This is a genomic window from Alteromonas sp. 38, assembly GCF_902506055.1.
Lineage (GTDB): Bacteria > Pseudomonadota > Gammaproteobacteria > Enterobacterales > Alteromonadaceae > Alteromonas > Alteromonas lipotrueae.
This window is the reverse complement of sequence record NZ_LR733300.1, coordinates 3,459,736-3,921,108: the sequence shown is the minus strand read 5'-3', so window position 1 is coordinate 3,921,108 and position 461,373 is coordinate 3,459,736. Positions and strand designations below refer to the sequence as shown.

Genomic DNA, 461,373 nt, shown 5'->3' with positions numbered 1-461,373 from the left:
GCGGCAGTAAGCTCTTGCTCGGTTTTACCAACCGAACTAATCTCAGGAATAGTATAAATGCCAGTGGGAATATCGGCCACGAGTGCGGTGTGTGTCGTTGCCCCTAACATTGCTTCAGCGGCAAATCGCCCCTGATTGTATGCGGCAGACGCCAAACTTGGGTATCCGATAACGTCTCCTACAGCGAAGATGTTGTCCACTTGGGTTTGGTATTTCTCATTCACACTGAGTTGCCCGCGATTATCTGCTTTGAGACCAATGGCCTCTAAACCCAACATGTCAGTGTTACCTGTACGGCCGTTGGCAAACAATAAGCAATCAGCTTTCATTCGTTTACCTGACTCTAGGTTCAATACTACACTGTCTTCTTTACCCTCCACCGACTTATAGGTTTCGTTATGCCTAATAAGCACGCCGTTATTCCACAGGTGGTAACTTAGCGCATCTGAAATTTCGGTATCAAGGAAAGACAGTAACCTATCGCGCATATTCACGAGGTCGACTTTTACGCCCATCCCTCGAAAGATACTGGCGTATTCAGACCCTATAACACCTGCACCGTAAATTATGATGGATTTAGGATCGTGATCGAGAGATAAAATAGTATCGGAATTGTAAATTCTAGGATGATCAAAATCGATATCTTTAGGCGTGTAAGGGCGTGAGCCGGTGGCGATAGCAATTTGTGCTGCTGTTAAAATATCTTTCGACCCATCATCACGGACAATTTGTAAGGTATTGGCATCTAGGAAGCTGGCTTCACCATGATACAAGTTGACACGGTTTCTATCATAAAAGGATGATCTAAGACGGGTCTGACTTTTTACGACACCACTGGCATGATGCATAATTTCTGCAAAAGTGAGGCTTCGGCTTAAATGGTTATCAGCAAAAAGGGGAGAGCTATTGTATTCAATTAAGCGGCTAACTGAGTGCCTTAACGCTTTAGATGGAATAGTACCCCAATGCGTACATCCGCCTCCCACCGCTTCGTACCTTTCTACTACGGCGACTTTCTTGCCAGCTTTAGCCAACTGCATGGCTACACCTTCGCCCCCAGGTCCTGTGCCAATAACAATGGCATCGTATTGGTAAGAAGGGGTTACTGGTTTGTCTTTTTGCTTTGTCGCCATAACTACATCCTATTTTTGAGTGGCCGCGCTTGTCGTAAAATAATTTCTACTAATATTCTACGTTACTGGGTTTGTAACACTAACTCTAGTGCTAATCGCCAAATAAACAAAACCCACATGTGCAAGGCGCATGTGGGTTCTTAAATACACTAGGGTGTAGCCAATAATTCTATGCGGCTTGCAGCGAAAGGCTTTGTAATTGAAGCCACTTTTCTTTCTGTAGGGCTAACGCATGCTTAAGCTCTTTGTACTTGTAGGTAAGCTCTAAGCCTTCTATGGTGCGCTTGAGTGATGTTTGTTTTACCTTCATCAAGCGTTTTTTCGCCGCATAGTAGTCAGACATACGTTGCATAAGTAACTCATACTCTTGCTCGATAGTGTGCATTAACTCTTCTGCATTTGGTAGTACAGATACTTGTTCGCTAGCGCGTTGCAGTTGCATGGCAGCTCTCGCTTTTTCAATACGCTCTTCAGGTACACGACGTAGGTTATGCGTTAGACCCACGTAAGACAGTCCGCGAATTAACCATTTTGTAGGATCGAATTGATACCAACGAATACCGTTGCGATAGTCATATTCAAAAATATGATGGTAATTGTGATAACCCTCGCCGAAGGTAAAAAACGCAAGCACGCCGTTGTCTCTGGCCGTGTTTGAATCAGTGTACGGCTGGTTTCCCCAGAAATGTGCTAAGGAATTGATAAAGAAGGTTACATGATGCACAAGTACCAAGCGCAATACGCCAGCCACTAAAATCATGCCTAGAATGTCGCCATTCAACCAACCCAAAAAGCCAGTAACGCCGAAGTTAGCAGCAAGAACGATAGGTAAATAGTAATTGTGTTGCCACATAACAACTTTATCTTTCTGCAAGTCTTTGCAGTTTCTATAGTCGTCATATCGTTTTTCCTGATACTCGCGGAGCATCCAACCAATGTGTGCAAACCATAAACCGCGTTTTGCAGAATAAGGGTCTTTTTCGTTGTCATCTACATGACGGTGGTGAATTCTGTGATCTGAACTCCAGTGCAAAATACTATTTTGCAGCGCCATTGCGCCACCTATGGCAAGTACTACGCGCACGACAATATTCGCATCATAGGTTTTATGTGACCACAGACGATGGTAACCAGCAGTAATTGACATACCAGTGAAATAAAATAAGAAAATCGCAGTGCCTATTTCCGCCCAATCAATTCCATGATTGATAACCCAAACAGGTACGCCAATAAAGGCGATGGCGCCGGTAATAATGAACACTAAGACATTCGTCAGGATAAGAGGTGGTTTTTTCATTTTCTACAACTCAGCTTACAACTGTGCGCTAATTTATCGTTTTATTGCTCATCAGGCAAGCAGAATGGACAGAAGTTCTGCTTACGTGTGTAAACTTTAATTATAGTAAGCTTCAAGAAATTGCCTACTACACTTTATGCTAAGGAAGTCTTATCGGTGTTTATAAACGAAATTATTGAATTACTTACATCGGTAGGCGCTTCAAGTTGGGGGAGTGGCCAATGTTATGCACTACCCATCACTGTTGCACCTTTATGCGGTTAAGGTTTTGCCGAATGGCATCTTCCATTACGAATAACCTATCTTGTCCCCATACCTGAATATCTTTATATCTGAAAACGGGCACACCCCAACTGCCTTTTTGGTAAATATCCGATTGGTTTGCAGTGACCTCTTCTTTCCAGTCAGTGTTGGCTAAGTGTCGCTTTGCCTCTTGCCAAGATAGCCCTGCGCCTTCCACTATTTTTTTCATTCCGCTGTCTTTATCTGCTCTAACACCGTGTGCATTTACCGACTTCGCAAACGAGAGTAAATAATCCAGATATTTATTATTCGCCCGAGCATAGGCTAGTAACGCATAGCATCGCTCTACACCTTCACCTAACGGATCGGCAAGAAACCCATATTCAATCCCCAGTTTCTGTGCCTCGCGTTTTGTGTCTAGAAAAATATAAATGGCTTTTTTAGGGGGAACATACAACCCACGCATCATCATCGGCAATACAGGTTTTACTTCAAGGGGAATACCGTAGTGAATGGTTAGTTTTACGGCCTGTAACAACGCAATATAAGAATAAGGGCTACGGGCAGACCAAAACAGGGTTAAAGGTTCGGCGCACTTTTTCGTATCTATCGAAAAATTGAGAGGCTGTAGTAGTGAAGTGTAGGTTTTATCAAATTCGATTTGAGTGTTGGGTTGTATGCCATAGCCTTCATCAATAAGTCGACGTTCTAAGTGATCAAGCCTATCTACACCCCAATACCATTCACCTTCGTAAAAAGTCGTGGCGGGCAGATAGTGACCTTTCGAGGAAAGCTGATGTAGGTGTGCTTCAAAGCGTTTTTCTAATGCCGCCTCATCAATGCTAGACGAGGCATCAATATGATTACCTTTCCAATAGGCAAGTAGCAATTCAGCAATGGCTGTCCATGAAGCGCCTTCATCTATTTTTTGCTGAACGGCACAGGACGCAGTAAAAACTGAGCGTGCTTGGTGGGTAATCTCAGTAGCAGAGCACGGAAAATGAAGATGGTAGACGTGGGCTAAATGCATCGCATCATTAATTGAATGCTTATTCCACATAGTTAATTCAGGAAACATCACTGGATCTGAATTGATAATGACGCGAGCTGTAATGGCTACGCGATACTTTTTTTCTAGTGTCGGTAATGCTTGAACAAGTAGGAATGAGTAGGGGTCATCTACTTTTATGAAAATTTCTAATTTAGGTACACCACGCCTAAAAAGGCGTGCACTAGAATAATAGCGGCGTTTAATACTTAGTAGCGTGTTACTCGAAATGAATCGTAGCACGTAGGGCTGAATACTTTTTTTCATTATTGGATCAGTTATTTTCGTTCATGTAGGCCGATAGTCCTATAACCCCATAGTCCAGCATTCCCACAGGAAATAATGAGATAAATTAATTCTGGCTAGGCACTCTAATAAAGTCCCAGTAATGCCTTACAGGAGAATAACGGCTACATGGTTAACAACTTGTTAAGAGTTGAATGTACAGTAACAACAGTTACTATAAAACGCTATGGAGATAATACTAAGTAAGTGCTAATACTGTTTATGCCTAGAGCCGAATTAATTTAAGCTTCTCCCCATAGGCACTCATGGGATAGACTAGTGAAGACTAACAAACTGGTACTATTGTGACTCGTCAGGAACAAAAGCTTAAAACCCGCCAAAATATCATTCATGCGGCATTCCTATTACTGGATGAAAATCGCAGTTTGTCTGCTATTAGTTTACGTGAAGTAGCGCGAGAGGCTGGCATTGCGCCAACGTCCTTCTATCGACACTTCAAAGATATGGATGAATTAGGGTTAACGCTGGTAGATGAAGCTGGGTTAGCCCTTCGCCAATTAATGCGCCAGGCTCGCCGTAGAATAGCTTCAGGTGGCGGCGTAATTCACACGTCAGTTGAAACCTTCATGGAGTTCATTTCAGCAAACAAAAATGTGTTTCGATTATTGTTGCGGGAACATACGGGTACGTCAGCGGCATACCGAATGGCGGTTTTTCGCGAAATTCAGCATTTTATTGAAGAGCTAACCGATTACATCATCGAGCAACAAGGCGTGGAGTACAATATTGCGCAGCTGCAAGCTGATGCGATGGTTAGGTTGGTATTTAGTGCAGGGGCAGAAGCGCTAGAGGCTGATACTAAGTTAAAGGTGGAAATTGGTGAAAGGGTTAAAGCCCAATTACGTTTCGTGCAATTGGGCGCAATGTCGAAGCTTTCATCAGAGACATCACCTGACCCAACTTAAGCGTTAGAATTTGAGCTTGCTGCGAAGCCCTCAAGCCATTTATATATGCCGTGAGCCGTCCTAAATAGCGTTGACACTTTTCAAAGCAGGTTTCAAAAGCATTGATAAAACCAATCAAATAAGGCCAAGCGTTACTTTCTGGTGAGTAACACACCCGCTTCAATATGATGGGTAAACGGAAACTGATCGAATAGCGCGGCATTTGCGACTTCATGAGTATCACAAAGCAGGCTTAAGTTTTCAGCTAAAGTTTCAGGATTACAAGAAATATAGATTATATTATCGTACCCTTGAATCATTTTTAATGAATCTACGCCTAACCCTGCACGGGGTGGGTCAACCAATACAGTGGTAAAATTGTATTCAGCTAAGTTGACACCTTCTAAGCGAGAGAAGGTTCTTTCCCCGTTCATTGCTTCGGTAAACTCTTCTGCCGACAATCTCACAATTTTCACGTTATCTAAGTGGTTTGCCGCAATATTGTATTGCGCTGCTTGTACCGAGGGCTTTGCTATTTCGGTTCCTATCACATTGTCAAAATGAACCGCCAATGGCATCGAGAAGTTCCCTGCACCACAATACATTTCTAGTAAATCACCGGTTAGGGGAGCAGAGCATTCAAGTGACCATTCAATCATGCTGCAATTTACTTCTGCATTAGGCTGGGTAAAGCTATTTTCAATATGTTTAAATTCAAACTCACGGCCATTAATAGGTAAGCGCTCTATAATAAAGTCGTTACCCACAATGCGCTTTTGCTTTCTAGCACGTCCAATAATACTTACCGCGGTAAATTGCGTAGATAAAAAGGTGCGAAGCAGTTCAGCTTGTGCTTCCCAAGCATCATCAAGTGGCTTGTGATACAGCAAGCTAATAACGAGTTCGCCGGATAGCCCAGTTAGATAATCAATTTGAAAAAGTTTTTTGCGCAGCAGCTCGTTTGGTTTTAGATAGTCTATTAATTGCAGCATTGCATTATTAATAGTTTCACTTGCTGGTGGAAACGTATCTACGCGATATTTCTCTTTAGAACTTTGATCGAACATGATGTGATAAAGATCGTCACCGTCGTGCCATACGCGAAATTCAGCTCGCATGCGGTAATTTTCAGGTTTAGACGGATGCACCGACAGGGTAGGGGCGTTAAACGGAGCTAGGAGAGTACCTAACCGATCCACTTTCTCATCGAGTTGAGCTTGATAGTCTTTTGCAGTGGTGGTTGTCATGTGGTTCTCCGAACATCATTTAAATAAGGCTGCGAATTGTAGTGCCTTATATTATATGTGCAACGGATAAAACTCACAGAACCAAAAATTTCGTATTAAAATTAAACAATACGTGATTGGTGCCGATAACTTGATTGAGGATAGTGAGGATCAAATTATGAACGTGAGTCAAATTAAGGCTTTCATGGGCGACCAGAAAGTGGATGAAAAGGCATCGGTTCACCCGAATGAAGCTATAAAGAAGCAGCTTCAACAGGAGGGTTTACAACAAGCAGCCGAGTTTACCAAACAGCATTCAGCAACGGTCACCGTGAATAGCACGCAAACCAGTATCGGCTTAAAGGTCTTCAGTGGTAGTTTAAGTCAAAATGTGGTTATTGATGGCAAGCGCCCGAATGAAAGCAAGCAGTCTGAAGACGGCGAAGAAAATAAAAGCTTATTCGATTTCGAGAAAGTCGCACGTAATGTACTTGGGTTCGTGACCGGTGTCATTCAAGGTGCTGCTGACGGTGGCGCTGATGACGATACCCTAAAAGGGTTATTTGGTCAGGCCCGTGAAGGCGTAAGTCGTGGCTTCGCTATGGCTGAAAAGGATCTCGAAGGCTTTATGAATGATGAGATTGAAGAAGGTGTTACTCGTAGCCGTGAAATGATAGATGGCGGCATCGACGATTTAGAACAGAATATCTTCAACCCTAATCCAGTGAGTGTGAGCGAGCTTAACGCGGTATCTGCATCTGATGCTAAATCAGGTAGTTTGCTTATTCGAACCAAAGATGGGGATGAAGTAAACCTTAGGTTTGAAAGTATCAGACAATTTAGTGCTGCTAGCCAGACGTCATTGTATATACCCGCAAATGACGACACCCAAGAGTCTAGTTCGAATACGGGTTCAGTTGTGGTGCAACAGTCCTCTCAATATGAATACTTTGAACGAAGTGGCATCAGCTTTTCGTTAAAGGGTGAAATCGATGAAGATGAAATGACAGCTATTGCAGACCTTGTGGGTGAAGCACAGGACTTAGCTGATACATTCTATAGCGGCGATATGGATAAGGCCTTCGAACAAGCGTTGAATTTAGGTTTCGATGATAAAGAGTTAGTTGGGTATGCATTGCAGTTAAACCGCACTACACAAACCGAAATGGTAAAGGCTTATGAGAACGTTAAGCATTATAGTGAAGAAGGTGAAGCTGAAAACCAATATGGCAATGTAGTTAGCCCAATCGCACAGTATCTAGAAAAGATGATGTCTACATTCGAAAATGCTGAGAATACTTTAAGCTCTGGAGATGACTATAATACCTTACTTGCGGGTATTATCAGTGAAATGAAAGATGTACAAATACCAGATTTAGTATCAGCTATAAATCGCTTCCATACGTTTAATCAAAACTTATTGAACGCAATGCCACAGCAAGCGGCTACGGAATAAAGAAAAAAACCTGGGCTTAAAACCCAGGTTTTTTATTTATGCTTGTTCTACTTTATCTTTAGCTGGCCTAACTTTTAATGTTCGCTCTTGGAACACTGAGTCGTTAGTCTTCGCTATTACTGGGTCAAGATCGCTAGTTAACACTTCAATAAAGCCATAACCTTTTCGCTTGCCAGTTTTTCTATCCTTCATGAGTCGGACAGATTGCACTTCGACAAAACTACCAAAATACTCTTTAACCGCAGATTCGTTTGCACGATACGGTAGATTACCGACATAGAGTGTTTCAGTGGTTGTGCTGCTAGTGGAGGGCGCAGCATTTTCAGAGGGTGAATTGTTAAGGAGTGAAGCTAGCCACGGAGTTAATATACCGCTTACTAATAAAGACGCTGAAACCGTTAACGGCACGTGCGCCTCTATACTAGCTGATGAAAACAACAGATATCCTGCGATTGCAAAGATAGCACTAATAACAGTGCATTGAATAAAGCCTACTTTCATATACCTACCTTTCTAGTGTTTATTATCATAATGAAGGCTGGTCATAGTTTACTCATTTGTAACAATTAGAACAATAAAATGTGAAAGAACTATCCTAAAGACCAATGGAATACACCCAAATGATGTAAAAATGAGCGTTTAAAGGTGAAAATGGTTTTAAATACAAATAACTGTCAAATAACGGTTGATCTTTTACGCCACCTATCTATAATGCGCTCCACGTTTTGAGGGGCTTCAGGCACTCGCAAGACATAGCGCTAAACCCTGATTTAAGGCTGGTTAAATAGTTTGAAAACAGGGTTGACATCGGAACTTAACGATGTAGTATGCGCGCCTCGCTTCAAGGAGTTGGTAACAACGACGAAAAAGCAGTTTTTAGAGGCTCTTCGGAGTAAATGACGATTCGAAAAGAAATTTACGAAAAACGTTGACACTAAAAACAAACGGCGTAAAATGCGCATCCGCTTCGAAGAGAAGCGCTCACGGAAAGCGAGAGCTTATAGTGAGGTCGGTAAAATACTTATCGGCACAGCAAGAGAAACGACACTGCAATATGTAATGTGCGTCCTCCTTGCGCAGAAGTCCCGACCGAAAGCGTCGCGATTCTGCACCACGTTCTTTAACAATTTATAACAAGACAATCTGTGTGGGCACTCATTAAGAGTGTCACACAACGACGATTCATATTCGATATATTTAATTGAAGAGTTTGATCATGGCTCAGATTGAACGCTGGCGGAAGTCCGGAAGGGTTGTTATAGACGATGACGTTGATAGGCAGGATGTGGAAGCGTTGTAAGGCGTTAAGCTAACCTGTACTAATTGCCCGAGAGGCTTAACCATACAACGCCCAAGAGGCTTTTTATGGCGCTACGCTTAGTCGTAGAAAATGGCTTAAACGTCGAGAAACTCGACTGACCATTTTCTTACTCGCTAAAGAAGTGCTATATGAAGAACTTCGGTGTTGTTTACAAGCTAATTAAAGCAACGAGAGTAGTAGTACTCAGTGCTCAAAGATTGATTACGTGAATATCAGAATTCCTAAATTGTTAATTATTAAAGTAATATGGACTAAATAAGTCGGTATTACGCAAACAAACGTTTGCAACCAGTTTTTCCTGGCAGCCATAGCGATACGGTACCACCTGATCCCATTCCGAACTCAGAAGTGAAACGTATTAGCGGCGATGGTAGTGTGGGGTTTCCCCATGTGAGAGTAGCACACTGCCAGGTCCCATTCGAAGAAAGGGCTATCCTAACGGATAGCCCTTTTTTTATGCCTTATTGAAAGTGAAACGTATTAGCGCGCGCCGCATGCCAGGTCCCATTCGAAGAAATTGCTTCACAACGATTGCTTCACAACGATTGCTTCACAACGATAACTAGCCTAACGGATAGCCCTTTTTTATGCCTGATTGAAAGTGAAACGCATTAGCGCATGCCGAGACTCGGCGACCAGTAACTGGCGTAGGGATAGTGTGGGGGTCCGGTGACCGGCCCAGCCAGTGTGCCCCAGCCAGTGTGCCCCAGCCCATAGTGGGTCCAAAAATGTGACAATGTGCTTGCCAATGGTTGTAAGAGCTAGCTCGGGCTGGCCCTACATACTGCCATAGTTCGTTGTGAAGCCACCCCATTCAAAGAAAGCCCTTGTCGAAAGATAAGGGCTTTCTTGTACCACGTATTCCTTATTTTCGGTTAACTAAGACTAACAGCGTATAGTTAAGGAAATGGTATTACGGTAGATTTGTACTAATGTAAAATAAATGTAAAATAAATGGTCCTGTAAATGTTTACTCTTCCCGCTATTATCGCAGTAGCTACTATATTGCTTGCCAGTTTTATTGTTAACAACGTATGGGTCATCTGTCTTTTAACTTTCCTGCTAACGGCTGCTACAAGCTGGTTTATGCGTGGTCAATCAGCTTCCAGCCCAGACAAGGTTAATGCGGAAGATCCACCAAAAGCAGAATCTGCTGTGGGTAATGCGATTAGCGAGGCATCTAGTCGAATCGCTATTGGAGGAGCATCTGTGTCACATTTTCTCGATAAGCTATCGGGAACATTCAAACAACAAGTCTCAAATATTAGTGAAATGGCCGATCGACTAGAACGCTTGGAAGAAGGAGGAGGCGCTTTAGACCAGCTCGCACTTTCCGCGACAGATGCCATAAAGGCTTCAGATGAAAAGACTCAAAATGGTAGCGCATTACTGTCAGACCTCTTAGCGCGTCAGAATGATTTGATTGCGCAAATAGCAGCATCATCTAATGCGCTTGGGCTACTCAAAGAGCGCGCTCAAGGTATAAGCTCTATCACTAATACCATTAACCAACTCGCCGACCAAACCAACATGCTAGCATTGAATGCTGCTATTGAAGCAGCTCGTGCAGGAGACCAAGGTAGGGGATTTGCGGTGGTTGCTGATGAAGTTCGCGAGCTAGCAAAAAAGACCACCGATGCAACACTGGGTATTGAAAACCTGCTTAAAGATGTAAGTCTCAGTAGTGAAGAGTCAGTTACTACCATGAGTAAAGTGTCTAAAACGGGTGAAACGATGAACGAATTGTTGGGTAAATCTGCTTCACTTATCACCGAAAGCAGTGTGCTTTCAAGTGAAGCACGCCATGCTATGGAGGAAATGCAAAAGACTGTTGCTGACTATACAGAACACAGTTCGGGTATTAGCGTAAACATAGTACAACTTCGTGATTCTACCTCAATGTTAGAGCAAGATTTATCCGAAGTGTCAGAAAAGTCATTAGCACTTAGTCATCAAACTGAAGATATTTTTAGGCATATCGAAGTATTCGATATAGATGACAGAAATGCATCAGTTAGGGATGTGGCCATAAACGCAGCTAACAAGGTTGCAAGACGGTTTGAGCAAGCGATAGCCGAAGGCCATATTAATGAAAGTGCATTATTTAACTTCACTTATGCGCCAGTGCCAAATAGCAACCCAGAGAAGTTCACCACATCGTTCGATAGCTTTACTGACAGGGCTTTACCTGACATTCAAGAACCTATCCTGCAACAACATTCATTTATTGTATATGCTGGCGCAGTAGATAAGAACGGTTACTTTCCTACCCACAACAAAAAGTTTAGCCATCCATTAACGGGGGATTTGAAAGTGGATATTATGAAAAGTCGAACTAAACGTATATTCAACGATTACACGGGAGCGAGGTGCGGTAGTAACACTTCTTCATTTTTGCTGCAGACCTATAAAAGAGACACTGGCGAAGTCATGCATGACTTGTCTGCTCCTATAATGGTCCATGGGAAACACTGGGGTGGGTTTAGGATAGGCTATCAAGCAGCCGAATAGGACATAGATATTCCCCTTCTTGTTCTACGTAACCGCTACATTACACGGAGAAAGGCAATGTGGAGGGAGACAGACAGATGTGACGACTAAAATGCAGCCGTCTTTTAATTGCACTACATAACCAATATAGGCAAAGGATGCGATCGTCACATTGCTGCGCATAGAAGCAGGCATTCTTGTTATGAAAGCAACGTTACTAATCGGTCAGTTTGAAAATAAAGACAATTGTTCGTTGGTCAATTCAGAAAAGGATAGGTTGATGAGAGGGAGTATGCTGTCCGCGATGGGCATAATTTGTTTTTCAATGTAATGATCGTAATCAAGCGGTGCCATCTGATGCTCTGTAGTTTGAGGGCCTTGTACCGTCATGATGTAGCGTATAGTTGTATTGTGCTGATAACGTAGTCGTTGTCCTGTTTTACTATTAATATCATCTGCAAGGCGCGCGGCTTTTACATGGGGAGGCAATGATTTGATATAGTCGTTTAAGGGCTTTCGGAGTCGCTTTGCGTAAACGAGCCTTCCGTCTTCTTTGCCTTGGCGAATATTATCAACCGTTTGTTTAATAAAATCAGATACAGGGGCTTTTTCGAAAACCCGTCGATACAGCTCATACTGAAAGTACTTGGCTAATTCGGTCCAGTCTGAACGAACGTTTTCTAGCCCTTTAAACACCAACTCTTTTTTGTCGCCAATTTGCTTTAGGCCTGCATACCGTTTCTTGCTGCCTAAGGCAGAGCCTCTAATAGTAGGCATAAAAAAGGTTTCAAAGTGGGTCTCAAATTCGATATCCAAATGACAGTCTATATCATAGTTTTCACGGAGCTTGCTTTGCCACTTATGATTGATGGTGTTTGCTAGCGACTGTCCTGTTTCATAGGGCGTACCTAACGATGTGTTGTTATTCACATGTACAAAGGTAGAGTCTGTATCGCCATAGATGACTGAGAACCCCGCTTCTTCTATCCATTTTGCGGTAGTTTGCATTATTTCATGCCCACGCAAGGTAATAGAGCTTGCTAACCGTGGGTCGTAAAAGGGGCATCCGCCGCTACCTAATACGCCATAAAATGAATTCATTAAAATTTTTATTGCTTGCGAGCGTGGTGCATCGTTTTGCTTTTTAGCCTCATCTCTTTGGCGCCATAGGTTGTCTATAATATCGGGCAAAAAATGATTGTCACGACTGAACATAGCCCCTTTGAACCCCTCAATGGCGCTGTCGGGGTCTTTAAGACCTTCGGCAAGTCCCATTGGATCAATCTTAAACGTGCGAATAATAGACGGGTATAGGCTCTTAAAATCAAGCACGAGTACGTCAGAATACAAGCCTGGCTGTGAATTCATGACATAGCCGCCAGGACTAGCCAAGCCACCGTGTTCAGGACGAACTCCACTGACATAACGTCGGCGATGTAGCTTTGGTAAATAGACGTTTAGAAACGCGGCTACTGACCCACCGGGTCTTCCCAAATCGAGCCCTGTTAATGTCCCTCTCAAAATAAGAAATTCAATAAATCGGGTTTTTGCAGCAATATCATTTACCAACACGCAATCTTTATGGTTATAGCTGGCAAGTGAATAAGGGTCCTCGTAATACAAGGCTTTTATTGCAGCAAGTTTGTCTTCACTTTGTATGAGTTTTTTATCACCCAGTAATTGCTGTGCTACATTGTCTAACGAGAAAGAATCAAATTGATAGGTCATGGTCTTTAGCGCTTCAATCCCATCTACAATACTACGACCGGGTATATCGACAATAGTTTGCCCATCCCAATCCCTAACCAAGGCTTCCCGTTTGTCTCTGCCTAGTGTAAATTTCAGTCCCTGCTTTTTAGAGCGTCTTGCAAGCACGGCCATATCAAATTGTTTGACGTTCCAGCCTAAGATAACGTCTGGGTCAATTTCACGTATACGCTTTACAAACGCAGTGATCAGCGCTGACTCAGTAGAAAACTGGCTAAGTGAAAATGTGTCTGGAACATCTAACGTCTTGGGGTGACTGGAAGCAGAAACCAACATCACTTCATTAACATCGTGGGAAGCTAGCGCTATACTGAATAGGTTTTCATTTTCATCGCACTCAATATCTATGCTAACTGAGTAAAGGCTTGGTGTGTAGGTGGCGGATCTAATTCTAGCTTCGGGTATGAATGTTGCTTTTTCGTCAGCAGCAACAAACTCGAGGGAACCGTAAATAAACCGTTCCATTAAATACCTGTCCGCCAGTCTTATATCAGCTTCATACAGAGTGATGTGTAAGCTTTTAGCAAGCTGTCTTAATTGATGCATGTGGGAGTCAGATGTGGTTTTAAGGGTGTCTACTTCCACTTGCTCAAGGGTAAAGAAACTATCAGAGGAAACTTCAACCTCAATACCTTCTCGTTTAGCCTTTTCCAGTATGCTCGCCGTGTTGTCGGTTGCAACAAAGCATGAGGGTTTCTGCGGTGCACTTTGAAGACACACAGGGCCTTGGTCGGTAGACACCCACACTTCAATACAAAGCCCGTTATGTTTACCGGTCCCATGCTTAACAATAGTGTGTTTACTGAGAATGTAACCTTTTCTAATCACGGCAAGTTAATTTTCGTTGGTGAAATACTGAAGGACCCATGATACAGGGTAGATTTTCTTTGCTCGAGAACAGAGCGGTAAATGGTTCACTAATGCTCGCTACCTCTCACTAACTCTCGGTATCGCTGTGCTATTACTTAACGCTATAGTTGATTATCAAACAGATACGTTTGTTTTTGCCTACCTATCGTTATAGAAGTAAGTATACCAGCGAAAAGGTGAAGATGTATGCATTACCCAGCAATTGAGCAACCGTCTCCAGGTCAATGGACAGAGATAGCGAAAGGCGTACTTTGGCTTCGTATGCCACTGCCTTTCGAACTTGACCACATTAATCTTTATCTTGTTGAAGATGATGATGGCTGGGTGGTTATTGATACTGGGCTTGGTACGAATACAACTAAAGCCTTGTGGAATGAGATTTTTGCTGCGTTGGATAAACCCATTTCAGCAGTATTAGTTACTCATTTGCATCCTGATCACGTTGGTTTAGCCGGTTGGATAGCCGACCAATTCAAAGTGCCACTTTACATGTCGCAGGTTGAGTATTTTACTGCGCGCGCGTTCACTGGGGGGAAAAGCGACACCTCTGCTTGGCGGGATGAGCAATACTATCACCGTGCAGGTTTGCAGGCTGATGAGGTGACATCGCTAATGTCTGGAAATAAAGGTTACAGTAATGTCGTATCGCCAATTCCAATCAGTTACCGACGGTTAAAGCAATGTGATGTGCTGACGCTAAATGGTAATTCGTGGGAAGTGATGATAGGGCGAGGGCATTCACCAGAGCACGTATGCTTATATTCTAAGGAGCTTGGAATACTGCTAGCGGGCGACCATATTTTACCGCAGATAACCCCTAATATAGGGGTATATTCAACGGAGCCCGAGGGCAATACGCTTCAAGATTATTTGGCTACGCTACTGCCTTTTACTGACTTACCTGAGAAAACCTTGGTGTTACCTGCACACAGACAACCCTTTATTGGGGTGAAAAACCGTGTGAATGAACTCATTGAGCATCACCATCGTCACTTAAATGCACTTTTGGAGGCTTGTAGTAAGCCTCAGACCGCTGTCGAATTGTTGCCTGTATTATTTAAACGGGAGCTTAGTGGTAGAAATATCGTGTTTGCCGTAGCCGAGTGCATATCCCATTTAAACTACCTCTTATCTCATGGAAAACTAACACGACATTTATCTGACGAGGGGGTTTACTTGTATGCGGCGTAACAATTGATGTTACTGAGGTGCTGTAGCTGAATCATCTTCTGAAGCGATAGGTAGCTCTATCGTCACGACCGTGCCTTTGCCCACTTTACTATTGATTGAAATTTTTCCTTTATGCTTTTCTACAATGGTATAGGCGGTAGATAATCCCAGCCCTTGGCCTTGACCTTCAGGACGAGTAGTAAAGAAAGGTTCGAAAACTCTTTTCATATTTTTTTGCTCAATACCTTCACCGCTGTCTAGCACCTTAATCGTAATATTTTCGTTATTTTTTAATAACGTTAACTTAACGTAGCCCTTGCCGGTAATGGCTTGGGCAGCATTTAGCAACACATTCATTAAGGCCTGTTTTATCATTCCAGGGTTTGCCATTATCTCTATCTTTTCATCAGGTGATTCAACCTTATAGTGATGAGAAGTATATTGGGTAGATACGAGTTTGATGGTTTGTGAAGTAATATCGTTCAAATCTACAATTTGACTGCCTTGTGTACTGTCGAGTGAGAATTGCTTTAGGTTATCGACAATATCTCTTACTCGATTTAAGCCTGCTTTTGATTCTTCGAGTAACTCTTCAATGTCTTCTTTTATCAAATCATAGTGCTGTGCTTCGAAAAGGTTTTTTATTTGTTCTTTCAATTCATCGTTAAAATCGGCAACGTGCCCCTCCACGCCATCGCAGATAGCCGTTAGGTTATTCGCATATTGTGAAAGGGTGTCTAAATTTGCGTTGATAAAGCCAATAGGGTTATTTATTTCGTGTGCAATACCAGCAGCTAACTGACCCGTTGATGCCATCTTCTCCGCTTGAATGAGTTGAGATTGGGCGGTATCAAGTTTACGGATAAGTTTGCGTTGGGCTTCGTGTTCGTCTTTTAATGCGGCAGATAGCTTTTGTTGGGTACGAAAGTAGCTGGCTTGCGCGGTAACGTCTTGTAAGAAAATACACGCGTATTTTTTGCCTGTGCTTTTGTCCTTTACCGGCAGTATCTCCATGTTTTGATACATTTGCGTTTCTTCGCCAGTTATCGGTCTACTGCTTTTAAAAGGAAATATATGGGGACGCTGCTCCCAGTAGCTGAAGCTAGGATGCTGTAGAACAAAAACCGATTTTAGCCTTCGCTTTAGAAATTTGCCTTGATCGCTAAAAATCTCGGTAACCGGTGTGTCTTTGTACGAAGCGCGATTCTCGTGAGGAAGGCGATCTCTAAAAAAGTCGTTTAAATAAACAACGAGAAAATTTTCATCAACGATGCCAATACCAACCGGAAGTTTTTCAACCAGTTGCTCAAACATTATTCTAGAAGTTCATCTAAGGTATCTTTCATTCTTGTCAGTGAATCGTCATCTAAGCAGAAAACAACACGCATAGAAAAGGATGAAACGGCTACCGTGAATTGTACTTCCATGACTAAACTATGTTGCCACTTAAGCTCATCGAAATTCTCTTTGTTAGGGGTAAACAACGTTGGCATATTCAAATTGGTGGTTAGTTCTAATTGACTTGATAAGCCTGCCAGACAAGCTCCGGCTAAAATATTGGAAAGCTCGAGTATAATTTCTTCTACATCTTCTTTACTAAGCGGTTCACTGTATTCCATCAATTTTGCCATCTCGCTCAGTCCAGAACGAGAAAGTACAGACATCACTTCACCTTGAATATCACCTAAAAAAGACTGGCGGGTGTGAAATGTATCGTCAGAGCCAAACAGCAAGGTGTATAGCTGAGTGGGGGTCACTGAGGTTATTTTAGGAATTGAAATATCAATTTTGGTTTCAATAAGTTGCGCGAGTGAATTTGCTGCTTGGCCCATTGAAATATTGAGCAATTCTTGCAGCGCATCGCGTTGTTCTTCGTCTAATGGTATTACAGCGCTCATAGATACCCCAACTCGAACATAGTCATTGCCAGTTCTTCTTTGTCTAATGGTTTTCTAATGAATCGTTGTGCCCCTAAGGAAAGCACGATGCGCTGTTTTTCCGGCTGAAAATCAGCGCTGATCACAATGACATTAGGGAAGCATTCTTCACGCTTGGATAAGTACTCCAGCACATCCACGCCATCAACCTCTGGCATGGTTAAATCGAGCAACACAAGATCGAAGGTGTTTTCAGCTAACAAATCTATGGCTTCTTGGCCATTAGTTGCTTCTGAAATGTCGTAGTCTAATTCCGGCGGTAACGACTTTTTTACGCTACGGCGTGATAATTTAGAGTCGTCAGCAACTAAAACAGATAGTGCCATCAACAGCCTCCTTTAACGTCTGTTAGTACAGTGTGTGCAATTTCTTAGCGCCTGCAAGAAGCTTAGTAGACATACTAAGATTCTAAAACCTAGGTAGGTGTATTTACGCAAGGAACATTAAGAGTATATGACAAGGAGGGCATTTATGAGCATTATACTTTACGTGTAAATGCTAATTGATAAGGATGCAACAAGAGAGGCGCACAGCCTAAAGTGGCTGCACGCATAATATAAAGATGTTTTAACTCAATTAAGCGTTTTGTTTTTTAGTCATGGTTTCAAGTGCTTGCGGAATAGCATCGACATACCGCTTCACATCAGCAATTTTTCCCATACTGACTCTCGACCAATTAGTATAGGTGCGATAAATACCACGAATGTGAATATCTTTTTCGGCCATCGCCGCTCTAAATAATTCAGCATCCCCTTTACCAAGATCGACAAATACAAAGTTAGTACTTGAAGGAAGTGCAGAGAGGCCATTGGCCTTGAGACCATCCATCACTAAGCCTTTTGCTTCTATAACCTTATCTTTAACAAACGTTAGGAAGGCGTCATCATTATATGAAGCAATGGCTGCAGCTAAACCTGCTTGGTTTAATGTGTAACCACCCATGCCATAGCGATTGATCCACTCAGTGTTTTCTTCAGAAGCAATCATGTAACCAACTCGCATACCGGCTAACCCGTAAATTTTAGAAAAGGTTCGCGCAACAATAATATTGTGCCCGGCTTTTACTAACGGAATCATTGAGTTTGCTGGCGGAGCGTCAGTGAGTTCATTATAAGCTTCATCAACCAGTACTAACGTCTTTTTAGACGCTTTGATACAGAACTCTCGAAGTTTTGCAGGGTCTAGAAGGCGTCCGGTTGGGTTGTTAGGGTTGGTGATATGCACCATACCAACGCTGTCATCAATGGCGGCATACATGGCATCCAAATCGATTGCCAAATCTTTCGTGTTAGGTACCCGAACAATCTCAGGAGCACCTTGTTTCTCCGGTGCTTTTGAAGTGGTATCCCAGAAAAGATCGGGGCCTAATATTTTTCCTTTTTTGCTGGCCGCAAGAGCCGCATAAGAAAGAATAGGACTGGAGCCTGCACTTAACGAAATATTCTTAGGCGTAATGCCATGGCGCTCTGCAATCATACCTAACAGCGTCATTGCAGCAGGGTATGCATAGTAGGCTCCACCTTCAGCTGACGCGGTAGCTATTGCTTTTAATGCTGCAGGGCTTGGGCCGAAGGGGTTTTCATTGGCGTTTAGTTTAGCGATACCTGGTTTAGGGCCATATAGCACTTTAGGTGCAACGTTTGTGGCAGCTTGAAGACTCGCTGATGTGACTATGCCAGAAGCACCAATGGCGGTTGCAGCAGCACTGCCGCCCAAAAATAGGCGTCTCGAAATATTATGTGACATTGTTAATTCCTTATCTCAAATATCGTAAGTGCCTATAGGGCCTTATAAAACATAGCGCTAGAAACAATTACTAAATAAATACCAAACATTCGTTTTAATTTTTTCTCGCTGAAGTTATGCGCCATTTTCGCTCCCATTGGTGCCGTAATAATAGCCCCTATGCTAATAGCAACTAATGCGGGGATATTGATATAGCCTATCGTACCTACAGGCAGGATGGCGGCTTCAGGATGTTTCATAAACAAAAATCCGATAGCGCCGGGCAGCCCTATTAGGAAACCAACACCTGCGGCAGTGGCTACCGCTTGCTGGATTGTGCGTTGACAGATAACCATTGTAATTACCATAGGCGTACCGCCTCCAATCCCTAGAAGTGCCGAAAAGCCACCTAGTACAAAAGCGAGTACTGATTTAGCAATACCTTCAGGCATAGATAAAGCAACACCAGGGCGAATTACAAATTCTGGGAATAAGAAGTAAATAGAATAGAGCAAAACACCTGCAGCAAAAACGACCGTGAGACCATCGCTACTGGTGCTACTGGCAATAAAAATACCGCCTACTACACCCAATATTATCCAGATGCTCCATGATTTCAAAATATCAAAGTCCACCGCCCCTTTTTTATGATGAGCCATCACGGAGCGTGTGCTTGAGACCACAATAGAGGCTAAAGACGTGCCTATGGCAACTTTCACTAGCTCTTGGGATGGGGGCGTAAAGAAAGGAAATACAGCTAATAGAGCGGGAACAACAACAAACCCACCGCCATTGCCGAAAAGACCAGCAGTAATACCTGCAATAGCGCCAGTAATACAAAGAGTAACCACGAACCAGAGAAGCTCTATTTCCATGAAACTACATCTCCAGCAAATACTTCTAATAACATGAATAGACCTTTAAATTTTACTTACAAAACGAAGGGTGAAAACATAAACACCGGCATTTGCCGGTGTTTATTAAGTGGTTGTTTTTAGAATCTTGCTGCTAGGCGGGTGTAGTAGTAACCACCCTGCCAGTCGACCACGGAATCAGACCGGTAGATCCGACCGCAACAGGTTTCTCCGATTGTACCCTCGTCCGGATAGTTATCGAACAAGTTGCGTACACCCACTGATAAGGTGAGATTTTCGTTAATCAGATACGAACCTTCGATATCAAACATGAACTCAGAACCAAAGGTTTGAATAGTCTCTGGGTCTAACGTACTATCGGCAGCATTTTCGTATTCACCGTAGTAACTTAATCGCGCTACCGCAGACCAGACATCGTAACTGTGGGTTACAGAGAATACGCCGCGCATTTCAGGCGTTCCGTTTTCTAAGTCAAATTGATCTTCATCATTTAGATACTCACTCGGATCTGAGTCGAACTCGGTTTTATTATAGTTGATGGAGCCGGTTAACATGGTAGAACCGTAGGTTGATTCAATTTTATAAGTCGCAACGGCATCAACGCCTTCAGTAACAGTATCAAAAGCATTTTGGAAGAAGAATACGCCACCAATCGATGCTGCCCCTGATACACCAGCACCATCTAATGCCAAGAAGTTTTGATAGGCATCGTATCCATCAGCGTCTGGGTCGGTTACTACTGTGGTTGACACGTCACGTGTAGATACTGAATACAATCTGTCTTCTAACTTGATATTGTAATAATCAAGCGTAAAGGTTAAATCACCGTAGCTTGCAGTTAAACCAAGCGTAAAGTTAGTCGATTTCTCAGGTAGTAGTTCTTCCGCGCCTAACGCTTGCGCCACATCGCCACCAGCAGGGAACAAGCCAGTTGCTACTGGAAAACCATCAGGTAAACGAGTAGATACGTTTGTAGTACCTTGCTGTCCTGGAGTCGGTGCTCTGAAGCCCGTACCGTATGAACTTCTTACAGCAACTACATCACTTACTTGATAAATACCAGCTACTTTATAAACCACTTCAGAACCAAAGTCTGAGTAGTCTTCATAGCGGATAGCTGCTTGTGCGAACAATTCATCAGTAATATCACCTGAAATGTCGGTATATACCGCGTAAGAGTCTCGGCTGTACGTACCAGAATAATCTGGAGAGTAGCCCGGGAAGCCGTTTGAGCCTACACCCACTACGGTATAAACCGCATCATCACTGTCGGCACAATCTAGCGTTGAACCGGTAGCTATGACGGCTAAACCAGCTGCACTAGCCGCATCTCCGTCACAGAAACCCCAGGGATCAGATGTTGCGTAAGGCCCTGCAAAGTAAGAATCTACTTCGCCTTCTGAAATCTTATAAGACTCGTCAAGATAGCTTGCCCCGAAGGCCAGTACATACTCGGCAAGGTCATAAGTGAAGTCAGCCTGAATTTGAGTTTCTTCGTTGGTTAAGTCACCGGGTTGAAATGATGTAGGTGACTCATTACCCATAGACGGGTTAATGGTGTTAGCAAGCGTGTATGAAATATCGTTGTATCCGTAACGACCACTGATGTCATAACCTAGGTCGCCAGACATTCCTTTAATACCGCCCACGAAAGAGTAGTCAGTAACTTCCCCTGAAAAACGTGGTGTAAAGCCACCAGGGAAAAATTCAGTAGGGTTCCAAATTGAACCGTCTTCTAAACGAATATCTTCAATTGTGCCATTGCCTGGATAGCGGTAGAAAAATGAACCGTCGCCTTCACTCTCTGAATAGTTACCAAAAGCATATAGTTCCATCTCTGAGGTTAACGAATACCCCGAATTAAAGAATATCCGCGTGCCACTGGAGTTGGGCTGCCCCCAAGGTTGAACTTCATCAGAACCGTGAACTGAATTCGCCATTGCAGTGGCATCTGCAATGTATTGCTCTGACTGGTCATCTACACAAAACCAAGATTCACAGTACTGTTCGCCACGGAAGGTGGCTTCGCTGTCTGAATATTCCGCTGAAATGCTTAAGAAACCATCATCACCGAGTGCGAAACCTTTGTTTCCGGTAATGGTAATTTGGTCGCCGTCACCTTCAAAATAGCTACCGTAATCAGCAGTGAACGACCCACCTTCGGTATTTTCTTTTAATTGGAAGTTGATAACACCCGCGATAGCATCTGAGCCATATTGGGCTGCCGCGCCATCGCGCAGAACTTCTACACTGCCAATTGCAGCGGTAGGTATAGTCGCGATATCAGGGCCTTGTGTACCAGAGCCCCCAATCGATACTAATGCCGCTCTGTGGCGGCGTTTAGAGTTAACTAACACCAGGGTTTTGTCGGTGGGCATGCCCCGTAAGGTTGCAGGGCGAATGAAAGTACCACCATCTGATATAGGTTGACGAGATACTGAATATGATGGAACCAATGTCATCAGTACGTTGTTCATGTCGGTGAAGGCTACTGCTTCAATATCTTCAGCACTTAATACATCAACAGGTACAGGTGAGCTAGTTACCGAGCGAGGTGCACCACGTGCGCCAACAACAGCAATTTTTTCAACATTTTGAGTATCTACTGCGGTTTCTTCAGCTTCAGCTTCTTGCGCTAACGCGAGTGGTGCTGCCAAAGATAGAGTGATTCCAGTGAACGCTAGTGCAATTGCATTATGTATCTTGTTTTTTCTCATGTGTGTTCCCTAAAACGAGCCGTTATGAGTTGTTATTCTTCACTTGGAGCAGGGACTAATGCCGCCCACGTTTGGCATAACAAGCACCACCTTGATGCATCCAGCATCTTATAAATTTTTTGTGTGGTTACCTGTGTTACTACTCAGGCTAAAAATTCTTTTAAAACCGCGAAAGAAAAAAGAATATTGAGGGGTATAAGAAAATTGTTGAGGCTCTATTTAACTTATTGATCTTAATGCTCTTAATTGTTTCAGTTTGCTGATAAAAAAATAAACCCAGCTTTCGGTTTAACTTTATTTTAACAAGTGTTAGTTCAGCTTTACTGGCCTGTGGCATGTAACTTGCTGATTTCAATCTCAATAAAGCGATGTGTGCTTTATGGCGATGTGTTACAAAACTGTCATATTCGGGAAACTAGACATTGAACTCTAAGCAACTTCAGTATTTTTTGACCACAGTACACAAAGGCAGTATTGCAGGTGCAGCACGTGAGCTTGATATCGCTCAACCTGCCATTAGTCAGCAATTGGCAAGCCTCGAAAGAGAGATGGGGGCGCAGTTGTTAAGCCGAACCTTCTCTGGGGTAACGTTAACCCCAGCAGGCGATTTGTTTCTCAGCCATGCCACTAAGCTCATGGATGATATCAATACCGCTAAATCTGAACTGCGAGAGCTAGTGGGGAAAACTGCGGGTACGGTGAAAGTGGGTATGCTTCCGTCTATTGGCAATGTACTTTCTATGCCGCTTATCGCAGAGGTAAAACAAAATCATCCAAAACTGAAACTTGAAATAAGTACCGGCCCTTCCTATTCGGTAAAGGGGTGGTTAGAGGGGCGACAAGTCGATATTGCATTGACCTACGAGCAAGACGTTGACCCAAGGTTTATGACGGTATCTCCGCTGATTCGTGAAAATTTACATTTAGTGATGGCCAATCAAGCAACATCCAGTGAGTACAGCCATCTTGCTGGCAGAGAAAGTATCCCGTTTTGGGCGTTGAGCCAATTCCCTCTGTTATCGCCTGGCAATAAAGACGCATTAGGCAAACTCATCGAACATTATGAAAATGCCACGGGGGTAAGTTTGCAGCATAATTTAGCCTATTCGGGGCAGTTGATGACAGGATTGCGACAAGTTATGCAAGGAGAAGGGGTAATGATATTACCTACTTCGGCCATTTTTCATCTTGAAGAATCGGGCTTGGTTTCTACGTTAAAAATCGTTGAGCCGGAAATGCAGCGTTTGGTGCTGGCTGCGACAAACAAAACTAGCCCATTGAACGAAGCTGTATTAAAAATGCTTAAAGTGATTAAGCGAGTTGTCGCCAGTGAGCAGGCGCTGCAACACTGGCGAGGTTCCTTAGCATTTACTGATCAGTCAGAAATGAAAGGGGTGTTGGCTTCTGGAAGTCTAATGTCGAGTTGAACTGGCAGGTGGTCAGAAAAGACGCTTGCCTTTTTAGATGTCAGCTTTTTGCATTGTGAAACAGTGATGTCATCACTTACCCACACACGATCTAACGAAAAGATAGGAAATTGACTAGGAAAGGTCGGGCCTACCTTTTGTTGATTCAAGAGCTTGTTTAACGATGTGAAAGCCCGTGAAAAGAATTGCCACTCATTGAAGTCCCCTGCTAATATCAATGGCATGGGGTTGGCTTGCATCCTTTGTTCAAGATAATCATGTAACAACGCAAATTGCGAGCGGCGCTCTAGTCGCTTAAGCCCTTTATGCGTGTTAACCACGGTCAGCGGCCCCTTGTCAGTTTGCAACACTACCACTTGTACATTTCTGGGCTGTCGCCCATGCTGGCTCACATCAAAGGTTTCTTGTTCAATAACGTTGCAGCGCGACAGTACAGCGTTGCCATACCATCCGCTTAGCTCATGCAGGGCAGGAGATGACACCAAGTTGTAGACATTTTTAGCACAAATATCATCAATATCTCGCTCAATCGCACGCTCGGACGGGCGTGTATCCATCTCTTGTAAAAGTACAATGTCGGCACCCGATTCAGCTAGAAATTGCCCAATTCGTTGATAATTTTGTAACTTGTCTCTGCCCAGCCCACTATGAATGTTGTAACTAATTATGCGGCACATTCTTTACTTTCCGATGCTTCATTATCTGATGCACGCTTTTGACGATTTTCCTGATAGTAGCGAGCAAACTTTTGAGAGCCCCATATCATTAAGCCCCAAAGCACGATACCGCCTACTAAATAGCTGATGGTTTCAACTGATGGGTTGCGGAAGATTTGAGTTATAGAGTCACCTACCAGTCCTTTCGCAATCATTGGAGGGAACATGCCAAAGAAGGTACCAATTAGAAACTGGAATAAACCAATTGATGAAATACCCGCAACTAAGTTCACTAAGCTAAAAGGCGCAATAGGCAGCATTCTAATGGCTGCAACGCCCACTATTCCACTTTTTTTCAGTTTCTCATCCAATGCTTCTACCTTAGGACCACCTACCTTTCGAAGGCCTGCATCACCAGAAAGTTTACCAATAGCAAATAAAATAGCGGAGCTTAACAGTGCGCCCATGATGCCATATATTGGGCCCCAAATAGGCCCGAATATAGCGGCAACCGCTAATGACAGCACAGTAACAGGGAAGAAGAGTATACCCCCTACTACGTAAACCAATAATACCGTAGGCAGTGCAAAGTAGGTTCCTCTACTTTTTTCAAGGAACGCATTAATACTCTCACCACTTAACCACGAAATGGATTGGCTCGCCCAGAACATCAGGCCACCGAGCACAGCAATAACGGCTAGCCCCAACATGATCATAATAGTTCTACGTCTTGGGTTACGCGCGGGTAGCGCCCCACCATCAAAAGAAGGCATAGAAATTAAAGGCTCCTCTGGATCTGATAAAGAACGAAATACGTTATTTACCGACTGACTGGTGAAAACTTCATCACGAACTTCGGTTAATACATATCCGTGTGCAATTTGCCCATGGATTAATGCTTCAACAGGATATTCTTCTGCAAACAGTGCAGGCATATCTGAAATGTCTCTGCCAGTATGCTCAGCAAGTAAATCGTTACGAACATTCAAAATTGCCGCTCGGTTTAAGTCACTGTTGCCGCTAAGTACAACGTCAATTTCTGTATCTAACGTCATAGAACGGTTACTTAGGTTAGATGAGCCTATCACTAAGTATTTGTCGTCAACGGTCATTACCTTAGAATGTATGCGCTTGTAGGCTTTTCTGCCTTGTAAGTCTTCGCACGACGAGTAAGTCAACTTTACTCTTTTAGGGGCGATGTCTTTTTCAAGAATAGATTTAAATTCAATACGACTTGCCCAAAAAGCCTCACATTCGAATTTACCTTTTGGCTCATAAGAGCTCACAATAATGACGTGTAAGTCAGGGCGTGCCTTCATACGTTTGTTCAGCGCTTCAGCAATTTCCTGACGAGTAGTAAATTGATTCTCAATGTAGATAAGCGACTCGGCTTGACCGATTAAATCAAGTAGCATGGTGCGTACTTCTTGCGCTGGCTCAACTTCGTCCATAAACGGAATTGTTCTGGCTAGCGCACAGTCAACTTCCTCAAAGATAGGCGGAAAATCTTCTGGCCACGTGTCGGGGATCGGACCATCTAGAGATGTATCGGCTTGCTCTCGAATCTCTACCGGTTCACTTTCGGCAACCCGCAACCATCTCCAACGAACCAGTTTAGAAAAGTCGGCCACTACCGGACCGGAAGATACCATTTGCACATCGTGTAGCGGGGGGTACTCACCGTCAGGCCCATCTCGTTCTTCTGATACAACGGGGTGGTCGCGGGTGTCCCAGCGGTTCGTTGAAATGTCCATGCCGCCAGAGAAAACCAGTTCATCATCAATCACGATAATCTTTTGGTGCTGACTGCCACCCATAGGGATGGTGTCATCAAGCTCGGTTTGCACGTTATCTGGGGTCTTTTCTTCCCACACTTCTTTTGCCCACATTTCTCGTTTTGAGAAAAATGCGAGAGAAGAATCCCAGCGAAGTAGGTATATGTTTAAATCGGGGTTGTTTTCTGCTTTCCATGCAAGTAAATCACTGACAACACTCGGGGCTTCACTGTTTGCTTCGTCATCACCTCTTAAAAGGCGTATACGGCTATCAATGTCCCACCCAATGATAAAAATACTGTGTTTGGCTTTTACAATAGCGCTGTGTAGCGCTTTGTAATAGTTACCACAGTCTATAAGTGGCGCAACAAAATTTGCTTTGCTGCTAACCCAACAGTTTTCACCTGGTTTGAATATATTATTGTTATCAACCATGTCGTCTCCCGAAATCGCTTCCGTGTAATAAAGTAAATATACAAGAGAAGTTGCAGGAAACGTTCCGGGTCAAAGTGGTTTTATGTTTGGACGCTAACTTATTAATAAATCTTGTTTTTAAGACGGTTTGAGTGAAGATTTTTCATTTAGTTGGAATCGGAGAATGTAACTTTTTCATAGGAGTAGGGTAATTGAGGCCTGAAGGGAAGTTGAAGGTAAAGCGCGATAATTCAGCGTAAAGCTTACAGCGAGGCCGTTTTAAGTGGTGACAGCATATAGACTAAACTAGTACCGTCCTGTCGTTTTATGCTGTCTTCATCGAACGGCTCACCTTGTTGCCACGAAAATACAATATCAGAGGAAGGCGCAATACCAATACTGGCAGTAAACATGGGCGCGCTGTCTAGTGTTTGAACATTTTTTGAAAATACTTGTTTTACCAATCTATCAGCAACCACATGAACCGAATCAATGGTGACGCCGCTTAGCATAATCGCAAACTTACTTTCGCTTATTTGCCCCGCTATATCATTTGAGCGGGTAAAATGAATAAGAGATTGACCCACTTGATAACTGGCGCTTTCACCGGCACTTGCGCCGTAGTTATCTACTACGTCTTGGTAGCCATCTATTTCAACTAACAAAATTACGTTTTCATGTTTGTCAGTTTGTTGAAGTTTCCTAATGGCTTGTTGAATAAAGTCGTCACGGGTTAGCACCACCGCGCCCGAGCTTCTAAGTGAACGAGTATAAAGTGATTGAGATGCTGGCTCTGTGCTACATCGCATCAGCGATAAAACGATTAATGCAGCGCTTATCACCATCAGCATAGAAGTGAGCTGGAACAGCAACGATAAGTCATCCATACCACCGGTAATAGAATTTACCACCGACACAGTGCCATGTAAGAAAAGCGAAAAAGAGGAGATAAGCAGCAAGCGGCGAAGTAAGGCGCGTTTATCCTCTTTTACTCTATTGTCGTTATATAGCACCCCCTCGCTTAAAAGCACAAGGGCGGCACAAAAAAACATGGCCACAGATTCGGCCAGCGCAGGCATTGTCCACAATGCACATATTCCACTTACCCCTATCCCTAGTACAGGAAGCGCATGGCGGTTAAGTTTGTAGTCTTTGTGCTTCTGAAGTGACTCCAACCCCAAAAATACCTGATGGAAACCCACAACAAATGTAATGAGTCCTAAAATGAAAAAAGAAGAGGGGAGTGAAAGTAGTGTATCGCTAAGACGAGAAATTAAGCTACAGCAAAGCAAACCACTGGCAACTGACCAGTAGCGAAATATTGTCTTTTTCTGATAAACCGTTTTTATCGTGAAGTAGCCGCAAAGTGCCGCACATATCGCGATAGAAACAATAATGCAGGTGGCTAGAAAAAAGTACAACACACAGCCCTTAAGATTAATTCGAGAGAGGATTATACCAAAGTATAAAAAGAGCAATAGGGTACTCATCCTAAGGCTGGTATCGTAAATTAGATAAAGTTATTAATTTTGATACTTTATTGTAGCTATTCTATCGTTGCAGTTTTGCCGATATTCAGTTTCATCCTTCTTTCGCCTCGCTAGCTTCATTAGGATCACGGGTACTGTCACAGGTATTAAACATATCCTTTGCTTCAGTATCTTGTGCTAATACTTGGGTGAGGTCATCCATCCGCTGTTTAATTGCTACACCATAAGATTGATCGTCGCCCCACAATTCGGCAAGTAAGTTCATTGATTCAACATCATGCTCTCTAAATAACCTTCCTGCGCGCTCAGCATCTACATCATCGTTCCCCAATAATTTTAACGATTCAACCGCAAGTACCAATGCAGAGTCGAAAGTTTCTCGGTTAAAGGTGCCGACTTTCATACGAATAAGTTCATAAGCATGGCGCCTGTCCCTGGCCCGTACCGCCAACTTCAAATTTGGATAGTGTTTACGAGCAATATCGATAATTTCGATTGTTTTGTGTGGATCATCAATGGCAATAACAAGCAGATCGGCAGAATTTGCCCCTGCCGCTTCTAATAATTCTTTTCTCGCTGCGTCGCCGTAGAAGACTTTATTGCCGAATCGTCTTAACAAGTCAATTTGACTAGGGCTGTGATCAAGTACACTTACTTCATAACCTTGGGCTTTCAATAGTCGCCCTATAACTTGTCCGAATCTGCCGTAGCCCGCAATAATCACATGCCGAGAAGCTTCTATTTCCTCTGGTTTATCAAATTCAGGTGCGGATGACTTTTGGAATTTTTGTGCGCGGTCGTAAATCATTAACAGCAACGGGGTAACGACCATGGAAAGCGCTACTACTAAGGTGACAATATTGGCTTCCTCAGAACTTAAAATACTTAACTCTCGCGATAGAGAAAGTAACACGAAAGCAAATTCCCCGCCTTGTGCTAAGGCTAAAGTGAACAATAGTCGTTGACGAGAATTAATCGAAAAGAGATGGGCTAAGCCATAAAGCACTAAACCTTTAATAGCCACAAGACCAACAACTAGCAGTAATATAAGTAAACTGTTCTCAGCTAATAATCCGAAATCAATGGATGCACCAACGGTAACGAAAAATAGCCCTAGTAGCAGCCCTTTGAAGGGCTCAATATCAGCTTCAAGTTCATGTCTGAATTCACTCTCTGCAAGCACCACGCCCGCCAAGAAGGTGCCTAATGCAGGAGAAAGGCCGACGGTCTGCATCAGTAGTGCTATTGCAATCACTAAGAATAGCGCGAAAACCGTGAATATTTCTCGCATATGGGTTTGGGAGATATACCTGAATATGGGGGTGGAAATGTATCTGCCCGCCAGAATAATGGTAACAATTACGGCAATAGAAATACCCACTTTGCCCATGGCAGACCAATCCGATACCAGTGAGTGGTTAGACCCATCAACAGCACTGGCGGGAAGGAATGAGAGTAGCGGCATAAGTGCCAATATAGGAATAACGGCGATATCTTGAAATAACAGTACCGAGAAACTATTTTGGCCGGCGTCTAATTTTAACCAGCCTTTTTCTTCCAGAGATTGGATAACAATAGCGGTTGAAGAGAGCGCTAGCATCAAGCCAATTGCTAATGCGCTTTGCCAAGCAAGCCCCAATCCATAATAGGTGATGGCAAAGATAGCCCCGGTCGAGAGCAACACTTGTAGTCCACCTAACCCCACGATTGAATGCCTTAACGTCCATAATCGGGAAGGTTGTAACTCCAGGCCAATAAGAAACAGCATCATCACTACCCCAAACTCAGCGAAGTGCATCACTTCGGTTTGGTCACCCACGAGCGATAAAACGAATGGACCAATTAAAATCCCGGCAATGAGATAGCCTAGCACTGAGCCCAAACCCAAGCGTTTAGCAATAGGTACAGCAATTAGCGCAGCACCAAGGTAGATAAGAGCAAGTGTTAGCATAAGGTCTACTGCCGTCTTTTCGTTTACAGGAATGATTTATGCTATCTCAAAAACATGTCGTTAGCTTGACATTCATTAACCTGTTTTGGAGGTAACTGTTTTTAGTAAGGGATGTAAATAAAAATGCGGCGCTGTAAAGCGCCGCATTTAGGGGTAACTCAATTAACTTTGGTATTTAGAATCGATATTCAACACCGATGCTTGCCTGCTTCAAATCTGTCTCAAAGTTAGTATCGTCGATATCATCTACGGCTTCTTCCGCATCTAGCTCGGCGTCATACACTGTGTATTCGGCGTTTACCAAAAAGTTTTTAGTGATGGCATAACTTAAACCTGCGCCAACGAAAAGACTTTCGTCGTCATAGTCGCTAGAAACACCGCCTAGGTTATATTCTGTTTCTGACCACAACTGTCCCGCCTTAGCGTACAGTGAAAAACGGTCTGTTATTGGAAGAATTCCTTTAATCGCCGCCGTGTACCCATCGGTATCCCCGCCAGCAATGTCGTTGCCATAGTCACCGAAGTCGATAAAACTACCTTCTACCGCAACCCACTCGTTGAACTTATAACCAACAAGTCCCTGCCATACATCTTTGTCGTCATCAAAATCGTCTTCACCTTCTACGCGAAGGTATCCGTAGTTACCGCCAACATAGAAACCACTTTCGTCGAGAGAGTAGTCGTTTGACTGAGCAAAACTACCGAATGATGTAAGTGCTGCAATACCTGCAAGTGCTGTAAGTGTGTTTTTCATAATGACATCCTCGTTTTAATTTCCAACGTTCCATTAGCTTCCAATAAGGAAGATCCACGTGAAGATGAAATGCTTCACGTTTGATAACACTGACTATTCAATCGGCGTGCCAGCGTAAAATTGTCTTAAACAAGGGAAATATTGGGAAAGAGTTTCACGGTCTTACTCAGTTTTATGTTCAGGTTGCGCAACTTTTAGCCGCCGGTTAAAAGTTGTACGGCATAACTTTCTTACGGTATGAAAAGAGTACATGACCCCTAAAGTGCGTAAACATACCTCAGAGCTCGATTGAGCCAACGTTTTTGAGTATCTGTTTTTGGACAAAATGCCTTAATCAGTATTTCCTATCGTAGTCATTCAATTTTTTAACTGTCTTTTAAGCGACCCTCTAACTATCTTACTTATGTGAATTAATTGTTAATCGCAAATTGCAATGGGTCGGCGAATTGCCGAACTCATGCATTTGCGGGTGTATACACATCTAAATGGGACAAAGACATGAAAATTACCAGGGTACGCAAAGCTACATTAGCGGGTTTGATTTCATTGGCGTTAGGAACGACACATACATTTGCTAACGATGAAATTAGCAAGCCAGCCGGCGCAAAAGGAACAGGCATGGTTCAGCCTTTTCAAGCAAGAACGAATAATTTTTGGTGGCCAGAACAATTAAACTTATCTCAACTTCGTGACCACGACAGTCGCTCAAATCCACTCGGTGACGATTTCGATTATGCAAAAGCATTCTCTTCACTCGATTTAGACCAAGTTAAAGCGGATGTGAATGAACTGCTGACTACTTCGCAAGATTGGTGGCCTGCTGATTATGGAAACTATGGTCCTTTCTTTATCCGACTTTCATGGCACAGTGCAGGTACATATCGTACGTTAGATGGTCGAGGCGGGGGCGATGGCGGTCAAATGCGTTTCGACCCGCTTAATAGCTGGCCTGATAATGCAAGCCTAGATAAAGCGCGCCGACTACTTTGGCCAATAAAGCAAAAGTACGGGAAAGCATTATCATGGGGTGATCTTATGATACTTGCCGGTACGGTAGGTATGGAAAACATGGGCTTTGATACCTATGGTTATGCGGGGGGGCGTACCGACGATTGGGAACCTGATATGGTTTATTGGGGGCCTGAAGTAGAAATGCTCGCTAGCGATCGGGAAGAAAAAGGCGGAGAGTTACAACGTCCATTAGGCGCGACTCACATGGGTTTAATTTACGTTAACCCAGAAGGCCCTAAAGGTGTACCTGATCCTTTGGGTTCAGCGAAGAACATTCGTACCGCGTTTAAGCGTATGGCCATGAATGATGAAGAAACAGTGGCGCTAATTGCTGGAGGGCATACTTTCGGTAAAATGCACGGCGCTCACAAGCCTGCGGACTGTTTAGAAGCAGAACCCGGTGGCGCAGGTGTGGAAGAACAAGGCCTTGGTTGGAAGAACAATTGTGGTAAAGGACATTCTGAAGATACAGTTACCAGTGGTTTAGAAGGTGCTTGGACACAACTTCCAACACGTTGGACTAGTTTATACCTACAAAACTTGCTTGGCTTTGAGTGGAAACAAACTCGCAGCCCTGCAGGCGCTATTCAATGGATACCGACTGATGAGTCGGCGCAAACTGCAGTGCCAGACGCTCATGTAGAAGGGAAGCGACATGCGCCGGTTATGACAACGGCCGATCTAGCGCTTAAGTACGACCCTGAATATCGCAAGATAGCAGAACGCTTCCTTGCTGATCCAAAAGAATATCAAACTGCCTTTGCCAAAGCCTGGTTCAAGCTCACCCATCGAGATATGGGCCCTAAAGCACGTTATCTTGGTAATGATATTCCTGAAGAAAATTTTGTATGGCAAGATCCGGTAACTCATGCTGATCACAAGCTCGTTAGTGATGGCGACGCGAAAAAGTTAAAAGCGACTATTTTAGAGTCGGGCCTTAGCGTACAACAGTTGGTTAAAACAGCCTGGGGCTCGGCGGCAAGTTTTCGAGCATCTGACTACCGAGGTGGTGCAAATGGCGCTCGTATTGCACTTGCACCACAAATGGATTGGTCAGTAAATGAACCTGAAACCGTTAAAGCCGTGATCGCTAAATTAAAAGAGATCCAAAAAGACTTTAATGGCAAAAAGTCATCAAGCCCTAAAATTTCGTTGGCTGACCTAATTGTATTAGCAGGTGGGGCGGCTATTGAAAAAGCGGCTGCCGATGCAGGCGTTGAGATTTCGGTGCCGTTCGTACCAGGGCGAGGTGATGCAACCCAAGCGCAAACTGATGTGAACTCGTTCTCTCTGTTAGAGCCTACGGCTGATGCATTCCGCAACTTTTATAATGCAGATGCAAGCTATCGTTCACCTGCAGAAATGTTGGTAGATAAAGCAGACCAACTAAACTTAACCGTGCCAGAAATGACAGTGTTAATTGGTGGTATGCGTTCATTAGGTGCGAACAATGGCAATAGCACCCATGGTGTTTTCACAAATAATGTGGGTACACTCAATAATGATTTCTTTACTACATTACTTGATATGAATGTGAAGTGGAGAAAAACAGACGACGCCGCTGTTTATGAGGGCATAAACCGTAAAACGGGTGAGGTACTCTACTCAGCTACACCTGTTGATTTAGTGTTTGGTTCAAATAGTGAATTGCGTGCGGTGTCTGAAGTTTACGCTTACGACAACGCGAAAACTAAATTTGTAGAGGATTTTGTAGATGCGTGGACAAAAGTGATGACCCTCGATCGCTTCGATTTACGTCATGACTTAAGCAGCCCATTAAATAAGTAATATTTAAGGCTAACTTACTGAATAAAAACGCGGGCATTGTTTAAGTGCCCGCGTTTTTTCTTGCTAAGAAATAAAAGGAAACACTAAAAGGCGTTAAAAAGATACCCAAGATTAACGCTGCACCTCTCGCCAACTTTCTATACACTGAATAGCTTAAATAAAAAACAATGCGCGCTTTAGCGGTGTCGTAAGTCACCTAATATTGATTGCATAGTTGTGGTTATGAAAAAATGACAGCCAAAAATGTGAAGACAGAGTAGTAAAGGTTGAGTAGTAACCTCAAAGTAATGACAAAATTCAGTGATTGAGAGCAACTGATGTACCCTAAAAACGCATAAACCATCAAGCATACCTAAGTATTTAACAAATAATCATGGCAACTATACAGCGACAGCTCGTTAACCTAGAAATACTGGCCGAGGATTTGGATTCACTTTCAAGTGAGCAATATGGAGGTGAGCAGCATATTAGGCTAATTGAAGAATATAAAGAAGCGCTTGAGCACTTATCAGTTAGTGCAAAACCAGAAACGGAAAGTGGCTTTAAAAAAAGGCTGGCTACGTCTACTTTGGCCCACGTTCTAGAAAGCAAGCAGATGATAGGCGTACATCTAAAACTCATTGGTTATGTGCTAACCTTTTGGGATGCAAATCAAAAGGCCAATCAAATTTTAGACAGTAACTTTGGTGAAAATGCCGATAAACGCTTAGAGTTACTTCAAGTAAAAGCCATAAGAGCCAAGTCTCAATTAAAAACGGTGGCTAATGCCATGGGGCAGGCCGATTATCAGAAGTTTATCGACCTGCTAAATTTACGCGATGCTCAATGGCAGTGGGATGTACTACTCTCTCGCTACTAGGGAGTGGTATTACGAATACCAATACCATTTTCGTTAACCACACGCACTTCACGTTGAGGGAAGGGGATTTCAATTTGGTGCTCTCGCAGGGTTTCGAATACGGTTAATAGAAGGTCACCGCCAACGCGATTTTTCCCGTCATCAACGCCATCCATCCAAAACTCAACAAACATATTAACGCCTGAGTCACCAAAACTGTCAATTTCGCAATCAGGCAGTTCTTCAAAGGGTATACCTTCCCCGCTAATGACCTGAGGGTGTTGAGCTACAGCCTCTTTTATAATCTCTACCATTGCTCGAATATCAGTTTTATAAGCGACTGAAAAGTCGATGCGGTAACGCTGTTTGGGATCTTTATGGGTCCAGTTTATTAATAATGAGCTAATAAACTTCTCGTTAGGCACGAGAATATCTTTACCATCGAAGGTTTCCAGTACTGCATAGCGCATTTTAAATTCGCGCACTATACCTTTTTGGCCGTCTTCAAGTTCTACGAAATCACCTACCGTTAGAGACCTATCAAGCAATATGATAATGCCTGATATAAAGTTAGAAGCGATAGATTGCAGCCCCAAACCTAACCCCACGCCCAGCGCACCACCGAATACCGCTAAGGCTGTTAGGTTTATTCCCATTACGTTTAGTAGTAGCAGGAATACAATGCAAAATAAGGCAACTTCAAAGAGCTTGGCGAACACTTCTTTGGTAGACACATCTAGCGTGGTGTGGCTGCGAATAATGTCTTTTCCAAGAGTATTAGATGCTCGACCTAACCAAAACAACAACCCGCCAAAGAGAAATACACGCGTTATTCCATAAGCTGAAATTTCGACATTTCCAATCGATAGTGACATCGATTCCAACGCACCGGTAACAATAGGTAATACGCCGATTAAATGTAAAAATAAAATAGGCAAACCTATCCATCGCATGAAACCTGCGAAAACGGGGTTGTCGATGAATCCTCTGATCAAGGAAGCAACAAATAGCATGACTGCCACTACAACAGCTATTTCAAGTACCCACGCGTCGAACTGAAACTGCTCTCCCAAAACAGTAGTCAGCTTCAGTATGCTGATGGTAATCACGGGAAACAGTGTTCCGCCAAGTTTGAATAGCATGTTGTGTAGTGTATGACTGCCGCTTTGTGGCGTTTCTCGTGTGAACTTAAAAGGCCTTCTAACCTGCCTTGCTAGAATGAAGGCAAGAGCGTATATCACCACAATAAGCATTACTTGAATAAGAAATGTCGAGGTATACACCGATGCTTGTATCAGGGTCCATTTTTCTTGAAGAAAGTCGAAAAACGTATTTAGGATCATTTGATTATAATTCGCAAAACCATGACGAGCAGAATACTCGAAATTATAGACTAAACAATAGCGCGCTTTTTAAACTGTATTTTGCATGCCGTAAAGCAAATCCGTACACCGAATGCGTATTTAAATAAAAGCAATCGAGTAGAAGAAGGTAACGGTATATTCATCTACTGCTTATTGGTAATGTTTATTGGTAATGCGCTTTCTTATTTGTGGTTGACAAAGTGGCGTGATGTTTATATATTTTTAGCTGAAGTTAACGGGTCTAATGCTGACGCGCTAATTTTCAGATACCCGTATTAGTAAAAACAGATTTACTCAAATACAAACTCATACAAGAAAAACAAAAATACTCTGAGTACCCTAGTAAGTAACAGGCTTCGAAAGAAGCCTGTTTTGTTTGTGATTTACGTAAAAACGGTTTTCACCAAGGCCGGTGCTTTATTTACTGAGATGAGAAATTGAATATAAGCCTCTAGTCTCATCTGTTTTCCGTTTAATCTCTTCTAACTCCTTTGCTTCACTTGCATCAAATAACGCATTTATAAGGCGATTAAAATGGCTATGCATTGCTTTACGTGCCGCTGCAGTATCTCTATTAGCGATTGCGTTGAAAATTTCTGTGTGCTCATTTATTCGTTGTTCTACACCTTGAGAGCAAACGTCGTTATAGGCCGCTACTATTTCGGGCGTTGATCGGCGAAGTTCCCATAGGTTTTCAACCGAAAGTTGCACCGCATGGTTATGTGTGGCTTGGGAAATAATATGGTGAAAGCGCTGGTCTGCCTCATCTGCAGTATCTGGGGCGGCCATATCTAATAAGGCCTTTTCAAGCGCAGAAACCTCGTCGTCGCTTATTGTGGATGCGGCAAGTGCAGCCGCTTCTCCTTCAATCAATGCTCTGGCTTGGGTCAGCTCAAAGGCACTAATAGGCTTTGCTGAGTGCTGGGCATTTTTTTGCGCGGTTACATAAACCCCAGACCCCGTTTTTACTTCCACTCGTTCGCGAACTTCCAGCGCGATTATCGCCTCGCGAATAGTAGGGCGGCTCACATTATAGGTCTCCGCAAGCTCTCGTTCAGCTGGCAGTCGACTCCCTGCTGGACATATACCTTGATCGATTAAGTCTTCGAGTTTTTCTACAATACTCCAGAAAAGCCGGCGAGATTTCATGATTTAACCTTATTTAAATATATTGGTAACGTCGCTGTTACACGGATTGTAGCCTGAAAGTGTGCCTATTCGCAAAGTGCAAGAAATATCCTGGTGCCAATCACGATTATATGCACGAATAAACCTCGAGTTATTTGCTCTTGGTAATAACAAATGCTTTCTATGGTAAAATAAATTGGTTGTATTTGGGCGCTCAATTGGTTAGATTGTGTTTTTCGTGTGACATTTCTTTTACACAAAGCGAAGATCGTAAATGGCTTATATGGCCATGGTTGGCGAGCAAATAGTGAAATCAGTATCGGTTCAGTGTAATTAGGCTAAATAGCGTTGATAATCCCATAAATGTGAGGATTAGGTAAGTGAAGTCTATCTGGTACCAACAAGATTTAGCTAGCCCTCGGATTGAACGGCTACTTCGTTGAGTAGACAGTGCATATTAAATTGGAGTCTGTGTAGCATGAGAGTTGGTTTTATTGGCGAATGTATGTCAGAGCTTAGAGAAGCTGAAAACGGCTTACTCTCTCAAGGATTCGCAGGTGACACTTATAATTCAGCTGTTTATATGAAACGTACGTTTCCCCAACATGACGTTTATTACATTAGTGCCGTTGGCAACGATGCGTTAAGTGATGAAATGGTCATGCATGCTGTAAATGAAGGGATAAATCCGCGATTTATAGGCAGGCATGCAGAGAAGCATCTAGGTCTCTACCGCATATATACAGATGATAGTGGTGAACGCTCATTCGTTTATTGGCGTTCGGATTCTGCAGCAAAAAGCATGATGCAAACCCTCGATAGCAACGATATTGCCGCAATGACCGCCTTCGACATGGTGTTGTTTAGTGGAATAAGCTTAGCGATAATAAACGAAGAAGATCTCTCAACGTATTTCTCTTTGTTAGCCCGGTTAAAATCGGCGGGTGTTAAGTTAGTCTTTGATATCAACCACCGCCCCTCGTTGTGGAAAAGTAAAGATGACGCTAAGCGTCTTTATGCAAAAGCTTATGAGTTAGCAGACATTATTCTTCCCGGTATTGAAGACTTCGATTTCTTGTATGGCATAGACACTATTGACGAGACACTGAAATTTTTAAGTGATTACACCTTCGATGAAGTGATTATAAAAAATGGAAGTGACGCTGTTACCGTTATTAATCAGCAGGGCGATATCTCTCAAGTTCCGCTTACGCCAGTTGAGAATGTCGTAGATACAACATCTGCAGGAGATGCCTTCAACGGCGTTTACCTTGGGGCAAGACTAGAAGATTCGTCGCAAAAAGAAGCAGTCGAGAAAGCATCCAAGAGTGCGGGGTTTGTTATCCAGCACAAAGGCGCCATTGTGGATGCCACCGCTTATAGCCTCTTTAGTCAAAATTTAACCTGATCCTTACGCAAAATTACACAGAGAAAATTATGAATTCTATATCTTCAATTATGGGAGAGCAGAAGCTTTTACCTATTATCCAAGTCAATAATGCAGACGACGGTGTAGATATCGCAAAAGCGATGTATGAAGCGAACTTGCGCACGGTAGAAGTCGTACTTCGTTCAGAAAAGTCAGCCGAAGCAATTACAGCGATAAAAGCTGCTCTACCTGAGATGATTGTAAGTGCGGGCACCATTATTGATGAAACATCATTGCAAATTGCTAAAGACGCAGGCGCTGATTTCATTGTGACGCCAGCTGTCACCGAGCGCTTACTCACTGCATTAACAGCCTGTGGTTTACCTGTGTTACCTGGCGTTTCCACTGTTGCTGATATTGTATTAGCAAGAGAGCATGGCTTTCGTGAAATGAAGTTGTTCCCTGCATCTCTATCTGGCGGCGCAGCGTTTTTAAAAGCGGTAGGCGGATTGTTTAAAGATACACGCTTTTGTCCAACCGGCGGTGTGTCAGAAAGTAACTATCAAGATTATTTATCCATGAGCAATATTTTTGCTGTGGGTGGAACTTGGGTAGCAAAGCCTGAGTGGGTTGAGGCGAAAAACTGGCAAGCCATCACACAAGCATGCCTAGACGTTAAATAGCAAAAGAAATCGTCTATTCTACAAATTACTGCCAGAGTGAGGGGATCACTTTTACTTCTGGTAGCTCATCGTGTTCCGTTCTAAATAATTATCTCTTAACTTACTGCCCAAACTGGCGAAAAGTGGATTTTAGATTAATAATCACTAGATGCTTGTGATAGTTAATTTCACACTTGTTTGCTTATAAGGTTTCCCTTTGGTTAGTCGGTTCACATTACTGTTTATAATCGAGAGTTTTATCTCCTTTGGAGCCACCGCCAAAACTTCAAATGATTTACAATTTTCTGGGTTTGCGCGATTGGTTGGCGGTTACTTATCTACCGATGAAGCTAAGTACGAGGGCTATAATAATTCGGTAAGCTTCTCTGAAAAATCCTTAGCAGCACTGCAAGCCGATTATATTATTAATGATTACTTTTCTCTGTCTGGACAATTATTATGGCATAGCGATGAGACGAGAAAATCGGGTGTGGAATGGCTGTATTTAACCTACCAACCTAACGCATCTTGGCAGTTTAACCTTGGGCAAATACGCACGCCTTTTTTGAAATATTCTGATGTGATAGACGTTGGTTTCGCTTATCCATGGTTAAATGCGCCGCAGCAACTTTACAGCAGCTACCTGTTTTCCCAGTACAAAGGCGTGAATGCGCGTTACCTAGGTTCATTTAATGAGGTCGCCTTTTCCTTAGAAGCTTACTGGGGGAACTACAGTGATGAAATACACTCCAGCGGAACGGCTTTTGATGTTACTGTCGATGGCATGTATGGTGGAGTAGTAGAAATAAGTTACCGAGGTTTTCAATTTCGAACTGCCACTATACACGCGAACGATACCGACACCGATTTAACCGAGTTGGATCCATTAATTCAAGGCTTACGCGCCGCAGGCTTTCCCGACACCGCAGATATCTTGGATATTGACGGTGGTGCCACCTCTTATCTGTTCGGTATCAGCTACGACTCGCTGAATTGGTTTGCTTCTGCTGAATGGATGTCGGTTAAATCAGACTTAGACATTCTAGGCGGTATCGACAGTTTTTATGTTACTTTTGGTTATTACTTCGATGAAGTGTTAGTACACGCCACCGTGGGCTCATCTCGCCAATCTTTAAACGATATTGAAAACCCGATCCCTGTTGGCATTGCACCGCAACTTGATGCGCTTCATTTCGCTGTGGAGGAAGTAAAAACGTACTTTCCAACGGATGACTTAGACTCATTAACGTTAGGGGCCCGGTGGGATTTTCGAAACGATTTAGCGTTAAAAGCTGAAGTGTCTTTTTTAAAAGGAAAAGAAGGAAAAACATCGTTTTTTGAATTAGATGTCATCGGTTCTGATTTTGACCGGCGAGCCACACTGTATCAGCTAGGCCTAGAGTGGGTGTTTTAATGTCGAAATTTGCCTTCGCTATATTCATCATCTCCTTTATTTTTTGTGCGGTTGCCCAAGAGCGCGAGCGAGTGGTAGTGGTTGCGCATTTAGCTGATCAACCTGTTTCCTTGAGTAAAGGGGAAATCCGCAATATCTTCATGGGGGGAGTATCGGAATCTAATCTTACTCCCGTAGAAATTGCGAGCGGCTCCCATATTCGGGTTGTCTTCAACACGTATGTTATAGGGCTACCTGAATCTAGAATTCAGTCTTACTGGGCACAGATGAAGTTCAGCGGTAGGAATAAGCCACCCACCAGTGTTGGTAATGTTGATGAGATGATAAGTTACTTAAATGAAAACGAAGCCAGCATAGGTTATTTACCTGAAGGCGTTGAGCTTCCAGATAGTCTTACTGTTATTTTTATAACAGATTAGTGTTAATCAGCCTCGTATCCAGTGGTTTTGTAGGCTGCATAAATATTTCCTAATACTTAAGTCTGGCTGGTAATTGTTAGCGCTTATGCTATTAATTATGTAACTAAAACAGCAGCTAGCTCATGTGCCACCGTCTGCTATTGATATTTACTGAGTTGTGACCTAGATGCTGAAATATATCACTGCTGCTTTGCTCACCTTAGCCCTTTTTACCCCTTTTGCGATTGCAGATACCGATCGCGATCTAACGTTCTCTGGGTTTGCTAGGGTAGTAGGTGGTCAGCTCTCCACAAGCGAAGCATCTTATGCAAATTACGATAGCTCGTGGAGCTTTTCTGAAGACTCACTTTTCGCACTGCAAGCCGATTATGCTATTAATAACCAGTTTTCAATTTCTGCGCAGGGAATACTCCACACTGGACCAGATAGAGATTCAGGATTAGATTGGCTTTATATTACTTATCAACCTTCATCATCGTGGCAGTTCAACGCTGGGCGACTTCGGATACCTGTACTTAAATATTCTGATGTTATCGATGTGGGGTTTTCTTACCCTTGGCTAAATGCACCCGAGCAAGTTTACAGCCGACGGCTTTTCTATTCGGGTTACGAAGGCGTGAACGTAAGACACAAAACACAATTTAAAAACGTTGGATTTGATATTGAGGGTTATTGGGGAAATTTCGATGGCGAACTTTTCTCCGGCCAAGAAGGGTTTGATGTTGATATCAATGATATTTACGGTGCGGTACTTTCTCTGACTTATGATGGCTTTAGCTTTCGTTCTTCTTTTATGAGAGTGACAGAAGTTGTAGATAATAGCGTGCTAATCGACCAATTAGTTGGGGGGCTTACTTCGGCTGGCTTTGATGAACTCGCAGCAAAATTTAGATTGGACGACGGCGTATCCGTTTACGTATTTGGCGCAGGCTATACATCGTTAGATTGGTTTATTAGCGCAGAATCTATGTCGGTAGATTCTGATCTCGATGTATTATCTGGTATCGACAGCTACTACCTTACTATAGGGCATTATTATAACTCGCTGCTATTCCACGCAACGATAGCAACATCACGACAAGACGAGAACAGTATTGAAAATACCATCCCATTAGGTGTCAGTCCGCTATTAGACCTATTATCAACATCGGTTGATTCTATTAACGCTTTATTTCCCACTGATGACTTAGATTCTTTAACCTTTGGTGTTCGTTGGGATCACAGTACCAATCTTGCATTCAAAGCAGAGATTTCGTTTTTGAAGGGTAAAGAGGGCAAAACATCGTTGTTTTATGTCCCTCCAGAGAATGCTGATTTTGATAGGCGGGCAAGTCTTTATCAGGTGGGATTAGAATGGGTATTTTAATGCGATATTTACCCTTATTCATGTGCCTATCTTGTTTAGCGCTTCCGCAGTTAGTGCACGCTCGTGAACGTGTTTGGGTGGTCGCTAATTTAGGAGAGCCATCGCTTCAGTTGAGTAAAAGCGAAATACGTAATGTGTTTATGGGAGGCGCTACGAATGGGCTTTCACCAGTAGAATTCGAGCCAGGCTCCTATATTCGAAAAGTCTTTAATACTCGGGTTATTGGATTACCTGAAGCACGTATTCAATCTTTCTGGGCGCAAATGCGATTCAGTGGGCGTAGTATTCCGCCTTCGAATGTTAGTAATATTGAAGAAATGGTCACTTTTCTCATAGAGCATAAATTAAGTGTTGGCTATTTACCCGAGGGAACCGTTATTCCCAAGGGACTAACCGTGGTGTATGTATCAATTTAATTTACTAGGTGTAACAAAGCTCGTTCTTCTTGCGAAAACAAAGCGTCAAGAGGGATTGGTTTACTGTATAAAAAACCTTGCAATATGTTGCAACCATTCTCGGTTAAAAAAGCGGATTGCTCATGGGTTTCGATACCCTCAGCACACACATTTAAATTAAGGTTTTTTGCCATTTCGATAATAGTGATAGTGATAAGCTCAGATCGTTTAGAAATGCCAATTTGACTGACAAATTGACGGTCTATTTTAAGTGTGTCGATGTTAAACTCTGTAATGTAACTTAATGATGAATAACCGGTTCCAAAGTCGTCTAAAGATATCTTACACCCTTCTTTTTTGAGTTCGGCTAAAAAGGCGTTTGCGATAGAGAAATTATTCATATAGGCCGATTCGGTGATTTCAAATTCCACGTTATTCTTGGGGATCCCACCAGATCGTAAACCCTCTAAGATAAATTCAGTCACATAAACGTTTTTTAGATCGTAAGCAGAAAGGTTGATTGAAACCCTAATATCTTCGCCATAGTGTTCTGTAATATGGGGTATTTCTAAACAAGCTTGGACTATCACCCAAAGCGTGATTTCAGAAATTCTGTCGCTTTGCTCAGCGATGGGTATAAACTCTGCTGGTGAAACATTTCCAAGCTCATTATCAAACCAGCGCAACAAGGCCTCAAAACCTACTACGTTACCTTGGCCGTTGACTTTAGCTTGATAAACCAAATGGAATTCATTGTTCTCGATAGCTTTAGGAAGGTGAGTAGCCACCTGAATTTTGCGCCTAGTTGCCTCCTGCATCGATTCGGTAAACCAAACGTAACGACCTTTACCCTCGTTTTTCGCTTTGTACATAGCCACATCAGCGTTTGTCACTAACGTGGACGCGGCGTAATCACTGTCGGTAGCGAGGGCAATACCTATGCTAACGCTAGGATCCACTCGCCAACCATCAATATGATGCAACTTGGTTATTTTACTGATGAGCCGCTTCGCTATTGCTTCTAATTGTGAATTCGTAGGGTTACCCACTAGAATAATAAGAAATTCATCGCCGCCGAGACGACCCACTATGTCGCCATCACGCATGGCATCAGAAATTTCAGAGGAAATGCCGCAAAGTAGTTTGTCACCAGCGTCGTGACCATAAGAGTCATTAACTTGCTTAAACCCATCCAAATCGAGAAACATAAGCGCGACTTGCGATTTTTCTCTTTTAGCTCGAGCCAATTCAATTGATAAGCTCTTCATTAAATATTGCCTGTTGGGTAACCCTGTTAACGTATCGAAGTTGGCAAGCTTCTCCATTTGAGATTGCTGCCTTTCAAGTAACAGTGTTTTACGCTTATTAATATCTATTTGATTCTTTATGTGTAGCATCATGCTATTAAAACCGCGTCCAAGTGAAGCAATTTCATATTTGCCTTCTTCCGACACTTTTACGTCGTAGTTTGCTTCTTTTTCCACTTTTTTCATTTTCGCAATTAATGATGTCAGTGGTGTGAGCAAACGTCTTTGTAAGCGCACCGTAGTAATGACTGTGATGAGAAGCAAAATGATGACGACCGGCGTGACGAGCCCAATAAATTTCCATCGGTTTTCGGCAAGCGGATGTTGAATGTCGTAGGATAGAACGAGCTTTCCTATGGGAAGATCCACTTCACCTATCGTTTTAATAACAAAGATGTTGTTATTGATGGTGTGAAAGCCATTATCTAAATGAAGGTAGTCAACTTCGTTAATGATTGGGACCGGTGCTGACTCATTATCGATAATTGGGTTACCCACATAATGATTGACCAATTCATCGTATTCATTGTAAATACGAGCAAACTCAACGTATTCGTATTTGTCTAACCTTAGCAGCACTTGGGTTTGGTCAAAGCTTCCTGCGCTGTAATTAATGACGGGTAATAAATCGACCGCCATATTTTCAGCCAGTGCATCAAACTGGTAGGCAACAAAATCTTGATACAAGGTTTCGTAAACACGAATAGACAAAGCCATTATCAATACACTGATAATCGCAACAGAAGCTATAGATGTAAGTGCAATGTCAGAACGAAGACTTTTCAATTAAGAAACCCAAGTTAATTAAAAATGCCTAATGTCGTTTGATGCCTAGGGCGTGTTGAACTCTGCAACAATGTGCAGAGGTCAACACGCCCGAGTTATTCTTTATTAGTAAACGACAATGTGAAGGCATATAACGATTAGTATAATACTGGTTAATTGGTTTCGCTGGCGAAACGATTGTTAACCGCAGTGTTGGCACTAATGCGATAGTTAATAATAGGTTGTTTTGCGCACAATTATGTCGTTTTCTCAAATTATTTCAATTAGACACAAGAGTAGTTTTCCATATAAGGTTTCTAGCAGATTTATCGGTAGCGTAGAGCAATGAGTGCTGCAATATGAAAGATAAAATCACCGATACGCTTTTTCTACCTTCGTTGCATATTAACTTAACGGTCGAGGTTAAAAATTAACCTAGCGAGTAAGGTTAAACAGTGGTAGTATGCGCCCGCATTTTGTAGGTACTATTTTAATTTGATAATTGTTTCTGCTTTTATGATTACTATTGCAAGTCCCTCTCGCGTTTCACATTACGAACTTTACCGTTTTACACCTGCTTCAGACTGATAACCCTTCAGCGCAGACCGGTTACGTTGCGTAACCTAATTTTTATTTCCAGGAGTTATCCATGTCTTTTTCTCAGTTGGGCCTAGCTGCCCCGCTACTACAAGCTATTGAAAAACAGGGCTATACAACGCCTTCGCCAATTCAGCAGCAAGCTATTCCCATTATTCTTGAAGGCAAAGACATACTGGCAGCAGCGCAAACAGGTACAGGTAAAACCGCGGGCTTTTCTTTGCCTTTGCTCCACCGTTTATTGGATGGCAGACCCGCGGCATCAAATTGTGTTCGCGCACTTATTTTAACGCCAACCCGTGAACTTGCGGCGCAGGTGGAAGAAAACGTAAAATCGTTTAGCGAATTTTTGCCACTTAAAACTGCAGTGGTTTTCGGTGGTGTGGGTATTAACCCGCAAATGAAAGCCTTACGATCAGGTGTTGATGTGCTTATCGCCACCCCAGGTCGCTTGCTTGATCTATACCAACAAAACGCAGTTAAGTTCAGCCAACTCGAAACCTTGGTGTTAGATGAAGCCGATAGAATGCTAGACATGGGCTTCATCCATGACATAAAGCGTATTCTTAAATTGTTGCCAGCTAAGCGTCAAACCTTATTGTTCTCTGCGACTTTCTCGTCTGAAATAACCACGTTAGCGCAAACGATTACTAACAATCCTGAGAAAGTGTCTACGGCACCTGCTAATACTACCGTTGAAACGGTTCAGCAGCATTTAGTGCCTATCGACAAGTCTAAAAAAACAGCGGCCTTAATTAGCCTAATTAAGCAAAATGATTGGAAGCAGGTGCTAGTGTTTAGCAGAACTAAACATGGCGCTAACCGTATTGCAGACAAACTGAGCAGAGCGCGTATTCCTAGTGCAGCAATACACGGCAATAAAAGCCAAGGTGCGCGTACTAAGGCGCTGTCTGAGTTTAAAAGTGGCGAAATTGATGTGCTAGTAGCGACTGATATCGCAGCCCGTGGTATCGATATTAACGAGCTTCCTATCGTTATTAATATCGACTTGCCAAACACGCCCGCTGACTACGTTCACCGTATTGGTAGAACGGGCAGAGCAGGAGCGAGCGGTCAAGCTTGGTCTTTTGTTAGTGTTGATGAACTAGACCAACTTAAAGATATTGAAACCCTTATTCAACAACTGCTTCCTCGTCAAGTTATTGAAGGCTTTGAGCCTCAAGCTAAAGTACCTGAAACCACATTGTCAGCGCCTAAGAAACCAAACAAGCCTAAGCGCCCACGTCAATCTCAAGGTGGTAACGGCAATAGCCAAGGCGACAGACCCGCGCGTCGCTCTGGTAGCCGAAACGGACCTCGTGGTCAGGGTAGACCGGGGGGTTCTGGCAAACCGGGAGGCTCAGGTCGCTCTAACGCTGGTAAACCTAGCTCGCGCAGAGCACCAACCAGTAAAGCATAGTGACTTTGTAGCAGCAGGTAACATTACCTGCTGCTAGTTAGCGGTACACAAACGGTTCAAATAAATCGTTTGTCTTTACTACGAAGTGCGAGTAACAACCCGCCAAACGCGAGCACGTTTATTAGCGTAATAGCGATAAGCACACCAGTAAAACTCTCTGGAAACAAGCTCACCATTTCAGTATTGTCATTGTATAAATTAAGTTGCTGCATTGCGCCTTGGGTGGCAAATTCTGTTGCATCACCTTTGTTTGTGGCTGCGGGTGGATTGAATACCCGCACCATAACGGAAGCGGGTATGTCCGCTTTTTCATTCGTCCACTTTTCCAGCTCTCTGGCTGCACCATCCTGAATATGCGCAAACCCTTCAGTTCCCCATCTACCTAACGTAAGGTAACTGAGCAGAACTTTTATATTATTGTCTAGCGGCGCAATAATTCCCGCCAGCATGATTTGCGGCATAAGGGCAATAGGTACAAAAGTCATGACCTTTTCAGTGGTGGTAAATACTGCGGATAGAAAGAGGCCAAATAAGGTGGCTGAAACCGACAATAACAGCATAAACAGCGCTGTTGCGCTAACACTCCAAAGTTGTACTTCACTAGCATCCCCATTCACGTTGCGATACGCAAGATGAGTTATAGCGATAAATATAGTCACTTGAATACAAGCGATAAATGACAGTACCGTTAGCTTAGACGCAATATAATTGAAGATATTTAGGTTATACATGCGCTCCCGTTCGTAGATGGGGAGCTCAGAGACTATTTCTTTAGCTGCATTACTTACCCCAAACCAAACCGCAGATACTGCCATCATAAACATCACGCTCACTTGAAGTTTACTAAATATAAAAACGAGTAGCCCACCAATAATGAGTGGTTGCGCGAGTAACAAAAGCAAATTTGCGTGGTCATTGAGCTTAATATTGAAATAACGAACTGAGAGCCAAAAAAACTGGCCCAAGAGAGCAGTGTTTGATTTCTTCGCGAGTACTTCTTGCTTTACTTCGAGGGCAGACGCAGGATTTTGGCGAACCCAATGTTGATACCACTGTTGGCCTTCTTCTGGGTTTTTCATCATGGAATACACTTCAATAATATTGTCTTTTTCGAAGTGGTTTAGAAGCTGCTTCTTATCACCATAATACGTTTGATAACCTCCTTTTGATAGAAAGATAACTTGATCAACATAGTCTAAATCGGAGGGTTTATGGGTGACCATGATAACGGTTTGCCCCTTGCTCACTAACCGTCTAATACAGGATAGGAAATCTTCAATGGTCTCTGGATCTAAAGGAGAGGTGGGCTCATCCAAAAATAATATTTTAGGGTCATTGAGCAGTTCTACCGCAATAGATACCCGTTTTCTCTGCCCCCCCGATAAATCACTGACCTTACTTTTTCTTATGGCATCGCTATCTAAGTTTAGACTTGCCAATACCATGCTTATTTTATCTTTGATTTCCCGTTTTGTTACATCGTCGGAAATGCGCAATTTGGCGGCGTAAAACAGGGTTCTTTGGACGCTTAATTCCCCGTGAACAATATCGTCTTGCGGCACATAGCCAATATATTTTTTGAGCGTGTTGTAATTACTATTATTTAGCTTTAACCCCTGTACAGTAATAGCCCCAGAGTTTACAGGGTTGGCACCGTTTAAGCCCTTCAATAAAGTTGATTTTCCACAGCCAGAGGGGCCCATCAAGGCAATAAATTGCTTACTCGGAATTTTTAAGCTCATGGTATTTAGGCCAACGAAGCCACGGGCATACACTTTTTCTATGTTATCTGCCACGATAGCGTATTCAAGTTCAACTCTACCGCTTTCAATAGCAAAGGTAGTGGTTCCAATGGTAATTTCATCAGTAGTGGAGATACTCACTGAGCCACTAATTTTTTCACCATTTACGAACGTACCGTTGGTGGTATCAAGGTCTTTTAATGTTATCTGGCCATCACTGAACGTGAGTAAAGCGTGCTTTCGTGATGCCTGAAGGGAGTCGATAACGTAATTGCAGTCGAAAGAGCGACCAATGAGTACTTGCCCACGGGTTAATAGTAATTGATGAAGTTCGTTATTTTCAGAGCCACTATGAGTGATGGGCCCAAGGTGAGGCTGGAACGTTGTTGGTGAAACCTGTGGTGCTGAAGAATTAGCGTGTGAGGTTGAAGAGGCTAAAGTTGAAAAGCATAGCTCGACATGGATGCTGCCATTCGCTAATAAAATCGTACTAGGAAGCTGAACTTCATAAGGTTGACCGCCTACTAGTGTTAAGTCGCCGATGATGCTGCCGTTGGAACTATTATTATCGGTAACACAAACGCGCCCATCGAGGTAGCGAATAACTAAATGCTGACGGGAGAGTAGTTCGGCATTAACGCTGGCGAAGCAAGTGTCGGAACGACCTATATCGTAGTCCCCATTTTGAGATAAGATAAATTCTGATTCTATGCCTCTAAAAGACACTATTTTAACGCTGACTGCTTGTGATCCTGCCATTTTATTCTCTTTTTAAAATATAGTGGCGCTCTCAGTAATACGATTAACTGACTTTAAATACGTAACTAAAGTCAGCAATACGAAGGAGCTGTCCGTGCTTAATAGGTGCTGGTAAAAAGGCTTTAAGTCGTTCTCCGTCCAGCATGGTACCGTGGGTTGAGTTTAAATCTTCAACCGTAAAGTAGTCGCTATGAGACTTAATTCTTAGGTGACGTCTGGAAATTCGCTCATCTCGAAGTTGCAAGTGCACAAGTTCTAGTGACCTACCAATAACAAACCCTTCACCTTTCGATGCAGTATAAGAACAAATATTGAGTTTTTGGTTACCCTCAAGGGATTGTAAGTAATAAGGCGAAGCCTGCTGATGCGGAGCACTTCCACTATTGTTGGTATTTCCCTTTTGCTGTTTAGATGGCCTGGGAACAAGATAGTCCGGCGTCGCATTTGGGGATGCTCCTGAGGTACCCATTGACGTATTTATTTGCGTATTTTCAGCTGAATAACCTTTGGGGCTTTCGCTTCTGCTATACGCCGGCTTTAATTTAAAAAGCGCTAGCAAAGCAATACAAAGACCTACGCTCCCTAGAATCAAAATTATAACGAGCTGGTTGTTATCGGCTTCGTTATTAGACGTATGGACTCTGTCATTTGTTTCCAAAGGTTCCTCTGCTTTTGGTGGGGGCGTTGTTGGCTGAGGAACAGGTTGTGACTCTTGCTCTGGCTCTGGCGAAGACTCGGATTCGGGAGTGGGTACTGGCTGTGGCTCTGGAACTTCTTGAGGCGGGCTCCATGCTCCCGTCACACCAACTGCATCCATCGCTTGATGTACCGCTACCCACTCTTTTGAGCCTTTACCGTGCAAAGCTTCGGCGGCTAAAGCATACGCAAAGCGAGCATCTTCAAAGTTAGCATTTTGTACAAGTAATTTTGAAGCCGCTTGCGCAACAATGTGTACTGCTGGGTATAATCCTATGCCGGTTACGGTACTCGTACTGGAATGGCGTGGGTGCTGGCCCCCGTTAGCCATTAAAAAGAATGCCATATTCATTATGGAGGAGTTTATATGAACACCGCCTTGGTCTTTCTTTATCGGCCAATTCAGAAAGTCATTCATATGGTCTGGGTAGGCACCCTCTCCAAAACTCAGCGAACTAGGATCGGCTAAGTCCCTTTCTGGCCCCGAAGGCATTCGTAATAACCAATACTCCCTGGGAATCTTAGTTGAATTTGTCTGCTTGTTAGCATGCTCTAACCAAATGCGAAAGGCGATACCGATTGAGTCGGCTATAGATTCATTCAGCGCGCCTGATTGAAAAGAGTATTCCAGATTACTGCCATTTGAAACAATGCCGTGTGCCAATTCATGCATGGTAATTTCAATGTATTTAAGCCCCTCTTTCGGTACATATAGTGACTGTTTTCTCGACATCCACATGGCATTGAATACATCGCCATAACACTGAATAGTAGGCATGCCCTTTAAAAAGTGAACGTTGATAAACATATTTAAGCGCAAGCCATTCCCATCAATACTATCCATACCGAGCACGGTATCCATAAATTCATAGGCATTACCTAGTAATGTAAATGCGGTTTCTACAGAATCATCATTACTAGGCGCGCTGCCTTCTGTTCGCGCATGGGTTTTCATTGCTCGCGCTTCAACTCTATCGGTTAGCGGTGGGATAAGCGGAAATTTAACTTTGAATTCTTCACAAGCTGCGGAAAAGTTGTTGATTTGGCGGTGCATGGCAGTGTGAAATAAAGGCTCCCGGTCCAATTCTCTACCTGTGGTAGCGTTGACAAATACACGTTGAGAAAGAGCGTAACCAAACGTGGTGGTAAACTCTCCTTCAAATTCATAAGCCAAAATATGCTGGCCCTGCGGCGAAGGCCAATATACTAGCCTCGATGCTACATCAGCCCCATTTGCAATGCTTAGTGTTGATAACGCTTGTTCAATATTGAGTGTGGGGGTCGCTGGTTCTGCGGATTTAATATTCCTATGTGTGCCTAATATATATATAGGTTGATGTCGCGCATTTAAAACCAAACGAGATGCTGAATTAACTACCGGAACATTTTTATATGTTTGGTTTACTGCAACTATTTTAAAGGAATGTAGTTGCTGCTCTGAAGTGGTGTGAAGTGCGCTCTCTTTACTTAAATTAAATCGCTGTGATAAGACAGTTTTTACCCACTCTTGTCTTTCTGCTTGCGTACTAAGCGGTGATTGCTCTTCCAGTGATTGAGGCGCGCGGTTAATGCCAATTTTCTCCGCGCCTACCGCAGGTTCTATCTGATATAAGTAGATAAATGCCAAACATATACTAATAGTTTTGGTTCCTATGTACCTTGGTTGACGTTCACTTTGTTTCATCTACAAGGCCTTCAGAAATATGTAGGCTAATTTCTTCAACAATTAAGGCATTAGTGCTGTCTAGGAATAGCATTACCTGTTCACCGGTTGCTTTTTCAACTTCAGCGCGCCATACAAGTAAGTAGTTGTCTCCTTTTTTGAAAATGATGAGCTGCGCTTGCTGAAGCATTCTTAATGACGATTTAACCTCGTCTTGCGCTAACGTAAATGCTTCGTCAGCTGACAGTGCCGGAGAGGTGTCTATATTAATATCGTTAAGCGTTTTGCTATCTATGCTAGCTATCTTGTTTTCACGAACAAGGGTAATTGTTTCGGCGCCATAAACAGGTAAACCTTTATAGAACTGTTGGAGTTTAATAACTTGGCTATCACCTATTTCACGCCCGCGGGTGGCTACTTTTAGTTCATCGTCTTCACCTAAGCCGCCTTCTTCTCGAAGGGTTTCCTCCGTTTTCTTGATAGCATCATCAATACTTGATACAGGAATATCTGGAGTGCTTCTTCGGGTTTGGATATTTCCTGAGTCAGCAGAAGATGTGTCGGTTCCTACGACTTCTTTTGAGGATTTTCCAGCGGACTCCAATGGTAAGTTATCCTGTTGCTTAGTCGGACTATTTGAGTCTGGGCGGGGTGTTGGAATAGGTTGTTTAGATTCTGTGGACGGGTTAGCGTCGGAACTGTTAGCTTTACTCGTCTTTTGATGTGGTAGTGACGCACTGTCGATGCTGTTAGGTCGACTCAGAAAGTAATATCCTAATGCAATTAGGATGATGAGAACCCCCAGCCCTAACAGTAATTTGTACTGACTATGTGAAGATTGCTCTGCCGTGCTTTTTAGCGTGCTGCTTTCTAAGTCACTGTGAATTTGTGTTGAATCAATATTCTCTTCTATTGAAACTTCAATGCGATTTGATTCACTCTCAGTGGATCCAGCTTTATGTAATTCTGTTACCGGCGATTTAATGCCATATTGTGCCTGGGGCGTTTGCCCTGAACCTGTAGTTTCTTCAGAGCACAGTTTTACTAAAATAGCGGTGGTATTGTCATGTTGACTTTTATTGGCTAATTGCTGCTGTATTAGGGTTTCTAAATCCTTGTCGCTCTCAATATTTTCAAGTGCTTCGCCTAATGCTTGTTGAGTGAATAACTCCCAAAAACCATCAGAGCAAACCAAAAACACGTTACCGCTTTTCTCGTAACTTTCAATAAGGGGGGAAGGGGGCTCACTACCGCCTAAACTAGAATAAATTTTGTTTTGGTCTGGATGCGATGCAATTTCATCATCTGAAATATCGCCTTTTAATGCATGAAGTTGAGCGAGAGATTGATCTACGGTTCGTTTAACGAAGCTTTCGTTTTTAAACTGAAACGTTCGACAGTCGCCCACATGCATCGACATGAAGATACTTTGTGCTAGGTTGACATAGAGCATGCAGACGAGAGATTGAGCTTGTGCGAATTCTGGAATTTGTGAATCTACAATTGCACTATGTGTGAAAAATGCCAATTCGGTAAGAAAATTTTCGGGCTCTTCAATACTTTCATTTTCATTCCACTTTAGTGTGCAGATGTCGACCACTTTTTTTGCTGCAAACGCCCCCCCTTTATGGCCGCCCATGCCGTCTGCAACCACACATAGAAACTCGCCGTATTGCGGTTTTGTTAATACCGCATGAGCATCTTGATTCTCGTCGCGATGGCCAATATGACTAGCAGAAAAAACGCGAAACTTGTTGTACATATTTCTCTTCCTTAAGAAAAGCCGCTATTGAAAAGTCACCGCCGAAATTGGCAACTCAGTAGATTCACTACAGGCTTTATCTTTTTAAAAGGAAGCAAGAGAAGGCTTGATAACTGGGTAAATCGCCTTTGTTTCGCTAAAGAGAAAAGGCGGAAAGACAAAAAAGAGGGAGCTGAAAGTATCATATTTGTACCTGTCCTTGGTGCCGTTGAAATCGCAATTCATTATTTTTGTAAGTGCGTAGAACAACGAAAAGGCCAAATACTTTTCACTAGCGTTTTGTAGTATTGATCGTTTTTCATACAAATGCTACCGATCAAAAAATAAACATATTGTGCTCGTTTAAAAGATTGATTCGTTATTTTCTTTGGTGTATATCTTTTATTGTTGTTTAAATTTTGATCAGCTGGTGTTTTTTAGTGACTCAAATGATGTTGACAACTGCGCCATTAATTAGAAAGAAAGTTGCACACTAAGGGTAGTATAAAGTGCAACACACAATGCAAATATACAGGTAAGTATTTACCACTGCAGAGGGAAGAATGAGCAGTCAGGTGCACAAGCTCGCGTTACCAGCTGGTACGCAACTTCAACAGTATCAAATAGAGTCAGTCCTTGGGGTTGGTGGGTTTGGTATTGTCTATCAAGCGCGCCACACGCATCTTGATTCCTTGGTGGCCATTAAAGAATTTATGCCGCAGCACTGTGCTACTCGTGATGGTCAGACCGTTTATCCATTAAGCCAGTCAGACGAACTAGAATTTGAAACCGGTATCCAAAAATTTCTCGATGAAGCAAAGCAGCTCGTCCAGTTTGATGACCACCCCAATATTATTCGCTGCAAAGACTTCTTCAAATACAATGGAACGGCGTATCTAGTAATGAATTTAGAGCGAGGAAAAGAACTCGCTCAGATCCTTAAAGCTCACACAGCACAGGAATGTCCACTCACTGAAGCGCAAATAATAAAACTAATGATACCTGTGCTAGAAGGCTTGCAGTATATACACGACCAAGGTGTATTACATAGAGATATTAAGCCCGCTAATATCTTTGTTCGCTCAAGTGACGAGCGCCCATTGTTGATTGACTTTGGAGCTGCAAAACAAAACTTTGGCCACACGCAGAAGTCTGAAAATCAAATGCAAACTTACGGTTATGCTCCGCTAGAGCAGGTAGGTTCAGAGGGCGAACTAGGCCCTTGGACAGATATTCACGCAGTTGGCGCGATGATGTGGCGAATTGTTCTTAATGCCAACCCTCCTCGGGTTGAAGACCGTACCGCCAGAGTATTGCAAGGACAAGCGGATCCTGCCCTAACCCGACTGGATGAAGTTAAAGGGCAGTTTTCTGAAAATTTTATTAATACAATTAAAAAAGCGCTATCAATTCGCACTAGTGAACGTTTTCAAACTGCAAATGAACTTATAGCTGCGTTACAAGGTGTACCCGTAACACCACAGGTTGGGCTAGACGAACAACAAACTACTCGGTTAGATTCATCGGCCTCAGCATCTCAGTTTCCACCAAGCTATCCATCGCATGTTGCTCATCCACAGGCTACCCATTCCAATCCTGGTTCACTCAAGTCACATAGCGCCTCGGGGCCAAATACGACAGGGGTTTCTGCGCCTCAACCTATATCTGTTAGCGGTAACACGGGGTACAGCGCGGGCTCTATTCCCAATAATGCTGGGGCGAACGCGAATCAACATCAACCGACAACTCCACAAACTAAAAACAACTTCAAAATGTGGGTAGGCGCGCTTTGTGCGGCGGTTGTCGTTCTGCTAGGCGGCTTTTATGGCTTGCAGTCGACCAAAAGTAGCACTGCTTCCAGTCAGATTTTAGTAAACGAAGAAATCGATATTATTTACTCTCTGGTCACTAAAGCGGAGATGGATAACGACAGCAATACTATTGAAAACCGCATGCTATGTGCAATGGAAGAAATCGATGATATGGACGATGCTGGGACGAGAAATATGGAGCTACTTCGTTCTGGCATTGAAAACCGAACGCTAAATATTGAAAAGAATTTAGCGAAAGCCAGAGAGCGAGCCTTCGATTTAGTATCTCGTCATCAATCAAGCTCAAAACATATCAATAATGTCTTCGATGAAGTCATAAAGTCGAGTAAACAAAAAGGGAAGTACGATAAAGCAGAATACCTAGCCTCATTAAAGTTACTTGTTCAAGAAGCTTCTAAATTAAATGAAAAGAGCGAAGTCGTTGAGTTATTAGAAAAACGAATAACCGTTACTCCTAAAGCTTGCAGTTAAAGCCAACCTAGAATTACGAACTTGAAAGACGTCTGTCAATTTAATAGGGATTTAAAAATGAATACGTTAAACAAAGTAGTGCCAGTGACCATTGCATGTTTACTCATGACAGGGTGTGCAAATACAGCAGAAAGCTTGATGGGGGCTTTAACACCAGAGAGTAATCAAAGTAACAGTAGCGAAGGCGGCATGGACTTCAGCTCGTTTGACGTAAGTTCGCCCGTTGAAGAGTTGGGTAAAAAGGATATTAGTACTTCACGAACGGTGGGCCAAATCATCGGTGCGATTGTGGGCGGCTATGCGTGTTATAAGAAATTTGGCGGAAATAAATTGCTTATGGCTGGTTGTGCTGGCATTGGCGGTATTGCCGGAGATCAGTTAGGGAAATATATAGGTGAAGCGATTGCAGTTAGACGTATGAATTATGCCAGTAACTATGAGTTTCTAGAGTCAGAAATTGAAGCGTCTGAAAATGCGATTCAAACCCGAGAAGAAGAGTTAGCAAAAACTAAGCAAAACATTTCAACGATGGAAGAAAGAATTGATTTACTTAAAAGCAAAGCATCACTCACTGAAGCAGAAATTGCTGAGGCGACAGCATTGCTTGCGGAAGGGGAAGCTTTACGGGCTGAGAATCAACTACTCGAAGACCGCTATACCGATACGCTTTCATATTTGAACAGTGCACTTGAAGACAGTGAAGAAGAAATTGCGTCACTAACCGAAGATAAAGCCAAGACACAAGAGGCCCATGAGGAGTTACTTGCCAAGCGAGATCAACTTTCCATGCAACTGGCTGCCATCCAAACTCAATCTTCACAATTGGATGAGCAAAATACTGCACTTAACAGCTTAATTGCAGGTTAAGGAGCCACGATATGAACAAGTTATATAAATTAGGTGTAGTGCTACTTAGCATAGTAGTAGTGGGTTGTGCGGTTTCGGCAGATCCCAGAGAACAAAGTACTAGTGATCGCATCTGGGCGAGTGTAAGTGGCTTAGATGAAAAAACTATTGCGAGTATGCAAGAGAAGCTCGATGGGCTAAATAGCCGAGTGAAGGGAATCGATGAAGAAGTTGATTACTATATGAGCCAGCTTTACTTGGTCAAAAAAGAGCTGTCTAGCTACGAACTTACCGAGCAACAACTCACCGATTTAAAGTTGGAAATTGAGGAAGTTGAAAAGCAAACCTTAGCATTGAATCAGAAGAATAAAGACAGTGCACTACTCATTAAGCAAAAGAATGCACAACTGCAGGAGAAAGAGGGGAGTAAGGATGAACTGGTTGAAGACCTAAAGCAGTTAGATTCGCAAGTTGGTAGTGTTGAAAGTCAAGTAGGCATTGTTTCTACCGGTATCAAAGACATTGTTGCCATGCGAACCCGATATTCATTGGAAGAGTGATATGGCGTTTGCAACTTACACGGTAGGTAGGTCGAGCCAAGCTGATATCTGTATTGCAGACCCGAGTATTTCTCGCATTCACATGGAAATAACTGTCACCAATGACGGGCGCTACTTTTGCGCAGATCGTAGGTCGACTCACGGCACTTTTTGTAAAAAGAATGGAGAGTGGAGCCCACTTAAGCAAGGCTACATAGACGGAGCCGATTCCCTCGTGTTGGGAACGAAAAAAATTAAGCTCAGTAGCATTATAAATTCGCCCGCAGTGGCTGGCTTTTTAAAGCAAAAAGAAGTGAATGAAGATGTTGAGCCTATGTCATTTAAGCCTATTCGCAACACTGCTACGGGTGAAATTGAATCGTCCTCGTAAATAGCTAACATGAAACATGGATTGGTAAACGTTATGAATTTATTGGAATCAGACGAGCAGAAATATCGGGTTATTGTGGCTTTAGTCGCCATATTTATCACCATATTTGTGGTTGGCGTATTTGCATTAATACTTCCTGTCAGCGAAGCCAAAACCGGTCAAATAAATGTGGGCGACGTATTGTTCGATCGCAGCAGTGGTATGTTTCCCGCTACCTTGCAAAACCTAATGTGGCTCATGTTCTTTATCGGGCTAGGCGAAATGTGGGTTAGGCACAATCGTTCAGCCAAAGAGTTAGAGCAGCTTAAGCTTTATATTTTGCCTGAAGAAGATGACGTTATGCTGAGGGCGAAAGATCTAGTACCTATTTATACCGGTATATGCGAGCGAAAAGTTGCTCAGCATTTCTTTGTACAAAGGCTCACCAAACGGGTGATCCTTCAATTCCAAGGCAGCAATTCAGCGGACCAAGCCAACTCTTTAATGAATTCCAGCCTTGAGTTAATGCAGCATGAAATAGAGCTCAAATTTAATATGTTGCGATACCTTGTATGGTTAATACCTACGCTTGGGTTTATCGGTACGGTGGTGGGAATTGCATTAGCGTTATCGTCGGCGGCAGACATGCCCGATGTATCAGACACAGACGCGATTCGTGAATGGTTAGGGTTGTTAACCACAGATTTAGGCTTAGCGTTTAACACCACGTTAGTGGCCTTGATTATGTCTGCCGTTTTGGTTTTCTTACTACATATTGTGCAGGCTAGGGAAGAAATGGCACTTAATAGTGCGGGTCAATATTGTATGGACAATTTAATTAATAGACTTTACGAAAACAAATAGAGGTGCACCATGGCGATTAAACGAGGCCCAGATGGCGTTCCAGTTGATATGCCGTCAGTCATAGCTCATGAAGGCAGAGCTCCTAAAGGTATAGCTCCAACCGAACCTGAAACTCGGGCAAGTGGTATGGGTAGCAATACCGCTAATGATGGGCCAACGGTTACCACACCTTCTCCCACCAATACTATGCCCTCAAGTACTAGGCCTTCAAGGCCTGCAACGTCTGGTTTAATATTTGATGAACCTTCAACAACTCCAGCCAACCGTCAGCATACGACAACACCTGCTGAGACCGTTGATATTCGCGAAAACTCTAGTATATCTAATCACGATGACATTGATGCACTACCCACTGTGGTAGGGGGAAACAGAAGACCTAGTGCGCCGCCAGTCAGTACGACTGAAACCGCCGTGCAGTCACCACATTCTATGCCTGATCCTATGCAAGACCCCATCTCTGGTTGGCTAGTGGTGGTAAAAGGGCCGGGTAAAGGGCACTTTTTAAAATTGGGCTTTGGCCAAAATAGTATTGGGCGAAGTGCATCTGAAAGAGTCAGTGTTGATTTTGGTGATGGGCAAGTATCAAGGGCTAATCATGCCACCATTTCTTACGATCCTCGAGGTAATCAGTTCTATATTCAGCCGGGCTCAGGTACCAATATGACCTATTTAGATAACCAGCCTGCGCCCGTACTGCAGCCCATGATATTACCTGCTTTTAGTCATATTTCTATTGGTGAAACCACACTGAGGTTTGTGCCTTTGTGTGGCGAAAACTTCACTTGGGAAAGTATGGAAGAGGATTAATCATGTATTCGGTTCAGGTGGCGTGGTCTCAAATAATAGGTGCTCGAAAAAGCCAACAAGACAGTGCCTCAGTAGTAACGTGGCCTAACGGTTTCCGGTTGTTGCTGTTAGCTGATGGGATGGGGGGGCATGTTGGGGGAGATATCGCCAGCAGCTTGGTTATCGATACATTCAAACAGCAATTTATTGAAAGCGATGAACAGGATATTAAGCAGCGTTTAATTAACGCGTTAGATGCGGCCAACCTTGCTATTTATCATCAGGTAAAAGAAAACCCTGAGTTATCAGGTATGGGAACCACGTTAATTGCGGCAGTTTTTGATGGCTTACATCTACAGTGGTTAAGTGTAGGAGACAGCCCAATGTGGTTACTGCGTAACAAAACGTTGGTGCGACTTAACGAAAACCATTCTATGTCGGAAGTGTTGGCCAGAAAAGTAGAGCTGGGCGAAATATCAAGCGAGGAAGCAAGGACATCACCGGTTCGTTCTCAATTACTCGAAGCCGTAATGGGCGAAAATATTGAACGGGTTGATGCGCCGGACCATTCCAGAGAACTCATGCCACATGATTTGCTTATTTTGGCTAGCGACGGGGTGGAAAGTTGTAGTGATGAAACAATTATTGGGGTATGCCAACAGTCTTCAAATGATAGTGCCGAACTAGTAATGGCACTGTTAAACACGGTTAAAGCACAAGAACGACCTAAGCAAGATAACGCGACGCTTGTTGTCATGCAGGTAAAAGAACCTGTGGTAAATGAGCCCGCTACAGTGCAGCCGGAAGCGGGTGAAACATTAGAAGAGCCATCTATCCATTAACTAACAGATAATTTGAGGAATACACTTGTGTATAGAGTAGGGATGTTTATTACACTTTGGGTACTATTTACTTTGCCATCCTATGCTTCTACTACGGTCGCTATAGAGGTGCTTGATAATGGAAAAATTGAGCAAACAGGCATTGCTACGCTGGTTGCAAACGAAACCATTATTATCAACCAAAAACTGCTAGCGCAGGGCAATCAGTTTGTCGTCACTGACCCTATCAGCAAGGCAAAGTTGATTGCTGACTTATCAGCAAAAGACGAAAACTTAGACTTAGCCATTCTGCATGTTAACGGGTTAACAGGTACCCCTGCGGTGGTGGCGAAAGAGAATACTGTCATTGGTAGCAAAATCTATTTGGTGAAGCTAAATGGCCTCTCTACGGCCGGCACTCTTCACTCCATACTTCCTATAGATAAAAGCCACCCTGAACAGCGGTGGCAGCATACGGCATTATTTACAGAAGGAGAGTTTGGTGCACCGCTAGTGAACAATTGCCAAGAGCTACTAGGCGTTAGTGTTAGCGATACCAAAGGGGTATTCGACAAGCGACTTAAACTGTCTTCCTCATTTTCAGCCGCAACCAGCTTAACTAACCTAAAAGCGTTTCTTACTAAGCAAAATATAGATTTCACAGAATCAGAAAATAGTTGTTTGTCTGAAGCTGACCAACTGGCTGCGTTAGAAGAAGAAAAGAAAAAGCAGCAAGCAACACTTGAGAAGCAAGAAGCCGAACGAAAGGCAGTGGAAGAAGAGCTTGAAAAGTTAAAGAAAGAAGCGGAAGCAAAGAAAAAAGCGCTAGAAGAAGCTAAAGCTGATACGACACGACAAGATGCGGAACGTCAAAAGGCCGAAGAAGCATTGGAAGAAGCTAGACAACAAACCATTGAGCAACAGAAAAAGCTCGAAGATGCTGAAAAAGCCATTAAAGAACAAGAAGAAAAAGTAAAAGAAACCGAAGCGAAGAGTAAACAAAAAGAGCAGGAATTCGAAGAAGAAAAGAAAAGTGAACAACAGAAACTTATTTACTATGCAATTCCAATCATTCTGGTACTGATTGTGGTGCTTATTGTATTAAGCCGCCGCAGAAAAAAACTGCTTGAAGTAGAACAGGAGGCCTCGGAAAACAAGCAGCAACTTTCGGCAGAGAAAGCCAAAGTGGCCTCTGCGCAAGAAGCGCTCAGCATGGCGTCAGCAACCTTCGACGATATTATTCTCGATGGCAAAGATGAAGCGGGTGGTGAGCATCGTATTAAAGTTATTGGGTCTACTTTAGCCAGAACCGAAGGCGGCATATTGATAGGTCGTTCGGCACAAAAAGCAAACTACGTTATTAATGTGCCGGGTGTTTCACGAGAGCATTTAAACGTTACCTTGATAGACAATAAGGTCATGATTGACGATTTAGGCAGTGTAAATGGGACCGCAATAAATGATAAAGACTTAGCGCCAAACACGAAGGCCGAACTAGAAAATGGCGATACCCTTCGAATAGGAACGGTGACTTTTTCTGTCCATTTTTTACCGTCTTAGGTGAAAGAACAGGTGAAACCAAATGAAAGTGCGCAGCAGGGAAGTAAACGTATTTAGTATGTCGGCATTAGACTTATTTGCGTCTGCCATGGGCGCTTTTATGTTTTTGGCCATCATCGCACTGCCGTTTTTTCCTAACACGGGAGATTCAGCTGAGCGAGTGGCTGACATTAAAAGCGAGCTTAAAAAAGCGGAAGCGCAAATTGCCGAAGAACAAAAACAGAAAGCGGAGATAGCAAAGCAAAGGGATGATGTTCAAAAGAAACTAGACGAAGAGCAAAGCACATCCAAGATATCGTTTCCTACCATGGATATGGTTATTGCGCTTGATACAACCGCTAGCATGGATAAACAAGTTAAGGGGCTGAGGGCTGAAATTGTTGATATTGCCAACTTGCTGATGAAGTTATCCCCTGATGCGGCACTTGGCGTCATTGATTTTAAAGACAGATGTGAGCCAAGAGGGGCAATAAAAAGTCACGATATCATTAAGCTAAATACGAGTTCAGTTAATCAGTTACAGCGCTTCGTGAATACCATGAGTGCTGGCAGTCATAACTGTAACCAAGATGGCGAAGAAGCGATAAATCTTGCAATGAACAAAGCATTAGCATTGAAGTGGCGCGCTTCTTCAAAATCTAAAACTATTATTTTTATTAGCGATAATGGTGCATACGCCAGCGTATCTTCCCAGGTGCTAGGGCAGGCGAGTCGGTTTAATCAAAGTGGTGAGAAAAGCCAAGTTTCAACGGTTTTCGTGCCAACTCAAAATGCCCTCGGACGTGCCTATTTAAAACAATTAGCAGAGACAGGGGGCGGTAAGTTTGTCACCGGTGGCGGCTCTTTTGTAGGGACCGTGCTGTTGGCGCTAGCAGAATGATTACCTTTAATGTGTTGGCAAACGATTTTTAGCGCTCCATTAATGTCGAGGCTTTATGAAATTACGTAACAGGGAAGTCAACGTATTTAGTATGTCTGCACTTGATCTGTTTGCCTCGGCAATGGGGGCATTCATGTTTTTAGCCATTATTGCACTGCCTTTTTTCCCCAACACAGGGTCTTCACCTGAGTCTATAAGCGAGATTAAAAAAGAACTCGATGCCGCAAAAGAAAAAACAGCACAGACCGAAAAAGCGTTAGAGTCTACTCAGAAAAGTTTAGATGAGGCGAACAAAGAGCTTGCCGAGGGTATTAATAAATACCCCATCGAACTGATTATCACCATTGATATTAGTGGTTCAATGGCGGTGCCTTTGCAGCGCTTGAAAGACGCGATTAAGCGGCTCACCATTGAAGTGCCCAAAGTTACCCGTGAATTTAAGATTGGTGTGGTGGCCTATGGTGGAGATGGAAAATTTATTACTGTACCAAGTGTTGTTATCACGAAAGCATCAAGAGAGGGTTTTATTCAGCGGATAGACGCCCTTGAGCTCTTGCCTGGAGAGACCGATGTGCCAGAAGCGGTATCGAATGCCATGGCGATGTTCACACCACCAAAGAATAAAGTACGAAAAGCTTACGTACTTATCGGTGATGTGGGGCCTTATGAAATGATTGGCCCTCAAAGCTTTGATATTTATGCCATATCGGAGGTTCAAGCAAACAGACTAATTAATGCAGGAAGAGGCGTTCAGGTGAGTAAAAACTATGAAACTGAAATCTTAAATAGCATAGGCAGTTTTATATCGAGCAATAAATTACGTAGTGTAATGGCTATGTACACAGGTAACGCAACCCGCCGTGGGGATGCGTCGTATAACGTTATCGCACTCACCAAACCGCATAGCATCCCGTTCTTCAAGGCTGTGGCAAATAAAGGTGGCGAAGACAATGGGCATTATTCAGAAGAGCCTTCAGAAATGCTATCAATGCTGCTTATTGCAGTATTAGCCGCGTCTTAATAAAGCGGCTAGCATGCAATAACTAATATGTAACAAGTAGTATTGAGAAATATGAATGAGCTAGCTGAAGAACTAGTTAGCTTCAAGCGTTAATGCTACGCCGCTCTTTTTAAGCTGTAAGTGTTGTCGACTATTCAGCAAAAACAAACGATTCGCGTCAACCGCAAGGTCATTTGCCAAGAAGTTCTTCACCGTTTTGGCGCGCGCATCAGCTAATTGGGCAAGTTCCCGCTTCGGTATGTCAATGGCACTTCTTACTTGGTTGTACATGGCGATATACAGCGCTTGTTCAACTTGTGCGGCATCAGGTGCTACTTGAACAGGTGTTGTTTCGCTATTTGCAGTATCTTTACCTTTATTGTCACCGGTATCGTTTTGCTGCAATTTAGCTATTACCACTACGCGTTCTTCTTCTACTGTTTTGCCGGTGCTGCTAACGAATAACTCAATTAATGCGTCAGCGAGAGGGCCGCTTATCGGCATGGTACTTGGCGACAAGCTTTCTGGGAGCGCCTCTTGGCCAGAAAGAGCCAACAGCTGTTGTTGCAGTTTCTGTTCTGCTAGTTCATAAGCGTCAGGTACTTCATCTACAGTGCCTTCAATATTCACGCGAAGCCCTGGGCGTTTTGATAGCGCATCTGCGAGGGTAGAGAGTTTACTTGATGCAACATCAGTTAACTGTGATGCGCCATGCGTGAAGTCAATCTCGTTAAGCTCATCGTCGTCGCTGCCGACTAAGTTCGCTAACAACGAAAATGGTGCAGTCACCGCTTTCGTGATCAAGTTCCCAATTGCTTTTAATATGATAGAGCCAAACCCAAAGGTTGGGCTATCTAAATCACCAGACACTTCAAGACCTAGATCGATAACACCGTTTGAGTCTTCTAATAAAGCTATGGCCAGCCCAAGCGGTAAGCTAAGCGCTTGGTCAGAGTCTGTTTTCCTACCTAAGGTAAGTTGGTCGATGACTACATGGTTATTGCCCGCTAATTGGTTATCCTCCAATAAATAATGTATATCGAGGGACAATAAACCTTTATCAATAAAGTGCCCCATATAAGTACCTGAATAAGGGTTTACAGACGTTAGTTCAGCACCCTCTCCGGTGAAGGTGAGGTCTAAAAAGATATCATCTATTAATGGGTTAATCGCGCCGTACAAAGCGACTGGCGCATAGCCATCTATTTTGCCCTTTACGTCAACATTGGCGGCGGTGTCGGCATTTGATGAAAGCTTGGTAATACTGCCGTTTAAGCGTTCAATACCGGATGCAAAACGGGGGCGTAAAGAGTTATCAGCAAAGTAGGCGCTGCCATCATTAAAGACTATTTCATCAATGCGGATAACAAGCGCAGACGCTTCTTCTCCAGCGGTGGGGTTTGCTTCCTGATTTGATTCAGATTGGGTATCAGAACCCACTACTGGTGTGGAAGTAGGAGGAGATGTTGAAGCGGTTTGGTCAATGAGAATATTGCTGAAATTAGTTTTTTTATCTTCTGCAATCAGAAGCTTAGCGTAGGGTTTGTCCAGCGTGATTTTTTCTAAAGAAAGGGTGCTGTCAGTAGAATTATACTTAATACCTTTGACTTGAAAGTCGGCCCATTGCAGCAAAGGCTCTTGCTTTAAGTCATCGATAACCGTAAGTGACGCTATGCTCGCCTGCCCATCAAATATTACTTTACTGTCACTGTTGGCTTCAAAACTACCTGAAAGATCTGCACTGCCATCTTCAAGAGCAAGATTTAAATACTGCCCCACATAAGGCTGAAGTTGGGAAAGGCCGAACTGGCGGATATCAATAGTACCCGACACGGCTTGAACATTTGCCAAAATAGCGCCTTTACTGCTTATTGATGAAGCGGGTGGGGCTATCGATGGCGTGGCTGATAGGCTTGAAGTGGAAGACTGCGCTAGGCTGCCACCGAGCTTCATATCAATAGTGTAATCGATTGGGGTTGTAAGGGTAGAATCTATTACGCCCGTGGTTAAATTTAGCGGAAATACTCGCCAGTTAACCCCGTCAGAAACCATACCTTCTTGTATGAGTACGTCGCCACCGTTTAGCGCGAACGTTTGCAGTACTACCCGCCACGCCGCTTTGTTACTTTGTGCGGAATTCACAGAAGCTGAGCTAGCGCTAAAACCTGATGAAGTTGGCGCTGTTGCGGTTGATGGTGACGTCGCAGGTGAGTTTTTTGTAGCTGCTGCCACTGTTGTTGACGGTGTGCTCGTAGCCGCTGGCGGGGCATTTTCATCACGCCCTTTTGGGGTAAACATTGATACTAAATCTACGCCCGACTTGTCGATTTGAGCACTTACCCAAGGTTGCTCTAAGCTAACATTGGTAACATCAACCTGCTGGGTTTTGGTATCTAGCTTTATGTCACTAACACGTAATTCAGTAAGCTTAATTCTAGGGCTTTCTTTGTCTGAGATAACGAATTGAGATAAAGATAGGTCGGCATTATTTGCCTGAAAGCGAAAGTCGTTATTGTCTGCTGATAGATGATAATTTAAGGAAAAGCTTAGGACGCCGTCTGTTATTTTTGCATTAATCACGTCATCAGATAACGGCCAAAGTGGAGCTAATGCAATTTGGCTAGCTTTAAAACTACCCGCTATATCTATGGGGGATAGCTGAAATTGCCCATTGAATTGAACGTGGCCGCCTTCGGTGGTCGCTAAGGTAAACGCATAATGATTAGCGGATTTGTCTTGGTTGTTATCCACAGTGCTATTCGCACTAGTATCATCTGCATGAGCCGGACTATTGACTGCATCTACATTCAAAGAGCTGGCGAAGGTATCAAGATTGGTCAATGTGAACGACAGTTCTGGGTAATCAAGTTGTGTGTCGGTGACATTATCGGCTACTGAAATATGACCATTGCTCAGGCGAAATTCTCCCAGGCGAATATGAGGTATTTCGCTTTGCTTTTGCGCTTCAGGCTCGGTTGTATCCTCATTAGCTTTAGCGAGCGTATCTATAATGTCAGAAAAATTAAATACGGTGGTATTTTGATTAGACCCTGGTGAGGTATCACCTTCCGATACCCTCGCAAGGTGTGCATAAGGCGCATTTAGGTAGAAGTGTTCTAGGGTAGGGGTAAAGCTGAATAGGGTTTGCCAAAAGCCCACATCAACTTCAAGCTGTGTAAACGCAATAAATGGTTCGTCGTTACTGGCTTCCTCGATAGAAAATCCAGACACCCTGGCGCGTAGCAAGAAAGGATTGATACGAATACTTTCGATACTGACATTTCGGCCTAACTGTTCACTCAATATTTTTGGTGCTTTGGATTCAAGAACCATAGGCGCAACAAGGCCCAGTATTAACGCGTAGAATAAGTATGCCAACAGAAAGTAGGTAGCAATACGCCGCCATTTAGGTTGCTGCTTAAATGAGGTGGTTAAGTTTTTTATGGGCATAATTATTCTAGACGTATTAAATAGAAGAGAAAAAGGCGGCGAATAAGTGATGGCATAGGTCAATCACTAATACAGCCGCCAAAAATAAATATTAAAGCATTGAGGCTAAATTACCTAAGCCAGACTGAAGTAAAGATTGTGTTTCTTCATTGCTGTTCAGGTAAGTGTTAATTTGTGTGATAAAGCTGCTTATCATATCTGCATCTAAATCAAGTGCATCGAATTGTTGCTTTAATTCGTTAATAGAGCCTAGAGAGCTGCTGTATTCAGAGGCTTTACTTAGTAGTCCAGACATGGTTGAGCCGCCATTTGTAGAATCTGCTGCAACTAAAGGTACGTTTTCTAATAAAGAATCTAAACCAGGGATCGCACTGGCAAGTTCTGAATAATCAGAAGTCGTCAGGTTGCCTTTAGCATAATCAAAAATAGAGGCTAAACCGCCTTCAGATTGTGTTTCACTTACGCCCAAATTTTCTGACACCATACTTACCAAACTAGACACATCCATCGAGCTAGGCTCAGCCGCTTCTGTGGTTTGTGAAGATGGAATAGTGGCATCACCCAACATACCGTTAAGTTTGTTAAGCGTGTCGTTGGCAGAAGCGTGTGCCGAGAATGATAATGTAGCAATAACGAATAAAGATAAAATTTTCATAAGATTTTCCTCTGAAGTAGAAATCTACCGGGCTGTAGCTAGTAAGTCAGTAAACTAAGAAGCAAGGTGAGCGTCGGCCAAGCTCGATAGCATAATAGGTGAAATTTAGGCGGTATTCTGAGGCGCTATCCTAGCGTAAATAAAGTGCTATTGCCTGCAATAAAGTGTAAAGCCGCTTTACATTAGCATGGAAAATACGAAGCCAGGTGTAAGTTATGTAGCCACTATTTATTCTAAAATAGGCGGGCACGTTATTAGGTAGAGAGTTTGTATTAGGTAGAGGGTTTGGGCGGAAAGTATTGTGTAGGTTGCTGCTATTTGAGGCTATTACTTCAAAAAGACATTCAAGCCTGCAGGTAAATGGCCACAACGTATGTTGTAGCCATCGTCAGTACTTAGCTTAGTCTAGCTTTTTCAGTGGCTCAATTTTAGGAATCAATAACCATACCGCAGCCATTGCGACAATGGCGAGCGAAGCACCAATAATAAACGCAGGGGCATAGTTACCATCGGCGGTAAGGTAAGGGACCAATGCGGTTAACCCAACCGCCCCTAACTTTGCAGCCATGCCTGAAAAACCAGCCAAGGTGCCTACGGCTTTTTTGCCTAGCAAATCGCTTGGTAGTGTCTGTACATTGCCAATAGCGGTTTGAAAACCAAACAAGATGACCGCCATGATAATAACCGCCATGGTAGGAGAACCCGGTTGCGACATGGCTAAAAGCGATGGAAGCATAATTAAACAACCAAGCGTTATGGTCAGCTTTCTAGTTTTATCTGTATTCCATCCGGCCTTAAGTCTATTTTGGGCAAGTAAACCGCCAAACCAAGCGCCAAACATAGCGCCCACATAAGGTACCCAGCCGTAAATACCAATAGATTTTACATCCATGGCATACACTTCATTTAGGTAAATGGGGATCCAAAATACAAACAGCCACCAAATAGGGTCAATAGCAGCAGACGCTAAAATAACGCCCCAGCTCTGTTTACGCTTAAGTAGTTCACCGGTAGAAGGGTTGTATTCTTCTACATCTGTTTCAACCATGTCTGCTGACATCGTAGTTTGACGTTGGCCAGTAAGGATATACTCACGCTCTTCGTCAGTAATCCAAGGGTGTGCCCCAGGTGGTGCTTTCACCAGAATTAACCAAGGAATTAACCACAGTAATCCTACTGCACCCACAACAACAAACAGCATTTGCCAACTGAAATAAACGGTTAAAAATGCAATTAAGGGTATGGCAATAATGCCACCAATGGCAGCGCCTGAATTGAAAAGACCCTGCGCAAGAGCACGTTCCTTGGTAGGAAACCATTCTGCATTTCCTTTCGCAGCACCTGGCCAGTTGCCTGCCTCAGCAATGCCTAATATGGCGCGAAAGAGGCTAAAGGTTAGTACGCCCTGTGCAAATGCATGGGCAATGGTGGCCAACGACCATACGCCGATAGACAGCACAAAGCCTAAGCGGGTACCTACCCAGTCAAAAATTTTACCGAAAATGGCTTGCCCAAACGCGTAAGCAAATACGAATACAATAGAAATATTAGCGTAAATTTGCTTGCGTTCTAACGCTGATTCATCCGGAAATAACTCTTCAACAATATCAGGCCACAACACGCTAAGTGCCTGACGGTCGATATAGTTAATCACAGTGGCAAGCGCAATTAATGCGATTACCCACCAACGTAAGCCATTTAATTTCACAGTTTTATTCCTCTAAAAAGTCTTCGCGAGGAGGACTAAAGGTGTCAATTAATATACCACCAGTAGGACAAACTGCGCCGTGATCTGCATGAGGAGGAATAAGGCAGCTATCACCTGGCTTCATCACTTTTACTTCGCCATTGATGCTGAAGTGGAATTCGCCTTCAATAACGTAAGTGACTTGAGAGTGTCTGTGCGCGTGCACGTACCCTTCTGCGCCCTTGTCAAAAAAGACTTTAACCATCATTAATTCTTCGTTGTATCCAAGCATTTGGCGTTTTAGCCCGCCGCCGATATCTTCTATTTCAGTTTCGTTGCCGGATAAAAAAAGTGCGCTTTGCTTTTGCATTTTACTTGCTCCTAATAATTAAATAGCTCTTAAATGGCGGTCTACCATTTAACAAATAGGGTTTGAATTCTTATGTGAATTTGAAACGAGTGTCTTTGTGAGGTGTGTTGTTACCAAACGAAGCAAATACGCAAGAAGAAAGGGATCTTAATTGTGTGATATAGGAAAAGAAGCAGATAGGGTGTTACCTCACTTTTTATTGTTAATGAAACAGTTCAGTTACTCACACAGTAAGAGTTCGGTTAACTTCACAGCACGTTAACGACAGTCGTGTGCTTTCGTTATTGCCTTGTAACCCCAAAAATCACAGTAGTTTTGCTATTTGCTTTATAAATTGAAATATAACGAGGGGCTTAACACTAACCAGCATGAGTTATTGGTTGGCATCAAGCACCCTAGTAGCTCAGACAGGATCTACTTTTTTAACTTTAGAAAGTAGTCAAAAATCTCTGGTACGTTTCCGTTACCCATGCCAGCTTCAAACGCAGCCTGTAAGTTAGAAGACGAACCTTCTGCAATTTTAGACTGTGTTCCCAAGTCTTCTACCATTTGTAAGAAATAGCCAAGATCTTTATTCGCATTTGCAATTGAGAAACCAAGATCACTTACATCATCAACGGCATAGTTCTTACAGAACTGCATGAATGGTGAGCTAGACGGACCTGTCGACATAATGTCGAAAAGTTGTTGACGATCTACGCCAGCTAAGTCAGCAACAGCAAATGCTTGAGACATTGCACATACCGTTGTCATACCCATGAAGTTATTAATTAACTTAGTTGTATGACCAGCACCTAATGCGCCAAGGTGGAAAACGTTCTCGCCTTGGTCTTCTAATACAGGCTTAACCTTGTTGAAGGTATCGATATCGCCCGCAGCCATAATATTAAGCAAACCATCTTTAGCGTGAGCGGGTGTACGACCAAGCGGTGCGTCAATCATACCAACGCCTTTCTCTGCTAGGTCAGCACCAATCTTGCGAGTAGATGCTGGAATAGAAGTACCGAAGTCTACTAATACAGAACCTTCTTTCATGCCTGCAAGGATGCCATCTTCTGCATACATTACTTTTTCGACAATGGCTGAAGTGGTTAAACAAAGCATAACGATATCAGATGCTTCAGCTAGCTCTTTAGCCGAAGAAACTGCCTTGGCACCTCTTGCAACACATGCTGCTACCGCATCTTTGTTAAGGTCCATTACATTAAGCTCGTAGCCTTTCTTCTGTAAGTTTTCGACCATATTGCCGCCCATAAGGCCTAGACCGATGAAACCGATGACAGGTTTTGACATGTATAACTCCTAAAATATCATGGCGCAGACTGTACTGAGAGTGATGTGAACTTCACTTCATAGCCGAGTGCGCTATCTTGCTTCTAATTAATTTAATAAGTAATTTGAGCTGAGATTAACGTCTCGCTAAATAATTGGGTTCTGTGTCGAACAGTGTGACTATTGATAGATGTACCCACTAAAATAAAGGGGCAATAAATGCTTCCTACCAAAAGACCACTTACCAATTAAATATTCACCATTAACCAATGCCAAACTTAATTCGTGTCTCTTATCGACTAGTATGATGACAGTTCATTTTTCTTCTTGAACCAATCAGCATATCAAAAACATTATTAGTATCATGCCATATTGTCAACCAATAATTAAAGAGAGGTGCTAATTTGGTTTGTTTTTTAACTTGATTTTGAACTTTCGGTTAAAAAAATTCTTTATCTTAAAAGTAACCTTTAAGTGATAATGTTGCTCTATAAGATTAATATATATGGTTTTTATTCTTAATAGGTGGTGTTTTTTAAATGTTTAATAACCGTGAATATCTTGATCTATTTGGTAATTTTAATTGGTAACTAGTAGTTTGCTGGAGGGTTGACGACTATCGTAGGCTTGGTTAGTCTTTGAACAGGTTGAGGGTTAAACCAGATTCAGATATTCATTCTAGCAGTTTTCGCCACAGATTCGAGTCATCCAGTTCACTGGTTTACTATCAACGAGCCTTTCGCGTGAATATCTACATAAATTGAAACATGAACTTCGGGAGATAAGACCATGTCGATGACAGGTAAAGTTGCAATTGTAGCGGGTGGTGGCAGAGATATTGGTGCTGCCTGTGCAGTAGAACTTGCTGCTCGTGGTGCTAATGTCGTTATTACGTATCAAGCAAGTGCCGACAGGGCGAAAGAAACTGTTGAAAAAATAGTAGCAGCCGGTGGTAACGCCATTGCTATTCATGCAGACCTCACTCAAAAAGCCGATGTTCATAATACGGTCGAAACCACTTTGTCTACCTACGGGGCAATAAATTGCTTAGTTCATGTCTCAGGTGGTTTGGTAGAGCGTAAAAAGATACTGGAAATGGATTTAGCGCATTGGCGCAACGTGTTAGATATTAACCTAACGTCTTTGTTTTTGATGGTGCAAGGTGTCATCCCTCACATGAAAGCCGGTAGTTCAATTGTCACCTTCTCGTCGCAAGCAGCACGAGATGGTGGTGGTGGCGGTGCTATTCCATACGCAACATCCAAAGGCGCTGTCTCGACCTTTACAAGAGGGTTAGCGAAAGAATTAGGGCCAGATATCCGCGTGAATTCAGTGTGCCCAGGTATGATTTCTACCGGGTTTCACGACACCTTCACCCCAGACACTGTCCGTTCGAATGTCGCGGGAGCAACCTGTATCAAACGAGAAGGCACATCTGAAGAAGTGGCTAAGCTGGTGGCATTTTTAACGAGTGATGATGCTTCCTACATGACCGGTAATAATGTAGATATCAACGGAGGCTTGCTTTTCTCATAGCAATAAACAAATGAACTTTTTCAATATAGATGATGTTGATAAATTATTACCGATAGTTAAATAAAAGCCTCCTTAGAGGCTTTTATTTTTGTGTGGTTTACAATTGAAAGACTAATATAATTCATTTAAATCAAGGTGACATTTATCTTTTTTGGTTTGGTAATATCAATAGGTATATTAATTGGTAATATAGAAAGTTAACAACTGGTTGACATTGTGTTGTGGGGTTGGTTACATTGATACCTAGTATCTTTCGGCTCGAGTTGAAACATTGTTGACTTTTTGCATGCCACTAATCAGTGCTCGTTATATGGTGTCGCTGCCTAAGCTTGATGCAAGTGTTAAATGTTTGAAGAGCCCCTTCTTTAATCATATAAAGGCGATTATCGTCTTTCAGATAACTTAGGTTGTTTGCATGAATGCTAGTGTGTTTTCTGTTCCTGTTTTAGTCACTTGTAGCCTACTCTTTGTTGCTGGCTGTAATTCAACTTCTCCACAAGCTGGTGCAAAAGAAGACAGCACCGATGTATCCAATCCTTTGTTACAAGTATCGCAATCAGATGGCATTTTAGTTGCCGATAAAAAGCAATTTCTCAAACAAACTAAGTCGTTAAAAGCGGGTGATACCATTGTACTTGCTGATGGCGTTTGGGAAGATTTTGAAATTTTACTTAAAGGTGTCGGTACACCAGAAAAGCCCATTACGTTAAAAGCGCAAACTAACGGCGGTGTTGTGTTATCAGGGCTATCTAACCTTCGACTAGCAGGTGAGTATCTTGTAGTAGAAGGCTTGGTATTTAAAGACGGATATAGCCCTACAGGTGAAGTGGTATCGTTTAAAGAGAACGACGACAACCTTGCTTATCATTCTCGAGTTACTCAGGTGGTTATTGATGGATTCAGTAATCCAGACAAATTTAACTCTGATAAGTGGGTTGTTATGTATGGTAGGAACAACCGCTTCGACCACAGTCATCTAGAAGGTAAAAGTAATGCGGGCGTAACGATGGCTGTGCGTTTAAATACGGAAGATAGCCAACAAAATCATCACCGTATAGATCACAACTACTTTGGCCCTCGTCCAATTTTGGGATCTAACGGTGGTGAAACCCTTCGCATTGGTACCAGTAAATACTCCTTAAGTGACTCATTTACCATTGTAGAGAATAACTATTTCGACAGATGTAATGGCGAAGTAGAAATCATTTCGAATAAATCTGGCAAGAATCAGTTTTTAAATAATGTGTTTTTTGAAAGCAGAGGTACGCTAACGCTTCGCCACGGCAATGGAAACCTAGTGGAAGGGAATGTGTTCTTTGGTAATGGCAAACACCATACCGGTGGTATCCGTATTATCAATGCCGACCAAACCGTTCGCAATAACTACATGGAAGGGTTAACGGGCATAAGATTTGGTGGCGGCTTTACCGTTATGAATGGTGTGCCGAATTCATCTATTAACCGCTACCACCAAGTTAAAAATGCCAAAATCGATAACAATACGTTGGTGAATTTGGACAATATCAACCTTGCAGCAGGTAGTGACGCAGAACGTACGGCAACGCCTATCAATAGCAGCTTCGCGAACAACGTAGTGGTAAATAATAGCGGCGAAAATCCATTTAAAATTTTTGATGATGTATCAGGAATTACATTTAAAAATAACCTAGCCAGCCAATTGCCTCAAGATGAACTAGCGCAAGGCTTCGATGTTAAAAATATCGAATTAGTGCGTGGCGAAAATGGGTTGTTGCAAAGTAAGCAAGCTCAGCAATTAGATATTGGCGCACCAGCATCTTTAAGCCCAACGCTAAAAGAAGACACAGGTGTAAACTGGTATGAGAAAGCTGGCTTACCCATAGATTTTGATTCGAGTAAAACAGTTAGCGTGAGCTCTGCGGATGAGCTTTACAGCGCAGTAGCCGAAGCAGAAAGCGGAAGCACAATACTGCTGAAAGCGGGGAGTTACTCGCTGAATAAGCAGCTACAGGTGAAAAGCGTAGTAACACTAAAAGCTGAGTCACCGCGCTCAGTTACCCTTTACCCCATGCGCTCTTTAATGATTGAGATTGAAGATGGGGGAAGCTTAAAACTTGATGGGTTGAATATATCAGGTAAAAAATCGCCAGACAGCGCTGGCAATGTGCTTATCCGCAACACTAAGTTACCTACCTTGTTTAATCACAAGCTTGCCATTCATAACACTCACATTACCGACTTGAATGTGAACCATTCCTCTCATGTATTCGATGCGGGTTACAGAAGCTTAGCCGACAGTATCGATATTACTGACAGTGTGTTCAAAAACATTACCGGTGACGTACTACGTTTAGACAAAGAGCAAGATGACTTAGGTATTTACAATGCCGAATACGTCATCATTAAAAACTCTACTTTTTCAAACATTGAAGGTGCCATTGCAAAAATTTATCGCGGCGGCACAGATGAAAGTACCTTTGGCCCGCACTTCACGCTAACTAACAGTGATATATCGAATGTTGGAAAGGGTAAACGCAATAAATCCAAGTCTTCTATTTTTCTATTGGGTGTGCAGCAGAGCCTAATTAGCGGCAATACGTTTGTAGATAGCAAGCTAGTGACTATCGATCACACGGTAGGTGAGCCGCAAACTCAAATTCTCAATAACACCTTTGATTCTACGCCACTTCCTGAAGTGACCGAAACCTTTACTAAAGGGGCATCAACGGCGACGGTAAAAGGGAACCAGTCGAAGTGACACCCTGCGGGCTAACGCTTTAGACAGTACGCTTTATAAAAATGACGACGAAGTAATATTAGGTAAGGTAGTAACATGAAGAATTTGAGATGGTGGGTAATTGCACTGGTTGCACTGGCAACGGTGATTAACTACATAGATAGACAATCGCTTAGCGTATTGTGGCCGTTTATGGGAAAAGAAATTTACCCTGATAAAACGGATGCCGAATTAAAAGAAGTGTACGGTATCATTAGTATTGTATTTCTTTTTTCCTATGCCTTCGGTCAAGCCATATTTGGTAAGGTTTTTGATTGGGTAGGAACGCGCATTGGGTTTGTTCTTTCTATTGGTATTTGGTCGATTGCCACCGTGCTGCATGCCTTTGCGCAAGGGATACTAACCTTCAGTGTGTTCCGCGCTATCTTGGGTGTTTCAGAGGCGGGTAACTGGCCTGGAGCTGCTAAGGCTAACGCTGAGTGGTTTCCCACTAAAGAGCGTGCTTTAGCTCAAGGTATATTCAACTCTGGTGCAGCCATTGGCGGCATTATTTCTATACCTCTCATTGCCTACCTTGCCTTATTTTTCAGTTGGAAAGCAATCTTCGTAATAGTGGGTTGTACTGGCCTGCTTTGGCTTATTCCTTGGATCATCGTGGTTAAATCGCCACCAGGTTCACACCCTTGGATCACTGACGAAGAAAGAGAGTACATTCTTACAGGCCAAAGAAACGAAGCTACCAACGCCGATGGCAGTGCTATTGCCGAATACACACCTACAACAGGGCAGTTGTTATCTCATAAACAAAGCTGGGGCGTAATTATTGCCACCGCTGCAATCGATCCCATCTGGTGGCTATTTATTGTTTGGATCCCCACCTATTTAGTTGAAGTTTATGCCATGGATGTGAAGGGCTTGGCTATTTATGGTTGGGTGCCTTATGTAGGTGCTATGTTAGGTGCTTGGTTTGGCGGGCTTCTTGCGCAAAATAGACTAGGAGCAGGTTGGTCGGTAAACAAAGCCCGTAAGTTAGTTATTACGCTTGGTTGCTTAATCATGTTGCCAGCACTGTTGATGTTGTCTAACCCAAACAGTGAAGTTGCTGCGGTACTGATTATGGCAACCATACTGTTTGGCTTTCAAACGGCAATTGGAAACGTACAAACATTACCAAGTGATTTATTCGGCGGAAAGTCGGTAGGTACACTGGCGGGTTTTGCGGGTATGGCGGCTAAGCTAGCGGCAGGGCTTTTGATATACGCAGTGCCTTCGTTAACGGCTGACGGAAGTTACACAGTGGTCTTTGTGATTGGTGCGGCACTCGCCATCGTTGCTACACTAAGTATTTGGGTTTTATGCCCGAAGATTGAACCGGTTGAAGCTAAGCGATAATAATCGCTTAGCTTTACTTTGCTTGTGTTAATTGGGTAGGTAACGTTTATGAAAGCAGTAAAAAAAGCGTTATTACGCAGTGTAGTTGTTATTGCATTAGCACTGACTAATACCCTAGTAGTAAACACTTCTCTGGCAGAAGATTTAGCTGCTACCCACACACTTCCTGATTCACATCAAATACTTGCTCAAGGGGAATTACTTGGTGATTTTAGTTCTCTCGACCCATCAAAGCCACCAAGCGAAAACTTTGACTTATTGAGTTGGACATTAAGCCTACCTACCGACTTAAATAAAGATTTAAAAGCCGATATCATTTATGAAAAAGCGCTAAGTGACAAATTTTCACTCAAACCGCTTTTTTACACTGCCGCTGACGGAGGAATGGTATTTGCCTGCCCTAACGCCGGTGCAAAAACATCAAAAAACACCAAGTACGCCCGAACTGAATTGCGGGAAATGCTCCGCAGAGGTAACTCCCGTTTTAAAACTAAAGGTGTCACTAAGAACAACTGGGTATTTAGCTCGGCACACGGTTCAGTCAAGCGAAAAGCGGGAGCTGTGGAAGGCAGTCTTGAAGCAACCCTTGCCGTAAATCGCGTTTCTACCACCGGAGACGAGAAAAAAGTAGGGCGAGTGATCATTGGGCAAATACATGCTACCGATGATGAGCCCATTAGGCTGTACTACCGTAAACTACCCGGCAACGAAAAGGGCTCAATCTACTTCGCCCATGAAATTAATGGTGGCGACGATGTATGGGTAAACCTGGTAGGAGGCCGTTCTCACACGCTAAAGAATCCAGTAGAAGGCATCGCACTTAACGAAAAATTTAGTTATAAAATCACGGTAAAAAACGATATTTTATTTGTCACTCTAGTCCGCGAAGGCAAACCAAACCTAACCAAAAGTGTTGATATGAGTATAAGTGGTTATAACAAGAATAACCAATATATGTATTTTAAAGCTGGTGTTTACAATCAAAACAACAGTGGGGCAGAGAACGATTATGTTCAAGCCACCTTTTATCATCTAGATAATCAACATTAACCCCCGTTTAATAAGCCCTCTTTCATATAGCCTTTAGCACCTATTCTCTCCGCTCGGGCAGCTGAATATTCAGTGCCTCGCGTTATATTTGGCCGCTCTCTCTGCATACATCCTGCAATTTTATACCCAATATTCACAGTAAAAATAAATTGGTAATAACAATGTGATCACCAATGGTCATAAGGGCGGAGGCGAACTAATCGTATCTATAGACAATATTGTGAATTAAATGTTATCTCAATGGCATGATAATGGTGGCAAAAGTTACTTTATTGTGTTTATATGTTCCAACAGGTTAACAATGTTGTCTTAATGTAATTTCAATTGGTAACCTATAACTCTTTAATTTGGTAATAATAGTTAATTATAAAAATATTGTGCGGTTCACTACTCAATAGCCAAAACCAATAACTCGGAGAATAGAGCCATTATGAAATTAAAAACATTCGCACTTTGTGCAGTTGCAGCAGCGATTACAGGCTGTAATGTTGACACAGATGTTAGTTCAGACAACAACCCTAATACGTTGGGGTCTATTACTCTTTCGGGTACAGCGATTAGCGGCCAAACACTAGATGCAGCCGTAAGCGATCCGGATGGCATTTCTAGTACAGTTACCTATTACTGGTACGCTGATGGCGTTGCTATTGAAGGTGCGAATTCTTCATCATTCACTCTTACTGACGATCAAATTGGTTCACCAATTACTGTTCAAGGGCTATATACCGATGACGGTGGTATTAATGAATCTCACATCAGTGACCCTACCGACGATGTAATGGCCATTGCGTCAGATGCGACAATTACCCTTAGTGGCGACGCACTTGTAGGCTCAACGTTAACAGCCACCGTGGCTGATGAAAACGGAATCGAAAATGCGGTTATTGTTTACGCATGGTTCGCGGACGATACGCAAATAGAAGATGAAGTTACTTCAGAGCTAATGCTTACCGATGCTCAATTCGGTACCGTTATTACCGCCAGTGCTACGTTTGAAGACGACCGAGGTTTTAGTGAGTCTGTCACTTCAGCGGCAACGGATGTAGTGGCGCGAGTTAACTCTGAAGGTGCAGTTGTTATTACAGGTACCCCGACGGTAGGCAATACCCTTACCGCTGAAATTGCTGACGAAGACGGTGCAACAGGTGATATTTCTTACCAGTGGTATGCTGATGATGTGGCTATTGATGGCGCAACCGACAGCACCTACGTGGTAGATGCCTCATTGGTGGGTACTGTGATCACCGTGCAAGTCACCTATGTAGATGACAACGGTTTTGAAGAAGACATTACGTCTGCACCCACTATTCCCGTTACCAGTGTTGCGGTTGACCAAGCGGGTAGCATTGAGATTATGGGCACTGCGCCTTATTTAGCCAGTGCCACATTAACTGCTGAAATCACGGATAACAATGGCGTTGACGAAGCAAACGTTGTGTACACCTGGTCCGCAGACGGTGTTGAAATTGCCGATTCAAACGCTAAAACCTTCACGCCATCGGCTTATGCCGGCGCGATTATCTCAGTCAGCGCTGCTTATACGGATAATGATTCGTTCACCGATACAGTAACAGATGCGCTGGACTCAGTGGTGTATACCCAAGTAGTCGGTGACGCTGCAACGCTTGAGTCTACGCTCGTAACCCTTGCTGATGGTGACGTGCTAGGGTTAAACACCAACACTTACACAGGTATGGCTGCCCTTGAATTAACCAGCGGTATTGAACTTCGTGCCGTTGAAGGTGAAACACCTACCTTTACTGGTGATTTCTGTATTCACGTAGCCAGCACAGCCGATGGTGCAGCAGTAACCGGTTTAACCTTCACTGATATAGATACACTTTCAGGTTCAACCTGTGATAGCGGTGAAGAGGCAATGATTTATTCTGAAGGCGATAACTTCGTTTTCTCACAAAACACCATGGGCAATGAGCAAGCTACATTGAACTACCCAGATGATTCATTTCATTGGATGGTATTGAAAGGCAGCGGCGCCTTGATTGAGCGTAACACTTTCTCTGGTCGCTCAGTGGCCGCAGAAGGCTCTATCATCAAGCTATCTTCTTCTGGTTCTGACCACGTTATTCAATATAACTTGTTTAGCGAAAGCCCAAATGACAACTTTGATAATTCAAGTCTTCTTCTACTTAACTTAGGTAGCACTACAGGTGACGACTCGGCCGACATGGCTAACTTCACTGTTCAGTACAACTTAATTGACAATGTGACTACTGGCCGCCGCTTAATGCGTGTTCAAACCTCAGGTGCAACAATCAAAGGCAATACTATTGTAGATGCTAGCGGTGGTATTTCACTAGAGGACGGCGGTTTTAATACGGTTAGCGATAACATCATTATTCGTACATCCGATATTGTAAGCTCTGACGATAGACCAAGCGGTGTGTTAGTAACACCATTAGGCCACACCGTTACCAACAACTACATTGCTGGTATTCGCTCTGGTAACAAAGAAGCTGGCGGTATCGTATTTACCGTAAACCCATTCTCTCAAGCTGATGGCGGTGTTCCGAATTCCGGTAACCAGGCGGTATTAGATGGTTCTGGCGACCTATCGCTTACAGTAACGAACAATACTGTACTTAATTCACTTCAGCCTATTGTCTTCAGTACTGAGATTGGTTCGAAAGCCGGTGTTAGTGATTGTGACGACTTAGCCGAAACCTCAACACTATACGGCCTTAGTAATCAATTTTTCGTTATCGACTTTGACGCTAACTTAATTGCAAATGGCTTGAACAATGACGCTTCGACTGAAGGGTTGTACTTAAATGCAAGCGGCGATTTTAGTGACCATTCCTTCGAGTACGACTGCGACCTAATTAACCACACAGAATCAACCCTGACTAACAACTTTGGTTTCAGCGACAGCTACATGTCGGGTGACCGTTCAGACGACTGGGTAGATATCAGAAATATCGATGGCAATGGCGAGTTTGATACCGATGGTGCCATTGACCAAGACCCTGCCGGAAATGGCAAAGAAGTTCCTGAATTTGTAGTTGCTGAAAGCACGCTTATCGAAACAGACGGAAGTGGTGCTCAGGCAGTTGCTGGTGCAAAAGGCCTTTACTACATCCAAGCAGCAGATGTGGGCGTAGGTTCCACTTGGACGGCAGATGATGAATAACACAACACACACAGCCCTACACACATTAAAAGACACAACGGAGATCTCGTAATGTCGTTGAAAACACTAAAAAACAAAACCTTGAATGGTGATCAAGTGGAGAATGCTGAATTCACGCTTCGCCCGGTGGCCAAGTGGGTTCGCACTGCAATAATTGCTAGTGTAGCCACTACCAGCGCGTTCTCACTTCACGCTCAAGAAGCCAATGTAACTGAAGAAGATCAGGCTGACGTCGAAGTTATCGACGTGGTAGGTACACGTAAGACTATCCAAGACCAAATTGCTATTAAGCGTGAGTCTACAACCGTTGTTGACGGTTTGTCTTCAGAGGACATCGGTGACTTGCCAGCCCTTTCAATTGGTGAAGCTCTGGAGTCTATTACAGGTGCAGCCTCTCACCGTGAAAACGGTGGGGCAACTGAAATTACCATTCGTGGCCTTGGTCCTTTCTTAAGCGCAACACATATCAATGGTCGTGAAGCTACCAATGGTAGTGGTGACCGTTCAGTAAACTTCTCTCAGTTCCCTTCGGAACTTGTGAAGAAAGTGGCGATTTATAAAACCCAAGATGCCTCTATGATTGAAGGTGGTGTGGCAGGTGTTATTTCCTTAGAAACGGTTCAGCCGCTAGATTACGGCAAACAACGCATTCAAGGTGAAGTTAAAACCAACTACAACCCAGATGAAAGCAACGTTGATAACTCGCTTCAAGGTGATTTGGGATTTCGCGGTACCTTCAGTTATGTCGATCAGTTTGAATTTGATAACGGACAAGCACTAGGTATTTCTTTTGGTTTGCAACGTCAAGATATCAGCCAGCCAGAAGCCGAATACAGAAGCTCAAGCCCTACAGGTTCTTCGCTATGGGCGTGCTTAAACGACCCTACAAATACCAATGAAGGCTTCTACCGTAGTAGTGCAGGAGACTGTGAAGACCAAGTTAACGGCAGCAGTAACCAAGGCTACGATACTGCTATCGACCCTGAAACAGGCGAAGCGGTTAGCGCTGGATCTCCTTATGCATGGACAGGAAGCAGCCGTAGTTATCGTCAAAACGAAACGTCTGATGAACGTGATGCTTTATTCTTAGCGCTTCAGTTCCAACCTTCTGAGTCTTGGGATATCAATTTTGACGCTCAAGTGTCAGATAGAACACAGCAAGAGTCTCGTCACGACTTAATCTTCTTACAAAAACGTGCAATTCCAGGGCTTACAGGCCCTACGCTAGTAACGAATGATGTAGGTGGTATTTTGCACTGGGAAGGGCAAGATCGTATTGAGTCTTCTGGTGAACAGTTCTCACGTGAAGAAAACTATCGCGGTTATGGTTTAAACATTGAGCACTACGCTACCGATGCGCTAACCGTTAAATTAGATTTAGCCTACTCAAAAACATCTCGTGAAGAGTTACAAATCTCTAACCGAGCTAGAACTGCCGATAGACAATTCTTTAGCTGGGACATGGGAGAGAACATCCCTCATTTCACAGTGACTGATTTCGACGTGACTGATATTTCTAACTATACAGATAGTTTACGTACTCGTATTGATAGAGAGAATACACGTGACAACGAAATTAAATCTGCTCGTTTAGACTTTGAGTATGCATTAGATAGCGAAGTTTTCACCAGCGTACAAGCAGGTTTAAGAACGTCAGAGCTTAGCTTTATCCAGTATGGTGGAAGCCAAGGTAATGGTTCGCGAAACGAGTTTACGCTAGACACAGCTAACGCCGATGCGCTTGAGTTATTGCAAAGCTGCCAAAAAGATTTCCCAGAAACTGATTTCTTAGATAGCGTTTCTGATGGCGATCTTATTACTAACGTTGATAGCGATGGCAACGTTATAGGTAGCGGTTCTTCGTGGGCAACTTACGATAACATTTGTTTCTCTCAAGCTGTGGTTGCGTCTCAAAACGGCGAGTTTGGCTACCCAGAAGTAGAATATGAAAATAGCGGTACTATCGATGTTACGGAGAAAACTAACTCTGCTTACGTGATGGCCAGCTACGATACAGAAATGTTCGACAAATTCATTCGTGGTAACTTTGGTGTGCGTATTGTTGATACCGAAGTCACCTCAGTGGGCTTTAGAAACTCTTTCGATGTTGTTACTGACGAGCTGGGTGTAATTAGCTTAGTGAGCGGTGACTCGCTTGAAAGAATTGAAGGCGGCGGTGATTACACTGAAGTACTTCCAAGCTTTAACTTGGTAGTTGATTACAGCGACGATATTTTAATTCGTGGTGGTATTTACCGTGGTATGTCTCGTGCCGATCCATCTGACTTAGGCTATAGCCGGACATTCCAGACCGATGATGATTTGGCGCCAACTTCACTTGCCGATTTACTAGTAGGTGTTAATGGTTCAGGTAACCCAGATACCCAACCTCTAATGTCGTGGAACTATGACGTTGCATTCGAGTGGTATCCTAACGAAGATTCAATCTTTGCGTTTGGCTTGTACTACAAGCAATTCCAAGGTGGATTCCAACAGCGTACCGTCCTTGAAAACTTCGTTATTGATGGCCAAGAGTTTGCGCTTCCAGTAACCAACTCTGTAACCACTGATGAGGAAAGCGATATCTTTGGTTTAGAGGCGTCTATTGCTTACCGCTGGGATAATGGCCTAGGTATTAAGATTGGCTACAACTACGCTGACACAGACTTCGAATTCGAAGACAGCTTGTACGGTGACACCTTCATCACAGATGTAGATGGCAACACCACGCAGTTAACAGCAGGTATTGTTGACCCAGCTTCGGTACCAGGTTTCTCTGAGCACGTATTCAGTACTCAGGTTTACTACCAAATTGGCGATTTAGATACTGCCATTATTTACAAATATCGTAGCGAATACTTCCAGCCTTACACCAGTAACGGTACTCGTTTACGTTACGTAGATGAAGTAGGAGTATGGGAAGCACGTATGTCCTACAAAGTTAACGAACATGTTCGTGTAAAACTTGAAGCGATTAACTTGTTCAGTGCACCTAAGTCACAGGATTACTATGTACAAGGTAACCTAGGTGAAGTGAACGATTACGGCCCTCGCTTGTTCGCCGGTATTAGCTTGAAGTACTAACTAATAGCAAATTAGGGGAGGGCTGGTTTTACAGTTTTACCCTAACCAATATAAAAAATGGCTGCCTCTGGGCAGCCATTTTTATTTTAGACGCTAAAAGTTTACTTATTCACTTTGAGCATAACCAGTGTGGCTATTTTTAATCTCATAGAAAGTAGCTTGTGCGAATTCATCCGGCTCGCTTGAGTTATTAAGGTGGTACACACCCACTTTAAAATAGTGATATTGGCCATCTTCATCGTACTTACTTTCACTCATATCATAGTGCGCAGCAATATCAGGTTTGCCTTCTCGGCTAATCGTTACCGTTAGCAAATTTACATTTACGTTAATGTGGTAACTGAACTTTTCGTCCAGTGCAATACCATCAGATGGGTTGCTTGCTGAATTGCTTCTTGAACCAATGAGTTCGACGTAGGTCTCAATATTGTCACCTTCGGCGTCCTCAACGCGACTCTCGTGGGCAAAGTACACTGAACCTAATTCATTACCCGGTAGCTTGCGATAATACAAGCGAATAGGTTCATCATCGTTTGCGTGAATCTGCCCTATAACCAGCCTACCGATTTGGTAATTTTCACCTGTGGTAGTTACATTGTTTACCGCCAAAGTCACTCGTAAATCACCATCTACACCGCCAGCCGCTTGCTGTCCTTCATCTGAAGCACTGCCGAACACCCAGTTATTTTTGTTCACACCTTGTGTGCTAATGGAACGATCGCCTCTTCGCAGCATTTCTCGCAGCTCAACACGCACATAGTTGGTGTTGGTCGATGTTTTAAAGCCATAGCTTGGTGAGCGCATGACAATGCCGTTATCATCCGACGCATAAAAGAATTCTGAGTTACTGTAGCCGCTAGCAAGCTCAGTTTCATAGATAGAGTCGGATGTCCCACTATCATCCTCATCGGTAGGCACACTTAAATACCAATCAACTAGCTCAATACCTACCTCGTTGGGCAACACGTCAGTGTAGATGCCAGTGGCGTCTTCACAGCTGTGCACTTGCACTTCAACAATACCATTGTTGGTATTATCACTATTGCCTAGGCCAACAATGTTGACATAGCGCGCTTGCGACGCGTCGACATTGACGAGTTCGAAGCCACTTTGGTTACCCTTCGATTCCGCTTGAGTGAGAACAGATGTCCAAGTGTTTTGGTCGTCAGAGGTTTCAACTGAAAAACTCGCTATGCGTTCGGCACCTTTGAACCATTTAATTGCGAGCGCCCCCACTGTTTTTGACGCACCTAAATCTAATGTAAGAGTTTTGTTCACCCCGTCATTTGACCATCTTGATATAGAAGCGGTGTTTCCGTCGATAGCATTAGCAGGTGAGAATGCGGTTGCTGAACTGCCATCATCGCTTGCACCTACTAAGGTATGCATTTCGTTAGTGCAAACTTCTACTACAGGGGTTTCAACAGCAGGAGGCGAGGGAGTTTCAACAGAAGATGTACCGCCGGAACTTCCTCCTCCACCGCAGCCTGTTAGCAGTAGTGGAACGAACAACGAGCTGGTTAGAAGAGGAAGGTAAGAACGATTGGTCAGTACTTGTTGAGAAAACACAGCGCACTCCTTAATGTAAACGCAATGTAATTAATTGGTTTCAAGTATATAGGCGTAGGTAGTTTTATCCAATAATTATGTCATACCAAAAAGCCGCGTTGTTCTTACACTTTGGTAAATCCGTAATGGTAGGGGCTTTAGTCGCTAAATATATTAAAGAAGAGTAGGAAGGATTAAAAAAACCGCTTAAGGTGAATTAAGCGGTTTAATATCAAGTGATAGATTCGAGCTGTCGGCTTAACCTACCAAATGGGTTATAGAGTATCTGTCTCGGGTCTCGCTTGATTTCTTTTTAATTTCTTCAAGCGCTTTTGCTTCTGAAGCTTCGAAAAGCGCGTTGATCAAACGATTAAAATGCCCGTGCATCGCCGCTCTAGCGCTTTGTGAGTCTCGTGATTTCAATGCTGTAAAGATACGCTTATGTTCTTCAAGACGGTCTTTGCTACTCGTACCACACACACTTTTATATGATGAGACAATCTGCGGTTGAGATTCTCTTAATTTCCAATAATGCTGAATAGATAACACCAACGCGTTATTACGTGTAGCCTTGGCTATAATAGAGTGAAATTCTCTATCGGCTTTTTCCGGCTCGTCGTCGTTTTCCATTGCAATAAGAGTATCGTTAAGACTACTAAGCTCTTCGTCGGTGATTGAAAGGGCCGCCAGTGCAGCAGCTTCGCCCTCTACCAACGCGCGTGCTTGAGTAAGCTCAAAAGCACTAATACGTTGCACTTCACTTTGTTGAGGCTGATTGTCTAGCACGTAAACACCAGAACTTACTTTAACTTCCACGCGGCCTCGCACTTCAAGTGCAATAATGGCTTCTCTAATGGTAGGTCTGCTGACATCAAAATTTTCAGCAAGTTCTCTTTCTGGTGGCAAGCGACTTCCAGGGGGATATCGGCCAGCGTCGATTTGCGCTTCTATTTTTTCAACGATATGCCAGAACATGCGACGATTTTTCATCAACTAAACCTTATAACTGCAATAATTAGGTACAAACAGATACAACTTAATCGGTTAAATTGTACTTATTGTTCAACACAATTCAATTGCTTTAAAAGGTTCAAGCATACCGGTGCCTAGCTACGTTTGTTCTGCTAATTTCGCTAACAAAACCTACCATTTAAAACAATCAATTCAGGATATTCTACGTCTTATTCTACAAATACAGAAGTATTTGTTAAAAGAGGCTTATCAAATCATATATTTAAGTGCGCCAACGGGGCTAAAATTAAACTATTTACATCCGCAAGCACTCAAAAACTAAGGGTTTCAAGGATTTTATCTACTCTTAGTTATAGCATATAGGCTCGATTGGTCAACAATTCGAGCCATTTTTTACGCCTTGGCTTATAAATTGGTTAACATTTTACGTTCGGTTTTTACTGTTTTTTCTATTCGGCGTTAACATAATTGTTTATTCATAATCATGTTACGAACCCGGTTTCCAAAGACAGTATGAATATCCACTCATGAATTTTTGCCTAGATATTAAAAGATTTTGAGTATTGCTGCAGCTCTAAGGAGCAACCACTTCTGAGCTCTCCTCCATAGGCGCTGGTACTAATTATGTGAGCAGGAACAAGGGGGAGTGGGTATTCACCTTAGTAGCCGCCTTCACCTTCTCCTCCTTTTGAATGAATAAAACAGCGCTATTGCAGGATGTGTTTGTTAACGATGAATGTTTAGCATAGACACGTCTATTTAGTAATTATGGTGTAGCCATGTCGGGATTTAAGAAAATATCCAGTGCCATCGTGGCCGTCTTCATCGTGTGCTTTATTGTCTTCTCCTGTTCGGTCTATTTCCAAATTCGCCAAAATATAAACGATGAAACATCAAGCGCGCTAAACCAAGTGCAAGAGATGCTCAAAGCGAATATGAATGCTGGCGATATTAAAGCAGTTGCAGAGCAAAGCCCGCATTTATCGGTAACCGGCTTTACTGGTCGGTTATCAATGCCTGCAAATAATCATTCTGATAATCGGCCTATCTATCTTCCCATCCATGAAAATCAATATTTGGTGGTAAGAGCACACGATACTGCCGAGTTAGTTCAAAACATGAACCTTTTTTGGCTAGTGGCCGCGTTGTTTTTTACAACGCTGAGCGTGTTGCTATTTACGCTTAAGGTTGCCGTAAGGCAGCGGTTGAAGCCTTTAAATCAACTGGGAGACGCGCTGCAACAACTTGTAGACGGTAAAGCGACTAACAATTTTGAAGACAGTGATATTAAAGAAGTAAAGCGGGTTATAGGGCAATTTCAGCGTTTACAATATTCACTGCAAAGCAAAGAAAGGCAGTTGGTTAAAATAGATAAGAAGTTAGCATTGTTGCAGGAACAAGAAAGGAGTTACCTGGCTAGAGAGTTACACGACAATGTAGGACAGCTACTTACCACTATTAAAGCCCACGCCTACATCTTAGTGAATTCAAATGAGCCCAGTATGCTCGAGTTGTCAGCCAATAAAGTGCAGGCCATGAGCCAGCAAATCAGTGACGCCATCCGACACTTAACCGCCCACCTTCATCCGTTAGTGTTAGACAGAGTATCGTTGCAGCAATCCCTTGAAAAACTGGTGTTCGAACAAGAACTAGCTCAGCCTAAAACCGAGTGGCAAGTTTCTATCAATTTGAACAAATTTGCCCAAGAGCATGAGCGAGATATTCATATTTATCGCTTCGTTCAGGAAGCAATTAATAATGTGGTAAAACACGCCGATGCGTCAAAAGTATGGGTGCATATATCTGGTGATAAGCAAGGGCTTACTATCAATATTAGAGATAATGGAAAAGGGTTTGACGGGGGCGTCATTGAAAATGTTGGTATGTCATCTATGCAAAGCAGAGCGAGGTGTATTGGCGCTACTTGCGCGGTAAAATCACCCAAAGAGGGTGGTGTAAGGGTTCAGTTGTCGCTTAGTTTGCTCGACACTGAAGACTTGCGCCAGGTTAACGTGGCATGAATATCTTGCTAGTAGATGACCATGCTGTAGTCAGAGAGGGCTATAAAGCTTTACTGAATGCCATGTTGCCTGAATACACAGTGCTGGAAGCCGCTGACGGCCAGCAAACTCACCATTTATTGAAAATGTTTACCATCGACACGTTAGTTCTGGATATTAATCTTGCGAAAGAGAGTGGATTACTATTAGCCTCCGACTTTTTGGCTAAGCAGCCTAGTTTGAAAATCATATTTTTTAGTATGTTTGAGGATTGCGCGATTTTGCAGCGTGCCATGCAAACTGGTGCTATGGGGTATATCAGTAAAAGTAGCCCGCCAGATACACTTATATCAGCCATAAAAGTGGTGGCCAAAGGGCAAAAATACATAGAACGTTCATTGGCGGTTAATTTGGCTAATCAATTGTTGAACGCCGATGTCGATATTGCTGAAAAATTGACGAAGCGTGAGTTTGAAATCTTCATCGCAACGGCGATGGGTAAAACTCGCTTTGATATTGCCAATGAATTAGCCCTGTCTGCGAAAACAGTGTCGAACGCGCTAACAGTGATAAAGCGAAAGTTAAATACCGTCCCTTCAGAATTTGCTGAGCTGGCAACAAAACATGGCTATGTTGGCAAGGCATAGACTTTTTCCCCTCCTAAAGTAGGAGCCAAATCGGCCTATCGCATTATGGTAGATTAGCTGCAAAAGTACGATTATCAAATGACACAGTAAACGATAACTAGCAGCGTGTTGACGCGCTAAGCATTCAAAAAAGGTGTCATTATGATTTACGCAAATCCAGGAAGTGAAGGTTCAGTACTCAGTTTCAAAGAAAGTTATGGTAATTTTATCGGTGGCGAGTGGGTTGCACCGATTAAAGGTGAATACTTTATCACTACGTCTCCTGTAGATGGCAGCGATATAGCACAGATTCCACGTTCTACGGCTGAAGATATTGAGCTGGCTATTGACGCTGCCCATGCTGCCAAAAAAGGGTGGGCAGATACGTCTGTGGCTGAGCGTTCAAATATTTTGTTAAAAATCGCCGACCGTATTGAAGCTAACCTTGAAATGTTAGCGGTAGCGGAAACATGGGATAACGGTAAGGCCGTGCGTGAAACACTTAACGCCGACGTCCCATTAGCCGCTGACCACTTCCGTTATTATGCTGGCTGTATACGTAGCCAAGAAGGCACTATCGGCGAAATTGATAAGAACACAGTGGCTTATCACTTCCACGAACCATACGGTGTAGTAGGGCAAATCATTCCATGGAACTTCCCACTACTTATGGCGGCATGGAAACTCGCACCGGCTATCGTGACCGGTAATGTAGTGGTGTTAAAACCTGCAGAACAAACGCCAGTGTCTATTTTAGTTTTCGCTGAACTTATTCAAGACTTGCTACCGCCAGGCGTGCTTAATATTGTAAATGGGTTTGGCGCAGAAGCGGGCCAAGCGCTTGCCACAAGTACCCGAATTGCCAAAATCGCATTTACAGGTTCCACGCCAGTGGGCGAGCATATTCTTCGCTGCGCGGCTGAAAATCTTATTCCATCTACGGTTGAACTAGGCGGTAAGTCGCCGAACCTTTTCTTCCCCGATATCATGGATCATGAACCTGAGTTCATTGATAAATGTGCCGAAGGTTTAGTACTTGGTTACTTTAACCAAGGTGAAGTGTGTACTTGCCCATCTCGTGCGGTTATTCACGAAGATATCTACGATGCCTTCATGGATAAAGTGATTGAAAAAATTCACAAGATTAAGCGTGGCAACCCGCTTGATACCGAGACAATGGTAGGTGCACAGGCTTCTAGCGAACAGTTTGATAAAATCCTTAAGTACATTGATATAGGTAAATCAGAGGGCGCTGAAGTTGTGACTGGTGGTGAAAAAGAGCAGTTACCAGGTTTAGATAAGGGTTATTACATTCAGCCCACTATTCTAAAAGGGCATAACCAAATGCGTGTGTTCCAAGAAGAAATTTTTGGCCCCGTCATAGCAGTACAAACCTTTAAAACTGAAGAAGAGGCCATTGAAATTGCGAACAATACCAGCTTTGGTTTAGGTGCTGGGCTTTGGAGCCGAGATGCGAACATTGCCTTTAGAGTAGGCCGAGCTATTGAAGCTGGGCGCGTGTGGACCAACTGTTATCACCTTTACCCAGCCCATGCCGCATTTGGTGGTTACAAAAAGTCGGGGATAGGCCGTGAAACTCACAAAATGATGATGGATCACTATCAGCAGACTAAAAACTTGCTGGTGAGCTACGACATCAATCCACTTGGTTTCTTTTAATTAAGTGGGAAGGCAGCACCTAGGTGCTGCCTATTTCTTTATGTTGAAAGCGTTGCTATTCTTTTTTGTTACGATAACCTCTATATCGTTAGCCTTTGCGCAATCAGACGCCACTGAGATCCCTGAAGACGTTCACCAATTATTTCCTACCGCTACCCGAATAGGCGATGCGCACGCTGACATTAACGTAATACCAGTTTATCAATTACAGCAATTGCTGGGGTACGTGTTTGAATCGAAAGATTTTGTCGACTTTATAGGTTTCTCTGGAAAGCCAGTCAATGTGATAATTGGACTGGATACTCAAGGTGATTTTGTCGATCTTGCCATTAAAAAACACAGTGAACCTATCTTTTTGCATGGACTAGGGGAACAATCGCTAAGGGATTTTATCGCGCAATACAAAAGCCACAATGTGAAAGAACGTTTCGTGGTGGGAGGGAAGAGCCATGTAGGTAACAACGCGACCTACTTTGATGGCGTGACTAAAGCCACGGTATCGGTATTGGTCATTAACGATACTATCGTGACGTCGGCGTTGGCGGTAGCGCGGGCTAAATTAGATGGCTTTGTGCTACCCAGCACACGAATTATTGATCCTGACTTTTTTGAAACTCTAACCTTTGAGCAACTTGTAAAAGCCGGCTATATCCAAAAACAAACCATTTACCGTAACGAAATAGATGGCCTTGAAACCGAAATTATCGACGCTGCAGATAGCGTTACCGACCCGCAAGCGCCCCTATTTTCTGAACACTTTTATGGCTTTCTTAGTTTACCTATTGTGGGGAAAAACCTACTACAGGAAGAGGAATATATCAGGCTTCAAGAGAGCTTAAAGCCTGGCGAAGTGGCCTTGTTGGTAATGAATACCCAAGGCTTTAGTTTTGTTAGTAATGAATTTATCCCCCAAACCGCGCCCGAGTTTTTTCGTCTATCGCAATCCGCATTTACTATCGATGCTAGAGATTTAGATTTTTATAGTTTTTATGATCCTAGCTTTAAACAACCAATGCCAGAATTTGAAGGCATTAAGGTACTTAGGATTAAATCACAAGGTGGGCTATCGCTTGACCAAGAAATGGATATCTCCATTAGTTTGCCTTACAGCCCACGATTTATGGAACAAGATGAGCATTTATTTACCCACACTTTTTTGTTACCTGATGCGCTGTTCATGGAAAACCCCGATGCACAACAAAATGCTGTTGTGCCGCTTTGGAAAAAATTGTGGCAAAGCAGATGGTTGGAACTCAGTATTACGATTGTTTACCTAGTTGTGCTTTCACTTTTTTTTGGTTTCCAACGAAAGCTAATGAAATATACGCGAATGGTGCATATAGTCAGAGGAGCATCATTGCTCTTTGTCTTGTTCTTTATCGGCATATACGCACAAGGGCAATTGTCGGTCGTCAATATTTATACATTGTTACTCGATTTAGCCGATGGCTTTTCTATTGAAGTATATCTGCTTGACCCTGTCATCTTTGTATTGTGGTGCTTTGTATTTGTGTCGTTATTTATTGTGGGGCGAGGGCTGTATTGCGGCTGGTTATGTCCCTTTGGGGCGCTTCAGGAGATCATGGCAATTGTTGCACAAAAATTGAAAATAAGGCAGATTCGAATAAAGCCAAAGCATCATAAATATGCGCAAAAACTTAAGTATGTGATGCTGATTGGCTTGGTTGCAACGTCGTTTTACTCACTGACATTGGCCGAGAAACTGGCCGAGATTGAGCCATTTAAAACCTCAATCACGCTCTATTTTGTGCGCTACTGGCCGTTCGTACTTTATGCACTTCTACTACTAGGATTTAGCTTAAAAATTCACAAAGTCTATTGTCGCTACCTTTGCCCGTTAGGCGCTGGTTTAGCCATTTTAGGTCGCTTTCCTATCGTGAAGCTTTTAGAACGTCGCAAAGAGTGTGGTAACCCATGCCAACTGTGTAAGCAGAAAAAGTGTGGCGTAGATGCCATCGAGCAAAACGGCAGCATTGATTACACAGAATGTGTACAGTGCTTTGAATGTGTCGTAACGCTAGATAATCCCAATTTATGCAAAATTGATAAATATAAGAAAAATAAGGTGCCAACACGTGTCAAAAACTTCCATCCTGTCCGCGCTGAGTAAACCTGCAAGTCAATCAGCGCATACCGCCTACTTAGCGGCAGATGCATGTCACGATGTGGCCAGTGAAATACTATCTAATGCGACGCTTGATGAAATCGAGTTGGTACTTTTCCACACATCACCATCATTTGATTTAGATGCCGTAGCGCAGAATATGACGTCGCTTTTTGCCAATGTACCAACGGTAGGCTGCACCAGTGCGGGGGAGTTTAATCAAAATGGGTACTGCACAGAACGTCTTATTGTGGTTGCTTTTTTAAAGTGTGAATTCTCCATTGCTACGGCATTGGTTTCAAACTTAGATGAAATCAATTTTAACGAGGCTCACGACATTGCAAGCGGCTTACGCAATACCCTGCAAGGAAGAGATAAACGATATGATACCAATCAGCATTTTGTTATTTCCGTATTAGATGGGCTTACCCGCCACGAGGAGCACTTTCTCGAAACGTTCGCCACAGCGTTTGGCAATATTCCTCACTTAGGAGGAAGTGCCGGCGATGATTTAAAGCTTCAAGCCACCTATGTTTTTTATAATGGAAAGTTTCATCAGAATGCAGCAGTGTTAATGTTGGTAGGAACCGGTAAGCCTTTCTCGGTTTTTTCAGTAGACCACATAGACTCACCTGTATCTAAACTGGTAGTGACCAATGCCGACCCAGAATCTCGTACGGTTTACGAAATTAATGGTGAACCTGCAGCCCAGTACTACGCCAGTTTACTTGGCCTAAACGCTTCTGATCTAACCCCTGACGTATTTTCAGTATTTCCGTTAGCGGTATTAGTGGGTGGAAAGTATTTTATTCGCTCTATTCAAAAAGTTGATTTAGCGACTAATGCGATCACTTTTTACTGTGCAGTAGATATTGGCATTATTCTTACTTTTGTTCAGCTTGGTGATTGTATTGATGCCATGGAACAAAAATTGGAAAGCTTGAGCCGTGAAGTAGGAGAAGCTGAATTTGTTTACGCGTGCGACTGTTTCTTAAGGCGTATTGAAATAGAGCAAAATAAAAATGAGGCTGAAATTCAGCGGCTCCAAGAAAAATACCGTGTCGCGGGGTTTAACGCTTATGGTGAGCATATCCATTCTGTACACCTAAACCAAACCTTTACGGGGGTGTACTTTGCCAAAGGTTAAATCGACTCGACAACCAGGTGCAATCGAACTCACTCAAGATATTGAGATGAGTAATCTTCGTAGAGAACTTGCGCGTCAGAAAGAAGAAAATGAAAAGCTGGAAAAAATTAATGCTGCGCTTATGTACCGTATTGAAGAAGGCGGCTTCGATCACCATAGTTACCGGGCTTTTGAACACGCGGTACAGCTATCTGAAAAGGTCAATGAAAAAACCGAAGCCCTGCAAATTGTACTGCAAAAGTTAGAAAAATCGAATGCCGAAATAGCAAGAGCCCATCAAGAGACCAATCAGTTAAAGCAGCGCTTGAATGATGCTATTGAAAGTATCAACCAAGCTATGGTGTTACTCGATAGCAAAGGGGCGGTGGTTTATTTCAATCGGCACTTTACCTCCGTGTGGGACAACCATTCAATTACGCCCAAAATTGGCGACCATTATTATGATATTACTCAACTCGCTAAGCATTTAGGGATAATCCGCCGTGTACTTCCTCCAGACTCTGAAGGTCGTGTCATCTATCAACTGTCTAATAGCCGCTGGTACCAACTCACTATCCGTCGCACCCAAGAAGGCGGCAAAGTTATCTTGTTCAACGATATTACCGAAGTGAAACTGAATGAGTCGAACCGGTATGAGCAGGTTATTAAAGAGAAAAATAAACTGCTGCAAAGCCTTATCGATAGTGTTGATGTCGGTATCTTGCTGATAAACCAAGAGGGCGGTGTTGCCTTCTGGAATAAGACGTTTTTAACTCAATCAAATGTGTCGAAGCAAACCTTATTCGATTGCAAAAATATTTATACCTTGCAAATGCATGTGGATTGGAGCGGTTTAAACCTTGAGAAAGGGGGCGATACCACCCAAATTATCAACGAAAACTTGGTAGTAGACAGACGTATTACCATTTTACCCGATGGTAACACCCTGTGCACCTTTACTAATGTCACTTCTCAGCATCATTATGCGGAAACCTTAAAACAAAATGAAAGTTGGATCCGTATGATCACCGATAATGTGCCCGCACTTATCGCCTATATCGGCACAGATAAAAACTTCTTATACACCAACAAGGGTTATCGAGATTGGTATGGGCTAGGAGAAGAACCCTTGTACGGCGTAGCGATGGAACAAAGCCACCTCAAACACGTCTATCCTCGACTTATCCATTATGTAGAACGGGTTAATCGAGGCGAGATTGTCAGTTTCCAAAGTGAGGAGACTAATGCTCACGGCGAAACGGGTTTCTTGCAAAAAGTCTATCTGCCTCATTTTAACAACAAGCAAGAAATAGAAGGGCATTTTGTATTAGCTACTGATGTGTCGGAACAAGTAAGAAGTAAACAACAACTGCAAGCAGCGAAAGATCAGCTTGAGTCAAATGTCGAAAAGCGTACCCGAGAACTCAATCACGCCAATATCGCGCTACAAGAAGCGATGAATTCTAAGAGTAAGTTTTTAGCGGCCATCAGTCATGATTTAATGCAGCCCTTAAGTGCGGCTATTTTGTTCAATGAGTCTTTACGAGATCAAGTACAAGCCTCGGCGGGCCCAATCGTTAGTGCCTTAGATAATTCACTGTCTGATTTGAACAGCCTAATACGCACACTCATTGAGACCTCGAAGTTAGATGCGGGTTTAGTGCAGCCTGATAAACAGCGTGAGAATGCACTCCCTTTGCTAACACAGTTAGCCGAGGAGTTCAGTCACATCAGCCAAGACTATCAGGTGAATTTTCGCTACAAATTTCAAGACGCTATTGTCCATACAGATGTAAGTTTACTATCTCGAATTTTGCGTAACTTACTGAGTAATGCAATGAAATACGGTGCAAAAGGAAAAGTACTTTTTACTGCAAGGACGATGAGCAACCATCTTCGCATCAGTATATACGACCAAGGCGTGGGAATAAGCCAAGCAGACCAAACTGTAATCTTCAAAGAATTTAGTCGATTGGAAAATGACTTTAACTATTCTTATAGTTTGGGGCTTGGTCTTTATATCGTAGATAAGATGAGTCGGCTACTAGAGCATGATATCAGTGTTTTATCTACGCAAGGGGTAGGATCTTGTTTTACTTTATCGGTGCCCCTTGCATCTGTTCAAGAAGTTGAGCACGAGGCTACGGTTGATGCCATGCCTCACGATAGCTTGCCTGATAATCTTTTAGATAAGCAAATTTGGCATATCGACAACGACACCAATATGCGAATAGCCATGCAAACACTATTCGAAAATTGGGGAATGGAGGTGGTTACATTTGCTGGTTTTGCGCAATGCATGGCGGTGATGCACAACTGCTTTGACGACTGTGATTTGCTTATCGTCGATTATCATTTAGATGACGGAGAGAACGGACTGGAAATTGCGAAGCATATTAAGCAAATACTGCCCGCTATGCCAATCTTGCTGTGTACCGCCAATCACTCAAAAGCGCTAGTAAATGAGTTAGAAGGGACGAATATACAGTTGTTGCACAAGCCGATTAATTCAATACGTTTAAAACAAGCACTTAAATCGGCGGTTTCTTAAGTGCAGCTCACTAAGGTCAATGGATGACAGGCATTAGTTAGTACGTGTTGAGTACGTGCTAGTTAAATACGTACTGATTAAAATCGATATTGGCAGCACTGGCGACCACTTTTACTCGATTGCTTGCCCCTAATTTTTTCAAAATAGATGAAACGTGTGATTTCACGGTTGTTTCTGAAATATTGAGCTCATAAGCAATAACTTTATTCGCTAGCCCTTGTGTTAAATATTTTAAAACAGCTAATTCCTTTCTGGTTAATGAACGAATTTGGTCAAGAGAGATAGCATCTTCTTTTTTCACGCGGTTTCTTACCGACGATGTGCGCAAAATTTCAGAAGGTAGGCATACGTTGCCCTCGAAGATAGATTCGACCGACGTGGCAATCTCTTCTATTTTACTGCTCTTTGATATGAACCCTACTGCACCATAAGAAATGGTTTGCAGAATGTTGTGCTTTTCCGTTTCCGCCGAGATGATAACAACAGGAAGATTAGGGTGTTGGTTCCTAATTTCAAGTAAACCATTGAGCCCACAGGTTTCAGGCATGTTCAAATCTAGCATCACAAGATCGAAAGCAGGATCGGCTTCGAGTAACTCAAGCGCTTCAGACAGTGAATTAGCTTCAAGGGTTTGAGAGTCGGGAAATTTTTTTCCTAATATCGTCACCATGGCGTGACGAAAAATAGGGTGATCGTCAATGATAAGAATTCTTTGCATACTATTACTACCTTCGGCTTAGTAAGTACCCAAATGCACTCACACAATACGTAATCTACCACTATGTTTGTTAAATTCATTTTAACAAAATAGTTACAACGTGGGCAAGCAAATACGACCGAAGTCTTATAACAAAAAAGCCTTAAAATTCATCATAAATTTCTTAAAAGTACTTTACGCTTTTGTTGATATTCTTCTTCTGTAATTAGCTCCTCTTTTCTAAGCTTTTCAAGGATTTTGAATCTTTGTATTAGCGTATCTTTATTCGATTTTGATCCTTTCTTAACGATATCATTCGACAGTGTCGTTTTGTGTAACTCTTCTACATTTACGGTTACCCAATCAGTTCTCCCCGACTTCATGGTTACACTTGATAAAGTGAACACTATTTTTTCATTAAAAGGGAATTTTGGTGCGACTCTCTCACCGTAATTAAAGTTGTATTCGACAAGACCTTGGTTAGTGGGATCATAGGCCATTTCGTAAGCGCTGTTAGCTAACCTATTGTATTCACCAATGATGAGATTAAGTAAGCCATCGTTGAAAAACGCTCTACCTGCAATAAAGTAAGTTTGTTTCTTTAGTCCCCCTAGGGCTATTTTTTCTTTCGCCAAGGAAAATAAAATATCTTGATGAGGCTTTGCTTTTTTTAGACCTATGCTTAAATGCTTCGCGAGGTTGTTTTGTTGTTTCTCTGTAAATAGTGACTCAGTTGTACTTTTATTTTTTATTATTTTTATACTGGATAAAAATGTAAATATGTCTTGTTAATTTATCTCGACTGGTTGAGACTTCTTTTGTTCGATTAATTCACTCTCTGTGATATTTCCTTTTTTTAAATATATCCCTTCAAAATTATTGTTTTGTATTTTGATAACTGAATTTTCATCCTCGCTCCATAAAATAGTATCTGATGAAAATGATGGTGTGGCGAAAAATATAGAGATAATAGCCACTTGAATTTTTAACGTTAATTTCATCATAATTTAGTACCAATTAAATCTGAGCATCATTTAAATACACTTGCCCTTAAAGCTGCTTGCTCTTAAAAAACTATCTAAATAGGGAGCAATATTGCTCCCTATTTAGGCTGAAAATTAAAAGAAAATGGTTCCGCCTAGCTGAATAAGCGTAAGATCCTTTGCAGCGTTATATATTGACTGAGCGCTTTCAGAGCCAGTGACATCCAAACTCAAATTTTCATACTTAGCGTAAATGAGAAAACGAGAGCCAAAGTACTGTTCCGCAGCTATGCCCCATTGAGTAAGCTCAGATCCAACTACGCCGTCCAAGTGCGCCATACCATATTGGTCGTTATAGCTTGCGTATTCTGCGTAAAAAGCGGAATCACCAAACCCGTTGTATTGTTTTCGAATACCCGCTTTAAAGTAGTAAGCATCTGTGTCATCACCAGAACCGACAATCGCATCATCAGTTTCTTCCATTTGATAAGTAGCCACACCGAAAATACCAGACTCAAGGTGCATTACGCCGGTTTGAAATTGCAAAGTTGAAGAGCCGTCGCCGCCCACATTAGTGCCGCCGTCTTTATTTACTGAATAGCCACCATGTAGGTTTGTTTTAAACCCGCCATGTTCGGCTGAGTACTTAACTGCGATGTCGTATATTTCATCGTTGGCATAGCCTACCGCCACACTGAAATTACCCATTTTAGGCAAGTCATAACGTACGCCGTTGCGGTAAATGCCATTACAGTCAAGGCCTATTCCCAGTCCTGGTGTGGCTAAGCACTGTGCAAACTGTCCCCATGCCACATTGGTTGAACCTTCATCTATACCTCGTATGAAGAATCCATTGGCGCGGAATAGTGGCGAAATGCCAGACCAAATAGTGCCAGACGGATCGGCAAGTACAGCAATATTATCTGTGGGTAAGCTTTGTAATCCGATAGTGACTTTCCCCCAATTTCCACCGATATGCAGGCTACTACCTAGAAGCCCAATATCGCCGCCATTGAAGGTATCTAAGTTATCTTGATTGGCAAATAACAATGGTGTTTGGTGGCCGCCACCACCATAGTTTGGTGTACCTGAAAGTGGTTCAATAATAACTTCAAAACCTACGTCTAAGCCATGTTCTTCAAGTTTGTAATCTCCCGCTAGGGTAATACGACTGCCAAGCGTGGTGCCATTATCTGAAAGCTGGGCAACATCACTGCCCATGCCATCATCGTAAAAAGTTAATCCTTCATTGATCCAACCTGAAATATTCCAAGAGTATTTTTCTTCTTCTGCGTAGCTGTTCAAACTTAACGTACTTAAAATAGCGATAGATAAATATGATTTAACAAGTAATTTATTTTTCATTTTACTGTCCCAGTGTGAGTGGTGTTTTTTAATAATGAGAATTTATTTTTCCCATATGCCCTAATGTAAATTTCGGGTGTCAGTAAAATTGATAATAGATTTATATAGCTTTTGAACCATTGGACGTAAGGCTTGTTAGCCTCGTTCTTTAGGACTAAGAAAAATTAGGCACAAAGCGCCTAATTTTTCTTTTTATTTTATATTTCTTCTTAATTAAAATTTAGCCTTCACATTTAAACTCACCATGCGAGGTTGAGCTGGACCTACAAATAAGGGGCTTTCTACATCGGGGTAAATGTCTTCTAATACTTCATTAGCTTCGCCATAAGTGCCGAAAGTTTCATAGTCTTTATCAAATACATTGTTCACCCGCAATTGGGCACTGAAGGTCTGATTGAACTGATGATTCAAATAAAGGTTAGCGATTATATAGCTATCTAAGGTGTCATTTTCATTGGCTTCATCACCACGAAAGTATTGGTTCGAGGCTGAAATGACTTCTGCGCCCACTGTGGTTTGTTGGCTAAACCCGTAGTCTAGGTAAAATTTGATATTGTGTTTAGGTTGTCCAGGAATGGTATCACCTGCCTCAACTTGTCTATTTGCTCCTAACGGATTGAAGGGGCTGAAAGACGTAAAGGAAGACTCAAACGTCGCGTCTAAATAATTATAATTAAATCGATAATTCAGCTTTTTCCAAAATGAGTTAATGCTGAACTCAACGCCCTGTCTACGGGTGGCATCAATGTTAATAAAGTAGCCTCTGGATGCCACCGAGCCTGCTTGCTGAAAAATGATGTCATCTTCACTTTCGCTACGATATACGTTTAGCATCATGTCGATGTTGTTAAAGGTCGCGGCATAGTTTGCTTCAATGGTTTGTGTGACTACTTGATCTAACGGTGGATCTGCAACAAAGCCATTGGGCAAGCGGCATGGGTCATCTTCATCTGCACAGCTTAACTCTGCAGGGCTTGGTGTTCTAGACGACTGGCTAAACGCAAGATTTAACTTCGAGGTTTCGCTCAGCGCAATATCTAGCCCTATGGCAGGGTTGAACTGCGTAAATCTATGGTCGCCGTCAAGGGAATCATCACCATCTTCGCTTAAATCTTCCATCGGTACATGGTCGCGATTGAACCGGCCACCTATGTTGAGCGAAACCTTGTCTGTAAGCTGGGTCGTATTAACAAAGAGTAAGGACCACGCAGTCGTGTTTACATCAAGTCTTACTCTCGCTTCAGCCGATTGAAGTCCCTGTAAAGGAATGACCGTGCGGGAATCACTTGCGGTGTCATTTTCTAATATCCCAAAGGTGGTATCGGCAGAGTAGTTGATATCACCTCTGTTGTAGGTAGCGCCTATGACTAACACAGATGGTTTGCTTAATAATTCATAGTTGCTGGCAAGCTGGGTAGAAACTCCGAAGGCTTCTGAACTTGATAACCCAGTATTGTATGTGCCGTCTATCTCGTCGGGAGATACATCTGAAATGTCAGATAGCGCAGTATCTTCATCGTTTCCAATGAAAGCAACGGCTTCTACATCATCGCCAACCGTGGCTAGCTCGTCATCATCATCGTCATCATCGTCATCATCGTCATCATCATCGTCATCATCTTCCAGTTCACACAAGGTGATGCGGCCATCTGTAAATTGACAGGCGCCAAAGTCGCTGTCATCTCCGTTTATGGTGGTGGTTTCATTGTCGCGATAAAAAGCATTGAACGAGAGTAGGTGATTGTCACTTAGCTGCAAATCGCCTGAAAGGCTAAAGTGATGTAGCTCATTATTGGTTTGATCCGGGTGGGTATAAACCGCTTCACGACCTTCAATTTCTAACAGCTCAATCGGTGAAGCCCCATTGCCCAATAGCTCACTATCGGCATACAAGTAGTTAAAATCTATTCGTCGTTTACTGTCTTGATAAGACACTGCACTGAATACTTGGTTTACCTCTGAAGGCGAGTAATCACGCCATCCATCTTCTTCATAATGATTGGCATTAATGTAATAGCCCCAGTTACCATTGTTCCCACCTGATTCTATCGACAGCGCAGACTGGCCATATTGCCCTACGGTGGCATCTACCTCGTTGGCATCGAAGGAAAAGCCTGTTTTCGTATTTAATGCCAGTGCGCCCCCAAGTGTATTTTGACCGAATAGCGGGTTCGAGCCGGAATAAAGTGACACTGTATCGATAGCATCAAGGGGCATTAGATCCCAATTTACGGTATCGCCAAACGCCTCGTTAATTCTGCCGCCATTTAGGTATACCGAAATGCCCTGAGGCAAGCCTAGCAATGGAGACGCGGTGAAACCTCGGTATTGTAAATCGGGTTGAAACGGGTTGTTTTGTGCATCATTCAAATTCACGCTGGCAAGTTGTGATTTCAAGAGTTCTGGCAAAGAGCGACTTACACTTGCTTCTATTTCCTCTTGAGACAACGATTGAACGGTACCAAAAATTGGCGCTGCATCACTCCCGGTTTGTAGTGCGGTTGCTCCATGGACTTCTATTACTTCTACATCGTTGTCTGCTAGTTGACTGTCTGTTTTAGTATTGGCGTATGCGTTACTGCAAAGCGCTAGAGAAACGCTTGAAGCGATGAATGCGTAAGTTAAAGGCGTTGTGTTTTTTATTAGCATGTTCCTAATTCTTCTATGAACGAGTATGCAATCAGTATCGTGTAGGTGGGTCCCGAAAAATATCCTCCTAAAGAGGGAGGAAAGCTCGTAAATTGGTACTACATGAAAATCCCGAGTAACGGATTTTTATTAAGCAGGGCTTTTACTTACACCAGTATTAAGGTCATTTTGAGTGAGCGTGTTTTTACACCAGAAATTACGGAGCGATGCCTGCCTATCTTGCGCCCCATAAATAAAGATATGCTCATGAAAACGCGCTACACCCAGCGCATAACATTCTCCACTAGTACGAGGCTGCCAAAACGAGGCACCCGTCATAATATCTATAAGTAGGTGATGGAATTGGGTATCTACCCTATATACCCAGTGATTGTCAGCAGACTGAAACCTTTCCGCAGGATTTTGAGCCGACTGTGCAGTCAGCGCGGCAAGCTTATGCAGTAATTTAGGTAATGCTGGTAAGTGATCTAATGATAGTAAAGCGGTAAAGTTGGCCGCGAGTTGCACGCTTTTATTGCCTTTTAACTCTACAGCACCCTCCGTTGTACGAACCCAATTATTGTTTATCGGCGAGTCTGCGTTCTTACTTTTGACATTCGCATCATGCTTACCTGTTCGGCAAACATGCACATTATTAAGGTAGTCGCCAAATGGTGATATTTTTAAAGGCGAGTGTGGTTCGCTATACCGAGAATTCGCTTGCTGTTGATAATCTCGAATAAGTTGCTGTACTGCTAGGGGTAATTTAGCGTCTGTAAATAAACGAGGTTTGGCTTCTACGTTGAACTCAGTTAATACCGACACCACTTTTTTATGAGTATCTGTAAGAGCTTGAGTACTGGTCTTGGTATTATGCACAAATCGAAGAGCAATCATGCCTGCATGGTTTACTTCATCATCGATAAAGAAGTGGCCTAAAGCGATAAACCTGCTTTTAATCTGGTGTTCGACATCAAGTAAGTCGTAAGTAAATTCCTGTGGCACCCACCAGGTAGACACATCGTTTTCGATAGGCTTCACTTGGTGATTATTCGTAAGGTAACGGCTCATTAGGCAAACAGGAACTGAGGTATTTCGTTTTAAAGTAAATGCGGGCGCTTCAGCGGCTTTATTAAAAGGCATAGCATCACATGACTTTGTATTACAGCCTCTGGCACTAATTTCTGCTATAGCCTGTCTACTTAATGAGATGATTTCATCGCCGTCAGTATCTGCACCACTGACTAAAAGGGTGATGTGTTCACCGTCATACCATCTCTTCTTATAATCAATGAGGTCGTCAAAACCAATTTTTAATACCGAATCAGAAAACCCTCCGGCATGTTTGTAAGCCATAGTACTGGTATCACTTCGGCGTATGGCCATGTTATTCAAATAATCGATATTGCGTTCAAGCAGCGTGAGTTCATTAACGAGAACGCCACTTCGCTCTGCTTCAAATTTACTCTTTTCGTAATGGGTATTCACTAGGCCGCTATACAGATATTGAATCGCACTGATAAAAAGCGCTTTATTATAAGATTGCACATAAAAATACGTACAGCCTGAGTAGGTCGTCGCGTTTATCGACAAGGGTAGCAGGGCATTTGCGACAAAAAGCTCATGGTCGGCAGGGTAGTACAGCGACCCACGAAAACACATGTGTTCAGCAAGGTGAGATACGCCAGAATGATCATGTGCTGGCGTATTAACAACAAATACACCCGTAAAAAGTGATTTTCTGCGTTCTAGGTTGCCTGTCTTGTTTGTATTCGTCGCAATATCTGTATCAGTGCCATTGCCAGAACTGTTATGAAAGCGAGTACTGCCAGCACTGCTTATGTGACTTGAACAGCTTGAGCCATCTTCAGGCCTTTGAGCATTGTGCGTTACATACCGGATGTTAATCATCACAAAGCGCTTAAGCGGTCACGTCTTGTATCATCTTTACAGGGATAGCATTTTTCACTGTGCGAAATTTTAAAGTAGAGCTTGCCGGTTGCCCGGCATTATCGGTAATAGTTTTCATCAAATGGTGATCGGGTGACTTATCGCAAACCGGATCGGTTTTGTGCATATCCCCGGTCAGCAAAAAGGCTTGGCAACGACAACCGCCAAAATCCTTGTCTTTTTCATCACAGGTCTTGCATGGCGAAGGCATCCAGTCATCGCCTCTAAAGTGATTAAAACTAAAATCATGTTCCCAGATATGCTGTACCGATGAGCCTTTCACGTTAGGAAAGGTGAGAGGAAGGATTTTGGCACTGTGACAAGGAAGCGCACTGCCATCTGGGGTTACCGTTAAAAAAGTAGTTCCCCATCCATTCATACACGCCTTTGGCCTATTCTCGTAGTAATCGGGTGTGACAAACATAAATTTAGGGCCGCCACATTGCTGGTCTCTATACCGGTTAATGGCCTGCTCAGCTTCTTCTAGCTGGCTTTGTGTAGGTAGTAAGTGCTCACGGTTTTCATACGCCCAACCATAATATTGAACCGTCGCGAGTTCTACAAAATCGGCCTTAAGTTCAGTGCTAAGAGCCATGACTTCTTCAATTTCATGAATGTTTTGGGCGGTAATACAGAAATTCAGCACCATAGGGTAGTTGTAGGCTTTAACTAACTTGGCAATATTCAGTTTTTGTTTGAACGAGTGGCGCTTATTGCCAATAAGGTCGTTAACTTCAGCATTGGCTGATTGAAAGCTAAGCTGAATATGATCAAGCCCCGCATCTTTTAATCTGGCAATGCGCTTTTCCGTCATGCCAATGCCGGAGGTGATCAAGTTGGTGTAAAAGCCAAGCTCGCGGGCATAGGCGACTAACTCTTCTAAATCTTTGCGCAACAAGGGTTCTCCACCGGAAAAACCTAACTGAACTGCACCCATTTCCCTGGCTTCCTTAAACACCCTCTTCCACTGAGACGTAGTGAGCTCGTTAAAGGTTTCTTCCATATTCACGGGGTTAGAACAATAGGGGCAGTGAAGTGGACATTGATAGGTTAGCTCAGCGAGTAGCCATAAAGGTGGAGTAGTGGCTTTGGTAGGTTGTGAAGCCTTGGTAGCGTGCGATGCGTGGTTAGTCATACACCACCCACTTTTTTTCTTCAGCGTGTTGCAAAAATACGGTTACGTCTTCTTCTAAATCCTCAGGTGCATCGGGGAAGGCCTTTCTAAGCGCTACTGCAATGTCTTCTGTAGAGCGCACACCATCAACAAGGGTTAAAATTTCAGACGCCGAAGGGTTTAGTTTAATCATACCTTCAGGAAATAGAAGCACATATCCATCTTGTACTTTTTCATATTGTAAGCGAAACAAAGGGTTCATAGACGGCGTGTTAGATTTGTTTGTCATTAGAATCTCCCCGTATGGCAAATCTGTTGATCTGCAATGCCATCAAAAGGCTTTCTACCATATTCATAAGCGAAACAAATAGCATCGGCAATGCTCCACAGAATATCTATTTTAAATTGAAGAATGTTCAAAGCACGCTCTTGTTGATTGCGGGTAACAAAGTGGTCGAGCGTTATTTGAAGGCCGTGTTCTACATCGCGCCTTGCTTGCCCTAAACGCATTTGAAAATAGGTAAACCCTTCTTGGTTTATCCACGTGTAGTGAGTGGGCCAGGTATCAAGACGGCTTTGGTGTATTTCAGGCGCAAACATTTCGGTAAGTGATGAACAAGCGGCTTCTTGCCACGATGCGCGGCGTGCAAAATTCACATAGGCATTTACCGCGAATTTTACGCCGGGCAATATGTGAGATTCATTAAGTAATTCATCGCGGTTAAGCCCTACCGCTTCCCCTAGACGAAGCCATGCTTCAATACCGCCTAAACTGGTATCACCTTCCCGGCCATCATGGTCGATAAGCCTCTGAATCCAGGTGCGTCTTACTTCTTGGTCTTCACAGTTTGCTAATATGGCGGCATCTTTAACTGGAATAGCCATTTGATAATACAGCCTGTTTGCCACCCAGCCTTGTATTTCTTCTTTACTGCAATGGCCTGCATTCATACGTTTATGGAAGGGATGATGGATATGGTAATACGCACCTTTTGCGCGTAATTGCTGTTCGAATTCTTCTTTTGTCCATGCAGGTTTCAACATGTTACACCTCTATTTGCATGCCATCGTAAGCCAGCTCAATGTTCTGCTCTTGTAATGCATGGAAAGCTGATGAATCTTCATTAAGCACGGGGTTAGTGTTGTTAATATGGATCAGCACCTTGCGCTTAACGTCAAAGCGATTGAGCAGTGCGATAGCACCATTTTCACCGTTCACTGGCATATGCCCCATTTGGGTACCTAACTTTTGACTAAAGCCATGATCAATCATTTCTTCGTTCACCCATAAGGTGCCATCGAAAAGCACGCACTCTGCGTCGGCCATAACCTGCTTCACGGTGTCGTTGGCTTGCATACACCCTGGCGCATAAAAAAGAACGTGCCCTGTTTGAGTATCGGTAATTTTAAGGCCAATATTATTGCCCGGAACAATGTTGTCGCGATAAGTAGAATAGGGGGGCGCGTTTGACTCTAGCACTACAGGTTGGAATATAAGCCCCTCTGCGCCTTCAGGCACAAAGGTATCGGTAAAGTCGGTGCTAATTGAGCGTTGCTGAAGGCCGCCGTGCCAGTGTTTCAGTACAGTAAACAAAGGAAAGCTGGTGGTTAAATCTTCGTTTACCACATCGGTACAGTACACAGGAAGCGGTAACCCTTCTCTTAGCGTAAGCAAGCCGGTGGTATGGTCTATTTGGCTGTCGGTAAGCACTATAGATGAAATACGTGTGCCTCGGGCAACGTGCTCTTCAGGCCAAAGCTGAGGATGGTTATTTATTTGTTCCCGTAAATCGGGAGAGGCATTAATTAATACCCATTTACTCCCGTCGACACTTACCGCAATGCTCGATTGGGTGCGGGGGGTTGTTTTAATGGTGTGCTGACGTGCGCCTTTACAATTTTCGCAATGACAATTCCATTGAGGGAACCCGCCGCCTGCGCCTGCGCCAAGAATCAATACCTGCATAACTACTCCTTGGGTATTTGAAAAAGGCTGCAATAGCAGCCTTTTGATTACTTATCACGATGGCTTAGGTCTAACGGTTGCTGATATATAGCGTTACTTCAAAACCTAGGCGCATTTCAGTGTATTGAGGTTTAGTCCACATCGTCATTTCCTCTGTCTTTTTGGGTGAGTTCAATATGAGTATATGTTGATTATCTGTTAACAGATATCCTTCTAAAGGAGGAGAATTACCATGAATCATGATGATGTTTGGGCAGTGGCTAGCCGTTGCAAATAGGCCAGCAGCAAAGGAATAGGGCGGCCGGTAGCCGAATTAGCAGTACCATATTTAAATGCGGTACCAGCCACGTCCATATGAGCCCAAGGAAAGCGCTTAGCGAAGCGAGACAAAAAGCAGCCTGCGGTAATCATACCTGGCGAGTTTTTCCCTGCGTTTGTCATATCGGCATGAGAAGAGGCTATAGCGTCTTGATATTCAGGCCATAATGGGAATGGCCAAATTGGATCTTGGGCGTGTTCACCAGCCTTAATCAGCGCTTGTTCTAGCGAGCGGGAATTACTCATTACGCCGCTGCACTTGTGGCCTAACGCCGTTATAGCAGCACCGGTTAGGGTTGCTATATCTATGACAGAGTGGGGGGCGAAACGCTCACTGTAACTTAACGCATCACACATTAGCATTCGCCCCTCTGCATCAGTGCTTATAACTTCAACGGTTTGTTTGGAATGAGTAGTGATGATATCGCCGGGCCGGTATGCATTACCGCCAATACTGTTTTCAGCGGTAGCCAATATTCCAATAATATTAATATTCAAGTCTAGTTCGGCTGCGGTTTTAATCACACCGAGTACGCAAGCTGCCCCCGCCATGTCGTAAATCATGTGGTGCATATCATTACCTCGTTTTAGGGTAATGCCACCGGAATCAAATGTAACTCCTTTACCTATTAAGACTATAGGCTTGGCGTTTTTCCCATTGTCGTTGCCACCATCGCCACCTTCATTTGTGAGAACATTACCTGAATAATGAATTACCGGCATAGAAGCAGGGAATGCTGATGCGCGATTAACCGCTAAATACGCATTCATGCCTAGTGCTTCCAATGTATCTTGGTCGATAATCTCGGTAGTAATTGTAGGATACGTATCCGCGAGTATTGTCGCTTGGTCGGCCAAATAAGCGGGGGTACATAAATTCGCTGGCATGTGAGATAAATCTCGCGCTAACCTCATACCTTTTGCCAGCGCTGTCTCATAATTAATGCAGGCTAGTAGTGCGTTTGAGGGAGCACCGGAAGCTAGCTCAGAACCGACATATGATGCCTCATCTAGAGCCACTTTAGATGCCACGTCTGTTGATGGTACTTGTATGCTTAAGCTAGGCATCTCGTTAGATGACAAGTGAGGGGAGGATTTATATCCTGTAAACTGGTAGCAACAAAAATGAAATGCCCGCAATAATTGGCTAACAAGTGTTATATCTAGCTTTCTCTGCCTACTTGCGCTTTGCATAGTGTGGGAAGTAGTATGGTTGATAGTACTGTAAGTCGTTTTACAAGGCAGTACCAAAGTGATCGTTGCCGCCTTTAACGAAAGGGCGTACTTAAACATATCAACAAATAGCTTACGTGTGCCGTGACAAGCCGAAGGATGATCAAAGCTGAGGTTGATATTCTCTTCTAAATTACCCACTCCCCATATAAGCCATTGTTTTGCCGCCGTCTCTATAGGCCGGTGAAGTAACACCTTTTGGCCTTGCGAGCCTACAAATTCTTCATCGTTGAATATCTGCTGAATGAATGCTTGAGTACTATGTGGCATTTTTTGAATTGTGGGGTGTATATCAGTGGGTGAGCAAAGCCATATTACGCAATCGGCGACTACTTCGTGTAAGTTGCTGTGAGGTGCTAATGTTACGTTTGTCATGGGCGCCCTTGTTGGTTTGCTTTTAGGCGCTGTTTTTTCCCATAGCTCTTATTTCCAATCCCTTTAATTCCAGTCTCCTTATTTCCAGCTCCCTTGTTTCCAGCGCTGTTAATTGAAAAGCTAGCAGCAGGTTTTGGCCTAAAGCTTCTTACGGCGAAGGTAAAGGTAATAAGAGTGAGCACAAGTACAATCATTAGCTCATTTGCTGCAAGCTTTTCATACAACCCAAAGCGCAGTAGCTCAACGCCACTGGTAAACGGATTAAAGGCGCACACTTGATACAGCCATTCGCTTGCTTCTTGCATTTTCCACAATGGATAAAGCGCACTTGAAAGGAAAAACATTGGAAAGATAACGAAGTTCATCACACCAGCAAAGTTCTCTAATTGCTTAATGGAATTCGCCAGCAATAAGCCCAGCGAGCCAAGAAAAATAGACAGTAATGCAATGATTGGAAGCGCGTAGACATAACCTATTAAGGGTAATTTCACGTCAACAAGTAACGCAAAGCAAAAGAATAAATAAACCTGTATTGCTGATACCAGCGTGTTAGCCACCAATTTACTACATAGCAAAAATGAACGGGGTACTGGGCTCATTAGTAGTACCTTCATGCTACCCATTTCTCGGTCGTAAGCCATAGACAGCGAACTTTGCATACTGTTAAACAATACAATCATGGCGGCTAACCCCGGCACAATGTATTCCTCATACAGAATGTAAGTCTCGTATGGCGGGATCATAGAAAGCCCTAGCGCCGAACGAAACCCCGCTGCAAATACGAACAGCCACAATAGCGGGCGAACTAAAGCACTCAACAATCGCGAGCGCTGTTGCCAAAATTTCAACATTTCTCGGGTTAATACACCCATAAAACAGCGCCAGTACATCATGCCTGAACCTTAGTCTGTGTAATTTGCTTGCACTTATAGAGGGTATGGGTATTAGTTTGCATGAGTAAGTGCCTCCCATAGCTGATGAATATCTAAGACCTGATGTTTATCAAGCAATGCCGAACAAATATCTCTTTCTACTAGTCGTCCATTTAGTAATATGGCGAGGGGATCAGTGGGCGATACCTCTTCAAATAGGTGAGTAGCCCACAGCACAGTCACTCCCTGTCTCAGCGCTAAGTCATGAACCACCGAATGAATTAACTGCCGAGAGGCAATATCTAACCCTACAGTGGGTTCATCAAGTAATAAGGCGCTAGGTTGGTGAATAAGGCATCTTGCTAACTCAACACGGCGTCTATGGCCACCATTTAAATGGCGTATCTTGGTATCTAGGCGGTCACTCAGGTCAAGTTCAGTTAATAAGTTATTAATGCGTGAAATTGACTTGTCTGGGGCGAGGCCGTGAAGCGAGGCAAAATAGGCTAAGTTTTGCTTTACGGTAAGGTCGATATCTAGCGTGCTTTGCTGAAACACCACGCCGAGATTTTTCATAATCGAAGCGCGGTTTTTTGTTATCGGCTTGCCATTAAATAAAATATTTCCTTGGCCAATTCGTTGTAACCCTGTGAGCAACCCAAATAGGCTACTTTTACCTGCACCATTAGGACCAAGTAAAATATTAAAGCCCGGTTTAAGGGTCAGTGAAATTTCATCAAGGGCTGTTACTTTGCCGTAAGCGTGAGTAATCCCTTGGATATCTATTTCCATTTAACGGCAATTCCCCATGGGTAACGACCGACCTTAATCGTTTTTTCAACATCGAGAGTTTCAGTATTAATAACCGACACGTCGCCGCTTACCCCGTTTGTTGTGAGTAGTAATGACTGGTCTTGGTTAAACGCTAATTGCCACACGCGCCTACCTACGACTATGTATTTCTCTACTTCAAACGTATTAGTGTTTACCACAGCAACACGATTTGCGGGGCCTAGGGCGACAAACGCGTAAGGGGAGTTTTTCATCAGCAATATACCAACGGGTTGTATTTTGTCGCGGTACACGCCTTTAACTGCAAAAGACAAGGTATGTACTTTTTGTTTAGTTTGAGTATCAAATAGAGTGACTGTGCCGCCAATTTCAGAACTTACCCAAAGGTACTTATCGTCAGCAGTAAAGTGTGCGTCTCGCGGGCGGGCGTCTACTAAGCTATTGGCAATGTTCTCGTGGGTGTTGGTGTCTATCCAGTGCACCATGTTTGTTGTTTCTGAAGTAACAACCATCATGCGGCCGTCATGGCTTACCGCTAACCCTTCAGGTTCAACCCCAACATCTATTTGTGCAATTACTTGGCTGGTGGGAATATCAATAACGGTGAGCAGGGCATCATCTTCATTGGCGGTGTAAATGGTAGTGCCATTGGGGTGAAGGGCTATGGTTTCAGGATCCTCACCTGACGGCAAGTCGCCAACAATAGTATGGGTGTCTAAATCGATAATTTGAATGCGATCAGAGTCTGATGCGCAAATGTAAGCATGGGCTTGGTCAGCGCTTAATATAAAGCCCCTTGGACGCTCACCAATGTCTAGCGTATCGGTGACTTCAAATGTATTCATATCAATAATTGAAAGCGTATTGTCTTTTTCATTCGTCACATATGCCTGTGGCATAGCACTTACACTCATACTAGTGGCCCATAAACCGAGTAACCAAATACTAGTAACTACAAATTGCGTTCTCATAGGGCGTCCTTACAAGTAGTGGTGGCATCACCTAGGGTGTCTAGTTCATCGCGTTGGTGTAAAAAGCCAGGCAGGGGGGCGTGGATCACTAGCGCTTCTTCGTGTGCTAACGCGATAGGCTGGCGAAGTTGGCGGGTGCCTATTCTAAAGGTGAGTTGCCTACCCTTGTACGCTGCAATACTGAGTTGGTCATCTACTAATGCGTTAAATAATTTTGTACCTGTAACAGGCTCAAGGGTATCAGAATCATTGTTTTCACTTCGCTGCAATGCGGTCGATATGGCGATAATGGCTGCATAAGCAGCAAAGTCTACGTCATTCATATTGCGCGAAAACTTTTCCTTAAAACGATTTTGCAGCTGCCTTGCGCCCCATTGCTCATGAGTAAAATGCCACCCTAATGGTTTCAAACCTGCCGACCCCATAATGGGCACAATAAGGTGGGTATTAAAGGGTAAGCTGTAGGCATACTGACCTTGGGTGTCGGCAGAAAAAATAGCGTCGTAAGGTTTCTTAGTTCGAGTAAAAAGGGGAATTTCAGAAAATGCAGAGCGTCGTAAGTCAAAACTTGCCTGCCATATTTTCTCTTCAACAATATTTAACTTAAACTTCTTCGCGGTACGTAAAAACGCGTTTAAGTAAGCCTGATCACTTTCATGGGTGCCGCGCAAGGTTAATACCGAGCTCAAACGCTTAGTTCTAAGCCATTGACCCAGCGCATCGGTTTTCATTTGGTAGCTAGGGTAGGTGTGTAGTACGTTAAGTTCGCAGTGCTGTTGGCGAAATGCATCCTTGCCACTGGCTACATTCACCACTAATGCGCTGGGGTTAATAGACACCACCGAACGAACGGCTTGTTCATATTGAGCGTCTGGGCTATCGATAAGCACCACAGAGGTATTGGCAATCTCATCGGTAGCCGCTGAGTCAAAAGCGCCTTGGTGGGCAAGCGATAGCGAATAGCCCAAAAATTTTCCCGTAATATTGGCATCTTCAATGCCAATTTCGGCACCCGCAATTCCTTCGTCATTAGGGCGGATTAAATACGAAGGCGTCCCTGCGGGGGTAGGGCGTTCCACCTTAATATAAACAATGTTCGTAGCGCTAGGTTGGGTTTCAGCTTGCCCTCCATATTTACTTTCAGACTGACTCCCAGATTGGGCATGAACATTGGCATGCAAGGCCGATACGCTTATCAATAGGATTGATACTCCTATCCGTACTTTTACTTTTTCCATGAACCAGCGAAGGGCTTTTCTCACACTTCTATTCACACTTCTTTTTTGAAAGTGTGCCTTTTGTCAGTCGCGATACAAAAAGGGTATATGGCATTATTCCCGAATAACATCCTCCTAAAGGAGGAATGCTATGGCGCTAAAGTAGCATTCGTGAATGCCTGTCTGCGCATTAGTATTGAAAGTACTTAGCGTCAAGAGAGTTTCTCGTAGTGACTTGTTTGCGGACCTTTTATTTTATTCCCTTCATACTTTTAAGCTTGAGTGTATTAAGTGCCAGTGTTTTTGCTCGGTCTTTTGATGACATTATCGAAAGTAAGAAGATTAATATCGCGGTTTATATTGATTATCCACCTTACTCGTACATGGAAGCGGGTTCAGCGAAAGGAATAGATGTTGATATAGCTAAAGAAATTGCTGCTAAATTCAATGTTGAACTAGTGTTAACTTGGATGACCCCGGGAGAAACGACGGAAGATGATTTTCGTAATTTTTTATGGAAAGGGCACATTATTCACAAAGTAAAAGCTGACTTAATGATGCGTGCTCCCTACGACCGTTCTTTTTCCCAAAAACGGGACGATATTGGCCTGCTAGCGAATGAGTTAGTTCACATGTTCGCACCGTATCAACAAGAAAGTTGGCAGATAATTCACAACACAGAACAATTGCCAGAGGTAGAGACCATGGCGGTGTTTCAATACCATAAGATTGGCGCTGAAATTGACAGTATTCCTCATTTTTACCTCACCTCGGCCTTTGGCGGAAGGTTACGAGATAACACAACGCAATATGTCAGTAATGAGCTCGCCATTGATGCCATGAAAAAAGGTGATGTTGATGCGGTAATGGGGCTTCGAACACAAATCAGTTATTTGTCTCAATTTGTTGATAACGCGAAATTTAAGCTTGCTAGTAATGCGTTCCCCTTGATAGGGAAGCAGAAGTGGGATTTAGGTATTGCGGTACATAACGACTACCGAACCCTCGCGTATGAAGTTGGTGATGTAATTACCGAGATGGTACAGACCGAAAAAATGGCGCAGATTTTCAGTCAGTATCATGCCACCTATGAAATGCCTGCTTACTATGCAATCGAGCTCTAGTTCCTCAAATTGCTCAAGTGCTTTGGGCATGCTTCCTATTAATTCCTCCTCCTAAAGGAGGGGACAATTCACTCAGCCGTTCCATAGGCACGCCCATCGGGCACCGCTATTCTAATTCTATCGAATAGTCTGCAAGTCAGATCCATTCATGGCCAATACGCAATTAGGAAACGTTATGAATAAACCACTACCATTAAAAAGAATTGCCTTAGCTTTATTGGTTTGTGCGGGGGCAATCTCCCCCGTTCAAGCTAACGTGACCGACAAAGATATACAAAACGACCAAGCCACTACAGACGATATCGTATCGTATGGCATGGGGTTGCGCGCCCAGCGATACAGCCCACTATCTGCAATTAACAAAGACACTATCGAAGAAATTCGCCCAGTTTGGGCATTTTCACTTGGCGGCGAAAAGCAGCGGGGCCAAGAGTCTCAGCCTATGGTGAAAGATGGCGTTATGTATGTCACGGGCTCTTACTCTCGAGTTTGGGCCATTAATGCTATGACTGGTGAAGAGTTATGGCAGTACGAAGCCCGTTTGCCCGATGGCATTATGCCTTGTTGTGATGTAATTAATCGTGGCGTTGCCCTTTACGACAACCTGGTTATATTCGGTACTTTGGATGCCAAATTAGTCGCACTTGATAAAGACACGGGCAAAACCGTGTGGAAGAAAAAGGTAGAAGATTACAAGGCCGGATATTCTATTACTGCCGCGCCTATTATTATTGATGGCATGGTGATCACAGGGAATTCGGGCGGCGAGTTTGGTGTTGTGGGCAAGGTATATGCCTTTGACGCCAAAACTGGCAAGCAAGTGTGGGTTAGACCTACCGTTGAAGGCCACATGGGGTATATGTGGAAAGACGGCAAAAAAACCGAGAATGGTATTTCTGGCGGCGAGGCGGGTAAAACTTGGCCTGCAGATTTATGGAAAACTGGCGGCGCTGCAACTTGGCTAGGCGGCACTTATGATGCTGATACAGGACTGTTATTTTTTGGTACAGGTAACCCATCACCGTGGAACTCACACCTTCGCCCCGGCGATAACTACTTCTCTTCATCTCGTTTAGCAATTGACCCTAAAACCGGCAAAATTGTATGGCACTTTCAAACCACGCCTCACGATGGATGGGACTTTGATGGTGTAAACGAGCTTATATCCTTTGACTATGAAGAGTCTGGCAAAACAGTGAAAGCCGCTGCAACAGCCGATAGAAATGGTTTCTTTTATGTATTGAACCGTGAGGATGGAGATTTCATCCGAGGCTTTCCATTTGTAGATAAATTAACGTGGGCCAAAGGCTTAGATGAAAATGGACGACCGCTATATATTGAAGATGTTCGCCCAGGTAACCCATCATTGTCGGACGACGGTAAGAAAGGTGCACAGGTTGTAGCTCGTCCTGCTTTCTTAGGTGGAAAAAACTGGATGCCAATGGCGTATTCACCTGATACAGGTTTGTTTTACGTACCTTCCAATGAATGGGAAATGGATATTTGGAACGAAACCACCTCGTATAAAAAGGGCGCAGCTTACCTAGGTGCTGGGTTTACCATCAAATCCGTCAATGAAGACTATATTGGTGTACTTCGCGCCATAGACCCTAAAACTGGTGAAGAAGTGTGGCGTTATAATAACTTTGCGCCGCTGTGGGGTGGGGTGATGACCACTGGCGGCGGGTTGGTCTGGACAGGGAATCCAGAAGGCTACTTAATGGCCTTTGACGATAAAACCGGAGAGATGGTTTATAAGTTCCAAACAGGCTCAGGCATTGTAGGTTCACCTGTAACTTGGGAGATGGAAGGCGAGCAATATGTGTCTGTGCTATCTGGCTGGGGCGGCGCAGTACCTTTATGGGGCGGTGAAGTAGCTAAGCGGGTTAAACACCTTAACCAAGGTGGCACGGTATGGACATTTAAGTTACCTAAACGCTACGAGCAAGTAGCTAAAAACTAACCACCTATAAGTACAATTGAAGCCGATACTGTTAAAGGTATCGGCTTTTTTATGTTTGATTTCCTCTTTATCCTCCCAAAGGAGGAGCCTTTCAAAACCAAAGTAGAGTTACCGCAATTATCACATTAAGTATAATTTTTTCATCAGCTTCCGAGGATGTATGAATGATGAAAGTTAAAGTATCCCTTTTAATTACAACGCTTTTTCTGGCCCTAACGGCCCACAAGTTAGCTGCACATGGCAACGTGACGCCACAAGGCGCTGACAGCTCTGAAATGCAAAAAATTACCGATGGTGATGAGTCTGAAGATGGCTGGGTGTTTGAAAACCCTTATCGTAATTTAGACCAAGAGACACACAAAAAAGTGTATGAATTTGGTGAGTCAGCCTATTCTAATAACTGCGCCGTATGTCATGGCTTGCATGCGCAGTCAGGTGGCATAAACCCCGATTTGCGTTTGCTCGATCCAGAAAGTATGGAAGACGATGAATGGTACGTTGAGCGACTTCGTTTTGGTTCATCAAAAGGCATGCCTGCATTAGGGGGTATACCCGAGGGACAATCAGAGCCTATTTTAGATCAAGAGACATTATGGGCTATTAAAACCTATGTAGAAGCACGCAGAATAGTAGCAATTGAAGAAGGCGAGATTGAAGTAGATTAAATACATTCCCGTTTTGTCGGCCGGGTCGAGAAATCGCCCGGCTTTTTTGTGCGGTTAAATTACAGCAATGGACCACATGAACTTCGGATAATAAGCTCACAATCTAAAGTGTATTGTTGTGGTTCATGGCGTTTAAGTACTTGCTCTTCAATAAGTTTTTTTGCGGCTCTAAAACCCAGTTCGCGAATGGGTTGCCTCACAATAGCCCTGATAACGCCATTCACCAGCAGCATGGCCAACTAATTCGTTCACAATACCTATCTTGGTATGCCCCAGAGAAACGAGGTGGTTCACTGCAGTGCGACTAGCTGATACTTCATCACAGTTAAGCGAAGTATCTACGTGGACATTTATAGGGGCAATTTGAACAACCGGCTTATTATGTTTACACACAGCTAGGTTATTCCTATTACAATTTGTCCGACTACCCATTGGCCTTAAATGACTACCTTCGTGGAGAGCGTATTTTCTATGCTTTAAATGATAAGAAAAGCTTGAGTATTGTAACGAGCTATATTGGGCTAGCATTGGGTGCTCAGGTGACTACGAAGGTGCAATAACGGCATATCAAGCGGCTTTAAAAAATGCGACTTCTTTAGGAAGTGAGGCCGAAACATCTCAGGTGTTATATAGCCTAGGTGGTTTGAAAGCAAAGCTGGGAGATCACCGAAGCGCATAAAAGTATTTCTACAGTTCACTAGAAGTAGACACCAAACTAGGTGTAAAACATTGTGGCCACGCATTTTGATATGTGAAATCAGCGTTTGAAAGCAAACCTTTAGTGATATACTTTTAATGTTGCAGAAATAGGTTTATTTCATGACGGACGTGATGATTATTGATGTACCTGAGGTATTAAACACACCTATATTATTATTTTAAAGTGTGTGTTGTTTGTATAAGGATCTTACATGGTTAGGCTTATGCCTATGCTTTTCGCACTGTTTTTTATCATGCAAAGTACAGCTTGCTATAGCACTGCTTTATTTGAAGATAAGGCGTTAGAGTACGATTTAGCTGGGCAGATAGAATTTGCAGTTGCTGATGGTGATACCCTAGTAGGAAACGAATTATGGGTAGATGACGAGAGTAAAATAAGCCGCGAACCCCATCAATATTTGCACTTTCGGGTGACCATTGAAAATGCACTTAATCAGCCCGTTCCCCTTTGGTTTTCTATCACTTTTCCTTCGATTGAGCATCTGTACGTGTCAGATGGCACCAACACATGGATAACCGGCGACGCGTTGCGATTTTCAAGCCGAGAAGTGCTGGTACCTAACTACCATTTCCCGTTCATTCTTCCCGCCCAAGATAAAATGCAAATCTATGGTTATATGGAAGGTAAAATACTGCGCTATAACTTTTTTGTTGCCACCCCCGAAAAGGTGAACAAAATGTATGTCGACACGCTGCAGCGTGATATGACATTTTTCGGGGCTATGTCGATACTAACCATTCTTAGTTTGGTTGTTTTTACTATTACTAGAAAGGTGGCATTTTTGAGTTTTGCCGCTTTTATCTTTGCCACATCATTTTGGTTTTTTAGGGTATTTGGTTACGCGTTTGAAATTTTATGGCCAAACACGCCCCAGTTAAATGATATCACTTATGCAGGGAGTATTTACGCCGTGGTATTAACGGCAGGATGGACCGTTTTTTCTAGTTTGAAGCGCCCGAATAGGACTGTGTATGGCTTGAGGTTTGCTAACGTTTGCGGGTTAATCTTGCCTATTCTCGGCTTGCTGGTATGGCACTACATAGGGTTAGATGAAGCGTTACGTTTACCCGTTATTTTACTGTTTCCCTTTGTTATTTTCGCAAGCTTTGTTATTTACAAAGAACACAAAAATGGTTCCGACAGGGCCAAGTGGCTGGCGGTGACAGTTTTTCCTGTAGTATTAAGTGCCTTTTCACTCGTGCTTATAGCCCTTTTCGGTATTGACCTTCAATTAGAACCCATCACCACGTTCATGGTTGGTGTATTGATCACGTGCATGTTCATGGTGATATTAGCGTCTCGGCTGTTCGTGAAGATTGTTCAAAAAGAGCGAGATACCGAGAAGGCCAACGCATTATTAAAAAGCGAGCAGGCGTCGAAACTTGAAGCATTAATTCAAGAGCGGACAAAAGCATTACGCGCATCAAATGAGATGCTAAAAAAGCTGGCTGCTAACGATGGGTTAACGAACTTACCAAACCGAAGAAGCATCGACTTATTCGTAGACGCCAGCTTTTCATCCGAGGCGGATAATCATCATATTGCTGTGGCACTGATAGACCTAGATCATTTTAAAAATATAAACGACACCTTTGGGCATGATGCAGGTGATACGGTATTGATTGAAATAGCGAATATACTGCGACCTTTGAATAGTGAGCAATGTATCGCTGGTAGATTTGGTGGTGAAGAGTTTGCCATCATTCAACAAAACGTAAGTGAACAGCGTTTTAGCGATACGCTAGCCGATATTCACACGCAAATTAATGCATTGAGCCTTCAGCAGCTTAGCGGTTTAAAAATTGGCGCTTGTATAGGTTGGACAATATGTAAAAACGCTACCGATATCGTTCACGCATTCAGACGTGCAGATAACGCCTTATACAAAGCAAAAGATGCGGGGCGCAATAGAGTTATTGCGGCTGTTCTACGTTGATTCGAGTAGTTGTCACCTAGGCAGAAGCCAAACAGAACGCCTGCCGGAAAGCCCGTTACAAAACCTAGTTCAATTTCAAAATAGCATGGTGTCGTTCATGGTCTAAATCATGATGTCGTTCTTCACCCTCGTCCTACCATAATATTATGCACCTAAAAAAAACCTTTCGAAAATATCCTCTATTACGGTCAAAAGTTTAAGATCTAATTTGGTTTATTGCTAGCATTGTTATCTTTTGCTCTTTGTTTTCCTTTCTAAATATGCACTTTCAATAACAAAATTCAGTCGTTTTTCATTTTAGCTTAATTGGTAGTGTTTACATTAAGTGTAAATGTAATCTGGATTTTATTTTGTTATCTAATTGAATTTAAATGGTTTATTTTTATTTGAAATATAAATGAAAACTATTTGTTAAAAAAGTTGTTGACGTTAAATTTTAAAAATGGTCATATGCCCCAATGTTGAGCGTATGACCGATTTGATTTGTCCCAACGGTTTTTGCTCATAGCGAACAGAGAATATGCGCAGACACGAGTCTGATGAAAATTCCAATCACTTTATAAAACCGAACATAGAAACTTGAGGGTTCACCATGTTAGAAAATAACCAGCTTCAACAAGCGACTTCTCGATCTAATTTTAAAATTGCAGGGTTAAGCGTACTGGCATCAGCGATTATGGCTGCCATGGCGCCGTCACTTGTAGTGGCTCAGGAATTAAGCGAAGCAAAACCTATGTATGTGCCGCCGAGTGAACCTAATGAGTTTCTAGATGGTCGTGTTCAAGTTAATTTTCTCGCTATGCAGAACTATCAGGCTATTCAAGCAAAAGACGGCGCGTTTCGCCCAGAGGATGAGACTCAGTCAGATGGTTTTGGCCGTTTGCGTGTTAACTTGATGTTCAAGTTTAAAATTACCGACAACATCACAGCCGATATCGATATTGCTGAAGAACCTAATGACTTTGGTAATAATGGCGACAGAGACTTCTCGTTCCACCAAGATTTCGCTGGCATCGAGTTTGATATGTTTGGCCTTACGGGTTATCAAAAAGAGAATTCAAGCCTTATTTTGCGTGTAGGTAACATTGGCGCATCTCCTTTTCAGTTCAAAGGATTCCAAGATGGCGCTGACAACCAAGGTAACGCGTTAATTGGAAATGGAATTAACGACTACGCCACAGCTGAAAACGGTATTCAGTTGAGCTACACCGAAACCTTTGACAGCGGCATTCTTCGTTCATACAACGTGGCGGGTCACATGACTACGTCTAGCTTCGGCGAAGCATTCCAAGAAGACCGAGGCTACAACTATCGGTTGCAAGGTACCCTTGAGTTTAAAGGGGGGTTCAAAGTCGGCTTAAACGTTTTTCAAGCTAATCAGGGCGACCAGCTTGTATTCGCTGATGGTGTAGCAAGCCTTGATGGCGTTACGACCACTAACTATCGTTTCGGCGATGGCGAAAACTATAACTTTTCAGCCTCTGCATCTAGTGAGCGTGACACCCATGTCGGTGCACTGCCAGGCTTGAACCAGTCAATTATGCAATTGAACTTAGCTTACCAACCGTCTGATCAAACGAGTGTTATTGTAATGTTGGGTAAAGCGTCTGACGACTACACCTTTGCCGATTCCGATGGTAACGCGGTGGCGGGTATTACTTACTTTGGTACCGGTGGCGTGTTAGACCCAACCGGTACAACCTTTGATTCAAACCAAGTGATTGAAGGCGATTCATCGGTGCAGTACTGGGCGCTAGAAGCCCAGCAATATATTCTTCCTGAGAAGCTTTACGTAGCTGCACGTTACGCAGAGTCAGAAAATACCTCTGACCTTATTGAACAAACTGATAACGATGTAACCCGCTTACAGGTATCAGCAGGTTACTGGATTAACGACAGAACCTTGTGGAAAGTAGAATACGTTAATCAAGATGAAGGCGTTAACTCAGGCGGTCAAATTGGCACTGGCTTCGACGGCATCACGTCTGAAATTTCAGTGAAGTTCTAATTTAATAAACGTTCAACAGCGTCAGCGGTTTTATCTAAAACGTTGACGCTTTCAAACCAACCAAAACATTAAGTAATGAAACGAGTATGACTTTTATCCCCATCGAAAATGAAGGGGAGGAGGAAGTCATACCCTTCAAAACCTAAAGGGGAACTACCCGATGTTGAAAAAATTATCTTTAGTGATTGCCAGTGCATTGGTGATAACCACGGCGGCGCAAGCTGAAACTATTACCATCGCAACGGTAAATAATGGCGACATGATTGCCATGAAAGAACTGAGTAGCGACTTTGAAAAGAAAAACCCAGGTATTGATTTAAAGTGGGTAACGCTGGAAGAAAACATTCTACGCCAACGTGTCACTACCGACGTAGCCACTGGCGGCGGCCAATACGATGTCATGACAATAGGTACTTATGAAGTACCTATCTGGGGTAACCAAGGTTGGCTGGAAGAGCTTGATGGCCTTGGTGCTGATTATGACGTAGAAGATTTACTGCCTGCTATTCGTAGTGGTCTGTCAGTAGATAACAAACTCTATGCAGCACCGTTTTACGGCGAAAGCTCAATGGTGATGTACCGCACTGACTTAATGGCCCAAGCCGGTCTTGAAATGCCAAAAGCACCTACATGGAAATTTATCCGTGAAGCAGCCGAAGCAATGACCGACAAAGACGCAGGTGTTTATGGCATTTGTCTTCGTGGTAAAGCGGGCTGGGGCGAAAATATTGCATTGCTAACGTCTATGTCTAACTCGTTTGGCGCCCGCTGGTTCGATGAAAACTGGAAGCCTCAGTTTGACTCCAAAGCATGGAAAGACACCTTAGAATACTATGTTGATGTAATGGAGAAATACGGCCCTCCAGGTTCATCAGCGAACGGCTTTAATGAAAACCTAGCGCTGTTCCAAACCGGTAAATGCGGTATATGGATTGATGCAACCGTTGCTGGTGGTTTTGTTACTAACGAGAAAGATTCTGAAGTTGCCGATAAAGTTGGCTTCGCACTAGCACCGGATAACGGCCTAGGTAAACGCGGAAATTGGTTGTGGGCATGGACATTAGCTATTCCTTCTAGCAGTAAGAAGAGCGATGCAGCGATGAAGTTCATCAGCTGGGCTACCTCAAAAGAATACTCTGCATTAGTGGCTGAAAAGAAAGGCTGGGCGAATGTACCTCCAGGTACGCGAGCGTCGCTTTACGAAAACCCTGAGTACATGAATTCGGCACCTTTTGCGCAAATTACCCTTGATTCTATCAACTCTGCAGATCCAAAAAATCCAACGGTGGAGCCAGTGCCCTATGTGGGTGTCCAGTTTGTTGCTATTCCTGAGTTTCAAGGCATAGGAACAGCAGTTGGTCAGCAGTTTAGTGCAGCACTAACGGGCCGCATGACGGTAGACCAAGCACTTCAAAGCTCTCAGCGACTAGTTGAAAGAGCCATGCGCAAAGCGCGTTACCCAAAATAATAAAACGTTAACTACGGGTAGGTGCAAGGTGCACTTACCCACTTTTCTCACTTGTAAGGGGCTTAGCAATGGCGACTACCCAATCTCGTACCCTAGCCAAAATGATGCTGTTTCCTTCGGTCACCTTGCTGTTAGCTTGGATGATTGTTCCGCTTTGCATGACGTTATATTTCTCGTTTTTAGATTATAACTTGCTCATGCCTGGCGATAATGAATACATAGGCTTTTTGAACTACGAGTTTTTTCTTACCGATCCTGCTTTTATAGAGTCATTTTTCAATACCTTATTGCTAGTCGGCGGTGTGCTGTTTATTACCATCTGCGGCGGTATTGGTTTAGCCATAATGCTCGACCAAGCCATATGGGGCAGAAACTATGTCCGCATAATGGTATTGGCACCGTTTTTTGTTATGCCAACGGTTTCCGCATTGGTGTGGAAAAACATGTTTATGAACCCGGTAAACGGGCTGTTTGCTCACCTTGCCGAGTTTTTTGGTGCAACCCCTATCGATTTCTTTGCACAAATTCCGTTGCTTTCAATCATCATTATTGTGTCGTGGCAGTGGCTGCCGTTTGCAGCGCTAATTTTACTTACCGCTATTCAATCGTTAGATAGAGAGCAATTGGAAGCGGCGGATTTAGATGGTGCCGGCCCGTTCAGTAAATTTATTTACATTGTGCTGCCGCATTTATCACGGGCAGTTACCGCAGTCATTCTTATTGAAACCATTTTCTTGCTGTCTATTTTTGCAGAAATTCTGGTTACTACGAGTGGTGGCCCAGGTTATTCCTCTACCAATATTACGTACTTAATTTACACCCAATCGCTACTTCAGTTTGATGTGGGCGGCGGTTCAGCAGGTGGAATTGTGGCAGTCATTATTGCCAATATTGTTGCCATCTTCTTAATGCGCCTTATCGGCAAGAATTTGGAGGGCTAGGTAATGAACAGCACGAATAAATCAAAAGTTATTTACACCATTTTAGCGTGGACCATCAGTGGGATGATTTTCTTTCCTATTCTTTGGACCATGATCACCAGCTTTAAAACGGAATCTGAAGCGATTTCAGCCACGCCAAGCTTATTTATGTTTGAGTGGACGCTAGAGAACTACAAAGATGTGTTAGCTCGCTCACCTTATTTCGATCACTTTATGAACTCTGTGATCATCTCATTAGGGTCAAGTTTGCTGGGACTGCTGATTGCTATTCCGGCTGCATGGTCGATGGCCTTTGTGCAAACTAAGCGAACTAAAAACCTATTGATGTGGATGTTATCAACCAAAATGCTTCCACCGGTTGGGGTGCTAATTCCTATCTATCTGTTGTTCCGTGATTTCGGTCTGCTAGATACACGCTTAGGTTTGGTAATTGTAATGACCCTCATTAACTTACCTATCATGGTGTGGATGCTTTACACCTATTTCAGAGAAATTCCTCATGAAATTCTTGAAGCGGCACGAATGGACGGCGCGGGCATTAAAGAAGAGATTTTTCACGTGTTACTACCAATCGCCTTACCCGGCATTGCGTCAACCTTGCTGCTCAACGTTATTTTGGCGTGGAATGAAGCATTTTGGACACTCATTCTTACCGCCGCGAATGCAGCCCCGCTAACTGCCTTTATTGCCAGTTACTCAAGCCCAGAAGGCTTATTTTACGCGAAATTATCAGCAGCCTCTGTGATGGCTGTGGTGCCAATCCTCATTCTTGGTTGGTTCAGTCAAAAACAATTAGTGCGCGGATTAAGTTTCGGCGCGGTTAAGTAGGAGTATTCCAATGGGAAGCATTACTTTAAAACAAGTGACAAAAAGCTTTGGCGACGTAAATGTTATTAAGCCGCTAGATTTACATATCCGCGACGGTGAGTTCATTGTATTTGTTGGGCCATCGGGCTGCGGTAAATCTACCTTACTTCGTATGATTGCAGGGCTTGAAGATACGACTAGCGGCAACATAGATATTGATGGTGAAGATGCCACGAATATGCCGCCAGCGAAACGTGGCTTGGCTATGGTATTTCAGTCTTACGCGTTGTACCCGCATATGTCTGTGCGCAGCAATATTGCGTTTCCGCTTAAGCGCGCAAAAGTTGCCCCTGCAGTGATTGACGAAAAAATTGAAAAAGCCGCAAAAATGCTGAACCTAACCGATTATCTTGATCGCAAGCCTGGTCAGCTATCGGGTGGGCAGCGTCAGCGTGTGGCGATTGGCCGTGCTATTGTGCGCCAACCTTCGGCATTTTTGTTCGATGAGCCCTTATCTAACCTCGATGCTTCGCTTCGGGTTAACATGCGTTTGGAAATTTCAGAGCTTCACAAAAGTTTAGATACCACCATGATTTACGTTACGCACGATCAGGTTGAAGCCATGACTATGGCTGACCGTATTGCGGTATTTAATGGCGGTATTATCGAGCAGGTAGGCACGCCGCTAGAGCTATATCAAAAGCCAGTTAACCGCTTTGTAGCTGGGTTTATTGGCTCGCCAAAAATGAATTTCATTGATGTGATGCCTAAAGCTGGCGACGACACACATGCCATTGGCGTGCGACCAGAACACTTAAAAATTACCCAAGAGCGAGGGTTGTGGTCAGGCAAGGTAGGCGTAGTAGAGCACCTTGGCTCTGAAACCTTTTTACATGTGCATGTAGAAGGCGCTGGTACGCTCACGGTTAAAGCTGACGGTGATTGTCCGGTGAGCTATGGCGATAGGATTAACTTAACTGCTGCAGAAAGTAAAATTATGCATTTTGACAAAGGTGGCGTAACTATTCCCTCACTTTCTTGGGGCGAAGAGCGTGTAGCATAATTCGTTTTTAGTTGATGTGCGGGTTATTGCATTCAAGAGTAGCCTGCACGTTTTTAAGGACGAAATATACAAGGATTATCAAATGGGTAGCAGTAAAATCTCCCTTGACAGTACAGGCATTCAGCTCGTTATTTTCGACTGTGATGGGGTGTTAGTAGATAGCGAAGTGCTATGCAAGCGGGTAATCATTGCCATGTTGGCCGACTTAGGTGTAGTGGTTTCAAGTGCTTACTTTGACGAGCATTTTTTAGGTAAAAGTTATGAATCTGCACAAAAGCAGATTTTAACCGACTTCACCATTTCACTTCCAGCTGAGTTCAGAGATAATTATTTAACGGCGTTGTTACAGGTGTTTGCTGAAGAGTTACAAACTACTCCCAAGCTTAACCGTGTGCTCGCGCACTTGAATGTCAGAAGCTGCATTGCGACTAGCAGTAGCCCAGAGCGGGTTGCGTTTGCGCTAGAAAAAACAGGGCTTCGTTCTTTTTTTAAAGGGCGTATTACCACAAGTACCGAAGTGTTACATGGGAAGCCAGCCCCCGATATATTCTTACTTGCCGCATCGAAGATGGGCGTCAAGCCTAAGCACTGTTTGGTTATTGAAGACTCAGAAGCGGGTATACAAGGAGCATTGGCCGCTGACATGCAGGTCGTTAAGTACACCGGAGCAAGCCACTTAAAAGGCTTACCGCCAACTAACGTAGATAAGAATGACAACACCATGTCGATTTCTCATTGGTGTGAGTTTTTCAATCTTTACCCCAGTTTAAAAACAACCGTTGAGGTATAAAGTGTTCTTCAATGGATGGAGTCAGAGGCAAGACGTAAACCTTAACGTAAATCCATAAACCTTGTTATCGAACAGCCGCTCAAAAATGCGAAATGTCGTTAAAACTAAACCGTTTGCTGATGGGCTGAAAGGTGTCTTAACAAAGCGTATATCTGCTTTGGTGGAAGTTTGGTTGGTTCAAACTCGGTTTGCGATAATCGAGCGAGTAACTCAGTAAAAATTGGCGTACTGCCAGCATAACCCATATTCCACTCTGTAAAGGTGGGTTTATCGATATATTCGTAGCTGGAGATAATGACATCAGAGTGTCGAGCATCGTCTGAAATATGGAAAAATAATTCATTAACCGCTTCGCGCTCACCTTCTAAAGCTTGCACAAAATAGCGGTTGTCATAGCAAAGCATTCCGCAAATCCCAAGCGATTGATTGTTTTTACGGGCAACAGTTAAGATATCTTTCATATCTGAGAGCGACATATCTCTGGTTGCCGAACTTAAATAGATTAAGCGCACGATATTTTTCATAGAATTATTAATACTCCTTTTGGTAAAAACAAACTATAAGTCTATTAAGAATAGATAGAGCAAAAGGATGAAATCTTCAACTGTATGGTGAATTCTAATCTGCCTAAAATGGCAATGATATACACTAACGCGCCATCTGAGTTGGCTGATTTTTTACCCGAAGGCCTTGTCACTCATTGTTATTCATCAGTCAAAAAACTAAAAAAAGCACTGCGTTCCAATACGCCAGACAAAATCTTCTTCCATATTAATGATGCACAAAGTGAGTCAGACAGCATAGAAATAGTAGACTATGTGCGAACGTCATTAGCATCGCATAGTAGCACCTTGGTTATCTGCGTGAGTGATGCCGTTTCTACCACACCGAGCCAAATAATGAATAGGGCCGATGTGGACGATGTTATCCGCTTAAATAAGGAGGACGCTGCGTTTGTACAGCGTAAAATTGCTCGCATTATTAAGCGTATTAGCATTGCTAATAAGCATCTAATAGAGAAAGATGCGCAAGTGAATATGCTCACCTCGGTGAATCGATTTTCCCATCAACGACAGAATATTCAGGCATTAATCGCATCCTATGCGGAAACGTTGCTGCATTTTTGTGGTGGGCACAGTGGTTTAGTGGTTACTCCCGCTAAAGTTACCTGTGTACCCACATCACAGCCCTCAATTAGCCAGAGCCAACTTGATGAAGTAGACCATGATACAAAGCAATACATCATCAACCTAGCCCTGCAATGTAAAGCCCCCGTGGTTAACTTATCACCAGAGCTTGCGCCTATGCGGTCATTAATTGACATGTTGCCAAACCCAGTAGTGAGCTATTTGGTATTTCCGCTAATTGTTTACAACAATAACTTGGCTTCCATTCTCTGTTTCATAAGCGAGGAAGCGCTAGATAGCGTATCTACCACGAAGCTAAACGTTATGCGTGATGCTTCTTTACAGCTTAAAATAATATTAGAAAGGCGATTTGCAGAATCGCGAATGGCCACGCATTATCAGCGTTTAAAAGAAACTTTGGCCGAGCTAAAAACGACCCAAGATCATTTAATTCATGTAGAAAAGATGGCGTCTGTTGGGCACATGGCAGCAGGGATTGCCCATGAAATAAACAACCCGTTAGCGTTTGTTATTAGCAACTTCGACCCCCTCGACCATTATGTGGAAACGTTAATCCACATGGTGGATTTGCATGAACAGCTCATTCAATCCATTAACGAGATTGAGCAGCCAGTAAACCAGAAGATCACCCAGTCAATACAAAGCTTTAAACAAACCAGTGATATTGATTTTGTGACCGAAGACATTAAAGCACTTGTTCATGATTCGAAAGAAGGCTTACTGAGGGTAAGGGATATCATTAGTGATTTGGGGAGCTATTCTCGAAAAGAGTCACTTGAGAATCAGTTGCTAAACATCAGTGAGGTAACCAGAGAAACCGTTCGAATGCTCAAATATGAATTGAAAGAAGACGTTGAGGTTCAACTAGTGATTGATAGTGATATTCAGATAACTTCTCATAAAGGCTTCATACAACAGATAATTGCAAATTTGATTAAAAATGCGATTCAGGCTCACGCTACATCAGATAAGCAAACTCAGCAGAAAATTATAAAGGTCGCAGTCGCGGAAAAACCAGAGTTTGTGCTAATAAATGTTTCGGATAACGCGGGGGGAATAGCAGAAAAAAGTCGAAAACATATTTTTGACCCTTTCTTCACGACTAAAGATGTTGGCAAAGGAACTGGAATGGGGTTGTCTGTCTGCTCTAATTTAGCGAAGAAAATGCAAGGGACGTTAGCACTTGCTCCTATGGAAGAATCGAGCGACCTAGATACCACGTTTACGCTTAAGTTACCCAAGCAGGTGGGAGATAAATAACTTAACGCCTTCCTAGGTTTAACATGCCTATTCGTTGATCAGCGAATAAGCTTTTATTTGGCTTTCTCGACTTTTTGCTTCAGTGTTGTACAGTGCAACTGCTTTATCGACGTATAAAATTATAAGGGCAGGTTATGACAACACTTATTGGCGGGAAAACAAAGGAAGAAGCACTGGGCAGTCTTTCAAATATGACTAGCGATGTAGCGCCTATTCAAAAAAGTGAATACTTAACTCGCATAGATAAAGCACAGCAATATATGCAGCAAAATAGTATTGGTGCGCTGTACCTTAATGCCGGCACTAACTTATCTTACTTTACGGGCATGCAATGGTATGCCAGCGAGCGTTTAGTGGGCGCTATTCTTCCTGCCTCTGGCGATATCATCTATGTAGCGCCTTACTTTGAAATTGACTCCCTTGAAGAGCGTAAAGTGATTAACGGCGACATTATTGGGTGGCAAGAGCATGAAAGCCCTTATGCACTGATTGCTCATTTACTGGGTGAAATTGATACTGCTGGTGGCAAGAAAATCGCGGTAGATGAATCGACCCAATTCTTCGTTGTGGATGGGTTTAATAAAGCACTCCCTGAAGGCGCCAGTATTATTAATGGCGCAGAGGTTACTGCCCACTGCCGAATGCACAAATCGGTCAACGAACTTGCGCTTATACAGCGTGCTATGGATATGACCCTTGCAGTGCATAAAGCTACAGCCAGTATGCTCTATGCAGGGATTACTACCACAGAAGTAGAAGCCTTTATCAATGATGCCCACAAAAAAGTGGGTGCCAGTGGCAATTACTTTTGTATTGTACTTTTTGGTACAGCAACGTCATTTCCACATGGGGTAAAAGACCCACAAATATTAGAAGAAAACGACTTGGTGCTTATTGATACCGGCTGCAAAGTTCATGGGTATCTATCTGATATTACGCGAACCTACTGCTTTGGTAAGCCAACGGTGAAGCAAAAGGCGATGTGGGAAAGTGAAAAACGCGCGCAGTACGCCGCATTTAATGCAGTAAAACCAGGCGTACCCTGTGGCGATGTTGATAAGGCCGCCCGAGACAGTTTAGCGTCCGATGGCTTAGGCCCAGATTATAATCTCCCTGGTTTGCCCCATAGAACAGGGCATGGTATTGGTATGGATATTCACGAGTGGCCATACTTGGTGAAGGATAATCCACACCTTATGGCACCAGGTATGTGCTTTAGCAATGAGCCCATGATAGTGGTTCCCAACGAGTTTGGTATTCGTTTGGAAGATCACTTTTATGTATCTGACACTGGCGCAGTGTGGTTCACTGAACCAAGCAAAGCTATCGATGAGCCTTTTTAAAAGCCATGTTTGCAGTGATTCGCTATGACAAGAATATTAGGTTCTGAATGTATTTGATATTGCAGGCTTATACGAGAATGATCTCCACTAGTACTCGTTTAGAGGCGTATTGCAGTTCGTTAGAGGAAAAAAGAAAAATCCAAGGCTAGGTAAATAAGGCCTGCTAGTATGAGGCGACTTGAGTGTTCAAATAAATTAGTGTATTTTTTGAACGATACTTTGGTGGCGTAAAAGCATGTATGGAAACTCCAAGCGTCTCTTTCATCAAAAGATCACTAGCTTTGCTATGTGGTTTTCCTTTCTTTATTTCTATGCTTTATATGTTTTCTTTTTCTGGATGGGCGGAAGAAAATACATTGCTTCCCACCGTGACAGTATCGGACGCTACCACGGCGAATTTCCAAGTAAGCCTTAATGAAAAAACAACGTTTAGAGTTATCCCTACGTCGGGTGTGACAGTGCTTATTAAAGCAACGCAATCAGCAGCAAATGTTCGCTTAGCGCTTTATGGCGATGAATATGAAACTAGCAAGCCCTTACTCACTCTTGATATTCCAGCCGCCTATAGACAACCTGAATACCTACTCTTCGATGCGAACGACTGTGTCATTTGTTACGTTGAAATAGATACTTCGGCATCATCGCCAACGCAAGGTCGCAGCGATATCTTATTTAGTGCAATTGGTACCGGATTGGATGCTCATAGGAATTTCTACAATGCCATTCAATTCGCTTCCTTAACGTGGTCTGCGGCAGAAAATCAGCTTGCAGAGATGGAGTATAAAGAAGCCTTACATGATGTGCGTTCGCACTATGAAAAAGCAGAGAATATTGCAACATCGTTAGAAGATCACTCTCTCATTGTTTTCAGTGCCTATATGCAATCCATAGTGAGCCACTACCTTGGAGAATACGACAATCAAGCTGATTTACTGAAACGTATTTTACAGCAGACATCTATTCCTCAATCCTACCTTATTAAAATTCATAATGACTTAGCGAGTCACTATATTTATGAAAAAGGTGAATTTGATACCGCGGTGGCGTACTTAAGCATTGTGTTCGGCCATCTAAATTCTGGGCACTATCCCTTGTTGTATGCAGAGGCGAAAGAGTTAGAAGCGTCAATAGAAATTGAAAAAGGAAGCTATTTGAATGCTGTAACGGCCTTTGAAGAAACCAGCAAAATTTTCTTGGAACAAGGTGATGTGTCAAATGCTATTAAAAGCATGACCTCTTTAGGATGGCTGTTTTATCACACGGGCGATTTTAACAACGCCATGCAGCAATACGTTCTCGCCAAGAAATTAGCAACCCAAGTTTCAGATAACTACGCAATCACGAACTTGCATATCAAACTCTCGGGTGTGTATCGACAACTAGGCAATATCGAGCAAGCCAATCATCATGTTACACAGGCGCTAAAGCTAAGCGGTAGGTTTAAGCATGCATACTTAGATGCGTGGGCTAATGTAGAAAAAGCGAAGCTTCTGCAGGCAACGGGGCAGTATATTTATTCGAAGGATACGTTTGATATAGCAAAGCGCAGATTTTTTAAATTGAATGCTTCAAAGGGGGCGAGTGAAATCGACTTTTTTGTTGGTTTACTCAACATGCAACTTGGAGAGCATCAACAGGCGAAAGAGCGGATAGAGAGTTACTTGTTTAACACTGATGGAATTGCCACGGATTACGAGCATGCTATTGCTGCTTCAAATCTAGCGCATGCCCTTACGTTACTTGGTAGCAAAGATGAGGCAATGAAATATCAGCAAAATGCGTTAAATGTTCTGATGCAAACGCAAGATATTCGGTCAATCGGCTTAGCACAAATACAAATGGCCACGCTGCATGCATCCATGGGTAACATTAAAAGTGCTGAGACCTATTTTAACAAAGGAATGAGCAAACTTATTCAAACGCGCTCCACGTTGTCACAGTTAGAAAGTACATATGCCTATGCCAATGAAGTAGCCCATCTCGACCCAGTACTTGCACTACAAATAGGCCGTGATATTAGCAAGCAGATCAACGACATTTTTTCAAAAATAAAGCGAACCGATTTACGTAGGGGGTATTTCTCTACCTACCAGAAGGTGGTCAGTTTGCTGGTTCGTGTTGATAACTCACTTTCGGCAGAGCAGAGCTTATTACTTGCTGAGGGGGCGCGATCACGAACCATAGGGTACGGGCTTTACCGCGACAACAATACTAATAACGACATTCAACGTGAACAAAAAAAGCTCAATCAAAAACAGCAGGTGAAATTGATTGAGCTTAGTACACAAATTGAAACACAGCAGCGAAAACAGACCATCAGAGAAATACGGGTATTGTCAGAAGCGTTATATCAGCTTGAGAGTGACAATTATGTTGTTCCGCAGTCTACCGCTAAATTTTCGGCCAAATCATTGGCCCAACTTCAGCAGTCTTTAACAGAGCATGACGTGGTGTTATTTATTGATACCGCAGAAGTGGAGTCTAGGTTGTGGTTTATTGATCAGCAGCAGATTGTAAGCTTTAAGAGTGAACATGAGCGTTTTTTTAGTGAACGTGTGGACGCTGTACTGAATGTGATATCGCAAAAACTGCCTTTGCGTAAAATGCGTAAAGAGGTGGCAGAGCTACGCAATACACTTTTTCCTAGCAATGCAGAGTATCTATTCAAAGGCAAAACGAACTTAATTGTAATACCGGATGGCGCGTTAACCCGTTTACCATTTTCATTACTGTCAACATCTTCCCCCGCGCAGAGCGGGTGGTCAGTAAGCTATCAACATTCTTTACAAAACATAGTAGATTCGAGAAGAGATAATTACGCTACGGCTGTGGATGAAGGCAGTATTCTTGTTGTGGCAGACCCTTTAATGAAGACTATGCCAAAAGACCAAAGCAGCCCGCTAGTCTATGGTTTTCAGTCTTCCTCATTGCCTTATACAGCAAAAGAGGCAAGTTACATAAACGAGTTCTCTGCTCAACCGATAACCCTTCTAAATAAAGGTAAAGCCAGTAAACAAGCGTTAGCAGAATTAGATTTATCTACCTTTAATATCTTACATATGGCGACACATGGGCTAGCAAATAATCAAGTGCCTGAATTGGGTGGACTCGTTTTATCAAACGCTTCAAGTGCCGACAATTTGCTGTTTGCCTCGGAAATCAGGCGGCTTAGGCTAAAGGCCCAACTTGTTGTGTTAAGTGGTTGCGAAACTACCCAAGGACACTTGATAGAGGGCGAAGGCATGCTTGGCTTAACCCGCGCCTTCATCGAAGCTGGAGCACATAGTGTTATAGGCAGTTTGTGGCAAGTACAAGATGATGCAACAGCGAAGCTGATGAAGGAGTTTTATCGTTATTTACTACAACACGAATTACCCATCTCTGAAGCATTAGAAAAAGCGAAAGTGGCGGTGAAAAATCACAAAAGAAAAAATGGAACTCGCCCGTGGCGATCGCCCTATTACTGGGCGGGATTTGTTCTGCATGGTAACGCGGCATGACTGAGTCTGAGAGCGATATTGCAGCCACTATCGTGAAAGGGATTTTAGCGGGAGATACTGCCGCAGAATTACAAATGATAGAGCGTTATAAAAGGGGGTTACGCTTTGTGCTTAGGCGAAAATGTCACGACCCTGATTTGGCTGAAGATATTAGCCAAGAAACGTGGCGCATCGTCATTGAACGTATTAGGAATAATGAACTACGAGATGCCACAAAGTTGTCAGCGTTTATTCTTCAGACGGCGAAAAATCAGCTACTGATGCATTTTAGAAAAAGTGACGTTAAGCGCCAACAAACGGGTATAGGGGAAGCGTTGGAGTCTGAGTATTCTGGCCCGTTAACACAATCGCCCGAGGATGTATTAGAACGACATAACTTGGGCTTGCTTGTTCAAACGGTTATTAAAGAGTTGAATACACCGAGAGATAGAGAATTACTCCATCGTTACTATATACATGAACAAGATAAAAGTCTGATTTGTAACGAACTAAATGTTAACGCTAAAAACTTCGACAATGTGCTTTATCGCTGCAAACAGCGGTTTAAAACGCTGTGGTTAGCGGTAATGGAAGATAACTGATATGAATTTCACTGAGAGGTTTGGCCTAGTTAGTGCACAAGACGTTAGTACGCAAGAGCATAGGCATTTCACAAACAATAGACCCAGAGTATTCATGGTTAGGAGTTTGCGTAGTGAAGCAAGATGAAAGAATAGAACGGTATGTGCTAGGTAGAATGACACCGAGTGAAGAAGCGGAGTTTGAAGCTTATTTTTTGTCTAACCAAGCGTGTTTAGATCAACTAGAGCTTACAGAGCGTTTGTACAAGGGAATGCAAGCAAACAGCGTAGATAAGGTAACGCCTATTCAAAGCAAACCTCGCGTGTGGAAGCAGCCAATTCCGCTTTGGGCAGCCGCCGCTTCATTGATTCTCGTTTTATTAATGCCAACGCCGTTCAATACCTCTCAGCGCTTAGCACCAAATTCCGATTTAAATGTTTATCGCTTGGAAATGGCGAATGTTCGAGCTTCAGAATTTGATGCGGTTAAGGTGACTCAATCGGTCAGCCAGCTCGTGTTTGCAATTTACGTTGATACTGAAATACCTGAATTTGATTATCCCAAATATGGGTTCACGTTAACCAATCAAAAAGGAGAGCAAGTGTTCACGACAAGCGCTTTACATTTAACTTCTACAAGCGAAATTTTCATAAACATGGGATTACAGCACTTTGAATCAGGAGTATACGATTTTGAAGTGTCGGGCTACAACAATACAACAAAAACACCACTGCACAGTGGGTTAATACAATTTAATTAGTCAATAACTAGGAGCGGACCCTAATGACTTTATTCAAAAAAATGATATCAACCGTAGGACTGACATTATTACTTTTAACCTTACTTGGTTGTTCACATGAAAATAAAGAGTGCAACGATGACGATGCAGAGTGCATGCTATCGAAAATTACTGCTAGTTATGACGTCGAATTTTTAGGTAATGATATAGATACTCGCGGGGCGGATGACGCCCTTCAATCACAACGAATAAACGGGTTTGGAGCGCTAATTTTAGATAAAAGTGGCAGTGCTTTAGCGCTTGAAAATACTTGTAGGTTCGAATCAAAAAGCCAAAACACGCCAAAACCTAATATAAGTGTTGGATTTACAGGCGCTAGTGGAATTGACAAAGATAATATTGACGACATCAGCTATAGCGGAAATTGCTATCAGGTTTATGAAACGGGAAATTTTACGGTTCTTTATATACCGACTTTAGATAACCCTAAACACGGAACAGAAGGTGCTCAACCCGTGACAGATCATCCCCATTCCATGCAAATATACGTTTATCGGGGTAATCAAAATGGGATGACGTATCGTGTTTTTCATAGAGATAAGCAATTTAGTAACAATGGAGCTCATGATCACGATGGTGATGGCTCTCATTCGCATGATAAAGATTTATTCGAAGTTTTAAAACACAATACTACCCACGGTGGTGGTATAGGTACATAGGTACCGCAACCGAGAACTAGCTAGCTGTATTCTTACTTTGTAGTTGCGCTGGGCTAGAGGTTAAGCCTGGCTCAGCTAAATCCTGTCTTTATCGTCTCGTCATTGGTATTGCTCCTACCCAAAAAAATAAAAATGCTATTTAGGTGAGAGAATTATAAAGGTTCGTGCACTGCTCATATATACCAATAAAAATGGATTATGAGGGCAACATGAACGTGATTAATTCCGACTGCTATGCCAATTTTGGCAAGTCGCTATTCGGTAAGTTATTGAACCGAGAAAAAACCACTAGTCGATTATCGACAATGTGTATTTTGGTAAGCTCCCTACTTGGTTGTACTACTTTTCCTTATGTTGAGGACCCTCGCCCCGTTAACACAAAAAATTGCACCTCGTGTGAGTCAAGCGAAGTAGAGCTTCAGCGGGCAATGGCTTACGTTGATTACACTTACGACGGCTACCGCAGAAAGCTTTTAGAAGATGCAAAGCAGAGCCAAGATTTAAGCCAAGGCCTGATTGCCCTTGGCACAGTAACATTGGGTTTAGCAGCTTTCGAGGCCAATATTGATACGTTCAAAGCGGCGGGGTTGCTCGGAGGGGGCGCCTATCATTTAGGAACGGCAAATGAAAATGTTGGCAGGCGTGCGCAGTATATTGCTGGTATGCGAGCAATGGTGTGCATAAAAGATATTGTTAGCCCTATGGTGGGAATTACTAGCAATTATCAGCATATTCAAAACAATGCCGAACGGCTTCGTAGCGCAATGGACGAGTACGCCATAGCGGCTGGAGACTTGACCAACGCCGTGAACCAACTCTTCCTTTATGATGATTCCACCAAGAGCTTAAAAGCGGCAGCGCAGGCCCAGTTAAAGGTGATAGACAGCGACAGAGAGCGGGCCGCACAGTTACTTCAAAGCACCAACACCTTGCTTGCAAAGTCTTCCACGATTGGGCCTAGAGTATTTGCGCAAGTGGATAGCATTCGTGTGGCCGTCGATGAAGCCTTAACGTCAACATTGGCGAGTACAGATAGTATCGGTTCGCAAATAGCTGCATTGAGTGATTACGCACAATATTTTACGCCCGGGTTAGACTTCGCTGAAATACTACAAACCACACTCGCTAGTGCGGACGGTTCCGATGTTAACAAAGTTCTCGATGGCATGTTAGCGCAGGCGAAGGGGGACTTCGATAAAAAAAACAAAGAGAACGCCGAGAATGCTAAGAACGTTAAAAATGCGATTATAAGCGTTTACGAAAAAGTCATTTCTAACATCAGTGTTGCCATGGGAGAGATGCAAGCGAAGCGTCAAATTATGTTGGCAAGAGCCAGCGAATTAAATGGTTTATTGGCGATGCCCCTCAACTTAAATGAAGCTACGTTTAAATCTTGTGGTGCCCTTACTGATAATATTACTACCCAGCTAAAACTCGATCATTCCTCTTTAGCATTTACACAGGGCGTAATTCAAACGGCAATCGTTGAAGTATCTGGTGGAACTAAGCCTTATTCCGCACAGTTAACTAGAACGCCTAACTCATCGGTAAACGTCTCGACGGTGGCAGGAGGATCTGGAGTTATCGTTACGCTTACAGGCGAGGCAAAAGCGGGTGAAGCTTTTACGATTAAAGTGAAAGATAGCAGCACTCAGCACGCCATTATTAACGTATCGATTAAAGAGCCAGTTAAAAAAACTGAAAGTGATGCTGCGAAAGAGAACGTTAAAGAGGCATCACAAGCAGCGTTGAAAAACTGCGAAAATAGCAAAACCAATACATGGAATGAAACCTTCGGTGTTATTGGCTACCCGGTAATGGGAACACATGCGAATGGTATTGTTTTGGAAAATCCAGCGTTATTAGGAAGCACTATATCAGGAGAAATAGCGCTTGCCGGTCAGTTTTCTCTCCCCCCTGAAGCGAAGAATATAGACGCGGTGAAAAGCGCATTGCTCGCGAAGCTCGCCACCGACCCTCTACTAAAAAGTCTACATTGTAAAAACATTACCAGTAACGAGAAGCTAACGCCTCATGCAAGCTTAGCAAATGCCTTGAGCTCAACACCTGATGTTTGCGAAGCCGATGATGATGTAGGAAGGCTAAAGTGTGCATTGCGCGCTCCTATGGAAGCTGGAGATTGTGGTGACGATTTTACGTTTGCCTACTCGAATTTTAGCAAGGGTGTACTTACCGTGACACTGTGTGCTCTAGATTCAATTTGCCCCGCACTTTATGTAGATAAAGTAGAGGATTTGGCCGCTCAAGCAAAAGTGACGATTAACAAGTCGCTTGAGCGCTATCCATGGGGGAAAACACTAAGATACATCGATTTAAAGTTCAGTAATTATGAGGAAATAAAAGCCAAGATTGAAAGTTTACAAGAGGGGAAAGTGCAATGAGCTATATCGATGTCATCAATACTCAAACAAAAGAAACGGATTCCGGTAGTGCTGTAGCGTTAGTGCGATGCACGGGTAATATAGGTGATACAGAGCATTACCTTGTAAGCTGTTTTCACCTATTTGGATTATTAGCTAACAACATCGAGCAGCCTTGTCAGCAGGCCACCATTAAACATGCGGGAAAGGTTATTGCGAGCTATACCGGTATTTGCGGAAATATCGCCCCGCTTGGTACTGATACATGGAGCTTCGATGTCGCGTTTGCAAAAGTAGAACCACAGAACCTCGAGCTTGCACGCAATGCTATTCCAGGGCCCGTGCCGACAAAAATTTTGTATTACATGGATGAATTACCAAAGACAGCCATCATGCACAGTCCGCGCGGCAAAGTCACTGCCCCTAAAAACACTGCAAGTGCCATCAGTCTATCCAATGTATGCGCTAAAAGAGGCAACCAACAAATTGTATCCTATGGGCCTGAGCTTAACCGTATTCAAGCGGTACATCGCCTTATTGCGAGTTACGATGGAGAGACGAAGCGTGGGGATAGTGGTTCACCAGTCCTTAGTAGTGATGGGAAAACGCTGCTGGGTATGCATATCGCTGGCGATGGGAATAAGGGGTACATGCTACCCGCCGTTGATTTTATTCAAAATGCCAACCGGTTTATTCCTAAATTTAAAAACGATACTTTATCTTTAGACTTGTGAGGTAAATTATGGATTATCTTGATACGGCCATAGTGCTTACATTGGTGATTATTACTGTGGCTGAGTTTTCAGCCTTAGTAACAGATAGGCTTATATTAATGACTGGCTCCCGAACGCGAGGCTTTGAGGAATGGTGTCAATGTGTAGTTGAAGAAGTGAGGTTGTCGTTAAGGGATGATGTTGAGCTTAATGTCACGCAAAGTGCGAGCGTACTTGAGCAGCTTAATATGTTAATGGCATCTGAACGCGACAAACCACAGCCTTATTTAAATCGGTCGGTACTGATGAACAATATTTTGTCTACGGCACTTAAAGTGTCAACGCCCAAAGTGGTTACTACATTAGAGCAGGTGTTGCCCGACAGAGTAGGGAAGTGCGACCATCGAGCCACCAGTCAATTTCGTTTGAGGACCGGTATCAAAGTGGCATGTGTAGCCACCGTAATTTCCCTAGCGCTAAACATTAATAGTGTGTCATTGATAAGTGAGCTAGAAAGTAACGATGCAAACAAGGTGGCGCGTCTTCAAACGCAGGTCGAAAGTTTAAACGATAAGTTACAGGCGGAGAGTGATCCGACTAACGCCGGTAGTATAATGATTGAATTGAGAAACAGATTGAATCAACTTTCTACCGAAGAAACGAAAACATTTTCAGTTGGCCCGCTAGCACAAGGCATCAATCGCATGTCTATCGACTGGATATTTGGTTGTGTATTAACGGGTTTACTGGCTGGGTTAGGTGCACCATTCTGGCGCCGGCAGCTGTCTAGGCTAATGGTACTTAAGGATACAAAAGAGGCGGTATCAGTCACTACGCCGGCGAATCAAAATCGGTACGACGAGAAGGAAGAGATCCAAACCGACCCCGCAGTGACGGTTTCTTCTGGGGTGACCGGGCAATTTGCCCCAACTAATATTAGTTGGGACCCACTAACGAAACAAATCGATTTAGATGTTATTGCACTAGGCAAACCAGAGAGCACATACACACCTGATGAATTAGCTCACACGTTACGAGAAAAGCTTGCGCCCTTATATAGTAAAAAGTTGGCGGCGGTAAATATTCGGCCAGACTCTTTGAATAAAATGGCAGGCTATTTCTTTACCAGTAATGGGGTATAGCAATTATTACAACATCGCTTTATCTGACAACTGCTAATTAAGTGAGATATGCCACGCTAACGTCAATTTGTGGTTGTTACGAATGCTTCTCGGCAGCGATAACGGTTATTTCAACTAACAGCGCTTCACGAGCCATATCTGCGGTAACGCAAGCGCGAGCAGGGGCTTGGCCTTCTGGCACCCAGTTGTCCCATACGGCGTTCATCTCGGCGAAGTATTCCATGCTTTTGATGTAAATAGTGGCTGATAAAATATGTTCTTTATCGCTACCCGCTTGTGCTAGCAAGGTATCCACTTTATCTAACATAGTTTGGGTTTGTTCGGTAATACCTTGGGTTGCATCGGCGCACACTTGGCCGCATAAATAGATGGTGCCGTTATGTTTTACTATACGGCTCATACGCTGTTTTGTTTCTATTCGCTCTATGGTCATTGTTTGAGTGTCCGTGCTTTTAATCTTAAAGTTTCAATGGTTTATTTTTCATTTTTACAAGCTTGCTGAATTTCATGCTCTAACTCTTCTGTATCAGCAAGTTGTCCAAACATGTCGCGAATTGGCGCGCCTTCAATCAAACCCATGATTGTACCCAATACAAAACCGCGGTGCACGTTATCCCCTCCTACATTGGCGTTGGCTGTGAGTGCTTTTTTTTCATCGTCTACGTAGCGGTAGGCAAAATACAGCACACTGGGCCATGCATCAGAAATGTAGCATGCAGGAGAGAATTGACGACCCACTATTTCGATATCACTTTTATTCTTGGCAACCAGCTTTGCCAAAGATATATGATTCCCCCGTAGGGCAATATCTTCAAGTATGTCTTGAGGCGATTCGTCCGTGCGGTAGAGCAATCGATACAGCAGTTCGACATAATCATCACAAACCGCACCAAGGTCTTCACTGGGGTGAGTTAAATACAAGTGATTTCTGCAGAGACGTTGAATGTCATTCAGTGCATCCCCCTTAAGGGCACAGCTAAGCGCTACAGGCCCAATGGTAACAAGGCCACCTATAGATGCCGTATCGTGAGTCACTGCGCCGCAATCATTGGCAGGCTTTCCGGCAGCTAGGTTAGCAAAAAAGCCTCTATGATACGATTCCGCGTAGGTGTCTGGGTGAGCTGGCTTATCTGCGCACAGCAGTTTAATGTACCCATCTAAAAAAGCAGCTTGTTGATAAATACCGGTTGAAGCCCGCAGTGCCACTCTAGCGCAATGAGCGTTTAAGGTGTTTTCTCCGGCTTTCATGCCTTGATGGTAATGCTGATTAGCGCCAGTCCAATATTGTCGTTTACCCTTTAAAATAACGTCGCCTACAATATTTTTCTTTTCCTGCTTAGACGCTTTGGACCGGCCCCCCTGGCTGGTGGAATGCAAAGACATAATAGAGGAGGGGTGAAATGATGGTGCGTCTTCAAATTGCTGAATGCCACCGGGGAAATCTTTTAAAATGTCCGCTGGGTTATAATACCAATGTACTGGCATTGCCAAAGCGTCAGCAATAAACGCGTTTTTAAGCGCCGCTATTGCCCGTGATTTATGTAATTCAGATGGCACTGAGTCTTCCCCTTAATAGCTAATATACCCATCGGTTTCAATATAAAATCGATGAGCAAAAAACATTGAATGATCTAAGGGTTTTGTACGTATTCTGCGTAAATATTGATCGCAGCGTAACGATTGCAAAAGCCATTTGCTAAAAAGTTGCAGCCTCATTACTATTCGTGGTTTTGGTTTTGGTTTTGGTTTTGGTTTGAGTTTGAAATTGAAGGGTAAGAATATGCATGCATCGCCATCGAGTACTGTGGGGAAACCCTTAAATTTTCTTTTATATGTAGAACAAAATTACTCCTTCGACATACTTCGCCCCATACAAAATGAAGCGATAAAGCAAGGTCATCAGGTTAAATGGTTGGTGGTGGGAAATGATGCGTCCAAACACTTTTTACACGAAAACGAGCAGGCATTAGCTTCCATTGAGCAAGCTATAAGCTTTAAACCTGATGCGGTGTTCGTCCCCGGCGATAGAGTGCCAAATTTCATTCCCGGCATTAAAGTACAGGTTTTTCATGGCCTTAATGAAAGTAAGCGAGGTAATGTTTATCCTGAACGTGGGCTGTTCGATTTATATTGCACAGAAGGGCCTGAACGCACGGGTACATTAACACGCAGTAATAAAGGCCACTACAATGTGGTTGAAACCGGGTGGGTAAAATTAGACTCATTATTTCAATATCAATCGACAGAACATTACGATAAACCGCAGGTGCTATTTGGTTCTACTTTCTCTGCATCCTTGTCCTGCGCCGAGTTCGTCTATGATGAGGTTAAACGGTTAAGTCAAAACGGGAACTGGCAGTGGTTAGTGACATTGCACCCGAAAATGGCCGCCTCTACGGTTGAAAAATACAAAGCGTTAGAAAGTGAAAACCTAATGTTTTTTGAAAATAATCATGTCATCGAAGCGTTGCACAGAGCGGATGTGATGATTTGTGACAACTCCTCTATTTTTCAAGAATTCTTACTTTTAAATAAACCTGTCGTGACGGTAAATAACCGCGACCCGCTCGATTGTTTTATTAACATTACAGAAAGCGATGCGCTAGAAGGTGCAATAAAACAAGCGTTGTCACCTTCGCCCGAACTTATCGATAGCATTCAAAAATACGGGCCATCAATTACCCCCTATCTAGATGGAAAGTCGTCACATCGGGTGGTGAAAGCGGTTGAAGTAATGGTGGGCAGTAATTGGGTTGATAAAAAACCTAGAAACCTATTAAGAAACTTCAAAATTAGAAAGAAACTCAACTACTGGAAGTTTTGATAATGGCACTGAGTTAAAGCGCTGCGCTTGTTGTGCTGAATAAGCGTCGTTAACTCAGCGCGCAGCATAACTATATAAAACTATCTTTATATATCAATACCTTGATTAGCTAGTTTTGTTCTGCATTGATAGTTGTAGGGCGAAGATATTGTGGCGTACTATAGTGCCTTCTCCTTTTCGACACTAAGACTTTTCTATGTACCAAGATTTTCAAGCTGAGCTTTCATGGGCCAGTTTACATATGCCGCGCACTCGTGAAGCTATTTCCTCTCTTCCAAGCTTAGACGGCATTAGGCTAGCCTGTAATATGCACTTAGATTTAAAGATGGCTCCATTGGTTGAAGGGTTATTATCTCGTGGGTGTGAGGTTTTTCTAACAACCTGTAACCCCACTACCGTTCAAGATGATGTGGTAAAGTATCTGGTAGATAAAGGGGCTGCGGCTCATGCATGGCGAGACATGAGTAACGCCGATTGGTCAGACTCTTTTGACAAAGCCTTGGCTTGGAAACCCACTCATTTGTGTGAAATGGGGGCCGATTTAACCACGCGCTTACATGAAAAAGTGCAAGCAAACGCGAAGGTCCCGAACATTGTGGCTGGTTTAGAGGCCACAGGTTCAGGTATTACGCGGTTAAACGGTATGCAGCCTGAATATCCTATTTTTAACTGGGATGATTTGCCCGTTAAAGAAGGCTTACACAATCGTCATATGGTGGGTTTAAGTGCTTGGCAAACGTTTTTCCAAACCACACATCTTACCCTGCATGAAAAAGTAGTAGTCGTCATAGGTTATGGTTTAGTGGGGCAGGGCGTGGCGGCATCTGCAAAGGCTTTTGGTGCACAAGTGCAAGTAGCAGAACTCGATCCTGCTCGCGCGCTGCAAGCTAAATATGATGGTTGGCCGGTAGTTGATTTGGGCTGCGCGGTAAAAGATGCCGATGTTATTGCCACTGCCACTGGCGGTTACGGTGTGGTAAGTGCAAAGCATTTGGATGCGATGAAAGAAGGCACCTTTATATTGAATGTTGGGCATGTGGCGCAAGAAATCGATGTGCCATATCTTAAAGCACATGCCAACCACTGCGAACCCATGCCTTACGTGAATGCTTATACCTTAAATGGTAAAACCCTATTCTTACTGGCTGATGGCTCTATGTTTAACCTTACTGCGGGCTATGGTGATAGCTTGAATGCTTTTGACGTTACCTTGGCTGTAATGGCTGCAGGTGTTGGGCATATTGTAGGGGAAGGTAGCACTCACCAAAGTGGGTTATATTTACTTCCTGAAAAGGCATGGAAGGCGGCGCTTTAGGGCGCTACCCTTATTATTATTGTTGATGATAGGTTTATCCAAAATGTAAGGCTTTCTACCCACCGGGGCAGCGTAAAATAAACCCTCCATCGTTACAAGATTGACAAAGTTCGTTATACTAAGAGCAAGTGAGCAGAGTGCTTTTGCGCTAACATACACTTAACATATGAGCGTAAAAGCTGAATTAGTGTTGCCTTCTGTTTGAGCATTTCTACGCTAAGACGCTTACAGAAGGCACATAACTAAAGGGAGTTGGGGAGATGGGCAAGTAGTATGGTTCAAGCATCTTCTATCCCTTTGTTTATTACTGCCAGTATCTGCTTGCTCTTAAGCTTTTTCTTTTTGCTTCTATATTATCGCTTGATTTCCCGCCATGAAGAGTCCGTGAAGTATTACCTGATTTTCGCGCTTTCAGCGTTAACCAGTGGCATTTTTTTTGGTGCCTTTGCGGTACTCGTTAACTCAAGCGATAACCTTACTTATCTCAGTATTTCTAACCGAATAACCGTTATCGCGGCTATGTTTACCATAGTGTTGAGTCTGCATTTTTACATTGCTTTTTTTCAATACAAAGTGCCAACCTTTCTAAAGTGGTGCTACGTAATTTGTGGTGTCTTTTCCTTGTTGACCATGGTGCCTAACCAGTACTTTCTTAGTAATGCTTTCTACTCAACATCTCAGTACTACACAGGCTTAGAATATGGGGCTTTATTCCAGTTGTGGGGGGCATGGATATTAGTACTCGCCGCCTATTGTATTTTTATACTCGTGAGAGTGTTTAATCGACAACGCATTAGGCAAGAAAATAGCAATACGAACACGGTTTTATTGTTGTTGGTGGCAAATGTCGTGTGGGTGATTACAGGCCTTTGTGATACGTTCACCGGTATTCAGGTGGTTGATTTACCTCCGTTGAGTTGGATAGGCTCATTTTCGGTTACTTCATGTATTGCGTGGGTGTTGGTTTTACATATAGATGATCTTTATGAAGAAAGGCGGTTGCTGAGTAACCGGCTTATGTATGACCATTTAACCCAAGCATTCTCACGTAGCTATTTGGAGATACGTTTAACTGAAGCTGTGAACCTAATGCGACGTGGAGAGTTGAGCTGGTTATCGGTATGCGTATTTGATGTAGATGACTTTAAAAACATCAACGATCAATACGGGCATGCTAATGGTGATGCATTGCTCTCCCAAATCACTACTATTATAAAAGAAAATATTCGCCAGTCTGATTGCATCGCGCGGTTGGGAGGGGATGAGTTCGTTATTTTGTTTGCCAGCAAACAAGGTGAGAATTATGCGCCTACTACGGTCGAGCGAATTCGTGAGCGCATTGCAAAAACAGATTTCGGGAAGGACGACTATTCATTTAGTGCATCTTGTTCATTTGGCATAGTCAGTGTTACCCCAGACCGGCTAACGATGACCGATTTGCCGAACCAAATGCTATCGAGCGCAGATGAAGCATTGTATAGCGCCAAGCATAAAGGAAAGAATGCTGTCGGCATTGCAACCTTGTGTGACTTATCATAACAGTTCTCTTCTTTACCGCTTTATTCTGTACGTAAGAAAGTGGTATAAAATAGATATACATTAAACATTTACGTCTTCACCTGAAGGCTAAATACGTTGCACTATATAAACATTAAGCACCAAACCTTCCTAAAAAACTAAATACAATAAGGCTTTTAACAATGATATTACGGCGAACATTAGCGGCTTTAGTTGTGTCTATTAGCGCGCTGGTTAGTCTCTCGTTTCCGGCATTTGCGTTAAAAGATACCGTTAATCCCAAGCTTTTCGACAAAATGGAATATCGTAATATTGGCCCTTTTCGTGGCGGTCGCTCTGTTGCCGTTTCAGGCGTTGATGGTAACCCCAACCTTTATTACATGGGGGCCGCAGGTGGTGGCGTGTGGAAAACAGATAACGCCGGTTTGTCTTGGAAACCGTTGTCTGACAAGCACTTTGAAGTAGGTAGTATTGGAGCAATTGCTGTAGCCCCCTCAGATCACAACGTTATTTATGTGGGCACCGGAGAAGGTCCTATTCGCGGTGTAACTACCAGCCATGGTAAAGGTGTATATAAGTCTACCGATGCGGGTGAAACATGGGAGCTAGTCGGTTTAAAAAACCGTGGTCAAATTCCTAAAATTCGCATTCACCCCACCAATCCAGATATCGCGTGGGCGGCTGTTCAAGGTAATATTTGGGCGCCAAATGAAGCGCGCGGTGTGTTTAAAACTACCGATGGTGGTAAAAACTGGAAGCACGTACTTAACGTTAATGCCGACACGGGTGCAGCAGATTTAGCACTAGACCCGTCGAACCCAAGAGTGTTGTACGCCAGCATGTGGCACCACGGAAGAACACCATGGTTCGTAAAATCAGGCGGCGACGGCGGCGGTATTTATAAGTCCACCGACGGTGGTGAGACTTGGGATAAACTAGAAAAAAACTTGCCTAAGCTTATGGGTAAGGTGGGAATAGATATTTCTGCCTCTAACCCGAAGCGCGTTTACGCGATTATTGAAGCTGACAAAGGTGGCTTGTACCGCAGCGATGATGCTGGCGCGTCTTGGCAGCTAATGAATGGCGATAATATTCTTAAAGCCAGAGCCTGGTATTACAATCATATTAAGGTTGACCCTAACGACGAAAACACCCTGTATGTGATGAATGTACAGCTGCATAAATCTATCGATGGCGGCAAAACCTTTGAGATTAAATCATTGCCACACGGTGATACCCACGATATGTGGATAAACCCTGAAAACAGCCTGAATATGATAAATGCCAACGACGGTGGCGCAACCGTAACGTTTGATGGTGGAAAGTCGTGGTCGAGTATTTATAACCAACCCACTGCGCAGTTTTATCGCGTAGTTACCGATAACCTTGAACCCTACCATGTCTATGGCGGCCAGCAAGATAACACCACAATGGCGACCCCTTCTTCTACCTATGATGGGGGCATTGGAATCGCGGAGCAATTCGCCGTAGGCGGTGGTGAAAGCGCACATATCGCCTTTGATGCCGACAATCCTACGCTGATTTACGCCACCACTATTAATGGCACATTAACTGAATTCAACAAAGACACAGGGCTTACTCGCCCTATCATGCCTTATCCTGAATACGTATTTGGGCGCAACGCGCGAGATCAGAAATACCGTACTAATTGGAATGCGCCGGTATTGGTGTCGCTGCACGACCCGAAAACAGTGTACTACGGTACGCAGATGATATTAAAAACCACCGACAGAGGTGTTAACTGGCAAGAGATAAGCCCAGATTTAACCCGTAACGAGGTAGAAAAGCAGGGCTTAAACGGCGGACCTATCACCAACGAGCAAGCCGGTGCTGAATATTACAATACGGTTTTCTATATTGCTGAATCGCCAGCAAATGCAGGTGAACTATGGGTAGGTGCAGATGATGGCAAGTTACATTTAACCAAAGATGAAGGCAAAAACTGGAAAGACATTACGCCTCATAAAAAAGAAGCACAGGTTAATGCTATTGAGCTAAGCGTTCACGCTGAGGGTAAAGCCTATGTAGCGGTAACTGGCTATAAACTGAATGACTATCAGCCCTATATTTATAAAACAGAAAACTACGGAAAACGCTGGACTCGCATAGATAAAGGCTTGCCTGAAGATGCGTTTGTTCGCGTGGTACGTGAAGATAAAAAGCACGAAGGTATGCTGTTCGCGGGTACTGAAAGCGGTATGTTTGTTAGTTTTGACGATGGTAAAAACTGGCAAGAAATGGCACTTAATTTGCCGCCTGTTGCAATAACTGATATGCAGGTAAAAGGTGATGACTTAGTTGTGGCAACTCAAGGTCGTGGCTTTTGGATTTTGGACAACATAAACCCGCTGCGTGAAGTCAGTGGTTCATTACACAATGAAGCTCTGTTTCAATTTAGCCCTGTCGACGGTGTGCGCTTGTTGTCTGGCGGCAATATGAGCGGCCAACCAGAAGCGAAAAACCCTCCTCGCGGAGCAAGGTTCCGTTACTACCTAAAAGATGAGCTTGAAGAGAGTGAAAGTCTTCGTATCGATATTTTTGATTCGAAAAATCAACTCGTGCGTACGTTATCGTCAACCGCAGATGCGTTTGAAAAGTGCGCCAAGGGTAACGAAGACGCACGTAGCCCGCTGAAGTTTAAACACCCTTCAACAAAAGAAGGTTATAACGAGTTTGTATGGGATTTACGACGCTCACCTTTGAACTGTATTGATAATGTGAAGTTATTTGGCGGTTGGAATGGCGCCAGAGTAATGCCTGGCGACTATAAAGCAACTATCACTGTAGGCGAGCAGTCTCAGACCCGACCGTTTAAAGTACTGCCAGACCCAAGGGAAGAAGCTGATGCCGCCCAATTACAAATTGTTGAGCAAAGCATTCAGGCCAGTGAAAACTTATTAAATGAGCTATTTGAACATTTGCAAAAAGCCCGTAACGTGCGTGAAACGCTAAATGGGGTAACTGAGTCGAATGTGGTACTAGCCAGCGAAGTGTCAGCTTCAATTGACCGTATTGTCAGTGCTATTGATGATTGGGAGGCATTGGTGATCCAACCTAAACACCAAACCTTTGAAGATGACATAAACTGGCCAAATATGCTCGACCGACAAGTTCGCTTTTTAATGGATAACTTCGATAGAACCGGCGCGCCAGCGCAAGCTGGGGCAGTGCAACGTTTAGACGATTTAGAGGCTAGGTGGCAGCAGTACAAACTGCAGCTAGAAATTCTATTTCGAGAAAATGTTAAGCCAGTCAATGAAGCGCTTGCTGAAAAGGGCGTTTTCGATTTAGACAGTTTGTAGGCAGTTTGTATGTGTTGAGTTTTACTTTGTACCATGATGGTGTTCGATAGTAATGTCGGCACACTTTAAATAAAAAACCGACGTTAAGTCGGTTTTTTATTTTTTTAAATTCGGCCTTCACATTTAAAAAAACCTTTAGCATGAGCACACACTAATGTTCATCGAACAACGATTTATTTCTAATGTATTTTCTCATGTAATGGTAGGTAATAGGTCTTAATAGCCAGCTACTTAAAGATTTAAAAAAACGCTTATGCGTAGGCGTGTTTTCATAGATTTGATCGTCATGCAGCCATAGCATTTTACCCACATGCCAAAAGTAAAAAGGGAAGGGAGGCATAAACGTTACTACGTCTAAGTCACAGCAAATGCGGTATGTTTTGTGGTGTAATAGATAGTTTTTGTACCATGAACGACTGCCCACTGCGGGTTGGCCAAAAGTCACTACTCGTTTAACGGCTTTAGCATTTTTTCTTTCAAAATAATCGGCCATCAGTACGGCTACTGCGCCTCCTGAAGAGTGGCCTATAAACGTAAAACGCTTACCTTGATTTTGCAGAGGTTCTAGTACTTTAACCAAAAGTTCTTGCAATGGCAGCGCCTCTTCAATCGTCTTCGTGCTTGAATACATGGGTTGATGAAGTAGTCGACTAAAGCCCCAGTGTACATAGAACTTTTTATCGACTTGTTGGATTTTAGTTGGCAGGAATACCAAATTTGCGAGCCAGTCTTTTAGTCCTAGTGAACCCCTAAATACCACAATGGCTTCTTTTTTGTTATCTACCCATAAGATCCTGACGCTCATCCGGCCATATTTATCGACTAAGTGACGTTCGTGAAAGGGTTTTAATACTTGGCGGTAGTGCGCTTCAGCGTCGGGGTAGGAGAGTTGGCAAAGAATGGCGTATCGCTCGTATTGATAGCGTTTCAGTTTTTTCATAGAAAACTATATCAACTCGCTTTGCTCTGTTTTGTGAATAGAATAGATTCACACACAATGACTCGAATTCTATAAAGCTATACTGTTTATGTTTCAGTTGGATTACGGCGAGAATTAAGGGGTGAGAGTACATTGTCATCAGAGGGCTAACCACCAGACGCAAAAAACCAACTAAAAAGTTGGTTTAAATATTTGGTACCAGTTGGCGGGCTTACTATCGCTCCGTTAGTGATTCAAAAATTACCATCAAATTGGATACCAAGTGGCGTCTTTTCTGCGTAACACAATCGCGTAAATACATAGTGCGATAAAGACTATGGCTGGAGCCGGCGAGGGTACCGCATAGAAAAGATGAAAATAGGCTGCTCCAATCATGATCGGGATCAGGCCTGTCGCTGCTAGGGCTGTTAACCTAGGAATAAACATAGCAATACCAGCTGCTAGTTCACAGGCGCCGATAAAATAACCAAACCAACCAGGCAATCCCATTTGAGAAAAACTGGCGTGAAGGTCTGGTACACCAGCAAGTTTGGCGCCGCCAGCGGCTATCATTGGCAAACCTAACAGAACCAATGGTACCCAGGAAAGTACGGTTTTTACTTTTGACATAATTAACTCCGATAAAATGATTAATAATTAATGGGTTTGGGCTGATTCAAGTCATTGCGTATACGCTCTTTGCTATGGTCCGCTTTGGATCAGAAAGCCCACAGATTGTCTGTGAACTCGGACTGTTGTGTATTGGCTTTGGAACCTCTATTTCATTGCTGCGAGCAACTTATCCTTCCATTCATTGGTTAATTCGACTTTCATCCGCTTCACCTTATTGCCTGTTATATAAACACCACTTTTATCTTTAAACTGTTCATTAAAAGCTGCATTCAATAACTTCTTAGCACCGTCGGCAGGAGGTTTAAAAAAGAGTTTTACAATTGGTTTCATGAACAAAGGCATTGATTCCTTATTGCCTGACATTTTGGTTTTCAATAAACCAGGATCAACGTTCAAAATCAGAGTGTTTGAATGTGATTTTGCGAAATCATTTATTAACAGAGTGAGCGCAAGTTTCGACTGGTAATACGCACCCATTAGTTTTACGAACTTGGTTGGAGCCAACAAGGTATCAACCTTGAGGATTGACTGATTGTGTAGACCACCTGTTGCAGTATTAACAATAAATCCACCCTCTAGCTTTTCGGCTAATAAGGTTGCCAATTTATAAGGTGCCAATACATTCACCTCATAGTGCATTTCATTGTTACTGTCTGAAAAATATGTATCGTCAAGCATCACACCTGCGTTATTAAACAAACCATCAATAGTCTGCCATTGGGTAGTAACTTGTTCAGCCACTGAAACGACATCTTGATGCTTACTTAAATCAGCATAAAAAAAATCGATATCTGTTGTATCTATTTCTTTTTCTAGTGCATCGGCTCTATTCTGATTTCTTACGACCAGTCCAAGTTTGTGACCTTGCTCAAGCAGTATCTTGGTTAATTCCAGTCCAATGCCAGTGTGGCCACCCGCAATTAAAATGTTCATCGTCTTTTAAGCTTCTGTTTGGCTAACTAGCCATAAATTGTTCAAGTTTGGGTTTTATGGTCAGGGTCATCACTAAGCTAAGTACAAGACCTACGGGAAGAGCGGTAATAAAACCATCAAAAACGGCTTGAAAAAATACATTTAAATCAGTAAATCCAATGGTATTGGCCGCTGTGCTTACCGCCATAATTGACTCCATAACAATAGCCATAAACACCCCGGCTAAGATGTTCTTTTTAAGGGGGGGAAGTGCAGAGAAAAGGCGTTCCACCAGCAAGTTCACGATAGACATTACCAAGTAGCCAGCAGGTACTAAAATGCATACCGCTAAGGCAAAAGAACTTAACCAGTTTTTTATAAAATGGGGTCCATAACCTAAGTTAACCAATGTCATGATGCAGGTTAATGTTCCCGCCATTACGCTAATAATCGAAAGGATTGCGGCCACCTTATAAATAACAGGTGTTTCGCCATTAAAGTTGGGTTTCACTTATTAGCTCCTTTAACATTGTTGCTGTATTAGATAAATCGACATATTGTTGACAAAATCAACTATATTTCAAATAAGTTGACATTGTCAACTAGTATTTACTATGATTGGCAATGTCAGCCACTTAGGTAGGAGTTCTTTTGTCAGAACTAAATCCCGTTGAAATGATTTTTAAACTTGTCATGGCATTGAAAAAAAGTGCAAAACCCAAGGTCGAAGATACCAAGAAAGTTGAGTGTTTAAGCCCCATGCATGTGCAAGTTTTGAAACTAATAGGGGCAAAGAACGAGATAACGGCCAATCAAATTTCTGTGGATTTGATGCGTGATAAAGCCCAGGTCACTCGGTTGTTAAACACGTTAACGGATGAAGGATTAGTAACTAAAAAGCCTAATCCCAATGACAAACGCAGCCAATTAATAATTTGCACTGACACAGGATGGGCCCTTTACCAGCGTGTTACAGAAATTGATCGCTATATTTTAGAACAGTTGAGTGAAGGCTTAACTCAAGAAGAGTTGTGGGAATTTCAGCGATTGGCCGAGAAAATGTTAGTTAACTTGGAATTTCTGTCAGAAAAATCGGGGTGAAATGCATTAGTCACTGTAGACAAAAAACCGACTTTCGTCGGTTTATTGTTATCTCTTTCATTGGTAATGAAAAGAGATGGTACCAGTGGGCGGACTTTGGCTGGGCCGACACTCGGACGCCACGCCTTCGTGGCGGCTTTATCAATCACCAGACACAAAAAAACCGACTTTCGTCGGTTTATTGTTATCTCTTTCATTGGTAAGAAAAGAGATGGTACCAGTGGGCGGACTTGAACCGCCACGCCATTGCTGGCAACGGATTTTGAATCCGTCATGTCTACCAATTCCATCACACTGGCTTAGATAGGCTTGCTATCGATGAGGCTGCATTATAGCGATGTAGCTCAGGTGTACAAGTTTTTTTTAGGGTTTTATTACCGTTATGTGTCTGACTGAATAAAAGTTAAACATTCTTGGCTCCGATAGGCGTTGAATACCAGTTGCAGACAAAAATGTTGATGCTGGTTACGCCACTCTCATTGAGCGAACAGTACGTACCTTTAACCACAACAATACGCCAAAGTGAGACAGTACCATTACCACTAGCATTGCCGAAACCGCTGCTATTTGCGGCAATTGTTGGGAGCCTACTAGCATCAACCCCCAGCCAATCAACAACCATTGAATAACGTAGTAGGTTGTAACGTTTCTGCCCCAAAAGCACAAAAGTGAAACAAAGCGATTAGCACTCTGACCTTGTGTTACACGTTGGCAAAGCCATAAAAAAACAAGCGCACCACCTGTTAGGCTAATTATCATTCCTGGGCCAGCTCGCATGTTACTGGCCATATGATAATCGGTATTGGTCATTGTTAGTAACGTGCCAGTGGCGGTTAGTGCTGCACCTATCCAAAGTGATGTTTTAAAAAACTGTTGAATGTTGTTTGAATATTTTAACCAACAGCCGAATACCATGCCTGCAAGTGGGTAGGCTAGCCAGGGAAGTAAGGGGAACATTGCTCCTTGATGTTTATTCCCAAAAAAGAGTTTTAATGCTTCATCGGGGTAACTCCAGCCTGTTGTGATGTCCCAAAAATAGGGCGAAAGAAAAGTTACTAAAAGGGCGCCGCCAATCCAGTATTTTGGGGCGGGGAATAAATGCTTTATAAGTAAGCAGCACGCTAACGCTAAGCCAGCAAATTGCAAAATATCTACAACGAAAAGTTCGGTAGTAGGTGTATAACTTCCCAATTGCTCTTGAGTGACTAACCCCATTTTTAGCGAAAGCCACATTGGAATAGAGCCCCGGGCAATATTTAGTGCATAGCCTAGTGCGAATAGCCCCAACGCGCGTTTTAAACCCGTTAATAACGATTGTTGGCCGCTGTAGGTAATAAACATCCCCATAATAAATACGAACCACGCGGCCACTTGCCAGCTGGCCAGAAGCCTAATAGTAGAGCCCACTAAACTTTCATGCGTACTTGTATCGCCATAGAAGTCTAGAACGTGAACCAGTACCATCAAAATAATGAGTATACCTCTGGCAAAATCGAACGTGAGTAGGCGTTCATTAACAGGCTGAGTATCCTGCATTGGCGAAGTGGCCGACATAGTCATTTATAAGCTCCTCGTTTTACACGTCGTTTTTAAGCGCGCAAGCATGTTTGTTGTAACTGTTGAATCAAATACCTGTCGCGACTGAGAACTTGCTTAGCGTGATTACCAAACCATTCTAGTGACGTATCAGCATTCGCTATACCAGCGCTATGATGCTGGTGGAGATACTCAATAAAATTTTGATATTCTACCGCTCCTTCAAAAATAGGCACCATGCCCTCTCTTGTCCCTGCGGCGGCATATACATTTTCAGGCGCAAAGACTGATAGATGGCGTGCATCGCTAATATTTTTAAAATGAAAGTGATTGATATGGGGTAATAGCGCTTCAAGCGCGCGGGTAATTTCGGCACCCGATTCCCACACATGAAGTACGTCAAAATTTAACTGAAGATTATCTCTATTAACATGTGCGAACATGGCTTGCGTAGAGGCTACGGAGTCGGCGTAGGTTTTTGGGTGAGTTTCTATGACTAAATTTAAATCATGAGGAGCTAACCAGTCACATACTTGCTGAAGCCTTTTAAACAAAGCGTCTCTTTGAGCTTCAGTATATTCAAGACTTCCTTCTCCCCCTGCAAATGTTCGAATTTTACTGGCGCCCCAATGTTTGGCTAGTCTGCAAAGATGTTGTACTTTGTGATAAAGCACGTTTTCAGAAACCAGTAACGGCAGGTAATCACTCAGCATGGTGGCTCTCAAGCCGTAAGACGCTAACCACTGTTTATCGTAACGGGGTTGGTCGGTGAGGTTATTTGCATGTGCACCCCACAGCTCGATGCCTTGGAAATGGTTGGCCTGTGCCCATTGGGCTATTTCTTCTATTGAAATGAGTTGATGACGAAAAGATATCGTACAAATTGATAGGTTCATAATGCCACTTCCTCAACACGTTTTTGTGTGCCGTGTAAATTTATCTGGTGCAAGCTAGACCACTGCGAAAAGACCTCAAAGAGATGTTTTTTAATGCTATATTCGCGCTCATCTTGCTGATCTAATAGTAAGAGTATTTCTTCTATCAAAGCTTTTTTGTGAGCCGGACTTGGTTGCTCAGAGGCCAATTTCATGGCACGAAAATGGATGTTTTTGTAATTGCTTACAAGGGCTTCAATCACATCGCACCAATACTCAAATTCTTCTTCTGGAAAGCCGATGTCTCGCCAGAAAAACGCAAACCCATGTTCATAGGCATACTTACGAATTGCTAATACGGGAAGCTGCTTAAGCGCCTCGCCAAGCTGAGTAATATCGGTTGCACTATTTTTTGTATCAATGTGTGCGTGAACAACGTCTCGTACTTTGTCCGTCATTGGGTTGTGGTTAGCGTTGAAGCAGGTGAGGAAGTAATCGGCGATAACGGAATTTTTACTCGGCGTTATTTTGCTGCTATCAAAAATATAGCCGCCTGCAACAGCTTTTGATTCAATAGCGGCGATGACTTGTGATTTATTTTGTGTGCCTTCCCAACGAAAGTCAGGGTCGTGCATGAACCATATTTCTGGCTCGCGTGTCTCTTCTAACATCACATAGTGAGGGAAGGGGTTTTGATTAAATTTGTTCTCACGTTCTGGCAGCAAATACATATCAAGCATTACCATGATATTTTCGCTCTCAGATTTCTGTGCCAATAACGTTTGTAAGGTATGAAGGTTCTCTTGTTTACTGAGCGTCTCGCAGTACCATGGCGTAACCGATACGCCATATATTTTTTTATACCAGGCTCTAAACTCATCGTGGTTGATGTCATCTGAGTGGTAGGCTAAATGGTGGTCATTGCTAATGAGTACTTCAGCGTCCCACACGCCAAAATAGAATGGTCTGTGATCTACGCGCGGATCAGCTTTAATGCTTTCGCACAAGCAGCTCACAAAGCAGTGCACTTTGATATCTTCAAACTCTTCTTGGACCTCAGTTACCTCATTTGTCGCATTGCTAGTTTCGTTAGTTCGGCCGTTTGACTGGCTTAACAGAAAGTCTGCTAACGAAGATACGGTAGCAACATCTTCATTACTCAGCGCAGCATCGGGTATATCAATACCAAGCGTCAATTCTATATGAACCAGTAGCTGCATTATCTGTACTGAATCTAAATACAAGTCTTCATTTAGCCGAGCTGCTGGTCTAAAGTCGCGCAGCTTTTGATTGTTGAGCTCTTTTTCAAGTACCAACTTAATGGCATCAATAATGTTTTGTTTATCCATGGGGTTACTCTGCCATCTGTGCTAGTTCGTTTTGGAGCTTTTGGGCACAGTATGCTTCTGCCAGTTTTTTCCGATTCACTTTGCCGTTTGCTAAGCGTTCAATGTGCTCCACTGCATGTAAAAATTGCGGAATTTGGTACGCGGCAAGTTTGTCGCCACACCAAGCCCGAAGCGTATCGGCATCGAGTTTGTCGGTGGTGAAATATAAACAGGCTCGCTGACCCGCCGTGGTGTCGTTTACTTTAAACAGTACGGCATCGGTCACGCTTGGGTGTTCAAGAACAATATCTTCTATCTCTTGTGGGTATACATTTAAACCCGAGACAATAATGGTGTCGTCTTGGCGCGCGATGAAATGCAGCGTCGGTGACACATTTTCTGCATGCTCAAAATAGCCCAAATCTTGGGTATGGATAACGTGTGCCTGATGGCTGGCATTTATTGCAGGTACGGTTATCACTATTTCTTCAGGGTAATTGACGTCATGCCCAGACGATATTTGAATATGAGGCAGAACATGACCAATGCTGGTGTTGGAGGAAGTGATAGGGCCCAAACTGACACATCCAGATTCAGAGCAACCGTATTGTTGGTATAAATGCGTTACTCGTTCACTTACCTTATCGAGTGTTGGTTTCGACATTAAGGTACCAGAAGTCATGGCGGCATAAAGCGTGCTGCTTTTCGGCCACAACATGCTAAGCATACTTAACATCGCAGGTGACGAGTAAAGCAGCGGTTTTTTTGCTGCCAGCAATAACTTCATTATAAATTTGGGGTTGATATTAGTAATAATTGTCGGGCTTTTGCCTCTACCAAGCGCCACTAGCACCCCACATATTAGTCCGTATGAGTGGGTGACTGGGCATGCTACGTAAGGGGTCATAGCGTCAGCATCAGGGAAGTGAGAAATGTAACTGGCTATTTCTACATCTATAGCTACCCAACTTCGTTTTATGCACTTAGGTTCCCCCGTTGTGCCAGAGCTCATTTGAATAAGCCCGGCACGCTGGTCTGCCTCACCTTCATACTCAACAGCAATTGGGGAGTGCATGTCGCCGTACAACAATACCCCACATTTAGCTCTGCTGGCGCTACGCTTGGCCTGTGCCAGCGGCGTATCTGGGTGAATTGGCATCACTGAAATATCATGGTTTTTAGCGTAAAGGCATAAGGCTAACCATGTAGCGGTATCGCTAAGGCATACGGCAATATTTGCGTGCTTTGCATGCAGTTCGGCAATCGCTGAAAATTGCTGGTAAAAACGTTCGAAATCGTGGGTGGAATAAAATGTGGTATCAACACTTAACATGAAAATCTCCTGCACATTAAAGTGGATGTAAAGGGTTAGGGATAGTGTGGTGAAATTCTTGCATCCCTTGGCCACTCAGCTTTTTTGCGAGTAGAGATTCAGTTTGAATAGTGGGCGCAAGTAATTTGATTTTTCTTATGCGAGTAGGGCATGGCTTAGCCGTTTTTTCGTAGGCTGATAACACATGACTAACCTGTCGCCAAAACTGGCTTTCTTCATAGTGATAATAGCGATGCATCAACTCGGCTAAATCGGTAAGGTTGTACACAAACAACGTATCTACGAAGAGTTCACGCAGTGCATCTACATCTGACATCCAATAAAATTGGTTGTCTGGTGCATGAATGTAATCGTGGTGTAATTTAGCGAAGTGTGGCGTTAGCTCTGGCTGAGCAAGATAGCTGTCGACATACTCTAAACTTTCATGAAAATCCCGCAATACCACCGACGTTGGCCAGCCATTGTCATGCCGTAAATTCATATTTTGTGCATGCGCTTCCACCGCTATGCCGTGTTTAACTAACAAGTGCCACACCGGCACAACCGTTACTTCAAGTAGTTGAGTTAGCCAAGCTTCGCAGCCGTATTTTTTTATCCATGGGTCGATAAAGGGCAAGCCGTCGTGTTCAACCAGAGATAATGCAACAAAGGGAAGGGCGTGCGTAATGCCTGCTTTTAGCGGTTGGCTGTTGCGAAAAATTACGCTAAGACTTGGGGATAATTTGTTCGCCCAATGCTCGGCCCCCACAGTAGTGTCGGGGTGTCGAACTACGATGCCTGCATATTCATTTTGGATAGCAAGGTTTTGCTTTTCTTGGTACCAGCTATCTTGTTTGATAATTGTATCTAACCAGTTCGAAATGACCGGTGCTGTTGTCACTGAATGAGGTTCAATGGTGCGCAAAGAAGATGTATTGACCATGTTCATAGGCAGCTTCACATGCGCTTTGTTTGGTGAGGTTACATTCAGTAACGTTCTCACCGAAATAGTGGCCTGATAACTATCGCCACATTCACCTAAATCAATAACATCCTTGTTATTAATAGGTTGTGTAAGCTCAGATGCTAATGCTTGTCGTTGCCAAGGGTGGATAGGTAGAAAACCATATTCTTGGCCATGTGTGCTTGAAGTATTTAACCGCTGCTGCAAAGTATTTAGGGTTTCATTGCCCAGTTCTTGCTGCCAAAAATGGATGGTTTCCATTGGTAAATTTAGTGCTAAAAAGGCGTGTTTAATGGCCAACCAGTGAAGCTTGAAATGGTTATTTGCTTCTGGGCTATAGTACGCATGATCACTAGTGCTAAAACCTGTGCGGGCTTTGAAACAAGGGTGGTAGGGATGGCCCTCTAAAATGGCTGACTCTAAGGCGGAGTAGTCTAGATGTCGTCGACTCTGCAATTGTGATAAATGCGCATCGTTCCATTCACAAAACCCGATAGTTTGATCTAACTCCTTTAGCAATTGGCGTTTTGTGCTATCACTTGCGGGTAAGTCGTTTACCAAGGTAGGTAAATCAATAGTGGCTGTCTTGAATGGCGCGATTTGTTTTATATAGGTAGCATCTAATCGAATTCGGCCGAAGCTTGAAATGTGGCCGCGGGCGATGTAACGGGTGGCGCCAACTGAAAACCAAAAGCTGCCATTGGTATAGTGGTAAGGAACAAGTTGCTCAAATAGTAATGCTTCAACGAGCTGCTTGATTACACGGGCTTTTGAACGTGAGGTTAGCCCCTTATTCACATGCACTAATGCAGGTCTTTTCTCAATATTAAGCTGATTCAAGGCAAACCTCGAATGTGGTAGCTAGATTGGGGGAGAGGGAAACTGGCGGCGTTAAGCAGTAAAGTGGGTTTTTAATTTGAGTATAAACGGCTTGTTCCATCTCAGCTTGTAACTCATCAACGTCATCTACCCGGGTCAGCAAGTTGCCTTTGCAAGGAATAGACTTACGCTCTGTAATGGAGCGTATCAACCCCTGCCCTAGTGAAGATACTTGGGTTAATAGCTTATCTAATTTTATGCGGGCCAGGTTTAGCAGGGTGTCTTCGCCAACTAACCCGTCTAAGCCGAAGCGATTAATGACCGAGAAGAGTTGGTTAATTATTAAGTAGTAGCCAAACCGGTCGAAAATCATATCGTTATCGTAAAATAGCTCTGGGCATTTAATGAGATCGGGCTCTAGCTGCAGTAGCGTGCTTTTATCCGAACTTGAAAGGTAGAATCCTTGATTGTCCCGATAAAAATACGTTTTCGGGTAGCCTTCAGTTAGGTCTAATAGGGAGTTTTGCTGGTGGGCTTCTAGTGCAATACCAAATTGATCGAACAACCTAATGGCTGGCTCTATTGCGCATTGCCAGTAACGGTCGAACCATGAAATGCTTGTTTGATGCAGTGAACGTCCCTCTTGAACAGACAGCGTATGAATAATAGTGGCAAGCTTTGAACGGTCGTTAGGGAGAATAGCGTCTTGCACCAGCGCCGCGATTGATTGTATTCCTCCAATGCCTAATTCTTTCTCGGTTTGCTTAAATGGGTTGTCGCGCAATATCATTTCAAAGCCACTTTCATCCATATCAGGTAAAGAAAGTGATAGGTAAGCGGGGTCGCCAATAACTTGAAACTGTGAATGCAGAGACGAAAAACGTGTTGTACTAAGTAGCTTCGCTAAGGTCACGCCAGCATCAAGCTCATGACCCATATTTATACGCATGGAGTTGGTGATTTTAACTGGAATAGAGACTTTCACCATGAAGTTGAGCTGTTCACAATACAGGGTTCGAACCGACGACGTTGGTGTGAACTTTGCGCCCAGCGGGCCTAATGGGTGTAGTTGCCCAGTGGAAATTAACTGTTGAATGTAATCTTGCTTTAGTAACCATTCTGCTTGAAGTGGGTGAACCGCCACTAACGCCTTGCCCGCTTCACTAAACTGCTTAATCAAAGCAACTTGTTCATCGCCAGCGTCTTGCTCTGCTATACGAAGCACGATGTGTTCTGCGCAAAGTTCAATCGCCGAACTTTGTTTTAGCCATTTTCTCTCTACGGCAAAAAAATGTAGTTTGAAGCTGCCTTTAAGTTCAGGGGCATAATGCGCGTGTTGCCAACGGTGCATACCTTGGCGAGATTTGGGAGTAGGGTGGAGCCAGTGACCAAACAACACCGATTGTTCTGAGTCAATAAAACGAGGGCTTTTTAGTGCGGGATCATCTTTTCTTTCTTGGACATAATCAGCCATTACCTGATGGCTTTCAATAGTGCGTAATGTGAGTTCCAATTCCTGCTCACAAACGTGGGGGGTGTTTGACCGAGCGTAGATTTCTTTAATCAATAGCATGATGGCTGAAATAGAGTCTAGTGGGTGCCATTCCATGCTGTTTGGACGTTGATGGTAAATTCCAGTGAGTTTGTGTCTTCCTACGATTGACCGAAACGCCACACCGAATATCAGCTTTATTTCACTGTGCTGAAGTTGTAATTCCAGCATGAATTTATCGCGGTTTTCTGTATTGAAGCCGCTTACTGACTTCCATTGTGCTATCGAGTGCCAAACCCCTTCATCTATTTCTTTTAAATAGCCGTTAACAAAAGCGTGGTAGGATGCATTATCTGCGATTTGCTTGGCGATTGTGGCCATGCTTTTCTCCCCTTACTCAGACATTAAAATTCCCCGTCATCGTAATGAGAATGATTATCATACTCAAGTTGGTTTACATTTGTTACTTATTCCAAAAGCGTAGTGGGGCGAAATCGATAGCTATATATGAGAGCAAAACTAAAGGTTAGCCATTCGGCAATGGGCAGTGCGATAAGAAATAATAGTGGTGAAGGTGACAGTGACAACAGTGTGCTGTGATAAAAAATAACGTAGAGGAACACCAGCATAGTTGCGGGAAATAAAATACTACGGCATAGCGCCAACAATGCCGACGGCGCGGGTTTATGAATGGCCGTTAGGTAGCACCCTAGAAGAATATTAATGCCATTTACAATGAACACCGGCCACATCAGGCCTATAACGTGACCAACAAGCTCGGTTACCTCGCTGTCCCGTTCATTTAAAAATAAGGTGGTAAGAGGTGCTTGTGCAAAAATCAGTGCACCCGCCAGCAGCAAGCCAGTGAGTAACACACTTGAAAGTGAAATTTTTAGAAATGCGTAAACTCGAGGGGTATTCTTTGCGCCGTAATTCTGGCTAACCAGTAAATGAAGAGCATCCGCCACCCCATAAGACACCATCACGCTAAGAAAAATAAAATAGTTCACTACGCTAAACGCAGCAACACCATTTGCCCCTAACTGTGCAATCAGCAGCCAGTTTAGGAGTAAGAAAAGGGCGCCAACTGATACTTCATTGACGAATTCTGAAACGCCGTTATAGGCAGTGGAAACAATAGCGCGCCAATTTTTCTGCTTAAAGGAAAAGCGTAGGGTACGTTTTTGGCTGAAAAAGTAGGTCATAAGCACCACGCACTGTATAAACTGCGCGATGGCAGTAGCATAGGCGGCGCCCGCTATTCCCATATCAAGGTGCAATATGAATACCCAATCAAGAACAACATTAGTAAGTGCCCCTATGACTAAGGCTTTTGTTCCCAGCACAGGATGACCATCGGTGCGCACAAAATAATAAAGCACCATGGTGCTTAGTTGCAGAATGAACACCCAACGAATAATGGCAAAATACTCGGTTACTAGCGGTTGAATATGTGCAGGTATGTTTAAAATTACGTATAACGTAGGCTCAAGAGCAAAACTTAGCAGTGCGAAACAAAAGTTAACTAGCACAGTGGTTATCAGAGTTTTACTCATAATGTCAGAGGCGGCGGTAGTGTTCCCTTCGCCTAAATACTTGCCTGCCGTTACCGCGCCGCCAATGGCGAGCATCAGTGATATAGCAATAAGAAAGGTTAAATACGGTAATAGCAAACTAACGGCGGCTAGCGCATCTGAGCCGACAATATTTCCCACAAAAATGCCGTCTACAAGGCTAGCGGTGGTAAGTGATAGTAAGCCTATCATTGAGGGAATAACGTAATAGAAAAATGTGGGAATGGTGGGGCCTGCCAGAACCCGATTTTGCTCGCGACTACTCATTGCTTGCTCGTCTGTAAATAATTAACCCTGTGCTAGAAACCTCATTGATGACCAGCGTGTAGGGGCAAAGGTTATGCGGCAGAAACGTGAGGTGCAATCAAGGTTACATTTGTGACATTTGGCGTGACATTAGGTTGACATTCAAAAGCCCCGCTTAACACCAGTGTTAAGCGGTCTGAACAAGGTTTACTGCTATGATCGTTACCAGCGCTGAATCGTCCAGTTAATAGCGATAATCGCAATGACTGATGATAGGAGTGGCATCAAGGTTTTGGCATAAAATGCAAAATGACGCAGCCACAGAAGCAAGGGTAGTAATACTGCCACAATAGCTAACTGACCCACTTCCACACCAATATTGAAAGCAGCCACACTAAGTACCAAGTTATTTGACTGCGCATTTAAATCGGCAAACACGCTGGCGAACCCCATTCCGTGTAATAAGCCAAAGGCAAACGTAATAATGCCTAAACGAACAATTAGCGGATAGATATTATTAAGAGCAGTCAGCAGCACTGAAATAGCGATACCAAGCTCGACTAAACGGCTATCCAACGCAATAAAATTCAGGGCGGTAGCGGTCAGGGTTATAGAGTGCGCTAGCGTGAACGCACTGACTAATATTACAGTGTGCTTTAGTATTCGAGAGGTTGAAGGCTCTTTTTGCCACTGTTTTTGCTCTCTTACCAGGTTAACGGTAAGCAAGGTAGCCACTAAAAACAGGATATGATCGATACCAATGAAGATATGCCATACACCTTCGTACACTAGCGAAATGAACAATGCGGTTAGTGACGTAGTGCTAGCATCGAATGTAACGCTGCGGTTATCTGTATCAAGTACGCTGGTAACAGATGTGTTTTCTGAAATGCTTTGTGAACTGCCTTGTGAACGACTTCCTGATTGACCAGCAAGGTTTACGTTCACAAGAAGCTTATGGGTAGGGCTATGTTCAAAAATGCCGTCGTAGTGAATGCCCAATGTGCCAGCTGATCCGCACACAATCTGAATAGGTGAAACTAGATAAGAGTCACCGGAAACACTTCTAATATTTGGCATGCTAAGGCTAATTTTACAGGGTGACTCGTTTACTCTAATACTTAGCACTTTCGTTATATAACTCTCTAATAAGGGCTGGTTTTGGTGAATCTCACCCCACGTCAAAGCGCCATTGCCATTAGTATCTAGTCCAGCTACCTGCCCAATATCATCCGGCTTTAATAACAATTCACCGCTATAGGTATTTTCTTTACCTGCGTTTAGCGTTAAATACCCGCTACTAAGTTCGTGGGCGTTTACTACGCTTACGTTGATAACTAAAAGGGACAATAAAAGACTAACTACAAGTGTTTTCATATATGTTCTTTAATTCAATGCAGATGATGTGGCAACAGCGCTTTCGGCCCGTGCAAGTAACCTAGCGTCACTTCGTGTTTGTGCCGCTTGCCAGTTCAGTCTGGCGAATTTCAGGGCTATAGCAGGTTTATAATCAATATCTAAAAAATAACTAGCCACTTGCGCTGCATGAGACACATCTTCCCGCCAAGTACGTAAGGCCATTCTATCAGCTAATTGCTTTTGAATTTCAGTGTCATGAAGACTTATTTGCCTTTCAGCTTTCGCCCAGCGAAGCAATAAGCCATCGTCTATGTCGTTGTTCGTGCTGTTGGGAATGCGATTAGTAGCCTGAATTGCTGTAAGCCTATTAATGACATCTTTGGGCTTTGAAAGTTTGAGCTTAGCATCAGACCATAGCAGCAATGCGCTTAATGGCAGTTTTTGTGCGTCTAATTTGTTCAGGTGTGAAAGCGTAGCTTCGGGTTTATCGAGGGTATAGGCCATTGCAGCCAAAGTTTCGTAGTACCAAAGGCGTTCGCTCGCACTCGCTTGCTCGGCGCGCGTGTTATTAGCATGGTTTTCCACGGCATGGTTTTTTTCAGCAAATGTCTCAATATTTAATAGTTTTTCGTAGCTAGCACTATTAGTATTAAGTGTGAATTCGGCATTCAAAATACATGTGATGGCCAATAAATAACTGGTTTTTCCAATTAATTGTTGGCAAAAGTTCTTGGCCGCAGCGGGGTTACCTTGTTGAATGTTAATATCAGCTAATAGCAATAAAGCCGGTGCATAAAGCGGTGTATTTATTTCGTTTAAAATAGCCTCAGCTTCGCTAAATTGATGTGTGCCTTGTAGCACTTTGGCCTCTAATACCATAAGTTGCGTTTGCGCGCTAGCAGAAAGGGGGGCTTTTTGCTGCTTTTGATAATGAATGAAGCGAATCACCTGTTGTCTTTCATTGCCTGTAGCATCGGGATAACGGCTTTGATTAAGCGCTGTTTGCGCTTGTGCTATGGTCATTTTTGCGTGAGGTTGTGCACTCCATGTGGCAATAACTTTATTGCTAGGAATGTCGCCTGATGTGCCGCTAAGAGACGCTGTATCATCAAATGCCAGCGCCGATGAGCATAATGTAGACAAAGCGCTAAGTGCGATAAGCCGAGTCATTAACTTCATAGTATAAACTCCTAGGGTAGATAAACGTAAAGTCAACAATCTTAAGAAAAAGCAGCGCCTTCCCTGGCGCTACGGCTATTTACTGCTGAGGCAGCAAATCATCAAAACTGCTTTGCTCAGCATCCAGCGTGAACGCTCTTCCATTGACGGGAAGGGGGGTATCAGTCGCTTCTTGGTTAAAAGCATCTCTGGTATAACTTGAAAACGAGACTTGTTGCGCTTCGATGGTGATAGTCACTTCGCCCATGTCAGCATCATTCACACCGTCAGATACACTGAAAACAAAGGAATCAGTTCCCGTAAATTGCGCATTAGGTGTATAGGTAAAATCGCCATCTGCGGTGACCGTTGTGGTTCCGTTTGCGCTGTCGTCGGCTAGCGAATAGGTTAACATGTCGCCGTCAGCATCGTTTGCGCTTAGCATCTCAGTAAATGCGATATCTGCTTGCGTGGTAAACATGGCATCTTCCGCTACCGGCCCCTCGTTTACTTCTGGCGTGTTATCACCGTCGTCACTGTCAAAGCACCCAGTAAGCGCACTGAGTGCACCTACTAAAGCGATACCTTTCAATAGAGCGTTGTTCATAATCTTCACTCCTTATTCAGAACCCGCAATAGGTGTTTTAAGGTAAGGGAATGAGGCATCAGTCATGCTTGCATCCACAGGAGCACCATCAGTAAAAGGAACATTACCTACGCTGGCGTCTTCTTCTGCGCACAAGCCAAGGTTAGTGTCTTCACCGTTCACCGGGATGGGGTAACATAATCGACCCATCACAACACGAAGGGCAATATCTACCACATCATCGCCAGGTCTCCTTCCGTTAGGGAAGCCGGCTAAATCGTCACCTGCCACACCAAAGGCAGACTGTTCAGCCGCGGGGGTTGCTGGAATACCCGTATTCAAGCGAAGCATTTCCGACGCGGTTACTGAGGCCTGTTGATTAACTCCGGGAAAACCAGTTAAAAAGGCGGCAACTAAATCATTTCTTGGGAAATTAGTTGGCGCTAACGTTTCTATTGATGTGCCTAACGTAGTGTTAACCGCATCTTTGAATAAGATATTCAGCAACTCTGGTAGGGCAGGGTGGGTGACATAATCAGCGAACTGACCATCATCACTTGGGTGTGCACTAGAGAACGTATCTTTATCGCCTATACCAATAACAAGCTCGTTAACTAATGGGCTACCTAAGCGAGATACTTGTGTCATCGCGCCGCCGTTAACTTCTGGCGATGCAAAGGTAGCATCAGGGTTTAGGATACGTGCTTGTGGAAGACTGGCTGTTGTCCAAGTGCCAACTACGCCATTACCGTCGCCCGTAACACACGCTGAAGGTACTTCAACAGAAATTGAGGTCACATTTTTATCGGCTAAGTCATCGTTATCATCGCTTTGGGTAATCCCGCCTGGAAAGCCACCGCCATCACCTGCGCCCGGGGCGCTGTCGCCTTCAACCGGTACGTAGTTAACCAAATCAAAGGTTTTACCTAGGTTTACCACAAAAGGGTCTTTGCGCTGGCCCACAAATACCCTTGCCATGTCATTACAGCCCGGTATCGAGAATGAATAGATAAAGCTTTCTGCATACCGAGCATATTCGGCTTCGCTCGTGAAGGTTTTATTCCCGATATAATCAAGAGGCTTGGTAAACGTATCGCCAGCACTTGGCGTTAGTGTAGTGCGCTCACCACTTTGCATATCGCCAGAAACCATAGTTAAGCTATACATTTCTGAGAAGTTAGCGGCGCTTTGGTCGTCTGCGCTAACAGGGCCAATGTTCTTTAATGGCACCTTCACCATTTTTTCTTCGCCTGCTGCGCCGATAGGTAACGCTATACCTTCGTTTTCGGCTGCAAGCATAGACTGAAACTCAAAAACAAAACTAACGTCTTCTACTGCATCGCCATCGCTGTCGATATGAATGGTGTATTGCGCGTTAGGATCCATGGCGAAATAATTAGGGCCGCCGTAGGCATCTTGCAGTGGAATGTAATTTGCGATGAAAGTAACGTAGCCCTCACGCCCTTCTTCGTAGCTGTTAAATGCATAAAAGTCGGTACTATCTAAAGCAGGGTGACGAGTAATATTAGGCGCTTCACGGTGGCTTGAAGCCACTGCGCCTGCGGCAATAAGTGCGCAAGAAACTGCAACTACTGAACGTTTAATCGAAATCATATTATGTCTCTTAGTGAGTGAGTTCATAAAGCCAAACGATTCGGATGCACAGTTGGATGCAACTATTTTACTTTTATTTAAAATACTTTTTTCATACACAAAAAAGCCGGCTTGAATGCCGGCTTTCAAAAGTACTTTTTTAGAAATGTCTTCTCTATTACACAGAAACTAGCGGCGCTATGTATAACACTTCAGTAGGTGCACCGGTTTTTGAGCCGCCTGGCGCTTCTAAGCTTACGGCTAGTGCCGCGATTCTACCGTTGAGTAATATGGCATTGGTTGCAAGATGCTCAAGTCCAGATTCGGGTAATAAGCCTAAGGAAATAGGGGCTTCGCCGTTTTCAGGCACCATCCATAACTCATAATCTTTATCGGTAATAGCAGCAAATGCGCTGGTCACTTTTACATCCATGGTAGATTCAGATATTTCTATTACCCACAGCGGCGTATTGTCTGCGTTATTTACAACAGCAACATGAGAAATCTCTTCATCGGCTACCGGTATCATCACTACAAGAAGTACCGCAAATATCATTGCAGCAGCGGTAGACAGAAAGGAGAGATAACGCCATCTAGCCTGCTTTGCTTGTTCAAATTCAACAACGTTCGACACTGGTTTTGTTGAATTGCCATGATTAAGACGGTGCTGAATTTGTTCCCACACACCGTGAGGTGGCTCTACAGGGGTTATGCCGTCTGAGAAGCCTACCAAGTATTCTTCCCATTTGGCGGTGGTTTCACCTACAATTTGGTACTGCATCAATAGTTTTTGATAGCGCAGACGTGCTTTGCCACGTAAGGTGCCCACCACATATTCGGCCGCGAGTGCGTTTAACCGTTCTTCTTTCAAATAATTCATAATGACAAACACCTTTGTAAGCTTTGAAGGCCACGTCTAATCCAGCTTTTTATAGTGCCCAGAGGCGACGACAAATGGTTCACAACTTCTTGATGGGAAAGCCCGTTTACATAAGCCAACTGGATTGCTTGGCGTTGGGATTGATCCAATTCATCCAAACATTCCGCTAATTTATCTTGCTCGGTATTCATCCGAACGGTGTTAGAAGACTCATCCAATTGAGGCGCTTCGTTATCTAGTGATACTTCATTTCTCAGATTGTGATAGCGTATTAAATCTAATGCACGGTAGCGAGCAATACTGACCATCCACGTCAACACAGTACCTTTACCTCGTTGGTAACTGCCAGCGTTATGCCATATTTTGATAAACGCATCTTGGGTAGCTTCGTCGGCTAGTTCCGGCCGCTTCAAAAGCTTTAACACCACAGCATATAGCTGAGGGCTAGTTAATTTATATAGCTCAGCAAAAGCGGCTTTATTGCCATTCGCTGTTTCACACAGTAGGGGAAACAAGGTTTCATGTTCCATAAAGTATCCTTCTTTACCGAGCCATAAATGGCATTTAGAAATTAAATGGCCTTAAGCTTCGGAACTCTGATCAGGGCATAGACACAAGAATTTTTCGATCGATTGTTTGTGTTTACATGTTATTAAACGTTTGCCGTCTTTAATTAGATGCAAAAAGTATAAATATTCTTTGTGCTCTTCACCCTACACGCTATTTCTAACCGGTAATGGCTTAGCGATTCACAACACTAAGTATTAAAACTAGCCCTGTTTCACTATCGGTTATTTATGCATTGTCTGGGTTGTGGCACACTAGCGCGGTATAGAACTGTATCGGAAGTATTTTGAACAAAAGTCACAACATAGCGTCACGTGCTGCACGCAATGCAAAAAAAGCGAATAAGCGTGAAAAACTCACCGAAAATGAAGCTGTCGAATTAACCCCTTCCTCGGAGCGCGCAGGATTTATTCGTCGTTTAGCTGCCATGATATACGATACGCTAGTGGCCGTTGCGGTAGGTATGTGTGCGGCGATGGTGGTAATAGTGACGCTTATTGTACTGCTTTCAAATGGTATATTGGATTTGCAAGGCTACGAGCAACCCGCTGAATTAATTCAGGCATCTACTGGGTACAAGTTACTGATTCAAATATGGGTTGGCTTGTGGGTGGTTGGTTTCTTTTTATGGTTTTGGAAGCGAGGTGGGCAAACCTTGGGTATGCGTGCATGGCGACTTCGTATCTTCAGCACCGTAGATGCGCCTATGACATGGCCGCGTTTGCTCATTCGTTTAGTGGCTTCATTAGGGGGCTTAGGCACGTTGTTGGTATTGTTTGATTTTAAGCATAAGCAGTCTTTGCAAGATAGATTGGCGCAAACTCAAGTGCTTAAATTGACTAAAGAAAGTAACGACCATAAAAGCTGGTAAGCAAAAGCGCTAATACAAATAAGAAAGGGAAGCTAGGCTTCCCTTTTTTGTATCCAGTGTTGAAACGGCGGAGCCTATTGCGTCTGATGATTCAACCAAACGCTTAATTCAAGCGATTAAAATTAGACGACTCAAAATCAGCTACTTTCTCAGCATGATGGCGGCGATGGCCGCAAACAATAAGCTGGGAAGCAAAGCGCCTAAAAACGGTGGAATTTGATATACCAAACTAAGTGGGCCAAACACTTCATTTAAAATAAAGAAGCCAAAGCCGGTCAGTACGCCCATGATCACCCGGGCACCCATAGTAACGCTGCGCAGAGGGCCAAAGATGAACGACAAGGCCATTAATAGCATTACCCCTACCGAAACAGGTTGTAAAACTTTGCGCCACAATGCCAATTCATAGCGTGATGGATCTTGGCCGTTATTAGCCAAATAGCCGACGTAATCTAGCAAACCAGAAATAGACAGGGCTTCAGGTTTTACGGCTACAATGCCTAACTTATCTGGCGTTAACGTCGAATTCCATTGCATGCTTTCTTTGTTATCTAACGTAACCGCAGTTTCACTAAAACGAGTAACGTCCACATCGCTTAAGCGCCACTCACTGCCATCGAAATTACCCGATTTAGCATAGGTGATACTTTCAAGTGAAAGATCGTCGTTAAAATCAAAAATATTAATATCTTTTAGGGAATCACGACTTAACACTTCGCCAATACTCACGAAGTGCTCGCCATCTTTGGCCCAAACCAATTGCTCTGAAGAGAATAAACTTCCGCCTGAAATGGCCTCTGTGCGAATTTCTTTGGCTTTAGATTCACTGAAGGGGGTTACCCATTCACCCACCGCCATGACCAATAGAATCATGATAGTGGCAGACTTCATGGTAGAGACAATGATGTTCCATCTACTCATGCCCGCAGCTTGCATAACAACAAGCTCACTGTTGCTGGCCAGTACACCCATACCGATTAACCCGCCCAGCAGGGTTGCCATGGGGAAAAACTGTTCTAAATCTCTTGGTAAGCTAAGCACAACATAAAGGAACGCCACCATCATGTCGTAGTCGCCTTCACCCACTTTACGCAGTTGCTCTACGAATTTAATAAGTGCGCTTAACCCAATGAGGACCGATAAGGTAACGGTTACCGTGCCTAACAGCGTGCGAGCAATATATAAATCGAGGATTTTAAACATCTACTTTTTCCCCAATATCCAGGCCCTAAATTGGGTGCCTGTTTTTCTGTCTCGCACAATCAAGGCAACACCAATTATCAGCATGATGGTATGCACCCACCACAATCCAAGTTGAGGGGGGATTTTGCCGTCTTCTAGTACCCGTCTGCTGGCTAATAACAATAAGAAGTAGCCAAGATAGAGCAGTATAGCCGGGAACATTTTTCCAAATCGGCCTTGGCGGGGGTCAACGGCGCTCAAGGGCACCGCAATAAGTATCAAGAAGGGCAACGAAAGAGGAATAGCGATACGCCATTGCAACTCTGCGCGGGCTTCTATTGATTCGTCACCCCATAATTCGGTAGTAGGTAAAACGCTAACCTTGCGTCTTGCTTCCTCTGCAGGCTTATCGGCTATTTGAATTTGGTATTCATCGAATTCTACCTTGCGGTAGCTTTTTTGCGACTGCTGACCTTCGTACTGCACCCCTTGTTTTAACACCAAGTTTCGGGTGCCATCAGGGTTACTGGCTACTTGCCCTGTTTGCGCGTAAACCACTTGAACCTGATTTTCACCATTTTCAGTTTTATTTTGCGATAAAAACACGCGGCGCAATTGGTCTTCCGTATCAATGTCGTGAACAAAAATAACTGCTTTGGCATTACCGGTTTGTTGGAATCGACCAGGAATAATGGCAGAAAGACCTGCCTCGTTTCGGGCTTTTTCCCTCAGTTGGTATTCGTTTTCAGCCGCCATAGGGGCAAAATAGAGGGTAATCGCCCCCGTTACTATCATAATGAGTACCGATAAGAACAACATCACGCGGGTGATGTACCACTCACTGATACCGCATGCACGCATGACAGTCATTTCGCTGTCTACATACAGTCGCCCATGGGCCAGCATAATGCCTAAATAAGCACTTATGGGCAGCACGAGTGATGCGAGAATAGGGGCGTATAGCCCAAGAAAGCCAAGTACTAGTCCTGCTGGTATATCGCCGTCTGAGGCATCACCGAGTACACGTACAAATCTAAGGGTGACAAATATCGCCATTAGAATGAAAAATATGGCTAACTGAGACTTAAGGGTTTCCTTAAGCAAATAGCGGAATATCAACATCTCAGTCCTACCGGAAACTTTGGAATTTTAGTGAAAGAAACCACAATTTTGAGTAAACTTACCGTTTTTACAAGTTTTGCCTGCAATCATAAAATTAATTGCATGGTGTGGCGAAGCAAAATTGACATAATTTACGTCAACATTGCGTCATTCGCAGCTAGCATGCAAGTATGGCTGCGTATTAAAACATAAAGCAGCGCGAAACGTTATGTGAATTTAGTCAGCATGCAAATCTTAAACGACGAAAAACGAGGTGATATCGTGGAGTTTAGTGTAAAAAGTGGCAGTCCGGAAAAACAACGCAGTGCCTGTATTGTTGTCGGGGTCTTCGAGCCGCGCCGCCTTACCGCGGTGGCTGAACAACTAGACGAAATCAGTGAAGGCTATATTAGCAACTTATTACGCCGCGGCGACCTAGAAGGTAAAGCCGGGCAAATGCTATTGCTGCACCATGTACCGAATGTACTGAGTGAGCGCGTATTACTAGTTGGTTGCGGAAAAGAGCGCGAACTTGATGAGCGCCAATACAAGCAAATTATTGCCAAAACCATTACTACCCTAAACGAAACGGGCTCGATGGAAGCGGTGTGTTTCTTAACGGAATTACACGTTAAAGGTCGCGACACTTATTGGAAAGTGCGTCAAGCCGTAGAAGCTACCGAAGATTCTTTGTATACCTTCTTGCAACTTAAAACCAAGAAAGGTGAGCCACGTCGTCCGTTGCGTAAAATCGTATTTAACGTACCTACACGTCGCGAACTCACCGTGGGTGAGCGTGCAGTAGAGCATGGGCTAGCCATTTCTCGCGGCGCCAAAGTTACCAAAGATGTGGCTAACATGCCGCCAAACATTTGTAACCCTGCCTATTTGTGGGAACAAGCCCAGTCTTTAGCCAGCCAGTACGACAGCGTTAGCGCTGAAGTAGTAGATGAAACACAAATGGCTGAACTGGGTATGCAAGCCTATTTAGCCGTGGGTCGTGGTTCTGCGAACGAAAGCATGATGAGTATTATGCACCATCGTGGTGGTCCAGCCGATCAAGCACCTATTGTGCTGGTGGGTAAAGGTCTTACGTTTGACTCAGGTGGTATTTCAATTAAGCCTGGCGAAGCCATGGATGAGATGAAATACGACATGGGCGGTGCAGCTGGTGTGCTAGGAACCATGCACACCATTGCAGCGCTAAACCTGCCTATAAACATTATTGGTGTGCTAGCTGGCTGTGAAAACATGCCAGATGGTACGGCTTATCGCCCAGGCGATATCTTAACCACCATGTCAGGGCAAACGGTTGAAGTATTAAATACGGATGCAGAAGGACGCTTGGTACTGTGTGATGCGTTAACCTACGTTGAGCGCTACGAGCCTGAGCTGGTGATTGACGTGGCTACCTTAACCGGTGCCGTCATTATTGCGCTTGGCCACCATGCTACCGGTGTAATGAGCACACATAACCCGCTTGCCCATGAACTGCTAAATGCGTCTGAGCAAAGTTCAGATCGCGCATGGCGTTTGCCAGTGTGGGATGATTACCAAGAACAGCTTGAAAGCCCGTTTGCTGATATGACTAACTTAGGTGGTCGTCCGGCAGGCAGTATAACGGCAGCGTGTTTCTTGTCTCGTTTCACCAAGAAATATAATTGGGCGCACTTAGATATTGCTGGTACTGCATGGCGCAGTGGCAAGAACAAAGGTGCAACAGGGCGACCTGTTCCTATGTTATCGCAGTTCTTAATGAACCGCGCTGGCACTAAGTTAGAGGACTAACGCACGATGCCTCAAGTCGTGTTTTATCAACTGAGCGCAGGCGACACCAGTGTGGCGTCTCGCGCGAGCGAACTTATTGCAGATGCTTTTGCCAACAAGCAAAAGATAAGCGTGTTATGCGATACGCAAAAGCAAGCCGAAGAAGTTGATGAATTTTTATGGCAACTGCCAGCCAATCGCTTTGTTCCCCACAACCTATATGGCGAAGGGCCACAAAGCGGCACACCGGTGGAAATTTGTTGGCAACCCGAGCAGGTTGCCCGCCGTCAAATGGTGGTTAATGTTGGTTCGGGCATGGTGCCTTCGCCAAATCAACATCGCCAAATTATCGATTTTGTTCCCGTAGACGACGAAGCCAAACAGGCTGCGCGGGTGCGATATAAGAACTACCAGCAAGCCGGATGTAATATGCAGTTTAAGAAAACTGCGTAGTGATCACATCAAAATCGGGCTTCACAACGAGAGTAAGTAATGGATAAAACCTTCGAACCACAGTCCATTGAGCAGCAATGCTATGAAAAATGGGAAAATTCGGGCCTTTTTAAAGCATCGGGCAGCGGCGATCCGTATTGTATTTTGCTTCCACCGCCAAATGTTACCGGTAGCCTTCACATGGGGCACGGTTTTCAACAAACTATAATGGATGCCTTAACCCGCTATCGCCGCATGAAGGGTGACAACACCCTATGGCAAGTGGGCACCGACCACGCGGGTATTGCTACCCAAATGGTAGTAGAACGCCAATTAAATGCAGAAGGCAAGACTCGTCATGACTTAGGTCGTGAAGACTTCATCAAAAAAGTCTGGGAATGGAAAGAGCACAGTGGCGGCACTATTACAGGGCAAATGCGCCGTTTAGGCACATCACCTGATTGGTCTCGTGAAGTGTTCACCATGGATGACAAGTTGTCTGATGCGGTAACCGAAACTTTCGTGAAGCTTCACGAAGAAGGCTTAATTTATCGCGGTAAGCGTTTGGTTAACTGGGATCCTGTACTGCACACCGCAGTGTCAGATTTAGAAGTACTAAACGAAGAAGAAGATGGCCACATGTGGCACATGCGCTACCCACTTGCTGATGGCAGTGGTGAGTTAGTGGTTGCTACTACTCGTCCAGAAACCATGTTAGGTGATACCGCTGTTGCGGTACACCCTGATGACGAACGATATCAAGCTTATATTGGTAAAGATATTAAGCTGCCTATTACTGGCCGTTTAATTCCAGTGATTGCCGATGATTATGTGGATCAAGAGTTCGGTACTGGCTGCGTTAAAATAACCCCAGCCCACGACTTTAACGATTACGACATGGGTAAGCGTCATAGCCTACCGATGATCAATATATTAACTGATGATGCGAAAATTAATGATGAGTCGCCAGAGGCTTATCGCGGCTTAGACCGTTTCGACGCACGTAAGCAAATTGTGGCCGACTTGGACGCCCAGGGCGCACTCGTTAAAATTGAACCACATAAGCTTAAAGTGCCTCGCGGCGACAGAACCGGCGCGGTTATTGAACCTTACCTTACCGACCAATGGTATGTTGCGGTTGAATCACTTGCCAAGCCTGCTATTGAAGCGGTTGAAAGCGGCGAGATTCGTTTTGTACCAGAAAACTGGAACAAAACCTATTACCAGTGGATGCACAACATTCAAGATTGGTGTATTTCACGTCAGTTGTGGTGGGGACACCGCATTCCTGCATGGTATGACGACAACGGCAACATTTACGTGGGTCGTACTGAAGCAGAAGTGCGTGCTAAAAACAGCTTGAGCGACGACATTGCGCTTCGCCAAGATGATGATGTACTCGATACCTGGTTCTCATCTGCACTATGGCCGTTCGCGACCATGGGCTGGCCTGAAAAAACGCCTGAACTAGAAACCTTCTTGCCTTCATCGGTATTGGTAACTGGCTTCGATATTATTTTCTTCTGGGTGGCTAGAATGATCATGATGACGAAGAAGTTCACCGGCCAAATTCCGTTTAAAGATATTTATATTACCGGTCTTATCCGCGATGAGAACGGCGATAAAATGTCAAAATCGAAAGGGAACGTACTTGACCCTATCGACCTTATTGACGGTATTGACCTAGAAACGCTAGTGAAGAAACGCACCTCAGGCATGATGCAGCCAAAACTAGCTGAAAAGATTGAGAAGCGTACGCGTAAGCAATTCCCTGATGGTATTCATGCCTATGGTACAGATGCACTTCGCTTTACCTTTGCTGCAATGGCGTCCACCAGCCGTGATATCAACTTTGATATGGCGCGGGTTGAAGGCTATCGTAACTTCTGTAACAAAATTTGGAATGCATCACGCTTCGTACTGATGAATGCCGAAGAGCATGACACAGGCCGTGATGGCGGCGAAATGGTATTAAGCATTGCTGATCGCTGGATTTGGGCTAAGTTCCAACAAACCCTCGTCGAGTTTGAAAAAGCATTAGAAGACTACCGTTTCGACATTGCTGCGCATATTGTGTATGAGTTTACTTGGAACCAGTTCTGCGATTGGTACTTAGAACTTACAAAGCCAGTACTTAGCAACGAAGCCAGCAGTGAAGCTGAAAAACGTGGTACACGCCATACGTTAATTAACGTATTGGAAAACTTGCTACGTTTGTTGCACCCGTTAATGCCATTTATTACCGATACTATTTGGCAGCGTGTTGTTCCATTAAGCGCGCTTCAGGTTGAAGAGAATGCAAGCATTATGGTGCAAGCATTCCCAGTACAAGATGCCGCTAAACAAGATGAGCAAGTACTTGCTGATATTGAGTGGGTGAAGAAGTTCATCGTGGGTATTCGTAATATTCGCGGCGAAATGGATATATCTCCAAACAAACCGCTTAATGCCTTACTTAAAAACGTAAGTGCTGAAGATAGCCGCCGTTTAGAGGCTGCTAAAGCCTTCCTAGACAAGTTGTCTAAGCTCGAGACTGTTACGATACTAAAAGACGGTGAAGAAGCACCAGCGAGCGCAACGGCGCTAGTGGGTGAAATGGAAATACTAATTCCAATGGCGGGTCTTATCGACAAAGATGCCGAGCTCGCGCGTATCACGAAAGCCATGGATAAAGTGGATAAAGACGTTTCACGTACACGCGGAAAGCTGGGTAACGAGAAGTTTGTAAGTAACGCCCCAGACGCCGTGATTGAGAAAGAGCGCGGTAAGCTGGAAGAAGGTGAGAAGCAACTCGAAAAGCTAAAAGCGCAATACGAGACTATTGCTGCTTTATAGGTGCGCTATTTAAGGAGCGGCTTAATAAGCCAGGGCTAGCAAGCCAATTGAAAAAGGGTTGTCGAAAGACAACCCTTTTTGTTTGGCCGTCAATCAGGAAACGGTGCAAAGTGTAAGAATCTCTGCGTTTTTAATGTTTCATGTGCAGCTTTAACATATCAACCAAAGCTTTGCGTTTAATTGGCTTCGTGAGATAGTCGTTCATGCCCACATCGATAGCGCTTTGTTTATCTTCTTTCATGGCATTGGCCGAGAGCCCAATGATGGGAAGGGTAGTAAAGCCCGCTTTTCTTAGGGCTTTTGTAGCCTCATAGCCATCCATTACGGGCATTTGGACATCCATCAATACTAAATCATAATGGGGGGCGTTTTCTATTTTACGCACCGCTTGATTGCCATCTTCCGCTATATCAAACGTAATCCCTAACATTTTAAGCATTTCACCGGTAACAATCTGATTTATATTGTTATCTTCAACCAACAAGATATGTCCTTCTAAACTAACATCTTCAATAACATCCGCACTGTTGGTTGTGGCTTGTCGTGTTTCATTACTGACTACCATAGACATGAAATGTTCAAATTGTGCAGGCGTAAAGGGGTGCATAATAAGCGGGCCTTTCCACAGGCTATTGTACTTATCTTGTAGCGCACTCCCTACGGTATCCATGATCAAGCCAACATGAGTTCCTTGCGCTGCTAACTCGTGTAACCAGCGGACATTTTCCTTAAACACACTAAAGCTAGGAATATCAACAATAAGGTGTTTAGGCAGAGCATCGAGCGATTGGGCGGCGCTAATGTCCATGATATTGGATTGGCTAATTTGTATTATCGACTGATAGATATCGGGTAGCAGAGGCGAAGAAGTTAAGTACATACTGGACGTGGGCAACTGAGGTGTAAGGTCAAAAATACCAGGCTGATTCTTAAATACACGAAGAGGCAACGATATAGTAAAGGTACTGCCTTTTCCTTCCACTGAAGTGGCTGATAATGAGCCACCCATCAAGTCGGTGAGTTGTTTTACAATAGTTAAACCCAGGCCGGTTCCCCCATACTTGCGATTGGTCGCGTCATCCGCCTGAGTAAAGGGGTTAAAAATACGAGCAAGTTGTCGCTCACTCATACCAATACCTGAATCTTCAATGATCATTGTTAGGGAGAGTAAGTTACCTTTATCGTTAATACTGCCATTAAACCGAATGCAGATTTCTCCTTGCTCGGTAAATTTCACCGCATTACTTCCAATATTCATTATGATTTGAGCAATACGTAGCGGGTCGCCAATAACTTGCGGCACAATGGAAGGTGACACAATGAAGCGAACGGCTAAGTTCTTTTCTTTGGCTTTAAGGGCAATAACAGCAATGAGGTTATCGAATAGCGAATGAAGGGAAAAGCTGACTTCTTCAATTTTAAGTTTGCCGGCTTCAATTTTTGAGAAATCTAAAATATCATTTATAACACTCATTAAAATTTGGCTTGAATAGGCGGCTTTATCAAGATAACCACTTACAATATCAGGCACTGGATGTTGCTGAGCAAGTTCTATTAAACCAATAATACCATTCATGGGCGTGCGAATTTCATGGCTCATATTGGCTAAGAAAATACTCTTTGAGGCGGTTGCTCGCTCTGCTTTTATCTTACTTTCAGTGAGTTCTGAGTTTAAAGATGCCAACCTGCCATTTAGTTCACGGGCTTCCGATAGTAAGCTTTCCGTTTGCTTGTTTTTGTCACTAAATACATGGGCAGCGCGAGCAAGATTCCCAATTTCGTCGTTACGGCTATTGCCTGGAATACTCGAAATATTCTGGCCTTCAGAAAGCCGATTGAAAACTTCGGTAATGGTGCGAATAGGGCCTAAGATACGGTAGGCCGTAAATATGGCAGCGGTGAGGGTAAGTAGAATGGAGACCAGAGAAAATATCTCACCATTACGTCGTGTTTCTTGCGCTACCAAATAGGTGTTATGAGCAATAGATTCGGTTTTCGACGTTACTTGGTTGGCAAGTTCGCCACTTAAATATAAAAATTCATTCGCTGAACCTGCCATAACGACATTAACCAAAAACAAATTCCCTTGGGTGATTTGTGTCAGCTTGAATAAGTCTGCTTCTGCCTTTTCTAGTAAATCATTAACTTGGCTATGAAGTGTCTGGTTGTCTATTGTGATAGCTTTGATTGCAGTAATAGCTTCATTGAATTGAGTAATTAACGCCATATCAGGCTTCATCAGATAGCGAAGGATTGCGTTTTCCGCCATAGCAATATGGAAGTTAAGTTTATCGATGGTACCTTGAGGAAGCGTGAAGTTCTCGTTTGCAGTATCAAATAAGCGCTTAACTGCCAGCAAATCTGACAATGACCCATCAATGATTAAATCGTCTTTTCTTGAACGAGCATCAATAACCTGTCGGAAATTTTCTTGGTAGGCACTAAGATGTTTATGCATTCGAGACAGCACATAGGTATCGTCAATTTCACCGCTTTGAGTAACAGGATCGGCGAGCTCTTCTAACCTTTTGTTGATAGAGAGCATCAACCTTTCGAATCGCGTTACCGCAGATTGACTCGCATTTTCTTTGTAGATAAGTACATTACGCTGTAGGTCGATAACGTCTCTTTCGAGCTCTTTCACTATGCCCACATCAACCACAGCACGACTTGAGGCCGCCATACCGCGGCTTAAAACAGATTGGTTCTCCCTAGCAATATACCCTTGTACTAAGAGCAGGGCGACTAAAGCAATTAATACGAGAATAAGTTGCGTTCGAATCGAGGTCAGCATAGCTACTATTGTGCCTTTGACTTAGCCAATTTGGCTAAGACGTAATAAATTCATACCATTTTTGGAGGCTATATTCGTAGGTAGGCATGACCGTATTCCATACCGCAATATTACTAAACCTATCTTCATAGCTTCCACCTGAGCGCTGTTCACCTTTTTGAACACTAACCTTTCCTGCAGGACCTTTTAGGCTTTCGCTTGCAGGTAAGCCTTTGTACCAATAATTCCACTCGGCTTGCGACAAATACTTTGCGGAGCGCTCTGGGTTAGAGATGTAATAGCCCTGGCGAGCAATAAATGCGCCTGGCCAGCCGGACAACCACCAATTCATATATTCATAAGCAACATCTTTGCTTCTGCTTTGTGCGGCGGAGGATAAACACATTACACCATGCCAGCCTCGGTAACCTTCTTTGGGAGCGGCAAATTTAACTGGAATATTTTGGCTGTTTAAGGCTGATACCGCAGGAGAGAACATGCTTTCTATAGAGACACGTTGGCTTTTCATAAATTGAACTGATTCAGGCACCGACGTCCAAAAGCCACTGAAGTGATTTAATTGGGATAACTCAATAAGAATACTGAATAAGTTATCTAGCTCTTGTGTGGTCATTGCCCCTATATTTTCAAACGATATATAGCCTTTTGCTTGTGCAGCTAAGGCTAAGTCGAAAAGTCCAATGGTGGGGTCATTCACGATCCCCACTTTGCCAGACAACCGGCTATCAAGCAGCCACCCCCAACTTTCCTCTTGGTTTTTAAGTTGCTCAGGAAATTGCGACGTATTGTAGCCAAAAGAATCTACGTTGTGCACATAGGGAAGGAAGCTAATGGTGTCTGTATGTTCAACACCCAAACTACCATCAGCTTGTACGTTAATAATTTTATGGGGAGCATCACCAGCGCCTAGTCGTGCTGCTTCTGTTACTTTACCTGTTTTGGTTAAATCGTTTATTTCATCCCAATAAGTAAGTTTTTTCTTTTCGATCGGCTGAATAGCTTTTGAACGCCACAAAACATTAATGCTGTTTGACCACTGTTCATATAAATCAAAGGCACTAGGGTCCATTGATGCTCTTTGAAGTACGGTGGCGCTTCCACCAGGCTGAAATTGAATATTAATGCCTAAATCAGCCATGGCGTGTTGACGGATTTCTTCTTGCAGCGTGACATGGGTACCCATGACTCTTAACGTTGGTGTTGGCTTTCCTATTGCAAAAGGCGCTACTCCGGCAGATACTCCCAGCGCAGCCGCTCCTTTGATAAAACTACGCCGAGGGCGAGAAGATAAACGTTGGCTGGGTGGCATTAGAACGGTTCCAGTTGTTCTTTATAATATTTTTATTCTGGCATCGATTTTAGATATTTACCAAGTTATTTGCCAAAGCCAGCGAAGCTTTAGACCAAAGAACGATAAAAATGAATTCATCATACTCGTTTAGGTTGTGCCACTAATTGAGTGAATTGGATTCCGTTTTATATTGTCTTACCAAGCTAACCCGATTTCTCCCTTCTCGTTTAGCGCGGTACAGCGCCTCATCAGCCTTGCTCATCATCTCTTTTGTTTCAGTGGGGTTTACCTCGCTGACATAATAAGCACCAATACTGATAGTTACCTCATAACCCTTTAGCGCAGGAAGCGTGCTTGAAATTGATTCAACCCGCTTTCTGAGTCTATCAAGAATATTCTTAGGATCATGGGAGCCTGGTAATATCATACAAAAAGCAAACTCTTCTCCGCCTACTCTTCCTACACCATCTTCTTGGCGGAAAAATTGTTTCATCGACTTCGCAACAGCCACTAATACATCATCACCAAACGCATGACCGAAGGTATCATTGAGTTTCTTAAAGTGGTCAACATCGGCAATGCCGATTAATAGAGAATGGCCGTGGCGATGAGCAAAGTGCGTAGATTTATCTAGTGCCTCTTCAAAGGCACGCCTATTCGGAATGTCGGTGAGAGGGTCAAAATAGGCGAGTTTTTCAAGTTTCACGTTAACGTTACGAAGCTCTCTGGTACGTTGAGTTACCAAGTCTTCTAAATTTTCTCGAATACTCTTTAGCTCAAAATTACGGTTATTCAGTTGCTCGGCGTGAAACTTAACGGCACTTACGTCTCGCTCGACCGAAGCGAAGTGGGTGACTTCTCCCAGCTGATTTTTGAGTGGAAAAATACTCATTTCAACCCAGTAGGGGGTGCCGGTTTTAGTATAATTAAGTAGTGTTTCCGTTATTGGCTTGTTCTCTGCTAGTGCACAGTGAATGCGAGAGGTAGCTTCTTTGTCTGTCAGTGTACCTTGAAAAATCCGTGGCGTTTCACCCATTAGCTCTTCTCTAGAATATCCCGTAAGCTTACAAATGGCATCGTTCACGTAAATGATTTTGGGTGATAAAGGTCCCTCGATTGATTTCGCCTCGGTAACAATAATCATATCTTGTGCGCTTTGCACAATATCGAGGAATGAAAACGCTGCAATTTTTTCGGTGATTTCGGTAAAGTAAACCACCACAAAACCTGCACCCTCGGATTTTTCCGGATAAGCACTGACATTTAACCAACAGATCTCTCCGCTGTTATCATTGACTAAGCCAATAATTTCATCAGTAATCGAGACATTTAGCGACGTCACTTTGTTTACCGGATATTCGTCGGGGTGAAGACGGCGATTTTGCCTGTCTACCAACTCCCACCCATCTTCTAGCAGATGCCGGCTTTGTAAACGTTCAAGTGACGTTTTAAATAGCTTCATAGCTGCAGGGTTCACGTAAACAATCTGCGAATCCCAAGAATGTATCACTACGCCAATATGCGCATGTTCCAAAAGGTTGATCAGGTTTACATTTTCAATTTTCATAGCACGTATACCATCTAGACTTAACATATCGATGTAGCTGCCAACCGGTAGCCACTTTCGTAAGTCATTATGCGGCCAAATCATATTGCATAATGCTTATTTTTTGTTCTACTACTTTAGTATAGTGATAAAAGGATAAAGCGCCGCCTTTCAATGAAAGTCTTTTTGGTAAACAGTAAATTGCTAGTGCCGAGCCAACCTGCGCGCCACTAGAGTAAAGGCGATGAATAGTAAACCGAAGATAGTCGTGCTGCCGCCGTGTTCCTCAACCACTATGACCGTATCTTCGTAGATATACTCATGGTTATCACTTTCTAAACTTAGATAAGCAAGGTCGGCATCATCATAGCCGTCAGAAAAAGCGACCAGTTGCTCGGAATAGGCATCATATAGTTCGATGAGCACATCATAATCTGCAGCGGGAAAGCCTGAAAGCAGGCGGCTTTCTACCACAAATGCATCTGAGGAATCTTCACCATACAGCACAAATTCAGAGGTGACATGAATGGCCTCATAGCGATCGTTTCTGCCTAAGTAAATAACCCCATATACAAGGGCACTGTCGTAAGCGGTATCTGCATCGAACTCAACGGTAAATTCAGAATAATATCCGTCATAATCGATATCAGTATCTAAAGATACCCAACTGTCATAAATCCAGTAATCGGGCAATAGTGTGGTTGATTGTGCTTCGGCATAGGATTTACTCGTGCCGCTAAAAAGGCTTTCACGTTTCGCTTTTTTCTCAGCCAACGAAGGTGATTCCAATACGCCAGTTTTTGTATCGTTAATGGCACTGGTAGAGGCATTCTTGGTGGTCGCGTTAATTGCAGCCTTAGTGGACGCTTCAGCTGGGGAGTAAACGGCGCCGTAGCGATATTCTGTTGATTCTACAGAAACAGGGTCATTGGATGACACTGGATCCGCGTATGAAGTAGTGATCAACGAGCAAGGCAATAGCGCTAATAGGCAGAACTTAGCAAAGGGTTGAATGGGTGATTTCATTGTTTACATCCTTTCTAATCAATAGTGACAGGTGCCATTGTTGATTAAATAAGATGAACAAAAACTGAAGCCACCCTTAATGTTCTGTTGAGTAAAGGGATGAGTCTGTCAGAATCAATCTTCTAGGTAGTCGTCTTCGTACTCATCTTCATCATCGCCGCGGGGCATGAAATACGTACCCCAGCCGTCGTATTGAACGTCTTGCTTGTCAGCAATTTTAAGTAAGGTATCGGAATCAGCATTGAGTTTTTCAAGGTCTAACGCTCGCTCAATGATAGCATCGAAACAAAAAATTGTGCCGCCATCATCAAGCATTAACTCTTCTGCGTCAGTGACTTCAAAACCCGCTTTGAACGTATCAACCGCCGCTTTTTCTAGCTTGTCGAAGTCGTTACTCGCAAAGTGATGCTCAATGGTGTATTCAGCATCGGCTTGGCTACCGTCTTCTAGTAGCGCTTCTATGGTTTCCTCATTGAAGGAATACCATTCTTCTCTTTCATCAAACTGACTCATAAAGCAAAACCTCAATCATTTTTCGCAAGTTTACCTGCTTTTTTCCATTTCAGCGACTTCAGCATCCAACTGGGCCATCTTGTTTTTCATCTGGTCGTTGAAATACTGCATCCATGCTTTAATTGGTTTTTCGTCGGTGAGGGCTTCAGGCGCACTAATATCGATAAGTACTACGCCATTGTCCCACCGATTCCACTTTACTTTGTTGTGTAGGTTACTCGCAGTAACCATGACGATGGGTTCATTGGTGGTTTTCGCAAGTCGGAATGCGCCTTGTTTAAAAGGCAATAAACCGCGTCCGTAGCTTCGTGTTCCTTCAGGGAAGAACCATACAGAGGTACGCTTTTTAGCTATACGGTTGGCTGCAATATCTAATGTGTTTCGGGCTTTGCCGGAATTTTTCCGGTCGATGAGGATATTACCTGATAGCCAATAAATTTGACCGAAAATCGGGATCCACTTAAGGCTTTTCTTGCCAATGGTGACAACGCCGGGTAAAGCGGCTTTACAAATCGTCATCACGTCGTAGCTATTTTGATGATTAGCAATAAACACGTAGGGTTCTTTTATGTCTACCGCCGGGTCTTTTCGAACAATCACCTTTAAACCCATTACGTAAGACATTAACGAATAAAGTTTACCCGCCGTATGCACATTATCTTTATGGAACGGGCGAAAAATACATACTGCAAATAGGGCTATATTAACTAGCAAGAAGGTGAGTAAAAGCGTAGGTACGCGTAGTAAAGCTATCAAAGTGGCTCCTGAATATAAATGACGCGCGAAGTATAAAGTAAGTTTCAGCGTACACTTGTCCGATGAGCTATTATAGATGCTTTAACGGTTCTGTTGCCATGGAATAGCTAGAAATACGTTCAAAATGGGCAAGTTAATATAAAATACTTAACTTTAGTATGAGGTAACTTGGTCGATAGCATCTTACAATAAGAGAAAGTGCAACCTCATCCTCACCAACCCGGTATCTATAATGCAGACATTTGTACCTGACGACCTCGAAGAAGATATTCTTTGTGACTTAATGGAAGAAATTAATGAGCTTTACGAATCGAGTGAGCAGACATTAATCGAATTAGAGCTTCGTCCAGAGGACAATGAACTGCAACGTGCGTTGTTCCGTTCAATCCATACGATTAAAGGCGACCTTGGGTTAGTGAATTTTTCACCCATGATCCCCTTGCTTCAACATGTGGAAGACTTACTCGACTATTTACGTAAAGGGCAAGTATCTTATACCAGTACCATGAGTGACTTGGTATTACTTACCATGGATAGGGTCAAGGCATTTGTAGAAGCTGTTATGGCTGAAGGAAAAGCCGAATATGACGATACCTTGCATCAACAGTTGGTCATGGCGATAAGTCGAATTACGCCGGATAATGGTGATGAACATGAGAAACGCCTCACCGAAGCGGTATTATTACTCAACCCCGCGCTAGACGTGATCACCGACGACAACAACCCTGAAAATATTCAAATAAAACCGCCTACTTTGGCAACGTCGGGTATACCTAAAGACATGAGTAGTGAAAAGAAACTGGATGTTCTTTTCTTTCGCGATCTCATGCAAACCATTGAGAAACGCTCGAATTTTTGGGTTGGTCGGGGGGATAGGGTAGCTAAGTTAGCGATATACATTAACAGCACAGCGGGTAAACCTATTGATGAGTCTCAGCTAGCCGTAGCCAGTTATGTGCATGATTTTGGTATGGCTTTCATGCCATTAAAGCTATTGCATAAAAGCGAAGCGTTAACTGATATAGAATTTAACTTAATGCGCTCCCATGTGTATAAAAGCTCTCGTTTGCTAGAGCACTTAGATCAATGGGATTTGGCCCGTAAAATAGTGATGCAGCATCATGAGCGTACCGATGGAACCGGTTATCCATTAGGGCTGAAAGAGGAAGGTATTTGTGATGGCGCTAAGTTACTAGCTATTGTTGATACTTATGATGCAATGACACATTCCCGAGCTCATAATGAAGATAAGCAACTATCCAAGAAAGAGGCGGTTATTGAAATTAACCGAAGCGCTAAAGGCCAATTTAGCATGAAGTGGGTTAGGTTGTTCAACCAAGCTATGACAAGTCTGTTGAAAAAGGGCGGCTAGCCTCCGATTAGCTACGAACATATTTTTTGTTTTCAACAAGCATAAAAAAGCCCGCAATTTAACAATAAATAAAGCGGGCTTTTGTGTATTTGTAGCGCTTAAAACCTACCTTGAATTACGTAATACCTAGCTCTTTTAATTTGCGAGTAAGGGTATTACGCCCCCAACCTAAACGCTTAGCGGCATCTTGCTTATGGCCGTGAGTATGCTGAAGGGCACGTTCTAACATAATCTTTTCAAACGTAAGCATAGCGTCATTCAGAATATTGTATCTGCCATCGCGAAGTTGCTTGTCAGTCCAGCGGGCGAGTAAATCTGGCCAATCTCCCGCTTCGGCGGCGGGCTTTTCTATGCTGCTGTCACCGTGGATTTCAGGCGGCAAGTCACTTGGCAGAACTTCTTGTCCACTGGCCATTACGGTTAGCCATCGACATACGTTTTCGAGTTGTCTCACGTTACCTGGCCAAGGAAGCTGAGCCATCAGCTTTTCGGCATCTTTACTTAAGCTTTTTGCTTCTACATCTAGCTCTTTAGCTGCTCGGCGTAAGAAGTGACGCGCTAATAAATGAATATCTTCACGGCGCTCAGATAGAGACGGTAGGTGCACACGAATAACGTTTAAACGGTGAAATAAATCCTCACGAAATTTTCCGTCAGCCACACGCTTTTCTAAGTTTTGGTGGGTTGCAGCAATAATACGCACATCTACTGCCACAGATTGGTGGCCGCCCACTCGGTAAAATTGTCCGTCGGCTAAAACACGAAGAAGTCGAGTTTGTACGTCTAACGGCATATCACCTATTTCATCAAGAAAAAGGGTACCGCCATCAGCTTGCTCAAAGCGGCCTTGGCGCGCATTTTGTGCACCGGTAAACGCCCCTTTTTCATGACCGAATAATTCCGACTCTACCAAATCAGCTGGAATAGCGGCCATGTTAAGTGCGATAAAAGGCTTGCTAGAGCGCGGGCTATGGCGATGCAAAGCGTGGGCAACAAGCTCTTTACCGGTACCTGACTGGCCGTTAATTAAGACACTAATTGATGAACGAGATAATCGGCCGATTGCACGGAAAACTTCCTGCATCGCGGGTGCTTCACCGATAATTTCTGTTTCTGGATCGTCCTGAGGGGCTTGCTGCGTTTTCGACTGCTCTCTTGCATGGGCTAACGCACGCTGTGTGAGTGTTACCGCTTCATCAATATCAAAAGGTTTGGGGAGATATTCAAACGCCCCTTTTTGATAGGCATTTACCGCACTGTCTAAATCTGAATGCGCCGTCATAATAATTACGGGCATCATAGGGTGGGTTGCATGCACTTCGTTTAGGAGTGTCATTCCGTCCATCTGCGGCATTTTAATATCAGATATAATCACTTCCGGCGCTTGACCGCTTTGTAACTGAAGGAGTAAATCTTGTGGGTTTTCAAAACACAAGCATCCGATGCTTGCTGTTTGTAAGGCCTTTTGAAGCACCCAACGAATAGAACTGTCGTCATCGACAATCCATACTGACTCATTCGTCATTGCCTGTCTCCTTGCGGTCTATCGGAATATAAATTACGAATTCGGTGTGCCCAGGGTGGCTATCTACATCTATTTTTCCGCCGTGATGGTTTATCAATGTTTGCGATATCGATAACCCTAAGCCGGAACCATTTTGCTTACTGCTCACCATGGGGTAAAAAAGCGTGTCCTTTATTTCTGAGGGAATGCCTGGGCCATTGTCTATGACCTTAATTTTAGCGATTAACGCATGGCGGTGTCCCTGAATTGTCATCTGTCTTTCAATGCGTGTTACTAAACGAATCTGAGGATTGGGCGTTTCACTTTCGGTTAGCGCCTGAATGCTGTTTCTGACAATATTCAATACGGCTTGCTGAATCATATCAGCGTCAATCATTAACGGCGGAATACTCGGGTCGTAATCACGAATGATGGTAATGGGGGTTTCTGAGTCAACCCGCATTAGGCTTCTAACTTGCTCTAACGCTTGGTGTACATTACTCCAATTGAATCTGGGAAGTGAATTTGGCCCCAGCAAGCGATCGACCAAATTACGTAGTCGATCAGATTGCTCAATGATCATTTGGGTAAATTCTTTGTGCCCTTCACTCAATTCTTTCTCAAGTAATTGCGCCGCCCCGCGAATGCCCCCTAATGGGTTTTTAATTTCATGAGCTAACCCACGAACAAGTTCACGAGCTGCATAATGTTGTGCGTTTTGTAAATTTTCACGGGATATTCTTTTTTGCTGGTCTATTTTTTTTACTTCAAATAGCAGCCTAGCCCCTTCTTCTAATTGCAAGTTCGTGACAGTTAAATCAACCATGACGTTGCGGTTATCTCTAAAACACAGGCGAATTTCATTTTCGGTAAAGTCTTCTCCGTGTCTTAGCGCTGCGCGTAAGCGAGTGGTATCGATATTTCCAGGCAGAAAAAAGTCGTCAAGACGATGGCCGCATAGTTGCTTTCTACCTGTTTCAAATAGCGCTTCCCCTGCGTGGTTGGCATAAACAATATTTAATCTATCGTCCACCATTACAAGCGCAGTATTCAGGCTGTTCAAAAATTGTTGCGTGTCTAACTCGGTTGATTGCATCCGAGCTTATCTCCTTTGCACTATATAGGTGCATTGTAACGTATCGGCAAAAATTGTAGGCACAGAATTGGTGTTACTTTTTTTCTGTTCCCCGCTATGGTGCGGGCTTTGCGCTACTTTCGAACGTTAGTTGCTATTTATTAACGCTGAAGCTTGATGCAGAAACAGCGTTTGTAGTGCGGAGGATGCAAGAGTCTTGCCCTTATTGTCTGTGAGCTCAACCTTATACTGATGTTCGCCCCGATTTATGCCATTTAAGGTAAATACGCCTGTTGTATTGCTCTGCAATAGGGCGTCATCAAAGATTAATTGATAGCGAGGCGCTTTCACTGAAGTCGGTTGGTTCGCACGTATGGTGACGTTTCCGGCATTGTTTCGAAGGGTGGCATTAGGGGCCGGAGAGGCTATAACCACTTTATAGGCTACTTTCTTCGATTTAGTTGTTTGAGCCAGAACGGGTTTAGGTGTTGATGGACTGGACACTACATTCTGTGTTTTAGCATCAAACTCAACGGTGTCGCTTTTCGGTGAGGGGCTATCGGTATAAAGGATAGTGCCGTCAGCCTGCTTAACCTTGTACACAGGAGAGCTTGTGGTGGTAGACACCTCAGGATCATTTGATGTGCTTTGCCCATGGCTTTTACCGGGAGTTAACACCATCACCATAAGCAACACAATGTAGGGATAAATATTCAATAGGGAGACCCACTCATAGTTTCTTACTTATATAGTAGAAAAGCTTTAGCATAAAAAAAAGCCCGCATAAGCGGGCTTTTGTATATTGAAGCACTTAAGCGTTAATTAAACGCTGTAGTACATATCGAACTCAACTGGGTGAGTTGTCATGGCAAGCGTAGTTACTTCTTCAGACTTAAGATCGATGTACGCATCAATCATGTCGTCAGTCATAACGCCACCAGCTTTAAGGAATTCACGGTCGTTATCCAATGCTTCTAGTGCCATTTCTAGCGAGCTAGCAACGGTTGGAATTTCTGCCGCTTCTTCTGGTGGTAAGTCGTACAAGTCTTTATCCATAGAATCGCCAGGGTGGATCTTGTTCTTAATACCGTCAAGGCCAGCCATAAGCATTGCTGAGAAAGCAAGGTATGGGTTAGCTGTTGGGTCAGGGAAGCGTACTTCGATACGACGTGCTTTATCGCTCGTTACGTATGGAATACGGATAGATGCAGAACGGTTACGCGCAGAGTATGCAAGCATTACCGGTGCTTCAAACCCTGGAACCAAACGCTTGTAAGAGTTTGTTGATGCGTTTGCAAAAGCGTTGATTGCACGAGCGTGTTTAATAATACCGCCAATGTAGAAAAGCGCTTCTTCAGAAAGACCAGCATACTTATCACCCGCAAAGATGTTTACACCATCTTTAGCGATTGATTGGTGACAGTGCATACCAGAACCGTTATCACCTACAAGTGGTTTAGGCATGAATGTAGCAGTTTGGCCATAAGCGTGAGCTACGTTATGTACTACATACTTATAAACTTGGATTTCATCTGCTTTCGTTACTAGTGTGTTGAATTCGCAAGCAATTTCGTTTTGACCAGCAGTAGCAACTTCATGGTGATGTGCTTCAATAACTAAGCCCATTTCTTCCATTACTAAACACATTGCAGCACGAATGTCGTGCGCTGAATCTACTGGAGGAACTGGGAAGTAACCGCCTTTAACACCAGGACGGTGACCCATGTTTCCGCCTTCAAAATCAGCGCCTGAGTTCCATTTTGCTTCAGCAGCATCAATTTTGTAGAAAGAGCCGGCCATGTCTGTGTGGAATTTAACATCGTCAAAAAGGAAGAATTCTGGCTCTGGGCCGAAGAATACAGTGTCGCCAATGCCGGTAGATTTTAGGTATTCTTCTGCACGGCGCGCAACTGAACGTGGATCACGCTCGTAACCTTCCATAGTAGAAGGCTCTAAGATGTCACAACGAATATTTACTTGAGTCTCTTCTGCGAATGGGTCGATTACCGCACTCGTAGGATCAGGCATAAGTACCATGTCTGATTCGTTAATGCCTTTCCAGCCAGCAATTGAAGAACCATCGAACATTTTACCTTCTTCAAATGTCTCTTCGTCTACCGTAGCGGCAGGAATCGATACGTGTTGTTCCTTGCCCTTAGTATCAGTAAAACGCAAATCAACAAATTTCGCTTCACTTTCTTTAATCAGCTCTAATGCCTTTTCTACTGACATCGTGTCCTCCAGGTTTAATGTAAAAATGCGGAATGATCAGCTTCATCCCAACAGTGGAAAAACTAAAAGCGATTTTCATGCCATCTATCGTGATTCCAATTTTGCTGGCTTAGCAGCAAGAGGATAACGGAATGACTAATGGTGTTGCACACAAATGGTGCTTAATCGCTATATTTTGGTGCAAATTAAATTTAGGTAGCCGTAAGCTAGCCTAGATTAACTTGTCTTCACTTACCACCGAAAACAGGGCTCGAAAGTAATAAATTCGTTAATCAAAGACTATAATAGTGAAAAACATGCCTCCCTTTAAAAAAAAGGTGCGCAAACGCCGTGGTTTTTCTGTACAATCCGCGCAAAATTTACTATCTGCATTTTTTGCAACAAATCTAATGCATGCTTAACATCATGTAATGATTTACACAGGCTCCCTAGATGAATACCACTGATATTAATAAATTACGTAACATTGCTATTATTGCTCACGTTGACCACGGTAAAACAACTTTGGTTGATAAACTGTTACAACAGTCAGGCACTCTTGAAACTCGCGGTGAGCAAGAAGAGCGCGTGATGGACTCGAATGACATCGAGAAAGAACGCGGCATCACAATCTTAGCGAAAAACACTGCTATTAACTGGAATGACTACCGTATCAACATCGTAGATACTCCAGGACACGCCGATTTCGGTGGTGAAGTAGAGCGTGTAATGTCAATGGCCGATTCAGTGTTGCTTCTAGTAGATGCGCAAGAAGGTCCAATGCCTCAAACGCGTTTCGTAACACAAAAAGCATTTGCTCAAGGCTTGAAGCCAATTGTTGTTATCAACAAAATTGACAAGCCTGGCGCACGTCCTGATTGGGTTATGGATCAAGTATTCGATTTGTTCGACAACCTTGGCGCAACTGACGATCAGTTAGATTTCCAAGTTGTATATGCATCAGCACTAAATGGTTGGGCTTCATTAGACGCCGACGAGCCAGCTGAAGACATGAACGCATTGTTCCAAACGATTGTTGACCAAGTATCGCCTCCAGATGCAGATGCCACTGGTGCATTCCAAATGCAAATTTCTCAACTTGATTACAACTCATATGTAGGTGTAATTGGTGTTGGCCGTATTAAACGCGGTACTGTTAAGCCAAACCAACAAGTTACTGTTGTTACCGCTGAAGGTGAGAAGCGTAACGGTAAAGTTGGCCTTGTATATGGTTACCTTGGTCTAGCACGTCATGAAGTTGAAGGTGCAAGCGCTGGCGATATTATCGCAATCACAGGTTTAGGTTCGCTTAAAATCTCTGACACTATTTGTGATGTTAACCAAGTAGAAGCGATGACGCCGTTATCTGTTGATGAACCAACAGTTACTATGACCTTCCAGGTAAACACTTCACCGTTTTCTGGTAAAGAAGGTAAGTATGTTACTTCACGTAACATTCTAGAGCGTTTGAACGACGAACTAGTACATAACGTTGCACTTCGTGTTGAAGAAACGCCAGATCCGGATAAATTCCGCGTATCAGGCCGTGGTGAACTTCACTTGGGTATCCTTATTGAAAACATGCGTCGTGAAGGCTACGAGCTAGCAGTATCACGTCCAGAAGTTATTCTTAAAGAAGAGAATGGCGAAACACAAGAACCGTTTGAAACACTAACGGTAGACTGTGAAGAAGCGCATCAGGGCTCTATCATGGAACAACTTGGTCTGCGTAAAGCTGAAATGACCAACATGTCTCCAGATGGTAAAGGCCGTGTACGTATCGACTTCGTTATTCCTAGCCGTGGTTTGATTGGTTTCCAAACAGAATTCATGACGATGACGTCTGGTTCAGGTTTGCTTTATCATACGTTTGATCACTATGGCCCATACAAAGGCGGTATCATTGGTAAGCGTAAGAACGGTGTTCTTATTGCTAACGCTAACGGTAAAGCCCTAACTAACGCCTTGTTTAACCTTCAAGAGCGTGGTCGTTTGTTTATCGGTCACGGTGTAGAAGTTTACGAAGGTATGGTTATCGGTATTCACAGCCGCGATAACGATTTAACTGTTAACGCCCTTAAAGGTAAGCAGTTAACTAACGTTCGTGCCTCTGGTACTGATGAAGCGCAAACTTTGGTTCCGCCTATCAAGATGTCGCTTGAGCAAGCGCTTGAGTTCATTGATGAAGACGAATTAGTTGAAGTTACGCCTGTATCTATTCGTATTCGTAAGAAGTTACTTACTGAAAACGAACGTAAGCGTTCTTCACGCGAGAAAAAGTAATCACCTCCGCTTTGATGACTTAATTAGTTTTCAAATGCATTAAGATGATTCAAAAACGCCAGCTTTCAAGCTGGCGTTTTTTTATGCTCACGTTTTTGCCAAAATGTCGACGAAAGATGAGTTGGCAACATCGACTTTGGCCTCTATCATCAAGTTAATGAAATTAAAAAGGCAAAGCCCGTGTTCTCTGTAGCAGTTATTGAAGACGATGTTATTACGCTCGATCTTATTACCGATGCATTAGAAACCCGTTTATCGGCGACGGTTTACCCGTTTAGCCGAAGTAAAATTGCCCGTGAATTCTTGCTTCAACAAACGCCAGACACGTTACAATTGATTATTAGCGACCAAGTCATGAAAGAATATGACGGATTAAGTTTGTTAAAGGCATGCCGGTCGGCGAACTTATCTGTTCCGTTTTTACTGATCACTGGTGATCCCAATAAAGAACTCGTCATGGAAGCGCGCAAGTTAGGTGTATCTGGTTTTTTAGCAAAACCCTTGCAAATGGACTCCCTGGCCGCAAAAGCCAAGTCCGTAGCGCTAGCAAATGCTAAAAGTCGCGTAAGCGAATAACTAGCTACTCCTTAGTAAAGCATTCAAGGGCGTTAGCAAACAAATAAAAAAGTCCTAAATGGTCTAAGCAGCGCTAGTTTATATGCTTACGAATTATTACACTGGTGCTCATAATGTAATGGCAACAGGATGTAAGTGTGACGTTTAATTTTGACCAAACCCCACCTCGTAAAGATACCTATTCGTTTAAGTGGCAAAAGTATAAAGGTAAGGACATTATTCCTGCTTGGGTTGCCGATACTGAATTTCGATGCGCTCAGCCAATTTTGGATGCAATTTCTGAACAAGTTGAGCATGGCAATTTGGGCTATGTATTACCTGGTCAACATCAAGGTGCGATTAGTGCAATCCAGCGTTGGTTGAAAGACAAGCACGACTGGGAGGTGAAAGCAGAGTGGATTGTGTGGACGCCAGGCGTTGTGCCTGCGTTTAACGTTGCCTGTAAAGCTTATTGTGAAGCTGGCGATAAGGTGCTTATTCAAACACCTAATTACCCGCCTTTGCTAGCAGCACCAAAATTAAATGAACTAGAGCGCATCGATATAGGCACAGTGATTGACACTAAGTCGGGAGAGAGCCGCTATACATTAGACTTTGAAGCGCTAGAAGCCCATGCTGCCGACCCTAAATGTAAGCTATTCATTCTTTGTAATCCGATGAACCCAGTTGGCTCGGTATTAACCAAAGCAGAGCTAGATCGGGTTGCTGATATTTGTAACGCCAATGACGTGTGTTTATGTTCTGATGAAATCCACTGTGACCTGATTTTAGAGCCTGGAATTAAGCATATTCCGGCTGGACGTGAAGCGAACCTAGCCAACAACAGCGTTACCTTAATGGCCGCTAGCAAAACCTTTAATATTGCTGGTTTGGGTACCTCGTTTGCGATTATTCCAGACCCTAAACTCCGGCAGCAATTTACCGGTGCTGCTGCGGGTATTGTACCTTGGGTCAATGTGTTGGGATTAGCGGCTACCGAGGCAGCCTTCACGCTGTGTGATGATTGGCATAGTGCTCAGCTTGAGTATTTGCGCGCTAACCGTGATGCCGTGTATGAAACGATAAACGGCATAGATGGGCTATCTATGTTGAAGCAAGAAGCCACGTTTTTAGCATGGGTAGACGCAAGCGGTTTAGGGGTTGAAAATGTACAAACGTGGGCAGAAGAAAAAGGCGTAGGCCCTTCTCCTGGTGCAGATTTTCACAAAGCCGATCACTTTCGAATAAATTTCGGCTGTAGCCAGTTGATGCTCAACGATGTGCTACAACGTCTAGCTATGTAGCCGACCAGTTAGCCACTCACTAAACATAGCATATAAAAACGCCCGTTTGCTTATCGCATAACGGGCTTTTTTGTGGCTGAATGCCGTGTAACTTATATGAATAAGCTGGTGAGTTTGTAAAGCCCCAATCCCACCACAACAGATACCACTAGAACGCCTGCAAAATTGCTCCATGGGGTGTTTTTGAATTCACCAAGTGCGTTGCTTTTATTCATCACCACTAATAAAAAGATAGCAATAATAGGCAGCAATAATCCGTTAGTAGCTTGAGCAAATAAGATAGCAGGCAAGGGTTTAAAACCGAGTGCAGCAACGGCAACGCCACACACAATTATTGCCAGCCACACCGTGCGAAACCCTTTGCTTTTCAAGTTATCAGACAGCCCAAGTGCTCCACAAACTGCATATGCAGCCGCAAGTGGCGCAGTTATCGCGCTGGTTAGCCCTGCCGCAAATAAGCCTAGTGCAAAGAACCATTGGGCTTTATCGCCCAACACAGGTTTTAATTGCTCACCCATGTTGCTCGCATCCATCGTAGCCGCTTGGTTAAAAAATGCCATCATGGCCGTGGCCATTACAACAAGGGTAATTAAGCCACCCATGCTAATGGCGGTTGCCGATTGCTTGCGGCACCCCTTAATGGCATTAGCTTTGTCTGCATTATTAGATGACTTCGCCACAAGACTTGCATGGAGGAATAAATTGTAAGGCACAATGGTGGTGCCTATTAACGCAAGAATGGTAGTAATGGAGTCTGCGCTAAGCTGAGGTTGAAGGAGCTGGCTAAACATTAAAGGTATATCGGGTTTAGCGACTATCAGGGTAACGAAAAATACGCCAGCCATGATAAATACGAGGTACACCAGAACGTTTTCTATCCATGAGTAGCTGCCTGTCCACAGTAGAGCAATGGCAAGTGCGCCAAGAATAAGTGCCCAGGTGCCCGTGCCAATTTCCCAAAAAGCATCCAGACCAATGGCGGCGCCGGTAAGGTTACCTGATTCATAGGCGGCGTTCCCAATACCAATTGCGCTGACAATTAAGGCGATGAATAGCATTTTTAGCCACGGCGTCGATACCATGTCTTTCATCGCTGATGCCAAGCCTTTGCCCGTTGCCACCCCCAAGCGAGCAGCCATATCTTGCAATACAATGGTGGCAAAAATTGAAAACAATAACGCCCACACCAAATGAAAACCGAAGTTAGCGCCTGCTAGACTCGCCGTTGTTACTGTACCTGGGCCAATGAAGGCGGCCGCGATAATATATCCTGATTTATCTTTTGCCATTGCAGTCACTCTTAGTTTAGTTTTGCTATCATGACAATAGGTTAGCCATTGCGCAACCACGCAGACTAACTCCATCGCTACTGGCTTACTATGTTGCAGTGTATTGAAAGCAATCGTTAATCGCGCTTTTAATACAACATAAAAAGGGGCGCGAAGGGTACAGGTAATAAATAGGTCATTTCAACCGCTTGTAGGAATTTTTAATGTCAGAAAAGGCGCGTCCCATCGATATTCTTTTGCCTGTGTTTGAAAAGGGCAAGTTAACGCATGTGCTACCTAGCGCTTATAAAGCCGACGGTATGATATTCGCAGTTGCAGCGTCACCAGAAATCCCTATGCCAGAGCAGTGGATGCCATGGATGATACAAAGCTCGTCAAGTGCGCTGGTAGACGAAGATGTAGATGCATTGGCGGATGTGCTGATGGATAACTTAAGGGCTCACCTGCAGTGTATGACGGACGAGAAACCCTTAATGCCAATGCGCTGTGAGTATTCAGAAGGGCAAGCTGATACTGCTCCTGAAATACCCGCTGAATTAGCTCAATGGCTTGAAGGATTGCTTTACGTGCACCAGCAACTGGAAGATGTCTGGCAACAGGCGTGGGGAAAGTTAAGTGCGAAAGATGCCTATCGTGAAGACAGTAGTAGCTCAGATACCCCAGAGAAACGACTGTCTCGTTGCTTAAAGTTATTTACTACCCTGGCGAATGTTAAACTGGCATTGCAGTATCGTAATCCCAGCCAAGCACAACAGCTAAAAGAAAACTTACCTTTATTGTGGAAGCAGCTCCCTGCGATGGTTCAAGATTATATTGCTCTGGCTGGTGAACTGAGCGCAGCATTACCCAATCAGTTTGAAACCTTTACGAAACTTCCTTAACGTGCTTTCTGGCGTTGCAGCTGTTTGCGCTGAGAAAGCGTGTTGCGCAATGACTTCATATAGGCGTCTAACTCTGCTTTAGCGTTGTCGTAAGCATTACTTAACTCACTAGAGCCCGGCTGGCGCATCAACGCTTTAAACGCTAAATCAGTTTGCGATAACAAATCTTTTAAATGTTGGTTACTATCATCCATGTAGTTTCCTTTAGGTTATTTAATGGTTAATCCATAACTGTATTACGAGGTAACACGGTCTATCGAATTTATAAAGGTTTTAGTATTGCTAAACAAACAATAGCCAATATAAGCAGTACCGGTGCTTCATTAATAATGCGGTAAAATTTGGCGCTGTGACGGTTTTCGTCACGGGAGAATTGCTTTACTAGCTTAAACAAATAGAAGTGATAGCTGTAAAGCGCAAGTAAAAGCATAAATTTAATATGCAGCCAACCCGACATTTTAAACCACGTACTTCCATAGCTTACAATAAGTGCGACGCCAAACGCTAAGGTTAAAAAAGCGAACGGGGTAACAAAAAACCACAGCCTTCTTTCCATTACTTTAAACTGGTCTTTCACTTCTTGCGACGTGGCTTCAGCGTGGTAAACAAACAGCCGAGGAAGATAAAAAATTCCTGCCATCCACGCCAACATGAAAAAAATGTGAAGTGCTTTAAACCATAAAATGTACATTGTTAATACTGTGCCTTTTGTAAAAAGCTTTGCAAAATATTCCAGGTAATAACGCCAATGATGTCGTTTAGTTCCTGATCGTAAATATAAACCGCACCAGAACGCATATTTTTAAGATGCTCATATACTTCATGGAGCGTGCTTTGGGCATTTAAGCCTTCCATCTCGTGATAACTAAGCGCATTAGCATCGTGCTCTAAGCTCACATTATATTGGACCAGACGATACTGCACATCTATTTCAAATTTTGATTGTTGAATTACGATTTTCGTTGGATTTTTCGATAAATAGTCTTCAAGTGCCTTATCTGGAGCATCATGAAAAAGCTTATAGTCTTTGCTTAATGCAGCTAGCACGCCAGTCTTTTCAAGGGCTTCACGAATAGAAGAGATGGCATAGGGTAAGTTTTGATAATCTAATTGGCGAATGAAAATCGACCGATTGCCGAAAAACTGTGTTGATGTCACATAAGCAGGCACGATAACCAACATGGCGGGCAAGATGATTTCAGGGCTGTAAGATAGCTCCATTACCGCAGATAAGGCGGCGAGAGGCGCGTGAAGTACAGCGGTAAGCATGCCTGCAATGCCCAATAAGGCAAAGCTATTAGTAAACTCAGGCACGTCGATAAAGTATGACAATGGCACTAGCAGTACCGCGCCTGCAAGCATACCGATAACCATCACAGGACCGATAATTCCGCCGGGAATACCCAGTCCAATAGCAAAAACAGCCAGTACTACTTTGCTCACTAAAATGGCACACAGTAAAAGCGTTTCTGGGTTACTGGCAAATAAGGTTTCAACATCAATAAAGTTCGCCCCTAACGCCTCGGGCAACAACATACCCACTGTGCCTGTTATTAGCGCCGCCAGCATGAGTCGCCACACCATGGGGACAGGTCTAAACCAGGTCATTACCCGCATAAGTTGGTTATTAAATAATGTAGCGAGCATACCGAGTAAAACGCCCAGCAAAATAAGGTATAAGTACATCCACTGACTAAATGCGGTAAAAGACAAAAATGAAAGCTCATTCACTTGCCCAAATACGATACGGGTTAACACCGAGCCACACGCAGCAGCAAGCATAACGGGCACAAATATATGTATTTTATATTCTCGTAATACCACTTCCATGACAAAAATAACCGCAGCAAACGGAGTATTAAATGAAGCGGATATACCCGCCGCAATACCACAACCGGCGAGAATACGAATGCTGTTATAGGGAAGTCTTAGCCATTGACCTAAGAAACTGCTGGCCGATGCACCTAAATGAACGCAGGGACCCTCGCGGCCTACCACGAAGCCACCCGCTAGTGCCAACATACCGCCGAAGAACTGATTAATGGTGGTGCGAAAGGGAATATGGCCGTAGTAATATTTTACGCGGTGTATGACAAAGGGAATACCCATTCGGTAGTGCTTAAAGCCCGTGATATAGGCAATAAGCAAAATACACAGCACGCTAAGCAAGGGCATGAGAAACCAAACGGGCCATTCATCATTGAACCATTCCCGCAGTGCGCCAAAACCTGATGCTTGAAGCCACTCCACGCAAAGTCGAAACATGATGATCAACGATGCTGCGCTTACGCCGCCCACAATACCCAAGAGGCAAAGTTGTATAGACGTCCTCGGGTGAGCCACTTCTTGTCGTAAAGCCTGCAAACGCATGTTGTGATACAGTAGAGAAATCGTAGGTATAAGCAGCTTACCACAAACACTTGAAATTCATAATGTTAAGAAATTTAATGTATCTGGCTCACATTCACTAAGAATCAAAAACTATTCATGACAACCGATAAATTGAAACAACTCCTAGGTAATTATAAGTGGTCATTGCTTGTGGCTGCTTTATCTCTGTTGATGATGGCGTTTGGCTACAAGCTAGCGCGGATAGCGGACGAGGGCGACAGTTTGAAGGTTGACGCTCAAGATAAAACCATTGCGTTACTGGTAAGTGAAAACAATCAATATGTGACTCAGGTTAATCAATTAGAAGTCGCATTGCATTTAACAGAATTAGAAAAAAAATCGATTTCGGAACAACTCAATAACCTTCAAAAAGAACAGACTGAGCTTCAAGAGCAACTCGCTTTTTATCAACGAATTATGGCACCTGAAACCACTCAGGATGGTTTTGTCATTGAAGGGGTCGAAGTTGTCTCATTGGCAGAACCTAATCAGTTTCAAATGCGTTTTGTCGTGCTGCAGCAGCGACAAAACAAAGCATTAGTTAAGGGCAAACTTGCTATCACTTTATCAGGTGAACGTGAAGGGAAGGAGTTAACGGTTTCTATTGGTGACCCTGGGTTTATTTCGCAAGAAATAGAGTACAGGTTTAAGTATTTTCAAGCCGTTAATACAAGCTTTACGCTACCCGATGGTTTTCAACCGACATCAATTACTCTTACTACTACCGTATTTCAGTATAATTCTCGGCGTGGAGATCTAGCTAAAAAGGTCACATGGGAAGACGCATTGAACAGTGACAGCATATTAGACGATACTCAATAGCGCCTTGTCGTTGTACTTGATGCGCTTGCGAACGTGCTTGCCCAAAAGTGTCTAGCCAAAAGTGATTTGCTGCTAGCAGCCTCACTGACATCGCTATCTCTCAAATAAAAAATAATACCCATAGCCTACCGCTACGGCAGGAGCAGCGGAATAGGCAGTTGCTAGAATGGCAGCTTTTGGTGACAGTGCTATGGCGGGAAACAGTGCATCGCCATCATTACTAATTGCATTACCAAGCTGAGCTGAAAATGGCACTGCCCCGTTTAAATAAAGACTGGTCACTAAAATTTGTGGGCCGCACCCAGGCAAAAAACCAACCACAATTGCTAAACCTACAACGCTCGCGCCCATAGAGGTTAGTGTGGCACCTATATCGAGTCCAAACCACAGTATAGATAATTCAAACAATAAAAAAGCAACGACAACCCAAGCTAATACAAATTGGGTGTCTAACGCTGCTTTACTCTGCCAGCGAGGGGGAGGCGTAATAGCATCTTCTCTGGTAAGCGACGCATAACCTGTACTTCCACCGTTTAACGACCATAGTGTAATTGCCGACAGACATAATACGGCACCAATAAGTTGCAACGTAGGTTCCGTTACACCCAGATATTCATGCACTGGCGATTGAAACGACAAGCCCAGTGCAATGGCAAGTGACGGTAACGCCACAACCAGCCAAAAGTACGTAGAAAGTTTATCAATTAAAGAGGAGGCAGTGGTAGATGGTTGCTCATTATGATCGGTACTATTAAGGGTATTGGCTGAGGACGGTGGCTGGTAATTGTGGAAATGGTTCACAGCAACGCCGGTTAGGGTACCCACCACCATTCCAACACCCATTACGGTTAAGCCATCAAACGGCGCTTGCGCCAGTAGCAAGAACGCGGCGTCACCCATGGTACTTGTTAGCACAGCAACCACAGCACCGAAGCTTGTGACACCTCGAGTATATTGAGTGACCACAATAATCGCGCCCCCACAGCCGGGAAGGGCACCAAGGAAGGACGCCAAGCCTACTTCATAAAACGGATGCTTGCGCATAAAATCGCCGATGGCCTCAGCGGATACCTTTAACGTGGCAATGTAATAAACAGACAGTGATGCATAAACAAATGCTGATACTTGGAAATAGGCATCGGACAGAACTGCGATGGTTGCTTCCCGAGTGAATGAGTAAACAAGAAGCACGACAACAAACGCCGGCAAGAAGAGGCGCTTGTTTAACATTAGTGTTTTTTGCCTAATTTTGTATTTACTGATTTTTTCAGTTGAAGTTAGGGAGGACACTCGCGACTCCAGGTGGCAGCAACAGGTGGTCGTACTTCAAGGTTCAGTACTCAAAGGTACAGTCCTATAAGGTACAGCCCCACACGGTACAGTGAAAATAACAGGTTTTATCAAAGGCACACGTAATGAGCTTTGTTAATACACTGTACTAATTCCTACGAACTTTCACGTGATCAGATCATGCTATAATCACATTAAATGATAATAGTAATTATTATCATTTAATGGCAACCTGTCAATACTCATCGTTAGTAGTAACAAATCATAGATACTGAACGATGTCTTGACGGATGCACTGTTGTTGAAAGGGATAAATAAGGATCCAAACCGTGCAGGGTGAAGTAGGCAAGAGTAGAGTAACGTTTATTTCATCAGATTAAGGGGACAGTAATGACAAATACCCGAACAGAAAGTGACAGCATGGGCGAGCTCGAAGTTCCTAGCGACGCGTTATATGGCGCACAGACACAACGCGCAATTAATAATTTTCCATTAAGCGGCGAACGAATGCCGCTTACTTTTATTCGCACCCTAGTGACAATTAAAAAAGCCGCTGCACTTGCGAACAAAAAACTCGAAACCCTTAATGCTGGAACTGCCGACGCTATACAGCAGGCCTGTGACACATTGCTTGATGAGCCCGAGTTACAGCAGCACTTCCCGGTAGATGTATTTCAAACAGGCTCAGGCACTAGCACCAATATGAATGCCAATGAGGTCATCGCTAACTTGGCGAATCAGCAACAAGGTAAACATGAAGGGGAAGCGGTCCACCCTAACGATCATGTCAACAACGGACAAAGCTCAAACGATGTTATTCCCACTACCATTCATGCAAGTGCCGCCATTGAGCTGACAGAATCGCTTATCCCGGCCATTACGAAGCTAATCGATATCATCGATACCAAAGCAAATTCAGTGTCTGATTATTGCAAAACCGGCCGCACACACTTAATGGATGCTATGCCAGTTAGGATGGATCAAAGTTTACGTGCTTGGTCTGCGCAGCTTAGTCAGCAACGTAAGACAATAAAGTCGCTTCAACCCTCCATTCAAACGTTAGCGCAGGGTGGAACGGCAGTAGGCACAGGAGTAAATGCACATCCTGACTTTGCTGAAACCTTTGCCAGTAAGCTATCTGACCTTACAGGTATAGCATTTACCCCTGCTGACAACTGCTTTGCATTAATTAGCTCGCAAGATACGGCGGTAACTTTATCAGGCGCGATAAAATCCCTCGCCGTTACCTTAATGAAAATTTCAAATGACTTACGCTGGATGAACTCAGGACCCCTTGCTGGTTTAGGTGAAGTATCGCTGCCGGCATTGCAACCAGGATCATCTATTATGCCCGGCAAAGTGAACCCCATAATACCCGAAGCGGTAGCGATGGCATCTGCACAGGTGATGGGAAACGATGCAGCCATAACGGTGGGCGGGCAGTCGGGCAATTTCGAGCTTAACGTTATGTTGCCTATGATTGCCGATAATTTGCTGTCGAGCATCAAGTTAATGTCGAATAGCTGTGTGCTTTTGGGCGAGCAGGCCATTAAAGGGTTTACGGTTAACCAAGAGAACCTTGAGAAAGCATTGGCGAAAAATCCTATTTTAGTGACTGCGCTTAACCCTATCATTGGTTATGCGAAAGCCGCAGAAATAGCGAAAAAAGCTTACAAAGATAAAATGCCCGTTATCGATGTTGCAGAAGCGATGACCGACTTGCCAAGGTCTGAGCTGGAATCGTTATTAGACCCTAAAAAACTGACTGAAACTCAGCGCTAAGGCATTTAGTAGGGCGGTTAACCGAGCTTTAATTTCCTGGTTGAAAGGCGCTATGAACAAAATAATGGTATGCAAAGCGTGGATCCCCACGCTTTTTTTACGGATTTTCAATGCAATTTTAGGTCGATACTAGATGCCTAGTGCAAAGGAATGTTAGATTGTGGTTGTTTTGTGAGCAGTTGTGCGCTTGTTAAGCGCTTGCCTATTGCCGATGAAGCGGAATTTGATAGAGTGCATACTCGCTTTAAGCCCTCATGGTTGGGCAGTTGAGCAATAAAAATTACTCAGGAATAATTAATGACAGATACATGCTTTCGCATGAAGGGCACTACACTAACCAGTATCGTGTTAGAAGTGATCGATTTTGATCCAGATACCTTTGAATCTCAGCTTGCTGAAAAGATAAATAGTGCACCCCAGTTTTTCACTCGATCATCGCTAATATTGCATTTAGTCAAATTACTGAGTGCTACCGAGTTCGAGTTGCTCGTTGCGCTTTGCCGACGCTTTAAGCTTCAACCTATGGCGGTACGCGGTGAAGTAGGGGCACTTAGAAGTGTCATCAACGATTTGGGCTTAGCAGATGTTAGCCAAAGTAAATTTACAGAAAGCTCGTTGAAAACAACAAAACCAGAAAGCACTGCGTTAAAAGAGCAGGCCGCGAATGAGCCAGCAGCATCCTCACCAGTGCCGACACCAGCAGCTGCCACTAAACCAGTAAAAGTCATTAGCCGCCCAGTACGCTCAGGGCAGCAAGTCTATGCTGAGGGTGGTGATTTGGTGATTACCGCTGCGGTGAGCGAAGGGGCAGAAGTATTAGCAGATGGAAATATTCATGTTTACGGCACACTTAGAGGCCGAGCTCTGGCGGGCGTAAAAGGTAACGTGCATGCCCGCGTTTTTTGTCAGTCGTTAGATGCAGAACTTATTTCAATTGCTGGGCAATTCATTATGCATGAAACCGTAAAAGCATCATGCTGGAAACAGCCCGCACAAATCTATTTAGAAGAGGACACGTTACACATTGAGCCTATCGCCTAAGTGTTAACGTATTCTACAAGGAATTAAAAATGGCAAAGATTATTGTAGTAACATCGGGTAAAGGTGGGGTTGGTAAAACGACTTCAAGTGCCGCTATCAGTACAGGTTTAGCCTTGGCGGGTCATAAAACCGTAGTCATCGATTTTGATGTGGGCTTACGTAACCTCGATTTGATCATGGGCTGTGAACGCCGCGTGGTTTACGACTTCGTGAACGTAATAAATAAAGAAGCCACGCTGAAACAAGCGCTAATTAAAGATAAGCGTACCGACAACTTGTTTATTCTGCCAGCATCACAAACACGTGATAAAGACGCGCTTACCATCGATGGGGTTCAAGCCGTACTTAATGAGTTGAAAGAAGATTTCGATTTTATTATCTGTGATTCACCAGCAGGTATAGAACAAGGCGCTCAAATGGCATTGTATTTTGCCGATGAAGCTATCGTTGTGACTAACCCAGAAGTCTCTTCGGTACGTGACTCAGATCGTATTTTAGGTATTTTGCAAAGTAAGTCTTTGCGCGCTGAACAAGGTAAGCCAGTAAAAGAACATTTATTGCTAACTCGCTATAACCCTTTGCGAGTAGAAAGTGCAGAAATGCTTAGCGTGGCTGATGTTGAAGAAATATTAGCGATACCATTATTGGGTGTTATTCCTGAATCGGAAGCCGTACTTAAGGCTTCTAACCAAGGTCAGCCAGTTATTCTAGACTTAGAGGCTAACGCAGGTCAGGCATATTCAGACGCTGTTCGCCGTTTATTAGGCGAAACCATTGAACATAGATTTCTAGAAGCAGAGAAGAAAGGGTTCTTTAAACGCCTGCTAGGAGGCAAGTAATGGGTATTTTCGATTACCTAAAGAAAAAGGAAAAGCCGCGCACTGCGGCCATGGCCAAAGAGCGGCTACAAATAATTGTTGCGCATGAAAGACGCAAACGTACCGAGCCAGATTATCTGCCAATGATGCAGCAAGAAATCATTCAGGTGATACGCAAATATGTGAGCATTGCAGATGACCAAGTATCGGTACAGTTGGAAAGCAGTGACGATTGCAGCGTGCTAGAGCTTAACGTGACCTTGCCTGAAAGCTAGAGTTAGGGCTAGGAATAGGTGGATTACACCGAATCAAAGCCTCCTATGGCCACAATTAGCCGTAAATAGTGCTACCCATGTCTTAGTCACAAGACATGGGTAAACTGCTATCTTTTATTCACTTTTCTCTAAAGTAATACCAAGTTGCTGCTTCGCTAAATGCACCACGGTAGAGTCGATTGGCGGTGGTTCTACAATTACGCCTTCACTCAGTGCCTCAACAATTGTTTTTAGTACGCTAATACGGGCAAACCATTTATGCTCGGCCTGTATCACATGCCAGGGTGCCATTTGAGTATCGGTTTTATCAAACATCTCTTCTATGGCGTTAATATAGCCCTCCCGTCGGCCACGATTTCGTATATCTTCTTCGGTTAGCTTCCAGCGTTTGTAAGGGTTATTTAAGCGCTCTTCAAAGCGTTCTAACTGCTCTGCTGCTGAAATATGCATAAAGAGTTTTACCATCGTCACGCCATCATCAATTAATAGCCGCTCAAACTCATTAATTTCTTGGTACGCTCTTTCCCATGCGGGCTTAGGTGTAAAACCTTCAATGCGCTCTACCATCACACGGCCGTAGTAAGAGCGATCAAAAATGGCAAGCCTACCCGGTGTAGGCAGTCGTGTTTGAAACCGATAAAGGTAGTGGCGACCTTGCTCTTCTGGCGTAGGTTTAGCGAACGGGTGAACGCGAAAACCGCGAGGATCGAGTTTTTCGGTCACTCTTCTAATTGCGCCGCCTTTTCCTGAAGCATCCCATCCTTCAAACACAATGATTGCGCGCCTGCCTTGGTGATAGTATGCCTGTTGAACATGTAGTAACTTTTTTTGCCAGCTTTTCAGTGCTTGTTTGTAATGTTCACGTCCATCAATAGCAGGAGCTTGTGCGCCTTCTGGCAGTCTAAGTCTACGGTTTTGAAGGGAAATAGAAGATACTGAATGCGCCATGTTAATCCCGTCGGTTTCTTTTTAGAGTATGCCTTACGGGCATGAGTGTCCATTTTGCCAATCATTTTCATGCTAAATGAAATGTCGCTAGCTATTGTTTCAGTTAGTTTCACCCCAATAGTTGATAGCGTTACTCAAGTATTAGATAATTGGGTTATCGATACGTGTACGTGAAGGCGTGCAAGTGCACATGGTTAATGAAGAGGTGAGTATGTCTGTAGAAATGGCGTTGCCAATTGAGTTCTCTGATGCAGCGGCGACAAAAGTAAAAGCGCTCATCACGGAAGAAGAAAACCCTGCGTTAAAACTGCGGGTTTATGTTACTGGAGGCGGTTGTTCTGGCTTTCAGTATGGTTTCACTTTTGATGAGAAGGTGAACGACGGCGATATGACAATTGATAAAGATGACGTTACCTTAGTGGTAGACCCTATGAGTTTACAATATTTAGTGGGCGGCATTGTTGACTATGTTGAAGGTTTAGAAGGCTCACGCTTTTTAGTGCAAAACCCAAATGCAACCACTACCTGTGGATGCGGCGCTAGCTTCAGCGTTTAAATGATTATCGGGCGTACACCGCATCTTGGTGTATGCTTGTCTCGCCTTTACGGTCTTGTGCTTTTCTCCTCGTTGATTTTATGGCTAAACTGAGTGTGTAAGTAAATTCACTCAGGTTGAAGCTATGAAACTGTATGGTTCGGTAACATCACCATTTGTACGTCGAATTCGCGTAGTACTTTCTAATACGCCCCATGAATTCCTCGATTTACAAATATTCTCTGGGGAAGACAGAGAGCTACTTGCATCGCGAAACCCCACTTTAAAAGTGCCTTGCCTAGAAGACGACGGGCAATTAATTTTCGATTCTAGAGTAATTTACAGCTATTTGGCGAGTAAACTCGACCATGACTCCTTATCTTGGGAGGAAGAAAATCTGCTTACTCTGATAGATGCTGCTAACGATTCATTCGTGCAATTGATGCTATTAAAGCGCTCTGATATCGATATCAATCAAGACAATCTCGTCATTCGTTTGCAAAAAGAGCGTATCGAATCGGTTTTTTCAACACTGTCTAAGCAGCTGGAAGCGGGTGGCTTTAGTGGCTGGACGTATCCTGAAATATGTCTGTACTCAATGGTAGATTGGGTGCTATTCAGAGAATTGCACAGCTTTAAAGACTATCCTTTGTTGCTGGAATTCCATGAAAAGCATCGTGACCGTATAGAGCTAACCGCTACCGACCCACGTCAGTAGCCTTTATTGAAATTAAATTGATAATAAAGCGGTTCGTTAGCCATGTAACGTATTGCATTCGTTATAAATACGCCCGCAACATCCTCAGGTGATGATACAGCCGCAGTATGTGCAGTAACCACCACCTTGGGGTGGGTCCAAAATGGGTGTTCCTTTGGTAGTGGTTCTTGTGTGAATACGTCAAGGACTGCTGCTTGTAGTGTGCCGTTATTCAGTGCGTTTAAAAGCGCGTCATTTATAACGGCACTTCCACGTCCTGCGTTGATAAACACGCTATGAGGCTTTAGTGCGCCAAAGAAAGCCTGGTTTAATACACCTGTAGTTGCGGGGGTATCTGGCATCAAGTTCACCACATGGTCGGCCTCTTGTGCAAACTTGAGTAGATCAGTTGCTGAATAGACGTCATCGAAACCGCCTACCGCTTGACCACTTCTCGATAAGCCTATTACCTTCATTTCAAAACTTTTTGCCACAGGAATAAGTGCTTTAGCTATTGAGCCAGCGCCTAAAATACCAAGGGTTTTGCCCGTAAGGGGCGCTCGGGGGCTTTCTTCCCAAATTGGGGGCTGATGATTCTGGTTATGCGCGAATGCGGGAATATTGCGTGCGTATTGCAAGAGATAGGCAAACACATATTCGCGCATTAGGTTTCCAAACACGCCTTTTACGCCAGTGAGTATATAATCGCTTTTGTCCAAGTTAATAAGCGGTGCATTGCCAGCCCACGTTGATTGGCACCACTTCAAGCCAGTGCACTGGTCGATAACCTTAGCCGCCAAATTAGGATCGGCAAGTAATACCTCAACCTCGTCTGGGTTAATTTGTTCAGAAGTGGTAACGGCTTGGCAGATATTCAAAGCATGAGGCTCAGGCCATGCATTTGCTATTTCTTCTGCTAATGCGCTGGCATCTTTGCTGAGTATAGAAACGTTGAGTGTAGGCGATTGAATTGACATAAATGAGCCTTAGTAAAATTTTATTGGTGGCCTTTACAATTAGCCGAATACATAGCGTAAATAGTTTACGCAGAATAGATACTGCTAGTTAGGATACCCTAAGATAATCATTCACATAAGGCAACGCTATCGGTCAAACTAAAGAAAATGTTGAACATAGCCGATAACAGCCTAGAATCCTTTTCTGCTAGCGCCTAAACTTACCAAGGCTCTAGTTTTTTTACAGGCGACTTAACATGTTTCAATTTACCCTGAATGTATCCCTTCATGCGCCCATCTCCTTTTTGTTTGCTGCGTTTCATGAACCTGAATATTTATCTGAATGGTTTGCTCCGGGTAATTGCACGGTATCGCAAATTATGAGTAGCTTTAAAGAGGGCGGAAGATACCGTATAAAAATGATTGAACCCAACGGCGTTGAAATAGCGCTAACGGGTGAATATGTGACTATCTTAGCAAACGAGAAGCTTGTGTTCTCTTGGGCGTGGGAAGATGGCGTAGAAGAAACCGTCATGAGCTCAGTGGATATTTCTTTTGAAGAAACTAGCGAAGGGGAAGTGGCGTTAATGCTAATTCATAGTGGTTTCAGCAACCAACAAGAATGCGATCAACATCAATATGCGTGGATGTCTTGCCTAGAAAAGCTTGCGGTATTAGCTGATAAACAAGTGGCGTTTAACTAAAGCTGCGATGCTAGCGAAATATTAATAGCGCAGTGTTGCTAAAGATATAAAAAAAGCAGTCATAAAATGACTGCTTTTTTATTAACTTACTGCAACATTTTTGCACCTGCAGTTAAATCAACCTTACTTACTAGGTTAACCTTATTTGTTAGGTTAAGGACGCCATGGCTGCTTTTCCGCTTTCTTCACGGTAGGTATTGTAATCGGTATAACCTTCTTCGCCGCCGCCATACCACGTTGAGGGGTCATCAAACGCTGCCAGTGGGTAGTTGTTTTTGAACCGTGTCGGTAAATCTGGGTTGGTGATCCAAGGGCGCCCTAATGCAATCATGTCGGCATCACCGTCGCTAATACGTTTCTCTGCCTCCTTCTGGGTATAACCACAGTTTCCCATTAACATACCGTCAAACAATGCGCGAAACTCTGCAAGCGTCATAGGCTCACCGCGTTCATGGAAACCAAACGCTAGGCCATCCATCACATGTAAATAGCCAAGGTTAAGCTTATTAAGTGCTTGGGCGACATAAGTAAACGTATCGCGAAAATCATCTGCACCCATGTCATTAAATACGCCATTAGGCGATAAACGCACACCAACTTGCTCTGAAGGCCAAATCTCTAGTACGGCGTCCATCACCTCACTAAGGAAGCGGTATCGATTATCTACGCTGCCGCCATATTCATCACTACGTTGATTGCTGCGACTGTCTAAAAACTGATTTAGCAGGTAACCGTTAGCGGCATGCACTTCTATACCATCAAAACCTGCAGCTTTCGCATTTACAGCCGCATGTTTAAAATCAGCAACTGTTCTACGAATGTCATCTTGTGTCATTGCTCTTGGCACTTCGTAAGGCTTTTTACCTTTTGGCGTGTGAATTTCATCGCCTTCAATGGCAATAGCAGACGCAGAAAAAGGCAAGTCGCCGTTATGGAAGTCACTATGAGACGCACGACCGGTATGCCATAACTGGAGGATAATTTTGCCGCCAGCTTCATGCACTCTTTCATTAATAGAGCACCATCCTTCCACCATTTCATCGGTGTAAATTCCGGGCGTGTCTACCCAGCCAATACCTTCTTCTGATATGGCCGTCGCTTCGGTGATAATAAGGCCTGCATCGGCGCGCTGTGCGTATTGATCACCCATGATTTTGTTAGGTATGCGGTCGCTACCTGCACGGCCACGTGTCATAGGTGCTAATACCATGCGGTTTTGTAGCGTATTGCCTGCCCATTCTAGAGGCTTAAACAGAGATAACTCTGACATTTGTTGTTCCTTTTAAAACGGTGTGTAAGTGATTACAGAAATGGACGCGACTTGGATTGATTCAAGGTGAAAGGATATGCCGTTCGGTACTAATAAATAGCAAAAAGAGTGTAAGAGGCGAGGGTAAATCCTGCGAAGTTGGCAATGCTGACGCTACTAGCACTATAAGAATTGAGATTTTAACCAATGAAAACGTGCTTTAGCTAAAAAGAAAAAGGGCCGTCATAATGACGACCCTGACGGTGAAAATGAAAGGGGAGTTTATGTTAACTAGTGCAGTATCAGACCTGCTAGGTTAACGTCAAACCGTACGCCCACTACCCATACATCATCTAACGATTGAAGCCGGTCACGTTCGCTAAACTGGTCTGGATTAATAATATAATGCACGTTAGGCTGAATCCGAATATTGTCGTTAATATGGACGCCGTAGCTTAACTCCATCATGGTTTGGCTGTTTGCAGGGCGGCCTGAACCGCCATTTGCTTCGCGCAATACGCGTTGGTCTTCAATGGCATCCTCACTATAAAATTGTTGAGTGACGACAAAGCCTATGGTGTCTTCGTCTCTTCCTACGAAGGTACCGCGTTTAACAAAGCCCGCTTTAATATACTCATCTTCTATAAGCTCACCTGATGTGCCTGTTAACACCGCACCAAAAATTGTAACGCTGCGTTTAGAATGTAGATCTGGACGTAAAATGGTTTGCTCGAATCGGGCGAAAATACCAGAGCGCCCATTTTGGGTCGCATAGTCGTTACCGGTGACAGCAGCAAAATCACCATTCTCATCTTTAGCTGGGTCTGTGTAGTCCGCACCATCATACCAACCGCCAATTTCATAGCGTCTTGGGTAGTCGTCATTTTCCCAGGTAGTTTGATAGCCCAATGTCACAGGTACGACTACGCCAGTTGATTCATCCGTTGACCAATCAAAACCATGATCACTTAAGTCTTGGTGAGGTGTGTTCTCTTCATACACACCAGTGTGAAAATAGATTTCAGGCGATAGCCAGAATTTTGCGTGACCTCCCCAACTTGAAACAGGCCACCATGTAAAGTTACTGGTTTTAAAAACAAATGTGGGGTTTCCGCAAGCGGAATTCGTTTGAAAATATTGACATAGCTCTGAACCAAGAAAGCTGATGTTTGCCACGGTTCTGCCGACTTCTATTTGTAGCTGGTCGTCAAAAAAGTTTTTCTCTACGGTAAACCTAGCTAAACGGGAATTTTGGCCGCCATAGATTTCCTGAACAGAGGTACTACTTCCAATATGCGTAGCCGCTAAGTTTTGTCCGTGACGATTAGTGAATGCCACATGGACTTTAGTATTTTCCCAACCTGCAAATTTTTCTAAGTCTATTTCTGCGCCTAAAAATAATTGACCAGCATAAGCACTCCCTTCACGCTTACCGCCATCAACGTTAGCAGCGGCTTCCCCCGTGTAACTTGCCTGCCACTCTATATATTCCGATGTATCTTGCGCAGAAAAGGTAGGGTAAGAAATACTGACTAACAGATAGCAGAAAGTAAGTGTAAGTGACTTTAAAGTCAGAGTTTTTTGCTTTAACCAACGAAAAGTATGCTTCATATCTTACCCTTAGTGTTAATTGAACGTGCTTATAATTTGCACTTGTTTTTGTGCTCATCACGATGCTTCCATTCGTTTCTTATGCCTAGGGATAAGTGAATTGAAGTCACATCGTGTTAACAGCTTGCGTATGGGAAATGCAATCTAATGCAGTCAAACTAATAAATCAACCTTGTTTATTTATTTTTATTTTACAAAGGTGTTAACAGATGGGGTGGCGCGATATAGGATTTTTTTAGAGGGAGATGGCCTCTTTTTAGACTTTTGTAGTGCCTTTTTTTAAGTTTAAGCTGGTTTAAGCCTTGTTTAATATAAAGAATTCATGAAATTTGGAGTGGAGTGAATAGTTGAAGCAATAGCGCTCATGTTAACGTGGTGTGGTATTTTTAGTCGCGCCACCAATTAAATAAGTCTTGTTGATTTATTGACATGGACATTTTTTGTTGGTTAAATTGCTCAACAAATTGTTTACAAGATGAGGTTGGGGTGATGCAAACTAAAGCGCCTATAGTTTCCAGAGATACGCTATTGCCGTTTATTCTATTGACGGTGTGTTTTGCTGCATGGGGCGTTGCCGCCAACATGACGGATCCGCTAGTGAAAGTCTTTAGTAAAATATTTACTATGTCGTCACTACAATCGGCCTTAGTTCAGTTCGCTTACTACGGTGCTTATTTCTGTTTAGCGATACCCGCAGCCTTTATTAATAAACGATACTCTTATAAAACGGGTGTGCTTGTAGGGCTAGGATGTGCTGCAGCCGGTGCCTTTCTATTTTACCCAGCAAGTCAGACAATGACTTATGGCTTTTTCCTGTTGGCCTTGTTTGTGATGGCCGGTGGATTGTCTATTCTGGAAACGTCCGCTAACCCTTATGTCATGGCGATGGGCAACGAGCAAAGCGCCACCAGAAGATTAAACCTAGCACAGGCATTCAACCCTGTAGGGACAAACTTTGGAGTATTCTTAGCCGCTACGCTCATACTACCTAATTTGAATCAGGCTTCAGCTGAAGAGCGAAGTGCTATGTCTATGACTGAGCTAAAATCTGTTATAGGTGCTGAATTGGATGCGGTGATGATCCCTTATGTTGCTATGGCGTGTGTACTTCTTGTGGTTTGGGTTGCTGTAGCTTTGATTAAAACCCCTGTGGATGAAGCCACTGAGTCTAAAGCTGATGATATCGACATTGCAGCATCATTGAAGCGCCTAGTGGCGAACAAGCATTATCGTTTTGGTGTTATGGCTCAGTTCTTCAACGTGGGCGCGCAAACTTGTGTATGGACTTTTACTATCCAATACGTCATGAAAGCGGTTGGGGGTAATGAGGTGCAAGGCGGCGATGTACTTCAATACAGCATGATAGTGTTTCTTATTTCACGTTTTGTGATGACGTGGGTAATGCAGTACCTCTACCCAGCACGACTGCTTATGGTGATGTCGCTGGTGGCAGTAGGTTTATGTATTGTTATGACACAAGCGCCAAATATAATCGGTGTGGTGGCACTTGTTTCAATATCTGCATGTTTATCGCTAATGTTTCCTACTATCTACGGCATCGCGTTAGAAGGGCTAGGGAAAGATACTAAACTTGGCGCAGCCGGCTTGGTAATGGCTATTTTAGGTGGCGCAATTATGCCACTCTTCCAAGCTGCAATTATCGACTCAGCAGGTATCGTCATTTCTTATATTGTTCCTGCAGTATGCTTTATGTTTGTGGCTGGCTATGGACTGTTTGACATTAAAGCAGTTAAAAGTCCTCAGAAAGTATCGATTGACGATTTGAAGACCAATAATTTGAAGGCAAACATGGCGAAGTAATACTTACTTTGCTGTAGTGATGCTCATCATGATTTTAAAAAATGTCAGCCTTTGCTGGCATTTTTTATAGAAAAAGTAATCGTTATGTGTGAAATGAAAACGGGTGGTTGACTAAAGGTTTCGTTAAACGTTGACTTAGCGTGAAGGGCAAAAAACACCCAATACCGCCTCTCGCGAAGCACCGGTAACAGCGGGGACGTTGCCTGGAATATTATTTCGATGTGCAAAAGCGAGCCACGCGAATGCGGCCCCTTCAACGTGTTGGGGGTGAATATTGATACTGTGGCTGTCACTCACTTGATAGCTTGGCAGTAAGTTGGCTATGCGATGCATCAGCACAGGGTTAAAGGCACCGCCCCCACAAACGATGACTTGTGCGCCTTTGGGCATTTTTTGCCTGTTAATTTCATCAGCAATACTCGTTGCTGTTAGTGCTAATAGCGTCGCTTGCACATCTTGAGGGGCGAGTGTGCTGGCTTGTGAACGTGCGAGCGCATCAAGGTAAGACGTTAACCATGCTAAATTGAAATACTCTCTGCCGGTACTTTTAGGCGCAGTTTGATGAAAATAGCTATCTGCTAGCAGTCCAGTTAATAAGTCATTGCTTACTACACCCGTATTCGCCCATTGGCCTTTGTCATCATAGGGCTGGTTTAAATGCTGTTTAATCCACCCATCCATTAGGGTATTGCCTGGGCCAGTATCATAGCCAAGAGGGGCAATAGCATCTCGTTTTGCTGCTAATACTGAAATGTTCGCAATACCGCCAATGTTAACCAACACTCTGGGGTTGGTGTCATGAGCGAAGATAGCATTATGGTAGGCTGGAACTAAGGGCGCACCTTGGCCGCCAAGAGCAATATCTTTACGCCTAAAATCAGCAATAACATCAATACCTGCTAACACGGCAAGAGTATTAGGGTCGCCAATCTGACATGTAAAACCTTTTTGCTCAATGTCGTAGGGAAGTTCAATTCCCTGCGGAAAGTGCCTTATGGTTTGCCCGTGTGAGCCAATTGCGGTGATATCGCTTGATGAAAGCTGAGTCTCTGATAGCAACACGCTTACGGCTTGTGCAAAGCTTTCTGCTACCAACCTATCGGCGGTTGCCATCGCATTGAGCTCGTTAGTAGAGGGGGTGCAAAGTGAATGAAGTAAAGAAAGTAGATTAGCAGGGTAGGAAATGGATACGGCATGTAAGGTTTGGCACTTATCTGCAGTGATATCGCAAAGGACGGCGTCAACGCCGTCCATGCTAGTCCCTGACATAAGGCCAATATACTTTGCCATAAGTCGGCTATTTCATTGCAAGCATAATGCGTTTGTTGTTATTAAGCTGCTGCTGACGTACATGAGCAATTTCCATGAATGCTTCACGCTCTTCAGCGGCAATAGGTAATGCTTTTGGCAGTGATACGGTACGAGGGTTACGGTGTACACCGTCTACCAAAAATTCGTAGTGAACATGCGGGCCAGATGCCAAGCCAGTGCTACCTAAGTAACCAATGGTTTGACCCTGTTTAACCGTGTCGCCTACTTTTACTGCTCGCTTTTTAAAGTGCAGATACTTAGTAGTATATTTTTCACCGTGTTGAACAAAAACATGGTGACCATTGTATTTATCGTACGCTGACTTAATTACTTTACCATCACCCGCGGCCATAACTGGCGTTCCAACCGCGGCAACGTAGTCGGTACCACGGTGTGCTTTCCAGCGTTTTTGGACAGGATGGAAACGTGCTTTCGAGAAGTTAGAGCTCACGTACCTAAAGTTAATTGGCGCACGTAAGAAGCTCTTACGCATGCTTCGGCCTTCAGGTGTGTAGTAAGTACCATCTTCATGCAAGATAGCGCTAAAGTCTTCACCTTGGTTAGTAAATTCTGCCGCAACTATGTCGCCATAGCCCACAAACTCACCATCGATGTATTGTTCTTCAAACACCACATTGAAGGTATCGCCTGAACGAATCTCCATCGCGAAATCAATATCCCAGCCAAAAATGCCCGCAAGGTTCATAATCTGATTACTGGTTAATCCTGCTGTTACCGCAGCATTCCAAAAGCTTGAATGAATCTCGCCTTGGGCAAAATTATAGCGAATATCAACGTCACGCTTTTCAAGATCGGCCGTTAAGCTATTATCTTCGCTGGTGGGGTCGGGGCGAATGAATAAGGTTTCGGTAGAAGAAAGCTTATATTTAAGCTCGCCAAATGTACCATCGTTGTTAATTTTAAACGAAAGCTCAGCACCAGGTAATAACGTGACCAGTGTTTTAGCAAGGTCACCGGCTTGAGTAACATTGTAAACATCACGAGAGGTAAAACCCGCACGCTTAAAGAGCTTTGCAAGGGTATCGCCGCTTCGTACTTTATAAGTTTGCCAGGTCGACTCTTCTTCAATCGAAAACACGTCGGTGGACGGCATAATGTTCAAATCAAGAGGGTACCGAATACCGGTATCAAGTACCAAAGCGTCTTGATGACGACTCGCCTCTACTGTGACTGACGGCAATAGAATAAGCCCACCTAAAAACATACTAGCAATAGCTAATCCTGTTCGGTGTTGCTTTGGTAATTGTTTAAATATGTTTAGCGCCTTTAGGGCGTCTAGTTTGATTCTCATAATACTACCTACTTGAGAATTTTATGTGCAATGTACTTGTCACATAAGTTGCTTAAAAATGCAACTTTTCTCATTGTTTTTTAGCGCAAAAGTTAATTATTGAACGCAATGGCAGTCGAACCCTGACTTACTAAGTTAGACTGAACAGGCCGAGAGCGATAACTCGCTTTTGCGCCCGCGGGGAAGAAGCTTCCACAAACACGCTGTAAACCCATCCATGGGAGCTCCGCCACCGCATCCATGCGGTGGAGGGTTTGTTACAGCTTCTTCCCCACAGACACAAGCGAGTTATCACTCATCACTGAGGCTACTTTCAGCCCTCAACCATTGCGTTCAATAACGAACGTGACGACAAGTCATCCGCTTTTTGACGCAGAAGCCTTTTAATGGTTCCAATGTCCGCGTAAAATGCCGCTCAAAATAGATTCTACAACATCAAGAGTGTGAAATAACCGATGAAAGACTGGCAAACAGCGCTAGCTGAAATTAAACGGGGAACGGATGAAATACTCCCCGAAGAGGATTTAATTGAGAAATTAAAATCCGGCAAAACCCTAACCATAAAAGCGGGTTTTGATCCTACTGCGCCTGATCTTCATCTTGGTCACACTGTTTTGATCAATAAACTGCGAACCTTTCAGCAGTTAGGCCATACCGTTGTTTTTCTTATTGGGGATTTTACTGGCCTGATTGGCGATCCTACAGGGAAAAATGTGACACGCAAGCCCTTAAGTAAAGAACAGGTATTAGAAAATGCGCAAACGTATCAAGAACAAGTGTTCAAAATTCTTGATCCTGAACTGACTCAAATTCGCTTTAACTCAGAGTGGATGGATCAGTTAGGCGCTGCAGGCATGATTAAACTAGCCGCCAGCCAAACCGTTGCACGTATGCTTGAGCGTGATGACTTTAAAAAGCGTTACAACAATGGTCAGCCTATTGCGATACACGAATTTTTGTACCCGTTAGTACAAGGGTGGGATTCAGTTGCGCTTAAATCTGATGTTGAGTTAGGTGGTACCGACCAACGCTTTAACTTGCTAATGGGCCGCGAGCTTCAAAAAGAGCAAGGTATTAAGCCACAGTCTATTGTGATGGTGCCGTTGCTTGAAGGCTTAGATGGCGTTCAAAAAATGTCTAAGTCATTAAACAACTATATCGGTATTACTGATGCACCAAACGAGATGTTTGGTAAAGTGATGTCGATTTCAGATGACTTGATGTGGCGTTATTACGACCTACTAAGCTTCCGCCCGCTTGAAGAAATTGCTGAACTTAAGCAACGCGTTGAAAACGGTGAAAACCCGCGTGATATTAAAATATTGCTAGCAAAAGAAATCATCGCTCGTTTCCACGACGATGCCGCAGCAGAAGGTGCACATCAAGACTTCATTCAGCGCTTCCAGAAAAATGCGATTCCTGATGAAATGCCAGAGTTTGAAATTGCACTTGGCGATGACGGCATTGCTATTGGTAACTTATTAAAAGAAACCAAGTTAGTGGGTTCAACGTCTGACGCTATGCGTATGATTAAGCAAGGCGCTGTGAAAATTAATGGCGATAAAGTAGAAGATACTCGTCTTGTACTTACCGAAGCTGGCGAAAATGTCTATCAAGTGGGTAAACGTAAATTCGCGAGAATTACGTTAGCTTAGTTTGACATTAGCTATTAGATGCTAAAAAAATACAAAAAAGCCCCGATTTATCGGGGCTTTTTAATGTCTGTATTTTTTGCTTGGGATGCTATCTGTATTACTTTCTGTTTCGTCAGTCGCTAATTAATTTGCGGCTTTTAAGCGTGAAAACAGTGCTACCCAATAATCATTAAATTGTGTACTTATTTCGGCTTTAAGAAAACCGTAATATCATTTCTGCGCCTTCACATTCGCAGGTTTCAGGGCACACAGGGCAATCGTAACCTTCATGTATAGACTCATAGCGCCATTTGTTCGGGTGCTTCTTAATAAGTTCGCCGCCGTTTTTAGTAAAGTATTTAAACGCACTATTACCCGGGCTTGAAAGCCAAATATGAGCAAGTCCTGCTTCAGCGCCTTGCGCTTTGGCCGCGCTCACCGACTTGGCTAATAAGGTACTTCCAATACCGGCCCCTTGCATAGCGGGCGATACCGTATTGCATTTGAAATAGCATACTTTGTCGGCTTCTATCGGCCATAGTTCTGGGCTGCACCATTTATCACACTGCCACTGTGAATGAGCGTAGGTAATACGAAAGCCCACAATGTCGTCCCCACAATAGCTCACTAAGCTAGCATTAATATTGTTGTGCCAGCTTTTGTCATACATGGCTTTTAACGTGTCAGGCATCAGGTAATTTTCACCCTGAACCTCATTGCCTAAGCGTATAACATCATCAAAATGTTCGGGTGCTAAAGGTAGGTACGTAACGCTATTTAGATTTGGAAGTGTCATGTTGCTCTTTCATACCATCAAGGTGAAAATCTAATGCTTCTACGGAAATAAGTATTTCTTTTACCGACATCCAAAGTGAATACAGAAGAGACACTAAGCTCAATGCAAATATCCAATTACCCACTTGTTGATAAGTAAGGTAAATCGCCAGCATAGATACGACACACAAAAAGAAGCTGCCAACTCCCGCAATTTGCATACGCTTAATAAGCTGAATACGAAGCCTCAAATTCTTGATTTGGGCCAGGGTATTGTCGTCACGCTCTTCTTTTGAAAAGTTACGAATAAGCGTAGCAAGGGTTAAAAAACGGTTTGTATAAGCCAGTAACAGCAATGAAATTGCTGGAAAAAGCATAGCGGGTGTTGCGAGGTCTATTTTCATGAATTGTCTGTCACCTTAGTGAATGCGTGTCAGTGTATCAAAAACGTAGGGTTATTGTCGTGTGATAGTGGAGAGTGCTGTAGGGGAGAGTTTGGCTGGCAGTTAAAAGCGAAACGCAGCTGCAAATAGCTATATTTGCAGAGGCTATAATTACGGAAAGTTACATTCTGTCGATTGGCATTTGAGAGGCATTCCAGCCTAGCATGTCACCTTCTAAATGCATGACTTCAGAAAAGTCTAAGTCTTTTAGAAACTTCATAGCAAGTTTAGCCTGAGTACCAGATTGACAATAAATAATAATAGGCTTGTCTTTATGGCCTTCTAGCTCGGTAAGATAATCGTTAATATTTTCATGAGGCATATTGATGGCGCCTGGAATGTGTCCATCAGCAAAGTCGCTTGGAGAACGCACGTCGATAAGCATCCAGTCATTGTTTTTAACCCGCTCAATAAGGTACGGGGAAGCCGCAACCGATACTTGAGAGGTTGCTTTCGCTGTGCATTGCATTGACACAAATAACGTGACTGCAACAACGACGAGAAACAAGACTAAAACGATTCGCATGAATAACCTTCAGAAATAAAACAAGGTTATTATACCTTGTGGAATTGCTAGTTGATACCCTTACACAGTGTTTTTAGTTCATTAATTAACCGCAGTGAGAACCTGCTGGTAATGTCTGGATTAACCGCAATCAAGGGGGCTGACAAAAAACGGCGGTGGGCAAGCCAAAATTGCTCAAGATCGGACGCTGGCTGATTGCTAGCGGCCACCAAAGTAAAAGGCTGCCTAGATAATACTTCTTGTACCGAAACTTGCGGGTAATCGACCGGGCTGTCGGCAAATAGGGTTTGCGCACCACATACGTTAAGTAGCTTGTTCGGCCAGGCATTGTCACCTATGGTCATTAGCGGCGATGTCCAAGAGTAATAAAACACCTCTTTATTCGATGGCGTGGCATACTTGGCTCTTAATGCTGCTAAATGGCGCAAAAACTCACTGGTGAGCGCGTTGGCCTTTTCTTCTGTGTTAGTCACTTTGGCTAAACGCATCAATTCAGTGGCAATGTCTTCAATTTCAGTGATTTTGGCTCGAAACACCTTATAACCTAAGCTTTCTAAACGGTGTAAATCTTGCGGTTTGTTGCCTCCTTCCCAGGCTAGGATTAAGGTAGGCTGCAGCGCCATTATCTGGGATAAATCGGCACCTTGATAGTCGGCTACTTTTGGCAATAGCTGTGCTTCATCAGGAAAGTTACTGTAGTCGCTAACGCCAATTAAGTGTGCTTCTAAACCAAGGCTATAAACCCACTCGGTTAAATGAGGTGCGAGAGTGATAATCCGCGGGGCTGATTTGCTGGCTTCTGTATCCTGAATATGTTCATGCTGAGTTTGCTCGTAAATTTGCTCTCCAGCTGAAGTGGAAAGAGGCACTAGTGTGAGTAATATAGCGATTATCAACGAACGCTTCACCATACTGCCCTTACTCAATTTGTTAAATGGCAAAATGCTTATTATAAATGCAGCGTGTTTGCGCAGCATGTGAAATACGCTTTTCACGTTAGAAGACCTCGCTTAGAGTTTGTGTTTGTGCCGCGACTAATAATAAACAGACGCTAGCGATGGCGGTGACCACGGCCATGGCGCCGACTATAGTGCGCTTACTGCGTATCATATCTGAATACTTCACTTGTTCGGCACCACCCAAGCGAGGATAGCGGTATTTTCGTCCATGATAAATTGCAGGGCCGCCCAATTGAATGTTTTGTATTCCCCCAAATAGCGCAAGTAACAAGGAGGTTTTGTCTCGAGCTTTACTTCGTGTTACTGCTCGAATGCCTTTTATGGGGTGAGTGAAAAGAAGCACAGCAACACAACCGAGTAACGCAGGGGGAACCACTAATAACGAAACAAGCTTTCGCACAGGTTTCGCAAAATGCACCATTTTAGGATTTCGATAGTGCCATTGCCACGAGGTGAGTAATAACAAACGGTAGGTTAACGCACCAATAGGCCCTGCCAGCATAAAGTAAAAAATAACGCCGCAATAAAGATATAAAAACTTAAGCCATAGCGATTCAATGGCCGCTTTCGCAATACCAACATCGGTTAATTGGGTGCATTCGCGGGCAACTATAGTGTCTACGGTTTCCCTGGTGAGTACTTTTTTATTTTTTCCTACCGTTTTTAAAATCTTACTGAATTGATGGCGCTGATAGGCAAAGTCGAGCAAGGCAACCATGATCACGGCTTCGAAAAAAACAGGGTATTGGGCCATGTATATGAGTATGGCAAGGCAAATGATTAAAGGGGCCAATAATACAATGGCCGCTAATGAGCCGGAGATATAATGCTGCGATCGAGAGTAGCGTAAAGAGGGAAGAACTTTAAACCCCATCTGCCTAACCAAATAACGCATGAGGGTAAGCGGGTGGCTGCTAAGCGGCCACCGCCAAAGGGCATCTAAAACAACGGCCAACCATAATACCAGCACCGACTGATATGCTGATTGGGTCAGCAATGCTTCCATTTACTGCTACGCCAACGCTTTAATCATAGCCATAACAAGTTGCGCTGAATGTTTTGCTGCAGTATCCAAATATTCTTTAAAACTGACAGTTGATGTCTTACCCGCGATATCAGACAGCGAACGTATGACTAGAAACGGAACGTCAAGCATATGACAGGTTTGCGCTATAGCGGCACCTTCCATCTCGACGGCTTTCATTTCGGGGAAATTTTCACGTAGCGCTTCAACTGCTTCGTCGGTACCGATAAACGAATCGCCAGTACAAATAAGGCCACTGGTAGATTGGATATTTTCTAACTCGCTCGTTGCTGTTTTTGCGGCTTCAATGAGCGTATTGTCACAACGGTAGTCTTCAGGCATGCCAGCACACTGGCCTAGCGTGTAGCCGAAATGGGTTAGATCCACGTCGTGATGGATAACGTGGGTGGCAATCACTAAGTCACCAATGTTTAAGCTTTTATCGAACCCGCCTGCTGAACCTGTGTTTACCACAGCGTCAGGCGCGTACTGTTCAATGAGTACCGTAGTGGCAAGAGCCGCTGCAACTTTTCCGATACCACACTTTACCAGCACAACCTCAACATCATTAAGGTGGCCCTCATAAAAGGTTAAGTGCTTCCATGTGGTTTCTTTAAGGTTTGAAAGTGAAGCTTTAAGTAACGCAACTTCTTCATCCATTGCGCCTAGAATGCCAATTTTTTTTATGCCAGTCTCTTTCATGTATATACCGATTTATTCAGATGTTGGGGGAAGCAAAACTTGCTACAGATATGGTAATGAATTGTATAAGGAAATGAGGAAAACTGACAGGAAAAAGCCTTTGTCACCTGCTATTACAGCAATAATGGAGCGCAACAAAGGCTAGGGGAAAATAGTAAGTTTTACGCAGCTGCCACGCGGCTCGATCTTACTGGACGAGTCGGGCGCTTAGTCGGTTCAGGGTTGTGCGTAGGAAGCTGTGACATTTTTTGCTGAATTCTTCTATAAGGAATAAGCTTGTTTTCAAGGCATTCACGAATGTCGTCGACGGTATAGCCCGACTTCACCTTAATTCGAGCATGAGGAACACCTGCCGCATCTAATGCACCTGACACAAACCAATCGCGCTGAGTTTTGTAGCCCTCTTTCCCTTGGTTATGCACAAGGTCGATAGCTAATATCGGGCTCATGTCCTGCTTATCCACCAAGATAAAATCAAGTTGTCGCGATGAGGCTCTAGAAATAGCTTGGCTGGCCGTTTTCTTGTTGGCCGATTGCCTTACTGACACTATGTCACTCAAGCGTACACGGCAAATGATACGAAACTCTCGCCCCATGGCTTGTTCAATAAGGTTTAAAAATGAGTGTTCTACAGGAGTGAAAAGCTGTGGCTTTCGGCGAAAAGGAAACGCTACGCCACCATCTGATAATTTTATGGCGCCTAATGCCACCACAATAAGTAACATCATTAAAATAATTGCCAGTTCCATCATATTCCTCGCATATCAACGTGTAATGCGCGTCATAAAAATGACGCTTTTTTTGACACCACTGTGGTTCTTTACGGAATTTGCAAAGGCAGTGCCACATTGAACAAGGAGAGGAGCTAGGCGGAAATAAACCTTAAGGCAGGTTATGGCTTACTAATGATAAGTACATCTACTTGCGTGCCCATATTATCCGGTGACACCACAATACGAACCGAATCATCTGTTGCTGCAAGCATAGTGCGTTGGTTAACCGCAGGTTTTCTGACAAAATGCGGATAGGCATTTTGATAGAAGGCGATAACCTCTTCAGGTGCATACTTAGTAAAATAGACCAAGCTAGCTGGCATGCCCTCGTCGAATTGCTGACACTGACGTGCATTGGTCATTAGCGAGACGTCAAAAAAGGACGTAGGGCAAGACTGGGTAACAGGTACATTTAATGAACTGTTTGCGGTCACAGTATCGGCTAACGCGTGGTTCGCCATTGCTAGCCCGCCAAGTAAAATTATATTGATGCTTTTACGTAAACCGCTTGTCATTATTCTTGTTAACCAGTATTCACTCTTTATATCGATAATAGTGGGCTAACTATATAAGAGCAATAGATAAATAGTTGCACAAGGTATGTTCATAGCATGATGGGTATAGGGTGAAAACTATTGTGAACTGAGTTATCAATGCCACTATGTATTCTCTGTCGAATACTGAAACACCTCATTAAACGGCTTATCAAAGACCAAAGCAATTTTGAACGCCACTTCAAGTGATGGAGAGTATTTTCCTTTCTCGATCGCCATAACGGTTTGGCGTGTAACACCCACTTTCGACGCAAGTTCCTGCTGTGTCATTTCGTCTGAAAGAAAGCGCAAAGTTCTTATGTTATTGGTAATGATGTAATTATCAGTCATTAACTTTCTTTCCGGTAATAGTAAAGCTCAGTACCAAACCGGGTGACTTCCGATAACCAAAAAATCAGTACTAACTTCAGCTCAATAGGTGCAAGAGCATAATTGGTGTAGCTATTTTGCGCGTCAAAATCGATGTTACTGTTGATCATTTGTTGTATCACGCAGCTCACAATACCTACTGACAGTACCCAATAACCCGCATTATTCGCGGTAAGTCGATGATAACGCTCTCGTTCATCTTCAGGTGTATTGGCATCTTCTTGCTGGCTCATGGCTAACGCAATATGTAACGCTACCTCTAAGATAATGAAGGCAATAGTAATTCGCATGATGAGGGCGGTGGTGGTATCTAGGCTAGTATTTGGTTGCAAAAACATAAGTGTATATACGCTATCTCCATAAATAGAGGCGATCACCGCAGATACTAACAAAGACACCCACAAACTCTTCTCTCTGAACGAAATCATTATCTTTCTCCATGCCCTAGTAATGGTGGTTAAATTTTACTTTGTGTACGCTAAATTTAACTCAATGTTAAATATACTATACATTAGTGCTTGTAGAAAGCTAGCGGTAGGTTGTTACAAAGTTTGTTGTAGGTGAAGGTGCCCTGAGCGGATTTCTTTACAGCTTTAGATATACTGGCCACAAAAAAGCTCGCCTAAGCGAGCTTTTAAATAGATTACATACAACGAGGTACGGTTAACGTGCTGTTTTACACGTGGATATTAAACGCTAATATTAAACGCCGATGTAATCCATGATACCGTCAGCGGCTTTTCTGCCTTCGTCGATAGCGGTAACCACAAGGTCACTACCACGTACCATATCACCGCCCGCAAAGATTTTAGGGTGCGATGTTTGGAAAGCAAACTTACCAGCAGCAGGAGCGCGTACGCGGCCTTTTTCATCTAGCATAATGCCGAACTCAGCAAACCAAGGGGCAGGGCTAGGTTGGAAACCAAACGCGATAATGATCGCATCAGCTTCAACCACATGCTCAGAGCCTTCAATTTCAACTGGGCGACGACGCCCGTTGATATCCGGTGGACCCATCTCGGTTTTTACGAATTTAACACCGCAAGCTTTGCCTTCGCTATCAACAGCAATATCTAAAGGTTGAATGTTGAACATAAATTCAACCCCTTCTTCTTTGGCGTTAACCACTTCACGGCGAGAGCCAGGCATGCTTTCTTCGTCACGTCGATATGCACACACTACCCGGTCGGCTTCTTGACGAATAGACGTACGTACACAGTCCATGGTGGTATCACCACCACCAAGTACTACTACGCGCTTACCTTTCATATCAACAAAGTCGGCTTCGTCTTTTTCAAGGCCCATCACGCGATTTGTATTTGAAATAAGGAAGGGCAGAGCATCGTGAACACCGTGTACATGTTCATTTTCAAAGCCGCCTTGCATCGATTTATACGTACCCATGCCTAAGAACACAGCGTCGTAATCATCTAACAGTTTTTGCATTTCAATGTCTTTACCAATTTCAGTGTTAAGTACAAACTCAACACCCATGTCGGTAAAGATTTCGCGGCGAAGCTTAATCACATCTTTTTCAAGCTTAAACGATGGAATACCGAAGGTTAGCAAGCCACCAATTTCTTCGTACTTGTCGAATACCACGGGCTTTACGCCGTTACGAACAAGAATATCAGCACAGGCTAATCCAGCTGGGCCCGCACCTACAATAGCGACTTTCTTGTCTGTCCACACTACGTCAGACATATCTGGGCGCCAGCCCATTTTAAACGCGGTATCGGTAATGTATTTTTCAATACTACCAATGGTTACCGCGCCGAAGTCGTCATTTAGGGTACATGCACCTTCGCAGAGTCTGTCCTGAGGACAAACGCGGCCACATACTTCTGGCAAACTATTGGTTTTGTGCGACAACTCAGCCGCCTCAATAATACGACCTTCATTGGCAAGGTCTAACCATTGAGGAATGTAGTTGTGTACTGGGCACTTCCATTCGCAATACGGGTTACCGCAGTCCAAGCAGCGATCTGCTTGGCCTTCGGTTTGTGACTGACTTAACGGCTGATAAATTTCAGCGAACTCGTGTTTACGCACCATGATCGGCTTTTTCGGCGGATCGATACGTTCAACATCGACAAACTGGTATACGTTCTTTGCCATAAACTTTTCTCCTCCTACTGAGCCTGAATGCGCAATTCTGCGCTTGAACGACTGATGTGACCTAATAGGTTTTTCACATCACTGGTCTTCGGCTTAATAAGCTTGAAGCGTTTCAGCGTTGCCGCGAAATCGGTCAGCAAGCCTAACGAATGGTCGCTGCCAGTTTCTTCGTAATGCTGATTAATAAGACCACGTAAGTGCTCTACTAAAATCGCTTTACCGTCAACAGGCATAATCTCAATAAGGTCTTGGTTTACACGGTTATCTAGGTCGTCGTTGTCGTCCATAAGGTACGCAAATCCACCTGTCATACCGGCACCGAAGTTCACGCCTACAGGGCCAAGTACTGCAACAATACCACCGGTCATGTATTCACAACCGTTGTCACCAATACCTTCAACTACCGCAATAGCACCTGAGTTACGTACACCAAAACGCTCACCTGCACGGCCTGCAGCAAATAATTTACCGCCAGTTGCACCGTATAAGCAGGTATTACCCATAATGGCACTTTCATGCGCATTGTAAGTCATGTTTCTTGGTGGATGAATAACAAGCTTACCGCCAGTCATTCCTTTACCTACGTAATCGTTTGCGTCACCTTCAAGGTGCATGTGCAAGCCGCCAGCATTCCACACACCAAAACTTTGACCAGCAGTACCGGTAAGATTCACTTTAATAGGCGTATCTTCAAAGTCGTGGTTACCATGGTGCTTAGCAATTTCACCCGATAACAAAGCACCTACCGAACGGTCGGTGTTGCGAACAGGGTATTTCAATTCAAGAGACTCGCCGTCAACAACCGCTTGTTGCGCGTCTTTAAGCATTTGTGCGTTTAGCACACCTTTATCAACGGGTTCATTGGTGGTTTGTGAACAGAATAAACGGGTATGTTCACCTGCTTTCGGTCTTACCAACAATGGCGTTAAATCAAGGCGGTTTTGCTTCGCAGTCACACCGTCAATCACTTTTAATAGCTCAGTACGGCCAACAAGGTCGTCAAACTTGGTCACGCCAAGGGCAGCCATAATTTCACGTACTTCTTGGGCAATAAACTTAAAGTAGTTCATAACCATGTCTGGCAAACCAATGAAGTGGTCGTCACGAAGCTTTTGATCTTGTGTTGCTACACCGGTTGCACAGTTGTTCAAGTGACAAATACGTAAGTACTTACACCCTAACGCCACCATAGGCCCAGTACCAAAACCGAAGCTTTCAGCACCTAAAATACCCGCTTTCACTACGTCTAAACCTGTTTTAAGGCCGCCGTCAGTTTGAACGCGTACTTTATGGCGAAGGCCGTTTTCAATGAGCGCTTGCTGTGTTTCAGACAAACCTAATTCGAACGGGCTTCCAGCATATTTAACCGACGTAAGTGGGCTTGCACCTGTACCGCCATCGTAACCTGACACCGTAATAAGATCTGCATAGGCTTTTGCTACACCGGTAGCAATAGTTCCTACACCAGGTTCAGACACTAACTTCACTGAAATAAGTGCAGTTGGGTTCACCTGTTTCAAATCGAAAATAAGCTGGGCTAAATCTTCAATTGAATATATATCGTGGTGCGGTGGAGGCGAAATAAGGGTTACACCAGGCACTGAGAAACGTAACTGTGCAATATACTTATTCACTTTGTCGCCAGGTAACTGACCACCTTCACCAGGCTTCGCGCCCTGTGCCACTTTAATTTGAATAACATTCGCATTTACTAAGTAATGCGGTGTTACCCCAAAGCGACCAGAAGCAACCTGCTTAATTTTCGAGTTCTTTTCAGTACCAAAGCGCGATGGATGTTCACCACCTTCACCGGAGTTAGACTGTCCGCCTAAACGGTTCATGGCAATCGCTAACGCTTCGTGTGCTTCAGGGCTTAATGCCCCAATTGACATAGCGGCTGTATCAAAACGCGGGAATAAGTTCTGTGCGTCTTCAACTTCGCTAATATCAACCGGCTCGCTTTGTGGGTCGAGCGCTAGCAGGTCACGAATGTGCGCAGGAGAGCGCTCGTTGACCAGTTTCGCATACTGCTGGTAATCGCTGTATTCGCCGCTCATTACTGCTTTTTGCAGTGTGCTGACTACATCTGGGTTATACGCATGGTATTCGCCGCCGTGTACATACTTAAGCAAACCACCGTGATCAACAGGCTTACGTTTTAACCAAGCCACGCGGTTTAGATTAACCGTATCTTGTTGGAAATCGTCGAAATCAGCACCTTGAAGGCGCGAGGTAACACCTCTGAAACACAGTTCCATTACCGCATCGTTAATACCGATAGCTTCGAATAATTTCGAACTACGGTAACTTGCCACGGTACTGATACCCATTTTCGACATTATTTTGTACAAACCTTTATTGATACCTTTACGGTAGTTCAACGTGGCTTGCATAGGTGAAATGTCGAGTTCGCCTTTCTCACAAAGCTGTTCAATGGTTTCGTAGGCTAAGAACGGATACACCGCTGTAGCACCTAAACCAATGAGTACGGCAAAGTGATGTGGGTCACGGGCACTGGCGGTTTCAATGACTACGTTCGCGTCGCATCGTAGTGATTTATCAACTAAACGGCGCTGTACTGCACCAACGGCCATAGCAGCTGGAATAGGTAAGCGGTTTTGTCTGATATTGCGATCGGATAAAATCACGAACGCCGCACGCTTTTGTTTAACTAAGTGCTCTACTTCGTTACAAATACGCTCGATGGCTTTTTTCAAACCTTCTTGCGGTTGGTACTGAAGTTCAACCACTTCTGAATAGTAATTATCAGGGTTAAATTCACGTAGCTGTTTTAAGTCGGTATACATCAGTATTGGCGAGTTAAACAATACGCGGTCTGCATAACCTGAGGTTTCGCTGAATACGTTTTGCTCGCGGCCAATACAGGTGGCTAGCGACATTACGTGGTTTTCACGTAATGGATCGATAGGCGGGTTAGTTACCTGTGCAAACTGCTGACGGAAGTAATCGTAAACGGTACGCTGGCGTGAAGACATAACCGCCATTGGCGTATCATCACCCATAGAGCCAACGGCTTCTTGACCGTCTTTCGCAAGTACTTTAATAACTTGCTGAATTTCTTCATAGCTATAGCTGAACTGCTTATGGAATACCGAAATGGTGTCGTCATCAAAAACGCGTTTTCCAATCAGTGAAGCATCTAGCTTTTCAATAGGCGTTAAATGACGAATATGTTTATCGAGCCACTCTTTATATGGGTGACGCGCTTTTAACTCTTCATCAATTTCAGTGGAACGCCAGATTTTACCTGTGTAGGTATCAACCGCTAGCATTTCACCTGGGCCTACGCGGCCTTTTTCAATAACGTCAGCTTCTTCGTAATCCCAAATACCCACTTCTGAGGCAAGGGTAATGAAGCCATTTTTGGTGATAACGTAACGGGCAGGGCGAAGACCATTTCGGTCTAGGTTACATGCCACGTGGCGGCCGTTCGTTAATACGATACCGGCAGGGCCATCCCACGGTTCCATATGCATCGAGTTGAACTCGTAAAATGCACGTAGGTCGTCATCCATGGTTTTGTTATTTTGATAAGCAGGTGGCACTAATAAACGCATGGCACGGAACAAATCCATCCCACCGGCTAAGAATAGCTCAAGCATGTTATCAAGTGACGATGAATCAGAACCTTCGGTATTAACAAAAGGAGCTGCTTCTTTCAAATCAGGAATAAGCGGCGTAGCAAATTTAGAGGCACGTGCCATTGCCCAATCTCGGTTGCCTTTAATGGTGTTAATTTCACCATTGTGCGCCAAGAAACGGAACGGTTGCGCGAGTGGCCAGCGTGGTAACGTATTGGTTGAAAAGCGCTGATGGAATACACAAATAGCACTTTGCAGACGTTCGTCGGCTAAATCTAAATAGAAGGCAGGTAAGTCTTTCGGCATTACCAAGCCTTTGTAAATGGTTACCAAGCCAGATAGGCAGGCAACATAAAAATCAGGATCGCTTTCAAGGCGCTTTTCAGCGCGGCGACGCACCATATAAAGGCGGCGTTCAAGATCGCGCTTGCGCCAACCTGCTGGTGCATTCACAAATACTTGTTCTATTTGTGGCACGCCGGTAAGAGCAAGTTCACCCAATACAGAGCGATCGACAGGCACTTCGCGCCAGCCAACAACACTAAGGGTTTCTTTTTCAAGTTCTTCATTCAACACCTCGCGCGCAGTTTGCGCAAGGGCCTGGTCCTGGCTTAGAAAGATCATGCCAACGCCGTATTTTTTGCTGAGTTTCCAGCCATTTTCTGCGGCGATAGTATGGAAGAACGCATCCGGTTTCTGCAGTAGTAAACCACAGCCGTCTCCGGTTTTCCCGTCAGCGGCAATACCGCCTCGATGCTGCATACGGTCTAAACCGTGAATAGCGGTTTCTACTAGCGTATGGCTAGCTTCTCCGTGGGTATGGGCGATTAAGCCAAATCCACAGTTATCCCGGGAATCGTTGGGGTTGTATAAACTCATCTCTTAACTCCTTCAACCTTTGACTGGGGCAAGGTGTGCGTTGCGTGTAGATGCGCCTAGGTATTGCGTATCACAACATTGTTCAGACGTCTTTTGTCGAGCTGGCACTATTACCGCTCTATGCGCCTTTTCTTGTCGTTATTTATTATTAGAGGATTCCAGTCGTGTTCCGCATTTTTATGCATTATTGCTTTGCGGGGCGTACAAAATACCTATATTGATATGTAAAATCAAACGCTAAAGCAGGGGGTATAACAAAGATTTAGCATATAGTTTAAAATATTCACTATTTTCATAGTGTTAAACTTATAAATTCATGTTTGTAATAAAAATGTTATAACCCGATATATCGTCTTATTGGTAGGCATTGAAATTATAGCAAGTATCTTCAAATTGCCAAAAATGAATAAAAATTCATGTTGAGGTGTTTAATATCTAGTCAAGGGCCTGTTTGCTGTATTTTTATGTAGTTGTAAAGCCTTTCTTACACAATATCAGAATTGCACTGCGTTGTACAAAAAATGCACCGCCATAAGTCGGTCCACTTAAACGCACAGCCACCCTTCAATACCTGCGAACTCAGTGAGCATTTCCGTAATGCATAAACCCTGATAGGATATGTCGAAAATAATCCTAAAAATAAGTCGTTCATGCATTCAGATTCTCCAAATGACTCTTGGGCTATTCGCTTTGCACAATTTGTGCAGCGCTTCGGTACGCTTAAGTTAAGTATTCTGTTCGTTGTATTATCGCTGGTATTTACGCTTGGCGGCTCTTACGTAATTCGCGTAAGCATGGGCAGTGCAGTACAACCCGATGACTTTATCAGCGCGGTTATACTCACCATGCTTTCGGCACCTTGGGTGCTGTACTTTTTTAGCGAGCTTATAAAGCAGTTAGAAAACTCACGTACCAATCTTAAAGAAGTGGTAAGTCAACTAGAGCGCTTGCGTGAAGAAGATGTTTTTCTTAACCGTGAGCTGCAAACGAATATCCGCCAATTAAACCACGAAATTGAGCAGCGTAAATTAGCGCAAGAAGAGCGTGAAGCCTTATTTAAAGACTTAGAACGTGAAATTCAGGATAAATCTGAACAAGAAGCGCAAGCCCGCCGTTTATCTACCTTACTTCGTTCGATTATCGATGCTTCGCCAGATCTTATTTACTACCGAAATGAAGAAGGGCGCTTTGCGGGCTGCAACCGTATAGCAGAACTCATGACGGGTAAAACAGAGCAGGAACTGCTTGGCTTAACCCCTACTGATGTTTATGAAGAAGACTTGGCGCGCCAAATCGTCGCCAGTGATCACGAAGTACTAGAAACTAACGCCAGTATTACTGAAGAGTTATGGCTACGCTTTGCCGATGGCCGCCGTCGCTACTTCGAAATGAAGCGAGTTCCATTCTTCGATAAAGAAGGCAACCGTTTAGGCTTGCTATCATTTGGTCGAGACATGACTGAACGTAAACAAGCGGAAAATGCAGCGGCGAAAGCCAGTACCGATAAAACGCGCTTTATTGCGACGATTAGCCATGAACTACGCACGCCGCTAAACGGTATTGTTGGCTTAAGTAGAATGCTGCGCGATACCGAATTAAGCGAAGAGCAATTTAGCTGGGTAAGTACTATTTATGCCAGTGCTATTACGTTAGGCAATATTTTTAACGATATTATCGATTTGGATAAGTTGGATAGAGACAAAGTTGAACTGAGCTTGAAGACTGTATCGCTTCGCGACTTCACCGAAGAGCTAAGCAGTATTATTCGGTTATTAGCGGGTGATAAACAGCTAGAGCTTAAGACCACGATTAAAGAGCCTCTTCCGAGATTAGTTGAAGTAGATGGTACGCGCTTGCGCCAAATTTTGTGGAATATCCTGTTTAACGCAGTGAAGTTCACCCAAAAAGGCCATGTAAGCTTATCCATTGAAGCCACTAAACCTGAAAATGACCTCGCGTTCGTCACCTTTGTGATTGAAGATACTGGGGTAGGCATACCTGAAGAAGAGATAGAAAAAATCTTCGCCATGTACTATCAAGTTGATCACCCTGATCATCAATCGGCGACAGGTACCGGTATTGGTTTGGCTATTTGTAAGCAAATGGTCGATTTAATGAAGGGCAATATCAAGGTTACCAGTGTAGTAGGTAAAGGCACGCGCTTTGAAATAGAGCTACCGGTAGAGATATCGAAAAAGCCTATGCAAGTGGCGCAGCTTCAGGTTACTGACTTGAACATTCTACTGGTTGAGGATATTGAACTTAACGTGATGGTTGCCAAAGCCCTGCTTGAAAAAATGGGGCAAAAGGTGGATGTGGCCATGACGGGGCAAGAAGCGATTGATAAAGCCCGCGCGAATCAATACGACTTAATACTGTTAGATATTCAGCTGCCAGATATGACGGGCTTCGACGTGGCCAGTACGCTGCATGAAGAAGACTTAGTAATGCAAACGCCTATTGTGGCACTTACTGCGAACGTGATTAAAAAGCGGGAAGAATATTTGCAAAATGGCATGGACGATATTATTGCCAAGCCCATTAAGAAATCTCGCGTGATTGAGGTGTTTAACGAATTATTCCATGCGCCGCCTGCACCATTAGAAGTTGAAGGTCAGGTAGAGCGCCCACCAGAGCCAAGCAAAATATTAAGTAACATTTTAGATATGGACTTGCTCCAGATGTTAGTGGATACAATAGGCGATGATATGGTGCGAGCAAGTGTGAAAGTGTTCCAGGAGAAAATGCCTGAATACATGGAAATTTTGCAGTTGAGCCTAAGCGCTGATGAGAAATCTGAAGTCTGCTCGCAAGCGCATAAAATTAAAGGTGCGGCAGGCTCTGTAGGGCTTGCTCGTGTTCAGCGTATTGCAAATCAAATTCAACAAGGCGACCATCCAACGTGGTGGCAAAACGTTCATGATTGGGTTGAAGAATTGCAGATGGCGGTACAGCACGACATGAAAGCCTTGCAGGATTGGCTTAATCAGCAGAGAGTAGACGATTAATTCGTTTATAAAATTACGGGGCTGATTAGGCCCCGTTTTTATTTGAAAGTTGATTTCGCGAGTTTACAAGGGGTAGACGTAATGACAATGAGTTCTGATAACGAGACGTTTAGCAACGCTCAGCTAAACGCTATAACAGCTAATGAAAACACGTCTGCATCAGACAAGCCTCAACTTCACCAACTTAATTTAGAAGCTATTTCTCCGCGTTACCGCGTGATTAATATCTCACTGGTTTTTGGCATAGCGTTTGTGCTTATCATGGTGGCTAGTGCGCTACGGTATCAGTCATTTTTCGCGCTACCAGAGCCCTTGGTCGCCGCCTTTCCTTATATTGTTGTGGGCATTTTTGTGCTGGGATGTTTATGGACGACCTATCATTTTTTTGCCGATCCGCTTATTAAATATGCCCTGCGTGAACAAGACTTAAGCTTGCAATCAGGCTTGGTATTTAGGTCGTTATCTTGCCAGCCCATACTTCGCGTTCAACATGTTGAATTAAAACGTGGACCGATTGCGCGCCTAGCGGGTTTAGCTTCTTTGCAGGTTTTTTCGGCTGGTGGTGCAACCCACACGTTTGAAATTCCAGGTATAGAGGTGGAGGTGGCCGAGCGGTTAAGGCAGTTCATACTTGATCATAAAGATGTGAGTGCAAAATAATGGCTTCCCCCGAAGTAGAATCGGCGAAGCCCTCCGAAAGCAGCGTACAAGGGAAAGCCGTTAAGGTTGATACCGGCGAAGGCTGGCGTAGGCTTTCCCCCATTGCCATTGCTTATTTTACCCTTCGCAGCATTAAAAACATGGCACAAGGCGCCATTTACGCCGTACCGGCCATTGCAGTAACGGCCAATATTACCGATAACATTCAATCGCCCAATACCCTTTTAGGCATTGCTGCGATCTTCATTATTTTCTTTTCAAGCGGTGTTGTTAGCTTCTTCATGTACCGCTTTAGAGTAAACAACCAGCATGTTGAAATTCACAGTGGGGTGTTTTCTCGAAGTTACACCAACTTGCCATTTTGGCGTATTCAGAATGTTAAAATTGAATTACCTTTCTACTATCGACCGTTCGGCTTTGCACTCGTAATACTTGATACCGCTGGAAGTGCAGGAGAAGAGGCTAAAATTGTCGCCGTTCCTTTGGCCTATGCTCATGCCTTAAGAAAGCAAGTACTAGCCGAGCATCAAGACTCTCGCCCCCTAGACGCTCGACATAGCGAGGAAGAACATCAAGAGACTGGGCATCAACAAACTGAGCGCCACGCAAGCTCTTATGTAAATGATAGCAATGCTGTTGCTAATACTGCGGTCAACAGTGACCAAAGCAAGCGCTATTTAGAAACCAACGAGGATGGCGAAACCATACTGAATAGGCGCTCTATAACCGATATCGTGATCCACGGAATTACCAACAACCGAGTATGGATTTTATTAGGTGCTGCAGCCCCCTTTTATGACAATGCGTTTGGCTACCTATCAGAGTGGCTGGCTGAAAAGGGCTTGCAGCTAAATCAGCTTGTTGGCGAGCAGACCATAGCGTGGTGGCAGTTTGGCTTGTACGCGTTTGTGATGCTAATGATGGCTATGGCCTTGGTCGCAGTGATTAGTATTGGCGGGGCTCTGTTTACCTTTTACGATTATACATTGTCGCGCCACAACGACAGATATATCCGCAGAAGTGGGTTATTGAATAAACAAGAAGTGAGTATGCGGGCATCCCGCATTCAAGTTATCTCTGCGAAGCAAGATTGGTTAGACAGAATTCTTAAGCGCGTGAACCTGTACTTCGAGCAAAACGCATCAATTGGGCACTCGACCAATGAGCTTATGTCGCCAAACCGACTTATTGTACCTTCTGTGACTGAAGACGAAGCGGATGAGTTAAGCCAAGAAGTCATGCCGCAGAGTAAAATTCGCCGCAGCGACTACCAGTCTATAAGCAAGCGTTACATTTTACACTGGGTGATAGCAGGGCTTTCTATTCCTTTTGTGGTGGGTGCTGGATTCGGTATCTATATAGAACATTTAGATATTACCGCAGGGGTCACTTTTGTTAGCGCAATACTGCTAAGTGTTATTGTGCTTAGATGGTGGCGTTGGGGTGTGGTTAGCGACGGTAAATACATTTATGTAAGGCGAGGGCACATAGGTGTGGATTACTTATGCTTCGAACCCTACAAAGTTCAGCAGGTAGTGGTAAAGCAAAGTGTGTTCATGAAAAGGCGAAAGCTTGCCACGGTGCAGTTTGTATTAGCATCTGGGGCTATTTCAGTGCCGTTTTTACCTGAAGGTTTTGCGAATGAGTTAGCTAATAACGTGCTATTTGAAGTTGAATCGAAACGAAAGTCTTGGATGTAGCGGCAACGTTGTTACAAGGTGAAGTACCGCTGCATCCAAGGTATTAGAACTGATACTGCTAATTATGCTTGCGTCTATTAAAAATAATCAGCTTTTACGATCGGCTTTCACTGTTAGCAAAGGTGATAAATTATTACCGGATAACCCTCGGGCTATTGTGCGTGAAGTGTTTTGGAACATGAACACCACACAAAGCAAAATAGCAGAGCAGACCCAGATCCCTCAGCAAACCGTGTCACGGCTTGTAAAAGGACTGATTGAGCAAGGGGTACTTCGCGTTAACGAAGAAAAAGAAGAAAGCAGCACTGCAACCAAGTCATCAAGAGGAAAAAGTGCCTCAGGCATAGCGCCCAACCCAGAGTTTGCCTATTCATTTGGTTTATCAGTATTACTCGATGCAATTTCGGTAGCCGTACTGGATTTTACTGGTGAGGTTGTTGATACTCTGATCCTTGAGCTTGATGATATGGGTATTGAATCGGTATTGCGAAAAGCGGTAGCGATGGCCAATGAATGGATAGAGACCCATGCTATTCCTACTGACCGTATTTTGGGGATGGGAGTGGGGATTTCTGGCTTTTTCAGTTCTACTGATGGAAAAATGAATACCCACCATGCCATTGAAGAATGGGCTGATATTAACATTGCGGAAACGGTTGCAGAAGCCTTTCAACTGCCAACCTGGGTAGTTAATGATGGCACTGGCACTGGCGCGGCAGCCGGCGAGGGTATTGCTGGGGTAGGGCGACAGTACAAAAACTTCGTGTACTTATTTGTTTCAAGTGCGTTTGGTGGGGGGCTGGTAAACAACGGCGACATGATTCGTGGTACGCATGGCAACGCCGGCGAACTCGGTGACATGCTTCCGGCCAAGCTTTATAGCCATCCTAACTTACAATTACTACAGCGCATCTTGTCAAAGCATGGCGTGGATGTGCCTTCTATTTATAAGTTAAATGAAACCTTCGATCCTAACTGGCCTGGGGTAGATGAATGGATTTATAAGGTTCAGGATTCGTTTGATTTAGTCGCCACCGCGAGTTCTGTGCTATTAGATGGCCAAGCCATTATTATCGGTGGGCATATTCCTACCCAGTTGGCCAAAAAGGTTATTCCTAGAATTGATGTTTATGCGCAGTTCAGACGAGGCGCAAAGCGGCCTTTACCTGAAATTGTGTGTGCGGAAGTTACTAGTAGCCCTGTTGCGGTTGGCGCGGCTACGCTACCTTTAAGAGAGTGGTTTCTATAGTCACCGCATCAGCAAGATGTAGCGCTAGCTGTCACTGGCAATTATCCTATCTTTTCCACTGCGCTTTGCTTGATAAAGCCGTTTATCAGCAATGTCAATTTGCGTTTCAAGGTTAGTGTTTTTTTCTGCGCAAATACCAATGCTGCACGTTATATTTAATTCGTGCTGCGTGAAGCGTGAGCTTCGTACAAGGTTAATAAATTGCGAAACGCTCCCAAGGTGCGCTTTCAACGTTCGGGTCGATATCACCGTAAACTCTTCACCGCCGTAGCGAACCACTACATCTTCAATAAAGTGTTCTTTTAACAGAGTAGCAAATTCCTGAAGCAACATGTCACCCGCTTTGTGACCTTGAATGTCGTTCACCGCTTTAAAATTATCGATATCAATCATGCATACAGTCACCCCTTGGGAGGACGTGTTTTGAGTTAATATTGCGCCACCTTGCTCGTTAAGGTAGCGGCGGTTATAAATTTGAGTAAGGGGATCGATATTGGCTGATTGCCTGATGGTCTGAATCATTTCCTGAGCTTCTAAATTCTGCATCACTCGGCAGAAGAACTCTTCATGATAGAAAGGTTTAGAAAGGAAGTCGTTAGCGCCACTTTTGATGAACTTAGAAGAAAGTACGCCATCATTGGTACCTGAAAGCCCAATAAAGATTAAGTCTTGCATGCGGCGCTCGTGTCTTATTGCTTTGATCAGTTCGTATCCATCCATATTGGGCATGCGGTGGTCCGAAATTACCATACGAATATCTTGATGCTCAGAAAGCACATTAAGGGCCTCTCGGCCGTCACTTGCTTCATATATTTGGAAGTGAAACTTCTTAAGCAGACCACAAATGTAGTTTCGACTGGTCACAGAATCTTCGACTACGAGTACTTTGGTGGCAAGGTTTTTTCTTAAACGGTCAATGAGCTTAATAACCTGATTGTAGGAATAACGAGATTCTTTGGTAATGTAATCAAGTACACCTAAATCGAGTAGCTGAGCCCGGGTAAACTCATCAAAGTTGCCAGTTAACACCAAGGTGGGTATTGAATACGATAAACTGAGCTCTACGCTCTCACCGTTGGGGGCATCAGGTAAATTTAAATCTACAATAGCCGCGAGAAAATCGTTCCCTTTTTCAAGTTCCTGAGTAGCCTCGGCAAAATCTTTGCAAAGAATTGGTGTTAAGTAAGGATTGTCTTCTAACAATTTACTTAAAATTTTACGCACGGTTAGGCTGTCTTCTACCACCAATACTTTATTCATGACGACGTGGGCTCTCAGAAAATAGGCGCCGAGAATAACGAAAAAGTAGGAACAATGCGCCCCTAAGAGCGCAATATTATACTGAAGTCTACCTTAGCGATAAGGGAAGAAAATCTGATATTTCTCAGTGGGTTAAATTTTATACTGCTGATTAGTTCTGTTCGGTGGGAACGCGAACCCAGCCTTCCATCAATATGCGAGCGCTTCTGCTCATGACGGCTTGTTCAATGTTCCATTTATCGTTTTCGAAGCTTGCTTTTGCGCCAACACGCAAGGTGCCTGAGGGGTGTCCAAAAACAACCGCTTCACGTTCACTGCCACCAGCAGCAACGTTCACTAATGTACCCGGAATAGCCGCAGCTGCAGCTATGGCCACAGCGGCTGTCCCCATCATAGCGTGATGCAGCTTACCCATAGACATAGCGCGAACCAGTACATCAATATCATTTCCCAAAATGTCTTTACCACTAGAGGCCTTATAGCCTGTAGGTGGCGCTACCATAGCCACTTTAGGAGTGTGCTGGCGAGAGGCCGCTTCGCCAATATCACTAATTAGCCCCATTTTCACAGCGCCATAAGCACGAATAGCTTCAAATTTGGCAAGGGCGGCATCATCGTTATTAATGTCATCTTGCAGTTCCGTACCCGTGTAGCCAATATCTTCAGCGTTGATGAAAATAGTCGGAATGCCTGCGTTAATCATGGTGGCACTGAAAGAGCCTACATCAGGTACTTCAAGCGTATCGACTAAACGACCGGTAGGAAATATAGCGCCTTCGCCATCGGCTGGGTCGACAAACGCAACCTCAACTTCTGCGGCAGGAAACGTCACCCCGTCTAATTCAAAGTCGCCGGTTTCTTGCACTTCACCATTAGTAATAGGCACCTTGGCAATAATGGCTTTATTGATGTTGGCTTGCCATATATTGACAACAGCAATGCCGTTATCTGGAATTTTATTGGCATCGACCAACCCATTATTTATCGCAAATGCGCCCACTGCGGCCGTTAAGTTACCGCAGTTGCCGCTCCAATCTACAAAAGGCTTGTCGATAGAAACTTGACCAAATAAGTAGTCAACATCGTAATCATTGCGCTCACTCTTACTAATAAGCACGGTTTTGCTAGTGCTCGACGTAGCGCCACCCATGCCATCGGTTTGTTTACCGTAAGGGTCTGGACTGCCAATCACACGCAATAAAAGCGCATCTCGCGCCGGCCCAGGCTGCTGCGCCGCTTCGGGTAAATCAGATACGTTAAAGAACACACCTTTACTGGTACCACCGCGCATATAGGTAGCTGGTACACGAATTTGAGGAGCATACTTCGTCATGTTTATTCCTTTTTTGAGTGGTGGCAATGGCTGATTACGATGATTGGTTGCGAGCCGTGATAACGATTAAGCCCCACTTAAAACACACCAATCCATCACCTAAATCCACCACCTAATTAAACGTTGTTGAAGGATGTTAGGGGAACGTAATTTGGGCTCAGGGCCCTCAATACGCATGGATGCAAGTTGGGAGCTTACAACAGCAAGGCAACCAGTCACTCAGCGAAAGCAGCGCTTAAAAATCACTTTCCACAGTTGTATTACAAGTTTTGGCTTAACGTCGTTACACACTAAGGTATTGAGCTACTTCGCTTCATAAACCTTCCGCAGCAAGGATGCTGCGGCAGAGCCCCCATGGATGGGTTCACGGCGTGTTTATGAAGTGAAGTGGCTCAGTGCCAAACGTCAATGCGCTAAGATGAAGGCGTTAGCCTTCAACCTCTTCAGCTTCTAAGAAGTCTTTGGCAAAGCGTTGAAGCACACCGCCTGCGCTGTAAATCGACACCTCTTCTGCGGTATCTAAGCGACAGGTTACGGGCACATCTAGGGTTTCACCGTTGGCTCGATTAACCACTAAGGTTAGCGTAGCACCCGGTGCAGGTTCACCTTTAACGTCGTAGGTTTCAGTGCCATCAAGTTCAAGGGTTTTGCGTGTTGTACCTGGCTTAAACTCAAGAGGTAGTACACCCATGCCAAGTAAGTTGGTACGGTGAATACGCTCGAAGCCCTCTGCGGCAATGACTTCTACCCCAGCTAAACGAACACCTTTGGCAGCCCAGTCGCGTGAAGAGCCCTGACCATAGTCGGCACCTGCTACAATAATCAGTGGCTGTCTGCGCTGCATGTAGGCTTCAATGGCTTCCCACATGCGCACCACTTTGCCTTCTGGCTCAATGCGAGCAAGCGAGCCCTGTTTCACTTCGCCGTTTTCAAGCACCATCTCGTTGAACACTTTCGGGTTCGCCAAAGTAGCGCGAAGCGCCGTTAAATGGTCGCCCCTATGGGTGGCATAAGAGTTAAAGTCTTCTTCCGGTAACCCCATTTTCGCCAAATACTCACCTGCTGCACTGGTAGCCATAATCGCATTCGATGGCGATAAATGATCGGTGGTAATGTTATCGCCCAATATAGCCAGCGGTCGCATACCCGTCATGGTGCGTTTCGCATCCATCGCACCTTCCCAATAAGGAGGGCGGCGAATATAGGTACTCATTTCACGCCAATCATACAGCGGGCTAATGTCGCTGCCAGTATTCACTTTCAAATCGAACATGGGCTCGTACACTTTACGAAAATGCTCTGGCTTCACGCTTTTCGCGACAATGGCATCAATCTCTTCATCGCTTGGCCAAATATCTTTGAGCGTGACAGGGTTACCGTCGTTATCAATACCTAATACGTCTTTTTCAATATCGAAACGAACCGTACCTGCAATGGCGTAGGCCACCACTAATGGCGGTGAGGCCAAAAAGGCTTGTTTCGCATACGGGTGAATACGGCCATCGAAATTACGGTTACCAGAAAGCACTGCCGTTGCGTATAAGTCACGGTCTATAATTTCTTGCTGAATTTTAGGGTCTAGCGCGCCGCTCATTCCGTTACAGGTGGTGCAGGCAAAAGCAACGACACCAAAGCCCAACTGTTCTAGTTCGCCCATTAAATCAGCTTCTTCTAAATACAGCTTTACCGCTTTAGAGCCAGGGGCTAATGAACTTTTCACCCAAGGTTTACGGGTTAATCCGCGCTGGTTTGCATTGCGGGCAATTAAGCCTGCTGCAATCACATTTCGCGGGTTAGATGTGTTGGTACAACTGGTAATGGCAGCGATAATTACCGCACCATCGGGCATTTTGCCTTCTTCTTGTTCCCATGCGCTAGCAACTCCGCGCTGAGCCAAATCGCTGGTGGCTAAACGTGCATGTGGATTAGACGGGCCAGCCATGTTGCGGCCAACAGAGGATAAATCAAAGGTGAGAACACGCTCGTATTCGGCACTCGCTAATGAATCTGCCCATAAACCTGTGTGTTTCGCGTATTGTTCAACTAAGGCAATTTGCTTTTCTTCACGGCCAGTTAAGCGCAAATAATCGATGGTTTGCTGGTCGATGTAGAACATCGCCGCGGTAGCGCCGTATTCGGGGGTCATGTTTGAAATAGTAGCGCGATCGCCAAGGGTAAGGTGCGTAGTACCTTCGCCATAAAATTCCAAATAAGAAGACACCACACGCTCTTTACGTAAAAACTCGGTAAGTGCCAATACAATATCGGTAGCAGTAATATTGGGCTGTGGCTTACCGGTAAGTTCAACACCAACAATATCAGGTAGGCGCATGTAAGAGGCGCGCCCCAGCATAACGCTTTCTGCTTCAAGGCCGCCTACACCAATAGCAATAACACCTAGTGCATCAACATGAGGGGTATGGCTGTCGGTGCCAACCAAGGTATCAGGAAAGGCAACACCGTCGCGAGACTGAATAACCGGCGACATACGCTCTAAGTTGATTTGGTGCATAATACCGTTACCCGGCGGTATCACATCCACGTTTTTAAACGCTAACTTAGTCCAGTCGATAAAATGGAATCGGTCGTCGTTACGTCTATCTTCAATAGCGCGGTTTTTTTCAAACGCGTCGGGTTCAAAACCCGCATGTTCAACGGCTAATGAGTGATCGACAATTAACTGGGTAGGCACAACGGGGTTTACTTTCGCCGGATCGCCGCCTTTCGCCGCAATAGCATCACGTAAACCAGCCAAGTCAACCAACGCGGTTTGCCCCAGAATGTCGTGGCATACCACGCGGGCTGGAAACCACGGAAAATCCAAGTCGTTCTTGCGATAAATAAACTGCTTAAGTGAATCGGTTAATGCGTCAGGGTTACAACGGCGCACTAAGTTTTCAGCAAACACTCGTGAGGTGTAAGGAAGTTTATCGTAGGCACCAGGTTCAATGGCTTCCACTGCCTCGCGGGTATCAAAAAAATCGATACCTGCGCCAGGCAAAGGTTTACGGTATTCGTAATTCATATTACTCATGATTTTAAGCCTTAGTCGTTAACTACGTGCAGACATAGGAGGCACGTCACGAATATCTTCACCAGTATATTCAGCTGACGGGCGAATAATACGGTTGTCAGCGCGTTGTTCCATCACATGTGCTGCCCAGCCCGTTAGGCGAGACATCACGAAGATAGGGGTAAACAACTTGGTGGGAATTCCCATAAAGTTATAGGCGGAAGCGTGGAAGAAATCAGCGTTACAGAATAGCTTTTTCTCGCGCCACATTACTTCTTCACAGCGCACAGATACGGGGTAAAGCACCTCGTCACCTACATCGGCAGCGAGCTTTTCAGACCAGCCTTTGATGATTTCGTTACGTGGGTCTGATTCAGAATAGATGGCATGGCCAAAGCCCATGATTTTGTCTTTACGGGCAAGCATGGCCATCATTTTTTCTTCAGCGTCGTCTGCCGAGGTAAAGCCTTCAATCATTTCCATAGCTGCTTCATTCGCACCGCCATGCAATGGACCGCGAAGTGAGCCAATAGCGCCGGTGACACATGAGTGCATATCTGACAAGGTTGAGGCACATACGCGAGCGGTAAAGGTAGAGGCATTGAATTCGTGCTCTGCATACAAAATAAGTGAAACGTGCATGACTTTTTCATGCAACTCGCGAGGTTTTTCGCCGTGTAGCATATGCAAGAAATGACCGCCGATTGAATCGTCATCGGTTTCTACATCAATACGAACGCCATCGTGAGTAAAGCGATACCAATAGCAAATAATGCTTGGGAAACAAGCTAGCATACGATCGGTTGCTTGCTGCTGTTCGCTGAAATCGTTTTCCATTTCAAGGTTGCCCAACATAGAGCAACCTGTACGAAGTACGTCCATAGGATGTGCGTCTTTTGGAATACGCTCTAATACATCTTTAAGAGCCTGAGGCAATCCGCGCCTACCACGAAGTAAGGTTTTGTATTCATCTAACTCGGACTGGGTAGGCAATTTACCTTTTAAAATAAGATAAGCCACTTCCTCAAACTGGCAACTGGCTGCTAAATCTTTTACATCGTAACCACGGTATGTCAGGCCAGAACCTGATACGCCTACAGTAGACAGTGCTGTTTTTCCTGCAACTTGGCCGCGTAATCCCGCGCCACTTAATTGTTTAGCCATCTTGTTGTCTCCGGTCTTGTGTATGTAAGGTACAAAAGTTTGTTTAGTTTTTAATTCAACAATCGATATTTAAAAGCGTTGTTTTTAACAAAGTATTACTCGATGCAAATTGGCGTTCGAGGCCGCGGATGGGGAGGCAGGGAATACGAGCGCTGCCCCTCCGAGGCATGGATGCCGAGGCGGAGCCCCCATGGATGGGTTTACGGCGTGGCAGCGCCGTATCCCTGCCTCCTCAGCCAAAGCGGCTTCGCAGGCAATGCTGCCTCGAGTCAATTCAGCCAAAGCGGCCTCGCATGCAATACTGCCTCGAGTCATCTCAGCCGTTAGCCTTTGCCTTTGGCGAACAGTTCGTCGAGCTTTTGCTCGTAGTCGTGATAGCCAAGGTAATCGTATAACTCCATGCGTGTTTGCATGGTGTCGACAACGGCTTTTTGATCGCCATTATCAAGTATTGATTGGTACACGTTTTCGGCCGCTTTGTTCATGGCGCGGAATGCACTTAGTGGGTAAAGCACCATCGCAGCGCCCCATTCGCCAAGTTGTTCTTTGTTCCAAAGTTCGGTTTGTCCGAATTCGGTAATGTTGGCAAGAATAGGGACGTCTAACGCTTCTGAAAATGCGCGGTAGTGTTCTTCAGTTTTTACTGCTTCTGCAAATATGCCATCGGCACCGGCCGCAACATAAGCCCTTGCGCGTTCAATGGCTTTTTCTAACCCTTCTTGAGCGAAAGAGTCGGTTCGCGCCATAATGAAAAAGTCAGGGTCGGTTCTAGCATCTACCGCAGCTTTAATGCGATCGACCATTTCTTCTGTGCTCACAATTTCTTTGTTAGGGCGATGGCCGCAGCGCTTTTGCGCAACTTGATCTTCCATATGCACAGCCGCAGCGCCTGCTTTTTCCATATCGCGAATGGTTTTTGCAATATTAAATGCGCCGCCCCAGCCCGTGTCTATGTCTACCAATAACGGTAAATCACAGGCTGACGTGATGCGTTGTACATCAACAATCACGTCGTTTAGTGATGTCATGCCCAAGTCGGGTAGCCCGTATGAAGCATTCGCAACGCCACCACCGGAGAGGTATATTGCTTTGTGGCCGATAGATTTTGCCATCATGGCGGTATAGGCATTAATGGTGCCTAATATTTGCAATGGCTTATTGTCGGCCAGTGCTTGTCTGAATTTCTTTCCTGCACTCATAAGTAACACTCTCTGGTTTCAAATTAGGTTGGTGTGGCGCTAAGTTTGTTTTCAATATTGTTCTTAGAATAAAGAATATGGCGTCGCATTAGCATTTCTGCCAACTCTTCATCGCGATTCGCAATCGCGTTAACAATGTGTCTGTGTTCGTCAAAGGCAGTAGTAACCCTTGGGCCAGCCATGCCTAGCTGAACGCGATACATGCGTACAAGGTGATAAAGCCCATCTATTAACACGCTAATGAGGTGGCTGTTTTTACTGCCAGTCACGATGCGGTAGTGGAAGTCCACGTCGCCGGCTTCTTGGTAATAGAGCTGGGCGTCTTTCACTTTATTAAAGTGTGAATCTAATAAGCCTTGTAATGAGGCGACTTCTTCATCGCTCATGTGTCTTGCGGCAAGGCGAGCGGCCATGCCTTCAAGTGCTTCTCTTACTTGATAAAGCTGAATAAGCCCTTCAGGGGTTAGCGATACTACCTTGGCACCAATATTCGCCTTTCGCTCAACAAGATGACAGGCGGCAAGACGATTAATACCTTCTCGGATAACCGCACGGCTGACTTCATATTTTGTCGACAACTCAGTCTCACTAAGTTTAGAGCCTGCAGGAATAACACCTTCTACAATGTCTTTTCGCAGCTGATAGAAGGTTCTATCTGCATTAGTTACAGGCTTTTCTAGGGTTATCTGTACCGACAAGCTATTCACCACAAAATGAATTACATGTCGACAATATAGGGGGTTTAGGTTGTTCGGTCAAACTTTCTTAGTGGTTATTGTCGACAAAGTGGTGTTATTTTTTATAAGTGGAAGGCTTATGAAAAATAAAAAAGATAACAATTTGCTGCTAGTGCAAGAGGTTAATCTAAAAGGCTAGCGACAAGAGATAAAGTACAAAGAGGCCGATTTAACGTAGAGGGGCGGCTACAACTTGCAGCGCTTTTTGCTGGAATGCTGTAAAGGTGAGGGAGAGTATTGTCTAAATGGTCTAGTGAATAGTTAAAGGCAATCGGTTTTATGCTTAATAAGTAACCTATGCTAACGTAATGATTATAAATAATAATATGTCAATTGGAATGGTGGGGGTGGAGCCGTTTTAAGCTTAACCAATTAGTCTAATTTTAAAGTCTCAATTTAATAAAAGTGCAATATTTCGCTATGCAAGTTAAAAAGAAGTCAGTATGATATTTCTCCAGTCTTCATGCCAATACTCCAACCGTGAGTAGATGGGGGCTGGTAGGGTAGAGAAAGTGACAGTATAACCAGTAGGATACCGCCACTTTCATTAGGATATCCATAAATCAGCTAAATGTTACTTGTCGTAACACCCTCTATTTTGTGAGTCTATTGGTTTTAAAGTTCCATAGAGAACTTGAAGCAGCCTAAAAACAATAAATTTTCGACACTAAACACTCTCGCAAAGGGGTTACACATGATCACCAATACTGACGTGTCTAAGACACTAGTTAGTAGACTTTCGCCTGTCGCTTTGGCAGTAGCGTTAACCGTACCTGCCATTTCTCATTCGGCATTTGCTCAAGAGGCTGAAGCAACTGAAGAACAAATGTACGAAGCGATTACCGTTACAGCAACCAAGCGCCCTCAAGTTATCTATGAAGTACCAATTGCAATTAGTGCATTTGACGGTGATATGCTGGCTGAACAAGGCATTACTGATTTAACGGATGTTGGTAAGTTTGTTCCAAACTTAAACGTAACGGGCTTCTCAGCGGGTCACACTTCTTCTGTAAACCCTTTTATTCGTGGTATTGGTCTTCAAGATCACCTTATCACTACTGATCCAGGCGTAAGCGTCTATGTAGATGGCGTGTATTTAGGCCGCCAAGTGGGTCAAAACTGGAGCTTGAATAACATCGAGCGTATTGAGGTGCTTCGTGGTCCTCAAGGTACGCTATACGGTCGTAACTCTATTGGTGGTGCAATTAACATCATTACCAAAGAGCCAGATCAAGGCGATGTGACTAAAGTGAATGCAGAGTTCGGTACTCGCGGTCGTGTTAAGACTGACTTGTTCGTGAACCATGCATTATCTGACACCCTAGCATTTAACATGAACCTTGCTTATAACACCCGTGATGGTTTGGGCGAGTTCATTAACGTACCTAATGCAGAATATGATGTTGGCGAAACAGAAGATATTTCTGGTCGTATCTCGGTAAAATATGAGCCGTCTGATGATTTCCGTATGGTACTAACCGCTGATGCCAACAATGGTGACGGTGGTTTACGCCCTTACACAGTGCTTATTGATGAAATGCCAGAAGGGCGTTTTTATGCAGGTACGAACAGCCTAGGTCTTGAGCTTAGAAATAGTGATGTAACCCCAGAAGGGTATGACATTTACGATAACGCTACAGGCACACCAGAAGTGACCAGCGTATCGAATGAAGCCCGTGGTGTGTCTCTAACTACCGAATGGGATATTAACGACGATTACACTGCTAAAGTCGTTGCTAGCCGCCGTACCTCTAAGTACAAAGCGGGTTTGGATGATGATGGCACTATCTATTCATTAGACCAATATCCAGAACGCGGTGAAGCAGACCAAACGTCAATTGAAGTTCAATTAAATGGTTATATCAACGAGTACACTGACTTTGTTGCTGGCCTTTATTACTTCAATGAAGAAGGTAGTAACCGCCAAGGTAGCGATTCAAGTTTTGATGGTGGCGGTAACACGCTTCAACTTGATCAAGAAACTACCAGTAAAGCGGTGTACTTAAACCTTCGTCATGACTTAACTGACGAGCTTAGTGTATCTGGTGGTATTCGTTACACTGAAGATGAAAAAGACGCATCTGCTAATGTTTTTGACGCCCTTGGCACCATTTTCGATTCAAACGAATGGGACGAAGTGACGTGGGAATTGGCGACTAACTATACCTTTGAAAATGGCATGACAGGTTATGCCACTATTCAAAATGGTTATCAGTCAGGTCAATATCCTGCTCGTCCATACTGCCTAATTGGCGAGTTCTTTGGCGCGGGTGGCTTCGATGATTTAGACGGCGCAGTAGCAGCAGTTAATGCAAGCAACTGCTTTGTTGCTTCTGATAACATTACCGCAGTGAACTACGAAGTGGGTGTTAAAGGTCGCGTTAATGAATACTTCGACGTAAGTGTTGCAGTATTTAACACTGAGTTTGAAGACCTACCGTACCAAGTTAGCCGTGTAAGTGAAGGCGGTTTTGATACAGCAAACTTAGTGGTTGAACAAACTTCTCGCGGTATCGAGCTAGATACTACCTTAAACGTAGGAAACTTCAGCATGTTGACCAGTATTGGTTATATGGACGTTGAAGTAGATGAGCAAGATGGATTTAATCCTGTTGCACCATTAACGCCTGATTTAACGTTTGCGGTTGGCCCGTCATATACTTTCGACCTTGAAGGTGGCGATAAAATTCGCGCTCGTATCGACTATTCATACCGCGCAGATATGTACGGTGAGCCTAGCTCAGAGCCTGCTCGTATGACGGAAATTGAAAGCCGTGAATTAGTTAACTTTGATGTGGCATATACGCCAGCTGATGAGGCTTACACGGTGGCACTATATGGCCGCAATATTTTTGATGAGCGTTATGACAATGCTCGCTTAAACACTGGCGATTATATTCTGCAAGTATTAAGCAATGACGCTAGCGAATTTGGCGTACGTTTCTCAACTGAGTTTTAATTAACGAATTGAGTAAGCTAAAAAGATAAACGCTACATGTGAAATAGGTGTAGCGGATATATAAAAAAGGCTGGTTTATAACCAGCCTTTTTGTTTGATAAATAAAAGTGCGTAAGCAGTGATGAAAGTATGTAATACGCGGAAAGATTTGGTTAGTCACAAAGGTAAGCAAAGTTACATGACATTTGTCATGAATAAGTTGTGGGTTCGGCCTGATAGGTTTGTATCGTTGAATATCTGGCATGAGCAAAAGCGTGGCATTTTAATTTTCTAGCTGAAATAAATCTCAGGCCTTAAGAGGAGTTACATCAATAGAATTATAAGGCTTAAAGAAAATTAACAACTGAAGATTTTAACTTTTCGTTATCTTGAGCTACTAGCCTTAAAGCTTTTAGTCCGTATGTTTTTGCCAGCGTCATTTCTTCACGTTGCTTATAACCTTTGGCTAAATTGAAATTAACCCATGCAGAGTCGGGGTATAATGCAGCGTTGTATTCTAATAGCTTCAGACCTTTCTCGGAAGATTTAACACCATTGGTCATATAGTCGGCAGCGTAGTCGATTGCCCCCATGCGCGGTTTAACTTCTTGGTAAAGATCGGTTGATAGCTTTTCATAGTGTTCAGAAATTGCTTCAGGCCCTCTCTCCATTACATCAAAAGGTAAAACCCAGTACCTATAAAGTTCGTTAGTTGCATTTACCAATTGAACTCAAGGTACGCAGCGGCCTGTCAGACAAAGTTAAGTCAGTTGCTGACATATCGAATTAAACCGAAAGTCATTCGCTTTATCTGAACAGTAGCACTTGCCTGTGCTACTTCAGCTTACCTGCTTTTTAAGTCGCTTTTTCAAAACTGAGTCGCCATCAGTTTTTGATAACATTATGCTGTCGGTAATACTAAGCAGCGCAACTACTGCCATCATCGCCATAGCAATTTTGAAGTTGATAAGCGACGGGTCGCTACTTGAATTACCCACCATCAGTGAAGCAACGGCCAGCATAAGCGCAGAAATGGTGATCCCCATGCCACGGTTCATTTGCATGAGTATTGCACCCAGTGTATTGGCATCGCGCATTTTATCTTTTGGCACATCAGCAAAGGCGATAGTGTTTAGTAAGGTTAAATGCATCGACCTATTCACACCGCTAACAAATAAGATAACCGCAATCACAACCGATGAACTTTGTTGAGTAACTAGCGATAGCGCCACAAAACCCAGTGAGATCATAATGCCATTTGCAATAAGCACTCGCTTAAAGCCAAAGGTGTTCATTATCCAGGTAGTCGCGGGTTTAATGGCAATATTACCTACAAATAGCCATAGCAATAATGTACCTGCTTCCACCGGCGAGTAACCCATTCCCAATTGCAGCATAAGCGGCACCAAAAATGGCGCACTGCCTAACGCTATACGTACCACCGAGCCGCCGTACATCGACAATCGAAAGGTTCGATACTGTATAGCTTCAAAAGAAAACAGAGGTTTTTTTGCACGGCGAATATGAAATACCGCAGCTATCAATAATAACAGCCCAAATACGGTTACCACGCTGCCCAATAGGGTAGAAGTATTGTGACCCGCAAATAATTCTATACCGGCCATAAAAGAGGCAAAGCCAATACCGGTTAGTAGAAAGCCTACTACATCAAACTTACCCACATTCGCGGTGAAGTTCTCAAGCAAATAGGCGGAAGCAATAAGCGCGAATATACCTAATGGCACGTTCATAAAGAATATCCATTGCCAGCTCAAGTGGGTGGCAATCCAACCCCCTAATACAGGGCCAAGAATAGGGGCACTTAACGCCGGCCACGTGATAATAGCAACGGTTTTAACTAGCTTTTCTTTGGGTAAGTCTCGCAGCACCACTAAACGGCCTACGGGCACCATTAAGGCGCCGCCAATGCCCTGCATAATCCGAGATAAGGTAAAGCTAGTTAGGTTAGTGCTAATTCCACATAATATTGATGCCACCACAAAAATGATAATGGCGGCCATGAAGACATTACGGGCACCGAATTTGTCGGCCACATAACCACTTAGCGGAATAAAAAAGGTAACGGCAACAAGGTAGGCAGATACGCCAATAGAAAGCTGAGTTGCTGGCACGCCAAAATCAGCGGCAATAACGGGAAGCGCGGTGGTGATCACCGTGGCATCCAGAATTTCCATAAACAAGGCCCCAGCAACAAGCAGGGCCGTTGCGGTATCGCGACTAAATGATCTCAAATGCGCGCACTACGCGGGCTACGCCCGTTATGTTCCTTGCAATATCTACAGCAGCATTAGCTTCTGCATTGGTTAATCGGCCCATTAAGAACACTTCAGAATCTTGCACTACCACGCTAACTTGTAAAGCTGGCACGCGTTCATCGGCCACTATCTTGGTGCGGACTTTTGATGCAAGCCAAATGTCGTTAGCTTGAGTTCCTGCGCCAATAGGCTCGCCAATGCGAATTTGATTGTGAATTTTCTTTAGGTAATCGACTTCCTGAGCCCGTCTAACCGCTTCATCAATTAACGCTTGCGTGGGGGCTTGTCCGGTAAGCAAAGCAATGCCGTTATACATATCGACTTGTAGATTGGTTTGCTCTTTTAGTGCTTCACTTTTTGACCATTGATAAGCCACAGAGCGACCTGCGTTTTGGTCATCAAGTTGAGTACCAACGGTACGTCTGTCGTTCGCCACTTTTGCAGCCATTGCACCCGCGGCGCCAACCGCCACCACGCAGCCCTGTAATTGCATCACAAAAAGCAGTGATACAAGAGTAATAGTTAACGTTTTAACTCGTTTCATAAATGGATAAACGTTATTCGTCTCCAAGGTCGGCTGGGAATAAGCTGTCATCAATGCATTCACATAAGTTGTGAATAACCAACAAGTGAACTTCCTGAATACGGGCAGTGCGGTTAGAAGGCACACGTACTTCAACATCGTGCTCGCTTAAGAAACCTGCCATTTCACCACCGTCTTTACCGGTTAAGGCTACAATGGTCATATCGCGAGACAAGGCAGCTTCCATGGCGGCAATTACATTTCGTGAGTTACCACTGGTTGATATAGCAAACAAAATATCGCCAGACTGACCTAACGCACGAACTTGTTTGGCAAAAATTTCATCGTAGCTATAGTCGTTAGCGATGGAAGTAATAGTAGAAGTATCAGTACTTAACGCAATCGCTGGAAGGCTAGGGCGATCGCGTTCATAGCGGTTAAGCATTTCAGAAGAAAAGTGCTGTGCATCACCCGCCGAACCACCGTTACCGCAGCTAAGAATCTTGTTGCCGCGAATTAGCGCCTCAACCATCATCATGGCTGCTTTTTCAATTGATTCAGGCAAAATTTCAGATGCAGCAATTTTGGTTTGAATACTTTCAGTAAAGTTCGCTTTAATTTGTTCAATCATACTTCTTTTCTCTGCATTTCAGGATATCAAGCAATTACTACTTTGAATGTACAATGCACATCAGTATGTAGGAGGTAGGGCAGGCTGTAGCAAACCCTCTGCCGCATGGATGCGGCAGCGGAGCGCCCATGGATGGGTTCACCGCGAGTTTGCGTAAGCCTGCCCTACCTCCTGCAATGCCTGACGTGCTGCGCTTTTTATCCAATATTTTTAAGCCACTGAAGGTCGCTTCCGTCAATGGCGATAACGTCTATGCGTAATGGGGTAGACGCGGGATTAAGGTTATTATCTAACAAATAGAACGCAAACGCAGCCTGAATTCGTTGAAGTTTCTTCATTGTGACAAATTCGGCGGCCTGACCATACTGTGACTTTTTGCGAAATTTCACTTCTACACAAACAATGGTGTCACCATCTTGCATAACAATATCAAGTTCACCACGTTTGGTTCGGTAGTTACGACAACGTAATGTAAGCCCTTGTTCCTCTAAATAGGTAACGGCCTTGTTTTCTGCTGCATTCCCTTGCAATACGGACAATGTAGTTTACTCCATTAGCATTTGCACGCGCTCGTTACGAATAACGGCTTGAGGTAAGTTTCGTTCTACTTCACTGTTTTTATTCAGCGTAAGTGTACCGGTTAACCCGTCGAATGTTATGTACGACAGGGTGTTTAGCATCCCTAATTGAGGAAGTAATTCGTAAGCATCTACACCGAAGGCGAACAGTCTATTTTGCAACGTACTGCGGTTGGGCCACGTTTGCTTAGTTTCTTGAGCAAGTTGTTGCCATTTATGGTTTGGCATCATCCACGGCATGTCGATAAAGCGTACGTTTTGCAAATCACGCCACTGGTTCTTGCCGCTGTTGTAGTCCATTGAACGAGAGGTCGCGTAAACAGGCACTTGTTTTCCATCGTACGGATTTAAGCTAGCTTCAATAATGGGGTTAAGAAGTTCGGTATCTTGTGGCGACGCGAACGCAACAATGGCATCAATGTCTCGTCTGCTGCGGGGCATGTTGTAAACTTCTTCGTTCGTCATGTATTCAATTTGGTTAATACGCTGATTACTTTGCGCTACATCTAAGGCTTGGGTAATGCCCTCTCTTAGTGACTCGCTATCATTGAACGTCACTGAGGTGATGTTAGCCTTGCGGGCTTGGGCTTCATGTTCGTGCAACGTGTTCCAGCGCGCTTTAAATGCATCGTTCATACGTTGGTACAAGTTACTCTGTGCTGCAATAACAATAGGGGCTCTAAAGCCTTTGCTATAAATAAACTCTGCAAGCTGATTGGCTTCATCTTCCGGCGCAAGGGCGAAATAATTGACCGCTGGTGCCATGGAGGAAGGTATCTCAGATTCATAGCTAACAGAATCAGAGTGTACTGACGTTGAGTTGTCTAAAATTGTCGGCATTTCATCTGGGCGGTTTAACGCCAACATGTTCACGCCGGGCGGTAACGCGGGTATTAATTGTTCAACGGTTTCTTTTAGTAGTGGGCCGACTATAAATTTAGCGTCGCCAATAGCGGCGACCATGGTTTGTGTATCAGCGTTGGTAGTATCAACAAACCGAATGGCAGGCATACTATTTGGGTTGCTGCTTTGTTGAAGCTGTTGATAATAACCCGCCATAATGCCGTCTTTCACCGCTTCACCAGTAGCCGCAAGCCTTCCGCTCAGCGGCAATAGAACAACAAGTTCGCGAATTTGAGGGGCGGTTAGCGCCTGTGCTAATGCAACATCTTTGGGTAAATGCTTTGCCAACATATGGCCTGCATAAACCTGTTGATATTGCGTAATTGACCGATTCAACTGCTGCGGGTTTCGCACATTTTCAATGGTTAATTGACGAAGGGCAAAGAAGGGCTGCAACTTAGGGTATTGGTTTTCACTTTGCTTGAGCCTATCGGCAGGTATTTGGTTTAATAGCGACCACACCTTAGCGACTTTCTGTTCGTCTTCTAGCTCGGTAGACAAAACGCTATTGGCCGCCTTAGCCCACAAACCTTGCTTGGCATAAAGGTCTGCTTGTAGCGCCGCAAGTTTGGCAACAAGGGCAGGGCTAGTATTTACATCTTCCAGCATTGCAGTAAGTTGCGCTGGCGATGAAGAAGGGTCGTTCTGATATGCCATCGCAACATGTATGGCGTAGCTATCTTGCAACGAGGTAGCTACACCGTCTTGTTTCATTTCAAATAAGATTTGCTGCGCTAAAATGGTATCGTCTTGAGCGATATAAAGGCCTACGGCATCTAGTAGTAACGTGTCTCGCTTCACTTTGTCTCGGGTTTGAAGCCATACTTTTTTAGCTTCTACCAGCTTGTGTTCTGGCGTGATATGCTTCTCTACTGGCGCTTCTACCGGCTCAGTATTGATAATCTTCGGTGCCGAGGTGGGTTCAGGTGTGCTCCCGCAGCCTGCTAAAAATAGCATGCTGGTGGCTGTCGCCATTGCAAAGGTAATGCGCTTTGTAAAATGTCCAATGTGACCCACAGTCTGTTTCCTTTCACTTCGTTTAACGGCAAGTAGCGGCAAGTTTATCCTAACCACGATGAAAATCTACGTTTGCCGGCGTAAACTAGCCCAATGGCGTGGTACACTTTCTTTATTATTCGTTATTTTTATTGTTTATATGACCAATTTCGCCACCTTGTATATCGTTCCTACACCTATCGGCAACCTTGATGATATTAGCGCCCGCGCTATCGAGGTACTAAAACAGGTTAACTGGATTGCTGCGGAAGATACACGACACAGCTCCCGGTTATTACAGCACTTCAGTATTTCTACACGTACCTTATCGCTGCATGATCATAATGAAGATAAACGTACCGCAATGCTGGTTCAGCGCTTAAAAGACGGCGAATCTGTAGCGTTAATCAGTGATGCGGGCACGCCATTAATTAGCGACCCTGGTTTTGTATTTGTTAGGCGCTGCCGGGAAGAATGTATTCCTGTTACCGCATTGCCAGGCCCATGTGCCGCTATTACCGCGCTAAGTGCTTCAGGGCTGCCAACAGACCGATTTATTTTTGAAGGCTTTTTACCGGTAAAAACACAAGCTAAAGACAACCAACTTGCTGCACTAAAAGAGCGTACTTGCACGAGCGTATTTTACGAAGCCCCACGCCGTATTTTAGCCACAATGAATGACATTGCCCGTGTGCTAGGAGACAGGCACATTGTGGTCGCCAAAGAGCTTAGCAAGACCTTTGAAACCTATGTGAGTGGTACGCCAGGTGATGTTATTGATTATTTAGAAGCCGATGCAGCCCATCAAAAAGGTGAGTTCGTGGTGATGGTGTCGCCAGCCCAAGTGAATTTATCTGAAATATCGACTGAAGCCATGTCGCTTTTAACCACGTTATGTGATCACATGCCGCTAAAAAAAGCTGCAGCTGTTGTGGCTGATCACTATGACTTGAAAAAGAATGCCTTGTACCAAGCAGGACTAGAAGCAAAAGGTGCGAAAGAAGTGAAAGAGACTGATTGATCTCAGACCTATGGATTAAGGGTACCTATCTAAACAATATAGTTAACACGGGATAGGCTTAGCGCACTTTGCACTCTTGCTTATCACGTTAAGTATAAGGTTGGAGGATAGTTATGAGTCAGCAAGTTTTGAAAATTGAGATGCCAGAGGGCAAATGGGTCGTCGATATTTTTGATAAATCCGGCGATTCTGGTGAATACGATTTAATTCACCCTAACACGCAGGTGAAGTTAGCCTTAGCCGATGAAATGCATGGATTTCGGTATAATCTTACAGGCCCTGAAGGTACGCCATTTGCTATTTATCTTGATGATACGGTTATCGCGGAAGGCACGGTAGATAAAAGCCAGAATCTTAACGGTACTGGCATTTTATAGAATAGGTTTTTATCCACTACGCTGTATTCAAACGTCATAAATAAAAATGCCCGCTGCGTTAACGCTAGCGGGCATTTATTTTTTAGTTAAAAGGCGCTATCTACTGCTTACGACAAGCGGCCTTTAAAGTCCTCGTAAGTGAATTGGCGAACAATTTCGAACTCCCCGTTTTTACGCAAAATACCAATGGCAGGGTGTTCAACGCCGTTGAAGAATGACGTTTTCACCATGGTGTAGTGCATCATGTCTTCAAACTGAACCCGATCGCCGGCTTTTAATGGCGCATCGAAGGAATAGGTATCAATCACATCGCCCGCTAAGCAGGAGTTTCCACCTAAGCGATAGTTGTAGGCTTTCTCGCCAGGTAACGACGCATTTAAAATCGTCGGCCGATAAGGCATTTCAAGTACATCAGGCATGTGCGCCGTGGCTGAAATATCTAAAATGGCAATATCGCCATCGTTGTTTACCACGTCCACGACCTCTGCAATGAGCGGCCCTGTTTGCCACGCGACTGCAGAGCCAGGCTCTAAGATAACGTCTAAATGCGGGTAACGCTGTTTAAAATCGCTAAGGGTTTTAATCAGGTGGTCAACATCATAACCTTGGCTAGTCATCAAGTGGCCGCCACCTAAGTTTAACCACTTTAACTGACCTAAATAATCGCCAAAGCGTTCCTCTATTGCTTTAAGCGTACGTTCGGTAGCGAATGAGTCACACTCACACAAGTTATGGCAATGGAAGCCGTCGATGCCCGATAAATCTACGCCTTCTAGTTCACTTACTCGAAGCCCCAATCGCGACCCCGGCGCTGCGGGGTCGTAAAGCGGGGTATCTGCTTCTTGATGCTCTGGATTAATACGCAACCCCAAAGACACGCCCGCAAGCGCATCTTTGCTCGCTTGCCATTGTGACAGACTATTGAACGACAAGTGATTCACCAGCGTCGCCAGCTCTTCTATATCCGCCTTTTTATACGCAGGAGAGTAGGCATGGACTTCTTTACCCATTTCAGCGGCTAATTTGGCTTCCCATACCGAACTTGCGGTTGCGCCATGTAAATATGGTTTAATGATGTCGAAGCTCGACCACATTGAAAACCCTTTCAAAGCCAGAATGATTCTAACACCTGACTCGTCTTGTACACGCTTCATCAACTCAAGGTTTCGGATGAGTTTTTCCTCTTCCAGCACATAGCAAGGAGAAGGGATATCTGTTCGTTGCGTTAAGTCTGCCAACCTTTATTTGCTCCAGTTACAGTGTTCTGTTACTTAGTGAATGGGCTGCTATCACACTCAAGTACATGCCAAGGAAGGCCGTGCTCGTTTAGCATATCCATGAATGGGTCTGGATCAAATTGTTCCATGTTCCAAACACCGTTTTCTTTCCAAGTGCCGTTTAGCATTAGCGCAGCCCCAATCATGGCTGGAACACCTGTAGTGTAAGACACCGCTTGTGCACCCACTTCATCGTTACACTTAGCATGTTCACAGTTGTTGTAGATGAAAATGGTTTTTTCTTTACCATCTTTCACGCCAGTAATGTAAGTACCGATACAGGTCATGCCGGTATAGCCTTCAGCTAGTGAACCTGGGTTAGGTAATACAGCCTTCAAGAACTCTAAAGGCACCACTTTTTGGCCTTGGAATTCAACTGGTTCAATGCTGGTCATGCCTACGCCTTCTAAAACACGAAGGTGTGTGAGGTATTCATCACCAAAGGTCATCCAAAAACGCGCACGTTTTAGGGTAGGGAAGTGCTTAACCAAAGATTCCAATTCTTCATGGAACATCAAGTATGACGCGCGCACACCAATATTTTGGTAATCTAAATCTTCACGCACGCTGAGTGGATCGGTTTCTTTCCACTCGCCATTTTCCCAGAAACGACCACGTTGAGTAATTTCACGAATATTGATTTCAGGGTTGAAGTTGGTTGCAAACGCTTGACCATGATCACCACCATTACAATCAACAATATCCAAATAGTGAATTTCGTCGAAATAGTGCTTAGCAGCGTAAGCGGTGTACACGTTGGTTACACCTGGATCGAAACCACTGCCTAACAACGCCATAATGCCAGCGTCTTTAAATTTCTGCTGGTAAGCCCACTGCCAAGAGTATTCGAATTTTGCTTCGTCTTTTGGTTCGTAGTTTGCGGTATCAAGGTAGTCGGTGTTAGTGGCTAAACACGCGTCCATAATAGGCAAATCTTGATACGGTAATGCAAGGTTAATTACTAAGTCAGGCTTAACATCATTAATAAGCGCTTCTACTTCTTTGGCGTTATCGGCATCAAGGGCGAATACGCCTTTAACGCGGTCTGCACCCACTTCTTGTTGCAATGCTTCACACTTAGACACAGTGCGGCTGGCAAGAAAAATTTCGTCAAAGTGCTGAGGTAAACGTGCACACTTTTTTACGGTTACTGAGGCAACGCCGCCAGCACCAATAATTAAAACGCGAGACATAATAATTAATCCCTAAATAAGCTAATGAATTTTGGGCTGAATGCTAGCAGACGATACCAAATTGGCAAGCAAAGACAGCATAGGTTCGACAAAAAATAGTCATCGTTAACACAAGGAAAACGAATAAGCGTAATTTATACGCGATAACGCCTATTCTGGCATTGTATTGATGGGAGGGGAAACCACAATTTTGTCGCCCACTCGATAATAAGGATAGAGTAAAAGTTTTTCCTCGTCATTGGGGCAAGCAGCACTGATGGCGATAGCATCCAAGCGGGTGTGCTTTTGCGTTTCAACCGTCGCGGCATAAACGAGAATACTGTAACTTTCAGAGTCTGTAGTAGTGTCGATGATTCGCCACTGCAAACACTCTATAAGTTGACTTTCATCGATACGATAATGGGTTTCTTCGCTAAACAAACAACCGACTTTGCCATTTTCATAGATAGCCGCGAAGGGATAGAAGACGGAACTGGTAGAAAGTACCAGTTCGCATAACTTGAGCGCCCTAGAAACCAATATATTTAAAGGGGGAGGTAAGCTACTTGTTCCTTTTATCACGGTGCATCTCCTAACGATTATTGCGTTTGAACGAAAGCTATGAGTAACGCGAAGCTAGATACAACCAGGCTGTGCTTGTAGAAAATATTCCCCACAACCTCGATATTAGGTTAAACGAATGTGTAGGTCTATAAGATCAAGGGATTTTATTTTTTCTGGCGCCCTGAATTCCACCAGTATGAACAATAATAAGTGTTTGTCCTTTTTTAAATGCCCCTTTTTCACATGCATTGGTCGAGAGATTCGTTGAAGCAAAATTTGCTAGCAAGTGCTTAAGTGCCCAAAACATTTTTCCAGAGTAAACCCCTTCAATTTCAAAAGGCATTGTTTGATTGAAGTTTTCACAGAATGCCTTCAAGTACGGGGGGATTTTCCCGTATCCGCCACAGTGAAAATCATGATTGATGCTGAATTGGCTTTTTGAGCAAGCACTAAGGGCTGATGTATGAGTGGGTGTAGAAGTATGAGCAAGATTAAAAGCAAGCCCCGGCTCAAGAAACTTTTCTACGAGTCCTTCTAGATATCCTTCTCCTTTTAATACGCCAATGCCAATAGCGTGTTGGTGGGGTGATAATGCAGAGGTTAACCCTGCCAAGGTCGTGCCACTGGCAACAGGAGCAATAATACGGTCGAAAGGGATATCTATTTCGTTTACGACTTCTTGCACGCCTTTTAGCGCCGCCATTTGGCTGCCACCTTCAGGAATAATCAACGCATCGGGAAACTGAGTTCGTAGGCTCGCTAAATAAGTAGGCTCATCCCTTTGCTGATAGGTTTTTTTATTTACGTAGTGAACTTGAGCGCCCCATTTCACTAAATCCTGAATCATTGGGCTGGGGTGTTTTGTGTAGTCGCCGCGAATAATAGCGTGAAAAGGCACATTTAGCTGATGACATAAATAACCCAAAGCATGCAGATGGTTGGAAAACCCACCGCCAAAACTGACTACTGAGGAAGGTAGCTGGGTGTTCAAATCCGAGCGGAAACCCGCCTGCGAATTTAAAGCCATTTCTTGGTGCGTCAAAAGAGCAAACGCGTACTTTAATTTACGCCATTTGTTGCCTGAAATGACGGGATGTATTTTATCGTCCCGCTTAACAAACATTGATACATGTTCAGCACCCTCCCAGTCTGGCGCAAAGGGCTCTAGTGGCGAGGGTAAACATAGGGCATCAGCAAAACTTTCAAAATTCAAAACAAGCTATTCAAATGATCAATGTGGCAATTCCAACAGTATAACTAGAAGATAGATAAAGAAGGTACATGTATATGTTTCAACGTCGTTATTCCACTTTAAAGCTCGTCATCGTATTGGGAATATCACTTGTGGTTTTGTCGAAAAATGTGCTGGCGCAAAGCGTGCCTGATTATGTCACCAAACAAGTGCCCGAGGCGCAAGTTGTGGGTAATGCAATGTTTACGTATATGTTTTGGGACGTGTACGACGCTACGCTCTATGCGCCGAAGGGACAGTGGCAGTCTGACGCTCCTTTTGCATTAAAGCTTGATTATCAAAGAAGTCTAGACGGTAAAAAGATAGCACAGCGTTCAGTAGATGAAATGCGTAAGCAAGGTATTAGCGACGAAGCAATGTTAAGTGAATGGCGAGACAAAATGGCGGCGCTTTTCCCCGATGTTGAAGACGGTGACGTGATTACTGGTGTGGCTACCTCAGACCAAGCCAGTGAGTTTTATATCAATGGTGAGCTAGCTGGGACTATTGAAGACACAAACTTTACACAGTCTTTTTTCGACATTTGGCTGTCAGAAAAAACCTCTGAACCCAAATTACGTAAGGCCTTGTTACAAAAATAATAAGTCCATGCTTTATTAATTATGGGCAGCGATTCTAAGCGCGTTAAAAAGCTTATCAAATAAGCCCAAGAATAAAGACTATAAACAAAAATATTAGTTAAAAATATCAGCTTAAAGCATCAACCTATATAAACAAAAAGCGCACAGCAAGCGCAGTGAACGGCATTCATTTGGCGAAATATTTATTAAAAAAAATAAGTCGCTAAGCAGACAGCCATATAAACCAAAATCGAGGTCATTATGAAATTTATACAGCGCACGGTATTAGTCGGGCTTTTATCTTGCCTTACTCTTATAGCCGGATGTTCTACATCGGTAGATGGCAATACTTACAAACAAGTTTCACCCACTTTTAATATTGAGGAATTTTTTGCTGGCAACGTTCGGGCTTGGGGCATAGTACAAAATCGTTCTGGCGAAGTGGTTCAGCGCTTTGTGGTAGATATTGAAGGTAAAAACGAGGGCGGTACATTAACGCTAGATGAAACATTCACCTACGGCGTAGGTGAAGGGCCAAAAACTCGTACGTGGAAAATTGTTAAACAGGCCGATGGCACCTACGTGGGCAACGCGGGCGATATTGATGGCCCTGCAACAGGCACTTCATACGGCAACGCATTTAACTTTCATTACAATATGGACTTACCGGTTGATGATACAACCTATGCAGTTACCTTCGATGATTGGTTTTGGGCATTTGACGATAGCGCCATGATGAACCGCTCATACATTAGAAAATTTGGCGTGGTAATGGCTGAGGTGACTATTTTTATGCAGAAACAAAGCTAGTGTCGATTTAACAGTTTATCAAAGCATTAACGGGGGAAGGTGAATACTACGCCCAACCCGTGCCCTTGCATAAGCGGGTCGTGCACGAACCAGAGTTTACCTTTGTGCAGTTTAATAATTGCCGAAACAAGCGATAACCCCAACCCGTTCCCTTCACAGGTTCTGCTTTTATCAGCTTGGAAGAAACGACGTTCTAAACTATCAAGTTCATGTTCATCAACTCCCTTCCCATTATCATTCACGCTGATAATCACATTGGAAGACGTGGCGGTAAGTTGTAACGTAACGGTTCCGCCATCAGGCGTGTATTTTATGGCGTTATCTAGCACATTCGCTACTGCTTGAAACAGTAGGTTTGGGTCGCCGTAGAACTGAATTTTAGACAGTTGGCTAATAAGTTTAATATCTCGGTCTTCGGCCAATGGCTGATATAAATCCTCTACATCGGTTACCATGTCGCTTAGCTCGGTTTCACAAAACCCTTCTTTTTTGTGTACCGTTTCTAGTTTGCTAATGCGCAAAAGACTATTGAACATATTTAACAGTTTGTCAGCTTCGTAGGTAGTTTCGTGCCGTAGCTTTTCATCACCAATATGCTCTAAATTATTGCGTAAGCGTGCCAGCGGAGTACGCAAGTCGTGGGCAATACTGTCGCTTACTGACTTTATATTGTTCACTGCACTTTCAATGGTATCGAGCATATGATTGAACACAACAGCCAGTCGACTTAAGTCATCCCAGCTGCTGTCTATTTCCAATCGTTCTTCCAAGTTACCGGTACGGATAATGTAATCGGCAGTTTGTGCCATGCGGTTAATGCGTTTTACCACATACAGCGCGACCGCAAAGCTTATGGCTCCTAAAATACATAGCAATGCAATAATTATCCAACCAAACGTTTTACCTAGCCATTGTGCGCTGTATAAATCATCGATATTACGACCAACAAACAAAGAATAGCCGCCCCAATTTACCTCTTCATAAAGGATGCTGTTGGTTGAATCAGAGAAGGAATAGCGCGTGCTATCATGCGAGGTAATATCTTTGCCGCCAGCCAAAGCGGGTAAATTAATAATTCTTGTAAGGGTAGTGCCCGCGTCAACACTTTCACTCATGGCAGTAGGCCAAAGGGGATAGTTACCCGCGACTATTTGATTTTCACCGTCGCGAAGCACCACAATTAATCGAGAAGCTGACAGCGGGTGAGTTGTATCGGCGTGTTTCGGGCCTATCGCTAGACTGGGGGTTGCTCTCAATTGGATATTGTCAATTACCGCATCAATGCCTGCTTGTTTATGTAATAGCGTAAATGTATAGGTTTCTGCATCAACCGCAGCGCTTGCCTCACGAATAAATACATCACTGCTGGCAAGACGCCAGAAGTAGACAATAAATAAAATAGCGACAAGCGCTAACGAGGTTAGTAATACCCCAACACGGAAACTAGAACTTCGGGTGAAGTTGCCTATTGCTAACACACAACAGGATCCGCAATTCTATATCCCGTGCCTCTCACGGTTTCAATCAGAGGGACGTTGAATGCTTTATCTACTTTTTGACGCAAACGGCTAATATGCACATCGATAACATTGGTTTGCGGATCGAAGTGATAATTCCACACTTGTTCCAACAGCATGCTGCGTGTAACGACTTTCCCTTGATGGCGCAATAAGCACTCTAATAACTGAAACTCTTTTGATTGTAAGTCTATTTCAGTATCACCTCGTTGCACCTTCCTGTTCACTAGGTCAAGCGTAAGATCACCCACTTTGATTAGTGTCTTATCGCCACTTTCACGTTCTCTTCCTGCCAGCCCTTCAACACGGGCAAGTAGCTCTTCAAACGCAAAGGGTTTGGTCAAGTAATCGTTAGCGCCTGAACGTAAACCTCGCACTTTATCTTCTACTTGGCTTTTCGCACTAAGCAGTAGTACAGGGGTAAGTACGTTGTCATTTCGTAAACGTTCCAAGATGGTAAAGCCGTCTAACAAAGGAAGCATTACATCTAATACAATAACGTCTACATCTTCGGACAAAGCTTCAGCTAAGCCCTTTTCGCCATCACGCGCCGCAATGCAGCTGTGCCCTTCACCAATAAATCCTTTTTCAATGTGAGCGGCAACTTTGGGATCATCTTCAACAAGTAGCACATTCATGATTTTGGTACTTCTAATTAATGGAGTTAAATATCAACGTTTATACATTCAATCTATCGTGTTGCGATCACTTTGGGTTGCTATCAGCACCCCTATTAAAACGGACGTTGGCGTTATATGGCGTAAAATGTTGAATGTCCCCACGCGCACATTTCATCTGTACTTCATGCCAGTATTCCGGGGTCATTAGGTCGCCATGTAGCGACTTTAAAATATCTTTAAGTTTCCGTTTTCCAACAATAAAATGCTCAAACTGCTCTGGGAAAACGTCACTAGGTCCAACCGACAACATGTCCATCGCATAAGGGTCATCTGATTTGGGTAGCGCCCTAAAATGACGTTCGTTCATTAAACATATTTCATCATAGTCGTAAAAGATAACTCTGCCATGTCGCGTGATACCGAAATTTTTATGCAGCATGTCGCCAGGGAAAATATTTGCCATGGCTATTTGTTTAATACATAGCCCTAACTCGTTTAATGCGCTACGTACTTTATCTTCATCTTCTTCTTGTTGAAGGTACAAATTAAGCGGAGTCATCTTACGTTCTATATACAAGTGCTTAATGACCAGCTCGTCTTCGGTAAATTCAAGGCTAGAAGCGCATGTTTCCTTTAACTCTTCAATGAGTAATGGGTCGATGCGAGACAAGGGAAAGCGAAAGTTAACGTACTCATGGGTGTCTGCCATTCGTCCCACTCGATCTGACATCTTCACCAACCGGTAGCAGTCTTTAACATGCTCTCGGGTGATCTTCTTACTTTCGGCAAATTCATCTTTTATAATTTTAAATACCACACCATATGAGGGCAGGTGGAACACCATCATCACCAATCCTCTTATACCAGGTGCGGCCTCGAAGTGATCATCGGAGGTAGCCATATGGTCGAGGAAATTACGATAGAAGACTGTTTTCCCGTGCTTGTAGTGACCCAGCGCCATATAGAGCTCAAAGTGTTTTTTGTTGGGTAATAGTTCTTGCAGAAACGCAGCGACTTCTGCTGGGTTTTGGGTATCAGCCATGAAGTAGCTTCTGGCAAAGCCGAAGATAACGCTTAAATCACTTCTGTGTGTAAGCAGAGCATCTACGAACAAGGTATGTTCATCACTGCGTTGCAAAGAGATTACAAAAGGGAGGGTTTCTTCAGGCATGCATATTCTGCCAATGAGATATGCCGATTTCCCCCTAAAAAACGTGGGCTTTAAAAGCTCAACCGTATGAACACTGGCCAATTGCCGTGTGGTTAATCGCTTTCTAAGTGCTTCTTCAAGGTTTTGCATGTCACGTTCGTAGTTTTCAAAAGGGATACCATAGCGATAGATTTTGAAAATAGACACGTACATCTCGCGCACCGTGGTGGTGGTATCGAAGCTGTGAATGACTTTATCTCGGTCTTGTCCGGGTAAAAAGCAGCGACTGGGCAATACAAACATCATGCTGTTGTCTATTTTTCGGTGTTTGAATAAACGCCCGATCACAGAGTTATAAAAGGTTTCGGCTAGCTCAAATTGTGGGTGGCCTTCAAGTTGTCGTGCGAAGGTTTTCTTTAAGTCTTGCCAAAACTCGTCATTTTTCTTGTGCACTTCAGTTAGGTGGTAAACATCGGCAATGGCATCTGAAAGGCTTTGTTCGTAAATGGTAATGCGCTCTTTCGATGCTAGCTGAATTTCTTTCCATTGGCCTTGTTCAAACCGTGATTGGGCACCTCTCGTAATACGAGTAAACCAACGATAGCTCTTATCAAAATGGGAAAGAACTTGATAAGCAACTTTTTTAGAAAGGGTTACATCCAGCATAATTTAACCTTTAACAATATGTGATATTCGATGCGGCGCTCTGTGCTTTGTTTTTAATTTTGGCTGCATATACCTTCTAAAGTAACAAATATTTACGATAAGCTACTGGAAAATTGGCCTAAAAGTGTTTTTTTATACTTTCGTTTAATATAATCTTAAGCCTACTTTCTTCATCCATGTTTTCGACAATATATTCAACGCTGCTAATTTTATGTGGCGATGTATGTACTAGTAGATTACTAAGAGTAGACCATGAGCTTTAACATTCTGATTTGTGATGATTCGGCGCTAGCAAGAAAAATGGCGCGCCGTAACTTGCCCGATGGATTAGCGAGTGAAATTTATGAAGCATCAAATGGTGTAGATGCGCTCGAGATAATGGGGCATCATCGCATCGATTTAGTGTTGCTAGATTTAACCATGCCGATACTCGATGGGGTAGGCGTACTTGAAGAAATAAAGCGCCGAAAAATAGAAGTGTTTGTTGTGGTCATTTCAGGTGATATCCAACCGGTGATGCAAAACCGTGTGATGGAGTTGGGCGCGCTCGCTTTTATTGAAAAGCCGCTTAAACGCCTACCTTTAGAAACCACATTAAAGCGTTATGGATTTATTCTGCCAGAAACCATGGTGTGCTAAACAAACACCCTAGCGGGTAGTGATATTGAGTGTTCATACACTAATAAATACAAAAAAAGGAGCTCATTTGAGCTCCTTTTTGCGTTTAGGTTTGTGCTAACTTTTGTAGCGCTAATGAATGCTTGTGCTATTCAAACCAATGGCGGGTTCTATTCGCGAACCATACCAGTGATAACATAACTGGTACTTCAACCAGCACTCCAACAACAGTTGCGAGGGCAGCACCGCTATGTAAGCCAAATAAGGAAATGGCAACAGCAACGGCGAGCTCGAAAAAGTTAGACGTACCAATCATGCAAGCAGGTGCGGCAACATTGTGAGGTAGTTTCATTTTTTTCGCCGCAAAATAGGCTATCGCAAATATCCCGTAGGTTTGAATAAGCAACGGAATAGCAATTAGCACAATGTCTTGAGGCTGAGCCAATATTGTTTCTGCTTGAAAGCCAAACAGTAAAACAATGGTAATTAGCAACCCAAGTACCGAGAATGGCTTAAAGCGTTCGATAATAGCGGTAACTGCTTGCTCGCCTTTTTTCTCCATCTTCTTACGTGTAATAACCCCAGCGATGAGCGGCAATACCACATATAGCACCACAGATAGAATTAATGTATCCCAGGGGACTGTGATATCGGTAACACCCAGTAACATAGCCGTGATAGGGGCAAATAAGATAATCATTATCAAGTCGTTAATAGAGACCTGGACGAGGGTATAGTTTGCATCACCTTTTGTTAAATGGCTCCATACAAATACCATGGCAGTACACGGTGCTACGCCTAGTAAAATCATACCGGCGATATATTCAGTGGCCGTTTGTGGGTCTACCCAGTCGGCGAAAATGCCTTTGAAGAATAACCAGCCAAGTAGCGCCATTGTGAAAGGCTTTATTAACCAGTTCACTACTAAGGTGAGCACCAGCCCTTTGGGCTTTTTACCCACATCTTTTATGGATGAAAAATCAATTTGAATCATCATTGGGTAAATCATGAGCCAAATTAGTACAGCAATCACCAAATTAACGTGAGCATATTCAAGGCTAGCTACTAGCGCAAAGAAGTCTGGAAAAAGACTGCCGATGCTTACACCTGCAATAATACAAAGTCCTACCCATACGGATAGGTATCGTTCGAAAAATCCCATGAGACAGTGTCCTTAATGGTTTTAATGTCTTTCGTGTTGATAGTACGTGCGAGTATCGCGTCGACTAAATCGTTTTTTGGTTAACCCGTTTGCTCAATTCTTCTGCGCTTTCAACGCGCTCAGAATAGCGATTAACAAGGTGATCTTTGTTGTCGCGGGTCAGCAGGGTAAATTTCACCAGTTCTTCAACTACATCCACGATGCGGTTGTAGTAAGAAGATGGCTTCATCCGGCCATTGTCTTCAAATTCTAAAAAGGCTTTTGCCACCGAAGACTGGTTAGGAATGGTCAGCATGCGCATCCAGCGACCAAGCACACGCATTTGATTCACTGCGTTGAACGATTGAGAGCCACCACTGACTTGCATTACAGCTAAGGTTTTCCCTTGAGTTGGGCGCACCGCGCCAATGCTCAAGGGTACCCAATCGATAATACTTTTAATAATGCCTGTCATACTGCCGTGCCGTTCAGGCGAGCACCAAATTTGCCCCTCAGACCACATCATGAGCTCGCGAAGCTCTTTTACTTTTGGGTGGGTGTCATCCTCTGTGTCTGGTTGTGGCAAACCTCTAGGGTCAAAAATTTTAGCTTCACAACCATAGTATTCAAGCAAGCGCGCACTTTCTTCAATTACTAAACGGCTGTAAGAGCGCTCTCTTAACGAGCCGTAAAGCAACAATATACGCGGTTTGTGTTCAGAATACGTTTTTGCGAAGTCTTCAGCTGTAGGTGCAGGCGTAACGCTTGTCACTAAGTTATCAGAAGGTGATATTTTTTCCGACATTACTGAGCTCCTTTTTCCTGAAGCGCCTTTTTAACGTCTTCGATAGCAAGGTTACGAGATGCAATATCGCTTAGTGCGGCAACGCGGCTTTCGATAATATCGATGGTGTTGTAGAACGCTTGGGCTTTGTCTTCTTCACTACCTTCTAATTTCGAAGGATCTTCAAGACCCCAGTGCAACTTCAGAGAGTTGCCAAAGTAAACAGGACAAGCTTCACCCGCTGCTGAGTCACACACGGTAATGACGATGTCAGGTTGGTAGTCTTCAAAGTCGTCCCACGACTGGCTTTTAAGACCGTCGGTACTATAGCCACGCTCGGCAAGGTACTTTACTGACAACGGATGTACTTCACCCACAGGCTGGCTACCAGCACTACGTGCTTCTAACGATGAATTGCTTGAAGCATTAGTAATGGCTTCGCAAAGGATGCTACGGCAACGATTGTGCGTGCAGATATACAATATTTTCATTACAAAAATCCTGATGGTTTACGTCACATATTTGAAAAAAGTAAGAAGGGCGTTTAACAGCCCGCGTCACATTTAAGGTTGTTTAGCGCATCGCTAATATAGCCAGGGTTATTTGTGGCAGATAAATGAATCACTTCTTTGGCCCATGCGGGAAGCGCTGGGTTGAGGCGGTAATAAACCCACTTACCACGTCGGTCGTCAGTCACTAGCCCGCATTTACGTAAATCGGCCAGATGACGCGATATTTTGGGTTGGCTAAGATTGAGCGCGTCGGTTAAATCACACACACAAAGTTCGTCTTTAACACAAAGCATAAGCAGTGTTTTTAGCCGAGTTTCTTCCGCTAAACATTTAAACAATGAAAGTGGTGAAAGCGAAACGCATGAAGTAGAAGTTGCTGCAGTCATCATTTATCTCAAATACGCTAAATCATATATGTTGGTATCGTATATGAATTTTCGTATGTGTCAAACTTAAATGATGTTTTACTATGCTCTTGGTGATGTCGCTACCAAAATACAATTAAAAATTATTGTTCAAGAGGCTCTACCTGTGGCGTTACAGAGGTAACGAGTTGAGCATTGTGGGTTTGGTTAAAGTCATCTATGACGGTATTAATAAATTGAAACCAGGTTTGATTCGGCTGCCAGATGGCCAGTAAGTCTTGTTTAGCCAATAGCTCTGATTCACCTAATGCGGTAATGCGGTACAAATAGGTAAATACGGCACCTCGCCAATTCAATTTACAATGAGTAAGCACCTTATCATCGGTTGAATTTTCTTGAGCCATATAGCCCGTATAGTCTTTGAAATTAGCGAGGGTAGGGTGTTCCCATTCAACTTGAATGTTGTGATAGTCAAGCGATAGTGCTTCAACCATTAGCTTTTCTTGCCCTCGCTCGCCGGGAATTAGATCTATAACCCTACTTATCCCTTCGTCTTTCAATAATTGAAAATGCGCAGCAGAAGGCAAACCAGAACTAACCATACGGTCGTTATTAACTTGATAGTTGGTTAGTGAGTCGAGAGTGACTTCAATATGAGGCTTAGTTTCTGCGCTAGCGTTAGCTTCTGCGTTTTTTCGTTTTGTGCTTTCAGCTACTTGGTTCGCGCATGCATTACTCAGCGTAAATGCGATAGATAAAACTGACGCCAAAGCGACTAACATTTTCATTATAAGGTCTCTTTATTGATATTTTTAAAAGGGGTAAAACCATTAACGATTAAAGCGTTACTCTTTGCTTGCATCTTTATGTTTTTCATAACGGTCCATAGCATCTTTTAACGAATTATAGCTTTCTTTTAGCTCAGGGTTGTCGACAATTAATGAACGCAGGTGCATTTGTGATTCAATACGCATGACGCGGGTTTGAATATCAACAAGGCCTTCGTCTGGAAGCCTGCCGCCTGTTGCCATTGCAGTACCAATAAGCTGTGTTCTTTTCGCTTTTATATAACGAGATTCACACTCTTTTCGCTTTATTTTTGAGCCTTTTGGTGCTCGGTAACGACAAATAACTTCGAACTCAGGTACATCATTGTACTTGTTGAAAACATCGAAAAATTCGTATGAGCGCTGCTTGATAGCGTACTTTAATTGATGCAATTTAAGTTTAGCGGTGACTTCTATGGTTTCAATGTCGTTTTCTTTTTCAGGTACCTGCTCAGAATCTGCTTTACTAAAACAGGGGGCGGACGCAGAAAGTAACAACAGGGTAATTAGTACGTTTAGCTGTTGTTTCATTTTATTTTTCATTAAATTACAAATCCTTTTGCATGATGTAAACACACTAATACACTTTTCTGATCGATAGCAAGTGCACTATGTATTTGATGATTTTTTAACGATTGATTACGAAGGGGCAGTTGGATTAAATAACGTAAAATACTTCCTGCTTAGCCAAATAATAAAAGGGACGCCGATTAAACTTGGCAATACCCAACTTCCTAGCTGAAGTAAGGGGAGGCTTTGAAATAGGCTGCGGCCACCGAAAGCGAAAAATGCCGTGTAGGCTCCAATGCCTGAGCCAATAATATGCCCGATGTGTTGAATGACCCATGCTCCTTTGGCAATGTCTTTTTTGAATGCATATCGCGCAATACCAATGCTGTTAAATAGTGCGATAGGCGCAAAAATTTGGGTCAGTGTAATGTTGTATTTTATGCCTTGATACAACGCAATACTGGCTACAAAAAATAGTGCAGTGGGTAACCATAAGTATTCAACCTTACGAAGCTCACCTCGGTTAACTTTTACCTCTAAGACTCTTTTAGCGTGCCTGACATTGTTCCAAACCAGAAGGCTTAGCATGAGCAAGAAGATATACTGGCCTTGAAGGTAAGCAAGAAAATACTCAACAGTTTCAAAGTGCGCCGGCATCGTCGGAAAGATAAGAAGGGGCGCAAGCAGCACTAATGACGAGCTAACTACACCACTGACTGATGTCAACGTCATCGTGGCCAGATAAATATTACCTATCTTTTTATGTTGTTTTCCGCCTTTTTTGGTAAAACATGGTCCCCAAAAAAGTAACAGTGAACTTGCACCGCAAATAATGTGAAATAGAACGATAGCGCTGTGAATGTTTTGCATGACTTACACCTTAAATGTTTGATGTAGTCAGTTTGCCAATATCTTCTCTCTAGTATTAGTGCCGAAGGTCACAAGATAAAAAGTGACTTTTGGCCTATGTATTTATCGTCGCTTGAGGCAATAATAGGCGTATGAAAATACTCAAATTTTTTGACTTCGAAAGGACAAGCGCACTCATAACTTGGCTATTTGTGAGCAGTTCTGCACTTTATTACTCGTTTTCACACTATGGCGTCTCGTCGTCTAGGCCTTGGCTAACTAGTGCTGTAGTGGGTGGAATAGCATTGTGTTTTAGTGTTGTTACACGGCGAGATATGTCGTTTCCTCAGTGGCGAATACCATTGTTGGTCACATTGTATGTGCTGTCGGTGACTAGCTTATTTTTATTACCCTACAGTTATCTCGCTATTTTTCTGGTGATATGGTCAGCTTTGCTGCCCTACTATCTAGCGTGGAAAATATGTTTGGCTGTTTCTGTTATAGCCGCTTTACCGCTAGGATTGATCCACTCGTTTTATTGGCAAGACAGTTATGCATTGCTTACTGCCGCTCTATTCTGGACGTTCAATTTATTTGCCATGATGATGTCAAACGTGGCTATTAAAGAGAAGGTGGCCAGAGAAAAGTCTGATGAATTGAATCGCCAGTTAACGAGCGCTCAACAACTTATACGACAAGCTGGGCAGCAGGACGAAAGGCTGCGCATTGCCAGAAATATTCACGATGTACTTGGTCATCACTTAACGGCGCTTACCATTAATTTGCAGGTGGCGTCTCATAAAGCTAACGCTAGCGGGCTAGATGAAGTAAAGGCGCATGTCGATCAGTGCCATAGCTTAGCTAAGCTGCTACTTTCTGATGTAAGAGAAGCGGTGTCCGATATTCGTGAAAATGCGGCCTTGGATTGGCAGCAAGCGGTGAGGGCTCTGTTTAAAGATTTGCCTCGGCCAAGCCTGCAACTATCGATTGCAGATAATGTCAAAATTGAAGATGTGACCACCGCTGATACCTTACTTCGTTGCGTACAAGAAAGCCTAACGAATACCATTAAACACACTCAGTCTGCGCAACTGCGTGTCAGTTTAACCAAGCATAAAAATAGCTATTGGTTGAAACTACAAGATGAACAAGTACAGGCCGAAAGCCCTGTAAAAAAGGGTAATGGATTAACCGGAATGGTAGAGCGAGTAGAGCAGACTGGTGGAACAATGAAATTCGGCTTTAACAACCAAGGTTTTCTTATTGATATTTTATTGCCGGAGCCAATATGAGTATTCGTGTTGTATTAGTTGAAGATCAAATGTTAGTGCGACAAGGAATACGCTCTTTATTGGCATTGGATGACAGTGTAGAAGTCGTGGCCGAGTGTGATGATGGTGCCCATGTTATTGATGCACTTAACGCTAATAGAGCAGATATTGTATTAATGGATATTCGTATGCCCGAGATGACGGGTATTGATGCTTTGCGTGCAATGCGAAAGCATAACATTGATACCCCCGTTATTATGCTAACCACATTTGACGATCATGAACTGGTTACTCAAGCGATGCAGTCGGGGGCGAAAGGGTATTTGCTTAAAGATGTCTCACTTGAAACCTTAATTGACGCAATTAAGTCCGTCGTTAATGGGGATACCCTCATTCAACCAAGTGTTACCGAAAAAGTACTTAAAGGGTTACAAGGGTTAGAAGTTAACTTCGAGTCGTTTGAACAGCCAGAAGCTTTAAGCCGAAAAGAAATAGAAATTTTACGTTTGGTGGCCGCTGGTTATAGCAATAAAGAAATATCTGAGGCTATGTTCAAGTCAACCGGGACGGTTAAGAACCAAGTGTCTGCCATTATGGCGAAAATGGGCGTGCGAGACAGAACTCGAGCCGTGCTTAAAGCATTAGAGTGGGGATGGTTGTAAATAGGGAAGATAACTATAGAAGAAAAATAAACAAGACCCGCTTGGGTTCTTCACCGCGGGTCTTGTTGAGTATTACACGACAAATTTAGTGGTTAAGCGCTATTTATCCATGTGCACAACAGAACGAATACTTTCGCCTTTATGCATTAAATCGAACGCATCATTGATGTCATCAAGCCCCATTGTGTGTGTAATGAATTCTTGTAAGCCAAATTCACCATCTAGGTAGCGTTCAACAATACCAGGTAGTTCAGAGCGACCTTTCACACCGCCAAAAGCAGAACCACGCCATACTCTGCCTGTTACTAACTGGAATGGACGAGTAGATATTTCCTGGCCTGCACCGGCTACTCCAATGATCACCGATTCGCCCCAACCTTTGTGGCAGCACTCGAGTGCAGAACGCATCACATTCACGTTACCGATACACTCAAAGGAGTAATCTACGCCGCCGTCGGTCATTTCAACTATCACTTCCTGAATAGGTTTGTCGAAATTTTTAGGGTTAACAAGGTCGGTAGAACCAAGTTGCTTAGCAAGGTCGAATTTACTTTCGTTAATATCAATACCGATAATACGACTAGCGCCCGCCATACGTGCACCAATAATAGCTGAAAGCCCAATGCCGCCTAAGCCAAATATAGCAACGGTATCTCCTTCTTTTACCTTAGCAGTATTAAGCACAGCGCCCATACCCGTGGTAACGCCACAGCCTAACAAGCAGACTTCTTCAAGAGGCGCTGATTTATTCACTTTAGCCAAAGAAATTTCTGGCAATACGGTGTATTCAGAAAAAGTAGAACACCCCATGTAATGGTAAATTGGCTCACCGTCTTTCGAGAAACGACTGGTGCCATCTGGCATCAAACCTTTACCTTGGGTTTCACGAACCGCTTGGCATAAGTTAGTTTTGCCAGACGTACAGAATTTACATTCACCGCATTCCGCTGTGTATAAAGGAATAACATGGTCGCCTACTTCAACAGACGTTACCCCTTCACCTACCATTTCTACAATACCGCCACCTTCGTGGCCAAGTACTGAAGGAAACACACCTTCTGGATCATCACCTGAAAGTGTAAACGCATCGGTATGGCATACGCCACTGGCAACAATACGTACTAGCACTTCGCCTTTTTTCGGAAGTTCAACATCAATCTCTTCCATTTTTAACGGTTCACCAGCGGCCCACGCAACGGCTGCTTTAGACTTAATATGTGTCTGTCCATCTTTCAATGCTAATGACATGGCATGCTCCTAAATTAAAGTGGGTAGATAAACAACACGATGTCGTTACCTATAATTTCTTACGTTATGGAACAGATTATAGACCTGAGACTCTGCTTTATAAATACAGATTTGGTAATTCATTATTACTTGAGTGTAATAATTTGTTGGTGTTTAATTGTAAGCTAATGGCGTCTTCTAAGAACTTTTATTGACCATAGCGCCATGCTAGAAATAATTGCATCAATAAAGGTAAACGCCATGACATGGGAAGGTATAGTAGAATTTTGTGCGGTGGCCAGTACTGGCAGCTTTACAGCGGCCGCTACTAAGTTAGACACGTCGGGCGCGCAAATAAGTAGAAAAGTCGCCAATGTAGAAAAGCGTTTGGGGGTTAAGTTATTTAACCGTACCACCCGAAGTGTGTCACTCACTCAAGCCGGGCATATTTATTTTGAACAATGCCAACCCGCATTAAAAGCACTAGAAGAGGCTGAGCTCAATATTAGTCAACTTCAAAAAGTACCCCAAGGGCTTATTAAGCTCACCGCTCCGGTTGCCTTTGGCGAAGCCTTTATCGCCCCGCTTATAAATCAATTTTTAAAAAAATACGAAGGCATAGAAGTAGAGTGTCGTTTTACTAACGACACGATGGATATTATTGATGAAGGTTATGACCTAGCCATACGCATAGGTAATTTAGAAGATTCTACGTTGGTGGCCAAAAAGCTGGCTACCCGACAGCTATATGTGTGCGCCAGCCCTGAATATTTAAATGCCTTCCCTGCACCCAATAGTACCGAAATGATTAGCGAACATCAGTGCTTAGTAGGATCTCAGCCCCATTGGCGGTTTAATCATGACGGGCAAGCGCAAACCGTGCGTGTTAGGGGAAGAGTGAAGTATAACAGTGGTAATGCCCTACATCATGCTGCATTGGCCGGACTGGGTTTAGTACAGCTTCCAGGATTCTATGTGCGTGAGTCGTTAGCAGCAGGCAAGTTAATGGAAGTGCTATCATCATATCGAGATAAGCGAGAAGCGGTATGGGCATTGTTTCCATCGAACAGGCATTTAGTGCCAAAAATTCGCTTGTTAGTTGATTTTCTATCTGCACAATTAATTGATGATGATTAGTTTTTGCTACTCGATTCTAGCATCGCCTGATTGATTATCGCTTAAATCGAAACGTGAAATGTTTTGTGTTTCATTTTTTGCAATACAGTATAGTGAAAACTGCGGTTGACAGATAGACGTCTATACGGCAAATTGACCCTATGAAAACGATTCTTCTTATTGGCACTATCAGCATTATGATTACCACCTTAAAACGGGCGGTCGCTGGCTAGTGCAAGTAAGCATAAGACAACGAAAGCCCGCCCTCACAGAGAGCGGGCTTTTTTTTACTCACGTCATAGTAACCGATTTAAAGCAGTAACCTGGCGTAACCGATATAGGAGCAGCACATGAAAGTCTTAAAGTTTGGGGGCTCATCACTTGCCGACGCACCGCGCTACTTGCGCGTGAACGACATTAGCACGGCCACCCACCAAACCGATGGCGCTGCAGTGGTACTTTCTGCCCCTAAAGGGGTAACGAATGCATTGTCACTTTTATGTGAGCAGGCAGCCGCTGGCGAAGATTTCCACCCTCTATTTGACAAATTGACGTCTACCGTGACGGGTATTGCTGATGCACTAAACGAAGAGCTCAGCGGCTTCGCACACGCCGATGTTACCGACTTCATTCATGCGCAACTGCGTGTACTTAATCAACACCTCGATGGTATTAAATTATTAGGTGTTGCACCTGATAATATCGCGGCAGGTATTTTAAGTATTGGTGAGTACATCTCGGTAACGTTATTTAGCGGTATCTTAAGCGCTAAAGGCGTGAAAAATCGTATTATCGACCCGGTGACTTACATCCTTGCAGAAGGTGAGTATCTAGATAGCATTGCCGATGTTTCATTAAGTAAAGCGCGCTTTACCGATGTGCCTATCGATGGTAGTGAGTTATTGGTAATGCCTGGGTTTGTTGCTGCGAACGAGGCCGGTGAAAAAGTAACACTTGGACGCAATGGCTCTGACTACTCAGCGGCTATTTTAGCGGCTTGTATCGATGCAAGTTGTTGTGAAATCTGGACTGACGTAGACGGTGTTTATAATGCCGATCCTAATCAAGTTGAAGGAGCAGTGCTGCTTGATAAGTTAACCTATCAAGAAGCTATGGAGCTTTCGTACTTTGGTGCCAAAGTACTTCACCCGAAAACTATCGGCCCCATTGCCCAGCACCATATTCCTTGTTTAATTCGTAATACGCTGAACCCCGCGGCCCCTGGCACGTTAATCAGTAATGAAGCCAGCGAAAAGTGGACGTCGGTTAAAGGCATCTCTCAACTTGATAATGTCACTATGTTCAACGTTGCAGGCCCAGGTCTTAAAGGCATGGTTGGTATGGCAAGCCGAGTGTTTGAGGTGATGTCGAATGCGAATATCTCAATAAGCCTGATCACTCAGTCTTCTTCTGAATACTCAATAAGCTTCTGTATTCAAAGTAAGGATGCTGATCGCGCGTTAAGCTTGTTAGAAGATGCATTTGCGTTAGAGTTGCAAAACCAATTGTTAGATCCTATTGAAGTGCGCCACGATTTAGCGATTGTTACCTTAGTGGGTGACGGTATGCGTCATGCGAAAGGCTTAGCGGCACGCTTCTTTAACTCGTTGGCGCAAGCTCGCGTTAATAACGTAGCGATTGCCCAAGGGTCCTCAGAGCGTTCTATTTCAACGGTTATCGAAAACAAGCGGGCGAAAAAAGCGGTGAAGGTTATCCATCAGAATTTTTTCTCAGATCGCCATACCATTGATGTGTTTTTAGTCGGGTGTGGCAACGTAGGTACCGAACTTTTAAGCCAAATTGCAAAACAGCAACCGGCTTTACTTAATCGTAATACTCAGTTGCGTGTGTACGGTATTGCAAATAGCCGTAAGTTGTTACTCAATAGTCAAGGTATAGACCTAAATCAAGACTGGAAGCCAGCATTAGATGCGGCCAGTGAAGGGCTTTCCGTTGAACGTTTACAGCAGTTTGTGAATGATAACAGCTTGGTTAACCCAGTGATTGTAGATTGTACCAGCCACGATGCTATTGCTCAGCAATATGTAGATATGATGGAAAACGGGTTCCACGTAGTAACACCGAATAAGAAAGCGAATACCAGTTCACTAGATTACTACCGTAAGTTGAAGAAAACAGCATTATCTACGAATCGTCAGTATCTATATGAAACTACGGTAGGCGCTGGATTACCGGTAATCGACAACCTTCAAAAACTATTCAGTGCAGGTGATGTATTGCATCGCTTTGAAGGCATATTATCGGGCAGTTTGTCTTACGTATTTGGCAAGTTAGAAGATGGAATGTCGCTATCTCAAGCTACAAGTACAGCGAAAGATAATGGCTATACCGAGCCAGATCCTCGTGATGACTTAAGCGGAATGGACGTTGCCCGTAAGCTTCTTATTATGGCCCGTGAAGCAGACTTAGAACTTGAGCTTTCTGATATTGAAATAGAATCGGTACTACCAGCTGGTTTTGCTGAAGACTGTTCCATTGAAGAATTCATGACACAGTTGCCTGAACTTGATGCTGAATTTGCTAAGCGTGTAGATGCAGCTAAAGCCGAAGGAAAAGTGCTTCGCTATATTGGCAGCATTGAAGGCGACAAGTGTAAGGTAATCATTCAAGCAGTACCTGCATCTAACCCATTATCGCAAGTGAAAGACGGCGAAAATGCACTGGCTATTAACAGTGACTATTATCAGCCCATCCCTTATGTGATTCGAGGCTATGGTGCGGGTGGTACGGTAACCGCTGCTGGCGTATTCGCTGATATTTTACGTACTATGCCGTGGAAGCAAATGGCCCACTAATTGGCTTTTTTAACGTTAAAGAGCCGCTGAAGTTTAAAGAGTAATTAAAGAAAAGTATTATGAAAGCATTACGAGCATATGCGCCAGCATCTATTGGCAATGTAAGTTTAGGGTTTGATGTACTAGGTGCCGCACTTGCCCCTGTCGATGGTTCGCGCTTGGGCGACGAAGTGGATATTGAAAGTGCAGATACCTTTTCGTTAACCACGGTTGGCCCTTTCGCACACAAATTGCCTGGCGACGCAGACAGCAATATTGTGACGCAATGCTATCACTACTTTTGTGCGCAAATGGAGAAAGTCGGGAAAGCGACATCACCAGTGGCGATGACTTTATCGAAAAATTTGCCAATAGGCAGCGGTTTGGGGTCGAGCGCAAGCTCTATTGTTGCCGCTTTTGTCGCATTAAACGCTTTTTATGATTATCCCTTCGATGAAGACACTTTATTGACCATGATGGGTGAACTAGAAGGGCAAATCAGCGGTAGCATTCACTACGACAATGTGGCGCCATGTTATGTTGGCGGCATGACATTGATGACTGGGGCAACATCTCCTGTAACCTTGTCGCTGCCTTTAGTGAAAGACTGGTATTATGCTATTTGTTATTCTGGCATTAGCGTATCTACGGCAGCCGCCCGCGACATATTACCCAAGCAGGTTGATATGGCCACGGCGCTCACTTTTGGTCGCCAGTTAGGGGTGTTTGTACACGCCTTGCATGCAGGTGAAAATGATCTTGCTGCCTCGGTAATGAAAGATGTAATTGCAGAACCGTATCGTAAACAGTTACTGCCGGGTTTCGATGAAGCAAGAGCCTTCAGCGAACAAGAAGGCGCGTTAGCCTTTGGTATTTCGGGTTCCGGCCCAACCGTATTCGCCGTATGTGACAGTAAAGAAAAAGCGCAGCGTATCGTTGCCTATTTAGACGAACACTATATTCAAAATGAAGATGGCTTTAGCCATGTGTGCCAAATCCCTGAGCAGGGAACCACGGTTGGCCCTATCGCTTAATGAAGTGATACAGCAGCTAGATGTTACGGCACAACGATAAAAGGTATTAAAACGTGGAATTGGTTAATTTAAAAGACGCACAGGACACTGCCTCATTCTCTGAAGCAGTTAAAAGAGGGTTAGGTAAACAACAAGGTTTGTATTTCCCTACTCATATCCCGAAATTAGACAACATTGACGAACTGCTTGAAATGCCGTTCGCGGCGCGCAGCATAGCGGTACTTCGTGCCATTATTGGTGATGAGCTTAACAATGGCGAATTAGAAGAAATCGTGAATACCGCGTTTGCTTTTGGCGCGCCGGTAGAGCAGGTAAGCGACAACATTTATACCTTGGAGCTTTTCCACGGACCGACGTTGGCGTTTAAAGATTTTGGTGGTCGCTTCATGGCGCAAACCTTATCAAGAATTAGTGAAGGTAAACCAGTCACTATTCTTACCGCCACCTCTGGCGACACGGGTGCTGCTGTAGCGCATGCGTTTCACGGTATTGAAAATATCAATGTGGTCATTCTTTTCCCTAAAGGCAAAATTAGCGCCCTGCAAGAAAAGCTGTTCACCACCCTTGGTGGCAATATCCATACAGTAGCCGTTGAATCTGATTTCGATGAATGTCAGTCGCTAGTAAAAGCTTCATTCGACGACCCAGACATTCGTGAAGGTTTACACCTTAACTCGGCGAACTCAATTAATATCAGTCGTTTGCTAGCCCAAGTATGTTATTACTTTGAAGCGGTAAGCCAATTACCTAAAGATAAGCGTGATCAACTGGTTATCTCGGTACCAAGTGGTAACTTTGGTAACTTAACCGCGGGTATGATTGCCAAATCAATGGGATTGCCAATTAAACGCTTTATCGCTGCCACTAACGCCAACGATACTGTGCCACGCTATTTAAAAACTGGCGAGTGGGCGCCGAAGAAGACTGTTGCTACTATGTCTAACGCGATGGATGTTAGCCAACCTAACAACTGGCCGCGCATTGAAGCCTTAATCGAGCAAGGCTATGTTGATAAAGGCTGCTTAAAAGGCGAAATGGTAGATGAAGAGTACACTCAGTTGGCTATGCGCCAATTAGCGCAACTGGGTTATACCAGTGAGCCTCATGCCGCTATTGCTTACCGTGCAGTTAGCCACGACTTAGAAGACGGCGAAATTGGCCTATTCTTAGGTACTGCGCATCCTGCGAAATTCCGCGAAACGGTAGAAAACGTGCTGGGCACGCCTATTAGCTTGCCTAAGCCATTAGCTGATGTAGCCGGTGAAGACAGCCTTGCTGTTGATTTGCCTGCATCTTACGATGCGCTTAAACAGCATATGTTGGATTTACTAAAAGCGTGACCACATGGGCACAAGCATTGGGCAGTGAAGAAGATAAGCCTTACTTCAAAGCCCTAATGCAAAAAGTAGCATCTGAACGTGAAGCGGGTAAAGTCATTTACCCGCCTTCAGAAGATGTATTTAACGCACTGACGATGACACCGCTAGAAAAAGTAAAGGTGGTGATATTAGGTCAAGATCCTTATCACGGCCCACATCAAGCTCATGGCTTATGCTTCTCGGTATTACCAAATATTAAAACACCTCCCTCGCTGGTTAATATTTATAAAGAATTAGCCAATGATATTACCGACTTCTCCATCCCGAACCACGGCACGCTTACGCCGTGGGCAGAACAAGGCGTACTGCTGCTTAATACGGTGTTAACGGTAGAGCAGGGCAAGGCACATAGTCATGCTAAGTGGGGATGGGAAACCTATACCGATGTGGTAATAGAGGCAGTTAACACGCACGCAGAAAACGTGGTGTTTTTATTGTGGGGAAGTCACGCACAAAAGAAAGGCAAGCATATCAGATGCACTAAGCATTGTGTGCTTCAAGCGCCGCATCCGTCACCGTTATCGGCCTACAGAGGCTTCTTTGGTTGTCACCATTTTAGCGACACCAATGCCTACCTAACCAGCAAAGGGCTTTCACCCATTTATTGGCAGGTATAGTCTTTGGCAGTTGTAGTCTCTTGAAAAGATCGCGGTTAACAAAAGGCAAACGCCTTTCTTTCGCAACTTTGAATGCCGCTTTAAAAAGTAAGAAACCAGAAAGTAAAAAGGCCGCCTGTTATTAGCAGGCGGCCTTTATATTATCTTTCCAGTGTTTCTAACTCGTATTCGAAACCACAATCGAGTTCGGAGAGCTCCTTTTCCAGTTTGAAGCGATCTTGAAGCGCTTCAATCTCTCTCCACTTGCGTTTTTTACTTTTTGTTTTCGCTGGGCTTGCTTCAATATCTAACATGGCAAATAAGTCTGATTTGTCCACTGGGATTCTCCTTTTTATTACCACTACAACAATACAGAGTTTGATTTTTTATTCCCTCTGTATAATTTTGTATCACAGCCACAACTAAAATAAAACAAGTAAATTTACTTTTTATTAACAAATTGTGACAGTATGATGACACAGGGAGATATCGTCAGTGTGTTTAGCAAAACAGTTAGCAGGTTACATACTTAGCAGCGAGTTAGCTTGTACGTTCTTATTTTCTGCTAATAAAAACGGCCGGGGGTAAGCCGGCCGTTCAGTTATTATTTGCACCAAATTTGAGTGATTACTTCACTCAGACTTCCTTATTTTGGTGCATTCGCTGCTCTGAAACGGGCAATCAATTGTTGGGTAGATGCGTCAAAACTTTCTTCTTCTGCATTTCCCTGAATGCCTGCCAGTACTTGGTTGCCCAGTACTTTTCCTAACTCTACGCCCCATTGGTCGAATGAGTTAAGGTTCCAGATAACACCCTGAACGAATACCTTATGCTCATACATTGCAACTAGTGCGCCAAGTGTCTTAGGCGTAAGGCTATCAAACATTAAGGTATTACTAGGCTTGTTACCCGGCATCGTCTTGTGGGCCGCCAAACGCGTACGTTCCGCCTCGTCTAAGCCTTTGCCTTCTAAGTCGGCATAACACTCATCAAAGGTTTTGCCTTGCATAAGCGCTTGCGCTTGGCCAAAGCAGTTAGATGCTAACATCGCATGGTGTGTGTCATCTTGGTTAGGTACATTCAACGGCAACATAAAGTCAGCTGGAATAACCCCTGAGCCTTGGTGAATCAGCTGATGGAAGCTGTGCTGGCCGTTAGTTCCTTCACTACCCCAAATAATAGGGCCTGTGGCGTAATCTACCGCTTCGCCGCCTTGAGTGACTTCTTTACCATTACTTTCCATATCAAGTTGCTGTACATAAGCAGGCAAGCCACGAAGGTAATGATAATAAGGTAGGAGCACCTGAGACTGTGCATCGAAGAAATTGCGATACCACACGCCTAATAGGCCAAGTAAAACCGGTAGGTTTTGCTCTAACGGTGCTGTTTTAAAGTGCGTGTCCATGTCGAACGCGCCTTCAAGCAAGCCTTTAAAGTTTTCAAAACCTAAAGCTAAAGATATAGGTAACCCAATTGCTGACCACAAAGAATAACGGCCACCAACCCAATCCCACATAGGGAAAATGTTATCTTCTGCTATTCCGAATTCAGTGGCCGCTTTTACATTTGAAGACACGGCAACAAAGTGTTTCGCGATATCTTCTTGGGTGCCGCCAGATTTTAAAAACCAAGCCTTGGCAGAAAGGGTATTCTGCAACGTTTCTTGCGTAGTGAATGACTTTGAAGACATCACGACAAGGGTTTCTTCATGATCGAGTTTAGTTAACACATCATGAATATGGCAGCCGTCAACGTTAGCCACAAAATGAACCTTAACCGTTTCAACCGTATGAGGTTTTAGGGCTTCGGTCATAATTTTAGGACCAAGGAAAGAACCACCAATACCAATCGCGACAATATGCTTCACAGATTTACCTGTGTAGCCTTTATGCTCGCCACTGTGAACTAATGCGGTGAAGTCGCGAATTTTATCTAGGGTGGCACGTACTTCGGGCATTACGTCTTCGCTATCAACCATTACAGGTGAATCAGAGAAGTTACGTAGCGCGGTGTGAAGAACAGCACGACCTTCAGTGCTGTTGATTGGCTCGCCGTTAAACATGGCATCGCGGGCGTCATCTAACTTACATGCACGGGCTAATTCGAAAAGTGCACCTAACGCGTGTTCGTTTACGCGGTTCTTAGAGTAATCAAGAAAAATGCCGCACGCTTCTAACTGCATTTTTTCAGCACGCTTGGGATCAGCCTTAAACCAATCACGCATGTGTGCATCTTTCATTGAAGCAGCAATTTGATTAAGTGCTTGCCATTGTGGCAATGATGTCAGTGTACTCATTTTCTAATTCCCTATGGCTTACGCACTTAACTTTTCACGAAGCATCACTTCAAGCTTGTCTTGGTCTGCTGCGAAGTTGCGGATACCTTCAGATAGCTTTTCAGTTGCCATTGCATCTTGGTTCATTTCCCAGCGGAATTCAGACTCGGTTAAACGATCGCCAGGGGTTTTTGTCGCACCGTTGTCTTTAAGTTTCACTGTTAGTTCGCCCGGTTCATTGGCGAGTTCTTCTAATAAAGCTGGGCTTATAGTTAGACGATCGCAGCCCGCTAGAGATTGGATTTCACCAATGTTGCGGAAGCTTGCGCCCATGACTACCGTGCTGTAACCATGTTCTTTGTAGTAGTTGTAAATACTGGTAACCGACACCACACCTGGATCTTCATCAGCAGCATATTCAGTTTTACCAGTCGATTTTTTATACCAATCTAGAATACGGCCTACAAACGGTGAAATAAGGTATGCGCCAGCTTCAGCACAAGCGCGCGCTTGGGCAAAACTAAATAACAAGGTTAGGTTGCATTGAATACCTTTTTTCTCAAGTATTTCAGCAGCCTGAATGCCTTCCCACGTTGATGCCATTTTAATTAGAATACGTGTCTTATCGATGCCGGCATCTTGATAAAGTTGAACAAGACGCTCTGCTTTCTCTACCGTGGCATTTTTGTCGAAGGACAAACGGGCATCTACTTCCGTAGAAATACGACCTGGGATAGAGTCTGAAATCTCTTTACCAATAGCAACAGCAAGTTTGTCGGATGCGTCGATAAGTTGTTGGTCGCTATCAGAGGATTGTAGTTTGGCCCACGCTACTGAGTCGTCGATTAGGCTGGCATACTGAGGCAAGCTGGCGGCTTTTAACAACAAAGATGGGTTTGTTGTTGCGTCTACCGGCTGGTATTTTTTGATTGCGTCGATATCGCCGGTGTCGGCAACGACCGTGGTGATCTCACGTAACGAAGCTAGCTGATTGCTCATAATTCTCTCTAATCTTAAATTAAAAAACTCGAACGAATTGCCAGAAAGGCAAGTCGCGTAAAGCGGTTCGCTTTTGCGTATGTAGGGCGTAATAGTTTGACAGGATCAAACGTTTGCATATTTGGGTATAGTTATACCAAACCCGTGTGACAATTTATAGCGCAGACACGGTAAATACTGGCTAATCGGATTTCTCTGTTACCTTGATTTATGGATTTTTAACGCTAAATTCAACTTCAACTTTTTCACAGTGGTATAATGAGCCCTGAAAAAGATAAGGAGTCGAAGATGTTAGTTGTAGTATCCCCAGCGAAGAACCTAGATTTTGAAACCCCCATTAAGGTGGATGATTTCACGCAGCCTACCATGCTTCAAGACACTGAGCGTTTGATGGAAGTGTGCCGTACCCTTTCGCCAGCCGACCTTTCTTCGTTAATGAAAATTAGTGACAAGTTAGCCACACTTAATGCAAATCGATTTGCAGAATTTTCTACCCCCTTCACCGCTGACAATGCCCGACAAGCCATGTTCGCATTTAATGGTGATGTATACACAGGGCTAGACGCGAACACGCTAACCGATAAAGCGGTTCGTTATGCTCAAGACCACTTGCGTATTCTGTCTGGTCTTTACGGGCTGTTACGGCCATTAGATTTAATGCAAGCGTACCGTTTAGAAATGGGCACCAAGTTAGCGAACTCGGAAGGGAAAGACCTTTATGCGTTTTGGGGGAGTCGTATTACTCAGGTTTTAAACGACGCCATGCAAGCACAGGGTGATAACGTTCTAATAAACCTTGCTTCAAATGAATACTTTAAGGCCGTTAAGAAAAAAGAACTTGAAGGTATGGTGATTACACCTGTCTTTAAAGACTATAAAAACGACCAATATAAGATCATCAGTTTTTTTGCCAAAAAAGCCCGTGGGTTAATGGCAAGATATATTCTAGAAAACGAAGTAAGTGATGTGAAAGGGTTGCAAGCTTTCGATAGTGAAGGTTATGTTTATAGCGAGTCACAAAGCACAGCCACTGAGTTAGTCTTTCTACGACGCCAAGATGCATAAGCTGTTTGTACCGCGTTTTGGCTTCAATATGGCTGTCGGCTGTTAAATTGAAGCACTATATAAACGCGGAGCACGCAATGTATACACTTTATGGATACCCGAAAACCCGGTCGGTTAGGGTGGCATGGGCTTTAGAAGAAATTGGCTTACCTTATGAGTTCAAGGTGGTGAATTTAAAAGCCGGTGAACACCTTAATTCTGCTTTTAAAGTACTAAACCCAGCCACTAAAATTCCTGTCTTAGTCACTGAAGAAGGGGCGCTTTCTGAGTCGGCTGCCATTGTAACGTTCTTAGCTGAAAAGCATGCAATGGAAGAGTTTATTCCTGCACCTGGTACCTTCGCGCGCGGGCTTTATGAGCAAATGATGATATTTGCTGCTAGTGAATTAGAGCAGCCCTTATGGAGTAAAGCAAAACATAGCTTTGCTTTACCTGAACAGCATCGTATTCCTCAAATGCAAAACACGGCAGCGTGGGAGTTCGACCGAGCGTTAACCGCTTTCTCACTACTTCTTAACGACAAAGAGTATGTGTGCGGCAGTTTGTTCACTATGGCCGACATCGTGACAGCCCAAGTGTTGTCATGGGCAAAAGGCAGTGAGCTTGACCTGAAGTTCGACAATGTAAAATCGTATGCTGAGCGGGTGTTATCGCGCCCAGCCTATGAAAAAGCATGGCGCAATGAAGTTGCTCATTTGGCTAAGGCGGATGCTTAAGCCTGCTTTATGAGGTTAGTGTTGATCGCTCGTTTTGAGAAAGGACGCAGAGCGGTTTAGCCTCTGGTTAGATAGTTAGCCCAATTTTGCGCCATTAGGCACAGGTTTGTCAGGGCTGACTAACACCACACCATCGTCACGATAGAAACCGGTCACCAAGTATTCTGACAGGAAGGGGTTTATTTGTTTGGGCGGAAATTTAACTACGGCCACAATTTGCTTTCCCAACAAATCCTCAGGGAAATAGTGTTCGGTTATTTGGGTACTGGATTTACGCGTTCCAATATTCTCACCAAAATCAATAAGTAGTTTGTAGAATGGCTTGCGAGCCTCAGGAAAGTCACTGACTTCAATAATTCTTCAATAATTGTGCCTGTTCTTTGAATTTGGACACCCATAGTTTTGAACAAGCGTCTATCTAGCAGAAATCCACAAATGCAGAATTCAATTTATAGACACCCACGTATTTGAAGGCTAGACGAACCTACTTCGTTAGCCTATTAAATGTGAACAAGCGTCTATCTAGCAGACAGCCACAAATGCAGGGCTCAAAAAGAGTATCACTCATGAGTCTCATCAATAGTCTCACTAATGGACACCAGTCTCACTAATGGACACCCACACTTTTTAGCTATTAAACCTTCCTTTACGTTTCACTAGCCCATACTAGGCAATTGTTCTGTGCAGCCTAATGAATGAAATGAAAGTATTTTGTAATTAAATTGTTTGAATGTTAAATTGGTATTACATTGATTCTTAGTTGGTAATGGTTTTTGGTATTTTATCTCTGCTTTTAGATGCATCCTTGATGGTGTATTGGTAAAGCCATTTTGTTGTTTTTATGAAAGAGGTTCGTATCAAGCAAGTACCGCACAAGAAGTACGCTTAACATATAATTTAAGAGGTTTTTTTATGAAAGTTATCCCTCAACGAGGAAAGTGCAGTAATGCGGCTATGTTGCTCATACTTTCAATATTTAATGTTGGTGCTATTGCGGATGTCGTCCCCGCTGATAAATTCGATTTAACTGAGTGGAATATTACGCTGCCAACTGATGAAAATAATGATGGGAAGCCAGATAGTGTGTCAGTAAAAGACATCCAAGATTTTTCCCATCCTGACTTTTTTTACCTAGACGAAAACGGCGGTATGGTATTTACGTCTCCAAACAAAGCGCTGACAACCGCAAACTCCAGTAACACGCGAAGTGAAATGCGTCATATGTTACGTGGAAAAAGTACACGAATTAAAACCAAATCTCCCAAGAATAATTTTACTGTAGCTAGTAATCCTTTAGCGAAACGCTTCGGGCGAGTAGGTGGCAAGATGGAAGCTACCTTAAAAGTAATCCATGTCGCTCTGCGCGCGAAATACCCTGAAAAAGCACCAGCCTATTCAGTGGTTATCGGTCAAATACATGCCAGTAAATGGGAGAAGAAGGTAAAAGGCTTTGGGTGGGGTAACGAACCGCTTAAGATTTATTATAAGAAATGGCCTAACCATGAAAAAGGCTCGGTATTTTGGACTTATGAAAGAAACCTTCCAAAAGATGATGCTAATCGAAGAGATATAGCTTATCCAGTCTGGGGGAATTTATGGACAAATCCTGAAGATCCTGGTGAAGCAGGATTAGCCTTAGGTGAAGCGCTGAGTTACGTAGTGAATGTGCACGGTGATGTGATGTATTTAACTTTCGAAGCTGAAGGGCATGAAACCGTAGAATATAAAATCAACCTCGCCAATGCGGTAGACGCTTACGGTAAGCTTGATGAGCACGACCATCCATACGGCTACACGCTAGATTGGAATTACTTTAAAGCTGGTGCTTATAACCAATGTAGCACTAAAGATGACCCAGGTTTTTGGTATCCGGCGTGCTTAGGTACAGGCAACTGGGAAGAAGATAAGGTAAATGGTGATTATGCCAGTGTGACGTTCACGCGTTTAGAAGTAGGGGAGAGCGTTGCGCCAAAAGCTAATCACGGCGAACACGCTAAAATTGGTGCCACGTTAAACGAAAAAGTTGGTATGAGTGTTAGTGACATTCCAGACAATGCGTTTACCGCTATCAAAGCCATTGAGCCATCTTTCACAGTAAATGAAGTGGAAAAAGAACTGAAACATGGCAAGACTTATCTTGATGTTGAAGGCGTATTGGCCGATGGCAGAGAAATTGAGTTCGATATGCTACAAGTGGCTGACAAATGGAAAGTAGTAGAGATACAAAGAGACTTAGTATGGTCTCAGCTGCCTGAAAATGTTAGTGGGGCATTAAAACAATCTTCACCGGATTTCGAAGCAAAACGCATTATTGAAAGTGTTCAGCATGGCACTGGAATAACCGTTTATGAGTTTTATGCGGTGGACAGCCAAGGCAAAGAGTCGCGTAAAGAAGTGAAAGTAGAGGGCGGCGAAGCGGTTGTGCTAGCGAAAGAGTGGCAACACTAACTTAGCGGAATAATTGAACGTTTTGCGACCAAATACAGTGATCTTGCTTGTGCACTTATCTACAGTATGTAATTCATTCTGTTAGGTTCTTAGGAGAACACAGTGCAACCTGGGCTTTTTTCGTTAAGTTTAGCGGTCAGTGATATTGCCATCTCGAAAGCATTTTATGAAACGCTTGGCTTTGAGGCCATGCCGTCGTGTGGTTCGGTAGAAGAGAAATGGGTTATCATGAAAAGTGGGCAAACCATGATTGGTTTGTTCGAGGGCATGTTTGAAGGCAATATTTTAACCTTCAATCCCACTGACGTGCGTGAACTTGAGCAGCGCTTGAAGGATAAAGGCATTGAAATAGATGTGCCAGTCAAAGGCGATGAAGGGCCAGGGCATTGCGTAGTAAAAGATCCGGACGGTAATACGATTATGTTCGATCAGTTCTAGTATAAAAAGAAGGGAAGCTAATTAGCTTCCCTTCTTTTTATAAAACTAAACTGAGACACCCACCTTTAAGTATAACTAACTTTAAATTTTAGCGGCTAACTCTGCACCTTGGCGAATAGCTCGCTTCGCATCAAGTTCAGCGGCTACATCTGCACCACCAATAATGTGGACACTCACACCGGCAGCCTCCAGCGGAGCCTGCAAAGGCTTGAACGGTTCTTGTCCCGCACACACGATAACGTTGTCTACGGCTAAGCATTTCGGTTTATCATTTATTAGAACATGCAAACCTTCATCATCAATTTTTTCGTAACTTACACCGTTCACCATTTGCACGTTATGCAGCTTCAAGGATTGTCGGTGGATCCAGCCTGTGGTTTTTCCTAAGCCCTTGCCAACTTTAGAGGTCTTGCGTTGCAGTAAGAATACTTCTCGGCTCGATGGGGTATAGTCTTTCTCGATGAGCGCGCCCTCGTTGGTATAGTTTTTATCAATACCCCAATGAGACAGCCATTTATCAGTGTTGAGCGATAGGTCTTTGTCTTCAACTAAATACTCGGCCACATCGAAACCAATGCCGCCCGCTCCAATAATAGCGACTTTTTGCCCCACAGGTTTGTGGTCGCGCAGCACATCAATATAGCTCATTACTTTAGAGTGGTCAGCACCTTCGATACTTAGGTTTCGAGGGTTGATACCAGTAGCCAAAACCACCTCATCAAAACCGTTTTCAGTGAGAAATTCACAGGTAACATCGGTATTAAGGGTTACGGTAACCCCAGTGCGTTCAAGTTGATTGCTGAAGTAGCGAATAGTTTCATAAAACTCTTCTTTTCCTGGTACTTGTTTTGCGTAGTTGAATTGCCCACCAAGTTCACTCGCTTTGTCGAATATAGTGACTTGATGGCCTCTATCTGCAGCATACATAGCAAATGCAAGCCCCGCAGGGCCAGCACCTACCACTGCAATATGTTTACTATGTGTTACCGGAGTAAAGGTCAGTTCTGTTTCGTAGCAGGCTTGCGGATTAACTAAACAGCTAGCACGTTTTTGTTCAAATGCATGGTCTAAGCACGCTTGGTTACACGCAATACAGGTGTTAATTAGTTGGGATTCATTGCGCATCGCTTTGGCTACAAACTGTGAATCGGCTAAAAATGGTCTTGCCATTGATACCATGTCTGCATGCCCATCGGCTAAAACGCCTTCCGCCACTTCAGGCGTATTAATTCTGTTTGTTGTAACAAGCGGCAGTGATACTTCCTTTTTCATCCGCTGTGTTATCCACGTGAAGGCTGCGCGTGGCACCGAAGTCGATATGGTTGGCACTCGAGCTTCATGCCAACCGATGCCGGTATTAATAAGCGTAGCACCGGCTTTTTCTATCGCTTTGGCAAGGTAAACAACATCATCCCATTTTGCGCCACCTTCAACCAGATCCAGCATCGATAGGCGATAAATGATGATAAAGTCAGCCCCTATCTTTTCACGAATACCTTTTACGATATCGACCGCTATTTTCACCCTGTTTTCTAGACACCCACCCCATTCGTCATCTCGATGATTAGTACGCTTTACCAAGAATTGGTTAATTAAATAACCTTCAGAGCCCATTACTTCTACGCCATCGTACCCGGCTTCTTTCGCAAGACTTGCGCAACTTACGTAGTCTTTGATTGTGGATGTCACAGCTTTTGAAGATAAGGCGCGAGGTTTAAACGGAGTAATTGGAGACTTCATAGGGGAAGCCGATACGGCAAGTGGATGATATCCGTAACGACCAGAGTGCAAAATTTGCATACAAATTTTGCCACCTTCAGCATGTACGGCCTCAGTAATTACTTTGTGCTTCTTTGCATGGCGTTTGGCTGTCATTCTACCAGCGAAAGGGGCTACCCAGCCCGAAATGTTGGGGCTAATTCCCCCTGTTACGATAAGTGCCACACCGCCTTTTGCGCGTTCTGCGTAAAAGGCTGCAAGCTTATCGAATCCACCTTTTTCTTCTTCAAGGCCTAAGTGCATAGAGCCCATTAAAGTACGGTTTTTTAACGTGGTGAAGCCGAGATCTAGGGGCTCAAGTAAGTGAGGGTATGCGTTGGTCATGGTTATTCTCGTTATAATTTTTATTCGGACAGCCATAAACTAGCCCGACCAGTATCTTAAGATTATTTACCAGTATGCTTTGGGGGTAAAGGATTGAGATATAAAAAATCGAAGATAATGTTAAGACACCCACAGTTTTAAGCGTATTTTACGGTGTTAGGATAGAGATAAAGTAAGGTTTGGAGTATTTGTATAGAAATGTTCGTAAGACAAGCCTCTGGTAGTGAGTATTCATCTAAAACTTAATGTTTTAGCAAGGGCATATATTGAGTTGGGGAGTTGACTGCCGATTTGAGTTTGCTGCACCGGAATGCATACTGCTTTAGCGAATTTGATTTAACTGTGTGATATCACCCGGTTTTAGAGAGAACAAGCTTACGTTGGGCAATTGAAAGACCAATAGAGTTTGAAAAGATATCTTCAATCCCAACGACCATACTATTCCAATTTATTTGCGACAAGCCGGTACGTTGTAAAATTGGGGAGACATTGTGGAGTACGTAGGCGGATTTACCTGCACTAATTTGCCTAGCAGTTTGATCGACCAAGGTTAAGTAATCCGCTAAAGTAAACGGCAACCCTTTCAAACCGTGTGGAGAGTTTCCCACAAAGGGCTTGAGGAACTCTGGTTGAACCCCACGCTGTGCTGCCTCTATTCGATGTTTAATGCTGGTGAATTCAGATGTTTCTGGCGTCTTTGAAATACCCACGCGTAGCGGATTCAAATCTACATAAGCCATGCACGCTGCCAATGCGGCTTCATCAAGTAGAGCTTGAGATTTAAATCTTCCTTCCCAAAAACGTCCCGTGCATTCATCTTCCTTGTTAGCTTCACGGGCAATAAATTCATTAAGCAACCTCATAAACCAACTAATGTCATACAATCTTTGTCGATATATATTTGCTGTCGAGATGATAGTTGTTATCTGAACTTCTGTCAGTGAGGCTCGCTGTGCGGGTTGCATAAATTGCTGGGTCAACACAGTGCCTTTATGCAGGGAGTGCCAACGTCTCAATACCTCCTCGGTAGTCCACGACAACGCTTCGTTTCTATCCACATGTAATACCAAGTGGGTATGGTTACTCATTACCGCATAGGCACATACATCAATTGAAAATACGTCCGCTAATGCTATGAGCCTGTCTTCAACCCATTGACGCCGATGCTCGTAACTCTTTCCCGTGTAACGGTCTGCTCCACACAAGAATGCTCGCCTCACACACCGTGATACGCAGTGATAGTAAGGGGTGTTTTGTAAACAGATTAGTGACTTTCTAGGGCGTGGCATAAGGGAACTCACTCTCAAAATAGTTATTGAGATATTGAGCTAATTCATTGGCTAAATATACTGAACAAGAGGATGGTTTGAGTGGGTGTCCATGCTTCTAGTGCGCGTAAAAAAGGCGAGTTTTCACTCGCCTTTTGGTATTTTTACAAAATTATATTACGTGTTTCGCGCTTTCGGCTTACTTTAATTATTAACCATCAACAAACATTTCTTGCTTGAAATTTAAGGTATGCAAGGTATTTCCACGTTGAACATCAATACTGAACCGGTAGTTTTCTCTATCTCTAAAAGGTAGCACTGCTAGGTAGTAAATAGCATCACCTTCTTCTACCTTTTTAAAGGTGAGTGTCTTAGTGGTGCCTATCAAGTTCTTAGCCGTACCCGAAACCGATACCCGTTGAGAAGTTCCTGTTACGGTGTCTAGCACTGAAATATTGACAAGGGCGTTAAATTTACTACGAACTATGCCGTAAGAGGCCGCAACTTCTGGAGTAAGAAAGGGAGTACTCACTACCATGTAATGTACATCCCAATCGCCTAGTTGTTGCTTTTGCTCGGCGTACGCTGCACTACTTATAATAAGTAACAAACTACCCAATAAACCAAAAAGTAATGTACTGATTTTTTTCATGTTATCACCTTACATATTCAGCTTAAAAAAACCTGAATGTGTCTTGAAGTAGCAATTGTAAAAACTGTAGTCCAATAATGGCAATCAGCACAGATAAGTCTAAACCACCTAGAGGCGGTATAACTTTTCTAATGGGTGCTAAGAAAGGCTCAGTTAATTGATAAAGAAGGTAATCGATAGGCGTTTGGCCTTGTGATACCCAACTTAAAATGGCGCGTAGAATCAACACCCAAAACATAATGGAAAGGGTTTCTTTTACCACTTCAATCAGTGCAACGATTGCGATACCTACTGGATTCAAACTTCCACCAGCCATCAGTGAAAGCGTAATTATTTTTAACGCCGCAACAACAAGCGCTAGCACGAACGTAGCCGTGTCGAAGCGTCCGATTGAAGGGATTATTCTGCGCAACGGCCCCACGATTGGATGTGTGGCCTTTACAATAAACTGGCTCATAGGGTTATAAAAATCAGCCCTAACCAGTTGCAACCATAGGCGTAAGATAACCACCATTAAATACAGACCAAATAGTGTATCTACCAGAAAAACCGTTGCATTCATGTTTTGATGTTCCTAAAAACGTTAAAGCTGTTTTGCCATTTCTTCAGCGCGAGCTACCGCAGCGCGCATCGCTTTACTTACGATATCACTCAAATCCAGGTCAATTAAGGTATTGACTGCCGCAGCCGTAGTGCCGCCCTTAGAGGTAACTTGGGCACGAAGCTCACTTAATTCAAGGTCAGGATTGTGACAAACCATTTCAGCCGCGCCCAACATGGCTTGCTGTACCATCAAACGGGATTGTGCTTTATCGAAGCCCATGTTTATGGCTTCCTCTTGCATGGCCTGTAAAAACAAGAAGAAATACGCTGGGCTGCTGCCAGCGGCGGCGATAACGCCGTTAATACCGTCTTCTTCTTCTACCCATACCGTTTCACCTACGCTATTCATCACATCATCAACGTAAGTTCTATTGTCTTGTGACACGGTAGTGTCTGCGTACATGCCTGACATACCCTTACCAAGTAGGCTTGGCGTATTTGGCATTATACGAACAACAGGGTATTCCCCGCCTAACATTTCCTGTAATCGAGAAACGGGTAACCCAGCTGCAATGCTAAGAAATAACTTGCCAGATAAATCGTTGTTATGCTTAAGTTCTGTGCACATATCACCCATCATTTGGGGTTTAACGGCTAGCACAATAGCATCGGCAAACTGGCAGGCTTCATCATTAGATTGGGTAATTTGAATACCGAATTCCTCTTTTAATTTATCGAGTTTCGGAGTAGACGGGTTGCTCGCTAAGATGCGTGTCTTATCGTAGCCAGACTGAATTAAACCACTAATGATGCTACGGCTCATGTTGCCCGCGCCAATGAATGCCAATTTCTTTTGTTGCATATGAATCCTATTGTAAGTTGAAAAACTAACAGCGTTCAGTAAAAAATAGTAGGAACTAGTTTCGTGAGCCAAAGATAGCTGTGCCAATTCTTACCATGGTAGACCCATGAGCGATGGCGCTTTGCATATCACTGCTCATTCCTACGGACAGGGTATCAAAATTGGTCAAGTTTGTATGGTATCGGTCGAACAATTCCTTTAAAGCACTTAAGCTTTGCGCTTGTTCATGGCTGTCCGGGTTCGCTTTAGGAATTGCCATCAGCCCGCGCAAGCAAAGTTTGTCCTGCTGGCCAATAAAGCGCACTAGCTCGTCTACTTCTTCGGGTTTTACACCTGACTTATTCGCTTCATCATCAATATTAACTTGAATACATACATTCAAAGGCGCCATATCCGCCGGACGTTGGTCATTCAAACGACGCGCTATTTTTTCTCTGTCAACGGATTGCACCCAATCAAAATGCTCGGCTACTATTTTTGTTTTGTTCGATTGAATTGGGCCTATCATATGCCATTCAATATCACTAAGTGCAGACAGCTGCTGTATTTTATCTACACCTTCTTGTATATAGTTCTCGCCGAATGTACGTTGTCCTTCTTCATACGCTGCCATAATATCCGATACCGGTTTAGTTTTGCTCACGGCTAGCAATTTAACTGAATTTGGTGGACGATTAGCGTTGGCAGTAGCTAGGCTCACATCCTGTCGTGCACTATTGAGTCTTTCTGCTATTGTTTGCATTATTCACCTTTTTGAGGAGTTGTTGTGGATATTACCGAACTTTTGGCTTTCAGCGTTAAAAATAAAGCGTCAGATTTGCACTTATCAGCAGGTCTGCCACCTCTTATCCGCGTAGACGGAGAAATGCGTAAGCTTAATGTACCCGCATTAGATCATAAACAAGTCCATGCACTTATTTATGAAATAATGAATGACATGCAACGTAAAGAATACGAAGAGAACTTGGAAACCGATTTCTCATTCGAAATTAGTGGCTTGTCGCGGTTTCGTGTAAATGCTTTTGTGCAAAATCGCGGTGCAGCAGCTGTACTTCGTACTATCCCCAACACGGTTCTTACCCTTGATGATTTAGGTGCGCCTGAAATTTTCAAAGAAATAATCAACCAACCTACCGGCATTGTTCTAGTCACTGGCGCCACAGGGTCGGGTAAGAGTACAACCCTTGCGGCGATGGTAGATCATATCAACTCGCATAAGCGTGAGCACATTCTTACTATTGAAGATCCTATCGAGTTTGTGCACGAAAATAAGATGAGCCTGATAAACCAACGGGAAGTACATAGAGACACCCACTCATTTAGTAACGCGCTTCGCTCTGCATTACGTGAAGATCCAGATGTTATTTTAGTTGGTGAATTGCGTGATTTAGAAACAATTCGTTTAGCCATTTCAGCTGCGGAAACTGGGCATCTAGTATTTGGCACTTTGCATACTAACTCAGCGCCTAAAACGATAGACCGTATTATCGATGTGTTCCCTGCCGAAGAAAAAGCGATGGTGCGATCTATGTTGTCTGAATCACTACGAGCTGTAATTTCTCAAACCCTGTTGAAAAAGGTGGGGGGAGGGCGAATAGCTGCGCACGAAATCATGGTAGGTATTCCGGCGATACGAAATCTTATTCGTGAAGATAAGGTGCCTCAAATGTATTCCGTTATTCAAACGGGGCAAGCTTCGGGTATGCAGACTATGGATCAGTGTCTACAACGCTTGTTGGCGCTAGGTGCAATTTCTAGAGAAGACGCTGCCGCTAAATCGAAAGACAAGCAATCGATGAGTAATTTTTAAGGACGAGTAATGTTAGATCGCTTTTTAGAAAAAATGGTAGAGAAATCTGCTTCTGACTTATTCGTAACCGCTGGCTTTCCCGTTAGCGCTAAGGTGCACGGTAAGCTTACCCCAATTTCGGAAAATTCGTTTAATGATGAAGATGCATTAGCACTTGTTCATGAGGCCATGAATGAAAAGCAAAAAGACGCATTTCATACTACCAAGGAATGTAATTTTGCCATTGTGCGAGAGGGACTAGGGCGTTTTCGTTGTTCGGCATTCTGGCAACGAGATCAAGCCGGGATGGTGGTACGTCGTATTGTTACCGAAATACCTAAGGTTGATGATCTTGGTTTACCCTCGGTGTTAAAAGATATCATTATGTCAAAGCGCGGCTTGGTGCTTTTTGTAGGGGGAACCGGCACGGGTAAATCGACCTCCTTGGCCGCACTCATCGGCCATCGGAATAGTAATTCTTTTGGGCATATTTTAACTATTGAAGACCCTATTGAATTTGTACACGAGCATAAATCTTGCGTGATAACTCAGCGTGAAGTGGGCATAGACACCCACTCATTCGACGATGCATTGAAAAGCTCACTGCGACAAGCGCCAGATGTCATTCTTATTGGTGAAATTCGTTCAATGGAGACAATGGAATACGCCATGTCGTTCGCTGACACGGGTCATTTGTGTGTGGCAACACTCCATGCTAACAATGCTAACCAAGCCATTGAGCGCATTATGCACTTAGCGCCAAAAGACCAACACGACAAGTTACGTTTTGACTTAAGCCAAAATATAAAAGCTATAGTAGCGCAGCAGCTTCTTCCAACAAAAGACGGTGAGGGGCGGGTAGCCGCAATTGAAATTCTTCTAAACTCTCCTTTAGTAAGCGACCTTATTCAACGTAATGAAATAGGGAGCTTGAAAGAAGCCATGAAAAAGGGCAAAGAGTTAGGGATGCAAAGTTTCGATATGGCGTTGTACGATTTATATCGCGAGGGCAGTATTGATTTAGACCAAGCCTTACACCATGCAGATTCCCCCAATGATTTGCGTCTAATGATAAAACTAGACTCTAACGATGGGTCGAGTTTGGGCACATTATCCAATGTCTCGATAGATATGGATGACTAAAACTCTTGATTAAGCTTTTTACGTCGTCCGACGCTTTCTTACTTCAGTCGGTGAAAAGTGAACTCGATGCACTCTCTATACCTTACCTAGTGAAAAATGAATTTGCCGGTGGGGCGGTGGGCGAGCTGCCATGGCAAGAATCTCAGCCAGAACTTTGGCTAATAGATGAATCTTGGTCTGCCAGAGCCAATAAGGTTGTGAATTCGCTAATGGACAGCCACAAACCTACCGAGCAGTTCCCGTGGGTTTGTGGAAATTGTGGTGAGCCAAACGGTGAAGCTTTTGATACTTGCTGGAAATGTGGAGGAAGTAGGCCTTAGCGTTACGGGTTTCTGGTTTTCTTATTCATTAATTCGTGATTGAAACTGTGGGTGTCTTGCAATGATAGCCTTAGTCTGAGCTACTTTACGCTGGGTGTAAAAAGAGTGGGTGTCCAAGAACGTCATCCAAGAACGTCACAAGAACGACAGGCGTCCGACCAACGGCGAATGAGGTGTTGAAAAGGTGGGTGTCCAACTAACGGCGAGAAACTACTCGCCGTATTGGTTTTCAACCCAGCTGGTAAAAATCACGCAGGCCGATACGCTGTCTATTTTTTCTTTGGTTAGCTTTTTATAGCCGCCGAGCTCGAACAACATAGATTTAGCATCTGTTGTGGTAAGCCTTTCATCGCATAAATCTACCGCCACTTTGAATCTACCATGCAAGCGATTAGCAAATTTTTTGGCGCGCAGAGTAACTTCTTGTTCGGTGCCATCCATATTTAACGGTAAACCAACCACCACAAGCTGCGGTTGCCATTCTTCATAAAGCTTTTCAATAACATTCCAATCTGGAATACCATCACGGGCTTTTAGCGCGGCTAGCGGTGACGCTGTTCCGGTAATTTCTTGTCCTACCGCCACACCTATACTTTTTGTACCGAAGTCGAAAGCCAGTACTGTTCTACTACCAATATCAGGCATGCCCAGCTCCTGGTGCGAGCTGCCACACATCTACCCCAAGTTTATTAACCGCTGCCTGCCACTTTTTATGTATGGGAGTGTTAAACAAAATTTCGTCATCGGCCTCTATGGTTAGCCATGAGTTATCTTGCATTTCCTGTTCAAGTTGCCCCGCCGTCCATCCCGCATAACCTAACGCGATAATGGATGAGTCTGGTCCTGTATTAGTACCAATCGCAGACAAAATATCTTTTGAAGTGGTAATCATAACGTCAGGCGATAAGGTCAAGCTTGAGTCCCAGCCACTTTGACTGGAATGCAGCACAAATCCTCGCTCTTGGCTCACTGGTCCACCAGCAAGAATAATCTGTTCGGCTTTATCTTCTGCCACGGTTAAGTCTTTGTCGGTTTGCTCGAGCAACGCTTTCAAGTTCATGGTTGAAGGCTGATTTATTACCAGCCCCATGGCACCGTCTTTGTTATGTTCGCAAATATAAGTGAGAGAGCGGGAAAAATACGGGTCATCTAGCGAGGGCATCGCTACTAGAAAGTGGTTTTGTAAACTTTTCAGTTCTGTCATTTTTTCCTCTACTTCTCACTTACCTACTGTTAGTGCAAAACGCTGCGTAGCTACTTATTTATAAGGCGCTTTTCAATTGCGTCGAATAACGAGGCCATAATATTAATATTATAGTGACCTTCTATTTCTCTTACGCAGGTTGGGCTAGTAATGTTTATTTCTGTGATTTTCTCACCAATCACGTCCAGCCCAACAAATAAAATATTGTTGTCTCGTAAGGTGGGAGCCACAGCTTCAGCTAACGCACGATCGGTTTCTGAAATTTCCTGGGGCCTGCCTGTTCCTCCAGCAGCTAAATTACCACGGGTTTCCCCTTTGGTAGGTAAGCGTGCTAAACAATAAGGAATCACTTCACCGTCCACAATAAGAATACGTTTATCACCATCTTTTATTTGTGGTAAGTACGCTTGAACCATCATGTAACGCTTGCCCAAATTGGTTAACGTTTCAATGATCACGCCTAAGTTATTTCCATCTGGCTTCACTCTGAAAATTGAAGCGCCGCCCATTCCATCCAAAGGCTTACAAATAATATCTTGATGCTTGGCATGGAAATCACGAATAAGCTTCTGATTATTGCTTACCAGTGTGTTAGGAATGTGCTCAGGAAACAAAGATGTGAACAATTTTTCGTTGTAGTCTCGAAGCGCTTGCGGATTATTTACAACCAGTGCGCCCTGGTCTTGGGCAAGCGATAGAATATGGGTCGCATATAAAAATTCGCTGTCGAAGGGGGGATCCTTACGCATAAGTAACACATCAATGTTGCCAAGTGAAACAGTATGCTCTTCACCTAGGGTGTAAAAGTCAGTCGCTTGATCACGCACGGTAATGGTTCTAGCCAACCCCATTGGCTTGCCATTATCTATATAAATGTCTTTGAGTTCGAAGTACAGTACGGTAGCGCCACGGCGCTGGGCTTCAAGCATCATAGCTAGGCTGGTGTCTTTATGCGGCTTGATCACCGCGATAGGATCCATAATCACGCCAAGGGTGTAGTGCATGTATGTTCTCACTTTTTGATAAAGGTAGATAAGTTGGCCACAGCTTTACGCACTAATCATGCAAATTGACTGTTGGTACATTTTATACGTCGAAGTTGGTTTTGGTATGAATACCACTAAATGTTAAGTGGGGGCACACAGCATTTAGATCAAGTATCGAAAAAACCAAACTTTCTAATAATTAACCTGTAAAGCTCGCTTTAGCTGCCTGCTTAAAAATCGCCATGTTGGGCTTGCAGAATACTAATACTGCTAATGGCCGCTGTTTCAGTACGCAGTATTCGCGGCCCTAAACTGCACGACGTAAAACCGCTTTCGTTCGCTTGATGAATTTCAGCCTCGGAAAGTCCGCCTTCTGGGCCAATTAACAAACGAAAGCCTTGGGAGTTATATGGTTGACGGGCCAACGGCTTCTCTGCACCAGGCGCCAATACTAACCGTGAACTCGAGGTCGACTCAGATAACCATTTGTTAAGTGCAATTGGCGGGTTCAGCAAGGGAAGTGTATTTCTGCCACTTTGCTCACAAGCACCAATGATGGTCTTTTGCCATTGATGCAGCTTTTTTTCCCATCTGGCTTCATCTAGTTTAACTGCACATCGCTCTGTCAAAATAGGGGTGATTTCGGTAGCACCTAGCTCTACGCTTTTTTGCAGCACTGTATCCATCCGGTCACCTTTAGACACACCTTGCCCTAAATGTATAGTTAGCGGTGATTCTTTGGATAATGATAAACACGCATCGGCTTCTACAAAAACCTTTTTTCTTTGGGCATTGATAATCTGTGCGCTGTACTCATTACCGTCGCCATTAAATAATACGATGGGATGATTCGCTTTCAAACGAAGCACACTGGCGATGTGATGCCCAGCTTCTTCGGTCAACTGAAATTCTTCTTCAAGAGGAATTGGATTGGGGTAATAAATTCTTGGTATGCGCATTGGTAAACTAACTATGGCGGATAATGTGGATATGATACGTGGCTAGAGCAAGTGGATGCAACGCATCGTAGCTGAAAAATCGCTACAATGCGTTGTAAAAAGCTATTTTGGTCAGAGTTTCGCTAACAATAATAGTGCGATGACTATTTACGCTGCCGAAGGTGTTGAAGTGGAGTTTTGCGTTTCATTCTTCTGAGGAGGTAATACTTGTCCGTCCTTACGTGCGTACTTGGTATGTTCACCTTTATCTGTTCTCAAAGAATACAAGAACAATGCTGCTACGATAATTGCCAGTAATATAAAGTAAAACATAGATTATTCCTTTTATTCTATTTGCTAAGCTATACAAAATGACAATAGCAATACATGCTAACGTCATGTTCGGTTCACATTCTTTTCAAATGTATTTCAGCGCTTTGCAGACTCTATAAAGCATCCTGCTTATTTTGACGGAAAATTCTACACCAATTGGACTAAAAAATCATCAATTCTCGTAGAATTTTTCGATAGTCCGTTATGGCTGATTCACTTTTCTGGGTTGCAAACTAACTTGACGAGGTATTGAGAGTAAATTGCTTAAATGACACTCTAATGACGAAATTACGACACTATTCTTAAATAGCTCGACAATAATTTTGAAGAAAAAATTAGCAGGGAAAAAGTCGACTTTAGGATAACATTTGTTGGCTGTAGGCCACGTAAATATTAGACTTTTGACCTAAAATTGCCCTTTGAGCTTTAAAGTCATTGGCGTCAATCTAAAAGCCTGCTACTTTAATTCGGCTAACACTACGATTGATAAAAAAAGGACAAAATTATGGAAGAAAATTTATCATTATTCTCATCGAGTGATGTTGAACGCTACATTAACGATTACGCAATTCCATGGGGCATTAATATTGCCATGGCGATTGTTATCTACGTTATTGGTCGAATCGTTGTAGGATTCATCCTATCTATTTTTCGCCGTCTAATGGCAAAATCAAAGTACGATGCAATGTTGGTGGACTTCTTAGAAGCCATTATAAGCGCTATTTTGATGTTGTTTGTTATCGTGGCGTCGCTAGACCAGCTTGGTGTTGATACAACCTCACTTGTTGCGATTTTAGGTGCTGCAGGTTTAGCCATTGGTTTGTCACTGCAAGATTCACTGAAAAACTTTGCTGCTGGCGTAATGCTTCTTGTATTCAAGCCTTTTAAATCAGGCGATTTTGTTGAAGCTGCTGGAACTTCAGGTACGATCAACAAGATTGGTATCTTTACTACCACAATGACCACTCCAGATAACAAAGAAATTATTGTGCCTAACGGTGGCATTTACAGCAATAACATTACTAACTACTCAGCGAAAGAAACACGTCGTGTTGATATGGTTGTTGGTATTGGTTATGACGCTGACTTACGCAAAGCAAAAGAAATCCTTAATGAAATGGTTCGCGCCGATGAGCGTATCCTAAGCGAGCCAGCACCTACTGTTGCCGTTTCTGAATTGGCTGATAGCAGCGTTAACTTCGTGGTTCGTCCATGGTGTAAAGCGTCTGACTTCTGGGGCGTTAAGTTCGACTTTACTGAGCAAGTTAAACTTCGCTTCGACCAAGAAGGTATTTCAATTCCATTCCCACAAATGGATGTACATCTTCACAAAAACGACAGCGAATAAAATTTTATTCCCTGACACAAAAACGCCACATTAATGTGGCGTTTTTGTGTCTGAATTTTACGTTGGCGACGTCGAATGACTAGCCACAGTTGGGGCGATACGTTGATGCCTGATAATCGGTATATGCAGCGTTCATATTTGCTTGTAAGTTGCTAATTCGCGTTTGCGGGGCAGGGTGAGTTGAAAGCAACTCTAAAGGACGATCGCCGCTGCTTGCTGCATCCATGTTCTGCCATAAATTAACCGACTGACGTGGGTCGAAGCCAGACATGGCCATAAGTTGGAGGCCAATAACATCGGCTTCAGACTCATGGGTACGGCTAAATGGTAGTTGAACCCCAACTTGTAAACCTAGGCCAATGGCTGCCATGATAGGTGCAGTTTGTGAAACTTCGTTCATCGCCAAAGCGGCCCCTGCCGCTTGGGTGCCCATATTGATAAGCGTTGATTGAGACATACGTTCATTACCATGTTCTGCAATAACATGGCCGACTTCATGTCCGATGACCGCCGCAAGCTGGTGTTGGTTCTCAGCAACATTTAATAATCCCGTATAAACACCAATTTTACCTCCTGGCAAAGCAAAGGCATTAACCTGCTCATCATCAAAAACAACGACTTCCCACGTACCATCGAACACACTGTTAGGGACATTCGCGGTGATCGCTTTTGCAACACACTCAACGTAGCTGTTTTGAACTGCTTTGTTTGAGATTTTGAGTTCTTCTTTCATTCCGCTAAATGCTTGGTCGCCCATTTCCGCCAATTGAGATTCAGAATACAAGAGTACCTGATTACGACCTGTAGGCGATGTAGCACAAGCTGTCACAGCAAGAGCTACAGCGGCGATTGATGCGGTAAACCTCAATTTCATATTTTAATCCTTGTTTTCGCGAAATAGAGAAATATTAGTGAGTTACGACCCATATTATTGAATACGTATAGTGCGCAAGAGCAGACCAATATTAGCTTCTATTAATACTACAAATCGGGGTGTTATTCATTTGTAAATTTACCCTTTTGCCAAATTAATATTTGTGTCATACACTGGCTCTAGCTTATATACAGATGTAATTAAAATAATAGCTAAATCTACATTGTATGTCATAGGTTCGTTCACGTGCTGAAGGCGAGAATTGAGAAGCCCTGTTGGCAAGCTGAGGTTTGGCGTAACAACATGATAAAAAGGAAATTAAATGTCTGCGCAGTCAAAATTCAAATACGGCGTCTTAGCGCTACTTATCTCAGCGGCCCTTACTGGCTGCGGTCTAGATGGTGACGATGGTGCACAAGGTGAAACAGGTGCTCAAGGCCCTCAGGGCGAGCAAGGTGAAGCGGGTTCTGATGGCGCCGATGGTGCTGATGGTAGTGATGCCTCGTTAGGTGTTTCCCTTGACGTTGTTGCCCGCGCCTTTTTGGGTAACATAACGTCGGCTGAAATCGTGCAATATCATGCTGCCACCCAAACTATTTATGCCACCAACGGTGAAACCAACGCTATAGCAGTTATTGCCGCTGATACAGTAAGCACCACTGTTATGAGCGACCCAATCAATACTACCAACCTTACGGTGAGTAATATCACGCTACCTGCAGATATTGACGGTGTAACCTTAGGAAGCCTCACCAGTATTGCTATTAGTGGCGACCTAATGGCTGTTGCAGTGCCTGCTGATGTGAAAACAGATAACGGCTACGTACTTTTCTATAATGGGTTAGACACTTCTGCTCCGGTATTTCTAGATTCAGTCGTTGTTGGAGCATTACCTGACATGGTGACTTTTACGCCAGATGGCGGAAAAGTATTGGTGGCTAACGAAGGTGAGCCTTCAGATGATTATACGGTTGACCCAGAAGGCTCTATCTCGGTAATTAATATTCTTGCAAGTGGGGAGCCTGAAGAGACAGCGACCTCAGTGAACTTTACGGATTTTAACGGCAGTCAAGACGACTTAGTTGCGCAGGGAATGATGTTCCCTAATCCAAGTGGCCGCACGATTAAAGGCGTAGATATTGCTACCACTGTGGCTCAAGATCTAGAACCAGAATATATCACGGCGACTAACGATGTAGCGTACGTCAGCCTACAAGAAAACAACGGTTTAGCCATTCTTGATCTTGAAGAACTAACCGTAGAAATTGTTGGCTTGGGTGTAAAAAGTTGGTCTGGCTTGAATATTGATATTCAAGAAGATGGTAGCGTTAGCTTCGGTCAATATGACGGCCTTTACGGTGTATATCAGCCTGATACTATAGCCAATTATTCATGGAAAGATGCTACGTTTGTTGTCACTGCCAATGAAGGTGATGCTCGCGAATACTTCTTTGAGTCTGCTGACGAAGCAACCTGCCTAAGTGAAGGTGGACTAGAGTTTGATGAGGACGATGGCTGTTTAGCTTATATCGACGAAGTTAAAGTTGAAGACTTAACGGCAGAAGCGAATTCTGAACTTGCTGACTTACAAGCCAATGGCGAAGCAGATGATTTACGTGTCACTAATGCAATGGGCGATGCGGATGGTAACGGTGAATATGATGCAGCTTATGCGTATGGTTCACGTTCATTTACCATTTGGGATCAAAACGGTTTAGCGGTTTACGATTCAGGCGATGATTTTGAACGAATTACTGCATCAGTGCATGGGGCGTCATTCAATAATGGTGATGATGAAAACGAAGGTGATTCTCGTTCTGAAAATAAAGGACCTGAGCCTGAAGCATTAACCATAGGTGTTATAGGTGATAGAACTTATGCGTTTGTTGGTACGGAACGGATGGGCGGTATATTCGTATACGATGTGACCAACCCTTACGATGTTCAGTTTGCCGATTACATTATCAATCGCGATTTAACAGAAGGGTTATCAGCGTCTGACGTTATTGGTGATTTGGCGCCTGAAAGCCTTGTATTTGTTAGCGCAGAAAACAGCGCAAGCGGCGTTCCATTGTTACTTGTAGGTAACGAAGTCAGCGGCACTGTTACGGTGTGGCAAATCACGCAAAACTAAGTGAAACGCGGTAATAAGTAGAAAATAGTGAGCAAAAACACTAGGTAGAAACCTGTGATGAAACGGCGCCCTTGGCGCCGTTTTTTTATGTAAACAAAAAAACGTGTACATTTTATGCCTAGGGTAAATCGTTGAGCGGTGATTACATAAGGGATGGTTTGAGTTAAGCTATAACTATACGTATTAACATTGAAACGATAAGTGCAGCGTAGTAGCGCTCAAATTGTCTGAGCACAGATTGTGGTTGCCTGCTAACAGTCTGTCGGATTTCACTTATCCTATTTCTCCGTTATGTCATGGCCGTATGGCTTAAACAGAAATAATAGAAAAAGAGAATGCAGATGTCTCAACAGATCGTTGTTAGCGGTGTGGGTGTTTGGCACCCTGAAAGCAGTATTACAAATCAGGAACTGGTAGATAGTTATAATGCGTATGTTGATTCGTATAACGAAGAGCATAAAGCGGAAATAGAAGCACAGCAGGTTACTGCAAAACCTTATTCTAGTGCCGAGTTCATTGAAAAAGCGTCAGGTATTAAAAGCCGATATATTTACCAAAAAGAAGGTGCGCTTGATATTTCGCGCATGAAGCCCAAAATTGAGGCTCGTGAAGATGAAGCGCTATCTCACCAAGCGGAAATAGCAGTAGAAGCAGCCAAATTGGCGTTGGCTTCTGCAAATAAAACCGCCCAAGACGTTGATGCCGTTATTGTATCTTGCGCCTATACACAACGTGCTTATCCAGCTATTGCGATTGAAGTGCAAGAAGCGCTAGGCATTGAAGGCTTTGGTTTCGATATGCTAGTGGCGTGCTCTGCCGCCACTTTTGGTATGCACCGCGCGTACGAAATGCTAAGTGCCGGTAATGCTAAGTGTGTATTGGTAATAAACCCTGAATTAGTGTCACCACAGATTAACTATACCGACAGAGACAGCCACTTTATTTTTGGTGACGTAGCGACAGCGACGGTATTAGAAACAGCTGAAACTGTGAATAGCAAACACAGTTACGATGTTATGAGTACAAACGCGGTAACTAAGTTTTCAAATAACATTCGCTCAAACTTCGGTTACATTACGCGTACAGAAGATGTAGACCCTTATGGCGCAGATAAGCTCTTTCATCAAGCAGGGCGTAAGGTATTTAAAGAAGTGTGTCCAATGGCAGCAAATCACATAGAAAGCCACTTAGACAGACATCAGTTAACGGCGACAGACGTAAGACGTTGGTGGTTGCATCAAGCGAATATCAACATGAATACGCTGATCATAAAGCGTTTATTGGGGCGCGATGCTAATGCTGATGAAGCACCTATTGTTCTAGATGAATATGCTAATACGGCATCAGCAGGATCTGTGATTGCTTTTGGACTGAACCATGAAGATTTAGTCGCCGGTGATATTGGTGTGTTGTGCTCTTTTGGAGCCGGTTATTCAATTGGGTCATTGTTACTTAAAAAACGGTAGGCGATTAGCCTAAGCTGGCAGTAACCTAGTTTGTTGTCAGCACCACCTGATAAAACCAGAACCTCAAAACAATAAATACCGGGTGAGAATAAATAGGGATGATTTCAGATATAGGCTATGGCCTTAACAGTTTGGCTTACTTACTGTTAATGCTATTACTTTTTGCAGTACGAAAGCCTGGATTAGCCAATCACTTGTTGGTACTAGCTACAGCCACTACGTTGTTCTGGTCTACTAGCATGATAACGGCGCTGTTTGGTCCTATCAGTCTTTCTTGGTTACTCACCATCGATGCACTCAGACAAGTGGCTTGGTTGCTCTTTTTGGCAGGGTGCCTGAAAGATAATTTTACCAACCTGTTTGATATATTACGTCGCCCAACAACCCTTTTCATATTACTCCCTGGCTGCATAGCCTTAGTGTTACCCCATGTCTTGTGGATTGATGCCTCGTGGCGTTATCTCATGCTCATTATTCTGGCCCTTGAAGTGCTTATCTTATTGGAAGTTATTTACCGTCAAGCGGATGCAGATCAATGGGCATATAAGCCCTTAATTTTATATCTTGGTGCCACCCACCTTTTTGATTTCGTTACTTACGCTAATGCCACCATGGTGAATCAGGTTGAGGTTAATTACATTGCCGCTCGTGGCTATATCTATTTCCTCCTTATTCCATTTTTGGTTATTGCCATTCGACGTATCAAGCACTGGGGCGTCGATATCTTCATTTCTAGGGATGTAGTACTACACAGCTCTTTATTACTCGTTGCAGGCGCTTATCTTTTCATTATGGCCATTATTGGCTACGCCATCAGCTACGTAGGTGGAAATTGGGGAGCCATGGTACAGACCATACTTGTGGTATTGTCGCTTGCCTTGCTAGTTACCGTATTTTTGTCGAACTCCTTTAGAACCAAGTGTAAGGTATTTATTACCAAACACTTTTTTGCCAACCAGTTTGACTACCGTGTAGAGTGGATAAAACTAACAAAAACACTCTCTAGCTCAATGGACGCGCCTAATACCGTTCACGAGAGTGCACTTCGAGGCATACTGGAAGCTATCGAATACGATTCTGGTAAGCTGTATAAACGGGTAAACAACGACTTTGAGCAGTTGGCACAAGTTAACCCATTACCAGACACCCATGATGACTTAACCGTCATTCGTGCGCTAACAGAGTATTGTGCGTCTAATACATGGTTGATTGATGTACACGAATACCAGGCAAAGCCATTTCATTATAAAGGGCTACAAATCGACAGAGTTATTTTGAAAGAATGGGGCTATCAGCTTTACCTACCATTTTACAAAAATGATGAAATTTGGGGCTTCGCCATCCTTGCGGCTGGTGATAAGGAACGACTGAGTTTAAATTGGGAAGTTAGAGATTATCTCAATGCTATCACCGAGCAGGTAAGTATGTTTGTGTTCCATCATGAAGCATCAAAGCTGGTGGCAGAAAATGCCCAGTTCGCCGCGTTTAATAGAATGTCTGCGTTTGTTGTGCATGATTTAAAGAATGTGATGGCGCAAGTAGATTTGATCTTGGCCAACGCGCAGCAGCATAAACATAACCCCGAGTTTATTGAAGATACATTTGAAACATTGGAACATACCAAAGCGCGTATGGATAAAATGTTAAAGCAATTAACCGATAAAAAGATTAATGATGACGGTGCTCACACCTCTTGCTCCTTATCGCATATTATTAATGATGTAGTGGCAAACCGATGCATGGGGCTTTTCCCCACCCCGAAAGTGCATTGCAGTAGCGAAGAGCAAGTATTAATTGATAAAGAAAAAGTCGCCAATGTTTTCTATCACCTAATAAGTAACGCGCAGCAAGCAACCGAAGATAGTGGCGTAATAAATATAGTGTTAACGCATGACATCCAAAACCGTGTTCAATATGTAATGATAGAGGATACAGGAACCGGGATGGATCAAGACTTCATCGAAACTCGCTTGTTTACCCCTTTCGATACTACGAAAGGTAACGCAGGAATGGGGATTGGTGCGTACGATGCGAAAACGTACATTGAATCTATCGGTGGTAAAATAAGCGTTCAAAGTGAACCAGGGAAAGGAAGTTGTTTTACGCTAGCATTTACGCTGATTTGAGCAAAGTGAGCGATGACAACCAACCTATGTTGATACGGACGAAGTAACACAGGAACAGACTGATGACAGATACCGTTTTAGTGGTAGATGACGATTTAGGTATTCAGAAACAATTAAAGTGGAGCTTAACCGACTACGACGTTGTTTTTGCTGACGATCATACCTCGGCAATTGCACAACTGCGCCGGTACGAACCTAAAGTCGTGACACTAGACTTAGGATTGCCACCCGACCCAGCTAATGCGTCTGAAGGCTTGAGAATTTTACAAGATATTATTTCCTTAGCGCCTAGAACCAAAGTCATTGTTGTCACCGGTAACAACGAAAAAGAGAATGCACTTAAGGCCATAAATTTCGGTGCCTATGATTTTTACCAAAAACCGATAGATTCAGACACCATAAAGTTGCTTGTTTATCGTGCACTTAACTTGGCTAAGCTGGAATTGGAAAATAGCATTTTATCTAAAGTACGCTCAGGCATGAGCCGTATCATTGGTAACAGTGAGTCGATTCAAACGGTGGTGCGTAAAGCTGAGAAAATAGCGAATACGGATGTGAGTACGTTACTGCTAGGTGAAAGTGGAACGGGTAAAGAAGTATTTGCGCGCAGCATCCATGAACACAGCCCTCGAAGAGATAAACCGTTTGTCGCCATTAACTGTGCATCAATTCCTGAAAATCTTTTGGAAAGTGAGCTGTTTGGTTACGAGAAAGGCGCATTTACTGGCGCTAATAAAACTACCCTAGGTAAAATTGAAACCGCCCAAGGTGGCACACTATTTCTAGATGAGATTGGCGATATGCCTATTGGGCTGCAAGCCAAAATGCTACGTTTTTTACAAGAGCGTGTTATTGAGCGAGTAGGGGGGCGTTCCGAAATTCCTGTGGATATTCGGGTTGTCTGTGCTACCCACAGAGACCTGCAAACCATGGTGGCTGAAGAGCGTTTTAGGGAAGATTTATATTACCGTATTGGTGAAATTCCCATTATGATCCCGCCGCTGCGAGATAGAGATCAAGATATTATCCTGCTTGCGCGTACCTTCCTTAATATTTATCGCGAAGAGTTTAACGCCAAGGCAAAGAGCTTTTCTGAATCTGCGATTAATTCCATGCTGGCTCACAAATGGCCTGGGAATATTCGTGAAATGCAAAATAAGCTGAAATCGGCAGTGATTATGGCCGAGGGAACAGTCATCCAGCCTGATGACTTAGGTTTGTTCGCGGTAGATGGTAGTGGAGAGTCTGAAACCTTGAATCTTCGCGAAGTACGAGAGGTTGCCGAAAGTAGGGCAATTCGTAGAGCGTATCATCAAGCGGATAAAAATATGTCTAAAACCGCTGAATTGCTAGGTGTTACTCGTCCAACCTTGTACTCACTTATTGACAAATACCACTTGGACGATTTAAAAAGTTCGGCGTGAGACTCATCGAAAAGGCGTAGTTTGATGCTACGCTCTTGCCTATCGCATCATTCGGTGCGATACCTTTCAACGAGCTCTTCTTTCGGTAAAGTTTGCTGTTACGACAAGCTCTGCTGAGAGCGGGAGTCTTCATTGCGGTTTCGTTATCGTGCCTTCGTTGGGACAACTTCGTTACGACAGCTTCACTGCGACAACTTCACTGCGACAACTCCGTTGTGGCAACTTCGTTGGGACAACTCACAATGTCTCAAAACCCATGTCGCGTCTCCAGAGCAGCTGAAACAGTGGGCCTAGTCAGGGAATATGGTATTGGCTGTGATGTTTAGCCAATAAATCATGCCCGTAAAAGGCTACATGCAGCTCAATATTTCCACGTTCATCTTCGGTAAAAATGGGGGTTGAGCATTCATTACAGAAAAACTGTTTGCTGCTTGGCGATAGCTGTAATTCACCCAGCACCGATGGCGCACAATCTATCACTAGATGCTTACGTGCACCGGCAATGGTGAGGTTAAGCGTTTCGCTGCAAGATAACGTTTCAACGTCCAATTCATCTTCACTAATATCAGACAACTCAAACTGTATGGCCTGACACTGACAACTACCTTTATACATAATGTACGCTCCTACTCCTCGGGCCAATTTATGCTCGACAGCGTGTTAAATGATGTAGAAATGTATGACTGCTTAAAGTGAAATTTCTTATCAAGCGGGGTTTCTTGCACGTCGCCAATCAGGGCTTTATTGGTATCGATAACCCCAATCCACCCATTGCGGCCAGACATCTTGGTGGCGTATAAACAATAATCTACCACTGAAAACGTACTCTTCCAGCTTTCTTCGAACGACACGTGTTCAATAGGAGGGAGAATGCTAAACCCAATGCTACAGGTAACGCGAAGCGAGCGAGTATCATCAATATGGAAGACTTTATCGCTAACAGCGGCGCGGCATCGTTCGGCCAGTTGGGGAAGGTCATCTCGCATAGAGTGACGGCATATTACCAAGAACTCTTCGCCGCCCCAGCGAATTAGTAAATCGGTTTGTCTGAAAACTTCTCGAAGAACGTCGGCGAACTGACTAAGTACTTTATCGCCCGCTAAATGGCCATGCTCATCATTAATGCGTTTGAAATGGTCGATGTCTATTAAGAAGCAGAGCAGATCCTGGTTACGTTCATTGTGGCCTTGCTGATGTTTGTTCGCATGAGAACTACGCTTAAGTTCACCTGGCAATTGGGATTCAAGGTAGTGCCGGTTATACAAGCCTGTCAGTGAATCATGAAGACTCACTTGCTCAAGAGTTTTATAGGCTGTTTGTAGCTCAGAATTTTTTTGTTCAAGCTCTTTTGTTCGCTGCTTAACTTCACGACGAAGCCTGATGGTTTGTTGGCGCTGAGTGTACCTGCTCCAAATAAGAAAGAGCGTTAACAGCCCGGCAATTAACGTACTCCAAAATAATGTTGTGCGCAGATTAGTTTGTTCGGCTTCAGCTAATGCTAGTTGTTTGGTTTTCTGTAATACCTGAATAGACTGTGCTTGACGCTCGATTTCTATTTCGGCTTGAAGCTGCGCAATCGCGACCTCGCTACCGGAACTCAACACCTCTTCTCGTATATTTTGCAATATCGACTGAATATCTAATGCGCGCTTAAATTCACCCTTTGCCGCCAGGGCTTTCACTTGAATAGATAAAAAACTCAGTTGGCTACGCAAATCAACCCGTCGTCTTGCTTCTATAGTGCCACTTTTGGCATACGCTAGCGCATCGTCAAACTGTTGTAACGACATCATTGCATTGGCTAATGCTAGGCGGACTTGTTGCAGTAATTTTTGCTGGCCGGTAGATTTAGCCACCGCGAGTGACTCCTCAAGCAGCATTAAGCCTTGCTCTGTGTCGCCGGTTTTTACCAGCGCTTCACCTAACCACGCCTGCGTGGTGGAAATTTCACTTGCCTCCCCATTCTCTTTTAATAGCGTTAGTGCGTGTTTAAGCGCCTCTGAGGCTTCTTCAATATCGCCTTTAAGTAACAGTAAAGCGCCAATCTTACCCAGTATTTGTGCTGTAAGCGGCTTGTCATTGCTTGTTTTCGCTATTTGTAATGCGTCTTGATAATACGTGTTGGCCTCAGAAAACTGATTTAATGTGACATATATATCACCAATGGTGGCGAGGCCTTGGCCAGTACTTTTAGTATCTCGTTGTACCCGAAATAAGCTTAATGCTTTTTTTAATGTGTAAAGTGCAGCTTGTACTTGACCTTGTTCTTTTTGGACAAGGCCAATTTCCATTTGAACGGTCGCATTTAAAAGAAGGATACCTTGAGTTTGCGCGATAGATTGTGCACGTCGAAGGTAGTCAATAGATTGATCATAGTTCCCTAGAAAGCGTTGCGCGGTACCAAGGTGGTGTAAGGTATTTGCCATATCAATAAGTTGGCCATGGCGGGTGAAGCCATCTAACGCAACGTAGAGCGCATCGTTTGCTACATTGAAACGAGATGCACTTTGTAATAGCTGGCCTACCTCAAAAAACGTACTGGCCGACAATGTACTTATCGACAATACATCGCTTTGATGCGCTTGCTCAATGGCAAGTAAGGTTTGACGCTCGGCATCCTCGAAAGCTCCGCTTTGAATGAGTTCGTGAACAGTTTGAGTAAGGGCAGTAGGCGATGCTTTTGTAGACGAAGAAAAACCCACTAAAGCGAAAAGTAGCGAAACGGTGACAATGCTGGTGGCAAAACGCCGAGCCGACTGTCTGGGCATTATAGAAGCTTCCTTACGACTACGCATTTATTGGCCTTCCCTATAAAACAGAAGAAGGACTGAAAGTTTATGAGTAAAACTGAAGTGCTAATATCGTTATAAGCAGTCAATTCCTATCACTACTATTATGGCGAACAACCCGAAGAAATAACGTATCAGTCATTAGACTAAAGTATGGATTTGTCGCAAAGGGTACCTGTTCCAATCAGAACTTACACATTAAATAAAACAGTTTTGTTTTTTTTGATTTCGGATTGCCTGAAGCGTATGGCTAAATCGTTCCCTGACAGGTTAAAACTTATGTCTAACATTAGAATAAGAATATAGTGAGAGTCAGGGTGTTGAAAAGCATTAATGTATCTTAATAAGCATTAATATTAGTCATTACGCATGCTAATTTATACCTTTGATCGGATTAGATGAACCGAGGCTGTTCTTTTTTCTTAGATTTCTCTATCCTAGCAACTTCATTTATTTGCGCGTAGCGAGAACACTATGTCAGAAAGTCGTTTTATCTCAAAAGAAGGTCAACAGGTTCCTTCCGTTTCTATTCCTGTTCGCGATGGCGAAACGTGGGCAACCAAAACCACTGAAGAATTGTTTAGCAATAAAACAGTGGTGGTTTTTTCTCTTCCTGGTGCTTTTACGCCTACATGTTCTTCTACGCACTTACCTCGCTACAACGCACTTGCCAAAGTATTTAAACAGCATGGCGTAGATGAGATATTATGCATATCAGTCAACGATACTTTCGTAATGAATGCTTGGGCAGCCGATCAAGAAGCAGAAAATGTTACTGTTATACCTGATGGGAATGGTGATTTTACTGACGGAATGGGTATGTTGGTAGATAAAGCCGACTTAGGTTTTGGAAAGCGTAGCTGGCGCTACTCTATGTTAGTTAAAAACGGCACCGTAGAGAAAATGTTCATTGAACCAGACGTGCCCGGCGACCCGTTTGAGGTTTCTGATGCCGACACTATGCTTGCTTACATTGCTCCTGGCGCTGAGACAAAAGCACCTGTGTCGCTATTTACTAAGCCTAACTGCCCATTTTGTACGAAGGCGAAAGCATTGTTAACCGACAATGGTTACGATTTTGAAGAGATTGTACTAGGTAAAGATGCCTCGTTAACCAGCCTTAGTGCAGTGACTGGCCGTGAAACTGTTCCTCAAGTTTTCATTGGTGGTAAGCATATTGGCGGGTCAGACGATTTAGCATTGTACTTTAATTAAAAAGCAGTGACGACGGCGAAAAAGCGCTTACCAAAGCAGCACTTGCTAAAGTTTTGCGTGTTAATACACCTTGCCGTCACAGTGTAACTGTACACGTATAAGGCCATTATCTAATGGCCTTATTTTGTTATAATTGGCTAAATGTAATGCCTTTTGGAGAATCTACGTGCATTCAAAGTTTGCTCTCGCAAAATCATCCATACTTCCTGCTGCAGTAATGTGTTGTGCGTTATTAGGCGCATTAATCGTCAGTTCTGTCAGTGCCAGCTCTATTGAAGCACAAGATGTGTTGACGCGATTTGCTGATTTTTATAAGCAAGAGTGGGGTGAAACGCAGCGATGTAAATCTTCTAAACTGCACCGCTATACCGTATGTGGAAACGTACTTCGCAACGAAGGTAATGCTCCCTTCGTGCTGCATCATGATATCCCTTCAAAGAAAGTGGCCGTGTTAGTCCACGGGCTTAGTGATTCACCTTTCTTTATGCGAGAAATTAGCAATATTTTATTCAACGAAGGTTATGACGTTATTGTTCCGCTGTTACCTGGGCATGGGCTGCGAGATGATGAGGGGGCAATGAGTGATAGCGATTTAGCTGAGCGTTGGCAAGCACATGTCGATGAGGTTATCGCGTTAGCTGATGACATGGGCGACACCTTGATTGTGGGCGGGTTTTCAACTGGCGGCGCATTGGCGGTTGAGCAGTACCTGGACGCAAGTGATAACATCGACGGACTTATGTTGTTTTCTGGTGCCTTGGCGCTCTCTGAAAATGCCGAGAGTATGTCTAGGATTTGGGGAATTAAGTGGGTGGCGAAAATTGTGGATGGTAGTTATATCACGCACGGTCCGAACCCTTTTAAATATCCAAATGTTGCCGGCTTTGCGGGGTTAGAGCTGATGGATATTATCGAAAAAGTCCGCGACGATTTTGAAGACGGCAAGCGTATTGAAGTGCCTCTTTTTGCTGCGCACTCTCAAGCTGATGCCACCACGCCTATTCACGGTGTTGAAAACCTAATGGAAAATAGCGCAGGGCCTAATACGTTTTTTGTTATTGATGCATCTTATGCGCTGTGTCATGCCGATCTTGTGGTGAATACGTCAATGCTACACGATATGAAGTTTAATAAGGTCATGGTAAATGAAAACGAAGAGTGCGCCGTGCCAAAAGCAAACCCTTTATTTTCAACCATGTCACTGATGTTAAAAACCTATGCGCAACAATTTTAGCGTTTTACAGCAATAACAAATGCGATTAAGCTTTAAGGCATGATAGCTAAATTGAAAAAGCAGCGACATGGCTATGTAGTCATGCTGATAATGGTTATTTCCTTGGTAACTAAATTGTCGCCGGGAATGGCTATGCCAAAGGCTATGTCAAAGACCGCGACAACGCCTGTGGACGCAACGTATATAGAAATAAATTCTGAGAACAATTTATCAGAAGCAAGTCGCGCGAATAAAAAAATGCAAGCTAGTGCTAGTGGGTGCCATTCAGATAGTCACGCTTCTGCTAGCAATTTCATTGCGCCTTCAAGCACTCAATCAGCTGCAAAAAAGGAACACGCCATTCATAGTGCCTCAAGCGCTCCCCTTGAAGCTGTGAAATCAATTGACCCGAGTATGCACGGTGTCACACCTGATTCGTGCTGTGACGATCATTGTCAATGCCCTACAGGTGTATGCGCCGCTGTTTATGCACTCATAAATAATGATGTATCGGTAGCGGTTATCGCGCTAACCCCGTTAGTCACTTTTGTACATCAGCAAGCCCCTTACACTATACCCAACACCCAATTTCGCCCCCCCAAATTCGCTTTCGCAGGATAGTTGTATCTGGCGGGGGCGTATAGCACCCACGTTTTTCTTTTTATCTCCTGAGTCTAGGGGGAAATTAATGTGGTTTTCTCATGTTTGCATTTAATCTGGGTATGATTTTTAACTACCAAACTCAAGTTCGACTTCGTACTTGTTACCTTCAGCGTGCTTGGCTAGGAATGTTACTTTTTGTCGTTAGTACACCTTCCCTCGCAACGACCCTCAGTCTTAAAGATGCGCAACATCTCGCGCTCAATCAAGACGTTTATTTTCAAGGAAGTCGGCATGAAGAGGCTGCCTATCAGTTCGATAGTGATGCAGCCAATAGCTGGGATAATCCCACTATCAGTACTTCGCTGCAAAGCGTGCCAACCGATGGCTTTTCACTGAATCAAGAGCCAATGACACAGTTGAAATTGGGTATTCGACAAGCTATGCCAAGGGGGAATTCTGCAAACATCTCCCGTACCATCGCCATTGAACAAGCCCAAAAAGAACCTGTGAAAAGAGCAGCAAGGCGAGCGTGGTTGTTGCGAGAAGTGTCGCTGGAGTGGCTGGCGTGGTATCAAGCAGAGCAAACCGTAGCCTTATTGCGCGAAGAATCGCAGTCGTTAGCGCAGTTACTCGAGACAGTAGAGTCGTCTTACCGAAGTGGCGTGGGCGGCACTCAACAGCAAGATATTATTCAGATTCGACTAGAGCGCCTTCGCTTAAAAGATACAATTTTGAAGGAACAGCGAGCTGCATCTGTGGCACTAGCCCAGCTGTCAAGGTGGTTCGATTTTTCCAGTGAAGTAAGTTTCACTGTGCCCAGAGCACTTAATCATCACGACATTTTTCCTTTTAGTCACTCCTTAGCCAGGCAGGTTGAGCGAGGTGACTTATTTAATATTATCGATGCGCATCCCTCTGTGCAGTTGCTTGTAAAAGACGAATTGGTCGCTACACAGAAATTGACTCTTGCGAAAGAGCAAACCAAACCTAAATGGGCCTTTGAAGCCGCCTACGGATATCGTCAAGATGCCCAAAATGGTATGAGCCAAGCTGACTTTATTAGTGTGGGTGTCCAAGTAGATTTACCGCTGTTTAGCAGTAAGCGTCAAGATGCCAATTTGTCGGCATCAGCGGCAAGGTTAGGGCTCAAATCCACACAACGACGATTAGAAGTGAGGCGATTAGCTGCCCTTGCTGAAGCACGTGAAGCTGAGCTTGCAAGCTTAACTGACCGCCAGCAGTTATTTGATACCGCATTACTTGAACAATCAGAGAGTTTAGCCGAGTCAGCGCTTAATGCATACATAGCGGATAAGGGCACATTTGACGGCGTAATGCGTGCACGTATCTCTCACATATCAGCAAAGTTAGATGCTCTAGCGCTTCATGTCGATATAGCAAAAACTTTAGCCGAACTCGCTTACCTGTACTACCCGCTGACAAACGAACAAAATCAGTTAACAGGTTCTCGATTGAAAGACAGATTGCTAGACACCCACGTTTTAGGTCGCCAAATGACCTCCTCTCGATTTATAGATATCCATACTTCCAGAAGCCAGATGCACACCCAGATCAGTGTTGGGAGGTTCAATTTTGGACACCCACTTCAAACCTCTGACTCAATCGATGAACCACTACTGACTAAAGTGGACACCCACACAAGTTCAAACATGGACATCCACACTAAATTCAAAGACATCCACATAACTGCTACAAATCCAGTTACTAGATCAAACATGGACACCCACAAAACCACTACCGACGGAGTAGCAAAACAATGAAGACACTATTTATTCTTGTGGTCGGCTTAATCGGTGGCGCAGCGGCTATGTTTGTATGGAATTCAAACATACAGAGCGAGGCCGCTGTTGAGGGGGTGATTGCAGGTGGTGATGACAACTCAAATAACAAAAAGCCCCTCTATTGGGTTGCGCCTATGGATGATGCCTACCGTCGAGACAAACCGGGTAAGTCGCCTATGGGCATGGATTTAGTGCCAGTATATGCAGCATCGGGTAGCGGCGCAAAACGTGATGGTGAGGTGACCATTTCACCCCAGGTACAGCAAAATATGGGCGTGAAGTTTACCACGGTAAAACGAGGGCAACTGGATTTGACCTTTAGTGCAGTGGGGAACGTTACCTATAACGAAGACTACTTGGTGCATATCCACCCCAGAGTAGAGGGTTGGATTGATAAGCTGTTTATTAAAACGGAAGGTGAGGCCGTTAGCCAAGGGCAAAAACTGTATACCCTTTATTCACCTGCTCTGGTGACTGCGCAGGAGGAGTTTGTTATTGCGTTAAAGCGAGGAGACACACGCTTAGCCGCAGGTGCTAAACAACGTTTAAAAGCGCTGCATTTATCGGATGGATTTATCGCGCAACTCGAAAAAAGCCGCGAGGTTTCACAAACTATTACCTTCTTTGCCCCCCAGGCCGGCGTGGTAGAACATTTAGGCGTGCGCGAGGGGTTCTATGTTCAACCTGGCACTACGGTGCTTAGTATTGCTCGTTTAGACAGAGTGTGGGTTGAAGCCCGCGTATTTGAGCGAGATGTGCCTAAAGTGGCACTTGATCAGCAGGTATCGATCACGTTTGACTATCTGTCAAATAAGACCTTTACGGGTAAGGTCGATTTTATCTACCCAGCACTTGATGTTGAAACACGTACGCTCAGAGTGCGGGTTACTTTAAAGAACGACAGCGGTGACATTAAACCCTATATGTTCGCCAATGTGATTTTTACCAAGCAAACCGAAAAGCCTGTGCTGTATGTGCCTTATCAAAGCGTTATTCAAATCCAGTCGCAGGGCCAAAATCAACATCTCGCCCAAAACCGAGTCGTTATGAATGTCGAAGAAAGCTTTAAATCTATAGCCGTCAACGTTGGGAGTAAAGCAGGGGACTTCATTGAAATAACTCAAGGCGTAAATGAAGGTGACAAAATAGTGCTGTCGGCGCAGTTTCTGATTGATTCAGAGTCGTCTAAAACATCAGATTTCAAACGTATGCAGTCTCATGGCGATCATGAAATGGTAAAACACAACAAGCCAATGTCTGATACGCCTGAGCATGACCCAATGCAACACGATCCAACAAAACATGATCCAACACAACACGATTCACCCCAAAAAGAGTCAAACCTGCCAGAGAAATCTCATCATGGATTACAACATCAGGGAGTGAATCACGAGGCCAAGCACCACGAGGGCATGCACCATGATTGAAGCCATAATACGTTGGTCTGTGGCGAATCGCATATTAGTTTTACTGGCAACGTTGTGTATTTCTATTGGCGGGGTAATAGCAGTAAAGCATACACCTATTGATGCCATACCTGATTTATCAGATGTGCAGGTGATTGTTAAAACCAGCTATGCAGGGCAATCGCCTCAAGTAGTAGAAGATCAAGTAACCTATCCGCTCACCACTGCCTTAATGTCTGTGCCGGGTGCAAAAACAGTTCGAGGATTTTCATTTTTTGGTGACTCTTATGTGTACGTTATTTTTGACGACAGTACCGATATGTATTGGGCACGAAGCAGAGTGCTGGAATACCTTAGCCAAATAACCTTGCCTGATGGTGTGGTACCCAAACTGGGGCCTGATGCTACTGGGGTAGGTTGGGTTTACATGTATGCCCTTGTTGATGAGTTACACAACTACGATGCTGGTGAGCTTAGGGCTTTGCAAGACTGGTTCTTAAAATATGAATTGCAAAGCGTGCAAGGAGTGTCGGAAGTCGCCTCTGTAGGCGGCATGGTTAAACAGTATTTACTGCAACTTCATCCGCAAAAGTTGCAAGCGTATAACGTGCCTTTACGTCATATTGAAACGGCACTCGCCCGAGGCAACAATGCAGCGGGTGCGTCAGTAATAGAAATGGCTGAAGCAGAGTATATGGTGACATCTTCTGCCTATCTTACGGGTACTGAAGATATTGCTAATATTCCTTTAGGCGTTGTTCACAATGGCGTGGCGATAACGATAGGCCATGTCGCGAGTGTAGTAGAGGCGCCACTTATGCGCAGAGGCATCGCTGAGCTAAACGGAAATGGCGAAGTGGTAGGTGGCATAGTAGTGATGCGCTTTGGCGAAAATGCTAAGGCGACTATTGATAACGTGAAGGCGCGTATTGAAACGTTGAAGGCCAGTTTACCTAGTGGCGTAAATATTGTACCGGTATACGACCGTTCCACCCTTATCGATAATGCCGTCGATAACCTATGGAGCAAGCTTGTTGAAGAGTTACTTGTGGTGGGTGCCGTCTGCTTAGTGTTTCTTTTTCATGTGCGGTCGTCGCTGGTTGCCATAATCACATTACCAATTGGCATATTAATGGCCTTTATCGTAATGAAGTTTCAAGGCCTTAACGCAAATATTATGTCTTTAGGTGGTATTGCCATTGCTATGGGGGCCATGGTGGATGGCGCTATTGTGTTGGTGGAAAACCTGCATAAGCATATTGAACGGGCGACAGCGCAAGGAGAGCACGTAAAAGGTGAAGCGCGTTGGGCGCTAGTGGTGAAGTCGGCCACCGAAGTGGGGCCAGCCCTGTTCTTTTCACTGTTGATAATTACCGTGTCTTTTATCCCTGTTTTTACCTTAGAAGCACAAGAAGGGCGAATGTTTGCCCCTCTCGCTTTTACGAAATCCTATGCCATGGCTGCCGCTGCGGCGTTAGCCATTACCTTGGTGCCAGTGTTAGCCGGCTATTTCGTGACAGGCAAGGTAAAAGCAGAGCATCGCAACCTGTTAAATAGGGCTATTTCGACAGGGTATGTTAAGGCGTTAACGGCTGCGCTGAACCACCCTCGAAAAATAGTGTTCGCAGCCCTTATTGCGTTAGTTTCTGTAGTATGGCCAATGCAGCATATCGGTAGTGAATTCATGCCATCTTTGGATGAGGGGGACTTACTCTATATGCCTACGACTTACCCTGGAATTTCGGTGGGCAAAGCCAGAGAGTTGCTACAACAAACCGATAAGCTGATTGCCACAATACCCGAGGTGCAAAATGTATTCGGTAAAGTGGGTAGAGCGGATACCGCTACCGATCCTGCGCCTTTAACTATGATAGAAACCTTTGTGCAATTAAAGCCAAAATCCCAGTGGCGTGCAGGTATGACAACATCAAAATTGAAGGAAATATTAAACAGTACGGTGGAATTTCCAGGGGTATCCAATGCGTGGGTGATGCCAATTAAAACGCGTATCGACATGCTCGCTACTGGTATTAAAACGCCGGTAGGTATCAAAATAGCGGGGCCAGAATTAGCGGGCATTCAGCAGGTAGGTGTACAAATAGAACAAGCGCTACAAGACTTTGAGAATACCGCATCGGTATTTGCCGAGAAAGTTGCAGGTGGGCGTTATATCACTATTGATATTAGTCGTGATAGGGCGGCGCGATATGGGCTCAATATCGCTGATATCCAAGAGGTTATCAACACTGCTATAGGTGGGCGAACATTGGGTGAAACCGTAGAGGGAAGGCAGCGTTTTCCTATCAGTATGCGTTACCCACAACAATACAGAGATTCTCCAGAAGCGCTAAGACAACTTCCCATAGTTTTAGCAAACGGTGCCAATATTACCTTGGGCGAGGTAGCCGATATTGCTATTGAGGTGGGGCCCGCGGCAATAAAAAGCGAAAATGCTCGATTAAACGGTTGGGTATTTATCGATATTGAAAGCGGCGATTTAGGCAGTTACGTAAAAAGTGCAAAAGAACATATTACTAATACGGTTTCATTGCCTCCAGGCTATTCCTTAACGTGGGCTGGACAGTTTGAATACTTAGAAAGGGCGGAAGCACGGCTTAGCATAATGGTGCCATTTACCATAGCCGTTATCGTGTTGCTGTTGTATTTAAGCTTCAGGCGAGTTGCCGATGTAGCACTTATTATGATTACCTTGCCATTGGCACTAATTGGCAGCTACTGGCTACTGTATGCACTGGAGTTTAACTTCTCTGTAGCCGTTGCCGTTGGGTTTATTGCCTTGGCGGGTGTCGCGGTTGAAATAGGCGTTATTATGCTGGTGTACCTGCATCAAGCGGTTGAAGCGTTTGATGGAAAAGCTTGCTCTACTACGCATGCTCAATCATCTGCTGAGCAAATAAAACAAGCACTTAAAGACGCCATCATTGAAGGTGCCACCCGGCGTGTTAGGCCGGTAATGATGACGGCGCTGTCTATTATAATAGGCTTACTACCTGTGCTGTATGCAACGGGAACCGGTGCTGAAATTATGCGACGTATTGCTGCACCCATGGTAGGAGGCATGTTAAGTGCGCTAGCGCTAACTCTGTTTGTGCTACCTACTATGTTTTACCTTGTTCAGGCGTGGCAGATGAAGCGACGTTCGTAAGAATACACGCTACATAACCACCTTAGAAACAAAAAGGCAGTTAGGATAACCTAACTGCTTTTTTAGTATTTGTTCGGCTGTTTTATTTCACTGCTTTACTTTACTGATGAAAGCGTACGGTTTGCGCCAAATGTTGTTTACTCAGCGCTAAATACCGTTTTTAATCACTTAGAAATAAAAGCCAATACTCATCAATGATTAATGCTTGCTGGCGTAATCTTCCACTTGGGTCCATACACGTAATAAATTTCCGCTCAGGATTTTTTCAATATCTGCACGGCTGTATTCTCTGTCCAGTAACCCCTGAACTAAATTAGGGAAGCTGGCCACATCTTTCAGGCCAATAGGCAACGAGTCACCTACGCCGTCATAATCAGAACCAATTCCTACGTGCTCAATACCAACCAGCTCTACCACATGGTCGATGTGGTCAAGCACTTCATCAAGTGTTGAGTAAGGGTAAGGTACTTCTTTGCGGTAGTTAGCTTCGAAGTCTTCCAGTTTCGGGCTATCTTCACCTTCAGAGGCAATCAATGCTTTGCGCGCTTGTGTTAGCCCCGTGCGCCATGTACCCGCTTCTTTCGTTACAAAGCTTGAGCCAAAGTTAATCATGATAACGCCTCCGTTCTCGCCAAGCGCTTTAACCATTTCGTCGTTCATATTACGCTCGAAACCAGGTGTAAAGCGTCGAAGTGATGAGTGAGACGCAATTACGGGTACCTTGGTCAGCTCAATAACTTGATAAAATGCATCGTCAGATACATGAGAAATATCAAGCATGATGCCGATGTTGTTCATCTCAGTAACCAGCGTTTTACCAAACGGACTTAAGCCATTCCACTGACGGCGCAAATCGTAAGACGAATCTGAAATATGGTTCGACTGACTGTGTGCTAGTGTAATATAGCGAATACCACGTTCGTGAAACGCTTCTAGATTAGCTAAATCGCCTTGAATCGGTGAGCCGTTTTCCATTCCCAGAGGTAAAGAGATGATGCCTTTTTCAAATTGTGCTTTTACGTCTGACGGGCTTTTGGCAATGGCAAATTTATCAGGGGCTCGCGCCACAATGGCTTCTACAGAATCGATAAGCAAATGAGCAAGTTGTGTTGATTCTGGTGAATTATCTAAACTCGCAGGTACATAAATTGACATAAAAGGGGCATTTAAACCGCCTTTTACCGCGCGTGGATAATCAAAGTCTCCACCTTCCGTGGCTTTGGTGACATCTACCCATGCATTTTTTACGCGATAGGGCACGTCAATATGCCCATCAACAATAATCGTTTCTTGGGCTATTTTTTTCGCTTTTTCACCCGCTGTGTAAGTGGGGGTATTATCAGCAATGGCTGATGCGCAAAGTAGAGTGGAAATTGCGAGAGCACAAGATTTTAGCGGGAAGAAGCCCTTCATTTTTGTTTTTTCCTTATCATTGTTGTAAGACAAAAGACTAAAAGAAAACCTGCTTAGCTACAATGCCCAGAACGTCTTAATCTTTCATTTCTTCTTATTTCCAGTTATTTCGGACTTTTTCAATCCCAAAGCTCCTAAAAGTGATGAAATCGTGCGTTTTTAGAGCGGTTACTACCATTCACTTTAATTTTACATTGCAATAAAAATTTAAAACTTGTTATTGTGTTGACGCGTGACTTCATAACGCGAATGCGGGATACTCCCGAGCGCGTCGCCGAATAGGATGAGAGTGAGTTCATCCGCGCGGCCTACATAATTTTTCGTGGCACCCCTCACTTCTCAGTTATTTTACAGGGGCCACAGTAAACAAGTATGAGAAAGTAAAATGGCTATTAATTTTGTACCGCTAGATAAAGAAAAACACAAAGACTTAAAAGTCGCGGTTAGCAATACCTTTAAGTTTGCGAAAGATACGCACCTTGCTGCAGCCACTATTCGTGAGTTTGCTCAATTGGCTGCCACTATGCCGCTAGTATTTATTGAAGATGCTAACGCTAAACGCCACCATGTTGTTGCAATGTTGGGTATGGAACAGAACAAAAACCTGTTTCTAACTGGTGACAAATGGCAGGGCCCTCACGTTCCAATGAACATCCTTCGTTACCCTTTTGATGTTCGCCCTGATGGCGAGAAGCTAGGCGTATACATTGATGAAAACAGTGACCTAATCGGTGAGGAAGGCGAAGCCTTATTTACTGATGCTGGTGAGCCAACGGAATTTTTGCAAAACCGTCAGCAGTTTTTAGCTGATCTTGCAAACAGCGAAATGGTTACACAGCGTTTTGTTCAACAAGTTGTTGATCTAGACCTGTTAGATCCAATTCAAATTCGTCTTACTTACCAAAGCGGCCAACAACGTAACGTTACTGGCATGTTAAGCATTAACGAAAAGAAAGTACTTGAGTTGCCAGAAGAGAAAGTGACTGAGCTTCACAAGTCTGGTTTCTTAGGCGCTATGTACGCAGTAATGATGTCAGCGGGTCAATTGAACCGTTTGGTTGAGCTTTCAAACGGTACTGACAACCCAATTCGCAGCATGCAATTGTCAGTTGTTAAGCCTGAAGAAGCACAAGCTGAAGCGCCAAGCGCATAGGTATTATCATCCACTAGGGTGATTAAAGCGCTAAGCTAGACAATAAACCGATACTGGGAAACGAGTATCGGTTTTTTTATATTTATAATCTGTACTTTTTCCTAACCCCTTTTATTTTCCCCCTCTTTTCTTAGGGGTTATCAACTACTTCGCTAAAATACTGTATGTAACCACAGTTTAAAGCCAGTAAATACGTGGCCTTCACTATGCTTTTTAGCTTGACAGTGGGGATCATTGATACCTAAACTGTCAATCAGTGGGTAAATGTGGCGAATAGTGGATCGAACCATCATTGTTTTGCAGATCAGTACTCAAAAAACAAGAAAACCAAGAGCAAAATATAGAAGGCTAGGGGAATGTTCCGCGGCGCTAACGCAATCAATCTGGATACAAAAGGCAGACTAGCGATACCGACAAAGTATCGGCAGTCGCTGCTGGATGATTGTAATGGACAGCTGGTCTGTACGGTCGATACACAGCAAAGTTGTTTGCTGCTTTACCCACTTCCCGAATGGGAAGAAATTGAGCTTAAACTCATTAAGTTCTCAAGCATGATTCCGGCAGAAAGACGCATGCAGCGTTTATTACTGGGTCATGCTACAGAAGGTGAAATGGACAAAAGCGGTCGAATTCTGCTTCCTACTCCGCTACGCCTTCATGCTCACCTATCAAAAGAAGTCATGTTAGTTGGTCAGTTGAATAAGTTTGAAATTTGGGATGCTGAAGTATGGGCTGAACAAGTTGAGCTTGATATGGATACCGAACGCAAAGGCGAATTTGAACTCACCGAACGTTTACAGGACTTTTCCTTATGAGCCAATCTAGCGAATTCAAACATGTTTCTGTACTTCTCGACGAGTGTATAGAAGCATTAGCTATCAAACCTGATGGCATTTATATTGACGCCACATTTGGCCGTGGAGGCCATTCTGCGCATATTCTTGATGCATTAGGTAGCGATGGTACCCTAATCGCGTTTGATCGCGACCCTCAGGCTATAGAAGCTGCTAAGCGTTTTGCAGATGACAGCCGCTTCCGTATTATTCATTCTCCTTTTGGCGACATGGCCGAAGAAATTGAAGCCTTGGGTTTAACCGGAAAGATTGACGGCGTATTAATGGACTTGGGTGTTTCGTCTCCTCAACTTGATGATGCCGAACGTGGTTTTAGTTTCCTTCGCGACGGTCCGCTAGATATGCGTATGGACACCTCCCGTGGTGAAAGTGCAGCCGATTGGCTAGCCCGTGCTGAAGAACAAGACATTACCCAAGTGATTAAAGAGTTTGGTGAAGAGAAGTTTGGTAAACGCATCGCGCACGCCATTGTAAATACTCGCGAAACCACGCCTATTACCCGTACTGCTCAGTTAGCCGCACTTATTGATGAAGCCGTACCAGTAAAAGATAAGTTTAAACACCCAGCTACTCGCGCATTTCAAGGCATCCGAATTTACATTAATGCTGAACTAGAGCAACTGCGAATAGGCCTAAAAGCAGCCACTCAGGTGTTAGCAAAAGAAGGTCGCTTAGCGGTCATTTCTTTTCATTCTTTAGAAGACAGACTCGTAAAACGCTTTATAAAAGACCAAAGCAAAGGCAAATCAGTACCGCATAATCTGCCTATAACCCAAGCTGAAATAGATGCCGATAAAGTTTTAAAAGCGCTAAGTCGTGCCATAAAACCCTCTGAATTGGAGATTGCGAACAACGTTCGCTCACGCAGTTCCGTGTTAAGGGTGGCCGAAAAGCTATGACGTTAGGTAAGCCTGATAGGGCAAATACAAACTTCAGTTTACTGCTGATTATTGTGTCAGATTTAACCCGCAACAAGTTGCGGGTTTTGTTGTATTTAGCGGTTCTGCTTAGTGGCATGGCGGTTATCCTTGGTAGCCACCAAAATCGACAGCAAGTTATTGCCCTTGAAGACCTGATGCAACAAAAAGATGAGCTCGACGTTGAATGGCGCAATTTAGTGCTAGAACAACGTGCGCTGACCGAACATAACCGCATAGAAACCTTGGTTGAAAAGCAACTTGATATGTATCGCCCTACAGCCGATGACGAAGTGGTAGTGAGACTTAAATGACCACGCCAACCGTTAAACGTAGCCGCAAAGCGAGCGGAGCAAAACAAAACGTCACACCAAGCTTGGTGCACTGGCGCTTTGTGGTTGTGCTTATCGTGGTTATCTCGGTTTTCGCGGCACTGGCTGCCCGCGCGGCGTTTATTCAAGTTATTGAGCCTGATGAACTTATCCAACAAGGCGATAGCCGTACCTTGCGTACGCGCAACATGCCTACCTATCGCGGGCTGGTGACAGACCGAAATGGTGTTGAACTAGCTGTAAGCGTGCCGGTTCGGGCCATTTATGCCGACCCTAAAATTATTCATGAGAACGATGGCCTTGCTGAACCTCGTCGTTGGCAAGCGCTGGCCGATGTACTAGGCCAATCGGTAGATAGCTTACAAGAAAAAGTGAGCAATCCTAAACGCCGTTTTGTGTACTTGCAGCGCCAAGTGTCTCCTGCCATGGCCGAGTATGTCGATAAGCTTGATATTCCAGGTATTTACTTACGCCGTGAGAGCCGTCGTTATTATCCTACCGGTGAAGTGTCGGCCCAATTAATCGGTGTTACCGATGTAGATGATACAGGTGTTGAAGGCTTAGAGCGTATGTACGACGAGTGGCTAACAGGCACGCCTGGCTCACGTAAAATTCGTCGAGATGCCAAAGGTCGTCAGGTAGAAATTTTAGAAACCACCACGGGTGAAGATGCAGGCAACCTGCAACTGACTATCGACCAACGTATTCAAGCGTTAGCGTACAAAGAAATTAAAGAAGCCATGATTTACTATCAATCTAGTTCTGCCTCGGCAGTGGTTATTGATGTAAAAACGGGCGATGTACTGGCCATGGTAAATGCGCCGTCTTTTAACCCTAACGATCGCAGTAATATTTCACCCCACCGCATGCGTAACCGCGTTATTACCGATGCATTCGAGCCCGGTTCAGCGTTGAAGCCGTTAGCGGTATTAACTGCTATGGAGTTCGGTGAAGTAGAAGCGGAAGATGTGGTAGATACTAACCCTGGTTGGATGCGCCTAGGCGGAAGCTTAGTTAAAGACTCGCGTAACTATGGCGAGCTTACTCTTGAAGAAATTATTCAGCATTCAAGCAATATGGGCACCTCGAAATTAGCGTTGTCTGTGCCTAAGCAATTTCTACTCGATACCTATTACAACATTGGGCTGATGTCAGATACTGGCCTAAATATGGCCGGTGAAAGCAGTGGTATTTTCTACGACCGAAGCCGCTGGTCTGAATTCGAACTGGCCACCTTGTCATTTGGCTATGGGATATCGGTAACCACTGCGCAACTTGGTCGCCTCTACGCTACCTTGGCGAATGGCGGTATCAAGCAGCCATTGAATATTATCAAGTCGCCACAGCAAACGGGGTGGCAAGGCCAGCCTGAACGCGTGATCAGTGAAGAGAATGCAAAAGCCATAGTACAAATGATGGAGAGCGTAACTCAACGAGGCGGTACAGCGAAAAAAGCGGCCGTTCCAGGTTACCGTGTGGCAGGAAAAACTGGTACCAGTCGTAAGGCTGTGGCAGGTGGTTATGGCGAAGAGTATGTGAATATCTTTGCAGGTATTGCCCCTGTTTCCGACCCAAGACTTGTCACTATTGTGCTTATTAACGAGCCTGGTGGTGATTTGTATCACGCCGGTGACACTGCGGCACCTGTGTTTTCGTCAATCATGGGCGGTGCTTTACACATGCTAAACGTAACCCCAGATGACAAGCACGTGACGTCAGGCGCGTGGCTGAAAGGAGGTAACAGTGGTAGTTAATTCCTTTATTCAAAGTGCTCGTGCGTTGTTGGCAAAGTTTGGTATAGACGCGCCAGATATTCGTATTGAAGGCTTAACCTTAGATAGCCGTGATGTGAATACAAAAACAGCATTTGTAGCGGTTAAAGGTCATGAACGTGACGGAAGAGATTTCATACCACAGGCGATTAGTTTAGGCGCGCGTGTCATTCTGGCGCAAACTGACGACAGTCAAGCCCATGGCCAAATGGAAATGCGCGACCATTCGGTAATTATTTCGTTATATCAATTACCTAGCATGCTGTCGGCCTTGGCGGCTGCGTTTTACGATTACCCTGCGTTGAAAATGATGACAGTGGCGGTAACGGGAACTAACGGAAAAACCTCTACAGTTCAATTGCTTACCCAGTTGAAAGATGCGCTGGGTACGCGCAGTGCGAGTGTTGGCACTCTTGGCAGTAGCGTATATGAAGGTGAAAATACCCAGTGGGTAACGACTGCCGCGGCGAATACTACACCTGATGCTATTCGTTTGCAGTACGTGTTGGCAGAGTTTGTGCAACAAGAGGTGAGGCATACGGCCTTTGAAGCTAGCTCTCATGCATTGGTACAAGGCCGATTAAGCCAAGTGAAAACAGATATTGCGGTGTTTACAAACCTAACCCGTGACCATCTAGATTACCACGGCACCATGGAAGAGTACGCTAAGGCGAAGCGATTGCTGTTAGATCAACCTGGCCTTGAAGCTGTTGTGCTGAATGTGAACGACAGCGAAAGCCAGAATTGGGCTGACTATTTAGACGCCAATGCAGCTAAAGATGAAAGCTCAGAAAAAATAGCAATTAGTAAGCCGAGAGTGACACAAGTATGGACAGGGTTTGAACCTACTGATGGCGTTTTAGCCACGCACAAACAACCACAAGAACGCCATTGTTTCGCCACAAATGTTTCATACCATTCTTCAGGAATTCGATTCGACCTTGTTTCTTCATGGGGCACAGCACCTATTGAGCTGGCATTGTTTGGCTCGTTTAACGTGAGCAATGCGTTAAGTGCTATTGCGTGTTTATTGGCGCAGGGCGAACGCTTTGAAAATGTAGTGCGGGTAGTGAATGGTTTGCAACCTGTACCAGGAAGGATGGAAGTGTTCTCTGTTGAGGGTAGTGCCAGCGTAGTCGTTGATTATGCCCACACGCCAGACGCGTTAGACCAGGTGCTGAAAAGCGCTAAAACACATACCGCCGGCAAAGTGTGGTGCGTGTTTGGGTGTGGTGGCGATCGCGATAAAGGCAAGCGCCCCTTAATGGGCGCGGCGGCTGAACAGCATGCTGACGTGATTGTCATTACCACTGACAACAGTCGTAGCGAGTTGCCAGAAAGTATTGCTAGCGATATTAAGGCGGGCTTGCAACGCCCTAATGACGCAGTAGAAGAAGCAGACAGAGAAAGCGCTATTCGCTATTGCCTAGATAGTGCAGATGAGAACGACATTATTGTGGTGGCCGGTAAAGGCCATGAAGATTACCAGATTATTGGTACCCAACAGACAGACTATAACGAACGTACAGTTGTGGCTCGACTACAGCAGGAGTACAAAAAATGATAACTACAACACTGTCGTGGATAGCCAGCCAAATAGACGGCAAACTTGACGGACAAGATTGTGAAGTCAATGCAGTAAGTACAGACACGCGAACCTTAGATTCGGGCTCTGTCTACCTTGCATTAAAAGGCGATAATTTCGACGGCCATGCTTTTGCAGAAAGTGCTGAAAAAGCGGGCGCAAGTGCAATTATTGCCAGCGAACCTGTGAATGCTTCCATTCCTGTGGTGTATGTTGAAGACACTAAACTGGCTTTAGGCCTTTTAGGCGCTGCCGTAAAACGTGAAGTGACACCTAAAACCATTGCTATCACAGGAAGTAGCGGTAAGACTACCGTGAAAGAAATGTGTGCGGCTATCCTTGAGCGTCGGGGTTCAGTACTCGCCACAAACGGAAATTTCAATAATGATATTGGGGTTCCGCTAACCTTACTTCGCTTAGAAAAGCATCACGAATACGCGGTCATGGAACTGGGTGCTAATCACCTGGGTGAAATTGCGTACACCACTAATCTGGTTAAGCCTGATGTCGCCACTATTGTAAATGCTGCTGCTTCTCACCTTGAAGGGTTCGGGAGCTTGTTAGGTGTAGCTCGTGCAAAAAGCGAAATCTTTAAAGGCTTAGGCGATAGCGGCACTGCCATTGTTAATGTAGACAGCCAATTTGCCGATTTCTGGCAAGGCAAGCTTAAACAAAAGCGTGTATTAACTTTCTCGCCAATGCAAAAGAACGAAGCAGACTTCACTGCCGAAGACATCATCGTCGGACTGGATGGCTGTGCTGCATTCCATTTTTGCAGTAACGAAGGTGAAGTGGCAATCCAACTGACTATTCCTGGAATTCATAACGTTGGGAATGCATTAGTGGCAGCAGCGCTTACCATGCAATTAGGTGCCACCCTTGAGAACGTGCGTGACGGTTTGCTTGCTATGAAGCAAGTGAAAGGTCGCTTGAACGTTAAGACATTAAGTAGCCAAGTGCGTTTGCTAGATGACACTTACAACGCCAACGTTGCTTCGGTTAACGCGGCTATCGATACACTAAGTACCTTTTCAGGCATTAATGTTTTGATATTGGGCGACATGAAAGAGTTGGGCGAAAAAGCGCGCTTCTATCATGAGCAAGTGGGCAACTATGCGCTTAACAATGGTATCGACTACTTATACTCCTTTGGCGTGCTAAGCCAATCTGCCAGCGCTGTCTACGACGCGGCATCTGGAAAAAATGGCGGGCATTTTACCGACATCGACAGTTTGGTGAGCGCGTTAGAGCAAGACTTACAAGTAGAACAACAAGATATTTCAATTTTAGTAAAAGGCTCACGCAGTTCTCGTATGGAACGCGTGGTAGAGGCGATTGAGGCCTCTTCGCTGGGAAAGTTTGAACGCCGTCGGGAGCGTATTGCATGTTAATTTGGCTAGCTGACTGGCTGACACAATTTGATACTGGGTTTAATGTATTTTCATACCTGACCCTAAGAGCGATTTTAAGTACGTTAACGGCGTTGCTCATTGCTATTTTAATTGGCCCTAAAATGATTCGTTATTTGCAAACTATGCAGATAGGGCAAACCGTACGCGACGATGGTCCGCAAAGTCATTTATCTAAATCGGGTACACCTACTATGGGTGGCTTACTTATTCTTGCGGCTATTGTAGTGAGTGTTTTACTGTGGGCAGATTTAAGTAATCGTTACGTATTAGTGACCTTAGCGGTAGTGGTGTCGTATGGCATTATTGGGTTTGTGGATGACTATCGTAAAGTGATCCGCAAAGACTCAAAAGGCTTGATTGCGCGCTGGAAGTATTTCTGGCAATCGGTGATAGCCATTGGGGTAGCTTTTTTCCTATATAGCAGCGCCACATTAAGTGCTGAAACCTCGTTGCTTATCCCTTTCTTTAAAGAAGTGTTTCCGCAACTAGGTGCCTTTTTTATCATTATTACTTACTTTGCCATTGTGGGCACAAGTAACGCAGTAAATTTAACCGACGGCCTTGATGGTTTAGCCATCGTGCCCACTATTTTAGTGGCAGGCGCTTTCGCTATTTTTGCTTATGTAACCGGTAACGCGAACTTCGCCGATTACCTGAACATTCCGCATATTCCACTTACCAGTGAGTTGGTTATTGTGTGTACGGCCATTGTCGGTGCTGGGCTAGGATTTTTGTGGTTTAACACTTACCCAGCACAAGTCTTCATGGGCGATGTGGGGTCGTTGGCATTAGGTGGCACACTAGGCGTTCTAGCCGTGCTAGTTCGCCAAGAAATTGTACTGATTATTATGGGCGGTGTGTTTGTAGTAGAAACCCTATCGGTCATTTTGCAGGTGGGATCTTTTAAGTTGCGTGGACAACGCATTTTTAGAATGGCACCTATTCATCACCATTACGAATTAAAAGGTTGGCCGGAGCCACGAGTCATAGTGCGCTTCTGGATCATTTCTATCATTTTAGTCCTTGTTGGGCTGGCAACGTTGAAGCTTAGGTAATGACATATAACGTACGTACACATTCTTATGTGGTAGGCGGCCTTGGAGTAACAGGTCAGGCATGCGTGCGTTTTCTAAAACAGCAAGGGGCGAAGGTAAAAGCCTTTGATACCCGCGATACTTTCAATGTGTCAGCACCATTAAATATCTGCGTAACCACCGGGACATTACCTCGTGATTTTTTCGCAGGCGTTGATACCTTGGTACTTAGCCCAGGCCTACCGCTTAACATTGAACAAGTAAAACAAGCAAAAGCCTGTGGTGTTGAAGTAATTGGCGACGTGGAATTGTTTGCACGTCTTAACACTACGCCAACCATAGGCATTACCGGTTCAAATGGTAAAACCACGGTTACCTTGCTAACAACGCATATGCTGAAAGCTTGTGGGTACGAGGTGTGTGAGGCGGGTAATGTAGGGCGCCCAGTACTTGAAACCCTTCCAGAATCCATGGCAGAGCTTGAAACTCAGTCTTCTTCTTTGGATGTCATTGTTTTAGAGCTTTCCAGTTTTCAGCTTGAAACGACTTCTAGCTTGAAGTTGAACGCCGCATCGATTTTGAATATTAGCGATGACCATTTAGATAGACACGGCGATATGCAGCAATACACAGCTGCCAAACAGCGTATTTTTAGTCATTGTAATACCGCAGTAGTATGGCGCGGCGACAAGCAGGTGACGCCAACCTCAAACTGTGAAAACACTATCACCTATGGCCTTGATATTAGCGATACCGGCTTTGGTTTACGCGAAGGCGTTATAACCTTCAACGGTGAAGCGCTGCTTAATACCGCCGATATTCGATTGGCAGGCATGCACAATGTGCTTAACGTGATGGCGTCGCTGGCATTATGCCAAGCGTTTAGTATTTCATTGAATAAACCAGCCCTGCTTAATACAGCCGCACGTGCAGTGGCTATCTTCACTTCAGCGCCGCACCGCTGCGTAGAAATTGCCAACATTAATGGCGTGAAGTGGATAGATGATTCAAAGGCTACCAACGTGGGTGCCACTATCGCTGCTATTCAAGGGCTAGCTCCTACTACCAATGGAAAAATTATCCTCATTGCCGGTGGTGATAGCAAAGGTGCAGATTTAAGTGCATTAAAACCAGCGCTAGACGAAAGTGTTGGTGAAGTGATTGCGCTAGGCAAAGACGCAGAAAAATTCAGCGCTATCTATAGTGACACCACAATAGTGGCTTCAATGGAGAAGGCGGTATTGGCTGCTAACTTACGTGCTGGTAACGGCGATATTGTCTTACTATCACCTGCCTGTGCCAGTATCGATATGTTTAAAAATTATATGCATCGCGCACAAGTGTTTACCGATGCGGTCACGCATATTACCGCAAACGTAAAATTTGAAAGTGACGCTGGCGCAATGAAAGCAGCGGGAGGTTTGCCATCATGATGACAGCCGCGAAAGCTTTTAAATCAACCAATGCGTCGCCAGCAGACACTAAATTAAGTGCGTTGTTTGCGGCGCGTCATGACGAAAAAAATCTTCAAAGCCCTTACGATATTGGCTTAATCATTGTTGCGTTAGCACTAATGACGATTGGTATTATCATAGTGACATCTGCTTCAATGCCTGTTGCTGAAAGAATTCACGATAATCCTTTTTACTTTGCTATTCGTCACGGTATTTACATTGTGGGGGCGATTATTGCTGCCATGGTGGTATTAGAGCTTCCTATGCAGTTTTGGCGTAAGGCAAACCCTTATTTGTTATTAGCGGCGATTGGGCTGTTGGTGGCTGTGCTGCTTGTTGGGCGTACCGTAAACGGCAGTACCCGTTGGTTGGCGCTAGGCCCCATCACAATTCAAGCGGCAGAGCCGGCCAAACTTTTCTTCTTCACTTATCTAGCAGGCTATCTGGTTCGCCGTTATGAGGAAGTAACGGAAAACTTAAAAGGCTTCATCAAGCCGCTAGTGGTGTTCTTTGCGTTAGCCATGTTGCTGTTGCTACAACCCGACCTAGGAACCGTGGTGGTGATGTTTGCCACCACCATTGGGCTATTATTCTTAGCAGGTGCTCGTTTATGGCAGTTTTTTGCATTGGTGTTTGCTGGCGTGCTAGCCGTTGTTGCCCTTATCGTGTTTGAAGAATACCGCATGAAGCGGGTCACTTCTTTTCTAGATCCTTGGGCCGACCCATTCGGCGCCGGGTATCAGCTTACTCAATCGCTAATGGCTTATGGTCGAGGCAATTGGTTTGGCCAAGGCTTAGGCAACAGCCTACAAAAGCTAGAGTTCTTGCCTGAAGCGCATACCGATTTTGTTATGGCTATTTTAGCCGAAGAGCTTGGTTTTGTAGGCGTACTGGCTGTACTCGGCTTAATTTTATGGATGGTGGTACGTGCGCTACAAATAGGGAATAAAGCCTTATTGAAATCACGCCCATTCGAAGGGTATTTAGCTTACAGCGTAGGAATTTGGTTCAGTTTCCAAACTGCTGTGAATATTGGTGCAAGTGCAGGCATTCTGCCCACCAAAGGGCTTACGCTGCCGTTAGTCAGTTATGGCGGCTCATCGCTTATTGTTATGTCGGTGGCGGTGGCTTTGTTGTTGCGTATTGATTTTGAACTTCGCGTAGACGGAGTTCAAGCGTTAGGACGCGGCGACAATAAGAAAACCAGTAAAGCAAAGGCAAAGCCTGCAGCTACATCAGCGGCTAAGCCGCCAGTGAAAACAAAGCATACCAATGCTGAACCGTTTGCCGATGCTGAGGCTGATTACAACCAAGTCCCAAGCATTGAATCAGACACAGAAGCGCCAGAATCAATGCTAGATGATGCTCAATCAAAAGAAGCAAAAAAAGCATCTAGTACAATTTCTCCTGAAGACGAAGGCAAAGCGGGCATAAAAGCCATTCTAGCCAGAGTATCTAAGGAGGCCACCAATGAGTAAGCGTTGTCTTATTATGGCCGGTGGTACTGGCGGGCATGTTTTCCCTGGGTTAGCTGTGGCCCACGCTCTGAAATCGGCTGGTTGGGAAATAGAATGGCTTGGCACCGCAGAGCGAATGGAAGCCGATGTTGTGCCTAGACATGGCATTCCTATTCACTTTATTCCAGTGAAAGGTATTCGAGGCAAAGGGCTAAAAGCCAAATTGTCGGGCGGTATAGCACTAATAAAAAGTTTATTTTCGGCTCGCCGAATTATCAAACGTATTGAACCAGATTTAGTGCTTGGTTTTGGTGGTTATGCCAGCGGGCCGGGTGGTGTTGCGGCCAAATCGCTAGGGATTCCTGTTGTTATTCACGAGCAAAACGCGGCGGCCGGCATGACCAACAAGTTATTGGCTAACATCGCTACACGCGTGTTGCTCGGTTTTGAAGATGCAAAACCGCAATTTGCCAAGGTGGCAGCTAAAGTTCACACCGTGGGTAACCCTGTGCGGGACGAAATTTGGCAGGTTAACCCGAAAGAACAAGTTACAGACGAGTCAACAAACGGCACACTTAACCTACTGGTTGTGGGCGGAAGTTTGGGTGCCAAAGTACTTAATGATACTGTGCCCGACACGTGCGCGGCACTAGAGGGTTTATCGATTCGCCATCAATGCGGGAAAGGCAATAAAGCGTCGGTGGAAGCGCTTTATGCAGATTCAGCTAATTCCGTTGAAGTCAGCGACTTTATTGATGATATGGCAGCGGCATATGAGTGGGCTGACTTTGTGATTTGTAGGGCGGGCGCACTCACCGTTGCAGAAGTGGCGGCAGCGGGCAGGGCAGCATTGTTCGTACCTCTGCCACATGCGGTAGACGACCATCAAACCAAAAATGCGCAGTCGCTAGTGAAACATGGCGCCGCCATTATGATTGCGCAGTCGGTATTGAAAGAGAATTTAAGGCAGGCAGTTCGGCACTGGGTTTCGCACCCTAGCGATTGCCTAAAAATGGGTGCAGTAGCAAGGCAACACGCCAGTACTCACGCCACAGAACATGTAGTAAGCCATTGCATGGCAGTAGTAGGAGAAGGGGAATAATGGTTTTTAAGACCCCATTTGAGAGCCCGCAAATGCGCAGGGTGAAGAAAATATTTTTTATCGGCATCGGTGGTGCGGGTATGGGCGGTATTGCTGAAGTACTGCTTAATGAAGGTTACGATATTGCAGGTTCTGACATAAATTCAGGGCCCATGACTCAGCGCCTTAGTGATTTGGGCGTGGATGTAAAAATTGGCCATAAAGCCGAAAATGTTGATGGTATGGACGTGATTGTGGTTTCAAGTGCCATTAACGAAGCTAACCCAGAGATTATTACCGCCAGAGAACAACGTATTCCAATTATACGTCGTGCGGAGATGTTAGCGGAATTGATGCGTTTTCGTCATGGTATTGCCGTGGCAGGAACTCATGGTAAAACCACCACCACAAGTTTAATCTCGACCATTTTTGCACAAGCACAATACGACCCAACGTTTGTGATTGGCGGTTTGTTGAATAGTGCAGGTACTAACGCGCGCTTAGGCAGAAGCCGTTATTTAATTGCTGAAGCCGATGAAAGTGACGCATCGTTTTTACACTTGCAGCCAATGGTGTCGGTAGTTACAAATATTGAAGCTGACCATATGGATACCTATGGCGGTGACTTCTCGAAAGTGAAAGATACTTTTGTTGAGTTTTTGAGTAATTTGCCATTTTACGGGCAGGCAATTGTGTGTGGCGACGACGCGAACATACAAGAGATTAGCCCTCGTATTGGCCGCAGTATCATTACTTATGGCTTTGAAGCGCACAACGATGTACGTGCTGAGGATATTTCCTTGTCATTCGGGCAAGCTAATTTCACCGTTATACGGCCAGAGCATGAGCCTTTGAAGGTGACATTAAACCTTACCGGTAACCACAATGTGCTAAATGCGTTGGCAGCCATCGCTGTGGCAACGGATGAAGGTATTGATGATGAAGCCATTGTGGCTGCATTGGCGAGTTTTGGTGGGATTGGTCGTCGCTTTGAGGTACTTGGCGATTTTAATACCAGTGTGGGTAACGTTACCTTGGTTGATGATTATGGTCATCATCCTACCGAAGTGAAAGCGACTATAGCGGCAGCGAGAGCCAATTGGCCTGAAAATCGGTTAGTGATGGTATATCAACCTCATCGATTTACGCGAACGCGTGACCTATACGAAGACTTTGTTAACGTGCTTTCTACGGTAGATGTATTGCTATTGTTAGACGTTTATCCGGCCAGTGAACAGCCGATTGAAGGTGCTGACAGTAAATCTTTGTGTCGTTCTATTCGTCAACGTGGCCAAATTGAGCCCGTTTACGTAGGCGGTAAAGAAGCGCTTCCCGCCATTTTAGCCAATATTTTGGTAGAGGGCGATGTCGTGATGACCCAAGGCGCTGGAAACATTGGTCAAATTGCTAAGTTGCTCGCCAGCCGTGAGATGGAGCCAAAAGTGCTGCATCAGGAGAGCGATGCATGAGTCTTTTTAGTAACGTAAAAAAATATGATGTTGCCGAATTTGGAAAAGTGGCGGTCATGTTTGGCGGCGACTCTGCCGAACGTGACGTGTCGCTAAACTCAGGAAACGCGGTGCTTGCAGCGCTTTTAAGAGAAAATGTAAACGCCATAGCTTTCGACCCTGCTGAGCGACCACTTACTGATTTAATCAGCGAAAAAGTCGACCGAGTACTTATCATGTTACACGGTCGAGGTGGTGAAGATGGTTCAATGCAAGGGGCACTACAACTGCTTAAAATTCCCTACACGGGAACGCCGGTTTTAGGTTCTGCATTGGCGATGGACAAAATTCACACCAAGCAAGTATGGCAAAGCCTTGGCTTACCTACTGCTAAATATGAAATTGCTGATAAAAGGCGCTTTGAAGCTGGTAAGTGCAGCGCTATAATGGAAAAGTTGGGGAATGAAGTCATGGTAAAACCGGCCCGAGAAGGGTCGAGTATTGGCATGGCGAGAGTGACAAGCGCTGAACAACTCGAAAATGCCATACAGGACGCCTTTAACTATGACAACCAGGTCCTGTTAGAGCAATACATTAAAGGCCCTGAGTTTACAGTTTCAGTAATTCAGGGGCAGGCATTGCCGTCTATTCGCATGTCTACTCCACATACGTTTTATGATTACGCTGCCAAGTACCAAGACGATACCACAGAGTATTTTTGTCCAAGTGGTTTGTCTGACAAGCAAGAAGCACATCTTGCTCAGCTATCGACGCAGGCATTCGATTCTATTTCTGGCTCTGGCTGGGGTCGCATTGACGTGATGCAAGATAGTGATGGGCATTTTTATTTGCTTGAAGCGAATACGGTGCCTGGAATGACGGAAAAGAGCTTGGTGCCTAAAGCGGCCAAAGTGGCTGGGTTAAGTTTTGATGAACTGGTGCTGGCAATATTGGCCACCAGTTTTGACCCTGACAGCAGAGCATAAAGCGCAATGACAAGTAAGACGAGCACCGTAAACAATAAGCCATCTAAAGACAAAGCGTCTTTGTGGGGCGGTGTAGTCTTCTTATTGTTTGTTATCGCGGCATTAGTGTTTGGCGCTATTAAGGCCAACGGCTATATGCAAGATGAACAGCAAATGCCTGTTCAGGTAATCGATTTTTCAGGCGATTACCAACATGTGAATATTACTAGGCTAGAGCGCCTGATAAGAAAGTCACAACCGGGCAGTTTTTTTGCCCTCGATGTGAATGAAGTGTTTGAGCTGGTAGAAGCACAACCATGGGTGTATCGGGCGTCGGTACGCAAAAAATGGCCAAACACGTTAAAGATATATTTGGTTGAGCAGCAACCCGTTGCCAAATGGAACGAGGATTTGTTGCTAAACCCCTACGGCGATACGTTTAACGCCGATGGGCATGATTTAGCTTTACCAAGGTTATACGGCCCAGGTGGTAGCGAGAAGACCGCGCTTGAAGGATATAACTCCATGCATGCGCTATTAGCCACTACTGCTATGAATATTGAAGAATTATCGTTGAGCGAGCGCTTCGCATGGCAAGTTCAACTTGAAAATGGTATTGAATTGAATTTAGGGCGCAAGGAATTTATCGATAGGTTACAACGCTTTATCGATGTATATCCCTTACTTGCGCAGCAAGAGAAGACGGTAAAATATATCGATCTTCGTTACGATACGGGTGTCGCGGTTGGCTGGGAAAACAGCAACAGCGATACAACAAACAAAGAGAGTTAAGGAAACCATGTCAAAACCTGCTGAACGTAATTTGATTGTAGGCTTAGATATAGGCACTAGCCAGGTAAAGGCTGTGGTGGGCGAGCTGTTAGACGACGATCAAATCAGTATTGTCGGTGTCGGTACGCATGCCGCAAAAGGCATGGATAAAGGCGGCGTAAATGACTTAAACCTTGTGGTTAAGTCGGTGCAACGTGCGGTAAATGAAATGGAGCTCATGGCAGATTGCCGTGTTTCTTCAGTGTTCATGTCCATTTCAGGCCGTCACGTAAAATGCCAAAACGAAAACGGTATGGTGCCCATTAACAACCAAGAAGTAACCCAAGAAGATGTAGATAACGTTATTCACGCAGCACGTAGTGTTCCTATTGCAGCTGAACGCAGGTTACTTCATGTTTTACCACAAGAATTTACTATTGATGTGCAAGAAGGAATTAAGAACCCAATTGGCATGTCAGGCGTAAGAATGGAAGCTGATGCACACATTATTACCTGTGCAGACGATATGGCGAAAAATTTAGTGAAGTGTGTTGAGCGCTGTGAACTAAACGCCGACCAATTGATATTTTCAGCATTGGCATCAAGTTATGCTGTGCTAACGGACGATGAACGTGAATTAGGGGTGTGTGTAGTCGATATTGGTGGTGGCACCATGGATATCGTTATTTACACAGATGGTGCCATTAGGCATACCGCTGTTATCCCTGTTGCCGGTAATCAGATTACCAGCGACATCGCTAAGATTTTCCGTACGCCAATCAGTAACGCAGAAGAGATTAAAGTTAATTATGCCTGCGCGCTGAAAGACATGGTCAGTATGGAAGAAAGTATTGAAGTGCCCAGTGTAGGCGGGCGTGCCGCGCGAGTCATGTCGCGACATACGCTAGCTGAAGTGATTGAGCCTCGATACCAAGAACTTTTTGAACTGGTACATGATGAAATTCGTGCCAGTGGTCTGGAAGAGCAAATTGCCGCCGGCTTAGTGCTAACTGGTGGTACCGCCAAAATGGAAGGTGCGGTCGAATTTGCCGAGGAAATTTTCCAGATGCCTGTGAGAGTAGGCAACCCAATCAACGTTAAAGGCTTGTCTGAATACGTTGATGATGCAGGATTTGCAACCGTCGTAGGGCTTCTGCAATACGGCAAAGTGCAAGCAGATAATAAGAAGTCCAGTAAGCAGAAACCTGGTGAGAGTTTATTTCATCGCGTGCAAAGCTGGTTTAAAGGTGAATTTTAATTTTTTGGGGTCGCTATAGCTACGGCATCACGATTCGCAGGATGCAGATAATCGACTATGTGTCGTAGCGAAGCATAGAAGACGTACAACCGGAGAGTAAGTATGTTCGAATTAATGGATAGTCACGGCGAAGAAGCCGTAATCAAAGTCATCGGCGTTGGTGGCGGCGGCGGAAATGCAGTTGAGCACATGGTGTCTCAAAGCATTGAAGGCGTAGAGTTTATTGCGATAAACACCGACGCGCAGGTACTGCGCAGCTCAAATGCTGACGTTACCTTACAAATTGGTTCAAGTGTTACTAAAGGTTTAGGCGCAGGCGCCGATCCTAACATTGGACGCGACGCTGCACACGAAGACAGAGAAACCATTCGCCAAGCATTAGATGGCGCAGATATGGTTTTCATCACCGCAGGTATGGGTGGTGGTACAGGTACTGGTGCAGCACCTGAAGTGGCAAAAATTGCCCGTGAAATGGGAATTCTTACTGTGGCTGTTGTTACCAAGCCATTCCCATTTGAAGGTAAAAAGCGTACTACGTTTGCAGAGCAGGGCATTGTTGAACTGGCTAACAACGTAGATTCACTTATCACTATTCCTAACGAGAAATTGTTAAAGGTGATGGGGCCAGGTACGCCTTTACTTCAAGCATTCAGCGCAGCGAACGACGTATTGCGTGGCGCTGTTCAGGGGATTGCAGAGCTCATTACTCGCCCTGGATTGATCAACGTGGATTTCGCCGACGTACGTACAGTAATGTCTGAAATGGGTAAAGCAATGATGGGCAGTGGTTCAGCAAGTGGTCCAGACCGCGCTGAAGAAGCGTCTGAATCAGCAATTGCTAGTCCGCTACTTGAAGATATCGATTTGTCAGGTGCGCGGGGTATTCTTGTGAATATCACAGCCGGCCCAGATTTCGCTATTGATGAGTTTGAAACTGTTGGTAACGCTGTTAAAGCGTTTGCTTCTGAAAATGCGACAGTGGTTGTGGGTACCGTTATTGACATGGAAATGACAGATGAGCTGCGCGTAACGGTTGTTGCAACCGGTATTGGCGCAGAGCGCAAGCCTGACATTTCGCTAGTAAGCTCAGAAGGTTCGCGTTTAACTACGCCAGCTAAAGAGTACGGTAACACAACAGCATCTGAACCTCGTTCAGCATCGGTTGGCAGTACTGAAGGCAACCAAGCACTTAAAGCTGAAGATGAAGCGCAACCTGGTAATGATTTAGAGTATCTAGATATTCCCGCGTTTTTGCGTAAGCAAGCAGACTAATTCACCTCGCTGAAATTGAAGTGAATTTTTCTGAAATACTGTTGTCAGAACGGTATTAAGGGCACTATATGTCTGGTAGGTTTTAAACTGGAATTTTTCCGGATTAGTGACCAGAGTGGCTAATTGCGCGTAAAATTTTGGATTCGCGAATGGTCCAAATTGCGTATTTTTTGACAAATAAGTGGTAAGTCACTATAATTCGCGACCGCTTTTTTTATAGGTAAAAGCATAAGCAGATGATTAGACAACGTACAATCAAGCACCCGGTGCAAGAAACCGGAATTGGGCTTCATAAAGGGGAAAAGGTCACAATGACTCTCCGGCCTGCGCCTGCGAACACGGGAATTGTGTTTAGGCGTGTTGACCTTGAACCTCATGTTGATATCCCGTCGCGTGCAAACGCGGTGGGTAATACCATGCTGTGTACCTGTTTGAATAATGAAGACGGCGTAACTATTCAAACCGTTGAACATTTGGCATCTGCGCTTGCAGGGCTTGGTATCGACAACATCATTGTTGAAGTTGATAGCAACGAGCTACCTATTATGGATGGTAGTGCTAGCCCCTTCGTATTCTTGCTTCAATCAGCAGGAATAGAAGAGTTGAACGCCCTTAAGCGCTTTATCCGTATTAAGAAAACCGTTCGCGTTGAAGATGGCGATAAGTGGGCCGAATTAGTGCCTTATGATGGTTTCCGTGTCGACTTCCAAATTGACTTCGATCACCCAGTTATCAGCCAAACTCGTCAACATATGACCATGGATTTCGATTCATGCTCTTATGTGAACGAAGTAAGCCGTGCACGTACCTTCGGTTTTATGCGCGACCTTGAATACATGAATGCTAATAACTTAGCATTGGGCGGCAGCATGGAAAATGCGGTAGCACTTGATGAATTTCGCGTGTTAAACCCTGAAGGCTTACGTTACGACGACGAATTTTTAAAGCATAAAATTCTAGATGCTATTGGTGATTTGTACTTAGGCGGTCATAGCCTGATTGGTGAATTGCGCGCTTATAAAACAGGGCACGGTTTGAACAACAAACTATTGAACGCCGTACTTGCGCAGAAAGACTGCTGGGAATTTATAACGTACGATTCTCAAGACAAAGCACCTATACGTTACGCTCAACCAGTATTAGCGTAAACCGGTATATAAAAAGCCGCCTACATGGCGGCTTTTTTTCGTTTAGCTTTTAGACTAAACAATGATAAAGTAAGCAATCTATATAATTATAATTAATGTGCCATAACTTCTTTACGTTCCAGTCCGGCCTTCAGCCGTGTCTATGTTTGTTAGCAAACAGGTATTGGAAGTTCACTGAGCACGACAGAAATTTCCTATTTGTGGTATGAAGCTAACAATAACGCTATCAGGCAAGAACAAACGCTATCGTCATAGCATCAGTGTACGTACGCTGGTGAGCGCGACCGTGTTGTCGTCTATATTTATGTTAGTGTCTAGTCGTTCCACAGAATCTGTGTCTGAAGATGTGGCTAGGGTTCGCCTGGCACAATCTGAAGTGAATGAAACGCAACAAGACGTTGAAGCACTCAAACAACAGACCACCATTAAATTACAAACTTTGATTTCTCATATTGCCGAGCTTTCAGCACAAGCGACTATGCTCGATGATAAAGGAAAGCAGATAGCAACAGAATTAGGTATGACAGCGGCTGACCTGGACGCTTTTGTACCTGTATCGATACCGGACAACCTCCAAGATGATCCCTTACTCAGCGAGATTAATAAGCTCCAGCAATCTCTCGACGTAAAATCTCAGCAGCTTTCTATGCTTGAAAGTTTGGTGAGGGGTCACCATATCCATGAGCAGAGTCAATTATCTGGTCGACCGATAGCATCGGGATGGTTGTCATCTTATTATGGTATGCGCGCCGACCCCTTCACTGGTGAAACAGCCATGCATAAAGGCTTAGATTTCGCTGGTAAAGCGGGTGATGACGTTTTAGCTACTGCGGCAGGTATTGTTACCTGGGCGGGCGAACGTAGCGGTTACGGGCATCTAGTAGAAATAGAACATGGTGATGGTTTTATTACCCGTTATGGGCACAATGAAACGTTATCTGTCTCAATAGGCGACGTGGTGACCAAGGGTCAAGCTATCGCTAAAATGGGTAATACAGGGCGCTCTACTGGCGTTCATGTTCACTACGAAGTAATAAGAAACGGTAAGCAAATCGATCCTCTGCCATACGTTTATAAAAAGTAAACACGGCAGCAGCCAGGTAAGTAAGCGTTCAGCTTGCGCAACAATTAGTCATCGCTTGGCATTATCTTTAGAGGTAGTGTCTTTTACGTTTAATCGCAGCTGTGCTCTTACCGTGCGGCGTCTCGACAAGTAGTGGAAATAACAAGCTAATGTTTTCAAGCATCCTTAGAAAAGTGTTCGGTAGCCGAAACGACCGTCTATTAAAAAAATTACAAAAAAATGTAGATGCCATCAATGCACTGGAAGCAGAGTATGAACAGCTTTCTGATGAGGCGTTAAAAGCAAAAACGGCTGAGTTTAAACAGCGAATCGAAAAAGGCGAAAGCCTTGAAGATCTCATGTACGAAGCTTTTGCTACAGTACGTGAGGCAAGTAAACGTGTGTACGGCATGCGCCACTTCGACGTGCAAATGCTGGGCGGCCAAGTATTACACGAAGGTAAAATTTCAGAAATGCGTACCGGTGAAGGTAAAACCCTTACCGCTACCTTGCCAACTTATTTAAATGCCCTATCAGGTAAAGGGGTTCACGTTATTACCGTGAACGATTACCTTGCTAAGCGTGATGCTGAATGGGCAAACCAGCTGTTCACTTTTTTGGGTATGCGTGTAGGTTGTAACGTACCTGGTATGGCGCACGAGCAAAAGCGTGACGCCTATCAAGCTGACGTTACCTATGGTACGAACAACGAATTCGGTTTTGATTACTTGCGCGACAATATGGCGTTTAGCCCGCAAGACCGCGTTCAGCGCCCACTTAACTTTGCTGTAGTGGATGAAGTAGATTCAATCTTAATTGATGAGGCTCGTACTCCGCTTATTATTTCCGGTCAGGCAGAAGACAGTTCTGAACTTTACCGCCGTATTAATTTAGTTATACCTGAATTGATTCAGCAAGAAGAAGAAGACGAAGAAGGCAAAGAAGGCGACGGTGATTACACTATCGACCTTAAAGCGAAACAAATTCACTTAACTGAACGTGGCCAGGGTCATGTAGAAGAAATTTTGCATCGTGCAGGCGTATTACCAGAAGGCGAATCGTTATTTGCTGCGGGTAATATTTCATTACTTCACCACATAAATGCTGCCCTTCGCGCGCACAAATTGTTCTCTAAAGACGTAGATTACATCGTTAAAGAAGATCAAATTGTTATTGTTGATGAACATACCGGCCGCACAATGGAAGGCCGCCGATGGTCTGAAGGTTTACACCAAGCTGTTGAAGCGAAAGAAGGTGTGAAGATTCAAAACGAGAACCAAACCCTAGCGTCTATTACCTTCCAAAACTACTTCCGTTTGTACAACAAACTTGCGGGTATGACAGGTACTGCCGATACGGAAGCGTTCGAGTTTCAGCATATTTACAGCCTAGAAACGGTTGTGTTGCCAACCAATAAACCTATGCAGCGTAAAGATAAGGCCGACCTTATTTACTTAACTGCAGAAGAAAAATACGATGCTATCGTAGAAGATATTAAAGCCTGTGTTGAGCGCGGTCAGCCTACCTTGGTAGGGACAGTATCGATTGAAAACTCTGAGTTGTTGTCTCGGGTTCTTAAGAAAAGCAAAATTCCCCATAAAGTACTTAACGCTAAGTTCCACGAACATGAAGCTGACATTGTTGCTCAAGCCGGTAAGCCTGGTGCAGTGACTATTGCAACCAACATGGCGGGTCGTGGTACGGATATTGTGCTTGGCGGTAACTGGCAAGCAGAAATCGAAAAAATTGAAAACCCTACTCAAGCACAAATCGACAAGATTAAGGCTGAGTGGAAAGTACGTCACGATGCTGTTTTAGCATCAGGCGGTTTGCATATCATTGGTACAGAGCGCCATGAGTCTCGCCGTATCGATAACCAGCTTCGTGGTCGTTCAGGTCGTCAGGGTGACCCAGGTTCAAGCCGTTTTTACTTGTCTCTTGATGATGCACTAATGCGTATATTTGCCTCTGAAAAAATGGGCAACATGATGAAGCGCTTAGGGATGGAAAAAGGCGAAGCCATTGAACACCCATGGGTAACCCGCGCTATCGAAAACGCCCAACGTAAAGTAGAAGGTCGTAACTTCGATATTCGTAAGCAACTACTTGAATACGATGATGTGGCAAACGACCAACGTAAAGTGATTTATGAGCAGCGCAATGAGTTGCTTGATGAAGGCGACATTAGCGAAACCATCGCAGTAATCCGCGAAGATGTGGTAAGCGGTGTGGTTGATGAATATATTCCACCACAATCTCTAGAAGAAATGTGGGATGTGAAAGGATTAGAAGAGCGTTTACGCGCTGACTTCGCCGTAGACTTACCCATTCAAAACTGGTTAGAAAACGACGATAAGCTTTATGAAGAAAAGCTCCGTGAGCGTATTCATGATGACGTGGTTTCTAGCTACAAAGAAAAAGAAGCGGTAGTGGGCGAGCAAGTACTTCGTCAGTTTGAAAAAGCCGTGATGCTACAAAACCTAGACAGCCATTGGAAAGAGCATTTGGCGGCAATGGATCACCTTCGTCAAGGTATTGGACTACGCAGCTACGCGCAGAAAAATCCGAAGCAAGAATACAAGCGCGAGTCGTTTGCTCTTTTCTCACAGATGCTAGAAGCATTGAAAGTTGAAGTGATTACTATTCTTTCACGTGTGAAAGTGCAAGCTGAAGAAGACGTTGAGAAAGTTGAAGAACAGCGTCGTCAAGCGGATAACGTGCCTAAGCAGTTTGAACACGAAAATGCGTCAGCTACAGATGCACCGCCAGAAGCAGCAAGCGATAAGGTACGTACAGAGGTACGTGACGGCCCTAAAGTAGGTCGTAACGACCCTTGCCCATGCGGCTCTGGCAAAAAATACAAGCAGTGCCACGGTAAATTAAGCTAATGAAACTTGTGCATGTTGCCGTTGGGGTAGTACTTCGCGGCACACAAGTGTTTATCAGCCTACGTGCTAATAACGCTCATCAGGGTGGTAAATGGGAATTTCCTGGCGGTAAAGTTGAAGCTATCGAATCTGTGCTAGATGCGCTCCGCCGAGAGTTGCAGGAAGAAATTGGTATTCAAGTGCAGTCTAGCGAGCCGTTGATTGTTATAGAGCATGATTATGGCGACAAGCTTGTTAAGCTTGATGTGCATGCTGTGAGTGCGTTTAACGGTGAGCCTGATGGTAAGGAAAACCAACAAACGCGCTGGGTTGAAGTAAGTGCATTGGAAGCTAGTGAATTTCCAGCAGCTAATGTGGCTATAATCGATGCGCTTCAACAGAAATACTTGAAGTAACCTCAGGCTTGGCCAATCACAGCTCAACCTAGTCTTCATATTTCAAAAATAGATACACAAAGGGCGGTATTAACAGATCGCCCTTTTTTATATCTAGCTCACGAGTGTTATAGGCTTACAGCATAAGCCTTGTTGCAGTGGCAAAAGCCACGTCCAGCTTGTGATAAGCCGCCTCATTAATGAAATGAGGGTAGGTTTCATGTGCTTCTTGCCATTCAATATCTTTACCATCAAAAGAGCGAAATACCGGTGCGCCGGGAATGAGCGGGGCGAAGTCATTGTCCTGCAATGAATGGTGGATCATCGCGGTACGTTTACCCTCGTCATTGAGTGGAAATTTGATATTTTCCCCTAGTCTAAACACCTCGCATTCAGGGTATTGTTCAAGGCTATCTGTGTTATACGCTTGGCAAAAATCGAGAATAACTTCAGCCATGGTTTGGGTAAGCAAATAAACGTCTTCTCGCAACACACCTTGAGGTTGTGCGCCTACCTCAATCATTACGCCACGTTTGCCCGTGGTACACAAATAACCGTGCTCTAAATACGGCTTTTCATCTTCTAAAAGAATGTTTGCTTCAGGCATATGATGCTTCACAAATCGCGCGAGCTGAATATGGAAGTCATCAGCTTCTAAGATGATTAGCGTCGCGCCCATGTTACTGGTGGTATTGTGAATATCAATAACCAAGTCAGTGGTAGAGTTACCTTTAGGGCCAAACTGTTGATTAAGCTGCTTGGCTAGCTTAGCCTCTTTAGCATCGCTGGGGTTGCTTAACGCTTCTAGGGTGAACTGACGATTCAAATCTTCTTCAATAAACCGCACATTAGCGCTTAGGGCCTCTGGATTAGCAATGGTAAGCGACACGTCCAGTGATGAAAACCGCGATGATAGCGCGTCAGAAAACCCTTGAGATTGCCAATTATGAATAAGTTGAATACCACTGGTTTCATTACCATGTGTTCCACCAACAAGCGCAATTTTATTAATCATATACTTCCTATTAGTGTTTGAAAAAGTCGTCAGACTGTTTTGCGAGCATTGCTTCTATTTCTTCAATGTCGACTTCTTTGGCGGAAGGCTGTTCAGATGGCTTTGCAGCAATTTTCCTTTCCTCTGATGCCCATTCACCTAAATCAATAAGTTGGCATTTCTTACTACAAAAAGGGCGAAATTCGCTATCACTATTCCAAGGAACCGACTTCGCGCAAATCGGGCAATCTACAACCATGAATCACTCCAGTGGCACGTTAAAATTACAATAGGAGTAGTTTAACAGGCTGCCAGTTTAAACTGAATATTAGATTCAACAGCCGCGTTTTGGCCTTCAGCAGGGGAAAACCATAAAAAGCGCAAGGCATAGCGGTATTTATTACCGCTAAGGGTAGGGTAGTAACCTTCATCTACTCGGCATTTAATACGGATAAGTTCGTTTTTATCTTCAGCAGCACCCTGATAAAACCCGTTATCTGCGGTAACCGATTTAAATTGTCCGCGTTCACGAATAAAAGACAGGCTTACCGCAATGGTGTCGTCTAGCAAACTTAAGGTGTCGAGCCATTGGCCGATTTCTTGTTGGCGAACCTCGGCGGGTTGCTGTAGCCAAAAGTGAAGGTTGGGTAGGTCAAAGCTACATGAGCCACCTGGAATAGCGAACCGTTGTCTAATCGCACTTAGCAGCTTATCTTCTTTAAGTGCGCTGCCAAAGCGACGGTCGGTTTTAAGCTTTTGCTTTAGGTTTACAATGGTTTTGAGTGCTTGATCTAGTGCGGCACTGTCTATCTTGGGGTGTTGCGACCAGTAAACGAGGTTTTTTTCGTGGGCATCTAAATCTTTGCTCATGTCTGAGCGTAGATCTAGTCTCTCAATTAAGTCGAGTAACTCAAATAACTGCTCAAAGAAAACCATTTGCAGTGGCACACTGTCAGATTTCGCGGTGCTTTTTAACTGCCCAAGAAGCTGCTCTACGCGCAGATAGTTACGCACTTTTTCCTTTAGGGGAAATTCGAATACAGCTTCGCTCATGGATATCCTTAAAACACATAGACTTAACCCTAAAGCCTAATGCATGAACTGCCCTAAGCCAAGCCTACTTTCATAATCAATTAAGTATTTGACGGGTTTTAAGGAAAAAAGTTGCAGGAAAACCGTATTTACGAAGTTTTTTCGCTATTTGCATTATATTTACGGGTGTATTTACCGTGCAACGCGAGCACCTGCTCGTTGAGGAACTCAAAGGTTTTACTATTATCGATAACATCATCAGCAGCGGCTAATCGCTCTTTTCTCGTCGCTTGCGAAGCCATAATACTTTCAATAATTTTCTTGGTACTGCCATCACGCTGCATGGCTCGTTCAAGCTGCATTGATTCGGGGCAATCTACCACAACGATTAGGTCGCATAATTCACTAAGGTTGCCCTCGACCAATAAGGGTACTGATAAAATACAATAGTGGCTCGTCGAGTCAGCTATCTGTTGCAGCATAGTTTTGCGAATAAGCGGATGTAACAATTGATTGAGCCATTGCTTTTCTTCGCTATTATTAAAAACACGTTCTCGTAACGCTGCTCTGTTTAGGGTGCCATCTTCTAACAAAATATTGCGTCCGAAGTGCTCGGTTATTCTAGCCAACCCTTCACTGCCAGGAGTAACGACTTCCCGGGCCACTTCATCGGCGTCGATAATATCAATACCTAACGCCGAAAATTTATTCGTGGCGGCAGACTTTCCGCTTCCAATTCCGCCAGTAAGGCCAATCACGATTTTATCGCTTTTATTCGATGGCCCCTTTGTGTGTGCTTGTGCTGTTTTCGTTGCTGCCATTACTGCAGTGCCCATTTTAAATAGTGGGTAATAATCGTGTCTTTATAAAATAAGGTTATCCAACCTGCAACGGCCAAATAAGGCCCGAAGGGGATAGCCAATGATTTTCCTTTGTTTTGGAACATCATAATGGCAATCCCAGCGATTGCGCCGACTATTGAAGACAATAAAATAATGATGGGTAAACCTTGCCAGCCAGTGAAGGCGCCAAGGGCTGCTAATATTTTGAAGTCGCCATATCCCATACCTTCTTTGCCTGTGACTATTTTAAACAACCAAAATACAGACCATAAACTTAAATATCCGGCGGCTGCACCAATAATGGCGTCAACAGGCCCAACAAATACCGATTGAGTACTAAGCACCAAGCCTAGCCAAAGCAAGGGCAGGGTGAGTTGGTCCGGAAGTAGCATTTTATCTAAATCGATAAAAATTAGGGCAATAAGGATATAAGTAAATATCACCGCCCATATTGCTTGAGGGGTGGGGCCAAAATAGTAGGCGGCGAAGGTACAAGGAAGCGCTGTAAATAACTCTACTAATGGGTAGCGAATAGAAATAGGGGTTTTACAGTTAGCGCATTTACCGCGAAGAAATAGATAACTAATGATGGGAATATTTTCCCATGCTCGAATTTTGTGTCCACAACTAGGGCAGGTACTATCTGGCTTGGCTAAATTAAACGTTTCAGGAAGAGTTTGCTCGCTAGCAACTTGAGTATCTTCATTTTCGCTGTCTGTTTCACTAAAGTAACTGGCGTATTCTTGCCTCCAACTGTTTTCCATCATAATGGGCATGCGATGAATAACCACATTTAAAAAACTTCCTACCATTAAGCTAACTAGAAAAACAAATAGGTAGAATATCCACGGGTACAATTGGCTGGTAAGCAATATCGCTTCCATAAAATAGCGTTCTCTTTTTTATTTGGGTTAATAATGCAAAAAAGGCCTGCGGGGGGCAAGCCTAATTCTATGTAAAGCACGAACAAATATGTTTTGTGTGGCGTAAAGGTTATACCACATTACCCATTTCAAATATGGGAAGGTACATGGCGATGATAAGACCGCCAATCACCACACCTAGCACAGCCATAATCATTGGCTCTAATAAGCTGGTTAAGCCATCGACCATATCATCCACTTCAGCTTCATATATGGTGGCAATTTTACTGAGCATGGCATCAACCGAGCCAGACTCTTCACCAATGGCGACCATTTGCGTCACCATATCGGGAAATACATTGGTGGTTCGCATTGATGTATGCATGGGCATTCCGCCAGCCACTTCTTTTCGTATATATAAGATAGCGTCTCTAAATACCGCATTGCCCGAGGCGCCAGCAGCCGATTCAAGAGCGCCGATTAAAGGTACACCTGCAGCAAAGGTGGTTGCGAGGGTGCGAGTGAATCGCGCGATACTGGCTTTTTTGAGTATTTCCCCAATGATGGGAATTTTGAGAACCGCTTTATCAACCCTATCGTGAAATTTTTGACTTTTCTTATGGGCACGCATAAACAAGTAGCCAGCTATACCAATGCCAATGCCTATGAATATCCCGTAACTTTGCACAAAATTTGAGATAGCGAGTACGAAAAGTGTAAATGCAGGAAGCTCCGCCCCAAAACTACTAAAAATTTCTTCGAATTGTGGTACCACGAAAACCAGCAAGATAGTGGTTACAATGAATGCCACCACGACAACCGCAATTGGGTAGAACATCGCTTTCTTAATTTTTGATTTAAGTGCTTCCGCTTTTTCTTTATAAGTAGCGATTCGGTCGTAAATTGTTTCAAGCGCACCAGATTGCTCTCCGGTGTAAACCAAGTCGCAATATAAATCGTCAAAATATTCAGGATGTTTACGCAGTGAATTTGATAACGGGTTTCCTGAGCGGACTTCGTTAGTGATATCGCCGAGCAATTTACGCATTGATGCTTTGGCATGACCTTGAGATATCATGTCTAAAGATTGGATAAGGGTAACACCTGCGGCCAACATAGTGGCAATTTGGCGAGAAAATACTGAAATGTCTGCAGCGGTGATTTTTTGGCCGCCACGACTAAATAGGGATTTCTGCTGTTTTTTTACTTTTCTGACTGAAACGCCTTGTTTACGAAGTTGCATTTTGGCTTCTTTAAGGTTGGCAGCCGATATCTCACCTTTGCGGCTGTTACCTCGCCCATCTTTACCTTGCCATTCGTAAACTATTGCGGCTTTCACAAATATTCTTCCTTTAATAAAAAAGGGAAGTGCAATTGCACTTCCCTTAAATTATACGATAACTCGTTAACAGACTCCTTCAGCTACACATGTTCCTGTCTTAGCCCATTGAATCGGAGCTGTAACGCCATTAGGAGTCAGAATGTAAGTGTAACTGCCTACTTCAGATGTTCCAGTTGCCGTGATAACGCCATCTTTGATAGTTACGGAGGCAACGCGTCCAGTTGCAGTCGTAAGATCTTTAGGAAGGCCGTTAGTTCCGGCATCAGCATCGGCTAATCCGTTCGCAGAAAACTCGCCCGTTTGAGCAGAAACTTCAAAAGCTGTTTTAAATGCAGTAGTAGCCATTACTACTTCTGTAAACTTAGATTTTTGAGTATAAGTTTGATAAGCAGGTAAAGCGATTGCCGCCAAAATACCGATAATGGCAACAACGATCATTAATTCGATTAGGGTGAAACCCTTTTGGTTTTTAGTATTCATGTTCATCATGGTTTTCTCCGGGACGTGTATAGCACGTTAAGTTTAAATGTAATTCAAATTGACGTTTATACCTGAGTCGTCCTTCAACGTCCCTGGTACTTGAATCTAAGTATATAAATTAATAGGTCAGTGACAAGTATGCAGAAAAATACCTATGTCTGACTTTTTCAGTATGACACGTTCAAAAAGGGCTTTTCAGACCTATGTTGTTGAAATTTGGTATAAATTTACAACTTTCGTACGTATAGATAACTATACTGCTTAGAACGAAACCGATGAAACGTGCCTACTAAGGTCGTAGAGTGACTTTATACCTAAGCACGTCATGTGAACTGTTACATGTAATGTTAACGCAAGCTATCAGCAATCTTTATTACGTTAAATTCACTCTTAGCGACAAATCAATTGCCTTCACATTCTTGGTTAAGGCACCTGATGATATATAGTCTACACCCAGTGTTGCTAGCGACGATAACCGTTCATCGGTAATGTTACCTGACACTTCCAGTTTACATTGCCCTTGGGTTAGCGCTACTGCCTTTTGGATCTGTTCGTTGGTAAAGTTATCCAACATAACAATGTCAGCCTCTGCAAGAAGTGCTTGTTGCAATTCATCTAAGCTTTCTACTTCTACTTCAACAGGCTTACCAGGTTTCATTTCTTTAGCACGGCTGATTGCTTTCGCTATAGAGCCGCAGGAAAAAATGTGGTTTTCTTTAATTAAAAACGCATCAAACAAACCAATACGATGATTTTGTCCGCCGCCACAATGCACAGCGTACTTCTGTGCCATACGAAGACCTGGCAAGGTTTTGCGAGTATCAAGAATTTTGGTGTTGCTTCCTGCTAGCAACTTAGCGTAGCTTGCCGTCACTGTTGCCGTCGCTGAAAGGGTTTGCAGAAAATTAAGCGCTACACGCTCGGCAGTAAGAATGGCACGAGCCGACCCTGTTAAGGTAAGCAGGGTAGTGTTTGCCTCAACCATATCGCCATCGTTTACATTCCATACTAATTCTAGGTGCTCATCAACTAACGCAAACGCTTGCTCAACCCAAGTGACCCCGCAAATTACACAATGCTCACGGGTAATAATAGTGGCAGTCGCGTTTTCGCTTTCATCTATTAAGTTCGCAGTAATGTCGTTATGCGCGTTTAGCTCGCCACCTAAATCTTCAATAAGTGCGAGAGAAACTTGTTCGCGGATGGCGTTAATGTCGGGTGAAATCATGAGGTTCGCTGTTTAGAGTTATAGGGTACGCAATATTAACCAATCTCCGCGCTGAGTAAACTCTAATTGCCGTAAAACACTCATTCCTAGCAAGATATGCTCACTTTGCATACCGGGGTTTAGGTTTGCGCTAACATTGTTTAACACAATGTCACCAATTCGAAGGGTATCAATACGTGATTCAGCAACGGTAACCGTTCCATTCGCCGTATTGGCTAAGCCTTTTCGTCCAGCTTGTAGTTGAAGTCGCTGGGCTAAATGCGCAGGAATAGACACATCGGTAGCGCCTGTATCCACCAGAAACACCACTTCTTCGCCATTAATAAAGCCAGAAGTCACATAATGCCCTGCACGGTTTTGTTTCAAGCGCACTTCGGTTTGTGACCCAATACGCTGTGATTGGGGTTCGCTATTAGGGTTAACTTGCTTATCGAGCAAGCCAGAAAAGACATAGACCAGCAGGCCAAACCCACAAATCCACGCCAGCACTACCATATACTTTGCCGCAGAATTCTCACCTACAGAATCATCTTCACTCATATAAAACATCTCACTTCTTTTTATACGTTCTATTTATACCGCCTTTCTACGTATATATAAATGTATCGGCCTAACTAAAGGAGTTCGTACCCAGTGAAACTTTATGCAGTAAGGGGTAGCACTTTTTTCTTTTTCAAGAAACGCTAGCGATTATTAAGTGTAAGGTGAGTTTGAGAGTAAAGCCGTCTGGGCAATTTATCTTGAAACATTATTAACGCTCAACTCTAGTGGCCACTCGTCAAAGCAGTAAGGCAGCATCCATTTAAAACCTTATGCAGCAGGGAGCTGCATAGAGCCCCCATGGATGGGTTTACGGCGTGTTTTAAATGGATGCTGACTTACTGCTATACCTCTTGAAGCTGAATCCTACGCTTGCGAGCTTGTGCCCTTGGGCAGCTGGTGTCACACTGTTATTAATGAAAACAAGGTAACGAATTTTGAAAATTTATGGTGTTATACGAGCCCGCGACGCAAATTGATTGCCCCCATTATGATGAACGGCCCGACGAAAATGATGTGAGCGTGTTGGTCATTCATAATATATCGTTGCCACCGTCACAGTTTGGTACCTCAGGTATCCGTGAATTGTTTACCGGTACGTTAAATCCCGACGAGCACCCGTTTTATAAAGAAATAGCAGGGATTAGGGTGTCTGCCCATTGCGTTATTTACCGTACCGGCGAGATAGAGCAGTTTGTGCCCTTTAATAAGCGGGCATGGCATGCAGGGTTATCGACGTTTCAAGGGCGTTCTCGTTGCAACGACTTCACCATTGGTATCGAATTAGAAGGCACCGACACACTGCCTTATACCGATGCCCAATATGAACAACTTACGAAATTGAGTGGGTTTATATTGCAACAGTATCCGCGAATAACGTTAGGACGAATTATAGGCCATAATGATATTTCTCCAGGGCGAAAGACCGACCCAGGTGTTACGTTCGATTGGCCACGCTACAGACAGTCACTCGATTTAACTAACATCACTAGCAAGACCAGAAGATAAAAAGGTAAGCAAGCGGTTAAACGCCGGTTAATTACCCACAATTCAGCATTTTTATGGTAGGGAATAAACATGATACTAATGAGTTTACTGCTGGTATTAAGTCTTGAAAGGCTCATTACTAAAACACCGGTATGGCACATCGAGCGTTATGCAGCCGCCTATCAAAATTGGCTAAACGAACGCAAATGGCTAGAGGAAGACACGCCATCCGTTGCCTTTTACCTCTATATGTTGCTGCCTGCGCTTGCTATCGGGTTAATAGAATATTGGCTGTTTGGTGCTTTCCTTACTTTCATTGAACAAAGTGTGGTTTTGTTTTTATGTATTGGTTGTCCGGTGTTACGCGCCACTTATAAATGCTTTTTGAATGCCGCAGACCGAGGCGATTTACAGGCTTGCAGTATGTACACCGACCAATTAGGGCATTGCGGTAGCAAGCGTGCCAGCGACGGAACGGCCATGGCTGAAGGAAAAAGCTTCGGCCAACACCTTACTTGGCTGAACTACCAGCACTACGCTGCGGTGATGTTGTGGTTCATTGCATTTGGTGCACCAGGCGCCGTGTTTTACTGTTTCAGCAGAAGTGCCACTGAGCGCTTCTGCGCTTCTCAACACCCGTTGTCCATGGCGGCGGGCAAGTTAATGTTCGCACTTGACTTCATACCAGTACGCGTCACCGCTTTTGGCATGCTCATGATGGGGCACTTTTCACGTGCACTTCCTGAATGGCTTAAAGACGTTCTTTCTTTGAATATCTCTGCCTATGACTTACTGACACGAGTATCGTCAAAAGCCGAAATGTTAACGGCTGAAGAATATAAAGCTCAGACAGAAAATGCAGCTGTAGAGCCTAAAGTGCTGGTCAAGTTAGCAAAACGTAATGTTATTTTTCTGCTTGTTATCACGTCTGCGCTAACCGTTATTGGCACCCTTGCTTAACTATTTCAGTTAACAAACGTATTACCATTCTATCCTGGTCTATAAATTTTTCATTTATAGATCAGGCATTTCACGTCTTATATGCTGGTTGCTTCACCTCATCAGACCAGTGCGAGTTTGCTAAATTTTTGCAACAAATTCAACAATAAAGCTTAACAACAAGCAACTCCTTGCAAGTTTGCTATGCTTGAGAGTATTTACCTCACTTTCGATCTATCTTAAACTATATAGGTAAAATGGTATTACCAATTGTGGCTGTAGACCTTACTTGTTTACAAAATAGTCGCATACTCAAGTAGATGAAGGAAGACAGTCACGCATGCGTCAGCAGCGAAAAAAACTTGCCGATGTTATCACCGAGCAGCTTGAATCCATGATTTTGGATGGGAGCTTATTGGCAGGTCAGAAATTGCCACCAGAGCGTGAACTTGCGATTCAGTTTGAGGTATCGCGGCCTTCCTTACGAGAAGCCATAGGTAATCTTCAAGCGCGTGGATTGGTTGAGCGCAAGCAGGGGGGCGGCACGTTTGTAAACCGCAACCTTAACTCAGCCATGAAAGACCCACTGATGGCACTTGTCAGTAAACGGCCTGAGACTCAGTTCGATTTACTCGAGTTCCGTCATGCCCTAGAAGGAATGGCAGCATATTACGCAGCGCTTCGTGGGCAACCCGAAGATTATGAAGCGCTGAAAAATGCGCTTAATGAACTACCCACGCCAGCACCCGAAGAAAGTAAGCGGGACCAAGCTGAAGCGCTGGGGAAGTTCTACATCATTATGGCAAGAGCATCGCATAACATGGTGCTTTTACATGTGATGAGCACCATGCAGAGTATGCTGGTGGAAAACATTGAACGTAACTTTGATATGTTAGCGACTCACCCCGATGCAGTGGCCGATATTGCTCGTCAAAGACGAGAAATTGTTGAAGCTATCGCCGCTCGGGATCCAGAAGCGGCACGTCAGGCGTGTAATACGCACCTAGCGTTCATTGAAAAGACATTATTAACCATTAATCAGCGTGACACTCGTGTACAGCGCGCGTTACGTCGATTAGAAATTTAACATGCCTTCTTGTATACCCAGATTTATTAGGCGTGATTACATAAGCAGAAGCGTAAAGAGAATTTTAGCGACTGCGATATGCAAAAAGCACAGGTGAGCCATTAAGGTTCACAGCGAGTACAACGTAATTTGGTCATTCTTCTTTCGATAATTAGGTCGAAGGAAGAATTCTCTATATATAAAGCAAAAATAGGATGGCACCATGACTGATATGATGCACCAAGATGTGGATCCTCAAGAAACTAAAGAGTGGATTGATGCTCTTGAATCTGTTTTGGAAGAGGAAGGTGTAGAACGCGCCCATTATCTACTCGAGAAACTTATTGATAAGGCTCGTCGTAGCGGAGCGCACTTACCGTACGACGCCACCACAGCGTACATCAATACAATTCCTTCAGCGCAAGAGCCAAAAATGCCTGGCGACCTAACGATTGAAGCACGCATTCGTGCCGCCATTCGTTGGAATGCATTGATGATTGTATTACGTGCTTCTAAGAAAGACTTAGAGCTTGGTGGTCACATTGGTAGTTTTGCGTCATCTGCCATGCTATATGATGTTGGTTTTAACCACTTCTTTAAAGCGCCGACAGAAAACGCTGGTGGCGACTTTATCTTTGCACAAGGTCATATCTCTCCAGGAATTTATGCCCGTTCTTTCATTGAAGGTAACCTTTCTGAAGAACAGCTAAATAACTTCCGTCAAGAATGCGCTGGTGAAGGTCTATCTTCATACCCGCACCCTCATTTGATGAAAGATTACTGGCAGTTCCCAACAGTATCGATGGGCTTAGGTCCACTTCAAGCCATTTATACTGCACGTTTCCTTAAGTACCTCACTAACCGTGGTATTAAAGACTGTTCTGAACAGCGCGTATACTGCTACATGGGAGACGGCGAGTGTGATGAGCCAGAATCGTTGGGTGCTATTGGTCTTGCTTCACGTGAAGGCCTAGATAACCTAACTTTCGTTATCAACTGTAACCTACAGCGCCTAGACGGCCCAGTTCGTGGTAACGGCAAAATTATCCAAGAACTTGAAGGCACATTCCGCGGCGCAGGCTGGGAAGTGGTTAAAGTTATTTGGGGCAGTTACTGGGATGAGCTTCTTGCCCGTGATAAATCAGGCAAACTTATTCAGTTAATGGGCGAAACCGTAGACGGTGAGTACCAGAACTGTAAAGCGAAGGGTGGTAAATACACTCGCGAAAACTTCTTCAACAAGTACCCAGAAACGGCTGCACTTGTCGCGAATATGTCTGATGATGACATCTGGCGCTTGAACCGTGGTGGACACGATCCAGTAAAAGTCTTTGCTGCTTATCAAAAAGCGAAAGAAACCAAAGGTCGTCCAACGGTGATTCTTGCTAAAACCGTTAAAGGCTTTGGGTTAGGTGCTTCAGGTGAAGCCTTGAACATTGCGCATAACGTGAAGAAGATGGACGTAGATTCACTTAAAGTATTCCGCGATCGTTTCAACATTCCAATCGCTGATGAGAAGATTGAAGAACTTCCTTACTTCAAGTTCCCTGAAGACAGTGAAGAAATGAAGTACTTGCGCGAGCGTCGTGAGTCTTTAGGCGGTTACTTACCTTCTCGTAGAGAACAAGCTGACGAGCAACTTGAAGTACCTGAGCTAAAAGCATTTGATGCAATTTTAAAAGGCTCTGGCGATCGTTCAGTTTCGTCTACTATGACTTTCGTGCGAGTACTTAACGCATTATTGAAAGACAAGAAGATTGGTAAGCGTATTGTGCCAATTATTCCTGATGAAGCACGTACATTCGGTATGGAAGGGCTGTTCCGCCAAGTGGGCATTTATGCTAACGAAGGCCAAAAGTACGTTCCACAAGATGCTGACCAAGTGGCTTACTATCGTGAAGATAAAAAAGGCCAGGTATTGCAGGAAGGTATTAACGAATTAGGTGCAATGGCATCGTGGGTAGCGGCAGGTACGTCTTACTCAACCTGTAACGCCACTACTATTCCGTTCTACATTTACTACTCAATGTTTGGTTTCCAACGTGTTGGCGACTTGGCGTGGGCAGCTGGCGATAGCCAAGCAAGAGGTTTCTTGTTAGGTGCTACCGCAGGTAGAACCACATTGAACGGTGAAGGTCTACAGCACCAAGATGGACATTCACATGTTCAAGCGAACCTTATCCCGAACTGTGTAACTTACGATCCAACTTACGGATACGAAGTGGCTGTTATTGTACAAGACGGTTTACGCCGTATGTATGGCAACAACGAAAACGTATTCTATTACCTAACATTGATGAACGAGAACTACCAACACCCAGCTATGCCTGAAGGTGATGACGTCGCTGATCAAATCATTAAAGGTATTTATAAGCTAGAACGAGTTGAAAACAAGAAGACCAAGACCAATGTACAGTTAATGGGCTCGGGTACTATCTTGAATGAAGTACGCAAAGCGGCACAAATTCTTTGTGACGATTACAACGTTTCTTCAGACGTTTACTCGGTAACCTCGTTCAACGAATTGGCTCGTGAAGGTCAAGAAGTGGCGCGCTGGAACATGTTGAATCCAGAATCAGATCAGAAAACAGCTTACATTGGTCAAGTTATTACGAAAGATGCAGGTCCTGCTATTTCTGCAACTGATTACGTTAAGAACTACTCTGATCAGGTTCGCGCATTTATCGATACAGATTATCGCTGCCTAGGTACTGATGGTTTTGGTAGAAGTGACAGCCGTGAAAACTTGCGTACTCACTTTGAAGTGAACGCTGCATACATTGTAGTGGCTTCATTGTACGAGTTAGCGCAGCGCGGTGATTTCGATAAGAAAGATGTTGCTGAAGCGATAAAACGTTTTGATATTAACGTTGAAAAACTAAACCCACTTTACGCGTAGTCACAGGCAGATAAGGTATTTTACATATGTCAGATATTCAAAAGATTATCGTACCGGATGTAGGCGGTGACGAAGTTGAAGTTATCGAGCTATGTGTTGCCGTAGGCGACACCATTGATGCAGATGAAGGCGTTGTTACTGTAGAAAGTGACAAAGCCTCTATGGACATTCCTGCACCATTTGAAGGTGAAATCGTTAGCTTATCTGTTGCCGTTGGCGACAAGATTAAAGAAGGCGATGTTATCGGCGAAATGAAAAAAGCAGGTGGCGAAGAAGCCTCTTCTGAAGAGAAAGAAGAGCCAGCTGAAGCACCAAAAGAAGAAAGCAAATCAGAAGCAGCGCCAGCAGCATCAGGTGGCGGTGAAGTGATAGAAGTTGCGGTTCCTGATATTGGTGACGACGGCGAAGTAGATGTTATTGATGTACTGGTTTCTGTAGGCGATACCATCGAGAAAGAAGATGGGCTTATTACGCTAGAAACCGATAAAGCGACTATGGATGTGCCTTCTACTCACGCAGGTACGGTGAAAGAAGTATTCATCAGTACTGGCGACAAAGTAAAAGAAGGTACGCTAGTTATTAAACTAGAAACCGCTGGAAGTGGTGAAGCAGCTAGCAGCGATGCGCCTGCTCAGTCAAGTTCTGAAAAAGCGGCACCTGCGGCTGAATCATCTTCTGACGACGCGGCTTCATCAGCCCCGTCATCAGCATCTGCTGGTGGCGTAGTAGAGGTTGAAGTACCTGATATTGGTGAAGACGGCGAAGTAGACGTTATCGATGTATTAGTTTCTGTGGGCGACACCATCGAGAAAGAAGATGGTCTTATTACCCTTGAAACTGATAAAGCGACAATGGATGTGCCTTCTACCCATGCAGGTACAGTAAAAGAAGTCTTCATTAAAGCCGGTGACAAAGTTAAGCAAGGTACGCTAGTTATTAAGCTGGAAACTGCCGGAAGTGACGGTTCAGCTAGTAGCGAAGCACCTGCACCGAAGAAAGCGGAATCTGCGCCTGAGAAGCCGAAAGCGGCTGAAAAACCAGCTGCGCAAAATAAGCCTCCTGTACCAGCACAAGAAGCTTCAGCGCCTAAAGGCAACGGTAAAGCACATGCTTCTCCTTCTGTACGTCGTGTAGCAAGAGAGTTTGGTGTAGACCTTACCCTTGTTAATGGAACAGGCCCTAAGAGCCGTATTCTAAAAGAAGACGTTCAGGCTTACGTGAAAGCTGAACTTGCTAAGCCTAAAGGCAGTACTGCAAGTGCAGCTGCACCAGCAGGCGATAACGTACTTCAAATTGTGCCGGTTAAACCTGTTGATCACAGCAAGTTTGGTGAAGTTGAAGAAGTTAAGCTGTCGCGTATTCAAAAGATTTCTGGTCCGTTCTTACACCGTAACTGGGCGACTATCCCTCATGTAACACAGTTTGATGAGGCTGATATCACCGACGTAGAAGCGTTCCGTAAAGAACAAAACGCGTATCATGCGAAAATTAAGTCTGGCTTGAAGATCACGCCACTTGTTTTCATCATGAAAGCAGTCGCGAAAGCACTAGAGAAATACGAAGTATTTAACTCTTCGCTTTCTGATGATGGTGAAAGCTTGATTATCAAGAAATTCATCAACATTGGTATTGCGGTAGAAACGCCAGGTGGCTTGGTAGTGCCGGTAATCAAAGACGTGAACAAGAAAGGTATTGAGCAGTTGTCTCAAGAGCTTATTGAAACGTCGAAGAAAGCACGCGACGGCAAGCTGAAGTCTTCAGATATGCAAGGCGGTACGTTCACCATTTCAAGTTTAGGCGGAATTGGCGGAACAGCGTTCACACCAATTGTGAATGCCCCTGAAGTTGCTATCCTTGGTGTTTCTAAGTCTGATATGAAACCGAAGTGGAATGGTAGCGAGTTTGAACCTCGTCTAATGGTTCCATTAAGCTTATCTTACGACCACCGTGTTATCGATGGCGCAGTAGGTGCAAGGTTCTCTACTGAAGTGGCTGCAAACTTAACTGATTTGCGCAGAATTATACTTTAAATAAAAAAACGAGAATGTTTGTTATATCATGAACATTCTCGGTGATTTTATAAGCCCTTGGGGCAGTATTTAGGTTATGCTATTACACACAAGGTGATAGATAACAAAAAATAGGATTGAGGTTCACAATGAGCGAAATTAAAACGCAATTAGTGGTACTGGGCGGCGGCCCTGGCGGTTACTCTGCAGCATTCCGTGCTGCCGACTTAGGCATAGAAACCGTTATTGTTGATTCACGCGAAGTGCTAGGCGGCGTATGTCTTAACGTTGGTTGTATTCCTTCAAAAGCATTACTTCACGTAGCGAAAGTAATGAAAGAAGCGAAGCACTTGGCAAGCCATGGTGTGACTTTTGGCGAACCTAAAATCGATTTAGACAAAATTCGCGAATATAAAGACAGCGTTGTAAAACAGCTGACTAACGGTCTTGGCGGCATGTCTAAAATGCGTAAAACCAAGCACGTAAAAGGTTACGGTAAATTTACCGGTGCTAATACCCTTGAAGTGAAAAATGGTGACGACGTTACTACTATTACTTTTGAAAAAGCGATTATTGCTGCGGGTTCTGAGCCTGTAAGCCTTCCGTTTATTCCAGAAGACGATCGTATTATCGACTCAACTGGCGCTTTGGAAATGAAAGATATTCCAGAGAAAATGCTAGTACTTGGTGGCGGTATTATTGGTCTAGAAATGGGTACAGTATACGAAGCACTAGGTTCAAAAATTGATGTTGTTGAATTTTTAGACCAGCTTATTCCAGCCGCTGATAAAGACATCATGAAAGTCTTCATGAAAGATTATAAAGAAAAATTCAACATCATGCTTGAAACCAAAGTGACTGCGGTTGAAGCAAAAGATGACGGCTTATACGTAACGTTTGAAGGCAAAAATGCACCTTCAGAGCAAGTACGCTACGACAAAGTATTAGTGGCGGTTGGACGTCGTCCAAACGGTAAAATGGTTGGTGCAGACACTGCTGGTGTTAACGTTGACGACCGTGGCTTTATCAACGTTGATAAGCAAATGCGTACTAACGTTGAACATATCTTCGCTATCGGTGACTTAGTTGGCCAACCTATGCTTGCGCATAAAGCGGTTCACGAAGGTCATGTTGCAGCTGAAGTTATTGCTGGGCAAAAACACTACTTTGACCCCCGTGGTATTCCTTCAGTAGCGTATACTGAGCCAGAAGTTGCCTGGGTTGGTGTTACCGAGAAAGAAGCGAAAGAGCAAGGTTTAAGCTACGAAACAGCGGTATTCCCATGGGCTGCTTCTGGTCGTGCCATTGCGTCTGACGCAACAAACGGTATGACTAAAATGATTTTTGAAAAAGACACTGGTCGTGTACTAGGTGGGGCAATGGTAGGTACTAACGCGGGCGAAATGCTTGGCGAAATTGGTCTTGCTGTTGAAATGGGGGCAGATGCAGAAGATGTTGCATTAACAATTCATGCTCACCCAACACTTAACGAGTCTATCGGCTTAGCGTCTGAAATCTTTGAAGGTAGTATTACCGATTTGCCAAATGCAAAGGCAAAGAAAAAGAAGTAAGTTATCCATAGTTTATGGATAACATTAAAACCCGCCAATTGGCGGGTTTTTTGTTTTTGGTCATAATTGAAAACGATTGTAATTACTTAATTCTTTTTTTAGGTATTCTTAGGTGGCGTAACTCAGAACTATTGCCTATTCTTAAAAGAGGAAGTTAGAAGTTAGTTTTAAACGAGATAACATGGTTCCAAGTAACTCTCGCATTACCACAAAGAACACTTCACACGTAGAAACCAAACACGCCGAGTATGATATTGAGCTTATAGGTAGCGTGCTTCGCGTCGACGGGCGGGGCGTGGTAAATGAAGCGATTTTGAAACAATATCACGACGATGTTAAAGAGATTGTGTTGAGCCTTAGAGGGCAAAAATGGGGCTTTTTAGGATTTGTTCAAGGTACGGGTATTTTAACCCCAGCGGCAGAAGCTACCCTAATAGACTCAATTAAACTTCGCAAAATCTATGGTATGTCAGCTTGTGCTTTAGTGGTGACAAACGCTGATATTCCAGCGCTGGTTCGCAGCCAGTTTGAACGGGTTTATATAGCTGCGGAAATCGATTACTTCTTTTGTGCTGATGAAAAAGAGGGGTTACAGTGGTTAGCCTCAAAGGGAGCTAAGCGGTAGGAACTGCTCAACCAAATGGTCAAGCAGTTAGGCGTTAATTTTAGGCGCTAGTCTTTTGATTGATGCCATGCAGAACGCGAAATAGGTGCTAGCTTCTGGTTGTTGTTTGGCGCGGCCAAGGCATCGACGTTAACATTTTTAGTATTGTGCAATACTAAGTGCGTATCGTTAACAGCGTGTAACGTTACGTCTGAAAGAATAATGCCGTTTACATCATCAAATACCAAAGCAGGTCTAAAATCGTGCTCTCGTGCGGTTAATGAAACATCGTTAAGCGTAATGCCCTTCACATGCCTGACAAAAAATCCCCAGCTTGGTAGTTCTCCAAACATGGTGTATTCCGGATAGGCATCGCGTTCTTGGGGAACCAAAAATAATTGATCGTATGGCCGATATGCCAAGCCCTTGTTAGCTCTTCCCGGATAGCTAATAGAAATGTGCTCAAGCGTAACATTTTCCACCAATGCATCGGGAAGGCCTGTTATTGAGGCTGGGATAGGGTTGAAGAACGTGTTTAGACCAGGACCACGCAAGTCATAATTAATATCTGCGCGCCCAAAGCTAATATGCGCATTTACATTAGTGATGCTGATATTTTTAATGCTACCAAGAGGTGTGTTTGTAGGTACATCCCGGTTACGTTGTCCTAAGCGAATGAAAATAGCACAACCTACGTTCTGGGCATTAATATTATTAATTGTGACGTTTTCCAGTTTTGCTCCGTCCACCGTTTCCAATGCAATTGCACTTCGGTACGTATCGAATACAGTAATATTTTCTATTTCTACATTGGTAAAACCGTTCTGGCTTTCGGTACCGAACTTAATCCCGTTGGAACTGGATCGTAGCACGCATTTGCCAATATATATGTTGTCATTATGTATATCGCCTTTGGTCGTAGATTTTAGGCAAATAGCATCATCGGCAGCGTTTACAAAGCAGCCAGTAATACGAACATTTTCACAATCGTTTATATCAATGCCGTCATTGTTCCAAAATGCATCGCTTTGTACCACGATATTGTCGATATGCAGGTTTTGGCAAGCTGCATAATGTTGAACCCAAAATGCGCCATTCTCAATAGTGATGTCGTAAACTTTGACAGTATTGCAGTGATGAACCGCTAGCACGCTGGGGCGATGGCGAGAACGGTTTCTTCTTTCATTAAAATCGCTTTCAATACGCTCTTTAGCATGATGCAAGCGGTTTATATTGAGCCCTAGTTGACGCCCCTGGCCATTAATAGTGCCCTTTCCAAAAATCGCAATATTGTGACAGTCATTAGCTTCTATTAACGCGTGAACTTTGCCGTTCGCATCTTCGTAGTCACGTATATTCGTACTGCCAAGCAATATGGCATTTTCGTCAATTTCTAGGTTAACATTGCTCGCTAGGTGAAGGGTGCCGCTTAAATATACTCCAGCAGGAAGCCAAACTGTGCCTATATCGCCACTTTCGCTGATAGCGTCGATAGTAGATTGAATAGCCTTAGTGTCGAGTGATTTGCCATTGCCCGTAGCGCCGTATTTTTTTACGCTTATTCGCTTGCCTATACTCGGTGAAACCCGGTTGCTCGGTTGTCGCGAAGTGCTAAATTGTTCGTAGTAACGTTCAAGCATTTTCGCCTGCAGAGTTCCTGAGAATAACGAAGCAGCAATCACACCCGATAGGGTGGTTTTCATAAAATGTCGTCGAGATGCAGGGGTAACCATGGTTAGAATCCTCTTTCGGCGTTTTTGACTAAGATTTAAAGAGTAATGTGGATTGACCTAAGCTAATTAATTTTGCTTCCTTTTACTGCATACCAAGCAATATATAGGTAGCTAATAGCCGGAATTAAAAAGCTCATCTGTAACCCCATGGCATCTGCTGCAAAACCTTGCAACAAAGGCAAAATTGCACCGCCGACAATACCTTGGCATAAATAACCAGAACCTCGCCCGGTATATTCTCCTAGGCCCCGAATTGCCAATGTGAAAATGGTGGGAAACATAATTGAATTGAAAAAGCCCACTGCTAATATAGACCACATAGCAAGACTTCCTTCCATATTTACCGCGATAACTATCATGCTAATAGCAAGTACAGCGTTAATGGCCAAGAGGGTTGTCGCTTTGATGAAGTTGAGGATGGCTGCTCCTATGAACCGTCCTACCATGGCGGCGCCCCAATAATACGAGACCATCTTACCTGCGGTGACTTCATTCATGTTGTCGATACCGAGCTGCATAAATAGGTTTACCAAATAACTGCCGATGGACACCTCTGCACCTACGTAAAGGAAAATCGCCAATACACCTAAATACAGATGTTTGTGCGCAAACAACGAGAAAGGGGGGGATGCCTGATCTTTTTCAACATGTTCACTAATGTTTGGGAGCTTCATTTTTAGAAACAATAACGCAACTATCACTAACGCCCCTGCAATAATAAGGTAGGGTGTTTGTACTGATTTTGCCGAACCTGCCTCACTGGTTGCAGCCAAAATAAGCAATGCACCAAACATGGGGCCTGCAGTATGTCCAACTGAATTAATAGCTTGCGCTAAGTTGAGTCGACTCGCTGCTGTGCTTTCTGGGCCGAGAACAGCAACATAAGGGTTAGCAGAAACCTGTAGCATGGTTACCCCTGATGCCAGAACAAATAAGGCAAATAGAAAGAGTGGGTACATGGATATCTCGGCAGCGGGATAAAATAGAACACATCCGCTAGCAATAGTTAATAGGCCCACCACTATGCCTTTTTTATAACCAATTTTTTCGAGGAAGCGGCCTGCAAATGGAGACACAATGAAATAAGCGCCAAAGAAGCAAAATTGAACTAATCCAGCCTGAAAATACGTTAACGAAAATGCATTTTTTAAGTAAGGTAGCAAAATATCATTTAGTGCAGTAATAAAGCCCCATATGAAAAAGAGTGATGTCATTACCATTAATGCAAATCGGGCATTAAAGGCCGCGGGGGAGGGTTGGCGTTCAGTACCAGAAGTCGAAATATGCATATTTATAGCCCTTCTGTAGTAGGTGGCATATGAGCGAGTACGTCGAAACAGGCACCCAATGTATGATAATCGCACTTGGCGCCAGCACTACTTTTTTCGTTTGAATAGGCGCTATTTTCACGGGTGAGAACCCTAAACCACGCACCATACTTATGGTCGACCATGTTCGTCCAACTGTATTGCCATAGTTGTTGGTACGCACTTAAAAATTCGTGGTTATCGGTTTCACTAAATAAGATAGCGGCAGCCGCAAAGCTTTCTGCTTGCACCCAAAAATATTTATCATCGTCACACCATTTACCGTCAGAATCGAACCCGTAGACTAGTCCTCCATATTGGTGGTCCCAAGATAAAGAGAAAGCTCGCTCAAATAGGGTTTTGGCACGTTTAAGTAGTTCCGGCTCTTCTATATGTTGGTGTAAGGCTAGCAGCAACTTACTCCACTCAGTTTGGTGGCCTGGTTGAAATCCCCAAGGTCGATAAAGGTTTTTGGGGTCGTGTTTATTGTATTCCCAATCTATATCGAAGTGCGTTGTGTAATGTTCCCATATCAGCCCATCAGACAGCGCAGCTTGGCGCTGCGTAATGTTCTGAGCAATTAGATAAGCCCGATTGAGATACTTTTCGTCATTAGTCGCTTCATAAGCCGAAATCATGGCTTCACAGATATGCATATTCGCGTTTTGTCCGCGATAGTCACTTAATAGGTCATCGACACTGAGCTCATCGGCGTATAAACCATAATCTTGTTGCCAAAAGCGACGTTCAAGTAATTGGAAAACAGCATCAATGTTTGACGTCACTTCTTTAAGACCCGCTTTTTGAATAGCGGCATAAGCTAACAAAACAAATGCGTATCCATAAGCTTGTTGGGTCATGTCTTCGGCTTGTTGATTGCGAATGGTCCACGCATACGACTGTGTTTCTTCATGCCAATGCGCTTGCTCTAAAAAATGTAATCCGTGCAGTGCAATGTCGGCATAATTGGGTTTATTAAAGACTTGGCTCGCCCTTGCAAAATTGACAATAATTCGTGTACTACTAACCAGCTGTTTGTATGTAGGGTCGAATATTTCTCCATCATCAAAATAATTTTGAAAATATCCTCCTTGAGGGTCAATCACCCGAGGCGTGTAAAAATCCAGTATTTTTTCACTGTGGTTGAGTAAGAACGCGCGCGAGTAAAAATTGTCTATGTGTTGAGGGGTCATATTATTACCTATAAACCGTGTCTAAAATAACAGCACAACAGGATGATGTTGGCGTTATTGCTAAAGCATGGCTGAAAATAGTTGTTAGTGCTATTTTATTGGTCAAGCCGATTTTTGAAAGGTAACATTTGCTCGTACAGAAACGCAATGTTTACTTTCATATAACATTCTTTTCACCAGTATAAGTCTATTTATTATGGCTTTATCGTTGAGTGGTAAACATTTTCGGGTTTACAAAAGCTATAGGAATTCAGGTTTTATTGGTTTGTCCAATTAAAGTGCCTAGTCGAGCGTTAACAAATTTACTGAGGCCAACGTGTCGACTGTTTACTACTATATGCGAGGTTTGACACCGGTGTCAAAGGCGTGGTAAAAAATACTAGTTAAAATTTCGTTAATAGCGGCTAGTTCCACAATTAGTTTGCGCTTAAAGGTCACATTAATGCTCAATTTGCTGAAATCTACTTTATTTCTTTCAATATTGCTTTGTTGTTCGATGAGTTTCGCTAAGAACAACTACCATGAATATATCGACCCCTTCATTGGTTCAGAAGGTTTGGGGAACGTGTTCGTTGGCCCCAGTAACCCATTTGGCATGGTGAAGCCAGGGCCAGATATTGGCACTCACAGTAATAGTGGTTACGACCCAGATTTAACCAAACCCCTCGTTGGCTTTAGTCAAATACACGTCAGCGGTACAGGTGGCGGACCTAAGTACGGTAATATTTCTATTATGCCGTATTCAGGAGATTTCGAGTCGGTTGCGCAAACGAGTTTGCGTGCCAATGAGCATACCAGCGTAGGTTACTATGCGACTGATTTGGTTAAGTGGGGAATAAAAGCAGAGCTAGCCACCGCCGATAGAGCCGCATTTCATCAATATACGTTTCGTGATAATCGCAACAATGCGATTAAAATAGACGGTGGATTTTTTCTAGGTGAAAAAGCCGTTCCTGATGCAAGGGAAGCACAGCAATTTGTTGGTTCTCAGGTAGAAGTCATTTCGCCAACTGAAATTCGAGGCTATAGTCGAATTCGCGGCGGTTGGAATAATGGTAATGCATACACGGTGTATTATCATGCCCAGCTTAATCAACCCTGTGATAGTTTTAGCACGTTCAAGGGTGACACCCTTTATCCGTCTATAAAGAGTCAATATGACTCGGGTGATAAAACGGGCGTAGTTTGCCAGTTTAGCGACCATAAAAGTAAAACAGTTAAGCTGAAAATAGGCATTTCATTTATTAGCGAAGCCAAGGCAGCTGAGAACCTTCGAGATCAAATACCGCATTGGAACTTTAATCTGGTACGAGAGCAAAGTGAACAAAAGTGGGAACGGTTAATTGCGCAAATCGAATTAGATAAATCAGCAAGCCGAGAACAGCGCGTCATGTTCTATACAGGGTTATATCATACGATGTTGATGCCGGTAGATCGTTCCGGTGAAAACCCGCTTTGGACGGCAACACCTTACTATGACGACTTCTACGCCATTTGGGATACCTTTCGTACATCTTCACCTCTCATCACCTTAATTGCTCCAGAGCGCCAAGCTGACATTATCAATGGCATGTTAAATATCTATCGCTACGATGGTTATCTACCTGAAGGGCGCAGCGGTAATACAAATGGTCGCACTCAAGGCGGTTCAAATGCTGATGTGGTCATTGCAGATGCTTACGCTAAAAATTTAAGCGGCGTTAATTACCACCAAGCCCTTAAAGCGATGATAAAAAATGCCACAGTTTCTCCTGGTGGAAATAGCGAGAAAGAAGGGCGAGGGGGCTTAGAGGATTACAACCATTTAGGTTATGTATCCACCGATTACGTGCGCGCGGGAAATCGCACCCTAGAATACGCATACAACGACTTTGCGTTAGCCACCGTTGCAAAAGGTTTGCATCGCATGGGGGAATATTACCGGTTTATTGATCAATCAAATAATTGGCAAAACTTATGGCGTGATACCGAGCACGACGGCGCTCGTGGTTTCATTATGCCCAAAGATGCTGATGGAAAGTGGGTAGATGAAGTTCCTTGTACTATCAAAGATGGTATAGCGCAGAACATTGAGTACACGCCGCTTGCGCAAGACTGGCCAAATTGTGTGTGCTGGTGGTGTGGTTTTTTCTACGAAGCTAGTTCATGGGAATACTCATTCTATGTACCTCATGATATTGCACAAGTGATAGAGAAGAGTGGCGGTAGCGATGCATTTGAAGCTCGCTTAAACACATTCTTTGAACACAACTATTACAATGTAGCCAATGAACCTTCGTTTTTAACACCAACGCTTTATCATTGGTTAGGGAAGCCACATTTAAGCTCTGACAGAATTAATAAAATCATCCAAGAACATTACACCAGCGCGCGAGACGGTTTGCCGGGTAACGACGACTCGGGCGCCATGTCATCTTGGCTGGCCTTTCACATGATTGGCCTATTTCCCAATGCGGGACAGCCATATTATTTGATTAACACGCCACAAGTGAAGTCGGCTACCTTGCATATTGAAGGGGGGAACACCTTTAAAGTGGTCGCCGATAAGCTTAGTAAAAAGAATCGGTACATTGTTTCTGCCAGCTTGAACGGCAAACCATTTAATAACACTTGGATAGCGCATGAAGATGTAATAAAAGGAGGAGAGCTGAAATTAAAAATGGCATCTAAGCCATCTGACTGGGGAAAGGGTAAGTTACCCCCTTCGTTGTCGACCATGCAAAAATAATAAGTGGCTCTGCCAACATACGATAGTGAGTATGTTGGCAGGCCGATAGGGCTAATTTAAAGTAATAAATACAGGGTTACTGTAAAACCATAAGTCAGACCAAGGATCTTCACCTGGCGGGTCTATTTCAGGTTCAAGTTCATCTGCATTGTTGGTGCCTCTAACACGAATGTAATGCCCTTGTTGAATATCGTTAAGTGACATTTCGATAACCCCATATTGTCCATCTACCCTCCACTTATCGGGTGTAAAACGATGAACCACTGGCGCTACATCAGGTTCATCGCCACTCGTTACGTTTCCAATAATCACATCCACACGTTCGACCTTTGGGTTCTGACGGCCAAAATTGTGATTGTCAGGGTCATGAAATCGTATTCTCACTGTGGCATCGCCACCCGACGCAATGGCGATTGTCTCACCTATATTGGCAGTCATATTGGCGTTACTTTTCACTTCAACAGACAATGAATCTATTAGATCGCCAGTGGTAACAAATATTTTACCGTCGCGCAGTGCTTGCATAATATCGGCGTATTGTTTGTTAGCAAAAACATAGGTTTTTGAATATTCACCCGGCCAAAAGTCTGTTCGCCCTTCTGTGTAATGCATATGGCTATCGGATGCTGCGGTTATCCACCAACGCCTACCTTCACTGAGCATACGATCCCATACACCACCTACAATAGCGGTCATCTGATCGAAGCCACCCATAGTAGGGAAATGATCGTAGCCGCCACGTTTTCCAGATTTCTTTATTGAGCCATCAGGGTTCAGCGCGTTGGCCTGGTGTCCTGGCGCACCCTCCATCCCTATCACTACATCAGGTGCGGCATCTTGCCAACCTTTTAGTTTCTCGGGGGTGACCTTTTTGAAGCTAGCAAGCTTGTCTGCTAAACGAGCAGGGTGGTTTACAATTAAAAGCGGTTTATCTTTCTCGGCTTGCATGGACTTTAGCGCTTTTAACATAAAGGCATTGGTGTCTCTGGGGACGGAATTGGGTTCAACCTCACGTCGATTAAAGTTTTTTTCTATACGAAAAAGTTGTTCAGCTTCATTCGCAGTATGTGGAATGATTAAACTACAGTGGCGTGCTCCTGGTGTGTCAAATTCCATTCCGTAAAACTGCAGTACTTCTGGTGTGGCCTTGCGCGATGCAACAAGCTCTGGATAGGCTTGATGTAAATTTACCTTACTATGAGCAGGGCCACCATGATCTGTGGTAACCATCCAACTAAGATTGTGATGTTTTGCCATTTGCGCGTAAATGGCGGTGGCGTACTGTGCATCTCCTCGTAAAATAGGCGTAGGTGGGGTGGTACTCCAATCCCATCTAGCACTATATTTACCATGGATATGGTGATCACCTGCTAGCCACTCTGGTGTTGTTGCCTGCTGTGTGGAGCTCGGCGGGATATTACTTTGGGGCTGGTCAACAGTACTTTTGCATGACGCTAAAAGCGGGAAAGATAAAATCACTGAGTACAATGCTGGGTAGCGCATTACAGGCTCCTAAAATTATGACCAAATTAAAAACGTCAACGTTACAATATATGTAGTAATAAAAAAGGCGCCAGAAAATTCAGGCGCCTTTGACAATAAGTAACGGATTAAAACTTATAAGTTACACCTGCCATATAGGTTCTTCCGCTCGTCGTGGTGTTGTATTGACGATCACTGGAGTCACTATACTGAACTTCTTGTTGATTGGTTAAGTTAATACCTTCAATGTTCAGCTTAAGTGCTTCACTGAGCTGATAGAAAGCCGAGAAATCGACATAAGTGGTTTCATGGAATCCACGTTCGTCTTCGTCGCCAAGGCCAGACTCAACGCTACTAATGTAACGGTCACGGTAGGCTGCAGCAATGCGAGCGCCCCATGTATCTGTTTCATAATAGACAGTTAGGTTGTAGCTACTTTTTGATAGCCCTTGGAATGCCTTAACTTGATCTTCCCCGCTACCTTGTACATTGCGGTACTTACTTGTGCCATCTGCCCAAGTGTAGTTAGCAATCATCCCCATATTGTGGAAAGGTTCGGGCAAGAAATCGAAATCACGTTGGAAAGATAACTCAAAACCTTTAATAGTGGATGCGTCGGCATTCTGCGGTGTGGTTACATTAAATTGAGTGTCCGAAGTGCCTCCGTTTGGCAACAAAGATTCAGGCAACGACAATTCTGCAAGGGTTTTGGTTTCAGCTGCTGTTTCCGTGACTATAAAATCTTCAATATCTTTGAAGAATACCGCAGCAGAAAGGTAACCAACGCCTTCAAAATAAGATTCAATAGAGGTATCAATGTTGACTGATGAATACGGTTCTAAATCAGGGTTACCTATTGATACTGAACCAATGTCACCTTCTGCCAAGGTAGCTTGCGAAACACTTGCTGAGACCGAAAGCGCGCCTAAAGAGGGACGAGTTAGATTTTTACTTGCACTAAAGCGCAGCAGTACATCTTCGCTTACCTCATACACCACATTCAGGGTAGGCAGTACGCCTGAGTAGTCGCGAACCATGGTAATGTCTTCACCATTAGAAACACCGCTAGAAGTCAGTTCTGTGTTGTAGTAGCGCAAGCCTATACTTCCTCTAAAGGTCGAATCACCCAGTATGCTATCCCAGCTATATAAGCCGTAGAGTGCTTGGGTTTCTTCTTGCACTTCGAAGGCATAGGTCTCTACAACAGTATCGTCTCCTAACGAGAGATCAGATAAGCCGTAAAACGCTTTAACTGCATCCATGTCTAGTTGTAACCAACTTTGATCTGGGTGATCAGAATAGACTTCAGTGATATCAGAAGAAATGGTATTTACGCCAGTATTAAGTGGAGTATCTTTGCTTTGCACATAGCCTGAATCACGTCTGCGTTCACCGGAGTTAGTGAATTTTTTATAGTTTGCGCCAAAACTGATTGTGCCAGAATCACCAACTAAGTACCTAAAATCAACTTTGGCATTATCGTAGTCGGTATTCATGTAGTCTTCTTGGAAGTACAAGTCTTTAACTAACCAACCGTCAGTCGATGTAGGATCGAAATCATAGGTATTTACGCCATAAAAACGGTCTTGGGTGAAATCTGTGGTGATGCCGCTTCCTTCGCGCATAAGGTTAGCTTTATTAACCTTAGGTTGATTGTATTCAGAGGAACTTGTGCCTATTTGTGCTTCTACCGATAATGCATCTGAAATGACCCAATCTGCATTGAACGTAACCTGAGTAAAGATTGACTCATTATAATCTTCACGCGACTCTGTTCGTACAGTGGTATCAGAATAACGGGCGAATACCACTTCTTTATCACCGTTATTATCAATATATTCAAGCTCTTCCACGCGACCTAATGCGGTACTACTTGAGCCGCCAGTAGATATATGGTGCTCATCTAAGGTATTGTTCAGTTCGCCTCGCATGAAGTCTAGGCTTAAGTCTACGTCATCTGATGGACGGTACTGCAAAGAGGCAGTAATACCTAAGCGTTCTTGTTCGTTATTCCAGACAGAGTAGCGGTTACCTCTAGAAAACCATAGATCGCCGCTTTCAAGCAATGCAGCAGTGCCTGAGTCGATGCTATCACTATAGTCTGAAGTGCTTTTTTTACGCCATCTATAAGTGTTGTAGCCGTGCTCGCTAGACTTCCTTGTGCTATAAGCAACAGAGGCCAGTGCGCCAAACTTATCCCACGTATTAGAGACCATGCCTACAAAGCGATTGTCAAAATTGTCAGTGTTAGTATTTGTGCCACCTTGTACACCAACCACCCCTTTAGGGCCGCTGAAGTCAAAAGGCTTGGCCGTTTTCAAATTAACAGTACCACCGATACCGCCTTCTTCGATTTCGGCAGAATACGATTTCTTAACATCAATTTGGTTAAATAATTCAGATGCGAAAATGTTAAAGTCAAAAGCCCTTGAGCGGGTAACGGCGCCCCGGCTGTCCATAGGAGATGAAGACGAACCTAAGGCTTCCATACCGTTAACTTCAACCCGCGTGAATTGAGGGCCCATTCCGCGAAGTGATATTTGTCGTCCTTCTCCACCTTCACGGGTAATTGCTATCCCGGGAACACGCTGTAATGAATCAGCTAGGTTTAAGTCGGGAAAATCAGCGATGTCTTCTGCAACAATTGAATCTTGTGCAACTAATGATTCGCGTTTTAAGTCCTTGGCTTTTATTACTGCGCCACGAAATCCTTTTACTTCAATTATTTCTAGCGTGTCATCAGCCGATTCTTGGGCGATGACAGGTATAGCATATGTTGTGGATAGGGCAGTAATTACACCCAAAGCTATTGCGGTTTTTACTTTTTTATTCATGGTTGTCCCCTGATTAACAATTAACTAACATGAATTTATAGGATTAATGACACCGGTGTCAACAAATAATCAAAATTTTCACCATTTTTTATTCTATTGTTAACTTTTGTGTTTTTTTTAAGCTATTTTTCCTTTGTTGTCTGAAATTTCGGCTCTTTGTGTGTGTTTATTCGTCTTTGTGGCTTATTTTTCGTTAATTTTTTGTACGGGTTAGCGACTTTTTTAGGGTTGATGATACCGGGGGCAGGCCATTAAAATTAGGGGTGGGGCGGTTTGAAAAGTCTGGGTAATTGAGCGTTATGTTAACTCTTCACATGAAGTGGCCTTAGCGTCGCACTAAGGCCTGATATTGTGTTACTAGCTAGAACCATTTACGCTGAGTTTTGTACAACATTTAAAACGTCTAGCTTGGGGTGTATTCGTTCGCCGTTCTCGTCAAACAAAAAGCATACATCGGGATTTATTATCAATCCAACCCTTTGACCTTCTGCAACGTCGGTATTTCCTTCTAGCCTCACAACCACTTGTTGTGCGTTATTTGCTTCAACATGGATGAATGTTTCTACGCCTAAACGTTCCACTAGAATAACGTTCCATTCGTTCCCCTGATGATCAATATTGACATGCTCTGGTCGAATACCTAAATTCACCAGAGTGGCATTGTGATAAGTTTGGGTTAAGGAGACATCTTGATTACACTCTCCCAAGAAGCGATTATCTTTTATTGCCCCCGGTAGCAAGTTCATCTTGGGAATGCCGATAAATTGTGCCACAAATTGATTGTCAGGCTGCTGGTACAGAGCCATAGGTTTACCGACTTGGGCTACTTTTCCTTGATTCAACACAATGATTTTTTGTGCCATAGTCATGGCTTCTACTTGGTCATGTGTAACGTAAATCACCGTTGATCCGAATTCCCTATGTAATCGCATAAGTTCAGCGCGCATTTGAACTCTAAGCTTGGCATCTAGGTTAGATAACGGTTCATCAAACAATATGAGTTGCGGGCGTTTTACAATTGCACGGCCGATGGCAACCCTTTGTCGTTGACCACCAGAGAGTTCAGCCGGTTTGCGTTTAAGTAGCGCAGTAAGTTCTAGCATTTCTGCCGCTTCTTTCACGCGTTGTTTAATTTCCTGCTTGTCCACTTTTTGAAGACTAAGGGCAAACCCAATATTTTCTGCTACCGTCATGTGTGGGTATAGGGCATAAGATTGAAATACCATGGCGATACCGCGTTTATCAGGTGATACATGGTTAACAACCTGTCCCCCAATTTTTAATTCTCCGCTAGAGATATCTTCAAGGCCAGCAATCATCCGCAGTAGGGTAGACTTGCCACACCCGCTGGGGCCTACAATGACCGCGAATTCACCTTTCTCAATGTGAATATCCACACCTTTTACAATTTCAGTATTTTCAAATTGCTTTTTTATATTGATCAATTCAATTTGTGACATGTTGGTAACCTTTCTATCCTTTTACACCGCCAGAAAAAGTTTGTGTTAGAAACTTTCTGGCAAACGAAAATGCAATAACAGCGGGGAGTGTGTAAATAACCGCAAGGGCGGTAAGAAAGCCATAATCAATGGCATCAACCCGCAGAAAGGCTCTAAACATACCCAGTGGTAACGTTTGCAGTTCTGGAGAAGACGTAAACATTAATGGCATCAGAAAATCTCCCCATGCATTAATAAATGCAAATAAGCCAGCGGCGGCGAATCCTGGGAGTGCAAGTGGGATAAGTACATGACGTACCGTCTGAATTTGGCTGGCACCATCAAGTGCAGCGGCTTCTTCGTAATCTTTAGGGATAGCGTCAAAAAATGTTTTCATTATCCAAATAGCCAGTGGCAGCTGCATGGCTGTATGGATGAGTATCAGTCCTAGATAGCCATCAACAAAAGAAAAAATTCGACTCAATACTAACTGGTGTTCAACGTTATCGGTAATCGAGATAATAACGCTGTTTACCATGTCATTTAACGCTAGCATAACCTTGTAAACAGGAACGATGAGCGCCGGAGGTGGCACTATTCGAACGAGAATAATGGCGTATAGCAAAGGGCGTTTCCACCAGGCTTTTGTTCGAGATAACGCATAGCCACCAAAGCCGGCGAATATTAAGGTAAGTAGCGTGGCCAACCCAACAATCAGCACCGAGTTAACAATCCAGCGCAGGCCACTTTCATTAGCAAACAGGTTCCAAAAATGGGCGACGGTAACGTCCTTAGGGATCGCGAGAAATTGCGTTGCATTCGGGTCGAAAGCGGCAAGTAACACCCAAAAGAAAGGAATTAAACAGAAAAACGAAATCATGATAAGTGTCATGTAGGCTTTTCGATTTGAAGCACTCTCTGGCAGGCTGTGTGTGTGAGTCATAATAGTCACTCCAGTTTTCATACTATACTTCTACCTTCAATGCGCGCACGTAGACTGCACCTAGAATCATAGATACCACCAAACTCACCACGGCTACCGCTGCGCCATAGCCTAGTTGAAAAGAAGTGAATGACTGATTGTAAATATAGATACCCAATATTTCGGTGCTATTTGCAGGTCCCCCTCGGCTGAGGGTGTAGACAAGCCCGAATATTGCAAAAGTGGTTACCGTAGAGATAAACATGTAGAGAAATATGGTCGGCATCATAAGCGGTAACGTAATACGGGTGAAAATTTGTCTGTCTGAGGCGCCATCCACTTTGGCCGCTTCGTAAATATCTTTAGGAATAGATGCCAAACCTGAGGTTAACAAGATCATCGAAAAGGCTATACCTCGCCATGTGTTCACGATAATAATTGAAAACAAAGGAAAGCTATAAAGCCACTGCTGCGGCTCAATGCCAAAAGAAGTTACGATACGGTTTAACGTGCCATATTCACCACTGGCAAACATAGATATCCATAAAAAGCCTACGACCATTTCTGGCACCGCATTAGGTAGGCATATGATGGCATTAAAAATAGATTTGTATTTTACAGGGCGCTGAAGACAGATGGCCGACGCAAAGCCCAATACAAATTGCCCAATAACCGCAGAACCTATTACAAAGATAAGTGTAACTTTGAGCGAGTTCCAAAATAGTGGGTCGCTAAATAAGCGGCTGAAATTTCGAAGCCCCACAAACGATGACTCTTTTGCTGCAAAGCCAAGAAGTGCATCATTGGTTAAGCTTAACGAAAACGCGTAAAAAGCAGGAAAAACAATAAATGCACCCATTAGGAGTAGCGCGGGAGCCATCATAATGCGATAGCCCAATTGCCTTTTTGATTCGAAACTCATTGCCATACCTAATCCTCACTTACCGCGTTGTCACCCAACACACTTGCCACGTACGCTTTCAATAATTGTTGCGCTCCTTTTGCATCTTCTCGACCAATTAAAACTGCTTCTGTTGACCTTGCTACCCCAGCCATTACTGCATTCGCTCCAACGGTGGAGCGCAAAGCGCGGGCCTCTGGTAGTTGAGCATGTGCTTCCATTAAAGCACCTAGCTGATGAAAATCTGCGTGATCTCGTGCATCCATGCGGGCGGGAACATTACCTAAGTTTCTCGCGTAGGTGAGCGCTACATCAACCGACCCTAGCGCAAGCGCTAGCTCTGTTGCCATGTCGAGCTGGCGGCTTTTTGCATTAACGGCCCAAGCATAAACCATAGATGCCAGCACGAAAGGTGGCGAGCCATCGGCTGTGGGTATTTTCCAATTGCCTACTGCCTGTTCCACGTTCTTAATAGGATTACGACTACTGGCTCCCCAATCGAAAACCCGGCACCAAGTACCACAGGTTGTGATCATAAGCTCCCCTTTGGGAAACATTTCGTACTTGGGAATAACCCAAGGTTCTGGGTTGAGCAGCGGAGTCACGGGAAGCAGTGCTTCTTGTACCAGCGTTTGATAGAAACTAAAGGCCTCAAGGACAGCGTTGTCGTTAAGTTGGTATTGCCCCTGTTGGTTTATCAAGCGGTAATCTGAAAAGCCAGCCAACAGGTAGCGTAGCCCTTCGGTATAGGAACCCATTCCCCACGTTAAACCTGCTGGAAACAATAGAGGGAATTGACCGGTTACCTGTTTAATCGTACGCGCGCGGTGAAGTAATTCTTGCCAGCTTTTCGGTTGGGTAGTGTCTATACCGGCAGCCTCAAGTAAATCATGACGATAATAAAGTTGTTCAATCGCTACAATGGAAGGCACGGCATAGGTGCGATTGTCGAAACTCCCTTTTGCCAGCGAACTGACCAGCTTGGGTAATTGTGAATAGCCATCCCAGTTGTGCATCGCCGTCGTTAAATCGGCTAAATATCCAGCTGCGGCTAAATCGTCTAGTTGCACATCGCGGGGGATAGAAAAAATGTCTGGGGCGTTTCCTGCTCGTAGTTCAGTAACGAGTTTGGTGAAATAATCTTGTGCTGGAGCTGGATATTCTACAATTTTCAAGTTGATTTCTAGGCGCGCTTCAAGTCCCTCTTTTAACTGATAGAGCGCGTTTAGCCTGGCTGATCTATGTTCGGCAATTACGAGAGTTGGTTTGGTGGGATGACTTTTTTGTGAAGCTTGAACCATTGCGCAATCGCACATAAAACAACTAAAAACAATAATAGCGACACGATGTGCAAAACTACCTTTCATCGCGCGTAACCCCTGAACTGAGAATAAAGAGTGCTAATTTAATTACATTGTTCGTCAAAATCATAACAATATTATTTGCCTGCATTACATATAATTTACATTTTTAATATCACGAATATTGACACCGGTGTCAAGATAAAATTTAATATAACAAAGTTTGTTAAATTTAACCGAAAGCCAACACGTTAAATCCGGTAAGGTTATAACGCATTAGCCAATAACGGCTAGCTTGGTGATGAGAAATTCAAGGAGATAATAGATGGCGCTTAAGTTAGCGGTAATTGGTTGTGGTAAAAAAGCCTCTCAGTACATTGAAACGTGGATTTCACGTTCTGATGTGTCAATAGATGCAGTAATGGATCCAAACGAAGATGCCATGACGTTGGTCAAAAGTATCGCCGATCAGCAAGGCCAACCTCAGCCTGCGTGCTTCTCAAGTTGGGAGACCTTGTTACAAAGTCAGAGTGACAATCTAGATGCTGTTTATATTTGCACTCCCCATGCTAGTCATGCTGAACAAGCTGAGATGGCGCTTACACTTGGTCTGGATGTGTTATTGGAAAAACCAATGGTAACCAGCGTAGATGAAGCGAATCGACTCATCGCGGCACAAGAGTCTTCAGGTAAGGCCTTAGTGGTTGCTTATCAAGGCGGGCTTTCGCCTCTAGTACAACAGCTAAAACAAGATATTTTGGCTAATACATATGGAGAGTTGGTGAGTATTACAGCGTCTATATGGGAAAACTGGGCCACCACATACGCTGGCCATTGGAAGCAAATTCCTGCTGTTTCAGGAGGGGGCTTTATGTTTGACACTGGCGCGCATATGATGAATACCGTCTCAATGTTAGCCAATAGCCCGCTAACCAACGTAACGGCAAGTATGCGCAATCTTGATTATCCGGTAGACATTGTTACCACGGTAAGCGGTGAACTTGAAAATGGGACTTTGTTCAATTTGCATGCCTGCGGTAACAGCATTCGTTGTACTTCACGCATTGAATGTTACTTTACCGATTACGTGGTGAGAGTTTGCGCATGGGGACGCTGGATGGAAATAGAGGACAGTGATGGCAAAGTGGTTAGAAAGGAGCAGGAATCTGCGAATAACCTAATGAACGTTTTCCAGCAAACCATAACGGGTGAAATTGATAACCCTTCAGATGTGCGCCAAGGTTTAGCGATGGCAAAGCTGTGGGATGCAATCAAGCTTTCTGCATCCCAGCAAGGTGCAATGGTTACTGTTGATTAACCTAATAAGGTATAAGCCAGCGTTAGCGCTGGCTATTTTTCTTTTCGGTTTTTTCGGCAATCATTAATTTACGTGGCTTCTTGAAGTAAGTTTGCTTCGGGGCTCCTGTTTCTAACGGAACTGGGCGCCCCCAATTTTGCATTGTCCAGCCACTTTCGTGGGGTTGCTGTGCCCAAGCGACCGCATTGGCTAAAATCTGAATAATGGTTGGATTTCGGTAAATGGGGAACGTTTCATGGCCTGGCGAGAAAAAGAATATACGCCCTCTTCCACGTTGAAATGTGCAGCCACTTCTTAGTATCTCACCCCCTTGATACCATGAGGTGAAAACCAATTCATCGGGCTCAGGAATATCAAAAGGCTCACCGTACATTTCCGATTGCGGTAGCTCCACTTGAGGTGGAATATTAAAGGCGATTGGGTGAGAGGGCTTCAAACACCAAACCCGTTCACGTTCTCCGCCATCGGCTTCTCGCCAACTCAAGTTACAACTTGTTCCCATTAAGCGTTTGAATATCTTGCTGTGGTGACCACTGTGCAAAACAATTAACCCCATTCCGGCGAGCACACGGGCTTGTAGTTTATCAATAATGGCGTCATCGAGCTCATCGTGATACCGGTGGCCCCACCAAATGGCCACGTCAGTTTTTTCGATCAGCTCATCAGGCCAACCTTGATGAGGATCATCTAACGTGGACAACGTTAAATTAAAACCAAAGGGTTTAAGCGCGTCAACAATACAGCCACCAATGGTTTCTGGGTATACTTCTTGAACGTCTTCATCTTCTTTTTCATGCCGACATTCGTTCCAAACGGTAACATTAATCATGATAGCGCTCCTAACGGTTTGATACTGTAATCTTGTACTTCCAGTAGCAGGCTTTGTAGTGCGGTTTGCACGCCATTCGCCAAAATATAACTTAACCAATACGTGACGCGCTGACTGAAAATATCGGATTGCGATAGGCTTGCTGGGAACACGCTACTGACATCAAGATATTGGCGAATTAATTCATCAATATGATCCCAATGTTGTTGGCGAATAATTAGCAGCGTATCGGCTAAAGGATCTTGTACTTCAATGGTGTCGCCTTTTTGATCAAATGCCATGGTATAGCGCAGCCAACTTGCTATCGCAAAGCTCAAGCCTTCAATTGACTCCTGGCTTGCAATCCTATCAATAACGGTATTAAGAAGGCGTTGAGGCAGTTTTTGTGAGCCATCCATCGCGATTTGATACGTACTGTGATGTAGCACGGGGTTGCGAAATCTTTCCAATAGATCATTGATGTACTGCGTTAAATCTAAGCCGGGTGGGGCGGATAATGTAGGCATGATCTCATTGTGCATCACATGCTTTAAGTACTTTGTTAAATACTCATCGGCCATGACTTCATGCACGTGCTGATAACCGCTAAGGAAGCCAATGTATGCTAAAGCAGAATGAGCACCGTTAAGTAATCTCAACTTAGCGTTTTCAAAAGGTTCCACATCTTCAACAAGGGTAACACCAACGTCTTCCCACGCTGGTCGACCGGCCACAAAGTTATCTTCAATCACCCATTGGCTAAACCGTTCTGATTTCACTAGGCCCAAATCCTGGATACCGTCTTGCTGAAAGTCTTCAATATCCTGGGGGGTAGTAGCAGGCACAATTCTATCTACCATGCTATTTGGAAACGAAACATGAAGCTTTATCCATGCCACTAAATTGGGATCCAGTTGTTCAGCAAATTCGCAAATTAAACCTTTTAACGTTGTCCCATTTTGCGGTAAGTTATCGCAGCACAACACTGTGAGCCCTTGTCCATGAGAAGTGAATCTTTTCTGCAAGCTTGATGCAATAAAGCCTATTGCCGATTTAGGCTTATCTAGGTTTTCTAAATCATGCACAATAATTGGATTGCTGAAGTCTAGTTTATTGGTCGCGGGGTCGTGGCAATATCCTTTCTCTGTTACGGTTAACGAGACAATTTTAGTGTCAGGCTTCGTCATTAAAGTGAGTACAGCTTCAGGGTTTTCTGGGGCGACAAGTAGTTGCTTTACAGCTTGTATAAGCGTTGCAGATTTTCCGTTTTTGTCCGACTCAATAACGTGATAAAGCCCATCTTGTGGGGCAAGTTGTTCGCGGACACTGGCGCTACGCAAAGATACCCCCGCGATATACCATGGAGCGCTCTTGCTCGTTAGGTTAACATTGTCGGTATACCAGGCTTGGTGCGCGCGATGGAAGGCACCAATACCTAGATGCACAATACTAATCGGGGCATTTTTACTACGATAGTTATCTATATCTAGCGTGGTGAGTAGTGCGTCGTTAAGTCTGTTCGTAGCCATTGTTTCCCTCACAGTTTGTATGCTTCCTTCGCTAGGTTGTAGGCTAAATCTTTGGCCAATGTCACGGCTTCTGATTCATCTAACATGTGTCGTGCAACCAATTCAGCTAAATAGGTGCAGTCCATGCGTCGCGCAACATCATGTCTTGCTGGAATAGACAAAAACGCACGGGTGTCGTCGTTAAAGCCTACCGTGTTATAAAACCCCGCCGTTTCGGTTACTGAGCGCCTAAAGCGCATCATACCTTCTGGACTATCATGGAACCACCATGCCGGGCCCAGCTTTAAACTTGGGTAGTGGCCAGCTAATGGTGCTAACTCACGGCTGTACACTGTTTCATCAAGAGTAAACAGAATGATACTCAGATCAGTGTTGTTACCGAATTTGCTAAGAAGTGGTTTTAACGCATTTACATACTCTGTGTTGGCTGGAATGTCCGCGCCTTTATCTCTCCCATAGTGTGCAAAGAGTTGCTGGTTATGATTTCGATGAGAGCCAGGATGTATCTGCATAACGAGTCCGTCATCCAATGACATCTCTGCCATTTTCACTAACATGTGGGCGCGGAAAAGCTCGGCATCGTCAGCGGTTGGGGTGTCTTGTACTTTTTGAAATAGTACGCTTGCTTGTTCATCGCTTAGATTGGCTGTTGCAGCAGTTGGGTGACCATGATCCGTTGATGTAGCGCCCATCTCCTTGAAAAATAGACGGCGTTGGCGAAGTGCATCCAAATACTGTGAATACTCTTGACAATCTAAATTAGTTAATTCGCTGAGCTGAACTAATTTGGCATTGAATTTTTCATGCTCAGGATCTACCACTGCATCGGGTCTAAAAGCGGTAATAACCTTGCCTGACCAATCACTGTTTTTTATTTTCTGGTGGTGTTTAAGGTTATCAGTCGCACATTCTGTTGTGGCAATGACTTCAATATTATAACGATCGAATAAGCTTCTTGGCTTGAAAGCTTCGGTTTGAAGGGCATCGTTAATGACCTGATAGTAGTGCGAAGCTGTGCTACTGTTTAGTTTTTCGGTAATATTGAAAGTATTCACAAATACATAGTCTAACCATATCCGTGAAGGCGTGCCTTGAAATAGGTGATAGTGATCGGCGAAAATTTGCCAAGCTTTTTCGGGGTCGGCGTTGGCATGGCTGCCATCTTTTCTAGGAATGCCCAATTGGTCTAAATCCACCCCCTGGCTATACAGCATTCTAAACACATAATGGTCGGGGTGAATGAGTAATTCAGTAGGGTTTGAAAAGTTTTTGTTCTCAGCAAACCAAGCAGGATCAGTGTGTCCATGAGGGCTAACTATTGGCAATTTTTCAACGTGTTGGTATAGATTTCTTGCGATATCTCGCTCAATCTTATTCGATGAAAAGAGGCGGTCAGGGTGCATAGTTAACGTGCTGGCCATAGAGTCTCCAAAACTTTTATTTATTGGTTCATTGGCTTTCACTTTGAAAAAGTAGGAAAGTCAGTAAACAGTAAATTTAACGATAAGTGTGTGTTATAAAGATATTTGACACCGGTGTCAAATATAGTGCAATAATAAGGCGGTACCAGTAGGTTCTGCTTTGCGTCTTACAAACGCTGTGTTATTCCAATATGGTGTGGCCAGTTAGATAGGTACGTAAAACACGGTTGGCGCAAAGGTAAAGTGAACGGTCATCGGTGTTTCGTGAGGGGACAATGAAATATAGTCGAGGTGCACACTTTAGCCTTGTGTAAAATTGAAGGTAAGGTAACAATGCTTATCAGCGCTACTTTCATTTTCGTTTAATCGTAAGAGTAAATAGCTCTCAATCGAAACGTCATTGTCGTTAATGTTTAGGCTTTAGCGATATAGCTCGAAATTAAAATAGGAATATAACTTAAAACTTATGCGTTCGGTTACTATAAAGGATGTAGCTCTACATGCTGGAGTTTCAAAAAAAACGGTGTCTCGCGTTATTAATAAAGAAGCGAACGTTAAAGATGAAATGCGTCAAAAAGTGCAGGAGGCTATTGACCATCTCGGCTTCAAACGTAATCCATTAGGAATGGCCTTAGCTAAGAACCGTTCGTTTTTTATCGCGTTGCTAGCAGATAACCCCAGCCCTGGCTACATAATGAACTTACAGAAGGGAATTATGAAAGGCTGTAGAGAAGAGCAAATGGGGGTGTTTTTATATGACTGCAGCTATCGCTCTCCCACACTGGTTGAAGAGATAGAATCATTTATTGATAATACCTTGGCAGATGGTCTTATTCTAGCTCCTCCCTTGAGCGATAAACCTGAATTATTGGATATGTTAGATCGCAAAAATATCAGTTACGTTCAAATAGGAGCTAAAGACAAAACGCGAGGGGATTTTGTTGATATGGACGCTGTAAAAGCGGCCTACGATATGACAAGTTACCTGTTGCACTTAAAGCATCGCGATATAGGCTTTATTTTAGGCCATCCAGACCAGTACACCAGCCAGCGTTGTGAGCAAGGCTATAGAATGGCGTTCGCAGACGCAAACTTAAAAGTGGATGAGTCACTTATTGTCCAGGGCTACTACACGTATCAGTCAGGGGTAGATGCCGCTTCCGTGTTACTCAACAGAAACACTCCACCATCGGCAATATTTGCATCGAATGACGAGATGGCCGTTGGTGTATTGTATACAGCGCAAAGTCGCGGGATTAGCGTACCTAAGCAGCTTTCAATAGCCAGTATCGATGATACGCCCATCGTAACAAAAGTATGGCCTAATATTACTACTATGCGCCACCCACTAACCAGCATTGGGTATCGCGCAGCTACGTTTTTAATTGGCCGTTTAAAGCACAAGCATGCTGGCGCTAATAGTAGTGTGAATATCAGCGACAGCAATGAGACCTTTCATTGTGACCTTGTTATTCGAGAATCAACCACTTTGTTTACTGGTTAACAATCCAAGCGTGATCGGGATCATTATGAAAGATCCATTCTCTTTTTGGGCCCGCCATTACGTTTAGATAATACAGCTCGTATCCATGCGGAGTTCCGACTGGGTGATACCCTTTAGGAACGGTAACAACGCTGTTATGCTCTACACTAATGGTTTCATCAATGCTTCTATCGTCGGTATAAACCCGTTGAAAAGCAAAGCCTTGTTTAGGGTTAAGCTTGTGATAATACGTTTCTTCTAATGCACTCTCTTGTGGTATTGCGTCGGTGTCATGTTTATGAGGTGGATAGCTTGACCAATGACCACTGGGGGTGATGACTTCAGTGATCAGTAAACGTTCTGCATCTACATTGTCCATCATTATATTGCGAATGTGACGTAAATTAGTGCCACTTCCCCTTGTCATCGTGACACAATCTTGAGGCGTAATAAGCTTTACAGGGTAAAGGCCCTTTGCGGGGGCACGGCAAAGGGCTACCTCTAATGAGGTTAGCGCGTTTATCGTCAATTCCTGTTTTGGTGGAACATAAACGGCGTAAGGGGCTATACCATCAAATGCTGAAGCTCTATGGCCGATATTACTAAACAATTGCTCTTGTGTCGTAACGTCTGCGACTCCAGAGATAATCACTGCACAAAGCTCAGTATTTTGGGTGTTGACCACCAGGGTATCATCAGCTTCAAGCATCACCACCTCAAAACCAACAAACTGCCAGTTCGCCGATTCTGGGGTTATATTAATAATACGTTTGTCTGCGCCGGCTTCTTTAGGGCGTATATGTAAATGAGACATGCCAATTCCTATCAGGTTTGAGATGGGTGGTGAATAAGACCAAGCATTAATGCTTGAATAATATTAAAGCTGCTATTAAGCGAACGAAATGAGTGGATCTCCGCTTCTTTAACTTTTATGCATACATCAGCAAGTTCTACCATAGGGCTCAATACACTATCGGTTAAGGCAATTATTTTTACGCCTTTTGATTTGGCTTGAGTGACCGTTTCGATTGTTTCAGGGGCATAAGGTGCGAAACTAATAGCAAATAACGCGTCGTCTTTTGTCATTAATCCACATTGGGCTCTGTCCATTTGCCCCACACTGTCGAGAAGGTGTGCTCGATAACCTAAATTTCCAAGTACATAGCTGAAGTAACTCGCAATGGGGAACGCACGTCTTACCCCTTGTACATGAATAATACTTGCCTTTTGTAGTTCTACTATGGCTAAGTTTAAGGCTTCAGGGTCAATCTTATCTAACGCACTTTTTTGTGCAGCCTCGTTTGCCGCTGTAATTTTTTTAAGCCAACTCAGCCCACACTGGTCATCATGGGTTTCTGGCGCATCTAATACCGATTGCACTCGAGATTCATAGGTAGGAGTGGAAGAAATGAGCTTATGTTTGAAGACCTGCTGCATGTCGCTAAAACCTTCGAAATCGAACGCATGGGCGAATCGTACTAGCGTAGAACCATGTACCCCCGCAGCTTCTGCGATACTGGCCGCAGTCCCAAAGGCAATACTATTAGGATTATCTAAGATAAACCGAGCAACTTGCTGAAGCCGATTGCTCAACGAAGCAAATTCCTGTTCGATTCGGTGTTCTAACGTTAACTGATCTTCTGCCATTGGTTTGATGGTGTCATCATAATTTCATACTAGGTGTTCTAAATTTAGCATGTAAGGAATAAATATTCCAGTGTTGATAAATTGGAATATTTGTTCTATTTTGTTTTTAGAAAGTTAATTATCCAATCAATTGAGAGTACCTGTATCAATGCAAGATGCTAAAACATTAGATCTGATCTGCCTAGGTAGAGCGTCTGTGGATCTGTACGGACAGCAAATCGGTAACCGCCTTCAAGATATCTCTACGTTTGCAAAATCTCTGGGTGGTTCTTCGTGCAATATTTGCTTTGGTGCAGCCCGCTTAGGATTGAAATCTTCTATGCTTACCCGTGTAGGCGATGAGCAGTTTGGGCAATTCATTCGTGAAGAATTAGACCGAGTTGGCGTAGACACAAGCCACGTTGTTACCGATAAACAGCGTCTCACAGCGTTGGCCATTTTATCAATAAAAAGTAAGGAAGAATTTCCGTTACTATTTTATCGTGCTGATTGCGCCGATATGGCAGTAGATATCAGTGATTTTGATGAGCAGTATATTGCATCAGCAAAGGCTTTATTGATTACCGGAACACATTTTTCAACTCCCCATGTTGATGCTGTTGCTCGTAAAGCAATTGAATATGCACGAAAAAACAATACTAAAGTTATTTTGGATGTTGACTACCGACCGGTACTTTGGGGGTTAACCCGCCCAGGTGAAGGCGACAATCGATTTGTCTCCAATAGCAGCGTTTCTGAGCATTTACAGTCTATTATTCCACTGTGCGATTTAATTGTTGGTACGGAAGAAGAAATACATATTGCTGGTGGTGTCACAGATACATTAGCAGCACTTCAAAACGTGAGGCAACTTACTGACGCCACCATCGTGCTAAAGCGCGGTGAGAAAGGATGTTCTATTTTCGATGACGCCATTCCCCCCCACATTGATGATGCTTTTTTTGCACCAGGGGTGAGGGTTGATGTCCTTAATGTGCTTGGTGCGGGCGACGCTTTCATGTCTGGTTTCTTGAGAGGATGGTTGCGTGAAGAAGGGTTTAAAAAAGCATGTGCCTACGGCAACGCCGCTGGCGCACTTGTGGTATCTCGCCATGGTTGTGCCCCCGCCATTCCTTCGGCTGACGAGCTTGACTATTACATTGCCAATCAACATTCCATTGAGCGCCCCGATATTCATCCAGAGCTTAACTATTTACATAGGGTTACCACGCGTCAAACTTCGCAGTGGCAAGACTTATGTATTTTAGCATTCGACCATCGTAAACAATTTGTCGAAATGGCAAATGAAGCGGGTGCCGATTTGTCAAAAATAAAAACCCTAAAAGCGCTTATTTTACAGGCGTTAGAGCAGACTGGCGTACAAGGTAATAATCAAGTGGGGGTTTTGATAGACGATACCTTCGGTCAAGATGCATTGAACGCTGTTACCGGAAAACGCTGGTGGGTCGGGCGTCCAGTGGAAGTGCCGGGTTCCCGTCCTATCGAGCTAGAAGGCGGGCGTTCTATAGGCTCTCGCTTGGTCAGTTGGCCTCAGGAGCATATCGTTAAATGTTTAGTGTTTATGCATCCAGATGACGACGCTGCCATGTGGGAAGCACAATCTAAGCAGATTGAAGAGCTTTATGCCGCGTGTTGTCAAAGTGGTCATGAACTGCTACTAGAAATAATTCCGCCTAGTGATATTCCCGCTGACGATACGTCTGTCGTAAGGGCAATGGAAATGATTTACGACCTCAATGTAAGGCCCGATTGGTGGAAGCTGCCTCCCCCTTCGCCTGCCGCATGGAAGCGCATTAGTGACCTGGTGAATAAGCGTTCGCCACATTGTAGAGGCATCATTCTTTTAGGTTTAGATGCGCCAATTGATGCACTTATAGAAGGGTTTTCTAATAGTGCTAAATATCCGCTATGTAAAGGCTTTGCAGTAGGCCGCTCTATATTTTCCGCACCCAGCAAAGACTGGTTGGCGGGAAAAATCGATGACGAGGTGCTGATGAAGGTGGTAGCTGAAAACTATCTTACTTTAGTCTCAGCATGGAACACGCGTAAGGACATTTAGATGAAGACCATTAGATACACTGCTGCGCAAGCAATGTTGGCATTTCTTACACAGCAGTACATTGTAATTGATCACGAAGAGTTCCCTATATTTGCCGGAGCCTTTGCTATTTTTGGTCATGGGAACGTGGCTGGCCTAGGTGAAGCACTACACGACAACAAAGCGACTTTTCCAACATACCGAGCGCATAACGAACAAGGCATGGCGCATGCCGCAATTGCGTATGCAAAAGCTAATAACCGTCGAAGAATGATGATGTGTACGTCATCAATTGGGCCCGGCGCAACCAATATGGTGACCGCCGCTGGGCTTGCTCACGCAAATCGTTTACCGGTGTTATTTGTGCCGGGCGACAACTTTGCGAACCGTAAACCTGATCCTGTTTTACAACAAATTGAGCACTTCAGTGACCCGAATATTTCAGTGAATGATTGTTTTAAACCGGTAAGTCGCTATTTCGATCGTATTAATCGACCCGAACAGCTTATTAATAGTTTACCGGTGGCCATGCAAACACTGCTCGACCCGGTGAATTGTGGGCCCGTTACTTTGGCATTTCCGCAAGATGTTCAGGCAGAGGCATTCGATTACCCAGTCTCATTGTTCACTAAAAGAGTGCATAGAATTCGTCAGCCTTTGGCTGAGCTTTTTGAAGTTGAACAAGCCGTGTCTGCGATAAAGAAATCGCAAAAGCCGTTAATTATTGCCGGTGGTGGAGTGCTGTATTCTGGCGCAGCAGCAGCCCTATCAGAATTTGCTGAAACTCATCAGATTCCGGTTGCAGAAACCCAAGCGGGTAAAGGCTGCCTATCTTGGCAACATCCTTGTGCATTGGGTGGGGTAGGTGTGACAGGAAGTGAAGCTGCAAATAAAATTGCCGCTGAAGCAGATTTAATTATTGCGATAGGCACTCGGCTACAAGATTTCACCACGTCATCTCGAACCCTTTGGAACCGCGACAATACAGTCTTACTTCAATTAAACATAGGCGCTTTCGATGCCAATAAACACGATGCGGTGTCTTTGGTAGGTGATGCGACGCAAACGTTAACACAGCTGCATAGCGCGCTAGCGCAATGGTCGGCGCCAACAACATGGTTGGAAAAAGCCCAAGTACTCAATATAAAGTGGCAGCAGCATTATGAAGATGTGACTTCAGACACCCAAGGTTTACCATCCGATGCGCAAGTATTAGGGGCGGTAAAGCGCGGTTCAAATGCTGGCGATACGATTGTGTGTGCAGCAGGTGGATTACCCGGCGAACTTCACAAACTATGGCGAGCAGAAGGACCCGGTAGTTATCACGTAGAGTATGGTTTTTCTTGCATGGGGTATGAAATAGCGGGCGGTTTAGGCGTTAAATTAGCCAAGCCAAACAATGACGTCATAGTGGTGGTTGGTGATGGCTCATACATGATGCTTAATGCCGAATTAGCAACATCTGTGATGCTTAAGCAAAAGATTATCGTCATTTTGTTAGACAACCGAGGTTTTGGTTGTATCCACCGATTGCAGCAAGGAACGGGTAATGCACCGTTCAACAATTTATTGGACGACTGTGAAGGTGCGCCTGAGTTGATGCAAATTGATTTCGCTCAACATGCTCGTTCAATGGGCGCGAATGCCGAACATGTTCACTCATTAGGTGAATTAGAAGCAGCGTTAACCAAAGCTAAGAGTAATACCACCAGCACGTTAATCGCGATTAATACAGACCCACATATCAGCACCGACAATGGCAGTTGGTGGGATGTCGCAATACCCCAAACGTCTAAAAGAAAAGCTGTTGCTGATGCGCATGAAAACTATACACAGCAGCAAGTTAAACAACCGTACTAATTCTTCAGGATCTAGGTTTAAAAGGTAGAGATATGCAAACGTTAGGTAATTATATAAATGGTGAGCGGGTCGACAGCACAAGTGATCGCGATAATTCAGTTTACGATCCGGCCACAGGTGAGGTAATCAGAAAAGTAAGCCTATCTACAGTTGAAGAAACCCAAGCGGCCATTACTGCCGCTAAGCAGGCGTTTGTGACATGGAGTGAAGTAACTCCGCTAAACAGAGCCCGAGTTATGTTCAAGTTTAAGGCGTTGTTAGAAACGCACAAAGATGAACTTGCTACCTTAATTACCAAAGAGCACGGCAAAGTGTTCTCTGATGCTCAAGGTGAGTTAACGCGGGGTATCGAGGTGGTGGAATTTGCCTGCGGCATTCCACATTTACTCAAAGGTGAGCAGTCGATGAATGTGGGGCGAGGCGTAGACAGTTTTAGTCTAATGCAGCCTGTAGGTGTTTGTGCCGGCATTTCCCCTTTTAATTTTCCTGCGATGGTACCACTTTGGATGTTTCCTGTAGCGATTGCCTGCGGAAATACATTTGTCATGAAGCCGTCAGAAAAAGACCCCAGTACTATATTAAGAATTGCCGAATTACTTACCGAGGCCGGTTTACCCGATGGCGTATTCAATGTCGTCAACGGTGACAAAACATCGGTCGACGTACTAATTACAGATGAAGATGTTGATGCTATTAGCTTTGTCGGCTCAACCCCCATTGCTGAATATGTTTACAATGTGGGAAATCAGCACGGTAAGCGAGTACAAGCATTAGGTGGCGCAAAAAATCACTTGGTTGTAATGCCCGATGCCGATCTTGACTTGGTTAGCGGTGCACTGATGGGCGCGGCGTATGGTTCAGCCGGCGAGCGCTGTATGGCAATTTCAGTTGCTGTGTGTGTGGGTGACGAAGCCGCAGATGCATTAATTGCACAATTGCAGCAAGAAATAGCGCAAATGCGAGTAGGCCCAGGTTTAGGTGAAGGTGACGAACCTCATATGGGGCCGCTAATCAGCCGGGAACACGCCGCTAAGGTGCAAGAGTATATCTCAGATGGTGTGGAAGAAGGGGCCACACTAGTTGCTGATGGCCGAAACTATCGCGTGTCTGGATGTGAAAAAGGCTATTTTGTGGGGCCGACACTGTTTGATAACGTGACCCCTAAAATGCGTATTTATAATGAAGAAATATTTGGGCCAGTACTCAGCGTTGTTCGAGTGAGTAGTTTTGAAGAAGCGCTAGCACTGGTTAACCGTCATGAATATGGTAATGGCACCTCTATTTTCACTGCAAATGGAGAAGCAGCCCACGCTTACTGTCACAAAGTGCAGGTGGGTATGGTAGGCGTTAATGTACCTATACCAGTGCCAATGGCGTTCCATAGCTTTGGTGGTTGGAAAAGATCTATTTTTGGCCCACTAAATATGCACGGGCCAGATGGCGTTCGTTTTTACACTAAAATGAAAACGGTGACGGCACGTTGGCCCAAAGGTCAGCAAAACATCAATCACTTTACGATGCCTACTATGAAGTAAAACCCGGGCATTTATCATTTATTAAAAGCCAGTCAGTTTCTCCTGACTGGTTTTTTTGCTTAACAGTGTGAATGATAGTAAGTGAATACTAACTTATGTTAGCAATCATTTTAGGCAATTGTTTCATGTCGTTAAAGCTGGTCACGTGGGGTAATGAAAGCGTTTCATTGTAGCGATTATAAAACAGGGTAGTAATCCCAGCGCGGCTACCCGCCTCTGCGCCCACTTTACTGTCTTCAATAACCACACATTGATTAGGCGATACCTTCATCATAGCGGCCACATCAAGGTATATCTGAGGATTGGGTTTGTAGTAGCCTATGTCGTAGGCACTAAAAATGTTGTCGTTAAAGTAACCGCGAAGTTGGCAAACATTTAGGGCATGCTCAATTTTCTGCCGTGGGCCATTAGATACTACGGCTTTTCGATGAGGGAGGTGGTCAAGTGCGTAAACGACACCTTCAATAGGTGTTAAGTGCTTATCGAACAAAGACGCAACACGCTTACGATAAGACGAGATAAAATCGTCAGGCAATTCTACAGAATACTGCCGTGAAATAGATGCCATTATTTCAGACAGTTTCATACCGCGATAGTGTTTTACCAAGTCATCTGCATCTAGTGTTACGTCGAGTTCAAGAAACGCGTGGGCAATACCTAAATTACAAAGATACTCACTGTCTACCAACGTACCGTCATTATCGAATAACAGGCAAGATTTCGACATTTAGTGAAGCTGCTTATTGGGTCGGTCAGACATATCTAGAACAAGTGTTCCACCGTTAACTATTTCACTATGGAGCAGATAGGTGCGAGTCAATGGCTTGCCGTTCAGTGTTATGGCGCTGACATATACATTGTCTGCACTGTTGTTACGTGTTCGAATAGTAAAGGTTTTTCCGGTGTAATAGTGGTCATCCAACGTTATGGTAATAGTGTCAAAAAGAGGGCTACCAATATAATAAATAGGATCCTTTTCTACCCCCCCGGTAAGCTGGAAAAGTCCAATTTTCATCAGTACGGCCAAACTACCCATTAGTCCTTGGTCTTCGTCACCACTGTAACCACGCTGTGGTGACAAATCAGAGTAGACTTTATTGACGACTTTTCGCGACCAATATTGGGTCTTCCAAGGTGCGCCGGCAGCGCTAAAAATGAATGCGGTTTGCATACTTGGTTGATTACCATAGTTAATAGGAATTCTTCTATACTCGTCTTTCGCTTCATCTGCATGTGCGTTACCTGCAGTAAATCCTTGCTTTTCAGCCTCGTTAAAGGCGTTGTCGAGCCTTTCAATCAGCGTTGTTTTTCCGCCCATTAAGGACGCGAGGCCATCAATGTCATGCGCCACATTCCACGTACCTTGTGCTGGGTTAGATTCAACGAATCCATTTTCATATTGAAATGGATCGAAAGGGGTTTGCCACGAACCATCTGGATTTCTTGGTCTCATATAACCGCTACTTGCATCGAATACGTGACGGTAATTTTTTGAGCGCTTAGCGTACATTTCATAGTCGTCGTTATAGCCTAGTGCACCGGCTAATTGTGCTAGAGCATGATCCTGAAAAGCGTATTCCAGCGTCATTCCTGGGCCACGTTTGTGATTACCATACATACTTTCGCCTGTAGGAAGTGGGAATGGAACATAGCCATCATTCTCATAAAAGCGCATGCCGCCGCCAGTATTGGTGTAATGCTCGTAACCCGCTTTTGCCATCATGCCAGCAGTGCTGTGGTTCTTCTTGAGTCCTTCATAGGCAAGTTCAACATCAAAGTCTTGAATGCCTTTCATATAATTTGACACGATAAAAGGGGTGGAAGACGCGCCTGTCATCACATAGGTGTAATTTCCGCCTGATGGACCACGTGCAATCATACCGCCGTCTTTGTAATAGTTGAGTAAGCTATTTGTCATTTCTGAAGCAATTTTTGGATAGGCAAGTGGCCACAACGTTGATATTGTCCATTGAGCTCCCCAGAAAGAGTCTGAATTGTAGTGATTAAACAAGGGCTCTCCACTGTCTAAAAGCGGTATCTGTTTCACTCTGGGGGTACTAGAAGTTTGATCCATATACTGACCATTGGCATCAGAAATGATGCGTCGCCCCTGTAATGCGTGCCAAAGATCAGTGTAGAATCTGCGCTGCTGCTGGCGGGTTCCACCAGACACCGAAATTTTACTCAGCTGTTGATTCCAAATTGCAAAAGCGTCTTCTTTCACTTTATCGAATTCCCAGTGTGGGAGTTCAATATCAATGTTCGATTTTGCATTTTCTTCTGACACGTAGGATATCCCTACTTTCATTAGCAGCGGTTGTTTTGACGGTGATATATTGACCAGTAGGCCTGCGTCTATGCCATTAATAAAATCTACTTTTTCAAAATGGTGCTCGCCGCGCCAACTATCCATATCCTCAATAGGACGGCTGAATTCAACGTGAAAAAAGACTTTGGTTGGACGGGATCGACGGTAAGTGGGTAAATTCGTTATATAGCCATTAATAGACGTCTGTGAAACCTTATGCGCTTCAGCATGGCCAAGATGACTAGGGCCCAGTTGCCCACCTAAATTAAACAAAACCTGCTGGTTTTCGCTGTTAGCGAATTGATAACTGTGAAATCCCACCCGTGTTGTGGCCGTTAATTTTACATCGATGTTATAGCGGGATAACTGTAGCTGATGAAACCCAGGTTTTACAATTTCATCATTGTGATTAAACGCAGAATAGTAGTCCGATTTTAATTGTGTAATGGGGAGCTTGGTTGATACGGGCATAACTGACAAGCCTGCAAGCTGCCACGCGTGAACATGGCTAAAACCTTTTACTTCGCTGGAATTGTAGCGATAACCGCTTCCCCATGCGCCGCCCGTTTCTGTATCAGGGTTTAAGTTAACCATACCAAAAGGTAACGATGCAGAGTCAAAGAAAAACCAGCGACTGTTTGCCGTATCGGCAAAAGGATAAACCAAATCGACGGGTTGCTGGTTGGCGAAAGACGGTGTTTGCCAACATAACGACAATGTAACGGCCAATAAAGCCACCATACATTTAAAATCTTTTTTCATGACAATGCTCTGCGTTATCGAAATCTGGACGCACAGAAATATCAACATTGCAGACCAATGTCAAATTGGACTGTCCAAACTAAGCATCTCCAATCATAATTATAAACATGTCTTCTACGTGTTTGAGATGGCTTTCCATTGCTTGCCTTGCTCCATCTCCGTCGCGCCTACATAAATTTTCGTATATAGCCTGATGGGCTTCAATGTTGGGGTTGGCGCCATGTCTTCGCATTTTTTCAGCAAAGAGACGACTAATTTCAGATGAATCTCGCAAGGTCCACAGCCAATCAACCATAGTGTAAATAGCACTGTTTCGTGTTGCGTGCGCAATTAACCGGTGAAACCTACTATCAAACTGTTCTGCCCCGGTTAAATCTTGCTTACCAACTAACACCGACATGTGTTCGATATAAGCTTGAAGCTTACGTAGTTCCTCGTTGCTGATACGTGAAGCCGCCATTTCGCACGCTTGCCCTTCGAGTAGCCGTCTCGCTTCCATAATTTCTAAAGGGCCAGGGGCATCTTCGGTAATTAGGGCGGGGCTTAGGGTTGATTTCTTTAATACGTAAATGCCAGAACTAGGGCGTATTGCAACAATGCCTGACACTTCTAGTGCAATTAATGCCTCGCGTACGGTTTGTCTGCTCACATCATAGCGGCTGGCTAATTCACGCTCTGCTGGCAAGCGTTCGCCAGGTTTTATTGTTCCATCACTAATAAGTTGAGCGAGTTTGTCCGCAATTTGCAAATACAGACGTTTAGCACCTGTATTGTCAACGGATGAAAATTGATCTTGTAAATTGGTCAAGCCGATTATACTCTAGAGTTAATAGTCCAGACCAATTTAAAGGTTTACCTTAGTAACTTCAAGTTACTCTCCCCTAGATTGGTGCACGTTAATGCTTAAAGGTACTCGTATGAAAATAATTGAAGCAAAAGTGATTGTTACTTGCCCCAGTCGTAACTTTGTGACGTTAAAAATTGTTACCGATGAAGGGATTTATGGAATTGGTGATGCTACGTTAAATGGTCGTGAACTCGCGGTTGTTAGTTACCTTGAAGATCATTTAATACCTTGTTTGTTAGGTAAAGATGCTAGCCGTATAGAGGATATTTGGCAGTACTTCTATAGAGGAGCGTACTGGCGCAGAGGGCCTGTTGGAATGACAGCCATCGCGGCAATTGACGTCGCACTATGGGACATTAAAGCGAAAGCGGCTAATATGCCATTGTATCAATTACTCGGCGGCCGCAGCCGTGATGGGGTAATGGTCTATGGCCATGCAAATGGCAACACCATTGAAGAAACCGTCGAGGAAGTGGGCAGGTATATTGATATGGGTTATAAAGCCATTCGTGCGCAAACAGGTGTTCCTGGCCTTAGTAGCACGTATGGTGTTTCCAAAGATAAACTGTTTTATGAACCCGCTGACGCTAATTTACCGTCGGAAAATATTTGGTCTACCAGTAAGTACCTAAACAGCGTCCCTAAATTATTTGAGACATTGCGTGATACTTATGGATACGATCACCATTTGTTACACGATGCCCATCACCGTTGCACACCGCTAGAGGCGGCTCAATTAGGTAAGTCTCTAGAACCTTACAAGTTGTTTTGGCTAGAAGACGCCGTTCCCGCTGAACTGCAAGAAGGGTTTAGGTTATTCCGACAACATACCACTACCCCAATTGCCGTTGGGGAGGTATTCTCCTCAATTCATGACTGCCAACAGCTTATTAGTGAACAATTAATCGATTACATTCGCACTACAATTGTACACGCTGGCGGAATTTCACACTTGCGCAGAATTGCGCATTTAGCCGAGCTTTACCATATTCGCACTGGATTCCATGGTGCTACCGACTTAAGTCCAATTACCATGGGAGCTGCGGTACATTTTGATACCTGGGTTCCTAATTTTGGTATTCAAGAATACATGCGTCATACCGAAGAAACCGACGCTGTATTCCCCCATGACTATCGTTTCGAAGAGGGGTTTATGAAGGTGGGTGAAAAGCCCGGACATGGTGTAGATATTGATGAGTCGCTCGCGGCCAAGTATCCCTACAAGCCGGCTTACTTACCTGTGAACCGACTTGAAGATGGCACTATGTATAATTGGTAGAAACCCTATACTGCACTAATAATAACGTTGAAATCAGCAGCTGAACCTATGCTTTTACCTTGCTGATTTCATCGTTTACCGCACAATCAGCTTCCAACACCTCCGTTTGCGGAACACCAGTTGACGTCATATCGTTATTTTCTCTATTACGTTGTGTCAAGATGCGCTTTACGGTTTCGGCGCAATAGGCTTTACGGCAGCATTGAGATAGCAGCATTTCATGGCGTTCTACACGCTCACGAATGAACTTCACCACTAACTTACGCAACCACTGTAAGCCTGCATCTAAGTCTTGGCGTTTGTGCCACATAACAGACATTGGCAGGCCTTTAATTTCAACAGGGGTTTCAAACACCGCGAGCTCACCAGAGAAGATTTCCTTCTCGACAACCAGTGACGGTGCAACACATATTAAGTTGCTTTCTTTTAGCAGCGGCGTAGCGTTGTAGAACTGATTGACCGACATGGCAATTCGGCGTTTTAACCCCATGTTAGCCAATACCTGATCGGTAGGGCCGGTGACATCACCCGTTACCGACACTAACAGGTGATCTGCAGCAATAAAGTCTTCTAGCGTGAGCTGTGCTTTCGCTAGCGGGTGATCGGGACGCATCACCACTACCCAACTAGGATCTAACACGTGCTCGGAACGTATCACCGCATCAGGTTGATGGTATTTAGAAAAGGTTAGTTCGGCCTCAGCGTCTTTCAATACCTTATCAGTGCCTAAATCGTAACTGGGGATCGCATGAATATTAATACCTGGCGCTTCATTTTCAATTACCTTACGTAGCGGCCCCCACACCATAGCAACAATGCTGTCGGTGGCCGATATACGAAAGGTACGTTTCGCCGTTGCAGGGTCAAATTCCGCAGGACTTACGGCAACTTCAAGCTGTCCTAATGGGCCTTGAATTTGGCTCCACAGGTTTGTGGCAAAAGAGGTGGGTTGAATACCACGACCATCCTTTACGAATAACTCGTCTTTCCATGCGGTACGCATGCGAGAAAGGGCGTTTGAAACTGCTGGCTGGGTCATCGACAACCTATCAGCAGCACGGGTAATCGCGCCTTCTGTCATGATGGCATCAAATATCATCAATAAATTTAAATCATGTGGACGCATCAGTCTCTCCCGTTATTCGTAAATTAGTTCTGTACCTGGGTTCTGGTTCAAGGCCGAGGTAAGGAAATACTCCGTAAACACGCGGTGAACCCATCACTTTTTATCGCTTCAGTTTATCTCTATACGGCGCGTCTAGCTATTATCACAACACTTTTTTGCTTCATGTCGTGGTGCCAACTTTCATGTAACACCTTGGGCGAAATAGCTTAAATTTCATACTTTTTAATATATATCATTTTATGATGTGTTGCATACGAAAATATAATTATTCTTATTGTATTGCGATGTGCATAATGCAGGCCTTCAAACTTTTAGAGACACTTGCAATGACGACTTTAACTCGATTTTTGGCAATATTAAGCCTAACAGCACTTGTCGCCGCATGTGGCAGCGACGACACGGATCCTGGCCAGCAAATGCATGCTAATGCAGGCATTCCTGTAGATGTTGCGCCAGTGGTCTCGCAGCGTTTAACTGAGTGGGACAGTTTTACTGGCCGTTTAGAAGCGCCGCAAACGGTATCGCTTCGCCCCCGCGTTTCAGGCTACATTGAATTTGTTGCTTTTGAAGAAGGCGAATATGTAGAGCAGGGCGAAACCTTATTCCTTATTGATAACCGCGCTTTTAAAGCAGAAGTTGAGCGTTTAACCGCGCAACTTGAAGAAGCAAAAAGCCGCTATGACTTATCTGTGCAAAGCTATGACAGAGTCGTAAAGCTTCGTAAAACCCAAGCGGTTTCGCAAGAAGTGCTAGACGAACGTTTAGCGGGTAAGAATCAAGCTTTTGCTAGCATAAACCAAACGAAAGCGGCGTTAGAAGTTGCCCGTTTGAACCGTGGTTTTGCTCGAGTTGAAGCGCCGATTTCTGGCCGTGTGTCTCGCGCGAATATCACCGAAGGTAACTATGTAACGGCAGGGCAGTCAGAGCTTACTAGCATCGTATCTACCCATCAGCTTTACGCATACTTCGATATTGATGAGCAAACTTACCTAAATTACATTAGCAGTGATGATAAAACCGACGCTACGGTAAACGACCAGGCGGTTGCGATGCGTCTTGCTAATGAGCAAGATTATGGCCACTGGGGGCAAATCGATTTCGTCGATAATCAAGTGAATGGCAGTACCGGCACCCTTCGTGTTCGTGCTGTATTCAATAACGAAAATGGTCGTTTAATGCCGGGTTTATTTACCCATTTAAAACTAGCGGGTGATACCAACGAGCAAGGCATTCTCATTAAAGAAAAAGCGATAGGTACCGACCTTAACAACAAATTTGTGTTGGTGGTAAACAGCGAAAATAAGGTGAAATATCGCGCGGTTACCTTGGGTGACAAAGTGGGTAGTATGCGCATTATTCAAAATGGCTTAGTAGCTGGCGACACCATTGTAGTCGATGGCCTTCAGCGTGTGCGTCCAGGTGCTGTTGTTGCGCCAAACCAGGTTGATATGGGTGATAAAGAAGCTCTTGCAAGCCTACAAAATTGGCAGGCACGAGTAGATAACGTAACAAATTTGGCTAGCGCTGATACCCTTACTGGTAGCGCAGCGGGTACTGGAATTAATTAATGAACTTTTCGCAATTTTTCATTCGCCGCCCTATTTTTGCAGGTGTACTAAGCCTGCTCATTTTCATTGGCGGGGCCATTGCTGTTTGGCAGCTTCCTATTACAGAATACCCTGAAGTTGTGCCGCCTACGGTAGTGGTAACGGCTAACTATCCAGGTGCTAACCCCAAGGTTATAGCTGAAACCGTTGCTACCCCCTTAGAGCAGGAAATTAACGGCGTAGAAGATATGATTTACATGTCTTCGCAGGCTACATCTGATGGGCGTATGACCCTTACCATCACGTTTGCCATTGGTACCGACCCTGATGATGCCACTACACTGGTTCAAAACCGGGTTAATCGCGCCACACCGCGATTGCCACAGGAAGTACAGCGCTTAGGCATTGTTACCGAAAAATCGTCACCCAATTTAACCATGGTGGTGCATTTAACGTCGCCTGATAAACGTTACGACATGCTCTATTTGTCTAACTATGCTGACCAATTCGTAAAAGATGAACTCGCTCGTGTTGAAGGGGTAGGGCAAGTTCGTTTATTTGGTGCTGGTGAATACAGCATGCGTGTATGGCTAGATCCAAACAAGTTAGCCTCACTGCAAATGAACCCAGGCGATGTGGTGGCGGTAATTTCCGAACAAAACCAACAAGCTGCGGCAGGAAGTCTAGGTGCACAGCCTACGGGCACCAGCGAGTTTCAACTGCTTATCAATGTACGCGGTCGCCTAGAAGATGAAAGTGAGTTTGAAAACATCATCATTAAAGCCGGGGATAATGGTGAAATTACCCGTTTAAAAGATGTAGCACGAATTGAGTTAGGTGCCGATTACTACACCTTGCGTTCACTGTTAAACAACAATCCTGCGGCTGCATTACCTATATTTCAGGCACCAGGTTCTAATGCCATTCAAATTTCTGATGACGTGCGTGCGCGCATGGCTCAGCTAGAAAAAATGTTTCCAGAAGGGTTGGAATACGACATCGTTTACGACCCCACGGTATTCGTGCGCGGCTCAATTGAAGCGGTGGTGAATACGTTATTTGAAGCTGTGTTATTGGTTGTTTTGGTTGTTGTACTGTTTTTACAAACGTGGCGCGCTTCCATTATTCCTTTAGTGGCCGTTCCCATTTCGTTGGTAGGTACCTTTGCGTTTATGCAATTGATGGGCTTTTCATTAAATGCGCTGTCGTTGTTTGGCTTGGTACTCGCTATCGGGATTGTGGTTGATGATGCCATTGTGGTGGTGGAAAACGTAGAGCGAAATATTGCCGACGGTAAAGCGCCATTCGACGCTACAGTGCAAGCCATGAAAGAAGTAACAGGCCCTATTATTGCCACTACCTTGGTATTGGCTGCGGTATTTATCCCTACTGCCTTTATGAGTGGCTTAACCGGTCAATTTTATAAGCAGTTTGCGTTAACTATTACCATTTCTACCTTTATTTCGGCCATTAATTCACTAACCCTAAGCCCAGCGCTGTCGGCATTATTATTAAAGCCTCATGGGCAATCGAAAGATTGGTTAAGCCGTGGTATGGATAAATTATTTGGCCGTTTTGTATTTACGCCATTTAATAAAATGTTCGATCGCGGTGCCAAAAAATACACAGGCGCTGTAGGTGGGCTTATTCGCAAAAGCGGTGTGGTAGTGGTGCTTTATGCCGGTTTATTAGGCCTAACCTACTTCCAGTTTGCTAACACGCCAACCGGTTATGTACCGCCGCAAGATAAGCAGTACCTTATTGCATTTGCTCAGCTTCCCAATGCCTCGTCGCTAGATAGAACCGAGGAAGTGGTACGTGAAATGTCACGAATTGCGATGGAGCACCCTGGGGTTTCTGATGCAGTAGCGTTTCCAGGTTTGAATATTAATGGCTTCACCAATAGCCCAAGTTCCGGTGTGCTGTTTACGCCGTTAAAGCCTTTTAGTGAGCGCCAAAGTCCAGAGTTATCCGCCGGTGCTATTGCGATGCAATTAAACCAGCAACTTGGTTCTATTAAAGGGGCGTATGTGGCTATATTCCCGCCACCACCGGTAATGGGGCTTGGCACCATTGGTGGGTTTAGGCTGCAAGTGCAAGACAGAGGAAACTTAGGTTTTGCTGAACTTGAAAAAGTAACGCAAGAGGTGATTGGCAAAGCGTGGGCGCACCCTGCACTAACCGGTAGTTTCACTAGCTTTACGGTTAATGTACCTCAGTTAAATGTGGATGTAGACCGCGAGAAAGCCGTTAGCCAAGGGGTAAATATTGGCACCTTATTTGACACCATGCAGGCGTATTTAGGCTCGGTGTACGTGAACGACTTCAACTTGTTCGGTAGAACCTATCAGGTGAATGTTCAGGCCGATGCCCAGTACCGCCAAGACGTTGAAAACATCACTCAGTTTAAAGTGCGAAACGATAAAGGCGATATGATCCCGCTAGGTTCGTTCCTTAATATTGAACATAGTGCAGGGCCAGACAGAGTGATGCATTACAACGGTTATGTTACTGCTGAAGTCAATGGTTCTCCGGCTCCGGGCTACAGTTCAGATCAGGCAAAAGCGGCTATCGAGCAAATTCTTGATGAAACCCTGCCGTTAGGTATGACCTACGAATGGACCGAGCTAACGTATCAGCAAATATTGGCAGGTAACGCGTCAGCCTTTATCTTCCCGCTGGTAGTACTGTTGGTGTTTTTAGTTTTGGCTGCGCAGTATGAAAGCTTGCGCTTACCACTGGCTATTATATTAATTGTTCCTATGACCTTGCTAAGTGCGTTAATTGGCGTGGTGATATACGGCGGCGACAACAACATATTTACCCAAATTGGCTTAATAGTGTTAGTGGGGCTTGCTACTAAAAACGCCATTCTTATTGTGGAATTTGCTAAAGAGCTACAAGACAACGGCATGGATGCACTATCAGCCATTAAAGAGGCCAGTAAGTTGCGTCTTCGCCCCATACTGATGACGTCTATTGCATTCATTATGGGCGTGTTACCTATGGTGCTTTCTACCGGCGCGGGCTCTGAAATGCGTCAAGCTATGGGAGTAGCGGTTTTCTCCGGCATGATTGGCGTGACTGTTTTTGGTTTAATCCTAACGCCTGTTTTTTACTACTTGTTGAAACGTAAAGGTTAACGCTCCCGTTTACCCATGCGTTGCCTCCTCCTCGTACTTTGGAGGCACTTCAGGCCACTTATTTAAGTGGCCTTTTTTTGTGGTAGGCCTTTCGGAACGACTAATATATCAGTCTGTTGAAGGCAATAAGCGAGTTTTCATGGCTGTAATAATAATTTTTAGTTATTTATTGAATATACCTTACTGCACTTCACTAAAAATACTGTGACGTAAGGTACTGATAGAAAAAGGTTTAGCTTAATCTAAGTACCATGAGGCCGACGAATGCAGCAGTTAACCCTAGCACTTCTTGGCGGCTAAATGTTTCTTTCAAAACAACACGAGAATAAAGGAGAATAAGTAAGATATTCATTCCTGAAATCGCAGAAACTAGCCCAGTATTACCAATAGAAAAAGCGGATATTATTGCCACCATACCGCTTACGTTTGCCACCCCAACTATCAGTCCGCAAGAGAACGTTTTTATTTCCGACCAATTAGTGGTAACTGAATACTGAGTAGCTAGAGATTTCTTACGCTTTGCCAACCACGTCACGGCAAAAAGGAAACTTCCGAATCCAAACATAGAGGTTAAAGTAGCAAAAACATCAGCCTCTAAGAGTGTGGATTGTTTCCCATTAAATCAGTAAACGTAAAGAACAATGCAGCAAGTAGTCCCCATTGTGCTCCTTTCAAGTTATCTGCAGAGATATCCGACGAATATCTAATAATACAAAGACCACAAAAAATAATAAAAAATCCAAGTAATTGAATAGCTGTTAACGTCTCTTTCCATATTAAAAATGCAAAAATTAGTACAAATAAAGGAGTCAATCCTGACAGAACGCTGATGAGTGATGCTTTTCCTACTGAAAATCCCTTGTGTAAAAGCGCATTCGCAGCAAAAGATCCAAAGCCTAGGCCCAGACCAACAGCCACATCAGCCCAACCATACCAACGTTGATTTAACAACAGTACACCGACCAGACTAATCATAAATCCAATAAAAAACACACCAAATAACAGTAGATCCCGATTCAAGTTTTTCTGCGATGTCCATTGATACAAGATCCCACGTAAACCAAAAAAACATGTTGCGAGCAATGCAAAAATAATCCACATAAAAAATGAGTCTCGTAGTCGTTAGGATCTGATAGCTTAATTTGAAGAAACTGGACTTTTACCTTAATAAGCTATTGTTATTTTATATAAATGCGGCAATAAATTTACATAATTTGAGTGTATGCTCTATTGATGATTAATTTATTTCATCTAATTGAAATTTAAACGTGTATTAGTGAGGCTGTAAGTCTCATAAATAGCGTTTACTTTACTTAGTCTCACTATTTAAGAAAAATCACCCTAAAGACTGTGTCACATAACTGTTCGGTTTATGTAGAGCTATTGGGGCATAAAATAAACAATATAGGTGAATGCAGAGCGCCCTCCTGTTTAGTATTTTCAAAAGCTGTCTTGGTTCTCCTCGCGCCCCTCGAACGCTATTCCTTCACCTTTTATTCAACCTCTTTAATGCCACAATTGGTCACTATGTATCGTTAAGTATCAATAATGTCGGCTGTTTTACTCCCTAATATCGACCTTAATGGAACGTAGGCTAACACTACCAACAATAAAAAATGGAAATGAGGATTATGAAAATAGGTGCAGCAGTGGTGGTGGCAATAGGCATGGTGAGTGCGCTTGGCGTATTGGGTCAACAGGTGTCTTCGGCCTTAAACGACATGCAAACCTGGGATAGGATAGTTACCGTTAAAGGATTATCAGAACGTGAATACGTGGCTGATCGCGTGATTTGGCCTATTCAATTTGTAGATGCAGGCAATGATTTACCCGCCCTCTACAACCACATTGAAACTAACAGCATGAAAGTCTCTACCTTCTTACAGAATAACGGTATTGCCAAAGAGGGAATTACCATCGGTAAGCCAGACATTACCGATAAGCTAGCTCAGCAATATGGAGAAACAGAAAAGGCGCCATTTCGTTATAGCGCAGTGCAAACCATTACCGTGTTTTCAAACGATGTAGAAAATGTGCGCTTAGTCATGAGCCAGATAGGTCGCTTATTAAAGTCTGGTGTGGTGCTAACGAATCAACACTATCAAGCGCAGCCCGACTATGTATTTACGCGTTTAAATGAAGTAAAGCCGGCAATGATAGAGGAAGCCACAGTCAACGCCAGAGAGGTTGCTGAGAAATTCGCGCAAGACTCAAACAGTACCTTAGGGAAAATAAAACGGGCTAATCAGGGACGGTTTTCTATCTCGAGTAGAGACCATCATCACCCACATATCAAGCAGGTGCGGGTAGTTTCGACTATTGACTATACACTGGTAGATTAATACTGGTGTATTATTACAGAGTTGCTATTTTGGTGAGTTTGCCCAAAATATAGTGGAGTAAAGTAAAAGTCATCTTAGTTTACGTGGCCAGTAATAAGGTGTTAGTGGCATTAAGAGAATGTTTTTAATTTAACGCAACGCGTTTTAGCAAACGCATACAGGTAAACATGACAGACCAAACGCCACCAGCACAGCAACTGGAGTTCTTTGAAATTCCAAGCCCCTGTATTGGTGTTTGTGAGTCTGGACCGCGAGGGTATTGCAAAGGATGTTACCGCAGCCGAGAAGAGCGATTGTATTGGCTCAAGATTGATGATGGAACTCGCCGAAAAGTCATAGTGGCATGTCAGCGCCGTAAAAAAGCGGCCTTAAGCAGAGCCCGCCGTCAAAACGAAGCAATAAAAGAAGTCCGAGAGCCTAGTCAAATTTCTATGTTTGATACGCCTCCCGAGAAAATTGATAAAGCATAAGTGGTGTAGTTTTTCTTTTATACACCGCTATGTAATAGTTAAAAGTGGAACCTTTGCATGTCCTTAGATAAATATGTGTCGTTTGCTACAAAGTCGTTTACCTTGCCAGATATATGTATACGTATCCGCTCGGTATTAGATAACCCCCGTTCAAGTGCAAGCGATCTTGGCGATTTGATCAGTTTAGATTCGTCATTAACAGCCAAGGTGTTGCGATTGGCAAACAGCTCACTGTTCCGGTTTCCATCTCAAGTAGAATCTGTTTCGAAAGCCATCAACATTATTGGTGGTGAAGCTTTGTATAATTTGGTAGTGGCAGAAACCGCTAACACTGCTTTTAAATATTTTGATACCCAGCTTATTAACCTTGATAAACATTGGTTCGACTCGGTTTATTGTGGAATGGTGGCGAAGCATCTGGCTAAGGCTAGCAATAAAAGAGGTAGTGAGCGCTTCTTCGTAATGGGCATTTTGCAAAACCTCAGTGAGTTGGTCATCGCTAAACGCTCGCCAGAGCTTTACAAAGGCTACATTGAGCAAGAAAGCGACATGCTGCTAGGGGCAAGACAAATTCAACATTTTGGTTTTACCTTTTCAAACTGTAGCGGTACCATATTAGAAAACTGGAAGCTTCCTCTTGTGCTTTATTATCCTGTTATGCATGCGAATGATATGTCTAGACAGGCTGCAGATAGCGATATTGCGCTACTGGCATTAGCATCAAAAGTCACTATTATGCAGCAAAATAAAAAAACTAACGGTGACGTTGAACTTTTTGCAGAAGACATAGCCAATAATATTGGCGTTAACCTAGATGATGTGGCAAATGCCATAGAGTTCGCCGATAGAGAAACAGCAAAAATTTCCATGCTTATACATTGATTTACTGGCAGTGAGGTAAAACAATGGTAGGCAGTTTTAAGCTTCATGTGGCGCAAAGCAGCTTGATGGTTGTTGAATCTGAATTCAGAGACCGTTCTACAAGCGCTCGATTGTAAAACTAAGCGGTAAAAAGACACATAGCTTACGTAATACCCACGGAAGGGCATAATAGGGTGTTAAATGGCTATGCCATAACAACACCGAACCTATAAAAATTTATTAAAAATTATGCTTAATCTAACAAAATTATTTTGTGCAGTATGCTGTCTACTCGGTATAAGTACTGCCGTCTTCGCAGCAGAACGTGATCTAATTCAAACGCTTTATCACGCCGATTTTACGCCAGACACCGACGACGAAGTACCTAGGTTTTCGCTGAACGGTGAGTTAGGTATTCTGTCAAATACTGGAAATACATCTGCAGCGAGTATTAAAGCGGGTATTAACGCCGATCATGAAACTGAAAGTTGGAGCAGTCTGTACTTTGCAGAAATGCTTTATCAAGAAAGTAACGCCGATGGCACTGGTCGCGAGGTATCGGCCAAACGCTTCTATGGCAGCGCTCAGTTCGATTATAAATTAAACCAGCCTGGTAGACGTTTATTCATGTACGGCGATTATGAAGATGACTCCTTTAGCGGGTATGACCATCGTGCTTCACTTGCAGCCGGTTGGTCACAGCGGGTGTGGCGAGACGAAGTCAGTGAGTTTCGTTACAGTGTTGGGCCGGGTTATGCCTTTGTCGAGCTTGAAGAGCCGTTAGATGAAGATATCAATGACGGTGTAATTGTAAGGGCATCTGCTGAATACAAATACCATTGGGCATCAGGTGCTAACCTTCGACAATTTGTTAGTACTGAAGCGGGTGATGAAAATACTAAATCTCGTTCTGAGACGTCTTTATCGGCCAATGTTTTCGGCTCTTTAGCCATGAAGCTGTCGTTTATTTTGAATCATGAAACCGACACTACCGAAGATGTAGATGGGTTAAGTACCGAGACGTCAGTTGCTTTGGTTTATCAATTCTTCTAATAAGTTCGCTTAAAGCTTATCAATAAGTGTAAATTTTACGTCTTATAGTCTAATTTCTATTCGACCCTCATTGACTCGCACTATTAGGTAGGTACTATTGGCGCAGATTTTTCAGGCTATGCTGGCTAGTGCTTACGCTAGGTATTCACAGCATGGCAAAGGATAAAACACTACTAGGATCGCTAATGAAAAAACAGCTTCTCGCTTCACTTTTGGCCTTGTCTTTCTCTTCTGTTACTTTTGCTCAAGACGACGTTAAACCTTTCACGATGGAAGGTGAACTCGGTATTATCGCAACAACAGGTAACACTGAAACGTCATCAATCAGTGCCGGTATTACTGCTCACCAAGAATTGCAGCAGTGGAGCAACGACTACATTCTTGAAGGTCTTTACAAGAAAGAAACGGTAGATAACGACGACGGTACCGAAGAAGAGTACACATCGGCACAAAAATTTTACGGTTCTGCGCAGGGTAACTACAAGTTAGAAAACCCGGATTACCGTTTGTTTGGTTTCGCATCATATGAAGATGACCGTTTAAGTAACTTCGACTATCAATCAACAGTTGCTGTAGGTTGGAACCAAAAAGTGCTGGAAAATAAACGTCACACTTTAGAGTACTCAATCGGTCCTGGTTACTCGTTTGCTGAAACGCAAGAAGGCGAAGAGCAGAACAGCATGATTGTTCGTGCTTCAAGTGCTTACTCTTGGAGAATTTCTGACACAGCTAAATTTACTCAAACAGTAAGTACGGAAGTGGGGTCTGACAACACAAAATCTCGTGCTGAGTCGGCGCTTACGGCTACCATTAGCGGTAACCTTTCTATGAAGGTGTCGTTCAAGTTAGACCATAACTCAAACGTATCTGACGACGTTGAAAAGCTTGATACTGAAACGGCAGTAACGCTAGTTTACAACTTCTTCTAAAATCGTATTAACGATTGTAGAAACAAAAAACGCTGCCATTGGCAGCGTTTTTTTATGTCTTCAACATTGATTAACGAATGACGGTAGCTCACTGCCGCCATTCATAGCATTAGTGAAGAATACGGGTCTTAATCGTTCCGTCAATCTGCTGTAGCTGTGCAAGCGCGTCATAAGCTCTGTCTTGCTGAACATCTACCACTACATAACCAATTTCTGCGTTAGTTTGAAGGTACTGGGCTTCAATGTTGATGCCTTTCTCTGCAAACGCTTGGTTAATTTGAGTAAGAATACCCGGCTGGTTTTTGTGCACGTGAAGTAAACGAGAGCGGCTAATGTGCTCTGGCAATGATACTTCGGGGAAGTTAACTGCTGATAAGGTAGAACCATTATCACTGTACTTCGCCAATTTACCCGCCACTTCTATACCAATGTTTTCTTGCGCTTCTTGAGTGCTACCACCTACATGCGGCGTAAGAATAACGTTATCGAATTTACGTAGAGGCGATTGGAATTCTTCGTTATTCGATTTAGGCTCAACAGGGAATACATCAATAGCTGCGCCATTTAGCTGGCCGCTTTCAAGCGCATCGGCTAGAGCGTCAATATCTACAACCGTACCGCGAGAAGCATTAATAAAAATGCTGCCTTTCTTCATTTGCGCAAATTGCTCAGCTGCAAACATGTTTTGCGTTTGCTGAGTTTCAGGCACGTGAAGCGATACCACATCAGAGGTATTTAATAGTTTCTCTAACGACTTAACTTGGGTTGAGTTACCTAATACCAACTTATCTTCAATATCGAAAAACTGCACGCGCATACCAAGGTGTTCAGCAAGAATGCTTAGTTGGGTACCTATATGCCCGTAACCAATAATACCCAGTGTTTTTCCACGGGCTTCATATGAACCATTTGCTGTTTTTTCCCACTCACCACGGTGCGCTTTAGCACTTTTGCTAGGCACTTGGCGAAGCAAAAGAATAAGCTGACCAAGCACAAGCTCTGCTACTGAACGAGTATTAGAAAATGGGGCATTAAATACCGGAATACCACGGCGCTGTGTTGCTTCTAAATTAACTTGGTTAGTACCAATACAGAAACAACCAATAGCCACCAATTTCTGAGCGGCGTCTACCACCTTCTCAGTAATTTGAGTGCGCGAACGAAGGCCAATAAAATGTGCATCTTTCACTTTCTCAACAAGCTCTTCTTCAGGAAGGGACGTTTTGAGATACTCAATATTGGTGTATCCATTATTCTTAAAGGTTTCTAGTGCACTTTGATGCACACCCTCTAACAACAATATCCGGATCTTATCCTTCTCTAGTGAAACTTTGCTCATGGATTTGCTATCTCTTAAAAAGTATTAGTATTTACAGAGCTCGAGGCTGGTGCAGGCGGGGTAGGTAAGACTGGAGCAAACCCTCCGCCGCATGGATGCGGCGGCGGAGCTCCCATGGATTGGTTCACAGCGTGTTTGCGGAAGTCTTACCTACCCCGACTAGTACTAGCCTCAAACTCTCGAAAGGCCATCTAGACGTCTAAACGGAAATCTAACAGAAATCAGTTTAACTTGAAAGCTATTATTTAAAGGTATCAACACCGGTTTCGGTGGCCGATAGTACGATGTCTGCGCCACGTAGGGCGAATATGCCGTTGGTGACCACACCAGGAATATTATTAATCGACTGTTCAAGCTCTCTTGGGTTTAAGATTTCAAGGTTATGTACGTCTAAAATAACGTTACCGTTATCGGTTACCACGCCTTGACGGTATTCAGGATCGCCGCCTAGTTTTACCAACTCGCGAGCCACAAACGATCGCGCCATTGGGATAACTTCAACAGGAAGAGGGAATTTGCCAAGCACGGGAACGCGCTTGCTATCGTCTACAATACACACGAATGTAGTTGATGCACCCGCCACAATTTTTTCCCGGGTAAGGGCTGCACCGCCGCCTTTAATCATGTGTTTGTGTTCGGTAACTTCATCAGCACCATCGATATACACTGAAATATTGCTAACATCGTTTAGTGCGAATACTTCAATGCCTAGGGCTTCTAGCAACTTGGTAGAGGCATCAGAGCTTGATACTGCTCCTTCGATGTTGTTTTTAATTTTGCCGAGTTCTTCAATGAAAAAATTAACTGTGGAGCCAGTACCTACGCCAACAATACTGCCGTTTTCAACATATTCGATGGCTGCTTTAGCTACTGCTTGCTTCTTTGCATTCTGATCCATAGTGACTCTCCTAACTAAATTTTCATCAGTTTACCGGAAAACCGCTAGCTAACCCACCGTGATAGGGGAATTTACGGTGCGTTATGTACGATTAAAGCTCAATTGCTGTGTGGGGGTGACAATTGCGTTTACAGGAATATCCCAAGACTGAACCGGAAGTTTGTCTACTTGTTGGCAATCGTGGGCAATACCAATAAGTTTTGGCTCTATAGTTCGAGTTTGAATGCTGGCTAGCGTGCGGTCATAATAGCCTCCGCCCATGCCTAAGCGATTTCCATTGGCATCGAATCCCACCAACGGCATAAGTATTACCTGGTGCTGAAAGGTAGGGATAACATCAGGGCAGGCTAGTATTGGCTCTTCAATGTTGTATTTATTCACACGCATTGGCGTTTTATCTGTGTAACGAAGAAACAGCAGATGGCCCTTACAAACTGGATGCAATACGGGCAAAGAAGTATGACGTTCAGATGCTTGATTTAAGCCCCAGCATGCGTGCATAAAGGGGCGTAAGTCTACTTCTCCGTCGTTAGGCAGGTAACAGGCAACCGATGATGCATAGGTAATTTCGGGCAATGTTAAAAGGCTATCGCGTACTGCCAACGAGGCGTGCTGCTGCTGTGAATCAGATAATCCGTTGCGTAATGCTCTTAATGTCTTTCGTAGTGTCTTTCGAGATGTACTTTTTACCATACAGCGGGCTTCCAGTGGCTCCACGTTGTCTTACTTTCCTAAATAGCGATTAAGTACCCTAATAAGCTCTGCGTTTTCCACAGGCTTAGTGAGTAGGTCGTCTAAGCCATTTTTTAATAACAGGTCTCGTTGCGTGATAACATCTGCGGTTAAGGCAATAACAGGCAGTGATGCACGCATGAGCTTAATTTGCCGAGTGGCTTCTGTTCCGTCAATACCCGGTAAGTTGATGTCCATCAGCACCAAATCTACAGGGTTCGATTTTACATACTCTACGCCTTCTTCACCGCTACCTACAACCGATAATGGTAAACCAAATTTATCAAATATGGTTTTAATCACTATTTGATTAATATAATGATCTTCCACTACCAATACGTGAGAGTCAGCAGGAACATTTAGCTTTTGGGGCTGTAAAAGCGAGGGGGCGTGGTTAATGGTATCGGCGCTAACTTCTTCTGCCGGAATGGCTACGCTCACACGGGTGCCTTCGTTTAACTTACTGCTAAGCTTTATAACCCCCCCCATCAACTCTACTAGCTTCTTGGTAATATTTAAGCCTAAGCCTGTACCATCAAATTGATGCGCGTTCTCCATTCGCTCGAATGGTGCGAACAGCTTCTTTTGTTCCTCTTCACTAATGCCAATGCCTTCGTCTTTAATCGCCAGCAACAATTTCCCTTGCTTGTATTTTACCTGAATGGAAACGTGCTTGTTGGCATGAGTGTACTTAATGGCGTTCGATAATAAGTTTAAGGCTACTTGACCAAATTTAGTGTCGTCAAAATACAGAGAGTGGGGAACATTGTCATCAATCACAGAATTAAAAATAACATTCCCATCTTCAGCGCGAATTCGGGTTAGCGAGAATACATGAGTGAAAAAGTCAGCTGTGCCTACCGGGCGCGGCATAACGCGCATTTTACCCGCTTCTATTTGCTTCATGTCTAACACAGAGTTCACTATTTCAAGTAAACGCTCACCGCTTTTGCTTATATGCCCGAGTGAGTCGGTAAAGTTAGCGGGAAGTGAATGTTGTCTCGCTTCTCCTTCAAGTAAATGACTGAACGTGTTTATCGCATTTAGCGGCGTTCTTATTTCGTGGCTAATGTAGGAAAGAAAGTCAGATTTAAACTGGCTGGTTCGCTCAAGCTCTCGGTTCTTGCGTTTTAATTCAAGATGCGCAACCACTGATTCACTCAGTGTTTTAAGTGCATGGCGTTGAAGACTGGTAAGGGTTTTTGGTTGATGGCCTATTGCGCATAGCGTGCCAATGGCATGCCCCGAGGGCGTAATTAAAGGCGCCCCTGCATAGAATCGAATATTCGGCTCGCCCGTTACAAGAGGATTGTCGTGAAAGCGAGGGTCTTCTTTTGCGTTGGGCACTTCAAATATTTCACGCTGTAAAATAGCATGAGAGCAAAAGGCGATATTGCGAGAAGTTTCTGTGGCTTCAATTCCCACGCGAGATTTGAACCACTGTCTGTTTGGGTCAACGAGGCTAATTAACGCAATGGGGGAATCGCAAATTTGCGAAGCAAGTTGAGTTAAATCGTCGAAGAGCTGCTCGGCGTCTGTATCAAGTACATCGTAGTTTAGTAGCTCTCTTAAACGCTGCTCTTCGTTTTCAGGAACTTTGGCAGGGATCATTCTTTCACATTACCTCAACTGAAATGTGAAAGTAGGAGGCCGACTACCGTAGAACGGCCTCCTTCCACATCTATAAAGCGTAGGTGTCTATGAACAATTGTTCCAATTTAGCGTGGTCTACTTTAGTAGCAACTTTAATGGTGTTCGCATTGTTCCACAGTGGGCTAGGGGTTGTCCCCTTAGGTGCCACTGCTGTTTGGCCACGATCTAGCTCGCCAGTACCAACACGCACATGACCTTCGGTGAGTTCAAATAACTCAGGGTGACGCAAGTGGGCAAGCGGGAATGCATCATGGAAGAAACAAACACGATCTTCACGATTGGCTGAATAGAAATCCATGTAGAACTGGGCAGTGTCTTTCACAAAACCACCAAGCTTCGCATTCTTTTCTTCTAATGTTTCAACAAAAGAAGGAGAAAACGGCGTGTCGTTAGTCACGTCTAAGCCGAACATAGTTAGGTCCCAATCTGCACCAAATACAATTTCGGCAGCGTAGGCATCGTTCCAAATGTTAGCTTCGGCAAGTGGTGTTACGTTACCACGTACAAATGCAGCACCACCCATAATGGTAACGCCTTTCACTAACTTAGGCAGTTCTGGCTCTAAACGTAGTGCTAGCGCTAAGTTACCTAAAGGGCCAATAGCCACAAGGGTAACTTCACCAGGGTATTTACGGGCCATATCCACAATAAACTGAGCAGAGCTACGAGGGTCTAACTCGGTTTTAGGGGCTTCAGGTTTAATGTGACCGAAACCATAGTCGCCATGTACAAAATGCGCGTAAGTTGATTCAGGGCCTACCCAAGGCATACCAACGCCTTTGGTTACCGGAATGTCTTTACCTGCCATTTCGCAAAGGGTAAGGGCATTTTGTGCCGCCATGGTTACCGGTACGTTACCGTAAACAGTGGTTAAACCAAGTACTTCGATATCTGGAGATTGAAACGCAAAAAATATTGCCATCGCATCATCGATGCCAGGATCCGTATCTAAAATTATCTTATGTGCCATTAATAATACTCTAGTGCGTTTTCTTATTTAGTGTGCTTTGCCAAAAAACGGTCAACTTCTTTCTGCGTAGGAATACTTTGCGCAGCGCCTTCACGTGTTACCGCAATAGCAGATGCTGCGCAGCCTCGAGTTAATGCGCGTTTGGCATCAGTGTGAGTACTGTAAGCAGACAAAAAGTAACCTATAAACGTATCGCCAGCGGCTGTGGTATCTACTGCATCAACAGAAAACGCTTCCACTTCAATGGTATCGTTTCCTCTTAACATCATCACACCCGCTTTACCGAGTGTAATAATAACTTCGCAATGAGACCATTGCTCTTTAAATACCGTAAGAATATCGTCTAATTCTTCTTTATCCGTTAATGCTGCTGCTTCCGTCTCGTTTACAATCAGTAAATCGATACAATCTAAAGGAAGGCCTTTAACCGACTCGCTCATAGGTGCAGGGTTAAACGCAACTTTAAGCTGACTTTCTTTTGCCAAGCGAAGTACGTCGGCAATACTGCTGGTTTCGTTTTGGGTTAAAACCCAATCGGAAGACGACGTATCTAACAACGCTTTGTTTACAGTATCGGCAGTAATGGTTTGGTTTGCGCCACCAAATAACACAATAGCATTTTCGCCACTGGGCGTTACTTGAATAATGGCATGACCTGAAGGGGTTTCAGAGCATCTAACGCCGCGACAATCTACGCCTTTTTTAATTAGCGTTTGTTTGAACGTTGCGTCATTTTCATGAATGCTGCCCACATGACGAACATCAGCACCCGCTTGCGCGAGGGCAATTGATTGGTTCGCACCTTTACCACCAAGCAGTTGTTGATAGTGAGTAGACGCAAGGGTTTCACCAGGTTGAACAAAGTGATCTACCTGATAAACATGATCGATATTTATAGAGCCAAAATTTATTATTGCCATTTCTTCTTCCGTCGAAAGAGGGCGTCTCCCGAAATGCCGCTGTTCATCGTTCGCCCGTGAACCGAAAGTTCAGGGCGGAAGCATCACTATGGCCGTAGGCTTCTCGATACGAGCCGAGCTTGCACAGTAGCCATGGTTTCAACTTCCTAGTTTAATAGCATCGGCCAGGGACAAGAGTGAACTGGCGAACATTCCAGGAAACATTGTTATTGTATAACGCAACAGGGTATATCAAACGCGGTGTGGGGTGAAGTAGATCACCAAAGCGCCAATGAATTATTTGCGTAGCTAATTTAACCATTACTGATGAGATTCGATAAATCTAATCTTGACCAGTTGGTCAGCAATTATACACGCTATTCACTTAAGCTCAAATTTGCTTCACTTAAGTGAGGTCGACCTTACTCATTTACCTTAATCTGCTGCAAAGGAAGTTCCTTATCCAATAACGACGATCATAGAGCAATTGATCCTAGGTTGCCAGTTAAAACCCATAAGACCAGTACTACTTGAATAACATCTGACCAAATCACCAATGGTGTGTTTTATAGCGCTATTTTGCTAATATTAAGTTTCAACGAAAAAGGAAACCTATTTGTGGAAAAACAGCTCGATTACGACAGCGTTAGCAACAAGTTATCGCAACACGGCATAGTAGTAGATGGCGCCGAAGTTCACGGTATTTTATGTGGCATGTTGTGTGGCGGTATGTCGCTAACCGATCAGAAGTGGCTTTCTGCATTAAGTGACACTATTCACCAAGGTGAAAACTTCAACGATGCGACCACTTATCTTTTAAACACATTGTTTAATCAAACGTGTCAGCAGTTACTTGAACCAGAGTTCGCCTTACAGTTAATGCTACCAGACGACCAAGCCCCTATAAATGATAGAGGCGAAGCGCTGATTAATTGGGTGCACGGCTTTATGTTAGGGTTTGGCTTACACCAGCAAGACCTAATGCAGTGCTCTGCCGATGTAAAAGAAGCATTAGAAGATTTTGCTGACATCGCTCGTATGGAAGAACCTATGGATGCTGATGAAGAGTCAGAACGCGCCTTATTTGAAGTGATGGAATATGTGAAGATTTCCGCTATTTTGTGCTTCAGCGAGTTAGGTCAGTCTTTACTTGATGATCAGCAAGATAAGCCATCTGTTCATTAAATAAATAATCTCAAGCTTGTCGGAACGCGTAAGCAATAAAACGTTGTTCTATAAGGCATGAGTGAAGTGACAAGCAATGGTAATGCTCAGAATAGCATGATCGTCATTAGATGCATGAGATTTAAAATATTGATGAAGAAAGGCGAATGAGATGATTAGTGCGCAAGAATTTATCGCTCGTCAAGATAGACTGTTAGCGCAATGTTTGCCTAATAGTGTCTGTGTTATCCCGGCAGCGGGTTTAGTGACCCGAAGCCGAGATACTGAATACCTGTTCAGACAAAACAGCGACTTTTGGTATTTAACCGGATTCGAAGAAGCCGACGCTTGGTTAATTTTATCGAATCATCCACGCTATGGTGAAAGCTATCGTGCCATGGTGTGTCTACCAAAAGATAAAGACGCTGAGATTTGGCAAGGCAGACGTTTAGGTGCAGAAGCGGCACTATCACGCTTCAGCCTAGATGAAGCGTTTGAACAGTCTGAGCTAGGCGATGCTTTGCTTGAGTCGCTTCAAGGCCAAGACCATCTTTATTTCGCCTTAGGTGAAAATGACGAAGCAGATGCACAGGTAAATAGCGCTCTTGCTACTTTGCGCAATGCACCTAAAGAAGCCTTAGCGCCTAAAACTATTACCGACGTTCGCCCCATTTTGCATGAAATGCGGGTGTTTAAGTCGGCCTGTGAAGTAGCCATGATGAAAGCCGCGGCTGAAATTACCGCCAGTGCGCACAAGCGGGCTATGCAATATGCCAAACCGGGCTGCTTTGAGTATCAACTTGAAGCTGAGTTACATCACGAATTTGCTATGGCGGGTGCTCGCGCTCCGGCTTACAGCACGATTGTGGGTAGCGGTGAAAATGCCTGTATTTTGCATTACACCGAAAATTCATCGCAAACCCAAGACGGCGATTTAGTGCTAATAGACGCAGGCGCTGAATTTCAGGGTTATGCCGCTGACATTACCCGTACTTTCCCCGTAAATGGTAAATTTTCTAAGCCCCAGCGCGAAATATATGAGTTGGTGTTAAAAGCACAAGAAAGCGTATTGGCCATGCTTGGCCCAGGTATTACCTTAACCGACGCTATGACGCACAGCGCCGAAGTCATCACCGAAGGTTTGGTTGGCCTTGGCGTGTTAAAAGGTTCTGTAGCTGAAAATCTTGACGATAAAGCCTGGCAGCAATTTTACATGCACGGGTTAGGGCACTTTTTAGGCTTAGATGTGCACGATGTAGGAAATTATAAAATTAATGGTCAGGACCGCTTATTAAAACCTGGCATGGTACTTACCGTAGAGCCCGGTATTTATATTGCTACCGACAGCGATGTGCCAGAACAATATAAAGGCATTGGCGTGCGTATTGAAGATGATGTTGTCGTTACCGCAACAGGTGTAGATATTCTAACCGCGGATGTACCTAAAACCGTGAAAGACATCGAAGCCCTTATGCAGCCAGCGAATAAAGAAAGTACGAAAGAAGGTTCAATAACGTGAGCCAACAAGATGTCGTCATTGTAGGTGGTGGAATAGTTGGCTGCGTATTGGCTAAAGGCTTATCTGAACAAGCCGGCCTTTCGGTGACTTTGGTCGATGCCGCCAGTCCCTCGAATGCAGCTAGCTCCTCCAATGCAAGCCGCTCCTCCAAGCAAAGCAACACCTTTAACCCGTTAACCGATACTCGGGTAATCGCTCTTGCTAGGCGAACGGTAAATGAATTAAATACCATGGGCGTTGGGTTAGCCGAATTAGCAAAACAAAACCAAGGTAAAATTGAGCATATTGAAGTAAGCGATAAAGGCGGTATTGGCCTAACGAATTTATCATGCAGTGAGTTTGGTATTAATACCTTTGGGCAAGTGGCGTCGCTAAGTGCGCTTACCCATAATGTGATGTCGCAAAGCAAGCAGTATCAGCACATTGCGCCAGCCACCGTCACTCACTTAACTCGCGAAACTGATACTACTGCAGTCACCCTTAATAACGGCAGCACTATTACTGCAAAGCTGTTGGTGATTGCCGATGGCGGCCGCTCTTCACTTGCTCAGCAAGTAGGGCTTACCCGCCACACTGACGATTACCAGCAAGTGGCTATTATCTTCAATGCCCACACTAGCGAGCCGCATCACAACAAAGCCTACGAGCGTTTTACCGAAAATGGCCCCGTCGCGTTTTTGCCTTTCGACAGTGAAATAAGTGGGCATGTGGCGAAAGGGAAAGGGTTTTCCGTAGTGTGGACGGTTGCTCGCGAGCACGCGGAATCACTTATTCAACTTAGCCAAGAAGCCTTTATTCATCGGTTACAGCAAGAGTTTGGTTACCGGCAGGGGCATATAATGGCCATCAGTGAATTGGCTAGCTACCCACTAGCATTAAGTTACACCGATGCACTTACCAGTCATCGAGCGGTAGTGGTAGGTAATGCTGCCCAAGCATTGCACCCTATTGCGGGGCAAGGGTTTAACCTTGGTCTTCGCGATATTATTACTTTGGTAAACACGCTTAAAGGCGTGACCGATCCGGGGGAATTTAACGTACTCAACGAATACGCGGTTAAGCGCAGTAAAGACAGAGCCACCACTATTACGTTAACCGATACATTAGTACGTACGTTTTCAAATAGTCACTTTCCGTTGGTGGCAGCAAGAAACATGGCACTAACTGCATTAAATGTGATGCCAAGTGCGAAGCGCGCGTTTGTGCAACAAGCCACTGGATATGGGCGCAGCGTTTAATAGACAGCTTTAATATATGCGCTTTAGTGATAATTCAAAGTGATGTTCCTTAGTGATAGGTGAACCCGCTTTGGGCAGCGTGGATAGTTAGCATTATATTGCTAGTACGATGAATCTAGCCCGATAAAGCTAGCACCAAGAACAGAGAATAAGAGAGCCGATATGCAACATGCCGATATCGCCATTGTAGGCGGTGGAATAGTAGGGTTAACCCTGGCCGCAGTACTAAAAGGCGCGCCGTGCCGCATCGCCATTCTAAATAAAGGCTCTATAGACCAGCCCCTTGGCGACAAGCCAGGTGCACGAGTTAGCGCAATTAATCAGGCCAATATTAACGCATTAAAAAAAGCCGATGTTTGGCAGCATATCGATGAAAGTAGGGCAAACCCGTATAATGCAATGCATGTGTGGGATAAAGACAGCTTTGGTGATATTCACTTTGCTGGTAACGATACTCACTTTGTGGGTAACGATACTGGGGGTAACTTAGAAAGCGATACCTTGGGCGTTATTATTGAAAATCAGGCATTAGTTAATGGCTTGGCCCATTCGGTACTAAAGCAAGATAACGTTGTGGTGATAGATACCACCATAGAGCGCGTATTAAGTAGCCCACAGCAAAACATGCTAATGCTAGAAAATGGCGATGCGCTGTCGTGCCGATTATTAGTGGGTGCCGATGGTGCTAATTCCTTCGTACGCAAAAACGCGAACTTACCTATTACGTTTCGCGATTACGAACATACCGCCATTGTTGCCAACATTCGTACCCAGCAGCCTCATGAAAACGTGGCGCGCCAAGCATTTACGCCAACAGGGCCTTTAGCATTGTTACCCATGCGCGATCCTAATGTGTGTTCTATTGTGTGGTCGCAAACCCCAGACGCCGCTAAAACATTGCGAGGGTGTTCCGATAGCGCATTTTGTAATGCGCTAGTAGCGGCAAGCAACAACGCATTAGGGCCAGTCACGTTAGAGACCCCAAGAACCACATTTCCGCTGACTATGCGTTACGCCCGAGAATGGGCTAAAGAGGGCATAGTACTGGTGGGTGATGCTGCTCATACTATTCACCCGTTGGCGGGGCAAGGGGCCAACTTAGGCATGCAAGATGCGTTAGCTTTGGCTGCATTATTAGGCACCTTGCTAGAGGAACAAAAAGACATAGGCCAGCTTCGTTATTTGCGCCCTTACGAGCGAGCACGTAAAACCGAGGCGATGAAAATGATTGCCGCTATGGATGGGTTTAAGTTCCTATTCGATGGCAACGACCCCCTTAAAAAGCTAATTCGAGGTGTAGGCTTAGCCGCTACCGATAAGCTTAGCGCGGTTAAACAGGCTTTTGTCAGCCATGCAATGGGGCTCTAAATACATTGAGTCACATTCTCAGCCACATGTAAAAGCAACCAAATACGCCCAAATGCATACCAACGATTGAGCTAGGCGCTGTATAACGATACTCTTAAGGTATCTGTTTTATACAAGCGCCTAAATTAATGATAATTAGTCAATTTATCCAGAAAGTTTGTTTTACCTCTTCGTGTGCTGTTCGCACTTCTTCACTTTCCAGGTGTCAGTCTACGCTGACGGCTTTTGCCTTATTGGCGCTAGCCAGTATAGGAACATCCAGTGTAGCGCTACCCGCGTTAGCGCAGGCAGATACGCCTTCAACGGTTACCATCAGCGACAGCGACTTAGACTTATACCGTACTCACGTTAGTACGTTAGCAAGCGACAAGTTTGAAGGCCGCGGGCCCTTGTCAGCAGGCGAAACCCTTACCGTAAATTACCTAGTGGAAGCCTACAAAGCCCTTGGTTTAAAACCAGCTTTTGGCGATAGCTATACTCAGCCTGTGCCCTTGGCAAAAATTACCCCTTCAAGTGATATGGCCTTAACCTTAGGCCAGCACACCTTTGCTGGTGGCAGTGCATTTACCGCCAGAACCCAACGAATTGTGAAAGACATCGCATTAAAAAATAGTGATGTCATTTTTGTGGGCTACGGCATTAATGCGCCTGAATATAATTGGAATGACTACGCCGGGTTAAATGTGAAAGGCAAAACAGTGGTTATGCTGGTGAACGACCCTGGCTTTGCGTCAAAAGACCCTAACTTATTCCAAGGCAATGCCATGACCTACTATGGCCGTTGGACATATAAATACGAAGAAGCCGCCCGCCAAGGCGCAGAAGCCGTATTTATTGTTCACGAAACCATGCCCGCTGGCTATGGATGGGGCGTGGTTGAAAACTCGAATTCGAATACGAAATTCACCTTAGTAGATAGCAATAAAAACTTATCTCAGGTTGGCGTAATGGGGTGGTTACATCTTAATACGGCACGTACGGTGTTCGAACAAGCAGGGTTAGATTACGCCACACTTAAAGAACAAGCATCAGCGCCTGGGTTCAAACCTATTCCTATGAAAGTGAAAGCCTCGCTGACCTTTTCAAATACTATCACCCATGCACAATCGCTGAACGTAGCAGGCATATTGCCCGGCGCATCGGCCGCAAATGAGTGGGTAATGTTACACGCCCATTGGGATCACCTAGGTAAAAGTGAGAAAAACGGCAAAACCGTTATTTACAATGGCGCCGTAGACAACGCCTCGGGCGTGGCCGGTGTGTTAACCCTAGCCAATAGCTTGGTAGCACAAAGCAAGCAAACACCGTTCGAACGTACCTTAATGTTCAGTGCGTTTACTGCCGAAGAAACCGGCTTGCTGGGCGCCGAACACTTTGCCAAAAACCCTCCTATTCCAACCGCTAATATGGTGGCGTTTTTGAATATAGACGGCATGAATGTAAATAACGCGGTAGATTATATTTTGCAGTATGGCGAAGGGTATTCTTCGCTTGAAGATGATTTAAGTGCTACTGCCGCAGCGCAAGGGCGCACGGTTAAGCTCGATCCGCGCCCACAAAATGGGTTGTTCTTTCGCTCCGATCATTTCGCGCTTGCTCGCCAAGGTGTGCCTTCATTATTGTTTATGAGCTTAGGCGATACCGATCCTAATTTTATAGCGAATCGCTATCACAAAGCCGACGACGATTACCTACCAAGCTGGACATTGGGCGGCGTACAGCAAGACCTAGCTTTAATTGGCACTATGATGTCCGATTTAGCAAATAGCCAGCAATGGCCGGTTTGGAAACGTGATTCTGACTTTAAGAAAAAACGCTTGCTAGACAGACCCACGCTTACAGAGAAAGAGCCGGTTACACCGTAAGCAAGATAATTCCAATCAAACAAAGTCAGCTTCACACCGCTGGCTTTACTTGGTCGATAAGTAAACAATAAGCGAATCAACATCTATGAGCTGGGTATTTTTCACCCTTGGTGCGGTATTTATGCAAACCGTGCGCAATGCCCTGCAAAGCAAACTCAGCGTTCACGTCGATACCGTGGGCGTTACCCTTTCACGTTTTTTATTTGCTCCGCCCATAGCCCTAATTTATTTAATTATTCTGCACACGGCTTCACCTCAGCCACTCCCTTCTTTTGGAAGCTCTTTAGGAGAAGCATCAAGCGCTTCGTTTAGCCTCTCATTTATAGTAGTTGTACTGCTAGCCTCGGTACTGCAAATTGCCGCCACAGCCTTTATGGTGGTGTTATTCAAACAAAAGAACTTTGCCATAGGAGCAGGGCTGGCCAAAAGTGAAGCGTTGGTGGCTGGCGTGCTAGGCATGCTTTTTTTTGGCAGCTATTTAACGTTACTCGGTTGGATAGGCATTGGTATAGGTGGGTTAGCCGTATTTGTTTTAAGTAGTGGCAACAACGCGCAGGGCTTAAGCTTAAAAACCTTATTGATAGGCATAGCGTGTGGAACCTGCTTTGCACTGACCTCGTTGTTTGTTCGCGAAGCCAGCCATATGCTAGCCATGCCTTTTGTGCACAGTGCTGCTTGGGTATTGCTGTGGGTGTTATGTACTCAGGCTGTTGGTTTAAGCAGTTATATTTTGGTTACCAAACCTCAAGTGTTTAAACAGATTTTTGGGCGTTTACCCCACTGCATCACTATTAGTGCAGTGAGTTGCTTCGGCTCAATCTGTTGGTTTACTGCCATGGCGCTGCAGCATGTGGCGTTAGTAAAAACCTTAGGGCAATTAGAAGTATTATTAACCTTGCTGCTCGCGCACTATTGGCTTAAGAATAAAGTAACCTTACAAGAAATAGTCGGGTTGTTACTGATTGCCGTGGCGGCGGTGCTAGTTATGTGGGCTTAAGCCTCAAAAATAGTCTTTCGGCAGATAAAAAATCTATAAAAAGGAATGATGATGAACAAACGCGATTTTCTAAAGCTTTCTGGCGCAGCAACACTCGCACCGCTTGCCCCCCTGGCCATGATGTCTACTGCGACTTTCGCTGGTGCTGGTGAAACTGCGAGTGTCAGTGCCAGCCCATCATCGTTGCAATCTATTACTTCTGGTGTTTCGCCCATTACCAATGCCGAGCGCGAAACGCGTATTAAAAAGGCGCAGGCGTTAATGGCGCAGCATAATATGGCCGCCATCATTATAGAGCCGGGCGCAGCCATGGATTACTTCTCGGGTATTCAGTGGTGGCGCAGCGAGCGCCTAACCGCCTTGATTATTCCGCAAAAAGGCGACGTAGCCGTAGTGACGCCCTTTTTCGAACAACCCAGTGTGCTAGAAAGTTTAAAAGTGGGCAACGACGTACGGGTATGGCAAGAACACGAAAGCCCGTTCGATGTTGTTGCTAACATTTTAAAATCTCGCGGTATCGAAAAAGGCAATATTGGCTTTGAAAGCAGCGTTCGCTATTTTGTGGTAACAGGCGTAACCAATGCACTGCCAAACATGAATATTGTGGCAGCCGAGCCAGTTACCCGCGGCTGTAGAATGTATAAAACGGCGGCTGAACTTACCCTTATGCATAAAGCCAACGAAGTCACCCTTCGTGCTTACGAGTATGTATTCAGCAAGCTTGAAATTGGTATGAGCCAAGCCCAAGTGAAAAGTTTAATGAATAGCGCACAGCAACAATTGGGCGGTAGCGGCGCATGGTGCTTAGCATTGTTCAACGACGCCAGTGCGTACCCGCACGGCACCAATGCCAAACAAACCATTAGTGAAGGCTCGGTAATATTGTTAGACAGCGGCTGTAGCGTACATGGGTATCAGTCGGACATTAGCCGTACATTGGTATTTGGTAAAGCATCACAGCAGGTGGTAGATGTTTGGAATACCGTGCGTGAAGGCCAAAACGTGGCGTTTGCTGCCGCTAAAATAGGTACGGCTGCTGGCAAAGTAGATGATGCGGTTCGCAAATATTATGTTACCCAAGGCTTCGACAAAGACTACGCGTTGCCCGGCTTAAGCCACCGTACCGGCCATGGTATTGGTATGGAAGGCCACGAAAGCGTGAACTTTGTGCGCGGCGAAACCACGCCACTTAACAAAGGCATGTGCTTTTCTAACGAACCCGGCTTGTACATACCTGGTGAATTTGGCGTACGGCTTGAGGACTGTTTATACATGACCGACAAAGCGCCCGTTTACTTTACCGAACCACCAGAAAGTATTGAAAAACCGTTGGGTAAATTGATACCACTAGTCGTCTAATCCGTTCGCGCAATGCAATAAAAACTCGCTACCATTCTTTGTGTGTAGCGAGTGCGAGTCTTTTCTTTTCTCACCCCTTCAGGCTTCTCTCCCACTATCGTAAAAGGTAGTCGGGCTGTCACATAAGTTTCATGCTGTTTATTGTCCCCAATATGCGCAAGTAAACGCTCTTCTTATTATCTCAATGAGCTATTTGAGATAAGCATGTACAACCAACAAATAACCTAAATAGAAAAGGGCACGAAATGAAACTACATTTCTATGTAAGCGTAATGTGCGTTGTTGCTGGGCTGGCAGGGCAGATTGAAAATACCTATGCAGATGACGTGAATGACTTCAAACCTGTTTACAAATTAAGAACTGATAATGAATGTTGGCCAACCAGCCCAGCTAATGGCGCAAATAGCGGAGAATGTGTTACTCGAAGTGAGTATCAAGCCACAAATGTTCCCGTTTTTTGGGAAACATACGAAGAAAACGTTAACGGTAAAACACACAAGTTGATTACTTACTGGAACTACTACGGTGACCAAAACGGATGTACTACCTGGGATAGTGGGCACGCAGATGATTGGGAGGCTATTACGGTACATGTAGTAGAGCACGAGCTTGAGCATGTGACTTATTGGCAGCACAATGGTCGTTATACTAAACCTGCTGACACAATAGAAAAAGATGGTGAGCACCCTATTGTTTATGTTGGTAAATATTCTCATGGTAACTATCATGACCAACGTTCACGGGCTAGTGCCGATAGCTGGACGTTTTTAACGGGGGGATATTGCTATTACTGGAAAGATCCCCGTGGGCCAGGCGAAACGTGGTCACCTGTAGCGCAAACCCTTGATTCAGTGGGCTTCGATGACGTTTTCCCAGGCTCAACGAACCCTAACCTGAGAAGCGAGCGACCTCATGAGCGCACCGTGTGCAGAGAAGATGGTGGGCAAGTGTTAGCGGGTATCATTGATGGCACCGAAAATACGTGCGAAAGAAACCCAAGTTACCTTCAAGATGAAACGATGACACTACAGTCTTTGTTTTATTTAGATATCTATTGAAAACGCCGTTCTAGTTTGCGTTACGCAAAAACTCACTTTTGATGCAAACAACTAAGCCGCAATCGTGCTTATAGATTGCGGCTTAGTTTTATTGTGTAGTTTGTGAAATCGTGTCTAGCTCGCCTAGTTTAATCAATTATTGGTTAGCTGCACTACCCACGTAATCTACTTGTAATAAACTCTGCTAACGTTTTACTAATGACAGGATGTTGAGTGTCTTGGTTGAATAGACAAATATTCACTCTGCCTAGTTTGGGGAGCTTAGGGTGGTTAAGGGGGGATACATTTTGCGGCAAACTTGAGCGGGCGAGGGCGGTAATGCCTAGGCCTTGCTGAATAGCGGCGACCAGCCCGCTTAAATCGGCGTTAGTGTAAGTAATTTTCCACGCAAAAGTTTGTTGTTTTAGTTCTTCTATGACTCGGCTTCGGTACATGCATCCATCGGGGGCGAGTACTAACGGAATGCTGTCGCCTACTAACGGGTGGCTAGCATCGCCCACCCATACTACTTCATCTTCAAGTACCACTTCCCCTTCCGTATCTTCATTGGGGTTGACCAGCGCTAAAATTAAATCGAAATGTTCGCGCTGGCTAGGGTGCAGTAAATCGCGACTTAGCGATGAGGTAACCTCTAGAGATACATCTGGGTAGCGCTTCGAAAACTCTCCAATTAGCCCAGGTAACAAGGTGGACGCAAATTCGTTAGGAATACCCAAACGTAAGCGGCCACTTAGCGGGGCAGGAATTAGGCTTTTAAATATGTTGTCGTTAAGCTCTAGTAGCTCCTTGGCTTTAGGGTACAGCCAGTTGCCATCGGCGCTAGGTAAGTGCCGTTGACCTACTTTAGTGAACAGTTTTCGCTCTAACTGGGTTTCAAGTTTTTTAATTTGCAAACTAATAGCGGGCTGCGACCGACCCAAAAAGTCACCGGCTTTGGCATAGCCGCCAAGTTCAATAACACTCACAAAAGTGCGCAAATTATCTAGCGATAGCTGTTTCATGCAGTATAAGAGTGTCTAAATGGGAAAGTTAACGCAGTATAAAGGTAAACGCAAAAATAGAAAAATTAAGCCTACTCAAAAGTAGGCTTATAACGTGTGGTTACCACTGCTTTATTCGGCAGCCTTTTACTGCATAAAAAAGAATAAAGCCATAACATGGTATCGTCATCCAGTAGGCATTGAGCACACCGTAACTGTCGGCAATAAAGCCAAACGCCATGGGAAGAATTGCGCCTCCAGCAATGGCCATTATTAATAACGCCGAACCTCTTGCTGTAAACTTACCCAGCCCTTCTAGCGCCAGAGGCCATACAGCGGGCCACACAATCGCATTGGCTAAGCCTAATAGCGCAATACACGTAATAGGGTTGGGTAAGGTGGTAATGCCGGTCCAACCCCAGAGTAAGTTTGAAATGGAATGGCTATCAGCTGAAGTAAAAGGGATGGTCAGCGCTAATAGCATTCCAAGCGCAGAAGAGAGCATTAAAAGTTGGTGTTGATTGAGTAATCGGGGAATCAATACAAGTCCAAGCGTATATCCTATTACCATGAAAAACATAGTGTAAGAAGTAAGGCCAAGTGCGCCGGGAACGCCCAATTTCGAGCCTGCTAACCCTATGGTGTCTCCTGCAATAACCTCTACCCCTACGTAGAAAAATAGAGCCACTACACCAAGTATCAATTGGGGAAACTGTAATATTGAGCCTTTTGATTTACCGCTTTCGTCAAGCTGTGCATCTTCATTATTTAAATTAAGTTCGGGAAGCTTCGAAAAGCGTAAACCTATGGCTAAGAGAATAAGCGCAATTGCCATACCCATATAAGGTTTAATGAGGCTATCTGCCAATTGCTCTATTTGAATTGCGCGTTCCGCTGCTGGAAGTGCCGCAATACTTTGTTCACTAATGCCTGCGAACTCGCCAAGTACAAATGTGGTAAATACGATTGGGGCTAACCAGCCAGCCCCTTTGTTCAATAATCCCATAATAGAAATGCGCGCAGCGGCACTTTTAGCCGGGCCAATTTTTACTAAATAGGGGTTAGACGCGGTTTGTAAAATGGTCAGCCCTGAGCCCACCACGAACTGCGCAACAATAAATAGCAGAAAAGTTTGGTTTGTTGCCGCAGGAACAAACAAAACACACCCCGACGCAATCATGACTAAGCCAAGCGACATTGCATTTTTGTAGCCTATTTTATTGAGTACAAAAGACATGGGGAGTGCCATGACCACATACGCAATATAAAAGCTAAAGGCGATAAGCAATGCTTCGGTACTTGAGAGACTACAGACAATCTGCAAAAAAGGAATGAGGGCGCCATTTAGCCAAGTAATAAAACCAAAAACGAAAAACAGCGTGCCAATGATTACCATGGGGAGCAAGGTAGGTGGCGCTTTGGAGGTGGTTTGAGTTGTTATCATTATTATTCCTTTTATTAAGGGTATACGTTTAGCGCTTTTTAATATTCTTTTATTCCGTTTCGCCAACATTGCTGAACGGCTAAATTTTTATCAAGTGTGGTGAAGTTTGCTATTGCGCCAGGCGCCAATATTCCGATGTTAGACTGCAAACCTAAAAAGGAAGCCGGTGTAGAGGTAACCATTTTTAGTGTGCTTTGCAGCGCAACGTTTAAATCGAAATGCGTATTTTGTATGGCTTCTTCTAACGTGAGTATTGAGCCAGCCAGCGTGCCATCGTCGAGTTTCAACGCGTTGTCTTTTCTATAAATTTTCATACCATGATAGCTGAAATGGTCTGCCTCACTAGCAGCAGGCGCCATGGCATCGGTTACCAACATCAATCTATTGTCGCCTTTTAAGCGAATTGCCAATTCGGCACTGATTGGGTGAACATGCTGATGATCAACTATCAGCCCGCAATAAATGTTGTTACGGTGTAAAGCACTACCTACTAAACCCGGTGCGCGGCCAGTAAGCTGTGACATGGCATTATACAGGTGAGTTGCACCCGTCGCGCCCGCATCAAATGCCGCTAAGCATTCATCTGCGCTAGCGTTACTGTGACCCAGAGACACGATAACGCCTGCTTCGGTAAGTCTTTTTATATCGTTAATTGAAACCGTTTCAGGCGCCAAGGTAACCATCACTTTACCTACATCTTTTCGTGTGAAAAGAGCAAATTCATCCTCCCCCAAGGGGCGAATAACCTGCGCACTGTGCATTCCTTTCTTGGCAATACTTAAATGTGGGCCTTCGAAATGAACACCCACGATAGCGCCCGCATTCCACTGAAGAGCTTGTGCAATGGCATCGGCACCTTGCTGCATGGTGTTGATATTGTCGGTAATGAGTGTGGGCATTAAACTGCCAGTCCCCTTACTTAGGTATGCATTAGCCATTTGTTGTAGCGTGGCTAATGTGGGGGCTTCATTAAACTGCACGCCCCCACCACCATTCACTTGAACATCCACCATTGCCGGCATGACTAACCCTTCTAATGTAGTCGCATCTCCTGGCGTACTATTGGGGGTAAGCGACGTAATGAGGCTGTTCTTTACCTCAAAGCGAGTATTAGTATGAAATACGTACCCATCGAAAAGCTGTTCAGTAAAATATCCCGCCATGACTACACTGTCTCTGTAACTTTTTTAAGGCCAGTAGGGCTGTCGGGGTTCATTCCCAGCTCTCGAGCGGCCATTTCAATATCTAAATAGAAACGCTGCATAATAAGTAAGGGGGCGATAAGAGGATGAATATCGTTTGAAGTGTAAAGTAGCGGATAGACGCTTGCGCCTCTTTTTTCTACTTCAGCAATTTGTGCCATGTGGTGGTCGCTAGATGCGTCAGAAATATGCACGTTAACAATGGCCACATCACGATTGAGCAAAGAGATAGGGCCATGTAGAAATTCTGCACTACTAAATGCCTCAGCCTGAATACCACATACTTCTTTCATTTTAAGTGCAATTTCACGAGAAATAGCGTATCCAAAGGCGCGGCCAAGCACTACGCATCGGTCTAGCGGCGCGAGTTGTTTAGCACTTAAAATAGGGGGGCTTTCTATTATGGCGATAAGTGACGCAGGAAGCTCAATTAAGGCAGAAATTAAGGCGCTGTTTTTGGTATAAATTGCCACAATACTGAGCAGAGCAGAAAGGGTAGCCATATAGCTTTTCGTGGCGGCAACAGCAATTTCAGGCCCAGCACACAAAGGAATGAATACATCAGCAATGTCTTTTAGCGGTGATGTTTCATCATTTACCAGTGCTACGCACAGTGCGCCTTCACGCTTTGCCATTTCGGTTTGTGCGATAATATCGGGGCTACGGCCCGACTGAGAAATAACAAAAACAAGTGCACGTTTCAAGCGTAGCGATTTTCCATAAACACTGTTTACCGAAGGCGCGGCAGAGGCAACGGGTAATCCCATTTCTGTTTCAATAAGGTATTTTCCAAATACGCCAGCATGATCTGAGGTTCCGCGACCAATAATATAAACAAACTCTGGATCGTGAAGCTTTATGTTTTGCGCCAATGTATCGTATTCTTTTCTATTGCTCACAAACTGGCGGGCAATAACCAATGGCGTTTGCTTGGCCTCAGTGGCCATTTTAGTTACTTCTTTCATACTACAAGTCCTTCATGATTTGTTTAACTACCGCCACAGCGCCATATTCTGGCGAACACATTACTGGGCTTAAACGTTGTAGAGTTGCTTCTGGAAACCACTCGCACCAGTGTGATGCTAAACCGCCTATCATTGAGATCCGCTTTGCACCTAACGTATCAAGGCGAGAAATAACGCTCATTAGATAGTGTTTGCCTTCTTCTACTATCGATACCGCAGCAGGCTCTTTTTCTTTAGCAAGTTGAACCACAATGGGCGCTAACTTACCGTACTCATTCGAGGTGTAATGCAGTGCTTGGCCAACAATTTCTTGCGCCGAATTTGTATTTAAGGCTTCGCAAACAAGGTCGACAAGTGGTGTTTTAGGTTGCAAAGCATCTAGGGCTTCCAGTGTGTAACTTAGCGCCCGCCATCCCAACCAAGCGCCGCCCGCTTTATCTCCTAGCGGGAAACCATGTCCCCCAATACTGGAAAGCTCACCATTAACATTCGCCAATGCGGAACTTCCGGTGCCGCTAATTATAATAGCGCCTTCTTTACCTGCATGAGCGCCCATACAGGCAATATGGAGGTCGGTAGTAATATGGGTAGATAAAAAAGGAAGCGGCCAGTTTTCAACAAGATTACGATAAACAGGAATGTTCACACCCGCTAAGCCCAAGCACACGTCTAACTCACTTATTGTTGGTAACGGTAAGTTAGCCGACGTTAGCGCCTGGTTTGTTACATCAATAATTGAAGAAAGTGCCGTGTCGGCAGATTGAGCCGGATTACATGGGCCTGATAGTCCTTCTCCTAACAGCTCTCCATCAAACGATTCTAGTCGAGCCTTGCACTTAGTGCCGCCACCATCAATACCAAGAAAGAATTTTCGCTTCACAAGTGCCACCTTAGATTTTGATAAAGATTTGTTTGCGATATAAACCGAGTACCGGCAAGAAACAAATACCCACAAACAAGATGATCCATACGGTTGCGCTAAAAAAGCTGTTTAGCCCTATGCTTGCTGCCCAAGATTCGTAGGCATGATGGACTGATATGCCGCCGAATTGCCTATCGAGGCCCTTTTCAATAATCACATGTAACACATAGGCTGTAATTGCATTTGCACCAAAGATAACGGCTAGTGTTGTTCCTTTACGACAACCTTTAATATCGGTGTACCACATCATGGTAGCTAATAGCATGGCGCCTATTCCGCCGGTGGCCAGCACGAAAGAGCTGGTCCATGCTTGTTTGATAAACGGAAAACCTAAGCTCCAAATACAACCCAGACAAAAAGAAATAAAGCCAAACAAGAATAAGTTCATCACTGCTACTGTAAGGTCGCCCTTTGCGTGAATAATAATTCGACCAATTACCATACCCATAATGCCGGTAACTATGGCTGGAAACGTACTGAGTAACCCTTCAGGATCCCATTCGCCGCGCCACAACATGCCCGGAACAAAGCGATCTACCCAGTTAATAATATTTTCACCACGTTCTAAATGGCCCATTGGCAAACCCGGTGCCGGTACCAGTAAGATAAATACCCAGTAACCCACCAATATGCCAATGCCTACTTTTACCACCGTGCGAGGCTGACAATAGATAGCTAAATAACAACACACCAAATAAACAATACTAATGCGTTGTAGTACGCCTAAAATTCGTACCTGCTCAAAATGGGTGTAGAACAAATTTACAATAAGTCCTAAGCCAAAAAGTATGAGTGCGCGGCGCCATACTTTCTTTAACACGCTGGGAAGTTGCGGCGAGGCGGCGTTGGTATTTTTAAAACCAAGGCTAATGGCTACGCCAACAATTAAGATAAAAAACGGGAAAACAAGATCGGCAAAATGAATACCTATCCAGTGTGCATGTGAGAATTCACCGTACGTGTTGGGACTGTTTACTACTATCATCGCGATAATAGTTAAACCTCTAAATACATCCAGCGACAGCAAACGTTGTTTGGGGTTTGAGTTTGTCATGTTGAAGTGCTTTATAAATAACCAATTTATCTACGTTATCTTTTTGTTGTCAACGTTGTCAATAATAAATTGGATTTTCATTCAATTGTTCGTGTAAGTAGATATTGATAGTTACAGTTGCCTGTAACTACTAATATCTTTATGCTTTTAAAAGATAAGCACTTAACTTTAACGCGTAAGATTACCTTCATGAAAAAGCCAACGATCAAGGATGTCGCTAAACTAGCTGGCGTGTCATTCAAAACCGTGTCACGGGTGGTAAACCAAGAACAAAATGTAAGTGAAGAAGTAAAATTACGCGTTCAAGAGTGTATAAAACAGCTCAATTACCAGCCCAATCATACTGCCAGGGTTATGCGGAAATCTCCGTTTTCATTGGCTTTCGTTTACGATAACCCAAATAGCCACTATGTAATTGAAATGCAAAATGGCATTATTTCAGAGTGCCGTAAGCAAGGATTTGAGTTAGTTATTCACCCTACAGATTCTCGTTCTGAGGAGGTGGGTAAAGAGTTGGCCGCGATGATTAACTCAAGCCAAATAGGGGGTATTATTCTTACCCCACCATTGTCAGAAAACCGAGAGTTGGTGACGTTTTTGCTTAACCGTGATGCCAAAGTAGTACGTATTTTGTCGGGTGCATCTGCGCCTGATAACCTTGCGCCTGTTGTGCATGTCGACGACGTAGAGGCAGGACACAAGCTGACAAGTTACTTATTAGAGCTAGGGCATAAGCACTTAGCGTTTTTGGGCTATCATGCGTCGCATGAATCTAGCTTAGGTAGGCTGCAGGGCTTTAAAGATGCCCATGAAGAGGTTGGCGCAAGGGTTGATAAGAACCTAATAGTAGACGGCGAGTTTACGTTCGAATCTGGTATGGCGATGACAAAGCAAGTGCTCTCAATGTCGCCGAGACCCACGGCTATTTTTGCCTGTAACGATGAAATTGCCGCCGGTGCAGTGTTTATGGCAAGGCTAAAAGAGCTTCGAGTGCCAGAAGACATCTCTATTGTTGGATTTGAAAATAGCCCCTTTTCAACACAAACATGGCCACACTTAACTACGGTTAATCAACCCAACTTTGAAATAGCCGCTGCTGCTGCTGCAATGGTCATCAAAATGATGCAAAGCAAAGATGTACATTCGGTTGATTCTTCAGGTTTTACATTAGATGTGGTGTTGCGCGACTCTGCCAGTAAGCCGCAGAACGACAAATAAGGTCTCTGTAACCACTATTCCCACACTGAAATTTTGCTGTAAAAACTTATTGCTCACGTTTGACAACGTTGACATAAGTTGGTAGCGTCAAAATGGAGTGATGAAAAAGTCACCGAAAATAATAATAAATAAAATCTATTCAGCTGGTTGCCTGAAGCTGAAAACAACAACAGTGTGAATGAATGTGGGAACCACAAATGAACCAGTCACTTCCAAACAGAACCATACTTGCTACTGCCATAGTATGCGCCCTTGGTGCGCCCATACATGCCGTGGCACAAAACAGTCCATCAGGTGAAAACAACGATATTGAACGTATAGACGTTACCTATCGTTCAAGTCTGGTACAAGCAGCCGCAATGAAACGAGACGAGACCAAAGTTGCTGACATTATCACCTCAGAAGATATTGGTAAGTTTCCTACTGAAAATATCGCCGAGGCCATTCAGCGTATTCCGGGTGTGCAAATTTCGAATATTAATGGGCGAGGATCGACAATTAGTGTGCGTGGATTAGGCGCACAATATGCGCGTACCACTATTAACGGGCAAACCATGGCCAGTGCCGATTTCACGGGTGGTTTTCGGTACGACATTATTCAATCTGAATTAGCGTCAAGCATTTCTGTTATCAAATCGCCAAGTGCCGACATGGATACCGGCGGCTTATCTGGCACTATCAACATAGATACGACCAAGCCACTTTCATACAGCGAACGTAAAGTGGTGGCATCTTTGAAAGGGCAGTATTCAGAGTTTTCGCCCACTGACGATGTCACGCCAAAGGGTAACATTACTTATATCGACCAATTTGCTGATGACACGGTAGGTGTTTTCTTAAATGCGGGTTATCAGGAGCTTGACGATCGCGTTGATAACTTTTGGATGGGGCGCTGGTTCAGTGATGATGAAGGGAACGACATACCGCGAAGACCTCGTTATCGCAGGATAGACCGGGAAACCAAGCGTTACCTTATGAATGGCGCAATTCAATGGCGTCCAACAGATAATTTCGAAACCGTATTCACGGTGATTTATGCTGACGACGACACTCAGCAAGATTTAAATCAGCAGGTATTTTTGTTCGATCGTGAAGATATAACTTTATTGGGCGAACCAGAAAATGGCGTATATAACCGCGTTCGAATTGACGATTTCACCCTTGAAAACAACCGTCAAGAAGAAGACAAGCAAGCCACCAGTAAGGCGTTTACGTTAGCGTCTACCTACGAAACAGAAAACTGGACGCTGTCAGGCGTTGCCCATTATACCAAAGGTGACGCTGTGCACGCGGAAGAGGCTGTTATTCTGGCCACTACCGTGTCTGCTACCATGGATATTTCTGACCGCAATAATGTGGTGTTTAACGTAGATGAAGACTTAACAGACCCTGCGTTATACCCAGCAGATATGCCACGTAACGAATACCCAAATGGTGCCACTCGCTATATGGACGCGTCAGAGACAGCGCTTCAGTTTGACGCTGAACGTGCTTTACAAGGTGAAGTTTTTACTGGTTTTTCTTTGGGAGCCAAATACCGCAAAGAAGAGTTTAACCGTAATATATACCGTACAGACAGATTCGCGATAGGCGATGCTGACCCTGACGATTTACCGCTAATGTCTGATTATAACTTTATGGTAACCGACTTTCTCGATAACCAAATGTCGATTGGACATGGGTGGGTTGCACCTGATATTCAAGCTTATCGAGATGCGCTTGTTGCCGAAGGCGTTACTGTGCCTACGTTCTTTGCGGCGCAATCGTCTTATGGGATTACCCGCGATGTATTAGCGTTATATTCGCAGCTAGATTTCGAAACCTATTTGGGCGATTTAATTCTGCGCGGTAATGTAGGCGGGCGTTATGAAACCACCGATAGAACCGTGAACACCTATCTTACTGGTGACAGTCACCCAGACAACGGCGAAATTCGACTGATTGTGGGTGAGTACGCAGACGACTACGACTACAGCAACTTTTTACCCAGTGTAAACTTGGTGTTAGAGCTAACCGATGATGTGCAAGCTCGCTTTGCGGCGGCTAAAGTATTGGTGCGCCCCATTCTAACGTCAAATACGCAAATTGCCGCTTCTGAAACCTCGGCAAGCAATTCTTTCGGTACAACTACGTATACGGTTGACCTTGGGCAGCCTAACATGGAAGCGATGACGGCCGATCAAGCCGACGTAGGCCTTGAATGGTATTACGGTGAGGGTGATAGTGTAGCGTTAACCTTGTTCTGGAAAGAAATAAAGAACGGTTCTGTGTCTGAATTTGTTTGCCCTGACAATTACAACGATGTGGCGCTAAGTGGTACGCCTTCCGATTGTGTAGATACCAGCGGCAATATTTATGAAATTACCAGTACCTACAACGACGATTCAGGCACTAGTATAAAAGGCTACGAGTTAGGCTGGAATCAAGGGCTAGACCAGCTACTGCCAATAAAAGGCTTTGGTTTTTCTGCTAACTATACCTTTATTGATGCAGAAGATAGCGAAGACTTCGTGTTAACAAATTCTTCTGAAGAGACCTGGAATATTATTGGCTATTGGGAAAATGATACTTTCAGTGCTCGCATAGCATTAAACCACCGAAGCCCTTACATTCAAGACAATACCGATGCGTTTTTTGCAAGGGAAGGGCGCGTTGTTGATGGCAGAAACCAAATAGATATTTTGCTTAGCTACAACGTTACCGAAGCGCTTAATATGCGATTTGGTGCACTAAATATAAATGGCAATAACGAAGAAGCCTACTTTACCGATGAGAAGCCAGTGTGGCAGACCACCAGTATTATCGGTTCGAGTTATTACCTAAGTGCGGTTTACGCATTTTAATAAATGACACTGCCGCCATCACATGGGTGGTGGCAGTGTATAACACTTAAAATTTGTTTGGTGTCAGGAATTAACACAATGAAAAAAACGTGGTCATCTTCTTTTCGCATAGTGTGCTTTAGTGTTGCAACAGTGCTTTTAGGTTGTGAAACACAAGTGGAAAGCACCGCAGCTGTAGCAGGAGAAGAGCAATCAAGCGTGCAAGACGTGCTGAAGCGAGTATCTAACGGGCAGGTACCTAATATAACCACACGGAAAGTAACCGATGCCGGTAGCGACTGGTACGAAGTAGATGTTACCGATGGGAAGGCCGAAGTGGTGGCCAATAGTAACACCGCATTGGCGTACGGCGCATATCAGTATTTGCGTAGTCAAGGGGCGTTGTCGGTAAGCTGGGAAGGCAGCCGTGTTGAATTTCCTGATTTTTTTCCTGCATATGATGGTAAAAAAATAGAAACACCATTCCAGCAAAGAGCCTATTTAAACGTGTGCGCGTACGGTTATACCACTCCATGGTGGACATGGCAGCGATGGGAACAAGAGATTGATTGGATGGCGATACACGGGATAAATAACCCGGTTGCTATGGAAGGCCAAGAATATGTATGGCAAGCCTTATGGAAAGAATTTGGTATAAACGACGCACAACTGGCTGACTATTTTTCAGGGCCTGCTTTTACGCCGTGGCAACGCATGGGCAACATAGAAGGCCACGAAGGGCCGTTACCGCAACGTTGGATAGATAAAAAGCACGCGCTGCAAAAACGAATTTTAGCCCGAATGAGCGAATTAGATATGAAGCCCGTGGTGCCGGCATTCAGTGGTTATGTGCCTAAAGCCTTCGTAGATAAACACCCAGAGGCCAAAATATATGAAATGCCACGTTGGACAGGCTTTGAGAACACAACCTATTGGCTAGACCCTGCCGACCCGCTATTCAATAAAGTCGCTAAGCGCTTCATCGACATTTATACCGCCGAATACGGCGAACAACAGTATTACCTTTCAGACGCCTTCAATGAAATGTTACCGCCTGTGTCGGAGGAAACCCGCTATGCCGATCTTGCTTCTTACGGTAAACGTATTTATGCATCTATTCAGCAAGCAGCGCCCAATGCGGTGTGGGTAATGCAAGGGTGGATGTTTGGTGCCGACGAAGAGTTCTGGGATTTAGATTCTATAGAAGCCTTTCTAAAAGATGTGCCAGACAACAAAGCTATGATCCACGATATTGGCAACGACCGCTATCATGTGTGGCAACGAACAGAGGGCTTTAAAGGCAAGCCGTGGATATTCGGTTTTATACATAATTATGGGGGTTCCGACCCCGTATACGCCGATTTTGCCGACTATGTTGAACAGCTACGTGTTGTCACCCAGTCAGAAAATGCAGGCATGCTAACTGGTTTTGGGGTATTCCCAGAAGGAATTCACAATAATTCAGTAGCATACGAGTTTTTGTTCGACCTGACATGGAACCCAGAACCGAACATGCAGGCGTGGTTGTCTACGTACACGCAGGCTAGATATGGCCAAAGCTCACCTGAGCTTATGGCGGCATGGGAACATGTAGTTGAAGGGGTATTCTCTGTTAACTATTGGCAAAGTCGCTGGTGGGAAGGGTCTGCCGGAGCTTACCTATTGTTTAAGCGCCCGAGTATTGCCATGACTCAATTTGAAGGGCACCCGGGAAATCTTGAACAATTAGATAAAGGCATTAACCAGTTACTTGCCATTGCACACGAATATAGTGATTCGCCGTTATTTACCTACGATCTTGTCGATTTAATTAAACAGTCTGTATCGCTACATATAGACAGTATGCTTCAGGAAGCCCTACGCGCATACCAGCAAAAGCAGTTCGAGAAAGGCAATACACAATTAAAAGCGGCAGAGTTAGCAGTGCAGAACCTAGACACCTTGCTAGGCGTGCATCAAGAAAGTTTGCATTCATGGTTAAGTGACGCCAGTGCTTATGGCGAAACACAAGAAGAATCGGCCTATTACGTTAAAAACGCGCGGCTGCAAATAACCCAGTGGGGTGGGCCTAAGCTGAAAGACTATGCCTCTAAAGCTTGGCAGGGCATGTATGCAACCTACTACTTCCCGCGCTGGAAGCAATATTTAACAGCCTACCGTACGGCAAGGGAAGATGGCGTGGATTTTGATGATGCAGCGCAGCAGCAGGCCTTAATTGAGTGGGAAAGTGAGTGGATTAACGACCTTTCAATTCCGCCATTGATTGAACCAGAAGCACCCATCGCACTAGCAAAAAAAGCAATGAACGAAGTTACACAGAGCCAATAAAGTTGGCTTAGCATAAACCTGTTATAAGCAATATCGTCATACCCACCTGATACACAATTAGGTGGGTATTTTTTTATTTACCGCGCAAATCTTCATTTGAATTCCTGATGTAGTAAATCGTATACATTAACTTTATAAATGTATTGATAAGAATTTTCAATTTGTTGTGCCTTATTTCACTCACTATACTCGATGGTGTTTTCTACCCTTACCTAAGAGAAAGTGGAATGTCTAACACCACCGCCCTACATGCAAAGCACCTAGAATCTGGTGCCAAAATGGTTGATTTCTTTGGCTGGGATATGCCAATTAACTATGGTTCACAAATAGAAGAGCATCACGCAGTTCGCCAAGATGCAGGCATGTTCGACGTGTCGCACATGACCATTGTTGATGTAAAAGGCACACAAGCCAAAGCATACCTTCAACACCTTCTTGCCAACGACGTTGCTAAACTTCAAGTAAAAGGCAAAGCGCTATACAGCGGCATGCTGAATGAAGAAGGCGGCGTGGTAGACGATTTAATCGTGTATTACTTCGATGAAACTAACTATCGCCTAGTAGTAAATTCAGCCACACGCGAAAAAGACATGAACTGGCTTAATAGCAACGCTGAAGGTTTCGACGTATCTATTACCGAACGCCCAGAATTCGCCATGATTGCCGTGCAAGGCCCTAACGCCAAAGAAAAAGCCGCAACGCTTTTCAGCGCCGCGCAAAAAGAAGCGGTTGCAGGCATGAAGCCATTTTTCGGCGTACAAGCTGAAGATTTATTTATTGCTACCACTGGGTACACCGGTGAAGCAGGCTACGAAATTATGGTACCAACCGCGCAAGCCGCAGGCTTCTGGCAAGACTTGCTAGATGCAGGCGTGAAACCTTGTGGTTTAGGTGCACGTGACACACTTCGTTTAGAAGCAGGCATGAACTTGTACGGCCAAGATATGGATGAAACCGTATCGCCATTAGCCGCTAACATGGGCTGGACCATTACGTGGGAACCAAGCGATCGTAACTTTGTTGGCCGCAGCGCACTAGAAGCACAGCGTGAAGTCGGTACCGACAAGTTAGTAGGCTTAGTGATGACAGATAAAGGCGTGTTGCGCCACGGTCAAAAAATTAAAACCGAAAGCGGCGAAGGCATTATTACCTCGGGCACATTTTCACCTACATTAGGCCACTCTGTTGCATTAGCACGAGTACCTTCAGATATTGGCGAAACTGTTGAGGTGGAAATGCGCAAAAAGTGGGTTACAGTAAAAGTGGTTAAGCCCTCCTTTGTTCGCAACGGAAAAAGTGTTTTATAAGTTAACAGAGAATAACAGGAACGATTATGAGCAACATTCCAACAGATTTACGTTACGCATCTACCCACGAATGGGTTCGCCCAGAAGGTGACGGGGTATTCACTGTAGGTATTTCTGAGCACGCTCAAGGCTTGCTTGGCGATATGGTATTTGTAGAACTGCCAGACGTTGGCGACACCGTAAGTACTGGCGACGATATCGCTGTTGCTGAATCGGTAAAAGCGGCTTCAGACGTTTACGCGCCTATTAGCGGCGAAGTAGTTGGCGTTAATGAAGACCTAGAAGATTCACCAGAGCTTGTAAACTCAGACCCTTACGGCGATGGCTGGTTATTCAAAATTAAAGCAGATGATGCCGAAGAAGTTGAAGGCTTGTTAGACGCTGACGGTTACGAAAACAGCATTGACGAAGAGTAATTCATTCGTTGCTTCTAAACCGGAGCGTAGTAACCAGTAATAATTAAAAAGGGGCTTCTAATTGGCCCCTTTTTATCTTTACGTTTTTATTTGTGTTTTATCCTGCCTTTCGGGGCAATACATTGCGAGTGCTTAACAACGTTATGTCGAATACTTCCCCTACATTAGCTCAACTAGAGCAAAAAGACGCATTCATTCGCCGCCACGTAGGCCCAGGCGAAGAAGAAATTCAACAAATGCTGTCGGCCATTGACGCAACATCGTTAGACGATTTAATTGCGCAAACCGTACCGGCTGGCATAGCGCTACCCGAGCCGCTAAAAGTAGGCGAAGGGGCAACCGAAGTAGATGCACTAGCCGCATTAAAATCAGTTGCTGGCAAAAACGTAGTGAACCGATCTTTCATTGGTATGGGCTATTACGACACCCACGTGCCTAACGTTATTTTGCGCAATGTATTGGAAAACCCAGGTTGGTACACCGCCTACACCCCGTATCAGCCAGAAATTGCCCAAGGCCGTTTAGAAGCTATTCTTAACTTCCAACAGTTAACCATTGATTTAACCGGTTTAGAGCTAGCGTCTGCTTCATTACTTGATGAAGGCACCGCCGCCGCTGAAGCCATGACATTGGCAAAGCGTGTATCAAAAAACAAAAAAGCCAGCAGTTACTTTATTGCTGACGACGTACACCCACAAACTCACGACGTAGTAGCCACACGCGCTGAAATGTTTGGTTTTGGTATTATTACCGGCCCAGCTAGTGAAGCTGCCGATCACGATGTATTTGGTGCATTACTGCAATACCCAAGCACTACCGGTGAAGTTAGCGATATTTCAGACATTATTGCCGCAGTACAAGCCAAAAAAGGCATAGTGGCAGTAGCCGCCGACCTAATGAGCTTGGTGTTATTAAAATCGCCCGGTGAACTAGGCGCAGACGTTGCCCTAGGTAGCGCACAACGCTTTGGTGTGCCAATGGGTTACGGTGGCCCACATGCTGCCTTCTTCGCAACACGCGACAGCTACAAGCGTTCATTGCCTGGCCGTATTATTGGCGTAAGTAAAGACACCCGTGGCCGCCCAGCACTGCGTATGGCATTGCAAACTCGCGAGCAACATATTCGCCGCGAAAAAGCCAACTCGAACATTTGTACCGCGCAAGTACTGCTAGCTAACATGGCCAGCTTTTACGCCGTATACCACGGCCCTAAAGGTTTAAAAACCATTGCTCAGCGCATACACCGCTTAACCAATATTTTAGCGACAGGGCTAACAAACAAGGGTGTAGACCTTAAGCACAGCACCTACTTCGATACCCTAACTGTATTGGTAGATAACAAAGACGCTGTACTAAACAAAGGCTACGAACACGGCCTAAACCTGCGTGCCGATTTAGAAGGCGCAGTAGGGGTTTCAATTGATGAAACCACTACCCGTGAAGACATTGCTACCTTGTTTAACGTTATTCTAGGCAGCGACCACGGCCTAAGCGTAGAAGCACTAGATGCCGATGTAACTACGCAGCCTGCTAGCGCCATTCCAGAAAACCTACTACGCACCAGCGATATTCTTACTCACGAAGTGTTTAACCAGTACCATTCAGAAACTGAAATGCTGCGTTATATTAAAAGCCTAGAGAATAAAGATTTAGCTTTGAACCACTCAATGATTTCATTGGGTTCATGCACCATGAAGCTAAACGCTACTGCGGAAATGATCCCCGTAACCTGGGCAGAGTTCGGCCAAATTCACCCATTTGCACCACTAAATCAAGCAGAAGGCTATCAAGAAATGATTGCCGAGCTAGCCGAGTGGTTAATTAACGTAACTGGGTACGACAACCTTTCTATGCAACCTAACTCAGGCGCACAAGGTGAATACGCAGGCTTGTTGGCCATTCAGCGTTACCATGAAAGCCGCGGCGAAGGGCACAGAAACGTATGCTTAATTCCAAGTTCAGCACACGGCACTAACCCAGCTTCGGCCCAAATGGTTAGCCTAAACGTAGTGGTAGTAAAGTGTGACAACAACGGTAACGTAGATTTAGACGACCTTCGCAAGAAAGCCGAAGAAGTGGGCGATAACTTATCGTGCGCTATGATCACTTACCCATCTACCCACGGTGTGTACGAAGAAACCATTCGTGAAATGTGTGAAATTGTGCACCAGTACGGCGGCCAAGTGTATATGGATGGCGCGAACATGAACGCGCAGGTGGGCATTACGTCACCTGGTTATATTGGCTCAGACGTATCGCACTTAAACTTACACAAAACCTTCTGTATTCCACACGGTGGTGGCGGCCCAGGTATGGGGCCAATTGGTGTTAAGTCGCACCTTGCGCCTTTCTTACCAAACCACACGGTAGTGAATATTGAAACAGCAGGTAAAGACTGCGGTGCGGTTTCAGCGGCACCATGGGGCAGTGCGTCTATTCTGCCAATAAGCTACATGTACATTAAAATGATGGGCTCGGCTGGCCTACGTAAGGCAACCGAAGTAGCCATACTTAACGCCAACTACGTAGCCAAGGCATTAGAAGGGCACTACAACGTATTGTACAAAGGCCGAAACGGCCGCGTAGCCCATGAATGTATTATTGACCTGCGCCCATTAAAAGAAGCCAGTGGGGTAACCGAAGTAGACATAGCAAAACGCTTAAACGACTACGGTTTCCACGCGCCAACCATGAGCTTCCCAGTAGCCGGCACGCTAATGATTGAGCCAACTGAATCGGAAGCCAAATACGAGCTAGACCGCTTCGTAAACGCCATGATAAGCATTCGCCAAGAAGTGGCGAAAGTAGAAAGTGGCGAGTGGGATGCTACCGACAACCCGTTACACAATGCACCACATACGCTAGCCGATATTTGTGACAGCGACTGGAACCGCAGCTACGACCGCAACCTAGCGGCGTACCCAGTACCAGAAGTACACAGAAACAAATTCTGGCCGTCGGTTAACCGCATTGATGATGTGTTTGGTGACCGTAATTTGATTTGTTCTTGCCCTAGTATAGAGAGTTATATTGAGGGGTAGGGGAGTAGGTTGTTTTTGAGCTAGCAGCGTTGCTGCTAGTGCTGAGTTATTTGAAAGGCGAGCCATTTGGCTCGCTTTTTTGTTCCAGTTTATGCCTTGCTAGTATTTAGTCGACTGCTGTGTACGTGAAGCGGACACTGGGGAACAACGGAGTTTGTAAGCAAAAATAGCATTATTGTTTAATCATAAACTTTGGATTACACTTGTAATCAGCTTCACCATCAGAGTTCATGGATGAAAATCTTAAACCATACTTTAGTTTTCTTAGTGCTTTTATTATCGGGGTGTGCGAGCAAAACTACCGTTCATGTTTATGCAAAATACCTAGATAGCACTCAAAGAGACGAAATTAGCAACGCTTTTGATTCGTCTCAAAAATATCGCGTTCAATTGAATGAATTCGACTTTCCCGCGAGTGTTACCGAAAATACTCTTCTCTACTCATTAATTTTACTTGAACCTGAAGCTATTGATATAGCCTCTTACATATCAGCTACTGCCGGTTTCACAATACAGCGAATTGAAGGTTTGAGTAAAGGAAATCATTGGTATACAAAAAATTCAATGGCTCTATTTCTATTGCCCAAAAACAAAGACAATAAACGAATGTTTTTCCGACAAGATTTAGTGAACGAATACGAGGCTAAAGACTGTAGTGAAGCTACTTCTTTATATCTTCATAAGGATGGCTCTTTCACTCTTGAAATGGCTACAAAAAGCACGGGCACTGATATGGTTATTGGTGTGTGGAAATATAGACAGTACCCTTTTTTAGAATTGAAAAAGAAAGGAGCTACTTATGCAGACTATTATTTTGAAATAAAGCGGTTTAGGGACGCTGACAAGGTAAGTGAAATAGATTTTGTGGAGCTGGTGTCTTTAAATGCGGGGAGCTTGCCCGAGAACTGCTCCTTTTTAATTGGAACAAGAATTTGACTGCTGACTGTTATCAAATTCTGCTGTTTGTCTTTTGATGCCCGTCAAGGCTCGCTGTTGGACAGCTGTGTACGTAGAGCAGCCCTCCAATTAAAAGCAGGTGAAATTCCTGCAATTCGCTTTAAGCAGTCTACAAGACTACCGACCCTATAGGTGAAATACTCAGATTAGATCTGAGCTTATACAAATTAAGGTGTTCTTCTCAGCCCAACCCGTTTTCCCAAAAATTAGCCTCTTATGTCGTCTGCTGAATCAAAGCTGCAGCATGTTTAATGGCTTTTCGAATCCTATGATAGGTACCACAGCGACAGATATTGTCGCTCATAGCTTCATCAATGTCATCCTCGTTGGGATTGGGATTAGACTCCAAGAGTTTGACGGCGGTTAAAATTTGTCCCGCCTGACAAAACCCACACTGAGCGACATCTTCGTTTATCCATGCTTCTTGCACCGGATGCAGAATGTCATCGACCGCAAGCCCTTCAATAGTGGTTAGCGATGCACCCTCCACTTCTTCCATCGGAACAATGCATGGGCGGACTAGCTCACCGTCTTTAAAGATAGTGCAAGCGCCACACACGCCAACACCGCAACCATATTTTGGGCCAGTAATACCAAGCCGATCACGCAAGAGATACAGGAGCTCATCGTCGTTTTCAGCGTCGATAGAAACCGGGTTATTGTTAACATTAAATGTAATTTGTGGCATGAATTAACCCTCTGGATAGAAGTCACGAAGTGGAAAACGACGTGGTGCAATACCCGTCGCCCTGGCAAATGCGTTGGCTATCGCCGCTGCCGCCGCAGGCACTACCAACTCGCCTGCACCTCCCGGTGTTTCTCCGTTAGGCGGCATAAAATGCACTTCAATATCCGGTGGCGTGTTGCGCATTCGAGCAATTTCAAAATCGCCGTAACTGCTCTCGCGTATTGCGCCATTGTCGAGGTGTAAACTGGTGCGAATCATGTAGGTAATGGCATCGGTTGCCGCACCGATAACTTGCGCCTCAAGGCCGGTGGGATTCAATACTCGGTTCACATCCAGCGCGACAACAATCTTGGTGACTTTACTTTCTTTCTCCGGATCTTTGAACGTTTGTAATTCAACAAGCACGGCAGCTCGAGACTTATACTCTTTATGCAACCCGAGGCCCTGGGCACGTCCTTTTTCCATACTCCTTCCCCAATTGCCCTCTTGAGAAACTTTCCGCAGAACAGCTTTGGAGCGATCATCATCCAGCATTTGTAACCTGAACTGGTATTCATCCTTGTTCATTGCGCGTGCCAATTCGTCAACAACTATCTCGTTTGCGACGGCAGCTGTGCCGGAGTAGATGCCGCGCCAAGAGGAGGTTGGCACAACGAATTTTTTTTCGTTTAGCAGCAAGGAAGTTACACCAAACTTATATTGCACTAGTTGCGTTGAGTGCCAGATTGTCTGGCTGAAAGCAGCGGGCGCTAATTCTCCTCCCAATGCAGTAATACCGTCGCCAAAGCCATGTTCGAGATCCAATTCAGCGGTCGCAGCGCGATGGTCAAACGACAACACTTTTTTGCCAATTAAAAAACCTCTAGTGTAAGTCGCTTTTACGTTATGCAAGCTGAGCGGTCGTGCGCGGCCAAACTTTGTGTCGTCCTGTCGAGTAAACATAAGTTTGATGGGTCGGTTTACAATTTGTGAAATACGAGCGCCTTCAACTGCTGCATCAAAAAATAAGCGACGGCCAAATGAGCCGCCGCTCTGAATTACATTCAACTCGACGTCAGTGGGTAAGACTCCAAGGTCACGCGCAATTTTGGCTTGTGCTGCAAGTGGCGTCTTGGCACCAGTCCATACCCTGACCTTTGAGCCGGTTGCATCGGCAACTGCTGTCATGGTTTCCATGGGGGCATGTGCCAAATAAGGAAAGATGAACTCGCCGCCAACCGAATCGGTAGCCAGAGGAATATTAGGTAAGGTTGGCAGGTTTATCGCACGTAACTGCTCAATGACCTCGGCGTCAGATAGATTTTCGGCAGCACCCACACTCCATGAAATATTAAGTGCATCACGCGCACGAAATGCTTCGCCAAAGGAACGCGCAACAACGGCCACGCCAGAGGAATTTGCATCAACATCCAGCGGAACTTCTTTGATGGCAAGGACGCCGGGCAGGCCTATTGCCTCAGAATCGTCAAACGTGATCACGCGACCACCTAAGCTGGGTGGCCTAGCGACCAAAGTGGGCATCGCATCTGGTACTACGTCGAGATCCATCGCGAAATCTAGTTTGCCGGTAACGATATCGCGCGCGTCAACCCGCTTTTGCTGCGTACCGATAATTTTGTATTGTGACGGATCTTTAGGCTGTGCCAGTCGAGCGGCATCGTTGCGTCCTTCAACACCTGCGGTGAGCTCAGAGTAAGCAATGCGGCTGCCATCGTTATCAATCGCAAAGCCATTTTCTGTGCTAATTTCGTTCACAGAAAGCCCGAAATGCACTGCGGCTGATAATTTTATCTTAAGTAACAGAGCTGCCGCGACCTTGCGCAGCGGATCCCAAAGAGAGGTTATGGCGTGAGAGCCTCCTGTAATTTGACCAGTCGCTCGTCTGATTTCTGCCGGAGATAAAGTCGCATCAATGGAGGACATTTCAACGTCCAGCTCTTCGGCAAGAATCATCATTGCAGCGGTTAATATACCTTGCCCCACTTCCATTCGTGGAAGCTCAAAACGGACACGGTTATCACTCGTTATCTTAATTAAATAATCGTAGTAGAAAGGGTCACCGGAGATGAGCAGCAGGTCTGTTAAATCCAGTTCATCTGCAAGCTCCGGTATTCCTAACAACTGGGCGTTGGCATCCTGAGGACGTAGAGCACCGCCGGTTATATGTAACGCAACGGCAAAACTCGAACCCTTGAGCATGTAACCAATAAACTTTCTTCGTCCGGTGTTTTCTGTCTCGACAATGTGTTCGTCATCACTATCGGATTGATCATGTTTCTGTGAGGAAGTAATCGTCTCTATTTGTTCTGCATGGTTGCTTTTTGTCATAAATTCTCCTTTTCAGTTCAAGACCTTCGATCGTTAACTTAAGCTTAAGAAAAATCGTTTATTTAACGCAGGTATTTGCAGCTTGCTAAATATCTGTTAACCAGATGTTATCATAGCGTATACTTTTTTAAACATTAATGGTAAGTAATACTAAAGTTGGGGCTCCCCTTGTGTAAGGAGCATATTTTTTGTGAGTTGAGCTAATAAGACTGGCATAACACGCGGTATCAAAACTGTACCGCAGTACGCTTTCTTTAATTTGGTTAGCTATTCACACTGTTAAATGAGTAAACCAACGTTAGAAAGTCCTGATGCCTAAAGCCAGAAAATCGCAAATTAGTTTATTGGATACACCATATTATCACTGCGTTTCTCGCTGTGTACGCCGCGCATTCTTATGTGGTGAACAAGACGGCAAAAACTTTGAGCATCGTCGCCAATGGGTGGAAGACCGAATTCATACCCTAAGTGAAGTGTTTGCTATTGATGTATGCGCCTATGCGGTGATGAGCAATCATACGCATGTGGTGCTGCATGTTGCTATGGATAAGGCGGAAGCATTTAGCACAGAAGACGTAATTCAACGTTGGCACACGCTGTATAAAGGCACCTTGCTCACACAGCGCTACCTATCCCCAGAGTTACGCAAGGACTTGCACGAAACACAGATTAAAACGGTAGGGAAACAGCAGCAGTCTGGCGCAAGCGGCTGTTTGATATCAGTTGGTTTATGCGTGCTCTCAATGAGTATGACCTTTCCCCCAAAAATACCACCATGACATTGATGAGATTCATTCATCCGGTGAGATCTCTCTTAATAAAGCAATTTCAAGCTGTTGAGTAAGTCTATTTTTCTCAACTGAATCTAATCTGTAACCTATCATGCGATTAATAAGTTCATGCGTGCTCTTTGAGAGTTCATTGTTAGTTACATAATCGACTAGCCAATCAATCTCATATGCATGCTGCGAGTACAATAGGAATACATCGTGCCACCACGACGATTTTAACATTTTGTCGAAAGAAGCCTTTCTTACTTCATTTAATTGTACTGATGCTAAATATTCTTGAAATCTAAGATGACCAAATCCATATTTTCCATTTGGGTTGACAAGAAGGATCTCGCATGGGGCTACAAGTTCATCGAACAGAATATCAACTTTGAGACGAGAAGAAACTCTATCGACCATTATCGCTTTAATCTGCTCACGAGGTAGCTCTCTTTTTTTCATCTGATGCATTTTGAAAGCAATATGCTTGCTGCAAGTGAGCACATCATCTGGAGAGGAAACCATCCTGTTGATTCCCTTGAATTTATCGAAAACGCCACTAAGAAGGTCAAATCTCTTTCTATACAAATTAGCTTCAGAGCTAGGTAAAGGTATAGATGACTCCTGTAATGAAGCCATTATAGTAGCGGACAAAGGATTTGTTATAACTTCGTCTAACTCGGGGTGACTTTTCAAATGAGAGATAATTGGTTCAACAAGCTCGTTCTTTCCATGGAACCATTTATTAAAAAATTCCTTTTTTTGTTCTGGCGAAAATGGCAGTAAGGAGACATTTACAAAACCTAGTGATGGTAAATTCTCAACTGTAAATCGAGAAGAAGTAATAATTTGACAGCTACGATAAAAATAAGAGAATTTTCTCAATGAATCTAATATAAAATCGTATTGTACAATTGCTTCATCAATACTATCTAAAACCAAGCATGTTCTATCATTTGTAAAGTGATTTCTGAGTGACTCAAGAGAATAAGAGTTTATTCCTATTTCATTAAGGTATGAATGAATACCTTCAATGATATCTCCTCCATTATTTTTTTTGATATGGAGTGCTAGTTCACTTAAGGTTAAATAAATTGTAAGTATATCATCACCGGCCTCTAGTGCTTTCTTGGTAAAGATCTGGAGGTTAGTAGTTTTTCCTGAGCCTGCATCACCTAAAATAATTACGTTTTGCCTTGAGTTGAAAACTTCATCAATAGAGATTTTTGGCGGGCTTCTTTTAACGAAATTTTCTTGTTCAAAAAAGATTTTGCTGTGAAAATTTATAATTCTCAATGCGGAATCAATTTTTTTAGTTAATTTCAAGTAATTTTCTGAGTCAATGTGAGATGTGGATTCAACTCTAGATATTTCTGAGATATGTAAATTAAATTCTTTAGCCAGTTTTTCGGAATTAACAAAGATATCTATCGAATTTGGCAAGTCATCCTGTTTTGAACGCTCATTACTAAGATCTTTTCTAGCCTTTAATACATTTTTATATTGGCTTTTAATGCAATTAAGTTCTTTATTAAATTCTATAAATTCATTGTCATCTAATGTGACTTTTCTAAATCCTGAGTTTATGAACTTCTCAAATTCATCGTCTAACTGTTCGGGATAGAATCTTTTGTATCTACTTTCTTGCAATTTCTTTCTAATTGCCGACATTTGGGATGCAATAGAACCAGCTTTATGTCTGATTTTTGACCGTAAATTTTCAAGTAAACGAAAAGACTTCCTTGCTTCGAAAAGTACAGTCTCATCATAGAATTCGTAGCCAAGGGTATATAAACATAGTTTATTTAATAATTCAGCATCGTATATGTCATTAGGGCTAAGATTTACCGAGTTAGAATTACTTGAGTAGTAATATAGGTTTGATTTTATTTTTCGAAAACCTAGATTTATACTGGCTTCACAGTATATATCGCAGAGGTTTTTTGAATTTGAAAGATATAAAGCATTAAGTAATGCTTTATTATTCAAATTAGGCTTTAGTTTTTCTCCAACATAGGCTTCATCTCCGCTAACAACTCGTTCGAGTTCTGGATGATGCTTTCTTATTAATCGAATTATTTCCCTTCCGTCAATTATTGTCACTCCATCATCAATTATCTTCTTGAATGCTCCAGGGTGAGTATCAAAACTTTTTTCTGATATCTCAAACGGCGTGATAAAAATCCTAGTCTTAACAGGTATCTTGTTTCCGGTCTGTGGGCAAATGACTGGTTCAGACTTAAGTTGGTCTAGTTGAGTAATTAGCTGTTGAAAGCTTTTTTTTGAAGAGTTTGGAGTTGCTCTAATTTTCTTTACCTGCACACCTATAACATCTGACTGTCCCAAAGGTGTTTCATGATATATGACTATATCACGGCCTTTCTCGTATACACCGCCTGTAAAGGCGACTCGGCAGCTGTAAATTTTTTCGAATAATGGGAGAAGTATTTTTTTTGACAGTTCATTCTCTTCAAAATTTATTAGTTTTTCTATCATAGTTACATTTGCCGAATATCGTGAAAAAAGGGATCATTTAAGGGAGTTTATTATTGACTTAAAATTACTATGCCTGTTTTTTCGCTACCCTCATATATTCTTCGCTATCAAATCAGCCTTCAATAACCCACCCTTAGTAAACAATTTCGCGGAAAACTTTGGATTCCGCCTTGCTTCATAGGCATCAAGTATTTTCTTCAAACCGCTAGCTTCTAACAGTGAAATATTTACTTCTGTATCCATTTCTGCGCTTTCTACAAAATCATCCGAGAAGGTAGGGGCTACTATTAAAACTTGCGCTACACGTTTACCAGCTTGCTCACACCGGTTTACGTATGCTTTTACTTGACGTGATGTAGTGGAGTATTTTGCGAAGTCACCGTTCTTACAGGTTTTAGCTTCACCTACTATTACATCAATTTCGCTGAGCGAAATTAATATGTCGGCTTTGTCTTTTGAGGTATTTATGGAGCGACGAAGATCTTCATCTACTGCCATACCCAGTTGTTCGAAAATGGCTTTTGTTACTTCTTCAAACTTAACGCCGATATCAGCTTCGGCAATTTCGACATTCTCAGCTTTTAACGCTGCCAAATCGCGTCTTGCCAGTGCTGCATAGTTATCTATTAACTTATCGGTGGCATCGGCAAAGCTGTTTAAAATGTTTAAGCGCAGGTTTCCGCGTTTTTTAATGCCCATGCTTTCAACAACCGCTTTAACTTCGTCGTTAGTAAGCATGTAGAGAATATCGTAGGGCGTGATGCTCAGCGCTCTTAGTTTCTCTACGTCTAACTCTTCTTGCTCTTCTAGTTCAAACTCGTGTTTCAATACTGTTGATAGGGAAGGGAAGTGGTTTTGCAATGCAGAGAATAGTTCTTTGAAGCCTGTAGCGCTTAGAGCATTAAATTCACGCTCAGTACAGGTATTTAGTGTATTTAGGATGATAGAGGTACGCTCTTCAAGTGTGGTACCTAACTTATCTAAATCTAAGTCTAAGTCTGAGATTAGGCTTTTGAGTCGCTCCTTTCTATCATTAAGCGGTGTGTCTTCGGCATATAAATCGGATTGCAGTACTTGGGATACCGCAACGCCTAATTTCATAACGTTTTGAATTTTCTGTTTGCGCTCAATACCACGAATTTTCTTTCTGTGATTTTTGAGTATATTGGAAAGCTCAGCGTCGCTAAAAGTGCGTAGTATTCGAAGAAAGTGTTTGTCAGCTAGTTCTTTGCCTTGCAGTCTGTGAAGCAAGTTAACAATTTCATCTGGCACGTAAACGGTTTGAAGCTTTCGGCTTACAAAGATTAGGCCGATCTCTCGTAACTCGTTTAGCGCATCTTGAACACCATTCTTAGGTGTCTGATCTATCAAGTGCTCTACACCCGCTTGGTCGTCTGCTGTTACATCTAAGTTTTTCGCTAAAACGTTAAGAATGCCGCGCTCATCATCCGTAATCTTCGATTCACGATTACTTCGTTCATCATTCGAGTAAGCTTCTTTTAAACATGCGTGATAGATACCAAGGCGTTTTCCGTCGGAAAATATTTCACCTTCTTCAACGGTTTCAATCTCTGATTTTAGTTCATTTGCTCTTGTATCGATGACAGTCCATTCTTTAGCGTATAGCGATTCAACCCAATTGATTCTGGCTATGCAATTACCATCGCGGCTGAGTATATTTGTAAGTAGAGTGGCCTGTGCGCCAAGCATTGCTAACTGTTCACGAACAGATTTTTCGAAATAAGGGAGGACTATTTTAAACAGCTGTGTAATGTCAGTGCTAGATGCGTTTTTTATCTGGCCGTCTAACTTGTCTAGTTGTGCAGCAATCTTCTTATCATGCTTAACTGCATCACTACATATGCGGTCAATGGCATTAATGAACTTCGACTTTTCGACCTGGTTTACCAGTGAAAGTATGCTTGAAAGCTTCATAAATCATCCTTGATATTGTGAGCTGAAAACTCACTTTTTATTATACTTAAGTAGTAACCATACACCTCGCTGTGGAATTTTTGAACTTTTATCTTGATTTGTGGTGGAAGTGCAGTTGCGATAAGAGCTTTGAGTGGCCTCAACTTGCGAAAGAAGAGGGCTTAAGTCCAACAGTTGAAATGTAATTGGTGAATCGCCATCAATAAACTAGACACTTTCCAGCTGCTCTGGTTTAAATATATGCAAATACAGACTTAAACAAGGTGTTCAGTTCATCAAAATTGGCGTCCCTCTCAGTAACGTTAGCGGCATAAAACTCGTGACGTTTCAATTCTGATTCGATGAAATCGTTTATCACAGGCACTGCACTAGCGTATTCCTTTTCAAGGCTCACTTTCTTACGAGCCAAAAGGTCAGTTATCGCTTCATTCAACAATGTGTTATTCGCAACCAATTTACGTAATACGTCAAACTCAATAGGGGCCGGTTTGTCATAACGCTCCAACCACATGATGGCGAGCAGCGGTCGTAACACATAAAAGTACTTTTTAAGCGGCACGACGTCCTTTTTTAAGTACTCGCGATAGTTGCCTTTGGCCATATGCAAGTAGTGGTACATCCCTTTATGTGAAGATGCTATACGCGGCATCATTTCTCGGGCTCTTACTGCAAAGTGCCCATCATCAACATACACGATAGAGGACTGAAGCCATTCGATAAAAGCTGGGTTGGATTTCCAAAATAGCTTAAGGGCCTTTCTGATATCCCAACCGTTGATATCGATTTCATCCACTATCGGATATTCGATGACGTCGCGCCTATCTTCCACATCCACGGTTAAATACCAGTCTTTAGGATGCGCATAGATAAACCGCACATCGTAGTCACTGTTGGGACTAGCAAATCCCCATGCGCGACTGCCTGACTCCACGGCGTATAGTATTTTTACATTGTGTTCATGTTCTGCTGCGGCTATTCGCCGCAGTATTTCTGCTCTTATTTCCGGCTCTATCGCGTCCGGTGCGTGTTTGTTTTCCATGTTGTACAGCTCCAATAATTTATCTATCTATAGTGATTTTCCAGCACACATCATTGTGCTTTTTCAATTTGATATTTGTATCCACAAACTGCTGGATGACGTCAATATTGGTGGTCGTATGCAGCGTTGGTTTTGTGGTGGTGTAACTCCCACTGCCAGCCAATACCATTGGAATGAGTAATTGGTCTGCCAGTTGCTCTTCCACCGCCGCTTGCGAATGAATCAACTTTCTCACGCGGCCAGCACATCGCTTAGCGACCCGTTCTCCGGAAACGCCCAGTTCGCCGACCACTTCAAATAGACTTGTGTGCGTATTACTTTCAATTTTCAACTGAAAGCTATTACCAGGCCCTAGTGAATCTACCTCTGTCAGTGTGCCTACTGAAGTGTTCCAGTTCAATATGGCTCTTGCAGTTTCTATTTCTCGTTCGCCAATCGAAGGCGGTAACTGACTGACCAAGGCATTTAGCCGACAGTTTTCAGGTGCTACCGCAAAGTTGCTAGCAGCTTCTGTTAGTTCAATCCGGCTCAAGCCTTTGGTCGGTTGGATATTGATTTTCCACTTGCCGCCTCCGGCGGGATAAAAACCCAGTGCTGACCTTTCAACCTGGCAATGTATTCCCATCTTATGCAACAGCGGCAAATAGGATTGCTCCAGAAAGCACAGTGACGGTGACATGCCATTATGTGTGCCACCTTCAAAGGTCACACTTGAACAGGTGTTTGCCAAGGCCAACACCGGTAAAATAGTTTGGCAAACCAGTACGGTGCTACCCGCCGTGCCTATCGAAAAATGGTAATCACCCGGTACAACCTCTCCGGGTGAAAACCGTATTCGACCAGCGCCTAATTCCACACCCTCCGTGGTCGCGCCGCATATCCTTTGCGCGGCCAAAACCGAGGTGAGGTGCTGACGCAGTAAACCTGGCTTTCTGCGTTTGGCACGTATGTTTACTATTTCAATAGGCTGCTTAGTGAGGATGGACAAGGTTAAGGCTGTCCTTAACACCTGTCCGCCGCCTTCACCTTGCGCACCATCAATGTGTAAGTACTTCATCGTTTACCCCTTTACACACACCACCTGTTTTAAGGTGTAAACCACTTCAACCAGATCTTTCTGGGCATCCATGACTTTATCAATATCCTTATAAGCATGTGGGATTTCATCAATCACAGATTCATCCTTACGGCATTCCACGCCCTGAGTCGCTTCAATTTGATCTTTAATGTTGTAGATCTTTTTCGCCTGTGTCCGCGACATGACACGCCCTGCGCCATGACTACAGCTATTGAAACTTTCAGGGTTTCCTAGGCCTCTTACGATGAAGGATCGCGCACCCATGCTGCCTGGAATGATCCCCATTTCGCCTTTCTGAGCCCGCACAGCACCTTTACGAGTCACAAAGCAGTCTTTGCCAAAATGCCGCTCACGGGAAATGTAGTTATGGTGGCAGTTCACAGCGAGTTCTGCTGTCGAAAATGTCGTTGGGACCTGTTTTCTCAATGCGGCAATGGCATTAATCATCATGATCTCACGGTTTTTCGCGGCATAGTCTTGTGCCCATTCCACGGCTTCAACATAGTCATCAAAATATTCACTGCCTTCTTCTAGGTAGGCCAAATCCCTATCTGGCAGATTAATCTGATGACGCTCCATTTCCTTTTTGGCCAGTTCAATAAAATAGGTACCGATACGATTACCTACGCCACGACTACCCGAGTGCAGCATTATCCACACTGCGTTGTTTTCATCTAAACACAGCTCAAGAAAGTGGTTGCCTGTTCCCATCGTACCTAAATGGTTTACGTGATTGCTCTTCCTGATTGCTGGGTGTTTTTCACAAATGCGTTTAAACCGAGCCTCCAGTTTTTTCCATTCAGCGGCGACCACATCCGGTATGTTGTGCCAGGCACCTTTATCCCGTGAACCTCTGGCTCTCGCACTTCTACCGTGCGGGATAGCAGCTTCAAAGGCGCTTCTAATACCTGACAAATTATCCGGAAGCTGACTGGCGGATAACGTGGTTTTTGTGGCCACCATACCGCATCCGATGTCGACTCCTACTGCCGCCGGGATGACCGCATCAACGGAGGGGATAACACTGCCTATGGTTGCCCCTTTGCCCATATGCACGTCAGGCATAACGGCAATATGGGAGTGAACCAATGGCATGCTGGCGATGTTATTTAACTGCTCCTGAGCTTTGTCTTCAAACGGAACACCTTTGGTCCACGCCTTAATGGTTGCCCGTCCTTTGCTTTCGATAATGTTGTAGTTGCTACACATTATTTACTCCTTAATTTATTACTTATTTTGTTTTATTCGATTTATATCTGCGAGATTTCAATAGCGGACTGCGACACCTTTTCGCCGCAGTCCTTCCCGCTTCCTATTTTTACTACGCGGTTCTCTATGCTATTTTCACTACGCCATTCATCAGGCCTTCCAGGCCTCCATACACCGTCAGGTTGCCGATTTTATCCGACAGCTTTTCAAGCGCTTCGAGCTCTTTCAGCCGCATCAGGGTAGGGTTGTTTTCCATCACCTTGGCGGTGTTGTGCAAACTTCTGGTAGCTGAAGTTTCCTCTCGCCGTTTAATCACATTGGCTTCTGCGGCTTTTTGCGCTTCTACCACCTGATTCAGGATGGCCTTCATTTCGCCAGGCAAAATGATGTCCTTCACACCTACATTCATCAGCGATATACCTATGTCGTTAAGTTGCCCCGATACTAATTCCTTTACCGTTTCATTGACGTACAACTTATCTAGCAGGATATCGTCTAACGATTTAGTACCCACTGCCTCTCTTAGCGCTAGTTGCAAGGTTTTATAGACATAGTCATCCACCTTATCAACGCTGCGGGCGGCAAGTTCTGGGTCCTGCACTTTGATGCTCGCACTCAGATTTATTCTGAGACTCACTCTGTCCTTACTCAGGATTTCCTGTCCGGAAATATCCAGCATCTGAGTTTTGCAATCAAACGCCTTTACTTCAATCGTGTGATTGAACTGCCAGAACGCGTGTTGACCGGGTTCCAGTCTACGAATGAATTTTCCATTCACATACAACAGACCAACATGTTCTTTCGCTACCGCCACATCAGCGATAGGCTTTAAAGCAACAGTTCGGCTACTTCTAATCAACCTTGAAGCGCTATTGGCTCCTGCCCGGTTAATCAGGAACAGCAGCTTTTCGTCGACGGTTAAATTGTCATCTATCGAGAGCGTTTCTAACCTCAATTCGCCTGCATCTTTCCAGAGGTAGATATGTTCACTTGGTGCAACAATACCTTGTAGCAAATCATCTACGTATAGCAATCCAACTTCATTGCTCGACAACTTCCAGTGTGAAATATGGTCGCGCAAGGTTTCACTGTTTCGATAAAGTCTGTCGGCATTTTTCTCAGAAAAATACAGTTCATTGATGTCAAAAGTTATAAATTCGAGTTCATTTTTGAGATCCCACATTTTATGCTTTCCTGGCAATAGGACGTCAGTCAATAGTTGATTTTTAAACATCAACATTCTTTGGTTTTCAGCGACTGTCACCGTTTTTCTCATTAGGTTATTT

General features: G+C 44.0%; 366 protein-coding genes, 1 tRNA gene, 1 rRNA gene, 1 other RNA gene, 2 pseudogenes and 1 other annotated feature (2 of these 372 cut by a window edge). Of the genes and pseudogenes, 172 read left to right on the top strand and 199 right to left on the bottom strand.

The genetic code is table 11. The features are described from left to right. The 3 genes from sthA to FLAVO9R_RS16895 form a co-directional block, all read right to left on the bottom strand. Nucleotides 1–1,133, bottom strand: partial view of a Si-specific NAD(P)(+) transhydrogenase gene (gene sthA / locus FLAVO9R_RS16905; RefSeq protein WP_159533231.1) — the 5' portion only. 295 nt of this gene lie to the left of the window's left edge; only the first 1,133 of its 1,428 coding nucleotides appear in the window; the start codon lies at nucleotides 1,131–1,133; the stop codon falls past the left edge of the window. Nucleotides 1,134–1,302: 169 nt separating this feature from the next. Further along, nucleotides 1,303–2,430, bottom strand: coding sequence for an acyl-CoA desaturase (locus FLAVO9R_RS16900; protein ID WP_159533229.1), 1,128 nt, complete (start codon nucleotides 2,428–2,430; stop codon nucleotides 1,303–1,305). 238 nt (nucleotides 2,431–2,668) lie between these two features. Next, nucleotides 2,669–3,988 (bottom strand): DsbA family protein, encoded by a 1,320-nt coding sequence (locus tag FLAVO9R_RS16895; protein WP_159533227.1) that lies wholly within the window; start codon nucleotides 3,986–3,988, stop codon nucleotides 2,669–2,671. A 323-nt stretch (nucleotides 3,989–4,311) separates the two neighbouring features. Here FLAVO9R_RS16895 and fabR point away from each other — a divergent pair, with 323 nt between their 5' ends. After that, on the top strand, nucleotides 4,312–4,932 hold the full coding sequence (fabR, locus tag FLAVO9R_RS16890; RefSeq protein ID WP_159533225.1) for an HTH-type transcriptional repressor FabR: 621 nt from the start codon (nucleotides 4,312–4,314) through the stop codon (nucleotides 4,930–4,932). A 131-nt stretch (nucleotides 4,933–5,063) separates the two neighbouring features. On the opposite strand, the gene trmA is transcribed toward fabR, so the two are convergent. Continuing rightward, complete coding sequence (trmA, locus tag FLAVO9R_RS16885) at nucleotides 5,064–6,158, bottom strand: tRNA (uridine(54)-C5)-methyltransferase TrmA (RefSeq protein ID WP_159533224.1); 1,095 nt, start codon at nucleotides 6,156–6,158, stop codon at nucleotides 5,064–5,066. A 157-nt stretch (nucleotides 6,159–6,315) separates the two neighbouring features. Here trmA and FLAVO9R_RS16880 point away from each other — a divergent pair, with 157 nt between their 5' ends. Further along, the gene (locus FLAVO9R_RS16880; protein WP_159533222.1) at nucleotides 6,316–7,593 is read left to right on the top strand and encodes a DUF5610 domain-containing protein; all 1,278 of its coding nucleotides are present in this window, start codon (nucleotides 6,316–6,318) and stop codon (nucleotides 7,591–7,593) included. Between the two features lie 36 nt (nucleotides 7,594–7,629). Here the strand turns inward: FLAVO9R_RS16880 and FLAVO9R_RS16875 are convergent, their stop codons facing one another. Continuing rightward, a complete protein-coding gene (locus FLAVO9R_RS16875) occupies nucleotides 7,630–8,094 on the bottom strand; it encodes an RNA recognition motif domain-containing protein (RefSeq protein WP_159533220.1) in 465 nt (154 codons plus the stop codon). Between the two features lie 747 nt (nucleotides 8,095–8,841). After that, nucleotides 8,842–8,923: a sequence feature (23S ribosomal RNA rRNA prediction is too short), on the top strand. 288 nt (nucleotides 8,924–9,211) lie between these two features. Between FLAVO9R_RS16875 and rrf the strand changes: the two genes are divergently transcribed. Then, a 5S ribosomal RNA gene (gene rrf, locus FLAVO9R_RS16870) occupies nucleotides 9,212–9,327 on the top strand. Between the two features lie 149 nt (nucleotides 9,328–9,476). Here the strand turns inward: rrf and FLAVO9R_RS16865 are convergent. Continuing rightward, entirely contained in the window at nucleotides 9,477–9,728 is a 252-nt protein-coding gene (locus FLAVO9R_RS16865; protein ID WP_159533218.1) for a hypothetical protein, read from the bottom strand. A 152-nt stretch (nucleotides 9,729–9,880) separates the two neighbouring features. Here FLAVO9R_RS16865 and FLAVO9R_RS16860 point away from each other — a divergent pair, with 152 nt between their 5' ends. Continuing rightward, nucleotides 9,881–11,425: a methyl-accepting chemotaxis protein gene (locus FLAVO9R_RS16860; RefSeq protein WP_159533216.1), complete on the top strand. Its 1,545-nt coding sequence runs from the start codon at nucleotides 9,881–9,883 to the stop codon at nucleotides 11,423–11,425. Nucleotides 11,426–11,629: 204 nt separating this feature from the next. Here the strand turns inward: FLAVO9R_RS16860 and FLAVO9R_RS16855 are convergent, their stop codons facing one another. After that, nucleotides 11,630–13,999: a DNA polymerase II gene (locus FLAVO9R_RS16855; RefSeq protein ID WP_159533214.1), complete on the bottom strand. Its 2,370-nt coding sequence runs from the start codon at nucleotides 13,997–13,999 to the stop codon at nucleotides 11,630–11,632. Nucleotides 14,000–14,227: 228 nt separating this feature from the next. Between FLAVO9R_RS16855 and FLAVO9R_RS16850 the strand changes: the two genes are divergently transcribed. After that, nucleotides 14,228–15,232: an MBL fold metallo-hydrolase gene (locus tag FLAVO9R_RS16850; protein ID WP_159533212.1), complete on the top strand. Its 1,005-nt coding sequence runs from the start codon at nucleotides 14,228–14,230 to the stop codon at nucleotides 15,230–15,232. Nucleotides 15,233–15,241: 9 nt separating this feature from the next. Here the strand turns inward: FLAVO9R_RS16850 and FLAVO9R_RS16845 are convergent, their stop codons facing one another. From FLAVO9R_RS16845 to FLAVO9R_RS16820, 6 genes are all read right to left on the bottom strand, one after another. Beyond that, nucleotides 15,242–16,525, bottom strand: a complete 1,284-nt coding sequence (locus FLAVO9R_RS16845) for a sensor histidine kinase (protein ID WP_159533210.1) — start codon at nucleotides 16,523–16,525, stop codon at nucleotides 15,242–15,244. After that, nucleotides 16,525–17,109, bottom strand: a complete 585-nt coding sequence (locus FLAVO9R_RS16840) for a chemotaxis protein CheX (RefSeq protein ID WP_013782668.1) — start codon at nucleotides 17,107–17,109, stop codon at nucleotides 16,525–16,527. The genes FLAVO9R_RS16845 and FLAVO9R_RS16840 overlap by 1 nt, the downstream gene beginning before the upstream one ends. Continuing rightward, nucleotides 17,106–17,474, bottom strand: coding sequence for a response regulator (locus FLAVO9R_RS16835; protein WP_159533207.1), 369 nt, complete (start codon nucleotides 17,472–17,474; stop codon nucleotides 17,106–17,108). The genes FLAVO9R_RS16840 and FLAVO9R_RS16835 overlap by 4 nt, the downstream gene beginning before the upstream one ends. Nucleotides 17,475–17,724: 250 nt before the next feature. Next, nucleotides 17,725–18,894 carry a pyridoxal phosphate-dependent aminotransferase gene (locus FLAVO9R_RS16830; protein WP_159533205.1) on the bottom strand — a complete coding sequence of 390 codons (1,170 nt, stop codon included), beginning with the start codon at nucleotides 18,892–18,894 and terminating at the stop codon, nucleotides 17,725–17,727. Nucleotides 18,895–18,926: 32 nt separating this feature from the next. Next, nucleotides 18,927–19,748 (bottom strand): sulfite exporter TauE/SafE family protein, encoded by an 822-nt coding sequence (locus tag FLAVO9R_RS16825; RefSeq protein WP_159533203.1) that lies wholly within the window; start codon nucleotides 19,746–19,748, stop codon nucleotides 18,927–18,929. Between the two features lie 119 nt (nucleotides 19,749–19,867). After that, a complete protein-coding gene (locus FLAVO9R_RS16820; protein WP_159533201.1) occupies nucleotides 19,868–22,465 on the bottom strand; it encodes a TonB-dependent receptor plug domain-containing protein in 2,598 nt (865 codons plus the stop codon). Nucleotides 22,466–22,887: 422 nt separating this feature from the next. Here FLAVO9R_RS16820 and FLAVO9R_RS16815 point away from each other — a divergent pair, with 422 nt between their 5' ends. After that, complete coding sequence (locus tag FLAVO9R_RS16815) at nucleotides 22,888–23,892, top strand: LysR family transcriptional regulator (protein WP_159533199.1); 1,005 nt, start codon at nucleotides 22,888–22,890, stop codon at nucleotides 23,890–23,892. Here FLAVO9R_RS16815 and FLAVO9R_RS16810 read toward each other — a convergent pair. From FLAVO9R_RS16810 to FLAVO9R_RS16790, 5 genes are all read right to left on the bottom strand, one after another. Continuing rightward, entirely contained in the window at nucleotides 23,841–24,569 is a 729-nt protein-coding gene (locus tag FLAVO9R_RS16810) for an endonuclease/exonuclease/phosphatase family protein (RefSeq protein ID WP_159533197.1), read from the bottom strand. The genes FLAVO9R_RS16815 and FLAVO9R_RS16810 overlap by 52 nt on opposite strands. Then, nucleotides 24,557–26,758, bottom strand: coding sequence for a VTT domain-containing protein (locus FLAVO9R_RS16805; protein ID WP_159533195.1), 2,202 nt, complete (start codon nucleotides 26,756–26,758; stop codon nucleotides 24,557–24,559). The genes FLAVO9R_RS16810 and FLAVO9R_RS16805 overlap by 13 nt, the downstream gene beginning before the upstream one ends. Nucleotides 26,759–27,000: 242 nt before the next feature. Beyond that, on the bottom strand, nucleotides 27,001–28,161 hold the full coding sequence (locus FLAVO9R_RS16800; protein ID WP_159533193.1) for a GGDEF domain-containing protein: 1,161 nt from the start codon (nucleotides 28,159–28,161) through the stop codon (nucleotides 27,001–27,003). 157 nt (nucleotides 28,162–28,318) lie between these two features. Then, nucleotides 28,319–30,178 (bottom strand): monovalent cation:proton antiporter-2 (CPA2) family protein, encoded by a 1,860-nt coding sequence (locus FLAVO9R_RS16795; RefSeq protein WP_159533191.1) that lies wholly within the window; start codon nucleotides 30,176–30,178, stop codon nucleotides 28,319–28,321. A gap of 175 nt (nucleotides 30,179–30,353) precedes the next feature. Further along, nucleotides 30,354–30,932, bottom strand: a complete 579-nt coding sequence (locus FLAVO9R_RS16790) for a porin family protein (protein ID WP_126872617.1) — start codon at nucleotides 30,930–30,932, stop codon at nucleotides 30,354–30,356. Nucleotides 30,933–31,430: 498 nt separating this feature from the next. Here FLAVO9R_RS16790 and katG point away from each other — a divergent pair, with 498 nt between their 5' ends. Both katG and FLAVO9R_RS16780 read left to right on the top strand, forming a co-directional pair. Then, the gene (gene katG, locus FLAVO9R_RS16785; protein ID WP_159533189.1) at nucleotides 31,431–33,731 is read left to right on the top strand and encodes a catalase/peroxidase HPI; all 2,301 of its coding nucleotides are present in this window, start codon (nucleotides 31,431–31,433) and stop codon (nucleotides 33,729–33,731) included. Nucleotides 33,732–34,104: 373 nt separating this feature from the next. Further along, nucleotides 34,105–34,590 (top strand): hypothetical protein, encoded by a 486-nt coding sequence (locus FLAVO9R_RS16780; RefSeq protein WP_159533187.1) that lies wholly within the window; start codon nucleotides 34,105–34,107, stop codon nucleotides 34,588–34,590. Here FLAVO9R_RS16780 and FLAVO9R_RS16775 read toward each other — a convergent pair. Both FLAVO9R_RS16775 and FLAVO9R_RS16770 read right to left on the bottom strand, forming a co-directional pair. Next, nucleotides 34,587–35,912, bottom strand: a complete 1,326-nt coding sequence (locus FLAVO9R_RS16775; RefSeq protein ID WP_159533185.1) for a mechanosensitive ion channel family protein — start codon at nucleotides 35,910–35,912, stop codon at nucleotides 34,587–34,589. The genes FLAVO9R_RS16780 and FLAVO9R_RS16775 overlap by 4 nt on opposite strands. Before the next feature lie 438 nt (nucleotides 35,913–36,350). Further along, a complete protein-coding gene (locus tag FLAVO9R_RS16770) occupies nucleotides 36,351–37,082 on the bottom strand; it encodes a FadR/GntR family transcriptional regulator (protein ID WP_159533183.1) in 732 nt (243 codons plus the stop codon). Nucleotides 37,083–37,539: 457 nt separating this feature from the next. On the opposite strand from FLAVO9R_RS16770, the gene FLAVO9R_RS16765 reads away from it, so the two are divergent. From FLAVO9R_RS16765 to FLAVO9R_RS16740, 6 genes are all read left to right on the top strand, one after another. Next, complete coding sequence (locus tag FLAVO9R_RS16765) at nucleotides 37,540–38,469, top strand: sugar kinase (protein WP_159533181.1); 930 nt, start codon at nucleotides 37,540–37,542, stop codon at nucleotides 38,467–38,469. A 29-nt stretch (nucleotides 38,470–38,498) separates the two neighbouring features. Next, nucleotides 38,499–39,113: a bifunctional 4-hydroxy-2-oxoglutarate aldolase/2-dehydro-3-deoxy-phosphogluconate aldolase gene (gene eda / locus FLAVO9R_RS16760; protein ID WP_159533179.1), complete on the top strand. Its 615-nt coding sequence runs from the start codon at nucleotides 38,499–38,501 to the stop codon at nucleotides 39,111–39,113. A gap of 196 nt (nucleotides 39,114–39,309) precedes the next feature. Further along, nucleotides 39,310–40,506, top strand: a complete 1,197-nt coding sequence (locus FLAVO9R_RS16755) for a hypothetical protein (protein ID WP_159533177.1) — start codon at nucleotides 39,310–39,312, stop codon at nucleotides 40,504–40,506. Continuing rightward, nucleotides 40,506–40,925, top strand: a complete 420-nt coding sequence (locus tag FLAVO9R_RS16750) for a hypothetical protein (RefSeq protein ID WP_159533175.1) — start codon at nucleotides 40,506–40,508, stop codon at nucleotides 40,923–40,925. Before FLAVO9R_RS16755 ends, FLAVO9R_RS16750 begins: the two co-directional genes overlap by 1 nt. Nucleotides 40,926–41,091: 166 nt before the next feature. Next, nucleotides 41,092–42,291: a hypothetical protein gene (locus FLAVO9R_RS16745; RefSeq protein WP_159533173.1), complete on the top strand. Its 1,200-nt coding sequence runs from the start codon at nucleotides 41,092–41,094 to the stop codon at nucleotides 42,289–42,291. After that, nucleotides 42,279–42,707: a hypothetical protein gene (locus tag FLAVO9R_RS16740; protein ID WP_232370688.1), complete on the top strand. Its 429-nt coding sequence runs from the start codon at nucleotides 42,279–42,281 to the stop codon at nucleotides 42,705–42,707. The genes FLAVO9R_RS16745 and FLAVO9R_RS16740 overlap by 13 nt, the downstream gene beginning before the upstream one ends. Here the strand turns inward: FLAVO9R_RS16740 and FLAVO9R_RS16735 are convergent. Further along, complete coding sequence (locus FLAVO9R_RS16735) at nucleotides 42,704–44,779, bottom strand: EAL domain-containing protein (RefSeq protein WP_232370687.1); 2,076 nt, start codon at nucleotides 44,777–44,779, stop codon at nucleotides 42,704–42,706. The two genes, FLAVO9R_RS16740 and FLAVO9R_RS16735, sit on opposite strands and share 4 nt — an antisense overlap. A 628-nt stretch (nucleotides 44,780–45,407) precedes the next feature. Here FLAVO9R_RS16735 and FLAVO9R_RS16730 point away from each other — a divergent pair. Continuing rightward, nucleotides 45,408–46,775, top strand: coding sequence for a DEAD/DEAH box helicase (locus FLAVO9R_RS16730; protein ID WP_159533171.1), 1,368 nt, complete (start codon nucleotides 45,408–45,410; stop codon nucleotides 46,773–46,775). Nucleotides 46,776–46,831: 56 nt separating this feature from the next. Here FLAVO9R_RS16730 and FLAVO9R_RS16725 read toward each other — a convergent pair whose 3' ends face one another. Genes FLAVO9R_RS16725 through FLAVO9R_RS16715 form a run of 3 tightly spaced genes read right to left on the bottom strand, consistent with a single transcriptional unit; the run spans nucleotide 46,832 to nucleotide 53,397 of the window. Continuing rightward, the gene (locus FLAVO9R_RS16725) at nucleotides 46,832–49,276 is read right to left on the bottom strand and encodes an ATP-binding cassette domain-containing protein (protein WP_159533169.1); all 2,445 of its coding nucleotides are present in this window, start codon (nucleotides 49,274–49,276) and stop codon (nucleotides 46,832–46,834) included. A 43-nt stretch (nucleotides 49,277–49,319) separates the two neighbouring features. Continuing rightward, entirely contained in the window at nucleotides 49,320–51,656 is a 2,337-nt protein-coding gene (locus FLAVO9R_RS16720; RefSeq protein ID WP_159533167.1) for a M4 family metallopeptidase, read from the bottom strand. After that, a complete protein-coding gene (locus FLAVO9R_RS16715; protein ID WP_159533165.1) occupies nucleotides 51,643–53,397 on the bottom strand; it encodes a PP2C family protein-serine/threonine phosphatase in 1,755 nt (584 codons plus the stop codon). The genes FLAVO9R_RS16720 and FLAVO9R_RS16715 overlap by 14 nt, the downstream gene beginning before the upstream one ends. A gap of 542 nt (nucleotides 53,398–53,939) precedes the next feature. Here FLAVO9R_RS16715 and FLAVO9R_RS16710 point away from each other — a divergent pair. From FLAVO9R_RS16710 to FLAVO9R_RS16665, 10 genes are all read left to right on the top strand, one after another. After that, the gene (locus FLAVO9R_RS16710) at nucleotides 53,940–55,679 is read left to right on the top strand and encodes a serine/threonine protein kinase (RefSeq protein ID WP_159533163.1); all 1,740 of its coding nucleotides are present in this window, start codon (nucleotides 53,940–53,942) and stop codon (nucleotides 55,677–55,679) included. A gap of 57 nt (nucleotides 55,680–55,736) precedes the next feature. After that, entirely contained in the window at nucleotides 55,737–56,546 is an 810-nt protein-coding gene (locus tag FLAVO9R_RS16705; RefSeq protein ID WP_159533161.1) for a hypothetical protein, read from the top strand. A gap of 11 nt (nucleotides 56,547–56,557) precedes the next feature. Next, nucleotides 56,558–57,085: a hypothetical protein gene (locus FLAVO9R_RS16700; RefSeq protein WP_159533159.1), complete on the top strand. Its 528-nt coding sequence runs from the start codon at nucleotides 56,558–56,560 to the stop codon at nucleotides 57,083–57,085. A 1-nt stretch (nucleotide 57,086) separates the two neighbouring features. Continuing rightward, nucleotides 57,087–57,455 carry an FHA domain-containing protein gene (locus FLAVO9R_RS16695; protein ID WP_159533157.1) on the top strand — a complete coding sequence of 123 codons (369 nt, stop codon included), beginning with the start codon at nucleotides 57,087–57,089 and terminating at the stop codon, nucleotides 57,453–57,455. A gap of 33 nt (nucleotides 57,456–57,488) precedes the next feature. Further along, a complete protein-coding gene (locus tag FLAVO9R_RS16690) occupies nucleotides 57,489–58,298 on the top strand; it encodes a MotA/TolQ/ExbB proton channel family protein (RefSeq protein WP_126872601.1) in 810 nt (269 codons plus the stop codon). 9 nt (nucleotides 58,299–58,307) lie between these two features. After that, the gene (locus FLAVO9R_RS16685) at nucleotides 58,308–59,105 is read left to right on the top strand and encodes an FHA domain-containing protein (RefSeq protein ID WP_201299279.1); all 798 of its coding nucleotides are present in this window, start codon (nucleotides 58,308–58,310) and stop codon (nucleotides 59,103–59,105) included. Between the two features lie 2 nt (nucleotides 59,106–59,107). Then, nucleotides 59,108–59,926 carry a PP2C family protein-serine/threonine phosphatase gene (locus tag FLAVO9R_RS16680; RefSeq protein ID WP_159533155.1) on the top strand — a complete coding sequence of 273 codons (819 nt, stop codon included), beginning with the start codon at nucleotides 59,108–59,110 and terminating at the stop codon, nucleotides 59,924–59,926. Between the two features lie 42 nt (nucleotides 59,927–59,968). Beyond that, entirely contained in the window at nucleotides 59,969–61,465 is a 1,497-nt protein-coding gene (locus tag FLAVO9R_RS16675) for an FHA domain-containing protein (RefSeq protein ID WP_159533153.1), read from the top strand. A 22-nt stretch (nucleotides 61,466–61,487) separates the two neighbouring features. Next, complete coding sequence (locus FLAVO9R_RS16670; RefSeq protein ID WP_159533151.1) at nucleotides 61,488–62,345, top strand: VWA domain-containing protein; 858 nt, start codon at nucleotides 61,488–61,490, stop codon at nucleotides 62,343–62,345. 91 nt (nucleotides 62,346–62,436) lie between these two features. Then, nucleotides 62,437–63,366 carry a vWA domain-containing protein gene (locus FLAVO9R_RS16665; protein WP_232370686.1) on the top strand — a complete coding sequence of 310 codons (930 nt, stop codon included), beginning with the start codon at nucleotides 62,437–62,439 and terminating at the stop codon, nucleotides 63,364–63,366. Nucleotides 63,367–63,438: 72 nt separating this feature from the next. Here FLAVO9R_RS16665 and FLAVO9R_RS16660 read toward each other — a convergent pair whose 3' ends face one another. From FLAVO9R_RS16660 to FLAVO9R_RS16640, 5 genes are all read right to left on the bottom strand, one after another. Continuing rightward, nucleotides 63,439–66,795 carry a DUF748 domain-containing protein gene (locus tag FLAVO9R_RS16660; protein ID WP_159533147.1) on the bottom strand — a complete coding sequence of 1,119 codons (3,357 nt, stop codon included), beginning with the start codon at nucleotides 66,793–66,795 and terminating at the stop codon, nucleotides 63,439–63,441. A 91-nt stretch (nucleotides 66,796–66,886) separates the two neighbouring features. Next, nucleotides 66,887–67,450 (bottom strand): DUF2780 domain-containing protein, encoded by a 564-nt coding sequence (locus tag FLAVO9R_RS16655; RefSeq protein ID WP_159533145.1) that lies wholly within the window; start codon nucleotides 67,448–67,450, stop codon nucleotides 66,887–66,889. Between the two features lie 400 nt (nucleotides 67,451–67,850). Then, nucleotides 67,851–69,158, bottom strand: a complete 1,308-nt coding sequence (locus FLAVO9R_RS16650; protein ID WP_159533143.1) for an MFS transporter — start codon at nucleotides 69,156–69,158, stop codon at nucleotides 67,851–67,853. A gap of 4 nt (nucleotides 69,159–69,162) precedes the next feature. Beyond that, nucleotides 69,163–69,507, bottom strand: coding sequence for a cupin domain-containing protein (locus tag FLAVO9R_RS16645; RefSeq protein ID WP_057789516.1), 345 nt, complete (start codon nucleotides 69,505–69,507; stop codon nucleotides 69,163–69,165). Nucleotides 69,508–69,921: 414 nt separating this feature from the next. Continuing rightward, on the bottom strand, nucleotides 69,922–70,800 hold the full coding sequence (locus tag FLAVO9R_RS16640) for an NAD(P)-dependent oxidoreductase (protein WP_159533141.1): 879 nt from the start codon (nucleotides 70,798–70,800) through the stop codon (nucleotides 69,922–69,924). A 768-nt stretch (nucleotides 70,801–71,568) separates the two neighbouring features. On the opposite strand from FLAVO9R_RS16640, the gene FLAVO9R_RS16635 reads away from it, so the two are divergent. The 6 genes from FLAVO9R_RS16635 (at nucleotide 71,569) to FLAVO9R_RS16610 (ending at nucleotide 83,705) form a co-directional block, all read left to right on the top strand. Next, nucleotides 71,569–72,315 (top strand): SDR family NAD(P)-dependent oxidoreductase, encoded by a 747-nt coding sequence (locus tag FLAVO9R_RS16635; RefSeq protein WP_159533139.1) that lies wholly within the window; start codon nucleotides 71,569–71,571, stop codon nucleotides 72,313–72,315. A gap of 415 nt (nucleotides 72,316–72,730) precedes the next feature. Then, entirely contained in the window at nucleotides 72,731–75,052 is a 2,322-nt protein-coding gene (locus FLAVO9R_RS16630; RefSeq protein WP_159533137.1) for a polysaccharide lyase 6 family protein, read from the top strand. 75 nt (nucleotides 75,053–75,127) lie between these two features. Then, nucleotides 75,128–76,423, top strand: a complete 1,296-nt coding sequence (locus tag FLAVO9R_RS16625; protein WP_159533135.1) for an MFS transporter — start codon at nucleotides 75,128–75,130, stop codon at nucleotides 76,421–76,423. A gap of 48 nt (nucleotides 76,424–76,471) precedes the next feature. Beyond that, the gene (locus FLAVO9R_RS16620) at nucleotides 76,472–77,473 is read left to right on the top strand and encodes a polysaccharide lyase family 7 protein (RefSeq protein ID WP_159533133.1); all 1,002 of its coding nucleotides are present in this window, start codon (nucleotides 76,472–76,474) and stop codon (nucleotides 77,471–77,473) included. 430 nt (nucleotides 77,474–77,903) lie between these two features. Further along, the gene (locus FLAVO9R_RS16615) at nucleotides 77,904–80,621 is read left to right on the top strand and encodes a chondroitinase-B domain-containing protein (RefSeq protein WP_159533131.1); all 2,718 of its coding nucleotides are present in this window, start codon (nucleotides 77,904–77,906) and stop codon (nucleotides 80,619–80,621) included. Between the two features lie 51 nt (nucleotides 80,622–80,672). Then, the gene (locus FLAVO9R_RS16610) at nucleotides 80,673–83,705 is read left to right on the top strand and encodes a TonB-dependent receptor (protein WP_159533129.1); all 3,033 of its coding nucleotides are present in this window, start codon (nucleotides 80,673–80,675) and stop codon (nucleotides 83,703–83,705) included. 105 nt (nucleotides 83,706–83,810) lie between these two features. On the opposite strand, the gene FLAVO9R_RS16605 is transcribed toward FLAVO9R_RS16610, so the two are convergent. After that, nucleotides 83,811–85,274, bottom strand: a complete 1,464-nt coding sequence (locus tag FLAVO9R_RS16605; RefSeq protein ID WP_159533127.1) for a polysaccharide lyase family 7 protein — start codon at nucleotides 85,272–85,274, stop codon at nucleotides 83,811–83,813. 237 nt (nucleotides 85,275–85,511) lie between these two features. Next, nucleotides 85,512–86,243, bottom strand: coding sequence for a FadR/GntR family transcriptional regulator (locus tag FLAVO9R_RS16600; RefSeq protein WP_159533125.1), 732 nt, complete (start codon nucleotides 86,241–86,243; stop codon nucleotides 85,512–85,514). Nucleotides 86,244–87,004: 761 nt separating this feature from the next. Between FLAVO9R_RS16600 and FLAVO9R_RS16595 the strand changes: the two genes are divergently transcribed. From FLAVO9R_RS16595 to FLAVO9R_RS16570, 6 genes are all read left to right on the top strand, one after another. After that, nucleotides 87,005–88,246, top strand: a complete 1,242-nt coding sequence (locus FLAVO9R_RS16595; RefSeq protein ID WP_159533123.1) for a sensor histidine kinase — start codon at nucleotides 87,005–87,007, stop codon at nucleotides 88,244–88,246. Beyond that, nucleotides 88,243–88,872: a response regulator transcription factor gene (locus FLAVO9R_RS16590; RefSeq protein ID WP_159533121.1), complete on the top strand. Its 630-nt coding sequence runs from the start codon at nucleotides 88,243–88,245 to the stop codon at nucleotides 88,870–88,872. Before FLAVO9R_RS16595 ends, FLAVO9R_RS16590 begins: the two co-directional genes overlap by 4 nt. A gap of 141 nt (nucleotides 88,873–89,013) precedes the next feature. Beyond that, complete coding sequence (gene exaC, locus FLAVO9R_RS16585) at nucleotides 89,014–90,531, top strand: acetaldehyde dehydrogenase ExaC (protein ID WP_159533119.1); 1,518 nt, start codon at nucleotides 89,014–89,016, stop codon at nucleotides 90,529–90,531. Between the two features lie 40 nt (nucleotides 90,532–90,571). Further along, nucleotides 90,572–92,662 carry a 4Fe-4S binding protein gene (locus tag FLAVO9R_RS16580; protein WP_159533117.1) on the top strand — a complete coding sequence of 697 codons (2,091 nt, stop codon included), beginning with the start codon at nucleotides 90,572–90,574 and terminating at the stop codon, nucleotides 92,660–92,662. Continuing rightward, nucleotides 92,628–93,803: a nitric oxide-sensing protein NosP gene (gene nosP, locus FLAVO9R_RS16575; RefSeq protein ID WP_159533115.1), complete on the top strand. Its 1,176-nt coding sequence runs from the start codon at nucleotides 92,628–92,630 to the stop codon at nucleotides 93,801–93,803. The genes FLAVO9R_RS16580 and nosP overlap by 35 nt, the downstream gene beginning before the upstream one ends. Then, nucleotides 93,790–96,333: an ATP-binding protein gene (locus tag FLAVO9R_RS16570; protein WP_232370685.1), complete on the top strand. Its 2,544-nt coding sequence runs from the start codon at nucleotides 93,790–93,792 to the stop codon at nucleotides 96,331–96,333. Before nosP ends, FLAVO9R_RS16570 begins: the two co-directional genes overlap by 14 nt. Before the next feature lie 58 nt (nucleotides 96,334–96,391). Here FLAVO9R_RS16570 and FLAVO9R_RS16565 read toward each other — a convergent pair whose 3' ends face one another. The 16 genes from FLAVO9R_RS16565 to FLAVO9R_RS16490 form a co-directional block, all read right to left on the bottom strand. Beyond that, nucleotides 96,392–97,051, bottom strand: a complete 660-nt coding sequence (locus FLAVO9R_RS16565; RefSeq protein ID WP_159533113.1) for a response regulator — start codon at nucleotides 97,049–97,051, stop codon at nucleotides 96,392–96,394. Between the two features lie 152 nt (nucleotides 97,052–97,203). Then, nucleotides 97,204–97,665 (bottom strand): SHOCT domain-containing protein, encoded by a 462-nt coding sequence (locus tag FLAVO9R_RS16560; protein WP_159533111.1) that lies wholly within the window; start codon nucleotides 97,663–97,665, stop codon nucleotides 97,204–97,206. 153 nt (nucleotides 97,666–97,818) lie between these two features. Then, the gene (locus tag FLAVO9R_RS16555; protein WP_159533109.1) at nucleotides 97,819–98,034 is read right to left on the bottom strand and encodes a hypothetical protein; all 216 of its coding nucleotides are present in this window, start codon (nucleotides 98,032–98,034) and stop codon (nucleotides 97,819–97,821) included. A gap of 114 nt (nucleotides 98,035–98,148) precedes the next feature. Beyond that, nucleotides 98,149–99,378: a porin gene (locus FLAVO9R_RS16550; RefSeq protein ID WP_159533107.1), complete on the bottom strand. Its 1,230-nt coding sequence runs from the start codon at nucleotides 99,376–99,378 to the stop codon at nucleotides 98,149–98,151. A gap of 213 nt (nucleotides 99,379–99,591) precedes the next feature. Beyond that, a complete protein-coding gene (locus FLAVO9R_RS16545) occupies nucleotides 99,592–102,027 on the bottom strand; it encodes a TonB-dependent receptor (protein ID WP_159533105.1) in 2,436 nt (811 codons plus the stop codon). Between the two features lie 129 nt (nucleotides 102,028–102,156). Beyond that, nucleotides 102,157–103,917, bottom strand: coding sequence for an insulinase family protein (locus FLAVO9R_RS16540; protein WP_159533103.1), 1,761 nt, complete (start codon nucleotides 103,915–103,917; stop codon nucleotides 102,157–102,159). Between the two features lie 10 nt (nucleotides 103,918–103,927). Beyond that, nucleotides 103,928–105,091 carry a pyrroloquinoline quinone biosynthesis protein PqqE gene (gene pqqE / locus FLAVO9R_RS16535; protein ID WP_159533101.1) on the bottom strand — a complete coding sequence of 388 codons (1,164 nt, stop codon included), beginning with the start codon at nucleotides 105,089–105,091 and terminating at the stop codon, nucleotides 103,928–103,930. Then, complete coding sequence (pqqD, locus tag FLAVO9R_RS16530; protein WP_159533099.1) at nucleotides 105,084–105,359, bottom strand: pyrroloquinoline quinone biosynthesis peptide chaperone PqqD; 276 nt, start codon at nucleotides 105,357–105,359, stop codon at nucleotides 105,084–105,086. The genes pqqE and pqqD overlap by 8 nt, the downstream gene beginning before the upstream one ends. Then, the gene (gene pqqC, locus FLAVO9R_RS16525; RefSeq protein ID WP_159533097.1) at nucleotides 105,359–106,114 is read right to left on the bottom strand and encodes a pyrroloquinoline-quinone synthase PqqC; all 756 of its coding nucleotides are present in this window, start codon (nucleotides 106,112–106,114) and stop codon (nucleotides 105,359–105,361) included. Before pqqC ends, pqqD begins: the two co-directional genes overlap by 1 nt. 1 nt (nucleotide 106,115) lies before the next feature. Further along, nucleotides 106,116–107,036, bottom strand: coding sequence for a pyrroloquinoline quinone biosynthesis protein PqqB (pqqB, locus tag FLAVO9R_RS16520; protein ID WP_159533095.1), 921 nt, complete (start codon nucleotides 107,034–107,036; stop codon nucleotides 106,116–106,118). A 70-nt stretch (nucleotides 107,037–107,106) separates the two neighbouring features. Continuing rightward, a complete protein-coding gene (pqqA, locus tag FLAVO9R_RS16515; protein WP_073324441.1) occupies nucleotides 107,107–107,178 on the bottom strand; it encodes a pyrroloquinoline quinone precursor peptide PqqA in 72 nt (23 codons plus the stop codon). Between the two features lie 95 nt (nucleotides 107,179–107,273). Beyond that, entirely contained in the window at nucleotides 107,274–108,962 is a 1,689-nt protein-coding gene (locus FLAVO9R_RS16510; protein ID WP_159533093.1) for a leucyl aminopeptidase, read from the bottom strand. Continuing rightward, nucleotides 108,959–109,852, bottom strand: coding sequence for an ABC transporter permease (locus FLAVO9R_RS16505; protein WP_159534693.1), 894 nt, complete (start codon nucleotides 109,850–109,852; stop codon nucleotides 108,959–108,961). Before FLAVO9R_RS16505 ends, FLAVO9R_RS16510 begins: the two co-directional genes overlap by 4 nt. A gap of 54 nt (nucleotides 109,853–109,906) precedes the next feature. Continuing rightward, nucleotides 109,907–110,626 carry an ATP-binding cassette domain-containing protein gene (locus FLAVO9R_RS16500; protein WP_159533091.1) on the bottom strand — a complete coding sequence of 240 codons (720 nt, stop codon included), beginning with the start codon at nucleotides 110,624–110,626 and terminating at the stop codon, nucleotides 109,907–109,909. Continuing rightward, the gene (locus tag FLAVO9R_RS16495; protein WP_232370734.1) at nucleotides 110,617–111,540 is read right to left on the bottom strand and encodes a PQQ-dependent catabolism-associated beta-propeller protein; all 924 of its coding nucleotides are present in this window, start codon (nucleotides 111,538–111,540) and stop codon (nucleotides 110,617–110,619) included. Before FLAVO9R_RS16495 ends, FLAVO9R_RS16500 begins: the two co-directional genes overlap by 10 nt. Before the next feature lie 53 nt (nucleotides 111,541–111,593). Next, nucleotides 111,594–112,871 (bottom strand): hypothetical protein, encoded by a 1,278-nt coding sequence (locus FLAVO9R_RS16490; RefSeq protein ID WP_232370684.1) that lies wholly within the window; start codon nucleotides 112,869–112,871, stop codon nucleotides 111,594–111,596. Between the two features lie 173 nt (nucleotides 112,872–113,044). Here FLAVO9R_RS16490 and FLAVO9R_RS16485 point away from each other — a divergent pair, with 173 nt between their 5' ends. The 3 genes from FLAVO9R_RS16485 to pedF all read left to right on the top strand — a co-directional run bounded on the left by FLAVO9R_RS16485 (nucleotide 113,045) and on the right by pedF (nucleotide 116,566). Continuing rightward, nucleotides 113,045–113,938, top strand: coding sequence for a substrate-binding periplasmic protein (locus FLAVO9R_RS16485; protein ID WP_159533087.1), 894 nt, complete (start codon nucleotides 113,045–113,047; stop codon nucleotides 113,936–113,938). A gap of 175 nt (nucleotides 113,939–114,113) precedes the next feature. Further along, complete coding sequence (locus FLAVO9R_RS16480) at nucleotides 114,114–115,901, top strand: PQQ-dependent methanol/ethanol family dehydrogenase (RefSeq protein WP_159533085.1); 1,788 nt, start codon at nucleotides 114,114–114,116, stop codon at nucleotides 115,899–115,901. A 164-nt stretch (nucleotides 115,902–116,065) separates the two neighbouring features. Next, nucleotides 116,066–116,566, top strand: coding sequence for a cytochrome c-550 PedF (pedF, locus tag FLAVO9R_RS16475; protein WP_232370683.1), 501 nt, complete (start codon nucleotides 116,066–116,068; stop codon nucleotides 116,564–116,566). 168 nt (nucleotides 116,567–116,734) lie between these two features. Here pedF and FLAVO9R_RS16470 read toward each other — a convergent pair whose 3' ends face one another. Then, complete coding sequence (locus FLAVO9R_RS16470; RefSeq protein WP_159533083.1) at nucleotides 116,735–116,959, bottom strand: hypothetical protein; 225 nt, start codon at nucleotides 116,957–116,959, stop codon at nucleotides 116,735–116,737. Nucleotides 116,960–117,477: 518 nt separating this feature from the next. On the opposite strand from FLAVO9R_RS16470, the gene FLAVO9R_RS16465 reads away from it, so the two are divergent. The 7 genes from FLAVO9R_RS16465 (at nucleotide 117,478) to FLAVO9R_RS16435 (ending at nucleotide 126,300) form a co-directional block, all read left to right on the top strand. Continuing rightward, nucleotides 117,478–119,223, top strand: coding sequence for a diguanylate cyclase (locus tag FLAVO9R_RS16465; protein ID WP_159533081.1), 1,746 nt, complete (start codon nucleotides 117,478–117,480; stop codon nucleotides 119,221–119,223). A gap of 676 nt (nucleotides 119,224–119,899) precedes the next feature. Then, nucleotides 119,900–121,231 (top strand): hypothetical protein, encoded by a 1,332-nt coding sequence (locus FLAVO9R_RS16460; protein ID WP_201299313.1) that lies wholly within the window; start codon nucleotides 119,900–119,902, stop codon nucleotides 121,229–121,231. A 160-nt stretch (nucleotides 121,232–121,391) separates the two neighbouring features. Beyond that, nucleotides 121,392–122,699, top strand: a complete 1,308-nt coding sequence (locus FLAVO9R_RS16455; RefSeq protein WP_159533079.1) for an ABC transporter substrate-binding protein — start codon at nucleotides 121,392–121,394, stop codon at nucleotides 122,697–122,699. A 68-nt stretch (nucleotides 122,700–122,767) separates the two neighbouring features. Beyond that, on the top strand, nucleotides 122,768–123,640 hold the full coding sequence (locus FLAVO9R_RS16450) for a carbohydrate ABC transporter permease (RefSeq protein WP_159533077.1): 873 nt from the start codon (nucleotides 122,768–122,770) through the stop codon (nucleotides 123,638–123,640). Between the two features lie 3 nt (nucleotides 123,641–123,643). Next, nucleotides 123,644–124,468 carry a carbohydrate ABC transporter permease gene (locus tag FLAVO9R_RS16445; RefSeq protein WP_159533075.1) on the top strand — a complete coding sequence of 275 codons (825 nt, stop codon included), beginning with the start codon at nucleotides 123,644–123,646 and terminating at the stop codon, nucleotides 124,466–124,468. A gap of 10 nt (nucleotides 124,469–124,478) precedes the next feature. Beyond that, a complete protein-coding gene (locus FLAVO9R_RS16440) occupies nucleotides 124,479–125,510 on the top strand; it encodes an ABC transporter ATP-binding protein (RefSeq protein WP_159533073.1) in 1,032 nt (343 codons plus the stop codon). Nucleotides 125,511–125,592: 82 nt separating this feature from the next. Beyond that, entirely contained in the window at nucleotides 125,593–126,300 is a 708-nt protein-coding gene (locus tag FLAVO9R_RS16435) for an HAD family hydrolase (RefSeq protein ID WP_159533071.1), read from the top strand. Nucleotides 126,301–126,404: 104 nt separating this feature from the next. On the opposite strand, the gene FLAVO9R_RS16430 is transcribed toward FLAVO9R_RS16435, so the two are convergent. Then, entirely contained in the window at nucleotides 126,405–126,824 is a 420-nt protein-coding gene (locus tag FLAVO9R_RS16430) for a BLUF domain-containing protein (RefSeq protein WP_159533069.1), read from the bottom strand. Nucleotides 126,825–126,908: 84 nt separating this feature from the next. On the opposite strand from FLAVO9R_RS16430, the gene FLAVO9R_RS16425 reads away from it, so the two are divergent. The 9 genes from FLAVO9R_RS16425 (at nucleotide 126,909) to FLAVO9R_RS16385 (ending at nucleotide 139,806) form a co-directional block, all read left to right on the top strand. After that, nucleotides 126,909–128,708, top strand: a complete 1,800-nt coding sequence (locus tag FLAVO9R_RS16425; RefSeq protein ID WP_159533067.1) for a sensor histidine kinase — start codon at nucleotides 126,909–126,911, stop codon at nucleotides 128,706–128,708. 134 nt (nucleotides 128,709–128,842) lie between these two features. Then, nucleotides 128,843–130,051, top strand: coding sequence for a M24 family metallopeptidase (locus FLAVO9R_RS16420; protein ID WP_159533065.1), 1,209 nt, complete (start codon nucleotides 128,843–128,845; stop codon nucleotides 130,049–130,051). A gap of 239 nt (nucleotides 130,052–130,290) precedes the next feature. Continuing rightward, the gene (locus tag FLAVO9R_RS16415) at nucleotides 130,291–133,551 is read left to right on the top strand and encodes a CHAT domain-containing protein (protein ID WP_159533063.1); all 3,261 of its coding nucleotides are present in this window, start codon (nucleotides 130,291–130,293) and stop codon (nucleotides 133,549–133,551) included. Beyond that, the gene (locus tag FLAVO9R_RS16410) at nucleotides 133,548–134,132 is read left to right on the top strand and encodes an RNA polymerase sigma factor (RefSeq protein WP_159533061.1); all 585 of its coding nucleotides are present in this window, start codon (nucleotides 133,548–133,550) and stop codon (nucleotides 134,130–134,132) included. The genes FLAVO9R_RS16415 and FLAVO9R_RS16410 overlap by 4 nt, the downstream gene beginning before the upstream one ends. A gap of 113 nt (nucleotides 134,133–134,245) precedes the next feature. Then, complete coding sequence (locus FLAVO9R_RS16405) at nucleotides 134,246–134,872, top strand: hypothetical protein (protein ID WP_159533059.1); 627 nt, start codon at nucleotides 134,246–134,248, stop codon at nucleotides 134,870–134,872. A 23-nt stretch (nucleotides 134,873–134,895) separates the two neighbouring features. After that, nucleotides 134,896–135,570, top strand: a complete 675-nt coding sequence (locus FLAVO9R_RS16400; RefSeq protein ID WP_126873085.1) for a hypothetical protein — start codon at nucleotides 134,896–134,898, stop codon at nucleotides 135,568–135,570. Between the two features lie 209 nt (nucleotides 135,571–135,779). Then, entirely contained in the window at nucleotides 135,780–137,972 is a 2,193-nt protein-coding gene (locus FLAVO9R_RS16395; protein ID WP_159533057.1) for a hypothetical protein, read from the top strand. Next, on the top strand, nucleotides 137,969–138,685 hold the full coding sequence (locus FLAVO9R_RS16390; RefSeq protein ID WP_159533055.1) for a hypothetical protein: 717 nt from the start codon (nucleotides 137,969–137,971) through the stop codon (nucleotides 138,683–138,685). Before FLAVO9R_RS16395 ends, FLAVO9R_RS16390 begins: the two co-directional genes overlap by 4 nt. A gap of 8 nt (nucleotides 138,686–138,693) precedes the next feature. After that, the gene (locus FLAVO9R_RS16385; RefSeq protein ID WP_159533053.1) at nucleotides 138,694–139,806 is read left to right on the top strand and encodes a hypothetical protein; all 1,113 of its coding nucleotides are present in this window, start codon (nucleotides 138,694–138,696) and stop codon (nucleotides 139,804–139,806) included. Between the two features lie 76 nt (nucleotides 139,807–139,882). Here FLAVO9R_RS16385 and FLAVO9R_RS16380 read toward each other — a convergent pair whose 3' ends face one another. Beyond that, the gene (locus FLAVO9R_RS16380) at nucleotides 139,883–140,239 is read right to left on the bottom strand and encodes a RidA family protein (RefSeq protein ID WP_159533051.1); all 357 of its coding nucleotides are present in this window, start codon (nucleotides 140,237–140,239) and stop codon (nucleotides 139,883–139,885) included. Nucleotides 140,240–140,280: 41 nt separating this feature from the next. After that, complete coding sequence (locus FLAVO9R_RS16375; protein WP_159533050.1) at nucleotides 140,281–141,363, bottom strand: ADP-ribosylglycohydrolase family protein; 1,083 nt, start codon at nucleotides 141,361–141,363, stop codon at nucleotides 140,281–140,283. Between the two features lie 223 nt (nucleotides 141,364–141,586). Between FLAVO9R_RS16375 and FLAVO9R_RS16370 the strand changes: the two genes are divergently transcribed. From FLAVO9R_RS16370 to FLAVO9R_RS16355, 4 genes are all read left to right on the top strand, one after another. Further along, entirely contained in the window at nucleotides 141,587–142,630 is a 1,044-nt protein-coding gene (locus tag FLAVO9R_RS16370; protein ID WP_159533048.1) for a UDP-N-acetylglucosamine 2-epimerase, read from the top strand. A 196-nt stretch (nucleotides 142,631–142,826) separates the two neighbouring features. Continuing rightward, nucleotides 142,827–143,945: an adenosylhomocysteinase gene (locus tag FLAVO9R_RS16365; RefSeq protein WP_159533046.1), complete on the top strand. Its 1,119-nt coding sequence runs from the start codon at nucleotides 142,827–142,829 to the stop codon at nucleotides 143,943–143,945. Between the two features lie 273 nt (nucleotides 143,946–144,218). Then, nucleotides 144,219–145,484, top strand: a complete 1,266-nt coding sequence (locus FLAVO9R_RS16360; RefSeq protein ID WP_159533044.1) for a GGDEF domain-containing protein — start codon at nucleotides 144,219–144,221, stop codon at nucleotides 145,482–145,484. 161 nt (nucleotides 145,485–145,645) lie between these two features. Then, nucleotides 145,646–148,786: a WD40/YVTN/BNR-like repeat-containing protein gene (locus FLAVO9R_RS16355; protein ID WP_159533042.1), complete on the top strand. Its 3,141-nt coding sequence runs from the start codon at nucleotides 145,646–145,648 to the stop codon at nucleotides 148,784–148,786. Between the two features lie 151 nt (nucleotides 148,787–148,937). Here FLAVO9R_RS16355 and FLAVO9R_RS16350 read toward each other — a convergent pair whose 3' ends face one another. The 4 genes from FLAVO9R_RS16350 to FLAVO9R_RS16335 form a co-directional block, all read right to left on the bottom strand. Further along, nucleotides 148,938–149,726: a lipase family protein gene (locus FLAVO9R_RS16350; RefSeq protein ID WP_159533040.1), complete on the bottom strand. Its 789-nt coding sequence runs from the start codon at nucleotides 149,724–149,726 to the stop codon at nucleotides 148,938–148,940. A gap of 246 nt (nucleotides 149,727–149,972) precedes the next feature. Then, nucleotides 149,973–150,335: a DoxX family protein gene (locus FLAVO9R_RS16345; protein WP_159533038.1), complete on the bottom strand. Its 363-nt coding sequence runs from the start codon at nucleotides 150,333–150,335 to the stop codon at nucleotides 149,973–149,975. Between the two features lie 147 nt (nucleotides 150,336–150,482). Next, nucleotides 150,483–151,271, bottom strand: coding sequence for an SDR family NAD(P)-dependent oxidoreductase (locus FLAVO9R_RS16340; protein ID WP_159533036.1), 789 nt, complete (start codon nucleotides 151,269–151,271; stop codon nucleotides 150,483–150,485). Between the two features lie 22 nt (nucleotides 151,272–151,293). After that, nucleotides 151,294–151,761, bottom strand: coding sequence for a DUF2798 domain-containing protein (locus tag FLAVO9R_RS16335; protein WP_159533034.1), 468 nt, complete (start codon nucleotides 151,759–151,761; stop codon nucleotides 151,294–151,296). Between the two features lie 140 nt (nucleotides 151,762–151,901). On the opposite strand from FLAVO9R_RS16335, the gene FLAVO9R_RS16330 reads away from it, so the two are divergent. Next, entirely contained in the window at nucleotides 151,902–152,351 is a 450-nt protein-coding gene (locus FLAVO9R_RS16330; RefSeq protein WP_159533032.1) for a MarR family winged helix-turn-helix transcriptional regulator, read from the top strand. Between the two features lie 212 nt (nucleotides 152,352–152,563). Here the strand turns inward: FLAVO9R_RS16330 and FLAVO9R_RS16325 are convergent. From FLAVO9R_RS16325 to FLAVO9R_RS16260, 14 genes are all read right to left on the bottom strand, one after another. Then, a tRNA-Leu gene (locus FLAVO9R_RS16325) sits at nucleotides 152,564–152,650 on the bottom strand. A gap of 166 nt (nucleotides 152,651–152,816) precedes the next feature. Beyond that, nucleotides 152,817–153,911 carry a heparan-alpha-glucosaminide N-acetyltransferase domain-containing protein gene (locus tag FLAVO9R_RS16320; protein ID WP_159533030.1) on the bottom strand — a complete coding sequence of 365 codons (1,095 nt, stop codon included), beginning with the start codon at nucleotides 153,909–153,911 and terminating at the stop codon, nucleotides 152,817–152,819. Nucleotides 153,912–153,940: 29 nt separating this feature from the next. Further along, nucleotides 153,941–154,783 carry a sugar phosphate isomerase/epimerase family protein gene (locus FLAVO9R_RS16315; protein WP_159533028.1) on the bottom strand — a complete coding sequence of 281 codons (843 nt, stop codon included), beginning with the start codon at nucleotides 154,781–154,783 and terminating at the stop codon, nucleotides 153,941–153,943. Continuing rightward, a complete protein-coding gene (locus tag FLAVO9R_RS16310) occupies nucleotides 154,780–156,111 on the bottom strand; it encodes a DUF6005 family protein (RefSeq protein WP_159533026.1) in 1,332 nt (443 codons plus the stop codon). Before FLAVO9R_RS16310 ends, FLAVO9R_RS16315 begins: the two co-directional genes overlap by 4 nt. A gap of 4 nt (nucleotides 156,112–156,115) precedes the next feature. Next, nucleotides 156,116–157,423 (bottom strand): AMP-binding protein, encoded by a 1,308-nt coding sequence (locus FLAVO9R_RS16305; protein WP_159533024.1) that lies wholly within the window; start codon nucleotides 157,421–157,423, stop codon nucleotides 156,116–156,118. Between the two features lie 16 nt (nucleotides 157,424–157,439). Next, entirely contained in the window at nucleotides 157,440–159,206 is a 1,767-nt protein-coding gene (locus tag FLAVO9R_RS16300) for an IucA/IucC family protein (RefSeq protein WP_159533022.1), read from the bottom strand. Continuing rightward, nucleotides 159,193–161,058, bottom strand: coding sequence for an IucA/IucC family protein (locus tag FLAVO9R_RS16295; protein ID WP_159533020.1), 1,866 nt, complete (start codon nucleotides 161,056–161,058; stop codon nucleotides 159,193–159,195). Before FLAVO9R_RS16295 ends, FLAVO9R_RS16300 begins: the two co-directional genes overlap by 14 nt. 86 nt (nucleotides 161,059–161,144) lie before the next feature. Beyond that, nucleotides 161,145–162,518, bottom strand: coding sequence for an MATE family efflux transporter (locus FLAVO9R_RS16290; RefSeq protein WP_159533018.1), 1,374 nt, complete (start codon nucleotides 162,516–162,518; stop codon nucleotides 161,145–161,147). A gap of 201 nt (nucleotides 162,519–162,719) precedes the next feature. Continuing rightward, the gene (locus tag FLAVO9R_RS16285; protein ID WP_159533016.1) at nucleotides 162,720–163,874 is read right to left on the bottom strand and encodes a HupE/UreJ family protein; all 1,155 of its coding nucleotides are present in this window, start codon (nucleotides 163,872–163,874) and stop codon (nucleotides 162,720–162,722) included. A 9-nt stretch (nucleotides 163,875–163,883) separates the two neighbouring features. Then, complete coding sequence (locus tag FLAVO9R_RS16280) at nucleotides 163,884–165,035, bottom strand: hypothetical protein (protein WP_159533014.1); 1,152 nt, start codon at nucleotides 165,033–165,035, stop codon at nucleotides 163,884–163,886. Between the two features lie 79 nt (nucleotides 165,036–165,114). After that, the gene (locus FLAVO9R_RS16275; protein ID WP_159533012.1) at nucleotides 165,115–165,621 is read right to left on the bottom strand and encodes an Ig-like domain-containing protein; all 507 of its coding nucleotides are present in this window, start codon (nucleotides 165,619–165,621) and stop codon (nucleotides 165,115–165,117) included. A gap of 12 nt (nucleotides 165,622–165,633) precedes the next feature. Next, on the bottom strand, nucleotides 165,634–167,214 hold the full coding sequence (locus FLAVO9R_RS16270; RefSeq protein WP_159533010.1) for a DUF4331 domain-containing protein: 1,581 nt from the start codon (nucleotides 167,212–167,214) through the stop codon (nucleotides 165,634–165,636). Nucleotides 167,215–167,371: 157 nt separating this feature from the next. Continuing rightward, entirely contained in the window at nucleotides 167,372–168,073 is a 702-nt protein-coding gene (locus FLAVO9R_RS16265) for an anti-sigma factor (protein ID WP_159533008.1), read from the bottom strand. Then, nucleotides 168,070–168,603: a sigma-70 family RNA polymerase sigma factor gene (locus tag FLAVO9R_RS16260; RefSeq protein ID WP_159533006.1), complete on the bottom strand. Its 534-nt coding sequence runs from the start codon at nucleotides 168,601–168,603 to the stop codon at nucleotides 168,070–168,072. The genes FLAVO9R_RS16265 and FLAVO9R_RS16260 overlap by 4 nt, the downstream gene beginning before the upstream one ends. Nucleotides 168,604–169,067: 464 nt before the next feature. On the opposite strand from FLAVO9R_RS16260, the gene FLAVO9R_RS16255 reads away from it, so the two are divergent. Then, the gene (locus FLAVO9R_RS16255; RefSeq protein WP_232370733.1) at nucleotides 169,068–169,511 is read left to right on the top strand and encodes an RDD family protein; all 444 of its coding nucleotides are present in this window, start codon (nucleotides 169,068–169,070) and stop codon (nucleotides 169,509–169,511) included. Between the two features lie 141 nt (nucleotides 169,512–169,652). Here FLAVO9R_RS16255 and lptG read toward each other — a convergent pair whose 3' ends face one another. Both lptG and lptF read right to left on the bottom strand, forming a co-directional pair. After that, the gene (lptG, locus tag FLAVO9R_RS16250; protein WP_159533002.1) at nucleotides 169,653–170,714 is read right to left on the bottom strand and encodes an LPS export ABC transporter permease LptG; all 1,062 of its coding nucleotides are present in this window, start codon (nucleotides 170,712–170,714) and stop codon (nucleotides 169,653–169,655) included. Further along, complete coding sequence (lptF, locus tag FLAVO9R_RS16245; RefSeq protein ID WP_159533000.1) at nucleotides 170,715–171,815, bottom strand: LPS export ABC transporter permease LptF; 1,101 nt, start codon at nucleotides 171,813–171,815, stop codon at nucleotides 170,715–170,717. A gap of 261 nt (nucleotides 171,816–172,076) precedes the next feature. Between lptF and pepA the strand changes: the two genes are divergently transcribed. The 3 genes from pepA to FLAVO9R_RS16230 are packed head-to-tail and all read left to right on the top strand — an operon-like array spanning nucleotide 172,077 to nucleotide 176,828. After that, nucleotides 172,077–173,582 (top strand): leucyl aminopeptidase, encoded by a 1,506-nt coding sequence (pepA, locus tag FLAVO9R_RS16240; protein ID WP_013782779.1) that lies wholly within the window; start codon nucleotides 172,077–172,079, stop codon nucleotides 173,580–173,582. 6 nt (nucleotides 173,583–173,588) lie between these two features. Further along, complete coding sequence (locus FLAVO9R_RS16235) at nucleotides 173,589–174,014, top strand: DNA polymerase III subunit chi (RefSeq protein WP_013782780.1); 426 nt, start codon at nucleotides 173,589–173,591, stop codon at nucleotides 174,012–174,014. A gap of 39 nt (nucleotides 174,015–174,053) precedes the next feature. Then, complete coding sequence (locus tag FLAVO9R_RS16230; RefSeq protein ID WP_159532998.1) at nucleotides 174,054–176,828, top strand: valine--tRNA ligase; 2,775 nt, start codon at nucleotides 174,054–174,056, stop codon at nucleotides 176,826–176,828. A gap of 130 nt (nucleotides 176,829–176,958) precedes the next feature. On the opposite strand, the gene FLAVO9R_RS16225 is transcribed toward FLAVO9R_RS16230, so the two are convergent. The 6 genes from FLAVO9R_RS16225 to FLAVO9R_RS16200 all read right to left on the bottom strand — a co-directional run bounded on the left by FLAVO9R_RS16225 (nucleotide 176,959) and on the right by FLAVO9R_RS16200 (nucleotide 184,754). Next, nucleotides 176,959–179,622: an ATP-binding protein gene (locus tag FLAVO9R_RS16225; RefSeq protein WP_159532996.1), complete on the bottom strand. Its 2,664-nt coding sequence runs from the start codon at nucleotides 179,620–179,622 to the stop codon at nucleotides 176,959–176,961. Nucleotides 179,623–179,656: 34 nt separating this feature from the next. Continuing rightward, nucleotides 179,657–180,931, bottom strand: a complete 1,275-nt coding sequence (locus FLAVO9R_RS16220; protein ID WP_159532994.1) for an ABC transporter substrate-binding protein — start codon at nucleotides 180,929–180,931, stop codon at nucleotides 179,657–179,659. A 142-nt stretch (nucleotides 180,932–181,073) separates the two neighbouring features. Then, nucleotides 181,074–182,564 carry a sensor domain-containing diguanylate cyclase gene (locus tag FLAVO9R_RS16215; protein ID WP_232370682.1) on the bottom strand — a complete coding sequence of 497 codons (1,491 nt, stop codon included), beginning with the start codon at nucleotides 182,562–182,564 and terminating at the stop codon, nucleotides 181,074–181,076. A gap of 99 nt (nucleotides 182,565–182,663) precedes the next feature. Further along, nucleotides 182,664–183,485 carry a choice-of-anchor H family protein gene (locus FLAVO9R_RS16210; RefSeq protein WP_159532992.1) on the bottom strand — a complete coding sequence of 274 codons (822 nt, stop codon included), beginning with the start codon at nucleotides 183,483–183,485 and terminating at the stop codon, nucleotides 182,664–182,666. Between the two features lie 114 nt (nucleotides 183,486–183,599). Continuing rightward, nucleotides 183,600–183,998, bottom strand: a complete 399-nt coding sequence (gene rraB / locus FLAVO9R_RS16205; protein WP_159532990.1) for a ribonuclease E inhibitor RraB — start codon at nucleotides 183,996–183,998, stop codon at nucleotides 183,600–183,602. 30 nt (nucleotides 183,999–184,028) lie between these two features. Next, a complete protein-coding gene (locus FLAVO9R_RS16200) occupies nucleotides 184,029–184,754 on the bottom strand; it encodes a 1-acylglycerol-3-phosphate O-acyltransferase (protein ID WP_159532988.1) in 726 nt (241 codons plus the stop codon). A 232-nt stretch (nucleotides 184,755–184,986) separates the two neighbouring features. On the opposite strand from FLAVO9R_RS16200, the gene FLAVO9R_RS16195 reads away from it, so the two are divergent. Continuing rightward, on the top strand, nucleotides 184,987–186,126 hold the full coding sequence (locus FLAVO9R_RS16195; protein ID WP_159532986.1) for an HD domain-containing phosphohydrolase: 1,140 nt from the start codon (nucleotides 184,987–184,989) through the stop codon (nucleotides 186,124–186,126). 115 nt (nucleotides 186,127–186,241) lie between these two features. On the opposite strand, the gene glnG is transcribed toward FLAVO9R_RS16195, so the two are convergent. From glnG to glnA, 4 genes are all read right to left on the bottom strand, one after another. After that, entirely contained in the window at nucleotides 186,242–187,651 is a 1,410-nt protein-coding gene (gene glnG / locus FLAVO9R_RS16190) for a nitrogen regulation protein NR(I) (RefSeq protein WP_159532984.1), read from the bottom strand. Next, nucleotides 187,641–188,726 (bottom strand): nitrogen regulation protein NR(II), encoded by a 1,086-nt coding sequence (gene glnL / locus FLAVO9R_RS16185; protein WP_159532982.1) that lies wholly within the window; start codon nucleotides 188,724–188,726, stop codon nucleotides 187,641–187,643. Before glnL ends, glnG begins: the two co-directional genes overlap by 11 nt. A 126-nt stretch (nucleotides 188,727–188,852) precedes the next feature. After that, nucleotides 188,853–189,422, bottom strand: coding sequence for a DUF4124 domain-containing protein (locus FLAVO9R_RS16180; protein WP_159532980.1), 570 nt, complete (start codon nucleotides 189,420–189,422; stop codon nucleotides 188,853–188,855). 105 nt (nucleotides 189,423–189,527) lie between these two features. After that, nucleotides 189,528–190,937, bottom strand: coding sequence for a glutamate--ammonia ligase (glnA, locus tag FLAVO9R_RS16175; protein WP_057789700.1), 1,410 nt, complete (start codon nucleotides 190,935–190,937; stop codon nucleotides 189,528–189,530). A 432-nt stretch (nucleotides 190,938–191,369) separates the two neighbouring features. Between glnA and typA the strand changes: the two genes are divergently transcribed. The 3 genes from typA to FLAVO9R_RS16160 all read left to right on the top strand — a co-directional run bounded on the left by typA (nucleotide 191,370) and on the right by FLAVO9R_RS16160 (nucleotide 195,058). Further along, nucleotides 191,370–193,199, top strand: coding sequence for a translational GTPase TypA (typA, locus tag FLAVO9R_RS16170; protein WP_159532978.1), 1,830 nt, complete (start codon nucleotides 191,370–191,372; stop codon nucleotides 193,197–193,199). A 180-nt stretch (nucleotides 193,200–193,379) separates the two neighbouring features. Further along, entirely contained in the window at nucleotides 193,380–193,775 is a 396-nt protein-coding gene (locus tag FLAVO9R_RS16165; protein ID WP_159532976.1) for a response regulator, read from the top strand. A 137-nt stretch (nucleotides 193,776–193,912) separates the two neighbouring features. Further along, nucleotides 193,913–195,058 (top strand): MalY/PatB family protein, encoded by a 1,146-nt coding sequence (locus FLAVO9R_RS16160; protein WP_159532974.1) that lies wholly within the window; start codon nucleotides 193,913–193,915, stop codon nucleotides 195,056–195,058. A gap of 92 nt (nucleotides 195,059–195,150) precedes the next feature. Here the strand turns inward: FLAVO9R_RS16160 and FLAVO9R_RS16155 are convergent, their stop codons facing one another. Then, nucleotides 195,151–196,347, bottom strand: coding sequence for an Nramp family divalent metal transporter (locus tag FLAVO9R_RS16155; protein WP_159532972.1), 1,197 nt, complete (start codon nucleotides 196,345–196,347; stop codon nucleotides 195,151–195,153). 203 nt (nucleotides 196,348–196,550) lie between these two features. Here FLAVO9R_RS16155 and FLAVO9R_RS16150 point away from each other — a divergent pair, with 203 nt between their 5' ends. Beyond that, entirely contained in the window at nucleotides 196,551–197,228 is a 678-nt protein-coding gene (locus FLAVO9R_RS16150; protein WP_159532970.1) for a UPF0149 family protein, read from the top strand. Here the strand turns inward: FLAVO9R_RS16150 and FLAVO9R_RS16145 are convergent. From FLAVO9R_RS16145 to FLAVO9R_RS16135, 3 genes are all read right to left on the bottom strand, one after another. Continuing rightward, nucleotides 197,225–197,422, bottom strand: coding sequence for a hypothetical protein (locus tag FLAVO9R_RS16145; protein ID WP_159532968.1), 198 nt, complete (start codon nucleotides 197,420–197,422; stop codon nucleotides 197,225–197,227). The two genes, FLAVO9R_RS16150 and FLAVO9R_RS16145, sit on opposite strands and share 4 nt — an antisense overlap. A 68-nt stretch (nucleotides 197,423–197,490) precedes the next feature. Then, the gene (gene hemJ / locus FLAVO9R_RS16140; RefSeq protein WP_159532966.1) at nucleotides 197,491–197,919 is read right to left on the bottom strand and encodes a protoporphyrinogen oxidase HemJ; all 429 of its coding nucleotides are present in this window, start codon (nucleotides 197,917–197,919) and stop codon (nucleotides 197,491–197,493) included. A 2-nt stretch (nucleotides 197,920–197,921) separates the two neighbouring features. Further along, nucleotides 197,922–199,598, bottom strand: coding sequence for a chloride channel protein (locus tag FLAVO9R_RS16135; RefSeq protein WP_159532964.1), 1,677 nt, complete (start codon nucleotides 199,596–199,598; stop codon nucleotides 197,922–197,924). Between the two features lie 117 nt (nucleotides 199,599–199,715). Between FLAVO9R_RS16135 and FLAVO9R_RS16130 the strand changes: the two genes are divergently transcribed. Next, entirely contained in the window at nucleotides 199,716–200,441 is a 726-nt protein-coding gene (locus FLAVO9R_RS16130) for a DUF6776 family protein (RefSeq protein ID WP_159532962.1), read from the top strand. A gap of 93 nt (nucleotides 200,442–200,534) precedes the next feature. Here the strand turns inward: FLAVO9R_RS16130 and FLAVO9R_RS16125 are convergent, their stop codons facing one another. Beyond that, a complete protein-coding gene (locus FLAVO9R_RS16125; protein WP_220100008.1) occupies nucleotides 200,535–201,671 on the bottom strand; it encodes a putative manganese transporter in 1,137 nt (378 codons plus the stop codon). A gap of 450 nt (nucleotides 201,672–202,121) precedes the next feature. Between FLAVO9R_RS16125 and FLAVO9R_RS16120 the strand changes: the two genes are divergently transcribed. The 4 genes from FLAVO9R_RS16120 (at nucleotide 202,122) to minE (ending at nucleotide 205,647) form a co-directional block, all read left to right on the top strand. After that, nucleotides 202,122–203,513: a class II fumarate hydratase gene (locus FLAVO9R_RS16120; RefSeq protein ID WP_159532958.1), complete on the top strand. Its 1,392-nt coding sequence runs from the start codon at nucleotides 202,122–202,124 to the stop codon at nucleotides 203,511–203,513. Between the two features lie 297 nt (nucleotides 203,514–203,810). Then, nucleotides 203,811–204,554, top strand: a complete 744-nt coding sequence (minC, locus tag FLAVO9R_RS16115; RefSeq protein WP_159532956.1) for a septum site-determining protein MinC — start codon at nucleotides 203,811–203,813, stop codon at nucleotides 204,552–204,554. A 29-nt stretch (nucleotides 204,555–204,583) separates the two neighbouring features. Next, nucleotides 204,584–205,393, top strand: coding sequence for a septum site-determining protein MinD (minD, locus tag FLAVO9R_RS16110; RefSeq protein WP_159532954.1), 810 nt, complete (start codon nucleotides 204,584–204,586; stop codon nucleotides 205,391–205,393). Then, on the top strand, nucleotides 205,393–205,647 hold the full coding sequence (gene minE / locus FLAVO9R_RS16105) for a cell division topological specificity factor MinE (protein WP_159532953.1): 255 nt from the start codon (nucleotides 205,393–205,395) through the stop codon (nucleotides 205,645–205,647). Before minD ends, minE begins: the two co-directional genes overlap by 1 nt. A gap of 114 nt (nucleotides 205,648–205,761) precedes the next feature. Here minE and FLAVO9R_RS16100 read toward each other — a convergent pair whose 3' ends face one another. Then, nucleotides 205,762–206,595, bottom strand: coding sequence for a polyphosphate kinase 2 family protein (locus FLAVO9R_RS16100; protein WP_159532951.1), 834 nt, complete (start codon nucleotides 206,593–206,595; stop codon nucleotides 205,762–205,764). Nucleotides 206,596–206,806: 211 nt separating this feature from the next. On the opposite strand from FLAVO9R_RS16100, the gene erpA reads away from it, so the two are divergent. Together erpA and FLAVO9R_RS16090 are read left to right on the top strand one after the other, a co-directional pair. Beyond that, nucleotides 206,807–207,151: an iron-sulfur cluster insertion protein ErpA gene (erpA, locus tag FLAVO9R_RS16095; RefSeq protein ID WP_159534683.1), complete on the top strand. Its 345-nt coding sequence runs from the start codon at nucleotides 206,807–206,809 to the stop codon at nucleotides 207,149–207,151. A 124-nt stretch (nucleotides 207,152–207,275) separates the two neighbouring features. Then, nucleotides 207,276–207,848, top strand: coding sequence for a glutathione S-transferase family protein (locus FLAVO9R_RS16090; protein ID WP_159532949.1), 573 nt, complete (start codon nucleotides 207,276–207,278; stop codon nucleotides 207,846–207,848). On the opposite strand, the gene FLAVO9R_RS16085 is transcribed toward FLAVO9R_RS16090, so the two are convergent. After that, the gene (locus tag FLAVO9R_RS16085) at nucleotides 207,842–208,804 is read right to left on the bottom strand and encodes a D-2-hydroxyacid dehydrogenase (protein WP_159532947.1); all 963 of its coding nucleotides are present in this window, start codon (nucleotides 208,802–208,804) and stop codon (nucleotides 207,842–207,844) included. The two genes, FLAVO9R_RS16090 and FLAVO9R_RS16085, sit on opposite strands and share 7 nt — an antisense overlap. A gap of 236 nt (nucleotides 208,805–209,040) precedes the next feature. Here FLAVO9R_RS16085 and FLAVO9R_RS16080 point away from each other — a divergent pair, with 236 nt between their 5' ends. Continuing rightward, the gene (locus FLAVO9R_RS16080; protein ID WP_159532945.1) at nucleotides 209,041–209,487 is read left to right on the top strand and encodes an SRPBCC family protein; all 447 of its coding nucleotides are present in this window, start codon (nucleotides 209,041–209,043) and stop codon (nucleotides 209,485–209,487) included. A 148-nt stretch (nucleotides 209,488–209,635) separates the two neighbouring features. On the opposite strand, the gene FLAVO9R_RS16075 is transcribed toward FLAVO9R_RS16080, so the two are convergent. Further along, entirely contained in the window at nucleotides 209,636–210,757 is a 1,122-nt protein-coding gene (locus FLAVO9R_RS16075; protein ID WP_159532943.1) for an alkene reductase, read from the bottom strand. Between the two features lie 270 nt (nucleotides 210,758–211,027). Further along, nucleotides 211,028–212,347, bottom strand: coding sequence for a carbohydrate porin (locus tag FLAVO9R_RS16070; protein ID WP_159532941.1), 1,320 nt, complete (start codon nucleotides 212,345–212,347; stop codon nucleotides 211,028–211,030). A gap of 489 nt (nucleotides 212,348–212,836) precedes the next feature. Between FLAVO9R_RS16070 and fucP the strand changes: the two genes are divergently transcribed. Continuing rightward, entirely contained in the window at nucleotides 212,837–214,168 is a 1,332-nt protein-coding gene (gene fucP, locus FLAVO9R_RS16065) for an L-fucose:H+ symporter permease (protein WP_159532939.1), read from the top strand. 135 nt (nucleotides 214,169–214,303) lie between these two features. Here fucP and FLAVO9R_RS16060 read toward each other — a convergent pair whose 3' ends face one another. Beyond that, on the bottom strand, nucleotides 214,304–215,458 hold the full coding sequence (locus FLAVO9R_RS16060) for an anhydro-N-acetylmuramic acid kinase (protein WP_159532937.1): 1,155 nt from the start codon (nucleotides 215,456–215,458) through the stop codon (nucleotides 214,304–214,306). Between the two features lie 7 nt (nucleotides 215,459–215,465). Then, the gene (locus FLAVO9R_RS16055; protein WP_159532935.1) at nucleotides 215,466–216,791 is read right to left on the bottom strand and encodes a peptidoglycan DD-metalloendopeptidase family protein; all 1,326 of its coding nucleotides are present in this window, start codon (nucleotides 216,789–216,791) and stop codon (nucleotides 215,466–215,468) included. Between the two features lie 455 nt (nucleotides 216,792–217,246). Between FLAVO9R_RS16055 and tyrS the strand changes: the two genes are divergently transcribed. Continuing rightward, the gene (gene tyrS / locus FLAVO9R_RS16050; RefSeq protein WP_159532933.1) at nucleotides 217,247–218,446 is read left to right on the top strand and encodes a tyrosine--tRNA ligase; all 1,200 of its coding nucleotides are present in this window, start codon (nucleotides 217,247–217,249) and stop codon (nucleotides 218,444–218,446) included. Nucleotides 218,447–218,639: 193 nt separating this feature from the next. Here the strand turns inward: tyrS and FLAVO9R_RS16045 are convergent, their stop codons facing one another. The 12 genes from FLAVO9R_RS16045 to gltB form a co-directional block, all read right to left on the bottom strand. After that, the gene (locus FLAVO9R_RS16045) at nucleotides 218,640–219,221 is read right to left on the bottom strand and encodes a GNAT family N-acetyltransferase (RefSeq protein ID WP_159532932.1); all 582 of its coding nucleotides are present in this window, start codon (nucleotides 219,219–219,221) and stop codon (nucleotides 218,640–218,642) included. Then, on the bottom strand, nucleotides 219,199–219,603 hold the full coding sequence (locus tag FLAVO9R_RS16040) for a DUF2721 domain-containing protein (RefSeq protein WP_159532930.1): 405 nt from the start codon (nucleotides 219,601–219,603) through the stop codon (nucleotides 219,199–219,201). Before FLAVO9R_RS16040 ends, FLAVO9R_RS16045 begins: the two co-directional genes overlap by 23 nt. A 160-nt stretch (nucleotides 219,604–219,763) precedes the next feature. After that, nucleotides 219,764–220,168, bottom strand: a complete 405-nt coding sequence (locus FLAVO9R_RS16035) for a rhodanese-like domain-containing protein (RefSeq protein ID WP_013782825.1) — start codon at nucleotides 220,166–220,168, stop codon at nucleotides 219,764–219,766. 47 nt (nucleotides 220,169–220,215) lie between these two features. Beyond that, nucleotides 220,216–221,079: a helical backbone metal receptor gene (locus FLAVO9R_RS16030; protein WP_246604310.1), complete on the bottom strand. Its 864-nt coding sequence runs from the start codon at nucleotides 221,077–221,079 to the stop codon at nucleotides 220,216–220,218. A gap of 85 nt (nucleotides 221,080–221,164) precedes the next feature. Next, nucleotides 221,165–222,133 (bottom strand): cobalamin biosynthesis protein CobD/CbiB, encoded by a 969-nt coding sequence (locus FLAVO9R_RS16025; protein ID WP_159532926.1) that lies wholly within the window; start codon nucleotides 222,131–222,133, stop codon nucleotides 221,165–221,167. Between the two features lie 6 nt (nucleotides 222,134–222,139). Next, a complete protein-coding gene (locus FLAVO9R_RS16020) occupies nucleotides 222,140–222,853 on the bottom strand; it encodes a 5'-methylthioadenosine/adenosylhomocysteine nucleosidase (RefSeq protein ID WP_220100003.1) in 714 nt (237 codons plus the stop codon). A 161-nt stretch (nucleotides 222,854–223,014) separates the two neighbouring features. Further along, nucleotides 223,015–223,602, bottom strand: a complete 588-nt coding sequence (locus FLAVO9R_RS16015; RefSeq protein ID WP_159534679.1) for a DUF2726 domain-containing protein — start codon at nucleotides 223,600–223,602, stop codon at nucleotides 223,015–223,017. Nucleotides 223,603–223,745: 143 nt separating this feature from the next. Then, nucleotides 223,746–224,141: a hypothetical protein gene (locus tag FLAVO9R_RS16010; RefSeq protein ID WP_159532924.1), complete on the bottom strand. Its 396-nt coding sequence runs from the start codon at nucleotides 224,139–224,141 to the stop codon at nucleotides 223,746–223,748. Between the two features lie 144 nt (nucleotides 224,142–224,285). Further along, entirely contained in the window at nucleotides 224,286–224,510 is a 225-nt protein-coding gene (locus FLAVO9R_RS16005) for a helix-turn-helix transcriptional regulator (protein ID WP_159532922.1), read from the bottom strand. After that, on the bottom strand, nucleotides 224,510–224,977 hold the full coding sequence (locus tag FLAVO9R_RS16000; protein ID WP_159532920.1) for a hypothetical protein: 468 nt from the start codon (nucleotides 224,975–224,977) through the stop codon (nucleotides 224,510–224,512). The genes FLAVO9R_RS16005 and FLAVO9R_RS16000 overlap by 1 nt, the downstream gene beginning before the upstream one ends. A gap of 274 nt (nucleotides 224,978–225,251) precedes the next feature. Then, a complete protein-coding gene (locus FLAVO9R_RS15995; protein WP_159532918.1) occupies nucleotides 225,252–226,667 on the bottom strand; it encodes an FAD-dependent oxidoreductase in 1,416 nt (471 codons plus the stop codon). Nucleotides 226,668–226,681: 14 nt separating this feature from the next. Further along, a complete protein-coding gene (gene gltB, locus FLAVO9R_RS15990; protein WP_159532916.1) occupies nucleotides 226,682–231,148 on the bottom strand; it encodes a glutamate synthase large subunit in 4,467 nt (1,488 codons plus the stop codon). A 650-nt stretch (nucleotides 231,149–231,798) separates the two neighbouring features. On the opposite strand from gltB, the gene arcB reads away from it, so the two are divergent. From arcB to FLAVO9R_RS15970, 4 genes are all read left to right on the top strand, one after another. Then, nucleotides 231,799–234,156: an aerobic respiration two-component sensor histidine kinase ArcB gene (gene arcB / locus FLAVO9R_RS15985; protein ID WP_159532915.1), complete on the top strand. Its 2,358-nt coding sequence runs from the start codon at nucleotides 231,799–231,801 to the stop codon at nucleotides 234,154–234,156. Nucleotides 234,157–234,237: 81 nt separating this feature from the next. Then, nucleotides 234,238–234,816 carry a PH domain-containing protein gene (locus FLAVO9R_RS15980; protein ID WP_159532913.1) on the top strand — a complete coding sequence of 193 codons (579 nt, stop codon included), beginning with the start codon at nucleotides 234,238–234,240 and terminating at the stop codon, nucleotides 234,814–234,816. After that, a complete protein-coding gene (locus tag FLAVO9R_RS15975; RefSeq protein WP_159532911.1) occupies nucleotides 234,816–236,516 on the top strand; it encodes a PH domain-containing protein in 1,701 nt (566 codons plus the stop codon). The genes FLAVO9R_RS15980 and FLAVO9R_RS15975 overlap by 1 nt, the downstream gene beginning before the upstream one ends. 64 nt (nucleotides 236,517–236,580) lie before the next feature. Beyond that, the gene (locus FLAVO9R_RS15970; RefSeq protein ID WP_159532909.1) at nucleotides 236,581–237,765 is read left to right on the top strand and encodes an ROK family transcriptional regulator; all 1,185 of its coding nucleotides are present in this window, start codon (nucleotides 236,581–236,583) and stop codon (nucleotides 237,763–237,765) included. A gap of 24 nt (nucleotides 237,766–237,789) precedes the next feature. Here the strand turns inward: FLAVO9R_RS15970 and FLAVO9R_RS15965 are convergent, their stop codons facing one another. The 6 genes from FLAVO9R_RS15965 to FLAVO9R_RS15940 all read right to left on the bottom strand — a co-directional run bounded on the left by FLAVO9R_RS15965 (nucleotide 237,790) and on the right by FLAVO9R_RS15940 (nucleotide 246,432). Beyond that, nucleotides 237,790–239,025, bottom strand: a complete 1,236-nt coding sequence (locus FLAVO9R_RS15965; RefSeq protein WP_159532907.1) for a response regulator — start codon at nucleotides 239,023–239,025, stop codon at nucleotides 237,790–237,792. Between the two features lie 151 nt (nucleotides 239,026–239,176). Further along, nucleotides 239,177–240,358, bottom strand: a complete 1,182-nt coding sequence (prpF, locus tag FLAVO9R_RS15960; protein WP_159532905.1) for a 2-methylaconitate cis-trans isomerase PrpF — start codon at nucleotides 240,356–240,358, stop codon at nucleotides 239,177–239,179. Between the two features lie 427 nt (nucleotides 240,359–240,785). Continuing rightward, nucleotides 240,786–243,383: a Fe/S-dependent 2-methylisocitrate dehydratase AcnD gene (gene acnD / locus FLAVO9R_RS15955; RefSeq protein WP_159534677.1), complete on the bottom strand. Its 2,598-nt coding sequence runs from the start codon at nucleotides 243,381–243,383 to the stop codon at nucleotides 240,786–240,788. Between the two features lie 27 nt (nucleotides 243,384–243,410). Then, complete coding sequence (gene prpC, locus FLAVO9R_RS15950) at nucleotides 243,411–244,535, bottom strand: bifunctional 2-methylcitrate synthase/citrate synthase (protein ID WP_159532903.1); 1,125 nt, start codon at nucleotides 244,533–244,535, stop codon at nucleotides 243,411–243,413. A 323-nt stretch (nucleotides 244,536–244,858) separates the two neighbouring features. Beyond that, nucleotides 244,859–245,734, bottom strand: a complete 876-nt coding sequence (prpB, locus tag FLAVO9R_RS15945; RefSeq protein WP_159532901.1) for a methylisocitrate lyase — start codon at nucleotides 245,732–245,734, stop codon at nucleotides 244,859–244,861. A gap of 23 nt (nucleotides 245,735–245,757) precedes the next feature. After that, a complete protein-coding gene (locus FLAVO9R_RS15940; protein WP_159532899.1) occupies nucleotides 245,758–246,432 on the bottom strand; it encodes a GntR family transcriptional regulator in 675 nt (224 codons plus the stop codon). A 733-nt stretch (nucleotides 246,433–247,165) separates the two neighbouring features. Here FLAVO9R_RS15940 and FLAVO9R_RS15935 point away from each other — a divergent pair. Further along, nucleotides 247,166–249,430, top strand: a complete 2,265-nt coding sequence (locus FLAVO9R_RS15935; protein WP_159532897.1) for a TonB-dependent receptor — start codon at nucleotides 247,166–247,168, stop codon at nucleotides 249,428–249,430. A 326-nt stretch (nucleotides 249,431–249,756) separates the two neighbouring features. Here FLAVO9R_RS15935 and FLAVO9R_RS15930 read toward each other — a convergent pair whose 3' ends face one another. The 6 genes from FLAVO9R_RS15930 to FLAVO9R_RS15905 all read right to left on the bottom strand — a co-directional run bounded on the left by FLAVO9R_RS15930 (nucleotide 249,757) and on the right by FLAVO9R_RS15905 (nucleotide 255,337). Beyond that, nucleotides 249,757–250,134, bottom strand: a complete 378-nt coding sequence (locus tag FLAVO9R_RS15930; RefSeq protein ID WP_159532895.1) for a hypothetical protein — start codon at nucleotides 250,132–250,134, stop codon at nucleotides 249,757–249,759. 114 nt (nucleotides 250,135–250,248) lie between these two features. Continuing rightward, entirely contained in the window at nucleotides 250,249–251,604 is a 1,356-nt protein-coding gene (locus tag FLAVO9R_RS15925) for an MFS transporter (RefSeq protein ID WP_159534675.1), read from the bottom strand. Between the two features lie 43 nt (nucleotides 251,605–251,647). After that, nucleotides 251,648–252,229, bottom strand: a complete 582-nt coding sequence (locus FLAVO9R_RS15920) for a BON domain-containing protein (RefSeq protein ID WP_159532893.1) — start codon at nucleotides 252,227–252,229, stop codon at nucleotides 251,648–251,650. 13 nt (nucleotides 252,230–252,242) lie between these two features. Beyond that, complete coding sequence (locus tag FLAVO9R_RS15915) at nucleotides 252,243–252,839, bottom strand: phosphoheptose isomerase (RefSeq protein ID WP_013782861.1); 597 nt, start codon at nucleotides 252,837–252,839, stop codon at nucleotides 252,243–252,245. 197 nt (nucleotides 252,840–253,036) lie between these two features. Beyond that, on the bottom strand, nucleotides 253,037–253,378 hold the full coding sequence (locus FLAVO9R_RS15910) for a YraN family protein (RefSeq protein ID WP_159532892.1): 342 nt from the start codon (nucleotides 253,376–253,378) through the stop codon (nucleotides 253,037–253,039). Between the two features lie 6 nt (nucleotides 253,379–253,384). Then, nucleotides 253,385–255,337: a penicillin-binding protein activator gene (locus FLAVO9R_RS15905; protein ID WP_232370679.1), complete on the bottom strand. Its 1,953-nt coding sequence runs from the start codon at nucleotides 255,335–255,337 to the stop codon at nucleotides 253,385–253,387. A gap of 139 nt (nucleotides 255,338–255,476) precedes the next feature. Between FLAVO9R_RS15905 and rsmI the strand changes: the two genes are divergently transcribed. Both rsmI and FLAVO9R_RS15895 read left to right on the top strand, forming a co-directional pair. Beyond that, nucleotides 255,477–256,337 carry a 16S rRNA (cytidine(1402)-2'-O)-methyltransferase gene (gene rsmI, locus FLAVO9R_RS15900; protein ID WP_159532890.1) on the top strand — a complete coding sequence of 287 codons (861 nt, stop codon included), beginning with the start codon at nucleotides 255,477–255,479 and terminating at the stop codon, nucleotides 256,335–256,337. Nucleotides 256,338–256,450: 113 nt separating this feature from the next. Continuing rightward, complete coding sequence (locus tag FLAVO9R_RS15895; RefSeq protein WP_159532888.1) at nucleotides 256,451–256,714, top strand: hypothetical protein; 264 nt, start codon at nucleotides 256,451–256,453, stop codon at nucleotides 256,712–256,714. Nucleotides 256,715–256,821: 107 nt separating this feature from the next. On the opposite strand, the gene nspC is transcribed toward FLAVO9R_RS15895, so the two are convergent. From nspC to FLAVO9R_RS15875, 4 genes are all read right to left on the bottom strand, one after another. Next, nucleotides 256,822–257,952 (bottom strand): carboxynorspermidine decarboxylase, encoded by a 1,131-nt coding sequence (gene nspC / locus FLAVO9R_RS15890; RefSeq protein WP_159532886.1) that lies wholly within the window; start codon nucleotides 257,950–257,952, stop codon nucleotides 256,822–256,824. 29 nt (nucleotides 257,953–257,981) lie between these two features. Continuing rightward, the gene (locus FLAVO9R_RS15885; RefSeq protein ID WP_159532884.1) at nucleotides 257,982–259,184 is read right to left on the bottom strand and encodes a saccharopine dehydrogenase family protein; all 1,203 of its coding nucleotides are present in this window, start codon (nucleotides 259,182–259,184) and stop codon (nucleotides 257,982–257,984) included. A gap of 150 nt (nucleotides 259,185–259,334) precedes the next feature. Then, entirely contained in the window at nucleotides 259,335–259,745 is a 411-nt protein-coding gene (locus FLAVO9R_RS15880; RefSeq protein WP_013782868.1) for a hypothetical protein, read from the bottom strand. Between the two features lie 136 nt (nucleotides 259,746–259,881). After that, a complete protein-coding gene (locus FLAVO9R_RS15875) occupies nucleotides 259,882–260,850 on the bottom strand; it encodes a 1-aminocyclopropane-1-carboxylate deaminase/D-cysteine desulfhydrase (RefSeq protein WP_232370732.1) in 969 nt (322 codons plus the stop codon). Between the two features lie 158 nt (nucleotides 260,851–261,008). On the opposite strand from FLAVO9R_RS15875, the gene FLAVO9R_RS15870 reads away from it, so the two are divergent. Both FLAVO9R_RS15870 and FLAVO9R_RS15865 read left to right on the top strand, forming a co-directional pair. Then, nucleotides 261,009–261,560 carry a chalcone isomerase family protein gene (locus FLAVO9R_RS15870; protein WP_232363175.1) on the top strand — a complete coding sequence of 184 codons (552 nt, stop codon included), beginning with the start codon at nucleotides 261,009–261,011 and terminating at the stop codon, nucleotides 261,558–261,560. A 240-nt stretch (nucleotides 261,561–261,800) separates the two neighbouring features. Then, nucleotides 261,801–262,349, top strand: a complete 549-nt coding sequence (locus tag FLAVO9R_RS15865; RefSeq protein ID WP_159532880.1) for a DUF3833 domain-containing protein — start codon at nucleotides 261,801–261,803, stop codon at nucleotides 262,347–262,349. Between the two features lie 26 nt (nucleotides 262,350–262,375). On the opposite strand, the gene FLAVO9R_RS15860 is transcribed toward FLAVO9R_RS15865, so the two are convergent. The 3 genes from FLAVO9R_RS15860 to aceK all read right to left on the bottom strand — a co-directional run bounded on the left by FLAVO9R_RS15860 (nucleotide 262,376) and on the right by aceK (nucleotide 266,302). Further along, entirely contained in the window at nucleotides 262,376–263,827 is a 1,452-nt protein-coding gene (locus FLAVO9R_RS15860) for a sensor histidine kinase (RefSeq protein ID WP_159532878.1), read from the bottom strand. Then, the gene (locus FLAVO9R_RS15855) at nucleotides 263,821–264,504 is read right to left on the bottom strand and encodes a response regulator transcription factor (protein ID WP_159532876.1); all 684 of its coding nucleotides are present in this window, start codon (nucleotides 264,502–264,504) and stop codon (nucleotides 263,821–263,823) included. The genes FLAVO9R_RS15860 and FLAVO9R_RS15855 overlap by 7 nt, the downstream gene beginning before the upstream one ends. A gap of 67 nt (nucleotides 264,505–264,571) precedes the next feature. Then, on the bottom strand, nucleotides 264,572–266,302 hold the full coding sequence (aceK, locus tag FLAVO9R_RS15850; protein ID WP_159532874.1) for a bifunctional isocitrate dehydrogenase kinase/phosphatase: 1,731 nt from the start codon (nucleotides 266,300–266,302) through the stop codon (nucleotides 264,572–264,574). A gap of 252 nt (nucleotides 266,303–266,554) precedes the next feature. Here aceK and FLAVO9R_RS15845 point away from each other — a divergent pair, with 252 nt between their 5' ends. Further along, nucleotides 266,555–266,941: a response regulator gene (locus FLAVO9R_RS15845; RefSeq protein WP_159532872.1), complete on the top strand. Its 387-nt coding sequence runs from the start codon at nucleotides 266,555–266,557 to the stop codon at nucleotides 266,939–266,941. Nucleotides 266,942–267,068: 127 nt separating this feature from the next. Here FLAVO9R_RS15845 and arsB read toward each other — a convergent pair whose 3' ends face one another. The 7 genes from arsB to FLAVO9R_RS15810 form a co-directional block, all read right to left on the bottom strand. Continuing rightward, a complete protein-coding gene (arsB, locus tag FLAVO9R_RS15840; RefSeq protein WP_159532870.1) occupies nucleotides 267,069–268,082 on the bottom strand; it encodes an ACR3 family arsenite efflux transporter in 1,014 nt (337 codons plus the stop codon). A gap of 64 nt (nucleotides 268,083–268,146) precedes the next feature. Continuing rightward, nucleotides 268,147–268,866: an arsenical resistance protein ArsH gene (arsH, locus tag FLAVO9R_RS15835; RefSeq protein ID WP_159532868.1), complete on the bottom strand. Its 720-nt coding sequence runs from the start codon at nucleotides 268,864–268,866 to the stop codon at nucleotides 268,147–268,149. Further along, nucleotides 268,866–269,336 carry an arsenate reductase ArsC gene (locus tag FLAVO9R_RS15830; protein WP_159532866.1) on the bottom strand — a complete coding sequence of 157 codons (471 nt, stop codon included), beginning with the start codon at nucleotides 269,334–269,336 and terminating at the stop codon, nucleotides 268,866–268,868. Before FLAVO9R_RS15830 ends, arsH begins: the two co-directional genes overlap by 1 nt. 53 nt (nucleotides 269,337–269,389) lie before the next feature. Next, the gene (locus FLAVO9R_RS15825; protein ID WP_159534671.1) at nucleotides 269,390–269,743 is read right to left on the bottom strand and encodes a metalloregulator ArsR/SmtB family transcription factor; all 354 of its coding nucleotides are present in this window, start codon (nucleotides 269,741–269,743) and stop codon (nucleotides 269,390–269,392) included. Nucleotides 269,744–269,865: 122 nt separating this feature from the next. Beyond that, the gene (locus FLAVO9R_RS15820) at nucleotides 269,866–270,510 is read right to left on the bottom strand and encodes a protein tyrosine phosphatase family protein (RefSeq protein ID WP_232370678.1); all 645 of its coding nucleotides are present in this window, start codon (nucleotides 270,508–270,510) and stop codon (nucleotides 269,866–269,868) included. 57 nt (nucleotides 270,511–270,567) lie between these two features. Beyond that, nucleotides 270,568–271,092, bottom strand: a complete 525-nt coding sequence (locus FLAVO9R_RS15815; protein ID WP_159532864.1) for a hypothetical protein — start codon at nucleotides 271,090–271,092, stop codon at nucleotides 270,568–270,570. Nucleotides 271,093–271,188: 96 nt separating this feature from the next. Further along, entirely contained in the window at nucleotides 271,189–271,929 is a 741-nt protein-coding gene (locus FLAVO9R_RS15810) for a hypothetical protein (protein ID WP_159532862.1), read from the bottom strand. A 314-nt stretch (nucleotides 271,930–272,243) separates the two neighbouring features. Between FLAVO9R_RS15810 and FLAVO9R_RS15805 the strand changes: the two genes are divergently transcribed. Beyond that, complete coding sequence (locus tag FLAVO9R_RS15805) at nucleotides 272,244–273,200, top strand: sensor histidine kinase (protein WP_232370677.1); 957 nt, start codon at nucleotides 272,244–272,246, stop codon at nucleotides 273,198–273,200. Next, nucleotides 273,197–273,841, top strand: coding sequence for a response regulator transcription factor (locus tag FLAVO9R_RS15800; protein WP_159532858.1), 645 nt, complete (start codon nucleotides 273,197–273,199; stop codon nucleotides 273,839–273,841). The genes FLAVO9R_RS15805 and FLAVO9R_RS15800 overlap by 4 nt, the downstream gene beginning before the upstream one ends. A 99-nt stretch (nucleotides 273,842–273,940) precedes the next feature. Here the strand turns inward: FLAVO9R_RS15800 and FLAVO9R_RS15795 are convergent, their stop codons facing one another. After that, nucleotides 273,941–275,089 carry an S-(hydroxymethyl)glutathione dehydrogenase/class III alcohol dehydrogenase gene (locus tag FLAVO9R_RS15795; RefSeq protein ID WP_159532856.1) on the bottom strand — a complete coding sequence of 383 codons (1,149 nt, stop codon included), beginning with the start codon at nucleotides 275,087–275,089 and terminating at the stop codon, nucleotides 273,941–273,943. A 240-nt stretch (nucleotides 275,090–275,329) separates the two neighbouring features. Between FLAVO9R_RS15795 and FLAVO9R_RS15790 the strand changes: the two genes are divergently transcribed. From FLAVO9R_RS15790 to ung, 5 genes are all read left to right on the top strand, one after another. After that, a complete protein-coding gene (locus FLAVO9R_RS15790; RefSeq protein ID WP_159532854.1) occupies nucleotides 275,330–276,205 on the top strand; it encodes a LysR substrate-binding domain-containing protein in 876 nt (291 codons plus the stop codon). A 329-nt stretch (nucleotides 276,206–276,534) separates the two neighbouring features. Further along, the gene (gene thrA / locus FLAVO9R_RS15785; protein ID WP_159532852.1) at nucleotides 276,535–279,000 is read left to right on the top strand and encodes a bifunctional aspartate kinase/homoserine dehydrogenase I; all 2,466 of its coding nucleotides are present in this window, start codon (nucleotides 276,535–276,537) and stop codon (nucleotides 278,998–279,000) included. Nucleotides 279,001–279,059: 59 nt separating this feature from the next. Then, on the top strand, nucleotides 279,060–280,013 hold the full coding sequence (thrB, locus tag FLAVO9R_RS15780) for a homoserine kinase (protein ID WP_159532850.1): 954 nt from the start codon (nucleotides 279,060–279,062) through the stop codon (nucleotides 280,011–280,013). Nucleotides 280,014–280,066: 53 nt separating this feature from the next. Further along, nucleotides 280,067–281,353 carry a threonine synthase gene (gene thrC / locus FLAVO9R_RS15775; protein ID WP_159532848.1) on the top strand — a complete coding sequence of 429 codons (1,287 nt, stop codon included), beginning with the start codon at nucleotides 280,067–280,069 and terminating at the stop codon, nucleotides 281,351–281,353. Continuing rightward, the gene (gene ung, locus FLAVO9R_RS15770; protein WP_159532846.1) at nucleotides 281,350–282,009 is read left to right on the top strand and encodes a uracil-DNA glycosylase; all 660 of its coding nucleotides are present in this window, start codon (nucleotides 281,350–281,352) and stop codon (nucleotides 282,007–282,009) included. The genes thrC and ung overlap by 4 nt, the downstream gene beginning before the upstream one ends. A gap of 140 nt (nucleotides 282,010–282,149) precedes the next feature. On the opposite strand, the gene FLAVO9R_RS15765 is transcribed toward ung, so the two are convergent. The 3 genes from FLAVO9R_RS15765 to tal all read right to left on the bottom strand — a co-directional run bounded on the left by FLAVO9R_RS15765 (nucleotide 282,150) and on the right by tal (nucleotide 285,262). Then, nucleotides 282,150–282,326 (bottom strand): DUF3545 family protein, encoded by a 177-nt coding sequence (locus FLAVO9R_RS15765; RefSeq protein ID WP_013782890.1) that lies wholly within the window; start codon nucleotides 282,324–282,326, stop codon nucleotides 282,150–282,152. A 308-nt stretch (nucleotides 282,327–282,634) separates the two neighbouring features. Continuing rightward, the gene (pgi, locus tag FLAVO9R_RS15760; RefSeq protein ID WP_159532844.1) at nucleotides 282,635–284,284 is read right to left on the bottom strand and encodes a glucose-6-phosphate isomerase; all 1,650 of its coding nucleotides are present in this window, start codon (nucleotides 284,282–284,284) and stop codon (nucleotides 282,635–282,637) included. 18 nt (nucleotides 284,285–284,302) lie between these two features. Continuing rightward, nucleotides 284,303–285,262: a transaldolase gene (gene tal / locus FLAVO9R_RS15755; protein WP_159532842.1), complete on the bottom strand. Its 960-nt coding sequence runs from the start codon at nucleotides 285,260–285,262 to the stop codon at nucleotides 284,303–284,305. 288 nt (nucleotides 285,263–285,550) lie between these two features. Here tal and yaaA point away from each other — a divergent pair, with 288 nt between their 5' ends. Both yaaA and FLAVO9R_RS15745 read left to right on the top strand, forming a co-directional pair. Then, nucleotides 285,551–286,327 (top strand): peroxide stress protein YaaA, encoded by a 777-nt coding sequence (gene yaaA / locus FLAVO9R_RS15750; RefSeq protein WP_159532840.1) that lies wholly within the window; start codon nucleotides 285,551–285,553, stop codon nucleotides 286,325–286,327. A gap of 77 nt (nucleotides 286,328–286,404) precedes the next feature. Next, entirely contained in the window at nucleotides 286,405–287,043 is a 639-nt protein-coding gene (locus FLAVO9R_RS15745; protein ID WP_159532838.1) for a glutathione S-transferase family protein, read from the top strand. Nucleotides 287,044–287,118: 75 nt separating this feature from the next. On the opposite strand, the gene FLAVO9R_RS15740 is transcribed toward FLAVO9R_RS15745, so the two are convergent. Continuing rightward, on the bottom strand, nucleotides 287,119–287,397 hold the full coding sequence (locus tag FLAVO9R_RS15740) for a tRNA-binding protein (RefSeq protein WP_420838748.1): 279 nt from the start codon (nucleotides 287,395–287,397) through the stop codon (nucleotides 287,119–287,121). Between the two features lie 600 nt (nucleotides 287,398–287,997). Here FLAVO9R_RS15740 and FLAVO9R_RS15735 point away from each other — a divergent pair. Together FLAVO9R_RS15735 and FLAVO9R_RS15730 are read left to right on the top strand one after the other, a co-directional pair. After that, nucleotides 287,998–289,014: pseudogene (locus FLAVO9R_RS15735) on the top strand (polysaccharide lyase family 7 protein); the annotation flags it as partial. 579 nt (nucleotides 289,015–289,593) lie between these two features. Continuing rightward, entirely contained in the window at nucleotides 289,594–289,929 is a 336-nt protein-coding gene (locus tag FLAVO9R_RS15730; RefSeq protein WP_013782897.1) for a VOC family protein, read from the top strand. An 81-nt stretch (nucleotides 289,930–290,010) separates the two neighbouring features. On the opposite strand, the gene FLAVO9R_RS15725 is transcribed toward FLAVO9R_RS15730, so the two are convergent. From FLAVO9R_RS15725 to FLAVO9R_RS15700, 6 genes are all read right to left on the bottom strand, one after another. After that, nucleotides 290,011–292,032 (bottom strand): NADPH-dependent 2,4-dienoyl-CoA reductase, encoded by a 2,022-nt coding sequence (locus FLAVO9R_RS15725; RefSeq protein WP_159532834.1) that lies wholly within the window; start codon nucleotides 292,030–292,032, stop codon nucleotides 290,011–290,013. 350 nt (nucleotides 292,033–292,382) lie between these two features. After that, nucleotides 292,383–293,237 carry a transposase gene (locus FLAVO9R_RS15720; RefSeq protein ID WP_159532832.1) on the bottom strand — a complete coding sequence of 285 codons (855 nt, stop codon included), beginning with the start codon at nucleotides 293,235–293,237 and terminating at the stop codon, nucleotides 292,383–292,385. A 274-nt stretch (nucleotides 293,238–293,511) separates the two neighbouring features. After that, nucleotides 293,512–293,952 (bottom strand): DUF4426 domain-containing protein, encoded by a 441-nt coding sequence (locus tag FLAVO9R_RS15715; RefSeq protein ID WP_159532830.1) that lies wholly within the window; start codon nucleotides 293,950–293,952, stop codon nucleotides 293,512–293,514. A gap of 22 nt (nucleotides 293,953–293,974) precedes the next feature. After that, entirely contained in the window at nucleotides 293,975–294,514 is a 540-nt protein-coding gene (locus FLAVO9R_RS15710; protein WP_159532828.1) for a YggT family protein, read from the bottom strand. Nucleotides 294,515–294,535: 21 nt separating this feature from the next. Beyond that, nucleotides 294,536–295,357, bottom strand: a complete 822-nt coding sequence (proC, locus tag FLAVO9R_RS15705; RefSeq protein WP_159532826.1) for a pyrroline-5-carboxylate reductase — start codon at nucleotides 295,355–295,357, stop codon at nucleotides 294,536–294,538. 55 nt (nucleotides 295,358–295,412) lie between these two features. Next, nucleotides 295,413–296,099, bottom strand: coding sequence for a YggS family pyridoxal phosphate-dependent enzyme (locus FLAVO9R_RS15700; protein ID WP_159532824.1), 687 nt, complete (start codon nucleotides 296,097–296,099; stop codon nucleotides 295,413–295,415). A 24-nt stretch (nucleotides 296,100–296,123) separates the two neighbouring features. Here FLAVO9R_RS15700 and FLAVO9R_RS15695 point away from each other — a divergent pair, with 24 nt between their 5' ends. Genes FLAVO9R_RS15695 through FLAVO9R_RS15685 form a run of 3 tightly spaced genes read left to right on the top strand, consistent with a single transcriptional unit; the run spans nucleotide 296,124 to nucleotide 298,609 of the window. Further along, nucleotides 296,124–297,167, top strand: coding sequence for a type IV pilus twitching motility protein PilT (locus tag FLAVO9R_RS15695; RefSeq protein WP_159532822.1), 1,044 nt, complete (start codon nucleotides 296,124–296,126; stop codon nucleotides 297,165–297,167). A gap of 9 nt (nucleotides 297,168–297,176) precedes the next feature. After that, entirely contained in the window at nucleotides 297,177–298,289 is a 1,113-nt protein-coding gene (locus tag FLAVO9R_RS15690) for a PilT/PilU family type 4a pilus ATPase (RefSeq protein WP_159532820.1), read from the top strand. 5 nt (nucleotides 298,290–298,294) lie between these two features. Next, nucleotides 298,295–298,609: a putative signal transducing protein gene (locus tag FLAVO9R_RS15685; RefSeq protein WP_159532818.1), complete on the top strand. Its 315-nt coding sequence runs from the start codon at nucleotides 298,295–298,297 to the stop codon at nucleotides 298,607–298,609. Between the two features lie 210 nt (nucleotides 298,610–298,819). On the opposite strand, the gene ruvX is transcribed toward FLAVO9R_RS15685, so the two are convergent. The 4 genes from ruvX to FLAVO9R_RS15665 form a co-directional block, all read right to left on the bottom strand. Next, nucleotides 298,820–299,254: a Holliday junction resolvase RuvX gene (ruvX, locus tag FLAVO9R_RS15680; RefSeq protein WP_159532816.1), complete on the bottom strand. Its 435-nt coding sequence runs from the start codon at nucleotides 299,252–299,254 to the stop codon at nucleotides 298,820–298,822. Continuing rightward, a complete protein-coding gene (locus FLAVO9R_RS15675; protein ID WP_159532814.1) occupies nucleotides 299,247–299,813 on the bottom strand; it encodes a YqgE/AlgH family protein in 567 nt (188 codons plus the stop codon). The genes ruvX and FLAVO9R_RS15675 overlap by 8 nt, the downstream gene beginning before the upstream one ends. A gap of 50 nt (nucleotides 299,814–299,863) precedes the next feature. Beyond that, the gene (gene gshB, locus FLAVO9R_RS15670; protein WP_159532812.1) at nucleotides 299,864–300,817 is read right to left on the bottom strand and encodes a glutathione synthase; all 954 of its coding nucleotides are present in this window, start codon (nucleotides 300,815–300,817) and stop codon (nucleotides 299,864–299,866) included. A 212-nt stretch (nucleotides 300,818–301,029) separates the two neighbouring features. Then, complete coding sequence (locus FLAVO9R_RS15665) at nucleotides 301,030–301,758, bottom strand: 16S rRNA (uracil(1498)-N(3))-methyltransferase (RefSeq protein ID WP_159532810.1); 729 nt, start codon at nucleotides 301,756–301,758, stop codon at nucleotides 301,030–301,032. An 817-nt stretch (nucleotides 301,759–302,575) separates the two neighbouring features. Here FLAVO9R_RS15665 and FLAVO9R_RS15660 point away from each other — a divergent pair. Continuing rightward, nucleotides 302,576–303,418: a mechanosensitive ion channel family protein gene (locus tag FLAVO9R_RS15660; RefSeq protein ID WP_159532808.1), complete on the top strand. Its 843-nt coding sequence runs from the start codon at nucleotides 302,576–302,578 to the stop codon at nucleotides 303,416–303,418. Nucleotides 303,419–303,497: 79 nt separating this feature from the next. Here FLAVO9R_RS15660 and FLAVO9R_RS15655 read toward each other — a convergent pair whose 3' ends face one another. Next, the gene (locus tag FLAVO9R_RS15655) at nucleotides 303,498–304,292 is read right to left on the bottom strand and encodes a M48 family metallopeptidase (protein ID WP_159532806.1); all 795 of its coding nucleotides are present in this window, start codon (nucleotides 304,290–304,292) and stop codon (nucleotides 303,498–303,500) included. A 322-nt stretch (nucleotides 304,293–304,614) separates the two neighbouring features. Between FLAVO9R_RS15655 and FLAVO9R_RS15650 the strand changes: the two genes are divergently transcribed. The 4 genes from FLAVO9R_RS15650 (at nucleotide 304,615) to prsR (ending at nucleotide 311,442) form a co-directional block, all read left to right on the top strand. Continuing rightward, entirely contained in the window at nucleotides 304,615–306,426 is a 1,812-nt protein-coding gene (locus FLAVO9R_RS15650; protein ID WP_159532804.1) for a choice-of-anchor I family protein, read from the top strand. A 341-nt stretch (nucleotides 306,427–306,767) separates the two neighbouring features. After that, complete coding sequence (locus tag FLAVO9R_RS15645; RefSeq protein ID WP_126873792.1) at nucleotides 306,768–307,892, top strand: beta-ketoacyl-ACP synthase III; 1,125 nt, start codon at nucleotides 306,768–306,770, stop codon at nucleotides 307,890–307,892. A 98-nt stretch (nucleotides 307,893–307,990) separates the two neighbouring features. Continuing rightward, entirely contained in the window at nucleotides 307,991–310,018 is a 2,028-nt protein-coding gene (gene prsK, locus FLAVO9R_RS15640) for an XrtA/PEP-CTERM system histidine kinase PrsK (protein WP_159532802.1), read from the top strand. A gap of 62 nt (nucleotides 310,019–310,080) precedes the next feature. Continuing rightward, nucleotides 310,081–311,442: a PEP-CTERM-box response regulator transcription factor gene (prsR, locus tag FLAVO9R_RS15635; RefSeq protein WP_159532800.1), complete on the top strand. Its 1,362-nt coding sequence runs from the start codon at nucleotides 310,081–310,083 to the stop codon at nucleotides 311,440–311,442. A 294-nt stretch (nucleotides 311,443–311,736) separates the two neighbouring features. Here the strand turns inward: prsR and FLAVO9R_RS15630 are convergent, their stop codons facing one another. Continuing rightward, on the bottom strand, nucleotides 311,737–312,057 hold the full coding sequence (locus FLAVO9R_RS15630; protein ID WP_159532798.1) for a GFA family protein: 321 nt from the start codon (nucleotides 312,055–312,057) through the stop codon (nucleotides 311,737–311,739). A gap of 11 nt (nucleotides 312,058–312,068) precedes the next feature. Then, complete coding sequence (locus tag FLAVO9R_RS15625) at nucleotides 312,069–314,210, bottom strand: GGDEF domain-containing protein (protein WP_159532796.1); 2,142 nt, start codon at nucleotides 314,208–314,210, stop codon at nucleotides 312,069–312,071. 495 nt (nucleotides 314,211–314,705) lie between these two features. Between FLAVO9R_RS15625 and FLAVO9R_RS15620 the strand changes: the two genes are divergently transcribed. The 6 genes from FLAVO9R_RS15620 (at nucleotide 314,706) to FLAVO9R_RS15595 (ending at nucleotide 323,636) form a co-directional block, all read left to right on the top strand. Further along, nucleotides 314,706–315,446, top strand: coding sequence for a glutathione peroxidase (locus tag FLAVO9R_RS15620; protein WP_159532794.1), 741 nt, complete (start codon nucleotides 314,706–314,708; stop codon nucleotides 315,444–315,446). A gap of 166 nt (nucleotides 315,447–315,612) precedes the next feature. Then, nucleotides 315,613–316,680, top strand: a complete 1,068-nt coding sequence (locus FLAVO9R_RS15615; protein ID WP_159532792.1) for an alpha/beta hydrolase — start codon at nucleotides 315,613–315,615, stop codon at nucleotides 316,678–316,680. A gap of 39 nt (nucleotides 316,681–316,719) precedes the next feature. Then, complete coding sequence (locus FLAVO9R_RS15610) at nucleotides 316,720–317,280, top strand: hypothetical protein (protein ID WP_159532790.1); 561 nt, start codon at nucleotides 316,720–316,722, stop codon at nucleotides 317,278–317,280. 80 nt (nucleotides 317,281–317,360) lie between these two features. After that, nucleotides 317,361–319,043 (top strand): TolC family protein, encoded by a 1,683-nt coding sequence (locus FLAVO9R_RS15605; RefSeq protein ID WP_159532788.1) that lies wholly within the window; start codon nucleotides 317,361–317,363, stop codon nucleotides 319,041–319,043. Then, nucleotides 319,040–320,491: an efflux RND transporter periplasmic adaptor subunit gene (locus FLAVO9R_RS15600; protein WP_159532786.1), complete on the top strand. Its 1,452-nt coding sequence runs from the start codon at nucleotides 319,040–319,042 to the stop codon at nucleotides 320,489–320,491. Before FLAVO9R_RS15605 ends, FLAVO9R_RS15600 begins: the two co-directional genes overlap by 4 nt. Continuing rightward, nucleotides 320,484–323,636 carry an efflux RND transporter permease subunit gene (locus FLAVO9R_RS15595; RefSeq protein ID WP_159532784.1) on the top strand — a complete coding sequence of 1,051 codons (3,153 nt, stop codon included), beginning with the start codon at nucleotides 320,484–320,486 and terminating at the stop codon, nucleotides 323,634–323,636. The genes FLAVO9R_RS15600 and FLAVO9R_RS15595 overlap by 8 nt, the downstream gene beginning before the upstream one ends. 198 nt (nucleotides 323,637–323,834) lie before the next feature. Here the strand turns inward: FLAVO9R_RS15595 and FLAVO9R_RS15590 are convergent, their stop codons facing one another. Next, entirely contained in the window at nucleotides 323,835–325,049 is a 1,215-nt protein-coding gene (locus tag FLAVO9R_RS15590) for a dipeptidase (protein ID WP_159532782.1), read from the bottom strand. Between the two features lie 385 nt (nucleotides 325,050–325,434). Between FLAVO9R_RS15590 and FLAVO9R_RS15585 the strand changes: the two genes are divergently transcribed. From FLAVO9R_RS15585 to mutT, 20 genes are all read left to right on the top strand, one after another. Next, nucleotides 325,435–326,202, top strand: coding sequence for a SapC family protein (locus FLAVO9R_RS15585; protein ID WP_159532780.1), 768 nt, complete (start codon nucleotides 325,435–325,437; stop codon nucleotides 326,200–326,202). 356 nt (nucleotides 326,203–326,558) lie between these two features. Next, a complete protein-coding gene (mraZ, locus tag FLAVO9R_RS15580) occupies nucleotides 326,559–327,017 on the top strand; it encodes a division/cell wall cluster transcriptional repressor MraZ (protein ID WP_057789935.1) in 459 nt (152 codons plus the stop codon). Next, nucleotides 327,014–327,955 carry a 16S rRNA (cytosine(1402)-N(4))-methyltransferase RsmH gene (rsmH, locus tag FLAVO9R_RS15575; protein ID WP_159532778.1) on the top strand — a complete coding sequence of 314 codons (942 nt, stop codon included), beginning with the start codon at nucleotides 327,014–327,016 and terminating at the stop codon, nucleotides 327,953–327,955. The genes mraZ and rsmH overlap by 4 nt, the downstream gene beginning before the upstream one ends. Further along, on the top strand, nucleotides 327,952–328,287 hold the full coding sequence (ftsL, locus tag FLAVO9R_RS15570) for a cell division protein FtsL (RefSeq protein ID WP_013782930.1): 336 nt from the start codon (nucleotides 327,952–327,954) through the stop codon (nucleotides 328,285–328,287). The genes rsmH and ftsL overlap by 4 nt, the downstream gene beginning before the upstream one ends. After that, a complete protein-coding gene (locus tag FLAVO9R_RS15565) occupies nucleotides 328,284–330,059 on the top strand; it encodes a penicillin-binding transpeptidase domain-containing protein (RefSeq protein WP_129739878.1) in 1,776 nt (591 codons plus the stop codon). The genes ftsL and FLAVO9R_RS15565 overlap by 4 nt, the downstream gene beginning before the upstream one ends. Further along, a complete protein-coding gene (locus FLAVO9R_RS15560) occupies nucleotides 330,049–331,641 on the top strand; it encodes a UDP-N-acetylmuramoyl-L-alanyl-D-glutamate--2,6-diaminopimelate ligase (RefSeq protein WP_159532776.1) in 1,593 nt (530 codons plus the stop codon). The genes FLAVO9R_RS15565 and FLAVO9R_RS15560 overlap by 11 nt, the downstream gene beginning before the upstream one ends. Then, nucleotides 331,638–333,053, top strand: a complete 1,416-nt coding sequence (locus FLAVO9R_RS15555; protein ID WP_159532774.1) for a UDP-N-acetylmuramoyl-tripeptide--D-alanyl-D-alanine ligase — start codon at nucleotides 331,638–331,640, stop codon at nucleotides 333,051–333,053. Before FLAVO9R_RS15560 ends, FLAVO9R_RS15555 begins: the two co-directional genes overlap by 4 nt. Continuing rightward, a complete protein-coding gene (mraY, locus tag FLAVO9R_RS15550; protein ID WP_159532772.1) occupies nucleotides 333,047–334,129 on the top strand; it encodes a phospho-N-acetylmuramoyl-pentapeptide-transferase in 1,083 nt (360 codons plus the stop codon). The genes FLAVO9R_RS15555 and mraY overlap by 7 nt, the downstream gene beginning before the upstream one ends. Continuing rightward, nucleotides 334,129–335,541, top strand: coding sequence for a UDP-N-acetylmuramoyl-L-alanine--D-glutamate ligase (gene murD, locus FLAVO9R_RS15545; RefSeq protein ID WP_159532770.1), 1,413 nt, complete (start codon nucleotides 334,129–334,131; stop codon nucleotides 335,539–335,541). The genes mraY and murD overlap by 1 nt, the downstream gene beginning before the upstream one ends. Next, nucleotides 335,538–337,040, top strand: a complete 1,503-nt coding sequence (gene ftsW, locus FLAVO9R_RS15540) for a cell division protein FtsW (RefSeq protein ID WP_232370675.1) — start codon at nucleotides 335,538–335,540, stop codon at nucleotides 337,038–337,040. Before murD ends, ftsW begins: the two co-directional genes overlap by 4 nt. Continuing rightward, nucleotides 337,033–338,121 (top strand): undecaprenyldiphospho-muramoylpentapeptide beta-N-acetylglucosaminyltransferase, encoded by a 1,089-nt coding sequence (gene murG, locus FLAVO9R_RS15535; protein ID WP_159532768.1) that lies wholly within the window; start codon nucleotides 337,033–337,035, stop codon nucleotides 338,119–338,121. The genes ftsW and murG overlap by 8 nt, the downstream gene beginning before the upstream one ends. Then, nucleotides 338,121–339,569 carry a UDP-N-acetylmuramate--L-alanine ligase gene (murC, locus tag FLAVO9R_RS15530; RefSeq protein WP_159532766.1) on the top strand — a complete coding sequence of 483 codons (1,449 nt, stop codon included), beginning with the start codon at nucleotides 338,121–338,123 and terminating at the stop codon, nucleotides 339,567–339,569. Before murG ends, murC begins: the two co-directional genes overlap by 1 nt. Beyond that, nucleotides 339,566–340,534 carry a D-alanine--D-alanine ligase gene (locus FLAVO9R_RS15525; RefSeq protein ID WP_159532764.1) on the top strand — a complete coding sequence of 323 codons (969 nt, stop codon included), beginning with the start codon at nucleotides 339,566–339,568 and terminating at the stop codon, nucleotides 340,532–340,534. Before murC ends, FLAVO9R_RS15525 begins: the two co-directional genes overlap by 4 nt. 6 nt (nucleotides 340,535–340,540) lie before the next feature. Beyond that, nucleotides 340,541–341,305 carry a cell division protein FtsQ/DivIB gene (locus tag FLAVO9R_RS15520; protein WP_159532762.1) on the top strand — a complete coding sequence of 255 codons (765 nt, stop codon included), beginning with the start codon at nucleotides 340,541–340,543 and terminating at the stop codon, nucleotides 341,303–341,305. A 7-nt stretch (nucleotides 341,306–341,312) separates the two neighbouring features. Next, on the top strand, nucleotides 341,313–342,542 hold the full coding sequence (ftsA, locus tag FLAVO9R_RS15515; RefSeq protein ID WP_013782941.1) for a cell division protein FtsA: 1,230 nt from the start codon (nucleotides 341,313–341,315) through the stop codon (nucleotides 342,540–342,542). A 102-nt stretch (nucleotides 342,543–342,644) separates the two neighbouring features. After that, nucleotides 342,645–343,814 (top strand): cell division protein FtsZ, encoded by a 1,170-nt coding sequence (ftsZ, locus tag FLAVO9R_RS15510; RefSeq protein ID WP_159532760.1) that lies wholly within the window; start codon nucleotides 342,645–342,647, stop codon nucleotides 343,812–343,814. Between the two features lie 236 nt (nucleotides 343,815–344,050). Further along, complete coding sequence (lpxC, locus tag FLAVO9R_RS15505; protein WP_159532758.1) at nucleotides 344,051–344,962, top strand: UDP-3-O-acyl-N-acetylglucosamine deacetylase; 912 nt, start codon at nucleotides 344,051–344,053, stop codon at nucleotides 344,960–344,962. A 205-nt stretch (nucleotides 344,963–345,167) separates the two neighbouring features. Continuing rightward, nucleotides 345,168–346,046 carry a M23 family metallopeptidase gene (locus FLAVO9R_RS15500; protein WP_159532756.1) on the top strand — a complete coding sequence of 293 codons (879 nt, stop codon included), beginning with the start codon at nucleotides 345,168–345,170 and terminating at the stop codon, nucleotides 346,044–346,046. A 149-nt stretch (nucleotides 346,047–346,195) separates the two neighbouring features. Beyond that, nucleotides 346,196–348,913 (top strand): preprotein translocase subunit SecA, encoded by a 2,718-nt coding sequence (gene secA, locus FLAVO9R_RS15495; RefSeq protein ID WP_159532755.1) that lies wholly within the window; start codon nucleotides 346,196–346,198, stop codon nucleotides 348,911–348,913. Next, a complete protein-coding gene (gene mutT, locus FLAVO9R_RS15490; protein ID WP_159532753.1) occupies nucleotides 348,913–349,308 on the top strand; it encodes an 8-oxo-dGTP diphosphatase MutT in 396 nt (131 codons plus the stop codon). The genes secA and mutT overlap by 1 nt, the downstream gene beginning before the upstream one ends. A 115-nt stretch (nucleotides 349,309–349,423) precedes the next feature. Here mutT and FLAVO9R_RS15485 read toward each other — a convergent pair whose 3' ends face one another. The 9 genes from FLAVO9R_RS15485 to FLAVO9R_RS15445 all read right to left on the bottom strand — a co-directional run bounded on the left by FLAVO9R_RS15485 (nucleotide 349,424) and on the right by FLAVO9R_RS15445 (nucleotide 356,617). Then, nucleotides 349,424–350,302 carry an aspartoacylase gene (locus FLAVO9R_RS15485; protein ID WP_159532751.1) on the bottom strand — a complete coding sequence of 293 codons (879 nt, stop codon included), beginning with the start codon at nucleotides 350,300–350,302 and terminating at the stop codon, nucleotides 349,424–349,426. A gap of 10 nt (nucleotides 350,303–350,312) precedes the next feature. Further along, entirely contained in the window at nucleotides 350,313–350,540 is a 228-nt protein-coding gene (yacG, locus tag FLAVO9R_RS15480; protein ID WP_159532749.1) for a DNA gyrase inhibitor YacG, read from the bottom strand. A gap of 41 nt (nucleotides 350,541–350,581) precedes the next feature. Further along, complete coding sequence (gene zapD / locus FLAVO9R_RS15475) at nucleotides 350,582–351,334, bottom strand: cell division protein ZapD (RefSeq protein WP_159532747.1); 753 nt, start codon at nucleotides 351,332–351,334, stop codon at nucleotides 350,582–350,584. Nucleotides 351,335–351,462: 128 nt separating this feature from the next. Continuing rightward, entirely contained in the window at nucleotides 351,463–352,134 is a 672-nt protein-coding gene (gene coaE / locus FLAVO9R_RS15470) for a dephospho-CoA kinase (protein ID WP_159532745.1), read from the bottom strand. Continuing rightward, nucleotides 352,134–353,039, bottom strand: coding sequence for a prepilin peptidase (locus tag FLAVO9R_RS15465; protein ID WP_159532743.1), 906 nt, complete (start codon nucleotides 353,037–353,039; stop codon nucleotides 352,134–352,136). The genes coaE and FLAVO9R_RS15465 overlap by 1 nt, the downstream gene beginning before the upstream one ends. A 109-nt stretch (nucleotides 353,040–353,148) precedes the next feature. Then, a complete protein-coding gene (locus FLAVO9R_RS15460) occupies nucleotides 353,149–354,357 on the bottom strand; it encodes a type II secretion system F family protein (protein WP_159532741.1) in 1,209 nt (402 codons plus the stop codon). A 66-nt stretch (nucleotides 354,358–354,423) separates the two neighbouring features. Further along, complete coding sequence (locus tag FLAVO9R_RS15455; protein ID WP_201299312.1) at nucleotides 354,424–354,840, bottom strand: pilin; 417 nt, start codon at nucleotides 354,838–354,840, stop codon at nucleotides 354,424–354,426. A 373-nt stretch (nucleotides 354,841–355,213) separates the two neighbouring features. Continuing rightward, nucleotides 355,214–356,068 carry a carboxylating nicotinate-nucleotide diphosphorylase gene (gene nadC, locus FLAVO9R_RS15450; RefSeq protein WP_159532737.1) on the bottom strand — a complete coding sequence of 285 codons (855 nt, stop codon included), beginning with the start codon at nucleotides 356,066–356,068 and terminating at the stop codon, nucleotides 355,214–355,216. 18 nt (nucleotides 356,069–356,086) lie between these two features. Next, nucleotides 356,087–356,617 carry a retropepsin-like aspartic protease family protein gene (locus FLAVO9R_RS15445; protein ID WP_126873769.1) on the bottom strand — a complete coding sequence of 177 codons (531 nt, stop codon included), beginning with the start codon at nucleotides 356,615–356,617 and terminating at the stop codon, nucleotides 356,087–356,089. Between the two features lie 438 nt (nucleotides 356,618–357,055). Here FLAVO9R_RS15445 and ampD point away from each other — a divergent pair, with 438 nt between their 5' ends. The 7 genes from ampD to FLAVO9R_RS20500 all read left to right on the top strand — a co-directional run bounded on the left by ampD (nucleotide 357,056) and on the right by FLAVO9R_RS20500 (nucleotide 366,704). After that, complete coding sequence (gene ampD, locus FLAVO9R_RS15440) at nucleotides 357,056–357,616, top strand: 1,6-anhydro-N-acetylmuramyl-L-alanine amidase AmpD (RefSeq protein ID WP_159532735.1); 561 nt, start codon at nucleotides 357,056–357,058, stop codon at nucleotides 357,614–357,616. 69 nt (nucleotides 357,617–357,685) lie between these two features. Then, nucleotides 357,686–358,555, top strand: a complete 870-nt coding sequence (gene ampE / locus FLAVO9R_RS15435) for a beta-lactamase regulator AmpE (RefSeq protein ID WP_159532733.1) — start codon at nucleotides 357,686–357,688, stop codon at nucleotides 358,553–358,555. Between the two features lie 319 nt (nucleotides 358,556–358,874). Next, the gene (locus FLAVO9R_RS15430; protein ID WP_159532731.1) at nucleotides 358,875–359,621 is read left to right on the top strand and encodes a GntR family transcriptional regulator; all 747 of its coding nucleotides are present in this window, start codon (nucleotides 358,875–358,877) and stop codon (nucleotides 359,619–359,621) included. Between the two features lie 202 nt (nucleotides 359,622–359,823). Next, nucleotides 359,824–362,499 (top strand): pyruvate dehydrogenase (acetyl-transferring), homodimeric type, encoded by a 2,676-nt coding sequence (gene aceE / locus FLAVO9R_RS15425; RefSeq protein WP_159532729.1) that lies wholly within the window; start codon nucleotides 359,824–359,826, stop codon nucleotides 362,497–362,499. Nucleotides 362,500–362,525: 26 nt separating this feature from the next. Then, the gene (aceF, locus tag FLAVO9R_RS15420; RefSeq protein ID WP_159532727.1) at nucleotides 362,526–364,529 is read left to right on the top strand and encodes a pyruvate dehydrogenase complex dihydrolipoyllysine-residue acetyltransferase; all 2,004 of its coding nucleotides are present in this window, start codon (nucleotides 362,526–362,528) and stop codon (nucleotides 364,527–364,529) included. A 128-nt stretch (nucleotides 364,530–364,657) separates the two neighbouring features. Further along, nucleotides 364,658–366,079, top strand: coding sequence for a dihydrolipoyl dehydrogenase (lpdA, locus tag FLAVO9R_RS15415; RefSeq protein ID WP_159532726.1), 1,422 nt, complete (start codon nucleotides 364,658–364,660; stop codon nucleotides 366,077–366,079). Between the two features lie 181 nt (nucleotides 366,080–366,260). Beyond that, complete coding sequence (locus FLAVO9R_RS20500; RefSeq protein WP_232370674.1) at nucleotides 366,261–366,704, top strand: hypothetical protein; 444 nt, start codon at nucleotides 366,261–366,263, stop codon at nucleotides 366,702–366,704. Nucleotides 366,705–366,751: 47 nt separating this feature from the next. Here FLAVO9R_RS20500 and FLAVO9R_RS15405 read toward each other — a convergent pair whose 3' ends face one another. From FLAVO9R_RS15405 to FLAVO9R_RS15395, 3 genes are all read right to left on the bottom strand, one after another. Then, nucleotides 366,752–368,416 carry a glycoside hydrolase family 28 protein gene (locus tag FLAVO9R_RS15405; RefSeq protein WP_159532724.1) on the bottom strand — a complete coding sequence of 555 codons (1,665 nt, stop codon included), beginning with the start codon at nucleotides 368,414–368,416 and terminating at the stop codon, nucleotides 366,752–366,754. A gap of 62 nt (nucleotides 368,417–368,478) precedes the next feature. Continuing rightward, nucleotides 368,479–369,705 carry a sugar MFS transporter gene (locus FLAVO9R_RS15400; RefSeq protein ID WP_052364424.1) on the bottom strand — a complete coding sequence of 409 codons (1,227 nt, stop codon included), beginning with the start codon at nucleotides 369,703–369,705 and terminating at the stop codon, nucleotides 368,479–368,481. Between the two features lie 2 nt (nucleotides 369,706–369,707). Continuing rightward, complete coding sequence (locus tag FLAVO9R_RS15395; RefSeq protein ID WP_159532722.1) at nucleotides 369,708–370,916, bottom strand: AGE family epimerase/isomerase; 1,209 nt, start codon at nucleotides 370,914–370,916, stop codon at nucleotides 369,708–369,710. Nucleotides 370,917–371,358: 442 nt separating this feature from the next. Between FLAVO9R_RS15395 and FLAVO9R_RS15390 the strand changes: the two genes are divergently transcribed. Continuing rightward, nucleotides 371,359–373,644 carry a GH92 family glycosyl hydrolase gene (locus tag FLAVO9R_RS15390; protein WP_159532720.1) on the top strand — a complete coding sequence of 762 codons (2,286 nt, stop codon included), beginning with the start codon at nucleotides 371,359–371,361 and terminating at the stop codon, nucleotides 373,642–373,644. A gap of 51 nt (nucleotides 373,645–373,695) precedes the next feature. Here the strand turns inward: FLAVO9R_RS15390 and FLAVO9R_RS15385 are convergent, their stop codons facing one another. The 6 genes from FLAVO9R_RS15385 to FLAVO9R_RS15360 form a co-directional block, all read right to left on the bottom strand. Continuing rightward, nucleotides 373,696–375,147 (bottom strand): phosphoesterase, encoded by a 1,452-nt coding sequence (locus tag FLAVO9R_RS15385; protein WP_159532718.1) that lies wholly within the window; start codon nucleotides 375,145–375,147, stop codon nucleotides 373,696–373,698. 107 nt (nucleotides 375,148–375,254) lie between these two features. Continuing rightward, nucleotides 375,255–377,960: a TonB-dependent receptor gene (locus FLAVO9R_RS15380; protein WP_159532716.1), complete on the bottom strand. Its 2,706-nt coding sequence runs from the start codon at nucleotides 377,958–377,960 to the stop codon at nucleotides 375,255–375,257. A 371-nt stretch (nucleotides 377,961–378,331) separates the two neighbouring features. Continuing rightward, on the bottom strand, nucleotides 378,332–379,420 hold the full coding sequence (locus FLAVO9R_RS15375; RefSeq protein ID WP_159532714.1) for an ABC transporter ATP-binding protein: 1,089 nt from the start codon (nucleotides 379,418–379,420) through the stop codon (nucleotides 378,332–378,334). A 13-nt stretch (nucleotides 379,421–379,433) separates the two neighbouring features. Beyond that, the gene (locus tag FLAVO9R_RS15370) at nucleotides 379,434–380,342 is read right to left on the bottom strand and encodes a carbohydrate ABC transporter permease (RefSeq protein ID WP_197035934.1); all 909 of its coding nucleotides are present in this window, start codon (nucleotides 380,340–380,342) and stop codon (nucleotides 379,434–379,436) included. A gap of 22 nt (nucleotides 380,343–380,364) precedes the next feature. After that, nucleotides 380,365–381,243 (bottom strand): carbohydrate ABC transporter permease, encoded by an 879-nt coding sequence (locus FLAVO9R_RS15365; protein ID WP_201299277.1) that lies wholly within the window; start codon nucleotides 381,241–381,243, stop codon nucleotides 380,365–380,367. A gap of 8 nt (nucleotides 381,244–381,251) precedes the next feature. Then, the gene (locus FLAVO9R_RS15360) at nucleotides 381,252–382,589 is read right to left on the bottom strand and encodes an ABC transporter substrate-binding protein (protein ID WP_159532712.1); all 1,338 of its coding nucleotides are present in this window, start codon (nucleotides 382,587–382,589) and stop codon (nucleotides 381,252–381,254) included. A gap of 259 nt (nucleotides 382,590–382,848) precedes the next feature. Here FLAVO9R_RS15360 and FLAVO9R_RS15355 point away from each other — a divergent pair, with 259 nt between their 5' ends. Continuing rightward, nucleotides 382,849–383,841 carry a Gfo/Idh/MocA family protein gene (locus tag FLAVO9R_RS15355; protein ID WP_044057808.1) on the top strand — a complete coding sequence of 331 codons (993 nt, stop codon included), beginning with the start codon at nucleotides 382,849–382,851 and terminating at the stop codon, nucleotides 383,839–383,841. Nucleotides 383,842–383,863: 22 nt separating this feature from the next. Here the strand turns inward: FLAVO9R_RS15355 and FLAVO9R_RS15350 are convergent, their stop codons facing one another. Genes FLAVO9R_RS15350 through uxaC form a run of 3 tightly spaced genes read right to left on the bottom strand, consistent with a single transcriptional unit; the run spans nucleotide 383,864 to nucleotide 387,599 of the window. Next, on the bottom strand, nucleotides 383,864–384,670 hold the full coding sequence (locus FLAVO9R_RS15350; protein WP_201299276.1) for a ThuA domain-containing protein: 807 nt from the start codon (nucleotides 384,668–384,670) through the stop codon (nucleotides 383,864–383,866). Then, nucleotides 384,667–386,178, bottom strand: coding sequence for a mannitol dehydrogenase family protein (locus FLAVO9R_RS15345; RefSeq protein WP_159532710.1), 1,512 nt, complete (start codon nucleotides 386,176–386,178; stop codon nucleotides 384,667–384,669). Before FLAVO9R_RS15345 ends, FLAVO9R_RS15350 begins: the two co-directional genes overlap by 4 nt. 8 nt (nucleotides 386,179–386,186) lie before the next feature. After that, nucleotides 386,187–387,599 (bottom strand): glucuronate isomerase, encoded by a 1,413-nt coding sequence (gene uxaC / locus FLAVO9R_RS15340; protein ID WP_159532708.1) that lies wholly within the window; start codon nucleotides 387,597–387,599, stop codon nucleotides 386,187–386,189. Between the two features lie 466 nt (nucleotides 387,600–388,065). On the opposite strand from uxaC, the gene FLAVO9R_RS15335 reads away from it, so the two are divergent. Further along, complete coding sequence (locus FLAVO9R_RS15335) at nucleotides 388,066–389,103, top strand: LacI family DNA-binding transcriptional regulator (protein ID WP_159532706.1); 1,038 nt, start codon at nucleotides 388,066–388,068, stop codon at nucleotides 389,101–389,103. Here the strand turns inward: FLAVO9R_RS15335 and iolB are convergent. Continuing rightward, a complete protein-coding gene (gene iolB / locus FLAVO9R_RS15330) occupies nucleotides 389,093–389,896 on the bottom strand; it encodes a 5-deoxy-glucuronate isomerase (protein WP_159532704.1) in 804 nt (267 codons plus the stop codon). The genes FLAVO9R_RS15335 and iolB overlap by 11 nt on opposite strands. An 11-nt stretch (nucleotides 389,897–389,907) precedes the next feature. Further along, nucleotides 389,908–390,729 carry a MurR/RpiR family transcriptional regulator gene (locus FLAVO9R_RS15325; RefSeq protein ID WP_159532702.1) on the bottom strand — a complete coding sequence of 274 codons (822 nt, stop codon included), beginning with the start codon at nucleotides 390,727–390,729 and terminating at the stop codon, nucleotides 389,908–389,910. Nucleotides 390,730–390,877: 148 nt separating this feature from the next. Here FLAVO9R_RS15325 and FLAVO9R_RS15320 point away from each other — a divergent pair, with 148 nt between their 5' ends. The 3 genes from FLAVO9R_RS15320 to FLAVO9R_RS15310 are packed head-to-tail and all read left to right on the top strand — an operon-like array spanning nucleotide 390,878 to nucleotide 396,162. Continuing rightward, nucleotides 390,878–392,788: a bifunctional 5-dehydro-2-deoxygluconokinase/5-dehydro-2-deoxyphosphogluconate aldolase gene (locus tag FLAVO9R_RS15320; protein ID WP_159532700.1), complete on the top strand. Its 1,911-nt coding sequence runs from the start codon at nucleotides 390,878–390,880 to the stop codon at nucleotides 392,786–392,788. Next, entirely contained in the window at nucleotides 392,789–394,627 is a 1,839-nt protein-coding gene (gene iolD / locus FLAVO9R_RS15315; protein WP_159532698.1) for a 3D-(3,5/4)-trihydroxycyclohexane-1,2-dione acylhydrolase (decyclizing), read from the top strand. A gap of 32 nt (nucleotides 394,628–394,659) precedes the next feature. Then, the gene (locus tag FLAVO9R_RS15310; protein WP_159532696.1) at nucleotides 394,660–396,162 is read left to right on the top strand and encodes a CoA-acylating methylmalonate-semialdehyde dehydrogenase; all 1,503 of its coding nucleotides are present in this window, start codon (nucleotides 394,660–394,662) and stop codon (nucleotides 396,160–396,162) included. Between the two features lie 88 nt (nucleotides 396,163–396,250). Here the strand turns inward: FLAVO9R_RS15310 and FLAVO9R_RS15305 are convergent, their stop codons facing one another. The 3 genes from FLAVO9R_RS15305 to FLAVO9R_RS15295 form a co-directional block, all read right to left on the bottom strand. Further along, nucleotides 396,251–396,889: an HAD-IA family hydrolase gene (locus FLAVO9R_RS15305; protein ID WP_159532694.1), complete on the bottom strand. Its 639-nt coding sequence runs from the start codon at nucleotides 396,887–396,889 to the stop codon at nucleotides 396,251–396,253. Continuing rightward, nucleotides 396,890–399,232, bottom strand: a complete 2,343-nt coding sequence (locus FLAVO9R_RS15300) for a GH92 family glycosyl hydrolase (RefSeq protein ID WP_159532692.1) — start codon at nucleotides 399,230–399,232, stop codon at nucleotides 396,890–396,892. A gap of 79 nt (nucleotides 399,233–399,311) precedes the next feature. After that, the gene (locus FLAVO9R_RS15295) at nucleotides 399,312–400,040 is read right to left on the bottom strand and encodes a FadR/GntR family transcriptional regulator (protein ID WP_159532690.1); all 729 of its coding nucleotides are present in this window, start codon (nucleotides 400,038–400,040) and stop codon (nucleotides 399,312–399,314) included. Between the two features lie 109 nt (nucleotides 400,041–400,149). Here FLAVO9R_RS15295 and manD point away from each other — a divergent pair, with 109 nt between their 5' ends. Further along, a complete protein-coding gene (gene manD / locus FLAVO9R_RS15290; protein ID WP_159532688.1) occupies nucleotides 400,150–401,358 on the top strand; it encodes a D-mannonate dehydratase ManD in 1,209 nt (402 codons plus the stop codon). A 46-nt stretch (nucleotides 401,359–401,404) separates the two neighbouring features. On the opposite strand, the gene FLAVO9R_RS15285 is transcribed toward manD, so the two are convergent. Further along, nucleotides 401,405–402,484: a LysR family transcriptional regulator gene (locus tag FLAVO9R_RS15285; RefSeq protein WP_232370671.1), complete on the bottom strand. Its 1,080-nt coding sequence runs from the start codon at nucleotides 402,482–402,484 to the stop codon at nucleotides 401,405–401,407. Nucleotides 402,485–402,810: 326 nt separating this feature from the next. Between FLAVO9R_RS15285 and FLAVO9R_RS15280 the strand changes: the two genes are divergently transcribed. Beyond that, the gene (locus tag FLAVO9R_RS15280; RefSeq protein WP_159532686.1) at nucleotides 402,811–404,052 is read left to right on the top strand and encodes an efflux RND transporter periplasmic adaptor subunit; all 1,242 of its coding nucleotides are present in this window, start codon (nucleotides 402,811–402,813) and stop codon (nucleotides 404,050–404,052) included. Then, nucleotides 404,052–407,174 carry an efflux RND transporter permease subunit gene (locus FLAVO9R_RS15275; RefSeq protein WP_159532684.1) on the top strand — a complete coding sequence of 1,041 codons (3,123 nt, stop codon included), beginning with the start codon at nucleotides 404,052–404,054 and terminating at the stop codon, nucleotides 407,172–407,174. The genes FLAVO9R_RS15280 and FLAVO9R_RS15275 overlap by 1 nt, the downstream gene beginning before the upstream one ends. A gap of 232 nt (nucleotides 407,175–407,406) precedes the next feature. Here FLAVO9R_RS15275 and FLAVO9R_RS20495 read toward each other — a convergent pair whose 3' ends face one another. Next, the gene (locus tag FLAVO9R_RS20495; protein WP_232370670.1) at nucleotides 407,407–407,739 is read right to left on the bottom strand and encodes an EamA family transporter; all 333 of its coding nucleotides are present in this window, start codon (nucleotides 407,737–407,739) and stop codon (nucleotides 407,407–407,409) included. A gap of 29 nt (nucleotides 407,740–407,768) precedes the next feature. Further along, nucleotides 407,769–408,275: a DMT family transporter gene (locus tag FLAVO9R_RS20490; RefSeq protein WP_232370669.1), complete on the bottom strand. Its 507-nt coding sequence runs from the start codon at nucleotides 408,273–408,275 to the stop codon at nucleotides 407,769–407,771. A 530-nt stretch (nucleotides 408,276–408,805) separates the two neighbouring features. Here FLAVO9R_RS20490 and FLAVO9R_RS15265 point away from each other — a divergent pair. From FLAVO9R_RS15265 to FLAVO9R_RS15245, 5 genes are all read left to right on the top strand, one after another. Beyond that, complete coding sequence (locus FLAVO9R_RS15265) at nucleotides 408,806–409,516, top strand: SIMPL domain-containing protein (protein WP_159532682.1); 711 nt, start codon at nucleotides 408,806–408,808, stop codon at nucleotides 409,514–409,516. Between the two features lie 167 nt (nucleotides 409,517–409,683). Beyond that, entirely contained in the window at nucleotides 409,684–409,986 is a 303-nt protein-coding gene (locus FLAVO9R_RS15260) for a DUF1289 domain-containing protein (protein WP_159532680.1), read from the top strand. A gap of 57 nt (nucleotides 409,987–410,043) precedes the next feature. Then, nucleotides 410,044–410,868: an HDOD domain-containing protein gene (locus FLAVO9R_RS15255; RefSeq protein ID WP_159532678.1), complete on the top strand. Its 825-nt coding sequence runs from the start codon at nucleotides 410,044–410,046 to the stop codon at nucleotides 410,866–410,868. A 228-nt stretch (nucleotides 410,869–411,096) separates the two neighbouring features. Beyond that, nucleotides 411,097–411,900, top strand: a complete 804-nt coding sequence (locus tag FLAVO9R_RS15250; protein ID WP_159532676.1) for a DUF481 domain-containing protein — start codon at nucleotides 411,097–411,099, stop codon at nucleotides 411,898–411,900. Between the two features lie 185 nt (nucleotides 411,901–412,085). Beyond that, complete coding sequence (locus FLAVO9R_RS15245) at nucleotides 412,086–412,829, top strand: DUF481 domain-containing protein (protein ID WP_159532674.1); 744 nt, start codon at nucleotides 412,086–412,088, stop codon at nucleotides 412,827–412,829. 109 nt (nucleotides 412,830–412,938) lie between these two features. Here the strand turns inward: FLAVO9R_RS15245 and serA are convergent, their stop codons facing one another. The 7 genes from serA to ssrS form a co-directional block, all read right to left on the bottom strand. Further along, entirely contained in the window at nucleotides 412,939–414,168 is a 1,230-nt protein-coding gene (serA, locus tag FLAVO9R_RS15240) for a phosphoglycerate dehydrogenase (RefSeq protein ID WP_159532672.1), read from the bottom strand. A 241-nt stretch (nucleotides 414,169–414,409) separates the two neighbouring features. Continuing rightward, nucleotides 414,410–415,066: a ribose-5-phosphate isomerase RpiA gene (gene rpiA, locus FLAVO9R_RS15235; protein ID WP_013782974.1), complete on the bottom strand. Its 657-nt coding sequence runs from the start codon at nucleotides 415,064–415,066 to the stop codon at nucleotides 414,410–414,412. Nucleotides 415,067–415,147: 81 nt separating this feature from the next. Beyond that, nucleotides 415,148–415,759: a 5-formyltetrahydrofolate cyclo-ligase gene (locus FLAVO9R_RS15230; RefSeq protein WP_220100332.1), complete on the bottom strand. Its 612-nt coding sequence runs from the start codon at nucleotides 415,757–415,759 to the stop codon at nucleotides 415,148–415,150. Nucleotides 415,760–415,789: 30 nt separating this feature from the next. After that, on the bottom strand, nucleotides 415,790–417,409 hold the full coding sequence (locus tag FLAVO9R_RS15225; protein WP_159532668.1) for a hybrid sensor histidine kinase/response regulator: 1,620 nt from the start codon (nucleotides 417,407–417,409) through the stop codon (nucleotides 415,790–415,792). A 70-nt stretch (nucleotides 417,410–417,479) separates the two neighbouring features. Continuing rightward, nucleotides 417,480–418,421 carry a nucleoside hydrolase gene (locus FLAVO9R_RS15220; RefSeq protein ID WP_159532666.1) on the bottom strand — a complete coding sequence of 314 codons (942 nt, stop codon included), beginning with the start codon at nucleotides 418,419–418,421 and terminating at the stop codon, nucleotides 417,480–417,482. Between the two features lie 23 nt (nucleotides 418,422–418,444). Next, nucleotides 418,445–419,341 carry a ribokinase gene (locus FLAVO9R_RS15215; RefSeq protein WP_159532664.1) on the bottom strand — a complete coding sequence of 299 codons (897 nt, stop codon included), beginning with the start codon at nucleotides 419,339–419,341 and terminating at the stop codon, nucleotides 418,445–418,447. Between the two features lie 21 nt (nucleotides 419,342–419,362). Further along, a non-coding RNA gene (gene ssrS, locus FLAVO9R_RS15210) (6S RNA) lies at nucleotides 419,363–419,544 on the bottom strand. A gap of 394 nt (nucleotides 419,545–419,938) precedes the next feature. Here ssrS and FLAVO9R_RS15205 point away from each other — a divergent pair. The 8 genes from FLAVO9R_RS15205 (at nucleotide 419,939) to FLAVO9R_RS15170 (ending at nucleotide 429,888) form a co-directional block, all read left to right on the top strand. Next, entirely contained in the window at nucleotides 419,939–420,505 is a 567-nt protein-coding gene (locus FLAVO9R_RS15205) for a UPF0149 family protein (RefSeq protein ID WP_159532662.1), read from the top strand. 151 nt (nucleotides 420,506–420,656) lie between these two features. After that, nucleotides 420,657–422,003, top strand: coding sequence for a Xaa-Pro aminopeptidase (pepP, locus tag FLAVO9R_RS15200; RefSeq protein ID WP_159532660.1), 1,347 nt, complete (start codon nucleotides 420,657–420,659; stop codon nucleotides 422,001–422,003). After that, nucleotides 422,000–423,241, top strand: coding sequence for an FAD-dependent oxidoreductase (locus FLAVO9R_RS15195; protein WP_159532658.1), 1,242 nt, complete (start codon nucleotides 422,000–422,002; stop codon nucleotides 423,239–423,241). The genes pepP and FLAVO9R_RS15195 overlap by 4 nt, the downstream gene beginning before the upstream one ends. A gap of 162 nt (nucleotides 423,242–423,403) precedes the next feature. Next, nucleotides 423,404–424,609 (top strand): FAD-dependent monooxygenase, encoded by a 1,206-nt coding sequence (locus tag FLAVO9R_RS15190; protein ID WP_159532656.1) that lies wholly within the window; start codon nucleotides 423,404–423,406, stop codon nucleotides 424,607–424,609. Nucleotides 424,610–424,737: 128 nt separating this feature from the next. Continuing rightward, entirely contained in the window at nucleotides 424,738–426,474 is a 1,737-nt protein-coding gene (locus FLAVO9R_RS15185; RefSeq protein ID WP_232370668.1) for a M28 family metallopeptidase, read from the top strand. A gap of 85 nt (nucleotides 426,475–426,559) precedes the next feature. Continuing rightward, complete coding sequence (locus tag FLAVO9R_RS15180; RefSeq protein ID WP_159532654.1) at nucleotides 426,560–427,471, top strand: EamA family transporter; 912 nt, start codon at nucleotides 426,560–426,562, stop codon at nucleotides 427,469–427,471. 51 nt (nucleotides 427,472–427,522) lie between these two features. Beyond that, complete coding sequence (locus tag FLAVO9R_RS15175; RefSeq protein WP_159532652.1) at nucleotides 427,523–428,830, top strand: M24 family metallopeptidase; 1,308 nt, start codon at nucleotides 427,523–427,525, stop codon at nucleotides 428,828–428,830. A 245-nt stretch (nucleotides 428,831–429,075) separates the two neighbouring features. After that, the gene (locus FLAVO9R_RS15170; protein WP_159532650.1) at nucleotides 429,076–429,888 is read left to right on the top strand and encodes a hypothetical protein; all 813 of its coding nucleotides are present in this window, start codon (nucleotides 429,076–429,078) and stop codon (nucleotides 429,886–429,888) included. A 152-nt stretch (nucleotides 429,889–430,040) separates the two neighbouring features. On the opposite strand, the gene FLAVO9R_RS15165 is transcribed toward FLAVO9R_RS15170, so the two are convergent. From FLAVO9R_RS15165 to FLAVO9R_RS15140, 6 genes are all read right to left on the bottom strand, one after another. Continuing rightward, nucleotides 430,041–430,889, bottom strand: a complete 849-nt coding sequence (locus tag FLAVO9R_RS15165; protein ID WP_159532648.1) for a LysR family transcriptional regulator — start codon at nucleotides 430,887–430,889, stop codon at nucleotides 430,041–430,043. Nucleotides 430,890–430,989: 100 nt separating this feature from the next. Beyond that, on the bottom strand, nucleotides 430,990–432,312 hold the full coding sequence (locus FLAVO9R_RS15160; RefSeq protein WP_159532646.1) for a sugar MFS transporter: 1,323 nt from the start codon (nucleotides 432,310–432,312) through the stop codon (nucleotides 430,990–430,992). A gap of 38 nt (nucleotides 432,313–432,350) precedes the next feature. After that, entirely contained in the window at nucleotides 432,351–433,475 is a 1,125-nt protein-coding gene (nagA, locus tag FLAVO9R_RS15155) for an N-acetylglucosamine-6-phosphate deacetylase (RefSeq protein WP_159532644.1), read from the bottom strand. A 2-nt stretch (nucleotides 433,476–433,477) separates the two neighbouring features. Then, entirely contained in the window at nucleotides 433,478–434,479 is a 1,002-nt protein-coding gene (gene nagB-II, locus FLAVO9R_RS15150; protein ID WP_159532642.1) for a glucosamine-6-phosphate deaminase NagB-II, read from the bottom strand. A gap of 1 nt (nucleotide 434,480) precedes the next feature. Further along, nucleotides 434,481–435,359: a BadF/BadG/BcrA/BcrD ATPase family protein gene (locus FLAVO9R_RS15145; protein WP_159532640.1), complete on the bottom strand. Its 879-nt coding sequence runs from the start codon at nucleotides 435,357–435,359 to the stop codon at nucleotides 434,481–434,483. Nucleotides 435,360–435,369: 10 nt separating this feature from the next. Then, on the bottom strand, nucleotides 435,370–436,455 hold the full coding sequence (locus FLAVO9R_RS15140; protein WP_159532638.1) for an acyltransferase family protein: 1,086 nt from the start codon (nucleotides 436,453–436,455) through the stop codon (nucleotides 435,370–435,372). 189 nt (nucleotides 436,456–436,644) lie between these two features. Between FLAVO9R_RS15140 and FLAVO9R_RS15135 the strand changes: the two genes are divergently transcribed. From FLAVO9R_RS15135 to FLAVO9R_RS15105, 7 genes are all read left to right on the top strand, one after another. Continuing rightward, nucleotides 436,645–437,673 (top strand): LacI family DNA-binding transcriptional regulator, encoded by a 1,029-nt coding sequence (locus FLAVO9R_RS15135; RefSeq protein WP_159532636.1) that lies wholly within the window; start codon nucleotides 436,645–436,647, stop codon nucleotides 437,671–437,673. A 197-nt stretch (nucleotides 437,674–437,870) separates the two neighbouring features. Continuing rightward, a complete protein-coding gene (locus tag FLAVO9R_RS15130) occupies nucleotides 437,871–440,516 on the top strand; it encodes a TonB-dependent receptor (protein ID WP_201299275.1) in 2,646 nt (881 codons plus the stop codon). Nucleotides 440,517–440,594: 78 nt separating this feature from the next. Then, nucleotides 440,595–442,823 (top strand): alpha-N-acetylglucosaminidase, encoded by a 2,229-nt coding sequence (locus tag FLAVO9R_RS15125; RefSeq protein ID WP_159532632.1) that lies wholly within the window; start codon nucleotides 440,595–440,597, stop codon nucleotides 442,821–442,823. Between the two features lie 227 nt (nucleotides 442,824–443,050). Next, nucleotides 443,051–444,130 (top strand): glycine cleavage system aminomethyltransferase GcvT, encoded by a 1,080-nt coding sequence (gcvT, locus tag FLAVO9R_RS15120; protein ID WP_159532630.1) that lies wholly within the window; start codon nucleotides 443,051–443,053, stop codon nucleotides 444,128–444,130. 26 nt (nucleotides 444,131–444,156) lie between these two features. Further along, complete coding sequence (gene gcvH / locus FLAVO9R_RS15115; RefSeq protein WP_129739833.1) at nucleotides 444,157–444,546, top strand: glycine cleavage system protein GcvH; 390 nt, start codon at nucleotides 444,157–444,159, stop codon at nucleotides 444,544–444,546. Nucleotides 444,547–444,689: 143 nt separating this feature from the next. Then, nucleotides 444,690–447,587 carry an aminomethyl-transferring glycine dehydrogenase gene (gcvP, locus tag FLAVO9R_RS15110; RefSeq protein WP_159532628.1) on the top strand — a complete coding sequence of 966 codons (2,898 nt, stop codon included), beginning with the start codon at nucleotides 444,690–444,692 and terminating at the stop codon, nucleotides 447,585–447,587. A gap of 234 nt (nucleotides 447,588–447,821) precedes the next feature. Continuing rightward, nucleotides 447,822–448,523 carry a hypothetical protein gene (locus FLAVO9R_RS15105; protein ID WP_159532626.1) on the top strand — a complete coding sequence of 234 codons (702 nt, stop codon included), beginning with the start codon at nucleotides 447,822–447,824 and terminating at the stop codon, nucleotides 448,521–448,523. Nucleotides 448,524–448,758: 235 nt separating this feature from the next. Here FLAVO9R_RS15105 and FLAVO9R_RS15100 read toward each other — a convergent pair whose 3' ends face one another. Together FLAVO9R_RS15100 and FLAVO9R_RS15095 are read right to left on the bottom strand one after the other, a co-directional pair. Further along, nucleotides 448,759–449,232, bottom strand: a complete 474-nt coding sequence (locus tag FLAVO9R_RS15100) for a (2Fe-2S)-binding protein (RefSeq protein WP_159532624.1) — start codon at nucleotides 449,230–449,232, stop codon at nucleotides 448,759–448,761. 3 nt (nucleotides 449,233–449,235) lie between these two features. Beyond that, complete coding sequence (locus FLAVO9R_RS15095; protein ID WP_159532622.1) at nucleotides 449,236–451,560, bottom strand: molybdopterin cofactor-binding domain-containing protein; 2,325 nt, start codon at nucleotides 451,558–451,560, stop codon at nucleotides 449,236–449,238. Nucleotides 451,561–451,871: 311 nt separating this feature from the next. On the opposite strand from FLAVO9R_RS15095, the pseudogene FLAVO9R_RS15090 reads away from it, so the two are divergent. Beyond that, nucleotides 451,872–452,311: pseudogene (locus FLAVO9R_RS15090) on the top strand (transposase); the annotation flags it as partial. A gap of 40 nt (nucleotides 452,312–452,351) precedes the next feature. Here the strand turns inward: FLAVO9R_RS15090 and FLAVO9R_RS15085 are convergent. The 6 genes from FLAVO9R_RS15085 to FLAVO9R_RS15060 all read right to left on the bottom strand — a co-directional run. Continuing rightward, on the bottom strand, nucleotides 452,352–454,826 hold the full coding sequence (locus FLAVO9R_RS15085) for an NACHT domain-containing protein (RefSeq protein WP_159532620.1): 2,475 nt from the start codon (nucleotides 454,824–454,826) through the stop codon (nucleotides 452,352–452,354). A gap of 90 nt (nucleotides 454,827–454,916) precedes the next feature. Continuing rightward, nucleotides 454,917–456,761: a hypothetical protein gene (locus tag FLAVO9R_RS15080; protein WP_159532618.1), complete on the bottom strand. Its 1,845-nt coding sequence runs from the start codon at nucleotides 456,759–456,761 to the stop codon at nucleotides 454,917–454,919. Between the two features lie 232 nt (nucleotides 456,762–456,993). Further along, nucleotides 456,994–457,800 (bottom strand): nucleotidyltransferase domain-containing protein, encoded by an 807-nt coding sequence (locus tag FLAVO9R_RS15075; protein WP_159532616.1) that lies wholly within the window; start codon nucleotides 457,798–457,800, stop codon nucleotides 456,994–456,996. Nucleotides 457,801–457,819: 19 nt separating this feature from the next. After that, a complete protein-coding gene (gene rtcA / locus FLAVO9R_RS15070; protein ID WP_159532614.1) occupies nucleotides 457,820–458,857 on the bottom strand; it encodes an RNA 3'-terminal phosphate cyclase in 1,038 nt (345 codons plus the stop codon). A 3-nt stretch (nucleotides 458,858–458,860) separates the two neighbouring features. After that, complete coding sequence (locus FLAVO9R_RS15065) at nucleotides 458,861–460,087, bottom strand: RtcB family protein (RefSeq protein WP_159532612.1); 1,227 nt, start codon at nucleotides 460,085–460,087, stop codon at nucleotides 458,861–458,863. Between the two features lie 124 nt (nucleotides 460,088–460,211). Beyond that, a protein-coding gene (locus FLAVO9R_RS15060) for a slipin family protein (RefSeq protein ID WP_232370667.1) crosses the window boundary here: on the bottom strand, nucleotides 460,212–461,373 show its 3' portion. Its footprint extends 11 nt past the window's final position; 1,162 of the gene's 1,173 nt are visible here — the last part of the coding sequence; its start codon lies beyond the right edge, outside the window; its stop codon occupies nucleotides 460,212–460,214.

Excerpts from the sequence above, each read along its gene's own strand:
- FLAVO9R_RS16900 (WP_159533229.1), bottom strand. The coding sequence starts at position 2,430 with ATGAAAAAACCACCTCTTATCCTGACGAATGTCTTAGTGTTCATTATT.
- FLAVO9R_RS16895 (WP_159533227.1), bottom strand. The coding sequence starts at position 3,988 with ATGAAAAAAAGTATTCAGCCCTACGTGCTACGATTCATTTCGAGTAAC.
- trmA (WP_159533224.1), bottom strand. The coding sequence starts at position 6,158 with ATGACAACCACCACTGCAAAAGACTATCAAGCTCAACTCGATGAGAAA.
- FLAVO9R_RS16880 (WP_159533222.1), top strand. The coding sequence starts at position 6,316 with ATGAACGTGAGTCAAATTAAGGCTTTCATGGGCGACCAGAAAGTGGAT.
- FLAVO9R_RS16875 (WP_159533220.1), bottom strand. The coding sequence starts at position 8,094 with ATGAAAGTAGGCTTTATTCAATGCACTGTTATTAGTGCTATCTTTGCA.
- FLAVO9R_RS16865 (WP_159533218.1), bottom strand. The coding sequence starts at position 9,728 with ATGGGGTGGCTTCACAACGAACTATGGCAGTATGTAGGGCCAGCCCGA.
- FLAVO9R_RS16860 (WP_159533216.1), top strand. The coding sequence starts at position 9,881 with ATGTTTACTCTTCCCGCTATTATCGCAGTAGCTACTATATTGCTTGCC.
- FLAVO9R_RS16850 (WP_159533212.1), top strand. The coding sequence starts at position 14,228 with ATGCATTACCCAGCAATTGAGCAACCGTCTCCAGGTCAATGGACAGAG.
- FLAVO9R_RS16845 (WP_159533210.1), bottom strand. The coding sequence starts at position 16,525 with ATGTTTGAGCAACTGGTTGAAAAACTTCCGGTTGGTATTGGCATCGTT.
- FLAVO9R_RS16840 (WP_013782668.1), bottom strand. The coding sequence starts at position 17,109 with ATGAGCGCTGTAATACCATTAGACGAAGAACAACGCGATGCGCTGCAA.
- FLAVO9R_RS16835 (WP_159533207.1), bottom strand. The coding sequence starts at position 17,474 with ATGGCACTATCTGTTTTAGTTGCTGACGACTCTAAATTATCACGCCGT.
- FLAVO9R_RS16830 (WP_159533205.1), bottom strand. The coding sequence starts at position 18,894 with ATGTCACATAATATTTCGAGACGCCTATTTTTGGGCGGCAGTGCTGCT.
- FLAVO9R_RS16825 (WP_159533203.1), bottom strand. The coding sequence starts at position 19,748 with ATGGAAATAGAGCTTCTCTGGTTCGTGGTTACTCTTTGTATTACTGGC.
- FLAVO9R_RS16820 (WP_159533201.1), bottom strand. The coding sequence starts at position 22,465 with ATGAGAAAAAACAAGATACATAATGCAATTGCACTAGCGTTCACTGGA.
- FLAVO9R_RS16810 (WP_159533197.1), bottom strand. The coding sequence starts at position 24,569 with ATGTGCCGCATAATTAGTTACAACATTCATAGTGGGCTGGGCAGAGAC.
- FLAVO9R_RS16805 (WP_159533195.1), bottom strand. The coding sequence starts at position 26,758 with ATGGTTGATAACAATAATATATTCAAACCAGGTGAAAACTGTTGGGTT.
- FLAVO9R_RS16795 (WP_159533191.1), bottom strand. The coding sequence starts at position 30,178 with ATGCTAACACTTGCTCTTATCTACCTTGGTGCTGCGCTAATTGCTGTA.
- FLAVO9R_RS16790 (WP_126872617.1), bottom strand. The coding sequence starts at position 30,932 with ATGAAAAACACACTTACAGCACTTGCAGGTATTGCAGCACTTACATCA.
- katG (WP_159533189.1), top strand. The coding sequence starts at position 31,431 with ATGAAAATTACCAGGGTACGCAAAGCTACATTAGCGGGTTTGATTTCA.
- FLAVO9R_RS16780 (WP_159533187.1), top strand. The coding sequence starts at position 34,105 with ATGGCAACTATACAGCGACAGCTCGTTAACCTAGAAATACTGGCCGAG.
- FLAVO9R_RS16775 (WP_159533185.1), bottom strand. The coding sequence starts at position 35,912 with ATGATCCTAAATACGTTTTTCGACTTTCTTCAAGAAAAATGGACCCTG.
- FLAVO9R_RS16770 (WP_159533183.1), bottom strand. The coding sequence starts at position 37,082 with ATGAAATCTCGCCGGCTTTTCTGGAGTATTGTAGAAAAACTCGAAGAC.
- FLAVO9R_RS16765 (WP_159533181.1), top strand. The coding sequence starts at position 37,540 with ATGAGAGTTGGTTTTATTGGCGAATGTATGTCAGAGCTTAGAGAAGCT.
- eda (WP_159533179.1), top strand. The coding sequence starts at position 38,499 with ATGAATTCTATATCTTCAATTATGGGAGAGCAGAAGCTTTTACCTATT.
- FLAVO9R_RS16750 (WP_159533175.1), top strand. The coding sequence starts at position 40,506 with ATGTCGAAATTTGCCTTCGCTATATTCATCATCTCCTTTATTTTTTGT.
- FLAVO9R_RS16745 (WP_159533173.1), top strand. The coding sequence starts at position 41,092 with ATGCTGAAATATATCACTGCTGCTTTGCTCACCTTAGCCCTTTTTACC.
- FLAVO9R_RS16740 (WP_232370688.1), top strand. The coding sequence starts at position 42,279 with ATGGGTATTTTAATGCGATATTTACCCTTATTCATGTGCCTATCTTGT.
- FLAVO9R_RS16730 (WP_159533171.1), top strand. The coding sequence starts at position 45,408 with ATGTCTTTTTCTCAGTTGGGCCTAGCTGCCCCGCTACTACAAGCTATT.
- FLAVO9R_RS16725 (WP_159533169.1), bottom strand. The coding sequence starts at position 49,276 with ATGGCAGGATCACAAGCAGTCAGCGTTAAAATAGTGTCTTTTAGAGGC.
- FLAVO9R_RS16720 (WP_159533167.1), bottom strand. The coding sequence starts at position 51,656 with ATGAAACAAAGTGAACGTCAACCAAGGTACATAGGAACCAAAACTATT.
- FLAVO9R_RS16715 (WP_159533165.1), bottom strand. The coding sequence starts at position 53,397 with ATGTACAACAAGTTTCGCGTTTTTTCTGCTAGTCATATTGGCCATCGC.
- FLAVO9R_RS16710 (WP_159533163.1), top strand. The coding sequence starts at position 53,940 with ATGAGCAGTCAGGTGCACAAGCTCGCGTTACCAGCTGGTACGCAACTT.
- FLAVO9R_RS16705 (WP_159533161.1), top strand. The coding sequence starts at position 55,737 with ATGAATACGTTAAACAAAGTAGTGCCAGTGACCATTGCATGTTTACTC.
- FLAVO9R_RS16700 (WP_159533159.1), top strand. The coding sequence starts at position 56,558 with ATGAACAAGTTATATAAATTAGGTGTAGTGCTACTTAGCATAGTAGTA.
- FLAVO9R_RS16695 (WP_159533157.1), top strand. The coding sequence starts at position 57,087 with ATGGCGTTTGCAACTTACACGGTAGGTAGGTCGAGCCAAGCTGATATC.
- FLAVO9R_RS16690 (WP_126872601.1), top strand. The coding sequence starts at position 57,489 with ATGAATTTATTGGAATCAGACGAGCAGAAATATCGGGTTATTGTGGCT.
- FLAVO9R_RS16685 (WP_201299279.1), top strand. The coding sequence starts at position 58,308 with ATGGCGATTAAACGAGGCCCAGATGGCGTTCCAGTTGATATGCCGTCA.
- FLAVO9R_RS16680 (WP_159533155.1), top strand. The coding sequence starts at position 59,108 with ATGTATTCGGTTCAGGTGGCGTGGTCTCAAATAATAGGTGCTCGAAAA.
- FLAVO9R_RS16675 (WP_159533153.1), top strand. The coding sequence starts at position 59,969 with ATGTTTATTACACTTTGGGTACTATTTACTTTGCCATCCTATGCTTCT.
- FLAVO9R_RS16670 (WP_159533151.1), top strand. The coding sequence starts at position 61,488 with ATGAAAGTGCGCAGCAGGGAAGTAAACGTATTTAGTATGTCGGCATTA.
- FLAVO9R_RS16665 (WP_232370686.1), top strand. The coding sequence starts at position 62,437 with ATGTCTGCACTTGATCTGTTTGCCTCGGCAATGGGGGCATTCATGTTT.
- FLAVO9R_RS16660 (WP_159533147.1), bottom strand. The coding sequence starts at position 66,795 with ATGCCCATAAAAAACTTAACCACCTCATTTAAGCAGCAACCTAAATGG.
- FLAVO9R_RS16655 (WP_159533145.1), bottom strand. The coding sequence starts at position 67,450 with ATGAAAATTTTATCTTTATTCGTTATTGCTACATTATCATTCTCGGCA.
- FLAVO9R_RS16645 (WP_057789516.1), bottom strand. The coding sequence starts at position 69,507 with ATGCAAAAGCAAAGCGCACTTTTTTTATCCGGCAACGAAACTGAAATA.
- FLAVO9R_RS16640 (WP_159533141.1), bottom strand. The coding sequence starts at position 70,800 with ATGTCAAAACCTGTCATCGGTTTCATCGGTCTAGGCCTTATGGGCGGC.
- FLAVO9R_RS16635 (WP_159533139.1), top strand. The coding sequence starts at position 71,569 with ATGTCGATGACAGGTAAAGTTGCAATTGTAGCGGGTGGTGGCAGAGAT.
- FLAVO9R_RS16630 (WP_159533137.1), top strand. The coding sequence starts at position 72,731 with ATGAATGCTAGTGTGTTTTCTGTTCCTGTTTTAGTCACTTGTAGCCTA.
- FLAVO9R_RS16625 (WP_159533135.1), top strand. The coding sequence starts at position 75,128 with ATGAAGAATTTGAGATGGTGGGTAATTGCACTGGTTGCACTGGCAACG.
- FLAVO9R_RS16620 (WP_159533133.1), top strand. The coding sequence starts at position 76,472 with ATGAAAGCAGTAAAAAAAGCGTTATTACGCAGTGTAGTTGTTATTGCA.
- FLAVO9R_RS16615 (WP_159533131.1), top strand. The coding sequence starts at position 77,904 with ATGAAATTAAAAACATTCGCACTTTGTGCAGTTGCAGCAGCGATTACA.
- FLAVO9R_RS16610 (WP_159533129.1), top strand. The coding sequence starts at position 80,673 with ATGTCGTTGAAAACACTAAAAAACAAAACCTTGAATGGTGATCAAGTG.
- FLAVO9R_RS16600 (WP_159533125.1), bottom strand. The coding sequence starts at position 86,243 with ATGAAAAATCGTCGCATGTTCTGGCATATCGTTGAAAAAATAGAAGCG.
- FLAVO9R_RS16595 (WP_159533123.1), top strand. The coding sequence starts at position 87,005 with ATGTCGGGATTTAAGAAAATATCCAGTGCCATCGTGGCCGTCTTCATC.
- FLAVO9R_RS16590 (WP_159533121.1), top strand. The coding sequence starts at position 88,243 with ATGAATATCTTGCTAGTAGATGACCATGCTGTAGTCAGAGAGGGCTAT.
- exaC (WP_159533119.1), top strand. The coding sequence starts at position 89,014 with ATGATTTACGCAAATCCAGGAAGTGAAGGTTCAGTACTCAGTTTCAAA.
- FLAVO9R_RS16580 (WP_159533117.1), top strand. The coding sequence starts at position 90,572 with ATGTTGAAAGCGTTGCTATTCTTTTTTGTTACGATAACCTCTATATCG.
- FLAVO9R_RS16565 (WP_159533113.1), bottom strand. The coding sequence starts at position 97,051 with ATGCAAAGAATTCTTATCATTGACGATCACCCTATTTTTCGTCACGCC.
- FLAVO9R_RS16555 (WP_159533109.1), bottom strand. The coding sequence starts at position 98,034 with ATGATGAAATTAACGTTAAAAATTCAAGTGGCTATTATCTCTATATTT.
- FLAVO9R_RS16550 (WP_159533107.1), bottom strand. The coding sequence starts at position 99,378 with ATGAAAAATAAATTACTTGTTAAATCATATTTATCTATCGCTATTTTA.
- FLAVO9R_RS16545 (WP_159533105.1), bottom strand. The coding sequence starts at position 102,027 with ATGCTAATAAAAAACACAACGCCTTTAACTTACGCATTCATCGCTTCA.
- FLAVO9R_RS16540 (WP_159533103.1), bottom strand. The coding sequence starts at position 103,917 with ATGATTAACATCCGGTATGTAACGCACAATGCTCAAAGGCCTGAAGAT.
- pqqE (WP_159533101.1), bottom strand. The coding sequence starts at position 105,091 with ATGACTAACCACGCATCGCACGCTACCAAGGCTTCACAACCTACCAAA.
- pqqD (WP_159533099.1), bottom strand. The coding sequence starts at position 105,359 with ATGACAAACAAATCTAACACGCCGTCTATGAACCCTTTGTTTCGCTTA.
- pqqC (WP_159533097.1), bottom strand. The coding sequence starts at position 106,114 with ATGTTGAAACCTGCATGGACAAAAGAAGAATTCGAACAGCAATTACGC.
- pqqB (WP_159533095.1), bottom strand. The coding sequence starts at position 107,036 with ATGCAGGTATTGATTCTTGGCGCAGGCGCAGGCGGCGGGTTCCCTCAA.
- FLAVO9R_RS16510 (WP_159533093.1), bottom strand. The coding sequence starts at position 108,962 with ATGACAAACGTAACATTAGCACCTCACAGCAACTTACACGAAGTAGTC.
- FLAVO9R_RS16505 (WP_159534693.1), bottom strand. The coding sequence starts at position 109,852 with ATGTACTGGCGCTGTTTTATGGGTGTATTAACCCGAGAAATGTTGAAA.
- FLAVO9R_RS16500 (WP_159533091.1), bottom strand. The coding sequence starts at position 110,626 with ATGGAAATAGATATCCAAGGGATTACTCACGCTTACGGCAAAGTAACA.
- FLAVO9R_RS16495 (WP_232370734.1), bottom strand. The coding sequence starts at position 111,540 with ATGAGTGTAAGTGCTATGCCACAGGCATATGTGACGAATGAAAAAGAC.
- FLAVO9R_RS16480 (WP_159533085.1), top strand. The coding sequence starts at position 114,114 with ATGAATAAACCACTACCATTAAAAAGAATTGCCTTAGCTTTATTGGTT.
- pedF (WP_232370683.1), top strand. The coding sequence starts at position 116,066 with ATGATGAAAGTTAAAGTATCCCTTTTAATTACAACGCTTTTTCTGGCC.
- FLAVO9R_RS16465 (WP_159533081.1), top strand. The coding sequence starts at position 117,478 with ATGGTTAGGCTTATGCCTATGCTTTTCGCACTGTTTTTTATCATGCAA.
- FLAVO9R_RS16460 (WP_201299313.1), top strand. The coding sequence starts at position 119,900 with ATGGCTGCCATGGCGCCGTCACTTGTAGTGGCTCAGGAATTAAGCGAA.
- FLAVO9R_RS16455 (WP_159533079.1), top strand. The coding sequence starts at position 121,392 with ATGTTGAAAAAATTATCTTTAGTGATTGCCAGTGCATTGGTGATAACC.
- FLAVO9R_RS16450 (WP_159533077.1), top strand. The coding sequence starts at position 122,768 with ATGGCGACTACCCAATCTCGTACCCTAGCCAAAATGATGCTGTTTCCT.
- FLAVO9R_RS16445 (WP_159533075.1), top strand. The coding sequence starts at position 123,644 with ATGAACAGCACGAATAAATCAAAAGTTATTTACACCATTTTAGCGTGG.
- FLAVO9R_RS16440 (WP_159533073.1), top strand. The coding sequence starts at position 124,479 with ATGGGAAGCATTACTTTAAAACAAGTGACAAAAAGCTTTGGCGACGTA.
- FLAVO9R_RS16435 (WP_159533071.1), top strand. The coding sequence starts at position 125,593 with ATGGGTAGCAGTAAAATCTCCCTTGACAGTACAGGCATTCAGCTCGTT.
- FLAVO9R_RS16430 (WP_159533069.1), bottom strand. The coding sequence starts at position 126,824 with ATGAAAAATATCGTGCGCTTAATCTATTTAAGTTCGGCAACCAGAGAT.
- FLAVO9R_RS16425 (WP_159533067.1), top strand. The coding sequence starts at position 126,909 with ATGGTGAATTCTAATCTGCCTAAAATGGCAATGATATACACTAACGCG.
- FLAVO9R_RS16420 (WP_159533065.1), top strand. The coding sequence starts at position 128,843 with ATGACAACACTTATTGGCGGGAAAACAAAGGAAGAAGCACTGGGCAGT.
- FLAVO9R_RS16415 (WP_159533063.1), top strand. The coding sequence starts at position 130,291 with ATGGAAACTCCAAGCGTCTCTTTCATCAAAAGATCACTAGCTTTGCTA.
- FLAVO9R_RS16410 (WP_159533061.1), top strand. The coding sequence starts at position 133,548 with ATGACTGAGTCTGAGAGCGATATTGCAGCCACTATCGTGAAAGGGATT.
- FLAVO9R_RS16400 (WP_126873085.1), top strand. The coding sequence starts at position 134,896 with ATGACTTTATTCAAAAAAATGATATCAACCGTAGGACTGACATTATTA.
- FLAVO9R_RS16395 (WP_159533057.1), top strand. The coding sequence starts at position 135,780 with ATGAACGTGATTAATTCCGACTGCTATGCCAATTTTGGCAAGTCGCTA.
- FLAVO9R_RS16390 (WP_159533055.1), top strand. The coding sequence starts at position 137,969 with ATGAGCTATATCGATGTCATCAATACTCAAACAAAAGAAACGGATTCC.
- FLAVO9R_RS16385 (WP_159533053.1), top strand. The coding sequence starts at position 138,694 with ATGGATTATCTTGATACGGCCATAGTGCTTACATTGGTGATTATTACT.
- FLAVO9R_RS16380 (WP_159533051.1), bottom strand. The coding sequence starts at position 140,239 with ATGACCATAGAGCGAATAGAAACAAAACAGCGTATGAGCCGTATAGTA.
- FLAVO9R_RS16370 (WP_159533048.1), top strand. The coding sequence starts at position 141,587 with ATGCATGCATCGCCATCGAGTACTGTGGGGAAACCCTTAAATTTTCTT.
- FLAVO9R_RS16365 (WP_159533046.1), top strand. The coding sequence starts at position 142,827 with ATGTACCAAGATTTTCAAGCTGAGCTTTCATGGGCCAGTTTACATATG.
- FLAVO9R_RS16360 (WP_159533044.1), top strand. The coding sequence starts at position 144,219 with ATGGTTCAAGCATCTTCTATCCCTTTGTTTATTACTGCCAGTATCTGC.
- FLAVO9R_RS16355 (WP_159533042.1), top strand. The coding sequence starts at position 145,646 with ATGATATTACGGCGAACATTAGCGGCTTTAGTTGTGTCTATTAGCGCG.
- FLAVO9R_RS16350 (WP_159533040.1), bottom strand. The coding sequence starts at position 149,726 with ATGAAAAAACTGAAACGCTATCAATACGAGCGATACGCCATTCTTTGC.
- FLAVO9R_RS16345 (WP_159533038.1), bottom strand. The coding sequence starts at position 150,335 with ATGTCAAAAGTAAAAACCGTACTTTCCTGGGTACCATTGGTTCTGTTA.
- FLAVO9R_RS16340 (WP_159533036.1), bottom strand. The coding sequence starts at position 151,271 with ATGAACATTTTAATTGCGGGTGGCCACACTGGCATTGGACTGGAATTA.
- FLAVO9R_RS16320 (WP_159533030.1), bottom strand. The coding sequence starts at position 153,911 with ATGACTATGTCGGCCACTTCGCCAATGCAGGATACTCAGCCTGTTAAT.
- FLAVO9R_RS16315 (WP_159533028.1), bottom strand. The coding sequence starts at position 154,783 with ATGAACCTATCAATTTGTACGATATCTTTTCGTCATCAACTCATTTCA.
- FLAVO9R_RS16310 (WP_159533026.1), bottom strand. The coding sequence starts at position 156,111 with ATGGATAAACAAAACATTATTGATGCCATTAAGTTGGTACTTGAAAAA.
- FLAVO9R_RS16305 (WP_159533024.1), bottom strand. The coding sequence starts at position 157,423 with ATGTTAAGTGTTGATACCACATTTTATTCCACCCACGATTTCGAACGT.
- FLAVO9R_RS16295 (WP_159533020.1), bottom strand. The coding sequence starts at position 161,058 with ATGGCCACAATCGCCAAGCAAATCGCAGATAATGCATCCTACCACGCT.
- FLAVO9R_RS16290 (WP_159533018.1), bottom strand. The coding sequence starts at position 162,518 with ATGAGTAGTCGCGAGCAAAATCGGGTTCTGGCAGGCCCCACCATTCCC.
- FLAVO9R_RS16285 (WP_159533016.1), bottom strand. The coding sequence starts at position 163,874 with ATGAAAACACTTGTAGTTAGTCTTTTATTGTCCCTTTTAGTTATCAAC.
- FLAVO9R_RS16280 (WP_159533014.1), bottom strand. The coding sequence starts at position 165,035 with ATGAAGTTAATGACTCGGCTTATCGCACTTAGCGCTTTGTCTACATTA.
- FLAVO9R_RS16275 (WP_159533012.1), bottom strand. The coding sequence starts at position 165,621 with ATGAACAACGCTCTATTGAAAGGTATCGCTTTAGTAGGTGCACTCAGT.
- FLAVO9R_RS16270 (WP_159533010.1), bottom strand. The coding sequence starts at position 167,214 with ATGATTTCGATTAAACGTTCAGTAGTTGCAGTTTCTTGCGCACTTATT.
- FLAVO9R_RS16265 (WP_159533008.1), bottom strand. The coding sequence starts at position 168,073 with ATGAATTATTTGAAAGAAGAACGGTTAAACGCACTCGCGGCCGAATAT.
- FLAVO9R_RS16260 (WP_159533006.1), bottom strand. The coding sequence starts at position 168,603 with ATGGAACATGAAACCTTGTTTCCCCTACTGTGTGAAACAGCGAATGGC.
- FLAVO9R_RS16255 (WP_232370733.1), top strand. The coding sequence starts at position 169,068 with ATGATATACGATACGCTAGTGGCCGTTGCGGTAGGTATGTGTGCGGCG.
- lptG (WP_159533002.1), bottom strand. The coding sequence starts at position 170,714 with ATGTTTAAAATCCTCGATTTATATATTGCTCGCACGCTGTTAGGCACG.
- lptF (WP_159533000.1), bottom strand. The coding sequence starts at position 171,815 with ATGTTGATATTCCGCTATTTGCTTAAGGAAACCCTTAAGTCTCAGTTA.
- FLAVO9R_RS16235 (WP_013782780.1), top strand. The coding sequence starts at position 173,589 with ATGCCTCAAGTCGTGTTTTATCAACTGAGCGCAGGCGACACCAGTGTG.
- FLAVO9R_RS16230 (WP_159532998.1), top strand. The coding sequence starts at position 174,054 with ATGGATAAAACCTTCGAACCACAGTCCATTGAGCAGCAATGCTATGAA.
- FLAVO9R_RS16225 (WP_159532996.1), bottom strand. The coding sequence starts at position 179,622 with ATGCTGACCTCGATTCGAACGCAACTTATTCTCGTATTAATTGCTTTA.
- FLAVO9R_RS16220 (WP_159532994.1), bottom strand. The coding sequence starts at position 180,931 with ATGCCACCCAGCCAACGTTTATCTTCTCGCCCTCGGCGTAGTTTTATC.
- FLAVO9R_RS16215 (WP_232370682.1), bottom strand. The coding sequence starts at position 182,564 with ATGATTTGGCCGCATAATGACTTACGAAAGTGGCTACCGGTTGGCAGC.
- FLAVO9R_RS16210 (WP_159532992.1), bottom strand. The coding sequence starts at position 183,485 with ATGAAATCACCCATTCAACCCTTTGCTAAGTTCTGCCTATTAGCGCTA.
- rraB (WP_159532990.1), bottom strand. The coding sequence starts at position 183,998 with ATGAGTCAGTTTGATGAAAGAGAAGAATGGTATTCCTTCAATGAGGAA.
- FLAVO9R_RS16195 (WP_159532986.1), top strand. The coding sequence starts at position 184,987 with ATGCAGACATTTGTACCTGACGACCTCGAAGAAGATATTCTTTGTGAC.
- glnG (WP_159532984.1), bottom strand. The coding sequence starts at position 187,651 with ATGACGAATGAGTCAGTATGGATTGTCGATGACGACAGTTCTATTCGT.
- glnL (WP_159532982.1), bottom strand. The coding sequence starts at position 188,726 with ATGCAATCAACCGAGTTAGACACGCAACAATTTTTGAACAGCCTGAAT.
- glnA (WP_057789700.1), bottom strand. The coding sequence starts at position 190,937 with ATGTCAGTAGAAAAGGCATTAGAGCTGATTAAAGAAAGTGAAGCGAAA.
- typA (WP_159532978.1), top strand. The coding sequence starts at position 191,370 with ATGAATACCACTGATATTAATAAATTACGTAACATTGCTATTATTGCT.
- FLAVO9R_RS16155 (WP_159532972.1), bottom strand. The coding sequence starts at position 196,347 with ATGGCAAAAGATAAATCAGGATATATTATCGCGGCCGCCTTCATTGGC.
- FLAVO9R_RS16150 (WP_159532970.1), top strand. The coding sequence starts at position 196,551 with ATGTCAGAAAAGGCGCGTCCCATCGATATTCTTTTGCCTGTGTTTGAA.
- FLAVO9R_RS16145 (WP_159532968.1), bottom strand. The coding sequence starts at position 197,422 with ATGGATGATAGTAACCAACATTTAAAAGATTTGTTATCGCAAACTGAT.
- hemJ (WP_159532966.1), bottom strand. The coding sequence starts at position 197,919 with ATGTACATTTTATGGTTTAAAGCACTTCACATTTTTTTCATGTTGGCG.
- FLAVO9R_RS16135 (WP_159532964.1), bottom strand. The coding sequence starts at position 199,598 with ATGCGTTTGCAGGCTTTACGACAAGAAGTGGCTCACCCGAGGACGTCT.
- FLAVO9R_RS16130 (WP_159532962.1), top strand. The coding sequence starts at position 199,716 with ATGACAACCGATAAATTGAAACAACTCCTAGGTAATTATAAGTGGTCA.
- FLAVO9R_RS16125 (WP_220100008.1), bottom strand. The coding sequence starts at position 201,671 with ATGTTAAACAAGCGCCTCTTCTTGCCGGCGTTTGTTGTCGTGCTTCTT.
- FLAVO9R_RS16120 (WP_159532958.1), top strand. The coding sequence starts at position 202,122 with ATGACAAATACCCGAACAGAAAGTGACAGCATGGGCGAGCTCGAAGTT.
- minC (WP_159532956.1), top strand. The coding sequence starts at position 203,811 with ATGACAGATACATGCTTTCGCATGAAGGGCACTACACTAACCAGTATC.
- minD (WP_159532954.1), top strand. The coding sequence starts at position 204,584 with ATGGCAAAGATTATTGTAGTAACATCGGGTAAAGGTGGGGTTGGTAAA.
- minE (WP_159532953.1), top strand. The coding sequence starts at position 205,393 with ATGGGTATTTTCGATTACCTAAAGAAAAAGGAAAAGCCGCGCACTGCG.
- FLAVO9R_RS16100 (WP_159532951.1), bottom strand. The coding sequence starts at position 206,595 with ATGGCGCATTCAGTATCTTCTATTTCCCTTCAAAACCGTAGACTTAGA.
- erpA (WP_159534683.1), top strand. The coding sequence starts at position 206,807 with ATGTCTGTAGAAATGGCGTTGCCAATTGAGTTCTCTGATGCAGCGGCG.
- FLAVO9R_RS16090 (WP_159532949.1), top strand. The coding sequence starts at position 207,276 with ATGAAACTGTATGGTTCGGTAACATCACCATTTGTACGTCGAATTCGC.
- FLAVO9R_RS16085 (WP_159532947.1), bottom strand. The coding sequence starts at position 208,804 with ATGTCAATTCAATCGCCTACACTCAACGTTTCTATACTCAGCAAAGAT.
- FLAVO9R_RS16080 (WP_159532945.1), top strand. The coding sequence starts at position 209,041 with ATGTTTCAATTTACCCTGAATGTATCCCTTCATGCGCCCATCTCCTTT.
- FLAVO9R_RS16075 (WP_159532943.1), bottom strand. The coding sequence starts at position 210,757 with ATGTCAGAGTTATCTCTGTTTAAGCCTCTAGAATGGGCAGGCAATACG.
- FLAVO9R_RS16070 (WP_159532941.1), bottom strand. The coding sequence starts at position 212,347 with ATGAAGCATACTTTTCGTTGGTTAAAGCAAAAAACTCTGACTTTAAAG.
- fucP (WP_159532939.1), top strand. The coding sequence starts at position 212,837 with ATGCAAACTAAAGCGCCTATAGTTTCCAGAGATACGCTATTGCCGTTT.
- FLAVO9R_RS16060 (WP_159532937.1), bottom strand. The coding sequence starts at position 215,458 with ATGGCAAAGTATATTGGCCTTATGTCAGGGACTAGCATGGACGGCGTT.
- FLAVO9R_RS16055 (WP_159532935.1), bottom strand. The coding sequence starts at position 216,791 with ATGAGAATCAAACTAGACGCCCTAAAGGCGCTAAACATATTTAAACAA.
- tyrS (WP_159532933.1), top strand. The coding sequence starts at position 217,247 with ATGAAAGACTGGCAAACAGCGCTAGCTGAAATTAAACGGGGAACGGAT.
- FLAVO9R_RS16045 (WP_159532932.1), bottom strand. The coding sequence starts at position 219,221 with ATGACACTTCCAAATCTAAATAGCGTTACGTACCTACCTTTAGCACCC.
- FLAVO9R_RS16040 (WP_159532930.1), bottom strand. The coding sequence starts at position 219,603 with ATGAAAATAGACCTCGCAACACCCGCTATGCTTTTTCCAGCAATTTCA.
- FLAVO9R_RS16035 (WP_013782825.1), bottom strand. The coding sequence starts at position 220,168 with ATGCGAATCGTTTTAGTCTTGTTTCTCGTCGTTGTTGCAGTCACGTTA.
- FLAVO9R_RS16030 (WP_246604310.1), bottom strand. The coding sequence starts at position 221,079 with ATGGTGAAGCGTTCGTTGATAATCGCTATATTACTCACACTAGTGCCT.
- FLAVO9R_RS16025 (WP_159532926.1), bottom strand. The coding sequence starts at position 222,133 with ATGGAAGCATTGCTGACCCAATCAGCATATCAGTCGGTGCTGGTATTA.
- FLAVO9R_RS16020 (WP_220100003.1), bottom strand. The coding sequence starts at position 222,853 with ATGAAAGAGACTGGCATAAAAAAAATTGGCATTCTAGGCGCAATGGAT.
- FLAVO9R_RS16015 (WP_159534679.1), bottom strand. The coding sequence starts at position 223,602 with ATGGAACTGGCAATTATTTTAATGATGTTACTTATTGTGGTGGCATTA.
- FLAVO9R_RS16010 (WP_159532924.1), bottom strand. The coding sequence starts at position 224,141 with ATGACAAGCGGTTTACGTAAAAGCATCAATATAATTTTACTTGGCGGG.
- FLAVO9R_RS16005 (WP_159532922.1), bottom strand. The coding sequence starts at position 224,510 with ATGACTGATAATTACATCATTACCAATAACATAAGAACTTTGCGCTTT.
- FLAVO9R_RS16000 (WP_159532920.1), bottom strand. The coding sequence starts at position 224,977 with ATGATTTCGTTCAGAGAGAAGAGTTTGTGGGTGTCTTTGTTAGTATCT.
- FLAVO9R_RS15995 (WP_159532918.1), bottom strand. The coding sequence starts at position 226,667 with ATGGCAAAGAACGTATACCAGTTTGTCGATGTTGAACGTATCGATCCG.
- gltB (WP_159532916.1), bottom strand. The coding sequence starts at position 231,148 with ATGAGTTTATACAACCCCAACGATTCCCGGGATAACTGTGGATTTGGC.
- arcB (WP_159532915.1), top strand. The coding sequence starts at position 231,799 with ATGCATTCAGATTCTCCAAATGACTCTTGGGCTATTCGCTTTGCACAA.
- FLAVO9R_RS15980 (WP_159532913.1), top strand. The coding sequence starts at position 234,238 with ATGACAATGAGTTCTGATAACGAGACGTTTAGCAACGCTCAGCTAAAC.
- FLAVO9R_RS15975 (WP_159532911.1), top strand. The coding sequence starts at position 234,816 with ATGGCTTCCCCCGAAGTAGAATCGGCGAAGCCCTCCGAAAGCAGCGTA.
- FLAVO9R_RS15970 (WP_159532909.1), top strand. The coding sequence starts at position 236,581 with ATGCTTGCGTCTATTAAAAATAATCAGCTTTTACGATCGGCTTTCACT.
- FLAVO9R_RS15965 (WP_159532907.1), bottom strand. The coding sequence starts at position 239,025 with ATGAATAAAGTATTGGTGGTAGAAGACAGCCTAACCGTGCGTAAAATT.
- prpF (WP_159532905.1), bottom strand. The coding sequence starts at position 240,358 with ATGACGAAGTATGCTCCTCAAATTCGTGTACCAGCTACCTATATGCGC.
- acnD (WP_159534677.1), bottom strand. The coding sequence starts at position 243,383 with ATGAATTACGAATACCGTAAACCTTTGCCTGGCGCAGGTATCGATTTT.
- prpC (WP_159532903.1), bottom strand. The coding sequence starts at position 244,535 with ATGGCTAAACAATTAAGTGGCGCGGGATTACGCGGCCAAGTTGCAGGA.
- prpB (WP_159532901.1), bottom strand. The coding sequence starts at position 245,734 with ATGAGTGCAGGAAAGAAATTCAGACAAGCACTGGCCGACAATAAGCCA.
- FLAVO9R_RS15935 (WP_159532897.1), top strand. The coding sequence starts at position 247,166 with ATGATCACCAATACTGACGTGTCTAAGACACTAGTTAGTAGACTTTCG.
- FLAVO9R_RS15925 (WP_159534675.1), bottom strand. The coding sequence starts at position 251,604 with ATGGAAATTCTGGATGCCACGGTGATCACCACCGCGCTTCCCGTTATT.
- FLAVO9R_RS15920 (WP_159532893.1), bottom strand. The coding sequence starts at position 252,229 with ATGAAACGAGTTAAAACGTTAACTATTACTCTTGTATCACTGCTTTTT.
- FLAVO9R_RS15915 (WP_013782861.1), bottom strand. The coding sequence starts at position 252,839 with ATGATTGAACAAATTAAAGCGAACTTTACTGAAAGTATTCAAACCAAA.
- rsmI (WP_159532890.1), top strand. The coding sequence starts at position 255,477 with ATGACCAATTTCGCCACCTTGTATATCGTTCCTACACCTATCGGCAAC.
- FLAVO9R_RS15895 (WP_159532888.1), top strand. The coding sequence starts at position 256,451 with ATGAGTCAGCAAGTTTTGAAAATTGAGATGCCAGAGGGCAAATGGGTC.
- FLAVO9R_RS15885 (WP_159532884.1), bottom strand. The coding sequence starts at position 259,184 with ATGTCTCGCGTTTTAATTATTGGTGCTGGCGGCGTTGCCTCAGTAACC.
- FLAVO9R_RS15875 (WP_232370732.1), bottom strand. The coding sequence starts at position 260,850 with ATGTTTGTTAAGCGGGACGATAAAATACATCCCGTCATTTCAGGCAAC.
- FLAVO9R_RS15870 (WP_232363175.1), top strand. The coding sequence starts at position 261,009 with ATGTATATGTTTCAACGTCGTTATTCCACTTTAAAGCTCGTCATCGTA.
- FLAVO9R_RS15865 (WP_159532880.1), top strand. The coding sequence starts at position 261,801 with ATGAAATTTATACAGCGCACGGTATTAGTCGGGCTTTTATCTTGCCTT.
- FLAVO9R_RS15855 (WP_159532876.1), bottom strand. The coding sequence starts at position 264,504 with ATGAATGTGCTACTTGTTGAAGATGATCCCAAAGTTGCCGCTCACATT.
- aceK (WP_159532874.1), bottom strand. The coding sequence starts at position 266,302 with ATGCTGGATGTAACCCTTTCTAAAAAAGTTGCTTATCAAGTTCTTTCC.
- FLAVO9R_RS15845 (WP_159532872.1), top strand. The coding sequence starts at position 266,555 with ATGAGCTTTAACATTCTGATTTGTGATGATTCGGCGCTAGCAAGAAAA.
- arsB (WP_159532870.1), bottom strand. The coding sequence starts at position 268,082 with ATGGGATTTTTCGAACGATACCTATCCGTATGGGTAGGACTTTGTATT.
- arsH (WP_159532868.1), bottom strand. The coding sequence starts at position 268,866 with ATGTCGGAAAAAATATCACCTTCTGATAACTTAGTGACAAGCGTTACG.
- FLAVO9R_RS15830 (WP_159532866.1), bottom strand. The coding sequence starts at position 269,336 with ATGAAAATATTGTATATCTGCACGCACAATCGTTGCCGTAGCATCCTT.
- FLAVO9R_RS15825 (WP_159534671.1), bottom strand. The coding sequence starts at position 269,743 with ATGACTGCAGCAACTTCTACTTCATGCGTTTCGCTTTCACCACTTTCA.
- FLAVO9R_RS15820 (WP_232370678.1), bottom strand. The coding sequence starts at position 270,510 with ATGAAAATGTTAGTCGCTTTGGCGTCAGTTTTATCTATCGCATTTACG.
- FLAVO9R_RS15815 (WP_159532864.1), bottom strand. The coding sequence starts at position 271,092 with ATGAAAAATAAAATGAAACAACAGCTAAACGTACTAATTACCCTGTTG.
- FLAVO9R_RS15810 (WP_159532862.1), bottom strand. The coding sequence starts at position 271,929 with ATGCAAAACATTCACAGCGCTATCGTTCTATTTCACATTATTTGCGGT.
- FLAVO9R_RS15805 (WP_232370677.1), top strand. The coding sequence starts at position 272,244 with ATGTCGTTTCCTCAGTGGCGAATACCATTGTTGGTCACATTGTATGTG.
- FLAVO9R_RS15800 (WP_159532858.1), top strand. The coding sequence starts at position 273,197 with ATGAGTATTCGTGTTGTATTAGTTGAAGATCAAATGTTAGTGCGACAA.
- FLAVO9R_RS15795 (WP_159532856.1), bottom strand. The coding sequence starts at position 275,089 with ATGTCATTAGCATTGAAAGATGGACAGACACATATTAAGTCTAAAGCA.
- FLAVO9R_RS15790 (WP_159532854.1), top strand. The coding sequence starts at position 275,330 with ATGACATGGGAAGGTATAGTAGAATTTTGTGCGGTGGCCAGTACTGGC.
- thrA (WP_159532852.1), top strand. The coding sequence starts at position 276,535 with ATGAAAGTCTTAAAGTTTGGGGGCTCATCACTTGCCGACGCACCGCGC.
- thrB (WP_159532850.1), top strand. The coding sequence starts at position 279,060 with ATGAAAGCATTACGAGCATATGCGCCAGCATCTATTGGCAATGTAAGT.
- pgi (WP_159532844.1), bottom strand. The coding sequence starts at position 284,284 with ATGAGTACACTGACATCATTGCCACAATGGCAAGCACTTAATCAAATT.
- tal (WP_159532842.1), bottom strand. The coding sequence starts at position 285,262 with ATGAGCAATCAGCTAGCTTCGTTACGTGAGATCACCACGGTCGTTGCC.
- yaaA (WP_159532840.1), top strand. The coding sequence starts at position 285,551 with ATGTTAGTTGTAGTATCCCCAGCGAAGAACCTAGATTTTGAAACCCCC.
- FLAVO9R_RS15745 (WP_159532838.1), top strand. The coding sequence starts at position 286,405 with ATGTATACACTTTATGGATACCCGAAAACCCGGTCGGTTAGGGTGGCA.
- FLAVO9R_RS15725 (WP_159532834.1), bottom strand. The coding sequence starts at position 292,032 with ATGACCAACGCATACCCTCACTTACTTGAGCCCCTAGATCTCGGCTTC.
- FLAVO9R_RS15715 (WP_159532830.1), bottom strand. The coding sequence starts at position 293,952 with ATGAAAAAAATCAGTACATTACTTTTTGGTTTATTGGGTAGTTTGTTA.
- FLAVO9R_RS15710 (WP_159532828.1), bottom strand. The coding sequence starts at position 294,514 with ATGAATGCAACGGTTTTTCTGGTAGATACACTATTTGGTCTGTATTTA.
- proC (WP_159532826.1), bottom strand. The coding sequence starts at position 295,357 with ATGCAACAAAAGAAATTGGCATTCATTGGCGCGGGCAACATGAGCCGT.
- FLAVO9R_RS15700 (WP_159532824.1), bottom strand. The coding sequence starts at position 296,099 with ATGCAAACAATAGCAGAAAGACTCAATAGTGCACGACAGGATGTGAGC.
- FLAVO9R_RS15690 (WP_159532820.1), top strand. The coding sequence starts at position 297,177 with ATGTTAGATCGCTTTTTAGAAAAAATGGTAGAGAAATCTGCTTCTGAC.
- ruvX (WP_159532816.1), bottom strand. The coding sequence starts at position 299,254 with ATGCCTGATATTGGTAGTAGAACAGTACTGGCTTTCGACTTCGGTACA.
- FLAVO9R_RS15675 (WP_159532814.1), bottom strand. The coding sequence starts at position 299,813 with ATGACAGAACTGAAAAGTTTACAAAACCACTTTCTAGTAGCGATGCCC.
- gshB (WP_159532812.1), bottom strand. The coding sequence starts at position 300,817 with ATGCACTACACCCTTGGCGTGATTATGGATCCTATCGCGGTGATCAAG.
- FLAVO9R_RS15665 (WP_159532810.1), bottom strand. The coding sequence starts at position 301,758 with ATGCGCATACCAAGAATTTATTACCCCAATCCAATTCCTCTTGAAGAA.
- FLAVO9R_RS15660 (WP_159532808.1), top strand. The coding sequence starts at position 302,576 with ATGGAAGAAAATTTATCATTATTCTCATCGAGTGATGTTGAACGCTAC.
- FLAVO9R_RS15655 (WP_159532806.1), bottom strand. The coding sequence starts at position 304,292 with ATGAAATTGAGGTTTACCGCATCAATCGCCGCTGTAGCTCTTGCTGTG.
- FLAVO9R_RS15650 (WP_159532804.1), top strand. The coding sequence starts at position 304,615 with ATGTCTGCGCAGTCAAAATTCAAATACGGCGTCTTAGCGCTACTTATC.
- FLAVO9R_RS15645 (WP_126873792.1), top strand. The coding sequence starts at position 306,768 with ATGTCTCAACAGATCGTTGTTAGCGGTGTGGGTGTTTGGCACCCTGAA.
- prsK (WP_159532802.1), top strand. The coding sequence starts at position 307,991 with ATGATTTCAGATATAGGCTATGGCCTTAACAGTTTGGCTTACTTACTG.
- prsR (WP_159532800.1), top strand. The coding sequence starts at position 310,081 with ATGACAGATACCGTTTTAGTGGTAGATGACGATTTAGGTATTCAGAAA.
- FLAVO9R_RS15630 (WP_159532798.1), bottom strand. The coding sequence starts at position 312,057 with ATGTATAAAGGTAGTTGTCAGTGTCAGGCCATACAGTTTGAGTTGTCT.
- FLAVO9R_RS15625 (WP_159532796.1), bottom strand. The coding sequence starts at position 314,210 with ATGCCCAGACAGTCGGCTCGGCGTTTTGCCACCAGCATTGTCACCGTT.
- FLAVO9R_RS15620 (WP_159532794.1), top strand. The coding sequence starts at position 314,706 with ATGTCAGAAAGTCGTTTTATCTCAAAAGAAGGTCAACAGGTTCCTTCC.
- FLAVO9R_RS15610 (WP_159532790.1), top strand. The coding sequence starts at position 316,720 with ATGATAGCTAAATTGAAAAAGCAGCGACATGGCTATGTAGTCATGCTG.
- FLAVO9R_RS15605 (WP_159532788.1), top strand. The coding sequence starts at position 317,361 with ATGTTTGCATTTAATCTGGGTATGATTTTTAACTACCAAACTCAAGTT.
- FLAVO9R_RS15600 (WP_159532786.1), top strand. The coding sequence starts at position 319,040 with ATGAAGACACTATTTATTCTTGTGGTCGGCTTAATCGGTGGCGCAGCG.
- FLAVO9R_RS15595 (WP_159532784.1), top strand. The coding sequence starts at position 320,484 with ATGATTGAAGCCATAATACGTTGGTCTGTGGCGAATCGCATATTAGTT.
- FLAVO9R_RS15590 (WP_159532782.1), bottom strand. The coding sequence starts at position 325,049 with ATGAAGGGCTTCTTCCCGCTAAAATCTTGTGCTCTCGCAATTTCCACT.
- FLAVO9R_RS15585 (WP_159532780.1), top strand. The coding sequence starts at position 325,435 with ATGGCTATTAATTTTGTACCGCTAGATAAAGAAAAACACAAAGACTTA.
- mraZ (WP_057789935.1), top strand. The coding sequence starts at position 326,559 with ATGTTCCGCGGCGCTAACGCAATCAATCTGGATACAAAAGGCAGACTA.
- rsmH (WP_159532778.1), top strand. The coding sequence starts at position 327,014 with ATGAGCCAATCTAGCGAATTCAAACATGTTTCTGTACTTCTCGACGAG.
- ftsL (WP_013782930.1), top strand. The coding sequence starts at position 327,952 with ATGACGTTAGGTAAGCCTGATAGGGCAAATACAAACTTCAGTTTACTG.
- FLAVO9R_RS15565 (WP_129739878.1), top strand. The coding sequence starts at position 328,284 with ATGACCACGCCAACCGTTAAACGTAGCCGCAAAGCGAGCGGAGCAAAA.
- FLAVO9R_RS15555 (WP_159532774.1), top strand. The coding sequence starts at position 331,638 with ATGATAACTACAACACTGTCGTGGATAGCCAGCCAAATAGACGGCAAA.
- mraY (WP_159532772.1), top strand. The coding sequence starts at position 333,047 with ATGTTAATTTGGCTAGCTGACTGGCTGACACAATTTGATACTGGGTTT.
- murD (WP_159532770.1), top strand. The coding sequence starts at position 334,129 with ATGACATATAACGTACGTACACATTCTTATGTGGTAGGCGGCCTTGGA.
- ftsW (WP_232370675.1), top strand. The coding sequence starts at position 335,538 with ATGATGACAGCCGCGAAAGCTTTTAAATCAACCAATGCGTCGCCAGCA.
- murG (WP_159532768.1), top strand. The coding sequence starts at position 337,033 with ATGAGTAAGCGTTGTCTTATTATGGCCGGTGGTACTGGCGGGCATGTT.
- murC (WP_159532766.1), top strand. The coding sequence starts at position 338,121 with ATGGTTTTTAAGACCCCATTTGAGAGCCCGCAAATGCGCAGGGTGAAG.
- FLAVO9R_RS15525 (WP_159532764.1), top strand. The coding sequence starts at position 339,566 with ATGAGTCTTTTTAGTAACGTAAAAAAATATGATGTTGCCGAATTTGGA.
- FLAVO9R_RS15520 (WP_159532762.1), top strand. The coding sequence starts at position 340,541 with ATGACAAGTAAGACGAGCACCGTAAACAATAAGCCATCTAAAGACAAA.
- ftsA (WP_013782941.1), top strand. The coding sequence starts at position 341,313 with ATGTCAAAACCTGCTGAACGTAATTTGATTGTAGGCTTAGATATAGGC.
- ftsZ (WP_159532760.1), top strand. The coding sequence starts at position 342,645 with ATGTTCGAATTAATGGATAGTCACGGCGAAGAAGCCGTAATCAAAGTC.
- lpxC (WP_159532758.1), top strand. The coding sequence starts at position 344,051 with ATGATTAGACAACGTACAATCAAGCACCCGGTGCAAGAAACCGGAATT.
- FLAVO9R_RS15500 (WP_159532756.1), top strand. The coding sequence starts at position 345,168 with ATGAAGCTAACAATAACGCTATCAGGCAAGAACAAACGCTATCGTCAT.
- secA (WP_159532755.1), top strand. The coding sequence starts at position 346,196 with ATGTTTTCAAGCATCCTTAGAAAAGTGTTCGGTAGCCGAAACGACCGT.
- mutT (WP_159532753.1), top strand. The coding sequence starts at position 348,913 with ATGAAACTTGTGCATGTTGCCGTTGGGGTAGTACTTCGCGGCACACAA.
- FLAVO9R_RS15485 (WP_159532751.1), bottom strand. The coding sequence starts at position 350,302 with ATGATTAATAAAATTGCGCTTGTTGGTGGAACACATGGTAATGAAACC.
- yacG (WP_159532749.1), bottom strand. The coding sequence starts at position 350,540 with ATGGTTGTAGATTGCCCGATTTGCGCGAAGTCGGTTCCTTGGAATAGT.
- zapD (WP_159532747.1), bottom strand. The coding sequence starts at position 351,334 with ATGAGCGAAGCTGTATTCGAATTTCCCCTAAAGGAAAAAGTGCGTAAC.
- coaE (WP_159532745.1), bottom strand. The coding sequence starts at position 352,134 with ATGGCAGCAACGAAAACAGCACAAGCACACACAAAGGGGCCATCGAAT.
- FLAVO9R_RS15465 (WP_159532743.1), bottom strand. The coding sequence starts at position 353,039 with ATGGAAGCGATATTGCTTACCAGCCAATTGTACCCGTGGATATTCTAC.
- FLAVO9R_RS15455 (WP_201299312.1), bottom strand. The coding sequence starts at position 354,840 with ATGAATACTAAAAACCAAAAGGGTTTCACCCTAATCGAATTAATGATC.
- nadC (WP_159532737.1), bottom strand. The coding sequence starts at position 356,068 with ATGATTTCACCCGACATTAACGCCATCCGCGAACAAGTTTCTCTCGCA.
- FLAVO9R_RS15445 (WP_126873769.1), bottom strand. The coding sequence starts at position 356,617 with ATGTTTTATATGAGTGAAGATGATTCTGTAGGTGAGAATTCTGCGGCA.
- ampD (WP_159532735.1), top strand. The coding sequence starts at position 357,056 with ATGGTGTTATACGAGCCCGCGACGCAAATTGATTGCCCCCATTATGAT.
- ampE (WP_159532733.1), top strand. The coding sequence starts at position 357,686 with ATGATACTAATGAGTTTACTGCTGGTATTAAGTCTTGAAAGGCTCATT.
- FLAVO9R_RS15430 (WP_159532731.1), top strand. The coding sequence starts at position 358,875 with ATGCGTCAGCAGCGAAAAAAACTTGCCGATGTTATCACCGAGCAGCTT.
- aceE (WP_159532729.1), top strand. The coding sequence starts at position 359,824 with ATGACTGATATGATGCACCAAGATGTGGATCCTCAAGAAACTAAAGAG.
- aceF (WP_159532727.1), top strand. The coding sequence starts at position 362,526 with ATGTCAGATATTCAAAAGATTATCGTACCGGATGTAGGCGGTGACGAA.
- lpdA (WP_159532726.1), top strand. The coding sequence starts at position 364,658 with ATGAGCGAAATTAAAACGCAATTAGTGGTACTGGGCGGCGGCCCTGGC.
- FLAVO9R_RS20500 (WP_232370674.1), top strand. The coding sequence starts at position 366,261 with ATGGTTCCAAGTAACTCTCGCATTACCACAAAGAACACTTCACACGTA.
- FLAVO9R_RS15405 (WP_159532724.1), bottom strand. The coding sequence starts at position 368,416 with ATGGTTACCCCTGCATCTCGACGACATTTTATGAAAACCACCCTATCG.
- FLAVO9R_RS15400 (WP_052364424.1), bottom strand. The coding sequence starts at position 369,705 with ATGCATATTTCGACTTCTGGTACTGAACGCCAACCCTCCCCCGCGGCC.
- FLAVO9R_RS15395 (WP_159532722.1), bottom strand. The coding sequence starts at position 370,916 with ATGACCCCTCAACACATAGACAATTTTTACTCGCGCGCGTTCTTACTC.
- FLAVO9R_RS15390 (WP_159532720.1), top strand. The coding sequence starts at position 371,359 with ATGCTCAATTTGCTGAAATCTACTTTATTTCTTTCAATATTGCTTTGT.
- FLAVO9R_RS15385 (WP_159532718.1), bottom strand. The coding sequence starts at position 375,147 with ATGCGCTACCCAGCATTGTACTCAGTGATTTTATCTTTCCCGCTTTTA.
- FLAVO9R_RS15380 (WP_159532716.1), bottom strand. The coding sequence starts at position 377,960 with ATGAATAAAAAAGTAAAAACCGCAATAGCTTTGGGTGTAATTACTGCC.
- FLAVO9R_RS15375 (WP_159532714.1), bottom strand. The coding sequence starts at position 379,420 with ATGTCACAAATTGAATTGATCAATATAAAAAAGCAATTTGAAAATACT.
- FLAVO9R_RS15370 (WP_197035934.1), bottom strand. The coding sequence starts at position 380,342 with ATGACTCACACACACAGCCTGCCAGAGAGTGCTTCAAATCGAAAAGCC.
- FLAVO9R_RS15365 (WP_201299277.1), bottom strand. The coding sequence starts at position 381,243 with ATGAGTTTCGAATCAAAAAGGCAATTGGGCTATCGCATTATGATGGCT.
- FLAVO9R_RS15360 (WP_159532712.1), bottom strand. The coding sequence starts at position 382,589 with ATGAAAGGTAGTTTTGCACATCGTGTCGCTATTATTGTTTTTAGTTGT.
- FLAVO9R_RS15355 (WP_044057808.1), top strand. The coding sequence starts at position 382,849 with ATGGCGCTTAAGTTAGCGGTAATTGGTTGTGGTAAAAAAGCCTCTCAG.
- FLAVO9R_RS15350 (WP_201299276.1), bottom strand. The coding sequence starts at position 384,670 with ATGATTAATGTTACCGTTTGGAACGAATGTCGGCATGAAAAAGAAGAT.
- FLAVO9R_RS15345 (WP_159532710.1), bottom strand. The coding sequence starts at position 386,178 with ATGGCTACGAACAGACTTAACGACGCACTACTCACCACGCTAGATATA.
- uxaC (WP_159532708.1), bottom strand. The coding sequence starts at position 387,599 with ATGGCCAGCACGTTAACTATGCACCCTGACCGCCTCTTTTCATCGAAT.
- FLAVO9R_RS15335 (WP_159532706.1), top strand. The coding sequence starts at position 388,066 with ATGCGTTCGGTTACTATAAAGGATGTAGCTCTACATGCTGGAGTTTCA.
- iolB (WP_159532704.1), bottom strand. The coding sequence starts at position 389,896 with ATGTCTCATTTACATATACGCCCTAAAGAAGCCGGCGCAGACAAACGT.
- FLAVO9R_RS15325 (WP_159532702.1), bottom strand. The coding sequence starts at position 390,729 with ATGGCAGAAGATCAGTTAACGTTAGAACACCGAATCGAACAGGAATTT.
- FLAVO9R_RS15320 (WP_159532700.1), top strand. The coding sequence starts at position 390,878 with ATGCAAGATGCTAAAACATTAGATCTGATCTGCCTAGGTAGAGCGTCT.
- iolD (WP_159532698.1), top strand. The coding sequence starts at position 392,789 with ATGAAGACCATTAGATACACTGCTGCGCAAGCAATGTTGGCATTTCTT.
- FLAVO9R_RS15310 (WP_159532696.1), top strand. The coding sequence starts at position 394,660 with ATGCAAACGTTAGGTAATTATATAAATGGTGAGCGGGTCGACAGCACA.
- FLAVO9R_RS15305 (WP_159532694.1), bottom strand. The coding sequence starts at position 396,889 with ATGTCGAAATCTTGCCTGTTATTCGATAATGACGGTACGTTGGTAGAC.
- FLAVO9R_RS15300 (WP_159532692.1), bottom strand. The coding sequence starts at position 399,232 with ATGAAAAAAGATTTTAAATGTATGGTGGCTTTATTGGCCGTTACATTG.
- manD (WP_159532688.1), top strand. The coding sequence starts at position 400,150 with ATGAAAATAATTGAAGCAAAAGTGATTGTTACTTGCCCCAGTCGTAAC.
- FLAVO9R_RS15285 (WP_232370671.1), bottom strand. The coding sequence starts at position 402,484 with ATGCGTCCACATGATTTAAATTTATTGATGATATTTGATGCCATCATG.
- FLAVO9R_RS15280 (WP_159532686.1), top strand. The coding sequence starts at position 402,811 with ATGACGACTTTAACTCGATTTTTGGCAATATTAAGCCTAACAGCACTT.
- FLAVO9R_RS15275 (WP_159532684.1), top strand. The coding sequence starts at position 404,052 with ATGAACTTTTCGCAATTTTTCATTCGCCGCCCTATTTTTGCAGGTGTA.
- FLAVO9R_RS20495 (WP_232370670.1), bottom strand. The coding sequence starts at position 407,739 with ATGTTTGGATTCGGAAGTTTCCTTTTTGCCGTGACGTGGTTGGCAAAG.
- FLAVO9R_RS20490 (WP_232370669.1), bottom strand. The coding sequence starts at position 408,275 with ATGTGGATTATTTTTGCATTGCTCGCAACATGTTTTTTTGGTTTACGT.
- FLAVO9R_RS15265 (WP_159532682.1), top strand. The coding sequence starts at position 408,806 with ATGAAAATAGGTGCAGCAGTGGTGGTGGCAATAGGCATGGTGAGTGCG.
- FLAVO9R_RS15260 (WP_159532680.1), top strand. The coding sequence starts at position 409,684 with ATGACAGACCAAACGCCACCAGCACAGCAACTGGAGTTCTTTGAAATT.
- FLAVO9R_RS15255 (WP_159532678.1), top strand. The coding sequence starts at position 410,044 with ATGTCCTTAGATAAATATGTGTCGTTTGCTACAAAGTCGTTTACCTTG.
- FLAVO9R_RS15250 (WP_159532676.1), top strand. The coding sequence starts at position 411,097 with ATGCTTAATCTAACAAAATTATTTTGTGCAGTATGCTGTCTACTCGGT.
- FLAVO9R_RS15245 (WP_159532674.1), top strand. The coding sequence starts at position 412,086 with ATGAAAAAACAGCTTCTCGCTTCACTTTTGGCCTTGTCTTTCTCTTCT.
- serA (WP_159532672.1), bottom strand. The coding sequence starts at position 414,168 with ATGAGCAAAGTTTCACTAGAGAAGGATAAGATCCGGATATTGTTGTTA.
- rpiA (WP_013782974.1), bottom strand. The coding sequence starts at position 415,066 with ATGGATCAGAATGCAAAGAAGCAAGCAGTAGCTAAAGCAGCCATCGAA.
- FLAVO9R_RS15230 (WP_220100332.1), bottom strand. The coding sequence starts at position 415,759 with ATGGTAAAAAGTACATCTCGAAAGACACTACGAAAGACATTAAGAGCA.
- FLAVO9R_RS15225 (WP_159532668.1), bottom strand. The coding sequence starts at position 417,409 with ATGATCCCTGCCAAAGTTCCTGAAAACGAAGAGCAGCGTTTAAGAGAG.
- FLAVO9R_RS15220 (WP_159532666.1), bottom strand. The coding sequence starts at position 418,421 with ATGGCACATAAGATAATTTTAGATACGGATCCTGGCATCGATGATGCG.
- FLAVO9R_RS15215 (WP_159532664.1), bottom strand. The coding sequence starts at position 419,341 with ATGGCAATAATAAATTTTGGCTCTATAAATATCGATCATGTTTATCAG.
- pepP (WP_159532660.1), top strand. The coding sequence starts at position 420,657 with ATGATTAGTGCGCAAGAATTTATCGCTCGTCAAGATAGACTGTTAGCG.
- FLAVO9R_RS15190 (WP_159532656.1), top strand. The coding sequence starts at position 423,404 with ATGCAACATGCCGATATCGCCATTGTAGGCGGTGGAATAGTAGGGTTA.
- FLAVO9R_RS15185 (WP_232370668.1), top strand. The coding sequence starts at position 424,738 with ATGATAATTAGTCAATTTATCCAGAAAGTTTGTTTTACCTCTTCGTGT.
- FLAVO9R_RS15180 (WP_159532654.1), top strand. The coding sequence starts at position 426,560 with ATGAGCTGGGTATTTTTCACCCTTGGTGCGGTATTTATGCAAACCGTG.
- FLAVO9R_RS15175 (WP_159532652.1), top strand. The coding sequence starts at position 427,523 with ATGAACAAACGCGATTTTCTAAAGCTTTCTGGCGCAGCAACACTCGCA.
- FLAVO9R_RS15170 (WP_159532650.1), top strand. The coding sequence starts at position 429,076 with ATGAAACTACATTTCTATGTAAGCGTAATGTGCGTTGTTGCTGGGCTG.
- FLAVO9R_RS15165 (WP_159532648.1), bottom strand. The coding sequence starts at position 430,889 with ATGAAACAGCTATCGCTAGATAATTTGCGCACTTTTGTGAGTGTTATT.
- FLAVO9R_RS15160 (WP_159532646.1), bottom strand. The coding sequence starts at position 432,312 with ATGATAACAACTCAAACCACCTCCAAAGCGCCACCTACCTTGCTCCCC.
- nagA (WP_159532644.1), bottom strand. The coding sequence starts at position 433,475 with ATGGCGGGATATTTTACTGAACAGCTTTTCGATGGGTACGTATTTCAT.
- nagB-II (WP_159532642.1), bottom strand. The coding sequence starts at position 434,479 with ATGAAAGAAGTAACTAAAATGGCCACTGAGGCCAAGCAAACGCCATTG.
- FLAVO9R_RS15140 (WP_159532638.1), bottom strand. The coding sequence starts at position 436,455 with ATGACAAACTCAAACCCCAAACAACGTTTGCTGTCGCTGGATGTATTT.
- FLAVO9R_RS15135 (WP_159532636.1), top strand. The coding sequence starts at position 436,645 with ATGAAAAAGCCAACGATCAAGGATGTCGCTAAACTAGCTGGCGTGTCA.
- FLAVO9R_RS15130 (WP_201299275.1), top strand. The coding sequence starts at position 437,871 with ATGAACCAGTCACTTCCAAACAGAACCATACTTGCTACTGCCATAGTA.
- FLAVO9R_RS15125 (WP_159532632.1), top strand. The coding sequence starts at position 440,595 with ATGAAAAAAACGTGGTCATCTTCTTTTCGCATAGTGTGCTTTAGTGTT.
- gcvT (WP_159532630.1), top strand. The coding sequence starts at position 443,051 with ATGTCTAACACCACCGCCCTACATGCAAAGCACCTAGAATCTGGTGCC.
- gcvH (WP_129739833.1), top strand. The coding sequence starts at position 444,157 with ATGAGCAACATTCCAACAGATTTACGTTACGCATCTACCCACGAATGG.
- gcvP (WP_159532628.1), top strand. The coding sequence starts at position 444,690 with ATGTCGAATACTTCCCCTACATTAGCTCAACTAGAGCAAAAAGACGCA.
- FLAVO9R_RS15105 (WP_159532626.1), top strand. The coding sequence starts at position 447,822 with ATGAAAATCTTAAACCATACTTTAGTTTTCTTAGTGCTTTTATTATCG.
- FLAVO9R_RS15100 (WP_159532624.1), bottom strand. The coding sequence starts at position 449,232 with ATGCCACAAATTACATTTAATGTTAACAATAACCCGGTTTCTATCGAC.
- FLAVO9R_RS15095 (WP_159532622.1), bottom strand. The coding sequence starts at position 451,560 with ATGACAAAAAGCAACCATGCAGAACAAATAGAGACGATTACTTCCTCA.
- FLAVO9R_RS15085 (WP_159532620.1), bottom strand. The coding sequence starts at position 454,826 with ATGATAGAAAAACTAATAAATTTTGAAGAGAATGAACTGTCAAAAAAA.
- FLAVO9R_RS15080 (WP_159532618.1), bottom strand. The coding sequence starts at position 456,761 with ATGAAGCTTTCAAGCATACTTTCACTGGTAAACCAGGTCGAAAAGTCG.
- FLAVO9R_RS15075 (WP_159532616.1), bottom strand. The coding sequence starts at position 457,800 with ATGGAAAACAAACACGCACCGGACGCGATAGAGCCGGAAATAAGAGCA.
- rtcA (WP_159532614.1), bottom strand. The coding sequence starts at position 458,857 with ATGAAGTACTTACACATTGATGGTGCGCAAGGTGAAGGCGGCGGACAG.
- FLAVO9R_RS15065 (WP_159532612.1), bottom strand. The coding sequence starts at position 460,087 with ATGTGTAGCAACTACAACATTATCGAAAGCAAAGGACGGGCAACCATT.